The sequence below is a fragment of the Roseateles sp. genome, from assembly GCF_965262435.1.
Lineage (GTDB): Bacteria > Pseudomonadota > Gammaproteobacteria > Burkholderiales > Burkholderiaceae_C > Paucibacter_A.
Map to the genome: position 1 here is coordinate 2225681 of NZ_OZ253537.1, position 461373 is coordinate 2687053.

362 protein-coding genes, 7 tRNA genes and 3 pseudogenes (2 of these 372 only partly in view) are annotated in these 461373 nt (G+C 65.6%); 198 read left to right on the forward strand and 174 right to left on the reverse strand.

The window, feature by feature from the left end; all coding sequences use genetic code 11:
* From ACQY39_RS09645 to ACQY39_RS09695, 11 genes are all read left to right on the forward strand, one after another.
* Nucleotides 1-5751 carry the 3' portion of a CHAT domain-containing protein gene (locus ACQY39_RS09645; RefSeq protein WP_428505642.1) on the forward strand. It extends 333 nt beyond the left edge of the window, so the window shows 5751 of its 6084 coding nt (coding positions 334-6084); its start codon lies beyond the left edge, outside the window; it ends in the stop codon at nucleotides 5749-5751.
* Nucleotides 5752-5956: 205 nt separating this feature from the next.
* Nucleotides 5957-7162, forward strand: coding sequence for a urate hydroxylase PuuD (locus ACQY39_RS09650; protein ID WP_428505644.1), 1206 nt, complete (start codon nucleotides 5957-5959; stop codon nucleotides 7160-7162).
* 13 nt (nucleotides 7163-7175) lie between these two features.
* Nucleotides 7176-8504, forward strand: a complete 1329-nt coding sequence (locus ACQY39_RS09655) for a glycerate kinase type-2 family protein (protein WP_428505646.1) — start codon at nucleotides 7176-7178, stop codon at nucleotides 8502-8504.
* 90 nt (nucleotides 8505-8594) lie between these two features.
* Nucleotides 8595-9338, forward strand: coding sequence for a Crp/Fnr family transcriptional regulator (locus ACQY39_RS09660; protein WP_428505648.1), 744 nt, complete (start codon nucleotides 8595-8597; stop codon nucleotides 9336-9338).
* Between the two features lie 146 nt (nucleotides 9339-9484).
* The gene (locus tag ACQY39_RS09665) at nucleotides 9485-10327 is read left to right on the forward strand and encodes an HDOD domain-containing protein (protein WP_263520263.1); all 843 of its coding nucleotides are present in this window, start codon (nucleotides 9485-9487) and stop codon (nucleotides 10325-10327) included.
* A gap of 844 nt (nucleotides 10328-11171) precedes the next feature.
* Entirely contained in the window at nucleotides 11172-11810 is a 639-nt protein-coding gene (locus tag ACQY39_RS09670; RefSeq protein WP_428505650.1) for a DUF47 domain-containing protein, read from the forward strand.
* A 9-nt stretch (nucleotides 11811-11819) separates the two neighbouring features.
* Nucleotides 11820-12833 (forward strand): anion permease, encoded by a 1014-nt coding sequence (locus ACQY39_RS09675; protein WP_428505652.1) that lies wholly within the window; start codon nucleotides 11820-11822, stop codon nucleotides 12831-12833.
* Nucleotides 12834-12883: 50 nt separating this feature from the next.
* A complete protein-coding gene (locus ACQY39_RS09680) occupies nucleotides 12884-13531 on the forward strand; it encodes a DUF47 domain-containing protein (protein WP_428505654.1) in 648 nt (215 codons plus the stop codon).
* Nucleotides 13532-13692: 161 nt separating this feature from the next.
* Nucleotides 13693-15591 (forward strand): M48 family metalloprotease, encoded by a 1899-nt coding sequence (locus ACQY39_RS09685; protein ID WP_428505656.1) that lies wholly within the window; start codon nucleotides 13693-13695, stop codon nucleotides 15589-15591.
* Nucleotides 15592-15649: 58 nt separating this feature from the next.
* Complete coding sequence (locus tag ACQY39_RS09690) at nucleotides 15650-15796, forward strand: hypothetical protein (RefSeq protein WP_428505658.1); 147 nt, start codon at nucleotides 15650-15652, stop codon at nucleotides 15794-15796.
* Between the two features lie 233 nt (nucleotides 15797-16029).
* A complete protein-coding gene (locus tag ACQY39_RS09695) occupies nucleotides 16030-17166 on the forward strand; it encodes a M23 family metallopeptidase (RefSeq protein WP_428505660.1) in 1137 nt (378 codons plus the stop codon).
* Between the two features lie 79 nt (nucleotides 17167-17245).
* Here ACQY39_RS09695 and ACQY39_RS09700 read toward each other — a convergent pair whose 3' ends face one another.
* The 11 genes from ACQY39_RS09700 to xdhA form a co-directional block, all read right to left on the reverse strand.
* Entirely contained in the window at nucleotides 17246-18307 is a 1062-nt protein-coding gene (locus tag ACQY39_RS09700) for an RDD family protein (RefSeq protein WP_428505662.1), read from the reverse strand.
* 302 nt (nucleotides 18308-18609) lie between these two features.
* Complete coding sequence (locus ACQY39_RS09705; RefSeq protein ID WP_428505665.1) at nucleotides 18610-19164, reverse strand: hypothetical protein; 555 nt, start codon at nucleotides 19162-19164, stop codon at nucleotides 18610-18612.
* A gap of 77 nt (nucleotides 19165-19241) precedes the next feature.
* Nucleotides 19242-20204 carry an RDD family protein gene (locus tag ACQY39_RS09710; RefSeq protein WP_428505667.1) on the reverse strand — a complete coding sequence of 321 codons (963 nt, stop codon included), beginning with the start codon at nucleotides 20202-20204 and terminating at the stop codon, nucleotides 19242-19244.
* A 63-nt stretch (nucleotides 20205-20267) separates the two neighbouring features.
* Nucleotides 20268-20768: a rod shape-determining protein gene (locus ACQY39_RS09715; protein ID WP_428505669.1), complete on the reverse strand. Its 501-nt coding sequence runs from the start codon at nucleotides 20766-20768 to the stop codon at nucleotides 20268-20270.
* Between the two features lie 123 nt (nucleotides 20769-20891).
* Entirely contained in the window at nucleotides 20892-21281 is a 390-nt protein-coding gene (locus tag ACQY39_RS09720; protein WP_428505671.1) for a lysozyme inhibitor LprI family protein, read from the reverse strand.
* A gap of 274 nt (nucleotides 21282-21555) precedes the next feature.
* Complete coding sequence (locus ACQY39_RS09725; protein WP_428505673.1) at nucleotides 21556-22614, reverse strand: DUF1176 domain-containing protein; 1059 nt, start codon at nucleotides 22612-22614, stop codon at nucleotides 21556-21558.
* Nucleotides 22615-22767: 153 nt separating this feature from the next.
* Nucleotides 22768-23037, reverse strand: a complete 270-nt coding sequence (locus tag ACQY39_RS09730) for a hypothetical protein (RefSeq protein WP_428505675.1) — start codon at nucleotides 23035-23037, stop codon at nucleotides 22768-22770.
* 536 nt (nucleotides 23038-23573) lie between these two features.
* On the reverse strand, nucleotides 23574-25307 hold the full coding sequence (locus tag ACQY39_RS09735; protein WP_428505677.1) for a UvrD-helicase domain-containing protein: 1734 nt from the start codon (nucleotides 25305-25307) through the stop codon (nucleotides 23574-23576).
* On the reverse strand, nucleotides 25304-27331 hold the full coding sequence (locus tag ACQY39_RS09740; RefSeq protein WP_428505679.1) for an ATP-dependent nuclease: 2028 nt from the start codon (nucleotides 27329-27331) through the stop codon (nucleotides 25304-25306). The genes ACQY39_RS09735 and ACQY39_RS09740 overlap by 4 nt, the downstream gene beginning before the upstream one ends.
* Before the next feature lie 348 nt (nucleotides 27332-27679).
* Nucleotides 27680-30022, reverse strand: a complete 2343-nt coding sequence (xdhB, locus tag ACQY39_RS09745) for a xanthine dehydrogenase molybdopterin binding subunit (RefSeq protein ID WP_428505681.1) — start codon at nucleotides 30020-30022, stop codon at nucleotides 27680-27682.
* Between the two features lie 11 nt (nucleotides 30023-30033).
* Nucleotides 30034-31581, reverse strand: coding sequence for a xanthine dehydrogenase small subunit (gene xdhA / locus ACQY39_RS09750; protein ID WP_428505683.1), 1548 nt, complete (start codon nucleotides 31579-31581; stop codon nucleotides 30034-30036).
* Nucleotides 31582-31774: 193 nt separating this feature from the next.
* Between xdhA and ACQY39_RS09755 the strand changes: the two genes are divergently transcribed.
* The 7 genes from ACQY39_RS09755 to ACQY39_RS09785 all read left to right on the forward strand — a co-directional run bounded on the left by ACQY39_RS09755 (nucleotide 31775) and on the right by ACQY39_RS09785 (nucleotide 40964).
* Nucleotides 31775-32767: a LysR family transcriptional regulator gene (locus ACQY39_RS09755; RefSeq protein WP_428505685.1), complete on the forward strand. Its 993-nt coding sequence runs from the start codon at nucleotides 31775-31777 to the stop codon at nucleotides 32765-32767.
* A gap of 180 nt (nucleotides 32768-32947) precedes the next feature.
* Entirely contained in the window at nucleotides 32948-34279 is a 1332-nt protein-coding gene (guaD, locus tag ACQY39_RS09760) for a guanine deaminase (protein WP_428505687.1), read from the forward strand.
* A 50-nt stretch (nucleotides 34280-34329) separates the two neighbouring features.
* Complete coding sequence (locus ACQY39_RS09765; protein WP_428505689.1) at nucleotides 34330-35871, forward strand: ABC transporter ATP-binding protein; 1542 nt, start codon at nucleotides 34330-34332, stop codon at nucleotides 35869-35871.
* A complete protein-coding gene (locus ACQY39_RS09770; protein WP_428505691.1) occupies nucleotides 35858-36955 on the forward strand; it encodes an ABC transporter permease in 1098 nt (365 codons plus the stop codon). The genes ACQY39_RS09765 and ACQY39_RS09770 overlap by 14 nt, the downstream gene beginning before the upstream one ends.
* Nucleotides 36956-36962: 7 nt before the next feature.
* Nucleotides 36963-37883, forward strand: a complete 921-nt coding sequence (locus tag ACQY39_RS09775; RefSeq protein WP_263563729.1) for an ABC transporter permease — start codon at nucleotides 36963-36965, stop codon at nucleotides 37881-37883.
* A gap of 49 nt (nucleotides 37884-37932) precedes the next feature.
* Nucleotides 37933-39108 carry a BMP family ABC transporter substrate-binding protein gene (locus tag ACQY39_RS09780; protein WP_428505694.1) on the forward strand — a complete coding sequence of 392 codons (1176 nt, stop codon included), beginning with the start codon at nucleotides 37933-37935 and terminating at the stop codon, nucleotides 39106-39108.
* Nucleotides 39105-40964, forward strand: a complete 1860-nt coding sequence (locus ACQY39_RS09785; protein ID WP_428505696.1) for a VanW family protein — start codon at nucleotides 39105-39107, stop codon at nucleotides 40962-40964. The genes ACQY39_RS09780 and ACQY39_RS09785 overlap by 4 nt, the downstream gene beginning before the upstream one ends.
* Here the strand turns inward: ACQY39_RS09785 and epsA are convergent.
* Complete coding sequence (gene epsA, locus ACQY39_RS09790; RefSeq protein WP_428505698.1) at nucleotides 40961-41911, reverse strand: XrtB/PEP-CTERM-associated transcriptional regulator EpsA; 951 nt, start codon at nucleotides 41909-41911, stop codon at nucleotides 40961-40963. The two genes, ACQY39_RS09785 and epsA, sit on opposite strands and share 4 nt — an antisense overlap.
* Nucleotides 41912-42711: 800 nt before the next feature.
* Between epsA and rsgA the strand changes: the two genes are divergently transcribed.
* From rsgA to ACQY39_RS09810, 4 genes are all read left to right on the forward strand, one after another.
* Nucleotides 42712-43836, forward strand: a complete 1125-nt coding sequence (gene rsgA / locus ACQY39_RS09795; protein WP_428505700.1) for a ribosome small subunit-dependent GTPase A — start codon at nucleotides 42712-42714, stop codon at nucleotides 43834-43836.
* 87 nt (nucleotides 43837-43923) lie between these two features.
* Nucleotides 43924-44277, forward strand: coding sequence for a nuclear transport factor 2 family protein (locus ACQY39_RS09800; RefSeq protein ID WP_428505702.1), 354 nt, complete (start codon nucleotides 43924-43926; stop codon nucleotides 44275-44277).
* Between the two features lie 308 nt (nucleotides 44278-44585).
* The gene (locus ACQY39_RS09805; RefSeq protein WP_428505704.1) at nucleotides 44586-46898 is read left to right on the forward strand and encodes a TonB-dependent receptor plug domain-containing protein; all 2313 of its coding nucleotides are present in this window, start codon (nucleotides 44586-44588) and stop codon (nucleotides 46896-46898) included.
* A gap of 65 nt (nucleotides 46899-46963) precedes the next feature.
* Nucleotides 46964-49240, forward strand: a complete 2277-nt coding sequence (locus ACQY39_RS09810; protein WP_428505706.1) for a diguanylate cyclase — start codon at nucleotides 46964-46966, stop codon at nucleotides 49238-49240.
* Nucleotides 49241-49250: 10 nt separating this feature from the next.
* Here ACQY39_RS09810 and ACQY39_RS09815 read toward each other — a convergent pair whose 3' ends face one another.
* The gene (locus ACQY39_RS09815; RefSeq protein ID WP_263563740.1) at nucleotides 49251-49445 is read right to left on the reverse strand and encodes a hypothetical protein; all 195 of its coding nucleotides are present in this window, start codon (nucleotides 49443-49445) and stop codon (nucleotides 49251-49253) included.
* Nucleotides 49446-49643: 198 nt separating this feature from the next.
* Between ACQY39_RS09815 and ACQY39_RS09820 the strand changes: the two genes are divergently transcribed.
* Both ACQY39_RS09820 and ACQY39_RS09825 read left to right on the forward strand, forming a co-directional pair.
* Nucleotides 49644-50150, forward strand: a complete 507-nt coding sequence (locus tag ACQY39_RS09820; RefSeq protein ID WP_428505708.1) for a PH domain-containing protein — start codon at nucleotides 49644-49646, stop codon at nucleotides 50148-50150.
* Entirely contained in the window at nucleotides 50143-51750 is a 1608-nt protein-coding gene (locus ACQY39_RS09825) for a PH domain-containing protein (RefSeq protein ID WP_428505710.1), read from the forward strand. Before ACQY39_RS09820 ends, ACQY39_RS09825 begins: the two co-directional genes overlap by 8 nt.
* 13 nt (nucleotides 51751-51763) lie before the next feature.
* On the opposite strand, the gene ACQY39_RS09830 is transcribed toward ACQY39_RS09825, so the two are convergent.
* The 25 genes from ACQY39_RS09830 to ACQY39_RS09950 form a co-directional block, all read right to left on the reverse strand.
* On the reverse strand, nucleotides 51764-53080 hold the full coding sequence (locus ACQY39_RS09830; protein WP_428505712.1) for a leucine-rich repeat-containing protein kinase family protein: 1317 nt from the start codon (nucleotides 53078-53080) through the stop codon (nucleotides 51764-51766).
* Between the two features lie 32 nt (nucleotides 53081-53112).
* A complete protein-coding gene (locus tag ACQY39_RS09835; protein ID WP_428505714.1) occupies nucleotides 53113-53289 on the reverse strand; it encodes a GAD-like domain-containing protein in 177 nt (58 codons plus the stop codon).
* A gap of 89 nt (nucleotides 53290-53378) precedes the next feature.
* Complete coding sequence (locus ACQY39_RS09840; protein WP_428505716.1) at nucleotides 53379-54350, reverse strand: hypothetical protein; 972 nt, start codon at nucleotides 54348-54350, stop codon at nucleotides 53379-53381.
* A 7-nt stretch (nucleotides 54351-54357) separates the two neighbouring features.
* Nucleotides 54358-59322, reverse strand: a complete 4965-nt coding sequence (locus ACQY39_RS09845) for a DUF6531 domain-containing protein (RefSeq protein ID WP_428505718.1) — start codon at nucleotides 59320-59322, stop codon at nucleotides 54358-54360.
* 470 nt (nucleotides 59323-59792) lie between these two features.
* The gene (locus ACQY39_RS09850; RefSeq protein WP_428505720.1) at nucleotides 59793-61061 is read right to left on the reverse strand and encodes a hypothetical protein; all 1269 of its coding nucleotides are present in this window, start codon (nucleotides 61059-61061) and stop codon (nucleotides 59793-59795) included.
* Nucleotides 61062-61114: 53 nt separating this feature from the next.
* Nucleotides 61115-61900 (reverse strand): hypothetical protein, encoded by a 786-nt coding sequence (locus ACQY39_RS09855; RefSeq protein ID WP_428505722.1) that lies wholly within the window; start codon nucleotides 61898-61900, stop codon nucleotides 61115-61117.
* 11 nt (nucleotides 61901-61911) lie between these two features.
* Nucleotides 61912-66840: a DUF6531 domain-containing protein gene (locus ACQY39_RS09860; protein WP_428505724.1), complete on the reverse strand. Its 4929-nt coding sequence runs from the start codon at nucleotides 66838-66840 to the stop codon at nucleotides 61912-61914.
* 13 nt (nucleotides 66841-66853) lie between these two features.
* Nucleotides 66854-67747: a TadE/TadG family type IV pilus assembly protein gene (locus ACQY39_RS09865; RefSeq protein WP_428505726.1), complete on the reverse strand. Its 894-nt coding sequence runs from the start codon at nucleotides 67745-67747 to the stop codon at nucleotides 66854-66856.
* A complete protein-coding gene (locus ACQY39_RS09870; protein ID WP_428505728.1) occupies nucleotides 67744-68628 on the reverse strand; it encodes a hypothetical protein in 885 nt (294 codons plus the stop codon). Before ACQY39_RS09870 ends, ACQY39_RS09865 begins: the two co-directional genes overlap by 4 nt.
* Nucleotides 68625-68984 carry a DUF192 domain-containing protein gene (locus ACQY39_RS09875; RefSeq protein WP_428505730.1) on the reverse strand — a complete coding sequence of 120 codons (360 nt, stop codon included), beginning with the start codon at nucleotides 68982-68984 and terminating at the stop codon, nucleotides 68625-68627. Before ACQY39_RS09875 ends, ACQY39_RS09870 begins: the two co-directional genes overlap by 4 nt.
* Nucleotides 68984-69871: a type II secretion system F family protein gene (locus tag ACQY39_RS09880; RefSeq protein WP_428505732.1), complete on the reverse strand. Its 888-nt coding sequence runs from the start codon at nucleotides 69869-69871 to the stop codon at nucleotides 68984-68986. Before ACQY39_RS09880 ends, ACQY39_RS09875 begins: the two co-directional genes overlap by 1 nt.
* Before the next feature lie 12 nt (nucleotides 69872-69883).
* Complete coding sequence (locus ACQY39_RS09885; RefSeq protein ID WP_428505734.1) at nucleotides 69884-70768, reverse strand: type II secretion system F family protein; 885 nt, start codon at nucleotides 70766-70768, stop codon at nucleotides 69884-69886.
* Complete coding sequence (locus tag ACQY39_RS09890) at nucleotides 70765-72603, reverse strand: ATPase, T2SS/T4P/T4SS family (RefSeq protein ID WP_428505736.1); 1839 nt, start codon at nucleotides 72601-72603, stop codon at nucleotides 70765-70767. The genes ACQY39_RS09885 and ACQY39_RS09890 overlap by 4 nt, the downstream gene beginning before the upstream one ends.
* 40 nt (nucleotides 72604-72643) lie before the next feature.
* A complete protein-coding gene (locus ACQY39_RS09895; protein WP_428505738.1) occupies nucleotides 72644-74902 on the reverse strand; it encodes a type II and III secretion system protein family protein in 2259 nt (752 codons plus the stop codon).
* Between the two features lie 56 nt (nucleotides 74903-74958).
* Nucleotides 74959-75816 carry a Flp pilus assembly protein CpaB gene (cpaB, locus tag ACQY39_RS09900; protein ID WP_428505740.1) on the reverse strand — a complete coding sequence of 286 codons (858 nt, stop codon included), beginning with the start codon at nucleotides 75814-75816 and terminating at the stop codon, nucleotides 74959-74961.
* A 7-nt stretch (nucleotides 75817-75823) separates the two neighbouring features.
* Complete coding sequence (locus tag ACQY39_RS09905; protein WP_428505742.1) at nucleotides 75824-76012, reverse strand: hypothetical protein; 189 nt, start codon at nucleotides 76010-76012, stop codon at nucleotides 75824-75826.
* Nucleotides 76009-76743, reverse strand: coding sequence for a hypothetical protein (locus tag ACQY39_RS09910; RefSeq protein ID WP_428505744.1), 735 nt, complete (start codon nucleotides 76741-76743; stop codon nucleotides 76009-76011). Before ACQY39_RS09910 ends, ACQY39_RS09905 begins: the two co-directional genes overlap by 4 nt.
* A 1-nt stretch (nucleotide 76744) precedes the next feature.
* The gene (locus ACQY39_RS09915; protein WP_428505746.1) at nucleotides 76745-77521 is read right to left on the reverse strand and encodes a hypothetical protein; all 777 of its coding nucleotides are present in this window, start codon (nucleotides 77519-77521) and stop codon (nucleotides 76745-76747) included.
* A complete protein-coding gene (locus ACQY39_RS09920; RefSeq protein ID WP_428505748.1) occupies nucleotides 77518-78402 on the reverse strand; it encodes a hypothetical protein in 885 nt (294 codons plus the stop codon). The genes ACQY39_RS09915 and ACQY39_RS09920 overlap by 4 nt, the downstream gene beginning before the upstream one ends.
* A complete protein-coding gene (gene lnt / locus ACQY39_RS09925; RefSeq protein ID WP_428505750.1) occupies nucleotides 78399-81278 on the reverse strand; it encodes an apolipoprotein N-acyltransferase in 2880 nt (959 codons plus the stop codon). Before lnt ends, ACQY39_RS09920 begins: the two co-directional genes overlap by 4 nt.
* A gap of 159 nt (nucleotides 81279-81437) precedes the next feature.
* Nucleotides 81438-81707, reverse strand: a complete 270-nt coding sequence (locus tag ACQY39_RS09930) for a hypothetical protein (RefSeq protein ID WP_428505752.1) — start codon at nucleotides 81705-81707, stop codon at nucleotides 81438-81440.
* Nucleotides 81708-82141: 434 nt separating this feature from the next.
* The gene (locus tag ACQY39_RS09935) at nucleotides 82142-82531 is read right to left on the reverse strand and encodes a glutaredoxin family protein (protein WP_428505755.1); all 390 of its coding nucleotides are present in this window, start codon (nucleotides 82529-82531) and stop codon (nucleotides 82142-82144) included.
* A gap of 80 nt (nucleotides 82532-82611) precedes the next feature.
* A tRNA-Asn gene (locus tag ACQY39_RS09940) sits at nucleotides 82612-82687 on the reverse strand.
* A gap of 71 nt (nucleotides 82688-82758) precedes the next feature.
* Nucleotides 82759-82834, reverse strand: a tRNA-Asn gene (locus ACQY39_RS09945).
* Nucleotides 82835-82870: 36 nt separating this feature from the next.
* Nucleotides 82871-85030, reverse strand: a complete 2160-nt coding sequence (locus ACQY39_RS09950) for a TonB-dependent siderophore receptor (protein WP_428505757.1) — start codon at nucleotides 85028-85030, stop codon at nucleotides 82871-82873.
* A 315-nt stretch (nucleotides 85031-85345) separates the two neighbouring features.
* Here ACQY39_RS09950 and ACQY39_RS09955 point away from each other — a divergent pair, with 315 nt between their 5' ends.
* On the forward strand, nucleotides 85346-87457 hold the full coding sequence (locus ACQY39_RS09955; protein ID WP_428505759.1) for an ATP-binding protein: 2112 nt from the start codon (nucleotides 85346-85348) through the stop codon (nucleotides 87455-87457).
* Nucleotides 87458-87523: 66 nt separating this feature from the next.
* Here ACQY39_RS09955 and ACQY39_RS09960 read toward each other — a convergent pair whose 3' ends face one another.
* From ACQY39_RS09960 to ACQY39_RS10000, 9 genes are all read right to left on the reverse strand, one after another.
* A complete protein-coding gene (locus tag ACQY39_RS09960; RefSeq protein ID WP_428505762.1) occupies nucleotides 87524-88651 on the reverse strand; it encodes an NAD(P)/FAD-dependent oxidoreductase in 1128 nt (375 codons plus the stop codon).
* Between the two features lie 51 nt (nucleotides 88652-88702).
* Nucleotides 88703-89026 (reverse strand): ferredoxin FdxA, encoded by a 324-nt coding sequence (gene fdxA, locus ACQY39_RS09965; RefSeq protein WP_263520204.1) that lies wholly within the window; start codon nucleotides 89024-89026, stop codon nucleotides 88703-88705.
* An 88-nt stretch (nucleotides 89027-89114) separates the two neighbouring features.
* On the reverse strand, nucleotides 89115-89900 hold the full coding sequence (cobA, locus tag ACQY39_RS09970) for a uroporphyrinogen-III C-methyltransferase (RefSeq protein ID WP_428505764.1): 786 nt from the start codon (nucleotides 89898-89900) through the stop codon (nucleotides 89115-89117).
* Nucleotides 89901-89929: 29 nt separating this feature from the next.
* Nucleotides 89930-91249: a sulfate adenylyltransferase subunit 1 gene (locus ACQY39_RS09975; protein WP_428505766.1), complete on the reverse strand. Its 1320-nt coding sequence runs from the start codon at nucleotides 91247-91249 to the stop codon at nucleotides 89930-89932.
* 2 nt (nucleotides 91250-91251) lie between these two features.
* Complete coding sequence (gene cysD, locus ACQY39_RS09980; RefSeq protein WP_428505768.1) at nucleotides 91252-92223, reverse strand: sulfate adenylyltransferase subunit CysD; 972 nt, start codon at nucleotides 92221-92223, stop codon at nucleotides 91252-91254.
* A complete protein-coding gene (locus ACQY39_RS09985; protein ID WP_428505770.1) occupies nucleotides 92220-93020 on the reverse strand; it encodes a phosphoadenylyl-sulfate reductase in 801 nt (266 codons plus the stop codon). The genes cysD and ACQY39_RS09985 overlap by 4 nt, the downstream gene beginning before the upstream one ends.
* The gene (locus tag ACQY39_RS09990) at nucleotides 93017-93505 is read right to left on the reverse strand and encodes a DUF934 domain-containing protein (protein WP_428505772.1); all 489 of its coding nucleotides are present in this window, start codon (nucleotides 93503-93505) and stop codon (nucleotides 93017-93019) included. Before ACQY39_RS09990 ends, ACQY39_RS09985 begins: the two co-directional genes overlap by 4 nt.
* 23 nt (nucleotides 93506-93528) lie before the next feature.
* The gene (locus tag ACQY39_RS09995) at nucleotides 93529-95241 is read right to left on the reverse strand and encodes a nitrite/sulfite reductase (RefSeq protein WP_428505774.1); all 1713 of its coding nucleotides are present in this window, start codon (nucleotides 95239-95241) and stop codon (nucleotides 93529-93531) included.
* 55 nt (nucleotides 95242-95296) lie between these two features.
* Entirely contained in the window at nucleotides 95297-96064 is a 768-nt protein-coding gene (locus ACQY39_RS10000; RefSeq protein WP_428505776.1) for a sulfite exporter TauE/SafE family protein, read from the reverse strand.
* A 211-nt stretch (nucleotides 96065-96275) separates the two neighbouring features.
* Between ACQY39_RS10000 and ACQY39_RS10005 the strand changes: the two genes are divergently transcribed.
* The 21 genes from ACQY39_RS10005 (at nucleotide 96276) to ACQY39_RS10105 (ending at nucleotide 117861) form a co-directional block, all read left to right on the forward strand.
* Nucleotides 96276-97202: an NYN domain-containing protein gene (locus ACQY39_RS10005; RefSeq protein WP_428505778.1), complete on the forward strand. Its 927-nt coding sequence runs from the start codon at nucleotides 96276-96278 to the stop codon at nucleotides 97200-97202.
* Between the two features lie 130 nt (nucleotides 97203-97332).
* Nucleotides 97333-97851, forward strand: a complete 519-nt coding sequence (locus ACQY39_RS10010) for a DUF1993 domain-containing protein (RefSeq protein ID WP_428505780.1) — start codon at nucleotides 97333-97335, stop codon at nucleotides 97849-97851.
* Between the two features lie 150 nt (nucleotides 97852-98001).
* Nucleotides 98002-98142 (forward strand): hypothetical protein, encoded by a 141-nt coding sequence (locus tag ACQY39_RS10015; protein WP_263520013.1) that lies wholly within the window; start codon nucleotides 98002-98004, stop codon nucleotides 98140-98142.
* Nucleotides 98143-98360: 218 nt separating this feature from the next.
* Nucleotides 98361-99914: an FAD-binding protein gene (locus tag ACQY39_RS10020; RefSeq protein WP_428505782.1), complete on the forward strand. Its 1554-nt coding sequence runs from the start codon at nucleotides 98361-98363 to the stop codon at nucleotides 99912-99914.
* A 61-nt stretch (nucleotides 99915-99975) separates the two neighbouring features.
* Entirely contained in the window at nucleotides 99976-100401 is a 426-nt protein-coding gene (locus tag ACQY39_RS10025; protein ID WP_428505784.1) for a gamma-butyrobetaine hydroxylase-like domain-containing protein, read from the forward strand.
* Nucleotides 100402-100465: 64 nt separating this feature from the next.
* Nucleotides 100466-101197 carry a bifunctional demethylmenaquinone methyltransferase/2-methoxy-6-polyprenyl-1,4-benzoquinol methylase UbiE gene (gene ubiE / locus ACQY39_RS10030; RefSeq protein WP_428505786.1) on the forward strand — a complete coding sequence of 244 codons (732 nt, stop codon included), beginning with the start codon at nucleotides 100466-100468 and terminating at the stop codon, nucleotides 101195-101197.
* A 363-nt stretch (nucleotides 101198-101560) separates the two neighbouring features.
* The gene (locus ACQY39_RS10035) at nucleotides 101561-102580 is read left to right on the forward strand and encodes an EpsD family peptidyl-prolyl cis-trans isomerase (protein WP_428505788.1); all 1020 of its coding nucleotides are present in this window, start codon (nucleotides 101561-101563) and stop codon (nucleotides 102578-102580) included.
* A gap of 8 nt (nucleotides 102581-102588) precedes the next feature.
* Nucleotides 102589-103446, forward strand: coding sequence for a polysaccharide export protein EpsE (epsE, locus tag ACQY39_RS10040; RefSeq protein ID WP_428505790.1), 858 nt, complete (start codon nucleotides 102589-102591; stop codon nucleotides 103444-103446).
* Nucleotides 103447-103459: 13 nt separating this feature from the next.
* On the forward strand, nucleotides 103460-104890 hold the full coding sequence (gene epsF / locus ACQY39_RS10045) for a chain length determinant protein EpsF (RefSeq protein ID WP_428505792.1): 1431 nt from the start codon (nucleotides 103460-103462) through the stop codon (nucleotides 104888-104890).
* Nucleotides 104862-105797 carry a polysaccharide biosynthesis tyrosine autokinase gene (locus ACQY39_RS10050; protein WP_428505794.1) on the forward strand — a complete coding sequence of 312 codons (936 nt, stop codon included), beginning with the start codon at nucleotides 104862-104864 and terminating at the stop codon, nucleotides 105795-105797. Before epsF ends, ACQY39_RS10050 begins: the two co-directional genes overlap by 29 nt.
* A gap of 28 nt (nucleotides 105798-105825) precedes the next feature.
* Nucleotides 105826-106713, forward strand: a complete 888-nt coding sequence (xrtB, locus tag ACQY39_RS10055; RefSeq protein WP_428505796.1) for an exosortase B — start codon at nucleotides 105826-105828, stop codon at nucleotides 106711-106713.
* A gap of 11 nt (nucleotides 106714-106724) precedes the next feature.
* Complete coding sequence (gene epsI / locus ACQY39_RS10060; RefSeq protein WP_428505798.1) at nucleotides 106725-107414, forward strand: exosortase-associated protein EpsI, B-type; 690 nt, start codon at nucleotides 106725-106727, stop codon at nucleotides 107412-107414.
* A gap of 35 nt (nucleotides 107415-107449) precedes the next feature.
* Complete coding sequence (locus ACQY39_RS10065) at nucleotides 107450-108979, forward strand: hypothetical protein (protein ID WP_428505800.1); 1530 nt, start codon at nucleotides 107450-107452, stop codon at nucleotides 108977-108979.
* Between the two features lie 11 nt (nucleotides 108980-108990).
* Complete coding sequence (locus ACQY39_RS10070; protein WP_428505802.1) at nucleotides 108991-110037, forward strand: glycosyltransferase; 1047 nt, start codon at nucleotides 108991-108993, stop codon at nucleotides 110035-110037.
* Entirely contained in the window at nucleotides 110025-111584 is a 1560-nt protein-coding gene (locus ACQY39_RS10075) for a hypothetical protein (RefSeq protein WP_428505804.1), read from the forward strand. The genes ACQY39_RS10070 and ACQY39_RS10075 overlap by 13 nt, the downstream gene beginning before the upstream one ends.
* Nucleotides 111585-111589: 5 nt before the next feature.
* A complete protein-coding gene (locus ACQY39_RS10080; protein ID WP_428505806.1) occupies nucleotides 111590-112606 on the forward strand; it encodes a nitroreductase family protein in 1017 nt (338 codons plus the stop codon).
* Between the two features lie 26 nt (nucleotides 112607-112632).
* Nucleotides 112633-113868 carry a polysaccharide pyruvyl transferase family protein gene (locus tag ACQY39_RS10085; protein WP_428505808.1) on the forward strand — a complete coding sequence of 412 codons (1236 nt, stop codon included), beginning with the start codon at nucleotides 112633-112635 and terminating at the stop codon, nucleotides 113866-113868.
* Nucleotides 113869-113876: 8 nt separating this feature from the next.
* Nucleotides 113877-114965 (forward strand): glycosyltransferase family 4 protein, encoded by a 1089-nt coding sequence (locus ACQY39_RS10090; protein ID WP_428505810.1) that lies wholly within the window; start codon nucleotides 113877-113879, stop codon nucleotides 114963-114965.
* An 18-nt stretch (nucleotides 114966-114983) separates the two neighbouring features.
* Entirely contained in the window at nucleotides 114984-116924 is a 1941-nt protein-coding gene (gene asnB, locus ACQY39_RS10095) for an asparagine synthase (glutamine-hydrolyzing) (protein ID WP_428505812.1), read from the forward strand.
* Complete coding sequence (locus ACQY39_RS10100; RefSeq protein WP_428505814.1) at nucleotides 116921-117376, forward strand: glycosyl transferase; 456 nt, start codon at nucleotides 116921-116923, stop codon at nucleotides 117374-117376. The genes asnB and ACQY39_RS10100 overlap by 4 nt, the downstream gene beginning before the upstream one ends.
* Complete coding sequence (locus ACQY39_RS10105) at nucleotides 117373-117861, forward strand: glycosyltransferase (protein ID WP_428505816.1); 489 nt, start codon at nucleotides 117373-117375, stop codon at nucleotides 117859-117861. The genes ACQY39_RS10100 and ACQY39_RS10105 overlap by 4 nt, the downstream gene beginning before the upstream one ends.
* A gap of 13 nt (nucleotides 117862-117874) precedes the next feature.
* Here the strand turns inward: ACQY39_RS10105 and ACQY39_RS10110 are convergent, their stop codons facing one another.
* Entirely contained in the window at nucleotides 117875-120856 is a 2982-nt protein-coding gene (locus tag ACQY39_RS10110) for a heparin lyase I family protein (RefSeq protein WP_428505818.1), read from the reverse strand.
* A 640-nt stretch (nucleotides 120857-121496) separates the two neighbouring features.
* Entirely contained in the window at nucleotides 121497-122615 is a 1119-nt protein-coding gene (wecB, locus tag ACQY39_RS10115) for a non-hydrolyzing UDP-N-acetylglucosamine 2-epimerase (protein WP_428505820.1), read from the reverse strand.
* A gap of 309 nt (nucleotides 122616-122924) precedes the next feature.
* On the opposite strand from wecB, the gene ACQY39_RS10120 reads away from it, so the two are divergent.
* Together ACQY39_RS10120 and ACQY39_RS10125 are read left to right on the forward strand one after the other, a co-directional pair.
* Nucleotides 122925-123932 carry an NAD-dependent epimerase gene (locus ACQY39_RS10120; RefSeq protein ID WP_428505822.1) on the forward strand — a complete coding sequence of 336 codons (1008 nt, stop codon included), beginning with the start codon at nucleotides 122925-122927 and terminating at the stop codon, nucleotides 123930-123932.
* A 202-nt stretch (nucleotides 123933-124134) separates the two neighbouring features.
* The gene (locus ACQY39_RS10125) at nucleotides 124135-125469 is read left to right on the forward strand and encodes a UDP-glucose dehydrogenase family protein (protein ID WP_428505824.1); all 1335 of its coding nucleotides are present in this window, start codon (nucleotides 124135-124137) and stop codon (nucleotides 125467-125469) included.
* 7 nt (nucleotides 125470-125476) lie between these two features.
* Here the strand turns inward: ACQY39_RS10125 and rfbC are convergent, their stop codons facing one another.
* From rfbC to ACQY39_RS10170, 9 genes are all read right to left on the reverse strand, one after another.
* Complete coding sequence (gene rfbC / locus ACQY39_RS10130) at nucleotides 125477-126028, reverse strand: dTDP-4-dehydrorhamnose 3,5-epimerase (RefSeq protein WP_428505826.1); 552 nt, start codon at nucleotides 126026-126028, stop codon at nucleotides 125477-125479.
* The gene (gene rfbA, locus ACQY39_RS10135; protein ID WP_428505828.1) at nucleotides 126028-126915 is read right to left on the reverse strand and encodes a glucose-1-phosphate thymidylyltransferase RfbA; all 888 of its coding nucleotides are present in this window, start codon (nucleotides 126913-126915) and stop codon (nucleotides 126028-126030) included. The genes rfbC and rfbA overlap by 1 nt, the downstream gene beginning before the upstream one ends.
* A 49-nt stretch (nucleotides 126916-126964) precedes the next feature.
* A complete protein-coding gene (rfbD, locus tag ACQY39_RS10140; RefSeq protein WP_428505830.1) occupies nucleotides 126965-127849 on the reverse strand; it encodes a dTDP-4-dehydrorhamnose reductase in 885 nt (294 codons plus the stop codon).
* Nucleotide 127850: 1 nt separating this feature from the next.
* Nucleotides 127851-128909, reverse strand: a complete 1059-nt coding sequence (rfbB, locus tag ACQY39_RS10145; RefSeq protein WP_428505832.1) for a dTDP-glucose 4,6-dehydratase — start codon at nucleotides 128907-128909, stop codon at nucleotides 127851-127853.
* A gap of 32 nt (nucleotides 128910-128941) precedes the next feature.
* Nucleotides 128942-130222 carry a nucleotide sugar dehydrogenase gene (locus ACQY39_RS10150; protein WP_428505834.1) on the reverse strand — a complete coding sequence of 427 codons (1281 nt, stop codon included), beginning with the start codon at nucleotides 130220-130222 and terminating at the stop codon, nucleotides 128942-128944.
* A 52-nt stretch (nucleotides 130223-130274) separates the two neighbouring features.
* Nucleotides 130275-131714 (reverse strand): mannose-1-phosphate guanylyltransferase/mannose-6-phosphate isomerase, encoded by a 1440-nt coding sequence (locus ACQY39_RS10155; protein WP_428505836.1) that lies wholly within the window; start codon nucleotides 131712-131714, stop codon nucleotides 130275-130277.
* A 14-nt stretch (nucleotides 131715-131728) separates the two neighbouring features.
* The gene (gene galE / locus ACQY39_RS10160; protein ID WP_428505838.1) at nucleotides 131729-132751 is read right to left on the reverse strand and encodes a UDP-glucose 4-epimerase GalE; all 1023 of its coding nucleotides are present in this window, start codon (nucleotides 132749-132751) and stop codon (nucleotides 131729-131731) included.
* Between the two features lie 11 nt (nucleotides 132752-132762).
* On the reverse strand, nucleotides 132763-134010 hold the full coding sequence (locus tag ACQY39_RS10165) for a hypothetical protein (protein ID WP_428505840.1): 1248 nt from the start codon (nucleotides 134008-134010) through the stop codon (nucleotides 132763-132765).
* Between the two features lie 92 nt (nucleotides 134011-134102).
* Nucleotides 134103-135491, reverse strand: a complete 1389-nt coding sequence (locus tag ACQY39_RS10170; protein WP_428505842.1) for an undecaprenyl-phosphate glucose phosphotransferase — start codon at nucleotides 135489-135491, stop codon at nucleotides 134103-134105.
* 190 nt (nucleotides 135492-135681) lie between these two features.
* On the opposite strand from ACQY39_RS10170, the gene ACQY39_RS10175 reads away from it, so the two are divergent.
* The 10 genes from ACQY39_RS10175 (at nucleotide 135682) to clsB (ending at nucleotide 146222) form a co-directional block, all read left to right on the forward strand.
* Nucleotides 135682-136206 carry a hypothetical protein gene (locus ACQY39_RS10175; RefSeq protein WP_428505844.1) on the forward strand — a complete coding sequence of 175 codons (525 nt, stop codon included), beginning with the start codon at nucleotides 135682-135684 and terminating at the stop codon, nucleotides 136204-136206.
* Nucleotides 136203-137762: a ubiquinone biosynthesis regulatory protein kinase UbiB gene (gene ubiB, locus ACQY39_RS10180; protein WP_428505846.1), complete on the forward strand. Its 1560-nt coding sequence runs from the start codon at nucleotides 136203-136205 to the stop codon at nucleotides 137760-137762. The genes ACQY39_RS10175 and ubiB overlap by 4 nt, the downstream gene beginning before the upstream one ends.
* Before the next feature lie 164 nt (nucleotides 137763-137926).
* Nucleotides 137927-139402, forward strand: a complete 1476-nt coding sequence (locus ACQY39_RS10185) for a sodium:solute symporter family protein (protein WP_428505849.1) — start codon at nucleotides 137927-137929, stop codon at nucleotides 139400-139402.
* A gap of 53 nt (nucleotides 139403-139455) precedes the next feature.
* Complete coding sequence (locus tag ACQY39_RS10190) at nucleotides 139456-139794, forward strand: FmdB family zinc ribbon protein (protein WP_428505852.1); 339 nt, start codon at nucleotides 139456-139458, stop codon at nucleotides 139792-139794.
* A gap of 70 nt (nucleotides 139795-139864) precedes the next feature.
* Entirely contained in the window at nucleotides 139865-140521 is a 657-nt protein-coding gene (locus ACQY39_RS10195) for a DUF502 domain-containing protein (protein ID WP_428505854.1), read from the forward strand.
* 139 nt (nucleotides 140522-140660) lie between these two features.
* Complete coding sequence (aspS, locus tag ACQY39_RS10200; protein WP_428505856.1) at nucleotides 140661-142466, forward strand: aspartate--tRNA ligase; 1806 nt, start codon at nucleotides 140661-140663, stop codon at nucleotides 142464-142466.
* A gap of 83 nt (nucleotides 142467-142549) precedes the next feature.
* Nucleotides 142550-143365 carry a CsgG/HfaB family protein gene (locus ACQY39_RS10205; protein ID WP_428505859.1) on the forward strand — a complete coding sequence of 272 codons (816 nt, stop codon included), beginning with the start codon at nucleotides 142550-142552 and terminating at the stop codon, nucleotides 143363-143365.
* Nucleotides 143366-143584: 219 nt separating this feature from the next.
* Entirely contained in the window at nucleotides 143585-144073 is a 489-nt protein-coding gene (gene nudB / locus ACQY39_RS10210; RefSeq protein WP_428505861.1) for a dihydroneopterin triphosphate diphosphatase, read from the forward strand.
* Nucleotides 144070-144888, forward strand: coding sequence for an endonuclease/exonuclease/phosphatase family protein (locus tag ACQY39_RS10215; protein WP_428505863.1), 819 nt, complete (start codon nucleotides 144070-144072; stop codon nucleotides 144886-144888). The genes nudB and ACQY39_RS10215 overlap by 4 nt, the downstream gene beginning before the upstream one ends.
* Complete coding sequence (clsB, locus tag ACQY39_RS10220) at nucleotides 144885-146222, forward strand: cardiolipin synthase ClsB (RefSeq protein ID WP_428505866.1); 1338 nt, start codon at nucleotides 144885-144887, stop codon at nucleotides 146220-146222. The genes ACQY39_RS10215 and clsB overlap by 4 nt, the downstream gene beginning before the upstream one ends.
* 40 nt (nucleotides 146223-146262) lie before the next feature.
* Here clsB and ACQY39_RS10225 read toward each other — a convergent pair whose 3' ends face one another.
* The 8 genes from ACQY39_RS10225 to ACQY39_RS10260 all read right to left on the reverse strand — a co-directional run bounded on the left by ACQY39_RS10225 (nucleotide 146263) and on the right by ACQY39_RS10260 (nucleotide 154954).
* Nucleotides 146263-147381: an ABC transporter substrate-binding protein gene (locus ACQY39_RS10225; protein ID WP_428505868.1), complete on the reverse strand. Its 1119-nt coding sequence runs from the start codon at nucleotides 147379-147381 to the stop codon at nucleotides 146263-146265.
* Between the two features lie 114 nt (nucleotides 147382-147495).
* Entirely contained in the window at nucleotides 147496-148539 is a 1044-nt protein-coding gene (locus tag ACQY39_RS10230) for an ABC transporter ATP-binding protein (protein ID WP_428505870.1), read from the reverse strand.
* On the reverse strand, nucleotides 148536-149507 hold the full coding sequence (locus ACQY39_RS10235) for a family 1 glycosylhydrolase (RefSeq protein ID WP_428505873.1): 972 nt from the start codon (nucleotides 149505-149507) through the stop codon (nucleotides 148536-148538). The genes ACQY39_RS10230 and ACQY39_RS10235 overlap by 4 nt, the downstream gene beginning before the upstream one ends.
* Nucleotides 149508-149656: 149 nt before the next feature.
* Nucleotides 149657-150550, reverse strand: coding sequence for a glycoside hydrolase family 16 protein (locus ACQY39_RS10240; RefSeq protein WP_428505875.1), 894 nt, complete (start codon nucleotides 150548-150550; stop codon nucleotides 149657-149659).
* 12 nt (nucleotides 150551-150562) lie between these two features.
* The gene (locus ACQY39_RS10245) at nucleotides 150563-151933 is read right to left on the reverse strand and encodes a GH1 family beta-glucosidase (protein ID WP_428505877.1); all 1371 of its coding nucleotides are present in this window, start codon (nucleotides 151931-151933) and stop codon (nucleotides 150563-150565) included.
* The gene (locus ACQY39_RS10250; RefSeq protein ID WP_428505879.1) at nucleotides 151933-152766 is read right to left on the reverse strand and encodes a carbohydrate ABC transporter permease; all 834 of its coding nucleotides are present in this window, start codon (nucleotides 152764-152766) and stop codon (nucleotides 151933-151935) included. The genes ACQY39_RS10245 and ACQY39_RS10250 overlap by 1 nt, the downstream gene beginning before the upstream one ends.
* Complete coding sequence (locus ACQY39_RS10255; RefSeq protein ID WP_428505881.1) at nucleotides 152763-153671, reverse strand: carbohydrate ABC transporter permease; 909 nt, start codon at nucleotides 153669-153671, stop codon at nucleotides 152763-152765. Before ACQY39_RS10255 ends, ACQY39_RS10250 begins: the two co-directional genes overlap by 4 nt.
* Nucleotides 153668-154954 (reverse strand): extracellular solute-binding protein, encoded by a 1287-nt coding sequence (locus ACQY39_RS10260; RefSeq protein ID WP_428505883.1) that lies wholly within the window; start codon nucleotides 154952-154954, stop codon nucleotides 153668-153670. Before ACQY39_RS10260 ends, ACQY39_RS10255 begins: the two co-directional genes overlap by 4 nt.
* 160 nt (nucleotides 154955-155114) lie before the next feature.
* On the opposite strand from ACQY39_RS10260, the gene ACQY39_RS10265 reads away from it, so the two are divergent.
* The 6 genes from ACQY39_RS10265 (at nucleotide 155115) to glk (ending at nucleotide 163717) form a co-directional block, all read left to right on the forward strand.
* The gene (locus ACQY39_RS10265) at nucleotides 155115-156161 is read left to right on the forward strand and encodes a LacI family DNA-binding transcriptional regulator (RefSeq protein ID WP_428505885.1); all 1047 of its coding nucleotides are present in this window, start codon (nucleotides 155115-155117) and stop codon (nucleotides 156159-156161) included.
* Between the two features lie 214 nt (nucleotides 156162-156375).
* Nucleotides 156376-159363, forward strand: coding sequence for a TonB-dependent receptor (locus ACQY39_RS10270; protein WP_428505887.1), 2988 nt, complete (start codon nucleotides 156376-156378; stop codon nucleotides 159361-159363).
* Nucleotides 159364-159380: 17 nt separating this feature from the next.
* A complete protein-coding gene (locus tag ACQY39_RS10275; RefSeq protein WP_428505889.1) occupies nucleotides 159381-160088 on the forward strand; it encodes a SapC family protein in 708 nt (235 codons plus the stop codon).
* A complete protein-coding gene (locus ACQY39_RS10280) occupies nucleotides 160060-161076 on the forward strand; it encodes a cupin-like domain-containing protein (protein WP_428505891.1) in 1017 nt (338 codons plus the stop codon). The genes ACQY39_RS10275 and ACQY39_RS10280 overlap by 29 nt, the downstream gene beginning before the upstream one ends.
* Nucleotides 161077-161162: 86 nt before the next feature.
* Nucleotides 161163-162695, forward strand: coding sequence for a tryptophan halogenase family protein (locus tag ACQY39_RS10285; protein ID WP_428505893.1), 1533 nt, complete (start codon nucleotides 161163-161165; stop codon nucleotides 162693-162695).
* A gap of 38 nt (nucleotides 162696-162733) precedes the next feature.
* A complete protein-coding gene (glk, locus tag ACQY39_RS10290; RefSeq protein WP_428505895.1) occupies nucleotides 162734-163717 on the forward strand; it encodes a glucokinase in 984 nt (327 codons plus the stop codon).
* 110 nt (nucleotides 163718-163827) lie between these two features.
* Here the strand turns inward: glk and ACQY39_RS10295 are convergent, their stop codons facing one another.
* From ACQY39_RS10295 to hutU, 3 genes are all read right to left on the reverse strand, one after another.
* Nucleotides 163828-164436: a hypothetical protein gene (locus ACQY39_RS10295; protein ID WP_428505897.1), complete on the reverse strand. Its 609-nt coding sequence runs from the start codon at nucleotides 164434-164436 to the stop codon at nucleotides 163828-163830.
* A 200-nt stretch (nucleotides 164437-164636) separates the two neighbouring features.
* Nucleotides 164637-166184, reverse strand: a complete 1548-nt coding sequence (hutH, locus tag ACQY39_RS10300; RefSeq protein WP_428505899.1) for a histidine ammonia-lyase — start codon at nucleotides 166182-166184, stop codon at nucleotides 164637-164639.
* Nucleotides 166185-166295: 111 nt separating this feature from the next.
* A complete protein-coding gene (hutU, locus tag ACQY39_RS10305; protein WP_428505901.1) occupies nucleotides 166296-167999 on the reverse strand; it encodes a urocanate hydratase in 1704 nt (567 codons plus the stop codon).
* A 75-nt stretch (nucleotides 168000-168074) separates the two neighbouring features.
* Here hutU and hutC point away from each other — a divergent pair, with 75 nt between their 5' ends.
* The 6 genes from hutC to ACQY39_RS10335 all read left to right on the forward strand — a co-directional run bounded on the left by hutC (nucleotide 168075) and on the right by ACQY39_RS10335 (nucleotide 174586).
* The gene (gene hutC, locus ACQY39_RS10310) at nucleotides 168075-168797 is read left to right on the forward strand and encodes a histidine utilization repressor (RefSeq protein ID WP_428505903.1); all 723 of its coding nucleotides are present in this window, start codon (nucleotides 168075-168077) and stop codon (nucleotides 168795-168797) included.
* Between the two features lie 73 nt (nucleotides 168798-168870).
* A complete protein-coding gene (locus ACQY39_RS10315) occupies nucleotides 168871-169437 on the forward strand; it encodes a HutD/Ves family protein (protein WP_428505905.1) in 567 nt (188 codons plus the stop codon).
* A gap of 20 nt (nucleotides 169438-169457) precedes the next feature.
* Nucleotides 169458-170666, forward strand: coding sequence for an imidazolonepropionase (gene hutI, locus ACQY39_RS10320; RefSeq protein ID WP_428505907.1), 1209 nt, complete (start codon nucleotides 169458-169460; stop codon nucleotides 170664-170666).
* Between the two features lie 26 nt (nucleotides 170667-170692).
* Nucleotides 170693-171502 carry an N-formylglutamate deformylase gene (hutG, locus tag ACQY39_RS10325; protein ID WP_428505909.1) on the forward strand — a complete coding sequence of 270 codons (810 nt, stop codon included), beginning with the start codon at nucleotides 170693-170695 and terminating at the stop codon, nucleotides 171500-171502.
* A 2-nt stretch (nucleotides 171503-171504) separates the two neighbouring features.
* Complete coding sequence (gene hutF / locus ACQY39_RS10330; protein ID WP_428505911.1) at nucleotides 171505-172884, forward strand: formimidoylglutamate deiminase; 1380 nt, start codon at nucleotides 171505-171507, stop codon at nucleotides 172882-172884.
* Nucleotides 172885-173032: 148 nt separating this feature from the next.
* Nucleotides 173033-174586, forward strand: a complete 1554-nt coding sequence (locus tag ACQY39_RS10335) for a methyl-accepting chemotaxis protein (protein ID WP_428505913.1) — start codon at nucleotides 173033-173035, stop codon at nucleotides 174584-174586.
* Nucleotides 174587-174650: 64 nt separating this feature from the next.
* Here ACQY39_RS10335 and ACQY39_RS10340 read toward each other — a convergent pair whose 3' ends face one another.
* Nucleotides 174651-176204 (reverse strand): S10 family peptidase, encoded by a 1554-nt coding sequence (locus tag ACQY39_RS10340; protein WP_428505915.1) that lies wholly within the window; start codon nucleotides 176202-176204, stop codon nucleotides 174651-174653.
* Between the two features lie 37 nt (nucleotides 176205-176241).
* Between ACQY39_RS10340 and ACQY39_RS10345 the strand changes: the two genes are divergently transcribed.
* Both ACQY39_RS10345 and ACQY39_RS10350 read left to right on the forward strand, forming a co-directional pair.
* On the forward strand, nucleotides 176242-177078 hold the full coding sequence (locus ACQY39_RS10345) for a DUF429 domain-containing protein (protein ID WP_428505917.1): 837 nt from the start codon (nucleotides 176242-176244) through the stop codon (nucleotides 177076-177078).
* A gap of 104 nt (nucleotides 177079-177182) precedes the next feature.
* Nucleotides 177183-178160: a hypothetical protein gene (locus tag ACQY39_RS10350; protein WP_428505919.1), complete on the forward strand. Its 978-nt coding sequence runs from the start codon at nucleotides 177183-177185 to the stop codon at nucleotides 178158-178160.
* A gap of 9 nt (nucleotides 178161-178169) precedes the next feature.
* On the opposite strand, the gene ACQY39_RS10355 is transcribed toward ACQY39_RS10350, so the two are convergent.
* Together ACQY39_RS10355 and ACQY39_RS10360 are read right to left on the reverse strand one after the other, a co-directional pair.
* Nucleotides 178170-178781, reverse strand: coding sequence for a nitroreductase family protein (locus ACQY39_RS10355; RefSeq protein WP_428505921.1), 612 nt, complete (start codon nucleotides 178779-178781; stop codon nucleotides 178170-178172).
* A 67-nt stretch (nucleotides 178782-178848) separates the two neighbouring features.
* Nucleotides 178849-179742, reverse strand: a complete 894-nt coding sequence (locus ACQY39_RS10360) for an EamA family transporter (protein ID WP_428505923.1) — start codon at nucleotides 179740-179742, stop codon at nucleotides 178849-178851.
* A 72-nt stretch (nucleotides 179743-179814) separates the two neighbouring features.
* Here ACQY39_RS10360 and ACQY39_RS10365 point away from each other — a divergent pair, with 72 nt between their 5' ends.
* Nucleotides 179815-180336 (forward strand): MarR family winged helix-turn-helix transcriptional regulator, encoded by a 522-nt coding sequence (locus tag ACQY39_RS10365; protein ID WP_428505925.1) that lies wholly within the window; start codon nucleotides 179815-179817, stop codon nucleotides 180334-180336.
* 82 nt (nucleotides 180337-180418) lie between these two features.
* On the opposite strand, the gene rocF is transcribed toward ACQY39_RS10365, so the two are convergent.
* The 5 genes from rocF to ACQY39_RS10390 form a co-directional block, all read right to left on the reverse strand.
* On the reverse strand, nucleotides 180419-181339 hold the full coding sequence (gene rocF / locus ACQY39_RS10370) for an arginase (RefSeq protein WP_428505927.1): 921 nt from the start codon (nucleotides 181337-181339) through the stop codon (nucleotides 180419-180421).
* Nucleotides 181340-181388: 49 nt separating this feature from the next.
* Nucleotides 181389-182294 (reverse strand): TIGR00730 family Rossman fold protein, encoded by a 906-nt coding sequence (locus ACQY39_RS10375; protein ID WP_428505929.1) that lies wholly within the window; start codon nucleotides 182292-182294, stop codon nucleotides 181389-181391.
* Between the two features lie 138 nt (nucleotides 182295-182432).
* The gene (locus tag ACQY39_RS10380) at nucleotides 182433-183185 is read right to left on the reverse strand and encodes a HesA/MoeB/ThiF family protein (RefSeq protein ID WP_428505931.1); all 753 of its coding nucleotides are present in this window, start codon (nucleotides 183183-183185) and stop codon (nucleotides 182433-182435) included.
* Between the two features lie 84 nt (nucleotides 183186-183269).
* Nucleotides 183270-184706 carry a S41 family peptidase gene (locus tag ACQY39_RS10385; RefSeq protein WP_428505933.1) on the reverse strand — a complete coding sequence of 479 codons (1437 nt, stop codon included), beginning with the start codon at nucleotides 184704-184706 and terminating at the stop codon, nucleotides 183270-183272.
* A gap of 218 nt (nucleotides 184707-184924) precedes the next feature.
* The gene (locus ACQY39_RS10390) at nucleotides 184925-186088 is read right to left on the reverse strand and encodes an ABC transporter ATP-binding protein (protein ID WP_428505935.1); all 1164 of its coding nucleotides are present in this window, start codon (nucleotides 186086-186088) and stop codon (nucleotides 184925-184927) included.
* Between the two features lie 189 nt (nucleotides 186089-186277).
* Between ACQY39_RS10390 and ACQY39_RS10395 the strand changes: the two genes are divergently transcribed.
* The 5 genes from ACQY39_RS10395 to ACQY39_RS10415 all read left to right on the forward strand — a co-directional run bounded on the left by ACQY39_RS10395 (nucleotide 186278) and on the right by ACQY39_RS10415 (nucleotide 192199).
* On the forward strand, nucleotides 186278-187909 hold the full coding sequence (locus tag ACQY39_RS10395; protein ID WP_428505937.1) for an ABC transporter permease: 1632 nt from the start codon (nucleotides 186278-186280) through the stop codon (nucleotides 187907-187909).
* Between the two features lie 259 nt (nucleotides 187910-188168).
* Nucleotides 188169-188540, forward strand: a complete 372-nt coding sequence (locus ACQY39_RS10400) for a hypothetical protein (protein ID WP_428505939.1) — start codon at nucleotides 188169-188171, stop codon at nucleotides 188538-188540.
* A gap of 71 nt (nucleotides 188541-188611) precedes the next feature.
* Nucleotides 188612-189655 (forward strand): TolB family protein, encoded by a 1044-nt coding sequence (locus tag ACQY39_RS10405; protein ID WP_428505941.1) that lies wholly within the window; start codon nucleotides 188612-188614, stop codon nucleotides 189653-189655.
* A gap of 63 nt (nucleotides 189656-189718) precedes the next feature.
* Nucleotides 189719-191488, forward strand: a complete 1770-nt coding sequence (locus ACQY39_RS10410; protein WP_428505943.1) for a hypothetical protein — start codon at nucleotides 189719-189721, stop codon at nucleotides 191486-191488.
* A gap of 57 nt (nucleotides 191489-191545) precedes the next feature.
* Nucleotides 191546-192199 carry a cohesin domain-containing protein gene (locus tag ACQY39_RS10415; protein WP_428505945.1) on the forward strand — a complete coding sequence of 218 codons (654 nt, stop codon included), beginning with the start codon at nucleotides 191546-191548 and terminating at the stop codon, nucleotides 192197-192199.
* A gap of 192 nt (nucleotides 192200-192391) precedes the next feature.
* Here ACQY39_RS10415 and ACQY39_RS10420 read toward each other — a convergent pair.
* The 8 genes from ACQY39_RS10420 to ACQY39_RS10455 form a co-directional block, all read right to left on the reverse strand.
* A tRNA-Arg gene (locus ACQY39_RS10420) sits at nucleotides 192392-192466 on the reverse strand.
* Between the two features lie 120 nt (nucleotides 192467-192586).
* Nucleotides 192587-194167, reverse strand: a complete 1581-nt coding sequence (locus ACQY39_RS10425; RefSeq protein ID WP_428510776.1) for a translocation/assembly module TamB domain-containing protein — start codon at nucleotides 194165-194167, stop codon at nucleotides 192587-192589.
* The gene (locus ACQY39_RS10430) at nucleotides 194167-197007 is read right to left on the reverse strand and encodes a hypothetical protein (protein ID WP_428505947.1); all 2841 of its coding nucleotides are present in this window, start codon (nucleotides 197005-197007) and stop codon (nucleotides 194167-194169) included. Before ACQY39_RS10430 ends, ACQY39_RS10425 begins: the two co-directional genes overlap by 1 nt.
* Nucleotides 197008-197038: 31 nt before the next feature.
* Nucleotides 197039-198910 carry an autotransporter assembly complex protein TamA gene (locus ACQY39_RS10435; protein ID WP_428505949.1) on the reverse strand — a complete coding sequence of 624 codons (1872 nt, stop codon included), beginning with the start codon at nucleotides 198908-198910 and terminating at the stop codon, nucleotides 197039-197041.
* Nucleotides 198907-200088, reverse strand: coding sequence for a vWA domain-containing protein (locus ACQY39_RS10440; RefSeq protein WP_428505951.1), 1182 nt, complete (start codon nucleotides 200086-200088; stop codon nucleotides 198907-198909). The genes ACQY39_RS10435 and ACQY39_RS10440 overlap by 4 nt, the downstream gene beginning before the upstream one ends.
* Nucleotides 200089-200155: 67 nt before the next feature.
* Nucleotides 200156-202219: a prolyl oligopeptidase family serine peptidase gene (locus ACQY39_RS10445; protein ID WP_428505953.1), complete on the reverse strand. Its 2064-nt coding sequence runs from the start codon at nucleotides 202217-202219 to the stop codon at nucleotides 200156-200158.
* A gap of 42 nt (nucleotides 202220-202261) precedes the next feature.
* The gene (locus tag ACQY39_RS10450; RefSeq protein ID WP_263519927.1) at nucleotides 202262-202498 is read right to left on the reverse strand and encodes a hypothetical protein; all 237 of its coding nucleotides are present in this window, start codon (nucleotides 202496-202498) and stop codon (nucleotides 202262-202264) included.
* A 7-nt stretch (nucleotides 202499-202505) separates the two neighbouring features.
* A complete protein-coding gene (locus ACQY39_RS10455; RefSeq protein ID WP_263519926.1) occupies nucleotides 202506-203360 on the reverse strand; it encodes an AAA family ATPase in 855 nt (284 codons plus the stop codon).
* 88 nt (nucleotides 203361-203448) lie between these two features.
* Here ACQY39_RS10455 and ACQY39_RS10460 point away from each other — a divergent pair, with 88 nt between their 5' ends.
* The 4 genes from ACQY39_RS10460 (at nucleotide 203449) to ACQY39_RS10475 (ending at nucleotide 209304) form a co-directional block, all read left to right on the forward strand.
* Nucleotides 203449-204108, forward strand: a complete 660-nt coding sequence (locus ACQY39_RS10460) for a c-type cytochrome (RefSeq protein WP_428505956.1) — start codon at nucleotides 203449-203451, stop codon at nucleotides 204106-204108.
* Nucleotides 204109-204248: 140 nt separating this feature from the next.
* Nucleotides 204249-205484 (forward strand): HD-GYP domain-containing protein, encoded by a 1236-nt coding sequence (locus tag ACQY39_RS10465; RefSeq protein ID WP_428505958.1) that lies wholly within the window; start codon nucleotides 204249-204251, stop codon nucleotides 205482-205484.
* A gap of 116 nt (nucleotides 205485-205600) precedes the next feature.
* Nucleotides 205601-207187, forward strand: coding sequence for an ABC transporter substrate-binding protein (locus tag ACQY39_RS10470; protein ID WP_428505960.1), 1587 nt, complete (start codon nucleotides 205601-205603; stop codon nucleotides 207185-207187).
* 110 nt (nucleotides 207188-207297) lie between these two features.
* A complete protein-coding gene (locus ACQY39_RS10475) occupies nucleotides 207298-209304 on the forward strand; it encodes a hypothetical protein (RefSeq protein WP_428505962.1) in 2007 nt (668 codons plus the stop codon).
* Nucleotides 209305-209369: 65 nt separating this feature from the next.
* Here the strand turns inward: ACQY39_RS10475 and ACQY39_RS10480 are convergent.
* Nucleotides 209370-209459, reverse strand: a tRNA-Ser gene (locus tag ACQY39_RS10480).
* Between the two features lie 53 nt (nucleotides 209460-209512).
* On the reverse strand, nucleotides 209513-210337 hold the full coding sequence (locus tag ACQY39_RS10485) for a symmetrical bis(5'-nucleosyl)-tetraphosphatase (RefSeq protein WP_428505964.1): 825 nt from the start codon (nucleotides 210335-210337) through the stop codon (nucleotides 209513-209515).
* 105 nt (nucleotides 210338-210442) lie between these two features.
* Here ACQY39_RS10485 and ACQY39_RS10490 point away from each other — a divergent pair, with 105 nt between their 5' ends.
* From ACQY39_RS10490 to ACQY39_RS10505, 4 genes are all read left to right on the forward strand, one after another.
* Nucleotides 210443-211741: a hemolysin family protein gene (locus tag ACQY39_RS10490; RefSeq protein WP_428505966.1), complete on the forward strand. Its 1299-nt coding sequence runs from the start codon at nucleotides 210443-210445 to the stop codon at nucleotides 211739-211741.
* Nucleotides 211742-212506, forward strand: a complete 765-nt coding sequence (locus ACQY39_RS10495) for a SapC family protein (RefSeq protein WP_428505968.1) — start codon at nucleotides 211742-211744, stop codon at nucleotides 212504-212506.
* Nucleotides 212507-212653: 147 nt separating this feature from the next.
* Nucleotides 212654-214081 carry a lyase family protein gene (locus ACQY39_RS10500; RefSeq protein WP_428505970.1) on the forward strand — a complete coding sequence of 476 codons (1428 nt, stop codon included), beginning with the start codon at nucleotides 212654-212656 and terminating at the stop codon, nucleotides 214079-214081.
* A 303-nt stretch (nucleotides 214082-214384) separates the two neighbouring features.
* On the forward strand, nucleotides 214385-215059 hold the full coding sequence (locus ACQY39_RS10505; protein WP_428505972.1) for an N-acyl amino acid synthase FeeM domain-containing protein: 675 nt from the start codon (nucleotides 214385-214387) through the stop codon (nucleotides 215057-215059).
* A gap of 32 nt (nucleotides 215060-215091) precedes the next feature.
* Here ACQY39_RS10505 and ACQY39_RS10510 read toward each other — a convergent pair whose 3' ends face one another.
* Nucleotides 215092-215907, reverse strand: coding sequence for an EAL domain-containing protein (locus ACQY39_RS10510; RefSeq protein ID WP_428505974.1), 816 nt, complete (start codon nucleotides 215905-215907; stop codon nucleotides 215092-215094).
* Nucleotides 215908-215965: 58 nt separating this feature from the next.
* Complete coding sequence (locus ACQY39_RS10515) at nucleotides 215966-216787, reverse strand: IclR family transcriptional regulator (protein ID WP_428505976.1); 822 nt, start codon at nucleotides 216785-216787, stop codon at nucleotides 215966-215968.
* Nucleotides 216788-217608: 821 nt separating this feature from the next.
* Here ACQY39_RS10515 and ACQY39_RS10520 point away from each other — a divergent pair.
* The 7 genes and pseudogenes from ACQY39_RS10520 to ACQY39_RS10550 all read left to right on the forward strand — a co-directional run bounded on the left by ACQY39_RS10520 (nucleotide 217609) and on the right by ACQY39_RS10550 (nucleotide 228243).
* Nucleotides 217609-218595 (forward strand): MBL fold metallo-hydrolase, encoded by a 987-nt coding sequence (locus tag ACQY39_RS10520; protein WP_428505978.1) that lies wholly within the window; start codon nucleotides 217609-217611, stop codon nucleotides 218593-218595.
* Nucleotides 218596-218606: 11 nt separating this feature from the next.
* Nucleotides 218607-220250 (forward strand): annotated as a pseudogene (locus ACQY39_RS10525) (FAD-dependent oxidoreductase); the annotation flags it as partial.
* Nucleotides 220227-220514 (forward strand): DUF2783 domain-containing protein, encoded by a 288-nt coding sequence (locus ACQY39_RS10530; RefSeq protein WP_428510778.1) that lies wholly within the window; start codon nucleotides 220227-220229, stop codon nucleotides 220512-220514. The pseudogene ACQY39_RS10525 and the gene ACQY39_RS10530, both read left to right, overlap by 24 nt.
* Nucleotides 220511-221800, forward strand: a complete 1290-nt coding sequence (hmgA, locus tag ACQY39_RS10535) for a homogentisate 1,2-dioxygenase (RefSeq protein ID WP_428505980.1) — start codon at nucleotides 220511-220513, stop codon at nucleotides 221798-221800. Before ACQY39_RS10530 ends, hmgA begins: the two co-directional genes overlap by 4 nt.
* Before the next feature lie 38 nt (nucleotides 221801-221838).
* Nucleotides 221839-223170, forward strand: a complete 1332-nt coding sequence (gene fahA / locus ACQY39_RS10540; protein ID WP_428505982.1) for a fumarylacetoacetase — start codon at nucleotides 221839-221841, stop codon at nucleotides 223168-223170.
* A 910-nt stretch (nucleotides 223171-224080) separates the two neighbouring features.
* Entirely contained in the window at nucleotides 224081-226705 is a 2625-nt protein-coding gene (locus tag ACQY39_RS10545; RefSeq protein WP_428505984.1) for a TonB-dependent receptor, read from the forward strand.
* Between the two features lie 176 nt (nucleotides 226706-226881).
* On the forward strand, nucleotides 226882-228243 hold the full coding sequence (locus ACQY39_RS10550) for a sugar MFS transporter (protein WP_428505986.1): 1362 nt from the start codon (nucleotides 226882-226884) through the stop codon (nucleotides 228241-228243).
* A 66-nt stretch (nucleotides 228244-228309) separates the two neighbouring features.
* Here ACQY39_RS10550 and ACQY39_RS10555 read toward each other — a convergent pair whose 3' ends face one another.
* From ACQY39_RS10555 to ACQY39_RS10565, 3 genes are all read right to left on the reverse strand, one after another.
* The gene (locus tag ACQY39_RS10555; RefSeq protein WP_428505988.1) at nucleotides 228310-228942 is read right to left on the reverse strand and encodes a LysE family translocator; all 633 of its coding nucleotides are present in this window, start codon (nucleotides 228940-228942) and stop codon (nucleotides 228310-228312) included.
* Between the two features lie 267 nt (nucleotides 228943-229209).
* Nucleotides 229210-229539, reverse strand: a complete 330-nt coding sequence (locus ACQY39_RS10560) for a hypothetical protein (RefSeq protein ID WP_428505990.1) — start codon at nucleotides 229537-229539, stop codon at nucleotides 229210-229212.
* Nucleotides 229540-229705: 166 nt separating this feature from the next.
* Nucleotides 229706-230149 (reverse strand): DUF4826 family protein, encoded by a 444-nt coding sequence (locus tag ACQY39_RS10565; protein WP_428505992.1) that lies wholly within the window; start codon nucleotides 230147-230149, stop codon nucleotides 229706-229708.
* Between the two features lie 163 nt (nucleotides 230150-230312).
* On the opposite strand from ACQY39_RS10565, the gene ACQY39_RS10570 reads away from it, so the two are divergent.
* Entirely contained in the window at nucleotides 230313-230507 is a 195-nt protein-coding gene (locus tag ACQY39_RS10570) for a hypothetical protein (RefSeq protein ID WP_428505994.1), read from the forward strand.
* 22 nt (nucleotides 230508-230529) lie between these two features.
* Here ACQY39_RS10570 and ACQY39_RS10575 read toward each other — a convergent pair whose 3' ends face one another.
* The 17 genes from ACQY39_RS10575 to prfB form a co-directional block, all read right to left on the reverse strand.
* The gene (locus ACQY39_RS10575; protein WP_428505996.1) at nucleotides 230530-230778 is read right to left on the reverse strand and encodes a hypothetical protein; all 249 of its coding nucleotides are present in this window, start codon (nucleotides 230776-230778) and stop codon (nucleotides 230530-230532) included.
* Between the two features lie 120 nt (nucleotides 230779-230898).
* On the reverse strand, nucleotides 230899-231354 hold the full coding sequence (locus ACQY39_RS10580) for an ester cyclase (RefSeq protein ID WP_428505998.1): 456 nt from the start codon (nucleotides 231352-231354) through the stop codon (nucleotides 230899-230901).
* A gap of 363 nt (nucleotides 231355-231717) precedes the next feature.
* Complete coding sequence (locus tag ACQY39_RS10585; protein WP_428506000.1) at nucleotides 231718-232158, reverse strand: hypothetical protein; 441 nt, start codon at nucleotides 232156-232158, stop codon at nucleotides 231718-231720.
* A gap of 127 nt (nucleotides 232159-232285) precedes the next feature.
* A complete protein-coding gene (locus ACQY39_RS10590; RefSeq protein ID WP_428506002.1) occupies nucleotides 232286-232495 on the reverse strand; it encodes a hypothetical protein in 210 nt (69 codons plus the stop codon).
* A 112-nt stretch (nucleotides 232496-232607) separates the two neighbouring features.
* Nucleotides 232608-232997, reverse strand: a complete 390-nt coding sequence (locus ACQY39_RS10595) for a hypothetical protein (RefSeq protein ID WP_428506004.1) — start codon at nucleotides 232995-232997, stop codon at nucleotides 232608-232610.
* A 146-nt stretch (nucleotides 232998-233143) separates the two neighbouring features.
* Nucleotides 233144-233656, reverse strand: a complete 513-nt coding sequence (locus tag ACQY39_RS10600; protein ID WP_428506006.1) for an N-acetyltransferase family protein — start codon at nucleotides 233654-233656, stop codon at nucleotides 233144-233146.
* A gap of 313 nt (nucleotides 233657-233969) precedes the next feature.
* Nucleotides 233970-235535: a tryptophan halogenase family protein gene (locus tag ACQY39_RS10605; RefSeq protein ID WP_428506008.1), complete on the reverse strand. Its 1566-nt coding sequence runs from the start codon at nucleotides 235533-235535 to the stop codon at nucleotides 233970-233972.
* Entirely contained in the window at nucleotides 235532-237109 is a 1578-nt protein-coding gene (locus tag ACQY39_RS10610) for an ATP-binding protein (protein WP_428506010.1), read from the reverse strand. The genes ACQY39_RS10605 and ACQY39_RS10610 overlap by 4 nt, the downstream gene beginning before the upstream one ends.
* Nucleotides 237099-237815 (reverse strand): response regulator, encoded by a 717-nt coding sequence (locus ACQY39_RS10615; RefSeq protein WP_263519430.1) that lies wholly within the window; start codon nucleotides 237813-237815, stop codon nucleotides 237099-237101. Before ACQY39_RS10615 ends, ACQY39_RS10610 begins: the two co-directional genes overlap by 11 nt.
* Nucleotides 237812-239137: an ABC transporter substrate-binding protein gene (locus ACQY39_RS10620; RefSeq protein ID WP_428506013.1), complete on the reverse strand. Its 1326-nt coding sequence runs from the start codon at nucleotides 239135-239137 to the stop codon at nucleotides 237812-237814. Before ACQY39_RS10620 ends, ACQY39_RS10615 begins: the two co-directional genes overlap by 4 nt.
* Nucleotides 239138-239733: 596 nt before the next feature.
* Complete coding sequence (locus tag ACQY39_RS10625) at nucleotides 239734-240033, reverse strand: hypothetical protein (RefSeq protein ID WP_428506015.1); 300 nt, start codon at nucleotides 240031-240033, stop codon at nucleotides 239734-239736.
* 133 nt (nucleotides 240034-240166) lie between these two features.
* Entirely contained in the window at nucleotides 240167-244432 is a 4266-nt protein-coding gene (locus ACQY39_RS10630) for a PAS domain S-box protein (protein ID WP_428506017.1), read from the reverse strand.
* A 53-nt stretch (nucleotides 244433-244485) separates the two neighbouring features.
* Nucleotides 244486-244887, reverse strand: coding sequence for a VanZ family protein (locus tag ACQY39_RS10635; protein WP_428506019.1), 402 nt, complete (start codon nucleotides 244885-244887; stop codon nucleotides 244486-244488).
* A 76-nt stretch (nucleotides 244888-244963) separates the two neighbouring features.
* A tRNA-Thr gene (locus tag ACQY39_RS10640) sits at nucleotides 244964-245039 on the reverse strand.
* Nucleotides 245040-245064: 25 nt separating this feature from the next.
* Nucleotides 245065-246078 carry a class 1 fructose-bisphosphatase gene (locus tag ACQY39_RS10645; protein WP_428506021.1) on the reverse strand — a complete coding sequence of 338 codons (1014 nt, stop codon included), beginning with the start codon at nucleotides 246076-246078 and terminating at the stop codon, nucleotides 245065-245067.
* A gap of 90 nt (nucleotides 246079-246168) precedes the next feature.
* Nucleotides 246169-248865, reverse strand: a complete 2697-nt coding sequence (gene pepN, locus ACQY39_RS10650) for an aminopeptidase N (protein WP_428506023.1) — start codon at nucleotides 248863-248865, stop codon at nucleotides 246169-246171.
* 107 nt (nucleotides 248866-248972) lie between these two features.
* Nucleotides 248973-250077 (reverse strand): peptide chain release factor 2 gene (gene prfB, locus ACQY39_RS10655; protein WP_428510780.1). Its coding sequence is split into 2 segments (ribosomal slippage): nucleotides 248973-249995 and nucleotides 249997-250077, totalling 1104 coding nucleotides; the frame shifts between segments, so codons are not numbered across the junction.
* A 182-nt stretch (nucleotides 250078-250259) separates the two neighbouring features.
* On the opposite strand from prfB, the gene ACQY39_RS10660 reads away from it, so the two are divergent.
* A complete protein-coding gene (locus tag ACQY39_RS10660) occupies nucleotides 250260-250556 on the forward strand; it encodes a DUF4212 domain-containing protein (protein WP_428506025.1) in 297 nt (98 codons plus the stop codon).
* A 19-nt stretch (nucleotides 250557-250575) separates the two neighbouring features.
* Here the strand turns inward: ACQY39_RS10660 and ACQY39_RS10665 are convergent, their stop codons facing one another.
* Nucleotides 250576-251511, reverse strand: coding sequence for an alpha/beta fold hydrolase (locus ACQY39_RS10665; protein ID WP_428506027.1), 936 nt, complete (start codon nucleotides 251509-251511; stop codon nucleotides 250576-250578).
* Nucleotides 251512-251592: 81 nt separating this feature from the next.
* Between ACQY39_RS10665 and ACQY39_RS10670 the strand changes: the two genes are divergently transcribed.
* On the forward strand, nucleotides 251593-252084 hold the full coding sequence (locus ACQY39_RS10670; protein WP_428506029.1) for an N-acetyltransferase family protein: 492 nt from the start codon (nucleotides 251593-251595) through the stop codon (nucleotides 252082-252084).
* A 19-nt stretch (nucleotides 252085-252103) separates the two neighbouring features.
* Here ACQY39_RS10670 and arsC read toward each other — a convergent pair whose 3' ends face one another.
* The 7 genes from arsC to ACQY39_RS10705 form a co-directional block, all read right to left on the reverse strand.
* Nucleotides 252104-252457, reverse strand: coding sequence for an arsenate reductase (glutaredoxin) (gene arsC, locus ACQY39_RS10675; RefSeq protein WP_428506031.1), 354 nt, complete (start codon nucleotides 252455-252457; stop codon nucleotides 252104-252106).
* Nucleotides 252458-252497: 40 nt separating this feature from the next.
* Complete coding sequence (locus ACQY39_RS10680; RefSeq protein WP_428506033.1) at nucleotides 252498-253316, reverse strand: hypothetical protein; 819 nt, start codon at nucleotides 253314-253316, stop codon at nucleotides 252498-252500.
* Nucleotides 253317-253350: 34 nt separating this feature from the next.
* Nucleotides 253351-254037 carry a hypothetical protein gene (locus ACQY39_RS10685; protein WP_428506035.1) on the reverse strand — a complete coding sequence of 229 codons (687 nt, stop codon included), beginning with the start codon at nucleotides 254035-254037 and terminating at the stop codon, nucleotides 253351-253353.
* On the reverse strand, nucleotides 254034-254270 hold the full coding sequence (locus tag ACQY39_RS10690) for a helix-turn-helix domain-containing protein (protein ID WP_428506037.1): 237 nt from the start codon (nucleotides 254268-254270) through the stop codon (nucleotides 254034-254036). The genes ACQY39_RS10685 and ACQY39_RS10690 overlap by 4 nt, the downstream gene beginning before the upstream one ends.
* Nucleotides 254270-254866, reverse strand: coding sequence for a DUF2975 domain-containing protein (locus tag ACQY39_RS10695; RefSeq protein ID WP_428506039.1), 597 nt, complete (start codon nucleotides 254864-254866; stop codon nucleotides 254270-254272). Before ACQY39_RS10695 ends, ACQY39_RS10690 begins: the two co-directional genes overlap by 1 nt.
* Before the next feature lie 131 nt (nucleotides 254867-254997).
* Complete coding sequence (locus ACQY39_RS10700; protein ID WP_428506041.1) at nucleotides 254998-255594, reverse strand: GNAT family N-acetyltransferase; 597 nt, start codon at nucleotides 255592-255594, stop codon at nucleotides 254998-255000.
* Nucleotides 255591-255731: a hypothetical protein gene (locus tag ACQY39_RS10705; RefSeq protein ID WP_428506043.1), complete on the reverse strand. Its 141-nt coding sequence runs from the start codon at nucleotides 255729-255731 to the stop codon at nucleotides 255591-255593. The genes ACQY39_RS10700 and ACQY39_RS10705 overlap by 4 nt, the downstream gene beginning before the upstream one ends.
* Before the next feature lie 227 nt (nucleotides 255732-255958).
* On the opposite strand from ACQY39_RS10705, the gene ACQY39_RS10710 reads away from it, so the two are divergent.
* The 4 genes from ACQY39_RS10710 to ACQY39_RS10725 all read left to right on the forward strand — a co-directional run bounded on the left by ACQY39_RS10710 (nucleotide 255959) and on the right by ACQY39_RS10725 (nucleotide 259403).
* A complete protein-coding gene (locus ACQY39_RS10710) occupies nucleotides 255959-256540 on the forward strand; it encodes a GbsR/MarR family transcriptional regulator (RefSeq protein WP_428506045.1) in 582 nt (193 codons plus the stop codon).
* Between the two features lie 4 nt (nucleotides 256541-256544).
* On the forward strand, nucleotides 256545-257918 hold the full coding sequence (locus tag ACQY39_RS10715; protein WP_428506047.1) for a cytochrome ubiquinol oxidase subunit I: 1374 nt from the start codon (nucleotides 256545-256547) through the stop codon (nucleotides 257916-257918).
* Entirely contained in the window at nucleotides 257915-258949 is a 1035-nt protein-coding gene (locus ACQY39_RS10720; RefSeq protein WP_428506049.1) for a cytochrome d ubiquinol oxidase subunit II, read from the forward strand. The genes ACQY39_RS10715 and ACQY39_RS10720 overlap by 4 nt, the downstream gene beginning before the upstream one ends.
* Before the next feature lie 172 nt (nucleotides 258950-259121).
* Nucleotides 259122-259403 carry a hypothetical protein gene (locus ACQY39_RS10725; RefSeq protein ID WP_428506051.1) on the forward strand — a complete coding sequence of 94 codons (282 nt, stop codon included), beginning with the start codon at nucleotides 259122-259124 and terminating at the stop codon, nucleotides 259401-259403.
* A 92-nt stretch (nucleotides 259404-259495) separates the two neighbouring features.
* On the opposite strand, the gene ACQY39_RS10730 is transcribed toward ACQY39_RS10725, so the two are convergent.
* A complete protein-coding gene (locus ACQY39_RS10730) occupies nucleotides 259496-260020 on the reverse strand; it encodes a GNAT family N-acetyltransferase (protein WP_428506053.1) in 525 nt (174 codons plus the stop codon).
* A gap of 341 nt (nucleotides 260021-260361) precedes the next feature.
* Here ACQY39_RS10730 and ACQY39_RS10735 point away from each other — a divergent pair, with 341 nt between their 5' ends.
* Nucleotides 260362-260853: an SET domain-containing protein gene (locus ACQY39_RS10735; protein WP_428506055.1), complete on the forward strand. Its 492-nt coding sequence runs from the start codon at nucleotides 260362-260364 to the stop codon at nucleotides 260851-260853.
* Nucleotides 260854-260923: 70 nt separating this feature from the next.
* On the opposite strand, the gene ACQY39_RS10740 is transcribed toward ACQY39_RS10735, so the two are convergent.
* Nucleotides 260924-261643: a UPF0149 family protein gene (locus ACQY39_RS10740; RefSeq protein WP_428506057.1), complete on the reverse strand. Its 720-nt coding sequence runs from the start codon at nucleotides 261641-261643 to the stop codon at nucleotides 260924-260926.
* Nucleotides 261644-261725: 82 nt separating this feature from the next.
* Entirely contained in the window at nucleotides 261726-264368 is a 2643-nt protein-coding gene (gene alaS / locus ACQY39_RS10745) for an alanine--tRNA ligase (protein WP_428506059.1), read from the reverse strand.
* Nucleotides 264369-264540: 172 nt separating this feature from the next.
* On the opposite strand from alaS, the gene ACQY39_RS10750 reads away from it, so the two are divergent.
* A complete protein-coding gene (locus ACQY39_RS10750; protein WP_428506061.1) occupies nucleotides 264541-266031 on the forward strand; it encodes an NAD-dependent succinate-semialdehyde dehydrogenase in 1491 nt (496 codons plus the stop codon).
* Nucleotides 266032-266127: 96 nt separating this feature from the next.
* Here ACQY39_RS10750 and ACQY39_RS10755 read toward each other — a convergent pair whose 3' ends face one another.
* A complete protein-coding gene (locus tag ACQY39_RS10755; protein WP_428506063.1) occupies nucleotides 266128-269499 on the reverse strand; it encodes a TonB-dependent receptor in 3372 nt (1123 codons plus the stop codon).
* Between the two features lie 610 nt (nucleotides 269500-270109).
* On the opposite strand from ACQY39_RS10755, the gene ACQY39_RS10760 reads away from it, so the two are divergent.
* Nucleotides 270110-271867: a bifunctional metallophosphatase/5'-nucleotidase gene (locus ACQY39_RS10760; protein WP_428506065.1), complete on the forward strand. Its 1758-nt coding sequence runs from the start codon at nucleotides 270110-270112 to the stop codon at nucleotides 271865-271867.
* Between the two features lie 99 nt (nucleotides 271868-271966).
* On the opposite strand, the gene ACQY39_RS10765 is transcribed toward ACQY39_RS10760, so the two are convergent.
* From ACQY39_RS10765 to ACQY39_RS10790, 6 genes are all read right to left on the reverse strand, one after another.
* Nucleotides 271967-274189, reverse strand: coding sequence for an HlyD family efflux transporter periplasmic adaptor subunit (locus tag ACQY39_RS10765; protein ID WP_428506067.1), 2223 nt, complete (start codon nucleotides 274187-274189; stop codon nucleotides 271967-271969).
* A gap of 4 nt (nucleotides 274190-274193) precedes the next feature.
* The gene (locus ACQY39_RS10770; protein ID WP_428506069.1) at nucleotides 274194-275561 is read right to left on the reverse strand and encodes an efflux RND transporter periplasmic adaptor subunit; all 1368 of its coding nucleotides are present in this window, start codon (nucleotides 275559-275561) and stop codon (nucleotides 274194-274196) included.
* Nucleotides 275562-275610: 49 nt separating this feature from the next.
* Nucleotides 275611-286260 carry a tandem-95 repeat protein gene (locus tag ACQY39_RS10775; RefSeq protein ID WP_428506071.1) on the reverse strand — a complete coding sequence of 3550 codons (10650 nt, stop codon included), beginning with the start codon at nucleotides 286258-286260 and terminating at the stop codon, nucleotides 275611-275613.
* Between the two features lie 84 nt (nucleotides 286261-286344).
* Nucleotides 286345-287160: an efflux RND transporter periplasmic adaptor subunit gene (locus ACQY39_RS10780; RefSeq protein WP_428506073.1), complete on the reverse strand. Its 816-nt coding sequence runs from the start codon at nucleotides 287158-287160 to the stop codon at nucleotides 286345-286347.
* A gap of 25 nt (nucleotides 287161-287185) precedes the next feature.
* Complete coding sequence (locus ACQY39_RS10785) at nucleotides 287186-288835, reverse strand: TolC family protein (protein ID WP_428506075.1); 1650 nt, start codon at nucleotides 288833-288835, stop codon at nucleotides 287186-287188.
* Between the two features lie 216 nt (nucleotides 288836-289051).
* Nucleotides 289052-289264, reverse strand: coding sequence for a hypothetical protein (locus ACQY39_RS10790; protein ID WP_428506077.1), 213 nt, complete (start codon nucleotides 289262-289264; stop codon nucleotides 289052-289054).
* A gap of 295 nt (nucleotides 289265-289559) precedes the next feature.
* On the opposite strand from ACQY39_RS10790, the gene ACQY39_RS10795 reads away from it, so the two are divergent.
* From ACQY39_RS10795 to ACQY39_RS10820, 6 genes are all read left to right on the forward strand, one after another.
* On the forward strand, nucleotides 289560-289949 hold the full coding sequence (locus tag ACQY39_RS10795; RefSeq protein WP_428506079.1) for a hypothetical protein: 390 nt from the start codon (nucleotides 289560-289562) through the stop codon (nucleotides 289947-289949).
* A gap of 104 nt (nucleotides 289950-290053) precedes the next feature.
* Nucleotides 290054-291337 (forward strand): TolC family protein, encoded by a 1284-nt coding sequence (locus ACQY39_RS10800; RefSeq protein ID WP_428506081.1) that lies wholly within the window; start codon nucleotides 290054-290056, stop codon nucleotides 291335-291337.
* Nucleotides 291334-291969, forward strand: a complete 636-nt coding sequence (locus ACQY39_RS10805) for a hypothetical protein (RefSeq protein ID WP_428506083.1) — start codon at nucleotides 291334-291336, stop codon at nucleotides 291967-291969. The genes ACQY39_RS10800 and ACQY39_RS10805 overlap by 4 nt, the downstream gene beginning before the upstream one ends.
* A gap of 5 nt (nucleotides 291970-291974) precedes the next feature.
* Nucleotides 291975-293099 (forward strand): efflux RND transporter periplasmic adaptor subunit, encoded by a 1125-nt coding sequence (locus ACQY39_RS10810; RefSeq protein WP_428510782.1) that lies wholly within the window; start codon nucleotides 291975-291977, stop codon nucleotides 293097-293099.
* 13 nt (nucleotides 293100-293112) lie between these two features.
* Nucleotides 293113-296253 carry an efflux RND transporter permease subunit gene (locus ACQY39_RS10815; RefSeq protein ID WP_428506085.1) on the forward strand — a complete coding sequence of 1047 codons (3141 nt, stop codon included), beginning with the start codon at nucleotides 293113-293115 and terminating at the stop codon, nucleotides 296251-296253.
* Nucleotides 296254-296320: 67 nt separating this feature from the next.
* A complete protein-coding gene (locus tag ACQY39_RS10820; protein ID WP_428506087.1) occupies nucleotides 296321-296701 on the forward strand; it encodes a hypothetical protein in 381 nt (126 codons plus the stop codon).
* 200 nt (nucleotides 296702-296901) lie between these two features.
* Here the strand turns inward: ACQY39_RS10820 and ACQY39_RS10825 are convergent.
* Together ACQY39_RS10825 and ACQY39_RS10830 are read right to left on the reverse strand one after the other, a co-directional pair.
* A tRNA-Gly gene (locus ACQY39_RS10825) sits at nucleotides 296902-296975 on the reverse strand.
* Between the two features lie 37 nt (nucleotides 296976-297012).
* Nucleotides 297013-297876, reverse strand: a complete 864-nt coding sequence (locus ACQY39_RS10830; RefSeq protein WP_428506089.1) for a DODA-type extradiol aromatic ring-opening family dioxygenase — start codon at nucleotides 297874-297876, stop codon at nucleotides 297013-297015.
* A gap of 153 nt (nucleotides 297877-298029) precedes the next feature.
* Here ACQY39_RS10830 and ACQY39_RS10835 point away from each other — a divergent pair, with 153 nt between their 5' ends.
* Nucleotides 298030-300654, forward strand: coding sequence for an ABC transporter permease (locus ACQY39_RS10835; RefSeq protein WP_428506091.1), 2625 nt, complete (start codon nucleotides 298030-298032; stop codon nucleotides 300652-300654).
* A gap of 97 nt (nucleotides 300655-300751) precedes the next feature.
* Here ACQY39_RS10835 and ACQY39_RS10840 read toward each other — a convergent pair whose 3' ends face one another.
* From ACQY39_RS10840 to ACQY39_RS10870, 7 genes are all read right to left on the reverse strand, one after another.
* On the reverse strand, nucleotides 300752-302797 hold the full coding sequence (locus ACQY39_RS10840; RefSeq protein WP_428506093.1) for a methyl-accepting chemotaxis protein: 2046 nt from the start codon (nucleotides 302795-302797) through the stop codon (nucleotides 300752-300754).
* A 65-nt stretch (nucleotides 302798-302862) separates the two neighbouring features.
* The gene (locus ACQY39_RS10845) at nucleotides 302863-305034 is read right to left on the reverse strand and encodes a methyl-accepting chemotaxis protein (RefSeq protein ID WP_428506095.1); all 2172 of its coding nucleotides are present in this window, start codon (nucleotides 305032-305034) and stop codon (nucleotides 302863-302865) included.
* A 96-nt stretch (nucleotides 305035-305130) separates the two neighbouring features.
* On the reverse strand, nucleotides 305131-305661 hold the full coding sequence (locus tag ACQY39_RS10850; RefSeq protein ID WP_263519478.1) for a chemotaxis protein CheW: 531 nt from the start codon (nucleotides 305659-305661) through the stop codon (nucleotides 305131-305133).
* A 62-nt stretch (nucleotides 305662-305723) separates the two neighbouring features.
* Nucleotides 305724-307535: a methyl-accepting chemotaxis protein gene (locus ACQY39_RS10855; protein WP_428506098.1), complete on the reverse strand. Its 1812-nt coding sequence runs from the start codon at nucleotides 307533-307535 to the stop codon at nucleotides 305724-305726.
* A 45-nt stretch (nucleotides 307536-307580) separates the two neighbouring features.
* Nucleotides 307581-309701 (reverse strand): chemotaxis protein CheA, encoded by a 2121-nt coding sequence (locus tag ACQY39_RS10860; protein WP_428506100.1) that lies wholly within the window; start codon nucleotides 309699-309701, stop codon nucleotides 307581-307583.
* Between the two features lie 25 nt (nucleotides 309702-309726).
* A complete protein-coding gene (locus ACQY39_RS10865) occupies nucleotides 309727-310089 on the reverse strand; it encodes a response regulator (RefSeq protein ID WP_102767284.1) in 363 nt (120 codons plus the stop codon).
* Nucleotides 310090-310138: 49 nt separating this feature from the next.
* The gene (locus ACQY39_RS10870; RefSeq protein WP_428506102.1) at nucleotides 310139-310594 is read right to left on the reverse strand and encodes a hypothetical protein; all 456 of its coding nucleotides are present in this window, start codon (nucleotides 310592-310594) and stop codon (nucleotides 310139-310141) included.
* A 292-nt stretch (nucleotides 310595-310886) separates the two neighbouring features.
* Here ACQY39_RS10870 and ACQY39_RS10875 point away from each other — a divergent pair, with 292 nt between their 5' ends.
* From ACQY39_RS10875 to ACQY39_RS10885, 3 genes are all read left to right on the forward strand, one after another.
* Nucleotides 310887-312032 (forward strand): response regulator, encoded by a 1146-nt coding sequence (locus ACQY39_RS10875; RefSeq protein WP_428506104.1) that lies wholly within the window; start codon nucleotides 310887-310889, stop codon nucleotides 312030-312032.
* Nucleotides 312029-312676, forward strand: a complete 648-nt coding sequence (locus tag ACQY39_RS10880) for a response regulator (protein WP_428506106.1) — start codon at nucleotides 312029-312031, stop codon at nucleotides 312674-312676. The genes ACQY39_RS10875 and ACQY39_RS10880 overlap by 4 nt, the downstream gene beginning before the upstream one ends.
* Before the next feature lie 232 nt (nucleotides 312677-312908).
* Nucleotides 312909-314240, forward strand: a complete 1332-nt coding sequence (locus ACQY39_RS10885) for a diguanylate cyclase domain-containing protein (protein WP_428506108.1) — start codon at nucleotides 312909-312911, stop codon at nucleotides 314238-314240.
* Between the two features lie 248 nt (nucleotides 314241-314488).
* Here the strand turns inward: ACQY39_RS10885 and murI are convergent, their stop codons facing one another.
* Nucleotides 314489-315343, reverse strand: a complete 855-nt coding sequence (gene murI, locus ACQY39_RS10890) for a glutamate racemase (protein ID WP_428506110.1) — start codon at nucleotides 315341-315343, stop codon at nucleotides 314489-314491.
* Nucleotides 315344-315514: 171 nt separating this feature from the next.
* On the opposite strand from murI, the gene ACQY39_RS10895 reads away from it, so the two are divergent.
* The 4 genes from ACQY39_RS10895 to ACQY39_RS10910 all read left to right on the forward strand — a co-directional run bounded on the left by ACQY39_RS10895 (nucleotide 315515) and on the right by ACQY39_RS10910 (nucleotide 320097).
* The gene (locus tag ACQY39_RS10895; RefSeq protein WP_428506112.1) at nucleotides 315515-316267 is read left to right on the forward strand and encodes an electron transfer flavoprotein subunit beta/FixA family protein; all 753 of its coding nucleotides are present in this window, start codon (nucleotides 315515-315517) and stop codon (nucleotides 316265-316267) included.
* Between the two features lie 31 nt (nucleotides 316268-316298).
* Nucleotides 316299-317231, forward strand: coding sequence for an electron transfer flavoprotein subunit alpha/FixB family protein (locus tag ACQY39_RS10900; RefSeq protein WP_428506114.1), 933 nt, complete (start codon nucleotides 316299-316301; stop codon nucleotides 317229-317231).
* 101 nt (nucleotides 317232-317332) lie between these two features.
* Nucleotides 317333-319126: an acyl-CoA dehydrogenase gene (locus tag ACQY39_RS10905; protein ID WP_428506116.1), complete on the forward strand. Its 1794-nt coding sequence runs from the start codon at nucleotides 317333-317335 to the stop codon at nucleotides 319124-319126.
* Between the two features lie 14 nt (nucleotides 319127-319140).
* Nucleotides 319141-320097, forward strand: a complete 957-nt coding sequence (locus tag ACQY39_RS10910) for an NAD(P)H-dependent flavin oxidoreductase (protein WP_428506118.1) — start codon at nucleotides 319141-319143, stop codon at nucleotides 320095-320097.
* Between the two features lie 737 nt (nucleotides 320098-320834).
* Here ACQY39_RS10910 and ACQY39_RS10915 read toward each other — a convergent pair.
* From ACQY39_RS10915 to ACQY39_RS10925, 3 genes are all read right to left on the reverse strand, one after another.
* A complete protein-coding gene (locus ACQY39_RS10915; RefSeq protein WP_428510784.1) occupies nucleotides 320835-322385 on the reverse strand; it encodes an ABC transporter substrate-binding protein in 1551 nt (516 codons plus the stop codon).
* Between the two features lie 143 nt (nucleotides 322386-322528).
* Entirely contained in the window at nucleotides 322529-322918 is a 390-nt protein-coding gene (locus tag ACQY39_RS10920) for a hypothetical protein (RefSeq protein WP_428506120.1), read from the reverse strand.
* A gap of 25 nt (nucleotides 322919-322943) precedes the next feature.
* Nucleotides 322944-323786 (reverse strand): isopenicillin N synthase family dioxygenase, encoded by an 843-nt coding sequence (locus ACQY39_RS10925; protein ID WP_428506122.1) that lies wholly within the window; start codon nucleotides 323784-323786, stop codon nucleotides 322944-322946.
* 456 nt (nucleotides 323787-324242) lie between these two features.
* Between ACQY39_RS10925 and ACQY39_RS10930 the strand changes: the two genes are divergently transcribed.
* From ACQY39_RS10930 to ACQY39_RS10950, 5 genes are all read left to right on the forward strand, one after another.
* Nucleotides 324243-327098 (forward strand): 2-oxoglutarate dehydrogenase E1 component, encoded by a 2856-nt coding sequence (locus ACQY39_RS10930; RefSeq protein ID WP_428506124.1) that lies wholly within the window; start codon nucleotides 324243-324245, stop codon nucleotides 327096-327098.
* 119 nt (nucleotides 327099-327217) lie between these two features.
* Complete coding sequence (odhB, locus tag ACQY39_RS10935; protein ID WP_428506126.1) at nucleotides 327218-328477, forward strand: 2-oxoglutarate dehydrogenase complex dihydrolipoyllysine-residue succinyltransferase; 1260 nt, start codon at nucleotides 327218-327220, stop codon at nucleotides 328475-328477.
* Between the two features lie 158 nt (nucleotides 328478-328635).
* Nucleotides 328636-330057 carry a dihydrolipoyl dehydrogenase gene (gene lpdA / locus ACQY39_RS10940; RefSeq protein WP_428506128.1) on the forward strand — a complete coding sequence of 474 codons (1422 nt, stop codon included), beginning with the start codon at nucleotides 328636-328638 and terminating at the stop codon, nucleotides 330055-330057.
* Between the two features lie 82 nt (nucleotides 330058-330139).
* Entirely contained in the window at nucleotides 330140-331240 is a 1101-nt protein-coding gene (gene zapE, locus ACQY39_RS10945) for a cell division protein ZapE (protein WP_428506130.1), read from the forward strand.
* Nucleotides 331237-331932: a hypothetical protein gene (locus tag ACQY39_RS10950; RefSeq protein ID WP_428506132.1), complete on the forward strand. Its 696-nt coding sequence runs from the start codon at nucleotides 331237-331239 to the stop codon at nucleotides 331930-331932. The genes zapE and ACQY39_RS10950 overlap by 4 nt, the downstream gene beginning before the upstream one ends.
* 36 nt (nucleotides 331933-331968) lie before the next feature.
* On the opposite strand, the gene ACQY39_RS10955 is transcribed toward ACQY39_RS10950, so the two are convergent.
* On the reverse strand, nucleotides 331969-332736 hold the full coding sequence (locus ACQY39_RS10955) for a PP2C family protein-serine/threonine phosphatase (RefSeq protein WP_428506134.1): 768 nt from the start codon (nucleotides 332734-332736) through the stop codon (nucleotides 331969-331971).
* 51 nt (nucleotides 332737-332787) lie between these two features.
* Here ACQY39_RS10955 and ACQY39_RS10960 point away from each other — a divergent pair, with 51 nt between their 5' ends.
* Nucleotides 332788-332991, forward strand: coding sequence for a YdcH family protein (locus ACQY39_RS10960; protein ID WP_263519513.1), 204 nt, complete (start codon nucleotides 332788-332790; stop codon nucleotides 332989-332991).
* Between the two features lie 147 nt (nucleotides 332992-333138).
* Nucleotides 333139-335199 (forward strand): ATP-dependent DNA helicase, encoded by a 2061-nt coding sequence (locus ACQY39_RS10965; RefSeq protein WP_428506136.1) that lies wholly within the window; start codon nucleotides 333139-333141, stop codon nucleotides 335197-335199.
* Nucleotides 335200-335263: 64 nt separating this feature from the next.
* Here ACQY39_RS10965 and ACQY39_RS10970 read toward each other — a convergent pair whose 3' ends face one another.
* Nucleotides 335264-336076, reverse strand: coding sequence for an outer membrane protein assembly factor BamD (locus ACQY39_RS10970; RefSeq protein ID WP_428506138.1), 813 nt, complete (start codon nucleotides 336074-336076; stop codon nucleotides 335264-335266).
* Nucleotides 336077-336224: 148 nt separating this feature from the next.
* Here ACQY39_RS10970 and ACQY39_RS10975 point away from each other — a divergent pair, with 148 nt between their 5' ends.
* The 20 genes and pseudogenes from ACQY39_RS10975 (at nucleotide 336225) to ACQY39_RS11070 (ending at nucleotide 357589) form a co-directional block, all read left to right on the forward strand.
* Nucleotides 336225-337265: an RluA family pseudouridine synthase gene (locus ACQY39_RS10975; RefSeq protein WP_428506140.1), complete on the forward strand. Its 1041-nt coding sequence runs from the start codon at nucleotides 336225-336227 to the stop codon at nucleotides 337263-337265.
* Between the two features lie 330 nt (nucleotides 337266-337595).
* A complete protein-coding gene (gene scpB / locus ACQY39_RS10980; protein WP_428506142.1) occupies nucleotides 337596-338330 on the forward strand; it encodes an SMC-Scp complex subunit ScpB in 735 nt (244 codons plus the stop codon).
* On the forward strand, nucleotides 338327-340540 hold the full coding sequence (locus ACQY39_RS10985) for a pseudouridine synthase (protein WP_428506144.1): 2214 nt from the start codon (nucleotides 338327-338329) through the stop codon (nucleotides 340538-340540). The genes scpB and ACQY39_RS10985 overlap by 4 nt, the downstream gene beginning before the upstream one ends.
* Nucleotides 340541-340659: 119 nt before the next feature.
* Nucleotides 340660-341085, forward strand: a complete 426-nt coding sequence (ndk, locus tag ACQY39_RS10990) for a nucleoside-diphosphate kinase (RefSeq protein WP_263519522.1) — start codon at nucleotides 340660-340662, stop codon at nucleotides 341083-341085.
* A 150-nt stretch (nucleotides 341086-341235) separates the two neighbouring features.
* The gene (gene rlmN, locus ACQY39_RS10995; protein ID WP_428506147.1) at nucleotides 341236-342351 is read left to right on the forward strand and encodes a 23S rRNA (adenine(2503)-C(2))-methyltransferase RlmN; all 1116 of its coding nucleotides are present in this window, start codon (nucleotides 341236-341238) and stop codon (nucleotides 342349-342351) included.
* Nucleotides 342352-342449: 98 nt separating this feature from the next.
* On the forward strand, nucleotides 342450-343217 hold the full coding sequence (gene pilW, locus ACQY39_RS11000) for a type IV pilus biogenesis/stability protein PilW (protein ID WP_428506149.1): 768 nt from the start codon (nucleotides 342450-342452) through the stop codon (nucleotides 343215-343217).
* A 13-nt stretch (nucleotides 343218-343230) separates the two neighbouring features.
* Nucleotides 343231-344205: a helix-turn-helix domain-containing protein gene (locus ACQY39_RS11005; RefSeq protein ID WP_428506151.1), complete on the forward strand. Its 975-nt coding sequence runs from the start codon at nucleotides 343231-343233 to the stop codon at nucleotides 344203-344205.
* Between the two features lie 68 nt (nucleotides 344206-344273).
* Nucleotides 344274-345578 carry a flavodoxin-dependent (E)-4-hydroxy-3-methylbut-2-enyl-diphosphate synthase gene (gene ispG / locus ACQY39_RS11010; protein WP_428506153.1) on the forward strand — a complete coding sequence of 435 codons (1305 nt, stop codon included), beginning with the start codon at nucleotides 344274-344276 and terminating at the stop codon, nucleotides 345576-345578.
* A gap of 45 nt (nucleotides 345579-345623) precedes the next feature.
* Nucleotides 345624-346946, forward strand: coding sequence for a histidine--tRNA ligase (gene hisS / locus ACQY39_RS11015; RefSeq protein WP_428506155.1), 1323 nt, complete (start codon nucleotides 345624-345626; stop codon nucleotides 346944-346946).
* 50 nt (nucleotides 346947-346996) lie between these two features.
* Complete coding sequence (locus ACQY39_RS11020; protein WP_428506157.1) at nucleotides 346997-347674, forward strand: YfgM family protein; 678 nt, start codon at nucleotides 346997-346999, stop codon at nucleotides 347672-347674.
* Entirely contained in the window at nucleotides 347671-348825 is a 1155-nt protein-coding gene (bamB, locus tag ACQY39_RS11025; protein WP_428506159.1) for an outer membrane protein assembly factor BamB, read from the forward strand. The genes ACQY39_RS11020 and bamB overlap by 4 nt, the downstream gene beginning before the upstream one ends.
* Before the next feature lie 50 nt (nucleotides 348826-348875).
* The gene (der, locus tag ACQY39_RS11030) at nucleotides 348876-350213 is read left to right on the forward strand and encodes a ribosome biogenesis GTPase Der (RefSeq protein WP_263519534.1); all 1338 of its coding nucleotides are present in this window, start codon (nucleotides 348876-348878) and stop codon (nucleotides 350211-350213) included.
* Between the two features lie 93 nt (nucleotides 350214-350306).
* Nucleotides 350307-350552, forward strand: coding sequence for an RNA chaperone Hfq (gene hfq / locus ACQY39_RS11035; protein WP_263519536.1), 246 nt, complete (start codon nucleotides 350307-350309; stop codon nucleotides 350550-350552).
* Nucleotides 350553-350581: 29 nt separating this feature from the next.
* Entirely contained in the window at nucleotides 350582-351892 is a 1311-nt protein-coding gene (gene hflX / locus ACQY39_RS11040; RefSeq protein WP_428506162.1) for a GTPase HflX, read from the forward strand.
* A 110-nt stretch (nucleotides 351893-352002) separates the two neighbouring features.
* The gene (gene hflK / locus ACQY39_RS11045) at nucleotides 352003-353211 is read left to right on the forward strand and encodes an FtsH protease activity modulator HflK (protein ID WP_263562909.1); all 1209 of its coding nucleotides are present in this window, start codon (nucleotides 352003-352005) and stop codon (nucleotides 353209-353211) included.
* A 17-nt stretch (nucleotides 353212-353228) separates the two neighbouring features.
* Nucleotides 353229-354128, forward strand: coding sequence for a protease modulator HflC (gene hflC, locus ACQY39_RS11050; protein ID WP_263519538.1), 900 nt, complete (start codon nucleotides 353229-353231; stop codon nucleotides 354126-354128).
* A 21-nt stretch (nucleotides 354129-354149) separates the two neighbouring features.
* Complete coding sequence (locus tag ACQY39_RS11055; RefSeq protein WP_428506165.1) at nucleotides 354150-354341, forward strand: DUF2065 domain-containing protein; 192 nt, start codon at nucleotides 354150-354152, stop codon at nucleotides 354339-354341.
* Between the two features lie 102 nt (nucleotides 354342-354443).
* Nucleotides 354444-355608: pseudogene (locus ACQY39_RS11060) on the forward strand (ATP phosphoribosyltransferase regulatory subunit).
* Nucleotides 355609-355652: 44 nt separating this feature from the next.
* A complete protein-coding gene (locus ACQY39_RS11065) occupies nucleotides 355653-356990 on the forward strand; it encodes an adenylosuccinate synthase (RefSeq protein ID WP_263519544.1) in 1338 nt (445 codons plus the stop codon).
* A gap of 77 nt (nucleotides 356991-357067) precedes the next feature.
* Complete coding sequence (locus tag ACQY39_RS11070; protein WP_263519546.1) at nucleotides 357068-357589, forward strand: phosphoribosyltransferase; 522 nt, start codon at nucleotides 357068-357070, stop codon at nucleotides 357587-357589.
* A gap of 152 nt (nucleotides 357590-357741) precedes the next feature.
* Here ACQY39_RS11070 and ACQY39_RS11075 read toward each other — a convergent pair.
* Nucleotides 357742-357826: transfer RNA gene (locus ACQY39_RS11075), tRNA-Leu, on the reverse strand.
* A gap of 116 nt (nucleotides 357827-357942) precedes the next feature.
* Between ACQY39_RS11075 and rnr the strand changes: the two genes are divergently transcribed.
* Nucleotides 357943-360303 carry a ribonuclease R gene (rnr, locus tag ACQY39_RS11080; RefSeq protein ID WP_428506168.1) on the forward strand — a complete coding sequence of 787 codons (2361 nt, stop codon included), beginning with the start codon at nucleotides 357943-357945 and terminating at the stop codon, nucleotides 360301-360303.
* A 9-nt stretch (nucleotides 360304-360312) separates the two neighbouring features.
* Here the strand turns inward: rnr and ACQY39_RS11085 are convergent, their stop codons facing one another.
* Genes ACQY39_RS11085 through ACQY39_RS11100 form a run of 4 tightly spaced genes read right to left on the reverse strand, consistent with a single transcriptional unit; the run spans nucleotide 360313 to nucleotide 364601 of the window.
* Entirely contained in the window at nucleotides 360313-361878 is a 1566-nt protein-coding gene (locus ACQY39_RS11085) for an NAD(P)H-hydrate dehydratase (RefSeq protein WP_428506170.1), read from the reverse strand.
* 12 nt (nucleotides 361879-361890) lie between these two features.
* On the reverse strand, nucleotides 361891-362439 hold the full coding sequence (locus ACQY39_RS11090; protein ID WP_428506172.1) for a hypothetical protein: 549 nt from the start codon (nucleotides 362437-362439) through the stop codon (nucleotides 361891-361893).
* Between the two features lie 4 nt (nucleotides 362440-362443).
* A complete protein-coding gene (locus ACQY39_RS11095) occupies nucleotides 362444-363214 on the reverse strand; it encodes an FAD-dependent oxidoreductase (RefSeq protein WP_428506174.1) in 771 nt (256 codons plus the stop codon).
* Between the two features lies 1 nt (nucleotide 363215).
* On the reverse strand, nucleotides 363216-364601 hold the full coding sequence (locus ACQY39_RS11100) for an amidase (protein WP_428506176.1): 1386 nt from the start codon (nucleotides 364599-364601) through the stop codon (nucleotides 363216-363218).
* 210 nt (nucleotides 364602-364811) lie between these two features.
* On the opposite strand from ACQY39_RS11100, the gene rpsB reads away from it, so the two are divergent.
* The 16 genes from rpsB to ACQY39_RS11180 all read left to right on the forward strand — a co-directional run bounded on the left by rpsB (nucleotide 364812) and on the right by ACQY39_RS11180 (nucleotide 379881).
* Entirely contained in the window at nucleotides 364812-365558 is a 747-nt protein-coding gene (rpsB, locus tag ACQY39_RS11105) for a 30S ribosomal protein S2 (RefSeq protein WP_263519555.1), read from the forward strand.
* A 122-nt stretch (nucleotides 365559-365680) separates the two neighbouring features.
* Nucleotides 365681-366577, forward strand: coding sequence for a translation elongation factor Ts (tsf, locus tag ACQY39_RS11110; protein WP_263519557.1), 897 nt, complete (start codon nucleotides 365681-365683; stop codon nucleotides 366575-366577).
* A 166-nt stretch (nucleotides 366578-366743) separates the two neighbouring features.
* Entirely contained in the window at nucleotides 366744-367454 is a 711-nt protein-coding gene (gene pyrH, locus ACQY39_RS11115; protein WP_263519558.1) for a UMP kinase, read from the forward strand.
* Nucleotides 367455-367482: 28 nt separating this feature from the next.
* Nucleotides 367483-368043, forward strand: coding sequence for a ribosome recycling factor (frr, locus tag ACQY39_RS11120; RefSeq protein ID WP_263519560.1), 561 nt, complete (start codon nucleotides 367483-367485; stop codon nucleotides 368041-368043).
* 14 nt (nucleotides 368044-368057) lie between these two features.
* A complete protein-coding gene (gene uppS, locus ACQY39_RS11125; protein WP_428506179.1) occupies nucleotides 368058-368786 on the forward strand; it encodes a polyprenyl diphosphate synthase in 729 nt (242 codons plus the stop codon).
* Between the two features lie 5 nt (nucleotides 368787-368791).
* On the forward strand, nucleotides 368792-369646 hold the full coding sequence (locus tag ACQY39_RS11130; protein WP_428506181.1) for a phosphatidate cytidylyltransferase: 855 nt from the start codon (nucleotides 368792-368794) through the stop codon (nucleotides 369644-369646).
* On the forward strand, nucleotides 369643-370842 hold the full coding sequence (locus ACQY39_RS11135) for a 1-deoxy-D-xylulose-5-phosphate reductoisomerase (RefSeq protein WP_428506183.1): 1200 nt from the start codon (nucleotides 369643-369645) through the stop codon (nucleotides 370840-370842). Before ACQY39_RS11130 ends, ACQY39_RS11135 begins: the two co-directional genes overlap by 4 nt.
* Complete coding sequence (gene rseP / locus ACQY39_RS11140) at nucleotides 370839-372206, forward strand: RIP metalloprotease RseP (protein WP_428506185.1); 1368 nt, start codon at nucleotides 370839-370841, stop codon at nucleotides 372204-372206. Before ACQY39_RS11135 ends, rseP begins: the two co-directional genes overlap by 4 nt.
* Before the next feature lie 10 nt (nucleotides 372207-372216).
* A complete protein-coding gene (gene bamA, locus ACQY39_RS11145; protein ID WP_428506187.1) occupies nucleotides 372217-374544 on the forward strand; it encodes an outer membrane protein assembly factor BamA in 2328 nt (775 codons plus the stop codon).
* Nucleotides 374544-375053, forward strand: coding sequence for an OmpH family outer membrane protein (locus ACQY39_RS11150; RefSeq protein ID WP_263519571.1), 510 nt, complete (start codon nucleotides 374544-374546; stop codon nucleotides 375051-375053). Before bamA ends, ACQY39_RS11150 begins: the two co-directional genes overlap by 1 nt.
* Nucleotides 375054-375056: 3 nt before the next feature.
* On the forward strand, nucleotides 375057-376088 hold the full coding sequence (gene lpxD, locus ACQY39_RS11155; protein ID WP_428506190.1) for a UDP-3-O-(3-hydroxymyristoyl)glucosamine N-acyltransferase: 1032 nt from the start codon (nucleotides 375057-375059) through the stop codon (nucleotides 376086-376088).
* Nucleotides 376085-376528: a 3-hydroxyacyl-ACP dehydratase FabZ gene (gene fabZ / locus ACQY39_RS11160; protein ID WP_428506192.1), complete on the forward strand. Its 444-nt coding sequence runs from the start codon at nucleotides 376085-376087 to the stop codon at nucleotides 376526-376528. Before lpxD ends, fabZ begins: the two co-directional genes overlap by 4 nt.
* Before the next feature lie 13 nt (nucleotides 376529-376541).
* Complete coding sequence (lpxA, locus tag ACQY39_RS11165) at nucleotides 376542-377336, forward strand: acyl-ACP--UDP-N-acetylglucosamine O-acyltransferase (RefSeq protein WP_428506194.1); 795 nt, start codon at nucleotides 376542-376544, stop codon at nucleotides 377334-377336.
* Nucleotides 377337-377340: 4 nt separating this feature from the next.
* Nucleotides 377341-378486, forward strand: a complete 1146-nt coding sequence (gene lpxB, locus ACQY39_RS11170; RefSeq protein ID WP_428506196.1) for a lipid-A-disaccharide synthase — start codon at nucleotides 377341-377343, stop codon at nucleotides 378484-378486.
* Nucleotides 378458-379096, forward strand: coding sequence for a ribonuclease HII (gene rnhB / locus ACQY39_RS11175; protein ID WP_428506198.1), 639 nt, complete (start codon nucleotides 378458-378460; stop codon nucleotides 379094-379096). Before lpxB ends, rnhB begins: the two co-directional genes overlap by 29 nt.
* On the forward strand, nucleotides 379093-379881 hold the full coding sequence (locus ACQY39_RS11180) for a TrmH family RNA methyltransferase (RefSeq protein ID WP_428506200.1): 789 nt from the start codon (nucleotides 379093-379095) through the stop codon (nucleotides 379879-379881). The genes rnhB and ACQY39_RS11180 overlap by 4 nt, the downstream gene beginning before the upstream one ends.
* Here the strand turns inward: ACQY39_RS11180 and ppsR are convergent.
* Complete coding sequence (gene ppsR / locus ACQY39_RS11185; protein ID WP_428506202.1) at nucleotides 379878-380699, reverse strand: posphoenolpyruvate synthetase regulatory kinase/phosphorylase PpsR; 822 nt, start codon at nucleotides 380697-380699, stop codon at nucleotides 379878-379880. The genes ACQY39_RS11180 and ppsR overlap by 4 nt on opposite strands.
* 208 nt (nucleotides 380700-380907) lie before the next feature.
* Between ppsR and ppsA the strand changes: the two genes are divergently transcribed.
* The 9 genes from ppsA (at nucleotide 380908) to ACQY39_RS11230 (ending at nucleotide 392302) form a co-directional block, all read left to right on the forward strand.
* A complete protein-coding gene (gene ppsA / locus ACQY39_RS11190) occupies nucleotides 380908-383316 on the forward strand; it encodes a phosphoenolpyruvate synthase (protein WP_428506204.1) in 2409 nt (802 codons plus the stop codon).
* Nucleotides 383317-383546: 230 nt separating this feature from the next.
* On the forward strand, nucleotides 383547-385631 hold the full coding sequence (locus ACQY39_RS11195) for a sodium:solute symporter family protein (protein ID WP_428506206.1): 2085 nt from the start codon (nucleotides 383547-383549) through the stop codon (nucleotides 385629-385631).
* A gap of 180 nt (nucleotides 385632-385811) precedes the next feature.
* Complete coding sequence (gene rpsF, locus ACQY39_RS11200) at nucleotides 385812-386174, forward strand: 30S ribosomal protein S6 (protein ID WP_263519586.1); 363 nt, start codon at nucleotides 385812-385814, stop codon at nucleotides 386172-386174.
* An 82-nt stretch (nucleotides 386175-386256) separates the two neighbouring features.
* A complete protein-coding gene (gene priB / locus ACQY39_RS11205) occupies nucleotides 386257-386544 on the forward strand; it encodes a primosomal replication protein N (protein WP_263562821.1) in 288 nt (95 codons plus the stop codon).
* A gap of 44 nt (nucleotides 386545-386588) precedes the next feature.
* Nucleotides 386589-386879, forward strand: a complete 291-nt coding sequence (rpsR, locus tag ACQY39_RS11210; protein WP_102767400.1) for a 30S ribosomal protein S18 — start codon at nucleotides 386589-386591, stop codon at nucleotides 386877-386879.
* A 13-nt stretch (nucleotides 386880-386892) separates the two neighbouring features.
* Complete coding sequence (gene rplI, locus ACQY39_RS11215; protein ID WP_263519591.1) at nucleotides 386893-387345, forward strand: 50S ribosomal protein L9; 453 nt, start codon at nucleotides 386893-386895, stop codon at nucleotides 387343-387345.
* Nucleotides 387346-387593: 248 nt separating this feature from the next.
* Entirely contained in the window at nucleotides 387594-389060 is a 1467-nt protein-coding gene (gene dnaB / locus ACQY39_RS11220) for a replicative DNA helicase (protein ID WP_263519592.1), read from the forward strand.
* Nucleotides 389047-391062 (forward strand): UvrD-helicase domain-containing protein, encoded by a 2016-nt coding sequence (locus ACQY39_RS11225; RefSeq protein ID WP_428506210.1) that lies wholly within the window; start codon nucleotides 389047-389049, stop codon nucleotides 391060-391062. The genes dnaB and ACQY39_RS11225 overlap by 14 nt, the downstream gene beginning before the upstream one ends.
* Nucleotides 391063-391147: 85 nt before the next feature.
* Nucleotides 391148-392302, forward strand: a complete 1155-nt coding sequence (locus tag ACQY39_RS11230; RefSeq protein ID WP_428506212.1) for a PA0069 family radical SAM protein — start codon at nucleotides 391148-391150, stop codon at nucleotides 392300-392302.
* Nucleotides 392303-392320: 18 nt separating this feature from the next.
* On the opposite strand, the gene ACQY39_RS11235 is transcribed toward ACQY39_RS11230, so the two are convergent.
* The 7 genes and pseudogenes from ACQY39_RS11235 to ACQY39_RS11265 all read right to left on the reverse strand — a co-directional run bounded on the left by ACQY39_RS11235 (nucleotide 392321) and on the right by ACQY39_RS11265 (nucleotide 400766).
* Nucleotides 392321-393940, reverse strand: a complete 1620-nt coding sequence (locus ACQY39_RS11235) for a response regulator (RefSeq protein WP_428506214.1) — start codon at nucleotides 393938-393940, stop codon at nucleotides 392321-392323.
* Nucleotides 393941-394201: 261 nt separating this feature from the next.
* Nucleotides 394202-395353, reverse strand: a complete 1152-nt coding sequence (gene dnaJ / locus ACQY39_RS11240; protein ID WP_263562817.1) for a molecular chaperone DnaJ — start codon at nucleotides 395351-395353, stop codon at nucleotides 394202-394204.
* A gap of 127 nt (nucleotides 395354-395480) precedes the next feature.
* Nucleotides 395481-397438, reverse strand: a pseudogene (gene dnaK / locus ACQY39_RS11245) (molecular chaperone DnaK).
* 119 nt (nucleotides 397439-397557) lie between these two features.
* The gene (gene grpE, locus ACQY39_RS11250; RefSeq protein WP_428506216.1) at nucleotides 397558-398079 is read right to left on the reverse strand and encodes a nucleotide exchange factor GrpE; all 522 of its coding nucleotides are present in this window, start codon (nucleotides 398077-398079) and stop codon (nucleotides 397558-397560) included.
* A 97-nt stretch (nucleotides 398080-398176) separates the two neighbouring features.
* Complete coding sequence (locus tag ACQY39_RS11255) at nucleotides 398177-398599, reverse strand: RNA-binding S4 domain-containing protein (RefSeq protein ID WP_263519602.1); 423 nt, start codon at nucleotides 398597-398599, stop codon at nucleotides 398177-398179.
* A 15-nt stretch (nucleotides 398600-398614) separates the two neighbouring features.
* Nucleotides 398615-400027, reverse strand: a complete 1413-nt coding sequence (locus ACQY39_RS11260; RefSeq protein ID WP_428506218.1) for a sensor histidine kinase — start codon at nucleotides 400025-400027, stop codon at nucleotides 398615-398617.
* Nucleotides 400028-400064: 37 nt separating this feature from the next.
* Entirely contained in the window at nucleotides 400065-400766 is a 702-nt protein-coding gene (locus tag ACQY39_RS11265; RefSeq protein WP_428506220.1) for a response regulator transcription factor, read from the reverse strand.
* A 188-nt stretch (nucleotides 400767-400954) separates the two neighbouring features.
* On the opposite strand from ACQY39_RS11265, the gene ACQY39_RS11270 reads away from it, so the two are divergent.
* From ACQY39_RS11270 to ACQY39_RS11285, 4 genes are all read left to right on the forward strand, one after another.
* Entirely contained in the window at nucleotides 400955-401983 is a 1029-nt protein-coding gene (locus ACQY39_RS11270) for a porin (protein ID WP_428506222.1), read from the forward strand.
* Between the two features lie 78 nt (nucleotides 401984-402061).
* On the forward strand, nucleotides 402062-403021 hold the full coding sequence (locus ACQY39_RS11275) for a Bug family tripartite tricarboxylate transporter substrate binding protein (RefSeq protein ID WP_428506224.1): 960 nt from the start codon (nucleotides 402062-402064) through the stop codon (nucleotides 403019-403021).
* Between the two features lie 91 nt (nucleotides 403022-403112).
* Nucleotides 403113-403628, forward strand: coding sequence for a tripartite tricarboxylate transporter TctB family protein (locus tag ACQY39_RS11280; RefSeq protein WP_428506226.1), 516 nt, complete (start codon nucleotides 403113-403115; stop codon nucleotides 403626-403628).
* A 13-nt stretch (nucleotides 403629-403641) separates the two neighbouring features.
* Nucleotides 403642-405171 (forward strand): tripartite tricarboxylate transporter permease, encoded by a 1530-nt coding sequence (locus tag ACQY39_RS11285; protein WP_428510786.1) that lies wholly within the window; start codon nucleotides 403642-403644, stop codon nucleotides 405169-405171.
* Between the two features lie 19 nt (nucleotides 405172-405190).
* On the opposite strand, the gene hemH is transcribed toward ACQY39_RS11285, so the two are convergent.
* The 9 genes from hemH to argA form a co-directional block, all read right to left on the reverse strand.
* Entirely contained in the window at nucleotides 405191-406282 is a 1092-nt protein-coding gene (hemH, locus tag ACQY39_RS11290) for a ferrochelatase (protein ID WP_428506228.1), read from the reverse strand.
* 15 nt (nucleotides 406283-406297) lie between these two features.
* The gene (locus ACQY39_RS11295; RefSeq protein WP_428506230.1) at nucleotides 406298-407278 is read right to left on the reverse strand and encodes an adenylate/guanylate cyclase domain-containing protein; all 981 of its coding nucleotides are present in this window, start codon (nucleotides 407276-407278) and stop codon (nucleotides 406298-406300) included.
* Nucleotides 407279-407563: 285 nt separating this feature from the next.
* Nucleotides 407564-409843 carry an RNA polymerase sigma factor RpoD gene (gene rpoD / locus ACQY39_RS11300; protein WP_428506232.1) on the reverse strand — a complete coding sequence of 760 codons (2280 nt, stop codon included), beginning with the start codon at nucleotides 409841-409843 and terminating at the stop codon, nucleotides 407564-407566.
* 412 nt (nucleotides 409844-410255) lie between these two features.
* Entirely contained in the window at nucleotides 410256-412289 is a 2034-nt protein-coding gene (dnaG, locus tag ACQY39_RS11305; protein WP_428506234.1) for a DNA primase, read from the reverse strand.
* Nucleotides 412290-412298: 9 nt separating this feature from the next.
* Entirely contained in the window at nucleotides 412299-415397 is a 3099-nt protein-coding gene (locus ACQY39_RS11310) for an EAL domain-containing protein (protein WP_428506236.1), read from the reverse strand.
* A 341-nt stretch (nucleotides 415398-415738) separates the two neighbouring features.
* Nucleotides 415739-416035, reverse strand: a complete 297-nt coding sequence (locus tag ACQY39_RS11315; RefSeq protein ID WP_428506238.1) for an H-NS family nucleoid-associated regulatory protein — start codon at nucleotides 416033-416035, stop codon at nucleotides 415739-415741.
* Between the two features lie 203 nt (nucleotides 416036-416238).
* Entirely contained in the window at nucleotides 416239-417291 is a 1053-nt protein-coding gene (locus ACQY39_RS11320; protein ID WP_428506240.1) for an extracellular solute-binding protein, read from the reverse strand.
* A gap of 219 nt (nucleotides 417292-417510) precedes the next feature.
* Nucleotides 417511-417783 (reverse strand): oxidative damage protection protein, encoded by a 273-nt coding sequence (locus ACQY39_RS11325; protein ID WP_428506242.1) that lies wholly within the window; start codon nucleotides 417781-417783, stop codon nucleotides 417511-417513.
* Nucleotides 417784-417912: 129 nt separating this feature from the next.
* Entirely contained in the window at nucleotides 417913-419262 is a 1350-nt protein-coding gene (argA, locus tag ACQY39_RS11330) for an amino-acid N-acetyltransferase (protein WP_428506244.1), read from the reverse strand.
* 152 nt (nucleotides 419263-419414) lie between these two features.
* On the opposite strand from argA, the gene hrpA reads away from it, so the two are divergent.
* The 4 genes from hrpA (at nucleotide 419415) to apbC (ending at nucleotide 429298) form a co-directional block, all read left to right on the forward strand.
* Nucleotides 419415-423446 carry an ATP-dependent RNA helicase HrpA gene (gene hrpA / locus ACQY39_RS11335; RefSeq protein WP_428506246.1) on the forward strand — a complete coding sequence of 1344 codons (4032 nt, stop codon included), beginning with the start codon at nucleotides 419415-419417 and terminating at the stop codon, nucleotides 423444-423446.
* Nucleotides 423447-423674: 228 nt separating this feature from the next.
* Complete coding sequence (locus ACQY39_RS11340; protein ID WP_428506248.1) at nucleotides 423675-425507, forward strand: HDOD domain-containing protein; 1833 nt, start codon at nucleotides 423675-423677, stop codon at nucleotides 425505-425507.
* A gap of 90 nt (nucleotides 425508-425597) precedes the next feature.
* Nucleotides 425598-428126 carry a protein kinase domain-containing protein gene (locus ACQY39_RS11345; protein WP_428506250.1) on the forward strand — a complete coding sequence of 843 codons (2529 nt, stop codon included), beginning with the start codon at nucleotides 425598-425600 and terminating at the stop codon, nucleotides 428124-428126.
* A gap of 74 nt (nucleotides 428127-428200) precedes the next feature.
* The gene (apbC, locus tag ACQY39_RS11350) at nucleotides 428201-429298 is read left to right on the forward strand and encodes an iron-sulfur cluster carrier protein ApbC (protein ID WP_428506252.1); all 1098 of its coding nucleotides are present in this window, start codon (nucleotides 428201-428203) and stop codon (nucleotides 429296-429298) included.
* A gap of 130 nt (nucleotides 429299-429428) precedes the next feature.
* Here apbC and ACQY39_RS11355 read toward each other — a convergent pair whose 3' ends face one another.
* Nucleotides 429429-429974 carry a DUF962 domain-containing protein gene (locus ACQY39_RS11355; protein ID WP_428506254.1) on the reverse strand — a complete coding sequence of 182 codons (546 nt, stop codon included), beginning with the start codon at nucleotides 429972-429974 and terminating at the stop codon, nucleotides 429429-429431.
* A gap of 102 nt (nucleotides 429975-430076) precedes the next feature.
* Here ACQY39_RS11355 and ACQY39_RS11360 point away from each other — a divergent pair, with 102 nt between their 5' ends.
* Complete coding sequence (locus tag ACQY39_RS11360; RefSeq protein WP_428506256.1) at nucleotides 430077-430841, forward strand: YceI family protein; 765 nt, start codon at nucleotides 430077-430079, stop codon at nucleotides 430839-430841.
* A gap of 17 nt (nucleotides 430842-430858) precedes the next feature.
* Here the strand turns inward: ACQY39_RS11360 and ACQY39_RS11365 are convergent, their stop codons facing one another.
* The 3 genes from ACQY39_RS11365 to moaA are packed head-to-tail and all read right to left on the reverse strand — an operon-like array spanning nucleotide 430859 to nucleotide 433172.
* Entirely contained in the window at nucleotides 430859-431419 is a 561-nt protein-coding gene (locus ACQY39_RS11365) for an N-acetyltransferase family protein (RefSeq protein ID WP_428506258.1), read from the reverse strand.
* Nucleotides 431412-432026 carry a molybdenum cofactor guanylyltransferase MobA gene (gene mobA, locus ACQY39_RS11370; RefSeq protein WP_428506260.1) on the reverse strand — a complete coding sequence of 205 codons (615 nt, stop codon included), beginning with the start codon at nucleotides 432024-432026 and terminating at the stop codon, nucleotides 431412-431414. The genes ACQY39_RS11365 and mobA overlap by 8 nt, the downstream gene beginning before the upstream one ends.
* 3 nt (nucleotides 432027-432029) lie before the next feature.
* Nucleotides 432030-433172 carry a GTP 3',8-cyclase MoaA gene (moaA, locus tag ACQY39_RS11375; protein ID WP_428506262.1) on the reverse strand — a complete coding sequence of 381 codons (1143 nt, stop codon included), beginning with the start codon at nucleotides 433170-433172 and terminating at the stop codon, nucleotides 432030-432032.
* Between the two features lie 140 nt (nucleotides 433173-433312).
* Here moaA and ACQY39_RS11380 point away from each other — a divergent pair, with 140 nt between their 5' ends.
* Nucleotides 433313-434254 (forward strand): PfkB family carbohydrate kinase, encoded by a 942-nt coding sequence (locus ACQY39_RS11380; RefSeq protein ID WP_428506264.1) that lies wholly within the window; start codon nucleotides 433313-433315, stop codon nucleotides 434252-434254.
* On the opposite strand, the gene ACQY39_RS11385 is transcribed toward ACQY39_RS11380, so the two are convergent.
* The 5 genes from ACQY39_RS11385 to ACQY39_RS11405 all read right to left on the reverse strand — a co-directional run bounded on the left by ACQY39_RS11385 (nucleotide 434238) and on the right by ACQY39_RS11405 (nucleotide 440881).
* A complete protein-coding gene (locus ACQY39_RS11385; RefSeq protein WP_428506266.1) occupies nucleotides 434238-434822 on the reverse strand; it encodes an NUDIX hydrolase in 585 nt (194 codons plus the stop codon). The genes ACQY39_RS11380 and ACQY39_RS11385 overlap by 17 nt on opposite strands.
* A gap of 45 nt (nucleotides 434823-434867) precedes the next feature.
* Nucleotides 434868-435650 (reverse strand): MBL fold metallo-hydrolase, encoded by a 783-nt coding sequence (locus tag ACQY39_RS11390; protein WP_428506268.1) that lies wholly within the window; start codon nucleotides 435648-435650, stop codon nucleotides 434868-434870.
* A 76-nt stretch (nucleotides 435651-435726) separates the two neighbouring features.
* A complete protein-coding gene (locus ACQY39_RS11395; RefSeq protein WP_428506270.1) occupies nucleotides 435727-438225 on the reverse strand; it encodes a two-component system response regulator in 2499 nt (832 codons plus the stop codon).
* Entirely contained in the window at nucleotides 438222-440039 is a 1818-nt protein-coding gene (locus ACQY39_RS11400) for a PAS domain-containing protein (RefSeq protein WP_428506272.1), read from the reverse strand. Before ACQY39_RS11400 ends, ACQY39_RS11395 begins: the two co-directional genes overlap by 4 nt.
* Before the next feature lie 230 nt (nucleotides 440040-440269).
* Complete coding sequence (locus ACQY39_RS11405; protein WP_428506274.1) at nucleotides 440270-440881, reverse strand: phenylacetic acid degradation protein PaaY; 612 nt, start codon at nucleotides 440879-440881, stop codon at nucleotides 440270-440272.
* 273 nt (nucleotides 440882-441154) lie between these two features.
* Between ACQY39_RS11405 and ACQY39_RS11410 the strand changes: the two genes are divergently transcribed.
* The 12 genes from ACQY39_RS11410 to ACQY39_RS11465 all read left to right on the forward strand — a co-directional run bounded on the left by ACQY39_RS11410 (nucleotide 441155) and on the right by ACQY39_RS11465 (nucleotide 452435).
* Complete coding sequence (locus ACQY39_RS11410; RefSeq protein ID WP_102769536.1) at nucleotides 441155-441958, forward strand: enoyl-CoA hydratase-related protein; 804 nt, start codon at nucleotides 441155-441157, stop codon at nucleotides 441956-441958.
* A gap of 41 nt (nucleotides 441959-441999) precedes the next feature.
* Complete coding sequence (gene paaI / locus ACQY39_RS11415; RefSeq protein ID WP_428510788.1) at nucleotides 442000-442467, forward strand: hydroxyphenylacetyl-CoA thioesterase PaaI; 468 nt, start codon at nucleotides 442000-442002, stop codon at nucleotides 442465-442467.
* Complete coding sequence (gene paaK, locus ACQY39_RS11420; protein WP_263519642.1) at nucleotides 442464-443789, forward strand: phenylacetate--CoA ligase PaaK; 1326 nt, start codon at nucleotides 442464-442466, stop codon at nucleotides 443787-443789. The genes paaI and paaK overlap by 4 nt, the downstream gene beginning before the upstream one ends.
* Before the next feature lie 33 nt (nucleotides 443790-443822).
* Nucleotides 443823-444824: a 1,2-phenylacetyl-CoA epoxidase subunit PaaA gene (gene paaA / locus ACQY39_RS11425; RefSeq protein ID WP_428506277.1), complete on the forward strand. Its 1002-nt coding sequence runs from the start codon at nucleotides 443823-443825 to the stop codon at nucleotides 444822-444824.
* On the forward strand, nucleotides 444821-445114 hold the full coding sequence (gene paaB / locus ACQY39_RS11430) for a 1,2-phenylacetyl-CoA epoxidase subunit PaaB (RefSeq protein WP_428506279.1): 294 nt from the start codon (nucleotides 444821-444823) through the stop codon (nucleotides 445112-445114). Before paaA ends, paaB begins: the two co-directional genes overlap by 4 nt.
* A 162-nt stretch (nucleotides 445115-445276) precedes the next feature.
* A complete protein-coding gene (gene paaC / locus ACQY39_RS11435; protein ID WP_428506280.1) occupies nucleotides 445277-446053 on the forward strand; it encodes a 1,2-phenylacetyl-CoA epoxidase subunit PaaC in 777 nt (258 codons plus the stop codon).
* Nucleotides 446053-446580, forward strand: coding sequence for a 1,2-phenylacetyl-CoA epoxidase subunit PaaD (paaD, locus tag ACQY39_RS11440; RefSeq protein ID WP_428506282.1), 528 nt, complete (start codon nucleotides 446053-446055; stop codon nucleotides 446578-446580). The genes paaC and paaD overlap by 1 nt, the downstream gene beginning before the upstream one ends.
* 22 nt (nucleotides 446581-446602) lie before the next feature.
* On the forward strand, nucleotides 446603-447682 hold the full coding sequence (gene paaE / locus ACQY39_RS11445; RefSeq protein ID WP_428506284.1) for a 1,2-phenylacetyl-CoA epoxidase subunit PaaE: 1080 nt from the start codon (nucleotides 446603-446605) through the stop codon (nucleotides 447680-447682).
* 39 nt (nucleotides 447683-447721) lie between these two features.
* Entirely contained in the window at nucleotides 447722-448345 is a 624-nt protein-coding gene (locus ACQY39_RS11450) for a TetR/AcrR family transcriptional regulator (RefSeq protein WP_428506286.1), read from the forward strand.
* An 80-nt stretch (nucleotides 448346-448425) separates the two neighbouring features.
* On the forward strand, nucleotides 448426-449604 hold the full coding sequence (locus ACQY39_RS11455; protein ID WP_428506288.1) for an ABC transporter substrate-binding protein: 1179 nt from the start codon (nucleotides 448426-448428) through the stop codon (nucleotides 449602-449604).
* A gap of 220 nt (nucleotides 449605-449824) precedes the next feature.
* Nucleotides 449825-451879 (forward strand): phenylacetic acid degradation bifunctional protein PaaZ, encoded by a 2055-nt coding sequence (gene paaZ / locus ACQY39_RS11460; RefSeq protein ID WP_428506290.1) that lies wholly within the window; start codon nucleotides 449825-449827, stop codon nucleotides 451877-451879.
* Nucleotides 451880-451928: 49 nt separating this feature from the next.
* Complete coding sequence (locus ACQY39_RS11465) at nucleotides 451929-452435, forward strand: hypothetical protein (RefSeq protein WP_263519651.1); 507 nt, start codon at nucleotides 451929-451931, stop codon at nucleotides 452433-452435.
* 45 nt (nucleotides 452436-452480) lie between these two features.
* Here the strand turns inward: ACQY39_RS11465 and ACQY39_RS11470 are convergent, their stop codons facing one another.
* Complete coding sequence (locus ACQY39_RS11470) at nucleotides 452481-453245, reverse strand: C40 family peptidase (protein ID WP_428506292.1); 765 nt, start codon at nucleotides 453243-453245, stop codon at nucleotides 452481-452483.
* Between the two features lie 362 nt (nucleotides 453246-453607).
* On the opposite strand from ACQY39_RS11470, the gene ACQY39_RS11475 reads away from it, so the two are divergent.
* From ACQY39_RS11475 to ACQY39_RS11500, 6 genes are all read left to right on the forward strand, one after another.
* On the forward strand, nucleotides 453608-455593 hold the full coding sequence (locus tag ACQY39_RS11475; RefSeq protein ID WP_428506294.1) for a M3 family metallopeptidase: 1986 nt from the start codon (nucleotides 453608-453610) through the stop codon (nucleotides 455591-455593).
* A gap of 224 nt (nucleotides 455594-455817) precedes the next feature.
* A complete protein-coding gene (locus ACQY39_RS11480; protein ID WP_428506296.1) occupies nucleotides 455818-456639 on the forward strand; it encodes a phosphate/phosphite/phosphonate ABC transporter substrate-binding protein in 822 nt (273 codons plus the stop codon).
* Between the two features lie 63 nt (nucleotides 456640-456702).
* Nucleotides 456703-458241: an acyl--CoA ligase gene (locus ACQY39_RS11485; RefSeq protein WP_428506298.1), complete on the forward strand. Its 1539-nt coding sequence runs from the start codon at nucleotides 456703-456705 to the stop codon at nucleotides 458239-458241.
* A gap of 53 nt (nucleotides 458242-458294) precedes the next feature.
* On the forward strand, nucleotides 458295-459305 hold the full coding sequence (locus ACQY39_RS11490; protein ID WP_428506300.1) for a Bug family tripartite tricarboxylate transporter substrate binding protein: 1011 nt from the start codon (nucleotides 458295-458297) through the stop codon (nucleotides 459303-459305).
* A 33-nt stretch (nucleotides 459306-459338) separates the two neighbouring features.
* Nucleotides 459339-459860 carry a tripartite tricarboxylate transporter TctB family protein gene (locus tag ACQY39_RS11495; protein WP_428506302.1) on the forward strand — a complete coding sequence of 174 codons (522 nt, stop codon included), beginning with the start codon at nucleotides 459339-459341 and terminating at the stop codon, nucleotides 459858-459860.
* A gap of 1 nt (nucleotide 459861) precedes the next feature.
* A protein-coding gene (locus tag ACQY39_RS11500) for a tripartite tricarboxylate transporter permease (RefSeq protein ID WP_428506304.1) crosses the window boundary here: on the forward strand, nucleotides 459862-461373 show its 5' portion. Its footprint extends 15 nt past the window's final position; only the first 1512 of its 1527 coding nucleotides appear in the window; its start codon is at nucleotides 459862-459864; its stop codon lies beyond the right edge, outside the window.

The following is a 461373-nucleotide window of genomic DNA, read 5'->3' on the forward strand; positions in this document are numbered from 1 at the left end:
ACCGGAGCCATCCTGCTGGAGCAGCTGCGCCAGCAAGGCGCTGCACCCAGCCGCGGCCTGGGCGAGGCGGCCGGTGGCCTGATCAGCAAGGTGTTCAGCTTTGTGGCCGGCGACAAGCCTGACGCCATCATCCAGCTGGCCCTGAGCAAGCTGGCGGACAAGGCCGAGCTGGGTGTCAGCTGGGCCGGCACGCGCGTTCTGATGTGGGCGATCGAGAGCCAGTTGGACCAGGAGCCCGGCCTCTACCGCTGGGTCTCGGCCACGGGCAAGGCGCAAGACCTGGCCCCCAGCGGGCTTGATCTGGACACGCCGGTCGATCCGGCCACCGCCCAGCCCCTGCTGGTCTTCGTTCACGGTACAGGCTCCAGCACCTTGGGCAGCTTTGGCGAGCTGCGCAGCTGTGACCGCGACCTCTGGGGCGCGCTGGAGGCGCGCTTCCCCGGCGGTATCTTCGGCTTCGAGCACCGCACGCTGTCCGAGAGCCCGATCGAGAACGCCATTGCCCTGGCGAGCTCTTTGCCCATCGGTGCCCATGTCAACCTGGTGTCGCATTCACGCGGCGGCTTGGTGGCCGACCTGCTCTGTCTGGGTGACTTCGACCGGCTGATCGAGCAGTACGCCTATGCCTTCGAGGGCATGGGTGTGGCCGATGAAGCGGAGAACCAGCGCATCCGCGGCGAGCTCGACACGGCCCATGCCGAGCAGCGCGAGCAGCTGCGCACTCTGGCCACCGTGCTGCGCAAGCGCCGCCTGGTGGTGCAGCGTTATGTGCGCGCCGCCTCGCCCGCCAGCGGCACCAAGCTGGCCAGCGGCAATTTCGATGTCTTCCTGTCCGGCCTCTTGACCCTGATCGGCCGTGTGCCGGTGTTCTTCGGCAGCCCGCTGTACTCGGCCTTCAAGCGCGTGGTGATCGAGATCGCCAAGAACCGCACCGATGCCCACTTGGTGCCCGGCATCGAGGCCATGCTGCCCGACTCGCCGCTGGCGCGCCTGCTGCGCGAGGCGCCGGTGCGGCCGGGCACGCAGATGTCGGTGATCGCCGGCGACATCGAGGGCGGGAGCCTGCTGCGCCGGCTCGGCGTGATGCTGACCGACTACCTGCTCTTTGACATGGACGACAACGATTTGGTCGTCAACACCAGCGCCATGCTGGCCGGTGTCGCGCCCAAGTTCGATGCCCGCGTGCTGTTCGACCGCGGCGCCGATGTCTCGCATTTCCGCTACTTCGTCAATGCCGACACGCGCGGCGCTTTGCGTGACTGGCTGACCCATGCCGAGCCTGCCAAGCTGCCGGCCTTCCATGCACTGCCGGATCAGGCAGGCTTTGCCGCGGCCATGGCCGCCGCCCTGGAGGCGAGCGCCAGCCGCGCGGTTGGCGCCGACCTGCGGCCCATCGTCGTCGTGCTGCCTGGCGTGATGGGTTCGCACCTGCGTGCCGGGCCCAAGGACCGGGTCTGGTTCGACCCGCTGGACATCGCCGCCGGCGGGCTCGAGAAGCTGGCCTGGCAGGACAGCGGAGCAGGCGTGGAGGCCGACGAGCTGTTCGCCATGTTCTACGGCAAGCTCTGCGAACAGCTGGCTACCAGCCACCGCGTCGAGCCTTTCCCCTACGACTGGCGCCAGCCGCTCGATGTGCTGGCCGAGCGCCTGGGCGAGTTCCTCGACCGCCTGTTGAAGGAGAGCGATCAGCCCATCCGCCTGCTGGCCCACAGCATGGGCGGCTTGGTGGTGCGTGCCTGCATCCACAAGCGCCGCGCCGTCATGGACACGCTGATGGCCCGCGAGGGCGCCCGCCTGCTGATGCTGGGCACGCCGCACCAGGGCGCGCATTCCATGGTCGAGAACCTGATCGGCAAGGGAGACACCTTGCGCACCTTGGTGCGCCTGGACATGGCGCACGATATGCAGGAGGTGCTGGACATCATCGCCGGCTTCCGCGGCGCGCTGCAGCTGCTGCCCAAGCCTGGCTTTGTCGACACCTTCCAGGGCCTGCCCGAGGGCGGCGCCAGCCTGGCCTACCAGCAGGCCGAAACCTGGGCCGAGCTGAAAGGCCTGGTGCGCGATTTCTGGTTCGGCAAGGGCCGCGCCGGCACACCGCCGCAGCCCGTGCTGGACGCCGCCAGCTGGCTTTGGCAGCAGGACGGCCTGGCCCAACCCAGCCTGCCCGCGGCCTACACCGCCAAGAGCATCTACATCTTCGGCCAGGCGCCCAACACTCCCTGCGGCATTCGCATCGAAGGCTCGGGCGAATCGCGCCGCCTGAAGATGGTGGGCACCACGCGCGGGGACGGCACGGTCAGCTGGGACTCCGGCCGCATCGGCGGCATCGGCCGCTTCTTCTACATGCCGGTGGCCCATGGAGATCTGACCGCCAGCGCCGCCTACTTTGGCGCCCTGGTCGAACTGTTGACCTCGGGCCACACCGCCCGCCTGGCCGTCAACCCACCGGCGCAACGCGCCATCGAACTGGCCACGCCCACCCATTACGACGCCGGCCCGCCGAGCGCCGAAGACCCTGATGCCCTGCTGCGCGGCCTGCTCGGGGCCTCCTCGCGCGACCGCGTGCCGGCCCGGACCAAGCGCCGACTCGAGGTGCAGGTGCGTGCCATGGACCTGCGTTTTGTCACCGACCCCATCCTGGTTGGGCATTACGAGCGCGACCCGATTGCCGGCGCCGAGAGCCTGATCGACCGTGAGTTGCTCAACGGCGAGCTCAGCGAGCGCCACAGCCTGGGCTTGTACGCGGGCAGCCGCGGCACGGCCACGGTGGTGCTGCGCGTGCCCGGCGACGCCGAGCGCCGACGTGGCCATTTCAGCGGCGCGCTGGTGACCGGCCTGGGTTCCTATGACCGGCCACTCAACCCGGCCGACCTGACCGAGGCGGTGCGCACCGGGGCGCTGCGCTACCTGCTGCAAGTCATCGACGTGCTGGGCAAGGGCGAGCGCGAGCTGCCTCTGGCCAGCCTGCTGCTGGGCTATAACTCTTCGGCCAATCTGACCGTGGCCGCCTCGGTGGAGGCCCTGGTGCGCGGCGTGATGGAGGCCAATGCGCGCTTTTTTGCCACCACCGGTCTGAACATCCGCATCGGCCGCCTGGATCTGATCGAGCTTTACCTCGACACCGCCATCAGCGCCACCTATGCCTTGCGCCAGCTCAGTGCGCCGCTGAGCGCCCAGGCCGAGCGCCAGGGCACGGCCCTGCTGTGCCGCCCCGAGCTCGCCCAGGGCGAGGGTTGGCGCTCGCGCCTCTTCGATGCTGGCAGTGCCAGCTACTGGCCGCGCCTGATCATTGCCGATGCCGACCGCAACGCCGATGCGCCCGCCGCCGAGGGCACGGCCGCTGCGCCCTTGGCCCAGCGCCTGCGCTACACCTATGTCGGCCAGCGCGCACGGGCCGAATCGGTGGCCTTGCAGCGCCAGCCCGGTCTGATTGAGCAACTGGTCAGCCAGCAGATCGGCAACCCGAGCTGGAACGAGGACTTCGGTCGCCTGCTGTTCCAGCTGATGGTGCCGCATGACTTCAAGGATGCGGCGCGGCAGCTGGACCGGGTGGTGCTGGTGGTCGATGCCTACACCGCCAATCTGCCCTGGGAGCTGCTGCTGGCCGACGACCCCGAGCGGCCGAGCGAAGAAAAGTTGCCCCTGGCCCTGCGCACGGCGGTGGTGCGCCAGCTGGCCTCGCCACGCTTCCGCAATGTGGTGCGTCAGGGCAGCGGCCGCCGCGCCCTGGTGATTGCCAACCCCAGCAGCGAAGGCTTTGCCAAGGGCTTCCCGCTGATCGGCGGCCAGCCCAGCGGCACGCCGCCTGATCTGCCCGGTGCCGAAGCCGAGGGCAACCAGACGGCGTCTTTGTTGAGCCGCATCGGCTACGAGGTCGAGCCCCTGGTGGGCAACTGGCTGCGCGCCAGCGATGTGCTGGCCAAGCTCTACAGCCGGCCTTGGCGCCTGCTGCACATCTCGGCCCACGGCGTCTTCAATCTCGTCCATGCCGACGGCCAGGCACGCAGCGGCGTGCTGCTGTCCGATGGTCTGTTGATCACCGCGGCCGAAATCGACGCGATGGAGACCGTGCCCGAGCTGGTGTTCCTGAACTGCTGCCACCTCGGCCAGGTGGACCCGGCGGGCAAGGGTCAGGGCAGCAACAAGCTGGCCGCCAGCGTGGCGCGTGAGTTGATCGAGATCGGCGTGCGCTGCGTCATCGTCGCCGGTTGGGCCGTCAACGACGAGTCGGCGCGGCGTTTCGGTGAGGTCTTCTACGAGCAGCTGCTCCTGCGCCGCCAGACTTTCGGCGACGCCGTCTTCCGTGCCCGGCGCGCGGTCTGGGACAGCCACCCCGAGGACATCACCTGGGGCGCATTTCAAGCTTACGGCGACCCGGGCTGGCTGGCTGAACCGGCCGGTCAGGCGCAGGGCTATGGCGGTGGGGAATCCGGCGGCGACGGCCCGCCGGCCTATGTCTCGCCCGAGGAATTGCTGGATGAACTGGCACGGCTGCGTGCCGAGTTGTCGCGCCGCCGCGAACCCTTGAGCGAACGCGAGCTGGCCGCTTTGGGTGAGCAGGTGCGAACGTCCTTGGCGCAGCGCTGCCCGGCCGGCTGGCTGCAACTGCCGCAGCTGCAGTCGGCCTTGGGCAGGACCTGGATGGAGCTTGGCCAGCTGGCCCTGGCGCGCGAAGCCTTGCTGCATGCCGTGCAATCGGTGGATCGGGCCGGTGCGGTGCCCATCTCGGATCTGGAAAAGCTGGTCGATGTGGAAACCCGGCTCGGCGAGGCCGAGGCGGTGGCCGCGTGGTCGGCCGGCAAGCCGCTGGACGGTCATGGCAGCGCCCTGATCGAACTGGCCTTGCAGCGTCTGGATGGTCTCGATGCCTTGCTGGCCGGGCCGCAGGGTGAGGCCCAGGCCCAGGCCCCGGCTCCATCCAGCCACAGCGAACGCACGGCCTTGCGCGGCAGCGCCTGGCAGCGCCTGGCAGGCCTGCAGGCGCGCCGCCTGCTCAGCACCCGCCTGGACCCGGCCCAGCGTGATGAGGCGGCGCGCCTGATGAACCAAGCCTTGCAGCGCAGCGTGGCGGCCTACCAGGCCGGCGAGGGCCAGCCGGGTAGCGAGAACTTCAGCCCCTGCCATGCGCTTTACCGTCTGGCGCTGGATGCGCTGACCGATTGGCAAAGCCCGGCCCAGCGCGACGCAGCCATCGCCCTGGCCCAGCAATGCCGGCGCAGCGCGGCGCAGAAGTTCGCCATCGAGCCCAGCCCCTGGGACTTGCTGATCCAGCCCGAGGCTTTGTTGGTCGAGCGCCTGCTGGACGGCAGCCTCGGCCGGGACGGCGAGGACGGGCGGCGCGCCTACGAGGACCTGGCCGCCACATATCTGGAGGCTTTGCAAGGTGTGACGGCCCGGCCGGCACAGCTGGAGGCCATGGTCAAGCGCCTGGAGCGCCTGGCCCGCTTCCATGAGGCCCTGGCCTTGGTGCAGTTCCATGACGGCGCGCTCGAGCGAACGGCCGCGCATCTGGCCGAGCTGGCCGCACGCCTGCTGCCAGGGCGGGCCATGGCCAGCGAGCGAGCCCCGGCGGCCACTCCGGACGATGCCGTGCTCAAGCCGGCCGGCGGTGCGGTGAAACGGGCGGCCAAGGCGGGGGTGAAAGTGGGAGCGAAGGCCGCAGTGAAGGCGCCCGGGAAGGCGAGCGTGACTGCCACTCCAAGGGCCACTCCAAAGGCCGCGGCCAAGGCCGTCAAGTCGCGCCGCCGCTGAAAACCCGCCTTATCGAGGCGGGCGGAACTGTATACACTTTGCCCACTCGTCGCAGCGGAGCGCTGCCGTCCCAGCGTGCAGCCTCGGCGGCACGAGGCGCCGGCAGAGGAGTCGGGCCAGGCATTGCGCTGGCCCCACGCGACAGGGATTGCAGCTCACAGCGCCCGCCTGTGGTGAGCCGCCTTGTGGACTCGGAATCGCTCGCATGGACTTTCTTTCGCCCGCCTATCTGCTGGATTGGGCCGCTTTGCTGCTGCGCTGGTTGCATGTCATCGTCGGCATCGCCTGGATCGGCGCCTCCTTCTACTTCGTCTGGCTGGACAACCATTTGCGCAAGCCCAGCTCGCCCGAGCTGCTGGCGCGCGGTGTGGACGGCGAACTCTGGGCCGTCCACGGCGGCGGCTTCTACAACCCGCAGAAGTACATGGTGGCGCCGCCCAATCTGCCGCAGCAGCTGCACTGGTTCTACTGGGAAAGCTACTGGACCTGGATCAGTGGCTTTGCGCTTTTTGTGCTGCTCTATCTGTTCAATGCCAACACCTATCTGATCGATGCCCGCGTGCATGACTGGACCGCGCCGGCCGCTGTGGCCGCGGCCCTGGGTTTTCTGGTCTCGGGCTGGCTGGTCTATGACCAGATCTGCCGCCGTTTCGGCCACAAGGCCGACGGCAGCATCGGCAATGACGCGCGGGTGCTGGGTTTGATCGCCATCTTCATTGCTGCGGCGACCTGGGCGGCCTGCCAGCTCTTTGCCGGCCGGGCGGCTTTTCTGATCATCGGCGCCATGATGGCCACCATGATGAGTGCCAATGTGCTGGTCTGGATCATCCCGGGGCAGAAGCGGGTGATCGCCGAGATGCGCGCCGGCCAGGCGGTGAACCCGGTGTTCGGCCAGCGCGGCAAGCAGCGCAGCGTGCACAACACCTACTTCACGCTGCCGGTGCTGATTGCCATGCTCTCCAACCACTACGGCATGCTCTACAGCCACGCGCACAACTGGCTGGTGCTGATCGCGCTGATGGTGGTCGGTGTGTTGGTGCGGGTGTTCTTTGTCAAGCGCCACAAGGGCGAGCAGGCTTGGGGCCTGGTGGCCGGTGCCCTGGCGGTGCTGGCGGCGCTGATCGTCTGGATGGCGCCGGCCAAGCCAGCCGCTTCACCGCTTGCCGCAGCCGCGCCCAGCATGGCTGAGGTGCAGGCCGTCATCACGCAGCGCTGTGTGATGTGCCATAACGCCGACCTCGCACAGAAAGGCATTCAGCTGCACAGCCCCGAGCTGATTCGGCAGAACGCCCAGGCCATTTACCAGCAGGCCGTGGTGCAACAGCTCATGCCCATGAACAACGCGACCCAGATCAGCGCCGACGAACGCGCTTTGCTGGGCCGTTGGTTCGAGGCGGGCGCTCAGCCCTGAGGCTGCCGCTCTGATGTTTGCCGACCCCAAGGCCTTGCTGCGCCAGCTCTACGACGCTGCCGTGGCGCGTGCCTTGCCGGCGCAGCATCTGGCGGCGTTTTTGCCGACCGCGCCGCCGCGCGGCCGTACTTTGGTGCTGGGCGCCGGCAAGGCCGCCGCTGCCATGGCGCAGGCGCTCGAGGCGGCCATTCAGGCGCAGTGGCCGGCCGAGGCTCCGGTCTCGGGTCTGGTGATCACGGCCTATGGCCACCGCCCGCCCGGCTACCGGCCGCGCCGGCTGGAGCTGGTGGAGGCGGCGCATCCGGTGCCCGATACCGCTGGCGAGGCCGCTGCCGGGCGCGTGCTGGCACTGGCCCGGGGCTTGAGCGCCGACGATCTGGTGATCAGCCTGATCTCGGGCGGCGGCTCCTCCTTGCTCAGCCTGCCGGCGCCCGGCCTGAGCCTGGCCGACAAGCAGGCGCTGAACCGGGCCCTGCTGCAGAGCGGCGCCTCCATCAGCGAGATGAATTGCGTGCGCAAGCACCTGTCGGCCATCAAGGGCGGGCGGCTGGCCGCGGCTTGTGCGCCGGCGCAAGTCCTGACCCTCTTGATCAGCGATGTGCCCGGCGACGACCCGGCCGTGATCGCCTCGGGCCCGACCGTGGCCGACGCCAGCCGCTGCCAGGACGCGCTGGCCATCTGCGCACGCTACGGCCTGCCCCTGCCGGCCGCCGCGCGCGCTGGCCTGGAGTCGGGGGCCTTCGAAACGGTCAAGGCCTCGGAGCCCTTCTGGGCGCAGCATTCCTTGCACATGCTGGCCACGCCGCAGCACAGCCTGGAAGCGGCAGCCGAGGCCGCGGCCGCCCTGGGTCTGCGCGCCCACATCCTCAGCGATGCCATGGAGGGCGAGGCGCGCGAGGTGGGCCGGGTTCATGCGGCGCTGGCGCGCGCCGTGGCCCGGCGCGGCCAGCCCTTTGCCAAGCCCTGTGTGTTGTTGTCAGGCGGCGAAACCACGGTCAGCCTGGCCGCGCCGCCGCCCGGGGCGGCCGTTAGCACGGGCCGACAGCACGGGCAGGGCGGTCGCGCCACCGAGTTCTTGCTCGGCTGTGCCATCGCCCTGGATGGCGAGCCCGGCGTGTTCGCGCTCTCGGCCGACACCGATGGTATCGACGGTGTCGGCGACAACGCCGGCGCTTTCCTGACGCCCAGCAGCCTGGCGCGGGCCCGCGCCCTGGGCTTGAACGCCCAGGTCGAACTCGACGCCCACAACGCGCGCGGCTTCTTCGCGCCGCTGGGTGACCTGCTGGTGACCGGGCCCAGCCACACCAATGTCAATGATTTCCGCGCTTTTTTGATTTTCTGAGGCAGCGGGCGGCGAGGGCGGCATCTGTTGACCTTGCTCAAAGACAAGAACGAGCATCTGGCCGACATTGGCAGCCAACCCCTGCTGCTCATGACAACGCTCATCTTGGACAAGGTCCTCACCTCCGCTGCCCATCCGCCTGCCGCCGCACCCCTGGTGCCGGCTTCGGTCTGGTCCACGCTGTTCGGCCCGCCGCGTCTGGCGGCCGATGAGCTGCGCGGCTTGCAGGAGCTGGCCCAGGTGCGCAGCCTGTGCAGTGGCGCTTGCGTCTTCAAACGCGGCGAATCCGCCGACACCTTGGTGGCCGTGCTGGAGGGCGCGGTGGGCCTGGGTGCTCATGCGTCCGGTGCACCGGGGTCGGCCACGCAATTCCATCTGGAGCGTGCGGTCCATGGCCCACAGTGGCTGGACAACAGCAGTGCCTGGCTTGAAAAAGGCCGCAGCCAGGATGCCCAGGCCTTGATGTCGGCGTGTCTGTTGGAACTGCCCGTCAGCGGCGTGCGGGTGCTGCTGACACGGCACCCGGTGATGAGCGAGCGCCTCTTGCAGTGTCTGGCTCAGTCGGTGCAGAACCTGACCGGCGCTGCCCATGATCTGATGGCCAAGGACGCACAGAAGCGCCTGGCCACCTGGCTGCTGCAACGCAGCCCGGCCAGCGGCGAAGAAGTGGCCTTGCGCGAACGCAAGCGCGAGCTGGCTGCCCAACTGGCCATCACGCCCGAGACCTTGTCGCGGCTCTTGCGCCAGCTGATGAGCGCGGGCCTGATCGAGGTGCGCGGCTACACCATCAAGCTGCTCAATCTGGCCGCTTTGCAGACCCTGGCCCAGGGCTGACGGGCGCCGCCCCGCTGCGCTCGCAGCGAGTGTTGGCTGCAAGTTGAAAGCACCGGCTTCGCGGTGCATTTGCTGGCTTTGATCCCTGCTGTGGCTCCCTTAGACTGCAAGCGTGCCCAGGCCCCAGAACACGCTAGGAGACCAATGTGACCGCAGCAGCCATGGCAGCCGCCGAAAAGTTTTTCGAGAAGAACAACGCCCTGCCCACCATGCCCGAGGTGGCCAGCCGATTGATACGCAGCTTTGACGACGAGAACATCAGCCTGGCAGCCATCGCCGACCTGATCGGCAAGGATGCCGCGCTCGCCGCCAAGGTGCTGCGCCTGGCCAACTCGGCCCGCTACAGCCCTTCACACCAGATCTCCAACCTCAGCGACGCCGCCGCGGCCTTGGGCATGGAAACGCTGCGCAATTTGTCGCTGGCGGCCTGCTTGTCCAATGCCTTCCCGGTGGTCAAGGGCCTGGACCGCACCGCGTTTTGGCGCCACAGCATCGCCACGGCCGCCTATTCCCGCATCCTCAGCCGCATGTTGCAGCTGGACGCCGACACCGCCTACCTGGCCGGCCTGATGCTGCGCACCGGCCAGATGCTGATGGCGCTGCGCGACCCGGAACTGGTCGCCGATGTCGAGGCCCATGCGGCCGAGCCGGGCAGCCGTTTTTCGCTGGAGATGCATCGCTTCGGTTGCACCCATGCCGACGTGACCGCCTGCCTGGCCCTGCATTGGCATTTCCCTGCGCCCATGATCGAGGCCTTCAAGGACGCCGACACGCCGATGGAGATCCGGCCCTTCTCGCTGATGGCTGCAGTGCTGCATCTGGCCGAAGTGCTGGCCGACGCGGCCGAGCACCATGACAACCCCAGCCAGGCGCTGCTGGTGGCGGTGCCGGAACTGGTCGAGCACCTGCATCTGGACCTGGCCTTTTTGGAAGCCAAGATCACGGCCGCCGGCGATGTGACCAGCGATGTGGAGCAATTGCTCAACTAGCAAGACCTGACCCGCCCCGCTGCAAAACAGGCCGCGATCGCCACGATCGCGGCCTGTTTTTCTTGACCCGGCCGATCCTCGTGGGGCCGCTTGCGGTACAGAGCAGCCTTCATGTTCTCCCTCGTGAGGCCCTGCAGTTCGGGCCGCCGCCGGGCTCATGGTTCCGGGGTCGGCCCTCACGGGCCGACTGCCTTGCGCTGCTCGCACCTCGGGGCTGGCGCATAACTCACTTCACTCACTGCGCTCGTTCCGTTCAGACAGACGCGCCAAGTCAGTTCTTGAAGCGTGCGAGTACGCACGCGCCCCGAGCCGCTGCGCTGCTCAGCCCTTCACAAATCGCCCAGCGGCGACCCGAACTGCAGGGCGCTTGCATCGCGGACACACTGCCCCTCGACGGTGGAACACGCCACATTCGGAGGTGGCTCGGCCCGACGGCGGGCGATTTGTGCGCGGCCGAGCGCGCAGCGGAGCGGGTCAGGCGCGCGCCGAAGCTTGCTTCAAGCGCGCTTCAAGCACTGACTCGGCGCCACTGTTTGACCACAGTGAGCGCAGCGAACGGAGGGAGTTTGGCGCCGCTGAGCCGCGCAGTGAGCATCGAGGGGAGTCGGCTCGCAGAGCCGACCCGGGCACCATGAGCACGGCGGCGGGCCGAGCCACCGCAGCGCGGAAACCAGAACATCGAACTTCCGCTATGTGCCGATTCCGGACGAACCGACCGCAGCGCTGATGAGAAAATCTGTGGTTTGCCGTCATCAAATTGTCATAAATCAGCACAAGTCCTTGTTGACACGGGCAAAATCCCGCCCCACCGCAGGTCCCCATTTCCAGTTCCCAGGAGTCATCGATGTTCAGTAGCCTGATGCCACAACGCAGGGAGTTCTATGAGCTTCTTGCCGCGCACTCAGACCGTGTGGTCGCCGGAGCCAATGCCATGTTGCGCCTGGTCAACTGCCTCGGCGAGCGCAACCAGGATGTGGCGGCGCTGGCCCAAGAGGTTGATCAGAACGAAAAGAGCGCCGACAAGATCAAGGCCGCCTTGATCCAGCTTTTGCACAAGTCATTCACGACGCCGATCAACCGCGACCAGATCCACACCCTGACCATCGAGATCGATCAGGTCATCAACGCCCTGCGTCGCGTGGCGCAAGCCGTCGAGATGTACAACATCAAGGACTCCACGGTCGAAGGCCGTGAAATGGCCTCCCTTGGTGCCGATGCCTGCCTGCGCCTCAATCAGGCCGTCACCCTGCTCGGCGACAAGAAGCGCACCGCTGACATCATTGAGCTGTGCAAGCAGATCGAGGTCATCGAATCCAAGGGTGACCGCATCGAACGCAGCGCCGTGACGCGCTTGTTCGAGGCCGGCGGCAGCCCCTGGATCGCCATGAAGATGCGCGAGTTCTACGGTCTGCAGGAAGACGTGCTGGACCGCTGCGAAGACGCCGCCAAGACGATTGAAGAAATCCTGATCGAGAACTCCTGAGGACATGTCATGGAAGGATTAACGATCAGCATTTGGGTGCTGGGCCTGCTTATTTTTGTGGCCCTGGCATTCGACTTCATGAATGGCTTCCACGACGGCGCGAATTCCATTTCGACCATCGTTGCCACCGGCGCTCTGACCCCCAAGCAAGCCGTGGCCTTTGCGGCCTTCTTCAATTTCGCGGCCATTTGGGTGTTTCAGCTCAAGGTGGCCGCCACCATCGGCAAGGGCACGGTAGACCCGAGCTTTGTCGACCATTACGTGATCTTCGGTGCCCTGATGGGCGCGCTGATCTGGAACATCATCACCTGGTATTACGGCATCCCGTCATCTTCGTCCCACGCTCTGGTCGGCGGCCTGATCGGCGCCACCATGATCAAGGCCGGGTCGGGCGCGCCCATCGTCTGGAGCGGCTTCGGCAAGATCCTGGCCTTCATCATCATCTCGCCCTTTGTCGGCTTCATGCTGGGCGGGCTGTTGATGGTGGCGGTGGCCTGGGCGTTTCGAAACCGATCCCCGCACCAAGCCTCTAAGTGGTTCAAGAACGCCCAGTTGGTCGCCGCGGCTGCCTACAGCCTGGGCCATGGTGGTAATGACGCGCAGAAGACCATCGGCATCATCTGGCTGCTCTTGATCTCGGCCGGTGCGGCCACCACCGATGTGCACACCTTGCCCAACTGGGTCATCTATTCCTGCTACATCGCCATCGCCTGGGGTACCTATCTGGGCGGCTGGCGCATCGTCAAGACCATGGGCACCAAGATCACCAAGCTGAACTCGGTCAGCGGCTCTTGCGCATCCATGGGCGGCGCCATCAGCCTGGGCCTGGCGACGCTGGGCGGCATTCCGGTGTCCACCACCCACACCATCACCGGCGCCATCGTCGGCGTCGGTGCGGCGCAGGACGTCAAGGCGGTGCGCTGGGGTGTGACCTTCAATCTGGTCGTGGCCTGGGTGTTGACGATTCCGGCCTCGGGTCTGATTGCAGCGCTGTTCTGGTACATCGGCCGCGGCTTGCTCTGAGCCCGCAGCCCGCCGACATCGCTTGAAAGTCCTGACATGAGCCGCCCGATATGAGCAGTCAATTGACCCCCAAACGCAACGCCTTCTTTGAACTGCTGGCTTCGCACACCACCCGAATGGTGGCCGGTGGCAATGCCACCCTGCGCTTGATCACCGGCCTGGGCCAGCCCGGGGCGCAGACCCTGGAGCTGATCGAGGAGGTGCACGAGTACGAGACCAGCGCCGACAAGATCCTCCAGGATCTGATCCGCCTGCTCTACGAGAGCTTCACCACCCCGATCAACCGCGACCAGTTGCACACCCTGGCACTTGATCTGGACCGTGTGCTCGACGAGCTGCAGCATGTCTGCAATGCCGTGGGCGCCTACCGGATCAACGAGACCACCCAGGAGGCTCGCACCATGGCCGCCTTGGTGGCTGATGCCTGTTTGCGCCTGGATCGCGCCGTGCTGGCGCTGCCGGACAAGACCCGCGGCCAGGAAACCCTGGACCTGTGCAAGGAGATCGACCGCATTGAGCATGAGGTGGACACCTTGCGCAAGCGTGCCATCCAGGCCATGTTCGAGCAAGAAGGTGATGACGCCGCCGCCTGGCGCGCCATCAAGCTGCGCGAGCTCTACTCTTTGCTGGAAACCGTCATGGAAGCCTGCAAGCGGGCCGCCGGCACGATCGAGGAAATCCTGATCGAGAACGCCTGATCGTCTGCGAGGGAAGGGTGGTGCGCAGGCCTGTCGCAGCGCCATCCCCCTAAGCTGAATGTGCGACTGGGTGCGGTGCGCCTGTCGCGCTGTCTGCCAATTCCGTCACAATTCCGTCGCCCCCGAACAGGGGCGATTTTTATTTGTGGAGGGAGAAGGGCGTGAATTCGGCCGACCATGTGCACCTGCTGCGCCTGAACGAGCAGGCCAGCCGCGATGAACCTGAGCGTTATCGCCGCCGCGTGCTGCGCTTTGCCCTGCTGGGCTATGGCGCGGTGCTGCTGTGCGCGCTGCTGGGCCTGGCCGGCTTGTTGACGCTGGCCTGGCATCTGCAGCAGGGCGGGCGGCCGGGCGCCTGGATGGTCTGGTTGGGCCTGGGTTGCCTGGGCCTGCTGTTCGCGGCCTTGCAAGGTTTGCGTGTGCCCTTCGAGGCGCCTCAGGGCGAGGTGCTGACTGCACAAGACGCCCCCGAGTTGTTTGCCGCCCTGGAGAAAATCCGCGCCAAGGTCGGCGGCCCGCTCTTGCACAAGGTCTGGATCACGCCCGACTTCAACGCCGCCATCGTCCAGCAGCCGCAGTGGCTGGGCCTGCGCCATCGCAACCATCTGATGCTGGGCTGGCCCATGTTGGCCGCCCTGGAGCCGCGCCGCCTGTTCGCCGTGGTCGCCCATGAATACGGCCATCTGCGCGGCGAGCACGGCAAGCTCTCGGCCTGGATCTACCGTACCCGCTTGGCCTGGGCCCGGCTGAGCCGGCGTTACCGCGAAAGCAGCTCGCCGGTCAGCTGGATTCTGGGTGGCTTCGCCGGCTGGTACTTCCCGCGTTTCGATGCGCTCAGCTTCGCCCTGGCGCGCGAGGACGAGTACGAGGCGGACCGCGTCTCCGCCCGCCTGTTCGGCCCGGAGGTGGCCAGCCAGGCCTTGCTGGAGATCGCTATCAAGGCGCAATGGTTCGAGCAGGAGTTCTGGCGCCGCCATTGGCGTCTGTCGCGCCTGCAGGAACAGCCGGCCTTTCATGCCGAGTTGCCGGTCAGCCTGCTGCGCAGCAATGAGCCCGCCTGGCAGCAAGAAGCCTTGGGCCGCGAGTACCGCCGCCTGGCCAACTTTGACGACACCCATCCGGTGCTCAAGGACCGCCTGGCTGGCCTGGCACCCGATGGCTTGCGCCCCAGCCGGCCGCGGCCACCCGAGCCCTCGGCCGGCCACACCCTGGGCTTGCTGGGCAGCGCCCGAGAACGCATCGCTGCCGCCCTGGACGCTGCCTGGTGGCAGCTCCATGCCGCCGACTGGCGCACCCATGGCGAGCGCCTGCGCCGCCTGCATGAACAGGCCCTGGAACTGCAGCAGCGCGCGCGCGCCGGCACGCAGCCCTTGGTGGCGGATGAATGGCTGCTTTGGGCCGAGGCGGTGGAAGCGCTCAGCGAGCAAGACCCGACCCCCTTGCTCGAACGCGCCCTGAGCCTCGCGCCGCGCCACCCCCTGGTCCTGCGCCGCCTGGCCGCGCGTCACGCGCCCAAGGCCGATTTGCGCGTCGGCGACTGGCTGGAACAGCTCTATCAGAACCATGAAGACCAGGCCTGGCTGGCCGCCCGCTTGGCGCAAGACTGGATGGATGCCGCCCAGGCGCAGGATCAAGTCCTGCCGCCTGAGCAGCGCCGCCTCTGGCGCCAGCGCCTCAGCGACAGTGAGGCCATGGAGCAGAGCGCCTGGGAGCGCTTCGTCGAGCTGCAACCCTGGGAGCGTACCCTGACGCCGGATCTCAGCGGCGACCAGCTGCGCGAGCTGCGCGGCGTGCTGCTGCGTGAGGGTGAGGTGCAGGCCGCCTGGGTGGGTGAACAGCAACTTGACGTCAAGCCCGCTCGCCGCCACTTCACCTTCTGGGTGCAGGCCAAGCCGGGCTGGAGCGATGAATCGGCCGATGCCCTGGCCGAACGGCTCTTCCAGGCCTTGCGCGCGAGCGAGCTGCCGGGGCGCCTGCGCGTGATGGTGCTGGGCCGCCATGTCGAGCCGGCGCGGCGCAAGGTGCAGGGCGATCTGCTGAGCCTGGTGCAAAGAGCCTGACGCGTAGCGGCGAGTCAGGCTGCTCATCCTCTGCTGCGCGGCGGAGTCGACGCAGGTCGTGGCGCGCGCCAGCGCGCCCATCAACATCCGGATCGGCGGCGCCGAGCCCGATATGAAGAAGTACGGCTTTCGACGTGTGGAGCCGCTGCGTGTGGTGCTGAAACGCCATGCCGATGAAGCAGCCCGCAAGTCAGAGAGGCCTTGAGATCGAGGGCTACAGCGGTGGCTGTAGCAGTCTCGTTAGCACAGTCCCTGCGCAGCGACAAGCTGCCAGCCCGGACAGAAGACGCTGAGCAGCGGCCTGCCTAGACTGGAATTGCCAGCTGAGCCCGAGCGCGGATTCATTCCTGAATCCTTGAATTCAAGGTTAGGCAGGAGCGTGGTTTTCGGTGATCGGCGGCTCGTCTTCCCACCCTCATCAGTGAAAGCTAAATCGCCATGAAGCTCTCCAAACAGTACCTGCTGATCGCCTTGGCCTCTGCAGCCGCCTTTGCCGCGATGCCTACTCAAGCGGCAAGCGCCGCGCCGGCCAGCAACTCCTTGCTCTACAGCCATGCGGAGATGTTCAGCTTCGACACCGAAAGCTACCTCCTGGCCCAGGCGCCGGAGCTGGCCCAGTACGCGGAAATCATCTCCCACTGGGCCGGCTACAGCAGCGTCAGCCCGCGCGTGCTGCTGGCCTTGATCGAGCAACACAGCGGCTTGATCAGCCGCTCGGGCCAGCGCGGCGCGATCAACCGCCCCATGGGCAGCTTGTCCAAGCTGAGCGGCTTCAACGCCCAGGTGCGTGATGTGGCCGATCAACTCGCGCGCCGCCTGTACGAGCCTGCCCCGCACGCCGCCGCCGGCGAGTTCGGCAGTGAGGCCGCCGCACCCACACCGCTGCGCGCGCTGTTGTCCAGCTCCAATGGCAGCGAGCAGGAGTTCGCCGCCACCTACCAGCGTCTGTTCGGCCTCAGCTTCGACACCGAGGCCGCCCGCGCTCTGCATGAATCACCCGCCGCCAAGGATGCATCCGCCGCCGCGCCAGACACCAGCCTGGCCGGGCCGCCGGCCGGCTTTCTGCAGTTCCCGTTTCCAATTGGCGACTCTTGGCATGTGGGCGGCGCCCACACCAACACCGGCAGCGGCAACTACCCTATGTCCTCGCTGGACATGAGCAAGGGCGGCGGCTGGGGCAGCAACCAGACGGCGGTGCGGGTGTCGGCCTCGGCGGCCGGCAGCTTCAAGCGCCACTCCAGCTGCTTTGCCGAGATCGTGCACAGCGGCGGCTGGTCCACGACCTACTATCACATGGACAAGCTGCAGTACAACACCGGCGCCGCCGTGGCCAAGAACGCCTTCATCGGCAACCCGGCCAACAACAAGGCGCAGGCGCTGTGCAATGGCGGCGCCTCGACCGGCCCGCACCAGCACTGGAGTCTCAAGTCCAATGGCGCCTGGCAACACCTGAACACCGTCAGCCTGGCCGGCTGGACCATCACCGCCACGGGAAGCAGTTATGACACCAATTGCAACCGCTTCTACCTGACCAAGAACGGGGTCAAGAAGTGCTCGGGCTATTTCAGCCAGTGAGCCTGGAAAGCCTGGCGTTCGGGCCCGCCTGAGGGCCCGAGCCGTGGCCGGCAGGCAGGTCGGCCTTTCTGTGCGCTTTTCAGGGCGAGGCCGCCCATTCGGCTGGGCTCAGGACCTGACGCTGATAGCGCCAGGAGGAGGCGATGCCGATGTCGTAGCCGTGGGCCAAGGTGATCTGGATCTGGTCCAGCGCGGCCGCTTCCGGGTGGGCGGCCAGCGCCAGGCGGGCCAATGCTTGCAGGCGCTGGGCCTGGTCAATGTCGGCGTCGCGCGAGATGGCGTGGATGCTCAGATGCCGGATGGTCCTGCTGCTGCCGTCCTTGCTGGACTGGGTGTAGGTCACGCCTTGATTCACGGCCGAGGACTGCACCCAGGGCTCGGCGTTGACGGCGCGCAGGATCTGCGCAAGGGGCGCGAAGGGCGTCTGGCTGTCCTTCTGCAGCCAATGCTGCGAGATCAGCGGCCCGAGCGCACCCAGCAGCAGAAGCAGGGCGCAGACTGCGCGGTGCAGCGTGGGCAGCGGCGCCGCCAGGGCGGTGGGCAGGGGGCCTTGCCAGGCCGCGTTCACCACGAAGGACCCGCTCAGCACATCGTGCAGGGCTTGCCGGGAGCCGCGATTGAACAGAAAGAGGTAGAGCAGGCAGGCGCCCAGGCCAAAGATGGCCAGGCCCAGCACGGCCGCCCAGGCGCTAAACAGCAGAGCGTCCGGCAGCTGCGCATTGCTCAGGAACCAGACCGTGCCCACGGGCAGGTAGCGCAGCACGGCACGGCCGAATGGCAACTCCGCACCCTGCGCGTCCACCACCTTGATCTGCAGCAGGCGCTTGCCCAAGCTCTGGCCCCAGCCCAGCCGGCTGTTGAAGAAGCCGAAGTAGGCGAGCGCAATTCCGAACCCGAGCAGCCGGCCCCAAGGCCCGAGCCCGACCAGGGCATCGGACGCCAGCGCACCCAGGGCCATGCCGATGAGGCCCAGTGCCAGGCCGTCTAGCATGAAGGCGGCGACGCGGCGCCAGAAACCGGCGATGGGGCTTGGGTTAGCGACGGTAGGTGCAGGGGCTTGCGCTGGGATGGTCGCTTGCTTGGGCGAACTTGGGTCTGCGTCCGTCGCTTTGTTCGAATCCTTGTGCTCAGCAGCGTTCATGGTGTGATGGTTGAAATAGATGGGATGCCACCACTGAAAGCTCAGATGGCAGGCGATCGCAGCGCTGCAGGTGCAACTCGAGCTCATGGGGCCGCAAGCCGCATGCCGCAGCAAGCGGGCAAGCATGCGAAGCGAACGAGTGTTCGGCAGGGCGGTCGCGCAAGGTCGCGAGTGTATGGAGCAATTTGATCGCCCGAATCGGGCCGTTCCCTGGTGCCGGGCAGGGGCCTCATTGCGTCAGGGCGAAGCGGCCAAGACGGTGGAGCTCACCGCGTTTCTTCAGCCTACCTTGATTCGCTCTGTCAGCAACGCAGCTCTCTGAACCTTTTGCGCAACTGCAGCAGCTGTTCTTGAATAGCGGGCAGCTCAGCTTTGCTGGCGCCTGCTTCGACCTCTTCCGCAAGGGGAATCGCTCGGTCCAGCCGCTCGCAGGCTTGGCGCGCCTCGGGTGAGAGCTGAGTCAAGCGCCGCCCGGTGGTGTCGAATTGCTTGGCATTCATGCCGGTGACGGGCCTGAGCACTTCGGCCATGGCCTCGCGTCGGCGCTCGCGCTGGACATCAGCGCCGAGCGGCGGCGCTCCGGAGATGGGAGACACGCCCGCGGTGCTGCTGTTCAGGCCCCGCGTGGGCTCCAGCTCCACCTTCTTGGCCCCCAGGCAGGGGCTGTCGGAATAGCTCACCCGCCCGTCAACCTCGCACTTGAAGGCGGTGCGGGAGGGCGCGGGAAAGTTGGTTTGGGCTTGAGCCGCATTGCCGCTGCTGCTGAGGATCATGGCCAAGAGGCTGGTCAGCGCTGCAAGCGGGATCCTCTGGAACGCGGAGCTGAAGGGCAGTCGTGTGAAGGTGGCTGCAGGCATGGCTTGAGCTGCGGTTGGCGTGGCGCGCAAGGGCGTTGAGCGGCTGAAGAACGAAACGGTACTGAAAAATCTTGCCGTTAGGGAGCCAACCACTTGGCTGGCGCCCGAGCCGTGCTGTGCGAGCGCCACGCGGAGGCGATGCCGATGTCGTAGCCATGAACGATGGTGATCTGGATCAGATCCAGCTGGCCGGCCGCGGGATGAGCCGCCAGCGCCAGGGTGGCCAGCTTCTGTGCTCGTTCGGCGTTGTCGATGTCTGCGTCGCGCGAGACGGCGTTGATGCTCAAATGCCGGGTGGTCTTGCTTCCCGCCGAGCTGGAGCTGGTGTAGGTGGCCCCTTGATTGACCCCCGATGAAACGACCCAGGTCTCAGCGTTGACGGCGTGCAAAATATGCCCCAGCTGCGCGAAGGGCTCCTGCTGCTGGAATTGCTGAGAAATCAGCGGAGCCAGGCCACCGAGCGCAAGCAGCAGCGCGCACACGACACGGTGTAGCTTGGGCGGCGGGCCCGCAATCTCAGCAGCCAGTGCGCCTTGCGAGGCCGCGTTCACCACAAATGAGCCGACCAGCCAGTCGTGCAGGGACTGGCGCGAGCGCCGGTTGAAGACATAGAGGTAGAGCGTGCTCGCGCCCAGCCCAAGGATGGCAAGGCCGAACACCGCGGCCCAGGCAGAGAACAAAACCCCGTCCGGCAGCTGTGCATTGTTCAGGAACCAGACCGAGCCCAGCGGCAAAAAACGCAGCAGCGAGCGGCCCAGAGCCAAGGGCGCACCCTGTGCATCCACCACCTTGATCTGCAACAGCCGCTTGCCCAGAGTCTGGCCGCCGGCCAGGCGGCTGTTGAGCGGGCCGAAGTAGGCCAGCGCGATCAGGAAGCCGAGCAGTCGGCCCCAAGGGCCCAAACTGACCAATTGCTCTTCAAATATGGCGCCCAAGGTGATGCCGATCAGCCCCAGGGCCAGGGCATCCATGGCAAAGGCAGCGATGCGGCGCCAGAAGCCGGCGATGCTATGCGTGTCGAAAGGCTGGATTGCTGACATAAAAGAAAGTGGGTTTGGGGGCTGGTGACATGAAGCGGCTACGTTCCTAATGGGAGAGCGAGATCAATCGCGCCCATCGTCGTTCTTGAGCACCAGATCCGACTGGACCTCTTGGTCGGACAACTCGCGCCCAATCCAGAGCACGACCTCTGACGCGCCTGCCCCTAAAGCCATTTCACGGAGGGCGCGGCGTTCAATCTGCGTGAAGCCGCCAGGGGGTGAGCCCAGGGGGTGCATGACGATTCGCGGCGAAGGGGCGAACAGGGTGGCCCTGTGGGCGTGCTTGACGAAGGTCTTGAGCAAGACTTGGCCGACCGTGAAGTCGCTCACCAGGCTGCGCGGGTGAGAGAAGGGGTTGATGATTTCGGATGATTGTTCCCCTTCCGCCGCCGCCGCTGCGCGCGCGTTGGCTCCAAAGCCGAGCACCATTCGCTTCGCGCTGCCTGTGTTGATCGCCAGCTCGGGGACTTCGCTCATCTGCGCCCCTGTCTTCACATTTCGAATCGTGAGGAGTTCCGGAGAAATCTTGATGTAGAGCAGGGGCTGGAGATTTGAGAGCAGCATGGAAGCTTGGTACTTTGTGGTTCAGCAAGGCAGCGGCAGAACTCGCAATCTGAGCGCATGGCCGGATGTGCGAACTTGATGCTCCTGCGGGTCGATGCGGAGTCTACCGAGTCGATACTGAATTCAACGCATGCCTTGCAGGTATTTCAGGCGATTCCGCCCGTGCTCGATCTGGCACCACATTCCCTCGGCAGGCGCCCCGGTTCCATCGCCATAGGTCTGGCTTCGAAATGTGCAGTCCGCATCACGGAAGGACTGCCATTTGCTCTGGGATGTTCTGAATGCCCGGGAAAGCTGCAACATCGGAGCTTGCGCATCTCGCTCCTGCAGTACCCGCTCGACACGCTGGACCTCTGCACGAAGCAGCTTGTCAATCGACTCAACTTCCGCCGCGAAGCAATGGTTGCGCTCCACGGTGTTTGCGGAGTTCACGCATGGCATGGGCAAAGATTCCTGCGCCCATGCTGGAGTGATGTAGCCCAGCGAGGCGACGAGCAAGAGGGCGAACTTCATGATGGCGGCTTGGTTGTCCCAAAAAGTGAGTCTTGTAGATGACGCCACCGCTGCTCGCGCGTGATTGCCAATCTACTTGCCTGCGAACTCGGACTCCTTGTTCCTTCATCGTCGACGTGAACTCAAGGAACGCAAAGTCCGCATCCGCATCCGCATCCCCATCCGCATGCGATTGTGCCGCTGATTGGGTTCGTTACTGATCCATCGCTGTCCAGAGGCCTCTCCCGAGGGCTCTTCCAGGTTGTGCACCATGCATACAGGCTCCTTCACGGGTTCAGGGCGTGGGCTGCGCGGTCCACAGCTTCAGGCCGAAACCACCACCGGGAAAACCCCGGCACAAAGGCGAACGCCAGGCCTCGATCAGCTCAAAGGCGTGCCCGCTCCAGACCCAATCGAAGCTGCTGCCGCAATCGCTGATGCCGCGCCCTTTGGCGAAGGAATTCAAGCGCCCTTCAGCAGTCAGGTTCGCGTTCATCACGTAGTCGGTCGATTCCCCATCCGTGAGAGGCATGACCAAGCGCTTGGGTGCATACGGCGGCTTGCTCTTGGCCAGCCAGATGCCGGAGCCGCCTTGGTAGGCGCCGCGCCCGCATTCCCGCATCACCAAAACCTCGGTGGCCGATACGCGGGTGATGGACTGCTCGGGGTTGCTGTCGTCCGGGAGGTCGTCCCAGCATTCGCGCGGCGTGACGGCATCCAGGATGGGCTGCAGCAGCGCCTGGTCGGCCGCCGTGGTCTTGGGCAGGGCTGCGGCTTTGACCCGGGGTGCGGCAAGCGCTGGCAGCACCGAGCTCTCCGCCTTTGTGGGTGGTTGTGCGCCGTGGCGCACCAAGGCGCCGGGTGTGCCCACACGCCCTTGCAGATCGTCCATCTTCAGCAGCGCAGCTTTGCTGCCCGCCAAGGACAGCTGCCAACGCCTTTTACTGCTGTTGTTGTTCCCGCTACCGCCTTCGGTCAGCACGATCTCTTCGCCCTCCAGCACATAAGCCAGCAGCTTGGCGGTGTCCGCCGGGCTCAGGTCCTTGCGCGGGCTGATGCCCTTCAGTTGCTGGCGCGGGCCGAGATGCAGCGTCAGCGACTTGGTGTCTTCGCTTTCGTCGGTGTCGAACTGAATGTGCACCCGCGCATGGGGGCCCGCATCACGCGACAACCACATCGTCACCGGCGCCGAGCCGGACTCCTCACTCTGGTACGCGATGGCCTCGCAATGCCGCCGGTTGTCGCAGGCCATGGCCCAGTCTTTGAATTCATGGACCTGGATCAGGGATTGAGCCTGGGCTGCGCTCAGGGCGCTGAGGGCGAGCAGAGCGCCGGCCCATATCGTTGTCCGCATGCGTTGAGTCCGATCGTTTTGATGTTTCTTAACCGCCAGCCTCAAGGGACCCTGGTGATTCGAATTCAGGGGCTGACCCTCGCTTTCCGGGCTACTGCGTGGAGGCAAGAAACACCCTTGGCTACGTTCGAGGTTTGGCGCGGACATGGTGCACTAGCCGAGCAGTTGATGAAGGCCTGCGGCCAAGAAGCCGATGCAAAGGACTGCAAAGACGAGGAACATGGCATTCGTATTGCCAGTTAGTTTTCTCTCGTCGTAGTCCTGCCGCTTGCGTTGCTCTTCGAGCGACAGATGATCTGTAGTTTGCCCGCGTAGCTTCAGCAGCTGAGCAGGGGGGAGTCTTGAGCCGCCCCGGAGGCGCCAGGCGTCAGCGGCGAGCCATGCGAAGACAGCGGACAGGGCCAGCAAGAAGATTGTGAACATCCTGCGCTGCCGACTAAAGCGTCAACAGCTGATCGAGCGCGTCGTTCAGCACCAAACTACGAGGAGAGGCAGGCGTTCCGGCCGTGTTTACAAACGCATGCCGCCATCGCATGGCCAGTGAGTCTTCGTACATGTCACTCCAACTGAAGAATTCTGCTCACCTGAACTTCGCTGGGTACAAGCAAACACCACCCTGTCGAATGGTCGAACCCGGCGTTGCCGAAAGCAGGCGTTATGTTGCCACCACTTCAAGGCCTTAGGCCCGTGCGTCCGGGGGTGATGGCTTCTTGCCGTGCACGCTGGATGTCGCCGAACCGGGTGCCGCAGGCTGCCAGGGGAATCGCTGGCAGCATGCGTTGAGTCTGGTCGCTATCAAGTTGGCATGTTCGCACGCATCAGCAGGCCCTGACCCTTCAAATTCAAGGGCTGACCCTCGCGGCTCTCCTCGCGGCGCTCGCGGCCGCGGCTTCTCGTGGCCTCGCGGCTGTGTGCCCACCGCAGTGGTGCTCTTTGCGCCGCATCGCAAGCTTCGAAGCTCAGAGGTCTACCACCCTGAGTCCGCCGCTATTGTTTGGGCTAGACAGAAGTCTCTCCAGCTTCTTGACCTGGGTATGGGGCGTGGCAATTGCAAGCAAGCGCTGGGCTCGGGACGCGCCCACATAGAGCTTGCGAAGCTCTTCCGCCATCCTGTCGTTTGCGCCGGTCTCCAGGTGCTCGATCGTGCTCTTCGCCCTTTGCGGTGAGAGCACCACACAAACCGCTGGGAACTCAGCGCCTTTGACGCTGTGTATGGTTCGAGCTGAATGACCGTGGAGTGGAGGCGGCACCAAGGCCTCCGCAAGCTTCTCGTGGCGCCTAAGGACTTGATTTATTGACCTGTCCCCGCCTGAAGGCAGTCGTTCCTTCAAGATCTCACGGGCCGCATACAGCCAGCCATCCGAGTCCTTGTGCGTCTCTTGGTCGTATCGCAGCTGCTTGCAAAGCCGCAGCATCTCCGGACGCCACGCTTGATGCTTGTCCCCAAGGGCGTCCATGTGCTGACGATACGTTTTCAGCGTCAGGTGGCCCTCAAGGGTCAGGACTACGCGGTGCATTTGTTCGAGTGCTTCTTGCCGCCCGCCAAGTTCGAACGAAGAGAACAGGTCGCCGACGGCAGCAGCCAGGCGGCAAGCTAGGTGTCCAGACCCACTGTCGACAGGCAGCCCCAGCGCTCGTGACGCGCTGAGACGAGTCGCCGCGACCACGGGGCATTCCTTCGCTGCGATCTTCAAGTTGGTTACGAGCGACCCGAAATGCGTACCGACGGACGCCGGGACGCTCTGCCCCTTGTAGGCCAGCAAGTACACCGGACTAGGCTCCCCTTGATGCTCGCCCAGCGCTTCGTCGCGGGATCGCCCGGTTTCTGGCCGCTTTAGGCGCGAAACCGCAGCGACGATGTGCTTGCTGGAGCGGAAGTTTCCAGTCAGGGACAGACGTCGGTCATCACCAAACTTCGTCGCAAAGGCATCCAATTCCGTCGAGACCCCGCCTCGAAATCCATAGATCGACTGATTGGGATCGCAGATGACCTTCACGGGGATGCCCGCGCCGAGGAACCACTCAATGATGCCGAGGTCGTCAGGATTACAGTCTTGCGCCTCGTCGACGATGATCTCCCCGAACCGTGCGACCAACGACTTCGTCAACGGCGACTCATTGTTCAGTGCTTTGAGCCGCCCAAGCGCCACTAGGCGAGCATCTTGATAGTCGAGCTCACCACGCTCCTTGAAGCGGGCACGCATCTTCTTGGCAGTAGTCACGTGCGCCTTCGACACAGACTCGATCTTCAGTTCGCGCAATTTATCGGCGATAGCTTCCCCAGTTACGCGGTTGAAGCAGTTCAGAGGAATTGGCCTAGCTCCCTCATACGGCTGAACCTCCCGGAGCTCCAAATCTGGGATCAGCCTCGGCCGCGCTAGCGAACCTGGGATACCAAATGGCGCCACCAGAACTCGCCACAAGAAGCTGTCAAAGGTGCCGATGAAGTGCGGCATGACCGGGGTTGGCAGGATGCCCTCCCTGCGCAGGCGCGCATCCAGCTCGGACACCGCTACATCGGTGAATGACAGAAACGCGATGCCACGCTTCCAGTCCTTCGTGGCCAGAAGATGACGCGCTCTTTCGATAAGGACCCGAGTCTTTCCCGCACCGGGGCATGCCGTGACGAACGCCGAGCCGTCGAAGGTGATGACCTTCTTTTGCTCGTCGGTCGGTTTGAACGCCTTCGTCATTGGACCAGCGCTTCGATGGCGAACCGCAGGTAGCCCGGCACCTTAAAGTTTTTTGCCTCCCGAAGGCCTTCGGCCAACGTCTGTGCAAAGTCACCCTTCGGCGTGCTGTCGAAGAGTCTCTGGATGGCGCGCGCCTTGGCCTCACGGTCAGCGCTCGCCAAGGCGCTCGTCCAGTTGGACTCGGACCTAGGGTGCGCTTTCAGGTAGGCCGCTTTCAGAAGCTCCTCATTGCCGGCAAGGGCGAGCTCGGACTCCAACGAGAAATCGTTCACCGATACGTCAAGAAGATCGCTGGCACTTTGCTTGGTCGCGAATGCCATGAGGTCCGCCTTTCGGTTTGCTCCAGGACTGGACTGGCCAGCCGTCAAACCCCACCCGTCGCCATCAGTGATCGCGACGACGCGATCGGCAATTCGAGCGCCCTTGTGATGTGTGAGCAGAAGCTCCACGTAAGGCATGAAGTCAACGCCCTCGATGGGGACAAAAACGGCTGAGCGGAAAAGACGCAGCTTCTCGACCTGGTCGTGCAGGACGAACTTCCTAGCGATGACGGGAAGAAGGAGTGCTTCGGCGATGCCCTCGACAAGGATGACCCGTCCCCCGAAAAGCAACGCCGATTTGGTGACATCCAGGTAGCGGTCGACCTTCCTTCGCGAAATGCCGTCGAGTACAAGCTCTCCAAGGGGCACACAGCGGGTTGCGCGACGCCTCACCGCCGGCGCAGAGTGCTGCGCCTCCAACGGAGCCGCCGGCGGAGGTGCCATTGCCTCATGAACGGCCTTCGCTACTACCGTCTCTGGCTGGCTCGGCACCGAGGGAGTGGCGGCAATCGCCTTCGGCAATTCGCCGGCTACGGTCCCGACTGTGCCGGAAGCATCCGCCTGCACCGCAGGCAAGTCCATCGAAGCAGCTGCGAGTACTTCCGCGGCATCCAGCATCTCATTCTCACCAGCGTCGACGACTGCGGACTCATCCTCGGCCGCTGCCTCAAGCACTGGCGCGGTGCGGAATACGACGATCTTCTGGTTCTGCACCCACGCAGAGAGGTTAGGTGAATGTGTGGCGACGACCACCTGTACCCGGCCAGCAGGAGCATCAACCGGAATCTTCCGAGATTTGGACTTCTCGGCCTGGTCCTCAAGGAAACCGAGCACCGCGGCCTGAAGCTGAGGATGGAGATGAGCTTCCGGCTCTTCGACCAGGAACAGTGTCAGGTCAACATCGTGCGAGCGCTCCAGTTCGATGGCGATCGTTGCCATGAAGAGCAGGTTGGCATAGCCGTGACCCGAGTACCGCAGATCCTCAGGCTCCAGCCCATGGTCTGCCAGCTTGAATCGCAAGTCGCGGGCAATGTCGATGAGGTTCTCGTCGTTTGCGAAGCCCAGTGAACTGCCCTGCCTACGCACTCCCCCAGTCAGTGCTTCAAGATTTCCGTCTACCGCACTGCCGACCCGAGTCAGGATGTCCGATGAGGTCGCTCTACGCAGCTGCGCCGCGATGTCCTCGGCTCGTTGGTCGCCCATGAAGTGGTTCAGAAGCGCATGGATTCGAGTCGGGTTGCCCGACGCCAGAGCCCGCTTTGCGTCCCGCAGAGGCGGCAGATAAACATGCCGAATCGTGTCGTGCGCGCCAGGCTCAGGCGTCTCCTTGTGAGGGCCCGCCCAAAGCCGCGGACGAGCCAGCGAGTGCCCAACCGACGCGGCGTACTGCAGGCCGAATTTGCATGCCGACATGGAGTCATCGGTCACGGCGCTGAGAAGACGCCCTCCTTGACCGGGGCTCAGGTCCTGGAAATGCGCTTCGAGCTCGAACTCGCGGCTGATGCTGCCAAATCTGACATCAGTCGACTCGCAGTAAAGCTCGCGACGGCCGCTCAATGGGAGCGTCAGTAGCCGCATCGCGTCAATTGCGTTGCTCTTGCCGCCGTTGTTTTCGCCTACGAAAACAGTTAGGTCCTCGTACAGCGGGATCTCAATCTGGTCGAACGAGCGAAAGTTCTTCGCCGTCAGCTTCTTCAGGTACACCGCTTCTCCCCCTGAGGCTCTAAGGCCCTTTGCCTGCTCGCCGGTATTGACTAGGCAGTTTATCGCCTGCCGTCGCACTCTCGGTTTAGGAAGTAGGTCAGCCGATCACGTATGTGGAGGACTAGGCGCCGCCCTTCAGAGGCTCACATTTTCGGGTCTGATGAGCGAGCCGCGAGAAGGGCCGCGAGGGTCAAAGGGCCGCGAGAGTCCGGCCACAAATTTACAGTCCTATGGCCTCTTGCGGCAGACGATTGAGCAAAACTTATAACGATTGAACTCCACGCACGAGGACAGGGACATGGCTCAGTGCCATGCTCCGTTGAAGTCGCAGCCTTGGTTTGCTGGTGTTCAGCCGCTCCGGCTCATCACCCCACTCACCGCCCTCAACACCGCCTCCGCCGTCGCCGGCGCCCTCAACTCCGGGTCACCCCCCGCCGGCCCCGCCGCAGCGATTGCATCCTTGATCGCCAACAACACCGAGAACGGCAGGAGCAAAGGCGGCTCGCCCACGGCCTTGGAGCGGTGGATGCTGTCGGCCGCGTTGGCTTGGCTGTAGAGCGCCACGCGGAAGTCGGGCGGGCTGTCGTTGGCGGTGGGGATTTTGTAGGTGCTGGGGGCGTGGGTGCTGAGGGCGCCGGTCTTGGGGTGCCAGACCAGCTCTTCCATGGTCAGCCAGCCCAGGCCTTGAACGAAAGCGCCTTCGACCTGGCCGATGTCCAGAGCGGGGTTGAGCGAGCGGCCGGCGTCGTGCAGCACATCGGCGCGGGTGACGCGGCTTTCGCCCGTGAGGGTGTCCACCAGCACCTCGGCCACGGCCGCGCCGTAGGCGAAGTAGTAAAACGGTTTGCCCTGCAGGCGGGCGCGGTCCCAGTGCAGGCCCGGGGTGGCATAGAAACCATCGCTCCAGAGCTGGATGCGCTGCAGGTAGGCCTTGGCCACCAGTTCGGTGAAGGGCAGAGAGCGGCTGTCGCCTGCACCCTGCACATGGTCGCCGGCAAAGCGCAGCTCAGCTTCCGCGCAACCCAGCAGCTGGGCGGCCAGGGGCTGCAGGCGCAGGCGGATCTGGCGGGCGGCGTCTTGCGCGGCCTTGCCGTTGAGGTCGCTGCCGGTGGAGGCGGCGGTGGCCGAGGTGTTGGCCACTTTTTGGGTGTCGGTGGCGCTGCAGCGCACGCGTGCCAGGCTCAGGCCCAGTTCTTCGGCCACCACTTGCGCCACCTTGGTGTTCAGGCCCTGGCCCATCTCGGTGCCACCGTGGTTCACCAGTACCGAGCCGTCGGTGTAGACATGCACCAGGGCCCCCGCCTGGTTCAGGTGCACGACATTGAAGCTGATGCCGAATTTCAGCGGTGTCAGGGCCAGGCCTTTTTTCAGCACCGGGCTGGCGGCGTTGAAGGCTTGGATCTCGGCGCGGCGGGCGTGGTAGCCGCTGCTCTCGACCAGCTGATCGGTCAGGGGCTGCAGCTGGTTGTCTTCCACAGTCTGGCCGTAGGGCGTGATGTTGCGCGCGCCGGCGTCGCGGTAGAAATTGCGCTGCCGCACCAGCAGCGGGTCCAGGCCCAGGCGGCGGGCGATGGAGTCCAGAATCATCTCCACGGCCAGCGCGCCCTGGGGGCCGCCAAAGCCGCGGAAGGCGGTGTTGCTCTGCGTGTTCGTGCGGGCGCAGAAGCCGTGCAGGGCCACATGGGGCAGCCAGTAGGCGTTGTCGAAATGGCAGAGCGCCCGCGTCATCACCGGGGCCGAGAGGTCGGCCGAGTGGCCGCAGTTGGAGATCAGCTCCACCTCGGCGCCGAGGATGTGTCCCTCTTCATCAAAGCCCACGTCCCAGCGGTAGTCGAAACCGTGGCGGCGGCCGGTGATCATGAAATCGTCGTCGCGGTCCAGGCGCAGCTTGACCGGGCGGCGCAGGCGGCTGGCGGCCAGGCCGGCCACGCAGGCGAACAGGGCCGATTGCGACTCCTTGCCACCGAAGCCGCCGCCCATGCGCCGGCATTGCACCTGCACCTGGTGGCTGGCCCAGCCCAGGGCGTGGCTGAGCAGCTGCTGCATCTCGCTGGGGTGCTGGGTCGAGCAGTGGACGAGCAGGCCGCGGTTTTCCTGGGGCAAGGCGTAGCTGATCTGGCCTTCGAGATAGAACTGCTCTTGCCCGCCCACCGACCAGCTGCCTTGCAGGCGCTGCGGCGCTTGCGCGAGGGCGGTGGCCGCGTCGCCGCGGTTCAGGTGCATGGGCGGCACCACATACTGGCCGGCGGCATGGGCCTCCAGGGCGGTCAGCACGGCGGGCAAGGGCTCGATCTTGAGGGCCTGGCCGGCCAGGGCGGCGGCGCGGCGGGCCAGCTCGCGGCTGCTGGCGATGATGGCAAACACGGGCTGGCCGACATAACGCACCTCGCCCGCGGCGAGGATGGGGTCGTCGTGCAGCAGGGGGCCGCAGTTGTTTTCGCTGGGGATGTCTTCGGCCGTCAGTACCAGCTGCACGCCGGGCTGGGCGCGCAGCAGGGCCAGGTCGATGGCGACGATGCGGCCGTGGGCGATGGGCGAGAGGCCCAAGGCGGCGTGCAGGGTGCCCTCGGCCTCGGGGATGTCGTCGGTGTAGACGGCTTCGCCGCTGACATGCAGGGCCGCCGACTCGTGCGCATGGCTGCGGCCCACGGTGTGCGGGTGGAGCGGGGTGGGTGCAGAAGAGGTGTTCATGGCTGTTGTGCTCATCGCGCCTGCTCCGCGTCGCTGAAACGCACGGCCTGCCACACGCTGAGGCTGGCGGCGGGCAGTGGCGCATCGGGCCGGGTCTCCAGCCAGAAGCGGCGTAGGAGGTTTTGCGCCACCTGCAGGCGGTAGTCGGCGTTGGCGCGCATATCGCTCAAGGGCTGGAAGTCCAGCGCCAGGGCGGCTTGGGCCGCTTGCAGGGCGGCTTCGTCGTTCCAGCTCTGGCCCAGCAAGGCCTGCTCGGCCGGGGCGCTGCGCCGCACGATGGCGGCCATGCCGCCGAAGGCCAGGCGCGCCTCTTGCACGCGGCCCGCCTCGTCCAGGCGCAGGCTCAGGGCGGCGCAGACGGCCGAGATGTCGCTGTCGTAGCGCTTGGCGATCTTGTAGGCGCGGATGCGCTGGGTCGGGCCGGGCAGGGGCAGGTGCATGGCCTCGACGAACTCGCCGGGCTGCAGCGCGTTTTGCATATAGCCCAAGTAGAAGTCTTCCAGGGCCAGGCGGCGCTGCTGGCTGCCGCGGCGCAGCACGATCTGCGCGCCCAGGGCGATCAGGGCCGGGGCGCCGTCGCCGATGGGCGAGCCGTTGGCGATATTGCCGCCCAGGGTGCCGGCCTGGCGCACCGGCGGCGAGGCAAAGCGCAGCCAGAGCTCGCGCAGCGGCGGCACGGCGGCGCTCAGGGCGCTCCAGGCGGCCTCGAGGCTGGCGCCGGCGCCGATCCACAGGCCGGGCTGTCCGTTGAAGGGCTCAGGCCGGATGGCCTTGAGCTCGGACACGGCGCCGAGGTAGATCACATCGCCCAGGTCACGGAAGCGTTTGTTGACCCAGAGTCCGATGTCGGTGGAGCCGGCCAGCAGGCGCGCCTGCGGTTTGGCCTCGCGCAGCGCGGCCAGCTCGGCCAGGCTGCGCGGGGCGTGGAACTGGTCAAGGCGGCCCGGGATGGCCGGCTGGGCGGCCGCGTAGTGCAGGGGCGGGTCTTGCTGCAGGCCCAGCAGGGCGGCGCGGGCGGGCGCCAGGTCCAGGGTTTGCTGGGGCAGCTCGAACATGCGCTGGCCGGCGTCCAGCAGGGGGCGGTAGCCGGTGCAGCGGCAGAGGTTGCCGGCCAGGGCGTCGGCCAGCTCCTGGCGGTCGGGCCGGCTGCCGCTCTGGCAGTGGCGCTCGTAGCAGGCCTGCAAGCTCATGGCAAAACCCGGCGTGCAGAAGCCGCACTGCGAGGCATGGCAGTCCACCAGGGCTTGTTGTACCGGGTTCAGTGCCTCGGCGCCGCCCAGGTCTTCCACGGTCCACAAGGCCTGGCCGTCCAGCGTGGGCAGGAACTGGGTGCAGGCGTTGACATTGCGCAACTGCATCTGCCCTGATGCATCGAGCTCACCGAGCAGCACGGTGCAGGCGCCGCAGTCGCCTTCGGCGCAGCCTTCCTTGGTGCCGCTGCAATGGGGCTGGGCATGTTCGCGCAGATAGCCCAGCACGGTGGTGGTCGGCGCCAGGCCGTCCACTGCCTGGATCTGGCCGCGGTGGAAAAAGCGGATGGGGCGGGTGTGGTGGGGCATGGCGGGGGAGGTGGCGTGAATGGTGAATCGTGAATGGTGAATGGACTGTTTACGCGGACGAACTGAGCCACGATTCGCGATTCGCGATTCGCGATTCACGACTCACGATTCACGATTCACGATTCACCCACGGTATCTCCTCACCCCCACTTCCCTATACGATCTCCCACATGACCACTATATGCAGCCACGCATGAACTTGCGCGCCGATTTCGACAAGATCGAGCTTCAACTCGTGCGAGTCTTGCATACCGTGATCAGCGAGCAAAGCGTCTCGAAGGCAGCCCTGCGCCTGCACAGCACGCAGCCGGCCGTCAGCGCCCAGCTGCGGCGCCTGCGTGCGCTCACGGGCGATGCGCTGCTGGTGCGCAGCGGCGCCGGCATGCGGCCCACGGCCACGGCGCTGGAGCTGCTGGAGCCGGCCCAGCGCCTGCTGCAGGATGCGGCCCGCCTGTTCGGCGCGCCCCAGCGCAGCAGCCGCGGCGCCGGCTTTGACCCGGCCAGCGCCGAGCTGAACCTGCGCATCGCCGCCAGCGATTACCTCGACCCGCTCTTCTTGCCCGAGCTGGTGTCGCGCCTGCAGCGCCTGTCGCCGGGCCTGCGCCTGGACTTGCAGCCGCTTTCGGCCGAGTTCGATTACCGCCGCGGCCTGGCCAGCGGCCAGATCGATCTGGTCATCGGCAACTGGCTGCGCCCGCCGGAGGAGCTGCACCTGGGCCGCTTGTTCAGCGACGAGGTGGTTTGCCTGGTGGCGCGCGATCATCCTTTGCTCAAGCTGCGGCCCAAGGACTGGACCGTGCAGCGCTATCTGGACAGCCAGCATCTGGCGCCCATGCCGCTGTCGGCCGGCCAGCCTGGCGTGATCGACCAGCATCTGGCCGAGCAGGGCCTGAGCCGCCAGATCGCCGTGCGCAGCGCCCATTTCGGCCAGCTGCCGCTGATGGTGGCGCGCAGCTCCCTGGTGCTGACCACCGGCCGCCAGTTCTGCAGCCGCTACCTGGCCAGCCTGCCGGTGGCGGTGCTGCGCTGCCCGGTGGCGTTTCCGCGGCTGAGCTATTACCAGCTCTGGCATGCGCTCTCACACCAGGCCGCCGCCCAGCGCTGGCTGCGCGAGCAGGTGCGGGAGGTGGCGAGGGAGCTGGTCGCTCAAGAGAAGAGTCGACCACAGACCATGCAGGGTGCCTGATGGAAGCTGGCGTTAGTGAAGCAAGTCAGAATCCAAACGCAACCACAGAGGCACAGAGGCACAGAGAGCTTCAGTTTTGAGTTTCTCTGTGTTTCCTCTGTGTCTCCGTGCCTCTGTGGTCTATCCCCGAATTTGCATTTGTATTTGCCCTGAACCTGAAACATGCCCGATCATTCACCGATGAACTTGCCCGGACCCGGCCGCAAGCTCGCCCTGCGCGGCGACCTGCTGGACTTCAGCGCCCAGCCCGACTGGGGCCAGCTGGACAGCCCGGCCGTGCGCTTCCAGCCCGACCACTGGTTGCTGATCGACGAGGCCGGCCGCATCGCCGGCACCCAGGCGGAGGCGCCCGACGCCAGCTGGCAGCAGGTGGACCACCGCGGCCGCCTGATCCTGCCGGGCTTCATCGACACCCATGTGCACTGCCCGCAGCTGGATGTGATCGCCTCCTACGGCGCCGAGCTGCTGGACTGGCTCAACCGCTACACCTTCCCGGCCGAGCGCCGCTATGCCGACCCGGCCGTGGCGGCGGCCGGCGCGGCGCGTTTTCTGGATGCGCTGCTGGCTCATGGCAGCACCTCGGCCGTGGTGTTTCCGACCGTGCACAAGGGCTCGGCCGAGGCCTTGTTCGCCGCGGCCGAGGCGCGCGGCATGCGCTTGATCACCGGCAAAGTGCTGATGGACCGCCACGCACCGCCCGAGCTGCTGGACGATGTGGCCGGCGCCGAGCGCGATTGCATCGATCTGATCCAGCGCTGGCATGGCCGTGGCCGCCTGGCTTATGCGGTGACCCCGCGCTTCGCCCCCACCAGCAGCCCGGCCCAGCTGGCCATGGCCGGCGCGCTCTGCCGCGCCGATGCCTCGCTCTACATGCAAACCCATGTGGCCGAAAACCGCGATGAGGTGCGCTGGGTGGCCGAGCTCTTCCCCGAGGCGCGCAGCTACCTCGATGTCTACGAGCGCGTCGGCCTGCTGCATGAGCGCGCCATCCTGGCCCACGGCATCTGGTTGGACGAGACCGACCGGCAACTGCTGGCCGCGCGCGGCGGGCATGTGGCGCACAGCCCGTCCAGCAATCTCTTCCTGGGCAGCGGCCTCTTTGACTGGCCGGCGGCGCGGGCCAGCGGCCTGGGGGTGAGCATGTCCAGCGATGTGGGCGGCGGCACGAGCTTGTCCATGCAGCGCAATCTGCTGGACGCCTACAAGATCCAGGCTTTGTCGGGCCAGCGCCTGAGCGCCTGGGTGGCTTTGCACGCCGCCACCCGCGGCGCGGCGGAAGCCCTGGGTTTGCAGCAGGAAGTGGGCCACTTTGGCCTCGGTACACTGGCCGATGTGTGTGTTTGGGATTGGGCCCGTGGCCCGGTGGCCCAGGCACGCGACGAGCGGGTGGCGCCCGGCCATGAGCCTCAAGCTTTGCATGAACGCGTGTTCGCCTGGATGAGTTTGTCCGACGAGCGCAATCTGCACAGCTGCTATGTGGCCGGCCAGTGCCGCCACCAGCGGGATTCATAGACTTCTTTGTTTTTGATCGATTGACTTGCGCCAGCCGGATTGACGACCCCATGACTTTGCGACTCGCACTCACCGGCATCAGCAAGCAATACCCGGCCGTCAAGGCCAACGACGACATCAGCCTGTCGGTGCAGCCCGGCCAGATCCATGCGGTGCTGGGCGAGAACGGCGCCGGCAAGTCCACGCTGATGAAGATCATCTACGGCGCCGTCCAGCCCGACGCCGGCCAGATGCTCTGGAACGGCCAACCCGTGCGCCTGAAAAGCCCGGCCCAGGCCCGGGCCCTGGGCATCAGCATGGTCTACCAGCACTTCTCGCTGTTCGACACGCTGACGGCGGCCGAGAACGTCTGGCTGGGCCTGGACAAGGCCTTCAGCCTGGCCGAGGTGATCGCCCGCATGCAGCAGCTCTCGGCCAGCTACGGCCTGGAGGTGGACCCGTCGCGGCCGGTGCATTCGCTCTCGGTGGGCGAGCGGCAGCGGGTGGAGATCCTGCGCGCGCTGCTCACCGAGCCGCAACTTCTCATCCTCGACGAGCCGACCTCGGTGCTGACCCCGCGCGCCGTCGAGCAGCTGTTTGCCACCCTGCGCCAGCTGGCCGCCCAGGGCTGCGCCATCCTCTACATCAGCCACAAGCTGGACGAGATCCGCGCCCTGTGCAGCCATTGCACGGTGCTGCGTGCCGGCCGGGTGAGCGGCGAGGTGGACCCACGCACTCAAAGCAGCGCCGAGCTCTCGCGCCTGATGATCGGTGCCGAGCCGCCGGCCCTGCCCAGCCGAGCGGCCAAGGCCGGCGCGCTGGCGCTGGAGGTGCAGCGCCTGAGCCTGGCCAAGGCCCAGCCTTTCGGCAGCACCCTGGTCGATGTGGGCCTGCGCCTGCATGCCGGTGAGATCCTCGGTGTGGCCGGCGTCTCGGGCAATGGCCAGCAGGAGCTGCTGGCAGCGCTGAGCGGCGAAGACCCGCGTGCGCCGCGTGGCAGCGTCTCACTTTTCGGCAGCGACATCGCCCGCGCCAGCCCGCGCCGCCGCCGCCGCATGGGCCTGCATTTCGTGCCCGAGGAGCGCCTGGGCCGAGGCGCCGTGCCCGAGCTTTCGCTGGCGCAGAATACCTTGCTGACCCGCACCGAGGCCGTCACACGCTGGGGCTGGTTGCGCCAGGCCCAGGTGCAGCGCCTGGCCCAGCATTTGATCGCCCGCTACCAGGTGCGCGCCGGTGGCGCCGGGGCAGCGGCGCGCAGCCTTTCGGGCGGCAATTTGCAGAAGTTCATCGTCGGCCGTGAGATCGATGCGGCGCCCAAGGTGCTGCTCATCGCGCAGCCGACCTGGGGTGTCGATGTGGGGGCGGCGGCGCAGATCCGTGCCGAGCTGCTGCGCCTGCGCGATGCCGGCTGTGCGATTTTGGTGATCAGCGAGGAGCTGGACGAATTGTTTGAACTCTCTGACCGCCTGGCCGTCATGGCCCAGGGACGGCTGTCGCCGGCCGTGCCGGTGGCCGAGACCAGCCGGGCGCAAATCGGCGAATGGATGAGCGGGCTCTGGGCCCGCGAGGGCTCGCGAGAAGCAGGTGGAGGGGGTGCGCATGTTCCGGCTTGAGACCCGCCCCCAGCCTTCCAAGCTGATGTCCCTGGCCTCGCCGCTGCTGGCCTTGGGGCTGACGGTGCTGCTCGGCGTGGGCCTCTTTCTGCTGCTGGGCAAGGATCCGCTGCGTGGCCTGCAGATGTTCTTCTGGGAGCCGATTCGCTCGGCCTATGCCTGGAGCGAGCTGGGCCTGAAGGCCACGCCCCTGGTGCTGATCGCCCTGGGCCTGGCCGTGTGCTTCCGTTCCAATGTCTGGAACATCGGCGCCGAGGGCCAGTTCATCATCGGCGCCCTGGCCGGCGGCTGGGTGGCCATGCAGGCCGGCCCGGACAGCAGCCGCTGGATCGTGCTGGCCATCCTGGCCGCGGGCGTGGCCGGCGGCATGGCCTGGGCTGGCATCACGGCGCTGCTGCGCGCGCGCTTTCATGCCAATGAGATTCTGGTCAGCCTGATGCTGGTCTATGTGGCCGATCTGCTGCTCGGCTATCTGGTCTACGGGCCCTGGAAAGACCCGGCCGGCTACAACTTCCCGCAAAGCATCAGCTTTTTGGCCGTGACCAAGATCCCGCGCCTGATGGAGGGCTCGCGCCTGAACATCGGTGTGCTGATCGCGGCCGGCTCGGTGCTGACCTTCTGGCTGCTGCTGTTCCGCACCTACGCCGGCTTTGCCCTGCAGGTGGGCGGCATGGCGCCGGCGGCGGCGCGCTATGCCGGCTTTTCGTCCAGCCGCGCGCTTTGGACGGCCTTGCTGCTCTCGGGTGCCATGGCCGGCCTGGCCGGCGCGCTGGAGGTGGCCGGGCCGCTGGGCCAGCTGACGCCGTACGTGCCGGCGGGCTACGGCTTTGCCGCCATCATCGTCGCCTTTGTCGGCCGCCTGCATCCGGCGGGCATCGTGTTCTCGGGCCTCTTGATGAGCATGTTCTATATCGGCGGAGAGCTGGCGCAGTCGCGCCTGGGTCTGCCCAAATCCATCACCGGGGTGTTCCAGGGCCTGCTGCTGTTCTCGCTGCTGGCCTGCGACACCTTGATCCACCACCGCATCCGCCTGCGCCGCCCGACTTCGGGTGTGAGTGCGCGTGCTGGCGCGGCCCACGTCTGAGGCTGCCATGGACGCCATTGCGCTCTTGATCGCCGCCTCGCTGAACGCCGGCACCTTGCTGGCCCTGGCGGCCCTGGGCCTGCTCATCAACGAGCGGGCCGGCATCGTCAACCTCGGGGCCGAAGGCCTGATGCTGGTGGCCGCCATCGCCGGCTATGCCACCGCCGTGCACAGCGGCAGCGATGTGCTGGCCTTTGCCGCCGGCATGGGCGCGGGCGGTCTGCTGGCGGCCTTGTTCGGGCTGCTGGTGATCTGGCTCAACACCAACCAGTACGCGGCCGGCCTGGCGCTGAGCTTGTTCGGCAGCGGCTTCTCGGCCTTTGTCGGCCTGCGCTACACGCAGGAGAAGCTGGGCCCGCGGCCGAGTTTCGAGATCCCGGTGCTGGCCGACATCCCTTTCATCGGCCCGGCCTTGTTCAAGCAGCATCCGCTGGTGTATGCGGCCATGGCCTTGACGGTCGGTCTGGCCTGGTTCCTCTACCGCTCGCGCGCCGGCCTGGTGCTGCGCGCGGTGGGCGAGTCGCCCGAGTCCGCGCATGCGCTCGGTTACCCCGTGCGGCGCATCCGCCTGGCGGCGGTGGTGGCCGGCGGGGCGCTGTGCGGGTTGGCGGGCGCTTTTCTGTCGGTGGTCTACACGCCGCTGTGGGTGGAGGGCATGACGGCCGGCAAGGGTTGGATCGCCCTGGCCCTGACGACTTTTGCCACCTGGCGCCCGGCGCGTGTGCTGGCCGGCGCCTATCTGTTCGGCTTTGTCACCATGCTGCAGTTCCATCTGCAAGGGCAGGGCGTGCAGATCGCCAGCCAGTTCCTGAGCATGCTGCCCTACCTCAGCACGATCGCCGTGCTGGTACTGATCTCCAGCAAGCCCGGTTTCATTCGTGCCAACATGCCGGCTGCCTTGGGCAAGCCGTTTTTCCCCGGTACTTGATCATTCGTTTTCTGATCCCCTCAAAGATTCAACACAAGGAGTGCGCACCATGTCCTCGCCGTCTGATCTCCCCAAACGCCGTGCCCTGAAGCTGGCCGCTTATTCGAGCCTGGTCCTGACTGCTGCCCTGGTGGGCTGCAGTAAGAAAGAGGAGGCGGCCGCGCCTGCAGCGGCATCGGCCCCTGCCTCGGCCAGCGCCGCCAAGGCCGAGCCGCTGAAGATCGCGTTCGCCTACGTCGGCCCGGTCGGCGATGGCGGCTGGACCTTTGCCCATGACAACGCCCGCAAGGCGGTGGAGAAAGAGTTTGGCGACCGTGTGCAGACCAGCTTTGTCGAGAAGGTGCCCGAGGCGGCCGATGCCGAGCGCGTCTTCCGCGACATGGTGGGCCAGGGCAACCAGCTGATCTTCGGCACCACCTTCGGCTATGGCGAGTCCATGCTCAAGGTCGCGGCCGACAGCCCGAACGTCAAGTTCGAGCATGCCACCGGCTACAAGCAGGCCGCCAACCAGCGCACCTACGACTCGCGCACCTACGAGGGCGCCTACATGGCCGGCGTGATCGCCGGCAAGATGAGCAAGAGCGGCGTGATCGGCGTGGTGGGCTCCATCCCCATCCCCGAGGTGATCCGCAACATCAACAGCTTCACCCTGGGCGCGCAGACCGGCAATCCGAAGATCAAGGTCAAGGTGGTCTGGGTCAACAAGTGGTTCGACCCACCGCAAGAGACCGAAGCCGCGCAGACGCTGATCAACGGCGGCGCCGACGTGCTGATGCAGAACACCGACTCCAGCGCCGTGCTGCAGACGGCTGAGAAGAACGGCAAGCTGGCCTTCGGCTGGGATTCCGACATGACCGCCTACGGCCCCAAAGCCCATCTGGGTTCGGCCGTCATCAACTGGGCGCCGTACTACATCGCCGCCGTGCGTGAGGCGCTGGACGGCACGTGGGCGGCCGGTCCGGGCAAGCATGCCTGGTGGGGCGTCAAGGAAGGCGCGATCGACCTGGTCTCCATCTCCGAACAAGTGCCCGCCGAAACCCGCGCCGAGATCGACAAGATCAAGGCCGGTCTCAAGGACGGCAGCTTCGCCATCTGGAAAGGCCCCTTGGTCGGCCAAGACGGCAAGGAAGTGTTGAAGGCCGGCGAGGTGGCTGACGACAAGTTCCTGTCCGGCATCAACTTCTACCTCAAGGGCGTGGAAGGCAAGGTGCCGAACGGCAAGTGAGTACGGCAGCCCAGGCCCCGGAGTTTCGCCCGCCCAGCCGCCGGCAAGCGGCCTGGTTCTGGTTCCGGGTCTGGGCCCATGTGCTGCGCCGGGGGCTGCGCAATGCAGCTGACTTCAGCTTGCGCCGCCATCGGCCCGTCTCCGAGCAGGGTTGGGCCGAGGCGCCTGTGCTCGCCGAAGTGCGCTCCCCCTTGTGGCAGGACAGCGCACCCGAGGAGTTCATGCTGCTGGCCGGCAAGGTCGAGAACCTGCGCCGCGCCGTGCCGGCTTTTGATGGCCTCCATCTTCCCGCTGGCCAGACTTTGAGCTTCTGGCGCCAGCTCGGGCCGCCCTGGCGCGGGCGCGGCTTTGTGCCCGGGCGCGAGATTCGCGCGGGCTGCGTGGTACCCACTGTGGCCGGCGGCCTGTGTCAGCTGTCCAATGCCTTGGCTCGAGCCGCGCGCCTGGCCGGCTTCGAGTTCCTGGAGCGACATGGCCACAGCGCGCGCGTGGCGGCAGAACCGGGCTTGGGTGGCACCAGCATGGATCGCGACGATGCCACGGTGTTTTGGAATTATGTCGACCTGCGCGTGCGTGCACCGCTTGACTGCCGTCTGGAGCTGGAGCTCAGCGCCGAAGAGCTGATGGTGCGTATCCGTGCGCGACATCCGGTCGGCTCAGCGGGCACGCCGGCCGCGCGCGCCCGGTCACTGCGTACGCTGCCACTGCATCCCGAGGCGCCGCCAGCGCGAGGCTGCCTCAGCTGCGGCGAGCAGCGCTGTTTTCGCCACGGCCGGGGGCCGCGCCCGGCGCCTGAGGCCGCGCGCCGCCTGGTCCTCTTGAACCAGCCTGGCCCCGAATTGCTGCAGTGGCTGGACGGGCAAGCCGGCTGGTCCGAGGTGCAGCGTTGGCGGCCTTGGCAGCAAGCAGCGCGGCGGGCTGCGGCGGATCCGACGCCAGTGACGGTGCCGACGTGGACGCTTCGCCTGCGCCTGCTCGCGCTGGGCCTGTGCCGCGCGCTGGCCTTGCGCCTTCAGCTGCAAGCCTTCTGGCCGCGCCGTGCGCCGCCGCGCCAGGCCTTGATGCAGTGGGCCGATGAGGCCTTGGCACGCAGCTATGCCCGTCACCTGCGCCCCGAGCAGCGCGAACTGTTGCTGGACCAGTCCCTGTTGCTGCCCTTGGCCGAAGCCGGCGCCTTGGGCGGGCGGCGCTACGAGGTCTGGCTGAACTGCCTGCCCATGTCCGAGCTGCAAGCCCGGCTGGACCAGGCCGCGCAGCGTTGGCCGCAAGATCCGAATTTGCGCGATTTTCGCCTGCCGCTCGCGCGGGCGGAGCGGGAGTTGCGGGCTTTGCACGGAGCCGCCGCCCTCTGGACCTCGCATGTCGAGGTGGCCCGGCTGCTGCGCGAAAAGCATGGGCTGACGGTGCAATTGCGGCCCTGGCAATGGAAGCAGGAGTTGCCGCAGGTGCCCGTGCGCACCGGTATCTCCGGCCCACCGCGGCATGCCCTGGCCGGCAGTGCGCTGGGTCGCAAGGGCGCTTGGGAGCTGGCTCAGGTGCTGCGAGAGCTGGGCTGGCCGCTGCGTGTGCTGGGCAGCCCGCCCAGCGATCCCGCGCTATGGGCTGGTTTGAAGGTCGAGCACCGCAGCCCGGACCGTTCGGATGCCCTGGATGGGTTGGACGCACTGCTCCTGCCCGCCTACATCGAGCATGCGCCTCGCTTGCTGCTGCGTGCGCACGGTCTGGGGCTGCCGCTGATCGTCAGCCCGGCCTGCGGTCTGCCGCCGGGCATGGCCTGGGCCGAAGTGGCGGCCGGCGATCCGGCGGGCCTGCGTGCTGCGCTGCTGGCCTTGGCGACAAGCCTGGCTCGGCCTTAGGCGTCCTGGCGCTCGCCGGTTTCCTCGCTGTGCGAGCGCCCCAGCAAATTCATGGACATGGCCCGGGCCACGGCCTGGGCGCGGTTGGCGGCGTTGAGCTTGCGCAGAATTTTCTGCACATGGTTTTTGACGGTCAGGGCGCTGATGCCCAGTTTGACGCCGATCTGCAGATTGCTCATGCCTTCGCGCAACCAGCCGAGGATCTCGCGCTCGCGTTCGGTGATGCCGCAGGCGCCGCTCTGGCGGGCGCTCTTGCTGGCCTGGGGCGTCTCCTGCAGTTCGCGCTCGACGGTCTGCACGCGCTGCCAGGTGCCGTGCAAATAAGGCGTCAGCAGTTCCAGCAGCATGGACTGGCGAGCCTGGTCATCGAGGCTGCCGGCCTCGACGGCCTGGGCCAGCACGAAAAAGCTTTCCAGCTCGGCCGGCCTTTGCGGCCGCGACACGCCGTGCACCAGCAAGCTGGTGTAGCCGTCGCTCAGCAGACCGTGGGCGGCGGTGGTCAGGTCCGCTTCTTCGAGCAAGGGCGCGACGCTGACCCGCAGCGGCTTGCAGCGGTGGGCGACCCAGCGCTGTTGCAGGGCTTGCAGCAAGGCGCTGCGGCCCTCGCTGAAGCTGCTCTGTAGCTCGGCGCTGACGGCCACATTGTTGAAGAGCTCGAACTGCAGCTCGCGGCGCTGGCGCTGGTAGGCACCACAGGCCAGCAGCTGGTGGGGCAGCAAGGCCTGCAGATTGCTCTGCGTCCAGACGAAGAACTGATAGCGGCGCCGAACCTCCAGCGCGGTCTCGGCCGCGCGCACAATGGCCTCGACATGCTTGCCGTTCAGATAACCGCCAGTTTCATCGTTGCGGCTGAAGTCCTCGCTCGCCGCCGATGTGCCACTGCTCATCAGGGGCGGCGTGGCGGCGAGGGTGGGGGGGCAGTCGGGAATGGTGTGCATGTCATCCATGGAAGGGCCGGTGGCGGCAGCAGGCGCAGCTTAGGGGCGGCATATGACGACTTGTTGACCGGCGCAGGATGGTGCGGGATGGCTCTGCGGGGTGGTCTGCTGAGATCAGGGGTGCAGAAACTTTGCTTTTCGTCAAATCTCCGTCACAAAGCCTGTGCACAATAGCGTTCATCCAAGGCGACAAACCGGCTGCAGATTGGGCAGAGTTCTGGAACCCGTCACCAGCGCGTTGGAAACCGTCGTTCCGCAAGGAATGTCCGGAAGTCAGAAGGGCCACAACCTCAGGGTGCGTGGCCCTTTGCTTTTGTGGCCCGCCTTTTGGGCCCTTCGCATAGATCGATGTGGCATTGCGACACCTGCCTTGACCGCGTTCGCCGCCCGCAGGCACACTGGCTGCTCGCTCAACCTATCAACAAGAAAAAGGAGTAACACCATGGCTGCAAATGATCTTGTCGTTTCGCGTGCGTCGGCTGTGCTCCTGAGCCGCATCTAGGCAGTTCTTGCCCCGGGCCGGCCGCTGCGCCGCCCGGATGCTGTGATGAAGTGATCGTGCGTTCCTAGGCCGGGCCTTGTAGAGGCCTGCCGCTGAACCGTTCTGGCACGTCGCCGACGCCCCCCGCCACCCAAGCCCACCTTTCAACAGGTCTGGCGCCGCTGTGCTTTGCGCTTGCAGAGCCCGCGCGCGGACCGGTGCGCTTGCGTCCGGGCCGGCCTTGCCTTCATGAGCGCAGCTTTGCGCTCGTGCCGGGGCATGGCAGGGGCGGCGCAAGCGCACCGCTTGCCCAACGAGCAAACAAAGAATGAACGCTTCCTCCATCCTGGAATTCAACAGCGACTTCGAATCACAAGAACTCCCGGCCCTGCAATCGCTGGGCTTTTCCTTGCAGCACCACCTGCCCGCTCTACGTTCGCTGGGGCCGGTCGCGGCCGGCGCGGCGCCCTGGCGCTTGGTCGAGCTGCAGCGCGACGGCCATGGCCGACTGCAATCACCGCAAGGGCTGCGCGCCGCGCGGGCTTTGCCCAGCCTGATTCAGGCCTTGCACGCCCAGGGCGAAAGCCTGGCCGTGGGCGACTGGTTGCTGGCGCGCGAGAACGCGCAGGGCGAGCTCTGGGCCGAGGCCCGACTGCCGCCCTTTCACGCGCTCAGCCGGCGTGACCCGCAAGGGCGGCGCCAGGCCCTGGTGCACAACGTCGACCTGGCCTTGCTGGTGATGGGCCTGGACCATGACTTCAAGCTCGCGCGTCTGGACCGTTACTTGGTGCTGACGCGCGCCGCTGAGCTGCCGGCCCTGCTGGTGCTGAGCAAGGCGGATCTCTGCCCGGACCTGGAGGCCAAGCTGGCCCAGGTGCGCGCCCATCTGGGGCGACAGCTGGGCACGGCCGTGCTCGATGTGCTGGCGCTGGATGGCCAGCCGGACTGCTGCCGGGCTGCCTTGCAGCCCTGGCTGGGCCGCGGCCAGACGCTGGTGCTGCTGGGCTCCAGCGGCGCCGGCAAGTCGACCCTGAGCAATGCCTTGTGTGAGGGCGCTCAGCAGGCGGTCGGGGCGGTGCGGCTGGACGACAGCCGTGGCCGCCACACCACCACCACACGCAGCCTGCGGCCTTGCGTCGCCGGCGCTTGCATCATCGACACGCCGGGCCTGCGCGGCTTGCAGCTCGATGCCGATGTGGCCACGGTGCGCGCGGCGTTTGATGATGTCAGCGAGCTGGCGCAGGGCTGCCGCTTCCGCAACTGCAGCCACAGCGGTGAACCCGGCTGCGCGGTGCGCGATCAGCTCAGCGCCGGGCGCATGAAGAGCTTCCACAAGCTGCAGCGTGAAGCCGAGCGCGAGAACCAGGGGCCTTTGGAGCGTCGCCAGCAGCTCTCGCAGTGGAAGGCCATGGTCAGCAGCAGCCGGGCGGCGACCAAGCTCAAGCGCGGCTGAGACAGGCCGGGACAGGCCGGGACAGAGCCGGGGCCGCATGGGACACTGCGGCCCGGTTCACCTGTCCACCGTTACATCTCGCACGCCATGAGCACTATCGAACGCAGCCCCGCCGACCTGGCCCAAGCCCAGCTGGAGGCCTACAACGCCAAGGACCTGGAGGCTTTTTGCGCCTGCTATAGCGAGGACGTCAAGGTCTGGCGCATGCCGGCCGAGGCGCCGCGCACGGTGGGCCTGGCCGCATTTCGCGAAAGCTACCGCACGGGGCCGTTTGCAATGCCTCAGGTGCAGGCCGAGGTGCGCGAGCGCCTGCTGATGGGCCAGACCGTGGTCGACCATGAATGGGTGCACGGCCGCGGCCCGGAGGCCCAGCAGGTGATGGTGGTCTACCGTTGCCGGGCGGGGCGGATCGCCGAGGTGTATTTTTTTGGGAATGAGTGAGTGAGTGAGGGTGAAGGGGGTGAACAGGTGAACAGGTGAACGGGTGAATGGGTGAATGGTGAATGGTGAATGGTGAATGGTGAATGGTGAATGGTGAATGGTGAATGGTTCACCAGGCGCGCAGCGCCGCTCACCTGTTCACTTGTTCACTCTGCATTCGGCATTCGGCATTCGGCATCCGCTCGCGCCCGTAAAGAAGTTAAAAGGCCGTCCGGCGCGGGCGGCCGCACGGTCCGGCTGTGCCATGCTTCGCGCCGTTTCTGCTACACCCCTGTTTGCTGCGCGTTCAGCGCGACCCGGCCTTGCCCATGAAAACTGCACCCTGTTTTGCTTTTGCCCCTTCGCTGCTGACCATGAGCCTGGCCCTGGCGGGTTTGCCTGCGCAAGCCCAGAGCGTGGCGCCGCCGGCTGCTGCGGCCAGTGCGCCGGCCAAGGCGGTCGTGCCCCGGCCTGCCGCGCAGCCGGCGGGCAAGAATGAACAGCTGCAGCGCGTCGAGGTCAGCGGCGGCCCCAGCGACGAGGCGGTGCGGCGGGCCTCGACGGCGTCCAAGATCATCATCACCCGGGAGGAAATCGACCGCTTCGGCGACAGCAGCGTCGGCGAGACCCTGAAGCGCCTGCCCGGCGTGACCACCGGCGGCCGGCCCGGCCGCGGCGGTGAGGTGCGCATGCGCGGCATGGGCGGCGGCTACACCCAGATCCTGGTCAACGGCGAGCGCATGTCGCCGGGTTTCTCGCTGGACCAGCTGCCGCCCGAGCAGGTCGAGCGCATCGAAGTGATGCGTGCGCCCACGGCCGAGTTCGGCGCCCGGGCCGTGGCCGGCACCATCAATGTGGTGCTGCGCGAGGCCTTGCAAAAGCGTCTGAACGATTGGCGCGCCGGCCTGAGCCTGGAGCGCGGCCACATCAGCCCGAGCTTGAGCTGGAGCCGCAATGACAAGCTCGATGAGCAAGGCGGCGTCTACAACCTCAGCGTCAATGTCCAGCAGAGCGAGAACCGCGACCACAATCTGTCCACCTCGCTGAGCCGCGACCTCAAGACCGGGCTGCAGAGTCTGCAGCGCACCGACAGCCAGAACGAGGACCAGCGTCGTAACCTGCACCTGACCGCGCGCCTGCAGTGGCGCCTGGACGGCGGCGACACCTTGAGCGTCCAGCCCTTTTTGATGGCCATGCGCAGCCAAGGCCAGAACCAGGCCCAGCTGCAGCGCGAGGGTCAGGTCGACCCGGCGCTCAACACTTTTGACCGCAGCCAGACCGCCTCACGCAACAGCATGGAAATGCTGCGCTTCAACTCCCAGTGGAGCCACCGCATCGACGAAGCGAGCCGCCTTGAGCTGCGTGCCGGCGCTGGCGCCGGGCGCGGCGATTCCAGCAGCCTGCGCGAAGAGTTCAAGACCGGCACACCGGCGCCCAGCCGTATCCAGCAAGACAACACCGACAGCAGTGACCGCAACTGGAGCCTGAACGGTAAGTACTCGCGCCAACTGGAGAACGAGCACAGCCTGGTCGGCGGCCTGGAGGGCGAGGGCACGCATCGCGAGCAGGAGCGCCGCTGCCTGCAGGACGGTGTGGCTTGCCCGGGTCTGCTCGATTTCGGTGACGATCTGGCGGCCTCGACCCAGCGCCTGGCCCTCTATGCCCAGGACGAGTGGAGCGTGGGCAAGCAATGGTCTTTCTACGCCGGCCTGCGCGGCGAGACCATCGCCACGCGCAGCTCGGCGGCCAATTACGCGGTCAGCCACCGCGCCAGCGTCTGGACGCCGCTGCTGCACGGGGTCTGGAAGTTCGACGAAAAGAGCCGCGACCAAATCCGCGCCAGCCTGACGCGCAGCTACCGCAGCCCCAATCTGCAGGACCTGATCGCCCGGCCCAGCATCAATTCCTTCTACCCCTGCGCCAGCGGCCAGGCCTGCGGCCCCAACGAAGTCAACCATGCCGACCGCTCGGGCAACCCGCTGCTGCGGCCTGAGCTCGCCACCGGCATCGACATCGCGTACGAGAACTACCTCAGCAAGGGCGGCATCCTCAGCGCCAGCTTCTTCGCGCGCCGCATCAGTGACCTGATGCGCAATGTCACCCGGCTGGAGACCGTCTCTTGGGCCAATGTGCCGCGCTGGGTGAGCCGGCCGCAGAACATCGGCAATGCCCTAACCCTGGGCTTGGAGCTGGAGGCCAAGTTCCGCCTCGACGAGTTCGTGGACGAGGCCCTACCCATCAATTTGCGCAGCAATCTGAGCTTGTTCCGCTCGCGCGTGGACGGCATTCCTGGCCCCAACAACCGCATCGACCCGCAGCCACGCGCCACCGCCAATCTGGGTGCCGACTACCGCCTGCGCAGCCTGCCGCTGAGCCTGGGCGCTGGCCTGAACTGGACGCCGGCCACCGTCGTGCAGCAAACCCTGCTGACCGAAGCCCGCAGCAGCCGCAAGCTGGTGCTGGATGCCTTCGCGCTCTGGAACTTCGACCGCGACACCCAGCTGCGCCTGTCAGCCAGCAACTTGGCGCCGCTGGACTACACCACCGGCAGCACCACCACCACCGATCGCCTGCAGGTCATCAACGAGGGCGGAGGGCGCAGCTATACGGTGTGGCAACTTCGTTTAGAAATGAAAGTCTGAACCCTGCCGCTTCGACGGTTCTCGGCTAGCATGGTGCCGCTTGCTTCAGCAGGAGGGTGGCGTCCTTGATCGATCGCGTGATGTTCCTTCGGGCCGGGCGCCAGGCCCTGATGACCCTGCTTCTGTGGCCCGTGTTGTCCATGCTCCTAGCGGCCGCTCTGCTTTGGGCGCCGGCCGCGAGCGCCCAGAACCAGGCGCCTGCCAGCAGCGCCGCGCGAGCCCTGCCGGCCGCCAGCGCCGCCTTGCAGCTCAGCGAGGACGAGCGGACCTGGATCGACCAGCACCGCCACCGCACGCTCACCGTGGGCTTCGATCCCTTCGCGGGCATGGACAGTTTCGAGTTCCGCGGCCAGCGCATGGGTCTGCTGCCGGCCCTGCTCAAGGACATGCAGAGCCAGCTGGGCCTGCGCCTGGTGCCCGCCGATGTGAAGGGTTGGGACGATGCCTACGGCCGCTTTCTGCGCGGCGAAATCGATGTGCTCTATGGCGCCAACCCCACGCCCGAGCGCGAAAAAATCATGCGCTTCACCCAGGCGGCGCAGCGCTACCCTTACGTCGTGTTCGCCCGCAAGGACTCGAGCGTGCAGACCTTGGGCGACCTCGACGGCAAGACGGTCGGCTTTCTGGCCGCCGACTTTGTCATCGAGCAGTTGCCCAAGGAGTTCCCCAATATCAAGTTCCAGGTCGCCAGCTTCGACGACCAGGCCGCCGGCCTGCGCGCGCTCAGCGAGGGCCGGGTCGACGGCTTCGTGACCTCGGGCGGCGGCGTCGAGTACGAGTTCTTGCACCAGTTCCCCGGGCTGACCTTGGTGGCCGAGCTCAAGTCCATCACCTCGGACATGACCTTCGCCGTGGCCACGGAGCGGCAGCTGCTGAGTCAGATCATTGACCGCTACATCGCCCAGCGCCCGGAGCAGATCCGGGCCCTGGCCCAGGATGCGGCGCGCAGCTACAACCGCAAGGTGCTGCGTCTCAGCGCCGCCGAGCTGCGGTGGCTGGACGAGCGCGGCGAGGCCGTGGTGGGCGTGGCCGAGGACTACCTGCCCTTCGATCATTACGACAAAGGCCAGTACAAAGGCATTGCCGGCGCCACCTTGCAGCGCATCGGCGAGATCATCGGCATCCGCTTCAAGGTGGTGAGCGCGCCGTTTGCGCAGCTGATGGAGCAGGCGCGCCACGGCCAGGTGGACGTGCTGAACATGGCCAAGACCGACGATCGACTGGCCGACTTCATCTTCCCGCGCGCCATCAGCACCGAGCGCGACATCATCGTCGGCCTCAAGAGCAGCCCGCCGGTCCAGGATGTCTACGGCCTGGACGGCTTGCGGGTGGCCGTGATCGATGGCTTCTGGCATGAGGAATACCTGCGCAAGAACCTCAAGAGCCTGCAGATCGTCAAGACCGCCAACATCATCGAATCGCTGCAACTGGTGCGCGACGGCAAGGCGGCTTATTTGATCGAGAACCCGACCGTGGTGGAGTTCTACATCAACGGCCTGGGCTATGGCGATGTGGTCAAACGCGGCATCACCTCCAAAGACTCCTTCATTTACTTCGGTGTCAGCCGCCGCCAGACCGAGCTGGCCGCCATCATGGACAAGGTCATCCCCCTGATCCAGTTCGAGGAGATGAAGTACCTGGGTATTCAATCGGTGCCCTCGCTGCGCAACGAGGCCAACAGCCAGCTGCTGTTGCTGCTGGCCCTGCTGGGCGCGGTACTGTTGGTGATCCTCCTGCTGACCGTGCGGACGGTGCGCAAGCTGATCGAGCAGCGAGCCAAGACCCAGTTTTTGCGCGAGCGCGAGCACCTGCTCTACACCGACAGCCTGACCGGCTTTCACAACCGCAACTACTTCAGCCACCGGCCCGACCACGGCGAGCCGGCCCAGGCGGCGGACTTCCCGCAGGCTGTGGTGGTGGCGGACATGAACAACCTCAAGCATGTCAACGATGCCCATGGCCACGCAGCGGGCGATGCGCTGATCCAGCTGTTCGCGGAAACCGTGCGCGCGCAATGGCCTGAGGCTGACGCCTACCGCATCGGCGGCGACGAGTTTTTGTTCCTGCTGCCGCGCCGGCGCGAGGCCGCGCTGCTGGCCGAACTGGAGGCCTTGAAGACGCGCTGCCATTTGAACCGCCGCGAGCTGGCGCCTGGCTTCTGGGTCAGCCCCAGCGCTGCCTTGGGCTATGCCATGCGTGACTCCGCCGAGCAGTCGCTCCAGGCCTGCATCGCGCATGCGGACACGCGCATGTACGAGGTCAAGGCCGGCATGAAAAAGCGACGCAGTGACCACCTCGAGTCTGCGGCGTCCGCTGATCGAGCAGCAGACTCCCTGGGCTAGCCGGCCCTCATCAGCGCTCGCGGTAGCCCAGCAGGCGCGCCGGCAAGAAGAGCAGGGCGCGCAGCAGCGCGAACACCGCCTCGACGCTGATGCCGATCAGCCGGAAGGGCAGGCTGATCAGCCAGACCAGAGGCCAGAGCAGGAGCGCCAGCAAGGCCAGCGGCCAGCACAGGATCAGCAAGATCAACCAAAGCAGCAGTTTCATGGCGTCAAAGTGCAGGAAGAGAAGGCACAGGCACTGTAGCCAGGGCAAGGGCGGCCCGTCACGGGCCGGTCGACGGTCCGCACTTCGGGTGGCTTCAGCCGCAGCTCAAGCCGATCAGCAGCAGGCAGAATGCCCGGCGTAGCGATTCGGCGGGTGGAAGGTGCGGCACCTTCACCGCCGGGCGCCGGAGCCCTGTGCATGGAAACCAATTCATCTTCGCCCCCCGTCCTGCTGGACACGCTGCCCGAGCTGGGCCGCTACTGGCAGCTGAAGTACGCCTTGTTGCTGGCGTTGCCTGGAGCCGCTTTGTTGTTGCTGCATGTGCTGCTGAGCTTGCGCCGCAATGCGGCCGACCGGCCCCTGCTGCTGAGCGCTGGCCTCGTCTTGCTGGCGCTGGGTGCCTTGGCGGGCTGGTGGTATGGCGCGCGCCGCCATGCCTTGTACCGCGCCGAGTTGCGCGCCGATGAGGGCGTGGTCTTGTACAGCGGTGTCTGGTGGCGCAGCGAGGTCTGGGTGCCGATGGCCCGGCTGCAGCATCTGGACGTCAGCCAGGGGCCGCTGGACCGGCGCTGGGCCATGGCCTCGCTGAGCTTGCACACGGCCGGCACGCACGACCACCACACCCGCATCGAGGGCCTGCCGCAAGCCTTGGCGCACAGCCTGCGCGAGAGTTTGCTGCCGCGCCAGCGAGGCGAGCATGACTGAGGCCGGCGGGAACACCGCGGCGTCCGCTGCGGGTGCCGCGGCACTCCGTCACCTGCATCCGCTGTCCTGGCTGTTTGCCATCGCTGGGGTCTTGCGCCAGCTGCTGCTTCCCATCCTCGCCTATCTGCTTCTGGGCCAGCGTGATTCGGAGTGGTCGGTCTGGCTGATCGGGCCCTTGGCCGTTTATGCCTTGTGGGCGGTGCTGCGCACGCGCAGCTTCAGCTACCAGGTGTTGGGCAGCGAATTGCTGGTGCGCGAAGGCCTGCTGGACCGCACCCAGCGCCACATCCCGTTTGCCCGCATCCACAACATCAGCCAGCAAAGCCAGCTCTTCCACCGCTTGCTCGGCGTGACCGTGCTGCGCCTGGATTCGGCCGCGGGTGGCAAACCCGAGGCGGTCATGCGTGTGCTGAGTCTGGCCGAGGCGGCCCGGTTGGAGGCCGTGTTGCGCGGCCAGCGGAGCGACTGCGAGAGCGCGTCCCTCGCGCTGCCGCAGACCGATCTGGCCGATCCAGCTGGCCATGATCGCTCTGAGCCGGCCGCTGCGGCTTCGGGCTCGCCGCGCCTCTTGCTGGCCATGCCCTTGCGCGAGATCGTCTTGCTGGGCCTGAGCTCGAACGGCGGCATGTTGCTGGTGGGGGCCTTCTTCGGCGCGGTCATGCCCAATGACCAAGCTCGCCGCCTGCTTGGCCAATGGTTGGGGGCACCGGCTCGTGCCCTGGGGCGTTTGTTCATCGACGATATGAAGGACCACCGCTGGCTGCATCTGCTGATGCTGGGCCTCAGCGCCGTGCTGACGGTCTTGCTGCTGATGCGACTGCTGTCGGTCGTGTTGGCTGTGCTGCGTTATCACGGCTTCCGCCTGGAACTGCAGGGCGAACGTCTGCTGGCGTCGCATGGGCTCAGCACCAGGGTGCGCGCCGGCGCGCGTCTGCCCCGGCTGCAGCGCTGGGAGTTCAGCGCCAGCTGGCTGCAGCGCCGCTTGGGTCGTTGCCGCTTGGGCGTTTCGGTGGCCGGCGACACCGCCCATCAAGACAAAGAGGGTCTGGGGCCGGCAGGCCAGTTCAGCGAATTGGCACCGCTCGCCACGCCGGCGCAAGCCCAGCTTCTTCTGAAGACTTGCCTGCCCGGCCTGGACTGGTCGGAGTTGCGTTGGCAGCGCCTGGGTCGCCCCAGTTTGCGACGCCTGCTTTACGGGCAGTGGCGTTTTGCTCTGCCCTTGGGTCTGCTCTTGATCTTGATCGCGGGCTTGGTGATGGATTGGGCTCTGCCTTGGTATGGCATCGGTGCGGCTGCGGCTGCCTTGTTGCTGGCCGGCCTGGCCTACGCGCGCGCCTGGGTCGCGTTTTCTGCCTATGCGCTGAGCGACGAGGTTCTGGTTTTCCGCAGCGGCGTGTTCACCCAGCGCTGGGTGATCGTGGCGGCGCCGCGCCTGCAGTCCCTGCGTTTTTCCAGCAATGTGCTGGATCGCCGTCTTGGGCTGGTGCATCTGCAGATCGACACCCAGGGCGGGTCCAAATTGCAGCGGGCGCTGGACATCCCTTGCCTGGAGCGGGCTCAGGCCGACGCCTTGCACCGGCGACTCTGGTGCAGTGTCTGAGCGCCGCAGCCGCTCAGCGCTGGATGCCTTCCAGGGCCGCGATGATGGTTTCGAATGAGGGCCGGCTTGCGGGCACCTCGGCCATACAGGCGTCGCGCAAGCTGTGCAGTGGCAGCGGGGGGGCTTCCTCGCAGCGCGCCAGCAATTCCTCCAGCAGGCAGCCGAAGGCACGCACCTCGATGCGCGCCACCGCTTCGCGCTGCGCCACGCTGGCCGCGCGCGGCAAGAAGGACGCCGCACCAAAGTCCCCGAGATAGGCCAGGCCCTGGCCGTCGTGCAGGATGTTGTGGGCGTAGAAGTCGCCATGACAGAGGCCCCGAGCCTGCAGTTGGGCCAAGGCCGAAGCCATGCCACGGGCGATGCGCAGCAGGGCGCTCAGACTGAAGCGGCTGTCTTCGGCATAGACATCGCGGCTGCAGCTGGCCAGGCTGGGCGGCCCGGCCAGGCTGCGGAAGGCCGGGCTGATCAGATCGAGCACCAGGCCTTGAGCCTCGGTCGGGTGCTCGCTCAGGCGTGCGCGCAGGGGGATCAGGTTCGGGTGGGCACCGGCCTGCAGGGCTGCGGCCATCTCGCTGTCGGGCAGGCCGTCGCTGGTGACCTCGCCCTTGAAGACCTTGACGGCCACCGGCTCAGCCGCATCGATCTGCAGCGCACGGTGGATCACGCCGGACGCGCCTTCACCGAGCTGCTGTTCCAGGCGCAGCTGGGGCCAGGGCAGGGCGGGCAGGGGCGTGTGCGCCAGCGCGGCTTGCTCCAGCTCGCGATTGAAAGGGTTGCCGCCGAAGGCCAACCAGCTCAGGCGCGGCAGCTGCAGCAGTGCTTCGGGCAAGGCTTGCAGCGCATTGGCTGAAACGCGGATCAGCTCCAGCGCCCGGCATTGCTGCAGCTCGGGCGGCAGCGCGCGCAAGCGGTTGCCGGCCAGGGCCAGCTTTTGCAGCCGCGTGCAGCGACCGATCTCGGCCGGCAGCGCGTCGATGCGGTTGTCGGTCAGGATCAGCCAGCGCAGGCGCGCGGGCAGGGCCGCGCCGCTGAACCGCTCGATGCGGTTGCTCTTGAAGCCCACCATCTCCAGTTGCGGGCAGCGGCCCAGGACCTCGGGCAGCTCGCTGAACTGGTTCTGAGAGGCGAACAGGATGCGCAGGCGCGGCAGATCGGCCAGCCAGTCGGGCAGCTGGCTCAGCGCATTGCTGGAGACGTCGAGCACTTCCAGGCTGTCGGCCAGCTGGAGGATTTCATCGGGCAGGGCCTGCAGGCCGGCGTGTCTGAGGTCCAGCTGCGTGCTGCCTTTCAAGGCGCCGCTGCGCAGCGCGAACAAGTTTGCATGTGTCATGGCGGCAGGATAGCTGCAGCTCATCCAGCGCCTCACCGAGGGGCCGCATCGCCTGCCCAGGCTGTGGCGGACCCCAAGGACTCCCAATAGGTCAAGAGCAAGTCGGGAACGATGCCTTTGTACTTGTTCAGAGCGGCAGTCGGCACCTCGCGTTTGAGCGTGGGCTGTCCCAACTGCTCGATCAAAAAGCTGTAAGTCCCGTCACGCATTCATGGCTTTCCGATGCAGCTGCCCGTTGAACGCGCGCTCGAACTTGGCCACGTCGGACACCTTGTCGTGGGTCTCGCCGAATCAGCTCTCAAAGATCAGGGAACTCCTCACGCAGCCGCCGCACAACACCGTCCAGGACCGCATCGCTGTAAACCGGCGTCGGTGTCGGCAGCCGCCCTAGCGGCGTGGCCGTCAGCGGATGCGCCAGGAGCTCGGCCGCCGGATTGGACAAGCCGGCCAACTCGCGCAGCTTCAGCACGAGCAGCACTTCGTAGGGAAAATACCAGTCCTCGTCGAATGAGAAATCTGAGGCCGGGCCATTGCGCTTGGGCCTAACGCTCTGATGCGTGTGGCGGTCCAGCGCCGCCAGCAGTGCATCCGTCAGCCGCAAGGGGTCAGGCGTTTGCCAATGCTCAAGAAGGAACTCGTAGATCGGTTCATCATGGGCAAAGCGTGGATCCACCGGCATCGCTAGTCCGAAATGCGAGGCCAGCAGGCGAAGCACAAAGAACTGGGCACGCGGGTGTGAGCTCTCATCGGCGTCGAAATAGGCGTCGTGGGACAGCGCAGAGAGTATCCAGCGCGTCAATGCCAAAGTCTCCTGATTCCAGTCCAGTAAGTACACCCGAGCCAGACTGGAAACTGCCGAGCGCAGTCGGAGCATCCCCAAGTATTGCGGCCGGCCGCCGTTACGGTGGTCTTGCAGCATGAATTGGTCGAAGCGGTGTTCCGCACGCCCCCCCCAGTATTCGTAGGCGGCGGCTCGTATCCAGGTCGCCTCATACCCAGGCTCGCCCTTGAGGCAAGACTGGATGGCTGACCAACGCAGTGCTACGCCGACGCGTGCTAGGTCGTCTTTGGCATTGGCCAGCGTGTAAGTCCACATGCCCTCTCCGTCAGGGGAAGGGTAGGGAAAACCGCCTTCAGCCGCGTACCTTTTGAGGAAACCCAAATCTTCCGTTTCCCAGTTCTGTAGACCCAGGACGTAGTTCGCGAGAAATTTGCGGATCGAAGGGAACTTAGCGGCTGGGCCAGATCCTTGGAAGCTTGCTGCAGTCATGGTGTTTCTATACCCAGTCGAACAGTTCCAAAATCGGCGTGCCGGTCTTGTTGGGTGGCGGAATGGTGACTTGCATGACTTTGTTGTCCAACTTGTATCCTTGGTCGAGCAGTGCCTGGATCTGCTTTGCGTAGCGCTGATCGGCAGGCGAAACAGCCTTGCCAGCAATGGTCCCGAACCGCTGCGCCTCAAAGATCCAGTCACGGAACCTTGTCGCCCCATTCCCCGCAGGCCAACCCGGTGCACCAGTCTGGCTGGACTTGACCTCGACATGTTCAATGGTTCTGGTTTGTGGATTGATTCGAATGAGGTCCGGACCATTGCCCGATCTATTTTGAATGCCTTTGTACTTTGCACCCGTCATCGCTTCGAGTACCTGGGCCGCAACTTGCTCGCCGAGCTTACCGTCATTGTTCGTCCTGACGTTGCTCAGGCGTGGGCCAAACAGCTGCTTTCCCTTGAGTGAGTTGAGCGCGGCCGGCGGCGGAGCAGGCGGTGGATTGCTGGCCCGAGGTGGCGTGGGCACCGTGCCTGCGGGTCGCTTGTTCAGCAGGTCGCGGATGATCTTGGCGAGCTTGGGTGCACCGGCTGCTGCGGCACCGGCGCCGATATTGGCTGTGGCGCTGCCCAGGCCCCGGGCGAGGATGTCGGCGGCCGCATCAAGATCACCGAGGCACTTGGCGTTGTAGACCTTGAGCGAGGTGGATACAAAGGTCTCCAGGGTCTCGACGATGGCGGAGCCGAGCAGGAAGTAGCCCACACCGACGACCAGCAGATCGGCAGCCCAGCCCACCGGTGTAGCCTGGGCGACGGCCCAGACGGCAAAGATGCCGGCGGTCGTGGCCAGAGAGGTGGGGCTCACCATCTCGAGCAGCGCATTGCCCACCTCGCCGGGATACTTCGCTGCGGCTTTCTCGAAGACGTACTTCAGCTTGTCGGCGAAGTCAGCGGTCGGCACGTCTTCGTCGCGGGTGATGGGCGCCAAGCCCAGCGGGTCCTGCATCGAATGCGGGCGGTTCAGCGCGAAGGCATACAGGTCCGGCCCGACGGCCAGGCCCATGGGGTCCGGCGTGAGGTAGCGGCCGGCTTGCGCGTCGTAGTAGCGATGGGTGTTGTAGTGCAGCCCGGTCTCGGGGTCGTGGTACTGGTTGGAGCCGCGCAGATTGAAGGCGACGCTGCCCAGCGACCGGCCTTGCGCCGGGGTGGCCGCGAGGTAGTCGGCCACTTGCGCTTGCCAGACCACCTGGCGCGAGGCGTCGGTCAGCGCGAGCGGGGCATTGCGGTGGTCGGTGTGCACATGCAAGACCTGACCCTGGGTCAGCATGGCCACGGGCTTGTCGTTGATCCACACGTACTGCTGCTGCACGGCGCCTTCGGCATCGGCCTCGGCCACCAGCTGACTGCCGTCGTAGAAGAAATAGGTCGTCGTGCTGCCCTGTCCGCCGGCCTGGGGCACGACTTTGGCGATGCGCTGGCCGAAGAGGTTGTAGCGGTACTGGGCCACCGGCTGCATGGCGGTGCTGGTGTCACGCTGCACCTCGGTCAGGCGGTTCAGCGCGTCGTAGCTCAAGCGCAGCCCGCCGCGCGTGAGCTGGCGACCGAGGTCGTCGAAAAGCTCGCTGCGCAGCACCACGCCTTCGTGCGCGCTGCCGTCGGCTGGGAGTTGCGCGGCGCTGACCGGGCTGCGCCAGCGGTCCATCTGGGCATGCAGCCGGGCCTGCCACAGCGGCGAGCCGGCAGCGACTTGGCCCAGCCCCAAGCTGCGCTGCGTCCTGACCTGCGCAGGCTCGTCATCCCCAGGGGTCGCCGAGGCGTAGCCCAGCTGCGTCTGGCCCACCTCGGCAGTGCCGGCGGCGACCACGCGGCCTTGTGCGTCCAAGCTGCGTTCATTGCTCAGGCCGTTGCCGAGCATGAAGCGGCGCTGCGTGTAGCTGTCGGTCTCGTCATTGAGGCCATACACCAGCGGTCGTTCGAGTCGTGTGCCCAGCCCTGCGGACTCCAGCAGGCCCGCACGCGGATGCTGGCTGCCACGGTAGCGGTAGCTCAGCATCTGGCCGCCGGGCAAGGTCTTGCCCGTCATCTGACCCGCGGCGTTGTAGGCGTAGCGGATCTTCCAGCGATGTTGGTCGACGCGCTGCTCATGCTCGACGAGGCGGCCACCGCTGTCGTAGGCAAAGTGCTCTTCACCGGCCAGGTAGCGGATGCGTTGCGGCTTGTTGCCTGGCCCCCAGATGATCTGTGCGTCTTCGTCGACGTTGCCGTGCACGTCGCTCACCTTCACCGCCACCACCCGTCCAGCCGCGTCCCGGCGGTACTCGGCGCGATTGAGGTCCACGTTCACGCGGGCCAGCAGGCGCCCTGCGGCGTCGTACTCGAACACAGCCACCCCCGTGGTCGGGCTCTCGACGCGACGCAGCTGATGGAAGTCATCTCGGTAGTAGCTGGTGTAGGCGCCGTTGGCATCGGCCACATGGGCATAGGCTTGTGGGCGAGGCGCGGCGGTATCGGACAGCGCGTCTTGCGCCGCGTGCATGGCCGCCAGCAAGTCGGGTCGGGCCATATTGCCGCTGTCCTCTGCGCGGCTGACGATCTGGCGCATGGCCTCCATCACAGCATCGCGGCCCGAGCCGCTTGCAGCGGCCAGTTCGTCCTGCGCGGCGAAGTCGCGCTGCTGCGAAACGCTGCCATTGGAATTGAGCAGCCGAGCTCGGGTCAGGCGCCCTTCCAGGTCGCGCGTCAGCTCGATGCGATTGTTCTGGCCGTCGAACATCGCCGTCAGCTGGCCGCTCAGATCGAAGGCGGCGCGCGTGCGGGCACCGGTGGCCTCCAGCACGCCGACGGTCTGGCCTTGGGCGTCATGTTCAAAGCGCCGCTTCACGCCCGCCCGCGTGATGCTGGCAATAGCGCCACCGGGCGTGTACTCGAATTCGCTGACCACGCCGTCCATGCCGACCAGCTTTTGTGTCAGGCCTTCAGCGCTGTACTCGGCACGGGTAATCAGACCCGCTGGGTGGAGCAGCTTGACGGGCCGGTCGGCGCGGGCGTCCCAGAACACCTGGGTCACATCCGAATCCTCGGGCGTTCCTTTGGGACCGTTGGGCAGCGGCCCGTCGATGGCAGCCAGCACGCTGCGGCCATTGATCGTGCTGTAGCGGTACTCGGTCGTGCGCGTGATGGCCACGCCCTGCGGCGCTTCGTCGCCCTTGTCGCTCACTGGACTCCAGCCCGCTTCGCTCACGCGCACGACCTGCCCCAGGTCGTTGTAGCTCAGCCGGGTGCTGTGCTCCTTGCCGGTCATGACGCTGGGTCGGGCGATCAGCGTGGGCTGCTGGCCCAGGGCGATGGATCCGTCCTTGAAGCGTCGGTCGGTGTACTCGTAGCGCTTGAGCAGCTGCGGTGCACCCACTGGCTTGCCTTGTTGGTACGCCTGCTGGCTGAGCTGGAGCAGCCGGCCCCAGGCGTCGTAGCGGCGCAGCTCGGCCTGCACCGGCTGGCCCTGAGCATCCAGCTGGGTGCTGCGCAGCAGGCGGCCGCTGCTGTCGTATCCATAGCGCATATTGGCCGGGCCGCAGCTGCTGCAGCCCGGGCCGCGCAGCTCGATCAGGCGGAACTGGCCGCCGACGATGGCGCTGAGCAGGGTGCTTTGCTGGCCCAGGCTGTTGGTCAACAGGGTCTTGCCGAAGTTCTGCGGCTGGACGATGCCCTCGCGGTCGGGCCGGCCCTCGGTCGGAAGGGGCTTCTGAACGAACTGCAGGCTGATCTGCTCGATGCCGGTGTCGGGCACGGGCTGACCCTTGCCGTCGAGCTGCAGAGGCAGGCCCTTGCTGCTGAGCACCGCGCGGCCCTCGCGGTCATAGCCATAGGTGGACAGGCGCTGGGTTCGGGCCTGGCCGGTCTTGGGGTCCAGGGTCTGCAGGCTGATGCCGGTCAGGGCGAATGAGTGGGCTTGGCCGCCGTTGTGCTGGGCCTCGTGGTGGTAGATCCGGGTGAACTCAGGGGTGGTGGCGAGGCCGGTGGCGCTGCGGGCGCTGAAGCTGGCCTGCAGCAGGCGGCCCTGCTTGTCGTGCTGGTAGGCGATGCGGCCGGTGGGCGTGTCCACGGCCTGGAGCAGGGCGCGCTGGCCAGGGCCGGCGCGGCCGTAGATCAGGCTGAGCTTGCGGCCCTGCGGGTCTTGCACGCCGATCAGGTCACCCAGGGGGTTGTAGCTCAGCTGCAGCTGCTCCCCACTGGCGGCGCGCACCGTGTGCAAGGGGTGGCCACCGCCGCTGCCGCCGTGGAAGCTCAGCGTTCGGCCGTCGGGCCAGCGCCAGTGGTAGACAGGCTGGCCGTCGGCGCGGCGCTCGATGCGCACCTGGCCGTCGCTGAGCTGGGGGCTGGTGCAGAGCGTGCCGCCGGGGCCTTTGGCGAGGGTGATGCGGCGGCCGTCGGCCTGCAAGATCTGGATCTGCGAGCCCAGGTCGTAGAGCACGGTCTCGTAGCTCAGGCGCCATTGCGGGCCGACGATGCCGGCATGGCTGCTCTGGCTGTTGTAGTGGCGCTTGAGCTCCAGGCCGAGCACGCCGGGCAGGGCGGCGAGGTCGGTTTCTTCCTGGTATTTGTTGCCGTTGACGAGGTTGATGGGGTTGCCGCCGCCGAGCTGCACGCCGGCAGCGCCGCCACCCGCGAGGCCAGCTGGGCCGCCACCGCCGCAGCTGGGGTTGCCGCCGGGTGGGGCGGTGCAGGTGCCGCCACCGCCCCCACCACCACCGGGCTGGCACTCGGGGCGGTTCGGGAAGATGTTGCACAAGCCCCCACCGCCACCTCCACCGCCACCTCCACCGCCGCCCCCCGGAGGCATACATGTGGCCTGGCGCGGGTCGCAGCCGCCGCCAGGTGGGAAGAGCTGGGCCTGGGCAGCCGGGGCCAGCAGGCCGAGCACACAGCTCAGGAAACTGGCAAGGAGCAGGCGCGGGAGTGTGTTTGGAAGTTTCATCGGCAGGTCAAAAGAGGGCGGGCCGGCAGGGGCAGCGCCGGGTGCTTGCCGCGCGCGCGCTGCAGTGTCCTTGTCTTGACCTTGGTCCGTGTGTCTGTTTGTTCGCCAAACCCTCATCCCGAGGTGTGCGGCGGCTTGCATGCCTGAATGCGCGCGTAAGGCCAGAGCGGGCGCTGGCCCGTGTTCATGGGCTCTGTGCGCCTGCCTGGGCAGAAACTCAGGCCTGGAGCCGGATCACAGGGCTGCGGGTGCCGGTGAATGCGAAGTTACCAAGCGCAACATGTCTGTGGCCGATGAGACGCATGCTGGCGTCTTGGTGTCTTCGCCTTCAGGGACTTTCGTAGGCCTGCCCGTTCCAGCGCAGCAGGCTGTTGTCTTTGCTGAGTTCTGTCTTGCCCTGCCCGCCGGCCTGCAGCTGAGTCTTGTTGCGCAGTTGCAGCTCGCGGTAGCCGTTCTGGGCCTAGGGCCTGTTAACACAACGCCAAGGGGCCGCGTTGTTGGCCAGAAAGGTCGCAGGCAAGACGCAAACCGCAGCCGGGTTGGTCACCCGGCGAGGATTGGCAACGCGGCCTGCGGCCTTTCTGGCCACAACCCTTCGGGAAGGCTTGCCTGTGCGGGCCACGCGTCGTTGCAGCGTTGGCCCGCACGTGAGTGCGGGCGGCACGCCGCGCCTCGCTTGGCCCGCACAGGCGAGCCTTCGCGACCCCTTGGCGTTGTGTTAACAGGCCCTTGCTGCCGACGATCACCAGGGTCTTGCTGTGGATGGTGTCTTGGCAGTCTTTACCGCACTGGGTGCCCCAGGCTTCGCGCGAGGTGTTGATGCTGGCGACCCGACGCAAGGCCTGGGCCTGGCCCGGTGCCGGAGGGGCTGCCTGCGGCATGTAGAGCTGCAGATCGCTCAGGTACTGGTCGTGCTCGACACCCCGGTCGCGCGACTTGATCAGCACGGCCACGGTCGAAATTTCGGCGTGCAACGCGTAGTTCGCCCGGTCCAGTGAGAGCTCACGGAGCTGACCTTCCACATCGACGGGCTCGATGAGCTGGGTCGCCATCCTGCCTGTTTCGTTCGTGCTTAAGCGCTTCGGCCGGGACCCAGGGCAAGGCTTCTCCACCTCTTGGTAATAGAAGTCCAACACCCGGTCGCGCGTGACCCCGTCGCTGCGGCGAAAGGCGCTTATCCCCGCGTCCCAGCGGTGCGCGGTGACGTACTCAGAGCAGTAATGGCCTTCAAACAGGACCAAGCTTTTGCCGTTCGTGTCCCCCACGCCTCCAGAGGCGTACAGCCCCAGCACATACGGGGCGCCCCCTGTCCTCGGATAGATCAAACGGATACCGCTCAGCGAGACTTGGAACAAGGGCCAGATCTCATCTGAAAGTTCACTGATCGGCGGGAGATGCGACTTCTTGCCATGCAGCACGGGGGACCAACCCTTTGCTCGACCCAGCATCATGAGCTGGTCCAGGGCGTAAGAGTTCATTTTGCTGTTGACGGGATAGGGCACGGCGTAGGCGAAGTCGCACCAGCCGTCACCGTTGAAGTCGTACCTGAGCACTTCAGCGCCGTCGTACTCGACCCGAACAGGTAGCCGCGGCGGCGGCGCTGAGGGCGTACGGCAGGGCGGTGCGGTGGTGCTCAGACCCTCGTCAGGCGCGGTGGGCGCCGCATGCGCGGGCGGCAAAAGACTGATCAGCAACAGGAGAGCGGCGGTCGCGATGTGGAAAACAGTCCAGTGCTTCATCTCAGGCTCAACGCTCTCCGCGCTTTCATCGCAGGCACTTCGGACCGGAACAGCTACTTGATGGCGCGGGCCGAGCAGGCTTGCACCAGCAGGGCAGGCTTGGCGGCAATGCCCGCACAGCGCAGCCGCAGCTCTGCTTGTTCAACATAAGGGTCGAAGCCGCGCCCGTCTTCGGACTTCAATTGCTTGAACTGGGCATAGACCTTGGCGCCCACGTCTTGCCAGATGTCGAGCGAACGCAGGGTGGCTGCGCCTCGGTCGAGTTCGAGCAGGTGGTAGCCGCGAGGGCCGTTGGCGACCCTCTCGTGATTCCAGGTCATCAGATAGCTGAGCCCCGGGTGTTCTTTGAGCGTGAGCACCTGCCAATCTGAGAATGCGAACCTTTCATCCGCGGGCTGGCGCATCAGGTCCAGCGAACTCGGGCGGTCGTCGCGGCGCGCGGACATGGCCCCCACGCGATGCCAACCGCCATCTGGACGCGTTAGGTAGACGGTGCTCAGCACATCGGAGTCGCCGCCGCTGCTGATCAGCTCGCGCACGGTGATGATCAAGTCGCATCGCCCGTCGGCGCCAAGCGCGCGCTCCTCGATCTGGACCTCGACTTTCTTGGCGTCCCTGGCCGTACCACCACTGAGCTCCAGGCGATGCTCCCGTTCCTGCGCAGGCAGCTTATTGGCTCCGGGCAGACGTGCGTAGTTGGGCGGCAGCCGAGCACCTGCCGGTGTGCAGGCAGCGGCCTGCGCCGGCGCCGTCCAGAACACGAGTGCAGAGACAGCGCAGAGCGTGGTCAGCGTCGCGCTGAACGATGGGTCACGGGATTGCTTCGCAGGTGTTGCCATACAGTGCTTGATCATGGAAGGGTCAATCGCCTCATCTCAAGGCCGCCGATGCCTTGCCCCGCTGTGCCGGGGCCGACGGTGGTGACGTTAGGGCCGAAATTCTCGACGCAGCGCAGGGAGCGCCATTCTCCTTCGCCGCGATTGATTCCCAGAAAACGTTTCACGTAGTTGTAGCTGTCTCCCGCGCCGAGCAGCTGAGCGAGGGGCGCACGCCAGGTGCCGCCGTTATGAAGCCGAGCCACACGGGCGGCGATCTCTTCTTCATTGGCATTCGGGAACGCGGCAAGCACACGGTTCAGGTTGTTGCGCATGAGACCCAGCGACATGGTGGTGAAGCGATCGAAGTCCTCGAAGATGCCCATCAGCAGGTCACGAACGCCCGGAGCATTCATGATGGCCTCGGTCACCATGGCCGCACGGGCATCGCCCAAAAGGCTTTGGCCCCGGCTGTTCGTTGGCGGCGAAGTCTTCATCCGGACGATGTCCTCGTACTGCTGCTCACCCAGACCGGTGTCTTCGGTGAAGCGCTGTTGTTGCGCCGCTGGCAGTTGCTGCCATGCCTGGCCGGCATCGGCATAGCGTGGCGCCGCATTGATCCGGTTGTTGAACCAGTTCAGAAGACTGCGGCCGCGGGCATCGGCTTCGTTCAGTTCCGCCAAGGAGTTGGCGCCCATTCCCAATGCGGTGCGCTCGTTCGCGCTGAAGGTCGGGAAGGCAGCAATCAGCTCCGAAACCAAGGTGGATCCTATGAACTGCGAGCGCCCATAGGACGCCACATAGAACGTGCCCGTCGGGTCGTTGTTTGTGCCCACGCAGCGCGTTGCATTGCAAGAGTACCGGGCCCCGGGGCAGCCGCCGTCGGCGCAGTCTTTGTTGATTCGCTTGGGTGCATTGGTTTCATTGATTTCGGCCGCGGCCTCGTACTTGGCCAGGCGCCTTTGCTCCAAAGCGGCGTCCGCGCCTGCGCCGCAGGCAAGGATGCGCTGCTTGCGAGCAGGATCGTTGACAGTTGGGTTCAGTGCGGGTTCTTCGGCCGCGAAAGGTATTTCCGGCAACAGCAAAGAGCGGGCAGGGCAAGTCGCTCCTTCGTTCAAAGTCGCCCAGTCAGCAGGTATGTAGCTGGCGATCAGTCGGCTTGCATCATCATCGTCCATGTTTGCGATCGTGAACCGGTCCGGGCTGATCGCCGCGGCGCCGTAGTGCGCGCTGAAATCGGCGGCCGTGCTGGCGCCGGTATCCCAGGTTCGCGTGCTGGCGTTGCCACCCAAGAAGTTGCCGCCCGCATCAAACAGCAAGCCCTTGCCATTGTTGGCGTACTGGTTGCGCAAGCGACCCAATGCGTTAGTGGCCAGCGGGGTGCTGGCGATGTTGTCTACGATGAAGGCCCAGCGTGCTTGAGTGAAGCCCTGGTTGGTGCCAATGGCTTGCCCATTGGCGCCGGTCGTGATGGCGAAGTAGCGAATGCGAGCGGCACCGTCAGGGTCAAAGAAGTAGTCGGGCCGTCCGCCCGCGTAGGCATAGAGATTCAGGCGGTCTTTGCTTGCCACCTCGATGACCGAGTCGGCCGCGCCTTGCGGGTCCGGGCTGATGAACTGTTGGGATGCCGGATCGAAGAATCGTGCGCCGTGGTAGCGCAGGCCGCCGTCGCCGTCGTCGATCTGCCCGACATAGCGCAGAGGCTGGTCGCGCTGGGCATCGAACTGCTTGTGCTTGCCGCTCAGGGCAAGGACCTGGCCGACCTCGTCGGTGTGGATGTGGCGGACTTCCGCGCCAAATGCCCAGTCCTTCAATCGCTGATGCCAGGCCTTGCCGCCCATGGGGAATTGAGCAATCGGGCGATAGCCCAGATGCGCATAAGCAAACTGGGCGCGACCGCGCTCGTCGGTATGGGCCAAGAGGCGAGTGCCTTCATAGAAATACAGCTCAAGCTTGCTGCCGCGAGCCGGGTCTTGTGACAGCCTGGCGACGCGCCGGCCTTGCGCGTCGTAGATGTGACTGCTGCTGTCGTGCGTGCCCTGGATGCCCTCCAACTGGCCCCCGGCGTTCCAGCTCAAGCTGCGCAGGCCCTGAGCGGTCTGGAACTGACGAGGGCGCCCGCTTGGATCATGTTCGAGGCCAGGGCGCAGGCTTGATGCCTGCTGCTTTCCTTCCGCCGCAGCTTGAACCAGGCCTGGTTTCTGCACAGCTTGCGGATCGGCTTCCAGTTCCGCCAGCAGTGCAAACTTGTCAATGCTGCCATCGGCGTGAGCAATGGACGTGGCGAAGTTCTCCCCAGCGTGTTGACTCCACTGCACATCGGTGATGACGGCGCCATCCCCGCCCAGCCATCGCGGCAGGGCCGAAGCGGAACGAATCGACTGGGTTTTCCCTTCAGGGCTTAGTGTGTGCGACAAATGCAGCTGCGCCCCGCTGGCATCTGTGAAAGCTTGCGCCAGCACTCGACCTTCGGCATCCAACTGGTAGGCGACTCCCAGCGTGACCGACTTGGGCATCGCAGCCTGCAAGGCCCCGGCCGGCAAGATGTCCAGCCATTCTTTGAGCAAGCGACCGGAGGCATCGTGTTCGAAGCGGCTGCGTCGCTCCCCGAATCGGTCCGTGATGCTCACTTGCAGCAGTTTCTCGGCTTGGTAGGTCCAACGCAGCTCTTGCGACGCGGCCTTCGCGCCCGGGTCGAAGCGCAGCAGCGTGCTGATTCGCCCGGTCTCATTCCAACTGGCCTGCTGCCGGGCGCCAGTGGGATCGTGACTTTCAGTCAGCTGGTTTTTGGCGTTGTAGACCGCGGTCCGCCATCCTTGAAGAGGGTTGCGGATCGCAACGACACGCCCCAGATCATCAAAAAGCCTGTGAACCTCCAGTTCACCTTGGCTGAGCAGCGTCAGCTGCCGCTCGGCGATTGACCCTTCCGCGCCGCGTTCGAGGCGAAGGCCAGAGCGTGTGTCGCGCTCAGATATTGCGGCAGCCCCAAGTGCGCCGGCCAGAGGCTGCCGGCCTGGCGCTGCATGGTTGTCAGAAGCTGCTTGTGTTGCCGCCGTCAGCGTTTTCTCGGTCGCGGACTGATCGAGCCGCTGCGTGGGTCCCAGAACCTTGTCAAGGAGGCTGAGTCCTTTGTCGGTCTTGTATTGGTACTCAAAGCTGCGTTCAAGCGCGACACCCTGCAGGATCAGACGCCCTTGCTCAGTCACCGGGCTCCAACCGCGTTCCGTGACCTTGGAGACCTGACCCTGCGTATTGAACTCGAAGGCGGTGCTGCGCGTCTTGCCAGCAATCACGCTGGGCTGGCTGATCAGGATGGGCTGCTGGCCCAGGGCGATGCTGCCGTCGGGGAATTTGCGGTCCTCGTAGTCAAAACGCTGCAACCACTGGCTTGGCTGTGGCTTGCCGCCGACCCAAGTCTGGCGGGCCGTCTCGATCAGGCGGCCGTGACGGTCGTAGCGGCGCAGCTCGGCCTGCACCGGCTGGCCCTGAGCATCCAGCTGCGTGCTGCGCAGCAGGCGGCCGCTGCTGTCGTATCCATAGCGCATATTGGCCGGGCCGCAGCTGCTGCAGCCCGGGCCGCGCAGCTCGATCAGGCGGAACTGGCCGCCGACGATGGCGCTGAGCAGGGTGCTTTGCTGGCCCAGGCTGTTGGTCAACACGGTCTTGCCGAAGTTCTGCGGCTGGACGATGCCCTCGCGGTCCGGCCGGCCCTCGGTGGGCAGGGGCTTCTGGATGAACTGCAGGCTGATCTGCTCGATGCCGGTGTCGGGCACGGGCTGACCCTTGCCGTCGAGCTGCAGAGGCAGGCCCTTGCTGCTGAGCACCGCGCGGCCCTCGCGGTCATAGGCATAGGTGGACAGGCGCTGGGTGCGTGCCTGGCCAGTCTTGGGGTCCAGGGTCTGCAGGCTGATGCCGGTCAAGGCGAATGAATGGGCTTGGCCGCCGTTGTGCTGGGCCTCGTGGTGGTAGATCCGGGTGAACTGAGGGGTGGTGGCGAGACCGTTGGCGCTGCGAGTGCTGAAGCTGGCCTGCAGCAGGCGGCCTTGTTTGTCGTGCTGGTAGGCGATGCGGCCGGTGGGCGTGTCCACGGCCTGCAGCAGGGCGCGCTGGCCAGGGGCGGCGCGGCCGTAGATCAGGCTGAGCTTGCGGCCCTGCGGGTCTTGCACGCCGATCAGGTCGCCCAGGGGGTTGTAGCTCAGTTGCAGCTGCTCGCCGCTGGCGGCGCGCACCGTGTGCAAGGGGTGGCCACCGCCGCTGCCGCCGTGGAAGCTCAGCGTTCGGCCGTCGGGCCAGCGCCAGTGGTAGACGGGCTGGCCGTCGGCGCGGCGCTCGATGCGCACCTGGCCGTCGCTGAGCTGGGGGCTGGTGCAGAGCGTGCCGCCGGGGCCCTTGGCGAGGGTGATGCGGCGGCCGTCGGCCTGCAAGATCTGGATCTGCGAGCCCAGGTCGTAGAGCACGGTCTCGTAGCTCAGGCGCCATTGCGGGCCGACGATGCCGGCATGGCTGCTCTGGCTGTTGTAGTGGCGCTTGAGCTCCAGGCCGAGCACGCCGGGCAGGGCGGCGAGGTCGGTTTCTTCCTGGTATTTGTTGCCGTTGACGAGGTTGATGGGGTTGCCGCCGCCGAGCTGCACGCCGGCAGCGCCGCCACCCGCGAGGCCGGCCGGGCCGCCGCCGCCACATGTAGGGTTGCCGCCGGGCGGCGGGGTGCAGGTGCCGCCACCCCCGCCGCCGCCCCCGGGTTGGCACTCGGGCCGGTTCGGGAACAGGGTGCACAGGCCACCACCGCCGCCACCCCCTCCGCCGCCACCACCACCGGGCGGCAGGCAGCTCGCCTTGCTCGGGTCGCAGCTGCCGCCACCACCGGGCGGGAAGAGCTGGGCTTGGGCGGCCGGGGCCAGCAGGCCGAGCAAGCTGCTCAAGGCGCTGGCGAGCAGCAGGCGGGGGAGTGCGTGGGCGTGTTTCATGTTTTTTTGCGGCTCAGCCGCCGGGGCAGGTCTCGGGCGGAATCTCGCAGGCGCCTTGGCCCGAGCCCTCGGTGCAGATCGAGCAGGCCGGGTCCCACCAGGGGCAGGTCGGCAGCGGCGGGGTGACGGGGCCAGGGCCCGGATCGGTGGGGGTGCCATCGTTGCCGGGCCCGGGCGAGCTGACCATGGCGCTGTTGCGGATGGCGTCGCTTTGCATGCGCACCACGGCATGGGACACGACCGGGATGCGGCCGGCCTTGATCAAGGCCAGCTTGAAGGCATCGCCGCTGCCGGCACCCAGCTTGCCCAGTGCCCAGGTGTAGAACTTGCCCAGCATGGGCATCTGCTTGGAGGGCGGAATCCCGTAGGTGACGCGCAGCTTCAGCAGATTGGCATCCAGCAGGGTCTGGCCACTGGCATTGGTCTTGGGGTCTTTTTGACAGCCCGGTACATCGCGCGGGCAGCTCAGTTCGTCCAGGCCGACATTGGGCAGCACCGGTTCGCCGGTCTTGAGTGCGGCCTGCAGGGCAGGGCTGTTGTAGTCACGAAAGCTCTCGGGCGTGGGCGAAATGATCTCGATGCGCAGGGCCGCGGCGTCCAGGTCCTTGGCCGCTTTTGCGGCGGTGTCTGCCAGCTCGGCCAGGCTGCGGCCGCCGCCGTAGTAGGGCAGCATGGCCTTCTGAAAAGCTGCATGGATGCTGCTGAGCTTGGCGTTCGACACCGAGCCGGCGCGCGCGGCTTCGAAGCTGGCGTAGTTCAGGCTGTTCTTGGCGTGATAGCCCAGGGCGGCCTGCCAGATGGCCAGCACCAGAAAGAGCAGGGTTGGCAGCACCAGCATGGTCTCGACGATGCTGGCGCCCTGCTGGCGAGCGAGGGCCGGGGCTGGACGCGGCGGCCGGCGCTTCATGGGGTCGTGACGCTGAATCCGGGCGGCAGGGCCAGCTTGGCGGCGTTCAGGGGCTTGCCCTGTTCGATGGCCAGCACCTGCAGCTGGCGTTCCAGCGTCTGCTCGCCGCTGCCCAGCGTGGTCTTGCCACTGAGGTTCCATGGCCAGTTCAGGTAGGCGACCATGGGGTAGCGGTCCCACAGGCAGGACTCGCCGGCGACGATGCCTTCCAGGGGGATCTGCGGTTTGTGGCAGCGTTCACCCATGACGGTGTCGCTTGGCATGGCCCGCACCTGTTCGTCGCTGGCCAGTGTGGTTTTGCTGAGCGTGCTGCTGCTGCGGTTGCCCAAGGCCTTGCTGTCCTTGAAGCGCAGTTCGTAGCGCACGCCGTCGCGCCAGAGCCAGCCGGTCTCGATGGCCACTTTGCTGTGAGCCGAGCAGTCGGGCGGCACGGCAGGCGCCACCCCGTTCAGCAGCTTGGCCTCGGCCGACCAGCGTTCCAGGTCGCTCAGGGTCAGTGCATAGCCGCTGGTGTAGGTGGCGGCTTTGTCGGTGTCGAAGAAACGCTCGGTGATCTGGGTGTCCAGGCCCGCCATCACCGCCTCATCGGGCTGCTGCGCCGGCAAGTCGTAGTAGGCGCGTCGCAGCGCATTGCACTGGTCGACCAGCTGTTGGTGGATGCTGCGCTCCATGCCGTAGGTCTTGCCCTTGAAGCGCGAGGTTTCGCTGACCTTGAGATAGGCCGTGCCCTGGAAGGGATCCACGGCCACCGGTGGCGGCACCGGCGTGGCCGGGTTGGCGGAACCGTTGTCGGCCCCTCCGCCACCGCCACCGCAGGCCAGCAGCAGGGCGCTCAGGGGCAGGGCCAGGCAGGCGCCGAGGGCGCGGGTGTTGGGTTTCATTTGTGGATCCCTGAAGGGTTTGTGAATTCGGGCGAGGGCGGCTGGCGCCAGTCGATCCGGCTGCCGGGGCCCAGGCCCAGGCGGGCGGCCTCGCCGGCGGCCAGCTCGAGCGTGGTGCGCGCGCCGGGGCAGGCACTGGCGCGCCAGGGCGCCAGGGCCTCCACGCGCTTGATCACGCGGTCCTCGGCGTCGAGGTAGAGCAGATCGATGGCATAGGCCATGAAGCAGGTGTGGACGGCCGCGCAGGGCGCCAGGGCCAGGGCTTCGCCCGGCCCCAGGCGAGGTCGGGCCAGCAGGCCCAGCAGGCGCTCGCTGAAACGTTCGGCGCGGTGCACGCGCAGCTGCGTCGGCACCATCACAGCCCCATATGGATGAACTTCATCGCGATCGGGAAACCGAGGACGACAAAGGTGCAGGGGAAGATGAAGGCGATCAGCGGGAACAGCATCTTGACCGGTGCCTCCATGGCCAGCTTCTCGGCGCGGGCGAAGCGCTCGTTGCGGCGCTGCTCGGACTGCGCGCGCAGGATAGGACCGAGGTTCATGCCCATGCGCTCGGCCTGAATCATTGCGGCCACAAAGTTGCTGATGGCTGGCTCGTTCATGCGGTCGCTCAGGGTGCGCAGCGCGTCCAGGCGCGGCCGGCCGGCACGAACATCGCGCAGCACGCGCGAGAACTCGTCGCGCAAGGGCCCGGCCGGTCCCTTGGCCACCGCCTGAGTCAGCGCACCGCTGAGGTTCAGCCCGGCCTCTACGCACAGGGTGATGATGTCCAGCATGAAGGGCAGGGTCTTGAGCGTTTCACGGCGGCGCAGCAAGATGCGGTCACGCAGCCAGATGCCGGGCATCAGGTAGGCGAGCCCGGCGGCCAGCAGCGGCCAGGGGCCGAGTGGGCGCTGCAAGGTGTCCAGCATCCAGAACACCAGGCCGCCGGCTAGGCTGGCGGCGAGCCATTGACCGGCGATGAACTGCTCGGGTGCCAGCGCATAGTCCAGCCCCGCCAAGCGCAGCTTGACCAGCACGCGCTGGCGCAGGCGCAGCGGCAGCAGCGGGCCCAGATAGAAGGCCAGCCAGCGGATCGGCCACCACAGCAGCCGAAAGAAGCGCGGCGGCACATCGCGGTAGCTGCGGTCCTCGCTGGGCACGGCCGCGATCGCCCGGCCCAGGCCATGGGCGAGCAAGAAGATCGACAGGCCCAGGCCAAGCGCGCAGAGCAGGGGAATCCAGGATTTCAGTGCGTCCATGGCTTGAGCGAGTTAGACATCGATGGACACGATCTTGCGGATCACCAGCACGCCGAAGAATTCGAGCAGGGCGATCACCACCAGGGCCACCCAGCCTGTGGGCGTGGTGAACATCAGGTGCATGGCTGCGGGTTCGAGCTTGTTGAGTGCGAACATCAGCAGCAAGGGCAGGGCGCCCACCACCCAGGCCTGCAGCTTGCCTTGAGCGGTCAGCGAGCGGATCTTGTCCTCCATGGCCAGCTTCTGGCGCAGGGTCTGCGAGGCGCGCTCCAGGGTCTCGGCCAGCTGCCCGCCGGTTTCGCTGGCAATGCGCATGGCCGACACGGTCAGCGTCATCGACTGCAGGGGCACGCGCTGGTTGAGGTTCTCCAGCGCCGTGTCCATGCTGACGCCCAGGCGCTGTTCGCGCAGCAGCAGGTCGAACTCCTGAGAGATGGGCGGCAGCGCCTCGCGCACCAGCTGCTGGATGCCTTGCGACAGGCTGACCCCGGCCTTCAGCGCACCGGCCAGCATCTGCAGCGCGTCGGGCAGCTGCTGCTCCAGCTTGTGGATGCGTCGCTGGCGCAGCCAGCGCAGGGTGAAACGCGGCGCCCAGGCCGTCAGCAAGGCGACGATCAGTGGCGTCACCGGGTCGCGGGTCAGGCCCCAGGTCAGGGCGCTGAGGAGCAGGATCAGCGCGATGTTGATGACGAAGAGGCGCGAGGGGTCGATGAAGAGAAACAGCTCACCCAGGCCGACATGGGCGCGCTCGGTGAACAGGCGTCGGTAGCGGGCCAGGCCGTTGGAGGCGAGGTCGACCACCGACCAGACCAGAATGAAAATGGCCAGGGCCACCACCAGGGCCACGATGGTGGCCACCGTGCTGGTGCTCAGTCCGGCGGCGACCGGGCCGCTCATGCCGCCCTCCGGTTGAACAGGCTGAGGTCGAACTCCACGCCCTGCTCGCGCAGCTGGTCGAAAAAGGTCGGCACCGCGTCACAACCGACGAAATCACCTTGCACCCGGCCATCTGGGCCGTAGCCGCGGGCCTCGTAGCGGAACAGCTCCTGCAGCTGGATCTTGCCGTTCTCCATGCCGGAGAGCTCGGTGATGCTGGTCACCTTGCGCGAGCCGCAGGCGAAGCGGGTCTGCTGGACGATGATGTCCACGGCCGAGGTGATCTGGTCGCGAATGGCGCTGATGGGCAGGTCCATGCCCGCCATCAGCACCAGGGTTTCCAAGCGCGCCAGCGCATCGCGCGGGGTGTTGGCGTGCAGGGTGGTCAGCGAGCCTTCGTGGCCGGTGTTCATGGCCTGCAGCATGTCCAGGGCCTCGCCGCCCCGGCATTCGCCGACGACGATGCGGTCGGGCCGCATGCGCAGCGAGTTCTTGACCAGATCGCGGATGCTGATGGCACCGCGCCCCTCGACGTTGGACGGGCGCGACTCCAGCGACACCAGATGCGTGTGGTTCAGACGCAGCTCGGCCGCGTCTTCGATGGTGATGATGCGTTCGCCGTCCGGGATGAAGTTGGACAGCACATTGAGCAAGGTGGTCTTGCCCGAGCCCGTGCCGCCGGAGACGATCAGGTTCTTGCGCTGGTGCACGCAGAGCTGGAGAAAGCGCGCCATGGGGTCGGACAGCGAGCCGTAGCCGACCAGGTCGTCGCCGTTCAGGCGCTTCTTCGAGAACTTACGGATGGTGATGGCCGGGCCTTTAAGGGCCAGCGGCGGGATGATGGCGTTGACCCGCGAGCCGTCTTTCAGGCGCGCGTCGACCAGGGGCGAGCTTTCGTCGATGCGCCGACCCAGCGGCGCGACGATGCGCTCGATCACGCCCAGCACGGCCCGGTCGCTGGTGAAGGCCAGCGGGTAGCGCTGCAGGCGGCCCTGGCGTTCGATGAAGATCTCGTCGGCCCGGTTGACCATGATTTCGCTGACGCTGGGGTCGGCCAGCAGGTCTTCCAGCGGCCCCAGGCCCACGGCTTCATCCAGCACTTCTTTGCGCAGCGCTTCGCGGTCGATCTCGGGCGGCAGTTCGCCGAAGCGATCGAGGATCTCGCGCACCAGTTTTTCGGTCTCCTGGCGCAGCTCGGCGTCGCTCATGCGGCTGAGGTCGCGACGGCGCAGGTCGATGGTGTCCAGCAGTTGCTCGTGCACCCGTTGGCGCCAGGGGTGGCGCGCTTGCACGGCGCTGAAGTCCTGCTCCGGGTCTGCGGCGCGCCCGGCCGACACTCCGGCGCTTGTCGGGCTGGCCGCGCGCAGCGGTGTCGGGGCTTGTGGCTTGTTTCGTGAGGGGTCGCCTGCGGTTCGGTCGCTTTGTGGGTCTGTGTGTTGCGTGCTCTGCGCGTCTTGCCACTGGCCGACAGGCGAGGGTGGGTTCAAGGGTGAACGCGCTGATGGCGCTTGCATGCTGGCGCGCCCCGCGGGCTCGCCTTGCCGCGCTTCCTGTGCATGCTCCTCCTCGCGAAAGCGCAGCACATAGCCGCCGATGCGCACTTGGTCGGCAAAGGTGACGGGCCCATAGCGCACGATGCGGGCGCCGTTCACCTGCGTGCCGCTGAACTGGCCCAGGTCTTCCAGCATCCAGCCCTGCGGGCCTTCGAGCAAGCGGGCATGGCTGCGTCCAACCCGCCAGCCGGACAGTGGCAGCTCGCTGTTCTTGTCGCGGCCGATGCGCAGCTCGCTGCCGCTGTGGCGCAGCTCGCGGGTCTCGCCGTCGCTGTCGGTGATCTGAATGCTCAGGTGTCCCATGTCGGTGTTCTCTTGTGCTGCGTTCGTGGCGTGATCGGGCTCAGGGCGTGGCCGTGGCCAACACCGGCAGCAGCCATTGCGACAGCACCCAGCCGCGCTGCAAGACCTGACCCTGCTGCAGCTGCACTGCCATCCAGGCGCCTTGGGCGGGCAGGTCCAGGGCTTGCACCTGGTCGCCGCGGTAGGCGCGTGTCAGCACGCCGGCGTTCACGTCGGGCGTCAGGCGCAGGGCCAGCTTTTCGCTCTGCACCACGTAGGGCTTGCGGCTGGCGTCCAGTGCGGCGCGGCTGAGCAGAGCCGGCTGCGGCAGCGGGCCCAGGCTGGGCGCGGCCGTGCGGGCGGCCGAGGGCAGGGCGGGCGCGGCCGGCTTGATGCCGGGGCCAGAGCCTGCACTCTGTTGCCAGGGCGCCAGCGCCTGTTCGGGCAGCCAGCCCTGCAGCTGGCCGACCCGCACCGGGATCCAGCGCTGGCCGGCTTCGAGCTGGGCGTCTTGCGCCTGCAGCGTCACGGTCGCGCCGGCTTCCAGCACCAGCAGGCCTGGCGCGGCGGCGCTGGGCCGGCTGCGCAGGGTCTGCTGCGGCCGCGTCACGCGCAGCAGGGCGCCCTCTTCGGCGCGGCTGATGACGGGCGCCGGGACGCTTGCCTGGGGAGTTGTGAGCTCAGTTGCGGCGGCACTCGACGCGGGTTCCGTGGGTGCAAATGCTGATGCCGCGCCCGGCCGTGGCTGGTCATAAGACAGCGCCGGCTGCAGCGGCTCACTCAGATAGGGCGAGGGCCCCATGCGCTGCTCCAGGCGCTCGGTGGTGCGCTCGATGCGCGCGCGGTTGAAGCTGGACTCCGGGGTGACCAGGCTGGGGGTGACAAAGACCACCAGCTCCGTCTCCTTGTTCTGGTAGCGCTTGGAGCGGAACAGGGCGCCGAGCACCGGGATGTCGCCCAGCAGCGGCACCTTGTCCACATCGTTCGAACTCTCGCGCTGCAGCAGGCCCGAGAGCACGATGGTTTCGCCGCCGCGCACATTGAATTCGGTCTCGGTCCGGCGCGTCAGCAGGGCCGGGCCGCCGAGGGTGGAGACCGAGCGGTCGATGCTGCTGACCTCGGATTCGATGGTGGCGCGGATATTGCCGCGCGTGTCGACCTTGGGCTGCACCGTCAGTTTGACGCCATAGGTCTTGAACTGGATGAACACGCCTTCCCGCGTGGACACGGCATAAGGAATCTCGCCGCCGGCCACAAAGCTGGCGCGTGAACCATTGCGCGCCGACAGCTGCGGCTCGGCCAGCACGCTGGCACGGCCTTCCTGGGCGAGCAGATTGAGCTGGGCGTTCAGGCCCAGATTGACGCCGCTGAGCACGTTCAAGGCCGAAGGCAGCAGGACCGCACCGCCTTCGGGGTTGCTGATGGGCAGGGCATTGCCGGTGCCGTTGCTGGCCGGGATGTTGACTTGGTAGGGGCCATCTTGCCCGCGTCGGATCGGTGACCAGATCGCGCCCAGCGCCGCACCGCCCGCCGAGCTCCACTTCAGCCCGGTCTCGCGCAGCATGGTGCTGGGGAACTCGACCACCTTGACATCGAAGGCCACCATCTGCTCCCAACCGACCCGGTTGGTGAAGTTGACGATCTGCGGGTAGCGCTTGGCGAGCTCATCGATCTTGGCCAGGTCGTTGTCGGACAGCTGGTCGCCCTCGACGATGATGTTGCTGCCCACGACCGAGGCTTTGGCGTTGGGGATGCCGGCCAGAAAGGCGGCGATCTCGCGTGCATAACGCGAGGTGTCGCCGGGCACGATATTGATCTTGACCCGCTGGTAGCGGCCATCGGCGTTCCAGATGAAGAGCGAAGAAGTGCCGACGCCGTTGGCGAACAGGATCACCTCCTTCTCGTCGAGCGCGGCGGCCGACATCAGGCTGCCATTGCCCACCGCAATGCGGGCCACGCCGGGTGCGGGGAAGACCCGTGATTCGCCTACAAACATCTCGATCTCGGCCATATGGCCCGAGTCCGCGGTGTTCTTGACCGGCTCGTAGGGCGCTGGGTTGAGCGCCGTCTTGTTCGGCTTGCTTGGCTTGGGTGCTGGCGAGCTGGGCTTGAGCTGCTCGCCATAGCCGTTGCCGCTGGCGGGCGGCGGTGCACCTGCCTTGTTGTTGCGGGGCTCGGTGGCCGGCGTTGTGGCCGCCGTGTTGGTTTGGGCGTGCAGGGGCCAGGACTGCAGGCTCAGGCCCAAGGCCAGACTCAGGCACAGGGGGGCGCGCAAGCCTTGCGGCTGCCGGCGCGGGCGGGCGATGTGGGGCGAGGGCATGGCGGGCGCGTCGGGTCGGGGCTGAGGGAGCGAGGGGATGGGAGAGAGCGGGGTCGTCATGGCTTGCTGGCCCCGTCGGGTTTGGTGGGCACCAGCGCGTTCAGGGCGCGCTGCGCTTCAGCGCCCTGACTCGCGCCTCGGCCGCCGTAGAGGACTGGAACGCTGGAGTCGGCGCCGCTGTCGTTCAGGCCCAGCAGGCTCAGGGCATCCAGGCGGCTACTGGGCAGCACCGTGCTGTCGCCTGGGCTGCGCAGCATGGCCGCGAGCTTGCCCACTTCGCGCGCTGCGAGCACGCGGCGGGCGTCTTCTGGGGCGGCATCGAGGGTGATGGTCGAGAACGAGTTCTTGCTGCCCTCCTTGCCGTCGGCCGACACCGCCGCCTGCGAGCCGGTGGCCAGCACGGTCACGTTCTGCAGCAGGGGGAAGAGGTAGCTCTTGCCCTCCTTCTTGGCCGAGACCATCAGGTCGATGCGGTCACCGGGCTGCAGCAGGCCCGAGATCGAGTTGACTTCGTCGACCGGCACCGTGATCGCGCGGCGACCATTGGGCAGGCGGGTGGAAAAGGCGGGCGGTCGCTGGCCTTCCAGCATGGACCACAGCAGCATCTCGCCGCGCACCGCCGGGTAGGCCAGGGCCTGGCCTTCGATGCGATCGAACTGCGCCGGGGTCAGTGCATTCGAGTGCGCCCACATGCTGGGCACTTCGCGCACCGCCACCACCTCGGGCGACAGGATGGCGCCCTTGACCAGATCACTCTTGGGCACCAGCACCTGCACCGTGGACTGCGCTTTGCTGCGCTCCTCGACCTCGGCCACATGCTGCTCGATATAGCGCTTGACGCCAAACGCGGACAAACCACCCAGGCCCAAAGCCACGATCAGCAGCACCCAACTTCTTTGAATTCGCAATCTCATGGCGTCCTCAGATCGGCAGCGCGATCGCGCCCATGAACTTGCTGAAAGCGGTCTTGATGGCCTTCAGCATCAAGGCGACGACCGATGACGAGCCGTCGATGGGCATGGCCATCAAGGCGGTGGCGATGGCGGCGATCACCAGGGTTTCGACCATGGACTGGCCGGCCTGGCGAAGGCCTCGTGCTGCAAACTTCATGGGCGTACTCCCTGGGTTCTTTGAATGACGATCAGTCGTGCATCGCCGCTGTCGACGATGCTGACCATGGCTTCTTCCTGTGCGCCTTGCAGCCAGATCACACGCCGGCCGGGCACGGGCCGGGTTTGGCCGGGCTGCTCGCGCGCGTGCAGGCCGAGCTGTTGGGCCTGGCGCAACAGGTGGGCCTGGTTGGCATCGAGGCCGAGCTGGTTGCTGGCGCTCAGCATCAGGCTGCGGCGGCCGTCGTCGCGCGACTCCAGGGTCTGCAGCAACTGGCTGTTGGCTGGCAGCAGGCGCTCGGTGTCGATCTGTACTTTGCTGCGGCCCTGCGGCGCTTCGACGCGGCTGCTCATGATGGTGGCCTGCACCTGCTCGCCGCGGCCGGCCCGCAGTTGCACGGTGTGGAAGAACGAGCCCTCGCGCCCGGCCACGACCGTGGCGCCCTGCACCTGATTGACCACATGCTGAGGGCCCAGTCGCTGCTTGACGTACTTCAGCGCGGCATCCATGCCCTCGGGCAGCGCCAGGCGCTGCATGCGGCTGCGCCGGCCATTCAGCACCATGTCCTCGGCCAGCATCTGTGCCGGCGCGCCGTCGGGCGAAGCCCAGCGGGGCCAGTCATCGGCGGCTGCCAGGGCCTGGCCATGAGGCAGCAGCGCCAGGAGTGGCAGCAGCGCGAGCAGCAGCACCAGGCGTCGCATCAACTCAAAGCCGTGCAAGTACTGGGGCATTTCAGCAGCCTCCGATCAGGCGGTCGCAGGGCACCAGGTCCCAGTCGAAGTTGCCCAGCTTTAACGCCGGGTCGAAGACCAGAGTCGGTGTCTGCCCGAGCGCATCGATCAGGCCCGAGACTTGGCCCATGGGATAGAGCAGGGCGGCGTCTTCGATGCGGCTGCGCACCATGGCCGGGTTGCGCGCGGTCCAGGCGTCGGCCAGCAGCACGGTGCGGCGGGTGCTGGCCAGATTGATGGTGTCGAAAGGCGCAAAGCTGTCGACATTGGCGATCTTGATGGTGACCTGGCCCTGGTACCAGTTCTGGTCCGGGAGCTTGAGCGAATCGGCGGCGAGCCTGGCGGCGGCGATCGCGTTCTTACCCTGCACCTGGGTGTCGACCTTGACGTCGTCAGCAAAGCTCGCCAGCAAGGGCCGCCCGGCGTGGTCGGTCCACATCGGGTTGCGGTGGGCGCTGAAGTCGCCAGCGGTGTCGCCGGTCTTGATCGGGGCGTCGGAGTTGCTGAAGAAGCGCCGGCGCACTTCCGCGCTCAGCTCGGCATCGCTCTTCCAGGCACTGCTGCTGTTGCGGGCGGCGCCTTCGAAGGCGACATAGCGGCTGGCGCTTTCATTGGCTTGCATCATGTCCAGCAACTTGCCCAGCAAGGGCAGGGCAATGAACATGGGCAGCAGCACCAGGCAAGCCACGGCGAACTCGACCGTGGCCTGGCCCACTTGCGAGCGGCGGCGCGCTGCCGGCGCAGGCTTCGAGCAACCCGGCTTGTGGCTGAAGCTCATGGTTGTGCCTCCCTGTTGCTGACCGGGCCGGGTTTGAAAGTGATGCCGGCGGGCACTTCGAACACGGCGGCGTCCATGCGCGCCCGAGGCAGCAGCTGCAGCGTCTCTGTCCAGCGCAGGCGCTGGCCCGCCTGCGGGCCTTGCAACTGGAAGACCGACTGCGCCAGCTGCCGCCCGTGCAGGGTCTCGGGCAGGCCCGGCGCGGGCTGAATCAGGCAGGTCTCGGTGCGGCTGTTGCCCCGCTCGATACGGCGGAGCTGGCAACGCTGGCCAGCCAGCTCACGGCTGCCTGCCACCGCGCCGTACAAGGTTTGCAAGGTCGGCTCGGCCGGCGCCGCCAGTGCGGTGGTTCCAGCCGGCCCGCGTGAGTGGCGGCCGCTGCCCGAAGCCAGCGTGAGCTGCCAGCGTTCGGTGCTGGCGCCCTGGCTGCGCTCCAGATAGAGGCTGTGTTCGCTGACCTTGCGGTAGTGGCAGGCGCAGGGGCCGTCTGCTTTCAGATCGGCCTCGGTGCAGGCAACATGCTCCTTCTCGCTGTAGCTGGCGCTTTGCTTGCCGTCGGCGCTGCTGTAGCGCCGGACTTCAAATTTCAGCGGCTCCTCGCTGCCCGGCGCAAAGCGCGGCATCCGAGCCGGGCCACCGGCGGCCTGCGCTGCCCGGCAACTGGCCTCCAGCGTGGCCCGGCTCAGCACATTGAACATTTCGCCCTGGCTGTGTGCGTAGACCCCCTCGACCTGGCGCTGCAAGGGCTTCAGGTCGAAGCCTGGTGGCAGCGGCGCGTCCTGGCGCGGTTCCGGCTCGGCATGCAGCACGGCGGTGGGGCAAGCCAAAGCGGCGGCCACGGCGATGCGGGCGATCAAGCGTGTGATGGCTTCGCAGTTCATGGCAGGGCCAAGCCTCCTTGTTTGGTGGCGGCGTAGACCTTGTCGCCAGCCGTGGGCGCAACGAGGCGGACGCGCCAGTAGGGGTTGTAGAGGCTGGCGATCTCGGACTTGCCGTCCGCCCGTGCGGCGATGCGATCGAAGAACACCTCGGCCCGTGACAAGGCCATCAGCTGGCCACCGGCCGGCTTGTCGTTGAACAGGGCCAGGTCGCCGGCCGGCTTGGCCTGGGCGGCGCCGCCCGAGGTCATCAGAGCCGCTTGCGACTTGGACACCAGCAGGGTCAGGTGGGTGCTGCGCTCGGCCTTGGGGTCGAGGTCGCGAAGGTCACGGCTGGTCGGGATGCCGCTGAACTTGTAGATCAAGGGCTCGCGCATATCGCTGTCGGCGATGCCCGCCGTGCGGCCGTTCTCGCCATAGGCATTGCCATGGTGGCCGCGGCCGGCATCGCCGCCGCCGGCGTTGACATTGACGGCGCCCCAGCCGATGGGGGTTTGGATGTCGTCGCACCAGCTCAGCTTGAGCTTGCCGCAGCCGAAGCGCCGGCCGTGCAGCTCGAGCGTGTCGACGGCGCGCCATTCGTCGAAGCCGATCAGCTCGGTGCCACCGCGCTTCTTCAGCGCGCCGTCGCGCCGGAGCAGGGGGATGTCGAAGGAGTCGATGGTCCAGTTGCGCTCGCGCGTGAAGGGGTCGCGTGAGCGGCTGGTGACATCGGCGAAGCGGGTCCGCTCCTGGCCTGAGTAGGCCTTGGTGAAACGGTCAAAGCCATGCGAGGTCAGGATCAGCTCGGCCTTCAAAGCAGGGTCCATTTGCTGGACCAGGTCGTTGGCGATCTGCTGCTGCCGGATGCCCGCCGTCAAATTGACCTGGATGGCGCTCTGGGTCAGCGACAGGGTTTGGACGATGGCATCGTGGACGGTGATGATGGGACCGATGCCGTAATCGACGACATAGTCGGCCAGCTCTTCGGCCGTCATGCCGAGGTAGCTCACGCCGTACTTGGCGGCGGCGAAGGTGGCGGAGATCTGCAGCGCCTGGAGATCGGGCTGCAACATGAAGGTGATGTCGCCCATGGTGCCGGGAATGTTGTCGGTGGCGCTGGCGAAGTAGCGCAGCCAGGAGGCCATGCTGACCATCTGGGCGATCACGATCTCGTTGGCCACCATGGCGCGGTTCAGATACGCGTCGACATTGAGCGCCCGTGCTTCGACCACGCCGGCGCTGTAGGCGGCGGCATCGGCGGCGTTGGTGACGCGCATTTTTTCCGTCACGGTCTGGCCGGTGTTGACCAGAAAGTACAGCAGGCCGGCAGTGATCAGCAGCAAGCCGAGGCTGGCCATCAGGATCTGGCCGGTCTGGGCGCGCACACGCAGCGCCTGAGCCGCGCGGCCCACAGGGCGGCGTGAGGCTGCGGCCACGGCCGCCAGCAGGGCCAGCCCGGCCAGGCTCAGGGCCAGGGCCTCGCCCCAGCGGGCGTAGGGCGTCAGGCCCTGGCGCGGCAGCAGAACGGCACGTTCACCCACGATGGGCACCAGGCTGCCGCGGTGATCGAGCGCCAAGCCATCGCCGAGGTCGCTGCTGCGCAGCAAGGGCTTTTGGTGCTCCAGGGCGCGTGCCTGGGCCATTTGCTGGAACTGCCGCCGCTGCTGAGCCGCTGGGTGGCTGCTGTCGCTGGAGATGTTGATCAGGACATCGGCCTCGGCCGCCGCCTCACGCCATTGCTCAGCAAAAGCAAGCTCGAAGCAAAAGGACACGGCGGCGCGGTGGCCGGCCACCGGCAGGCTGTGTTGACGAGGCGGCGCCGCTGCTGTGTCTTGCTGAGCACGCGGGCTCAGGCCTTGCAGCCAGGCGCGCAGAGGCCCCGCCGGAAAAGGGTTGAACTCGCCAAAGGGCAGGCGCTGGTGCTTGGCCAAGCTGTCCACGCCCGAGACGCCGAGGGCCAGGGCGCCGTTGTGCAAGCCCGGGCCCGCATCCGCTTGCAGGTACATGCCAAGCAGCAGGTCGGACTGGCCTTGCTCCAGGCTTTGCTGCAGCAGTTCGACAAAGCCCGGTGGCAGGGCTTGGGGGGTCTTCTCCAGGGCCAGCTGAGGGCTGATCAGCAGTTCGTTCTGCGCCTGAGCGGCGTGGTCCAGCAGCTGGCGTACGACAGCGGCACTTTGGCTGTGTGTGTTTGCTTCCGTGTCAGCGTCTGCAGTTGCGGTCGGCAGCTGCAGCAGGCGCACCTGCAGCGATTGTTCATTCCGTTGCTCGGTCCAGCTCAGCGGCTGGGCGGCCAGGCTCAGTGCCAGCAAGGCGAAGGCTGCGAAGGCGCCGCGCCGACGCCAGTGCGGCTGGCGCAGCACCAACATCAGCAGGCCGGCCAGCAGCCACATGGCAGCGCCTGCCAGAAGGCTGCCGCCCAGCGGTAACAGGGCGGCAAAAGGCCCTTGCGGAGCTTGCAGCACGCCCAGCCGCAGCCAGGGCATGGCCAGCGGGCCAAACGACAAAGCGAACTCTTGCACCATCCACAGCGCTGGCCATAGCAGCAGCCAGCGCTGCAGACCGGCACGCGCCAGACTGCCCAGCAGCAGGGCGCTCAAACCGCTTGCCAGCGCGTGGACAAGCGTGAAAACCAGCAGCGGCAGCAGCGCGTACACGCGCAGGGCGGGGTCCAGGCTGGCGGGCATGCTGCTCAGCCCGCTCAAGCCCAGACCGGCGCCAAAGGCTGCAGCCGCGCGGGCGAGCTGCCAAGGCGTCCGAGCCTGCGCGCTCCAGAGCAGGAGCAGCAAGGTCAGGCAGAGCTGGCCCGACAACCAGCCCCAACTCCAGCCGAAGCTGAGGCCAAGCAGCGCGCCGAGCACGGCGGAGCCGGCCGGCAAGATGCCGGGTCTCGATCCCATGGAACTCCCTCTCGACGCGGTGTTGGGTTTGCGGCCCGGCGCGCTGAGCGCGTGGGGCCTTGTGCGGGCTGGGCGGGTCGGCTGTGCCGATCTTTTGAGGCCTCGAAGACTGCCGGCGCGCGCGCTGATGAATCAGGCGGCGCGCGCGGGCAGAGGTGCTCAGTTGTTGGCTGCGTTGTTGGTGTAGGTGTCGAGGTTGCGCTTGACATTGGCCTCGGTGGCAGCCTTGGTGGCGGCGGCTTGGGCTTCGTCCTTGGCGGCTGTACCGTCTTGACCCGAGAGCTCCATGGAGATGGCAGCCGTCTGGCTGCGCAAGGTGTTGCCGAACAACTGATAGACGGCGATGGCGGCGATGGCGATCAGGGCCACGATGATGATGTACTCGGTCATGCCCTGACCTTGTTGGCGACGCTTGGCGATGGTGAACATGGAAGCTTTCCTCGATGAGTGGACCGTGGTGGTTTGAAGGTGTTCGGTCCAGGGCGACAGACTTCACCGAGCCTGGGCTCTTGCCGCGCGGGCGCTTGGCAAGAAGGGCAAGAAAAGTCTGATGGCCATCGCATGGCGTACATTGAGAAGTCAGCGCACGCTGTGGGTTAGGCTGTCTGCCTGGAGTCGAAGCGAGGCGCAGTATCCTGTGACTTTTCTCACATTTCCATCAAAAGCTACGAGTGCTTACGTTTGTTGCGGCTTGTTTGTTGGTGTAAGCGGCTGGGCTTGATGTGGGGGGAAGGGCCGCGCTGCTTTGGCCTTCCAGAAAGGCCAAGAGCCCGCAAGCTTTACAGCTTGCGGGCTCTTTGAGTGGCCTTCAACGTGATTGTGTCCGCGCGGAGTGAAGCCGTCTGCGGTGATTGGCTCAGCGCTCAGCTAACGAATCGCCCGCGCAGATAGGCGACGATGGCGCCCGATTCGCTCAGCCACTGCACGCGGCCCTGGGCATCGCTGATGCGCAGGCAGGGCACCTTGTAGGCGCCCGTGCCTTGCTTCAGCGCGCTGCGGTTGTCGCCTTCATGCTGGGCGTCCAAGAGTTGGATCGGCAAGGCCAGGGCATGGATCTCCTGCCGCACCTTGATGCAAAAGGGGCAGGTCTTGAATTGATACAGAGCCAGCTCCGTGCACTGACGGTCGACTTCAGCCTGGCGCTCGGCGCTGCGCTGCAGGGCGGCCGGGCGGGAGAGGCGCTCTTTCAGCAGCATGAACGGGCCCAGCACGATGCGCAGGGTGCGGAAGAACAAACGAATCAAGGTCTTCATGGGGTGGCTTCGCGTGAGAGAGAGGTGCAGCGGGCAAGAAAAAACCCCCAACATCTTGCGACGCTGGGGGTTGATCAATTTGGCTCCTCGACCTGGGCTCGAACCAGGGACCTACGGATTAACAGTCCGGCGCTCTACCGACTGAGCTATCGAGGAATTGTCTTTTCGGTACTTCTAATTTTCTGGTGTTGCAGCAGGCAATCCGAACTGCTGCAACGCTGAATTTCTGGCTCCTCGACCTGGGCTCGAACCAGGGACCTACGGATTAACAGTCCGGCGCTCTACCGACTGAGCTATCGAGGAACAGAGCCTCGCATTATAGGATGGATTTCTAGAGCTTTACAAGTGGAATTCCAAACTTGTTCGGAAAGTTCTTGGCGCCAGGGGGTAGAGGTAGGCGTGGTCGAACTGGAAGGGCGACTCTTTCCAGGCGCGCTTGTTGGCGATGTTGTCCACGCCGACGCGCCAGATCAGCAACTGCCGGCCCCAGCTCTGCTCGTAGCGGGCGCCGGCGTCGAAGCGGGTCCAGCCGGGGATGCTGAGGCTGTTGTCGCGCAGCACGGCGCGCGGGCCCTCAAACACCAGGCCGGCGTTCAGCTGCAGGCCGGCCAGCGCGGGCACATCCTGGCGCACATTCAAGCGCAGACTGTTCTCGGCCACGTTGACGGGCTTGAGGCCATTGACGCTGGCCACGCTGCTGTCGGCACGGCGGGCCTTGAGCTTCATGGCACTGGCCAGCAGGCCGCCTCCGGTCCACTTCAAGTCGGCCTGGGCTTCGAGGCCCTGGTGGCGGGCGATGCCGTCAGGGCGGCGCACGCAGCTGCCGGGCGTGCTGTCGCTGCACTCGCCGGTGTCTTCCCAGACCGGGCGGCTGATCTGGAAGGCATTGATCGACCAGTCCACCGCCTTGCTGCCGGCCTTGAGGCCGATCTCGCTCTGGCGGCTCTTGAGCGCCGGCAGGGCGCGGCCGGCCAGGTCGCCGTAGCGCTTGCGGTTGGGCGTGACTTCGCTTTCCACGCCTTCACCCCAGCTGGCGTAGGCCATCAGCTGCGGGTTGATGGCATAGCTCAGGCCCAGCCAGGGGGTGCTCAGGCTTTGGCTGTAGTCAGTGGGGCGTGAGCCATTGGTGCGCACGCTGCTGCGCTTCAGCTGGGTGTGGCGCAGGCCGGCCCAGGCTTGCAGCTCGGCGCTCAACTGCACTGCGTCGCGCAGCGAGAACTCGCGGCTGCGTTCGTCTCGCAAGGTGTTCTGGTCGGTCAGTGCCGGGTCGGCGGGGTTGACCGCGCTGCCGTCGATGCGGCCGGGGCCCACACCGTTGTAGGCCTGGGCCTGGGCGCGGCTTTTGTAATGGCTGATCAGGAAACCGGTGCTCAGCTGGTGGCGCAGCGGGCCGGTGTCGAAGCGGCCGCTTAGGCTCAGGTCCAGGGCTTCGCTGTTGCGGCGCTCGTTCTCGCTGCGGAAGTCGAACATATCGTACGTGCCGTCGCTGCAGTAGCGGTCGTAGTTGCCTTCCTTGTCGCAGCCGTAGGCGTAGGCCAGGCGGTCGTCGGTCTTGAGGCGCTGCACGGCCAGATGGGCTTGGGCGCTCCAGTCGGCGCTCAGGCGCTGCTGCAGGCGCAGCGAGGCGTGCTGGTTGTCAAACTCGACGGGCAGGGTCCAGCTCTGGTTGTTCAGATTGGTGCGCGGATCGAAGGCTTTGGCATCGGGCAGCTTGTTGCCCAAGAGGCTCATGCCCGGCTGGCTGGGCTGGCTGTGGCGGTTCAGTTCGAACTCGGCCTCGAGCAGGGTGCCCGGCTGCACGCGCCACTCGCCGGCCACGGCCAGCAGCTGGCGCGTGCCCGTGGCATCGCGCAGCTGCGGATGCAGATCGGCCGCGGCGGCATTGACGCGCAGGCCGAACTCGCCGCTGCCGCCGAAGCGCTGGCTCCAGTCGATGGCCGCTTCAAAGGTACCGCGCTCGCTGAAGCCGCCGCTGAGGATGGTCTGTGCTTGCGCGGTCGGGCGCTTGACCACCAGGTTCACCAGGCCGCCGGGCGAGCTGGTGCCGGCCTGGATGCCGCTGCTGCCCTTGAGCACCTCGATGCTGCTCTTGTTGCCCAGGTCCAGCATGGTCTCGCCGTTGATGGGCAGGCCGTCGCGGCGGTAGTTGAAGCGGTTGTCCAGGTCGTAGCCGCGGATCTTCAGGTAGGAGATGTAGCCGGCGGCGTTGTAGGCAGCACCGACGCTGGCGTCCAGGGCGGTCAGGCCCGAGAGGGCCGAGATGCCGGCGTCCAGCAGGCGTTCCTGGCTGAACAGGCTGATCTGCAGCGGCAGCTTGGCCACCGGGGTCTCGCCGAAGCCGCCCACCTGGGCCGGCATCTCGGCCGTGCGGCCGCTGACCGAGACGGCGGGCAGGCTCTGCGCCTGGGCCAGGCTGCTGCCGAGCAGCAGGGCCAGGGCGGATGAAACAAGGCTCGGGCGCAGGGCCAGGGCAGGGCGGGGCGAAAGGAATGTGGGCATCGGGAACTGCAGTGAAGTCAAGAACAACAACAGACGCTGCAGGGCGGCAAGCCAGGGCGCCGCGGCAGGCCGCAGCGTGGGTGCTGCGAGCCGACGGGCTGTGCCTCAGATGCTTCCCTGCGCGAGGATTAACTCGTGCCGATCCGGAGATCGGCATGCCGGCCGGAGCCAGCGATCAGGTTCAAAGGGACTTTCTCAGCCGGCTTCCAGTTCAGAAAGCCAGCACCCCCAGCGAAGCGCGCATTCTAGCGTCGCGCCCGATTTGCGGTCTTTCCCGGGCTTGCTCTGGCTGCAGGCCGCGGGGACACTCGGGCCATGACGCTCCGTCCGGCGCCCAGCGCCCCGCCCAGTCTGCCATCCAGCCCTGTGCCCGAGCCGGTCGCGCCGGCCGTTTCGCATCCTGCCGATGCGCAGGCCGACCCGGCCTGGCTGCAGGCCCTCGACGAGCTGATCCTGGAGGAGCGCCAGGACGAGGCCCTGGAGAGCCTGCATCAGTGGCTGGCCCAGCCTGACTTGACGCCCGATCTGGTGCTGCGCCTGCAAGCCCGCGAGCTGCGCCTGCAGCTGCTCAATGGCTGCAGCCCGGCCGCGGCCGAGCAGGCCTATGCCTTGCTGGAGAGTGCGCAAAGCCTGGGCTCGGCCCGGGTCAGCGCCGATGCGCTGTGCAGCATGGCCCTGGTGCAAAGTGCCACCCGCTTGACTGCCGCCGCCATGCAGGCGGTGGGCCAGGCCGATGCCTTGTACGAGAGCATCGGCGATACGCGCTCGCGCCAGCTGGCCCGTCTGCTGCTGGCGCGGGTGCTGATGGCGGCCGAGATGTTTGTCGAGCTGATCCGCCAGTTCGAGCCCCTGCTCGAGGGCCCGGATGCCTGTGACGACCGGCCCGTTCAGGACGGCGAGATGCCGCCGCGCCTGCGCTGCGCCTTGCTGCTCTCGGTCGGCGCGGCGTATGCGAACGCCAACACCGAGCTGAGCGGCTCGGCCGAAGGCATCGATTCACGCCAGGCCATCCCGATCTACCGCCGCGCCCTGGCCCTGGCCGAGCTGATCGGCAGCCCGCCAACGCGAGTGCGCTGCCGCTTCAGTCTGGCCAATCTGATGATCTGGACCGGCCAGCTGGATGAGGCCGCCCAGCTGCTGCGCGAGGTGGAACAGCTGGCGGCGCAGCAGCCGCTGTCCCTGCTCAACCGCGCCCATCTGCGCCAGAACCAAGCCTTGCTGGCCTGGAAATCAGGCCGGGCCCGCGAGGCCCTGCTCATGTTCTGCGAGGTGCGGGCGATGTGTGAGCAGGGCGGCTTGCTCTTCCTGCTCGGGCGCGCCCTGCTGCGCCTGGCCGAATGCGCCGAGGACTGCGGCGATTTGGCCCAGGCCCTGGAGGCGCGCCAGGCCCAGGTGCAGCTGCTCGGCGCCAATCTGCGCGCCCAGCAGCAGAACTTCGGCCAGGGCATGCTGAGCCTGGTTCAGCATGCCCGCGTGGCGGCGCAAAACGAACTGCTGCAACGCCAGGGCAACAGCCTGGAGCAGGCCCTGGCCCAGCGCAATGGCGAGCTCAACGAGACCTTGAGCCGCCTGCGCGCCGAGATGTCAGTGCGGCGCGCGGCCGAGGCGGCCCTGACCGAAGCCCATGCCCAGCTGGAGCTCAAGGTCGCGCAGCGCACCCGCGAGCTGGAGCTGGCCATGCGCCGGCTGATGGAGCATGAAAAGCAGGCGGCGCTGAGCTATCTGGTGGCCGGTGTGGCCCATGAGCTGAACACGCCGCTGGGCAATGCCCTGCTGGCCACCAGCTCGGCCCAGGCCGGGCTGCAGGAATTCGGCCAGGCCTTCGAGGCCAACCGCTTGCGCCGTCAGGACGTGCAAGGCCTGCGCCAGAACCTGCAGGCCAATCTCGACATCGTCAGCCACGGCCTGGAGCGTGCCACCGTGCTGCTGCGCAATTTCAAAGCCCTGGCCTTGCAGGACAGCAGCGAAGAGGTCGAGTGGATGGACGCCGCCCAGGTCGCGCACAACACCTTGCAGGCCTTCACCGGCGCCCTGCGCGAGGCCGGCGTGACGCTTGATTTGAGCGGCTTGCAGCCGCTGCGCCTGCGCGGCCATGCGGCGGCGCTCAGCCAGGTGCTGGCCCAGCTGATCGAGAACGCGCTGCTGCATGCCTTCCAGGGCTGGAGCGGCGAGCGCCGCCTGAGCCTGCGCGGCCGGGCCCTGCCCGAAGGCCTGGAGCTGCGCGTCGCCGACAGCGGCCATGGCATCGCCCGCGAGCACCAGGCCCATGTCTTCGACCCCTTTTTCAGCACCCGCATGGGCCAGGGCGGATCGGGCCTGGGCCTCTACCTCGCGCAGCGCCTGGTGGTGCAGCGCCTGGGCGGTGAGCTGGCGCTGAACAGCGCGCCGGGCCGGGGGGCGGAGTTCATCATCCGCCTGCCCAGCTGATTTGCGCCCAGGCATGAAAAAGCCGCCTCGAGGGCGGCTTTTGTTTCGGTGATCGGCGAGCCCGGATCAGTCGAAGACCGGCGACTCGACGCCCAGAACTTTATGGAGCTTGGGGCTGGTGGTCGTGTACTGCAGATGCACGCGCTTGTCCGGATTGATGTAGGGCATGGAGCCGAAGGCAGCCAGAGCGCACTCATGGAAGCCCGAGAGGATCAGCTTCTTCTTGCCCGGATAGGTGTTCACATCACCGACGGCGAAGATGCCCGGCACGCTGGTCTGGAACTTTTCGGTGTCGACGACGATCTGCTTGCGCTCCAGGGCCAGGCCCCACTCGGCGATCGGGCCCAGCTTCGGGCTCAGGCCGAAGAACACCAACACCTGGTCGCAAGGCACGACGCGGGTCACGCCGTCACCGCCGGTGACCTTGAGGTTGGTCAGCTTGCCGTCGGCTTCGACGATGTCGCTGACCTGGCCGACTTCGAACTGCATCTCGTAGGCTTCGCAGAGCTCGCGCATCTTGGCCACGCTGGCCGGGGCGGCGCGGAAACCGTCGCGGCGGTGCAGCAGGATCACGCTCTCGGCCTTGTGGGCGCCGCCGTCCTCATTGCCGGCGCAGAAGTTCAGCGCCCAGTCCAGGGCCGAGTCGCCGCCGCCGATGATCACCAGATTCTTGCCGGCGAACTGCTCGGGGTTGCGCACGCGGTAGTGCAGCTGCGAACCTTCGTACTTGTCGATGCCGTCGACCTTGAGCGTTCGGGGCTGGAAGGAGCCCACGCCGCCGGCGATGAAGATGGTCTTGGTCAGGAAGCTGGTGCCCTTGCTGGTGGCGACGAAGAAGCGGCCATCGTCCTGCTTCAGCACGGTGGTCACTTCCTGGCCCAGATGGAAGGTCGCGCCGAAAGGCTCGATCTGCTTCATCAGGTTGTCAGTCAGCTCCTTGCCGGTGCAGATGGGCACGGCCGGGATGTCGTAGATCGGCTTATCCGGGTAGAGCTCGATGCACTGGCCACCGGGGTAGGCCAGGGAGTCGATGATGTGGGCCTTGACCTCGAGCAGACCCAGCTCGAAGACCTGGAACAGGCCCACCGGGCCAGCGCCGACGATGACGGCATCGGTCTCAATGGTGTCCGGGCCGGGTGCCAGGAGTTCGTCGGCGGGCGCGGTCGTGGTCTCTACGTTCACTTGGGGTTCCATTTCTTGGCCGGGCCCTCGTGGGGCCCTACGTCAGCAGTTTTACTAAGTCGTTCAGCGGATCAGCTCGGGCAACTTGTCCGTGCGGTCCTTCCAGTCATCGGCGTCGGGCAGGGCGCCCTTGCGCTTGGTGATGCTGGGCCACTTCTTGGCCAGGTCGGCGTTGAGCTTGATCATGTGCTGCATGTTTCCGGGCACATCTTCTTCCGGCACGATGGCGTTGACCGGGCACTCGGGGATGCAGACGGCGCAGTCGATGCATTCATCGGGGTCGATGGTCAGGAAGTTCTGGCCTTCGCGGAAGCAGTCAACGGGGCACACATCGACGCAGTCGGTGTACTTGCAGCGGATGCAGGATTCGAGGACGACGTGGGTCATGGTGGATCAGCTCGTGTAGTTGGGGCCAGAGTCGCTGCTGGGGCTGGCCTGTTCGGGCGTGGCGCAAAGCGGCGGCAAAAGACGGATTTTAATCAATGAGGCTGCGGGTCAGACCTTGATGGGGCGCAAGACCCGGCGTGATGGTGGAATTTGTGGGCGCAAAGCGGCCCGCCGAGGTCAGGGCTTGGGCGCCGGCGCCCACGGTGACCACGGTCGGCCGGCTCCGGTGCAGCAGCGAAGCGGCGGCCAGCTCGGCCACCGTGTGGTCGCTGCTCAAGGCATCGGCGCAGCCGGCGCGCGAGACCGCGGCCACTGGCGTGTCGCCCGGCCATCCAGCTTCCAGCAGCTTGCGGCCCAGTGCGGCGAGCTGGCGGCCGGCCATGTAGAAGACTTCGGTGTCGGCGCTGCGGGCGGCCTGAAGATCGCCGTCCTTGGTCATGGCTGTGGTCAGGCTGACGCTGCGGCCGGCGCCGCGGCGGGTCAGCGGCCGCTGCAGATGCGCGGCGGCGGCGATGGCCGCGGTCACGCCGGGCACGACTTCGCTGGCAATGCCGGCTTCATGGAGGGCGATCAGCTCTTCTTCGAGGCGGCCAAAGATACTGGCATCGCCGCCCTTGAGGCGCACGATGCGGCGGCCGGTCCGCGCTTGCTTGACCAGTGCGGCGTTGATGGCCGTCTGTTTGGTCGAGTCGCAAAAGCCGCGTTTGCCCACATCGATCCATTCCGCGTGGGGCGCCAGCTCGCGCAGGGCCGGGTCGGTCAGGGCGTCGAACAGCACCACCTCGGCGGCGGCCAGGGCGCGCGCGCCGCGCACGGTGATGAGGTCAGCGGCGCCGGGGCCGGCGCTGACGAAGAGGACGGTTTGTGGGCTCATGGGGCGACTCGTTTCGGGCCGTGGCGGGTTCAGCGCACCAACAGTGCGCCGCTGGTGCGGTTGCTGCTGGGGTCGACGACGATCAGGCTGCCGCCCACGCGGTTGCTGGCATAGGGCTCCACCGGCAGGGCGGCCTGCACCTCGATCTGCACATGGCCGATCTCGTTGACGTTCAGCTGCTCGGCGTCCAGCGGTTGCAGGCTGTGGATGTCCAGGCGATGCTCGATGGCGCTGATGCGGCCCTGCACCCAGCGGTTGCCGTGGCGCAGCCAGTACTTGCGGCCGGGCACTGCCGGTTCGGTGTCCAACCAGGCCAGGGTGGCTTTGAAGCTTTGCGTCGGTTGGGTCGAGCCCGGGGTGACGATCCAGTCGCCGCGCGAGACGTCGAGCTGGCGGTCCAGCACCACGCCAGCCGATTCGCCCGCCACGCTGTGGCTCACGGTCTCGCCGGCACGGCGTACTTCAGCCACGATGGCCTTCTCACCGCTGGGCAGGATCTGGATTTCGTCGCCGGCCTGGATCTGGCCATGGGCGATGCGGCCCCAAAGGGTGCGCGGCTGGTGGCCCGTGCCTTCACCCGTTTCACCGGGGTCTCGGGCCACGTACTGCACCGGGATCAAGACCTGACCCTCCACCTTTTCCTGCACGCCCGGCAGGCTTTCCAGCACCTGCAGCAGCGAGGGGCCCTGGTACCAGGTCGCCCATTCACCGGCCAGGGGCTGGGTGACGTTGTCGCCGCGCAGGGCGGAAACCGGCACGATGGCGGTGACGGCAATGCCGGCTTGCTCGGCAAAAGCGCGCAAGGCCTTGGACACGGCAGCAAAGGCCGGGCCGGGCTGTTCCAGCGCGTCGAGCTTGTTGACGGCGAAGACGATGCTGGGCACGCGCAGCAGATGGGCCAGCAGGCTGTGGCGGCGGGTCTGAGGCAGCAGCTCGACGGCCTCGACCGAGGTGTCGAGCTTGGTGATGTCCACCAGCACCACAGCGGCATCGCTGCCGGCGGCGGCCGTCACCATATTGCGGGTGTACTGCTCATGGCCGGGCGCGTCGGCAATGATGAACTTGCGCGTCTTGGTGGCGAAATAGCGGTAGGCCACATCGATGGTGATGCCTTGCTCGCGCTCGGCCTCCAGGCCATCGGTCAGCAGGGACAGGTCGATGGGCGCACCGGCTGCGCGCTTTTCCAGGGTGTCCAGCTGGTCGGCCAGGATGGCGCGGGAATCGAACAGCAGGCGGCCGATCAGGGTGCTCTTGCCATCGTCGACGCTGCCGGCGGTCAGGAAGCGCAGCGCGCGGTGGTGGGTGTCGACCTCAGAGTCGTGAATCAGGTGTTCAGCAACGGCGTTCATGATCAGAAATACCCTTCCTTCTTGCGGCGCTCCATCGAGGCCTCGGACGTGCGGTCGTCCATGCGGGTGGCGCCGCGCTCGCTGACGGTCACGGTCAGCGTCTCGGCCACGATGTCGGCGGCGGTGGCGGCCGTGCTTTCCACCGGGCAGGTGCAGGTCATATCGCCCACGGTGCGGAAGCGCACAGTGGCGGTTTCCACCGTCTCGCCGGCCTCGGGCGGTGTCACCTCGGTCAGCGGCACCAGCAAGCCCTTGCGGCGAATCACCGGGCGCTCATGCTTGAAGTACAAGCTGGGCAGGGGGATGTTCTCGCGGGCGATGTAGAGCCAGACATCCAGCTCCGTCCAGTTGCTGATCGGGAAGGCGCGGAAATGCTCGCCCGGGCGGATGCGGGTGTTGAACAGATTCCAGAGCTCGGGGCGCTGCTCCTTGGGCTGCCATTGGCCGAAGCTGTCCCGGTGGCTGAAGATGCGTTCCTTGGCGCGCGCCTTTTCTTCATCACGGCGGGCGCCGCCGATCAGCACGTCGAAGCGGTGCTCTTCGATCGCTTCCAGCAGGGTCACGGTCTGGTGGCCGTTGCGCGATTCCAGCGGGTGGGCCAGGCGCACCGTGCCCTTTTTGATCGACTCGTCCATGTGCGCGACGATCAGGCGCTCGCCCATCTCGGCCACGCGCTTCTCGCGGAACTCGATCACTTCGGGGAAGTTGTGGCCGGTGTCCACATGAACCAGCGGGAAGGGCAGCTTGCCCTTGAACTCTTTGCCGCTGGGATCGGCGGGATTGCGTTGCTTGAAGGCTTTTTCGGCCAGGCGCAAGACCACGCAAGAGTCCTTGCCGCTGGAGAACAGCAGGCCCGGGCGCTCGAAAGCGGCGGCCACTTCGCGCAGGATGAAGATGGCCTCCTCTTCCAGATGGTCCAGATGGCGCTGGTCCACCGTGGCGGCCAGTGCTTGCAGATTGAGGGGGGCGTTCATGCCGTGGCTCCTGACTTCAATTCTTCGTTCGAGCGGGCTTGGTGCAAGCCGCACTCTTTGGCATCTTCACTCTCCCACCACCAGCGTCCCGAGCGGAAATCCTCGCCGACCGAGATCGCCCGGGTGCAGGGCGCGCAGCCTATGCTGGGCATGAACTGGTCGTGCAAGGCGTTGTAGGGCACTTGGTGAGTGGCGATGTAATGCCAGACATCGGCCCAGCTCCAGTCGGCCAGCACATTGAGCTTGACCCGGCCTTGGCCGTCCAGCTCCTCGGCGGGCACCTCGGCGCGGTTCTGGCTCTGCTCGCGGCGCAGGCCGGTGATCCAGGCCGTGCGGCCGGCCAGCATGCGGCCCAGGGGCTCCAGCTTGCGCACGCCGCAGCAGGCCTTGCGCAGGGCCAGGCTCTCGTACATGGCGCGCTCGCCATGGGTCTTCACGAAATGCACCACTTGCTCGGCCACCGGACGGAAGACCTGCACCGAGAGGCCGTAGCGGGCCTCGATCTGCGGCAGCAGGGCAAGTGTTTCTGCATGTAGGGCGTCGGTGTCCAGGGTGGCGATGTCGATGGCCAGACCATGGCGTGCGATCAGGTCGGTGATGACCATGTCCTCGGCGCCCAGGCTGCTGCTCTGGATCAGGCCGGCGCCGAAGCGCTCGGCAGCCTCCCGCAGCTGGGCGACGCTGGCGGCCACGCGCTCTTCAAAGCCGGGCGTGGCGCGGGCATACAGGCCCACGGCCGAGGCGCTGGCCGCGGCACCGGGCAGGCTGCTCAGTGAAGAGACGCCTCCGTCGCTCATGCCGCGCCTCGTGCAAACACCGGCTGGCTCTGGTCCACATCGCCCTGGTAATGGGCCGGGAAGAAGGCCAGGGCGCGCTCGGCCGCCGCCTGGCTTTCGCCGGCGCGAAGCTGCACGGCATTGAAACCGCAGCGGGCCAGCAAGGGCAACATGTCGACGATCACTTCGCCGGTGGCGCGGATCTCACCGGCAAAGCGGTAGCGCGAGCGCAGCAGGCGGGCCTGGCTGTAGGCGCGGCCGTCCACCCATTTCGGGAACTTCAGGGCCACCAGGGCCAGGCGCGGCAGGTCATGCGCCAGGTCTTCGATGGCGTAGTCATTGGGCACTTCGACGCCGGTGGCCAGGCCCGCGGGCCAATGGTCGCGCACGGCATGCCATTGCTCCAGGCTCAGCAGCAGGTTGGGCGCCGGGTCCGGGTGCGGCATGGGGCCGTCTTCGCCGAGCACGTGGTGCCATTGGGGATGGGTGCTGTCGATGAATTTCATGGTCGTCGTCGGCTGGGCGGTAGTCATTGGGCGGCGGCGCCGCTGTGGGTGCCAGTCAGCGTGCGAACGGCGTTAGCCGGCGCCTTGAAAGGCTCGAGGCCGATGCGGCGCACGGTGTCGATGAAGCGCTCGCTGTGGCCAGCGCGCTCGCTGCGGTAGGTCTGCACGATGGACTCGATCACATCGGGCACCTCGTCGGCCGCAAACGAGGGGCCGATCACCTTGCCTGGCACCGAAGCACCCGACAGGGTCGAGCCGTCCGAGCCGCCCAGCGAGATCTGGTACCACTCCTTGCCGTCCTTGTCGACGCCGAGGATGCCGATGTGGCCGCTGTGGTGGTGGCCGCAGCTGTTGATGCAGCCGCTGATGTGCAGGTCGATGTCGCCGATGTCGTACTGCTCGTCCAGGTCCTCGAAGCGCTCGGTGATGGCCGCTGCCACCGGAATCGAGCGTGCATTGGCCAGGGCGCAGAAGTCGCCACCGGGGCAGGCAATCATGTCGGTCAGCAGGCCGATATTGGGCGTGGCGAAGCCGAGCGTGCGGCTGGCTTCAAACAGAGCCGGCAGGTCGGCCTCGCGCACCCAGGTCAGCACCAGGTTCTGGTCGTGGCTGACGCGCAGCTCGCCCAGGCCGAAGCGCTCGGACAGTTCGGCAGCGCCGTCCATTTGCGCGTCGGTGGCGTCGCCGGGGGCGATGCCGGCGCGCTTGAGCGACAAGGTCACGGCGCGATAGCCCGGCACGCGGTGGCCGTGGACGTTGCGCTCCAGCCAACGCTTGTAGGGGCCTGCTTCCACGCCCGCGAAGATGTCGCTGCGCTCGCCCGGCTGCACGCCGGCCGGCGTGGTGAAGCTGGCCGCCACACGGTCCAGCTCCGCCTGCGGGATCAGGTGCTCGCGGCCGCCTTCGTCCAGTTCCAGGATCTGCTTGAACTCGGCGTTCACGTCGTCGAAGAAGGCCTGGCCTTCGGCCTTGACCAGGATCTTGATGCGGGCCTTGTAGGCGTTGTCGCGGCGGCCGTAGCGGTTGTAGACGCGCACGATGGCCTCGATGTAGACGAGGATCTGCTGCCAGGGCAGGAACTCGTTGATCACCTGGCCGATGATGGGCGTGCGGCCCATGCCGCCGCCGACCAGCACCTGGAAGCCGACCTCGCCGGCCTCGTTCTTCTTCAGCTGCAGGCCGATGTCGTGCCAGGCGATGGCCGCGCGGTCTTCGGCCGCGCCCGAGATGGCGATCTTGAATTTGCGAGGCAGGAAGGCGAACTCGGGGTGCAGGGTGCTCCACTGGCGCAGCACTTCGGCGTAAGGGCGCGGGTCGACGATCTCGTCGGGCGCGATGCCGGCGAAGCAGTCGCTGGTGATGTTGCGGATGCAGTTGCCGCTGGTCTGGATGCCGTGCATGTCGACCGCAGCCAGGCGGTCCATCACATCGGCGGCCTGAGGCAGGGGGATCCAGTTGTACTGCAGGTTCTGGCGCGTGGTGAAGTGGCCATAGCCGCGGTCAAAGTCGCGGGCGATGCCGGCCAGGGCGCGCAGCTGGGCGCTGGACAAGACACCGTAAGGCACGGCCACGCGCAGCATGGGCGCATGGCGCTGCACATACCAGCCGTTTTGCAGGCGCAAGGGGCGGAACTCTTCGTCGCTCAGGGTGCCGGCCAGATTGCGTTCGAGCTGGTCGCGGAACTGAGCGGCGCGGGCGTGGACGAACTGGCGGTCGAAGTCGGTGTACTGGTACATGGCGGGCTTGTCAGGAGCAATCGGTGGATCTGAAGGGTTTCGGCCGGGCGGGCGTTCAATGAATGACTTTCCAGCCGGCCAGCAGCAGGGAGCCGCAGAGCAGGCCGCGCACCACGCCGTCGGGCAGGCGGCGCGTCAGTTGGGCGCCCAGCCAGATGCCGGGCATGGAGCCGATCAGCAGCGGCAGCAGCAAGGTCCAATTTACATTTCCCAGCGTCGCATGGCCAATGCCCGCGACCAGGGTCAGGGGAACGGCATGGGCGATGTCGCTGCCGACGATGTAGCGCGCTTCCAGGCGCGGGTAGATCAGCAGAATCAGGGTGGCGCCGATCGCGCCGGCGCCGATCGAAGACAGCGAAACCAGCACGCCCAGCAGCACGCCGGCCGCGACCGTCAGCGCCGGCTTGCGCGACTCGGGGATGTGGCGTTCCAGGCGCAGGCCCACGGCTTGCCACGATTTTTTGAAGGCCACCACCAGCGCAGTCAAGAAGAGGGCAATGCCCAGGGAAAAGGTCAGGGTGCTGGCCCAGCCCTTGGTGATGTCGGTGACGTGCATCAGGGCCACGGTGGCAATCGATGCGGGGATGCTGCCGGCCAGCAGCAGGGCGGTCAGGCCCCATTTCACATGGCCATGGCGCGAGTGCGCCACCGAGCCGGACATCTTGGTCAGGGCGGCAAACCACAGGTCGGTGCCGATGGCCACGGCCGGGCTGAGCCGGAATACCGACAGCAACAGCGGCGTCATCAGCGAACCGCCGCCCACGCCGGTCACCCCGACGATGGCGCCGACGCCAAATCCACTTGCAACCGCCAACCAGTCCACATCCGCTCCTTGAGGTGAGGCGCGCTCAGGCGTCTCAGGGGGCGGACTTTATGCAGATTTCATATATCCTCAAACTATTAATTCGTAGATTGCTTATCCGCATTTTAATATATAAAAAGCAAGCGCAGGTCGGCGGGCACAGGACCTGCCGCCGGCCTGTCATGACTCGGCGGCGATACTGGCGGCCCCGCAGCTTTGTCCTCCGCCCGCCATGTCCTCTTTCCCGCACCCGCGCAGCGAAGTCACCAAGGTTGCCGTCTACTGGGATTTCGAGAACCTCCATGCGGTGCTGGCCAATGCCGCCCATGGCGACGGCGCCTACCGGGAAAACCGGCTCAAGCCGCAGCCGGTGTTCGTGGACCTGAATCCCATCCTGGAGTACGCCGCCTCGCTGGGCGACATCATCATCAACCGGGCCTATGGCAACTGGCAGTTCTTCGCCAACTATCGCCATGTGCTCAATGAAGCGGGCGTGGACCTGATCCAGATGTTCCCGCGCGGCCAGAACATGAAGAACAGCGCCGACATCCGCATGGCGCTGGACGCGCTCAGCGATGTGCACAACCACCCGCACCTGAGCCATGTGGTGGTGATCTCCAGCGACAGCGACTTCATCAGCCTGGCGCAGAAGGTCAAGCAGGCCGGGCGCTTCATCGCCGGCGTCGGCGTGGCCGGGGTCAGCAACCGCTTCTGGACCGCCAGCTGCAACGAATTCAAGTTCTACCAAAACCTGCTGGCGGCCTCGCTGGCGGCGCGTGGGCCGCAGGACGAGGCCCAGCCGGCGGCGGCGCTGCTGGGCGGCGTGGTGCCGAGCGCGGAAGAAGCGGAAGACACCGAGGTGGTCGGCTCGCCGTCGCTGGTCGAGGCGCGTGGCGCGTTGCAGCGGGCACTGACGCAGCTGGTGGACCGCAACGGCGAAAACTATGTCTCGCGCAGCGCGCTCAAGGTCTTCATCAAGCGCCTGCTGCCCTCCTTTGACGAGCAGGCCCTGGGCTGCAGCAATTTCTCCGAATTTCTCAAGCGCTTCCCCGAACTGGTGAGCGAGATCGACAACGTCAGCGGCGGCCATGTCGCCCGGGTCGGTCAGCCGGTCGGCCAGGGGACGGCCGAGCCCGAGGGCGAGTCAGCCCTGGATTGAGGGCTTGCTCGCCCGGCCAGCGCTGGGCGGGCTTCGCTGCCAGAATGCCCGGCCGGGGCCGGCCGACCTGCCGCACGGGCCGCCTCCACCCAGAATTACCCATCCCCCCACCACTTTGCGAGACCGCACCATGACCCACCCCACACCGTTCCTGCAGCAAGCCAGCGTGCCCGTCTTCAAGCAAATGCTGGGCGGCCTGGCCGATGTGCTGAACAAGGCCGAGGCCCATGCCACGGCACGCAATATCGACCCCCAGGTGCTGCTGCAATCGCGCCTGTTCCCGGACATGTTCGCGCTGCTGCGCCAGGTCCAGGTGGCGTGTGACTTCGCCAAGGGCGTGAGCGCCCGCCTGGCCGGCGCCGAGGTGCCCAGCGTGGCCGATGACGAAACCAGCTTCGCCCAGCTGCACGCGCGCATCCAGAGCACGATCGCCTTCATCGACAGCCTGCCGGCCGCCGCCTTCGAAACCGCCGGTGAGCGTGAGATCGTCCTGCGCCCCGGCACGCCCAAAGAGCGCCGCTTTGCCGGCCAGGCCTATCTGCTGGCTTACGGCCTGCCGCAGTTCTTCTTCCATGTGACCACGGCCTACGCCATCCTGCGTCACAACGGCATCGAGCTGGGCAAGAAGGACTATATGGGCGCGTACTGATCGCTAAGGCCCGGTCCTATTTCCCCTAAGGGCTTGAGAACCGGGTGCACCGTCTGTGCTTCATGTCAAACTGTCGAGCGGTTTTTCGAGCACGCTGGAAACAACCATTCGTCAATCTGTGCAGCACGCACGCCAACTGAGGAGCGACTCATGGCCAAAGGTCAGCAAAAGAGCAACAAGGAAACCAAGAAGCCCAAGAAGGACAGCTCGCCGCCGAAGCCGATTTCCAGTGGCGCGGTGATGCCCACCGTCACCACCGTGGTGCCGGATCGCAGCAAGAAGGCCAAGTAAGCCCGCGCGTCGGGCGCCTTCGGCGCCTGCACGCTGTCGCACAGGCCAGAAGAAAACAGGCCACGGTTGCTTCCCAGCAGCCGTGGCTTTTTTCTTTTTTGGCCCCGCTGGCTCGTGCGGCCTCAGCACAAGCCCTGCTGCTAGTTCCTGTTTTTGGTTCTAGACTGGTTTTAAATTGGATCCAGTTTGGTCTCAAAAACACGAGAGGGAGCAGGCGCATGGACAGACGGCGATTTCTGGCCTGGGGCGGCGTGGGCGGCTTGGCCGCCACGGGTTTGCCGGGCTGCGGAGGTGGCGGGGCTAGCGTAGAGGCCTTACCGCCGCCGCCGCCAGCCCCCGCTCCCACGCCGGCCCCGGCCCCGCCAGGCCCGGAGGCTGCGGAATGGCAGCGCCTGGCTGGCCAGCTGCAGGGGCAGCTGCTGCGCCCCGGAGACGCGGCCTATGAAAGCCAGCGCCTGCTCGCCAATGCCCGCTATGACGCCTTGCTGCGCCCGGCCGGCCTGGTGCGCTGTGCCGGCGCCGCCGATGTCAGCGCGGCCCTGGCTTTTGCCCGCCGCAACAGCCTGACCCTGACGCCGCGCAGCGGCGGCCACAGCTATCTGGGCGCGTCCAGCGGCCCCGGCCTGGTGATCGATGTCGGGCCGATGAACAGCGTGCGGCTGGACGGCGAGATCGCCGTGGTGGGTGCAGGGGCGACGCTTGCCGATGTGTACGAAGGCTTGCTCCAGCACGGGCGCTGCATTCCTTCGGGCAGCTGCCTCAGCGTCGGCATCACTGGCATCACGCTGGGCGGAGGCTTCGGGGTGCTGGACCGCGCCCATGGGCTGAGCTGTGACGCCCTGGTCGGGGCGAAAGTGGTCAATGCCGAAGGGCAGACCCTGGTCTGTGATGCCGGCCAGAACAGCGATTTGTTCTGGGCCTTGCGCGGTGGTGGCGGTGGGCAGTTCGGCATCGTGACCGAGCTGCGCTTTCAAACCCATGCGGAGGGCCCGCTGCTGCAGTTCAGCGCCTCTTTCCCCTTGGATGATCTGGAGCCGGTGCTGGCCGCCTGGCAGCGCTGGCCTGAGCAGGGGCTGCCGGATTCCGCCTGGTCGCAGCTCGCCGTGTCCCCGGTTGGTGGCCGCCTTTGGGGTCTGGCCCTGGGCACTCACAGCGAAGCGGCCCAGTTCGCGCCCATCTGGCAGGCGCTGCTGACGCGCATCAATCGCTCCGCCGTGGTGGCCGCCCCTCTGCAGACCCGCAGCTACAGGGAGGTCTTGCTCGGTGATTGCTCGGGCTTGAGCCTGGCGCAATGCCATTTGCCGGCGCAGAACCCGGCCGGCCTGCTGCGCCGGGTGGCCATGGCGGCCAGCTCGGATTTCTTCGACCAGGCTTTGCCCGCAGAAGGCCTGCTCGCTCTGGCCCAGGCCCTGCGGGCCCGACGAGGCCAGGGCTCCGGCGGCGTGATCCTGAATCTGATGGGCGGCGCCATCGCCCGCGTGCCGGCGCAAGCGACCGCGTTTGCGCACCGGGCGGCTCGGTTCAGCGCCCAGTACGGCGTGGAGTTGCCGCCGTTTGCCGGCGCCGCCGCCGTGGAAGAGGGGGCCGCTTGGGCCCATGGCCTGCGCCAACTGATGCAGCCTTGGAGCAGCGGCCGGGCCTATCTGAACTACCCTGATGCCGCCATCGCCCAGCCCCTGATCGCCTATCACGGCGCCCATCTGGCGCGGCTGCAGCAGATCAAGCAGGCCCAGGATCCGGCCGGGGTGTTCAAGACCATCCAGGGGCTTTAGCCCGGCAAAGTTACACTGGCCGCCCAGCGTTTCTCACGCGTTTCTCGCGCCCCCGACAACCATGGCCGGCCTCAGCACCGACACTCCCAGCCCGACCGACATCACCGTGCACCAGCAGAGCCGGGTGCTGGAGGTGGCGTTTTCCGACGGCGCGCGTTTCCGCATCCCCTTCGAGCTGATGCGCGTCTACAGCCCCTCGGCCGAGGTGCAGGGCCATGGGCCGGGCCAGGAAACGCTGCAGACCGGCAAGCGCGAGGTGCAGATCACCGGCCTGGAGCCGATCGGCCATTACGCCGTGCGGCCGCAGTTTTCCGACGGCCACGACAGCGGCCTGTTCACCTGGGACTATCTCTACCGCCTGGGCCGGGACGAGGCGCAACTCTGGCGCGACTATGAAGCGCGCCTGGCGGCAGCCGGCCTCAGCCGCGATGCGGCCATGAAGCCGGCAACGGCCGCAGGCGGCGGCCACGGCTGCGCCAGCCATTGAACGCACGAACGAGTAAGCGCAGGCCGCACGGCGCCGCAACCCCATTTTTCGAGAGCACCGCACCATGAGCAGCACCCATTTCGGCTTCCAGACCGTCGACGAGCGCGAGAAGGCCAGCCGCGTGCGCGGCGTTTTCGACTCGGTGGCGTCCAAGTACGACGTCATGAACGACCTGATGTCCATGGGCATGCACCGCGCCTGGAAGGCCTACACCGTGGCCGTCGCCAACCTCAAGGCCGGTGACCGGGTGCTGGACATTGCCGGCGGCACCGGCGACTTGTCGCGCGCCTTCGCCAAGAAGGTGGGCGAGAGCGGCATGGTGGTGCACACCGACATCAACGAGGCCATGCTGCGCCAGGGCCGCAACCGCCTGCTCGACGAAGGCCTGATCCTGCCGACCAACCTCTGCGATGCCGAAAAGCTGCCCTACAAGGCCGGCAGCTTCGACCTGGTCAGCGTGGCCTTCGGCCTGCGCAATATGACCCACAAGGACCAGGCCCTGGCCGAGATGTGCCGTGTGCTCAAGCCCGGTGGCCGTTTGCTGGTGCTGGAGTTCTCCAAGGTGGCCGCGCCGCTGCAAAAGCCGTACGACTGGTACTCCTTCAAGATCTTGCCCAAGCTGGGCCAGATGATTGCCGGCGACGCCGAGAGCTACCGCTATCTGGCCGAGTCCATCCGCATGCACCCGAGCCAGCAGGAGCTCAAGGCCCTGATGAAGACCGCCGGCTTCGGCCATGTCGATGTTCACAATCTGAGCGCCGGCGTGGTGGCGCTGCATGCCGGCATCAAGTGCTGAACGCGGGAGCGTGAAGGCCGGGCGCTGAGGCAAGAGGCGCGCCTTGCAAGTGGGCGATCTGAAGCCCGTTCAAATCGGCCGCGGCCGATTGTGACTATTCGAAATGACACATTGATTTCGACCGTCGCCGGCGAGATTCAGGGTATTCCCTGGCTCGCCGAATCTCGGCCCGGCGAGCGGGCCGCCACTGCGGGTAAACCGTGAGAAAGAACCCCCCCTGATTACCGGTCGGGCCGGGACGAATTGTCATTTTCCAAAGTTACACTCGCTCGTCCCAGAGAGGGCGAGGTTGCATGCTGCGTTGCAGCATCAGTTTTAGCGCCTGAAGCCGGCGCCTTGCGCAAGTAGAGAGAAAGACAAGCCATGTACCTGACGAATCAAGAAAATGTCCGCGCTGAGAACGGCTCGGCTGGTTTTGGCGGCTTGCGCGTGGCGGCGGTTGCCGCTGCGGTCGTGGCCGTGATGCTGGCGGGTTGTGGTGGCGAGAGCAGCAAGTCCGACAAGGCGTCGCAGACGGCCGCCAAGGTGAACAAGGAAGAGATCACCGTCCATCAGATCAACTTCGTGCTGCAGCGCCAACAAGGCCTCAAGCCTGAGCAGGCCGAGGCCGCCAGCAAGCAAGTGCTGGAGCGTTTGATCGAGCAGGAACTGGCCGTGCAGAAGGCGCAAGAGCTGAAGCTCGACCGCGACCCACGTGTGGTGCAGCAGATCGAAGCCGCCAAGCGCGAAATCATTGCCCGCGCGTACGTCGAGCGGATCGGTGAATCGATCACCAAGCCGACCAGCGAGGAAGTGGCCAAGTATTACAACGAGAAACCCGCGCTCTTCAAGGACCGCCGTATTTACAGCCTGCAGGAATTGGCCATTGAAGCCAAGCCCGAGCAGTTTGGTCAATTGCGCCAGAAACTCGAAAGCTCCAAGAATATTGGCGAGTTTGCTGAGTTTCTCAAGGCCAACGATTTCCGCTTCACCGGCAACCAAGCCGTGCGTGCCGCCGAGCAGTTGCCCCTCAATGGCCTGGAGTCGATCGCCCGCATGAAGGACGGCGACTCCGCCGTCACCCAGACCGCCAACGGCATCACCGTGCTCTTCCTGGTCGGCTCGCGCAGCCAGCCCGTGGACGAAGCCCGTGCCCGCCCGGCCATCGAAGCCTTCCTGGTCAACCAGCGCAAGACCGAAGTGGTGCAGAAGGACATCAAGGGTCTGCGTGACGCCGCCAAGATCGACTACATCGGCAAGTTCGCCGGTGGCCCGGCAGCGGCTGCATCCGCCGCTGCAGTGGCAGCTCCGGCAGTCGCTCCGGCCGTTGCGGTCGAAGCACCGGCCGCTGCCGCCAGTGGCCTCAATGCCGCCGACATCTCCAAGGGTATGGGCCTGAAGTGAAGCGCATCATGACGAAGAAGTCCTTGTCTCTTTCTTCCCTGAGCGGGCTGGCGCTGGTGGCTGCCTTGGCGGTGGCCCAGGCTCCCGCTGCGGCGCAGAGCTCGGCCATGGCCGGCGCCACCGCTGCCTCTGCTGCCACGCTGGAGTACCGGCTGGGTTCCGGCGATGTGCTGCGCATCTCGGTCTACCAGAACCCGGACCTGACGCTGGAAACCCGGGTCGCCGAAAGCGGCATGATCTCCTTCCCGCTGCTGGGCAATATCCGCATCGGCGGTCTGAGCGCCACCCAGGCCGAGAAGCTGATCTCCGACGGCCTGAAGAGCGGCAACTTCGTCAAGAACCCGCAAGTCACCGTGGTGGTGTTGCAAGTCAAGGGCAACCAGGCCAGCGTGCTGGGCCAGGTCAACCGCCCGGGCCGCTACCCGATCGAAACCGCCGACATGCGCCTGACCGACCTGCTGGCCAATGCCGGCGGCATCGCCGTCAGCGGCTCCGAGGTGCTGGTGCTCAGCGGCAGCCGCAACGGCCAGCCTTACCGCGCCGAGATCGACCTGCCGGCCATCTTCGGCCCTGGCGGTCGCGAGCAAGACGTGCTGATCCAGAACGGCGACGTCATCTGGGTCGAACGCGCGCCCATGGTCTACATCTACGGCGAAGTGCAGCGCCCCGGCCCGATGCGCCTGGAGCGCGGCATGACCGTCATGCAATCGCTGGCCACCGGCGGCGGCATCACCCAGCGCGGCACCGAAAAAGGCATTCGCGTCCACCGCAAGGGCCCGGACGGCAAAGTCCAGGTGCTGCAGATCCCGATGGACGAAGGTCTGAAGGACGGCGACGTGGTGTATGTCAAAGAGAGCTTGTTCTAAAAGGGACTAGAGAATGAATTTTGGACAGTTCTTTTCCATCTTGCGTGCGCGCTGGATGGTGGCCGCTTTTGTATTCGGCCTCACGATCGTCACCACCCTGGTCGTCAGCCTCTTGCTGCCGAAGTCTTACACCGCCGTTGCTTCCGTGGTGCTGGACGTCAAGCCCGATCCCTTGTCGGCGGTGATGTACCAAGGCGCCGCCAACCCCAGTTTCATGGCCACGCAGGTGGATGTGATTCGCAGTGACCGCGTCGCCCGACGCGTGGTGCAGAACCTCAAGCTCACAGAGAACCCGCAAATTCGGGATCAGTGGACGACCGAGACTCGCGGCCAGGGCGATATCGTTCAGTGGCTCAGCGACAGCTTCCAGAAGAACATGGAAGTGGTGCCGTCGCGCGAGTCCAACGTCATCATGATTTCCTACAAGGCGCCAGAGCCGCGATTTGCAGCCGGCCTTGCCAATGCCTTTGTGCAGGCTTACCTGCAAACGGCTCTTGACCTGCGCGTCGAACCGGCGCGCCAGTACGCCACCTTCTTCGAAGAGCGTGTCAAGGAGGCCGGTGGCCGCCTGGAGTCCGCGCAAGCCAAGATGTCGGCGTTCCAAAAGGAAAAAGGCATCGTGGCCACCGACGAGCGGCTGGATATCGAGAACGCCCGCTTGAGCGAACTGTCTTCGCAGTTGGTGGGTCTGCAGGCCTTGGCTTCGGATTCAACCAGTCGCCAGGCTCAGGTTGCAGGTTCCGCTGAAGGCATGCAGGAAGTGCTGCAGAACTCCGTCATTTCCAATATCAAGTCGGATCTGAGCCGTTCCGAGGCCCGTTTGCAGGAGCTCAGTGCTCGCCTGGGCGACAAACACCCCCAGGTGCTCGAGTCCAAGGCCAGCATCACCGAAATGCGCGCGCGCATGGACGCCGAAGTCAAGCGAGTGACCGGCGGTGTGGGTGTGACCAGCGCCATCAATCGCCAGCGCGTGGCCGAACTTCGCAACGCCTTGGACGCTCAGCGCGACAAGGTCTTGCGGATGAAAGAGGTCCGTGACGAAGGTGCCGTGCTGGTCCGTGATGTCGAAAGCGCCCAACGCGCTTACGACCAGATTCTGGCTCGCCAAAGCCAGACCAGCCTGGAAAGCCAGGCCACACAAAGCAATATCTCGATCCTCACGCAGGCATCTCCTCCGCTGGAGCCCTCGTCGCCCAAGATTCTGCTCAACACGCTGTTGGCCGTGTTTGTCGGCGGCTTGTTGGCGATGGGTCTGGCTCTGGTGCTCGAGTTGCTGGATCGCCGAGTTCGCTCTGTGGAAGACGTGACGAGCTCACTGGGTTTGCCCGTGCTTGGCGTTTTGCCTAAGCAAGGCTCCAAGTCGCGTTTCGGCAAGCATGCGGCCCTCAGCATGCGTCAGCGCCTGCTGACCGGCAATGGTGGTGCGGCTGCCAAAGGGGCCTGAGATGAACACCGTACCCCTCACTCCTATTCCCGACCAATCCGAACCTATGAACAGCAATGCGGGCACTTCGGTGCGAGACCGGTCCATCGGCGATCTGATTCGTGATGCGAGCAGCCTCACTGCCGAAGAGGTCGAGCGGGTACTGAAGTACCAGCGCGAGCGTGGTGTGCGCTTCGGCGAAGCCGCCATCGCCTTGGGTTTGGCGACCGAAGAGGATGTGCTGCAGGCTTTGGCCAAGCAGTTTCACTATCCCTATGCGACCACGGAAAACAGCCGCAAGAATCCGGAGTTGGTGACACTCAACGAGCCGTTCTCTGCGCAGGCCGAAGCTTTCCGTGCGATTCGCAGTCAGGTCACGATGCGCGCATTTGCGGATCCTGATGCCCGCCATGCCTTGGCTGTCATCAGTGCCGATCAGGGCGATGGGAAGACCTACTTTGCTGCCAACCTGGCAGTTTCGCTCGCCCAGTTGGGCGGTCGCACTTTGTTGATCGATGCCGACTTGCGCGGCCCTCGCCAACATGAGGTGTTCGGCTTGGGCAACAACGCCGGCCTCTCCACCATCTTGTCCGGTCGTGCTGAGAGCGATGTGTTCCTGCAGATCAACGGCGTCCCCAGCCTTTACGTGCTGCCGGCCGGCCCGACGCCGCCGAACCCGCTGGAGCTGGTTGAACGCCCAGCCTTTGGGCTGCTCATGCGCGAGCTGTGCAAGAAGTTTGACCATGTCATTGTCGACACGCCGGCGTCGATCTTGGGCGCAGACGCATCCGTGATTGGTACACGTTGTGGCGCGGCCTTGCTGGTGGCGCGCAAGAACGCCTCGCGCATTGGCGGCTTGCAAGATCTGCTGGCCAGCATTACCGACACACGCGTGCAACTGACCGGCGTGGTCATGAACGAATATTGAGAGCATGACTTCGCGGTCAGCAACAGCCATGACGGATACGGTGATAGACAGCAAGAGGCTGCTTCCTGCTCGGGTGGACCTGCCTGCCATGGCCATTCTGGCATTGGCGTTCCTGGCGCTTTATTTGCCGAGCTACTGGACCCTGTCCAGGACGGTGTGGCCGACCGATGAGCAAGGGCATGGTCCCATCATTCTGGCGGTCAGCATCTGGCTTCTGTTCCAGAAGCGGCACGAGCTGGCGGCGGTGCTTGCCAGCCCCTCGAACGGTGTCGGCGGCGCCCTGCTCGCGTTCGGCCTGCTGTTGTATGCATTTGGCCGTTCACAGGCCATCTTGCTGCTGGAAGTCGGTTCGCAGATACCGGTGTTGGTGGCGCTGATCCTGATCTTCAAGGGTCGCACGGCCTTGCGGCTGGCCTGGTTCCCGCTTTTTTTCCTGCTGTTCATGGTGCCGCTGCCCGAAGCGCTGGTCTCTGCGGTCACCGGCCCCCTGAAATCTGCGGTGTCGGCTGTGGCCGGTTCGCTCCTGTATTCGGCCGGCTACCCGGTCGGCCGCGCCGGTGTGATGCTCACGGTGGGCCAGTATCAGTTGCTCGTTGCTGATGCCTGCGCGGGCTTGAACAGCATGTTCACGCTAGAGGCGCTGGGCCTGCTCTACATGAACCTCATGAAGTACAAGTCGGTGGCGCGCAATATCACCCTGGCCGTGCTGCTGATCCCGATCTCGTTTGCTGCCAACATCATTCGCGTGATGATTCTGGTGCTGGTCACGTATCACTTTGGCGATGAGGCTGGCCAGGGCTTCATTCATGGCTTTGCCGGCATGGTGTTGTTCATGGTGGCGCTGACCTTGATGCTGGTCGTGGATAACTCGGTGGGCCGACTCATGGAACCCAAAGTCAAGGAGTCCGCCAAGTGACGGCTCATGCAATGAAGCGGCTTCGCATCAAGAGCTTGTTGGTCGCGGCCGCCATGGTCGGGGCGGTTGGTGCGGCTTATGTGGCCACGCCGCGCATCCACATGGCCGACCAAGGTCCGAAGCTCGAACTGGAGACCGCCTTCCCCAAGCAGTTTGGCGACTGGCGTTTGGACACGGCGATGCCGGTGGTCCTGCCTTCGCCTGATGTGCAGGCGGTGCTCAACAAGATCTACAACCAGGTCCTCAGCCGCAGCTACGTCAACAGCAAGGGCGAGCGGGTGATGCTGTCGGTGGCCTACGGTGGCGACCAATCTGACGGCACTCGTGCGCACCGACCCGAGGTCTGCTACCCGGCTCAGGGTTTTCAGATGATCAGCAACACCACGGCCAGCTATCCCATTGCCGGCCAGCAGTTGCCAGTGCGTACCCTGGTGGCCAAGTTGGGGGGGCGCGTTGAGCCCATCAGCTACTGGGTGGTGGTGGGTGAGGAACTGGCGCTGAGCGGCTCCGAGCAGAAGCTGGCCCAGTTGCGCTACGGTGTGCGTGGCCTGATTCCCGACGGTTTGCTGATGCGCGTCTCGACCATTGGCAACGATGCGCCTGCAGCCTACAAGGTTCACCAGCAATTTCTCAGCGATCTCCATGCCGTGATCCAACCGGCACTGAAGGCGCGAGTCTTCGGCCAGGTGGGTCGGGCCTGATCCGCCGGACGTTTGAATTTCCGAGGACTGAGAGCTTGCGATACCTTCCCTTTGCCGCGCCGCGCCGCAGCACCTTGCTGCTGCTTGCCGGGCTGTTGTTGCTCGGCCTGGGTTCGGTTTTTATCGGCTTGCTGATCGCGCTCGGTGGCGTCTATGTGGCGGCGCTGGTCACAGCCGTGGTGCTGTTCGCCGCCGGTCTGGTGCTGCCAACCCGGCTGCTCTTCTATTTGATCGTGCTGATCATCTACGTGGCGGTTGGGCAGCTGCAGTATTTCGCGCGTATCGACAAGGCGTTCTGGATCCCCTACCTGCTCGGCCTGTTCTTGTATCTGCGCCTGCTGGCCCAGCAAATCAATCAGCCACGGGCCCAGGGCGGCGAGCGGCAGGGGCGCAGCGGGGCGGGAGCGCTGGCCGCCTGTGGTTTGTTCATCGTCACGGCGGCCGTTTCTTCGGTGCTCAGCGTGGTCGAGCCGCTGCAGTGGCTGGTCGCAGGCAAGGAGTACTTCTTTCTCTGGAGTATCTTGCTGGCCTTCTTGTTGCGGGCCGTCGAACCCGATGACTTCGACCAGTTGCTCAGTTGGGTGCCATGGTTTCTGGCTTTGCAGATCCCGGCAGTGCTCTACCAGCGTTTCGTGGTCGTGCCCGGTCGCAGCGGTGATTCGGTGTTCGATGCCGTGGTCGGCCTGTTCGGCGGTGACCCGCAGTCCGGCGGTGCCAGCGGCGCGATGGCGGTGTTCTCCCTGGTGATCACCGGCTTCATGTTGCAGGGCTGGCGTTCGGGGCGTCTGTCAACACAGCGTGCCCTGGGCACGGTGGTGTTGGCCTTGGCACCTTTGCTGCTGGCGGAAGTCAAGATTTTGCTGGTGTTGTTGCCTGTGGTGCTGGTGCAGGTTTTCGGCGCCGATCTGCTGCGCCGGCCGCTGCAAGCCCTGGCGGCCTTGCTGGCTGGGGTGGTGCTGATGGTGGCCACCTTGTGGGCCTATCAAACGCAGTTCACCAGCGATCGAACGGCCCAGGGCAAGAGCCTTGCGGGCTATGTCGAGGTGATGATCGAGCGCAACAGCGATGTCACCCAGATCAGCCGTTATGGCGAAATGGGCCGCATCGCCGCGCTCAACCTGTGGTGGCGCGAGCAGCATGCCGGAGACCCGACCGGCTTCTTGATCGGTCACGGCCTGGGCTCCACCCGCGTGGGTGGGCTGGTGGTTGGTGAGTTGGCGAAGAAGTTCCATTTCCGCCCCGGGCGGTCGACCTTGGCCGTCTATTTGTGGGAGACCGGCGTCCTGGGTACTTGTGCGCTGCTCTTCGGGCTCTTGGGTGTGGTGCAACTGGGCTGGCGTATGGCACGCCAACCGGCGCGGCAGGAGCAGGCCTGGTTTCTGCGCGGGGCTGCCGGGGGGCTGCTGCTGATCGTCCTGGCCTTCCCCTACAACACCGACTTTGTCGAGGTCTCCCAGATCCAGGTGCTGGCCCTGCTGTTGATGGGCTACATCATTGCCCGCGCGCGCCAGCCCGCTTCCTCTGCCGCAGCGGCGGGGAAGGCGACGGTCCCGGCCGCGAAATGAGCGAGTTGCCCATGCCCTCGGTCGCCCCGGGTGCGGCAGACCGTGGCTTGCTGTCCATCGTCATCAAGGCCTACAACGAAGAAGCCAAGATCGCCCAGGCCTTGCAGTCGGCGCTGGCTGCCGCTGCAGAGATCGCCCCCTTGCGCCTCGAGGTGGTTTTGGCAGATTCCTGCTCCCAGGACCGGACGGTGGACATTGCCCGTGGATTCCCGGTGCGCATCGTGCAATTTGAGAACCCCGCACAGCGCAGCTGCGGCGCCGGCGTGCAACTCGGCTACGCTGCCTCGCGCGGCGAGTGGGTCTACCTGATGGACGGCGATATGAGCCTGTCTCCTGGCTTTCTCCAGGACGCTCTGGCTTGCTTGCGGCTTGATCCTGGTTTGGCCGGCGTCGGCGGAGCGGTGGTTGATGAACGAATTTCCAATGGGTTCGACTTGATTCGTGTCCGCAATCGAAGCGGATCAAGAGACGGCGAGCATCCCTGGCTCGAAGGCGGCGGGCTCTACCGACGAGCTGCCATTGACAGTGCAGGGGGCTATGCCGCCGACATCAATCTCAAAGGGTACGAAGAGGCCGAACTCGGATTGCGCCTCGGAGCCGCCGGTTGGCGCCTGCGCAGGCTGGCACGAGAGGCTGTGCGGCATGTCGGCCATGACGCGGATACTTTCACCCTGCTGCGCCGCCACTGGGCCAGTGGCCGGGCGTTTTCGGCCGGTGTGATGTTGCGCCAGGCGCTGGGCCGGCCTTGGCTGGCGCGGGCGCTGTACCTGCACCGCCATCCGCTCGCGCTCGGACTGTGGTGGTTGCTGTTGCCCGGGCTGGTGTTTTTGGGGCCGTTCGCCTTGGCGCTCTGGCTGGGCGCCGGCCTTGCCGTGGCGCTGTCGCTGGCGGTGGTCAAGCGCAGCCTGCGTCATGCCGGCGTGTCGCTGTTCAGCTGGCACTACGCCTTGGCCGCCATTGCGCGTGGTTGGTTTGAGCCGCGCCGTGACCCCACGGTGCCGCTGCCTGCTCGCGAGATTGCGCGGCCGCCGGGCCGGCCCTCACCGTGCTCCACATGATGGGCGAGGGCTTCTACAGCAAGCAGCGCGCGCGTCGTTCGCTCTGGCATTTTTTGGCCGGCAAGGTGCTCGCCGCTGCTGCGGGCCTGTTCTGGTTGATCTGGCTGGTGCGCCATGCTGAGGCCGCCGACTATGGCGGTTATGTCGCTGGGCTGGCCTTGGTTGAGGTTTTCTATCTCGTCACCGGCTTTGGCTTGTCTACGCGAGCCCAGCGCTATGTGGCCGAGTGGCGACTGCGGGCCCCGCTTGCGCAGTTCCAGCGCTTTGTCTTGCGCCTGTTGTCGCAGCGCCTGGCCGTGGCCTTGCTCGGTGCGGCGCTGCTGGCCTTGTTCGCCACCCCGCTGCTCGCTCGTGTGGGCCTGGTGCTCGGCGTGAACGCACAAGCTGCGTTGCTGCTCTGGCTGGTGGCCGGCAGTGTGACGCGGCAGCTTGATGAGATCTTCCCCTCCCTGCTCATGCAGGCCGCCAGCCAAGGCCTGAGCCTCTTGGCCAATCTGGCTCGTCTGGCGGCGGCCTTGGTCTGGTCCATGCACGGGCAACTGCCTGGCCTGTCCCAATTGCTCTGGCTGGAAGGCCTGGCGGCGCTGCTGCTGGCTCTGACCGGGCTGTTGTGGCTGGTGCTGGCCTTGCGACGCGATGCGCGCGCGCGCGCAGCAGACGGGGCCGCCGATCTGGCTCCGCCTTATGGCAATGCAGAGCGCCGCCGCGTGGAGCTGCGCCTGTATCTGGTGCAGCTGATGGGCCAGGCCTGGAGTGGCAATGCCGCCCGCCTGCTGCTGACCCACTTGGCCGGTGCGGCGCAGGCTGCGCTGCTGGGCTTTGCCGGCAGCCTTGCCGACACCCTGCGCAACTACCTGCCGGCCTATTTGCTCGCACCCTGGTTGCGCCCGCTGATGGTTGCCAACTGGACGCAGCAAGGACGGATGGAGCCCTTGGCCCGGGTGGCCAATGCGCAGCTCAAGCTCTCGTTCCTGGTGCTGGCGCCGCTCTTGGCCTATCTGCCTCAGCGCGGCGATGAGCTGGCCGCCTGGTTGAGCAAGGGGCGCTATGGAGACGGAATGGGCCTCCTGCTTGGCATGTTGATGCTGTGGTTGCTGTTGCAGTGTGCCCATGTGCTGCTGAGCATCGTCACTGCCACGGTCGAGCGTACCGGCGCCAACCTCCTGGCCACCTTGCTGGGCTGTTTGTTCCTGCCGGCGGCCTTGTGGCTGCCCTTGCAAGCATGGGGCCTGCCGGTGGGGGCGACTCTGGTTGCCATGCTTTGCGTGGCCGAACTGTTCTGGGTGCTGCTGGTCGGCGCGGCCTTGCGCCGTGCTGGTCTGGCTCTGCCCTGGGACTGGCGAGGCCTGGGCAAGCTGCTGGTGGCCTGCTTGCTGGCCGCAGCCAGCGTTGCCGTGCTGCCGCCCTTGCCGGGTGCGGCCACCGTGCTGGCTTTGCTGCTGTCCTGCCTGCTTGTGCTGGCAGTGGCGGTGTTCCTCAAGCCGCTCACAGAAGCTGAGCGCGCACTGCTGGCGGCCGTACTGCCACGACGCTTTCTGATCGTTTGACCGCCATGAAAACCTTGCTGCTCCGCCTGTTGCCTCGCTCCGCATTTCTTGCCCTGCGCCGCCGCTGGCGCGCTCTGCGCGACACCTGGCGCCTGATGCGCGCGACCACCTATGACGGCCTGCGCTACTGGCATGGAAGTGGCTTGGTCCGGCACTCGCAGGACTCCCTCCAGGCACATATCCTGAAGAGCTTTCACCGGGTCGAAAAGGGCCTGGCCCTGCCGCAGCCTCGGCCGGGCTTTGGCAGCGATGCCATCGCGCTGCTCTGTGAGGATTTGCAAGCCTGGCTCGAGCGCTACCCCGCCGACTGGAGCACCCATGCCGCGCTGACGACTTTGGATGCCTATCTCGCCTTCAACCGCGGCCACGGCCAAGCCATGGAGGCCTTGGAGCAGACCGTGGCGCGGCTGAAGCTGCGGGCCGGCCCGGTGCCCGAGCAGGGTGCGGAGGGCGGGCTGTTGGAGCGTAGGCGTGAAGAGGTCTGGGCCGCTGCGCGCCTGCCCTTTGAAGAGTTCCTGCGCACCCGCCACAGCGTGCGTCAGTTTGAAGCCCGGCCGGTCGAGGCAAAGCTCATTGAGCAGGCCGCGACCATGGCCCGATTTGCGCCCTCGGTGTGCAACCGCTCGAGCGGCCGTGTCTACTGGGTGTCCGACGCCAAGCGGGCGCAAGCGCTGCTGCGCCACCAGAACGGCAACCGGGGGTTTGCTGACACCGCCGGCGCATTGCTGGTTGTCACAGCGCGGCAATCGAACTTCCATACCGTGGGCGAGCGTTACCAGGCCTGGATCGACGGTGGCTTGTTTGGCATGACTCTGGTCTACGCATTGCATGCCTTAGGCCTTGGCAGTTGTTGCCTGAACTGGAGCGTGGAGCCCGACGTTGACCGTGCGTTCAAGCGCGAGGCGGGCATTCCCGCCGACGATGCGGTGATCATGCTGCTGGCCGTTGGCCATCTGCGCGAGACCTTCAGCGTGGCGCGCAGCGAGCGCCGACCTTTGCATGAGGTGCTGGTGCGCCTCTGACCCTGAACTCCTAGTTAGAAGATTCCATGAACATCTACCTCACCGGCCAGAACAACTTTGGCAATCGCGGCTGCGAGGCGCTGGTGCGCTCGACACTGACCGTCCTGCGCCAAGCTGATGGGCAGGCCCGGGTGCTGGTGCCTTCGGCTGACCTGCCGCGCGACCGCGCCCAGTGGCCTCAGGCCGAGCAGCAAGGCGCGAAGTTTGTGCCGGTGCCGGCCTTGCCGCGTCGTTTCGCCCACTGGAACCGTGTGGTGTCGCGTCTGCCGGCGTTGGCGGCCCTGCCGTGGCCGCGCCTGCCTGCGGGGGATCCGATCCGTGCGCAGTTGCGCGACTGCGACATGCTGCTGTCGATCGGCGGCGACAACTACTCCCTCGACTACGACCTGGGCTCGCTGGCCTACTTTGTGGCCATCGCCGAGGCTGCCCTGGAGATGGGCAAACCAGCGCTGCTGTGGGGGGCGTCCGCCGGCCCGTTCAGCCGCCTTCCGGCCGTTGAGCGCCATATGGCCGAGCACCTGAAGCGCCTCAGTGCCGTGACGGTGCGTGAGACCCACACCCATGCCTATCTGAGAGGCTTGGGCTTGAAAGACAACCTGCACCTGGTGGCGGACTCGGCATTCCTGCTCGGGCGGGAGGCGGTGGCGCGCGAGGGTTTCTGGCCCGAGGGGGAGGACGGTGTGCTGGGGCTGAACCTCAGCCCGCTGGTGGATGGCGTGCGCAAGCGGGCCGGCGCGTCCAGCGAGTTGGTGGACGAGGCGGTGCGCTTTGTCGAGGGGGTGGTGGCTCACACGCGCCTCGGTGTGCTGCTGGTGCCTCATGTGGCGCCCCTGGACGGCTCGACCTTCAACAACGACGAGATCTACCTGGCGCAATTGCAGCAGCGATTGCAGTCGCTCGGCGGACGCGTGCGCAGCGTGCCCGGCGGCATGAACGGCTGCCAGCTCAAGGACGTGATCGCCGGTTGCCGCTATTTCATCGGCGCCCGCACGCACGCCACGATTGCTGCCTTGAGCAGCGGCGTGCCGACCGTGTCGATCGCCTACAGCATCAAGGCGCGCGGCATCAACCTCGACCTGTTTGATCACGAGGACCATGTGCTGGACACGCGCAAGGTGGATGCGCAGAGCCTGCAGCAGGCCCTGGATGGTTTGGTGCACCAGGAGGCGGCGATTCGTGCCCATCTTGCCGAGCGTCTGCCGGAGTGGCGCAAGCGGGCAGCGCGCGGCGCCGATCTTGTTAACGCTTTGTTGAAAGATTGATCGCGGTCTTGAAGCGCTATGTAGTCATGATCGGCACGGACCTGCGAGCCCCTGGCGGTATGACGGCCGTGGCTCAGTCCTATCTGGACGAAGGCCTGGCAGAGCGCTGGTCGCTGCGTTATTTGGCGAGCTTTCACCAGGCCCGCCTGGGCGACAAGCTGTGGTGCGCTTTGCGCACCCTGCTTCAGCTGTTGGGGCTGCTGCTGCGTGGCCAGGTGGCCGGGGTGCATGCGCATGTGGCCGCGCGCGGCAGCTTCTGGCGCAAGGGCAGTTACCTGCTCTTGGCTCGCGCCTTTGGCGTGCCGACCTTGTTGCATCTGCACGATGGTTCTTTCCCGGCCTGGTACGCCAGCCGCAGGCCCGTCCCTCAGTGGGTGGTGCGCTGCTTGCTGCGCAGCGCCAGCCGCGTGGCCTGCCTGAGTGAAGGATGGGCAGAGCAAGTGGCCCGAATCGAGCCGAATGCGCGCTATGTGGTCTTGCCTAACCCGGTGATGCTGCCGACGCCCGCGCAGTGGCTGGGCCGTCAGGTGCGAACCGGCGAATTGCTGTTCCTCGGCCGGCTGTGGCCCGAGAAGGGCGTGCCCGAGTTGTTGCAAGCCGCAGCGCAGTTGGCGGGTGAGGGCCTGGAGTTCCGGCTGGTGTGCGCCGGCGATGGCGACCACGCGGCGGTGCTCCAGGAGGCTGAGCGCCTGGGATTGGCTGATCGCCTGGAACTGCCGGGTTGGGTGTCGGGTGAGCGCAAGCAGGCCTTGCTGGCGCGCGCTGCCGTGTTTGTGCTGCCTTCGCATTTTGAGGGGGTACCGATCGGCATGCTGGAGGCCATGGCCTGGGGGATGCCGGTGGTGGCGACCCGGGTTGGCGGCATCCCCGAGACTTTGGGTCCGCACGCGGGTTGGCTGCTGGAGAAGGGCGATGTGCAGGCTCTGGCGGCGGCGCTGCGTGAAGCTTTGAGTGAGCCCGCTGCTGCAGCTGCGCGTGGCAACCACGGGCGCGAGCGGGCGCTGCAGCGGCATGCGCCGGCGCTGGTGTTGCAGCGGCTGGAAACGCTGTATGAAGATTTGGGTCTGGCAGCGCGTGGTGCGCGCCGCTCTGGCTGAGCAATAAGGACAACGGGCATGTGTGGTCTGGTGGGTTTGGTTGGGATAGGCGGCGAGGCGGCGGAGCTGCAGGCGCAGGCGCAGGCCATGGCCGACGCGCTGCGACACCGCGGGCCGGATGATCAAGGCCTCTGGGTCGATGAGAACGGGCCTGTGGCCCTGGGACACCGGCGTCTGGCGATCGTTGACTTGAGCCCGCTGGGGCATCAGCCCATGCAGAGTGCCGATGGGCGCTTTGTGCTGGTGTTCAACGGCGAAATCTATAACTTCCAAGCTTTGCGTGCTGAGCTGGTCGCTTTGGGCTATCCGTTCCGCTCACGCAGCGACACCGAGGTCATGCTGGCCGGTTTCATGCACTGGGGCCGGGAGGCGACATTGCAGCGCTTGGCTGGCATGTTCGCGCTGGCGCTTTGGGATCGACAGGAGCGCAGCCTGCTGCTGGCGCGAGACCGCTTGGGCAAGAAGCCGCTGTATGTGGCGCGTCGGGGCGCGGGGCTGGCTTTTGCGTCGGAGCTCAAGGCGCTGTGGACTTTGCCGGGTTTCGCCCCGCAGGTGTCGGCGGAGGCCGTCGAGGGGTTTTTCCGTTACGGCTATGTGGCAGACAACCTCTGTGTTTTCGAGGGTTGCTTCAAGCTACAGCCCGGGGAGTGGCTGTTGTGGCGCGCGAACGCTGCCGAGCAGCGTGGGCGTTTCTGGAACCTGGCCGAGACGGTGCGCCAGGGGCAGGGTGCGCGCATCGGCTCGCTGGAAGAAGCCAAGCGGGGCCTGGAGGAGGTGCTGGCCCTGGCCACGAGCGAGCGCATGGTGGCCGACGTGCCCTTGGGCGCTTTCCTGTCCGGCGGCATCGATTCGGGTTTGGTGGTGTCGCAGATGCAGCGGGCCGGCCTGGGGCAGACGCGCAGCTTCTCGATTGCCTTCGAGGAGGCCAGCCACAACGAGGCGCCGGTCGCTGCCGCCGTCGCGCGGCACCTGGGCTGCGCGCACACGGAGTTGCTGGTGTCGCAAGGCGATGCGCTGGCGCTGGTGCCGCAGTTGGCCGAGATCTTTGATGAACCGTTTGCCGATGCGTCAATGATCCCGACCACGCTGCTTTCTCGGCTGGCGCGCCAGCATGTGACCGTGGCGCTGACGGGTGATGGAGGGGACGAAGCTTTCGGCGGTTACCTTCGCTATCGCGGCGAGGACGGGGCCGTGGGTGCGCTGCTTGGCCTGCCGATGCCGCTGCGGCAATTGCTCGCTGCTGCGCTTGATGCCCCGTCGGCTGCGCGCTGGGAGCAACTGGCGCGTTGGCTGCCGGCGCACAAGCGCCCGCGCTTTTTAGGCCAAAAGGTTCACAAGCTGACGCGAGCGCTGCGCTGCAGCGATGTTGACGCACGGGCACGTTTGTTCCTGACCTTGTGGACGGAGGGGCAGCCGCTGCGACATCCTCCTGGCGGGCAGAGTGAGCTGCAGCTCAGCTCACCGTCGGAGCTGGGCCTGCTCGGAAGCGAACGCATGCAGTACTGGGAAACGGGGCATTACCTGAGCGGAGACTTGCTCGTGAAGATGGACCGGGCCACGATGTCCGCTTCGCTGGAAGCTCGCAGCCCCTTGCTCGACCACCGTGTGGTCGCTTTCGCTTGGCGCTTGCAGGCCGAGTTGAAGGCTGGACCTCACATGCTCAAGCGGGTGCTGCGCGAGTTGCTCTTCGAACGCGTGCCGCGCGAGTTGATTGACCTGCCCAAGCAGGGGTTTTCGGTGCCGCTGGGGCCATGGCTTTTGCAAGAGTTGCGGCCCTGGGCTGAATCGCAATGGGACTATGTCCGCACTGAGCTTGGCGAATGGCTGGACGCGGACCGGGTGTCGGCTTGTTGGCAAGCTCACCAGCGCGGTGCTCCGGGGCAGGTGGACCGCCTCTGGGCGGTGCTGATGTTCGCCGCTTGGCACCAGCGCTGGCTTCGGGCAGGGAGAGGCGCATGAAAGCGCGCAAACGTGTGTTGTGCGTGGCTTCGGGCGGTGGGCACTGGGTGCAACTGCTGCGGCTGCGCGAGGCTTGGGCGTCGCACGAGGCGACCTATGTCTCGGTGCAGCCGGAGTATGCGCAGGAGGTGGCCGGCGCACGTTTTCACTGCATTCAGGACGCGACTCGCTGGGATCGTTTGAAGCTGTTGTGGATGGTGCTTCAGCTCGCTTTGATCGTGCTTCGCGTGCGCCCGCATGTGGTGATCACCACAGGCGCAGCACCGGGTGTGGCGGCGCTGAAGTTGGGGAAGTGGCTGGGGGCGCGCACGGTGTGGATCGATTCCATCGCCAATGTGGAACAGCTGTCGATGTCGGGCAGCAAGGTGGCTGGCTTTGCCGACCTCTGGCTGACTCAGTGGCCACAACTGGCACGCCCTGAGGGCCCGCGCCATGAAGGAGCTGTGCTGTGATCTTCATTACCGTGGGCTCGCAAATGCCGTTTGATCGCTTGGTGCAAGCCGTGGACGCCTGGGCTGCCAAGCACCCGGAAGTTCCTGTGCTTGCCCAGGTGGGGCGTGGCGCGGCGCCGACGCAGCATGTCCAGCGTCATGAGGTGCTGGAGCCGACTGCCTTTCGGCGCTGTGTGCAGGATGCGTCGCTGCTGGTGGCTCATGCGGGCATGGGCAGTGTGCTGACGGGCCTGGAACTGGGCAAGCCGATGCTGCTGCTGCCTCGCCTAGGAGAATTGCGTGAGACCCGCAATGACCATCAGGTGGCGACGCTGAAATGGCTGCAGGGCAAGCCTGGCGTGCATGCAGCCTTCGATGTGCCGGCGCTGTTGGCGGCCTTGGACCGTTGGCAAGAATTGGCGGCAGGCAAGGGCGAAACTGCCGAACCCTCAGCCGCGCAACACCGCCTGGTGGCGGCGCTGCGAGACTTCATCGACGCCGATTGAGGCGAGCGTTACTTCAGAGCACCATCGCACGCAAGGTGGATTCGTTGTACCGGCCGTTCGGGTCCTGAACGGTCACAGCGTGGCGCAAGTGAATGGTGCGAACCGGCGCTTTGGGGTCCCAGGTGTTCAAGTTGAGCCAATGGTAGAAGCCCAGCTTGGCGAAAGGCAGGGCCGGGCTGTTGATGCCCAATGCGCCGCGCCGATCAAACAGCTTGGTGCCATTGCGCCAGACGCTCATGTAGGGGGCGTCTTTCTCGAAGGGTGAGATTCGAGCCTTGACGACGAAGTGCATCCAACGATCGGTGGCCACCACGGAATCGCGCCAAGGCGTAACCAAGGTGGTGTTTTGGGCACTGGGCACGGCACTGGCGCTGTAGCGGTTCTCAATGCGCAGGCGTCCGTCCTTGACCAGCAGGGAGAAAATGGGGACTCCGTCGACATGCCATTGCGCCAGCAACTGGTCGTCGCCGGTGGTGACGGCGCCTTCGACGATGCGTATGGCAAAAGCAAACCAGAAGTCAGAGCCAACAGGAAGCGCTGTGCTACCCGCACCCGGAGCCAGCACTTCGCAGCGCTTGGCGCCGCTGGTCAGCACATCATCTTTATGCACACGCATGGCAAAGACCTTGCGTGTCGGGTTCAGCGTGTCGGGCACAAGACCGAAGCGCTGGGTGCTGCCGTCGGGCAGGCGCGTGCCATGAATGCCGTTGGGTAAGAACCGGGCCCAATTGCCATACTGGCCGTAGCAGTTGATGCCGGACCAGTTTGCCGCGCTCTGGTTGCTGGCGTCGCCATCGAGCTCGGATGCCACATCGCCTTTGCTGATTGACATCAGATTCGTCAGGGGTTGCTGTGCCAAGGCGGCCTGCGCCACAAGCTCAGGGCTGACCACGATGCTGGTCCCGGCGGTGCCGCTCGTGTTGGCCGGTGTGGGGCTTGGGCTTGGGCTGGCTGCAGCAACGGAGACTGAAGGGGCTGCGCTGGTCGTGCTCGGCAGATTGAGCAGGCGTTGATCGAATTGCAGCGCATCTCGCCCGTTGACGAGCACGCTGATTTGCGTTCCGTTCTGAGAGATTTGCATCGGCATGTTTCGGCAGCCCTCGCGCAACACGGTCAGATGAGCGAACTCCCTGCTTCGCGTCAGCGCGGTGAAGCGACCACGGGCTGGAGCGGGTTGCGTGACTTCGGGGGCGACTTCCCAGGTGGACGCCTGAGTAAATTGGCTCGCCGGGCCGTGCCGGTCCAGGCACACCGAGGCAGCACCGTTGCTGGCGCGCACGGTGCTGGCGTCCGCAACAAAGGCGTTGGGCGAGTGGTAGTTGAGCTCCCACTGTCGTGGTGTGGCGCTGGTGGCCCAGTCATAGACGAAGGTGAGGCCGTTGGCCTTGTCCATGACCACCGTGCGAACGGCATTGCTGAGCAGCGGCGCCCAGGTGTTGCGCGACGCGTCCCAGGCGCGGTAGGCGCTGGTGGCGTCACCCGTGACGGCGGCATAGTTGCCCGTACTTTGGGTACGAATCAGGGCTCCACCAGTGTCCATCGAGGCGAGCGGGTCGTTCGGGCGAGCCGCGGTGCTTTCGGCTTGGCCGATTCCACCGTCGAAAGTCAGCGTGTTCTTGAAACGCGCAGCGCGCGTGTTGCGATGGTGCGGGCTGCCGGCGAAAGGCATGGTGCCAGATCCAACGAGCAGTGGCTGACCTTGCGAGACATACACAAGGGCATTCTGCTCGGCTTGCGCGGCACCGTAGGCACCAAAGCGGCTGCTGCGGAAATAGACCGAACTGCGGTCAGGGCGCCGAATGTCACTGTGCATGGCAGCGAGGCCGGCTTGGCTGGAGAACCAGTCGTTGGCCAGAGACGCGCTGCCGCTCGGCAATGGGTTGTTTCTGACCCCCAGCAGCAAGAGCTGCCAGATGCTGGCGTCGGCCGGGTTGCTGATGTTGGTCGGCTTGGCCTGCCAGTACCACACCGACGCCAGGTCACGCCCTTGCTGCGCATGCAGACGCAGCGCCGCAATGTGACGGTCGTACAGATTCCGGATCTCCGCTGCATCACCGAAGGCAGATTGCAGCGGCTGGCTTGGCGGAGTGAAGGCGATCAGTTGTTCCGCACTGCGCCGCAGCACGGACAAGTCGTACAGATTAACGCCGGAAACCGTGCGGACCGCGGCGGCCATCGAAGTGGCGGCCGCAAACTGCTCCCAGGCCTGGGCAATGGCCGGGCCTTGGTTGCCGTCATAGCCCCAGGTGTAGAGACTGTGGCGGTTCAATTCCCAGGCATTGGCCAGCAGTGTGGGGGCCTCGGGGAAACCGGGCAGTCCTACGCTGAGCAGCAGCGCTTGCGTGATCTGGCGCAGGCTCAGCAGGCTGGCCGCAGCGTAGGGTTCGCGGTCCAGCAGGGAAAGAGCCGCGCTCCCTTGCATCAGGCGAACACGCAGTGGAGCGGTGACTTGGCTGCGCTCGGCGGCGCTGAGATCGTTCCAGAGCAGATCCAGGCCCTCTGCCAAAGCAAGGGCCACTTCCCGATTGGCCTCGCTGGCGCTGGTTTCGCCGCTGAAAGTGCTGGGTGTCCAAGCAGCCAGTGCGAGCAGTCGGCGCTTTGCTGCAGTGAGGTGGTTGGCATTGCTGTCCAGCCTCCCAATGACGCCTAGGGCTTCAATGGCGGCACGTTCGCCGCGCGCGAGCTGCACCAGGCTGGCCAGAGATTGCGCTTTCGCCAGTGCCGTAGCGCCGACGATGGCGCCGGGTGCAGCCGGCGGGGCCGCTGCTGCGGCCGCCGTGGCCCGACTGCGCAGTAGGTTCAGGGCGGGCAGGTGTTCGGCTTGCAGGGCCGCAGTGCGCAAGGCTGCGAAGCTGCTGCCTGCTGCCAGCATCCGCGGCCGGGGGCGTACCGACACCTGGGCGGCCAATTGGGTGCCATCCAACAAGTCCTGGGCGCGCACCTGGCCGTCACCGGCGCTGACCTTGAAGCTGCGCCATTGGGTGGTCTGAGCCACTCCGTTGGAAGCGGTGTACGTGACAGCCCATTCGTAGTCTGCCGGGGCAAGTGGCTGCCCCAGTCGAACCCGCGGTTCAGTCAGCCCCGAGCGCGTCAACACGCCAGCACCGCCAGCCAAGCGAAGGTTCAGCGTATAGGTCGACCCGGTCTGGCGATTGCGGGGGTCGCCCCAAGCAATCAGCGGTGCTCCCACATGCTGACTGCAGTGAGCTGGTTCGATGCGCCGGTGCTCGGATGGCAGAAGCGAAAGCCAGTCGCTGCTCAATCCAGCACAGGTGCTGGGGCCTGCAGACGGTGGCTCGTTGTTCAGCACGTCCACCTGCACCTGTGGGTCCTTGAGTTGCTGACAAGCGACCAGAAGGATTGAGGCTGCGCACACCAGGCTCTTGACGAGGGTGGAACGGTTCGGCTGCATTGAGCGTCTCCAAGGTGGGCTCTTATTATTGTTCCGCACGGACCTGGCGAGTGAGCGGTATTTGCTCGAACTCGTCGTTGCGGTGAATAAATGCCTATGTAGAGCCGGAACGCCGGCAGCTCATCTGGAGGCCAAGTGTTGCAGGAGCATCAAGCTCCCGCTGAGTTGCTGCCCTAGCGCGCCTTGTTTGCTTGGGGGGACTCTGCCGAAGACGACTTGCTGCTCAGGCCCCGAGGCGGGTGGCCAGAATGTCGACGATGCGCTCGGCCGACTTGCCGTCCCACAGGGCCGGGCGGCGGCCGCGCTTGCCGCCGTTCTTCAGGGTGTCCAGCGCCAGAGGGATGATGACGGCGGGGTCGGTGCCGGCGAGGACATTGCTGCCCTCGTCCACGGTGATGGGGCGCTCGGTGTTTTCGCGCATGGTGATGCAGGGCACGCCCAGGGCGGTGGTTTCTTCCTGCAGGCCGCCGCTGTCGGTCAGCACCAGGGCGGCATCCTTCCACAGGTGCAGGAAGGACATGTAGGCCTGCGGGCCCATCAGGGTGACGTTGGCGCCCAGTTGCAGGCCGAACTTCTCGATGTTGGAACGGGTGCGCGGGTGCACCGGGAAGACCAGGGGGATCTCGGCCGAGACGGTGCGCAGCACGCTGGCAATGCGCTCCAGGGCTTCGGCGCTGTCGACATTGCTGGGGCGGTGCAGGGTGACCACACCGTAGCGCGCATGCTGGCGCTTGTAGGCATCGCTTTCCAGCACCGAGGTGTCCTGGGTCTTGAGCTTCTCGGCCTGGAACAGGACGTTGTCCACCATCACATGGCCGACGTCGTAGACGGTGCTCATGTCCTTGCCTTCGCGCTGCAGATGCTGGGTGCCGCTGGGCTCGGTGACGAAGTACCAGTCGCTGATGGCATCGGTGACCAAGCGGTTGATCTCCTCGGGCATGGACATATCGCCGCTGCGCAGGCCGGCTTCGACGTGCGCGACCGGGATGCCGGCCTTCTTGGCGACGATGGAGCAGGCCAGGGTCGAGTTGACATCACCGACGACCAGACAGGCGGCCGGCTTCTCTGCCGCACACAGGCTTTCATAGGCCAGCATGATCTTGCCGGTCTGGTCGGCGTGCGTGCCGCCACCGCAGCCCAGGCGCACATCGGGCGTCGGGATGCCGAGCTCTTCGAAGAAGACATCGTTCATGTCGCGGTCGTAGTGCTGGCCGGTGTGGATGATCTTCCAGGCCAGGCGGCCGTCGGCCTGCAGCGCGCGCACGATGGGCGCGATCTTCATGAAATTGGGGCGGGCGCCGGCAATCAGGTGGATGCAGGGCAGGGCGGGGCTGGTGGTCATGGGGTGGCGTCTCGCTGGAGATGGGTGGCCAGACGGTCGTCGCCTCAAGGAGGCTTCGGGCATGGCAAGTGCGGGCGATTCTAGGGGCAGCATGTAAGCGGTCCGTGTGCGATATGGCCTCGCCTGGCATTGCGACTCCCCGACATGGGTGGTCTTGGTGATTTTTGCCGCTGCGGCGCCAGGGCTGTTGCGGAACCGAAGGCGCTTGTCAGCGAGAATGCGCGCAGCAAACCGGGCGCCCATTGCGGTGGAGGGCACGGTAGAGCTGAAGCGAGAGGCTTTGGCTTGGCCCCTGAACCAGGAGATTCTGTGAAAGTACTCGTCACCGGCGCGGCCGGCTTCATCGGCATGCATGTCAGCCAGATCCTTTTGGCGCGTGGCGACCAGGTGGTCGGCCTGGACAATCTCAACGACTACTACGACCCCCAGCTCAAGCACAACCGCCTGGCCCGCTTGACTCCCAAGCCCGGCTTCGAGTTCGTGCAGATGGATGTGGCCGACCGGCCTGGCATCGAAAAGCTGTTCAAGGACCACAAATTCGACCGCGTCGTCCACCTGGCCGCTCAGGCCGGGGTGCGTTACTCGATCGAGAACCCGCACGCCTACATCGACAGCAATATCGTCGGCTTCACCAACATCCTGGAAGGCTGCCGCCACAACGAGGTGCAGCACCTGGCCTATGCCTCCAGCTCGAGCGTCTATGGCGGCAACACCTTGATGCCCTTCTCGGAGCACCACAGCGTTGACCATCCGGTCAGCCTGTATGCCGCGACCAAGAAGGCCAATGAGCTGATGGCTCACACCTACAGCCACCTGTTCCGTCTGCCGACCACGGGCCTGCGCTTCTTCACCGTCTACGGCCCCTGGGGCCGGCCGGACATGGCCTTGTTCCTGTTCACCAAGGCCATCATCGAAGGCAAGCCCATCAATGTCTTCAACCACGGCCAGATGATCCGTGACTTCACCTATGTGGACGACATCGCCGAAGGCGTGGTGCGTGTGCTGGACCGCGCAGCCACACCCGAGCCTGGCTACGACTCGGACAAGAGCGACCCGGCGCACTCGAACGCGCCTTACCGCATCTTCAATATCGGCAACCATGCGCCGATCCAGCTGATGGCTTTCATCGAGGCGATCGAGAAGGCGGTGGGCCGCGAGGCGATCAAGAACTTCATGCCTCTGCAGGACGGCGATGTGCCGGCCACCCATGCCGACGTTGAAGAGCTGGCCGCCTGGACCCAGTTCCGCCCGGCCATGCCGGTGCCGGACGGTGTGACCAAGTTCGTCGCCTGGTACCGCGACTATTACAAGGTCTGACCTCCGGACCTGCCGGCCTGAGTGCTGAGCAGCGCCGCGCCGAGAACGCCAGCCCGCCCGCTTCACTGCCGGCGGGCTTTTTTCTGATCCCCCGCCAAACGGCTCATCAGACCTTCATATTCAGCGGTTAAAACTTGGGCCTTGGCGCTACGCTCTGTCTGCGACGCTTGGTCTTGCTCCTACTGCACAAGAAAGCCACTGAATGAAAGTCACCGCCATCGGCACCGGTTATGTGGGTCTGGTCACGGGCGCCTGCCTGGCCGAGATGGGCAACCATGTGGTCTGCCTGGATGTGAACGCAGAAAAGATCCGCATCCTCAATGAGGGGCAGATCCCCATCCATGAGCCCGGGCTGCTGGAGATCGTGCGCCGCAATGTGGCGGCCGGCCGCCTGCAGTTCACCACCGATGTGGATCAGGCCGTCAACCACGGCACCATCATGTTCATCGGCGTGGGCACGCCGCCTGATGAAGACGGCTCGGCCGACCTGCAGTATGTGTTGGCGGCGGCGCGCTCGATCGGCCAGCGCATGACCGATTACAAGGTCATCGTCGACAAGAGCACGGTGCCGGTGGGCACGGCCGACCGGGTGCGAGCGGCCGTGGCCGAAGAGCTGGCCAAGCGCGGTTCGACGCTCAACTTCTCGGTCGTCTCCAACCCGGAATTCCTGAAGGAGGGCGCGGCGGTCGAGGACTTCATGAAGCCCGACCGCATCATCGTCGGCTCGGACGACGAGCAGGCCACGCTCTTCATGCGGGCGCTGTACTCGCCCTTCACGCGCAACCATGACCGCATGATCGTCATGGACCTGCGCAGCGCCGAGTTCACCAAGTACGCCGCCAATGCCATGCTGGCCACGCGCATCAGTTTCATGAACGAGCTGGCGCTGCTGGCCGAGCGAGTCGGTGCTGACATCGAGTTGGTGCGCCGCGGCATCGGCTCGGATCCGCGCATCGGTTACAGCTTTCTCTATGCCGGCGCCGGTTATGGCGGTTCCTGCTTTCCCAAGGATGTCAAAGCCTTGATCCGCGCTGCCGAAGGCGAGGGCATCCCACTGCGGGTGCTGACGGCGGTCGAGTCGGCCAACGAACGCCAGAAGCTCTTGCTGGTGGACAAGGTGGTAGAGCGCTTTGGCGCCGATCTGGTGGGCCGGCATTTCGCGCTCTGGGGCCTGGCTTTCAAGCCCAACACCGACGATATGCGCGAGGCACCGGCCCTGGTGATCGTGCAGGAGTTGTTGAAGCGCGGCGCCAGCCTGGCGGCCTATGACCCGGTTGCCATGCCGGAGGCACAGCGTTTGCTGGGTCACCTGGACGGTCTGCGTTTCTGCGACAGCGCCGAAGCCGCCCTGAGCGGCGCCGATGCCCTGCTGCTGGTGACCGAGTGGAAGGAATTCCGTACGCCTGATTTCGACGGCATCAAGAGCGCGCTGAAACAGCCGGTGGTCTTTGATGGCCGCAACCAGTGGGAGCCCGCCCTGATGCAGGCCATGGGCCTGGAGCACCACGGCATCGGCCGGGGCGGCAAAGCGCTGTAGCCGCCGCTCAGTCGAAATGCTTGGCGTCCACCAGCAGCGGCGCCTTCAAGTCCTTCTCCGCCAGCAAGGGCGCCACGCCCAGTTCCGGCCATTGGATGCCGATCGCCGGGTCATCCCAGCGCACCGAACCCTCGGCCTGCGGGGCGTAGGTGTCGGTGGTCTTGTAGAGGAAGTCTGCCGTCTCGCTCAGCACCAGGAAGCCATGGGCGAAGCCCGGCGGGACCCAGAGCTGGCGATGGTTGTCTGCGCTCAGTTCGACACCAGCCCATCGGCCGAAGTTGGGGCTTGAGCGACGTAGATCCACGGCGACATCGAAAACCGCGCCGGAGACGCAGCGCACCAGCTTGCCCTGGGCATGCGGTGGCAGCTGGTAGTGCAGGCCACGCAGCACGCCGCGGCTTGAGCGCGAGTGGTTGTCCTGCACAAAGCGCACGGGCTGGCCCACGGCTTCGTTGAAGACTTTTTCGCTCCAGCTCTCGGTGAAGAAGCCGCGGGCATCACCGAAGACACGCGGTTCGATGATGAGGACGTCGGGCAGGGAGGTCGCGGTGATCTTCATCAGAACGCCTTTTCAGTCAGGAGCTTCTGCAGGTACTGGCCGTAACCGTTCTTGGCGAGCGGCTGGGCCAGGGCTGCCAGTTGCTCGGCCGAGATCCAGCCCGAGCGGAAGGCAATTTCCTCCGGGCAGGAGACCTTCAGGCCTTGGCGTCGTTCCAGGGTGGCAATGAACTGGCCGGCTTCCAGCAGGCTGTCGTGGGTGCCGGTATCCAGCCAGGCATAACCGCGACCCATCATCTCGACTTGCAGCTGGTTTTGCCTCAGGTACTGGGCATTGACGTCGGTGATTTCGAGTTCGCCACGCGGGCTGGGCTTGATGGCCGCGGCGATATCACACACTTGCTCGTCATAGAAATACAAGCCGGTCACCGCGTAATTGCTTTTCGGCACCTTGGGTTTTTCTTCGATGGACAAGGCCTTCTGCTGCCCGTCGAATTCGACCACGCCGTAGCGCTCCGGGTCGGTCACGTGATAGGCGAACACAGTGGCACCTGTGTCGGTGTGATTGGCGTGGTTCAGCAGGCCTTGGAAGTCATGGCCGTAGAAGATGTTGTCGCCGAGCACCAAGGCGCTGGGCGCGCCGTCGATGAAGTCACGGCCGAGGATAAAGGCTTGGGCCAGGCCGTCCGGGCTGGGCTGCACGCAGTAGCTGATGTTCAGGCCCCAGCGCGCGCCGTCGCCCAGCAAGGCTTCGAAGCGCGGAATGTCCTGCGGCGTGCTGATCAACAGGATGTCGCGTATGCCGGCCAGCATCAAGGTGCTCAGCGGGTAGTACACCATGGGCTTGTCGTAGACCGGCAGCAGTTGCTTGCTCATGGCCAGGGTGGCGGGGTGCAGGCGCGTGCCGGAGCCTCCGGCGAGGATGATGCCTTTGCGGGTCTTGCTCATTGCGGCTCCTTGGGCCCTGGCGCGCATGGGCGGCCCGGCCACTGAGGGTTTAGAGGATCTCGGACAGCATGCGGTCAACGCCCTGCTGCCAGTGGGGCAGGCGAAGTCCGAAGGCCTGCTGGAGTTTGTCTGTGGCCAGACGCGAATTCAAGGGCCGGCGTGCCGGTGTCGGGTAGGCCGAGGTCGGAATGGCCTGTACCTGTTCGGCGGCGACCCGCAGTGCGGTGCCGCGGGCGCGGGCGAACTCGATCACATGGCTGGCATAGGCGTGCCAGCTGGTCGCTCCGGCGGCGACCGCGTGGTAGGTGCCGGTCAAGCTGGGATCGTTCAAGGTCGCGCGGGCCATGTGGGCGCACAAGTCGGCCAGCAGGTCGGCCCCGGTGGGCGCGCCGATCTGATCGGAGATCACGCTCAGCTGCTCTCGCTCGGCGGCCAGGCGCAACATGGTCTTGGCGAAGTTGCCGCCCCGTGCCGCATAGACCCAGCTGGTGCGCAGGATCAGGTGCTGGCAGCCGCTGGCGCGAATGGCCTCTTCACCGGCCAGCTTGCTGGCGCCATAGACGCTCAGCGGTGCGGTGACGGCTGTTTCGTCGCGGGCCTGTTCGCCGCTGCCATCGAAGACGTAATCGGTGCTGTAGTGCACGAGCAGAGCGCCGAGGCGCGCGGCCTCATCGGCCAACAGTCCAGGCGCTGTGGCATTGATTTGCTGTGCGGTGGCGCTGTCGCTCTCGGCCTTGTCCACGGCTGTGTAGGCCGCGGCATTGACGATCAGCTGCGGTGCGAGGCGCCGCACGGTGGCGCTCAGCGCCGCGCTGTCCGCCAGGTCGCCGCCCTCATGGCGATCCAGGGCAATCAGCTCACCCAAGGGGCTGAGCGCGCGCTGCAGCTCCCAGCCGACCTGGCCGTTCTTGCCCAACAGAAGGATGCGTGTCAATTCAGGCTCCGTACTGCTGCGAGACCCAGTCTCGATAGGCGCCGCTTTGCACTCGTGCGATCCATTCCGGGTGGTCAAGGTACCACTGCACCGTCTTGCGAATGCCGCTGGCAAAGGTCTCTGCCGGACGCCAGCCCAACTCGCGTTCGATCTTGCGAGCGTCGATGGCATAACGCCGATCGTGGCCGGGGCGGTCCTTGACGTAGGTGATCAGGCGGCTGTATGGGCCGGCCGGATCCGGGCGCAGCTCGTCCAGCAGGGCGCAGACGGTTTTGACGATGTCGATGTTCGCCATCTCGTTCCAGCCGCCGATGTTGTAGGTCTCGCCCAGTCGGCCGCCGGCCAGCACGGCGCGAATGGCCGCAGCATGGTCGGTGACATAGAGCCAGTCGCGGATCTGCTGACCGTCGCCGTAAACCGGCAGTGGCTTGGCGGCCAGGGCGTTGACGATCATCAGCGGGATCAGCTTCTCGGGGAAGTGATAGGGGCCGTAGTTGTTGCTGCAGTTGGTGGTCAGCACCGGCAGGCCGTAGGTGTGGTGCCAGGCGCGCACCAGATGGTCGCTGGCAGCCTTGCTGGCCGAGTAGGGGCTGTTGGGCTCGTAGGTCTTGGTCTCGGCGAAAGCCGGGTCCTGGGGCGCCAGCGAACCATAGACCTCATCGGTCGAGACATGGTGAAAGCGGAATGCCGCTTTGGCCGCGTCATCGAGGCCGGACCAGTACTGGCGGCTGGCCTCCAGCAAGGTGTAGGTGCCCTCGATATTGGTGCGCATGAAGGCACCGGGGCCACTGATCGAGCGGTCGACATGGCTTTCGGCCGCGAAATGGACCAGCGCGCGCGGTCGGCGTTCGGCCAGCAGCCGATCAACCAAGGCGCGGTCGCAGATGTCGCCCTGCACAAAGACATGGCGCGCGTCACCCTGCAGGCTGGCCAGGTTTTCCAGATTGCCGGCATAGCTCAGCAGATCGAGGTTGACGACGGCCTCGTCGCTCTGGGCCAGCCAGTCGAGCACGAAATTGCTGCCGATGAAACCGGCGCCGCCGGTGACGAGGATGGTCATGGCTTGCTCCTTCTACTGCGCGAGATCAAGCTTCAAAGGCGCCAGACGCGCAATCCAGCCGCTTCCAAGGATGTCTGGTCGAACGAGGCCTTGACGTCGATGAAGGCACCGCCTGGAATCAGCTTGGCTGTCAGGTCGGCCACACTCAGCTGCTTGTAGCTCTTGTGCGCCACGGCCGCGACGATGGCGTCGGCACGCGGCAACTCGGCCCAGCTGACCGGGCGCACACCGTATTCGTGCACGGCCTCTTCGACATCGGCATCCGGGTCGGTGACGATCACGTCCACGCCGTAGCTCTGCAGCTCGCGGATGATGTCGATGACTTTGGAGTTGCGCAGGTCGGCGCAGTCTTCCTTGAAGGTCAGGCCCAGCACATTGACCTTGGCGCCCTTGATGGCGCTGCCGCTGGCGATCATCTGCTTGATGGTCTGCTCAGCGATGAACTTGCCCATGCCGTCATTGATGCGGCGGCCGGCCAGGATGACCTGCGGGTGGTAGCCCAGCATGTCGGCCTTGTGGGTCAGGTAGTAGGGGTCGACGCCGATGCAGTGGCCGCCGACCAGGCCCGGCTTGAACTTCAGGAAGTTCCACTTGGTGCCTGCGGCTTCCAGCACCTCGGAGGTGTCGATGCCGATCTTGTCGAAGATGATGGACAGCTCGTTCATCAGCGCGATGTTCAGGTCGCGCTGGGTGTTCTCGATCACCTTGGCCGCCTCGGCCACCTTGATGCTGGCTGCGCGGTGCACGCCCGGCTTGATGATGCGCTCGTAGACCTTGGCGACGGTGTCCAGGGTGGCGGGGGTGTCGCCGGAAACGATCTTCAGGATCTTGGTCAGCGTGTGCTCTTTGTCGCCCGGGTTGATGCGCTCGGGGCTGTAGCCGACGAAGAAATCCTGCTTCCACTTCAGGCCCGACTCACGCTCCAGCACCGGGATGCAGACCTCTTCCGTGGCGCCCGGGTAGACCGTGCTCTCGTACACGACGATGGCGCCTTTTTTCATATGGCGGCCGACGCTGGTGCTGGAACCGATCAGGGGCTTGAAGTCGGGGATGTGGGCCTCGTCCACCGGCGTGGGCACGGCAACGATGATGACATCGGCTTCGGCCAGGCAGGCTGGGTCGTGGCTGTATTCAGCGTGCACGGCCAAAGCCATGTCGGCGTCGTCGAGCTCACGCGAGGGGTCGGTGCCGGCCTGGCATTTGGCGACTTTGTCTTTGGCAATGTCGAAACCGATGGTGCGGCTGTGCTTGCCGAATTCCACGACCAGGGGCAAGCCCACATAACCCAATCCGACGACGGCAATGATGCTCATGATGAATACTTGGAAAGAGGGATGAAATATTGCAGTTGCAGAAGCTGGCCCGTCACTGACGGCCGTAGGTGTCTTCGAAGCGGACGATGTCATCCTCGCCCAAATAGGCGCCGGACTGTACCTCAATGATTTCCAGCGGCACCCGGCCGGGGTTGGCCAGACGGTGCGTCTGGCCCAGCGGGATGTAGGTGCTCTGGTTCTCGCTCAGCAGCAAGACCTTGTCACCATTGGTGATTTCCGCTGTGCCGGAGACCACGATCCAGTGTTCGGCGCGATGGTGGTGCATCTGCAGGCTCAGCGAGGCGCCGGGCTTGACCATGATGCGCTTGACCTGAAAGCGCTCGCCCGAGTCGATGCTGTCGTACCAGCCCCAGGGGCGATGGACCTTGCGGTGCAGGGTTTGCTCGCCGCGCTTCTCGGCGTCCAGGCGGGCGACGATCTTCTTCACTTCCTGGCTGCGCGCGCGGTCACTGACCAGCACCGCGTCCGGCGTCTCCACCACCACGATATCGCTGAGCCCGACCACGCTGACCAAGCGGCTGGTGGCATGGACCAGGGTGTTGTGGCTGTCGCTGATGATGGCGTCACCCTGCCAGGCATTGCCGTTGGCGTCCTTGTCGGCCACCTGCCAGACCGCTTCCCAGGCGCCCAGGTCGTTCCAGCCTGCGTCCAGGGCCAGCATGCGCAAGGGGATGTCGCTGCCGGGGCAACGTTCCATCACCGCATAGTCCACCGACTCGCTGGGCACGGCGGCGAATTCGGCCTTGCCGGGGCGCACGAACTTGGCGTCGGTCTTGCGGGCCTCCCAGGCGGTCTGCGTGGCGGCGGCGATATCGGGCCGAAAACGCCCCAAGGCTTGCAGCCAGACGCTGGCGCGCAAGACGAACATGCCGCTGTTCCAGTAGAAATTCCCGTCGGCCAAGTAGCGCTCGGCCGTGGCCGCATCGGGTTTCTCAACAAACTGAGCCACCGCCAGGCCGGTGGCGTCCGCCTCGGCCCGGATGTAACCGTAACCGGTCTCGGGGCGGTCGGGGTTGATGCCCAGGATGACGATGGCACCATCGGCCGCCTGGCGTACGGCGTCCTGCAGGGAACGTGTGAAGGCCTGTGCCTCGGTCACGGTCTGGTCGGCCGGGGTCACCACCAGCACCGGATCCTGTCCATTTTGCAAGGCCTGCAGGGCCGCCAGTGTCAGGGCCGGTGCGGTGTTGCGGCCCATGGGCTCAAGCAGCACGGCCCCGGGTTCCTGTTCGGTTTCGCGCAACTGGTCCAGGATCAGGAAGCGGTGCTCCTCATTGCCGACGATCAGGGGGGCTTGCATCTCCAGGTCGGCAGCGGCCAGCGCGCCCAAGCGAGCGGCCGCCTGCTGGAACAAACTGGTGTTGCCGGCCAGCACCAGGAATTGCTTGGGGTAACCGGCGCGGGACAGGGGCCAGAGCCGGGTGCCGCTGCCGCCGGCCATGATGACGGGTTGAACGGGAATGCGTGTCATGGTCTGTGCAGTTCTCAGGACGGCTGAAAGCCGTTGGGGTTCAGGTGCTGCCAATGCCAGCTGTCCGCGCACATGCGGGCCAGGTCATGCCGAGCCTGCCAGCCCAGGCGTTCGCGGGCCAGCGTCGGGTCGGCATAGCAGGCGGCCACGTCGCCTGCGCGGCGCGGCACGATGTCAAAGGGCACCGGTCGGCCGCTGGCCGATTCATAGGCCTTGACCAGGTCCAGCACGCTATAGCCTTGACCGGTGCCAAGGTTGACGGTGATGGACTCGCGGCCGGCCAAGAGGAAGCGCAGGGCGGCCACATGGCCATCGGCCAGGTCCAGCACATGGATGTAGTCGCGCACCCCGGTGCCGTCCGGCGTGTCGTAGTCATTGCCGAAGACCTGCAGCCTGGGCCGGCGGCCGATCGCGACCTGGGCCACATAAGGCATCAGATTGTTTGGGGTGCCGCGTGGGTCCTCACCAATCAGGCCGCTCTCGTGCGCGCCGACCGGGTTGAAATAGCGCAGGCAGGCGGTCTGCCAGTTCGCGTCAGCTGCGCCCAGGTCGCGCAGAATCGTCTCACCCATCAGCTTGGTCGCGCCGTAGGGGTTGACGGCCGAGAGCGCGGCGTCCTCGCGCAACGGCAAGTGCTCGGGCACACCGTAAACCGTGGCGCTGCTGCTGAAGACGATGCGCGAGCAGCCATGGGCCCGCATCTGCTCGCAGGTGTTGACCAGGCCGCCCAGGTTGTTGCGGTAATAGGCCAGAGGCTGCTGGGTCGACTCGCCGACCGCTTTGAAGGCGGCAAAGTGGACCACCGCCTGCGGCCGGTGGCGTGCGAACACCGCGGCCATGGCCGCCGGGTCGCAGACATCGGCCTGCTCGAACACCGGTGTCTGGCCGCTGAGCGTGGCCAGGCGCTTCAAGACTTCGGGCGAGCTGTTGCAGAAGTTGTCCACGCCCACGACGCGGTAGCCGGCCGCTTGCAGGGCCAGCCAGGTGTGGGAGGCGATATAGCCGGCGGCGCCGGTCAGGAGGATGGTGTCGGCCATGGGCTCGCGTTTCAGTTCAGGATGATCTGGCCGTAGCAGCCGTAGCTGTCGGCATCAAAGACGTACACCGAGATGCTGCTGTCGCGTGAGCTCTTGCTGTACTGGCAGCCCAGCTGGATGCCGCGTGAGTAAGCCCAGCGCGCACCCAGATTCAAGCTCTTGTCGCGGTCGTAGCTGCTGCTCTGCTGGTTCAGAAACTCGTCGCGGCGGTCGGTCTTGCTGGTGCTAAAGCCCGCATTCAGGGTTAGTTTGGCGCTCAGCTCGTAATTGGCCGAGAACTGCGCAGCGGTGCTGATGCGGTTCTGGTCCGAACTGAGGCTGTTGCCGCCGAAATTGAAGAAGGAGGTCTCCAGGCCGGTGTCGCGGCTGATCGAGCTGCTCAGGTTCCAGCGTGCCGTGGGCTGCCAGAGCCAGCTGACGCGACCGGTGATGCCGGAGAAGTCCCGGCCTTGACCCGATTTGACCTTGGACCGCCCGCTGCTGAGCCGACCCTCCACCGTGCTGGCCCCGCTCAGGACGATGCGGCTGGTGAGGTCCAGGTCCTTGCGTTCGAAAACGCTGGCGGTGTAGCTGCCGGTGATCGGGTTGACGAGGTTGTAGCGCGGGTATTCATCGCGCGTCAGGCGCCCGGCCAGGCCGACCGACAGGTCGCTGCTGGGGCGGTAGAACAGACCCAGGGAGGCTCGCTTCTGATCGAACTCCAGGCGTGCGTACTCTTGCGCCGTGAAGCGCCGGCTGCGCAAGCCTCCTTGCGCTTCCATCGAGATCTTGGTGGCCAGGCCCAGGCGAGCGACAAGGTCCAACTGCTTGTTGTCCTCGATATTCTTTTTGAAGATGGGCGTCACACCGCTGCCGATGTTGTAGTTGGCCAGCGAGCGGCTGTTGTTGACGCTGAGGCTGCCAGACAGGCGCTCCACGGTGGCCCAGTCCAGCCCCGCCTTCAAGGTGTAGCCGCGATTGTTCAGGCCGCTGTTGCTCTGATAACGGTTGGCTTGCAGGGAGGCATCCGCGAACAGACGCTGGCGACCGAAGCGCTGGTCCAGGCCGGCCAGCAGGCTGGCGGTGCTCACCGTGTCGTTGTTGGCGTTGCTGTTCTGCCGGTAGATGTTGGAGACATGGCTGAGGTTCAGTGCGGCGCCAACATAGTAGGGGTTGGCCTCAGCATGTGCCGGCGCGCTGAAGGTGTTGGCCAGCAAGGCGGAACCGAACAGGGTGATCAGGGCGAGGGGGGCGGGAGCACGTGGCCTGGGCGGAAGCATGAGCAAGAATCCTTGGGTGGTCGCCACCGGCGCCGCCTCGAATTGAGGGCAGGGGTCGGTGCGGCGGTGTTTCTTTGGAGCGACCTTGCGCCTCAATAGGCGTGGCGGTCGAACAGCATCAGGCGGGCCGTGCGCAGAATGATCTGCAGGTCCAGGGCCAGCGACCAGTTGCGCAGATATTCCAGATCGTATTCGACCCGCGCTTTCATCTTGTCGATCGTGTCGGTTTCGCCACGCAGGCCGTTGACCTGGGCCCAGCCGGTGATGCCCGGCTTGACCTTGTGGCGGACCATATAGGCCTTGATCAGCTGGCGATACTCCTCGTTGTGGGCCACGGCATGAGGCCGCGGGCCGACGATGCTCATCTGGCCTTGCAGCACATTGACGAACTGCGGCAACTCGTCGAGCGAGGTGCGGCGGATGAAGGCGCCGAACTTGGTGATGCGCGGGTCGTCCTTGGTGGCCTGCTTGACCACCGCACCGTTGTCCATGACCCGCATGGAGCGGAACTTGTAGACCAGGATTTCTTCGCCGTCGAGGCCGTTGCGGCGCTGCTTGAAGATGACCGGGCCCGGCGAACTCAGCTTCACGCCCACGGCCACGGCGAGCAGGATGGGCGAGATCAGGATCAGGATCAGGCAGGCCAGCACGATGTCGCTGACGCGCTTGATCAGCTCATTGGTGCCGGTGAAGGGGGTCTCGCAGATGCCAACCACGGGAACGCCGCTCATATCTTGCAGGCGGCCTTGGATGATGCTGATGCCGAACACATCCGGCACGAAGAACAGGCTGGCCGTCGTGCCCTGGATCTGCTCCAGCAACTGCACAATGCGCGGCTGCGAGCCCAGGGGCAGGGTGATGTAGACCTCGCGTACGCCGTGCTGGCGCACGTAGTCGCTGAGCTGGTTGAGCATGCCCAGCATCTTGGTGTTGGCCTCGGGATGCAGGCGGTCGTCGTGGCGGTCGTCGAAGAAGCCCAGGAAGTCGATGCCCTTGTCGGGCCCCACGCGCAAGGCGCGGGCCACCTTGGCACCCAGGGGGCCGGCCCCGACGATGACGGCCGCGCGCCGGCTGGCACGCACCCGACGGCGCCGCAGCAGTTCGCCGCATTTGATGGCCAGGATCTGCAGCAGCGGGGTCAGGACCACCCACCAGAGCAGGACCGAGTCGTCGAAATAGCCCATGCTGTTGGTCGCATAGCCGCACAGGCCGAGGATGAAGAGCAGGGCGCACCAAGAGCCGATGACGTCGATGGCCGCGCTGATGGTGGTGTCGGCGAAGCGGTTGCGTCCTGGAAAGGTCAGCGCGAAGACCAGCAGGCACAGGGTCAGGTCTGAGCGCACCACCGGTTCGCCGAAGTGGAAATTCACCGCCAGGTAGCACAGCACCACCAGGCCGGGTTCCAGAAAGGCGGCGATGAAGGACTCGATGGACTGGGGCGCGCTGTAAAACGTTCTTTTGTAACTTCTATCCTCAAACATCGCTTCTGAACTCCTTGGTGCCGGGCGACTTTGTTTTTGTTTCTTGGGTCTTGCTGACTCTCGACATGCCCGAGCGCCCCTACCTGAGAGGCAAAAAATCTCGGGCATTCTCTCTCAGTTCCGTGCGCTGCCTATTCCCCGCTTCCCCCTAGAAACCAGAGTCACGGCCGCACTCCCTACAATCCGCGCCATGCTTGAAGAATGGACCTCCATGTTTGCACCGGCCGCGCAGGATCGCATGATCTTGTTGCTCAATCATGTCATCAGCCGCGAAGCGCTGGCGATGGCGCGCTTGCAGCCATTTGCCGGGCAATCCGTGCTGCTGCACCTGCAGAACTGGCCGACCCTCTTGCCCCAGGCTCCCGATTTGGCCCTGGGCGTCACACCGGCGGGCTTGTTCGAGCGTTTGGAGCAGGCGCCCGAAGGCGCGCTGCGCATCGACATTGACGCCAGCAATCCCGCACTGCTGGCTCTGGCGTCCTTCACTGGGCAGAAACCCCAGGTGTCGGTGCAGGGCGACGCCGCGTTTGCCGGCGCCATGAACTGGTTGATCGAGAACCTGCGCTGGGACATTGAGGATGATCTGGCGGCCTTGTTGGGGCCGGTGGCGGCACACCAGCTGGCGCGCTGGGGCCGTGCCATTGCCACGGCCTTGGGTGGCCTGGCCGCTGGTGCGCGTGGCGCCATGGCTGCGGCGGGTCGCGGCAGCGCATGAGGTACTTCGCCCGGCTGTTCGTCATCGTCTGGACGATTCTTCGCTTCGGCCTGGATGATCTGGCCCTGTCGGGCCTGCGTCGCCGACGTTTTCAGCTGCTGCGTCGCACCATCTCCTTGGGCCGCAGCTGGCAGCAACCGCGCGGGGTGCGCCTGCGTCTCGCGCTTGAGCATCTGGGCCCGATCTTCGTCAAGTTCGGCCAGGTCTTGTCGACCCGGCGTGATCTGGTGCCCGAGGACATCGTTCTGGAGTTGTCCAAGCTGCAGGACGATGTGCCGCCGTTTCCGGCCGCCGAGTCGCGCGCCTTGGTCGAGAAGGCCTTCGGCAAGTCGGTGGAACAGTTGTTCGGCAGCTTCGATGCCGAGCCTGTGGCCAGCGCGTCGATCGCGCAAGTCCATTTCGCCACCTTGAAGGACGGCCGCGAGGTCGCGGTCAAGGTCCTGCGGCCGGGCATGCTGGACACCATCGACGACGATATGGCTCTGCTGCGCACCCTGGCGGGCTGGATCGAACGCCTCTCGGCCGACGGCCGACGGCTCAAGCCGCGCGAGGTGGTCGCCGAGTTCGACACCTATCTGCACGACGAACTCGACCTGGTACGCGAGGCCGCCAATGCCGCGCAGCTGCGCCGCAATATGGCTGGCCTGGACTTGATCATGGTGCCCGAGATGCATTGGGACATGTGCAGCACCGAGGTCATCGTGATGGAGCGCATGAAGGGCGTGCCGATCTCGCAGCTCGACAGGCTCAAGGCGGCAGGCATCGACATCCCCAAACTGGCGCGCGACGGTGTCACCATCTTCTTCACCCAGGTCTTCCGCGATGGTTTCTTCCACGCCGACATGCACCCGGGCAATATCCAGGTCAGCCTGGATCCCGCCACGTTCGGTCGTTATGTGGCGCTTGACTTCGGCATCATCGGTACCCTGACCGAGGTCGACAAAGAGTACCTGGCGCAGAACTTCATCGCCTTCTTCCAGCGCGACTACAAGCGCGTGGCCGAGTTGCACATCGCCTCGGGCTGGGTGCCGGCCGACACCCGGGTTGATGAGCTCGAAGGCGCGGTGCGCGCTGTTTGCGAACCGCATTTCGACCGACCGCTCAAGGACATCTCCCTGGGTCAGGTGCTGATGCGCCTGTTCCAGACTTCCCGCCGCTTCAATGTTGAGATCCAGCCCCAGCTGGTGTTGCTGCAGAAGACCTTGCTCAATGTCGAGGGCCTGGGGCGCCAGCTCGACCCCGAGCTCGATCTCTGGGCCACGGCCAAGCCCTTCCTGGAACGCTGGATGAACGAGCAGGTCGGCTGGCGCGCCCTGATCAACCAGGTCAAGAAGGAAGCGCCGCGCTACGCCCAGCTCTTCCCCGAATTGCCGCGCCTGCTCCATGACGCCCTCAAGCGCCAGGCCGCAGCGCCCGATTCGCGCGCACTCGAAGCCTTGTTGCGTGAGCAGCACCGCACCAACCGTTTGCTGCAGGCCTTGCTGTATGGCGCGGTCGGCTTCACCTTGGGCCTGCTGGCCACCCAGGTCTGGATGCGCTGGCCACCGCTGATCTGAGCGCCGCATCTAATTCTGTGGCCTGAGGCCGGGCTCGCGCTACCGCGGGCCCGGCCTCGCCGCATAATGCGCGCGGCTTGCCGCCGGCGACCCTGCCGTTCGGGCCTGCCGCCCTCGCTTTTTCCGTTCAACTCTCGCCCTTGCCGCGCTGCGCGGCCTCCGACATGAACACCACGCTGATCGTTTTCGTCGTGCTCTATTTGCTGGGAACTCTGGCGCTGGGCGTCTGGGCCGGCACCCGCATCAAGAACACCAGCGATTTCGCCATCGCCGGGCGCAGCTTGCCGCTGATCATGGTCATCACCACCACCTTCGCCACCTGGTTCGGGGCAGAGACGGTGATGGGCATTCCGGCCAAATTCGTCACCGGCGGGCTCGGCGCCATCGTCGAGGACCCGTTCGGCGCCGGCACCTGCCTGATCCTGGTCGGCCTGTTCTTCGCCACCAAGCTCTACCGCCAGAACCTGCTGACCATCGGTGACTTCTACCGCCAGCGCTATGGCAAGGGCGTCGAGGTCTTCTGCTCCAGCGCCATCATCCTCAGCTATCTGGGCTGGGTGGCGGCGCAGATCACCGCGCTGGGCCTGGTCTTCTCGGTGCTGACCCAGGGCGCGATGAGCGAGACCGCCGGCATGATTGTCGGCACCCTGGCGGTGCTGATCTATGTGGTGGTGGGCGGTTTCCTGGCGGTGGCCTGGACCGATTTCATCCAGATGATCGTGCTGGTGGTGGGCCTGTCGGTGATCGCGGTGTTCTCGGCCGACCTGGCCGGCGGCGCCGACAAGGTCTTCGCCATGGCGCAGAGCGAGAACCTGTTCCGCTTCCTGCCCGAGCCCAGCTTCACCGATGTGGCCATGTTCATCGGCGCGGCGCTGACGATGATGCTGGGCAGCATCCCGCAGCAGGACGTGTTCCAGCGCGTGATGTCGGCCAAGGACGAGAAGACCGCCCGCAACGGCGCCATGATCGGCGGCCTCAGCTACATCCTGTTCGCCGCCGTGCCGATGTTCATCGTCGCCAGCGCCGTCGTTGTCATGGGCCAGCAGGCGCTGGACGTGGCGCGTGACGACTACCAGAAGCTGTTGCCGACCTTTGTGCTGAGCAAGATGCCGCTGCTGATGCAGATCCTCTTCTTCGGAGCGCTGCTGTCGGCGATCAAGAGCACCTCCTCGGCCACCTTGCTGGCACCCTCGACCAGCTTTGTCGAGAATATCCTGAAGAATCTGCGCCCGGAGATGAAGGACAAGGAGCAGCTGTTCGCGATGCGCCTGACCATCGTCATCTTCGCCGCCCTGGTGCTGGCCTATGCGATCGCGATGCAGGGCACGCCGATCTATGAGCTGGTGTCCTCGGCCTACCAGATCACCCTGGTCGGCGCCTTTGTGCCCCTTGTCTTCGGCCTCTACTGGAAACGCGCCAGCACCCAGGGTGCGATCGCCTCCCTGGTCGCCGGCATCGGCGTCTGGATCGCCTTCCTGCCCCAGGTCAGCCTCTGGGGCGAGCTGTTCCCGGGCCAACTGGCCGGGCTGCTGGCCGGCATGCTGGCCATGGTGCTGGGTTCGCTGGCGCCGCAGGTCCTGAGCAATCGGCATGAGCACAAGCAGCATGTGGCCGGTCTGCCCGACGAAGCCTCGTCCTGAGCCTGTCTTGAGCTCCCCCTATAATTTACGGTTTTGAATCAACGGTTTAGACCATGCCGATCTACGCTTACCGCTGCGCCGAATGCGGTCACGCCAAAGACGTGCTGCAAAAGATGTCTGATGCTCCGCTGAGCACCTGCCCGCATTGCGGCGCCGAGGCCTTCCAGAAACAAGTCACGGCCGCAGGCTTCCAGCTCAAGGGCTCGGGCTGGTACGCCACCGATTTCAAGGGCAGCGGCAGCGCCACTGCTGCCACTGGCGCAACAGGCGGCGTGGTCGCCGGCGCGCCGGCTGCCGCTTCAGCCAGCGAAAGCGCCGGCAGCTCCGGAGAGAGCGGCGGCAGCAGTGCCTCGGGCCCGACGGCCTGCGGCGGTTCCTGCGCCTGCCACTGAGCTGCGCTTGAACCTCTCGTCTCAGCGCACGCCGCAGCCCAAGCCTCTCGCGCCCCCGAATAGGACCTCCGTGAAAAAGTACATCGTCACTGGCCTGCTGGTCTGGCTGCCTCTGGCCATCACCATCTGGGTGCTCCTGTGGGTGCTGGGTCTGATCAACAGCGTGTTCGCCTCCATGCTGGCGGCCTTGCTGGCGGTGGCGCCGGCCTCGCTGCACGACAGCATTGACGGCCTGCGCCATGTGCCGGGTCTGGGCCTGGTGATCCTGGTCGGCGGCATGCTGCTGACCGGCGTGTTCGTGGCCAATATCTTCGGCCAATGGTGGCTGCGCCAGTGGGACCGCCTGCTGTCCAACATTCCCATCGTCAAGAGCATCTACAGCTCGGTCAAGCAGGTCTCCGACACCTTGTTCTCCAGCAGCGGCAACGCCTTCCGCGAAGCCGTGCTGGTGCAGTACCCGCACCAGGGCAGTTGGACCATCGCCTTCGTCACCGGCAAGCCGGGCGGCGAGGTGGCCGAGGCCCTGGGTGAGGAGCATGTCAGCCTGTATGTGCCGACCACACCCAACCCGACCTCGGGCTTTTTCCTGATGATGCCGCGCGCCAGCGTGCGGCCGCTGAAGATGAGCGTGGATGCGGCGCTCAAGCACATCATCTCCATGGGCGTGGTGGCGCCGGAAGGCGAGATCAGCGCTGACGAGGGCTCGGCCCGAAATCAGCCGGGTTGAGCGCCCCGGCACGCGCTCAACCCTGAGGGCTTTGGATGCAGCCCCTCAGCGCCGCTCAGCCTTGAACTGAATGCCCCCGCGGCCGCGCCCTGTTTATTGGCGCCGCCCCGAATCAAAGAAATTTTGGAGTGAATCTGCAATGAGAACCTGTTACGCCGGCCAAGTCACCGAGACCCTGCAGGGTCAGACCGTCACCTTGATGGGCTGGGCCCATCGCCGCCGCGACCATGGCGGCGTGATCTTCATCGACCTGCGCGACCGCGAAGGCCTGGTGCAAGTCGTCTGCGACCCGGACCGCCCCGAGATGTTCGCCATCGCCTCCGATGTGCGCAATGAGTTCTGCCTGAAGATCGTCGGCCTGGTGCGCTTGCGCCCGGCCGGCACCGAGAACGCCAACCTGACCAGCGGCAAGATCGAAGTGCTGTGCCACAGCCTGGAAGTGCTGAACCCCTCGGTGACGCCCCCGTTCCAGATGGACGACGAGAACCTGTCCGAGACCACGCGCCTGACCCATCGCGTGCTGGACCTGCGTCGCCCCTATATGCAGAACAACCTGATGCTGCGCTACCGCGTGGCCATGGAAGTGCGCAAGTTCCTGGACGAGCGCGGTTTTGTCGACATCGAAACCCCGATGCTGACCAAGAGCACGCCCGAAGGTGCGCGTGACTACCTGGTGCCCAGCCGCGTGCACGACGGCATGTTCTTCGCGCTGCCGCAGAGCCCTCAGCTGTTCAAGCAGCTGCTGATGGTGGCCGGTTTCGACCGCTACTACCAGATCACCAAGTGCTTCCGCGACGAAGACCTGCGCGCCGACCGCCAGCCTGAGTTCACCCAGATCGATATCGAGACCTCCTTCCTCACCGAGGAAGAGATTCGCTCGATGTTCGAAGGCATGATCCGCCACGTCTTCCAGAAGGCGCTGAACGTGGACCTGGGCGAGTACCCGGTCATGAAGTACGCGGACGCCATGCACCTCTACGGCTCGGACAAGCCCGATCTGCGCGTCAAGCTGCAGTTCACGGAGCTGACCGATGTCATGGGCGATGTCGACTTCAAGGTCTTCTCGACCCCTGCCACCACCAAGGGCGGCCGTGTCGTCGCCCTGCGCGTGCCCGGTGGCGCTTCGATCAGCCGCGGCGAGATCGACAGCTACACCGAGTTCGTCAAGATCTACGGCGCCAAGGGACTGGCCTGGATCAAGGTCAATGAAGTGGCCAAGGGTCGCGAAGGTCTGCAGTCGCCCATCGTCAAGAACCTGCACGACCAGGCGGTGGCCGACATCCTGTCGCGCACCGGCGCGCAGGACGGCGACCTGATCTTCTTCGGCGCCGACAAGGCCAAGGTGGTCAACGACGCCATCGGTGCCCTGCGCCTGAAGGTGGGCCACAGCGAGTTCGGCAAGGCCAACGGCTTGTTCAACGATGTCTGGGCACCGCTGTGGGTGGTCGACTTCCCGATGTTCGAGCACGACGAAGAGAACGACCGCTGGGCGGCCGTGCACCACCCCTTCACCGCGCCCAAGGACGGCCATGAGGACCTGATGGTCACCGACCCGGCGGCCTGTATCGCCAAGGCCTATGACATGGTGCTGAACGGCTGGGAGCTCGGTGGCGGCTCCATCCGTATCCACCGTGCCGAGGTGCAGAGCAAGGTCTTCGACGCGCTCAAGATCAGCAAGGAAGACGCACAGGTCAAGTTCGGCTTCCTGCTGGACGCGCTGCAGTACGGCGCCCCGCCGCACGGCGGCCTGGCTTTCGGTCTGGACCGCATCGTCACCATGATGACCAAGGCCGAATCGATCCGCGACGTGATTGCCTTCCCCAAGACCCAGCGCGCCCAGTGCCTGCTGACCGGCGCACCGAGCAATGTCGACGACAAGCAGCTGCGCGAGCTGCACATCCGCCTGCGCAATGCCGCGGCGGTGTCGGGCGCCAGCGGCGCTTGATGCGCTCCTCATTTGCATCACACCAGGGCAGCTTCGGCTGCCCTTTTTCATGGCCTGTTACCAAACGTAGGGAGTGCTACCGGATGTTCCTCTCGAAGACACGTCGAAGCCCCGCCGCGCTGTCCCTGCTGGCGCTGACTCTCACCCTGGCCGCCTGCGGCAAGCAGGGCGCCACCCTGGGTGAGGGCAGCTCGGAGATCACCGGCTCGGCCGGTGCGGCCGGCGCCCACAAGGCCAGCCGCGAGCTGATGAAGTGCGAGGCGCCGGTGGCCACCCTGGCCCTGGTCGAGAACCCCAGCGGCTACACCGTCGCCAGCAGCTACAACCTGCCCAGCTCGCCCGTGCCGCTGATCCGCCTGCTGGCCCAGCAAAGCGGCTGCTTCCGCGTGGTGGACCGCGCCGCTGGCCTCAAAGCCACCATCAAGGAGCAGGAGCTCAAGGACGCCGGCATCCTGCGCCAGCAGGGCAGCACGGTGCACAAGGGCAAGGGCTATGAGGCCCAGTACAGCCTGACGCCCAGCCTGAGCTTCAGCGAGCAGAATGCCGGCCGCGAAGTTGGCGGCCTGATGGCGCAGATTCCGGTGCTGAACAAATTCGTCGCCGCGGCCGAGCAGGTCAAGCTCAAGGAAGCCCAGGTGGCTCTGCTGCTGACCGACAACGAAACCACCGAGCAGATCGCCGCCGCCACTGGTTCGGTGCGCGTCACCGACCTCGGCATGGGCGGCCTGGTAGTCGGCAAGCTTGGCGGCGCCGGTGGCGCCGGCTGGGCCAATACCAATGAAGGCAAGGTGATCGCCGCGGCCTTTCTCGACGCTCACAACAAGCTGGTCGTGCAGGTGCGCGAGCTGGCGGCCAAGGACCTGCCGCCGCCGGTGCCGACCAAATCCAACAAGGGCTGAGAGCTCGTAAATTTTTTACTGCGCGACTGCCATGCGTCGTTGGTCCGGTGCTCGGAATCCTCACGTACAGGAAGTACGTTCCGGTTCCTGTGCTCCGTCCGCCTAGCCTGACAGCCGCTCGCTACAAAAATTTTCAAGCTCTGAGCACCTGGCCGTGGGGTCATGCCAGGCATGGCCCTCGTCATCTGCAGAGGAAAGGCCCTGGGCTATGCTTCGGCCATGAGTGCGATGACCCCAGCTGAACCCCTTGCGACGCGGCCCTACAAGATCCCGGAATCGGTGCTGGTGGTCATCCACACGCCCGATCTGCAGGTGTTGATGCTGGAGCGGGCCGACCGGCCCGGTTTCTGGCAATGCGTGACCGGCTCCAAGGACGCACTGGACGAGCCGATTGCCGAGACCGCCCGCCGCGAGGTCCAGGAAGAAACCGGCATCGAGGCCAGCCAGGGCCAGTTGCGCGACTGGGGTCTGGCCAATGAGTACGAGATTTACCCCGTCTGGCGCCACCGTTATGCGCCCGGCGTGACGCGCAACACCGAGCATGTCTTCGGCCTGACCGTGCCGGCCGGCACGGCCGTGCGCCTGGCCCCGCGCGAGCATCTGCAGTACCGCTGGCTGCCGCTGCGCGAGGCGGCCGATCTGTGCTTCTCGCCCTCCAATGCCGAGGCGGTGCTGCAGCTGCCGCACTTTGTGGTGATGCCGGCATGAAGGGCAATGCCTTCAGCAATTCGGTCCAACACGACAGTGCGGCCGCCAGTGCGCCGCCGCGCCTGCGTGTGGCCACCTACAACATCCACAAAGGCGTGCGCGGCATGGGCCCGCAAAAGCGCCTGGAGATCCACAACCTGGGCTTGGGCGTGGCCGCCCTCGATGCCGACCTGGTGTTCCTGCAGGAGGTGCGCCGTTTCCACCACCAGGAAGCCAAGCAGTTCCAGCGCACCTGGTTCGGCTGGCCCGATCAAGGGCAGGCCGAGTTCCTGGCGCCCGATGGCTATGAGGTCGCCTACCGCACCAATGCCGTGACCAAGCATGGCGAGCATGGCAATGCCTTGCTCTCGCGTTTTCCGCTCGGCGACATCGGCCATCACGATGTCTCCGACCACCGCTTCGAGCAGCGCGGTCTGCTCCATGTGCCGGTGCAGTGGCAGGGCCAGGAGATCCACACCGTGGTGGCGCATCTGGGCCTGATGCACAGCGGCCGCGTGCGCCAGGTGCAACGTCTGGCGGAGTTCATCGAGCACCATGTGCCGGCCGACGCGGTGCTGCTGGTCGCCGGTGACTTCAATGACTGGGGCGAACGTCTGGACGCACCGATGCGCGAGCGCGGCCTGCAGCGGGCCGTGGCGCCCCATGGGCGTTCGCGCTATGCCACCTTTCCCTCGCGCCTGCCCTTCTTTTCGCTCGACCGCATCTACACGCGTGGCCTTTGCTGCGTGAACATGCAGGTGCCCAAGGGCCCGGTCTGGGCGCGCATGTCCGACCACCTGCCTTTGCTGGCCGAGCTGGAGCTGGAGCGGGTGTGAGCGGGGCGGCCCAGGCCGACGATGTCGGCACCGAGCATGAGTCCTTGCTGTCCTGGCACGCCCAGCCCAGCCCGGAGTTCAGCGGCGGCAACCAGCTCCAACTGCTGCGCGGCGGCGATGCCTTGTTCCCCATGCAGGCTGAGGCCATTGCCTCGGCCCGGCGTGAGGTCTGGCTGGCCACTTACATCTTTCATCACGACGAGGCCGGGCATGAGTTGGCCGCGGCCTTGCGTGCGGCGGCCGCGCGTCAGGTGCGGGTGCGGGTGGTGGTCGACGGATTCGGCAGCAAGGCCTCGCTGGACTGGCTGAACGCGCAGTTCGAGGGCAGCGGCGTGGCCCTGGCCGTGTTCCGGCCCATCGATCGCTGGTACAGCTGGCTGCAGCCCGGGCAGCTGCGGCGTTTGCACCAGAAGCTCTGCGTGGTCGATGGTGAGCAAGGCTTTGTCGGTGGCATCAATGTCATCGGCGACCGCATGGATCTCAATCATGGCGCCACCGAGCAGCCGCGCCTGGATTTCGCGGTGGCGTTGACCGGCCCGGCCGTGCTGCCCATGGAGCAGGCGGCGCGCGCCGTTTGGACGCGCGCCTGGCTGGGTCGTGACTTCGGTGAGGAGCTGCGCGCCCTGGTGCGCAGCCGCGAACCACTCTCGCGCTTGCGCCGTCTGGTGCAGGGCCTGCGCATGCCGCGCGCCCACTGGTTGCGCAGGCGTCAGCGTGCCGGTGCCGACGATGTCTTGCGAGGGCAAGACCTGCCCCCCGTGTGCGCGGCCTTCGTTCTGCGCGACAACCTGCGCCAGCGCCGCACCATCGAGCGCGCCTACATCGACGCCATCCGCTCGGCCTCGACACGGGTGGATCTGGTCACGCCCTACTTCTACCCCGGCCACGCCTTCCGCCGTGCCCTGCGTGACGCCGCCCGGCGCGGTGTGCGGGTGCGCCTGCTCTTGCAGGGCAAGGTGGACTATCTGCTCGCCGGCATGGCGGCTCAGGCGCTCTACACCGAGCTGCTCGGTCATGGCGTGGAAATCTACGAGTACACGCCAGCTTTTCTGCACGCCAAGGTGGCCGTGGTGGACGAGAGCTGGGCAACCGTGGGCAGTTCCAACATCGACCCCCTGTCCCTGCTGCTCAATCTGGAAGCCAATGTGATCGTCCGTGATGCTGATTTCTCACGTGCGGTGGCGGCCGAGTTTGAGCAGGCTTTGCAGTGCTCGCATCAGGTGGACCTCGAGCATCAGGTCGGCCAGGGTCTGCGTGCGGTGCTGCGGCGGGCCCTGGTGGCCTGGGCCGCCTACGTCTATCTGCGCGTGGCGGGAGCGGCAGGGCGATACTAGATCGCCCTGCCGGGGCGATACTGAATCGCTGGTGCTTATCTCATGGCGCAGCAGCGCTACCGTCCAGCAAGCCTTGCGGGCCGAAGTTGTAGCGACGCAGGCGCGGGTTGTGCAGCTTGCTGAAGCGGCGGAAGTCGAGCTCGGTCAGGCTGGGCCGGGCCAGAAATCGCTGGGCCGCGGCGCTGTCAAAGCGCATGAACATGGGGCGTTCGAGCACCAGGCCTTCGTCGGCGAAATCCCGGCCACGGTACAGATCGTGCAGCAGCACCATGGCAAAGGCGCCGGTCAGGAAATGGCCGCCCGCCAGGCTGCTGAGGCGGCCGGTGATCAGCGCCTGCATGGCCTCGTCCGAGGTGTTGATGGCCGAGAACAGCAGGTCCCGGCCTGGGACCAGACCGCGGGCTTCGGCGGCGTCCATGGCACCAAAGGCCATCAGGTCGTTGCCCGCCCAGACCAGTTGGGGTGCATGGCCGCGTTGCAGCTGGCCTTGCATGCGTTCGCGTGCCTGGTCGCGGCGCCAGTCGGCGAAAGTCTGAGCGTCCAGCTCCACCGTCGGGTGCTCGGCCAGGGCCTGGCGCAGGCCCTGGTTGCGCTGGATGGAGCTGGGCGTGGAACGGTCCCCGGCGATGGCGAGCAGATGCAGGCGGCCATCGCTGCCGTGCATCTGACGCGCCAGGCCTTGTTCGATCAGGGCTTTGGCACTGAGGTAGCCGGCGTCCTGGGCCCGAGGTTCCAGACTGCCCATCAACAAAGGCAAGCCGCTCCGTGGGCTCCAGCGTTTCAGCTCCTGGGGCAGCAGGCCCGAGAACGCCGCAAAGCTCTTGATGCGGGCGGCGGCCAGATTCTGGGCGCACTCCACCAGCACACCTTTGTCGTTGCTGAGGATCACATAGTCGGGGCGTTGCTCGCGCGGCCGCGCCGCCAGCTCACGGCACAGGGCCAGAGCGCGCTCAGGCTGGCGTTCGGCGTACAGCACCTCCAGCTTCATGCCCAGGCTGCGCGCCGCGGCTTCCATGGCCTGACTGGCGCTGCGCCAGTAGGCTTCATCCGCATGGCCCGGGTTGATGAAGCTGACCGTCTGTGCTTGCACGGGCGCCGCCAGCAAGGTGCTCAGAGCGGTGCAGCAGGCCAGCAGGGCCGTTCGCAAGAGACAGGGCATGGCGGGACCAGGGCAGGTGGCGCGAAAGCTTGGACGCGCGATTGTCCGTCTCTTTGCAGCGGGCCTGCCACCCCGCCGCCGCCCAGAGCATTCGCCCCCCGGTTCCGACCGGTGCTAATCCACGCGCAAGCCCTGGGCGTCGAACCAATGCAGGTGGCGCGCGTCGAAACCAAAGTGCTGGCGATCGCCGGCCTGCAGTGCGGGCTGGCCCGGCAGCACGGCGCAGATCAGGTGCTCGCCACTGCGCAGCCAGAGCAAATGCTGGCTGCCCAGCGGCTCGATCAGCTCGACCTGGCCCTCGAAAGGCTGGCCGGCGCCCAGCACCACGTCCTCGGGCCGCACGCCCAAGGTCAGCGGGCCGGCGCTGGCGGCGGTCGGGCCGGCCAGCTGCAGCGCACCGGTCTGGAATTGGCCACCGCTCAGCTGACCGGCGAGGCGGTTGATCGTCGGCGAGCCGACGAAGCTGGCCACGCGCAAGGTGCGCGGCCGCTCGTAGACCTCGGCCGGTGTGCCGATCTGCTGGATCGCGCCCTCGTGCATCACAACGATGCGTGTGGCCAGGGTCATGGCCTCCACCTGGTCGTGGGTCACGTAAATCATGGTGTTGCCCAGGCGCGCATGCAGCTGCTTGAGCTCGCGGCGCAGCTCGGTGCGCAGCTTGGCGTCGAGGTTGGACAGCGGCTCGTCCAGCAGCAGCACGCTGGCCTCGCGCACCACGGCGCGGCCGATGGCCACGCGCTGGCGCTGGCCGCCGGAGAGCTGGGCCGGGCGGCGCTCCAGCAGCGTGTCCAGCTGCAGCATGGCGGCGGCGCGCTTCACCCGGGCTTCGATCTCGGGCTTGGGCAGGCCGGCCATCTTGAGCGGGAAGGCCAGGTTGTCATGCACGCTCATATGCGGGTAGAGCGCATAACTTTGAAACACCATGCCCACGCCGCGGGCGCTGGGCTCGGCCTGGCTCATGTCCTTGTCGCCGATCAGAATGCGGCCACCGCTGATGGGGTTGAGGCCGGCAATGCTGTGCAGCAGGGTCGATTTGCCGCAGCCCGAGGGGCCCAGCAGAACCAGGAACTCGCCGGACTGGACGTCGAGGTCGAGGTGGCGGATGACCTCGTGTCCGCCGAAGCGGATGTTGAGGCCTTGGATGCAGACGCGGCTCAAAACGAGACCCTTTCGGTGCGAGGGAAGGAGTGCGGCGAGGGGCCGCTGGGCATGAGGCGAGCCGAGGTCCGCGCTGGGTTTGGGGCCGAGGCCTCGGGGCTGATCAGATAGAGCGCTGGCGGCGTGTAATCGTGGTGCACGCGCTCCAGCAGCTCGAGGATGCGGGCCGCGTCGACTTCGGGTTCAGGTCCATATGAGGCCTGCTGTTCGTGGCGCTGGGGCCGGATGGCGAGAAAGTCGCAGGGGCTGGCCATGCTGCGCAGATCGCCGGGCAGCACGGTGGGCGCATCCACGCCCAAGGCTTGCAGCACATCGCCGGGGTAGCCGCGGCCGAACAGCGGGTCCAGCCACCAGCGGTTGCGCAGGCCGTCTTGGCGCAGGGCCGTGGCCAGGTCGGCGGCTCGGTGGCTGGCCGGCCGAATCGCCTGCAAGCTCAGGACGAGGCCGACCTGCGCGCCCGGGGCCGCGCTGCGCAGGGCACGCAGTGCTTCCCCATGGCTGATCAGGCGATGGTGGCTGATCTGCAAGGCGCGGTGCAGTGCTCGTGAGCCGCCACTCGACCCAGTGTTCAAGTCCAGTGATGCGTGGCCTGGGTCGTCGTGCGTGATCCAGTGCCGCACCCGGTCACCCAGCTGTTCGCCCATCAGGCGGGCGAAGTCGGCAAAGGCGCCGATGGTCGAGCGTTTCAACCAGCCACCTTGCTCCAGCAGGGCGGGCGGCAGCTGACCTTGGTGCAGGGTGGCCCAGGGCTGAAGGCCTTGCGCCAGCATGCGGTCGACCTGTCGCGAGACCTCGCCCAAGCTGGCGGCATCGGCGCGGGCACCCACGCCCTTGGGGAAGATGCGTGACCAGTCGATGTCGAAATGGCAGGCTGTGCCTTCCGGCTCCTGGCCCTGGCCGGCAGCGCGCGCGGACACGCCGCCGTGCGTGAGGACGGGCGTGAAGTCGTGGCTCAGCATGCGCAGCATGATCTGTTAGGTGCTTGTTTTTCGTCGCGAGCGGCCGTCAGGCTAGGCGGACGGAGCGCAGGAACCGGAACGTACTGTGATGTACGTGAGGATTCCGGAGCGAGGGCCAACGACGCATGGCGGCCGCGCAGTAGAAAAACGTTCACGCTTCAGTCCTCTTTGTAGATGCGTACCCAGTCGACCTGCATCTCGGCCGGGAAGGGCGTGCTGGCATCGGGGTTGCCGGGCCAGTCGCCGCCGACGGCGAGATTGAGGATGACGAAGAAGGCGCGCTCGAACACCCAAGGCGCGCCGGCGGGCAGGCCGGCGGGCGTGAGGCGGTGGTACTCGACGCCGTCAATCAGCCAGACCAGCTCTTGCGGGCGTTTGATCAGGGTGAAGACATGGAAATCCTGGGAAATCGGCTGCGCGGCGCTGTACTTCTTGCCAATGCCCTGGGCGCCGGAGTAACCGGGACCATGGACGGTGCCGTAGACGTTGTTGGGCTCCTTGCCGATGTTCTCCAGCACATCGATTTCGCCGGCTGCGGGCCAGGGCAGCTTGTCCTCGCCCAGGGTCCAGAAGGCCGGCCAGATGCCGGGGCCGCCGGGAATCTTGATGCGCGCTTCCAGCTTGCCGTAGCTGAAGCTGACCTTGCCGTCGCTGCGCAGGCGGCCCGAGCTGTACTCGCAGGGCTTGTCGTTCCAGCAGGGGCCGGCGTTGGCTTGCTTCTCGGCCCGCAGCAGCAGATGGCCTTGGCCGTCGAGTGCGGCGTTGCGGGCGGCGGCGGTGTAGTACTGCAGCTCGTGGTTGCCCCAGCCATTGCTTTCCTTGTTGCCGAGGTCGTAGTTCCAATGCTTGGCATTGGGCAGGGTGCCGGCGGCGCCTTCGAACTCATCGGACCAGACCAGGGTCCAGCGGTTTGACGGCGCTGGAGCGGGGGCGGGCGCCGGCGCAGGCGCAGGGGAGGGCGCGGCTGTCGCGCCACCGCCGCCGCAGGCGACCAGCAGCGAGGCCAGGGCTACCATCAGAGGCCGGGTGGGGTGCAGGGCGTGGTGCTTCATGACTTCAGCTCCTCAGCCTTGAGCGCGCCACTGGCGCAGCAGGTCTTGGTACCAGAGCGCGCTGGCCTTGAGCGTGCGCGCCTGCGTTTCGTAGTCGACATGGACGATGCCGAAGCGCTTGGAGTAGCCAAAGCCCCACTCGAAGTTGTCCATCAGGCTCCACACCATATAACCGTCCACCCGCACGCCGCGGCGGCGGGCCTCGGCGGTGGCGGCGATGTGGGTCTTCAGGTAGTCGAGCCGGTCCAGGTCTTGCACATGGCCATCGACCACGGTGCGGTCGGGGAAGGCGCCGCCGTTTTCGGTGATGTAGAGCGGCGGCATGTCGGGGTAGTCCGCGTGCATGCGGCAGAGGATGTCGGTCAGGCCTTCTGGGTAGACCTCCCAGTCCATGTCCGAAGCGGGCAGGCCGTGCTCGCGGGCGACCCAGGGCTTGCCGTCGGCGTTGACCACGTAGCGGGTGTAGTAGTTGATGCCCAGGTGGTCCATGGGCGCGCGCATGGCGGCCATGTCGCCGGCCTCGATCTTGGGGGCATCGGCGCCCAGGTCGGCCAGGGCTTCGGCCGGGTACTCGCCCTTGAACAGCGGGTCGCTGTACCAGCGGCGGCTCTTTGCATCGGCCAGGCGGGCGGCGGCGATGTCGGCCGGGTGGGCGGTGGCGGGCACGCTGGGGCCCATGTTCAGCACGATGCCGAGGTTCTTGCAGCCGCCTTCGGCGCGCATGGCTTGCATGGCCAGGCCGTGGCTGAGCAGCAGGTGGTGCGAAACCTGGGCCGCCAGCGCGCGGTCGCGCAGGCCCGGCGCGTGCACGCCTTGATCATGGCCCAGGGTGGCGGTGCACCAGGGTTCGTTGTGGGTGGACAGGGCGTAGAGCCGGTCGCCCAGATGCTTTTGCACATGGCGGGCGTAGTCGACAAAGCGGTGCACCGTGTCGCGCGCAGCCCAGCCGCCTTGCTGGTCTTGCAGGGCTTGCGGCAAGTCCCAGTGGTAGAGCGTGGCCACCGGCTTGATGCCGCGCGTCAGCAGGCCGTCGACCAGGCGCTCGTAAAAGCCCAGGCCGGCAGCGTTCCACTCACCCCGGCCCGTGGGCTGGATGCGCGGCCAGGCCAGCGAGAAGCGGTAGCAGTTGACGCCCAGCGAGGCGATCAGGTCCAGGTCCTGTTCCAGGCGATCGAAATGCTCGCAGGCGATGTCGCCATTGCTGCCGTCGGAGATGGCGCCGGGCTGGCGGCAGAAGCGGTCCCAGATGGATTCGCCGCGGCCGTCAGCGTGGGGCGCGCCCTCGATCTGGAAGCTGCTGGTGGCCACGCCGAACAGGAAGTCGGCCGGGAAGCTGGCGGGAACGTCAGCTGTGGAGGTGGGGGTGTGAGTTGCAGCGGACATTATTTGACGGCGCCAGCGGTCAGACCGGCGATCAGTTGGCGGGATGAAATGACGAAGAGGACGATCAGGGGCAGGGTCGCAATGGCCGAACCGGCCATGATGGCGCCCCACTCGGTGTTGACGGTGGCCTGCAGGCTGCGCAGGGCCAGGGGCAGGGTGTAGCTCTCGGCCTGGCGCAGCACCACCAGCGGGGCCATGAAGTTGTTCCAGGAGGCGATGAAGGTGATCAGGCCCAGGGTGCCCAGGGCCGGGCGCAGCAGGGGCAGGGCGATGCGCCAGTAGATGCCGAACTCGCTGCAGCCATCCATGCGCGCGGCCTTGAGCAACTCCATCGGCACCGAGGCGGCCGCGAACTGCCGCACCAGGTAGATGCCGAAGGCGCCGGCCGCGCCGGGGATGTAGAGCGCGCGGTGGGTGTCCAGCCAGCCCAGGGCGTCCATGACCATGAAGTTGGGGATCATGGTCATGAAGGGAGGCACCAGCAGGGTGCCCATGACGAGCAGGAACAGCGGCTGCTTGAAGCGGAACTCCAGCATGGCAAAGGCATAGCCGGCCATGGAGCAGAACAGCAGGGTGAGAACCGTGGACATCAGCGCCACGTACAGGCTCCAGCCCAGATTGCGCCAGAAGGGCAGGCGGGTGGTCAGGGTCTGCAGGTTGCGGCCCAGCTCGCCGTCGAACCACAGCGGCGGCGGCACATTGAAGATGGCCGCGTTCGATTGGGTGGCGAACACAAACATGAAATAGAAGGGCGCCAGCATCAGCAAGGCACCGCCACCCACCAGCAGGTAGGCGGCCCCGCGTGAGAGGGTTTTTGTCGACAGGCGGTTCATGGCTTGCGGTCCTTGAAGGCTTTGTTGGTCAGCCAGGTCATGGTGGCCAGCAGGGCGAACAGCAGCCAGGAGATGGCGTTGGCGGCGCCGAAGTCGCTGAAGTCAAAGGCCAGGCGGTAGACGTAGATGGCCACCGTCATGGCGGCCTGGTCGGGGCCGCCGCGGCCGTTGGTGAGGATGAAGGGCTCCTCGAACAGTTGCATGCCACCGATGATGCTCAGGGTTATTCCAAACAGCATCATGGGCTTGAGCGCCGGCAGGGTGATGTAGCGGAAGCAGGACCAGGAGCCCGCGCCGTCCAGCTTGGCGGCTTGATACAGCTCGCGCGGGATGGTCTGCAGGGCGGCCAGGTAGAGCACCAGGTTGAAGCCCACATAGCGCCAGAACACCACCATGGCCACGGCTGGCTTGAGGGTCTGCGGCTGCCACAACCAGTTGATCGCCTCCATGCCAAAGGCCCACTTGAGCATGGCGTTGATCAGGCCGTAGTCGGTGGACAGCAGGGAGGTGAACATCATGGCGATGGCCACCGTCGAGGTGATGTAGGGCAGGAAGTAGGCGGCCGCGACGCTGTGGCCGTGGCGCCCGAAAGCGCGATTGATGAAGACCGCCAGCGGCAGGGCCACCAGATGCTGGGGCAGGCCCGAGAACACGGCCAGCCAGAGCGTGTTGCCCAGGGCTTTCCAGAACCAGGCGTCGCCGAGCACAAAGATGAAGTTCTCCAGGCCGGTGAAGCGCATGGCTTCCAGCCCGGCCGTGGGTTCCCAGCTCTGGAAGGCCATCCAGAGCGAGAACAGCAGGGGGAACAGGCCGAAGACTGAGAACAGCGCCAGGAAGGGGCTGAGCAGCAGATAGGGCACCCAGGCGCGGGGCAGGCGAAATGACGGACTCGTCTTGTTCATCATCGTGTGGCCCTGTGAACCAGCAAGGCCTGGGCATCGGCCAGGGCCTTGGCAATGGACTTGCCGTAGATCAGCACGTTGTCGAGCTCGCCATTGACCACCTCTTCGGCGAACTTGTTCTGCCGGTGCAGGGGGCGGGGGGGTATGCGGCGGGCCGCCTCGCGCCACAACTGGCGGGCGCGTTGGCCGCCGAGGAAGTCGACCGGTTCGTCGAAGAAGGGGTCATCCTGGGCGCTGAGCAGGGCGGGGAAGGCGTCCTGGTTCTTGAAGGCGCTGAGCTGCAGCTCGCGGCTGAGAGTTAGGTGCTGGATCAGCGACCAAGCCAGGGCTTTGCGGGCGGGGTCGGAGCGGCGCGGGATGGCGTAGTAGCTGCCGCCCCAGCCGCCGAAGCTGCCGCCGGGCAGCTGGGCCGCGCGCCACAGGCCATGGGTGTTGGGCGCCACCGACTTGGCCATCTGGCTGGCCATCCAGGCGCCCGAGAGCTCGGTCGCCAGCTTGCCGCGGCGCAGGTGTTCGCTCCAGTCATTGCGCCAGGTGTCGACGATGGCGTCCAGACCCAGGCGCCTCACCTTCTGCGCCAGCTCGAAGGCACGCTGGAACAGCGGGCTGCTGATGCTGGGCCGGCTCTGGGCGTCGAAGTAAATGCTCTGGCCGGCCGGGGTGCTGGAGAACAGCACGATGTCCTTCAGATAGCGTGCATGGGCCAGCAGGTAGGCGCCGGTGCGGGCCTTGATCTGCACGCCGGCTTGCACGTAAGCCTCCCAGCTTTCGCTCAGGTCCTTCAGGCCCAGGCCGGCGCGCTCCAGCACATCGGCGCGGTAGAACATCGAGCCCGGGCCGATGTCGGCGGGAATCGCCACCACCGCGCCTTCACGGTTGCGCGCTTGCTCAAAGGCAAAGGGTACGAAACGTTCGCGCAGGCCTTCGGCCAGATAGGGTGGGCCAGACAGGTCCTGCAGGCCGGCGCCCAGCGAGAAGCGGCCCATATACATGGTCTCCAGCGCGATCACATCGGGCAGATGGCTGGCGCTGGCCGAAGACAGGGCCGTGGTCATGGCCGTGTGGTGGTCGTCGTACTGGCGGCTGATCACCTCGACCTGCACGCCGCCATGCGCCTGGCTCCAGGCGGGCAGGGCCTGCTTGATGACCTGGTCCAGCAGCGGGAAGGCCGCCACCACCAGGCGCGGCGGTTCGCTCTGAGCCGGCGCGCTGCTGGCGAGAGGCGCGAGCGCCGCTGCAGCCAGCAACTGGCGCCGACGCGTGTCGGGGGACTTGTCTCGTGTCATTGTTTTTTGTTTGTTGACGCTTTGAAAGCGCTTTCACAATTCTGTGCCGACCGGCCCGGCGCACCAAGCCGCGTAAACCCTAGTGGGGCAAGCGCGGAGCCGGCGTTGGGCCGCGCTTGGGGCCGCCTACACTGGCCGGCCCCCGTTTCAAGGACCTTCAGTGCAAGCCAAACCCGCAGCCAAGAAAGCGCCGTCAAGCCGTGCCGAGGGCGTCGTCACCCTCGAGCAGGTGGCGGCCCGGGCCGGCGTTTCGCCCAGCACCGTGTCGCGCATCCTCAATGGCACGGCCACGGTCAGCGCGCTCAAGCGGGCCGCGGTGGACGAAGCCATCAGCAGCCTCGGCTTCCGCCCCAACCCGGTGGCGCGCGGCCTGGCGGGCGGCCGCACCATGAGCATCGGCGTGGTCACCCAGCGCATCAGCAGCCCTTTTTATGGCGAGGCACTCAGCGGCATCGAGGTAGAGCTGGAAGCGGCCGGCTATGTGCCGCTGTTCGTCAGCGGCAACTGGAACGAGGCCGATGAGCGCAAGGCCATTGAGACGCTGTTGTCACGCCGTGTGGACGGCGTCATCGTGCTGGCCGGCCGTCTGGGCAATGAGGAACTGGAGGCCTTGTCCGACAGCGTGCCCATGGTGGTGGTCGGGCGTCAGGTGACGGGCGAGCGCCTGTTCAGCTTCAGCTTTGACAACCGCGCCGGCGCCCGCCTGGCCACCGAGCATCTGATTTCGCTGGGCCATCGCCGCATTGCGCTCTTGCTCGGAGATCAAGTCCATGACGACGCCATCGACCGCCAGAACGGCTACCTGGATGCCTTGGCGGCCGCCGGCATTCCGGTCGAGCCCGAGCTGATTGTGCAGAGCGATTACACCGAGGCCGGTGGCATGTTGTCGATCAGCCGCCTGATGGAGCGCGATGTGGCCTTCAGCGCCATCTTCAGCTCCAACGACCAGATGGCGTATGGCGCCATCCTGGGCCTGTCTCGGCGCAATCTGCGTGTGCCGGACGATGTTTCCATCGTCGGTTTTGACGACCTGATCATGTCGCGCTACACCATGCCGCCGCTGAGCACGGTGCGCCATTCCGTCTATGAGACGGGCGCGCAGGCGGCCGGTGCCATGCTCAGTCTGTTGCGTGGCGAAGCGCCTGCAGTGCGGCTGGCGGCACCGGAATTGGTGTTGCGCGAATCGGTCCGCCGGGCGATTCGTTGAGGCGGCGGCGGGCTTGCGGCCGAGCCGGCGCGTGAACATGCGCTGAAACCGATTGCAGGCTGGTCAAGCTAGGGGATAGGCGTTGCGGCTAGGGGGCAACCTAGGGTGTTGCCTAATTTGAAAGCGCTTGCAAATGCGCGATTCTTGTTGGTAATGAAAGCGCTTTCAAGCGTTTCATTGGGCAGACCTTCAAAAAATACCCGGAGACAAGTTCATGAGAAATCCTCGACCCGTCATTCGTTTGTCCCGTTCGGCAAGCGCGGTGGGCCTGCTGGTGGCCAGTCTCGCCGCGCATGCGCAGCAAGCGAACAACCCTCCCGCAGACACCAACAAGGCCCAGCTCGACGCCGTTGTCGTAACCGGCATCCGTCAGAGCCTGGAGTCCTCCCTCAACCTCAAACGCAATGCACGCGGCTTGGTGGATGGCATCGTGGCCGAGGACATCGGCAAGTTCCCGGACACCAACTTGGCCGAATCGATGCAGCGCATCGCCGGCGTGTCCATCGACCGCTCGCTCGGTGAGGGGTCCAAGGTCACCGTGCGCGGGGTCGGCCCCGACTTCAATCTGGTGCTGCTGAATGGCCGCCAGATGCCCGCCTCCAGCCTTGGCAGCACCTTTGCCTCGAACTCGCGCTCCTTTGACTTCGCCAATCTGGCCTCGGAAGGCGTGGCTGCCCTGGAGGTCTACAAGACCAGCCGGGCCGACTCGCCCACCGGCGGCATCGGTGCCACCATCAACATCAAGACCGCCCGCCCGCTGGACAACAAGCAGCGCGTGGCCAGCGTCGGCGTCAAGATGGTCAGCGACGATTCCAACAAGCGTCTGCCCGACAGCCTGAACGGCAGCCAGATGACGCCCGAAGTGTCCGGCATCTACAGCGATGTCTCGGCCGATGGCCGCTTTGGCATCGCCCTGATCGGCAGCGTCCAGAAGCGCAACGGCGGCTACAACCAAGCCGCGGTGGATGCCGGCTGGCGCACCTTCAAGGGCGACGAGCAGAACTGGGGCACCATCCCGCTGCCGGGCCAGGCGGGTGCCGACAAGATCACCAACCGCCCCAAGCCGACCGACCTCTATGTCGTGCCGCAGGAGATGCGCTACAGCCTGAACTCCTTCGAGCGCACCCGCACCAACGGCCAACTGGTCTTGCAGTTCCGCCCCGTGCAGGACGTGACCACGACCCTGGATCACACCTACTCGGAAAACAAGATCCATTCCAAGCGCAGCGAGCTCTCGGCTTGGTTCAACTTCGGCCCGTCTTCGTCCAGCTGGACCAATGGTCCGATCGCCGCGCCGCTGACCTACACCGAAACCTATGACCCCAAGGCCCCGGCCGACGTGGCCATGGCTGGCAGCATCTTCGGCACCAAGAACAAGAACCAGTCGACCGGCCTGAACGTGGCCTGGAAGGCCTCGAATGCGCTGACCCTGGAGCTCGACGCCCACCACTCGACTGCCACCTCGGGCGCCGACAGCCCCTTCGGCAGCAACTCCACGCTCGGCGTGTCCATGTACAACCGCGCCAGCGCCACGGCCGACTTCTCGCAGAAGTTCCCGGTGCTGAGCATTGGCCTGGCCGGTGACCCGGCCGCCAGCCCCAGCCTGCTGCAAGTGACGGGTTCGTCCTTCCGCAACAGCTATATGCGCAACCAGATCGACCAGGCGCAGTTCAAGGGCAAGTACGTGCTGAACGAAAGCTCGGGTCTGGACTTCGGTGTCGGCATGAGCAAGGTCAAGAACCGCACCGCCTTCGCCAATGTCCAGCAAGACGATTGGGGCGGCCACAACAAGCCGAGCGATTACCCCGACAACCTGTTCCAGGCCGGCCAGTTGCAGAACTACTTTGCCCACTCCATGGGCAGCAATGGCGGCAATCTGTTCAACAACTTCTACCTGTGGGACTTCGAGGCCGTGCGCGCGGCGGCGATCAAGGCTGACGGCAGCGACAAGTGGTTCGTGCCTTCGTCCAACTTCACCGACGACCGCCGTACCCAGGAGAAGTCCACCAGTGCCTATGTGCAATACGGCAAGGACTGGGTCTGGGGTGTGCCCATGAGCGCCAATATCGGCCTGCGCTACGAGCGCACCAAGGTCGACTCCCAAGCCCTGGTGCCCATCGTCACCGGCATCAACTGGGTGTCAGCCAATGAGTTCGCCCTGGTTCGCGGCGCCTCGGACTTCACCGCGCTGTCGGGCAGCTACAAGTACCTGCTGCCCAGCATCGACTGGGAAGCTGAGCTCAGCGACAAGGTCAAGGTGCGCGCCAGCTACGGCGAAACCATCGGCCGGCCCGGCTGGGGGGCGATCCAGGGTGGCGTGACGCTGTCGGACTTCCGCGTCAACGGCGGCTCCGGCAGCCAGGGCAACCCAGGCCTGAAGCCGCTGCTGTCCAAGAACTTCGACCTCTCGGCCGAGTACTACTACGCCAAGTCGAGCTATGCCGCGCTGGGCCTGTTCCGCAAGAACATCAGCAACTTCATCGGCAGCAGCACCCTGCAGTCGACACCGGCCGGTTTGACCTCGCCGATCGGTGGCGCGCTCTACAACGAAGCCGTCAGCAAAAACTGCCCGACCAAGGACGCGATGTGCATCCGCGGTTACATCCTCAACACCTACAACGGGACCAAGGGCGTGATTCGCACCGGTTTCGATGGCAACGGCAATCCGCTGGGCACCATCGCCGGCCAGACGGGTGACCCGGTGGCCGCCTTCACCATCACGGCGCCGACCAACCAACGCAGCGACTCCATCAAGGGCATGGAGCTGAACTTGCAGCATGCCTTCGGCAAGACGGGCTTCGGCGTGGCCGCCAACTACACCTGGGTCAAATCCGGGCTGAAGTACGACAACCTCAACCTGACCGAGCAAAACGCCTTGCTGGGCATGAGCAACTCGTCCAACTTGGTGGGTTTCTACGAAGATGACAAGTACAGCGCCCGCGTGGCCTACAACTGGCGCGATGAGTTCCTGAGCAGCACCAGCGCCGATGTGTTCGGCAGTGCCGGTCCGGCTTATACCGAGGCTTATGGTCAATGGGACCTCAGCTTGGGCTATAAGTTCAGCAAGAAGCTCAGCGTGAACTTCGAGGCTCTGAACCTGAACGACGGCATCCAGCGCGTTCACGGTCGGGCCAAGGAGGAAACGCTGTACTTCACCCAGACCGGTCGCCGTTACATGCTGAGCGCCCGCTACGCCTTCTGACCCTTGGAGCTGTTCTGATGCGCCCCGTTCTGCTTGATAACGTCAACCATGCCGATCTGCGTCTGCAAACGCGGCTCGATGCCAGCTGGGGTGATGCCGCCAGCGCCGTACCCACGGTGCCTGCGGAGTTCAGGCAGATGCAGGCGCATTTCCCCATCGTGTTCCAGGAGAGCGCCGGTGGTGCGGCTCGCTTCCAGCCCGTGGCCTTGCTGGGCTTGTTTGAGTCGCACAACCAGTTCCTCGGCCCGCAGGGCTGGCAGGCCGGGCATCTGCCCTGGGCCCTGGAGCGCCAGCCTTTTCTGGTCGGGCGCGATGGGGAAGAGTGGGTGGTCCATGTCGACCTGGACAGCCCACGCCTGAGCCGCAGTGAAGGTGAGCCGCTGTTCCTGCCGCAAGGTGGTCAGTCGGCACTGCTCGAGCATCGCCTGTCCGTCTTGCAGGCATTGCATCTGGGCATGCTGGGGCTGCCCGAGTTCATCGATGCGCTCTTGCAGCACCAGCTGCTGGAGCCGATGAGCTTGGATGTGGAGCAAGCCTCCGGCCAGGTGCGGCGCTTGGCCGGCTATTTCGTGATCGATGAAGATCGCCTGGCGGCTTTGCCGGGCACGGCGGTCGCGCAACTGCACGAGCAGGGGCATTGGCTGCCGATTGCCATGGCCCTGGCGTCCTTGTCGCACCTGCCGGAGCTGATTGCTCGTGAACAGCAGCGCGAGCGCCGTGCTTGAACTGAAAGTCCAGCGCCCCGGGCATGTTCCGCCCGAGGTCTTGGCGCTGGATGTGCCTTGCGTGCTGCGCGGCCTGGTGTCGCACTGGCCGGTCGTTCAGGCGGCGGCCCAGGGCGCGGGTGCTGTGGCCGCCTGCCTGCAAAGCCATTGGCAGGGCGCCACCGTGGGCGTGTTCCAGATGGCCCCCGAGAGTGCCGGTCGGATCGCCTACACCGAGGATTTCAGCGGCTTCAACTTCGGCCGCCAGATCCTGCCTTTTGACCAGGTGCTGGCCCAGCTGCTGTCTTGGCAAGACCTGGCCCCCAGCCCCTATCTCTACATGGGCTCGACCACGGTCGAGACCTGCCTGCCCGGTTTCGCAGCCGAACACAGTCTGGCTTTGGATACGCCCGAGGCGCCTTTGGCCAGCCTCTGGATGGGCAATCGCATCACCGTGCCCGCGCACCAGGACTGGCCGTCCAACCTCGCCTGCTGTGCCGCCGGCCGCCGGCGCTTCACCCTGTTTCCGCCCGATGCGGTCGGTGATCTCTACGTCGGCCCGCTGGACCTCACGCCCGCCGGCCAGCCCATCAGCCTGGCCAACCCCTCGGCGCCCGATTTGCAGCGCTTTCCGCGCTTTGCGAATGCCCTGGCGCGCGCCCAGGTGGTCGAGTTGGAGCCCGGAGACGCGATCTACATCCCCAGCCTCTGGTGGCACCAGGTTGAGGGCCTCGATGCCCTCAATGTGTTGGTGAACTACTGGTGGCGGCGCAGCCCGTCATGGTCCGATTCGCCCAACACCGCGCTTTGGTTGGCCCTGGCCACGGTCCGTGATCTGCCGCCCGCCGAGCGGGCTGCCTGGCGCGCGCTGTTTGACCATTATGTTTTCGAGGCCGACGCGCAGACGGCGGCCCATATTCCGGCGCCGGCCCGCAGCCTGCTGGCACCATTCAACGAGGCCGGCATGCGCCGCATGCGGGCCTGGCTGCTGAAGAAGCTGAACCGCTGAGGACAGCGATTCGCAGCGGATTCAAGAAAAAAGAAAAAAAGACCAACAAGAAACGAACATCGAGACAAGAAGGAAAGGTCCTCACCATGAAGGTCCAAGCGATTCACCCCGAGACCCCCCCATCCACCAAGCCGGTGCGCCGCGTCGTCATCGCTGGCGGCGGCACCGCCGGCTGGATGGTGGCCGCCCTGATGGGCAAACTGATGGGCAAGCTGCTCGACATTCGCCTGGTCGAGTCCGAGGAGATCGGCACCGTCGGCGTTGGCGAAGCCACCATCCCGGCCCTGCACACCTACCACGAGCTGTTGGGCCTGAACGAGGCAGAGTTCATGGCCGCCACGCAGGCGACCTTCAAGCTCGGCATCAAGTTTGAAGGCTGGAAGGCGCCGGGTGAGGACTACATCCACTCCTTCGGTCTGACCGGCAAAGACCACTGGAGCGCCGGCTTCCAGCATTTCTGGCTCAAGGGCCGCGAGCGCGGTCTGGCGGCGCCCTACGGCGAGTACTGCCTGGAGCTGCGCGCCGCTGAAGAGCAGCGCTTTGCCCACCTGCCGAACAACGGCATGAACTACGCCTACCACCTGGATGCCACGCGTTATGCCCGCTTCCTGCGCGGCCTGGCCGAGGCCCATGGCGTGCGCCGCATCGAGGGCAAGATCGCCGCTGTGCTGCGCGAGCAGCCAGGCGCGGGCGATCTGACGGCCCTGCAAATGGAAGACGGAAGCCGCATCGAGGGCGACCTCTTCGTCGACTGCACCGGCTTCCGCGCCTTGCTGCTGGGCCAGACCCTGGGCGTCGGCTATGAGGACTGGACCCATTGGCTGCCCTGCGACCGCGCCGTGGCGGTGCAGACCGCGGCGGTGCGCGAGGCTCCGCCCTACACCCGCTCGATTGCGCATCCCTTCGGCTGGCAGTGGCGCATCCCCTTGCAACACCGCGTGGGCAACGGCCTGGTCTACAGCAGCCGCGAGCTGTCTGATGCCGACGCGCCCGACATGCTGCGCCGCCATGTCGAGGGCGAGCTGATCACCGAACCGCGCCTCTTGCGCTTCCAGCCGGGTCAGCGGCACGAGGTCTGGCACCGCAACTGCGTGGCCATGGGCTTGGCCAGCGGCTTCATCGAGCCGCTGGAATCCACCAGCATCCATCTGGTGCAGCGCGCGGCCATCCGGCTGATGCGCCTGTTCCCGGCCGGTGGCGTCCGCGAGGTGGATGTGCGCGAGTTCAATCAGCAGACCACGCAGGACCTGCAGCACATCCGTGACTTCATCATCCTGCACTACCACGTGACCGAGCGCGATGACTCGGCCCTGTGGCGCCATGTGCGCACCATGGCCGTGCCCGAGACCCTGCGCCACCGCATCGAGTTGTTCCGTGAGACCGCGCGTGTGTTCCGCCCGCTGGACGAGCTGTTTGCCGAAAACTCCTGGATCCAGGTCATGATGGGCCAGGGCATCACCCCCCAACATCACCACCCGGTGGCCGATCTGATGGGCGACGAAGAGCTCTCTCACTTCCTCGCCAGCATCCGCAGCCAGGTCAGCCGCCAGCTGGCCGGCCTGCCGCCGCACCAAGCCTATGTCGAGCGCCTGTGTGCGCCTTATCGCGCGGCAGCCTGAGCGTCGCGCTGTTCCCTTTTGCTTACTGACCATCTGCCATGTTGACTCCTGTTCCGAGCCTGGAAACTTTTCCCCGCCTGCTGGCCGATATCGGCGGCACCAATGCCCGCTTTGCCTGGGTCGATGCACCGGGCGCCCCGCTGCGCGCCTGCGCCAACTATCGCGGCGCCGAGCATGTGTCTCTGGCCGCAGCCGTCGAGGCCTATCTGGAAAGCCAGGCCCTGCCGCGCCCGCAAGCCCTGGCCATCGGCATTGCGTATCCCATCAGCGGTGATGAAGTGCGCATGACCAATGGCGCCTGGTCGTTTTCGATCAGCGGCCTGCAGCGCGAGCTGGGCCTCAAGCGCCTGACCGTGATCAACGACTTTGCTGCCTTGGCCTTGGGCATCCCGGATCTGAAGGCGGCCCAGCTGCATGCGCTGGGCCCGGGTGAGGCCGTGGCCGGTGCGCCGCTGGCCGTGATCGGTGCCGGCACCGGCCTCGGCGTGGCCGGCCTGATGCCGCTGCCCGGCGGCGGCTGGTGGCCGGTGTCGGGCGAGGGCGGCCATGCCACCCTGGCCGGGCTCGATGATTTCGAAGATGCTGTGATCGCCCGCCTGCGTCGCCGTTTCGGCCATGTTTCCGCCGAGCGCGCGCTCTCGGGCCCGGGTCTGGTCAATCTGTACCAAGCCTGCACCGAGCTGAACGGCCAGCCGGTCATCAGCCTGGAGCCCGCGGAAGTGCTCGGCCGCTCCGAGGCCGGCGACGCCACCGCCGCCCAGGCCATCGCCTTGTTCTGCGGCTTTCTCGGCAGCATGGCCGGCAATGTCACCCTGACCCTGGGCGCCCGCGGCGGCGTCTACATCGGCGGCGGCATCGCGCCGCGCCTGCTGAAAGAGCTGCGCAGCTCCACCTTCCGCAGCCGCTTCGAAGGCAAGGGCCGGCTCTCCGGCTTCCTCGCTCCCATTCCCTGCCACGTCATCGACGCGGCGGTGTCGCCGGCCCTGGAGGGGGCGTCGCGAGCGCTTGATCTGGGTTTGTGAGGGGCGCTCGGCACGTTTGTGGACGGCCGATCGCTTGAACCAGTGAACGGAGCAATCAGGACGGCTGAATTGCCTTTTGGTGATCGCCTTGCGCAGCGCATGTCCCGCCGCTAAGGACGTGCGTCGAATTCACACACCGCTGATGCACAAGAGAATGCGAAACGGATGGGCTTGCTGACAACGGTGGACTCGAAGGCAAGTTGATCACCGACGAAGAAGCTCGACTGTCCGTCCTTTGCCTCGACTCGAACCTTCAGGGTTTCATCCGACTTGAACGTATGGGGAAGTCGGTGCCGGCTGGGTGTCTCGCGGTTGACTGCGTTTCGTTCGAACTTGCTCGCTGTGACAGTGCCATCCCTCATCACACCCAGAGTCAAACAGGCTCGTTCGTGGCTTGAGTCATCGCCTTGCAAGCACAGGGCGATGGTTGGTGCCCAAACATCAGATGGTCGTAATTTCTGAAAGCGGACTGAGACGGTGGAAGTGTCGGCTCCGTCTTTGGGAACCCGGATGCTCGTGAGGTATTCCTGAAACTTGCCTGCAGGAGCATTGACGGTCATTCTCATGAAGTCGGGTTCGATGCCGGGCTGTCGTTGTTGTACGTCGATCAACGACGGGGATTTGTTGGTCTCGCTGAACTTGTGCGGCTCTGTGGTGGTGCTTGTGCAGGCTGCCGCTAAAGCCGCGGCAATCAGGGAGACGACCTTTGTGAGTTGCACTGATGGAGCCTCCAAGTAAAGAGAGTCGGCGAATTGCAATCGGCGGGATCGTGAAGTCACGGCCCGCTGTTGAAAGGTAGAAGCGTATACCTAGGTCGGTGAACGATTCGTTGTGAGTTTCCCGGCCCAAAGAAAAGAGCCGGCTCAAGGCCGGCTCTTTTGTTCGCGGAGCGCTCGAGTTTCGAGCGCTCAATGCTCTTTCAAGGCAGCACCACGATGCCGCCATCCCGCTCCACCAGGGCCGCCAGTTCGCCCGAGGACACCAGGGCGGTGGCGGCTTCGATGCTGGGGGCCAGGTAGTGGTCGGTGGGCATGGCCGGGCTGGTCTTGCGCACCAGGGCGTGCACTTCTTCCAGCGCGGCCGAGCTTTTCAGCGGGCGCAGGAATTCGATGCCCTGGGCGGCTGCCAGCAGCTCGATGCCGATGATGTGGCCGGTGTTGTCCAGCATATTGCCCAGGCGGCGCGCGCCGAAGGTGGCCATGGAGACATGGTCTTCCTGGTTGGCGCTGGTGGGCAGGCTGTCCACGCTGGCCGGGTGGGCCAGGCTCTTGTTCTCGCTGGCCAGGGCGGCGGCGGTGACGTGGGCGATCATGAAGCCCGAGTTCAGGCCGGCGTTCTCGGTCAGGAAGGGCGGCAGGCGCGAGACGCTGGCGTCGATCAGCATGGCGATGCGACGCTCGGCGATGGCACCGACTTCGGCAATTGCGCAGGCCAGGGCGTCGGCGGCCAGGGCCACCGGCTCGGCGTGGAAATTGCCGCCGCTGACCATATAGCTGCTGCCGTCTTCACCCGCAAACACCAGCGGGTTGTCGGTCACGGCATTGGCTTCGCGGATCAGCACATCGCGGACATAACGCGCTTGGTCCAGGCATGCGCCCATGACCTGCGGCTGGCAGCGCAGGCAGTACGGGTCTTGCACGCGCTCGTCGCCTTCCTTGTGCGACTCGCGGATGGCGCTGCCGGCCAGGATCTGGCGGTAGGCGCGGGCGGCCTCGATCTGGCCGGGCTGGCCGCGCACCTCATGGATGCGCGGGTCAAACGGGCCGTCGCTGCCGCGAGCGGCATCCAGGCTCAGGGCGCCCGAGACGAGGGCCGAGGCGTACACCTGCTCAAAACGGATCAGGCCTTCCAGCGCCAGGGCGGTGCTGGTCTGCGTGCCGTTGATCAGGGCCAGGCCTTCCTTGGCTTGCAGCACTAGAGGGGCGATGCCGTGCTTTTGCAGCTCGGGCAGGGCGGGCAGGCGCTTGCCGTCGACCAGCATTTCGCCTTCGCCCAGCAGGGCCAGGGTCATGTGCGACAGCGGGGCCAGATCGCCCGAGGCGCCGACCGAGCCCTGTGCCGGCACGTAAGGGATGAGGCCGGCATTGAAGACGTCGAGCAGGCTTTGCACCACCTCGGGGCGAACGCCCGAGTGGCCGCGGGCGAGCGAGGCGGCCTTGGTGGCCAGCATCAGTCGCACGACTTCGGGCTGCAGAGGTGCGCCGACACCGACGCAGTGCGAGCGGATCAGGTTGAACTGCAGCGTGGCCAGCTCTTCCTTGCTGATGCGCTTGGAGGCCAGCTTGCCGAAGCCGGTGTTGACGCCGTAGACGGGCGCGTCGCCGGCCGCTGCGGCCTGCACCACGGCCGCGCTGCGGCGGATGATGGCGTCGGCGCTGGCGTGCAGGCTCAGGGTGATGCCGCCGCTGCGGATCTGGCGCAGCTGGGCCAGGGTCAGCTGACCGGGGGTGATTTCGATAGATGGCATGAAGGTATCCGTTCTTGTGTTTCCAAGTAGAGCCCGAGGATCCGGCTTTGCCGGGACTGCGGGCTCGCCCCCTTGAGGGGGCTCGCGTAGCGAGTACGGGGTGGGCTCAGCTCACAGCATGGGCATGTTCAGACCGCGCTCACGAGCCGTGGTCTTGGCGATTTCGTAGCCGGCATCGGCATGGCGCATGACGCCGGTGCCGGGGTCGTTGTAGAGCACGCGTGAGAGGCGCTGGGCGGCGGCATCCGTGCCGTCGGCCACGATGACCACGCCGCTGTGCTGGCTGAAGCCCATGCCCACGCCGCCGCCGTGGTGCAGCGACACCCAGGTGGCGCCACCGGCGGTGTTCAGCAGCGCGTTCAGCAAAGGCCAGTCGGACACGGCGTCCGAGCCGTCGGCCATGCTTTCGGTTTCGCGGTTGGGGCTGGCGACCGAGCCGCTGTCCAGGTGGTCGCGGCCGATGACGATGGGGGCCTTGAGCTCACCGTTCTTCACCATCTCATTGAAGGCCAGGCCGGCGATGTGACGCTCGCCCAGGCCCAGCCAGCAGATGCGCGCCGGCAAGCCCTGGAAGGCAATGCGTTCCTTGGCCATGTCCAGCCAGCGGTGCACCTGGGCGTGGTGGGGGAAGAGTTCCTTGATCTTGGCGTCGGTCTTGTAGATGTCTTCCGGGTCGCCGGACAGTGCCACCCAGCGGAAGGGGCCGCGGCCTTCGCAGAACTGCGGGCGCACGTACGCGGGCACGAAGCCGGGGAAGTCAAAGGCGTTCTTGACGCCTTGCTCCAGCGCCACCTGGCGGATGTTGTTGCCGTAGTCCACGGTCGGGATGCCCATGGCCTGGAAGTCCAGCATGGCTTGCACGTGGACGGCGCAGCCGCGCGCGGCGGCAGCCTTGAGGTCGGCATGCTGGGTCGGGTCGGCGGCCGCAGCCTTCCATTGCTCCACGGTCCAGCCGGCCGGCAGATAGCCGTTGATCAGGTCGTGGGCGCTGGTCTGGTCGGTCACCAGATCGGGCTTGATGGCGGTACCAGCCTTGGCGCGCTTGACCAGTTCGGGCAGCACTTCGGCGGCATTGCCCAGCAGGGCGATGGAGATGGCCTTGCCTTCGGCGGTGTACTTGGCGATGCGGGCCAGGGCGTCGTCCAGGTCGGCGGCTTGCTCGTCGACATAGCGGGTCTTCAAGCGGAAGTCGATGCGCGATTGCTGGCACTCGATGTTCAGCGAGCAGGCGCCGGCAAAGGTGGCGGCCAGGGGCTGGGCGCCGCCCATGCCGCCCAGGCCAGCCGTTAGCACCCAGCGGCCGGTCAGTGAGCCGCCGTAGTGCTGGCGGCCAGCTTCGGCAAACGTCTCATACGTGCCTTGCACGATGCCTTGGGTGCCGATGTAGATCCAGCTGCCGGCCGTCATCTGGCCGTACATCATCAAACCCTTGCGATCGAGCTCGTTGAAGTGCTCCCAGTTGGCCCAGTGCGGCACCAGATTGGAGTTGGCGATCAGCACGCGCGGAGCGTCCGGGTGCGTCTTGAATACACCGACCGGCTTGCCCGACTGCACCAGCAAGGTTTCGTCGGCTTCCAATTTCTTGAGCGAGCTCAGGATGGCTTCAAAGCAGTCCCAGTTGCGGGCCGCCTTGCCGATACCGCCGTAGACCACCAGGGCGTCGGGGTTCTCGGCGACCACCGGATCCAGATTGTTCTGGATCATGCGGAAGGCGGCCTCGGTCAGCCAGCTCTTGCAGCTGAGCTGGGTGCCGGTGGGGGCGTGCACGACGCGCGGCTGAGCAGAAGTCTTGGGCGTGGTCGACGGTGAGGACATGACGGGCTCCTGTGGGGCTGCGGAATGTGGCGAACTCTAGTTGTCTATACAAGTAAAGTCAACTACGATCCGGCCATGGTCAGAAAATCGCCAGCGAGCCCGGAACCGCAGTACATCAAGGTGCAGAACCATCTGCGCGAACGCATCGCCTCGGGCCATTGGGTGGCCGGTGATCTGCTGCCCTCAGAGGCGGAACTGGTGCAGACCTTTGGCGTCAGCCGCATGACGGTGAACCGGGCCCTGCGCGAGTTGCATCAGGAAGGTCTGATCGAGCGGGTGCAAGGCGTGGGCACTTTTGTGGCCCAGCTGCACCGCATCTCTTCGACCCTGACCGTGCGCGATGTGCACGACGAGATTGCCGAGCGCGGCCACCGCCACGAGGCCGTGCTGCACCGCCTGGAGGCGCTGCGGGCCACGGCCGAGCAGGCGGCCGAGTTTGAGCTGCCGGCCGGCGCTGAGCTCTTCCACAGCGTCATCGTGCACCTGGAAAACGGTGTGGCGATCCAGTGCGAAGACCGTCTGGTCAACCCGGCCAGTGCACCCGATTACATGGGTCTGGACTTCAGCCAAACCACGCCCACCCACTACTTGTTACAAGTTGCCCCCCTCAGCGAGGCCCGCTACACCATCGAATCGACACTGCCGAGCGATTCCGAGGCTAAGCTTCTGGGCATTTCGCGGCGCGACCCCTGTCTGGTGGTCAAGCGCAGCACCCTGAGCCGCGGGCGCATCGTCACCACCGTCCGTTTGACCCACCCCGGCTCGCGTTATCTATTGCAGGGGAGCTTTCAAGCATGAGCACAATGATCGGCCGCCCGGAATTGGGCGAACATCCGCTTGGCGGGTCGGAGCGCAGCGACGGGGTGCACCAATGAGTTGGAGTGTGATCAGCGCGGAAGATTTGGCGCCGCAGCCATGGAAAAACTGCGGCGGGCAGACCCGCGAGCTGCTGGCCTGGCCGAATCCCAGCGACTGGATCGTGCGCCTGAGCGTGGCCGACATCGAGCGCGACGGGCCCTTCTCGGCCTTCGAGGGCATTCAGCGCTGGTTCGCGGTGCTGAGCGGCGCCGGTGTGCGCTTGTATGAATATGAGCTGCGCGTCGGCGATGAGCTGCTGAGCTTCGACGGCGCCCTGGCACCCGACTGCGAGCTGATCGGCGGCGCCACCCGCGATTTCAATCTGATGCACCGGCGCAGCCGCGGCCGCTTGATCGTTCAGCCAGCCGACCATCCCTTTCTGCCCGAGGCCGGCAACAGCCGCTGGCTCGGTTTGTTCACCGCCGGCGGCGGCCTGCTCAGCCACGGTGCACGCGCCATGCCGCTGCGCCCTTTGAGCCTGGCCTGGTGCGAAAGCCCGGCGCGGCAGAGCTGCATTTTTGACGGCGAAGGCGCCGCCTGGTGGATGGCCTGGAGCGAGGCCGAAAGTTTGGGCGACTGACACGAAGGAGCTTGACGCGCATGAAGACACAGCTGTGGACTGGTGGCCGTTTGGCCACACTCGTGGGTGACACCGCCTGGGGCTGGGTGGAGCAGGGCGCTTTGCTGACCCAGGGCGAGCACATCGTCTGGGCCGGCGCTGCAGCCGACCTGACGCCCGAGCTGCGCGCCGATGTGGCGCAGACCCACGATCTCGGCGGCGCGGTCGTGACGCCGGGCCTGATCGATTGCCACACCCATCTGGTCTACGGCGGCCAGCGTGCGCGCGAGTTCGAGCTGCGCCTGCAGGGTGCCAGTTATGAAGAGATTGCCAAGGCGGGAGGCGGTATCCGCTCCAGCGTGGCCGCGACGCGGCAGGCGACCGAGCATCAGCTCTATGCCCAAGCGGCTTACCGCTTGCTGAACCTGATGAAGGAGGGCGTCACGACCATCGAAGTGAAATCAGGCTATGGCTTGAGCCAGGCTTCGGAAGCCAAGATGTTGCGCGTGGCGCGACGCCTCGGCGGCCTTGGCGTCGATGTGCGCACCAGCTACCTGGGCGCCCACGCCGTGCCGGCTGAGTTCGAGGGCCGGGCGGACGACTATGTGCAGGCGGTCTGCGACTGGCTGCCCCTGTTGCAGCGTGAGGGCCTGATCGATGCGGTCGATGCCTTCTGCGAGGGCATCGGTTTCTCGCCGGCGCAGACGCGCAAGATCTTCGAGGCCGCGCGTGCCGCCGGACTGCCGGTCAAGCTCCATGCCGAGCAGCTCAGTGACCAGGGCGGCAGCCAGCTGGCGGCTGAGTTCAAGGCTTTGTCTTGCGATCACCTGGAATACCTGAGCGCCGAGGGTGTCGCCGCCATGGCCGAGGCCGGCACCGTGGCCGTGTTGCTGCCGGGCGCCTACTACTTCCTGCGCGAGACCAAGCTGCCTCCCGTGCAGGCCCTGCGCGACGCCGGCGTGCCCATCGCCATCTCCACCGATCACAACCCCGGCACCTCGCCCACTTTGTCTTTGCTGTTGATGCTGAACATGGCCTGCACCCTGTTCCGTCTGACGCCGGAAGAGGCGTTGCGCGGCGTGACCATCAACGCCGCACGCGCCCTGGGCCTGGCCGACCGCGGCCAGCTGGCCCCGGGCCAGCGCGCCGATTTCTGCCTCTGGGATGTGGAGCATCCCAATGAGCTGGCTTATTACTTTGGCCGCAACCCGCTGCGCCAAGTGGTGCGCGGTGCCAAGTTGCGCGCTTGAATGAACCCGAGACTGTTTGCACGATCATGAGTCCTGTTTTCCAGCTGCGGCAGGGCCGCACGCCTTTGCTGATCAGCATGCCCCACGTGGGCCATCTGATTCCTGATGACCAGCGCGCGCGCTACCAGCCCCGTGCCTTGGACAGCGAGGACACCGATTGGCATTTGGAGCGCCTCTATGGCGGCATCGCCGAGGAGCTCGGGGCCAGCCTGATCGTGCCGAGCTACTCGCGCTATCTGATCGACCTGAACCGCCCGCCCGAGGACACGCCCATGTACGCGGGCGCCTCCAACACCGAGCTCTGCCCGACCCGCTTCTTCACCGGCGAGCCGCTCTACTTGGCCGGCCAGGAGCCCGATGAGGCCGAGAAGCTGCGCCGCCGCCAGCTCTACTGGTTGCCTTATCACCGCGCGCTCAACGCTGAGCTGCAGCGCCTCAAGAACTTGTTCGGATACGCCTTGCTGTTCGACGCGCACAGCATCCGCTCCGAGCTGCCCTGGTTGTTCGAGGGCCGCTTGCCCGATCTGAACCTGGGCACGGTCGAGGGGCAGTCTTGCGCGCCCGAGATCACCGCCGCCCTGGGTGAAGTCCAGGCCGGCCAGAGCGCGTACACGCAGGTGGTCAATGGCCGCTTCAAGGGCGGATACATCACCCGCCACTACGGCCAGCCCGCCGAGCAGATCCATGCCGTGCAGCTGGAGATGTGCCAGCGCTGCTATATGAGCGAGCTGCCGCCCTACGCCTACGACGCCGAGCTGGCCGCGCAGGTGCAGCCTCTGATCCGCCAGTTGCTGAGTAGCTTGCTGCAGTGGCAGCCCAAGAACCCCCAGGCCTGAGCATGAACGACGACAACAAGCGAAAGTTCTGGGCGGCGCAAGCCTGGGTCGATGGGTGCTGGCAGCGCGAGGTGCTGCTGGAAGTCGGCCCCGATGGCCACTGGCTGCGCGTGCAAGCCGGCCAACCCTGTGCCGAGGGCGTCACACGCTTGGATGGTCCGGTCATCCCCAGCCTGGTCGACACCCACAGCCATGCCTTCCAGCGCGCCTTTGCCGGCCTGGCCGAACGGCGCGAGGCGGGCGACGACGATTTCTGGTCCTGGCGCGACCGCATGTACGGCCTGGCCTTGCGCGTCACGCCCGAGCAGCTGCGCGACATCGGCGCCCAGCTGTATCTGGAGCTGCTGCAGGGCGGCTACACCCAGGTCTGCGAGTTCCACTACCTGCAGCATCAGGAAGACGGCAGTGCCTACCCCGACGAGCTGGCCATGAGCTGGGCCTTGGCCGACGCGGCCGCCGAGGTGGGCCTGGGCCTGACCTTGCTGCCGGTGCTGTATGCCCATGCCGGCTTTGCCGAGCCGGCCCTGCGTCGCGACCAGCGCCGTTTCGCCACCGATGCCGCCTGGGTCTGGCGCGCCAGCGAACGCATCCGCGCCGCCGGCCGGCCGCTGCTCCATGCTGGCGTGGCCCTGCATTCCCTGCGCGCCGCCCATGCCGGCGACATCCAGGAGCTGCAGGCCCTGGTTGGCGATGCCGACATCCCGATTCACATCCACATCTCCGAGCAGCAGCAAGAGGTGCGCGACTGCCTGGCCGCCACCGGCCAGCGGCCCATGCAACTGCTCTGTAATGACTTCCTACCCGACCGGCGTTGGCATCTGGTCCATGCCACCCACAGCACGCCCGAGGAGATCGCCCAAGTGGCGGCTGCGGGCGCCTCGGTGGTGATCTGCCCCGGCACCGAGGGCAATTTGGGTGATGGCCTGTGTGATCTTTCGGGCTGGCTGGAGGCCGGCGTGCCCATCAGCATCGGCTCGGACAGCCATGTCACCCGCAACTGGGTGGAAGAGCTGCGCTGGCTGGAATATGGCCAGCGCTTGGGCTTGCAGCAGCGCAATGTGGCGGCGGACCCCGGCCGCGAGGCCAGCACGGCGGCGCGCCTGTTCGAGGCGGTGCGTGCCGGCAGCGCGGCACCGGCCGGATTCAAGCAATGGGGTCTGGAGGCCGGCGCTCGGGCCGACTTCCTGGTGCTGGACCCCTTGGCCAGCGGCGTCGCCGGTTTGCCCGATTCGGCGGTGCTGGACGGCCTGGTGTTTGCCTCCCAGGGTCAGGTCTTGCTGTCGGTCTATGTGGCCGGCCAGCGACGCCTCCACCAGGGCCGGCATGAGGCCCGCACCGAGATTGGCGCCCGCTTCTTGAAGACCATGGCGGCCCTGGCCTGAGCAGCCGCGCCCGAGCTTTCGGGCGCGCGACCTGCGGGTCGAGTATGTTGCGATTTGGTAGATTTCCCGCGCGCTTTTCTTGAGTGTGCGATTGGCGTTTCGAATATGCTCTGCGGGCGAAGGGTTTCTCGCCTTTTGGGAGCTGACGATGCTGAATCTCCAGGATTTCACGGTGCGCGCTCGTTTGTATGCCTTGGCGGCCGTGTCCATGTGCATGCTTTTGCTGGTCGGTGGGGCCGGGCTGTACAGCCTGAATGAGGCCAAATACTCCTTCAAGCACTTTGTCGACAACGACAACCAGTCCCTGATCTACGCCTCGCGCCTGCGTGCGGAAGCCGGCAATTTGCGGCGTTATGAAAAAGACATGGTGATCAACCTCGAGGACGCTGCGGCGGTCGAGAAATACCGTGCCGACTGGAACAAGTCTTACGACGCCTTCCTGAGCACCGGCAAGCAGCTGGGCGAGCTGGACATCCCGCCTGAGGAGCGCAAGATCATCCAGTCCGTCGAAGACGGCCTCAAGCAGTACAAGGCCGAGATGGATCCCTTCATGACCAAGCTGCTGGCCAAGGGCTTTGCCGATCCTTCTGAGGCCAACAAAGCACTCGGCGCGGCCAAGAAGGCCATTCGCCCGATGGAGGAAAAGCTGGCCGAGTTGGTTCGTTTGATCGACAAAGACGCCGACGAGGGTGTGGCAGAGATCGCTCGCCATGAGCAACGCACGCGCATGACCCTGATCTCCATCCTGGTCATCAGCCTGACCCTGATTGGCTTCTACACCTTCTTCAATCTGCGCTCCATCCTCCAACCCCTGAGTGAGGTCAAGCAGTCGGCGGAGCGCATTGCCGGCCAAGATTTGAGCGAACCCATCCATGTCACAGGTCGATCGGAAACCTCTGATCTGATGCGCGGCGTGCAGGCCATGCAAGTGTCCTTGCGCGAGGTGGTGGGCAAGGTGCGCAGTGCCACCGACAACATCGCCAATGCCTCGGCCGAGGTGGCCATGGGCGGCAACGACCTGAGCCACCGCACTGAGCAGGCAGCCTCGAATCTGGAGGAAACCGCTTCGGCCATGGAGCAGTTGACCGCCAGCGTCAAGCACAATGCCGAATCGGCGCGCCAGGCCAACCAGATGGCGGCCGAAGCCGCAGGCGTGGCCCAGCGTGGCGGTGAGGTGGTGGGCGAGGTGGTCAGCACCATGAGCCGCATCAGCGCCTCGTCCAACAAGATCAGCGACATCATCTCCACGATCGACGGCATCGCCTTCCAGACCAATATCCTGGCCTTGAATGCCGCAGTGGAAGCGGCCCGCGCTGGTGAGCAGGGCCGTGGCTTTGCGGTCGTGGCCAGCGAAGTGCGGTCCTTGGCTCAGCGCAGCGCCGAGGCGGCCAAGGAGATCAAGGCCCTGATCACCGCCAGCAGCGAAAGCGTGGAGGCAGGCGCGGCCTTGGTGGAGCGCGCCGGCGGCACCATGCAGGATGTGATCGCCTCGATCGGCCGCGTCGGCAGCATCGTCGCCGAGATCAGCCATGCCACGGCCGAGCAAAGCACCGGCATCGGCCAGATCGGCCAGGCCATCAGCCAGCTCGACACCATGACGCAGCAGAACGCGGCTCTGGTCGAGGAGTCGGCCGCGGCAGCGCAAAGCCTGCAGGCGCAGGCCGACGAACTGGCCAAATCGGTGGCGGTGTTCCGTCTCTGATCCCGAAAGGTCCAGGGTCAGGGTTTGCAGCGAACTCGGTTTGCCCAGTTCCGGCCGCTGATTTTCAGTCTTTCGCAGTGCCCGAGCTGCCTACAAATTTGCGCAGCTCGCCGGCCATGCGTTCCAGCGAAGGCGGGTGGATGTACATCATGTGGCCGGCCTCGAAATAGCTGACCTGCACATTGTTCTGCAAGCTGCCGTGCAGGCCCAGATGGCTGAGCGTGTAGTCGCCGGCTGCGTGCGGTGTGGCCAGGTCGTAGTAGCCGCTGGCCACATAGATGCGCATGTCCGGGTTGGCATGCATGGCGCGGCGCATGCTGTCGCCGACATTGACGTATTTGCCCTCGAAGCCCTTCCAGGCCCAGGTATTCCAGAGAGGCGCGATCACGAGATAGGGCGCGTCGCTCTCGTACTTCAGCTTCTCGCGCAAAACACGGTTGATGCCCACGGCATAGGCGCCGACCAGATTGTTCATGCCAGCGTCGTCTTCTGGGTGCTCGCCGGCATCGTCCCGGTCCAGGCCCAGGAAGCGGCTGTCCAGGCGCCCCACCGTCTGGCCTCGTTCGCGCAGCAGTTCCTTGAAGAAGCGGAATTCCGTTGGCCGCAGGTCGCAGCGCAGCAGGTAGGCCACGCTCAGGCCGCTGTAGCTGGACAGCGTTTCGGCAACCTTCTGGCGCCGCTCGGGGCTCAGCCGTGAACCCTGCATCAAGGCCAGCCAGTACTCGCCGTTGGCGAATTCTTCAGCTTCGCTGACGACTTGCTTCAGCGGCTTCTTCTGCAGGGCCGGCTTCAAGGCCTTGTGGTACCAGGCCGTGGCAGCGTAGGTGGGCAAGAAGAGCGGGAAGGGCAGTTCATTGCCGTGGTCGAAGCCCAGGGTCTGGAAATCCACGGCCATGGACACCAGCATCAGGCCATTGAGGTGGATGTTGTGCTTGTCCTGGAGGTGGCGCGAGAGCCCGGCCGCGCGGGTGGTGCCATAGCTTTCGCCGATCAGGTACTTGGGGCTGGCCCAGCGACCGTAGCGGTTGAGGTAGAGGCGGATGAACTCGCCCACGGCGTCGAGGTCGCGTTGGTACTCGTGGTACTCGGCCAGCTTCTCGCCCTCGGCCACCAGGGAGTGGCCGGTGCCCACGGGGTCGATGAAGACCAGGTCGGAGTCGGTCAACAGGGTGAACTCGTTGTCGGTCAAGGCATAGGGCGGCGCGCCGCACTGGCCCATGTCATCGGTCGGTACGCGCTGCGGCCCCAGCAAGCCCAGGTGCAGCCAGACGCTCGAAGAGCCCGGGCCCCCGTTGAAACTGAAGGTCAGGGGCCGAGTTTCGGCCGCCGCCGATTTTTTGCCCGAAGCCTTGAGCGTGTAGGCCACAAAGAACACGCTGGCCCGGGTCTTCTTGCCTTTGAACTGGCCTTTGTGGGCGCCCTCGGCCTCGCTGTGCACTTCTTGCAGCAGCAAGGTGCCGCAAGTGGCTGTGTATTCCAACGTGCGCTTGCCGAGCACCAGCTTGTGCTCGGTGACGACCAGATGCTCAACCGGCGGCTTGTGCACCGTGTCGCTGCTGGACGCGGCGTTCTTGCCGTCCGACGGGGCTTTGGAAGAGGGGTGATCGGCCGAGGACATGGCTTTCCTTTGCGTGATGTGCTCTAGAGTGCGGTCCATGCACTCTAGCTTGTCCACACCCTCCACCGACTCCCCCTTGCTGGGGCTTGATTTCAGCAGCGCACCGACGCGCCGCAAGCCCATCACCGTGGCCCAAGGCCGGCGTCAGGGTCAGGTCTTGCGCCTGGAGGGCTTGCTGGCTTTTGAAAGCCTGGAGTCGCTTGCGGAATTCCTGCGCCGGCCCGAGCCCTGGTTGGGTGGTGTCGATTTTCCCTTCGGTCTGCCGCGCGAACTGGTGCAGGCTCTCGGCTGGCCGCAAGACTGGGCGGCGCTGATGGCGCACTACTGCGGTTTGAGCCGTGCCGAGATCCGCGCCACCTTTGCGGCCTTCTGCGCTGCCCGGCCTGCCGGCGGAAAGTTCGCCCACCGGGCCTGCGACTTGCCGGCTGGCTCATCGCCGAGCATGAAGTGGGTGAACCCGCCGGTGGCCTACATGCTCCACGCAGGCGTGCCCTTGCTCTTGCAGGCCGGCGTGCATCTGCCGGGCCTGTACGCGGGCGACCCCCAGCGCGTTGCGCTGGAGGCCTACCCGGGCCTGCTGGCGCGAGAGTTTCTGGGCCGGCGCAGCTACAAGAGCGACGACCGCGCCAAGCAGACGCCAGATCGCCTGATCGCCCGCAAGGACTTGATCGATGCCCTGGAGCAGGGCCGCAGCCGCCTGGGCTTGCGCCTCAAGCTCAGCCACAGCCAGCGCGAGGCCTTGATCGATGACGCCAGCGGCGACCGTCTCGATGCCGTGTTATGCCTGATGCAGGCCGGCTGGGCGCAGACCCAGCCAGGCTACGGCCTGCCGGTGGCGATGGATCCGCTGGAAGGCTGGATCCTCAGCGCCTGAAACAAATTGGAACAGCTGCGCCGAGCCGCCCTGACAACCCGGGTCGCGGCGCGAGCGTTGCTGTGGCCAGGAACCAGACCAAGCAAGACCAAGAGGGGGACGGTGTGAATCGACAGCGCTTCGTACGAATGATGGGGGCCGCCTTGTGCCTGGGCGCCTTGCCTGTGGCTCGGGCCCGCGACCGAGATGCCTGGGATGAGGGCGACTACCAGATTCTCCATGCCCGTTATGGCACGGCGCAGCACCATGAGGACGTCAGTGCACAGCTGCGCCGCCTGGCCCGCCGCGATGGCCATTTCCAGGTCAGTAACGAGGTGCTGGGTGTGGACCCCGACCCCGGACAGCGCAAGACTTTGCGCATCATGACCCGCGATCGGGTCGGGCAGCGGCGCCTGTTCGAGTATGCCGAGTACAGCCTGGTCGACGGCAGTCACTTCATTGGCTGGCGGCAAGGCGACTGGGGTCATGCCGAGGGTGGCAGTTGGGATTCCATCGAGCACCGTGATCCGGGACCACACGGCGGTGGGCGTGGTCAGGACGATGGGCGTTATGAGATCGTCCGCGCGATCTACGGCACCGAACGCCGTCAGATCGATGTGACGCAGGAGCTGCGCCGCGTGGCGCGCCGTGATCGACGCGTGCGTGTGGGCAACGAGCTGTTTGGTGGCGCCGATCCGGCACCCGGGCGCCGCAAGAGCTTGTGGTTGGAGACCCGCACGCCCAGCGGCCGTCAGCGCCGCTTCGAGTACGAGGAAGGCAGCTGGATCGATGGCGAGATGTTCCTGGGCTGGGGCGCAGGTGGGCCATGGCGGGAGGACGACAGCGGCCCGCCGCGGCCGGGCTATCGGCCTCTGCGCATCATCAGTGCGCGCTATGGCGAGGGCGGGCGCAGCGCTGACGTCAGCGATCTGCTGCGCGCCCAGATCCAGCGCAACAGCCTGCGCTTGCGGGTGGACAAGGGCTCAATGGGCGGCGACCCCTCGCCCGGCCGCCGCAAGCAGCTGACCCTGACCTACGCCTTCGAGGGCGAGGACATCCGCCAGCTGCGCATCGACGAAGGTGAATGGTTGACGCTGTCCTGAGGGCGGGACTCAAGCGAAACGCAGAATCTCTGCCAGTGGTTTGCGCGGCTTTTGCGGCCAGTTGCCTTCGGCGGCGTAGCCGACCGGCAGCAGCATCACCGGCAGGACCTCAGGCGCCAAGCCAAAAGCCAGGCTCAGTCCTTCTGCATCGAAGCCGCTCATGGGGCAGGACGCCAGCCCCATGCCCTCAGCGGCCAGCATCAAGGTCATGGCCGCCAGGGAGGCGGAGCGAATCGCCTCGTCGCGTTGCGCCTGCGCTTGCTGCTCCAGCGCGGCGGTGGCCATCTGCTGCCAGCTCTGGCTGACGGTGGCTGGCAACTGCCCGGCTGCGACCATGGGCTCCAGGGTCTGCGCCAGCTGGCGGTGGGCGTTCAGGGTGCCGCAGATGATGAAGGTGACGGCGGCGTCCTCGACCTTGTGCTGGCCATAGGCCAGCTTCACGAGCCGGGCCTTGGCCTCGGCGGTTTGCACGGCGATGAACTGCCAGTTTTGCAAATGAAAGGCCGAGGGCGCCCGCCCGGCCAAGCTGGCCAGCAACTCGATCTGGGTTGGGCTCAAGCTGCGATGTCGATCGAAGTGGTTGTTGGAGGCGCGTTGTTCAATCAAGGTCTGGATGTTCATGGCATAGGCGGCCTCAGGCCGGGAGTGAGAAAAAAGACAGGGAAGGGGCTTGCGCTGCATATCGCCGTTAAGCCTTGGTGCCTGGTGCCGCGCTGCTCAGGCTGGCGCGCTGCACCAACGCGATGCTGATCAGCACACCCAGAAAACCGAGCGCGCCGATCGGGCTGAGGCCTTGATCCAGCCAGAGCCAGCCCAGCAGCACGGCGCACAGCGGGCTCAGCAAGCCCAGGGACGCCACCGAAACGGGCGGCAGCACCCGCAGGCCGCGGAACCACAGGGCGTAGCTCAGCAAGGTGCCGATCAGGCTGAGGTAGAGGTAGGCGCCGGCTTCGCTGGCGCTGATCTGCGTCAGCGCCGGGTCCAGCCAGAGCGCCCAGGGCAGCAACATCAGGCCACCGAGCAGCAACTGCCAGCCTGTCAGAGGCAGTACCGGCAAATCGATGCGCCAGCGTCGTGACAGAAAAGTGCCTGCCGCCATGCAAGCGGCGCCCACCAGGGCTGCGCTCACCCCCACGGCATCCCAGGCCGCCCCGGGGGCCAGCAGCAAGGCGGCCATGCTCAGCACCCCGCCCGTGCCGGCCGCCAGGGCCAGGCGGCGCGGCCTCCGGCCATCCATCGCCCAGGCCATGGCCATCACCAAGAGTGGCTGGATGGCCCCCACCACCGCCGCCACGCCGCCGGGCAGGCGGTAGGCGGCCACGAAGAGCAAGGCCTGGAAGGCGCCGATATTGAGCGCTGACAGCAGGGCCAGCGGGCCCCAATCTTGGCGCCTCGGCCACTGGCGAAAGCACAGCAGCAGCAAGAGCCCCGCCGGCAGGCAGCGCAGGGCGGCGGCGGTGAAGGGTCGGCCGGCTGGCAGCCATTCACTGGTCACCAGATAGGTCGTGCCCCAGATCAAAGGGGCGATGGCGGTCAGCAAGAGCTGCGTGCCGAGCGGCGTGTTTGTCGTGTTTGGTTTCATGTATTTATCTTGAATTCAAGATAAATATCGCAGGAGATAATCTTGAAGTCAAGATGATTTGGAGATCAGGCCATGACACGAGAGACAAGCGCGGGCGCGGAGGACGCGGTCGACCGCATCTTGAAACAGTGGCAGGTGGCGCGACCGGATCTGGCGCTGGAAGCCATGGCCACGATTGGCCGCTTGAAGCGCTGCGCACAGCTGCTGCAGCGGCGGCTGGAGGCTAGGTTCGAGCAGTTCGGCCTGAGTGCCTGGGAGTTCGATGTCCTGGCCACTTTGCGGCGCTCCGGCGAGCCCTATTGCCTCTCTCCCTCGGTTCTGCTGAATTCCCTGATGGTGAGCTCGGGCACCATGACCCATCGCATGCAGCGCTTGGAATCCGCCGGCTGGGTGGAGCGGGTGCCTAACCCGGAAGATGCACGCAGCCTGCTGCTGCGCCTGTCACCTCAGGGCTTGGCCCTGATCGATCAGGCGGTGGAGGCTCATGTCGCCAACGAAGAGGCGATTCTGGCGCCGCTCAAGAGCAGCGAGTGGCGCGCCCTGGATGCCGGCTTGGTGGCCTTGCTGGCGACGCTGGAGCCCGCGGCTTCCTGATCGGCCTGTAGGGGGACTGAGGAGCCGGTTCGGCGGTGCTCGCATCCCGCGGCGCCACCGAGTCCCGGTCGATCAGCCTTACTTACTTGCGCATGAGGGTGGATTTTCCGAACAGCGATTCGATCAAGTCGACCGCAACCTTGGCCGTCTTGTTCTGCAGGTCCAGGGCTGGGTTCAGCTCCATGACATCCAGCGATGCCATGAAGCCGGTGTCAGCGATCATCTCCATGCAGAGCTGCGCCTCGCGGTAGGTCGGGCCGCCGGGCACGGTGGTGCCCACACCGGGGGCGATGTCGGGGTCGAGGAAGTCGACGTCGAAGCTGACGTGCAGATGGGTGTTGGCGTCCAGCGTGGCCAGGGCCAGCTCCATAGTGTGGCGCATGCCCATCTCGTCGATGTAGCGCATGTCGAAGACTTCCAGCTCCTGCTCGTTGACGAAGCGCTTTTCGCCTGCGTCGACGCTGCGGATGCCGATCTGGCGCACCCATTTCGGGCTGATGGCCGGCACCTTGCCGCCGATCTCGATCAGCTGCTGCGGGCCGAAGCCGCACAGGCAGGCCACGGGCATGCCGTGGATGTTGCCGGAGGGGGTGAGGGCGCTGGTGTTGAAGTCGGCATGGGCGTCCAGCCAGAGCACGCGCAGCTTCTTGCCGGCATCACGGCAGTGGCGGGCCACGGCGCTGATCGAGCCCAGGCCCAGGCAGTGGTCGCCGCCGAGCAGGATGGGCATGCGGCCGGTCTTGAGTTCGGCATAGACCGCGTCGTGCACGGTCTGGTTCCAGGTCGTGACTTCGTTCAGGTGGCGGTAGCCATCGACCGGCGGCAGCCAGGGGTTGGACGGGCCGCTGAGGTTGCCACGGTCCAGCACGTCGACGCCGTGGCTCTGCAGGGCCGCGGCCAGGTCGGCCACGCGCAGGGCTTCCGGGCCCATGCTGGCGCCGCGGGCACCGGCACCGATGTCGGTGGGCGCGCCGATCAGGGAGACGGATCGAAGTGTGGTCATGTCAGTGGTCCTGTTTTGTTATGGGTTGAGGCAGGGCGGGAGGGGGAATTCAGTCGGCCGTGTCGCCGTCCAGCGCGCCGGGGTTCATGTCGTATTCCGATTCGAGCAGGGCCCAGGCTTCTTCGGCACTCTCGACGAAATGGAACAGCTTCTCGTCGCCGGGGCTGATCATGCCGGTCTCGACCAGCCAGTCGAAGTTGATCAGCCGGGTCCAGAACTCGCGGCCGAACATCAGGATGGGGCGGCGCCGGCTCTTGCCCGTCTGGATCAGCGTCATGGTCTCGAACAATTCGTCCAGGGTGCCGAAGCCCCCGGGGAAGCAGACTAAGGCCACAGAGCGCATCAGGAAGTGCATCTTGCGCAGGGCGAAGTAGTGAAAGCGGAAGCACAACTCCGGCGTGATGTAGGGGTTGGGGTGCTGCTCATGCGGCAGCACGATGTTCAGGCCTATGCTCTTGCCGCCCACCTCGTAGGCGCCGCGGTTGCCAGCTTCCATGATGCCGGGGCCGCCGCCGGTGACCACGTAGATCGGGTTGTGGCGCTGCGTGGAAACGGTGGTGACCAGTGCCGCAAAGCGCCGCGCTTCCTCGTAGTAATGGCTCATGGAGAGCTGCATCTCGGCGCGCTTGAGCGCTTCGGCGTCGCCGCTCTGCCGGGATTGTTCGACCTTTTGCTCGGCCACATCGCGCGGAAGGATGCGGGCGCTTCCGAACATGACGATGGTGGACTTGATACCCAGTTCTTGCTGCACCAGCTCGGGCTTGAGCAACTCCAGCTGCATGCGCACCGGCCGCAGCTCCTCGCGCAGCAGGAATTCGCTGTCGTCGAAAGCGAGACGGTAGGCGCTGCCGGGCTGGTCGTAATTGGGCTGCGGAATGCCGCGCCGGGCTTCTTGCACCTCTTCTTTGGCGCTGGGGAAATTGCGGGCGATCAGGGGTTTGCGCTTGTGGCTCATGTCGGGATCCTGGCCTCGGGCCTGCGGGCCGTCGGTCGTTTCAGTTGCGGACTCAGCCGCTTGGCTCAGCTTACGAGAAGCTGCGGGGAATTTTGTTTCGTAAAAACTGGAAAAACAGTGGTTTGGTGTGCGTGACTATCAGCTTGTTTGCTTGCAAACGCTACAAGCCAGGTCTTTCTGCACGAGTATTTCGCTCCACTCCATGCGTTTGCCGTCCAGCATCAGCAGGCGCCCAGCCAGAGTTTCACCGGCGCCCAGCAGGGCTTTCAGGGCCTCTGCCGCCTGCATGCTGCCGATGATGCCCACCAGGGGCGCCAGCACGCCCATCAGGGCGCAATGGGCCTCCTCGAAGCGGCTGTCGGGCGGGAACAGGCAGGCATAGCAGGGCGCCTGAGCCTGACGGCTGTCGTAGACGCTGATCTGGCCATGCCAGCCGGTGGCGGCGCCCGAGACCAGGGGCTTGGCGTGTTGGACGCAGGCGCGATTGACCGCCTGGCGGGTGGCGAAGTTGTCGCAGCAGTCCAGCACCACATCGACCTCGCGCACGAGTTCATCCAGCAGCGCTGCATCGGCGCGCGCTTGCACCGTGCGCAGCACCGGGTCGGGGTTGATGGCCGCCATCGCCTGGGCAGCCGACTCGACCTTGGGGCGGCCGATGCGCCCTCGCGTGTGGGCGATCTGGCGCTGCAGATTGGTCAGCTCCACGGCGTCATCGTCCACCAGAGTGATGTGACCGACGCCGGCCGAGGCGAGGTAGAGCGCGGCCGGCGAACCCAGGCCGCCCGCGCCGATGATCAGGGCCCGCGATTGCAGCAGGCGCTGTTGGCCCTCGATGCCGATTTCGTCCAGCAGGATGTGGCGCGAGTAGCGCAGCAACTGTTCGTCATTCATGGCGCCAGCATAGCCTGCAGCGCCCATGAAAAAGGCCCGCTTAGAAGCGGGCCTTACCTTACCTTGCTGCCGGTAAGCAGTGGCTTACTCGCCAGTCTTGGCTTCGGCCTTGCGCTCCACCGCGGTCTTGGACACCAGCACCGGCTGGCCCTTGAGCTGGTTCAAGGCCTGGACCAACTGGAAGTCCTCGGCACTGCCGAACTCGGGCAGGGGCTTGGGCGGTTCGTTCTTCTTGGCGTACTCGGCTTCCAGCTTCTGGCGCGCTTCTTCGCGGGCCTTCTCGCGGGCTTCATCCTTGACCTCGTCCTTGCCACCCAGATGCTTTTCCAAATCAGCTTCGCGGGTGCGCAGGGCGGCGAAGACATTGCCTTCGGCGGTTTCGTCCAACTGGATGTCGGGCACGATGCCGGTGGCCTGGATGGAACGGCCGCTCGGCGTGTAGTAACGCGCGGTGGTGATCTTGAGCGCGGTGTCCGGACTCAGCTGGCGCACCGTCTGCACCGAGCCCTTGCCGAAGGTCTGGGCGCCCATGATCAGCGCGCGCTTGTGGTCCTGCAGGGCGCCGGCGACGATCTCGCTGGCCGAAGCCGAGCCTTCGTTGACCAGCACGACCATCGGCACCTTTTTGAGCGCTGCCGGCAGCTTCTTGAGCGGGTCGGTGCCGCCGCGGCGCAGGTAGTAGTCGGGGCTGGCCTTGAAGCTGGCCTTGGAGTCGGCGATCTGGCCATTGGTGCTGACCACCTCGACATCGCGGCTCAGGAAGGCGGATGAGATGGCCACCGAGGCTTCCAGCAGACCGCCCGGGTCGTTGCGCAGGTCCAGCACCAAGCCCTTGAGATTGGGCTCCTGCTTGTAGATCTCTTCCAGCTTCTTGGCGAAGTCTTCCACCGTGCGGTCTTGGAACTGGCTCACGCGCAGCCAGGCATAGCCGGGCTCGACCACCTTGCCGCGCACGCTCTGGGCGCGAATTTCTTCGCGTACGATGGTGACGGGGAAGCTGCGGTTTTCGCTCTTGCGGTAGATGGTCAGCTGAACCTTGGTGTTGAGCTCGCCGCGCATGCGCTTGACGGCCTGGTCGAGGCCGAGGCCGCGCACCAAGGTGTCGTCGATCTTGCTGATCAGGTCGCCGCTCTTGAGGCCGGCGCGGAAGGCGGGCGAGCCCTCGATCGGCGAGACGATCTTGACCAGACCGTCTTCCATGCCGATCTCAATGCCGACGCCAACGAATTTGCCGGTTGTGCCTTCGCGGAATTCTTTGAAGTTCTTTTTGTCGAAGAACTGAGAGTGCGGATCCAGGCCGGAGACCATGCCGGCGATCGCGTCATTGATCAGCTTTTTCTCATCGACCGGTTCGACGTAATCGGACTTGACCATGCCGAACACGGCGGCGAGCTGTTGCAGCTCTTCCAGCGGCAGCGGCGAGAGGCTGCTGCGGGCGTTGGCCTGCAATTGCATCGTGGTCAACGCGCCTGCAACGGCGCCCAGAGCGAGCCAGCCGGCAACTTTCAATTTGGCACTCATGATGCGAGCCTGTCCTGTCGGTGAAATACAGCAATGTCGTGGTGGGCGAAGCGTAGCAGTCGCAGGAAAACCACGCCTTCAGTATATGCCCGTGGGGCTTTCGCTTGGCGGGCAGACAGCTGCATTTGCCCCTCCAAATCGCTGGATTCAAGTGCACAAACAGACGAAACGCAGGGCTTTACGCCAGCTTTACGTTTGCGGTGACTTTCGGCACCCGGTCAGTTCGGGCTCTCCGTAAGGGCCGCATCGCCGCTCAGCGCGGGGAAGGTCACGACGTGGTCGACATGGGCTCGTATGCCGATCCATTCGCCCAGATGGTGGTCGTGGTGCGAAGGCACATGGGCCTTGAGGCGGTCGCCGGTGGCCAGACGCAAGGTGTAGAGAAAGTCCGCGCCGCGAAAGATCTTGCGTTCGATTTGCGCTTTCACCGGCGCCGCGTCGTCATGGATGATGTCATCGGCCCGCAGCAGTACATCGCAGGCACCGTCCGGGTAGGCGCTGGCCATGGCGCAGGCTTCCGCATCCACCAGCGCACCCACAGGGGTCAGCACCTCGGGGCCGTCAGCCCCGGCGACGATGCGGCCCGGTGCGAAGACGCTGTGGCCGATGAAGTCGGCCACAAAGCGTGTGGCAGGCCGGTGGTAGACGGTGTAGGGCGCATCCCATTGCTCCAGCCGGCCCTTGTTCATGACACCGACGACATCGCCGATGGCAAAGGCTTCGGACTGGTCATGGGTCACGAACAGTGCGGTGGTGGCGCTGGCATGCAGGATGGCGCGCAACTCTTGGGACAGGTGCTCGCGCAGGTCGACGTCGAGGCTGGAGAAGGGCTCGTCCAGCAAGAGCAGTCGCGGTGCCGGTGCCAGGGCCCGGGCCAGGGCGACACGCTGCTGCTGGCCGCCGGAAAGCTGGTGCGGTGCACGCTTGGCCGCATGGGCCAGGCCGACCAGGTCGAGCATCTCGGCAATGCGACGGTCGCGGTCGCTGCGGCTCAGGTGGCGCAGGCCGAAGGCGATGTTCTCGGCCACGGACAGATGCGGGAAGAGGGCGTAATCCTGGAAGACCATGCCGATGCGACGCGCCTCGGGCGCCAAGTGCAGGCCTTGGCTGGCGTCGGCCAGCGCTTCCCCTTCGATCAGGATGCGGCCGCTGTTCAAGCGCTCCAGGCCGGCGATGCAGCGCAGCAAGGAGGTCTTGCCGCAACCCGAGGGCCCGATCAGCACGCCGATCTGCCCCCGCGCCAGACCCAGGGTCACACCATCAACGGCGCCGGGGCGGACCTTGTTGCTGGTTGCCGTGGGTGGGTGCTGCAGGGAAGGTTGTTCCGGGCCTAGGTTGGCGCCGGGGTAGCGCAGGCCGATCTGGTCGAGTGCAAGAAACATGGCCTTTATGATAGCGGGCCGTCTCGCGTGTTTCGAATGCGGATCGTTCGCATTTGCTTGATTCAGGTCAAGAGTGCGTTTTTGGTGGCGCTTGCCGCGAGCCGGGAGTGGCGCGCTGTGGCCCGCTTCTTCGCCCGGATTTGAGCTCCCGACGCCCTCCTTGGCCGTTTCCTGTTGTTTGTCGCCCGCATGCTGCGTCTGATCACTGTTGTTTGCCTCTTGCTGGCCGTGCCCGTGCTCGGCGTGCTGGGTTCCTGGCTGAGTCTGGACGCACAGAGCTTGGCGCTGCTGCGCCACCAACTGGAAACGGTGCTGCCGGCCTATGCCGCTTCATCTCTGGTGTTGTCGGTGGCGGTGGCGCTTGGCGTGGCTCTGCTTGGAGGCGCGACGGCTGCCGCGGTCAGCCTGTTTGATTTCCCCGGGCGGCGCTGGTTCGAATGGGGCTTGCTGCTGCCCATGGCCATGCCCGCCTATGTGGCGGCCTACGCCTACACCGATGCACTGCAGTACAGCGGCGCTTTGCAGACCTGGCTGCGCGATTTGCTGGGCACGAGCCGGCCGCTCTGGTCCGATGTCCGCAGCTTGCCAGGCGCGGTGCTGCTCTTTGTGCTCTGTCTCTACCCGTATGTTTATCTGCTGACCCGTACGGCGCTCAGCGAGCGCGGTGTCACCTTGATGGAAACCGCTCGCATCCTCGGTGCGGGCACCTTGCGCCGGGTGCGCGAGGTGGCTCTGCCCCTGGCCCGACCGGCACTGGCAGCCGGCGTGGCGCTGGCCTTGATGGAGACCCTGGCCGATTACGGGGTCGGGGCCTACTTCGGCCTCAACACCCTGACCACCGGCATCTACAAGGCCTGGCTGGTGATGAACGACCGCATGGCAGCCGCCCAGTTGGCCTCGGTGCTTTTGCTGGCCGTGGCCGGCCTGCTCTGGTTGGAGCGGCGGGCACAGGCTCGGCTGCGCTTTTCCAGCAGCCGAGCAGGGGCGCAGCATGCGGCCGAAGCCCGCCCCCTGCGGCTGCACGGCCTGGCGGCGTTCATGGCGGTCGCGCTTTGCGCCGTGCCCATCTTGCTGGGCTTTGTACTGCCGGTTCTGGCCTTGCTCAAGCTGATGTGGCTGGAGGCGCGCTACGGTGAATTCGGCCTGCCGCTGGCTCGCTTCGCTCAGTGGGCCTGGACGAGTTTGCAGCTGGCCGGCCTCTCCGCCGCATTGGCGGTTGCCATGGCCCTGGTGCTGGCCTATGCCGGCCGCATGGGGCACGGCGCCGGCGCGGCGCGCGGACCTGGCGCCGGCTTGCTGCGCCTGTCCACCCGTGTGGTGTCGCTCGGTTATGCCGTGCCTGGCGCGGTGATTGCCGTCGGCATCCTGTTGCCCTTGGGCTGGCTGCAGGAGCATGCGCCACAGCTGGGCCTGACCGGCCTTGTGACCGGCACCATCAGCGGCCTGATTTACGCCTATCTGGTGCGCTTTTCGGGCGTGGCCCTGCAGTCGGTCGAGGCGGGCTATGCCCGCATTTCACCCAATGTGGATGAAACGGCGCGCCTGCTGGGAGCCAGTCGCTCTCGGGTGTTTTGGGAGCTGCATGCGCCACTGCTGGCCCGCTCCAGCTTGGCGGCGGCCTTGCTGGTGTTTGTGGATGTGATGAAGGAGCTGCCGGCCACTTTGGTGCTGCGCCCCTTCAACAGCGACACCCTGGCCGTGGTGGCCTATCAAATGGCCCGAGATGAGCGGCTCGGCGAAGCGGCGCTGCCCTCGCTGGCCATTGTGCTGGTGGGCTTGGTGCCGGTGTTGATGCTGTCGAGGGCGATGCGACAGCGCTGAAGGTGGACGGTGGCGCCCAATGCCAGCTCCCGTCTTGACCGAGCCTGCAGGCTCCCAGCCCGCGGCGAGAGATTGAATGCGAATGCCTAGCGTTTCAGTGGTTTGAGTTAGGGGGGAGTCTGCGCGCACCCCCTTGACTGAGGGGGATATTGAGGGCGTTCGGGAACTTTGTGCGATTGCCAGAGCATTTTTGAAGTCGGACGATGCGTTCACAGCAGTCGCGGTCGCGGCTGTACTTCGAGAAACGCAGGAGTTCGCAATGGAATTTCACTTCGTCCGCACGCTGGGTCAGCGTGCCCGTGAGGCGCTGGCCCTGACGCTTGTTTGCTTGCCGCTGCTGAGCGCAGCACAAGTCACCGCCAAGGCTGCCGCCCCCAGCTTGGCCGGCCCCTCGCTGGTGCAAGCCAGCAAAGGTGCCGTCTTTGAGGGGCGAGGCTACAAACCCAACACCTCGGTTTCGATCGCCTTGGTGGCGCCCAACGGCGTCGAGACGCAGCTGACCGTGATGGTCAACGCTGAAGGCAATGTCAGCTACCGCCTGCCCGGTGGCGCCGCTGGTCAGTACAAGCTCAGCGTGTTGGACAGCTCGGGCAAGGCCCTGGCAAGCACCAACTTCATGGTTGTCCAGTGAGGCTGATGATGAATCATCAGCAAGTAAAAAAACTGGGCTGGAATCGTTTGACCTGGGCTTTGGCTGCCGCAATGCTGCCTTTCGTCGCCCCGGTGGTCCGCGCGGCCGGCCCTACGGCTGGCATGGCAGCAGCACCTTCTTTGGCCAGCTTGGCCTATGTGTCCTTGCGCAGCGGCGACCCTCAGATCTGGGTTCGAGACAACCAGGGCCATGAGCAGGCTTTGACCAGCGGCCGGGGTGTCTACGCCCAGCCAGCGCTTTCGGCTGATGGCCGAATCGCTTTTGTGGCGCGCGAGGCCGGGCGCCCTGTGATTCAGGTCATGAGCGGCGATGGCTCCGGCGCACAACGCGTGTCGACCGGGGCGGATGCCGAAATGGCGCCGAGCTGGGCGCCCGATGGCCGCACTTTGGCGTTTTATGCCCTGGACCTCAGCAGTGGCAACACGGTGCTTCGCATCGTCGATGTGCAAACCCGTGCCATGACAACGATCAAGGTGCAGGGCAAGTCCATGGGGCCCGCTGCGGCGAGTTGGTCTTCAGACGGAATGCGACTTTGCTTTTTGGCCCAAGACGAGAAGGGCCGCAACCAAGCGTTTGTCGTGCAGCAGGACGGCAGCGGCTTGAAGGAACTGAGCAGCAAGTTCGCACCTCGCGGCGCGGCATGGGCGGAGCTTTCTCCCGATGGCTCGAAAGTGGTGTGGGTGGCGGACCTTCGCGAGAAGCGTTCGCACCTGATCATCACCGAGGTGGAGAGCGGCAAGTCGGTGGACCTGACCGCGGATGTCTTGGCGTCGCATGAGTCGCCCCGTTGGTCGGCCGACAGCCAGTACATCGCCTTTTCCAGCACCCGCGATGACCCGGGTGGTACACGCACCGATGTCTTCAGCATGAAGTCTGATGGCAGCGAGCTGCGCAATCTCAGCCAGCATCCGGCCGAGGACTTCGACCCCAAATGGAGCAGCGACGGCCGCCATGTGATTTTTGTCAGTCTGCGCAGTGGCACTTCATTGCTCTATCAGGTGAACGTGCAGAGCGGCAAGACCGAAGTGCTCGCCCAGCATGCTTCACACGATATGGATCACTCGGTACGGCCTGTGGCCATGCTGGCTCGCTGAGCCCTCATCAACCAAGATCGGGCGCCGCCGGTGTGCGGCCCCAAGCCAATCAAGGATGTCACCATGAACACCCAATTCAAGCCGCTGCGCCGTGCAGCAAGTTCAGCCCGCAGCGCTTTGAGCCTCGTCGCCGCCTTGACGCTGGCGGGGGGAGCGCTTGCCGGCTCCAAGACCTACACCTTCGATGCCGATTTCGACCTGGGCTTGCTCTCCGGCGTCAATCATGCGGCGCCCAATAACAACCAGCTTCAGCTGAATACCGTGGGCACAACTTTCCCAGTGATGTGGATTGCAAATGCTGGCGAGGACACGGTGAGTAAATTCGACACCAATTCCAATGTCGAACTCGCCCGCTATCGCACCTGGTTTGGTCCTGCAGGACAAGCGGGCCATATCAACCATCTGGGCAACGCTTACTCTGGTCCTGCCCCTTCGCGCACGTCGGTGGATATCAATGGCAATGCCTATGTGCTGAATCGCTGGTTCGCCAATCGCAAGCCGGTGCTTTTGAAGCTGCTCGCCGAAGGCTTCATCGATCGCAATGGCAATGGGGTCATGGACACATCGAACGGTTCGACAGCCTTGCCCATGGCTGACACCAACGGCAACGGGCAGATCGACGACAGCGAGATCACGGATGAACGCGTGGCTTGGGCCGTCCAAGTCGGCGATCAGAACGGTCTGGGCCGAGCGCTTTGCATCGGCACCGACGGCAATCTCTGGGTGGGCATGTTCAATACCCAGCGCTACTACAAATACAGCTCGAGCGACGGCAGTTTGCTGGCCGGCCCGGTGGCTACAACGCCGACCGCAGGTCAGCCGAGTTCCGGCAACTGGCAGCCCTACGGTTGCTTGATCGACAAGAACGGAGTGCTCTGGAGCGCGTCATTGGGTGGCCCTCTGGGCAAGATCACCAACACGGCCAGCAACACCGGCCCTTACACCGTGGCCTCCTTCCCGGGCGGCATGTACGGCATTGCCTTGGGCAACGACAAGGTCTACACCGGCAGCAACAACCGTGTCTTTGACCCCGCGACCAACACGTCCTCGTCCATCGCAGGTTTGAGCGTGAGCTCCTCCGGTATCGTCGTCGATGGCTCCGGCAACATCATTGCCGGCACCAACACTGTGCAGAAGGTGTCGCCTGCGGGCGTTACCTTGTGGACGGCGCCTTTGCAGGCGGGCGGTGCCTACTCGGTCGGTATTCAGGTCGATGCCAACAACGACATCTTCCAGATCGGCTATAGCTCCAACCGGGTGCACAAGTACCGCGGCAGCGACGGGGCGCCACTTGGCACCTTCCCGGTCGGCGACGTGCCTTACACCTACAGCGATGCTGCTGGTTTTGCTGCACGCAATTCCACCACGCCGACAGGCACCTGGACCGTCACCTACGACAGCGGCGCCGCCGGCACAGCCTGGGACCGTATCAACTGGACGGATTCTGTTCCCGCAGGCGCGGCCATCCTCGTCCAGTACCGAACAGCCGATGTGGCGGCGAATCTGGCCGCACAGGCCTATCAGACCGTCAGCAAGAACGTTCCCTTCACGGCCAGCGGCAAGTTCATCCAGGTGTTGACTCGCCTGAATGCCAGCACCACCAACGCCTCACCTGTGCTGTTTGACCTGACCATCAACACCAAGGTGACCGCCTGTGATGTGGACTCGGACGGCGATGTCGACACAGCGGACATGGCACTGATCCGTGCAGGCATTGGCCAGGTGCCTGCTGCCGGTGATCCGCGCGATGGCAATGGCGATGGCCGCATCGATGCCCGTGATGTGCGCGCCTGCACCCTGAAGTGCACACGCAACAACTGCGCGACGAATTGAAGTCTATTTGATGCACCCCTCCAATTTGGATTTGCTCGCAACCCCCAGGAGTTCAAAATGAAAATGAAACTGCTTGCCACAGCCGCCAGTGCACTGGCGCTTGCCATGTCATCGGCGCACGCCGCCCCAGTAGTCAGTCTCAGCCCCAGCAATTCGTCGCAGATGATCGGCGGAACCTTCTCTTTGGATGTCAAGATTTCAGGCCTCGGCTCGGAGATCGTTTCGGCCTTCGATTTGAACATCTACTTCGACCCGGCACAGCTCAAGGCCGTTAGCTACAGCCTGGGCTCGGGTCTGGGTGGCAGTTGGACCGAAGAGCCTCCGATAGTTCCATCAATCAATTCGTTCGATCTATTTGCATATTCGAACTTGGTTGTGCCCGGTGACCCCGGCACCGACGATCTGCTTGCCGCTGCGCAGGACGACGACAGCTTTGTCATGATGACCTTGAACTTCGAGGCGGTGGGCGCTGGAGTTTCACAAGTCTGGTTCGGGACCGGGCCCAACGAGCGCGATCTTGTGGGCCGTAATGAGGCTTTTCTCATTGATGTGCAGTTCCAGGGCGCTTGTGTGGCTGTCAACAGCCTCACGGGCGGCAACAACGAATGCCGCCAGGTTCCGGAGCCTTCGAGCTACGCCTTGCTGGGGCTGAGCCTGTTCGCGGCTTTCGTGCCGGGTGCAGTCAAGCGCCGCAAAACCTTGGTTGCCTGAACCAGGCCACTGAACCCGAAGAACCGCGCCGTGGGCGCGGTTTTTTTGTTTGGGCCTCAATCGGCCTGGATATCAGCGCGGTTCTGGCAAAGACTGCTGACATGCTGCGCGTGGCGGCGGCTACTTGACTTGTGCCAACTCCGACGCAGCCACGCTTGAATCGCAAGGCTTTGGTTTAGGCCGCGTCGCGCCTGGTCCCGCCGACAGGAATCGAACCTGTATTTGCCGCTTAGGAGGCGGCCGTTCTATCCATTGAACTACGGCGAGTTTGCATCGTGGGGGAGGGCGGCGCGAATTCTCGCATGAAAGATTGGCTGCCTACTCCGCTTGGTGCTGCGGCCTCGCCGACATCCGCTGCAATCGTTCGTTAGGCCATTGCGCGCATGATTATTCCCACTTCCACTGCCAGATCAGGTCAAGCGCGTTTTCATCGCCGGCCTGGCCGCGCAGGGTGAAGCGCTGGGCGATGCGGTAGATCAGCTGCCAGCTGCCTTGCGTGGCGTTGAGGCCGCGCTCAAAAGCCACATACCAGCGCTTTGACAGTTGCTTGCCCACGCGCACCACCGTGCCGCGCACTTCGCCATTGCCTTCGCTGACTGAGAGCTCGTCCAGGCCGATGGACTTGATCACCTTGCCGGTGCGGCTCTCGCCACCGCCGTTGAGCAAGGCCATGGCGGCTTTTTGCAGCAGGGCAGTGTCGCTGCGTTCGAGGTTGTCTGGCGCGCGGCCCAGCAGCAGCCAGGAGAGCTTGGCCGTGTCGGCCATATCGGGGTCAGAGAAGAGCTTGATGCGCGGAGACTGAGCGCTGCCGCCGATGGTCACGCCCACGCGCACCTCTTCTTCGCCGGGGCGGATGGCCAGGATGTCCAGGCGCGGGTTGTCCATCACGCCGCTGAAGGTAACCTGACCTTTTTCGATCGTGAGTTTTTGGCCGTAGGCGTCGACACTGCCGTTGACGGTGCGGATGCTGCCGTGCAGCTGCGGCCGGCCCTGGGCTTGGGTCATCTGCAGCTCGCCGGCCAGCAAAGTATCCACGCCATGGCCACGTACGCGCAGCTTCTGGCCCAGGTCGATGTCCAGCTTGAGCTTGATCTGTCGCCGGGCCGCGGCTGCTTCCACGGGCGCAGTCGGCGCTTGCGCCACGCGCCGCACCTCGACATCGTCGTCCAGCTCGGGCGCATTGCCGCGCGAGAAATCAAACAGACCGTCCTCGACATCGAGCTTGCCCTGTAGATCCAGGGCCTGGGCGTCCATGTGCAGGCGCAGCTGGCCATTCACGGCCAAGCGACGGTCGACGCGGCGCAGCAGGGCGAACTTGCTGGCCTGGGCCTGGATGTCAGCTTGCGGCTTGGCGCCCAGTTGCAGCTGACCCTGGGCATTGAGTTCGCCGTCGCCGGCACGCAGGCGCAGATGCTGCAGTTCGGCATGGCTGCCCTTGAGCTGCAGGGCGAAGCTGCCGTCTTGCACATCGATGCCCAGCAGCGGGTTGCGCAGGCCCAGCTTGCTGCCCTGGATCTGGCCCACCACCTGCGGGTCGTTGAGCTTGCCGGCAAAGCTGGCGCTGGCGGCCAAGCCGCCGGCCACACGCCAGCCCGAGGGCACCCAGGCACCCCAGGTGCTGAGGTTGTCCACCCGCGCTTCCAACACGCCCTCCAGACGCGACTGGGTCGAGGGCCAGGGGCTGCCGTCGCCCGCTTCGTTGCGCGCAGTCACGGCGCCGGCCAGCACGCCGATATTGCTGCCGGCAAAAGCCTGGGTCAGGTGCCAGCGGCCGGGCGCGCCGATCACGCCCAAACGCAACTCGCTCAGGCCGAGGGCCTGGGTGCCGCCATCGTCGGTCACCTTGAGGTCGCCGCTGCGGCGCTGCAGGGACAGCTCCACGCCCAGCTGGGGCAGGGTGTGGATGCGGGCGCTGCCGTCCACCACCAGATCGCCGCCCCAACCGAAATCGGGCTGCCAGCGTGCCATCAGGGGCGCGACGGCCAGGGGTTCGAGGGCCAGGTCGAGCTGCAACTGATCGGGCCCCTCGGCGGTCTTCCAGGCCAGCTGCTGCCAGCGAAGGCCGGCGCCGAACAGCTCCAGCCGCCCAGGTTCGAACTGCGCGCCGATGAGCTGGCCTTGCGGGCCGCTGTCCACGCGCAGGGCCAGGTCTTGCGCCTGCAGCCAGGGGGCCGGGGCTTTGTCGGCCGGTTTGGCCGTTTTGCTGGCTGCGGTGGCGGCGGGCACGCGCGCATCGAGCTTGAGGCCAGTGGCGCGCCACTGGCTGCCCTGAGCCCAGAGCTGGCCCAGCTCGGTCGTCGTCGGGCTGGCGTTGCTTGCCGTGCCCAAGCTGCCTTTGAGGTCCATCTGGAATTGGCTGCGCGAGGGTTGGTCGGCCGGCTGCTGCGCGGGGCGCAGGGCGGCGGGCAGCAGGGCTGTGCCCAAGGCCGCTGAGCTGCAGCTGGTGCTGAGCCCAGCTGCCGCTGAGGTGCAGCTGAGCCTGGGGCAGCTGGGCCTCGGGGCTTTTGAGTTGCTCCAGATCGAGCTGCAGGGCCAGCGGCGCGTTCAGGGCGCTGGCGAGTTTGGCGCTCAGCCGGGCCTTGTCCAGGCTCAGCTGGTCGAGCTTGAGGGCCTGGCCTTGCAGTTCGGCCTGGCTTTGCCAGCTCCAGCGCGGGCTGCTGCCGCTGGAGTTCTTGCCACTGGTCTTGTCCGCTTCGGCTCGGCCCTGCCAGGCCAGCTGTCCGCTCAAACTGCCGGCCAGCTGATGGGCCGGTTCGCCCTTGGCCAGGGCGGGAGCCAGGGCTTGCCAGAGCGGCTGCAAGCGCTTGCAGCTGGGGCGCTTGCAGCTGCAGCTGGCCCTCCAGGCTGTGATCGGCCAGCAGCTGGGCGCGGCCTTGCAGCTGGTTGCCGCCGGCCTGCAGATCGGCGCGCAGGGTGGGCACTTGCTGATCGTTGGCGCGCTCGTAGCTGAGGTCAGCAGCCACTTCCATGCCGGCCTGGCTGCCGGGCAGCAGGCGCAGCCGGGCCTGGCCGCGCGGGGCTTGGGCCAGCAGGCCGGCATTGCTCTGTTGAGCCGGGGCCTGCAGGTCGGCGCTGAGGTCCAGATCCAGGCGGGCGCTGGGGCCGGGTGCATTGGGCCAGAGGCGGCGCAGCTCCGGCACCATGCCGCGGGCGCTGGCCTGCAGCTGCCAGCCGCCGGTCAGGCTGCCGGGGCGGCTTAAGGCCAGCTTGGCGCTGCCCTTGAGCTGGGCTTCGCCGGCTTGCATCAGCAGTTCTTGCAGATCCAGGCCTTGCATCGAGGCGACGGCGCTGGCTTGCAAGCGCACCGGGCTGTGGGCATTGAGCGGTGAATTTTGTGGGCTGGTGGCGGCGGGTGCGGCCAATTGGGCCTTGGCCGCGGCCGGCGTGACCGGGCCCGGCGGCAGCCAGCGGCCTTGCAGATCGGTCTTGATGCGCAACTGCAGTTGCGGCGTGACGTCGACCGCTTTCGCGCCCTTCTTGTCGGCGCCATCGTTGCTGGCTGCGACCCAACCCTGCGAGGTGCTGAGCTCGACCGTGCCGGCGGCCAGCAGGCCAGCAGCGCGCGCGTCCAGACCCTCGCTGCGCAGGTTCTCCAGGCTCAGCGTGAGCTGGCTGCCGCCGGCGCTGCTGCTCTTGCCGCTGCCACGCAAACGGCCGGCGGGCAGGGCGCTGCTTCCCAGCAGCACATCGAAGGCGCGCAGCTGGATCTGGCTGGGGTCCTGGGCCGAGGCCTCGGCGTCCAGGCTCAGTTGGCGCACCGGCAGGCGCTGCTCGTTCCAAAGGCCGGCCGCGTGGTTGGCGAGCTGGGCCTTGATCTGCAGGGCGGGTGACTTCGAGCTTTGCTTGCCGGCCGCACTGTTGTTGGCTGCGTTGTTGTCGGCTTGCAGGATTACTTGACCGCTCAGCGCTGTTTTGGGCAGGCCCGACATCAGGGCCGAGAGGTCCAACTGCTGCGTGTCCAGCTGCAGCTGGGGCAGGGGCCAGGCGGCGAAGGGGCGCAGCTGGGCCTGGGCTTGCAGCTGCTGGTTCTGGGCGCTCAGGGCCGCCTTGAGCTGCAGCTGGGCCAGCGGGCCTTGCAGGTCCAGCTGTGCGCCCCAGGCTGGCAGATCGGCCTGGGCGGCCGACTTCAGGCCCAGGCTGGCCTGCAGGGGCAGGCCACTGCCGGCGCCCAGCGTGGCGCTGCCGCTGAGCTGCAACTGGTCCCAGGCCAGCTGCTGGATCTGCAGCCGGTGCTCGGCGCCGTGGCTGTTGTCGGTCACGCTGCTCAGGTCCACCCGGGCTTGCAGCCCGCGCACCGGCAGCTGGCTCAGTGTGGGCAGAGACAGGCTGTCCACTTGCAGCTGCGCGATGTGCACGCCCAGGGGAATGGGCAGCTCCTCGGGCACCGGGCTGGGCTCGGCGCTGGGCGCCAGATGCACCGTCACCTGGCTGGCACTCAGGCGCTCGACCATCAGGTCGCCCCAGAGCAGGGGCGAGCGGTTCCAAGCCAGGGCCAGGCCGGTCCAGCGCAGATCGTCGATTTCGATACGGTCCTGGCCGCCGGGGATGGTGAGGCTCAGGCGCTTGGCCGAGAAGTCGCCGATCAGGCGGCCTTGCGGCGCCTCGACCTGCAGGCCGGGCACTTGCTGCAGCAGCCAGCGGCTGCCCGCCTCGCTGCCCAAGCCCCACCAGAGGCCCAGGCCGGCGCTGCCGGCCAGCACCGGCAGGGTCATCAGGCCCAGCAGCAGGCCGCGGCCGCGGCGCGGCTTGGGCCGGGTGTCGCTCGTAGGGGCGGCGGGCGTGCCGGGCTTGGAATCAGAGTCGCTCATGGGGCCGGGTCAGGGTTCGCAGCGTTGGCGTTCAAAGCGCAATGCCGACGCTGAAATGCATGCGCCATTTCTGGGTCTCCTGGCCGCGGGCCAGGTCCAGGCGCAGGGTGCCCAGGGGGCTGCGGTAGCGCAGGCCCAAGCCGTAGCCGAGGCTGGGCTTGAGCTCGCGCCAGTGCTGCGCCGCCTGGCCCGCGTCGACGAAGACGGCGCCGAGCAAGGCGGGCATGCTGGGCGTCAGGCCATGGGCCAGCTCGACGCTGCCGTTCCACAGGATGCGACCGCCGGTGGCGTTGCCATCGGCATCGCGCGGTCCCAGGTCGTCAAGGCCGTAGCCGCGCACCGAGTCGTCACCGCCGGTGCGAAAGCGCAGCTTTTCGGGTAGGCCCACCTCCTGCGAAGCAAAGACTTGACCCCACTCGCTGCGGGCGCTGCCGAACCAGCCGCCGGGCAGGGGCTGGTAAGCCTGTAGTCGCAGATGGCTGCGCAGGAATCCGCCGTTACGGGCTTCGGAGCTGTCGGCCCGACCGACGCCCAGCAGCAGGCTGGCGCTGTAGCCCCGGGTGGGCGTGAGCGGGCTGTCGAGCCGGCGGTGGATCCACTGCACATTGGCCGAGGCAGCGCCAGCGCTTATGGTGCCTTGCGGGTCGGTCTCGCGGGCGCGCAGCAGCTCCAGGTAATAGGTGCGGTCCTGCCGCTCGGTCTCGCGGGTGCGGCCGGCGCGGGCGCGCAGATTGACCGTGGTCTTGTTGTCGACCACCAGGCGCTCCAGGAACAGGGCGCCGACATTGCGCTGCATATCAGGCTGCGGGTGCGAGCTCAGCTCCAGGTCGTAGGAGCTGTTCTTCTGGCTGAGCTTGAGCTTGCTGCGCGCGCGCAGGTCCAGGCCGAAGGGGCGGCGGTGGATGTAATCGGCGCCCAGGCGCGGGCCGCTGCCGGTGTCGTAGCCGATGCTGGCAGTCAGCTGCTGGCGCGGGGCCTCGCGCAGCTTGATGTGCACGGGCGCGGCTTCGGGCGGATCGCTGAGCGGCTGGATGTCGACATTGACGCTGTCGAACAAGGTGGTGCGGACCAGGCGTTCCTGGAAATCGAGCAGCAGCTGCTCGGTGTAGGGCTGGCCGATGCTGAAGCCGGCCAGACGCTCGACGCTGCTGCGCGGCTGGTGTTTCAGGCCTTCGATCTGCAGCTCGCCGAGGCGGAACAGCGGGCCGCTGTCCAGCTTCAGGTCCAGCTCGGCGCTTTGGGTCTCGGCATCGATGCGGGCGCTGTGGGTGTCCAGTGTGGCCAGCGGGAAACCGCGCGCGCGGGCCGTGGCCAGCAGTTCGTTCTTGGCCTGCGACCAGCGCGGCTGCGAGAAGCCCTGGCCCAGGCCCAGCGACCATTGGCCCTGCAGGCGCTCGCGCAGGGCGGCCAGATCGGCGCCCGCCACCTGGGGCTGGTCCGGGGCCAGGGCACCGGCGAACTCGATCTGCAGCGCCTTGACCCGGGTCTGCGGGCCGGGCTCGACCTTTACGGTCACCACCACTGGGCTGCCTTCATTGCGGCTGACCTGCACCTGGGCATTGAAAAAGCCCTCGGTTTCCAGCAAGGCCTGGGCCTGCTGCGGCGCGGCCTGGATCAGGCGGCCCAGTTCCTGGCGGCTCAGGCGTTGGTCTTCGGGCGCGCTGCGAAAGCGGGCGAGGTCCAGGTGTTCCTGCAGCAGATCGCGCAGCGCGCTGGGCGCTTCGACCACCAGCTCGTATTCGGCCACCAGGCGCACCGCTGCGCCATCGGCGGCCGAGCCCGCAGCGGCGCTGGGCGGCGGCGGCTCGTCCTTCCAGAGGCTGCTGATCGAGGCGCAGCCGGACAGGCCCGCCGCCGCGAACAGCAGGGCGCCGCGCAGCAGCCAGGGCAGGGTGTGGCTCATTGGCTGAGCAAACGCATCGCGCCTTCCAGGCCTTGCAGGGACAGGGGGAACATGCGTTGCTGCATCAGGTTCTGGATCAGGGACACGCTCTGGCGGTACTGCCAGACGCCTTGCGGCTCCGGGTTGATCCAGGCGTATTTGGGGAAGGCGTGGGTCAGGCGTTGCAACCATTCGGCGCCGGGCTCTTCATTGTTGTATTCGACACTGCCGCCGGGCTGCAGGATCTCGTAGGGGCTCATCGTGGCATCGCCGACAAAGATCAGCTTGTAGTCACGGTTGTATTTGCGGATCAGGTCCCAGGTCGGGGTCTTCTCGGCGAAGCGGCGGCGGTTGTTCTTCCAGACAAAGTCGTAGACGCAGTTGTGGAAGTAGAAGAACTCCAGGTGCTTGAACTCCGTCTTGGCGGCCGAGAACAGCTCTTCGACGCGGTGCACATGCTCGTCCATGGTGCCGCCCACATCCATCAGCAGCAGCACCTTCACCTTGTTGTGGCGCTCGGGCACCATGCGGATGTCCAGCATGCCGGCGTTGGCGGCGGTCTTGCTGATGGTGTCGCCCAGGTCCAGCTCCAGGTCCGAGCCCTCGCGGGCAAAGCGGCGCAAGCGGCGCAGGGCGACCTTGATATTGCGTGTGCCCAGCTCCAGCTGGTCGTCGTAGTCCTTGTAGGCGCGCTGCTCCCAGACCTTGACGGCGCTCTTGTTCTTGCTGGCGCCGCCGATGCGTATGCCCTGCGGGTTGTAGCCGCTGTGGCCGAAGGGGCTGGTGCCGCCCGTGCCGATCCATTTGTTGCCGCCCTCGTGGCGCTCTTTCTGCTCCTCGAAGCGCTTTTTGAGCGTCTCCATCAGCTCGTTCCAGCCCATCTTCTCGATGGCGGCTTTTTGCTCGTCGCTCAGTTCCAGCTGCAGATGCTGGCGCAGCCATTCCAGCGGCACCTCCTGGCTGAAATCGCTGAGCAGCTCCACGCCCTTGAAATAGGCGGCAAAGGCGCGGTCGAACTTGTCGAACTGCGTCTCGTCCTTGATCAGGGTGGTGCGGGCGAGGTAGTAGAAATCGTCGATGGAGGCGGCGCCCTCGCTGCCGATCACGCCTTTCTCCAGGCCTTCAAGCAGGCTGAGGAATTCCCGCACCGACACCGGCAGCTTGGCCGCCCGCAGGGTGTAGAAGAATTTGATCAGCATGGGAGGAGGGGCAAGAAAGGTGGTGTGCGCGCCGGCGCGGGGAATGCGTCGATTATCTGCGCCCAGCTCATCGCTTCTTGGTCACCTTGGCCAACTTGGCGCCCGGGTCATGGCGGCCCAGCCAGTCGAAGAACTCGCCGTACCACTGGCGGCTGTTGCGTGGCTTGAGGATCCAGTGGTTCTCGTCAGGGAACCAGAGCAGGCGGCTGTCCACGCCGCGCGCCTTGAGGGTGTTGTAGTAGGCCAGGCCCTGGGCGTCGGGCACGCGGTAGTCCATGGCGCCGTGGATCACCAGGGTGGGCGTGTTCATGTGCTGGGCAAAGCTGTGCGGGCTTTGCGAGGCGATCTTGGCCGGGTCGTCCCAGTACCAGCTGCCCAGCTCCTTGGCATGCCAGGTGTAGGCGTCGTCGGCAAACATGGCCTGCCAGTCGAAGCAGCCCGCGTGGCACACATAAGCCTGGTAGCGGCCGGCCGGCACATGGCCGTTCATCCAGGCGACCATGTATCCGCCGTAGCTGCCACCGGTGGCGAACACGCGTTTCGCATCGGCCCAGGGCTGGGCCAGCAGCCAGTCGGTGCCGGCCTCGATGTCCTGCAGCTCCAGCTCGCCCCAGCGGTGGGTGATGGAGTCCAGGAAAGCGTGGCCGAAGCTGGACGAGCCGTGGTAGTTCACGCAGGCCACCACATAGCCTTGGGCGGCAAACACCTGGTGGTTCCAGCGCCAGTGCCAGCTGTCGCCAAAGGCGGTGTGCGGGCCGCCGTGGATGACATGCATCACCGGGTAGGCCTTCTTTTTCTTGGGGTTGAAGCCGGGCGGGTAGATCAGCCACATCTGGACCTCATCGCCCTGGCCGCCCTTGAGCATCACTTCCTGGTGCTGGCCGAATTCGTGACGCTTCAAATGCTCGGTGTTGAAGCGCTCGATGCGCGCGCTGCTGCCGTCCTCCAGCAGGCGCGAAAGCCGCGGCGGGAACTGCACGCTGTCATGGTTCAGCACCACGGTGCCGGCGGCCAGCGCGAAGCTGCCCACATGGCCGCCTTCGAACACGATCTCGGCCTGGCAGTGCTTCAGTTCGAAGCGCCAGAGGTGGCGGCGGCCGGCCTGTTCGGCGGCCAGCAGGATGGACAGATCGTCTTCATCCCAGACCAGGGGCGCGCTGACTTCATGGTCCCAGTCGGCCGACATCACGGCCCAGTGGCCGGCCGTGTCCAGCACGGCCAGCTGGCCCGGCATGGTGTGCTTCAAGCCCTGGTGGCTGGCGACGAAGGCCAGATGCTGGCCGGCGTGGCTGTGGCGCGGCGCGCGGAAATCCCAGCCCTCCACCTGCAAGAGCACGCGGTGCTGAGCGCTCTTGACCTCGACTTCGCCGAGGGCCAGGTCATGGTCCAGGCGCTTGTCTGCCTCGGGGTCGAAGGCGTAGACGATGCGGCGGCCATCGGGCGAGATGTCGAAGCTGTGCTCGTCGGGGTCGGCCAGGCTCAGGGCCAAGTCTGTCCCCTCGAAGAGATCGCGCACCTTGCCACTGTCTACATCGACGACCAGCAGATGCGGCACCCGGCCCATGGGCACATGGTGATCCCAGTAGCGGTAGACGGCGTCTGAGGTGACGTAGCCGCTTTCCTTGCGGTCCTTGAAGTCCTTGAGTGCCTGGGCCTGGGCAGTCTGGCCTTTCAGTTCGGGCCAGACCCAGGAGATGAAGGCGATGCGCCGGCCATCGGGGAACCATTTGAAGGCTTGCACGCCGGTGGCTAGCCCTGTGCCGGGCAGGCCGACGCGACGGGCCTCGCCGCCATCGGGGGCGATCACATAGAGCTGCGGCTCGCTGTCCTTCGCGCCTTCCTGTTCGCGCCGGGCGATGAAGGCGATGCGGTCGCCGCGCGGGCTCCACTGCGGCGCGCCGTCTTTGCTGTCGGGGCTGCCGGCCTGGGTCAGCTGGCGCGGCTCGCCGCCCAGGGTGGAGAGCAGGTAGAGGTGCGACTCGGTCTTGTTGCTCGCCATGTCGCAGCGGCTGACGCTGGCCACGGCCTGGGCGCCATCGGGCGAGAGGCTGGGCGCGCCGACGCGTGCCAGGGCCCAGAGGGCCTCCACATCAAAAGTCTCAGGCTTTGCTGCGCGTGGGGATGCCGCCATGGTCGGTTCTCGAAAGAGGGAGGAGGGGAAAAAGAGGCGCGGCTACTTGCGGTTCAGGCCGTCGAGCTGGGCCAGCAAGGCGCGGGCCGCCCAGCGCCCAATACCGCAGCCACCCAGGATGAAGCCCAGGCCCAGCAGCTGGGGCAGCTGCCACTCGGTGCTGCCGATGAAATCGAAGCCGAGGGCGCGGCCCAGCTCCCAGCCGGCCAGGGCGCCCAGCACAAAACCGCAGGCATCGGCCAGGCCTTGTTTCAGGCCTTGTTGGAGGTTTTTGTCCATGGCTGTCTCAGCGATGTTGGCGTTGCATGAAGACCAGCTTTTCGAACAGGGTCAGGTCTTGCTCGTTCTTCAGCAGGGCGCCCACCAGGGGCGGAATCAGGTGCTCGGCACCCGGCTGACTCAGGGTTTCGGGCGGCATGTCTTCGGCCACCAGCAGCTTGAGCCAGTCCAGCAGTTCCGAGGTGCTGGGCTTCTTCTTCAGGCCCGGCAGATTGCGCACCTCGAAGAAGGTTTTGAGCGCGGCGGCCAGCAGCTCTTTCTTGAGGCCGGGGAAATGCACATCGACGATGGCCTGCATGGTCACCGGGTCGGGGAACTTGATGTAGTGGAAGAAGCAGCGGCGCAGGAAGGCGTCGGGCAGCTCTTTCTCGTTGTTTGAGGTGATGAAGACCAGGGGGCGGTGTTTGGCCTTGATCAGCTGGCGCGTCTCGTAGCAGTAGAACTCCATGCGGTCGATTTCACGCAGCAGGTCGTTCGGGAACTCGATGTCGGCCTTGTCGATCTCGTCGATCAGCAGGGCGACGGGCTGATCGGCCTCGAAGGCCTGCCAGAGCACGCCCTTGATGATGTAGTTCTCGATCTTGCTGACCTTGTCCACGCCCTCGATGCCGGAGAGTTGGCTGTCGCGCAGGCGACTGACCGCGTCGTACTCGTACAGGCCTTGCTGGGCCTTGGTGGTCGACTTGATGTGCCACTGCAACAGTGGCAGCCCCAAGCTGCGCGCCACTTCCTCGGCCAACATGGTCTTGCCGGTGCCGGGCTCGCCCTTGAGCAGCAGGGGCCGCTGCAGGGTGGCGGCGGCGTTGACGGCCAGCTTCAAGTCATCGGTGGCGATGTAATGCTCGGAACCTGCAAATTTCATGGTGTGGATCAAAGTCCTGAAGGTGACGATTCAGTATAAGTGGCCCCCTATAATGCCCGTCGGTACAAGATCTAGACACCCCGGGACCATGAAAAAACTGCTGCAGATCTCGCTCGCTCTGGCCACGTTGTTTGGCGCCAGCGCCTCCGTTCTCGCCAAGGACGCCGCCCCCGCGGCAGTTGTCGGCCAGGACAAGATCGCCATGTGCATTGGCTGCCATGGCATCCCGGCCTACCAAGCCAGCTTTCCTGAAGTGCACAAAGTGCCCATGATCGCCGGCCAGAACGCAAAGTACATCGCCGCGGCCTTGACGGCCTACGCCAAGGGCGAGCGCAAGCACCCGACCATGCGCGGCATTGCGCAGTCGCTGAGCGAGCAGGACATTGCCGACATCTCGGCCTTCTACGAGAAGCAGGCACCGGCCCAGACGCTGCCGGAAACCGCGGCAGCTCCCTCGGCTCAAGTGGCCGAACTGCTGACCAAGGGCGCTTGCGTCTCCTGTCACGGTGCCAATTTCAACAAGCCCATCGATGGCAGCTATCCCAAGATCGCTGGCCAGCATGCCGACTATCTGAACGTGGCCCTGAAGTCTTACCAGACCGAAGGCAATGCCGTGGTCGGCCGCAGCAACGCCATCATGGCCGGCCAGGTCAAGCAATTCAGCCACGCCGAACTCAAGGCCATCGCCAAGTACCTGGCGTCGCTGCCGGGTGAGTTGCGCACCGTGCCGCAGAGCAAGTTCCGCTGAAGCCGCCTGGCGCGGCAAGTGCCAAGCAGTTCACAAAAAGCCGCCTAAAGGGCGGCTTTTTTGTGCCTGATCGCAGGCTGCCCGTGGACCCTCCGGCCCCATACTGAGACGCTTGCATTCCCGAGTTTTTGTCCAGGCTCATGCTCAAGAAGATTCCCATCCACCAGGTTCAGCTGGGCATGTATCTCCAGTCGATGGAGGGCTCATGGCTTTCGCATCCCTTCTGGAAGACCAAATTCGTTCTGCGTGAAGTGGCCGATCTGGAGGCTTTGCTGACCAGCGGTGTGCCGGCGGTGTGGATCGACATCAGCAAGGGCGCCGATGTCGATACGGCCCCGGCGCAGGACGGCCTGGTCCAGGACTTGGTGGACGAGCCTCAGCCCGCTCCTCCACCTCCCGCTCCCGCACCGGCGGCTGCGCTCGCCCGTCCCGAGCGTGTCAGCATGGGCTCCGAGATGGGGCGCGCGGCGCAGACCATCAACCGCTCGCGCCAGGCCGTCACGGCCCTGTTCGGCGAGGCCCGCATGGGCAAGGCGGTCGATGCCGAGATGTGCATGCCCCTGGTCGAGGAAGTGGCCGATTCGGTCTCGCGCAACCCCTCGGCCCTGATCAGCTTGGCCCGACTCAAGACCAAGGACGACTACACCTATATGCACTCGGTGGCGGTGTGCGCGCTGATGGTGTCCTTGAGCCGCCAACTGGGGCTGGACGATGCGCAGACTCGCGAGGCGGGCATGGCTGGCCTTTTGCACGACATCGGCAAGATGATGATGCCGCTCAATGTGCTGAACAAGCCAGGGCAGCTGACCGAGGCGGAGTTCGACATCATGCGGTCACATCCGATGCGTGGCTACATGATGCTCAAGGAAGGCGGCGCCGTGCCCGAGTCGGCGCTGGATGTCTGCCTCCACCACCACGAGAAGATGGACGGCAGCGGCTACCCGCAAGGGCTCAAGGGCGAGGAGATCAGCCTGCTGGCCCGCATGGGCGCGGTCTGCGACGTCTATGACGCCATCACTTCGACCCGGCCCTACAAGGCGGCCTGGGATCCGGCCGGCTCCATCCAGCGCATGGCGCAGTGGACCGGGCAGTTCGATCCGGTGATCTTCAAGGCCTTCGTGATGAGCGTGGGCATCTACCCCGTGGGCAGCCTGGTACGCCTGGACTCGGGACGCCTGGCGGTGGTCATCGATCTGAATCCGCAGAATCTGGCTGCGCCCCATGTGCGAGTGTTCTATTCCACCAAGTCCAAGCTGCCGATCCCGGTTCAGCAGCTGGACCTGTCCAACCCGGCCGTCGGTGACCGCGTGGTCGGGCGCGAGTCGCCACAGGATTGGGGCTTCACCCACCTCGACGACATCTGGCGCAAGACCTGACCCTGATGGCGCGCGTCGCCGCGCCGCCGTGCTCGTGAGCCTGAAGGTTTACCCCATGCGGCAGGGCTGTGCCGGCTCCCTACACTCGGCCGTCGAAGCGGCTTGAGGGTGTGGTGATGAAAACTCTGTCTTCTCTGGTGATGGGCCTGGCGCTGTGCAGTTTGGTCCCCATGGGCGCGGCCCAGGCACAGACCCTGAAATGGGCCAGCCAGGGCGACCCCCAGACCATGGATCCGCACTCGCAGAACGAGAGCATGACCAATATGGTCAATGGCCAGGTTTATGAGCGCCTGACCCGCCGCGACCGCAATCTCAACATCGTGCCTGGCTTGGCCACCGAATGGAGCCAGGTCGGCCCGCTGCTGTGGCGCATGAAGCTGCGCCAGGGCGTCAAGTTTCACGACGGCCAGCCCTTCACGGCCGACGATGTCGTCTATTCCATCCAGCGCGCCAAGGAGAGCACGTCCCAGCTGTCCATCTATGCCAATGCCGTCGGTGTGGCTCGCAAGGTCGATGAGCAGACGGTGGAGTTCGTGCTGCCCGCCTTCAACCCGATCTTCCTTCAGCACCTGGACACCCTCTGGATCATGAGCAAGCCCTGGTCGGAAGCGAACCGCTCCACCCGGCCGCTGGACTTCAAGAACAAGGAAGAGGGCTTCACCAGCATGAATGCCAACGGCACCGGCCCTTACATGCTGGTCAGCCGCCAACCGGGCATCAAAACGGTCTACAAGCGCAATCCAAACTGGTGGGGCAAGTTCGAGGGCAATGTGCAGGATATCGTCTTGACTCCGATCGCCAATGACGCCACGCGCCTGGCGGCCCTGGTCTCGGGTGAATTGGATTTCGTGCTCGACCCGGCGCCGCGCGACGTCCTGCGCTTGCGCAACACCCAGGGCGTCAAGGTCATCGACGGCCCGGAGAACCGCATCATCTTCATCGGCATGGATCAGGGCCGGGACAAGCTGCTCTACGGCAATGTGCCGGGCGACAAGAACCCCTTCAAGGACCTGCGTGTGCGCCGCGCGCTCTACCAGGCCGTCGACGTGGAGACCCTGCGGGTCAAGCTGATGAATGGTCTGAGTGTGCCCACGGGCGGGCTCACGCCGGCTTCGGTGGCGGCTTACGACGACCCCAAGATCGAGGCGCGCTATCCCTTCGACATGGCGGCTGCGCGCAAGCTCATGGCCGAGGCCGGTTATGCCGACGGCTTTGAGGTCACCCTGGACTGCCCGAACAACCGCTACGTCAATGACGAAGAGATCTGCCAGGCCCTGGCCGCCATGTGGGCTCAGCTCAAGATCAAGGTGCGCGTCTCGGCCATGCCGCGGGTGCTGTTCTTCCCCAAGGTGGAGAAGCTCGACACCAGTCTTTACCTCTACGGCTGGGGTGGTGCCATCACCGATGCAGAGTCCATCTTCGGCCCGGTCTTCCGCAACCGCGGCCAGCGCGGCATCGGCGCCTACAACTACGGCAACTGGCGCAACGACAAGTTCGACAGCCTGGCCGCGCAGTCCAGCGTCGAGGTCGACCCCAAGAAGCGCGAGCAATTGATCAAGTCGGCCCTGACCGAGCTCAAGGACCAGTTTCAGGTCCTGCCTCTGCATCGCCAGATGATCCCCTGGGCCGCGCGCAGCAATGTCTCGGTGGTGCATCGGGCCGACAACTGGTTTGAGGTGTCCTGGGTGACGCTGGGGAAGTAGCCCGGCCCGGGGATGAATAACGCGCCGAAAGCGCGTGCTTCTTCGGCGCTTGCCGGCGCAGCTTGAGGCCTAAGATGAAGGGAATAGCAGCCCGAACGAACCTCAACTTCATGCATCCCCAATCCCATCCCACCGCGGCTTTGCCGGGTTTGAAGGCCGGCCTGATCCTGCTGTCCAGCCTGACTCTGGGCCTGGTGCTCAGCGCCTGCGGAGGTGGCGGCGGTGGCAGCAGCGGCACGGATTCCGGCGGCACCGGGGGAGCAGCCGCCGGGGTCACCACCTTCGCCGTGACGCCGACCCTCAGCGGCGTGGCTGCGGTCGGCGCACCGCTCAGCAATGCCCAGATCAAGGTGATCGATGCCGCCGGTGCGGCCGTGGGCTCGGCCACGACCCAGCCCAGCGACGGCAGCTACAGCCTGACCCTGAGCAGCAAGAGCCTGAAAGGCCCGCTGCTGATCCAGACCTCCGGCCTGGACTCGAATGGCAACCCGCAGGTCCTGCACTCCATCGTGCCCATTCTGGATGCGGCCAATCCAGCCATGGTGGCCCACATCACACCGCTGAGCCAGGCCATCGTCGCCCTGTCCCTGGGCGGCGAGCCACAGGCGGTGTTTGCTTCCGCCGCGGCCAGTGCCGCCCTGATCGCGCCGGCCGCCTCGGCGGCCAGTGCGGCAGGTGAGTTCGTCAAGACCTTGATCAAGACCCAGCTCACCGATCTCAAGATCACCAACACCGCCACCCTGAACCTGCTGTCCGATGCCAGCTTTGCCGCCAACAAGAGTGCGCAGGATCTGCTGCTGGAGGTTCTGCGTGTTCAGGTGGCTCGCAACAACAAGGGTGTGGACCAACTCCTGATCAGCAACAAGCTGCAGCCCACGGCCGTGCCTGAGGTGGTGGTCGGCCTGGCCGCGGCGCAGGCCGAACTGGTCAAGGCCACCGGCGGCTTGCCGGCCAATGCCATCAGCTCGGCCCTCAAGCTGGCCTCGACGTCCAAGGCCACGCTGGACAATTTGGCCAGCCTGGACGAGCTGAGCGCTGGGCTCAACAACCTGATCGCCCAGGGCAAGCTGGCCGCCGATTTCAGCGCTTCGACCCTGCTGGGTACGTACGAGAGTCACAACGCCGGCAGCAAGGCCGAGCTGGCCGATCGCTTGGCCAGCTATGCCGCCAACAAGCGCCAGCTGGGCCGGCTGATGGTGCTCGGTTGTGCCGATGATGTGTTGACGGCCGGCCTGTGCAAGCGCGTGCTGGTGGCCGCAACCGTCAGCGATTCCAGCGGCGCCGTGCTCGAGTACTTCAGCGATGCAGCCACCTTCACCAAAGCTGCCGCCCCGGCCACCACTGGCGGCAAGTGGAGCTTGATCGGCAACGCCCGCAAGCTCGCCATCCAGGTCTACCCGGTCAGCGTGCTTGATCTGGGCGCCGATGGGGGCCTGAACAGCGCCACCAAGCCCAATCCCTGGGTCGGCATCCAGGTCGAGATGCAGGCGCAGACCAGCACCGCCACGCCGGTCAAGCTGCTGGACACCGCCACCGTGCAGATGCCCAGCGGCTACAGCATTCCCTTCGCCTACTGCAGCCGGCCCCTGCTGTGCATTTCCTACACCCCCGGGGCAACCCGGGTGACGCCAACCGGCAGCATTGCCGACAGTGCCCTGCAGCAGTCCGCCATCGGCTGGCTGGGCAGCGCCGAGAGCCAGCGCGGTGCCAAGTTCGTGGCCGCCTACACCTCGGGCGGCACGGCAGAAACTCGTGCGGTCTTCCTGCCGGCCGATGTGCCCGCTGACACGGCGCGCAGCCGCTTTCCCAGTTTGGACGCGATCACCGCCACGGCGCCGCTCAAGGCCGCCGCCTTGCGTGACGGCTTCACTCTGAATTACGCCACTTGGGCGGCCGCCAATCCGGACCTGCGCTTGATCAGCGTGCGCACCTTGCTGACCGGCGGCTTTGTACCCTTGCTGGTCGACAACGCGCCGCCCTTGCCCCCCAAGACTTCCTTGGCTTTGCCGGGCCTGAGCTTGCCCAATCCGCTCACCCTGTCGGCAGAAATCTGGCTGGGCGCGCAAGACGCGCAGGGACGGCGTTACTACACGAGGTATGCGCTGCAGGCCGAGTGAGCGGCAGGGCGCCAGGCCCACAACAAAGAAAAACGGCCTGCTTGAAAAAGCAGGCCGTTTTCATGTGGCGGAAGCTGTGAGATTCGAACTCACGGAGGGGATAAACCCTCGCCGGTTTTCAAGACCGGTGCCTTAAACCGCTCGGCCAAGCTTCCAAATATCTTGGGCGTTCGTCGCGGTGGACCTGCATTCTAGCTGCAAGCTTGCATCAGCCCGGCTTCTGCGCCTGCTCGCACTGCACCTGGATGACTTCCAGGCAGCGGCCCTGTTCGACGCGGGCCGCGCTCAGCTGGCCGCCCCAGATGCAGCCGGTGTCCAGGGCCAGCAGGTCGGGGCGCTGCAGCAGACCCAGGGTCGACCAATGGCCGAAGGCGATCGGCTGGCCAGCGCTGCGGCGGCCGGGCGCGTCGAACCAGGGCTGCCAGCCGGGTGGGGCGCTGGCGCTGTCGCCCTTGGTCTTGAGGTCCATGCGGCCCTTCTCGTCGCAAAAGCGCAGGCGGGTGAGGGCGTTGATGACCAGGCGCAGGCGATCGGGGCCGCGCAGGTCCTCTCTCCAGCGATCGGGTTCATTGCCATACATCTGCGGCAGAAAATCGGCAAGGTCAGGGCCGCGCAGCACGGCTTCCACCTCGCCGGCCAGGCTCAGGGTCTGCGCCACGCTCCAGTCCGGTAGCACGCCGGCGTGCACCATCAGCCAGCCCTGGGCCAGGCAGGCCATGCGTTGCTGGCGCAGCCAGTCGAGAAGGGCGGCTCGGTCGGGAGCGTCGAGGATGTCGCTCAGCGTGTCGCCCTTGGAGGCCTTGCGTGCACCGTGGGCCACGGCCAGCAGGTGCAGGTCGTGGTTGCCCAGCAAGCAGGTGGCTGCCGCGCCCAGGCCGCTCAAGCGGCGCAGCGTGGCCAGCGAGGCCGGTCCGCGGTTGACGAGGTCGCCGAGGAAGTAGAGATGGTCGCGCGACGGCGAGAACGCGATTTTCTTCAGCAGGCGTTCGAGTGCATCGCAACAGCCCTGCAGGTCACCGACAAGATAGTTCATTGCGGGATTGTGCTGCCTTCGCTGTCAAACGCTTCTGCTACGCTTGCGGCCTCTTGCAATCGCCCGCGCTCAATCTGGGGTTAACCCTCGGTAGTGGCGCCCTCAATGGATACCGCGCTCGTTCTCTTTCTGATTCTGATCAACGGCTTGTTTGCGATGTCGGAGATGGCTTTGACGGCCAGCCGCAAGGCGCGTTTGCAGGTGATGGTCGAAAGCGGCGAGGGTGGCGCGCAAGCGGCCATGGACTTGCACGACAACCCGACCAAGTTCCTGTCCACCGTGCAAATCGGTATCACCTCGATTGGCGTGCTCAACGGTATCGTCGGCGAGGCAGCTTTTTCGGGCCCCTTGTCGGCCTGGCTGATTGCAACGTTTGAGCTGCCGCAGCGCGCAGCCGAGTTGTCGGCCACGGGCCTGGTGGTGGTGATCCTGACCGTGCTGACCATCGTCTTTGGTGAGCTGGTGCCCAAGCGGATCGGTCAGATCTACCCTGAGACGGTGGCTCGCCTGGTCGCCCCGCCCATGAATCTGCTGTCGCTGACGGTGCAGCCCCTGGTGCGTTTGCTGACCTTTTTCACTGAGACCACCCTGGGCCTGATCGGCCTGCGCGGCCGTGCTCAGCGCGGCGTGACCGAAGAGGAAATTGCCGCGAGCCTGGAAGAAGGCTTGGACGCCGGCGTGATCGAGGAACACGAGCACCAGATGGTGCGCAATGTCTTCCGCCTTGATGAGCGCGAGATCGGCTCGATGATGATCCCGCGTGCCGAAATCGCCTGGCTCGACGCTGATGACACGCCCGAGCAGGTGCTGACCGTGCTGCGCGCCCATGGCTACAGCCGCTACCCGGTCTGCCGCGGCGACCTGAGCGAGGTGCTGGGTGTGGTCTCGGCCCAGGCCTTGCTGCAGCGCGCGCTCAGCGGCGAGGAACTGGCCCTGGTGCAGGACCTGGAGCAGCCGGTGTTCGTGCCGGAGACGCTCTCGGGCATGGAATTGCTGGAACACTTCCGGGCCTCGGATGCGCCCCTGGTGTTCGTGGTGGATGAGTACGGCGAAGTGCAGGGCGTGATCTCTGTGCGCGACGTGCTGGAAGCGATCGCGGGCGAGTTCAATGCGCCCGGTGACGGAGATGCCTGGGCGGTGCAACGCGAGGACGGGAGCTGGCTGCTGGACGGCCTGATTCCCGTGCCCGAACTGAAGGACCGCCTGGCGCTGAAGGAACTGCCCGAAGAAGACCGTGGGCGCTACAACACCCTGGCCGGCATGATCATGCTGCTGCTGGGGCGCTTGCCGCGCACGGCCGATGTGGTGGAGTGGAACGCCTGGAGATTCGAGGTCGTGGACCTCGATGGCAAGCGTGTGGACAAAGTGCTGGTCAGTCGACTGGCCGTAGATGGAGAAGAGTAAATGAGTACACCCCCGCTGTATGGCAATTTGGTGCCCCTGGACCGCGAGGCCCACAAGAAGCTGCGTCTGAAGACGGAGCTGTCCACCGTGGACCGCGTGGTCGGCCAGAACTCGCTGTTCCTGGCAGCGGTCGAGTTCGCCGAAGCCTGCAAGGAATACCCGATCGTGTTCGTGCGCGTCGGCGAAACCCCGACCGACGGCTCCAAGCAGGCCGTGGCCCCGCTGGCCGTGTTGGGCCTCAAGCCCGGCAGCAATCTGTTCGTCAAGGACGGCAAGTGGACCGGCAACTATGTGCCCGCCTTCATGCGCCGCTACCCCTTCGCCATGGCCCGTCTGGACCAGAACGAAGACCAGGTGGCCGTGTGCTTCGACAGCGAATGGCCCGGTTTCTCCGAGACTGAGGGCAGCTCCCTGTTCGCCGATGACGGCCAGCCGACCGAGTTCTTGCTGAACGCCAAGAACTTCCTGGAAAGCTTCGAGCAAGAGTCCGAGCGCACCCGCGCTATCTGCAACCATTTGGTGGAACTGGACCTGCTGCGCGACATGCGCTTCGAGGCCACCATGGGCAATGGCGAGAAGCTGGACGTCGAAGGCTTCCTGGCCGTGGACGAGCAAAAGCTGGCCGAGCTGGCCGACGACAAGGTCGTGCAACTGCACCGCAACGGCCTGCTGGCCTTGCTGGAAATGCACCGCGTGTCCATGGGCAATATGAGCCGTTTGGCCATGCAGCACACCAACGCCGCTGCTGCTGTTGCCGCCGCCTGAGCGACGCTGACCATGCCCTGACGGCCTGCTTGCACTGACAGGCGGCCGCTGCAGCTCCTGACAAACCCGCTGCGGGTTTGCAGGAGCTGTTTTCTTTGGGGTCGCTGGCTACCATGCGGCCACAAAAACCTTCTGGGCGTGTAGTTGATGTCGGTCTTGGTGTTTGAAGGCTTTTTGTCCACCCCGGAGATGCTGGCCCTGTTGGAGCCGGCCTCGGTGGTGCAGACCATGATGGATTTCGAGGCCGCGCTGGCGCGTGCCCAGGGCCGCTGCGGCGTGATCCCGCTGCCGGCGGCGCAGGCGATCGCCAGCTTGTGTCGGGTCGAGCTTTACGATCTGCCGGCCCTGGTCGAGGCCAGCGGGCCGGCTGGCAGCTTGGCCATTCCGGTGCTACAGAAGCTGGCCGATACGGTCGCCCTGTTCGACCCGGTGGCCGCTGGCTATGTGCATTGGGGCAGCTCCAGTCAGGACATGGTGGACACCACCCTGGTGTTGCTGCTGCGCCGCAGCCTGCGCCTGATCGAGGACGATCTGCTGACCTTGCTCGGCCACCTGATCGAGCTTGCTGAACAGCAGCCCGGCGTGCCCGTGCTGGCGCGCACCCTGATGCAGCCGGCCCAGATCAGCAGCTTGCGCAGCCGCGTGCTCAACTGGGCTCTGCCACTGCTGCGCAGCGCCCAGGCCCTGCGTGATGCCGCCGATGGCGCTCTGCAACTGCAGTTTGGCGGCGCTGTCGGAACCCTGGCCAGCCTGGGCGAACAGGCCGATGCCGTCAGTGCAGCCCTGGCCGCCGAGCTGCAGCTGCCCGAGCCCGCCATGCCCTGGCACACCCAGCGCGACCGCATGGTGCGCCTGGGTGCCGAGCTGGGCATTCTGTGCGGCGGCTTGGGCAAGCTGGCGCGCGACCTGGCCTGGCTGTGCCAGCCGGAAGTGGGCGAGCTGGCCCAGCGCGAGCCCGTCACGCGTGAAGCCGAGCGTGGCTTCAAGCGCGGTGCCTGCAGCGTCATGCCGCACAAGAACAACCCGGTGGCCTTTCTGCGGGCCCTGGCCGCGGCCGAGCGGGCGCCGCAGCGTGTGGCTGCCCTGCTGGCCTGCATGCCGCAGGAGCTGGAGCGCGGCCTCGGTGGTTGGCAGGCCGAGCTGGCGGAAATGGCCGGGCTGCTGCTGCATGCCCATGGCTCGGTGCGCGCCTTGTCTGAGGGCCTGGCCGGCCTTCGGGTGTTCCCGGCGCGCATGCGCGAGCAGATCGATGCGCAGCGTGGCTTGGTGTTTGCCGAGGCGCTGAATCTGCTGATGTGTCCGCTGCTGGGGCGCGAGGCGGCCCACGCATGGGTGGAGCAGCTGTGCCGGCAGATTGAGTCCGACAGCAGCGCAGCCGGCTCGGCAGACCTGCTCTCGCTGGCGCAGCAGGCCGCCACGCGGCAAGCTTTGATGCCAGAGCGTCTGGACCCGGCCGCCTTGGCCCAGGTGTTCGATGTCGAGGTCGCGACCGCACATGCCGACCGTCGTGTCGCCGCTGTGCTGCAAACGGCGCGCCGGCAATGGGCCGAACTCTCGGACCGGCCGCATTGGTGAGTGCTGCCGTTTTGGCGCTTGCTGCAAGCTTGCGTGCGGCGCACCAGATGTAAGCGCGCGAACAAGGGAACTGGCCCGCTGCGAGCACCTTGTTCCGGCGACTGAAAGTGCCTGCGATCTGTGCGTCCAGCACTGGCGCGGCCTGTGGGGCAGGCCCCTGCGGTGCTGGGTGCGTGTCCGGATGTAAGTGGCGCGGCACCGTGTAAGTCACGTGTTTGGCCCCGATTTTTAGGGTGTTCTGTCTCTAGACTGGCCTTCGATTTCGCTCAGATTCGAGCCTGGTCGCCAACCCGAGAGCAGTACATGAAACCCGTCGCACCATGCTTTGAAGCCCAGGACCTACCCTCGGGGCTGGCCTTTCGCACCGCCCAAAGCGAGAGCCGTATGGGCGCTTACAGCCTGCTCGCCAGGCGCTATGCCGAGCGCGGCTATCTCTGCCAGGAGCTCAGCACGCACAGCGAGGGTTCCGTGACTATCTGCTCGGCCTTTCTGGGGCAGGCGACCGTGGCTACCATTGCTGTGCGCTTCGATGGAGCCCAGGGCCTGGCGGCCGATGCCTTGTTCCCGGAAGAGCTGGCGGCCTTGCGCGCCAGCGGCCTGAGCCTGTGCGAATTCGGCCGCCTGGCGCTGGATCACGATGTCAGCGACAACAAGTCCTTGCTGGCGCGGCTCTTCCACCTGGCCTTTCTCCATGCGCACCGGCTGGCCGGCTGCGAACTGCTGGTGATCGAGGTCAACCCGCGTCATGTGCCCTTTTACAAACGCATGCTGGGCTTCGAGCAGCGCTCCGAGGTACAGCTGAACCCACGCGTGCAGGCGCCGGCCGTGCTGATGGTGTTGAACCTCGTTCATGGGCGTGAGCGGATCGCCAACTGGGGCGGCCGGGCTGCCGAGTTGGGCGCCGCCAGCCGCACGCTCTTCCCGTACTTTTATGGCCCGGACGAAGAAGCGGCGCTGCTGCTCAAGCTGCGCAACTGAGGCGTTGGCGCGGCGCCTCGAGCTTCAGCGCCTCAGCGCTTGAGGGCGTCGATCTGCTCGGCTGCCACCAGGCCCTGGAAGGCCGGGCGCGCGAACAGATAGCCTTGCATCAGATGCGCGCCTTGGCTCCACAGCCAGTCGCGTTCTGCGCGGGTCTCCACGCCTTCGGCGATGACCTGGACGCCCATTTCGCGGCACAGGCCCAGCACGGCCTTGATGATCAGCTGGCGCGGGCCATGGCTGTCAATGTCGCGCAGCAAGCCCATGTCAAGCTTGATCAGGTCGGGCTGGAAGTCGGCCAGCAAGGCCAGGCCCGCATAGCCGGCGCCAAAGTCGTCGATCGCGTTGAGAAAGCCGATGCGCCGGTACTCGGTCATCACCTCGGCGTACCAGCGGCCGTCGCCGACGCGCTCGCCTTCGGTGGTTTCGAAAATGATGCGTTCCAGCGGCAGCCCATGGTGGCTCGCCGCCGCCAGGGTGGTGCGGATGCAGGCCTCCGGGCGGTAGACCGCATTGGGCAGGAAGTTGATCGACAGCCGCGTGCCAGGCAGGGTGGCCAGGCCCAGGCTCACCGCGTCCTTGATGGCCTTGACCCGGCAGGCCTGGTCGAATCGGTAGCGGTTGTCGTCGTTGATCAAGGCCAGCACGCTTGCCGCTGATTCGCCCTGGGGGCCGCGAACCAAGGCTTCATGGGCGTAGATGCTGCCGTCGCGCAGGTCGACGATGGGCTGGAAGGCGTAGCTGAACTCGAATCCGAGGCGCTCTTCGCCTTGGCAGCCCGGGCAGCCGGACTCGTCCAGTTCGCCAAAGTGCGTTGCAGAAATCGGGATGTGCTGCGCTGGGTTCATACCTGCCTCATGGAAAACAAGCGTTGGGGTGTTCGCGCGGAGGCCAGCTGGCTTGGCGTTAGGGTTGGGGATGCGGCCGCCAACCCAGTTGGCTGGAGACTTCCTCGGCCGCGCGCCTGAGGCTGCGTGCGGGCAGTCCGCTGGCCGCCAGGCTGAAGCCGCGACTGGGGCCGATGGCTGTCAGGCTCAGCACCATGCGGCCCTGGTCGTCGAAGACCGGCGCGGCCAGGGCACTGACGCCGGCGACCACGCCGTCCTCGGCGCTGGCCAAGCCGACCGTGCGAATTTGGGCCAGCGTCTCGCGCAGGGTTTCCCAGTCCGGGTCGTTCAGGCGGTCGGGTTCAGAGTTGAGGGCGGCCTGCACTGTGCTTGCGGGCAGGTGGGCCGCGAACAGCCGGCCCGAGGCCGTGCCGCGCAAGCTCATCACCGTGCCATGTCGCATGCTGATATGCACCGGGCTGGGCGCCTCGGCCACGCGCACGATGGTGGGGCCGCGGTTGCCCCAGACGGCGATGGCCACGGTCAGGCCCAGGGTCTGGGCCAGCTCCTCGATGCGCGGCGTGGCCAGTCGCACCGGGTCGTATTGCTGCAGGCTGATCAGGCCCAGTTGCAAGGCCAGCGGCCCCAGGCCGTAGCGGCCGCTGGCCGCCTCCTGCTCAACCAAACCCAGCTTGATGAAGCTGACCAGATAAGGGTGGGCTTTGGCCGGCGCCATCTCGGCCTCGCGGGCCAGGTCTTTCAGGGCCAGTGGGCGGCCATGGTGAGCCAGGGCGGTCAGCAACTGCCCACCGACCTCGATGCTCTGGATCCCGCGCGGGCTGCGCTCGGGGCTGGCGTCGGTGGCGTTGCTTGCGTCAGCAGTGTCTGGAGGTTGGGCCATGGCTGCAGATTAGAACCGAAGCGCAGGTGAGTGAGCCTCGATTCAAATGACCTTGCGACGGCACTGGCTCGGCCGGAGGCTGCAATCGGCGCAAAGCAGCCTTCTTGTTCTCCCTCGTGAGGCCCTGCAGTCCGGGCCGCCGCCGGGCTCATGGTTCCGGGGTCGGCCCTGCCGGGCCGACTGCCTTGCGCTGCTCGCGCCTCGGGGCTGGCGCATAACTCACTTCACTCACTGCGTTCGTTCCGTTCAGACAGACGCGCCAAGTCAGCGCTTGAAGCGCGCGGGTACGCGCGCGCCCCGAGCCGCTGCGCTGCTCAGCCCTTCACAAATCGCCCAGCGGCGGCCCGAACTGCAGGGCGCTTGCATCGCGATCGATGTGCCCCTCAATGGTGGAATACGCCACATTCGGAGGTGGTTCGGCCCGACGGCGGGCGATTTGTGCGCGGCCGAGAGCGCAGCGGAGCGGCTCAGGCGCGCGTACTCGCGCGCTTCAAGCACTGACTCGGCGCCACTGTTTGACCACAGTGAGCGCAGCGAACGGAGGGAGTTTGGCGCCGCTGAGCCGTGCAGTGAGCAACGAGGGGAGTCGGCTCGAAGAGCCGACCCGGGCACCATGAGCACGGCGGCGGGCCGAGCCACCGCAGCGAAGAAACCAGGCCATCGAGGTTCCGCTTTGTGCCGATTCCAGCCGACCATTTCGCGGTATTCGTGTTGGACGAATTTGTTAAATATAGACAAACTCATTTGACTTTGGTTAAATCGGGCCCTGCCGCTTTGTGCTGTTCCGGCGCCCGCGATCGCCCCTCACCGAGAGCTTTGCCATGAGCAACCCGACCCCGACGAGCCCCAAGACCTTTGCTTCGCAAGCCGATCTGGAGGTCAAGAAGGTCAGCTTTGACCAGCTGTCGCCGCATGCGTACGCCTACACGGCCGAGGGCGACCCGAACACCGGCATCGTCATCGGCGATGACGCGGTCATGGTGATCGACACCCAGGCCACGCCGGTGATGGCGCAAGACGTGATCCGCCGCATCCGCGAAGTGACGGACAAGCCCATCAAGTACGTGCTGCTCAGCCACTACCACGCAGTTCGGGTGCTCGGCGCCAGCGCCTACCGGGCCGAGGGCTGCGAGCAGGTCATTGCCAGCCAGGACACCTACGACCTCATCGTCGAGCGCGGCGAGCAGGACAAGGCCAGCGAGATCGGCCGCTTTCCGCGCCTCTTCAATGCCGTGGAATCGGTGCCGCCGGGCCTGACCTGGCCGACCCTGACCTTCACCGGCAAGATGACGCTCTGGCTGGGCACGCTGGAAGTGCAGATCCTGCAGCTGGGCCGTGGCCACACCAAGGGCGACACGGTGGTCTGGCTGCCGCAGGACCGGGTGCTGTTCTCGGGCGATCTGGTCGAGTTCGATGCCACGCCCTATGCCGGCGACGCTTACTTCCAGGATTGGCCCGCCACCCTCGACCGCCTGGCCGCGCTCAACCCGGCCAAGCTGGTGCCGGGCCGCGGCGCCGCGCTGCAAACGCCCGAGCAGGTGCAGGCCGCCCTGAACGGCACCCGCGCCTTTGTCAGCGAGCTCTACGAGAGCGTCAAGGCCGGCGCCGCCGCGGGCCTGGACCTCAACGCGGTCTACCGCGAGACCTATGCCCGCTTGGCTGAGCGTTATGGCCACTGGGTGATCTTTGCCCATTGCATGCCCTTCGATGTGACCCGGGCGTTTGATGAGGCCAGCGGCCACGCCGACCCGCGCATCTGGACGGCCGAACGCGATGTGGCCATGTGGAAGGCGCTGGAAGGCGTCTGAGGCTCAAGCCCATGCGCGATCCCTACGTCTACCCGCAGTACGAGGCGCGCATCAGCGCCGACCAGTTGCATTGGCGCGCCACCGGCGAGGCGGTACGCTGCCCGGTGGTGATCGTCGGTGCCGGGCCGGTCGGGCTGAGCTTGGCGCTCGATTGCGCGTCGCGTGGGCTGGCCGTCGTGCTGCTGGACGACAACAACAGCGTCAGCATCGGCTCGCGTGCGGTCTGCTATGCCAAGCGCACGCTGGAGATCTGGTCGCGCCTCGGTGTGGCGCAGGATCTGGTGGCGCAGGGTGTGAGCTGGCGTCTGGGCCGGGTCTTCCATGGCGAGGGGCTGGCTTACGAGTTCGACCTGCTGCCCCAGGCCGGCCACGAGCAACCGGCCATGATCAATCTGCAGCAGTACCACCTGGAAGAGCGACTGGTGGCCGCCTGCATGGCCGAGCCGCTGATCGATCTGCGCTGGAAGCACAAGCTGCTGGCGTTCGCCGACGACGCCAGCGAGGAGGGCGGCCCGCGGCGCTTGCGCATCGAATCCCCCGAAGGCGAAGAGTTCGAGCTGCTTGCCGATTGGCTGCTGGCTTGTGACGGCGCCAGCAGCGATGTCCGCCGCATGGTGGGCGCGGAGTTCAGCGGCAAGGCCTTCCAGGACCGCTTCCTGATCGCCGATGTGCACATCCCCGAGGCGCTGGGCTTCCCGACCGAGCGACGTTTCTGGTTCGACCCACCATTCCACCCCGGCCAATCGGTGCTGCTGCATCGGCAGAGCCGCAATATCTGGCGCATCGATTTCCAGCTCGGCTGGCATGCCGACCCCGAGCAGGCACGCCAGCCCGAGAACGTGCAGCGCCTGGTGCGCGCCATGCTGGGCCCGGAGGTGCCGTTCGAACTGGAGTGGGTCTCGGTTTACCAGTTCGCCTGCCGCCGCATCGACCGCTTCCGCCATGGCCGCGTGCTCTTCGCCGGCGATGCAGCGCACCAGGTTTCACCCTTTGGCGCACGCGGTGCCAACAGCGGCGTGCAGGACGCCGACAACCTGGCCTGGAAGCTGGCCGCCGTGCTGCAGGGCCGCGCGCCCGACGCCCTGCTGGACAGTTACCACCTCGAGCGCGCCGCCGCTGCTGACGACAACCTGCGCCAGTCCACCCGCTCGACCGATTTCATCACCCCCAAGACCGCCACCTCGCTGCAGCTGCGCAATGCCGTGCTGGAGCTGGCTCGGCGCGAACCGCTGGCCCGGCCTTTGGTCAACAGCGGCCGGCTTTCCATGCCCACGGCCTACCGCGATTCGCCGCTGAACACGGCCGATGTACCAGGTGCATTCGAGGCCGGCCCGGCACCGGGTCAGCCCGTGCCCGATGCGCCGGTGAACCGCGCCGGCCAGGCCAGCTGGCTGCTGCGCGAACTGCACCGTGCGGCGGCAGGCTTTGTGCTCTTGAGCTTCGGCGCGGTGGCCGCGACAGTGGTGCCGGCTGAGTGTCATGCGCTCGTGGTGGGCGAAGACTTGATTGACGCTGATGGCCTGCTGGCCGCCCGATTGAACGCCCGACCCGGCACCGTCTACCTGATCCGCCCTGACCAGGTGGTGGCGGCACGCTGGCGCGCCTTCGACGCGGCGGCTGTGGCGCAGGCCTTGGACCGCGCCCTGGCGCGCAGCCCGGCGGCCTCGACCGCGCCCGCAGTTGCCCCCGCGAGCGCTGCTCTGAAACGCGAACCCAATCTGCAAGACCCCGACGGTTTTTACGAACACCTGATCGCCGCTCAGAGCGATCTGGACGAGGGCCAGGCCCAGCGCTTTCTGGCCAAGCTGAGTCTGATCCTGGCCAACCAGATCGGCGACAGCGCCTTGCTGCGCGAGGCGATCGACCTGGCCCGCGAACCTGAAACATCGACTTTGACTTCCAACGAATCTGCACCATGAGTGAAGCCCTGAACTACCAAGCCGGTTTCGGCAACCAGCATGTCACCGAGGCCGTGGCCGGCAGCCTGCCCGTGGGCCGCAACAGCCCGCAGCAAGTGGCCCATGGCCTCTACGCCGAGCTGCTCTCGGGGGCGGCCTTCACCGCGCCGCGTGCCGAGAACCTGCGCACCTGGATGTACCGCCGTCAGCCCTCCGTCGTGGTGGGTAGTTATCAGCCCCTGATCCATGCCTTCCTCAAGACCGGTGCGGCCGAGGGCCAGGCCGCTCCGCCGGACCCGCTGCGCTGGGCACCGACCGCCATCCCCGAGGCTCGCACCGATTTCGTCGCCGGCCTGCGCACCCTGGTCGTCAACGGCGACCCCGACGCGCAAGCGGGCATGGCTGCCCATCTCTACCTGGCCAACGCCTCGATGGAGCGCAGCGCCTTCGTCAACGCCGACGGTGAGCTGCTGATCGTGCCGCAGCAGGGTGCCCTGCGCATCACCACCGAGCTCGGTCGCTTGGATGTGAAGCCGGGCGAGATTGCGCTGATCCCGCGAGGCCTGGCCTTCAAGGTGGCGGTGGACGGCCCCTCGCGCGGCTACATCTGCGAGAACTACGGCGCGCCCTTCCGCCTGCCTGAGCTGGGCCCGATCGGCTCCAACGGCCTGGCCAATCCGCGCGACTTCCTGGCCCCGGTGGCGCATTTCGAAACCGAGGCCGGCGCCTACGAGATCATCAAGAAGTTTGGCGGCAAGCTCTGGCGCGCCGAGCAGGGGCACACGCCCTTCAATGTGGTGGCCTGGCACGGCAATCTGACGCCCTACAAGTACGACACCGCGCATTTCATGACCATCGGCTCGATCAGCTTCGACCACCCGGATCCGAGCATCTTCACCGTGCTGACCTCGCCCAGCGACACCGCCGGCTGGGCCAATGTGGACTTCGTGATCTTCCCGCCGCGCTGGATGGTGGCCGAGGACACCTTCCGCCCGCCCTGGTACCACCGCAATGTGATGAGCGAGTTCATGGGCCTGGTGCTGGGCCAGTACGACGCCAAGCCCGAGGGCTTCAAGCCCGGCGGCTCCAGCCTGCACAATGCCTATGTGCCGCATGGCCCGGACACCGAAGCTTTTGCCAAGGCCAGCAGTGTGGACCTGGCGCCGCACAAGCTGGACCACACCTTGGCCTTCATGTTCGAGACCCGCTGGCGCTTGCTGCCGACCGAGTTCGCCATGAACGGTGGCGCGCTGGAAACCAGTTATTCCCAGTGCTGGAGCGGCTTGCAAGACCGCTTCAGCGCCTGAACCGATATTTGCAGTTTGACCGACAGTTTGAGAACCCCATGAGCTTGATCGACCACACCCACAGCCCCAGCGCCCAGTCCTGGGTGGACAGCGCCAACGCGGCCGACACCGACTTCCCCATCCAAAACCTGCCCTATGGTCTGTTCCGCCGCGCCGGCAGCAATGAGAGCGCCCGCGTCGGCGTGGCCATTGGCGAGCAGATCCTCGATCTGCGCTTGGCCGCCGCTGCCGGCAAATGGAGCAGCAGCGTGCAGGTGCTGCTGCAGCCCCTGGCCGATGGCAATCTGAACGCCTTCATGGGCCAGCCCTCGGCGGCGCGCCTGGAACTGCGCCAGGCCTTGTTCGATGCGCTGTTGGCCGGCTCCAAGCAAGAGGCCGCTCTGCGCTCCTGCCTGCTGGTCCAGGCCGAGGCTCAGATGGCCGTGCCTTGCCGCATCGGCGACTACACCGATTTCTACACCGGCATCCACCACGCCACCACGGTGGGCAAGCTGTTCCGTCCGGACAACCCGCTGCTGCCCAATTACAAGTGGGTGCCGATCGGCTACCACGGCCGCAGCTCGTCCATCGGCGTGAGCGGCGGCACGGTGCGCCGCCCGCTGGGCCAACTGAAAGCGCCCGACGCCGAGGTGCCGGTGCTGGCCGCTTGCAAGCGCCTGGACTATGAGCTGGAGCTGGGCGTCTTCGTGGCCAGCGGCAATGAGCTGGGCACCCCCATCCCGATGGAGCAGGCCGACGAGCACCTGTTCGGCGTGACCCTGCTCAACGACTGGTCGGCCCGCGATGTGCAGGCCTGGGAGTACCAGCCGCTCGGCCCCTTCCTGGCCAAGAACTTCGCCACCACCATCTCGCCCTGGATCGTGACGATGGAAGCGCTGGAGCCCTTCCGCGTGCCGTTCTCGCACCCGGCCGAAGATCCCCAGCCCTTGGCCTACATCGATTCGCCCCGCAACCGTGCGGAAGGCGGCTATGCGATCGAACTCGAAGTTTGGATCCAAACCGAGAAGATGCGTGCCGCCGGCGAGCCGGCCACACGTCTCATGCGCTCCAACTTCAAGCACGCCTACTGGACCCTGGCTCAGATGCTGACCCACCACGCCAGCAATGGCTGCAATCTGCAGCCGGGCGACTTGATGGGCACGGGCACCCAGTCCGGCCCCGAGGCGGCTGAAGGCGGCTCGCTGTTGGAGCTGTCGCTGGGCGGCAAGCAAGCCCTGACCCTGCCTAATGGCGAGACGCGCACCTTCTTGCAGGACGGCGACACCATCAGCCTGCGCGGCTATGCCGAGACCAGCAGCCTGGCCGGCGGCGCCCGGCGCATCGGCTTCGGGGACTGCAGCGCCACCATCCTGCCCGCGCCGCAGCTCTGAGCCTTTTTGCACAGGCGGGGAGGGCGGTGTCGCGAGGCGCCGCCCTTTTTTGCATGCGGGAAGTTCATGGTTTGGCTTGCCGGTTTCGGCACAAAGCAGCCTTCTTGCTCTCCCTCGTGAGGCCCTGCAGTCCGAGCCGCCGCCGGGCTCATGGTTCCGGGGTCGGCCCTGGCGGGCCGACTGCCTTGCGCTGCTCGCGCCTCGGGGCTGGCGCATAACTCTCTTCACTCACTGCGTTCGTTCCGTTCAAACAGACGCGCCAAGTCAGTGCTTGAAGCGCGCGGGTACGCGCGCGCCCCGATGCCCTGCGCTGCTCAGCCCTTCACAAATCGCCCAACGGCGACCCGAACTGCAGGGCGCTTGCATCGCGGTCGATGTGCCCCTCGACGGTGGAACACGCCACATTCGGAGGTGGCTCGGCCCGACGACGAGCGATTTGTGCGCGGCCGAGAGCGCAGCGAAGCGGCTCAGGCGCGTGTACCCGCGCGTTTCAAGCACTGACTCGGCGCCACCTGTTTGACCACAGTGAGCGCAGCGAACGGAGGGAGTTTGGCGCCGCTGAGCCGCGCAGTGAGCAGCGAGGGCAGTCGGCTTGCAGAGCCGACCCGGGCACCATGAGCACGGCGGCGGGCCGAGCCACCGCAGCGCGAACACCCTGCCATCGAGGTTCCGCTTTGTGCCGCTTCCCGCCCTTCAAACCCCGGGTATCCCCGCGCTTTTGTCTTGCACCAACCCCTGCTTTGTAAGACCGATGCAATGAAGTCCTGCAAAACGCAACGTGCTGATCTGGCGCCGCTGCCGGCCGTTAAATTGCCGAGGTCGAAGCCTGGGCCTGCCCGGCTTGCTGCCTGAGCTGTGGCAGCGGACCCCTCATCAAGCAAGACGCAAAAAACTCTCGGAGACCTGTTCCATGAACCAGCCCCTGTCGTTCCAGAAGAAACTGCTGCCCCAACTGATCAGCGCCGTGATTGGCACGCTTGCCTTGCAAGCCGCCCATGCGGCCGACGAGCCGGCCAAGACCAATGAACTCGACAAGGTGGAGATCCGCGGCATTCGCGCCACGCTGAACAAGAACCTCCTTGAGAAGCGTGAGAACTCCAGCATCGTCGATTCGATCTCGGCCGAGGATGTGGGCAAGTTCCCCGACAAGAACGTGGCCGACTCTCTGCAGCGCGTGCCCGGCATCTCGGTGGACCGCAGCTGGGGCGAGGGCAAGGCCATCTTCGTGCGCGGCACCGACAAGAACCTCAACATGACCCAGCTCAACGGCCAGGCCGTGGCGAGCTCGGAATGGTGGCTGAACGAAGCGCAGACCCGCAGCTTCAACTACGACGTGTTGCCGTCTGAAATCGTCGGTAGTCTTGATGTCTACAAGAGCCCTTCAGCCGATCTGGATGAGGGCAGCATCGGCGGTCTGGTCATCGTCAAGACCCGCAAGCCCCTGGCCTTCAAGGACCCGCTTACCCTGCAGGCCTCGGCCGAGGCCATCTACAGCCAACTGCCTGGCAAGACCGACCCGCAGCTCTCGGGCCTCTTGAACTGGAAGAGCGCGGACAAGACCATCGGTGTCATGCTGGCCCTGAGCAAGCAAACGCGCACCATGCGTCGCGACGGCCTGGAGATGTTCGACGACGGCAAATACGATGTGCTGCCGGTCGACAAGAACAACGTGCCCACGGGTGCTGCCAAGACCAATGCCTATGCCGCCTGGGGCGGCGGCTCGGCCATCTTCCGCCAGGACCGCGATCGCACCACGGGCAACCTGGCCCTGCAGTTCCAGCCCAACCAGCAGACCGACATCGTCCTGAATTACATGAATTCGGACATGAAGATGGACAACAGCAACCAAAACTACCTCTGGCAGGCCAGCGGTCAGGCGGTGGATGGCGTCATCAAGGTTCAGAACCCGAGCTTCATCACCACCTCGGACGGCAGCAAGGCCCTGGTGGGCGGCTCGATCGGCCCGACCAATGTGTCCTTCGAGCCTATCTACCGCGAGTCCTATGTGAAGGCCAAGGTGCTCGATCTGGACGGCACCTTCCGCAGCGATCGCTGGACCTTCCACGGCCAGGCAGGCACGACTTCGTCCGAAGGCGGCAGCCGCCATGACCGCCATTTCTGGATGGAAGGCAATGCCACGGCCACCATCGATATGGGCCTGGACAAGTACGGCGTCAAGTACGACATGGACCCGCTGAGCTACAAGGGCCTGGTTCTCAAGCCTGGAGGCGGCACCAGCGACCGCGTGCGCCGCATGGAGAGCAAGGAAAACTACCTGCAGGGCGACGTGACCCTGGACGTGGACAACGGTTTCATCACCACCGTCAAGTTTGGCGGCAAGCACCGCGACAGCACGCAGCAGAACTTCCGCAGCCAGGGCACGGCCAACGGCGCTGCCGCCAGCTGGCAAAACCTGACCCTGGGCGATCTTTCTACCGGCCCCTCGCCGCTGCTGAGCCAAGCCGCTGCGTCACCGGGTGCCCTGACCCAATACCTGTGGTTTGATGATGCACTTGTGGCCAGCAAGGCCACCCCTATGTTCGACAAGAACATGACCTATGCCGACGTGCTGAACGAGCACTACAAGATCAAGGAAAAGATCTCGGCCGCCTATGTCAAGGCAGACTTCTCCAGCGGCAAGTGGCGCGGTGATTTTGGCCTTCGCTTCGTCAAGACACAGCAGACCTCGAATGGCTTTGCCCAGGCGGCCGACAAGACCTTCAAGCCCATCAGCCAGGACAACAACTACACCGACACATTGCCCAGCCTGAACGTTGCCTACTCGCTGCAGAAGGACCTGATCCTGCGTGGCGCCATCTCCAAGGCCATGGCCCGCCAAACCTTCGACGTGCTCAACCCGGGCCTGACCCGCGACGGCACCGTGCTGACCAAGGCCAAGGCCGGCAACCCGCTGCTCAAGCCCATCCATTCCAATCAGGCGGAGCTGGGTGCCGAGTGGTACTTCGAGGAAGGCTCGCTGCTGTCCGGCACCGTCTTCATCAAGAAGCTGGACACCTTCAACTACACCGACACCAAGCAGGAAACCATCAACGGCGAGCTGCTCAATGTGTCGCGCCCCTTGAATGCCGACAACGGCGCCAACATCAAGGGCTTCGAGTTGCAGTGGCAACAGGCCTTCGGCCGCAGCGGCTTCGGTGCCACGGCCAACTACACCTTCACCGATGCGAAAGCGGGCGCCGTGGCCGGCCAGCCGCGCCTGCAGGTGGTGGGCAATTCGCGAGATCAGTACAACGCCAGCGTGTACTACGAGCGTGACGGCATCAGCGCCCGTGTGTCCTACAACTACCGCTCTAAGTCCTACGGCGGCATGACCATGGGCGGCCAAGTCGTTAACAGCGCTTACGGTCAATGGGATGCTTCTGCCGGATGGGACATCACGCCCAAGGTCTCGCTGTTCGCTTCGGCCGTCAACCTGGGCAACGAGCTGGTGCGCAGCAACACCACCGATGGCCTGCCGCTGGGCATCTACGAGAACGGCCGCCGCTTCGGCATCGGCCTGCGCGCCAAGTTCTGATGGGCGTTGAATGCGCCTGAACGTGCCAGCCCGAGCGGGCATGCACGCTGGAGCCGCTGCGGCGGGCCTCCCGCCCTCAGGGGAGGGCGGCCCGTTACCCTGTTGGTGGCTTTTGACTGGCGGCTTGGTGCGGGGCGAAAGCGCCCGCACCCTCTTGTGATCACTTGGATACCTTCATGAACCAGCAGCAGACCTCATCCGCCTCCCGCGCCGGCGCCACAGCCAGCAGCGTGGTCCTGGCCATGCTCTTCATCGGCCTGATGTTCTTCATCCTCGGCTTCGTCACTTGGTTGAATGGCTCCTTGATCCCCTTCCTTAAGGTGGTGTGCGAGCTCAACAACTTCCAGGCGCTCTGGGTCACCTTTGCCTTCTACATCGCCTACACCGTGATGGCGCTGCCCTCGGCCGCCATCTTGGCGCGCAGCGGCTACAAGCGCGGCATGACGCTGAGCCTGGCCGTCATGGCCTTGGGGGCCTTGCTCTTCATTCCGGCGGCCAAGGTCGGGCATTACGGCCTCTTCCTGCTGGCCCTGTTCACCCTGGCCTCGGGCATGACGCTGATGCAGACGGCCATCAACCCCTACATCGTCTGCATCGGCGCGCGTGAAAGCGCGGCCATGCGCATCAGCATCATGGGGCTGTTCAACAAGGGCGCGGGCATCGTCGTGCCTTTGGTTTTTTCGGCCTTGATTCTTTCCGGCTTCGACCAGAAGGCCGCCGTCGACCTGGCCGCGCTGGAGCCCGCTGCGCGCGCGCTGGCCCGCGCCGAGCTGGCCTCGCGCCTGATCACGCCCTATCTGGTCATGGCCGGCGTGCTGCTGGTCTTCACGGCCGTCATCCATTTTTCGTCCCTGGCCGAACCCGATCTCGATGATGCGGGCGACAGCGCCCCGCTGCGCATCGGCGAGGTCTTCCGCTTTCCCCAGGTGGTGCTGGGCGCGCTGAGCCTGTTCGTGTATGTGGGCGTGGAGGTGATCGCCGGCGACACCATCGGTCTTTACGGTCAGCAGCTCGGTGTGGCGAACTACGCCGTGCTCACCAGCTACACCATGGCAGCCATGGTGATCGGCTACCTGGCCGGGGTGCTCCTGATTCCTCGATTCGTTTCGCAGAAGACCGCGCTGCAGGCCTCGGCCGTGTTGGGCGTCGTGTTGTCTGCGGCCGTGGCCCTGAGCTCCAGTCAGGACAGCGGCATCTCGCAGCTTCTGCTCGGCTGGGCCGGTGTGCCGGCTGTGCCCAATACCGTGCTCTGCCTGGCCGCCCTGGGCCTGGCCAATGCCCTGGTCTGGCCTGCCGTCTGGCCTCTGGCCTTGCAAGACCTCGGCCGCCACACGGCCAGCGGCTCGGCCCTGCTCATCATGGGCATCGCCGGCGGCGCCCTGCTGCCCATGGTCTACGGCCGCTTGGCCGATTCCGGTGGTCCGCAAAGTGCCTACTGGGTCATGCTGCCCTGCTACCTGATCATCCTGTTCTACGCCACCGTGGGTCACAAGCTGCGCCACTGGGGCGCGGGGCAGGGGAGCTTGAAGCGGGTTTGAGCGAAGCAGGCGGCAAGTCCTGCGTGCAGCGCAAGTGCCTTGCCGCAGGCGTCGTGTCAACAGGCCCTAGCCGGCCCGCGAGCGGAACTCCAGCGCGGTGCTGACCAGCAGGCGCAGGCCGAAGGCACCGACCACCAGGGACGAGAGTTGATTGAGGCGCCGGAAATTGCGCAGGTAGGCGCGCTGAATCATGGGCTGGGACAGCGCGAGCGCCAGCGAGGTATGCCAGGCCACCGAGTTGGCGAACACCAGCAAGACGGCGGCGGCGGACAGCATCAGCGAAGGCTGCGCCGGCATGGCCGTGGCGAAGACGCTGCCGTAGAAGAGGGCGATCTTGGGGTTGAGGATGCTGGTCATGAAGCCGGCGCGGCATGCGCCGGCGTGTGAGAGAAGCCGCTCGCCCTCACTGCGCGGCTGGTGGCGCGAACCCCAGAGCTTGTAAGCCAGTTGCAGCAGATAGAGGCCGCCTGCCAGCTGCGCCACCTGGCGCAGTGCCGGGTGTGCCGCAAAGATGACGCCGACCCCCATGACCGCAAGAAGCGCCCATGCCAGGGTGGCGCTGGTCATGCCGGCCACGGCGGCGAGCGCCTTGGACCGGGTGTCACCGGCTGCCAGCTGCCCAATCAGGATGAAGTTGAAGCCGGGAACCAGCAGCACAGCCCAATGCAAGAGCGCGATCGGCAGGAGGGTGGCGAGCATAGGGGTGGATTCGTGCAAGGCGTGGACTGGGCAACGGGGCAGGGCCGATTGTGTTTGGCGGGCCCTCGATGACGTCCACGGCCACCTTCAATCCCAGCCGGGTCTGCTCACGATATGCCCGAATGGCTGGAATTCTAGAGCTCGGGTCTTGGGCCAATTCCTTGACGCGCTCAGAGGGTTCGGAGAACTGGCCCCACGCCATGCCTCAGTGCTAGAGAAGTGCGTACAGCCTGGCTTCAGTGTGCCGCCAACGCTCCCGGACCCGAATCAGCGGGTGTCGGCGCTTTCGCACGCTTGTTGCTCCGCGCGCCAACGGCCTCCAGCATCAAGGCAGCGATCTTGCTCAAGCAGGTCGCTGACGTAGCCGTAGATCGGGGCGACGATGGCCACCGCGACGACGAACAGCAGGGCGAAGGCGAAGCTGTACCAGAGCATTCTCGGCCCGGAAACTTGCTTTCCTTCCGCGCGCTTCTCGAAGTATCTGGTCGCTTGTTTGATTCCAGGTGCTGCGAAGAACGTTTGCACCATCAGTTCGACTGCGCCACGGACGAGGATGTATGTTGGCGGTCCGGCTACGAGCCACAGCACCCAGGTCATCGGGCCGGTTGGCTGGAGAAGGAAGAGCGCTGCCCCTGCGCCTGCGGCGGCAGCAAGCCAGGTGACTAGAAAAACGACCGTTCTTCGAGACATGCTTGCTGGTCAGGGTGATGGCTTGGGTGCACAACCTTGAAGCTTGCCGCTGCGGCCCCCCTTGAGAGCTGGGTCATGCAGCACCTTCTTCCCAGACTTCGGGGTCCTTGACCCAGTCAAGCAATGTTTCCGCCCTGGATTCGAGCATCGGGGCCAACTCAGCGTCTTGTAGACCTGAGCCAATCCGGAACGTTGGGTGTGGCTCCCCACGAGACATGTACTGAGCCGCCTCCTTCCAAAGCAATGCGATAGCGCCAACGGCTTCACGAGGAGTTTTCGCATGGCTTGCAGAGACATAGTCGTTCGGCAAATCTCCAGAAATTGCCCACCAGCCGACTGCGTCCGCGGTGGCAAGACTTTCGACGGCCCAAACTGAAACATACGGCGCAACATGCCAGGCCGGAGCGGCTCCTATGTGGCCGTGGACGACGCCCTCCCTCTGTAGGTACGCTGCCACTTCCTCGCGGCGTTCAGCACACCATTGCGCATCATTCTCTGGATCGTCGTAGTCGCGCATGATTTTTTCCTAGCGAACTTGTCCAATAACCCGAAATCTACAAGCACCCTCAACACTCAGAGCTTCCCTGGTCATAGAAGGACTCACGATGGACCTCTGACTCCGCCATGGAAATGGCTCGCTTTAGATCCGCAAGCGAGAGAACGACATCCTGGGGCCGCCCGTGAAGCACCACTTGAAGCCCGAGTGCTTCGTCCTCCCGAAACGAGACCAGAACTTCGCCGTCCGCTTCGGCCGCAAGCTCGACATGCATTCCATCGCCTACAGCAGAAAAGCACGACAGGCGTGTGGCAGTCATGAGTTTTGGATCGTGCGAATGCATGTGTTTGAAACCGTGTTGACTTTGCCCTATTCGTGAAGGGTGCGATCGAAAAAAAAGCTCAGATCTCATCCTTCACCTCGCCGCAGATCACCAAATCGGGCCAGCGCTCATCCCAGGCTTCGACTTCATCCTGCGCATGGGAATGATGGAAGCGCTCGCCCATGCACTCCATCTTGTTAGCGGCGGCCCACATGAATTCAGCCAACGCACGGATGGCTTTCGGATCGGCAGAAATGGAAAACTCAGTCAGTTCGAGCAAGCCCTGCTCGTTGATCGGTTCACCCTTGGGATATGCAAATGCGCGCATGAGCTCTAACGTTTTTTCTCATTGGCCGGCGACGGCAGGGCACCGCAGGGCCAGAATGGAATGAGGCCCGAAGATGGTTTGCCCTTGTGGGTCTGCTTGAGTGTCTGATTGAGCGATGAGTTAGGCATTGCTGCGTGCTTGCTTTGGTTTGGGTAGCAGCTTTCCCGAGCGAGACTTTCGGGCAAGTAGCAGCCGCTCCGCAAGCTCCGTGACAACCCACTCCTCTGCAATGAGTGAGCCGGAGAAGTGACTGACGACCATCTCGCGCCAGACGATCGCTTGGCCTGTCCCAGGGAACCCCTTGAAGGCCCCTGTGTGGGTTGCGCGCATCGTTCTCTGCCAGCCCACAGTGTCTGAGGACTCAAAGAAGAAGAGCACTTCCACACTCAGGTCAGAAAACGCACTCCGATACAGCTCGACAACGGATCGGACCAACGCCGGCCCGCCTCGAACGTCTTGATCCGTGAGGTGAACCACGTAGTCAGGGGCGAAGTACTTGCCTACAGCCTCGAGTTGGCCCTCGCGAAAGAGCGCGGACGTGGCACTGAGGATCTGATCTCGAGCGGTCTGGTTCATGCGCAGTGAAGGGTATGGTTCGATGCCTGAGGTAAAGATGACCGGCGCCTTGCCGCAAGGTGACCGAGTGGACCGACCTGTCAGGCCGCATCTCAGCCTTCATACAGACCCCTAGCGCTGGTGGCCTCACCGTCCTTCGACCAAGGGAACCGCCACCCGCGTTCGATGAGATCAGCACCCGGGCTGCAAGGAGCCGCGTTCCGAGTATTGTTGCTTGCCATCTAACTTCGCCGTAAATATTCCCCGGGCTCGCGCTCAATGCCTTCCCCCCCCCCCAAAAAAAAAGAAAAAGCTGACTTCGGCGCCCCACTCACCTCCGGGCGGCCTTGCCCTTGGGCCTCGCTTCGACCGAGGTCTTCGGCCTCACTTGCCGGTGAAGACGGACTGCACCTTGGCGTTATCAACGTACTTCTGCAGCAATCCCATGCCCGCATTGATATTCTTGTCTGTCATGAGTTCCTGCATTGCCAACTGACCCAGCACGGAGAACGCAGACTGAAAGGCGATAGGCCCGACAGCGTCTACCGCTGCCTTCGCTTCTTTGGGGCAAGCTTCAATGATCAACCTGTTGAACAGGGCGCCAGAGACACGAGAGGAGTCTTCAGGGGCTGAAGGGTTGATGCTTGAGATCGCCTTCATTTCGGGGTGTGCGCCCATGGCGACGAACAGCCAACGAGCCAGGTCCTTTCGATCCTTGCCTGAGGTGTTGTCAGCCAAGCATTTTCCAAAGGCATCAACGCTGGGCTGAGCATGGGCGACTGCAGCTGCGGCAGCGAGCACCAGGAAGATCAGGGGTCGTTTCATGGTCTGTGAGCTCAGATTGAGGTTTGGAATTGGCTTCGATTGTGAGGCCGAGCGTGAAAGTGAGCGGACGCCGAAGGCGGTCCGCTGCAATGACAGCTTGTGCGTTGCGCGTGAAAGGCTGCCAGATTCAATGAGCATGCTTGGCCTCGTAGTCGTGCAGCGCTTCCGCCAATCCCGCCGCAACATCGTCACAGTCTTTGCGCCAAAGGTAGTCCGTGTCTTGGCGCGTGATGACAACCGTGCAACGAAGCCTCGACCTTTCCCCGTCCCACTTGAGCAAGACAACGGCTCCTTGCGCTTGAGCATTCTCAATCTGCGGAATGAAACGGTCGATCATCTCGGTCACCAATCTAGCGACGCACAACGTTTGACATGAGAGACGTGACCCGGCTTGCCGGGGCACGTCCGCTCGGCGGAAGGGTTGGGTGGTCTCGGAGGCAAACATTTGGCTACCGCCGAATCTTTGTTGTCGAGACTGGTGATGCAAGAACTCTGAGTTCGGTCCGAAGTTCGCTTGCTGTCACCTGGAGTTCCTTTAGCCTTTCGACAGGGACCTGTAGCTTCGGGTCGCTTTCGGCTGCGATAGATGCAACGACCCAGAGGTACATCTTCTCGATCTTCACGAGATCACGAGAGGTGAACTCGGATCGTGCTTTCTCTCGAGCGCCAGCATATATATCTATGACTGCATCTGCGCTGATGTCTCCACCACTACGAGCAAGGCCCTTGATCCCTTCATTGAATATGCGCGATGTGTTGTATGTCGCAGCACCGTAGGCGCCAGTCGCCAATAGGACTCCAAGACCAACCCATGTAGCAATTTGCGCAAACAGTTCCATCGCGTTCCTTAGGCCCGTTGTCGGGCTATGTCAGCAAAGACGCCCAATGTTGAAGCTGAGGGGTCGCAGCCAGCTGGCCGCGAGGTGCTGAAAATACAGAGCCAGCATAACGCGGCCAGCTGGCGGAGGTCCACGCGAGCGAAGGGTTAGGCGTCATTTCGAAACCGGAGGCAGACTTCCTCAACTTGGCGACCGCCGAGTTCAAACTGCTTTTCGCTGCCTTCGACGTGCGAGAACCCACAGCTCTTGTAGAAACTGACTCCGCGCTCGTTCCGGCCAATGACCCATAGTGAGACTTCGACATAGCCACGGGCACGTAGCTCCAGGAGGGCTTGAGCCATGAGCGCGCGACCGACGCCCTGACTCCACGATTGCGGCTCGGCGTAGAGCGCCCAGATTTCGCCTTGCTCTGGAGACGCTTGCTCGTGGCGCCAGTGGCCGTAGCTGATGAAGCCGACGACGCTGTCGTTTCGGAGCGCAACGAGCGTCTTGGACTCTTGCTTCTGGAGTATGTCCTCCCACCGAAGCGCCCGATCCTCGACGGAAAGTTGGTCCAGGAACGCTTGGTCGAGGATGCCAGCGTAGGCCGCTTGCCAAGAGCGGATGTGGACTTTGGCGATGCCGGACGCGTGCTCTCGAGTGGCAGGAGCGATGTTCATGATGCCTAACGTGTTCTCGGGCGACAGACCATGACGAATAAACCAGAGGCCTGCTGCATAAAATTGGTCTGGAGAAGCGTCGCAAGCCCTTGAATTTCTTAGGAAGTGAACTCGACTAACTGTTTAGTCATACAGCATTAAATATCGCGCAAAAAAGGCGGGCCTGTTACAAATTGCCAGGGCGAGGTTCGCCTGCGGCCCGGTGCAAAAGAAATCGGAGCGTATGTTGCCAGCAATTCCTGGTGTTAGGTCGGCTTGCCGGCGACGGCGTGCATCATGGGTTGCAGGGCCATGCTGGCTCAGGGCTTCAGGATCAGGTTCGCGCCAGGCCCTGGCCCAAGCGCGCCAAGGCCTGCCGATGCGGCATGAAGAACCTTCGGGTCTGGTCCATCAAAGAAGCTCGGGCCTGCAGGCCGCTGAGTGCGAAGGTCTGTGCCGGCAGGGCCAGGCTGCCGGCCGCGCTCGCCGGGAACCTCCCCATGCCCGCAAGCAGGCAATACCAGGAGGGGCGTTGATACATCAGCGCGGCCTCGTGCCGGCTCAATGCGGCATCGAAGTCGGCACCCTGGTCCCAGGCCCTTAGCAGCTCAGCCAGTCGATCGGAGCAGGGCTTGAGCGCCCGGTTGGCGCGCCAGTAGTCGCTGTCTTCGCGGGTGTTGAGCAGGTAATGCGTCTGCACATACTCCAGCACGCCGTCGAACATCTGGTTGATCTCGGCGTTGTAGCGCTGGCGCAAGTCTTCCATCGTGCCGCTGCCGCCCCCCGATTGCAGCGCCTCGATCAGGTGCTGCACCGAGAACTGAATCAGCATCAACGCCGTGGCCTCCAGCGGCTCGATGAAGCCTTGGGACAAGCCGATGGCTACGCAGTTGTGGCGCCAGTGTCGGGCCACTCGGCCCACGCGCATCTTGAGTCGCCGGGCGTTGGCGCCCTCGGCCGCCGGGCCCAGGTGGGCGCGCAGGGCGGCTTCCGCCGCGTCGTCGCTGATGAAATCAGAGCTGTAGACGTAGCCGTTGCCGTAGCGGCTGCTCAGGGGAATCTGCCAGGCCCAGCCGTGGCCCAGGGCGGTGGAGGTGGTCTCGGACGGGATGTCCTGATCGGGCTCCAGCGCCGTGGGGATGGCGATGGCGCGGTCGTTGAAGAGCCGGTCGCCCCAGGGGATGAAGGGCTCGCCCAAGATCTCGTTGATCAACAAGCCGCGGAAGCCGCTGCAGTCGATGAAGAAGTCGCCTTCTAGACGCTGGCCGCTGTCTTGCAAGCGCAGTGCCGTGATGTCGCCGGTTTCGGCGTGGCGCTCCACGGCGGCCACGGTGTCCACGCAGTGCTGCAGGCCCAGTTGCTCCTGCGCATGGCGTTTCAGAAAGGCGCCGAGCAGGCCGGAGTCGAAGTGATACGCGTAGTCGGTCGCCGGGCTGTGCTCGGGCTGGCTGTAGACGGGCGCGCGACGCTGACGCGCCAGTTCAGCGGCAAGAAAGAAGTCTGCCGGGTTGGCGTCCACATCCTCGCCGCGGCGGCGCAGGTTCGCCTGCTGGATGAAGGCCTGGCCGAGCGGACGGTCGGCTTCGTTGAAGAAAGGGTGGACATAGCTTTCGTAGCCCGGCTGCGTGGACCAGCCGGGGAAGCGGATGCCGGCTTTGTAGCTGGCGTGGCAGGCGGGCATCCAGTCGCGCTCTTCCAGGCCGAGCTGGCGGAAGTAGTCGCGCAGATAGGGTGTTGAGCCTTCGCCCACGCCGATGGTGCCGATCTCGCTCGATTCGACCAGGGTGTAGCGGCAGGCCGGGCCCAGCTGGCGCGCCAGCAGGCAGGCCGTCATCCAGCCTGCGGTGCCGCCGCCGACGATGATGAAATGGGGCGCTGCAGCGGGCGAGGGTGTGCTCATGAAGAGGAAGGGGTAGAAGGGAGAGAGGGCTTAGGCCGCGGCGGAGCAGCGGCTTCATGTCCAGGCAAGGCCAGGCGGACTTCGAAGCCGCCTTGCGGATGGTTGCGAAAGCGCAGGCTGCCGCCGTGGTCAGCGACGATGTCGCGCACGATGGACAGGCCCAGGCCCAGGCCTTCCCCGCGCAGCTTGGAGCCATGGTCCAGCCGGGTGTAGGGTTGACCGAGCTTGGCCAGGGCGCTTTCGGGCACGCCGGGGCCATGGTCGCGCACGGTCAGCAAGACCTGACCCTCTTCTGCGCTGCCGGGCTCGCCCGAGGCCATCTCCAGCTCGGTGCGGTGCTGCTGGGCGCCGGCGCCGTAGAACATGGCGTTGTCCAGCAAGTTGCCGAGCGCGCGCTTGAGGGCCAGGGGCTTGCCGAAGACGGTCAGGGGCAGTTCTTTCAGCTCGATTTGCTGGCCGGTCATGCGCGCGTCGCGCACCATCTTCTGCAGCACCAGGTCGATGCGCACGGGCGCGCGGTTCTCGTGGATGTCGGTGTCCTTGACGATCTGCAGCGCGGTCTTGACCATCATGTCCAGCTCGTCCAGGTCCTCGTGAAACTCGTCCTGCACGGCGGGGTCGTCGAGCAGCTCACTGCGCAGACGCAGCCGTGTGATGGGCGTGCGCAGATCGTGCGAGATGGAGGCGAACAGGCGCTCCCGGTCGCTGAGGTAGCGGCGGATGCGTTCCTGCATGTCGTTGAAGGCCTGGATGGCGCGGCGCACCTCCGAGGTGCCGCTCAGGCGCAGCGGCTGCGGCGTGGTGCGGTGGCCGACCAAGGCCGCGGCCCGGCTCAGGCCGCGCAGCGGGCGGGTCAGCGCGCGCGCAGCGATCACGGTCAGGATCAGGGCCAGGCACAGGGTCAGCAGCTGTGGGGCCAGGCGTTGCCAGGTGAAGAAGTCCAGCTGCTCCAGAAAATAGGGGTCGGGCATGGCGCTGCTGAGGTAGACCCATTGCCCCGGTTCTGTCTCCACCTGGATGACCAAAAAAGGCGCCGGCCGCTCGCTGGCCAGCAGGGAGGGGTCGACCCAGCTGTCGGGCAGGTCGGCCAGCAGGGCGCCGCTGGGCGCCACCTTCAGGCCTTGCGGCGAGGCCAGGGCGACACGAATGGGCGTGCCGGGCGCCAGCTGAGCGCTGATCTCCTGGCGCACGATGGCTTCCACCGAGCGTGCCAGTGGCAGATCGGGCAGGGCTCGCGTCGCCACTTCGCCCTTGTTCAGAAAGACCAGGAAGCGCGTGCCGCCCATGGTGCGGAGCTGCTCGATCACCAGCGGTCGGTAGGGCGCCGGCAGCTCGCGCAGGGCGCGCAACGCGCCCAGCACGCCGCTGGCCACATGGTGGGCGGCCAGCTCGGCCTGGCGCCGGGTGCGCTGCTCCACCTGGCGATACCAGAGCAGATTGACCAGCAGCTGCACGATCAGCAGGCCGGCCAGCATGGCCAGGGTGAAGCGGCCCTGCAGGCTGTCGAACCAGAAGCCGACGCTGCGGCGCGGCCAGCTCTGGGTGTCGTTCAGCCCCGCGGCTTCATAGCGCATGCGAGGCGTTGACCGTGGTGGCAAAAACATAACCGGAGCCCCGAACGGTCTTGATCAGGGCCGGCTGCTTGCCGTCGTCTTGCAGGCGCTGGCGCAGGCGGCTGACCTGCACATCGAGCGAGCGGTCCAGCGGTCCGAGGTCGCGGCCGCGTGTCACCTCGGCCAGGCGGCTGCGGTCCAGCACCTCGCCGGGGTGCTCCACCAGCAGCTTGAGTAGCTGGAAGTCCATGCCCGAGAGGGCCGAGGCAGCGCCCTCGGGGTCGATCAGGCTGCGCTCCAGCACATCGAGGGTGAAACCGTTGAAGCGGAAGTAGCGCGGCGTCTGGTTGCGCTCCTGGCCGCTGCGGCGGTGGATGGCCTTGATGCGGGCCAGCAGCTCGCGCGGGTTGAAGGGCTTGCCGATGTAGTCGTCGGCGCCCAGCTCCAGGCCGACGATGCGGTCGGTCTCCTCGGCGCTGGCGGTCAGCATGATGACGGGCACGTCGGAGCGGCGGCGCACCGCCTGGCACAGGGCGAAGCCCTCGGTGTCGGGCAGCATGACGTCGAGAATGCACAGGCTGATCTCGTCACGGAAACGCTCGAATTCGGCCATGAAGCTGGCGCCGTCGTGGGCCAGGCGCACCTCGTACTGGTTCTTCTCGAGGTAGGTCTTGAGCAGGGTGCGGATCTTCTGGTCGTCGTCGACGAGCAGGATGGTGCGGGTCATGGCAGGGCTTTCGGGGGGCGCGGGCCGAGTGCGCGCAACAGCGCCTGAAGGCGGCGCTGCGCGGCGGCGGGGGTCTGGTTGGGGTCGAGGGCGAAGCGGTGCACGGTTTCGATGAAGGCGTTCTTGCCGACCTCATCAAAAGCCATGCGGTGCACCAGGCTGGGCACGCGCGGCGTGCCGGGGTTGGCGAACAATCGGTAGGAGCGTTGGGCGCAGAGGTCCAACTCGTCCACCGGCACATCGCGCCGCACCGGCACCGAGCCCTTGATGCGGTTGTAGCTGATCTGCAGCGTGGCGTTGCCCAGCAACTCGGCCATGCGCTCTTGTGCCGGCTGCTTGCTGCCGTCGCCGGCCAGCATGGCCAGGGTGTCGATGCTGAAGAGATGGGCTTGCGCCGTGCCGGGCACGGCCTTGCATTCGAAGTCGCGCCCGCCTTCCTGGCCGAGTGCGCCGAGCTCGCCACGCACCCAGTCGCCGCTGATCAGCATGGCCGTGCGGCCGGCGGCAAAGTCGGCCACCAGCTCGGTCCAGCGGCGCTCGCCGGGGTTGGCGTTGCCGACCTGATTGCTGCCGCTGCCTGTACTGACCGGCGCGGCCAGATTGCGCCATTCGCGCAGGCGCTTGAAGCTGCGCTCCAGGGCCGGGTCGTCAAAGGCCTGCAGGTCGCGCTGCACCACCATGCGCTGGTAGAGCGCCGGGCCGGCTTCGCCGAGCAGCATGGCCTCGAAGACCGTGGCCACCTGCCAGGGCTCATCGCTGAAGCCCACGGGGGTGATGCCGGCCGAACGCAGGGCGCTGGCCGCACGCATGACGCCGGCCCAGTCGCTGGGCGGCTCGATCTTGAGCTGGCGGAACAGGGCCAGGTTGAGGTAGAGGTTGTTGATGCGGTGGATGCCCAGGGGCGCGGCCACCACATGCTCGCGCACATTGAGCTGGCTCATGACCTGGGGAAACAGGGTGCTGCGCCAGTCGCGGCGTTGGGCCACGCCGTCCAGGCGCAAGAGCAGGCCCAGCTCCGCCCACTCGCGCAGGGCCTGGCCGTTGAGCTGGGCGACCTGCGGCGCTTGGCCGCGCAGGGTGCGCTCGTTCAGCACCTTGATGGCGCCACCGCCGCCGCCGCCGGCCACGGCGCCGTCGACCCAGCGCAAGCCCTGCTCGGCCATGCGGGCCGCCACCAGGTCCGCTGCGGCCCGCTCGCCGGCCGAGGTCCACCAGTGCAGGACGTTCAGGTCCTGGTTGGCCGGCAAGGCACTGGCAGCCGGCGCCGTGGGCGCGGCGCTCAGCGGCTGCAGCATGGCGAAGGAAGCGACAAGAGCGAGCATGAGCCGCATCTTGCCCTGCAGGCGCGCGGCGCAGGCCTTGCTTTTGTTGGACTTCGGTGAGCTTGTGTAAGGCACGGGCGGGCGGCGCGATGGCGGTTGTGACAATTGTTCCTCGCGCCGCAGGCCTTGGCGATTGGGGCTTTCGCGGCGTTCCGGGTGGTGTCCACCGCGGACTTTGGGCGCGCCATGTTAAGTAAGGTAACAAGCGCTGGAATCAGCGGGAAAAGTGGGCCTGGACTGGCGCGCCCATTCCATCGGTGCTGCCGGTCTTTAGCGGCCACGCCGCGCCCAGGGTCAGTGGCTGCCGTCGTGCGATTGCGTTACGTGAGCCGAGCGCCTATCGTGGCCAGCATGTCGGCCAGGGTGGGTGTGCGCGCGCTGACCGGTGCGGTGTGGCCGGGCGTGTGTGCAGGCTCACTCGGGACCGTGCTCCGAAGGCGCGCCGGTCGCGCCGAGGCGAGGGCCAGGGTGCTGGATGACACCGAGCCCGCGTTGCTTGAAGCTGCTCCTTGCCTGCGAGTGCGTCCTCCGCCAATGTGGACGTACTCGCAGGTTCTTTCTTTTTCCTCGGGTTCAGGCAGGCTGCTCAGCCGGCCTCACTGGGCGTGGTCGTCTTCCAGTTCGTCGTGCTCGTCATCGAGCTCGTCGTTGTCCAGTACGGCCACTTCGGCGTACTGCACGCCGTGCAGCTGGTGGCGATAGGCGAGGTGCGCATGACGGCCGGTGGCTTCATGGTCGCCCTCGTCGTCAGCGGCTGCGGCGGCCAGGTGGTGATCGGCTGCGGCCGAGAAATGCCGTGCCGCCAGGCGGTGGTAGTCGGCCACCGATTCGAAGTCTTGCTCCAGCAGTTCCGTGCTGGCGTCGACGGGCAGGTCTTGCTTCAGGTCTTGGCTCATGGGGCTTCTTTCTTTCCGTTCGCTCGGTTGAGATGCAGTGCGGAGGGTTGCGCGCCGCCGGCGGCAAACCAGCGGGCGCATACCCAGCATCACGTGGCGATGTGAAGCCTTGGTGACAGGCCTGTACAGCCCCTCAGGACACGGGCTGCTGCGCGTCCAGGTAGCTCAGCGCCGCCGCGCGGGCGGTTTCAAAGGCCTGGCGGAAGGCCTGCAGTTCGGCTGAATAATCGGCCGAATTAGCGGAGGAATCAGCGTCGAGCGTGTCGCCGGCCTTGTCGCTGCAGACCCGCTCCAAAGCGCCGGCCCGCTCGCTCAACTCGGCCATGCCGAGGTAGCCCGAGGGGGTGCCGCTGGCATGGGCCAGCTGGCGCCAGCCGTCACGGTCCGCGTCGTCCAGCGCGAGGATGCGCAGCTGGGTGTCGGCGAGAAAACGGCGCAAGAGCGCCTGGAAGCGGCTCGCCTCCTTGAAGCGGCTTTGGCCGACGGCAGCATCGAAGCCGGGCGCTTCGCGCGGGGGCTCTGCAGGCGTTGGCCGGTCTGCCGTGGCTGAGTCACCCTGGCCGTCGCTGGCCCGGCCCATCAGCTGGTTGATCTTGCCCACCAGCTCGTCGACGTTGAAAGGCTTGGCCACGAAGGCGTCCATGCCGGCGTCGAGTGCGGCCTGACGCTGCTGGCTGAAGGCGCCGGCGGTCAAGGCGATCACCTTCAGGTGCTGCAGCTGCGGTGTGGCGCGGATTTTCTCGGTCGCGGCATAGCCGTCCATGACGGGCATCTGCACATCCATCAGCACCACGTCGACGCTGTCCGGCTGGCCCAGCAGCTGGGTGATGGCATCCAGGCCGTCTAGCGCCTGAGTGACGACGGCGCCTTCGCCGAGCAGGATGTCCTGGGCGACGTCGCGGTTGATCTCGCTGTCGTCGGCCAGCAGGATGCGCAGGCCCTTCAGTCGATGCAGCTGCGGTGCGGCCGGCTTGCTGGTGAGCAGGGCACCGCGCCGGTTCTTGGCGTCCAGCACCGCGTTGTAGAGCCCGGAGGCAGTGACCGGCTTGGTCAGCACCGCGTCGATGAGCTCGCTGCCGGCTTGGTCGCGCAGGCGGTCGCGGTCAAAGGCTGTGACCATGATGATGATCGGTGCGTCGGGCTCTTCCGGCTGGCCGGGCTCATGGGGCTTGCCGCCGTGCTCCTGCTCTTGCTGCTCGCGGATCAGCATGGCGGCGGCCAGGCCGTCGACCACCGGCATGCGCCAGTCGAGCAAGATCACGTCATAGGGCAGCTGCGGCGCCCGCTCATGCAGGAGCTGCAGGGCCTGTTGAGCTGAGTCGGCGCTGTCGGCGTACCAGCCCAGGCTTTGCGCGGTGTTGCACATCACTTGGCGGGCCACGGCGTGGTCGTCGGCGATCAGCACGCGCTGGTGCACCATGGCGGGCAAGGAGCTCTCACCCACCTCGCTCAGCTGGAAGGGCAGGCTGACCGTGAAGGTGCTGCCGCGGCCCAGCTCGCTGCGAACGGTGATGCTGCCGCCCATCAGCTCGGCGAGCTGGCGGCTGATGGTCAGGCCCAGGCCGGTGCCGCCGAAGCGCCGGGTGGTCGAGCTGTCGGCCTGGCTGAAGGCGTGGAAGATGCTGTTCAGTTTGTCCGGGCTGATGCCGATGCCGCTGTCCTGGACACTGAACTCCAGCTGGATCCAGTCGGTGCCCCGTTCCGCAGGCGCTGCCAGGCGCCGGACATGGACCACGACCTCGCCCGCAGGTGTGAACTTGATGGCATTGCTGGCCAGATTGGTCAGCACCTGCCCGAGTCGCAAGGCATCGCCCTTGAGGAACAGGGCACCGGCCGGCGCGGCGCCGACCAGCACCTCCACCGGCTTGTTGCCTACGGCCGTAGCCATCAAGCTGGCCAGCTGGTCCAGCACATCGTCGAGCCGGAAGGGCATGGACTCGATGTCCAGGCGGTGCGCCTCGATTTTGGAGAAGTCCAGGATGTCGTTGATGATGGCCAGCAAGTTGTTGCCGGACAGCTCGATCTTGCGCACCATCTGCAGCACGCCGGCCTCCAGGGGCTGGCGTTGCAGCAGGTAGCACATGCCCAGGATGGCGTTCATGGGCGTGCGAATTTCATGGCTCATATTGGCCAGGAACTCGCTCTTGGCCTGGTTGGCGGACTGCGCCTGTTCGCTGCGTTCGAGCAGTTCGAGATTGAGCTCCTGCAGGCGCAGCTGGGCTTGCTTCAGCGCGCTGACATCGGTGACCAGCACGAAGAAGCCGCGCACATGGCCGCCGTCGAGGTCGGGGATGAAATGCACCCAGACCTCGCGGCTGTGGCCGTCGGCATCGAGCAACTGGCGTTCGAGCTGCTGCGGCTCGCCCTGCAGCACGCGTTCCACAAAGGGCTGGTACCAGGCATAGCGTTCTTCGCCGAGCAGCTCGCGCATGGACCGGCCCTGCAGTTCGGTCTGGCCCAGGCCCAGCCAGGTCTTGAAGGCGGCGTTGGCAAAAGCGCAGCGCAGGTCGGGCGTGCAGTAGAGGATCATGCCGGGCACGATGTCCAACAAGCTGTGCAGAAAGCGCTCGTCGCGCTGCAGTTGCTGGCGTTGTGCGGTGATTTCGCTGATGTCGTGCACGACCACGTAGAAGCCCTGCACCTCACCGTTCAACCAGTCCGGCAGGTAGTGGGTCAGGGCATGCCGCATGCGCTCGCTGCCGGGGATGCGGAAGCTGCGTTCGAAGGTCTGGGCTTCGCCGCGCAGGGCGGCTTCGATGTGCTGGCGGTTGGCTTCGAACAGCTTTGGCCCGAGCAGGGCGGAAATGTGCTGGCCCGGCAGGGCTTTGGGGTCAACGCCGAACCAGCTGGCGTAGGCATGGTTGGCCACCTGGTTGAGCAGCTGCTTGTCCCAGTAGCCGATCATGGAGGGCAGGGCGTCGATCACGCTGCGCAGGCGTCGGCGGGCAGTCTCCAGCTCCTGGGTGCGCGTCTGGACCTGATCCTCCAGGCTGGCGTTGAGCTGAAGGATGCGCGCCTCGGCCCGCTTTTGCTCGCTGATGTCGCGCACGATCTTGGCCGCACCGACCACGCGCTGCGCCGCATCATGGATCGGGGATACGGTGACCGAGACGTCGATGCGCGAACCATCGGCGCGCTGGCGCACGGTGACGAAATGCGGGATCGGCTCGCCACGTGCAATGCGGGCCAGGATGTCACGCTCCTCGTCCTGCAACTCGGGCGGCACGATCAGCTCGCCCAGGGAGCGGCCGATCGCCTCGCCAGCCGAGTAGCCGAAGATGCTTTCGGCGGCTGGATTCCAGCTCTTGACGTGGCCCTCCAGGTCCTTGCTGACAATGGCATCGGTGGAGTCGGCCACGATGGTGGCCAGATGGGCCGCGTTGGCAGCGGCTTGCTGCTTGCGCTGGCGGTTGCTGGCCAGCAAATGCGTGAGCAAGGCCAAGAGCGCGGCGATGCCGACCAGGCCGGCGCCGACCAGCTTCGGCTCGACAAAGTTGCGCTGAAGCAGGAAGTCAGGCTGCGCCCTGACCTCTAACAGCCATTGGCGACCGAACTCCTGCAGCGGCATGCGCAAGCTGAGCCCGGCCGCAGCGACGGCTCCTGGCTTGGAATCGTAGAAGGGCAGGGGCTCGGGTGAAGCCTCGGCATCCAGCAGGCGCAGGGCGAAGCTGTTGCGGTGGAAATCCAGGCCGGCCAGCACCTCCTCCAGCAGCAGCGGTGCATAGGCCAGACCCTGGACTTCGGCCTGGCGCTCCGCCACGGTGGCCGGGGTGCTGCCGCTGCGAAAGATCGGCAACATGAAGAGCAGGCCTTGGCCGGGCTGGCCACTGGCTTGCAGCAAGGTGACGGGCCGGGTCAAGGTGGCCTGGCCACTGGCCACGGCGGCCAGAGTGGCTTCGCGTCGCGTCGCCTCGGAGGCGATGTCCAAGCCCAAGGCGGCTGCGTTGCGCGCCTCCGGCTCGATGAACTGAATCACCCAACGTTCGCTTTGATTGGGGCTGAGCGCCTGGATGTGGAAATCAGGCCGGCCGTCGAGCTGGATGCGGCGCAGAAAGGCCGCTTCTTGATGCGGCAGCAGGCGCCGTATCAGGCCGAAGCCGCGGGCACCGGGAAACTCGCGCTCCAAGTCGCGGGAGCGCATGTATTCCTGAAAGCCCTCGCGGTTGAGTCGGTCCAGCCCGGCTGCCAGCGCCGCACCACGGGCGCCCCGCAGCCCGAACTCGTAGCTGCGCAGGCGGTCCTTAACCTGGCCCAGTGCTTGCTGAGACAGCTCGGAGAAGTGGGTCTGTGCCTCGGTCGCTTGCTGACGCTGCAAAGCAACGGTGCCGACCCATGCCAGCACGCAGCCGCCCAGCAGCACAGCCAGCGCCAAGGCCCTGGACTTGTTGCCATGCTTCATATCCGCTCCCTGCGGCCGGCCTTGGGTGCTCTGACCGCTGGAGCGAGACTAACTCAATTCGTGTCGTGAGGGGCTGGACGCAGCAGTCGGCTCAAGGCCCAGCTTGCCAGACTGCCGAGCAAGAGCCCTAGGGCGTCGGCCAGCAAGTCAGGCCATTCGCCACTGCGTCCGGGAACCAGGCCTTGCAGCACTTCGATCGCAGCGCCATAGGCCAGCAAGGCCAGAAGCACGGCAAACGTGCGCCGCGGCCAGGCCAGGCGCCCGAGCAAACCGAGGGTGGCGAAGGCACTGAGATGGTTGAGCTTGTCCCAGCCCAAGTTCATCTGCTTGGGCGGCGCCGGGCTCAGGGCCAGCCAGCTGATCACGAGGATCAGCAGCAACATGAGCCAGGCCAGGCCGCGCTGGACATCAGGCCGGTCGAGCAGGGCGGCAGTTGGGGTGGCGGGTGAGTTCACGGGAGTGCTTGCATCAAGCGAGGCCAGAAACAACAAAGCCCAGCTCTTGCGAACTGGGCTTTGCGGATTTTATGGATGGTGCCGGAGAGATGAATCGAACACCCGACCTTCTCATTACGAATGAGCTGCTCTACCGACTGAGCTACACCGGCATCAAGCCCGAGATTCTAGCAGGGTTTATTTGGCCGAATCAAGGTGGTAGGCGGTCACGCGCTCGACTTCATTCTTGGAGCCCAGCACCACGGCCACGCGCTCATGCAACTGCGTGGGGGTCAGGTCCATGATGCGCTGGCGGGCGTTGGTGGCCGCGCCGCCGGCCTGCTCCACCAGGAAGGCCATGGGATTGGCTTCGTACATCAGGCGCAGCTTGCCGGCCTTGTTGGGTTCGCGCTGGTCCCAGGGGTACATGAAGACACCGCCGCGGGTCAGGATGCGGTGCACATCGGCCACCATGGAGGCGATCCAGCGCATATTGAAGTTCTTGCCGCGCGGGCCTTCTTCGCCGGCCAAGCATTCGTCGATGTAACGCTTTACTGGGGCATCCCAGTGCCGCATGTTCGACATATTGATGGCGAACTCCTTGGTGTCCTCGGGGATCTTCACGCCTTCTTGCGTCAGCACAAAGCTGCCTTGCTCACGGTCCAGGGTGAACATGGCCACGCCGGCACCGAAGGTCAGCACCAGGGTGGTCTGCGGGCCGTAAACGCAGTAGCCGGCGGCCACTTGCTGATGGCCCGGCTGCAGGAAGTCGTCTTCCGACACGCCCTTGCTGCCCTCGGCCTTCTTGAGCACCGAGAAGATGGTGCCGATGGAGACGTTGACGTCGATGTTGGATGAGCCGTCCAGCGGGTCAAACATCAGCAGGTATTCGCCCTTGGGGAAGCGGTTGGGCACCAGGTAGATGCCTTCCATTTCCTCGGAGGCCATGGCCGCCAGATGGCCGCCCCATTCATTGGCCTCGATCAGCACCTCGTTGGCGATGATGTCGAGCTTCTTCTGGATCTCGCCCTGCACGTTCTCGCTGCCGGCCGTGCCCAGCACCTCGCCGAGCGCACCCTTGGTGACGCTGATGGCGATGCGTTTGCAGGCGCGCGCCACCACCTCGATCAGGAGGCGCAGCTCCTGCGGGATGTGGCCATGCTGGCGCTGTTGTTCGATCAGGTATTGAGTCAGGCTGATGCGACGTGTCATGGTGACGGTCTTTCTCGGGGAAGTAAAAAATCGGTTCGGAGCGCGGCAGACGAAGAAAAGGGGCCTCGCGGCCCCTTGTCATCTGCCCGTTCAGGCGGCGGCGTCGGCCGACTTGTCAGACGCCAGTGCACGGTCGATGACCTCGCGCACATCGCTGGACAGGTCGGGCTTGGCGGCCACGCGACGGATCGCTTCCAGCGCGGCGCTGCGGTAGGGCTGGGCCAAGGTGGTCCAGCGGTCCATGGCACGCGCCAGGCGGCTGGCGATCTGCGGGTTGATGGCGTCCAGAGCCAGCACTTGCTCAGCCCAGAACACATAACCCGCCGCATCAGCGCGGTGGAAGGCGGCCGGGTTGAACATGCACAGCGAGGAGATCAGGCTGCGCGCGCGGTTCGGGTTCTTGAGCGTGAAGTCCGGGTGCTGGGTCAGCTGCTTGACGCGGGCGAAGCTCTTGCCGTCCAGCTCCGGCGTGCGGCCTTGCAGGGCGAACCACTTGTCGATAACCAGGGCGTCGTCCTTGAACAGCTCGTGGAAGCGGGCCAGGGCCGGCTCGGCCAGCTCGGCATGGGCGTTGACCAGGGCGCTGAGGGCGCCGAGGCGCTCGGTCATATTGCCGGCGTCCTTGAAGCGCTGGTAAGCGCGGCCGGGCCAGACCGTGTCGCCGCTGCGGGCGGCGTCCAGCACCAGCATGCTCAGGGCCAGATTGGCCAAGGCGCGCTTGCCGGAGGACACCGGATCAGGCGTGTAGCCGCCCTGGATCTGGTTGGCCTCGAAGGCTTCGATCCAGTCCTCGCGCAGGGCTTGGGCCAGCTGGCTGCGGGCGGCCTCCACGGCGGCGTGGATGGCTTGCGGGTCCACCACCTCCAGCTGCTCGGCGATATAGCCTTCGCCCGGCAGGGTCAGGGCCAGGTCCTTGAAGGCGGCGTCTAACTCAGGGTGGCGCAGCACGGCGCGCATGGCTTCGATGAAGGCGCTGTCCAGCTGCAGGGCGCTGCCATTGCGCACGGCCGCCAGGATGCGGTTCAAAGCAAGGCGCTGGCTGGCTTCCCAGCGGTTGAAAGCGTCGGCATCGTGCTGCAGCAGCACCAGCAGGTCCGCATCGCTGAGGCCGTCATCCAGCACCACCGGGGCCGAGAAGCCGCGCAGCAGCGAGGGCACAGGCTGGCTGGTCACGTTGGTGAAGACAAAGCTTTGTTCCGCTTCGTCCAGCACGATCACGCGCTCCAGGCCGGCGGCCTGCGCTTCGCCCTGCAATTGCAGAGGCAAGGCCTGACCCTCGGGGCTCAGCAGGCCCAGAGCCACCGGGATCACCTGGGGCAGCTTGTGCTCCTGGCCCGGGGTGGCGGGGTTGTGCTGCTTGAGCGTCAGGGTGTAGGTCTGGGCGGCCTCGTCGTACACGCCGCGGGCTTGCAGGCGCGGCGTGCCGGCTTGGGAGTACCAGCGCTTGAAGTTGTCCAGGCGTGTGCTCAGGGCCGAGCCGGGGTTGGCGTCGGCGATGGCGGCGGCGAAGTCGTCGCAGGTCACGGCCTGGCCGTCATGGCGCTCGAAGTAGAGCTTCATGCCCTTCTCGAAGCCGGCGCGGCCGACCAGGGTCTGGTACATGCGCACCACTTCCGAGCCCTTTTCGTAGACGGTGGGGGTGTAGAAGTTGTTGATCTCGACAAAGGTGTCGGGGCGCACCGGGTGGGCCATGGCGCCCGAGTCTTCGGGGAACTGGCTGGCGCGCAGGGCGCGCACGTCCTGGATGCGGCAGACCGCGCGGGCGCTGGCGCCGCCGGCCATGTCCATGCTGAATTCTTGGTCGCGGAAAACGGTCAGGCCTTCTTTCAGCGAGAGCTGGAACCAGTCGCGGCAGGTGACGCGGTTGCCGGTCCAGTTGTGGAAGTACTCGTGCGCGACGATGGACTCGATGCGGCCGAAGTCAGCGTCCGTCGCGGTGGCCGGCGAGGCCAGCAGGGCGCTGGTGTTGAAGATGTTCAGGCCCTTGTTCTCCATCGCGCCCATATTGAAGTCGGACACGCCGACGACCATGAAGCGTTCCAGATCCAGGGGCAGGCCGAAGCGGGCCTCGTCCCAGACGATGGAGGCGATCAGCGAGTTCATCGCGTGTTCGGTCTTCTCCAGGTCGCCGCGGCGCACGAAGACTTGCAGCAGATGGTCCTTGCCTGCACGGGTGCGCACGCGCTGTTCGCGCGCCACCAGATCGCCGGCCACCAGGGCGAACAGATAGCTGGGCTTGGGGAAGGGGTCGTGCCACTTGGCGAAATGGCGGCCGTTGTCGAGATCTCCCGAGTCCAGCAGATTGCCGTTGGACAGCAGCACCGGGAACTTGGCCTTGTCGGCGCGCAACAGCACGGTGTAGACCGCCATCACATCGGGGCGGTCCAGGAAGTAGGTGATGCGGCGGAAGCCCTCGGCCTCGCACTGCGTGAAGAAGCTGCCACCCGAGGTGTAGAGGCCGCTGAGCGCGGTGTTCCTGTCGGGCGCGCAGGTGTTGCGGATCTCGAGCGCGAAATCGGCATCGGGCACGTTGTCGATGATCAGCTCATGGCCTTCCTGGCGGAAGGACACGCTCTCGCCATTGATCAGCACGCGCAGCACATTGAGCTCTTCGCCGTGCAGGCGCAGGGCGCCATGGGCGACGGCGGCATTGCGCTCCAGCTGCATCTTGGAGGTGACCAGGGTCTTGGCCGGTTCCAGATCGAAAGTCAGGTCGACGGTACGGATCCAGAACGCGGGCGCGCAGTAGTCCTCGCGGCGGATCAGGGTGGCAGAGCCTTCACGCATGGCGGGCATCCTTGGGTGGCAAGAGGTTTGAAGCCCCGCGCGGGTGGCGCGGGGTCAGAGGCAGGGCAGGGAGCGGTCAGGGAAAGAGCCGGGCGGGCGTCTGGGTCTCAGACGCCTTGCTTCAGGCTCTCGGTGATGAAGGGGTCGAGGTCGCCGTCCAGCACCTTCTGGGTGGCCGAGGTCTCAAAGTTGGTGCGCAGGTCCTTGATGCGGCTCTGGTCCAGCACATAACTGCGAATCTGGTGGCCCCAGCCCACATCGGTCTTGGTGTCTTCCAGCTTCTGCTGTTCTTCCATGCGCTTGCGCATTTCATGGTCGTACAGGCGCGAGCGCAGGCGTTTCCAGGCCACGTCGCGGTTGCTGTGCTGGCTGCGGCCGTCCTGGCACTGGACGACGATGCCGGTGGGGATGTGGGTCAGGCGCACGGCCGAGTCGGTCTTGTTGATGTGCTGGCCGCCGGCGCCGGAAGCGCGGAAGGTGTCGGTGCGCACATCGGCCGGGTTGATGTCGATCTCGATCGAGTCATCGACTTCCGGGTAGACGAACAGCGAGGCAAAGCTGGTGTGGCGGCCGCCCGAGCTGTCGAAGGGGCTCTTGCGCACCAGGCGGTGCACACCGGTTTCGGTGCGCAGCAGGCCAAAGGCATATTCGCCTTCCACCTTGATGGTGGCGCTCTTGATGCCGGCCACGTCGCCGTCGGTCTGGTCTTCCAGCGTCGCCTTGAAGCCCTTGCGCTCGGCGTACTTCAGGTACTGGCGCAGCAGCATGCTGGCCCAGTCGCAGGCCTCGGTGCCGCCGGCGCCGGCCTGGATGTCGACAAAGCAGTTCAGCGGATCGGCCGGGTTGTTGAACATGCGGCGGAATTCCATCTGCTCGACGATTTCCGTCAGCTTGGCCGCATCGGCCTCGATGGCTTCCAGGCCCGCGAAATCGTCGTCGGCCTTGGACATGTCGTAGAGCTCGGCGTTGTCGGCCAGATTGCTCTCGAGGTGGTCGACGGTGTTGACCACGTTTTCCAGCGTGCGCTTTTCTTTGCCCAGTTCCTGGGCGCGCTTGGGCTCGTTCCAGACGCTGGGGTTCTCCAGCGCGGCATTGACTTCGTTCAGTCGCAGTGCTTTGCGATCGTAGTCAAAGATACCCCCTTAGCGCGGCAGTCCGCGCTGTCAGGTCGGCCAGGGTGGTACCGATGGTGTTGATGCGTTCGATGTCCATGTTCTTGGTTCCCAAGGAGTTCTTGCGGTGGAATGCGTGGGCGGGCGCCGCGCGGCCCTGAGCGGGGTCGGGGCCGGGCGCACCTGCATCCGAACCCGCTATTTTCACATGCCGGGGGCCCCGGGTGGCAAAGCGCTTGCCCCAGGCCGGACACCAGGGGAAATGCTGCACACTGCCCAGCTATGAATCTGCATGATTTTGACCGCCCCGCGCCCCAGCCGAACTCGGCCGAAACCAGCGCACGCCAGCTGCAGTACTGGCAGCGCACGCGGCGGCTGACGGCGTGGCTGCTGCTCGTGTGGCTGGCCGTGGCCTTCGGTTTGACCTACTTCGCCCGCGAGCTCAGCTTCGACTTCTTCGGCTGGCCTTTCAGCTTCTGGGTGGCCGCCCAGGGCGCCTTGGCGGTGTTCTGCGTCATCGTGGCCTTCTATGCCCGGGCCATGCGCAAGCTCGACGAGCTGTACGGTCAGCCCGGCTGAGCGCCCCAGCCCCAGGCCGTCACTGGAGCAGGAAGTTTTCCAGGCAGCGCGCCAGCGCCTCGGGCTGGTCGTGGTGCAGCATGTGGCCGGCTGCGCGGATCATCTGCTTGTCCAGGCGCGGAACCGCACTCAGCCGCGCTTCGAAATCGGCCCGCGGATAGCGGTCCCCCCAGAACTGGCTCAAATCGCTCGCGTCACCCTCCACCCACAGGGTCGGCGCCGTGATCAGCTTCCAACCGGCCACGATCTCGTCCTTGCGGTAGAGGATGGGGTTGGCGCGCTTGTGCGCCGGGTCGGCCAGCAGCTGCCAGCTGCCATCGGCCTGTTGGCGCGACCAGTGCGGGGCCAGCCAGGCGGCCTTGTCCGGGCTCAGGCGCGGGTTGGTCTTGATCAGGCGCTGGGCCACGGCCTCGAGGCTGGCGTAGGGGCGCAGCTGCGGCGGCTCCTTCAGCTCCTTGAGCCAGGTGGCCAGGCGGCCGGGCGCTTGCTCGGGCTTGGCCTCGGGCAGACCGAAGCCCTCCAGATTGATCAGCCGGCGCACCCGCTCGGGCCGCACGCCGGCGTAGCTCATCACGACATTGCCGCCCATGCTGTGGCCGAGCAGGTCGACCGGCAGCTCCGGGCTGACCTGGTCAAGCAAGGCGTCGAGATCGGCCAGGTAATCCGGGAACCAGTAGTTGCTGCCGGGCGCGTTGTCACTGAGGCCGAAGCCGCGCCAGTCCATCGCCAGGATGGGGCGCTCGTCATTGAGCGCGCTGAGCGCGTCGACCAGGAACTGGAACGAAGCACCGACGTCCATCCAGCCGTGCAGCAGCACCAGCAGCGGTTGCTGCGGGCTGGCCGACGCCGTGGGGCCCCAGCGCAGCAGGTGGTGGCGCAGGCCGCGCAGGGTCAGGAAATCGCTGTCGTGGGGGCGGCGCAGGCGGTAATCGCTGGGGGTGGGGCTGGGCGTCATGCGTCGACTGTAGGTCAGGCCGGTCGGCGGGTCTGTCAGTCCAGCGACAAGGGGCGCAGTCTGTCATCGTTCCCGGGCAGAATGCGGCGCATGATTTCATACACCTTGCGTTCCGCCGAGCCCCGAGATGTGCCGGCCATTGTGGGCCTGGTCAAGGAACTGGCCGAGTTTGAAAACCTCAGCCATTTGCTGGAGCTGACGGCCGAAAAGCTGCAGCTGCACCTGTTCGGCGCCAAGCCCGTGGTCGAGGCCCTGGTCGGTGAAATCGACGGTGAGGTGGTCGGCTATGCCCTGTTCTTCACGAACTTCAGCACCTTTCTGGGCAAGCCGGGCCTCTATCTGGAGGACCTCTATGTCCGCTCTGCCCACCGCCGCAGCGGCCTGGGCCAGGGCATCCTGAGTCGCCTGGCGCAGATCGCCGTTGAGCGCGACTACGGTCGCTTTGAGTGGACCGTGCTGGACTGGAACGAGGACGCGATCCGTTTCTACGAACGCATGGGCGCCCATGTGCTGCCCGAGTGGCGCATCTGCCGTCTGGCTGGGCCGGACCTGCAGCGCTACAAAAAAGGTTGAGGTTGGCAGCCGGGCGCGCTCAGCGCAGCCAGGCCCGCAGCAGCTCGGGCGGCCGGGCGATCAAAGCCCGCTGACCGTCGATGACGATGGGTCTTTGCAGCAGCCGCGGGTGCGCCGCCAGAGCAGCCAGCAGCTCCGTCTCACCCAGCTCGGGCCGCTCCAGGCCCAGGGCCTGGTACTCGGGCTCGCCGCTGCGCAGCAGCTCTCGGGCACCCAGACCCAACTGGCCAAGCAGGGTCTGCAAGGCCGGCAGGTCGAGCGGGGCCTGCTGGTAGTCGATCACTTCGACGGCATGGCCGCCGCTTTGCAGCAAGGCCAAGGCTTCGCGCGACTTGGAGCAGCGCGGGTTGTGGAGAAGGCGCAATGTCGTCATGGCTTCAGTGTAGGGGTGGGCGAGACGGGCGCGATTGGCTTCACTTGCTGCTCAAGACGCGCACGCTGAGCCGGCTGTCCGGCGGCGCGATCAGGCGCGCCTCGTCGGGCCAGCTTTCCTGGCCGCTGAGCACGGTGCAGCTGCGCGGTGCTTGGCCCTTGATGGCATCGGGGTCGACATCCTTGGGGTCGGCCGTCAGCGGCAGTGCCAGCAGCTGGCCCTTCTCGCGCCACTCCAGCTCCCACGCCGGTTTGCCGCTGCAGACCCGCACGCCTTCGAACTGTGGGAACAAGGGCCGCAAATACCAGGGCAGCATCTCGCTGCGCAGCTTGTGGGCCAGGCGGGCGATGCGGCGCACCGTGCCCATGGTCAGCTGTTCCGGCCGGATCGACAGCCTGAGGCTTGCGCTCAGCGAGGCCGAACCGCGCTTCCAGTTTCGGGCCAGGTCGGCATCCTTGCCCAGTTCGGCCGGCAGCAGCGGCAGCTGGAAGCTGCCGTCCTCGGCCAGCTTGACGGGCAGCACACCGTCGTTGTGCTGCACCGCCAGCTTGGGCGTGAAACTCGCTGGCTTTGGCTCCTTGAAGGCGAGCTTGAACTCCATAAAGAACAGACCTTCGCCATGCTTTTGCATCAGGCCCAGGATCTCGTTCATCTTGGCATAGGGGATCAGCGAGCCGTCGCGTTGCAGCGTCATGGATACCGTCTCCAGTTGCACCGGGCTGTCCGGGGCTGCACTGGCGGCTGCGGCGGCGGGCGTGGGCTGAGCTTGCGCGCTGTGGCCGAGTGCCGCCGCCGCCAGCAGCAGCAAGGACAAGGGCCGCGAGTAGCGCAGATTCTGGCGAGGTGTGGTGTTGTGCATGGTGTCAGAGGGCGTGGATGTTGGCGTTCAAGGGCTACTTCTTGCAGGCAGACACCAGTTTGGGCGCGCCGCGCGCGACCGCATCAAAGGCGAACAGCTCGCTCACGCGGGCGTCCTGTACATCGATGCAGCTGCTGCCCTGGCGGAAACGGGTGTGGCCGGGCTTGATGGACTCTTCGCTCATCTCGGCATTTCCGAGGGCCGAGGCGATGCGCGCTTCCACGCTGAGCCGCGGGGTGTTGGCCCGGGGATCGCGGCGCACCATCTCGGCCAAGCCAGGCAGAGCACCCGAAGCCGCGCGGCCGGGCAGGCCCAGCTGCAGGGGCGCAGGTGAGGCCTGGGCGCTGGCTTGCGGCGAAGCAGGCGCGGCCGGCGGCGCCACCCAGGTGATGGCATTCGGGCCGGGCTCGGCTGATGCAGGCGCGGGGCTTAGAGGTGACGCGGCCACGCCGGGCTCCGCCCGTGGGCGTGCCGAGCCCGGCGGGCTGACCTGCCGCGCCCGCTCGGGTTTGGGCCGGCTGGTCATGGGCAGCAGCGAGGGACGGCTGAGCAATCGCATGCTCACCCATTGGCCTTGTGCTGGGGCCTTGGGCAGACCTTGGAGACTTGCTTGCCGGGCTTGGAAGAACAAGGCCAGCAGGACGATGTGCACGAACAGAACCACAGCCCAGCCCCCGAACCTGTTGTGGCGGGCGGCGAAGAACGCAGCGGGGGCGTTCATGAGGATGCCTCGGGTTCTTCAGACTCGGGCCCGGCTTCATAACGCAGCAAATCACCGGGCTGGCAATCCAGGATGGCGCAGATGCGGCTCAGGGTGTCGAAGCGCACGCCGCGCACCTTGCCCGACTTCAGCAGCGAGAGGTTGGCCTCGGTGATGCCCACCCGCTCGGCCAACTCGCGCGAGCGCATCTTGCGCCGCGCCAGCATCACATCCAGGGTCAGAACGATGGGCATCAGATGAACTCCGCGTTCTCCGCTGCCACCGCCTGCGCTTCCTGCATGACCTGGGCAATGCCCCAGATCACCAGGCCGATGAAGAAGCTGATGAAGTGATCGAAGGCCAGGCCCAGCACCAGCTGGCGCTGGCCGACCGGGTTGCCCAGGGTTAGGGCCAAGATGGACAGCGTATGGCCCAGTGGCTGGGCCAGCGCGTGCGCCATCAAGGCCAGCGCCAAACGGCGCAGGCGGCGAACCGGTTCCAGGGTGAAGACCTGGCCGAGCCGGTAAGCGCCGAACAGGCACCAGACCTGCCAGAGCGCGAACAGCAGCACGATGCTGGGCAGGCAACTGGCCGCCCAGCCCCAGGCGCGCGAGGCGGCGTCCAGTTGCAGGGGAATGTCGGTGTCGGTGACCCAGTAGTGACGTGTCACTTTCTCCAGCCAATCGGCCCGGCTCCAGAGTTGGGCCGGCACCAGCACCACGATGGCGGCGCCCGCCAGGCACAGCAGCTGCACCCACAGCGCCAAGCGGCGCACACGCTCCAGCGGGCCGATGCGAGCGGCCATTGTGCGGGTGGGGATGTCGTTGGGGGATTCGGGAGGGGCGCGCATGGCCCACATTCTGACTTGATAAATTTCTGTAAAACAATAATTTATCAAAATCAGCCAGCAAGTTTTTGGCATCAAAACGCGATGCCGGTCGGAGCGTGGCGTGCACCGGGGCGCAGCTCGTGCGCCCTGGATCAGGGCGCTTGGTCCTCTGGCCAGCCGGGGTTCACCAAGTCGAAAAGCTCGTGGTCGCGCCAGGCGCCGTTGATGAAAAGGTAGCGCCGGCTCAGACCGATGGGGCTGAATCCCAGGCGCTGCAGCACGGCACGGCTGCGCCGGTTCTCGGGCCGCACGGCGGCTTGCAGGCGATGCAGGTGCACGCGCGGGCCGAACAGCTCGGCGATGACGGCTTGCAGGGCTTCATGCATCAGGCCCTGGCCTTGCGCGCGGGCGTCGAGGCTGTAGCCCAGGCTGGCGTTCTGGAAGGGGCCGCGCGCCAGTTGCGAGACGCCGACCTGGCCGATCAACAGGGCCGGCGCTTCGCGGCGTGCGAACCAGTAGCGCAACGCCGTGCCGGCGGCGAATTCATCGGCGCCTTGCTGCAGCCGAGCGCGCACGAACTCGGGCTCCAGAAAGTCGGCGGGCTGCGGCGGGTCCCAGGGCGCCAGGTGTTCGCGGTTGCGGGTCTGAAAGGCAATCACGGCTTCCAGCAAGGCAGGTGAGGGCGCGCGCAGCAGCAGGCGCGGGCTGTGCAGTTCGGGGAGTGCCGCAGCCGTGGCTTTTCCGCTCATTTCAGTTGCTCGCGCAAAAAGCCCAGCAAGGCCAGCCGGGCCGGATCCACCTCGTCTTGCTGGGGCAGGCTGGCGAGGGCGCCGGCGTTCAGGGCCTGCAGCCAGCTCATCAGAAGAAGTCGGGGGCGGGTCAGCATGGCGGGAGCAGCGAAGAATGGGTGGACAGCGCGGCGCCGCGATCTTGGAGGCGCGCGCCATTATTGGCCGGCAAGCGGCGCAGCAACCTCGCTGCTCGCACGGTCAAGAGTTTGTGGACTTGCTGAATTTTCAGGAATTCTTGAAAATTCAGCAAAATCTTGAAGCAGATCAAATTCCTCCACCCTCAGAAGTCGCCGGCTTTGCGCTGGCGCAAGGACAAACCGCCATGCAAGCCATGAGTCCCCTGGTTCGTAGTTTTGTAGCCCATTTCGGGGAAATGGGCAGCCGCTGGGGCATCAATCGCACCGTCGGGCAGATTTACGCCCTGATTTTTGTCTCGCCCCAGGCCATCAATGCCGACGACATCGCCGAGAACCTAGAGTTCAGCCGCTCCAATGTCTCTATGGGCTTGAAAGAACTGCAGGCCTGGCGCTTGGTGCGTCTGCGCCACCTGCCGGGCGACCGGCGCGAGTATTTCGAGGCGCCGTCGGATGCGTGGGAGATCTTTCGCACCCTGGCCGAAGAGCGCCGCCGCCGCGAGATCGAACCCACCTTGTCCATGCTGCGCAATGCCTTGCTGGAGGCGCCGACCTGCGAAGAGGACCGCGTGGCGCAGGAGCGCATGCGCGGCATGCACGACCTGATCGAGCTGATGACGACCTGGTTCGACGATGTGCAGAAGATGGATTCGCAGACCCTGGGCCAGCTGATGAAGATGGGCTCCAAGGTGCAAAAGATGCTGGAGCTGCCGGGCCGCATCGGCCGCGCCGTCAGCGGCGTTGCGGCTAAGCCGGCTTCGGAGGCTTGATGCCATGGATGCCCTTCATGCTCTTGATCCCCTGGTGCTGGCCCGCATGCAGTTCGCCGCCAACATCACCTTCCACATTCTCTTTCCCACCATCAACATCGCCCTGGCCTGGGTGCTGCTGTTTTTCCGCTGGCGCTGGCTGAGCACCCACCAGGAGGCCTGGCTCCATGCCTACCGTTTCTGGACCAAGGTGTTTGCGCTGAGCTTTGCGCTGGGCGTGGTCAGCGGCATCACCATGAGCTTCCAGTTCGGCACCAATTGGCCCGGTTTCATGGAGCGGGCCGGCAATATCGCCGGGCCGCTGCTGGGCTACGAGGTGCTGACGGCCTTCTTCCTGGAGGCGAGTTTCCTCGGCGTGATGCTGTTCGGCCATGGCCGGGTCAGCGAGCGGGTGCATCTGGCCGCGACCTTTCTGGTGGCCTTCGGTACCAGCCTGAGCGCCTTCTGGATCCTGAGCCTGAACTCCTGGATGCAGACGCCCCAGGGCTTCGAGATCGTCAACGGCGAGTTCCATGTGCTGAGTTGGGCCGAGGTGATCTTCAACCCCAGCTTCCCGTACCGACTGGCCCACAAGCTGCTGGCATCGGGCCTGACGGTGGCATTTCTGCTGGCCGGCCTGAGCGCCTGGCAGCTGCTCAAGCGCAAGAGCCAGCCCAGCACCGCCCGCGTGCTGCGGGTGGGCCTGACGCTGGGAGCGGTGCTGATCCCGCTGCAGATCCTGGTGGGCGATATGCACGGGCTCAACACGCTAAAGCACCAGCCGGCCAAGGTGGCGGCGATGGAAGGCGTCTGGCAGACCGAGCGCGGCGCGCCCTTGCTGCTTTTCGCCTGGCCGAATGAGAAGACGCGCAGCAATGACTTTGCGATCGGCATCCCGAAGCTGGCCAGCCTGATCCTGACCCATGAAGCCGAGGGTGAGATCCGCGGCCTGGACGAGTTCAAGGGCGCGCATCCGCCGGTGGCGCCGCTGTTCTTCGGCTTTCGCATCATGGTCGGCACGGGGCTCTTGATGCTGGCTTTCAGCTGGGCGGGTCTGTGGCTGTACCGCCGCCGCGCCTGGGTGGCCGAGCAGTTGCCGCGGCCGCTGCTCTGGGGCCTGACGGCCATGAGCGTCTCGGGCTGGCTGGCCACGGTGTCCGGCTGGTATGTCACCGAAATCGGCCGCCAGCCCTTCATCGTCTACGGCCTGCTGCGCACCAGCGAGGTGGCCTCGACCACGCCGGCGCCCTATATCGCCCTGACCTTGGCGGGCTATGTGACGCTGTACCTGTTCCTGATCGTGGCCTATATCGGCGCGCTCAAGTACATGGCGGAGAAGCCACTTGAGCATGGCCCGAGCACGCCCTCGCGCCTGACCCAGAGCCGGAGTTTTGCATGATGGACGCCTTGATGAACCTTTCGAACCCCGACTTGAGCACGCCTGCCGGCTGGATGCCCTTGGTGTTCCTGGGCCTGATGGGCCTGTCCCTGCTGATCTATGTGGTGCTGGACGGCTACGACCTGGGTGTCGGCCTGCTGATGCTGGGCGCCAGCGACGCCCACAAGGACCAGATGGTGGCCTCGATCGGGCCCTTCTGGGACGCCAACGAAACCTGGCTGGTGCTGGGGGTGGGGATCTTGCTGGTGGCGTTTCCCAAGGCCCATGGCTTGATCTTGCAAGCGCTCTACCTGCCGGTGGCGCTGATGCTCTTGGGCCTGATGCTGCGCGGTGTGGCCTTTGACTTCCGCTTCAAGGCGCCGGCCGACTGGAAGCCGTTCTGGAACGGTGCTTTCATCGCCGGCTCTGCCCTGGCGGCCCTGTCGCAGGGCTGGATGCTGGCGCGCTATATCACCGGCTTTGCCGAGGGGCCGGGCTATACCGCTTTTGCCTTGTTGATTGCCCTGGCCCTGGCCGCGGCCTACGCCATGCTGGGCGCGGGCTGGTTGATCATGAAAATGGACGGTGCCGTGCAAGCCCTGGCCGTACAGCGGGCCAAGCTGGCCTGGCCGGCCGTGGTCTTGGGTCTGGCCGGCGTGTCCCTGATGACGCCCTGGGTCAGCGCCACGGTCAGCGAGCGCTGGTTCCGCATGCCCGAGCTGATCGCCTTGCTGCCCATCCCGCTGATGACGGCGCTGTCCTTGCTGGCCTTGCGCGCCTTGCTGAACTCGCACCGGGTGCGCGGCAAGCTCTGCTGGCTGCCCTTCGCCCTGATGGTCGCGGTCATGTTGCTCGGCGCCCTGGGCCTGGCCTACAGCCTCTATCCCTATGTGCTGATCGACCGTCTGACGGTCTGGCAGGCGGCGGCCGCGCCCAAGTCCCTGGCCGTCATTCTGTGGGGGGTCTTGGTCACACTGCCGGCCATCCTGATCTACACGTGGTTCGCCTACCGGGTATTCTGGGGAAAGTCGAGTGAGCTTCGGTATGCTTGAGGCAGATCAAAACTAGAAAGCAGTGGGTTGATGGGAAATTCAGGCGCTTGCAGCGCTGCCTCGTCGCCCAAAACTGCAGTTCGTCGCTTTTTGCTGGAGCCGAGTGCGTGGCTTGGTGATACTCCGCTCCATTGAATACACATCGCCCAAAGCAGGCGGGGGAGATTTGGAAATGCAGCAGAGAACCACACGGGCCCGTCCCTTTTCTCGCGCCTGGGCCGCACCGCTGGCCTTGAGTGCCGCTTTTCTGGGGCTGGCCTTTCCGCCGGCGCCGGTTCAGGCCAGTGAAGTGGTCAAGTTGGCTCGCCTGGTCGTGACCGGCAAGCGCCTGAGCTCCGCCCCTGTCGTGCGGGCCCCCGCCAAGCAACTGCCCAAGGTCGTGGTCGAAGGCCAGGCCACACCGGAAGAAGTGCGCATGGCCGACCTGCGCCGCGCCCAGTTCCGCCCGATTTGAAGTTTGCCAGCGCCTGCTGGCGCCTATCTCTTCCACCCCTATGCAAAAAGGCCGCGTTCGCGGCCTTTTGCTTTTCAAGCAGCCCGAGGGCCTCAATCCCAGCGCGGCGGCTTCGGGTGCAGCCTGGCCATGGCCAGGGTGTCGACAAAGGTGCCGTTGCGCAGGGCGTAGGCGCGCATCAGACCCTCGCGCTGGAAGCCGAAGTGCTCATAGAGCCGGATCGCGCGCGTGTTGTCGGCGTAGACCGTCAGCTCGGTGCGCAAGACCTGGCCCCAGTTGTCGGCGTAGTCGAGCAGGGCGGCCATCAGGGCGCGGCCGACGCCCTGGCCCTGGGCTTCGGCTGCGACCGAGATGCCCATGCCCATGGCATGCCGGCGGCGCAGTGAAGCTCCGGCCGGATGCAGACCGGCGCTGCCGACCACCGCGCCCTGGACTTCGGCCACCAGCGAAAGATCGGTTTTGCCCGGTGCGGCGTTGTCCTGCAGGCGGGCGCGCCAGAGTTCCTCGCTGGGGTAGGGCAGTTGCAGCAGACCGGAGAAGACCTCGGGGTGGGACATCAGCCGGGCCATGGCGGCGGCGTCTGAGACCTGGCTGCGTCGGATCGTGATCTTCTCCATCGATGGGCTCCTGGTGGTGGGGGCAGTGGGCAATAAAAAAGCCCGCTGGGGGCAGCGGGCTTGGAGGGATTCGGGGGGGCTCGTCTGGGAGTTCAGGACGAGAGCTGGGGCCGCTGCAGCCTGCTCGTCTCCGCGTGCTGGACTTGCGCCAGCAGCACAGGCATGTGCGCCAGTGCCATCGGTACTACCAGCGGCTGATGGCAGCTGCGGCTGGCGTGGCTGTGAATTTGAGTGGCGGCGGAGCTCATGCGGGCCAGTATGTCGGCCGGCCCTCGGCGGGGTCAAGTAGCAGGCGATCACGTTTGGGCGGACTGCGGCGCCGCAGCGACAATCGCAGCACCATGCCTCGAATTTCCACCTTGCCCATCGAATCCGCCCCGGCCGCGCCTCAGCCCGAGCCCGCCGCAGTCGGCAAACGCCCACCCTTGCCGGCCGAGCGCTTTGCGCTGCGCGTGGGCGAGAGCGACATCGATGGCATGGGGGTGTTTGCCGCCGAGCCTATTCCGCAGCGGCGCAAGATTGGCGAGCTGCGCGGCGAGGCGATCTCGGTGCGCGAGGCGCGTCGCCGGGCCAAGGGCCGCGAGCGCATCCATATCGTCGAGGTCTCGGAAACCCGAGCGGTGGATGCCACCTTGTCCACCGATGCGCTGCGTTACATCAACCACAGCTGCGCCGCGAACGCGGTGCTGCGCATCAGCCAAGGCCGGGTGGAGTTTTATGCCTTGCGCGATATCGCGACCGGCGAGGAGCTGAGCTGCGATTACGGCGAGAGCCACCATGAAGGGCGGCTGCGCTGCCGCTGCGGCGCGCCCAACTGCGCCGGGCGCTTGTGAGCGGCGGGGCAGCGACAGGGCGAGCGCCTGGGCGAGGCCCCGCTCAGGTCTGCCGGATGCGAATCCGGTCTCAGGCGTCCGGGCCTGCTTCGTCGTTGGCGGCTTCGTCGTCCGACTGCTGAATCCAGAACAGGCGCAGGTCCTGGGCCGAGAACAGGGCGTCGTCCAGCAGCACGTCCTGGTCGACTTCTTCGCCTTCGTCATAGGCTTCGGCGATGTAGGCCTCTCGTTGCTCGCCCGGAGCCATGGCCACAGCAGCGACCGACATCAGCATGGCGTCCAGCATCTGCGCTTCTTCGCTTTCGCTGTCGAAGATGTACCAGGCTTCTTCGAAGTCATCGACGGCTTGCATAAAGCCTTCCACCCACATCAGGCCGTTGGGCGGCAGCTGTTCCAGCTGTTCGGCCGTCAGCACGCCTTGGCTCAGCAGGTCGGCCTTGGTGGCTTCGTCGAACTCGGTGATCAGCGGTGTCAGCTGCATGGCTTCCGGGTTGGCGGCCAGGGCTTCGGGTTCGAGGCTGTCAGCGATCTCGTTCCAGCGCTCGTGCAACACGCTCATGAACTCTTCGGTCGCATCCTGCTCGTCCAGGGCATCGGCCCAGTCTTCGCCGAACAGCGCGTCCATGGCCTGGATGGGCGTGACCACCACCGGGCCGCAGATCAGCGCGGTCAGGTAGCCGTCCAGCATGTCGATGGGCACGGCAGTTTCTTCTTCGGGGGTGGCGGCCACGAGGATCTGCAGGAGAGCGGCCAGGCGCTCGGCGTTTTGGTGGTCAATGGTGTCGCTCATGCGGACTCCTGGTGGGGTGTAGCTGAAAAGAATAAGGGCCCATTCGCTTGGGCCCTTGCGTATGGAGAGGATGGTAGGGGGTTTACAGGCGTTCGGCCACCCAAGCCTGGACCGAGGCCAGCGCGGCCGGCACAGCCGCCGGCTGCGTGCCGCCGGCCATGGCCAGATCGGGCTTGCCACCGCCCTTGCCGCCGCATTGCTGGGCGACGAAGCTGACCAGCTCGCCGGCCTTCAGGCCGCGGGCAATGTAGTCGGCGGTGACGCCGGCCGACAGATGCACCTTCTCGCCTTCGACGGCGGCCAGCACGATCACGGCCGAGTGCATCTTGTCGCGCAGCTTGTCGATGGTTTCGCGCAGGGTCTTGGCATCGGCGCCGTCGAGCGTGACGGCCAAGACCTTGGCCCCTTTCACCTCGACAGCCTGGGTCAGCAGCTCATTGCTTTGAGCGGCCGCAAGGCGGCTCTTGGCCGTGGCCAGTTCTTTCTCCAGCGCTTTGACCTGATCCAGCACGGCATGCAGGCGCGGCTCCAGATCGGCCGGTGCGGTCTTCAGGGTCTGGGCGGCGCGGCTGACCGTGCCTTCCAACTGCTGCAGATAGGCCAGGGCGTTGTCACCGGTGACGGCTTCAATGCGGCGCACGCCGGCGGCCACGCCGCCTTCGGACACGATCTTGAACAGGCCGATGTCGCCGGTGGCCTTGACGTGAGTGCCGCCGCAGAGTTCCTTGGAGGAGCCGATGCTCAGCACGCGCACGGTCTCGCCGTACTTCTCGCCGAACAGCATCATGGCGCCGCTCTTCTGCGCATCATCGAGGGCCATGACTTCGGCCTTGGCGCCGGCATTGGCCAGGATTTCGGCGTTGACGATAGCCTCGACCTCGGCGATCTGCTCGGCGGTAACGGGGGCGTTGTGGGCAAAGTCAAAACGGGTGCGCTCGGCGTTGACCAGGGAGCCCTTTTGCTGCACGTGGGCGCCCAGCACTTCGCGCAAGGCCTTGTGCATCAGGTGGGTGGCGCTGTGGTTGCGCACGGTCTTGGCGCGGGCTTCGGCGTTGACCTTGGCCACAAAGCTGTCGCCGGCCTTGATGGTGCCTTCCAGCACCCGGCCGTGGTGACCGAAGACATCGGCCTGGATCTTCAGCGTGTCTTCCACGGCGAAGCGGCTGCTGTTGTTGCGCAGTTCGCCGGCATCACCGGCCTGGCCGCCGCTCTCGGCGTAGAAGGGCGTGTGGTCCAGCACGATGACGGCGTCGTCGCCGGCATTCGCCTGCTCGACCAGGGCGCCGTCCACGTAAACGGCGATGACCTTGGAGGTCTCGCAGCTCAGGTGCTCGTAGCCGTGGAAGGCGGTGGGGGCACCGCTGTACTCAAGGCCTGCGGCCATCTTGAACTTGCCGGCGGCGCGGGCTTGTTCGCGCTGGCGCGTCATCGCGGCGTCAAAGCCGGCCTGGTCGACGGTCACGCCGCGCTCGCGGCAGACGTCAGCGGTCAGGTCGACCGGGAAACCGTAGGTGTCGTGCAGCTTGAACGCGGTTTCGCCGTCGAACACGGTGCTGCCGGTCTTGCCCATCTCGGCCAGGGCAGCGTCGAGGATTTCCATGCCGTTGGCGATGGTCTGGAAGAAGCGCTCTTCTTCCTGCTTGAGCACGTCGGTCACGCGAGCTTGTGCCTGGCGCAGCTCGGGATAGGCCTCGCCCATCTGGTTCACCAGCTCGGCCACGATCTTGTGGAAGAAGGGGGTGCGGGCGCCCAGCTTGTAGCCGTGGCGGATGGCGCGGCGGGCGATGCGGCGCAGCACATAACCGCGACCTTCATTGCCCGGGATCACACCGTCAACGATGGTGAAGCTGCAAGCGCGGATGTGGTCGGCGATGACCTTGAGCGAGGCGCTGTCCTTGTCGCAATCTTGAGCGCCGGAACTGTCGACCGCCGCCTTGGCCGAGGCCAGCAGGGCCACGAAGGTGTCGATCTCGTAGTTCGAGTGCACATGCTGCAGCACGGCCGCCAGGCGCTCCAGGCCCATGCCGGTGTCGACGCTGGGCTTCGGCAGCTTGTGCATCACGCCGTCTTCAGTCCGGTTGAACTGCATGAAGACGTTGTTCCAGATCTCGATGTAGCGGTCGCCGTCTTCGTTCGGGCTGCCCGGAGGGCCGCCGGCGACATCGGGGCCGTGGTCGTAGAAGATCTCGGTGCAGGGGCCGCAAGGGCCGGTGTCGCCCATCATCCAGAAGTTGTCGGACATGTAGCGGCCGCCCTTGTTGTCGCCGATGCGCACGATGCGCTCCGCGGGCACGCCCACCACCTTGTTCCAGATCTCGTAAGCCTCGTCGTCTTCGGCGTAGACGGTGACCCAGAGCTTCTCGGCCGGCAGCATGAACTTGGTGGTCAGCAGCTCCCAGGCGTAGGAAATCGCGTCATGCTTGAAGTAATCCCCGAAGCTGAAGTTGCCCAGCATCTCGAAGAAGGTGTGGTGGCGCGCGGTGTAGCCGACGTTGTCCAGGTCGTTGTGCTTGCCGCCGGCGCGGATGCACTTCTGGCTGGTGGTGGCGCGGCTGTAGGCGCGCTTGTCAAAGCCCAGGAAAACGTCCTTGAACTGGTTCATGCCCGCGTTGGTGAACAGCAGCGTCGGGTCGTCGCCGGGCACCACGGGGCTGGATGCCACGATCTGGTGACCTTTGGATTCAAAAAACTTCAGAAAAGTCTGGCGAATTTCAGCTGCTTTCATTCCGTGGCTTTCTGCGGGCAGCCCTGTCTTGCGAACAGGGTAAATGCTTGATTTTTGGGGGCTTTTGATTATAGGTTGCGGGCCGCACCGGAATTCAGGGCAGCTCGGGTGAAGCGGGTAGAGTGTGGCCCCAAGAACCCATCAAACCCCCAAGACACGTGGAGCTTTTGCAATGGACCATGCCCTGACTTCCCCGCTCGCGGCCCTCGAAGACGCCAGCCTCCTGCGCACGCAAGCGCTCATCAATGGCGAATGGGTGGCCGGCACGGACCGCTTTGCCGTCTGCGATCCTGCCACCGGCCAGCAACTGGCCGAAGTCGCCAACCTGGGTACGGTCGAAGCCGAGGCGGCCATTGCCGCTGCACACAACGCTTTCGGCCCGTGGCGCAGCAAAACCGCCAAGGAGCGCGCGGCCATCCTGATGCGCTGGTCGCAGTTGCTGAACAAGCATGCCGATGATCTGGCTCGCATCATGACGGCCGAGCAGGGCAAGCCCCTGGCCGAGGCGCGTGGAGAGGTGACTTATGGCGCCAGCTTCATCGACTGGTTTGCTGAAGAAGGCAAGCGGGTCTACGGCGAGACCATTCCCACCACCGACAACAACAAGCGCTATCTGGTCATCAAGCAGGCCATGGGCGTCTGCGCGGCCATCACGCCCTGGAACTTCCCGATCGCCATGATCACGCGCAAGGTGGCGCCGGCCCTGGCGGCCGGTTGCACCGTGGTCATCAAACCCGCCGAGGCGACGCCGCTGTCGGCCCTGGCCGTGGCTGAGCTGGCGCAGCGGGCCGGCATGCCGGCCGGTGTGCTCAATGTGCTGACGGCGGACGCCAGCAACTCCATCGCCATCGGCCACGTGCTGTGTGACAGCGATGTGGTGCGCCATTTGTCCTTCACCGGCTCGACCGAGGTGGGCCGCATCCTGATGCGGCAATGTGCGCAGACGGTCAAGAAACTGTCCCTGGAGTTGGGCGGTAACGCACCCTTCATCGTCTTCGACGATGCCGATCTCGACAGTGCGGTGGAAGGCGCCATCGCCAGCAAATACCGCAATGCCGGCCAGACCTGCGTCTGTGCCAACCGCCTCTATGTCCAGGCCGGGGTCTACGAGGCCTTCTTGGAGAAGCTGGCCGCCAAGGTCAGCGCGCTGAAGCTGGGCAACGGTTTCGAGTCGGGTGTGCAGATCGGACCGCTGATCGACGAGCAGGCGCTGGAGAAGGTGGAGCGGCATGTCAACGACGCGCTGGCTCTTGGTGCGCGCCTGCTGGCGGGCGGCAAGCGCGTCGAGGGCCCGAATGGCTATTTCTTCGAGCCAACCTTGTTGGCCGATGCCAGCGCACAGATGCTGTGCTCGCGGGAAGAAACCTTTGGCCCGGTGGCGCCGGTGTTCAAGTTCCAGACCGAGGCGGAGGCGATTGCCTTGGCCAACAACACCGAGTTCGGCTTGGCCAGCTATTTCTACAGCCGCGATGTCGGCCGTATCTTCCGCGTGGGCGAGGCCCTGGAGTACGGCATGGTCGGCATCAACACCGGCCTGATCGCGACCGCTGAAGTGCCCTTCGGCGGCGTCAAACAATCTGGCCTCGGCCGCGAGGGCGCGCACCAGGGCATGGACGACTATGTGGAGGTCAAGTACCTCTGCTTGGGCGACATCCAGAAGTAGTCAGCGCAAAAGCGCGGGACGAAAAAAAGGCAGCGTGAGCTGCCTTTTTTGTGGGCCCTCCGCAGCCGAAGGGCCGAGGAGGGTGCTCGCGCTGGCTTAGAACTCGTACTTCAGGGTCACTTGAGCGGCCCAGGCGGATTCGCCGCGGGTCTGCTTGGTCGTGTAGCCCGTCGGGTCGGTGACCGAGTAGATCATCTTGCCGGTGGCCGGGTCGATACCCGCGAAGTTCACGAACTTGCGCACATTGCCGCCGGTGTCGAAACCGATCTCGTCGATGCGGCCCCAGCGCTTGTTCAGCAGGTTGGTGAAGTTCAGGATGTCCAGAGTGACCACGCCCTTGTTCTTGCCAAACAGGCCCGGCAGTTCCTGGCTCAGGCGCACGTCCATGCTGTTGGTGAACTTGGAGAAGGACTTGTTGCGAGCCGTCACGCCACCCTTGGCGTCGCGCAGGCCGGACTCGCTTTCGACGATGGTCCAGAACTTGGCTTCAGCCGCAGAAGCAGTGCTCTTCTGGTAGGCGTCCAAAGCGGCCTGGGTCGTGATGTTGCCGGTCGTCGGCAGACGGAACAGCACTTCGCCCGAGCCCGGAGCCTTGGGGATGTACAGCAGGTCGTTGCCGGCCACGTTGTCGCCGTTCATGTCGTTGTTGAAGGTCCAGCTGTAGGGGCGGCCTTCACGACCTTCGTAGACCAGACCGATGGTGGTCTTGTAGCTGCCGATGAAGGCCTTGGACCAGCTGGCTTGCGCATTGAAGCGGTTGCGCACCAGGGTGGCCGAGTTGGCTGCCACTTCTTCGTTCGGGTTGAACACAGCCCGGTTGATGAAGTTGGAGTTGGCTGTCGAAGAGGTCAGCGGGCTGACTTCCGTTGCGCTGGTCCGGGTGTAGGCCACGCCCCAGCCGAAGCCTCGGGTGTTGGGCAGCGACAGGCTCAGGGTCAGGGCGTTGCCGCCACCCTTATTGGTCTTTTCCACCACAGTCACGTTGGTGAACGAGCTGTTGTTCAGGGCGCGGGTCAGGCGACCGCAGGCGGTGGCGCTGGAGTCATTGCCGTTGGCGTAGCACAGCGGCGAGCGACCTGCCGCGTTGTAGTACATCTCGCGGCCATCCAGCGGCGAGGTCGACATGACGGGGCCGAAGTTCAGGAACTTGTAGTACAGGCCGTTGTCGACGCGGGTGTTGAGCAACTCAGCACCAGCGACCAGACCGTGCCAAGGCAGCTCGGTGTCGAAGGCCAGGTTGGTCTTCCAGACCGAAGGCTGGCTCACGCCAGGAGCGACGAAGTCAACCAAGGCTGCGGGCGGGGTGCCTGCCACGCCTGGCTGAGAACCGGTGTTCGGTGTGAACTGAATGGCCGAGCAAGGGGTCGAGCCGCTGCCGCAGTTGAAGTTGGCCGTGGCCGCGCCGTTGTTCTGGAAGGGGTTGGTCAGCCAGACCGAAGCTGCCGAGCCCATGAACAGGCCGATACCGCCGCGGACTTGCGACTTGCGTTTGTCCACCGGGTCCAGGGCGTAGTTGAAGCCCAGTCGCGGCTGGATCAGCTTTTCGCCGTCCAGGGTGTTGGTGTTGTCGTAACCGAAACCGCCGGTCTGGCGGGTGTTGGTGGCCACATTGCCGGCCACCACGGGACCGGATGCCTTGGCATTGGCCTTGGGGCGGTCGCTCGTGCTCATGCTGTCGATGCGCACACCACCGGTCAGGGTCAGCTGCTTGCTGACATTCCAGGTGTCTTGCAGGAACAAGCCGACGTTGGTCAGCTTCCAGTCGGCGGCGCCGTCTTGCAGCACGCTGCCGGCCAGCGGCAGCTGGACGGTGTAGCCCGTCACATTGCTGGCCTTCCAGAGCGCGATCGGATCGGTGCCGGAGAAGGTGTAGGTGCCCTTGGTGTTCTGCAGGAAGGCGTTGAAGATCTCGTTGCGCTGCAGGTCAGCACCGGCCTTGATTTCATGCTTGTCCAGAACCAGGGTGCCGGCGAAGAAGGCATCAAAGGTCTTGGTTTGCAGGCTGTTGAAGTGGCGGCTGGCTTCCGTGCCGAAACGCAGGGTGCGGTTGCCGGACTGCGTGCCGGCCGGGGCCGGGGTGGTCCAGGTCAGGCTGACTTGCGGCAGATCGCTGGCATTGACCGGATCGCTCTTGTAGTCACGCTGCGACAGCTTCAGCTCGGTGGAGAAGTTGTCGGTCCAGTCGGCGAACCATTGGCCCACCACGGTTTCCAGGGTTTTGTCCTGCTTGTACCAGTGCGAAGACAGCGACAGGGTGCCGGCGTTCAGGTTCGGGAAAATCGGGTTGCTTTCCTCGGACTTGGTGTAGCGCAGGTTGGCCTTGTGGTTCTCGCTGATGTTCCAGTCCAGCTTCAACAAGGTGTCCTTGGCCACCAGCTTGATGCCGCTGGGCACGGTCAGGCTGCCGATGTCGATCTTGTAGAGGTCTTGGGCTAGCGCTTGGGCGGCGGCGATCTGCTCGTTGGTGATGCCGACATTGGCCTGACTGCTGCCCACGGGGCCGAAGCTGGGTGCGGTCCGGCTGCTCTGCAGTTCTTCGTAGCTGGCGAAGAAGAACAGCTTGTCCTTGATGATGGGGCCACCGAGGGTGAAGCCCTTCAGGTTTTCATCGAAGGGGGCAGGGCGGTTGTAGGTCTTGTTGGTCAGGTTGTAGCGGTCACCCGAGGTCTTGTCATTGCGGAAGACGTAGTAGACGCTGCCCTTGAATTCGTTGGTACCCGACTTGGTCACGGCGTTGATGTTGGCGCCGGTGTAACCCTGCTGGGTCACGTCGTAGTTCGAGATGTTGACCTGCACCGCCTGGATGGCGTCGACCGAGATCGGCTGCTTCAGCGTCGGCAGGCCGTTGGATTCCAGGCCGAAGGTGTCATTGACGCGCACGCCGTCGACGGTGATCGAGTTGAAGCGGGCGTTCTGGCCGGCGGCGGAGATTTCACCGCTGCCTTTGTCGGTTTGCGACAGGCGCGGGTCATTGCGGGCGTAGTCAGACAAGCTGCGGCTGATCGACGCGAATGCATCCAACTCCTTGCGGCCCATGCTGGTGCCCGAACCCATGGTGGAGTTCGTGAACTTGTTGTTGGCCGCGCTGCTGCCGCTGACCACCACCGTGCTCAGGACATTGCCGCCGAGCGTGAAGTCCAGTGACAGGCTTTCGGCCAGGGCCAGGTACACGCCTTCGCGCACATCCTTGTCAGCGCCCTTGACGATGTTGATCGTGTAGGGGCCGCCGACGCGCAGGCCGCGAGCCGAGTAACGGCCTTCGCTGTCGGTCACGAGGTTGTTGACCGAGCCCGACTCTTCGTGACGGATGCTCACGGTCGCACCGGCGACGGCCTTGCCGTCAGCGCTGAGCACACGGCCGGCGATGGCCGAGGTGGTGTTCTGGGCCATGGCGGGCGCTGCCGCCACGATGGCGACCGCGACGCTCAGCGCCGTCCGGGAAAAATCTGTCCAATGCCTGCTGCTCATCGTGATCACTCCAATAAAAGCGCTGAAATACGCGTAAAAAATCTGTCACAAAAATGTACATCGAAGGCGGCCGCAAACGTTTACTTGCGCCTGTTTTCCGCATTGAAGCCACATGCCTGCGGCTTCGCGGAAATTCCTTCTTGTCAAAATCCGGGCCTTGTGCCTGTCACATTTCAAAACTTTCCGGCTTCAGCGTTTCCATTCGAAAACGTTTGCGCGTTGAGTCAAAAAAAAGCGGCAGAGCGGGCAGAATGTTCAATTGTCGACCTAGGGTCTGATCATGCACGGTCAGAAACTAGATCGCAGGGCCCAATTTTCCAGTGAATGCCCACTTGGGCGATATCCGGGTGCACCCGGAAATCGGGGGTGGCGAGCACTGGCTTGCTGGGCACATCTGGCTCCGGACCGGACTGTGCCTCGTCCATATTGAAGTTCCGTGACAGTGGCAGCGCTTCGCGTCTTGCGTTGTGAATTTGCTACGTTCACTGCCGTTCCGTGACAGCGCGGCCCATGTGCGCTGTCATCCCATGTTCATAGCATGGCCGCATCCGGCTTCCCCGGCGCGCCCATTCGATGTTTGCCTTCTGCCGTTTTGGAGTCTGCCTTGCCCATGTCCGCCATCGCCATCGCCAAGCCCCTGCCACGCGTCTTTCAGCATGCCTCGCCCCCTGTCCGGCTGCGTCTGCTGGGCAGCATCGGTCTCGTCGCCGCCTTGCTGAGTGCCTGTGCCGGCCCTGATCGTCGGCCGGAGGTTTCTGCGCCGCCGACCGCTGCAGCGTCGCGCCAACTCAGCATCTTCTCGATCAACGACTTCCATGGGCACATCCAACCCAAGTCGCCGACCCCCTTGATGCCGCGCCTGCCCGACCCGCAGACCGGCGAGATCAAGCCGCAGCCGGCCGGTGGCGTCGCCTACTTGGCCGATGCCATGCAAAAGCTGCGCGCGCCGCGCCAGCATTCGGTGTTTGTCGCCGCAGGGGATCTGATTGGTGCGTCGCCCCAACTCTCGTCCCTGCTCAAGGACGAGCCCAGCCTGAGCGCCTTGGGTGAGCTGGGTCTGGTGGCCAGCGCGCTCGGCAACCATGAGCTCGATGCCGGTCTGCCCGAGTTGATGCGCAAGGCGCGCGGCGAATGCCCGAGCAACGGTTGCGCATGGCCGGAGTTCAAGGGCCCCGGATTCCCCTATCTGGCGGCCAACCTTCTGGATGCGGCCACCGGCAAGGCGATGCTGCCCAGCCATGTGATCAAGGATGTGGGCGGCTACAAGGTGGCCTTTGTGGGCGCCGTCACGCGCGACACGCCCTTGGTCGTCGTGCCGCGGGCCATCACCGGGCTGCGCTTTGCCGACGAGGCCGACACGCTGAATGCCTTGGTGCCTCAGTTGCGAGCCGAAGGCGCGCAAGTGCTGGTGGCGGTCATGCATGAAGGCGCTACGCAGGCGGGTGGTGCCAATGACCCCAGCTATGTCTGCCCCGGCATCCAGGGGCGTGGTGTCGACATTGCCCAGCGCCTGGACCCGGCCTATGCCTTGATCATCAGCGGCCACACGCACCAGGCCTACACCTGCAAGATCAATGGCCGCCTGCTGGTGCAGGCGGGCAGCTACGGCGGCTGGGTGACCGAAAGTCGCCTGACCCTGGATGCCAAGGGCAAGGTGCTGGATGCGCAGGCCGTCAATCACCCGGTGCTGCAGTCGGCTTACCAGCCGAACCCGGCATTTGTGGCCCTGGTGCAGCGCGCTGCCGCCTTGACGGCCGCGGTGCGCACCAAGCCGGTGGCGACGCTCAGCCAAGGGGCCCAGCGCAGCGCCCGCGCACCGTTTGGCGACGGGCCGCTGGGCAATCTGGTGGCCGATTCCCAGCTGGCTTATGCCAAGAAGCGCGGCAGCGCCGATATCGCCTTGATGAACCCGGGCGGCATCCGTGCCGATTTGACGGTCGAAGCCGGCCGGCCGGTGACCATGAGCGATCTGTTCGCCATCCAGCCCTTTGCCAATGAGCTGGTGGTCATGAGCATCAGCGGTGCACAGTTGCAGGAGCTGCTGCTGCGCCAGTTGCCGAAAGGTGATGCCCCGGCGCGCTTGTTGCAGGTCTCAAGCAGCCTGCGCTATCAATGGACCCAAGGCAGCGACGGCCAGCCGCGCCTGCTGGACGTCAAGGTCGATGGCAAGGCACTGGACCCGCAGCGCAACTACCGCGTGGTCGTCAACAACTTCATGGCCGACGGCGGCGATGGCCTGAGCGTGCTGCGTCAGGGCAAGGACCGCGTGCCCCTGGGTGTGGACATCGACGCCATGGTCGAGTGGTTGTCGGAGAACGGCGCTGCCGCAATGGCGCAGATCGAGTCGGGCCGCATCCGCCGCGAGTGACGAGCTCGGGTGCCAGGCTCATCAGACCGAGGTCGGGGCCTGTCCGTACCTGAAGCGGCTGATGCTTGCCGTTCGGCCTGCGGGCGCGAACAGACTGGCTCAGAAGCCCAGCTCGCGCCACAGCAGCACCAGGGCGGCGCGGGCATAGCGCAGCCCCGGCGCCTCCCATTCGCCCTCGATCAGCACCTGGCCGCGCCAGCTGTGCGCGGCCATGCCGGGCGGCGGGGCGGATGCCTGCAGCACGACGCGGTAGACCGCATGTTCCGGAATGTGCTGGCCTTGCTGGTCGCGCGTGGCAATCGAGCCGCCCTGGGCCAGACTCAGCTCGGCGCCCGGCAGCTGGCGGGTGGCATCACGGTCGATGGCCAGCACCTGCAAGGCGATGGGCGGGCCTTCGAGGCCATCGGCCCGGAAGCGTCCAGGGTTGCCGACGGCGATGCGGCGCACTGCCTCCTCGTCCAGCCAGGTCTCCACCTGCCAGGCTTGCGGATTGACGAGCAGGGCCAGGCGCTCGCGCCGGGCCACCCAAGTGCCGGGCTGTAGCTCCGGGTTGATGTCGCGCAGCACGCCCTTGAAGGGCGCCTGCGGTCGGTACTGGGCCAACTCGGCTTGCAGATTGGCCAGCTCGGCCCGGGCGGTGTCTTCCTCCTGCTGCAGCACGCCGAGATTGCGGCGCTGCTCCTGATCCACGCCGGCCAAGCTGGCCTGCCAACGCAGCCTCTCCAGGCGCGCCTTTGCTTTTTGTTGGCGCAGCTGCAGTTCGGGCGAGTCCAACTCCAGCAGCAGCTGGCCGGCCTCCACCGGCGCGCCCTCGGCCCAGGGCAGGCTCTGCAGCCGCGCCCCGGCCGGCGCATACAGGGCCATCACCTGAGTTGGCTTGAGCAGGCCCGAACTCGTCTGTCGCTGCGGCCAAGGCAGGAGCAGGGCCAGCAGCAGCAGGCCCAGCAGAAGGAGCGGGCGGCGCCAGGCGCGCGCCCAGGCTGTCCAGGATGAGGCGCCGTCCGCCGCGCCTGCCCGCTGGCGCAGCAGGGCCGGCCACAGCTTGATCTCGCGCCACAGCGGCAGCGCGACGAACCAGAGCAGCTCCAGCACAAAGAGCAGCACCCCGACCGCTTTGATGAAGAAGCCGTAGACCAGCACGGCGATGCCGAGAAAGACCACCAGTCGGTACAACCAGGTGGCGTAAGCGAACAGAATCAGGCCGCGCCGGCGCTGCCGGCTGAAGGTCTCGGGCGGCGGCAGGCCCAGCTTGAATAGGCTCTCGCGCAGCTGCCAGCGCGCCAGCGCAAAAGCTCGGCCATGCAAGTTGGGCATGTCGAGCGCGTCGGACAAGAGGAAATAGCCGTCGAAGCGCATGAAGGGGCTGCTGTTGATGGCCACCGTGGCCAGCCAGGTCGTGGTGGCCAGCATGAAGGCGGCAGAGCGCAGCCCACCGTCTGGCAGCAGGCTCCAGGCCAGGGTGGCCCAGACGGCGATCAGCAGCTCGGTGGCGATGCCGGCTCCGGCCACGGCCAGGCGCTGCCTGGCATTGCGCAGCTTCCAGACCTCGTTGGTGTCGGTGTAGGCCATGGGCCAGAGCACCAGAAAGGCCAGGCCCATGGTGGGCACCCGGCAGCCATAGCGCTTGGCGGTGAAGGCATGGCCCAGCTCGTGCATCAGCTTGGCGCCGCTGAGCGCCAGGCCGTAGCCGAGCAGGCCACCCCAGGAAAAGGTGTCGACCAGGGTGGCCGAGAAGCGGCCCCAGTCGCGGTAGACCTCGACCAGGCCGATCAGCAGGGCCAGCAGGCTGAGCCGGGCAAAGCCGCGGCTGTACAGCGGCGCCACCCAGGGCAGGGCGCGGTCCAGCCAGCGGTCCGGTCGGGCCAGGGGGATGCGGAAGAACAGATAGTGGTGCAGCAGCCAGGTCCAGGCATTGCCGCGTGCGCGCTGCAGACGCGCCGCCAGCTGCTGGGCGCTGTCGGCGGCGCGCGGCTGCACCAGCTGGTTGTCGATCAGGAACTGGGCGAAGGCCTGCACATCGGCGGCCTGTGGGCGCAGCGTGGTGCAGGCCTGCACGTCGTCGGCAATCCGCTGCAGGTCATCGAGCGCCCAGCGGCTGAGGATCTCGAAGCTCAGCCAGTCGATGCGGAAGAACTGGTGACGCACCGGATCCTGCAAGGTCCAGCTGGGTTGGCCGTCGGCCAGATCGGGTCCGGGGTGCAGGGCCAGTTCCTCGCGCAGCAGCGGTAGCCGGGGCGCGCCGCCCGGCCGGGGCGGATCGAGCCGCAGCGGCGCGGCCATCGAGTCCGACGTCGGCAGCAAGGCGGAGCTGTGGTTCAGCATCAGCTCACCAGCCCAGCACCTGGCGCAGCAGGGCCAGCGGGCGGCGCAGCACCCAGTAGATCAGCGGCACCCGTTCGCCGGACAGCTTGGCCGTGCCTTTGAGACCGACCCGGTGCTCGGTGGCCTGGTCGAGCCGGGCGCGCACCCGGTAGGCATAGCGCCCGTCGGGCCGCTGCACCGCCTCGAAGGCCATGTAGCGCAGCTTGGCCTCGATGGCCTGCAGCGGGCTGGCGTTCAGGTAGAGGCGGACTTCGGCCTGCTCAGGCAGCGGGATGGCATCGCCGAGGTCCAGCCAGGCTTCCAGCTCGACGTCGCCGGCCCTCGCCAGCCGCATGATGCGTTCGCCGGTCGAGACCGGCCGGCCTATCCATTCGCTGGGATCGTCGAAGAGCACGATGCCGTCTTCCGGTGCCAGCACGTGGGCGCGCTCCAGCTGCCCTTGCAGATACTCGGCCTCGGCCCGGCGCTCTTCCACCTTGCCCATCAGCGGCGCCAGCTGGGCCTTGTAGCGGGGGTCGGAGACGGCCAGCTGGGCTGCTTGGCGGTACTCGGCTTCGGACCCGGCCAGCGATTGCCGGGCCACCTCCAGCCGGGCCTGCAGGGCCGCGTCATCGAAGCGGAACAGCGGCTGGCCGGCCTTGACGGCCTCGTTCGGCTTGACCTGGAAGCTGCCCAGCACGCCCTCCAGCGGCGCACGGATGACGGCCGGCCGGGCCGGCACCAGCTCACCCGGCGCCAGCACGCTGAGCCGCACCGGCAGCAGCGCCACCCCGGCCGCCAGCAAGAGCCAGCGCAGCCGCGGGCGGCGCCACCAGGCGCGCGGCGGCTCGGCCGTTTCTTGATGCTTGCCGCCAGTCAGTCGGAGCCACCAGCCGCCCTCGGTTCGCGGGGCGGCCGCCCGCCAGGCATGCGTCCAGATGGCCGCCCATTCCAGCAGACAGGCTTGTTCCTCGGCCGACCAGGCCGGCTCGCGCAGCAGCAGCAGGCCGCCCTGGCCGTCCAGCAGCGGCAGCCACAGGCCTTGGGCCGGCAACCAGTCGGCCCATTCGCTGGCCAATTCGGGCGGAAGGGACGCGGCCGTGACCGCGCTTGGCGCGTCACCGGCGCGCTCGGCCAGATGGCCGCACAGCCGCGCCAGATAGTGCACATAGGGCGCGTTGGCCTCGATCTGCACGACCCCGGACAGGGCGCGCACGCCGCCCTCGCGCAGCCACAGCGCGCTCTGCCGGTAGGGCGCCAGCTGCAGGCTGTCGTTGACAGCCAGAAAGCCCAGCACCTCCCGGCTGCCGGCCTTCCGGGCTCGGCGTGCCAGCTCCAGCAGGCGCGCCGCCGAACTGGCATCCGACGCAGATCCTCCCTCAGCTGCCGTCATGCCGGAGTGGATGCGCCATCGGCGTCAGCCTGTTCAATGATGGCCTGCATCAGGCGGCGCTCCGCGGCAGCGCGGCCACAGCCCGCTCCAGCGGCTGGCCGCGGCCGGCCATGCGAATCTGCTCGCTGAAGCTGGCCCGGCCGCTCGGCTTCAGCTGCGCCAGCGGCTTGACCTGGGAGTCGGGCACGTGGCCCTCCTGGTTCGGCACACTACCGTCGAACTCAAACATGGGGGTGTCAGTGGCTAGGGCCTCTGGCTCGGCCGGCAGCTCCGTGTCGTTCAGCTCCGTGGCTTGCAGGCTTCGACTTGAGGTCGCAGCACCGGTGTTGACGCTGACTGTGATGCGGAAGATCGCCACCACCTCGCGTCCGTCCTGGTCACGTGCCATCACCCGCACGCTGAGATCACCGCGTAGCCCTTGCGGCGGAGTGCCATTGAAGCTGCCGTTGCTGGCGTTGAAGCTGAGCCAGCTCGGCAGCGGCTGGCCGTTGACCTGGCTGGCCGCCAGCTGTACGACGGCGCCTGCATCGGTGTGGGCAAAGGCATCGGCCGGAATGGCGAAGCTGAGGCTGCCGCCGCTGCTGATGGTCTGATCCGGCACGCCTTTGAACAGCACCAGGGCCGGCTGGTCGGCCTGGGTGACCGCGATCTGGAATGCGCCGCCACCACCGCCGCTGCTGGTCAGCACTGGAGTCGCGTTGGTCGGCGCTCCGGTGGCGATGCCATCCCGAGCGGGTGTCGCGGTGATCGGGCCACTCGGCGGTGGCGCGGCGACTGGGGCTGCTGGCGGTGCCGGTGCGAGCGCTGCGGGAGCTGGTGCTGGCGCCAGATCGACCGGCAGCGCTTGCAGCGGCTGCAAGGGCTGCAGCGGCGAGGGCAGGTTGTTTGCACCGGGGCGGGTGTCCTGGGTCAGGCCGGTGTCGGCGGCCGGCGGCAGGCTGGGGGCAGGCACCGGTGCTGGAGCCGGCACAGGTGCGGGCGGGGCTGGCGGCGGCGGGGCTGGCGGCGTCTCGGGTACCGGCGGAGGCGGAGCCACCGCCGTGATCACGATCTGGAACTCGCTGCTGGCCGAGGCGCCGCCACTGTCGCTGGCCGTCAGGCGCAGGCGCAGCAGGCCGCTGTCCGCCGTGCCCGGCGTGCCGCTGAGGCTGCGGGTGGCCGGGTCGAAGCGCAGCCAGGCGGGCAGGGGGCTGCCATCGGCCAGGCTCAGGCTCAAGCTCAGTGGCGCCGTGCCGTCGGGGTCGCTGAAGGCATCGGCCGGCAGGGTCAGGGCCAGCGTCTGGTCCTGGCGGATCTCGACATTGGCCGGCAAGCTGCCGACCCGCGGGCTGTCGTTGCTGCCATCGGCACGAATCAGCAGTTGCTGACTGCTGCGGTTCTGTCCATCGGACACGCTGATGCCGAAGCTCGCGCTGGCCAGCTCGGCCAAGCCGTTGATGGCGGCTTCATTGGGTGTGAAGGTGTAGGCGCCGGTGCGGGTGTTCAGTACCAGGCTGCCCAGCGGGCCGCTCAGGCTGCTCAGCTCGCCCTGCACGGTGCCGCCGTCCAGGCTGTAGCTCAGCGTCGCGCCTTCGGCGTCGCTGGCGGCCAGATTGCCAGTCATGGGGCCGAAGCTGTCTCGGCCGGGGCCATCGACCAGGCGCAGGACCGGCGGCGTCTGCAGCTGCGGCGCGTCGTTGCTGCCCTCGAGCCGCACGCGCAAGACGGTGCTGCTGCTGTTGCTGCCGTCGGACACGCTCAATTCGAAGCTCTCCTCGGCCGCGCCGGCCAGGGCATTGATGGCGGCGTTGTCGGGGATGTAGCGGTAGCTGCCGTCGTTGTTGTTCAACACCAGGCTGCCGAAGCGGCCCCGCAGCGTGCTGAAGCCACCGGCTGTGGTGCCGCCGACCAGGCCGTAGCTGAGGCTGCCGCCCTCGGCATCGCTGACCGCGATGCGGCCCTGGATCTCGCTGAAGCTGTCAGCCGCGGCCGTGTCGCTGAAGACCAGATCGGCCGGCGCGCTGATCACCGGCGCGTTGTTGCTGGCACTGATATTCACGCTGAAGACGGCACTGCTCTGCGCGCTGCCGTCCGTGACCTGCAGGCTGAAGCTCTCGCTGGCATCGGTGCCCAGGCTGGTGATGGCCTGCGCATCCGGCGTGTAGACGTAGGCGCCCGTCGCGGTGTTCAGGCTCAGGCTGCCGTAGCGGCCCTGCAGGCGGCTGATGCCGTCCGTCGTCACGCCGCCGGCAATGCTGTAGCTCAGGCTGCTGCCGGCATCACCGTCACTGCCTTGCAAGTTGCCGCGAGTCGGCAGCAGCTCTTGCGGCGTCATGCGGTCGTTGTACTGGGCGGCCTGCGGGCTCGGCAGCTGGGGCGCGTCATTGCGGCCGCTGAGTTGCACGTTCACGTTCACGCTGCTGCTGTCGCCACTCCCATCGGAGACGCTGACCGTGAAGCTCTCGCTGCTGTTGCCGGCCAGCGCGTTGATGGCGGCGTCATTGGGCGTGTAGCTGTAGGCGCCGGTCGCGGTGTTGACACTCAACGTGCCATAGCTGCCCACCCGGGTGCTGAAGCCGCCTGCCACCGTGCCTCCGCTGACGCCGAAGGTCAGCGTGCTGCCCGTGTCGCGGTCGCTGCCGGCCAGGTTGCCACCGACGCTGGCGAAGCTGTCGTTGGCCTCGGTGTCGGTGTAGCTGACCGGGGTCGGTGTGGTCAGCACCGGGGTGTCGTTGGCGGCCGTCAGATTGACGGTGTACGTGCTGTTGACGCTGCTGTTGCCGTCCGACAGGCTGATGGTGAAGGTCTCGCTGGTGTTGCTGCTCAGCGCATTGATGGCGGCGCTGTCGGGCGTGAAGACAAAGGCACCGGTGCTGGCATTGACCGACAGCGTGCCGTAGCTGCCGGTCTTGCTGCTGATGCCGCCGGCCAGGGTGCCGCCAGTGATGGCGTAGCTGAGTGTGGCGCCCTCGGCGTCGCTACCACCGAGACTGCCACTGACATTGGCGAAGCTGTCATTGGCCGAGGTGTCGACGAAGCCGGCTGCGGCCGGCGTGGGCAGCAGCGGCGCGTCATTGGCGCCGGTGAGATTGACGGTGTAGCTGGCCGTGGCGTTGCTGACGCCGTCGGACACGCTGACGGTGAAGCTCTCGCTGCCGTTGCCCGACAGGCTGTTGATCGCCGCCGCATTGGGCGTGTAGCTGTAGGCGCCGGTGCTGGTGTTGAGCCGCAGCGTGCCGTAGCTGCCGACCAGCGTGCTGAAGCCACCGGCCACCGTGCCACCTTGCAGGCCGTAGCTCAGGCTGGCGCCTTCCGCGTCGCTGGCGTTGAGGCTGCCGGTGCTCGTTTCGAAGCTGTCGGTCGCTGAACTGTCTTGTAGCTGCAGCGGCGCCGGTGCCTGCAGCAGCGGGGCATCGTTGCCGGCTGTCACATTGACGGTGAAGCTGGCGCTGTTGCTGAGCTGGCCATCGGAGATGCTGACCGTGAAAGTCTCGCTCGTGTTGCCGGCCAGGGCGTTGATGGCTGCATCGTTGGGCGTGTAGTTGTAGGCGCCGGTCGTGGTGTTGACGCTGAGGCTGCCGTACAGGCCTTGCAGCACGCTGAAGCCGCCGCTGCTGCTGCCACCGTTGATCGCATAGCTGAGCGTGCTGCCAGCGTCGGGGTCGCTGCCGGCCAGGTTGCCGGTGCTGGCGCCGAAGACGTCGGCGCCGGCCGTGTCCACATAGCTGACGCTGACCGGGCTCAGCTGCGGCGTCCGGTTGGCTTTGACCAGATTGACCACATAGCTGGCCGTGCCGGTGGCGCTGCCGTCCGACAAGGTCAGAGTGAAGGTCTCGCTGCTGCTGGCCACAAGGGCGTTGATGGCCACCGCATTGGGTGTGAACACATAGGCGCCGGTGCTGGTGTTGACGCTCAGCGTGCCGTAGCTGCCCACCCGGGTGCTGAAGCCGCCGGCCACCGTGCCGCCGCCGACGCCGAAGGTCAGCGTGCTGCCGCTGTCGCGGTCGCTGCCGGCGAGGCTGCCACTGGCGCTGGCGAAGCTGTCATTGGCCTCGGTGTCGGTGTAACTGATCGGGGCTGGCGCCGTCAGCACGGGGGTGTCGTTGGCGGCCGTCAGATTGACGGTGTACGTACTGTTGACGCTGCTGTTGCCATCCGACAGGCTGATGGTGAAGGTTTCGCTGGTGTTGGCGCCCAGTGCATTGATGGCGGCGCTGTCCGGGGTGAATACGTAGGCGCCGGTGGCGGTATTGACCGACAGCGTGCCGTAGCTGCCGGCCTTGCTGCTGATGCCGCCGGCCAGGGTGCCGCCGGTGATGGCGTAGCTGAGTGTGGCGCCCTCGGCGTCGCTACCACCGAGATTGCCGCTGGTGTTGTTGAAACTGTCATTGGCCGCCGAGTCGACGAAGCTGGCCGCGGCCGGGGTGGGCAGCAGCGGGGCGTCGTTGGCGCCGGTGAGATTGACGGTGTAGCTGGCCGTGGCGCTGCTGCTGCCGTCGGACACGCTGACGGTGAAGCTCTCGCTGCCATTGGCCGACAAGCTGTTGATCGCCGATGCGTTCGGCGTGTAGCTGTAGGCGCCGGTGCTGGTGTTGACGCTCAGCGTGCCGTAGCTGCCCACCAGGGTGCTGAAGCCGCCAGCCACCGTGCCGCCCGTGATGCCGTAGACCAAGCTGGCGCCCGCATCGACGTCGCTGCCGGCCAGGCTGCCGGTGTCGGTGCTGAAGCTGTCGGCGGCGCTGGTGTCGACGTAACTGGCTGGGGTGACGGCACCCAAGCTCGGCGTATCGTTGACGGCGCTGACCACGATGGATGCGCTGCCGCTGGCGCTGGAGAAGGCGCTGCTGCCGCCATTGCCGGCGGTGCTGACTTTCTGCGCGCTGCCGAAGCTTGAGGCCGTGCCGCTGCTCTGGTCCCAGGCGCGGTAGGCCAGCGTGGCGGTCTCGCCGTTCTGCCCGTCGGGCATGTAGCGCAGGCGGCTGCTGGCGCTGAGCAGCAGGGCGCTGTTGCCGGACACGGCGCCGACGGCCGCCCAGTTCGTGCCGTCGGTCGAGTACTGCCAGCTGCCGTTGCCGCTGCTGGCCGTCAGGGCCAGGCCGGCAAGGGCGCCGCTGTCGACATCGGCCCAGCCGCCGCTGGCCAGGATGTCGGACACCAGGGCGCCGGCGCTGGCCGTGTCCTCGTTGGTGCCTGTGAAGACATGGTTGACCCCGCCCAGCGTCGGCGCGTCATTGACGGCCGTGACGGTGATCAGCGAGCTGGCCGTGTTGCCGGCCAGGCCGCCGTCGCTGTTGCTGCTGGAGCCGCGAACCGAGAAGCCGGCGCTGCCATTGAAATTGGCCGTCGGCCGGAAGTAGACCGAGGTGCTGATGCCGGCGCTGGCGATGAAGCTGCCCTCGGCGATGACGCTGGTGTAGCCCGCATCGCTGTACAGCGTGCCGCCGTTGATGGCGCTGAGCTTGTAGAAAGCGTCGGCGCCGGAGATGGTGATGGCGCCGGAGTCGCTGTCTTCGTTGATGGTCGCGTTGGCCACGGCGACGCCGGCGGAGATGACAGCATGCACCAGGGCGCCGCCGAGGCCGCCGTCGTTGTTGCTCAGCGAGGCTTGGGCGTCGAAGCTGCCGTCGCTGGCGCCGCTGGGTGTGAACTTCAGGCCGGCGCTGCCCTGGGCGAAGGTGATGAAGCTGCCCTCGCTGACAACGGTCGTGCCGTCGTTGAGGTACAGCGTGCCGTTGCTGATGCCGGTGATCTTGAAGTGGCTGACCTCGGCGCCGTCGGCGGCATTGCGGCTGAACACCAGGCCGCTGCTGCTCTGCGTGGCCGGCGTCGTCGCCGCGCCGGTGACGCTGGGCGTGTCGGCCACGGCGTTGAGGTTGAGGGTCACGGTGTCGCTGTCATTGAGCGTGCCCGCGCCGTCGTCGCTGCTGCTGATCGTCAGCGTGGCATAGCCGGTGCCAAAGGCATTGGCCGTCGGTGTGTAGCTGACCGAGGCCAGGGCGGCCTGCACCTGGGCGGCCGTGCCGACGATCTGCACTGAGTTCGTTCCGTCGCCGCTGATGCTGGCGCCGCCACCGAGCGTGACGCTGAGGTTGCCCTTGCCGGCGCCGACCGAGAGCACCGTGGTCAGGACGCTGCCGGCATCGACATCGCCGACGGAAAGCGCGTTGCCGTTGCCGACCGAGAAGACCCGCACCGCGTCCTCGTTGAAGGTCTGGGCGCCGGGCACGGTGTTCACCGGCGCTTCGTTGACATTGCTGAGATTGATGGTGATGGTGGCGGTGGAGTCGGCCGTGCTGTCGCCGTCCTCGTCGTCCACGGTCACGGTCAGGCTGAAGCTGGGGTTGCTCTCGTAGTCCAGGGCCGCCGCATTGGCCACGGTGATAGCGCCGGTCGTGGCATTGATGGCGAAGGCGCCGCCGGTGTTGCCGCCGGTGATGGCGTAGTTCAGGCCATTGGTGTCGCCGGTGGCGGTGACCGTGGTGACGGCCGTGCCATTGCCGCTGTTCTCGGCCAGGCCGACGCTGGCGTTGCTGATCACCGGGTTGATGTCGGTGGTCGTCACCGTGATGGTGCGGGTGGCCGTGCCGCCATTGCCGTCGCTGACCTGCACGGTGAAGCTGTCGCTGCCCGAATAGCCGGCGGTCGGTGTGTAGGTGATGGTGCCGCCGGGGGTGATGTCGCCGCTGCCGGAACTGGCCGTGGCTGCGCTGAAGCTCAGCGTGCCATGGCTGGGTGCCGCACTTTGCGACCAGGTCAGCGTCTGGCCGCCGTCGGCGTCGCTGGCATGCAGCAGGCTCTTGATGTCGGCCGCGCCCGAGTTCTCGTCCACCGTCAGGGTGGTGGTGGCGCCGACAAAGCTGGGCGCGAGATTGGGCGGGGTGGCGGCGCTGAGGTTGATGGTGTCCAGGAGCAAACCGACTCCGCCACCGGCTGTGGCGGTGAATCGCACCGTGTCGATATTGTTCCAGGCACTGCCGAAGCTCAAATTGCCACCGTCTAAGTTGGTGGAGTCCTTGCTGTAGACGATCGCCGAACTGCCGGCCCCGTACGTGGCGCCCTGCGCGAAATTGAAGCCGGTCACTTGTGCCACCACCGTGCCGCCGGACCCGCCTTGATAGCCGGTGATGGTGAAGTTGCTCGGGAAGCCGAAGGGGCTGCCCAGCGCGTTGGCGGCCAGTGAAATCAGTCGGAAGTCATCGGCGAGGCCTAGCGAGCTGAACTGGAAGTAGGTGATGGTCGTGTCGTTGGAGATGGATGTGTCGTTGAAAATGGCATTGCCGGTGAAGTTGGTGAACGACTCTCCAGGGAAAGAACTCACGTCCATGATGTCCACTTGGGCTATGCCATTGCTGCTGAACACGAGGTTGCCGATGGTGCGGCTGGTGCTGGAGTTGCCATTGCTGCTGCTGGATTCGAAATTCTGATCCGCCGGCTCGGCCAGGTTGTTCAGATTGACCGTGACCGTTGCCGTCGCGTCGGCGGTGCTGCCGGCGTCCTCGTCGTCGACGGTGACCGTCAGCGTCAGGCTGCTGGCGGCCTCGTAGTCGAGGTCGGCACCGGCCGCCACGCTGATGGCGCCGGTGCTGCTGTTGATCGTGAACAGGCCCTGTCCGCTGCCGCCGGTGATCGCATACGTCAGGCCGTTGGTGTCACCAGTCGCGCTGATCGTGCCCACGGCGCTGCCGCCGGCCACGTTCTCATTGACGCTCATCGTCGCGTTGCCCAGCACCGGATCAACGTCATTGACTGTGACGGTGATGGTGCGGGTCACCGTGCCGCCGCTGCCATCGCTGACCTGCACGGTGAAGCTGTCGCTGCCGGTGTAGCCGGCAGTCGGTGTGTAGGTGATGGTGCCGCCGGGCGTGATATCACCGCCGCCGGAGCTGGCGGTGGCAGCGCTAAAGCTCAAACTGCCATGGCTGGGCGCCGAGCTTTGCGACCAGGTCAGCGTTTGGCCGTTGTCGCTGTCGCTGACGTGCAGCAGGTTCTTGATGTCGATGGCGCTGCTGTTCTCGTTGGCGCTCAGCGTGGTGGTGGCCCCGACGAATACCGGGGCCGCATTCGGCGGCAACAGCACGCGGCCTTCCACGCCCTTGTTGCTGCTGCCGTCCGAGCTGTTGTCGGTCCAGACGGCGGCAAAGCGATCGCTGCCGACGCCGGTCAGCGCGACCGTGTTCTGGTGGCCGCGGCGGTACTGGTTGATCTCGAAGTCACTGCCGTCCACGGCCACGCCGGTGGCCGAGAAACGGCGGCCGAACAGGCCCGACTCGTCGTAGTCGCCGGTGTCGGCCTGCCAGCCGATGACAAAACCGCCGCCCGACAGGGCCGCAACCGTCGCTGCATCTTTGTAGGTGCCGGCTGCGCTGCTGGTATTGGCCTGGGTGATGCTGCCCTGGGCCACGCCGGCACTGTTGTAGCGCTGGAAGTAGATGTCACATTGCGCGTAGCCGGCGTCGTAGGCGCTCCAGGCGACGACGAAGCCGCCGCCGCTCAGACCGACGACCTTGGCGGCCGGCAGGCCGCTGTTGGCCACGTCGGAGGAGGCCAGGCCGTCGCTGGTGACGTCGATGACCGTAGACGGCGCGCTGCTCACCACGGCCTTGATGTTGTAGCTGTTGCTGTCACCCCAGGCCAGCACATAGCTGCCATCGCTGAGGGCGGCCAGGCTGGGGTTGACATTGCCGCCGCTGGCGTCCAGGCTCAGCTCGACGCCGTTCTTGCTGCCGTCGGCGGCATTGAATTTCTGGGCCTGGACACCGGCGGCGGTGGTCCAGGCGATGACGAAGGATCCATCGCTCAGCGTGGCCATCGTCGGCGCCGCCTGTTCACCAGCTGTGGCGGTGTTGGCGATCAGCTGGCTGCCCACCGTGCCATTCGCCTCGACGATGCGGTAGCCAATGTCGCGGCCGGTGCCGGTCGTGGTGTAGGCCACGGCGAAGCGGCCGCCGTTCAGCGCGGTGACCACCGGCGTGATCTCGTCCACGCCGTTGCCGGCGGTGGTGATGGCGAACTCCGCGCTCAGCGGCGCGCCCATGGCGTCGTAGATGCGGGCATAGATGCCGTTCTGACCTGCAGACTCGCCGCCCTGGCCATCGCTCTGCCAGACCGACACGAAGTTGCCATTGCTGAGCGTGGTCACGCTGGCATTCGTCTGGTCCCGGGTGGCGGTGCTGCTGACGTCCAGGTCGTCACCGAAGTTCAGGTCCTGCGAAGTGGCGGAGACCACGGTGTAGGTCAGGGTCTTGGAGTAGCCCTGGCCATTGATCGGGTTGTTGCTGTTGTCGGTCTGATAGCGGTCGTAGTAACGCGCGGTCACCGTGACTGTTTGCCCCACGGCCGGCAGCACGCCCGTGCCCATGCTCAGGGTGGCTGTGTTGCCATTGGCCACGGGAGCAATGGTGAACAGATTGGCGACCGACTGGCTGTCGATGGCCCAGACGCCGCCCGTGGTGTAACCCGTGTCGGCTGGGGTCAGCGTGGCCGCTGCCATGTTCTGGCTGGCGTCCGACAAGACGTAATTGCGGTTGCTGCCGATGTCTGTCGGCGCATTGTCGGGGCCCACGAACATGCCTGAGGTGGTGGTGGAATTGGGAACCCCCGAGGACTGGTAGCCGATGAAAAAGGAATTGGTCGAGGTGGTGTTCGCGGGTAGGCTGTCGACAAAGCGCCAGGTTGTGCCAGCCACGGTGATGTAGGAGCTGAAGTTGCCGTCGTAGTTGTAGGTGATCCAGGACGCCCCGCCATTGCTGCTGTACTGGAAGCTGCCGCGATCCAGGGTGCCCGCGCCAAAGGCGACGGTGGTCGTGGGCTGTGTGCCATGACCCGGGATTTCACAGGTTCCAAAGCTCCAGGTGTCACTGATGCCCCCAGGCCTGGTATAGACCGCGGTGTTGCCCGTGCCCGGATTGGCCACCCGTGGCGCGGGCAGGATGGCGTCGTAGGCGTGGTTGCTGATCGGTTGGGTGTCGGCCACCTCACCTGACTTCGATTCCAGCACCCAGTTGCCGCCCAGTGCCGCCGCGCCCGTGGCGTCGACAGAGGCCGCCACATCGGCTTGGGTGGCGCGCGCCATGGCGTCCACAAAAGCCTGGCCTTCGGCGCCGGCTGCGATATTGCAGCCATACAGCAGCACATCCCCCTGAGGAGCCAGGCTGGCACCGATGGCGGCCAACTTGTCGGCATGGGCGGCCATGTTCTCGCGGGTCAGGGTCACCGAACCCAGGCCCAGCACGCCCTTGGCACCGTGGGAGAGGATGTGCAGGGCATCGATATCGCTGCGCCCGGCCAGCGCGGCCGCGATCTGCGCCAGTCCGTCCTGGGTGGAGTCCAGCACATGGACTTCGGTGCCCGGCTTGAGCCCGTCCAGCAAGGTCTGGTAGTTCGCGACATTGCCCTCGACGAACACGATCTCGGTGCGTTGCCCTGCTGCCCCATGGTCAAGCGGCGTCGCACGTACGGGCTCCGGCACTGCCCTTGCCGCCTCGGCCGCCGGTTCAGCATGGTGCTCGGCTTCCACGGCAGTGGCCAGGCCCGCGCCGTCGAACATCAGGCGCGCTTCCAGTGCCAGCATCTGCGGGCGTGCTTGCAGGATCTGTCTGGGCCCCTCGGCCGGAGCTTCGCGCCGGCTGCTGCTGCGCTTGCCGCGGCCGCTCACATGCTCGCCGACCGCGACGAAGGCCTGGGTGACTTCGTTCCAGATGGAGTTGTAGATGCGGTTCATGCTGAGTTCTCCGGCAATTTGACAAGGTCCGCTGGTTGCGCTGCGGGGCTCGTTTGATGCGTGTGTTGGAGCGTGTGCGCTGGCCTACTGGCCGCCCGGCGCGACGATGCTGACCCGGCCGCTCATGCCGGCGATCAGCTCCGGGTAGCGGCCGCTGATGGTCGCCACCAGACGCACCGACTGGCTGACCGGATCGACCCGCGCGGCGATGCGCTGGACCTTGGCCGGGTAGCTCTTGCGGGTCTCGTCGATGCCGACCTGGAAGACATGGCCGACCTTCATCCAAGCCAGCCATTTGCTGGGCACCAGGAATTCAAGCTCCAGCACGCTGTCATCGATGATGTCCAGAATGGCCTGGCCTGGCTGGATGTACTGCTGCTCGCGCGCCTTCTGCTCGGCCACCCGGCCCGAGAAGGGGGCGCTGATGCTGCATTTGGCCAACATGGTGCTCATGGCGGCGAGCTCGGCCTGGTTCTTCTGCACCTCGGCCTCGGACAGGTCCAGCTCGACCCGGCCGACCGAGTTCAGCTCGGCCAGGCGCTTGTTGGCGGCCCAGCTTTTCTCGGCGCCGACCAGGGCGGCACGGGCCTTGTTCAGCTGCGCCTGCTGCAGCGAGCAGTCGAAGCTGACCAGCACCTGGCCGGCGCGGAAGCTGCCGCCGTCCTGCACCGGCAGGCGCTGGATCTTGGCGCCGATCTCGGCGGCCAGCGTGGTGTAGCGATGCGGCGCCAGCTGGGCGCGGATCTCGCGCTGCTCCAGGCTGGGCTTGGGGGCGACCGTCGCCGAGGAACCTGGCGTCGGTGAGGGCACCTGCGCATGCACCGGTGCCACGAGCAAGACGGTGACCAGGGCGGCCGAGGCACTCAGGCCCCGGCCGAAGTGGCAAGCAAATTCATTCATCCGGACGGCCTGGTTGATGACGGTCTCAACCGGCCGAGGCCGGAGCAGCGACCTCACCGTGACTCGGTAGATCGCCTGCTTCCCAGCGCTGGATCGCAGCCGCGATGGCCGCCTTCAGCTCGGCCAGACTGGCCTCGTGGACGCTGCCCAGCTGCGGCTCCATGCCCAGCGTGGCTTGCAGTCGGCTGGCCGCGGCATGGGCTTGCGCCAGCGATTGGTAGCGTCGCAGCTGGCTCAGGATGGCGGTCGTGTGGTTGGCCACGGTCTCGAGCTTGCTGGACGCCTGGGCTTGCTCGCGGTTGCTCATATGCATCTTGATGCGGTCGTCGACGACCCAGATCGCGTCCGAGCGCTGGTACTGCTGCAGTGCATTGGCGTACTGCAGGCGGGCGATGTGGACCTGGGCCAGCAAGGCCATCTGTGCGGCCAGGCGCCGCTGCTCGGCCAGCGTGACCCCGGCTTCGGCCAGTTTGCGCTGCGAGGGCAGGGAGAACAGATTCAGCAGGTTGAAGGACAACTGCGCCCCGGCGGCATTCCAGTGGTCATGGACCAGGTACTTGTCGTTGTCGTACTTCAGACCCAGGTTCAGGTTCAGATTGGGGAACAGGCGCAGCAGCACCTTGCGCGCCTCGTCGCTGGCCAGGCGGGTGTTGTAGAACTGCTCACGCAGATCGGCATTGCCTGAGATGGCCGCGGCCTCCATCGCCTCCATCGGCAGTTCCAGCATGCGCCGGCTCAGCGTGCCGCTCGACTCCAGCACCTGCAGCTCCGTGCCGGCCGGTGCATTGACCAGATGGGTCAGCTCGATGCGTGCTGTGGCCAGCTCTTGGTCGATTGACTCCAGCAGGCGCAGGTTCTCCAGCAGCTGGCGTTGGTAGCGCAGCGCATCCAGCGGCGAGCGCAGGCGCTCGTCCTCGGCCTTGCGGGCGTCATTCAAGGCGTCCTCAGCCAGGCTGATGGCCGACTTGACCTCGCCGCGCAGCTTCTGCGCGCTGGCAGTGCGCCAGAAGGCGCTGCGAACGTCCTGGATCAGCAGATGCATGGCCTTGCGGCGGCGCTCGACGGCGATCAGCGCGCGGTCCGCGTTCTGCTTGGCACCGTAGTAGGACAGGCCGAAGTCCAGCAGATTCCAGGTCAGGCCGAGATCGCTGGCCGTGTGGCTCTTGTCGCTGGAGATGAAGGGGTTGGCCAGCGAGGGCTGACCGGTCACGGAGTCGACCGCCCGGCTGGTCGCGAACTCGCTGCGTGTGCTGTAGCCGGCCGACGCTACCAGCTTGGGCAGCATGTCGTAGCGGCTGGCATCCAGCTGGTTGAAGGCGATGGCTTCTTCCATCAGCCGGGTGCGTCGGTCCAGATTGAACTTCAGTGCCCGCGCGATGGCTTCCTCCAGGCTCAGCGGCCCGGTGATGGGATCGACGCCTTGCTGCGACAGGTTGCGGTCTAGCGCGGCCTGCGACTTGATCTCGCCAACTTTCAGCGGCTCTGGCTGCACGCTGGCACATGCCGCCATCAGCGCGGCCGCGCCGAGCACAGTGGCGAGCTGCCAGGGCGAGCGACGCTGTGCTTTGCCATTCGCTGCTGCTGCCGATCGAATCCGTCCGGGATCGTGGCCCTCAGCTTCAATGTTCTTCTGTCGAGCAACTGATGAAGGGCTGCAGGCAACAAATCTGACCATGGCAAAGCTCCGCTGGAAGACGTCGAAGTTGCAGCCTAGCACGCGGATAAATGTGCGCCCCGTGAAAATGAACGACCGAGTTGGTTCAGTTCGACAGCCAACGCATGGCAGTCGTTCTTGCTTGTTGACGGTGGATGCGGTCCGGTGTAAGTCAGCTTGAAATGGCGGTCAGTTTGGCGACAGGGAAGCAGCTCCTCAGGGGCTGCCTCGTCTGCGTCAGCGCCACAACTCGGCATGAACCGCCTCCCATTCGGCCCAATCCGAGTCTTGCACCATCAGGCCGGGAAGTCGTTCTTCGCCGAGTGACGCGGCCTTCGCCGGCGGGCAGCCGCCAAGCAGGGCGTGATGTGGCGCCATCGGGTCCTTGGGCCGCAGAGCAAACGGGCTGTCGCTGAGGGTTTCGAAGTCGCAGTTCTGATGTGCGGGCATGGCGGCTGTTTGGCAAGGTCGGGATGCCGCCAGCATCGCCTACGCGCGACCCGACACCACTTCACCCGGAAGGGGGGCACCTTTTGGGGGGGTGTCTTTCGGCCCGAAGGGCTTGTTGCCAATCGGGGGGGCTTGGAGACGGCGGAACGGACCAAGCCAACCCGCGCCATGCCTCAACTCCTGATGGGCATCACCCGGGAGGTGATGCGATTGGGTAAAGGTGCCAACTTTCCGGCGATTCTGACGTCATTTGAAGCCCGGCGAAGATCCAAACCGCTCGGTTAGACTGCGGCCCATGTTCCGTCGGATCGTCGCCGTCATCCTCACCCTGTGCATGTGCTGGCAATCGCTGGCGTTTGCAGGTGCTGACCTTGTCCTGGCCGATGCGCACGATCATTTGCATGAGCTCTTGCATTTCGAGGGAACCGCGCATCACCACGACGACCACGACAGCCATGCCGCAGACGATTCCGCCAACCCTGAAGGCGGCCTGCATCAGGATGAATCCACCGAGTCCGTCGTGCATGTCAGCGCTGACGCCAGTGTGTATGCGCCCGCGCTGCTGCCGGTGCCGGCTTTGCTGCTGCCCGCGCCTCAGCCGATTCGCCCCGAACTGACAGCTTTGACGGCGCACTCGCATCCTTTCCTGGACGGTCTCGAACGACCTCCACGGTTCGCGGTTTAGTCCACCGCCCTTGCTCGGGTGCGCCCGAGCCTTCTGGACCGATGCCCTGAATTGCCCGCGCATGCGCGACGAGGATCTCCGGGGCGTCTCTCAATTCCGACACCATGAATCACCTTCCATGGCCCAAGCCATGGCGCTTGGCTCGCCCTTTGGCGGCCAGCGCGCTTTGCTTTGTCCTCAGTGCTGCGTGGGCGCAGACGCGGCCGGTGTCCGCGCCGCCCGATCCGCCCCCCGCGATCGTCATCACCATGGACATGGCCCTTCACATGGCTTGGCGGCACTCGGTTGAAATGGCTGAAGCGAAAGGCCGCCAAGCGCGTGCCCAGGCTGAGCAGGCCGTGGTGCAGAGCTGGCTGTCCGCACCTGCTGCCGTCTCCCTGAGCCAGCGCGAGGGGGGCTCCGGTTTGCCTGCCGGTGCACGCGAGACCGAGCTGGCGATTGCCATGCCGCTCTGGCGTCCGGGCCAGCGCGGAAGCGGAGCTCAAGCCGCTGAGGCCGAAGCCCTCTGGGCTCAAGCGGCCGAAGAGGCGGCTCGGCTGCGCCTGGCCGGTGCCTTGCGCGAAGCGGCTGGGTCAGCCCATATGGCCCAGGCTGAATCACGCCTGGCTGATCAGCAGGTCGAGACCTTGCGCCAACTGGCTGATGATGTCGCGCGCCGCGTCAAGGCCGGAGATCTTGCGCCAGCCGACCTGCTCGCAGTCCGAGCGGAGCTGCTGGCGGCGCAGGCGCAAGCTCGCGGCAGCCAGCATGCGGTGCAATCGCAACTGGCTGCTTGGCGTCTGCTGACGGGCTCCGAACAGCTGCCTCAAAGCACCGATCGCACGTCCAGCGAAGCGCAGGTGCCCAACTCGCAGCCCGAGTCGCATCCCGAACTACAGCTGGCAAAGGCCGTGGTCGCGCTGAGCCAGCGCAAATTGGCCCAAGTGCTGGCACAGCAGGGCGGTGCTCCCGAGCTGACCATCGGTCTTCGACAGGAGCGACCCGGCCTGGGCGGCGCCGCGCAGAACAGCATGGTCGTGGGCCTGCGTCTTCCCTTTGGTGGGGGCACGCATCAACAGCCCCGCATCGCTGCCGTCTCGGCTGACCTCGAAACTGCCCAAGCACAGGCACGACGAACAAGAGAGCGGATCTCAGCCGAGCTGGCACTGGCCGGCGCCCAATTGCAGGCCAGCCAGGCTCAGGCGGAGATGGAACAAGTCCGCGCGGCATTGCTGCGCGAGCGCGCCCAACTCATTGCCAAATCCTTCCAAGCCGGCGAGTCGCCCCTGCCGGAATTGCTGCGAGCGCTTGGCGCCGCCGCCCTGGCCGACAGCGCCAGCGCCCGCCAGCAAGCAGCGGTGCAGCTGGCCCATGACCGTCTCCAACAAGCTCTCGGACAACTGCCATGAAGCTGATCCAATTACCCCGCTTCCTGCTCCCCTGGGGCTTCGCGTCGCTGATGGCGCTGTTTGCAATAGCGAGCCATGCCGGCCCCGGCGCCCACGGCCCCAATGGCGAGCACCTTGACGCGCCTACGGTCTCGGCCAGCGGCAAGGCGAGCCCTCGTATCGAAGCGAAATCCGAGCTCTTCGAGTTGGTCGGTACGCTTGCAGGCGGCGAGCTGTCCCTGTTGATCGACCGCTTTGAGAGCAACGAACCGCTGCTCAAGGCCGACGTCGAGGTCGAGTCCGGTGGACTCAAGGCCAAGGCTAGATTCCATGCCGACATTGGCGATTTCTCAATCGATGACCCGGCCTTGCTGAAAAAACTGTCGACACCGGGCGAGCACGCCTTGGTCATCACCGTGCTGGCCGGCGCTGACTCCGACCTGTTGGACGGCGTGCTGCGCGTGACTGAAGCCGTCAGCGACAGTGGGCAGGGGCACGCGCACGGTGCAGCGGAGGACCACGAACACGAGCATGACTTCCCTTGGCAACGCTGGGCGCTGGGCGCCGTAGTGTTGCTACTGGGTCTGGCGGGCTTGGCCTGGCGTCTCCGCCAAGCCCGGAGTTTCGGCAATAGCAACGGAGGCCAAGCATGAAGCTCATGGCTCGATTCCAGCTTCGCCTGGTCAGCGCGTTTGCGCTGTGCTCTGCCTTGTCCTTCGCCGCGGCCGGCCCCGGAGCCCACGGGCCCAATGGCGAGCACCTCGACCAGGCCAGTGCTCCTGTTGCCAACGGCCTGGCTCGCCTGCCAGACGGCAGCGTCAATGTGCCCAAGCTCGCGCAGCGTCGTATGGGCTTGCGCACCCAGCTCGTGCCTGAGACGGAGGCCTCGGCCACCGTCCAACTGCCCGCTCGCATCGTGGCCGATCCGAACGCCAGCGGGCAGCTGCAGTCCGCGCATGGCGGTCGCATCGAGGCCGGCCCCAAGGGCCTCCCTGTCGCTGGCCAAACCGTACGCCAGGGCGAGCTGCTGGCCTGGGTGCGGCATCACGCTGAGCCCTATGCCGTGGCCGGACAGCAAGCCCAGCGCCTGGAGCTGGCGGCCGCCCGGGAGCTGGCCGAGCAGCGTGTGCGCAGACTGGTGTCCTTGGAGGGGACGGTCGCTCGCAAGGACATCGAGGCGGCGCGCATTGAGGCCCAGTCCTTGGCCGCGCGCGAGCAGCGCGTGTCGGCCAGCCTGGATGCGCGGGAGCCACTTCGCGCGCCGGTCACGGGCGTTATCGCCCGCACCGATCTCAAGATCGGCCAGATCGTGGAGTCTCGCGAGGTGCTGCTTGAGGTCGTTGACCCCAGCCGCTTGATGGTCGAGGCCAGCACGCCCGATGTGGCTTTGGGCGCCAAGCTGGTGGACGCCAGCCTGCTGGGTGTGGAAGGTGTCTCGCTCAAGTTGCTTGGGTCAGCCATGGCGCTGCGCGATGGTGTGCTGCCGCTGACTTTCCGCATCAATGCAAAGACCGGTGCCACGCCTCTGGCGCTGGGTCAGTCGGTCACGCTGGTCGCCGCATTGAAGGACAAGCGCAAAGGCATCGTCTTGCCGGCCACAGCGCTCGTGCGCAGCCCGAGCAATGAGACGGTGGTGTGGATCAAGGTCGGCTTTGAGCGCTATGTGCCGCAGCCGGTGCAGGTCCAGACCTTGGACGCCAACACGGTCCTGGTCACCCAGGGTCTGGCAGCCGACAACCGTGTGCTCGTCCAGGGCGCCGCCCTGGTGGCGCAGATCCGCTGAACGGGGCGCGACCATGTTCAATTGGATCGTCAGAGTCAGCCTGCAAAACCGGCTGTTCGTTCTCGCCTTTGCTGCGCTCTTGATGGCCTATGGCGCTGTCACCGCCTGGCGCACGCCTGTCGATGTCTTCCCCGACCTGAACAAACCCTTGGTCACCGTGCTGACCGAAGCTGGAGGCATGGCGCCCGAAGAGGTCGAGCAGCTCGTGACCTTCCCGCTGGAGACCGCGCTGAACGGCATGCCCGGCGTGACCCGGGTGCGCTCGACCTCGGGCGTCGGCCTGTCGGTGGTGTACGCCGAGTTCGATTGGGGTACCGACATTTACCGCAACCGGCAATTGGTGGCCGAGCGCCTGGCTCAGCTGAGGGGGCAACTGCCAACAGACATCACGCCCATGATGGGCCCGGTCTCGTCCATCATGGGCGAGGTGATGCTCATTGCCTTGCCGCTGCAGGGCGGCGCCGGCGCGGCCAGCCCCATGCAGGCGCGCGAGTACGCGGACTTCGTGCTGCGGCCACGGCTGCTGGGCATCGCGGGCGTCTCGCAAGTCATTCCCATCGGTGGCGAAGTGCGGCAGCTGCGCGTGGAACCCGACCCCCAGCGCATGGCCTTGTTGGGCATCTCGCTGAGCCAGGTCGAGCAGGCGCTGCGCGGCTTCGCCAGCAATGCCGGCGGTGGCTTCATCGATTTGAACAGCCGCGAGTACCTGATCCGTCACGTGGGCCGCACCAACAAGCTGGAGGATCTGCAAGGCATGGCCGTGGCCTGGAAGGACGGCCGCGCCGTGCTGCTGCAGCAAGTGGCTGAGGTGCGTTTTGCCGCGGCCATGATGCGTGGTGACGCCGGTTACAAGGGCGCACCTGCCGTCATCGTCAGCGTGCAGAAGCAGCCGACGGCCGATACGGTCAAGCTCAGCCAGCAGATCGAGCGTGCCCTGGAAGAGCTCAAGCCGGGGCTGCCAAAAGGCTTGGCAGCACCCCAGGTGCTGTTCCGCCAGGCGGACTTCATCGAGTCTTCCATCGGCAACGTCACCGAGGCGCTGCGTGATGGCGCCGTCATGGTGGCCATCGTGCTGTTCGCCTTCCTGCTGTCCGCGCGCACCACCCTGATCTCCTTACTGGCCATTCCGCTGTCGCTGGCCGTTACGGCCTTGGTGTTCCGCTTGCTGGACCAGTCCATCAATGTGATGACACTGGGCGGCCTCGCGATTGCCATCGGCGAGTTGGTGGACGACGCCGTGGTGGACGTGGAGAACATCCTGCGTCGGCTCAAAGAGAACCGCGCGCTGGCACAGCCCCGCCCGCTGCTGGAGGTGGTGAAACGGGCCAGCGTGGAAGTGCGCTCGGGCATTGTTTACGCAACCGTCATTGTGGTGTTGGTCTTCGTGCCGCTGTTTGCGCTTCCGGGGATCGAGGGCCGTTTGTTCGCGCCGCTGGGCATCGCCTACATCGTGTCCATCCTGGCTTCCATGCTCGTCTCGATGACGGTGACGCCGGTGCTGTGTAGCTTCCTGCTACCCAGCATGAAACAGCTGGCTCATGGCGACAGTCCGCTGGTGGCGAGGCTCAAGGTCTGGGATTCGCGGCTGTTGAGCTGGTCCTTCCCTCGAGCCAAGTTGCTCCTGGGCTCGGCCACGGTCGCCGTGGTGCTGGCAGCAGCCAGCGTGCCCTTCTTCCCACGAGCCTTCCTGCCGCCTTTCAATGAGGGCTCCTTGGTGCTTGGCATGGTGTTCAACCCCGGCACATCCCTCGCCGAGGCGAATCGAATGGGAGCCTTGGCAGAGCAACTGATCGCCCAGGTGCCCGAGGTCACCCAGGTCGGGCGGCGCACCGGTCGAGCCGAGTTGGATGAGCATGCCGAAGGCGTGCATTCGGCCGAGATCGATGTGGACCTGCGGCGCGATGGCAAGCCGATCAATCGCGAGGTGGTGATGGCGCAGATCCGCGCCCAGCTGTCTTCGCTGCCGGCGCAGGTGGCCATCGGCCAGCCGATCTCGCACCGACTGGACCATTTGCTTTCCGGGGTTCGCGCTCAGATTGCGTTGAAGATCTACGGCGACGACACCGACACTTTGCGCGGCCTGGCCGAGCAGATGCGCGGCCAACTGGCCGCCGTGCCGGGTTTGGTGGATCTGACGGTCGAGAAGCAGGTGCTCATCCCGCAGATCATGGTGCGCCTGGACCCCAAGCGTTTGGCGCAGACCGGGCTGCCTCCGGGTGAGGCGGTGCGCATCTTGCAAGCCCTGACCGATGGCGCCCATGGCGCGCAGATTGTTGACGGCTCGCGCCGCTACGAGCTGGTGCTGCGCTTGCCCGACGGCCAGCGAGGCCCGCAGGACCTGGCTCGCACCTTGGTCGATACGCCGGCCGGGCGTCTGCCTGTGTCCAGCTTTGCCACCGTCGAGGAGGCTGACGGCCCCAACCAGATCGGCCGTGAAAACGGCCGCCGCCGCATCGTCGTCTATGCCAACACCGATGGTTCGGACATGGGGCGCGTGGTAGCCGACATCCGGCAGCTCATCGCGAACACGCCCCTGCCCAGCGGGAGCTTCATCAGTCTGGAGGGGCAATTCCAGGCCCAGGAGCAAGCGACCCGACAAATCATCGGCCTGTCCTTCATCTCGCTGGCGATGATGTTCCTGGTGCTGTACTCGCGCTACCGCTCGGCGGTGCTCGCCGGCATCATCATGGCCAACATCCCGCTTGCCTTGATTGGCAGTGTGGCGGCGATGTGGCTTGCCGGTGTCAGCCTCTCTGTGGCGACTATGGTCGGTTTCATCACGCTGGCAGGCATCGCCACGCGCAATGGCATCTTGAAGGTCAGCCACTACATCAATCTGTGCCGTTTCGAAGGCGAGGTGTTCGGGCAGGCCATGATCGTGCGTGGCTCGCTGGAACGCCTGACGCCGGTGTTGATGACAGCGCTGGTGGCAGCGTTTGCCTTGACCCCTTTGCTGTTCGCTGGCGACGCCCCGGGCAAAGAGATCTTGCATCCGGTGGCGGTGGTGATCTTTGGCGGCCTGGTCAGTTCCACGCTGCTGGATACCTTGCTCACTCCTTTGTTGTATGGGCTTCTGGGGCGCGAGCCAACCGAGCGCTTGCTGCGCGAAGGCGATGAGGCATCTTTGGATTCAAAACCGCAGGACGCCTTCTGAGCAGGCGTCCTCAGGGCCTTGCAGTGCCGCCCTCAAGCGCACCGCGTTCAGATTGGAGAAAGAGACGATGAAACTGAAGCAATCGATCCAGATCGCACTGCTGGCCATGAGCGCCTTGAGTTTGAATCAAGCGCTGGCCCACGGCGCCGGCAAGCCTCTGCACGGCGGGACGGTGCAAGTGGCCAATGACGTGAGCTTCGAACTGGTCGTCGAGGCCGACGGCGCCACCATTTACCTGGTGGACCACGACGTGCCGATGTCTTCGAAGGGCATTGCCGGCAAGTTGACCGTGCTTCAGGGCGGCAGCAAGACCGAGGTGGAGGTGAAGGAGGCGGGCGACAACAAGCTGCGTGCCACGGGTGTCAAGCTCAGTAAAGGCGACAAGGTTGTGGCGGTGCTCAACAACGTTGAGGGCAAGACGGCGACGGTGCGATTTGCGGTGAAGTAAGCAGCATCTGCGCAAACACCGGAGCAAGGACTCGGCTTCATCCACTCGGTGCGCTGCTGGGTGGCCATATGGCCTCAGTCCCGAGGTCGCAAGACGCTCGCTCGCAAGAACCCCGTGTCTCACTCAGTTTTGTAGCAGGGTGATGTAGCAGGAGGGGGAGAAGTGAAAATCCTGAGACGGATCCATCACTTGGCGAGAAGTGGAGCGGGCGAAGGGAATCGAACCCTCGTCTTAAGCTTGGGAAGCTTCAGCTCTGCCATTGAGCTACGCCCGCCTTCGCGGCAGTATAGCGAGCGATCTCGCCGCGACGCTCACGGTGGCGCAAGGCGCGCGGCCAGCGCTTCAGCCTGCGGGCCGAAGGCATAGGCATCCATGGCCAGGCAGCCGTAGCTGAGGGCGCTGTGGATGCGCTGCGGTGCGTACTCGCTGCCGCCCGCGCCAGCGGCCACATACCAGGGCAGCAGGTGCTCGTCACTGGGATGCATGGCCACAGCGTGTGGCGCCTGCCGGCGATAGTCGAGCAGGGCGGGCCAATCGAGCGCCGCGCTGCGCTGTGCCCACCAGGTCCTGAATTCGGCCGAGGTCGGCAGCTCTGGCGCGTCGTAGGCGGGCATCTGGCTCGAAGTGAACAAGAGGCTCAGGTTGTGGGTCAGGCTGCCGCTTCCGATGATGAGCACACCCTGCTCGCTGAGCGAGCGCAAGGCCGCGCCAAGCGCAAATTGCTGAGCAGGTGACTGGCTGGCCACAAAGGCCAGGGGCAGCACAGGAATGTCCGACTCGGGGTAGAGCGAGCGCAAGGGCACCCAGATGCCGTGATCCAAACCACCCTGGTGCAGGACTTGCAGATTCAGGCCGGCCGCGGCAGCAAGGCCATGGATTTCTTGCGCCAAAGCCGGTGCGCCGGGTGCGTCGTAGCGCAGCTCGTACAAGCGCGGGTCGAAGCCACTGAAATCGTAGATGGCTTCATGCTGGGCCGCAGCCAGCAGCAAGGGCTGGCGCGCCGACGTATGTGCCGAAACGACGACGATGGCGCGCGGCCGGCCGTAGTTCGCATCCAGGCTTGCGCCCAGCTGGCGCCAGAACTGGCCGGTCTCATGACCCTCCAGCGCGGTCATGGGCGAACCATGGGACAGGAAAAGACTGGGCAGAGGGCTTGGGCGATTGGAGGTGTCCATGCCGCTATTGGGCGCCTGCGGTCGGGCATTTGGGCTGCGACTGCCTGAATGCAGCGTTCAGCCTGCCTGCACGGTCCTGCGCCTGAGGACTCCAGTGACGGGGCTTGGCCTGACGAACGGCAAGTTTGGCGGGGACTCGCTACAGTGCGCAGCATGAATTCAAGCACCGCACCCGCTTTGTCCTCCCAGCCTTTGCGTGCCAGCCACCAGCCGCCTCCGGTCTGGCTCTTGGCCTGGCGACAGCTCTGGCGCGACTGGCGAGCCGGCGAATTGCGCTTGCTGATGTTGGCGGTTTGCCTGGCGGTGGCGGCTTTGTGCGCGGTCAGCTTCTTGTCGGATCGTCTGGAGCAAGGATTGCGGCGCGATGCTGCTCAGCTGATCGGCGGCGACGCGGTCTTGCTGGCCGACCAGCCAATCCCGGGCGCCTTGCAGGACCTGGCGCGGACGCAGGGTTTGACCAGCACGTTGAGCAGCAATTTCCCCAGCATGGCCCGGGCTTCCGAGGCCCAGGGCGGACGCAGCCGATTGGTGGCGGTGAAGTCCGTCGGAACGGCCTACCCCCTGCGTGGCAGCCTGCTGCTGGCGGACGGCCGCCGAGTGGGCGCACCGGCAGCGGGAACGGTGTGGGTGGACGCTGCGGTCATCGATGCCTTGCAGATCCGGGTGGGCGACTCGCTTTTGCTGGGCGAGAGCACGCTGACCGTAGCCGGGGTGATCGCCACCGAGCCCGATCGCGGCGCCGGCTTCATGAATTTCGCACCGCGCCTGATGTTGGCCGAGTCGGATCTGGCCGCGACGGCCCTGGTGCAGCCGGCCAGCCGCGTCACCTATCGCTTGGCGGTGGCGGCGCCCGATGCGTCCGGCCAGGCTGCTGTAGCTGGGGATGCGGTGAAGCAGTTTGTCACGCGTGCCCAGGCCTTGATTGAGCGCTCGGGCTGGCGCGGCGTGCGCCTGGATTCGCTCGAAAGCGGCCGCCCGGAGATGCGCCAGACCCTGGACCGGGCGAGCAAATTCCTGAAGCTCGTGGCCATGCTGTCGGCGCTCTTGGCGGCCGTGGCTGTGGCCTTGGCCGCACGGGATTTTGCGGCCCGCCATCTTGACGATTGCGCGGTGCTGCGCGTGCTCGGCCAGGCGCAGAAGCGCATCGCCTGGGCCTACAGCATCGAGTTCGGCCTGGCCGGCCTGACGGCCAGTCTGCTCGGCATCTTGCTCGGCTGGGGCCTGCATTTCGCCTTTGTCAGTCTGCTCGCAGGGCTTTTGAATGTCAGCTTGCCCGCGCCCTCGCTCTGGCCCGCGCTGCTGGGCCTGGGCCTGGGCTTGAGCCTGCTGCTGGGCTTCGGCCTGCCGCCGGTGCTGCAGCTGGCGGCCGTGCCGGCCTTGCGGGTGATCCGGCGCGACCTGGGCGGCCTCAAGGCGGGCTCCAGCCTGGTGTTGGTGGCGGGCGTGCTGGGCTTTGCTGGCATCTTGATGGTGCTGGCTGGTGAGCTGACTCTGGGCCTGATTGCGGCCCTGGGTTTCGCCCTGGCCCTGGCCTTGTTCGCGGCCATGGCCTGGCTGGCAGTATGGTTGCTCAAGCGTTGGGTGCCCCTGGGCGCGAGTGCTGCCCAGGGTGACGGCACCGGCAAGGGGCCGACACTGCCGCGCTGGCTGGTGCTGGCGACCCGGCAGGTGGCGGCGCGACCGGGCTTTGCTGTGGTTCAGGTGTCCTCGCTGGCCGTGGGCTTGCTGGCACTGGCCTTGCTGGTGCTCCTGCGCACCGATTTGATCGACAGCTGGCTCAAGTCCACGCCGGCCAATGCCCCCGATCGTTTCGTCATCAATTTGCAGACCGATCAGGTGCCGGCCTTCCGCACCCAGATCGAGGCGGCCGGTGTGCGCAGCTATGACCTGTTTCCGATGATCCGGGGTCGCTTGCTGGCCATCAACGGCCAGCCGGTGCGGCAGCAGCAATACAGCGACGATCGCGCCCAGCGTCTGGTCGAGCGCGAGTTCAATCTCAGCCACAGCGCCCCACTGCCCAAGCACAACGCGGTCGTCCAGGGGCAATGGGTTGAGGATGAGGCGGACGGGCTCAGCGTCGAGCAGGGCTTGGCGGAGACCTTGGGTTTGAAGCTCGGTGATCGCCTGCGTTTTGATGTCGCCGGCGTGCCGGTGGAAGGGCGTATCAGCTCCCTGCGCAAAGTGGACTGGTCGTCCATGCGGGTCAATTTCTTCGTGCTGTTCCCGCGCGAGCACATGCCCGACCTGCCCAGCACCTGGGTCTCGGCCTTTCATGCGCCAGCGGGTGGCGGTCTGGACCGTGCCTTGAGCAGCGCCATGCCCAATTTGACCGTGGTCGATGTCTCGGCCCAGCTGACTCAGGTGCAGACCGTGCTCAATCAGGTGATCCAGGCGGTACAGCTGTTGTTCGGTTTCACGCTTGCCACGGGTTTGGTGGTGCTGCTGGCCTCGGTGGGCAGCACGCGTGAGGCGCGCACTCGCGAGTTCGCCTTGATGCGGGCTCTGGGCGCCAGTTCGCGCCTGCTGGCTCAGGTGCAGCGGGCCGAGCTGCTCGGCGTCGGTGCTCTGGCGGGTTTTTTGGCCGGTGCTGTGGCGGTCCTGCTTGGGGCTTTGCTGGCGCGCTTTGCGTTCGGCTTTGCCTGGAACCTCAACCTCTGGGTCCCGCTGTTCAGTCTGGTGGCCGGCGCCTTGCTGGCCCAGCTTGCCGGCTGGTGGAGCTTGCGTGGTGTGCTTCGCCGTCCGGTGATGCAAACCTTGCGCGAGGCCGATACGCAGTAGGCGGTTCTTGAGGGCGTCGAAGCGGGGGCCAAAACAAAGGCGCGCTGCCTTGCGGGAGCGCGCCTTGGGTTCAGCGGGCGGGCCGCAGCCCGCACTTTCAGAACGACTGCCAGTCGTCGTCGTTGGTGTCGGCCTTGCTGGCTGCGGGGGCCGGTGCCGGGTTCGGTGTTGGGCTGCTTGAAGCGGCAGCAGGGCGGGTCGCGCCGGCCTTCGGTGCCGGCTTGGGGCTGGGGCTTGGGCTGCTGTGAACGGCAGGCTTCTTGAACTGTGCGGAGCTATTCATACTGGAGCTGCGTGGCGCCGGGCTGCGCGCAGCCGAACGACCAGCTTGGCCTTCGTCAGCGCCCAGGCGGAACACCGACACCACTTCGGTCAGGCGCTGAGCCTGATCGCGCAGGCTCTCGGCGGCGGCGGCGGATTCCTCCACCAGGGCCGCATTCTGCTGGGTCATCTGATCGAGCTGCACGACCGCGCCGTTGACTTGCCCGATGCCGTCGCTCTGTTCACTGGAGGCAGCCGTGATCTCGCCGATGATGTCGGTGACACGCTGAACGCTGGACACGATGTCGTTCATCGAGGCGCCGGCGGCTTCCACCAACTTGGAACCCACTTCAACCCGGTCCACACTGGCGCCGATCAAGCCCTTGATCTCTTTGGCCGCCTCGGCGCTGCGCTGCGCCAGGCTGCGCACCTCGCTGGCCACCACGGCAAAGCCACGGCCTTGCTCGCCGGCCCGCGCGGCCTCAACCGCCGCGTTCAGGGCCAGGATGTTGGTCTGGAAGGCGATGCCATCGATCACGCCGATGATGTCGCTGATCTTCTTGGAGCTGTTGTTGATCTCGTCCATGGTGGTGACCACCTGGCTGACCACCTCACCGCCCTTGGCCGCGGCCGAGGAGGCCGAAGAGGCCAGCTGATTGGCGGTCTGCGCGGCATCGGCCGTCTGACGCACGGTGCCGGTCAGCTGTTCCATGGAAGAGGCGGCCTGCTGCAGATTGGATGCCGTCTGTTCGGTACGCTGCGACAGGTCCTGTGCACCCAAGGCGATCTCGCTGGAGGCTGTGGTGATGGAGTTGCTGGCCGAACGCACGTCCAGCAGGATGCGTTGGATCTTCTCGGCAAACATATTGAAGGACGCGGCGATTCGGGAGATCTCGTCGCGGCCGCTTTCCGGCAGGCGCTGGGTCAGATCGCCCCCGCCGGCACTGATTTCGTCCAGCGCCGCGCGCACGCCTTCCAAACCGCGCAACATGGTGGAGATCACTGTGGCCATCAGGGCGCCAGCCAGCACCATCACCACCACCAGCACCAGTGCGGCCGTGCGCAGCAGCGAGCTCAAAGAGGCCAGCGCCTCGCTGCGGTCTGCCGCGACGACCAGTATCCAGTCGGTGTTGTCGATGGCCACGCCGCGCAGCAGGAAGTCGCTGCCACCGATCGTGGCGTCCACCCAGGGGGCACCCGCCTCCTGCAACTGTTTCAAGGCTTTGGCATCGAGCTGGGGCGAGAGTTCGCTGACTGGCTTGAGCGCCAACTCAGCATTCGGGTGGGCGACGATGCTGCCTTTGCTGGACATCAGAAAGGCGAAGCCATTGGGCGTCGGCTTGATGGCCTTGACGGTGGTGGAGACCTCGTTCAGGAACACATCGGTGGCGGCCACGGCCTTGGTCGCCCCGCCGTCCTTGACCGCCAAGGCAAAGGTCACCACCAGCAGCTTGCGAGCGGCATCCATATAGGGGTCGGTGATGACGGGGCCGCTCGAATTGGCGGCCAGGGTGTACCAGGGGCGGCCGGTCGGGTCATAGCCCGGTGGCAGGTCCTGGGGCGTGTTGAACAGCACGCGCTTGTCGGCATGGCCGATATAGGCCGCTTCCAGCCGACCTGATTTGGCGGCCTGCACCAGATAGGGCTTGGGGTCCGCCTCGGCCGCCGCCGGCACCATGGAGCTGACGATGTCGCGTTGGGTGCTCACCCATTGGTTGATGGATGCCGCGCGGCCGGCTGCCAGGGCGTCCAGGCTGGCCAGTTCACTGCTGTAGGTGTGGCTTCGCACGATCACATAGTTGGCGATCGTGGCCAGGCTCAGCGTGAGCACCACCACCACAATGCTGAGCGTGATCAGGCGGGTTTTGATGGAATCGAACATGAGGGATCCTCTGCGAAGGTCGGAGCGAGGCGGGTAGGGCCGGGGGCAGCGCCAGTGGCTGTGCGTCAGAAACTCTCCCAGTCACCCTCTTGCTGGGGTGGACTGGCGGGGCTGCTCGCACGTGCCGGCGCGGGGGCTCGGCTTGGCGGGCTGCTGGTTTTGCTGGCATTCAGTGCAGGCTCAGGCGCCTTGGCCGGTTTGAGCGCGGGCTTGGGCTTGCTGGCGCTTGCGCTGACCGGCCGGGGGGCGGGCGCTGCAGGCACCGATGTGCTCGGGCTGGCTGGCTTGGACCGGGCCAGGTTCTGGCTCACCATGCTGGACTGCGCCAAATGGAAGACCGAGACGGCCTCGATCAAGCGCTGGGCCTGGTCGCGCAGACTTTCGGCCGCAGCCGCGGATTCTTCAACCAGGGCGGCATTCTGCTGCGTCATCTGATCAAGCTGCACCACCGACTGGTTGATCTGGCCGATGCCGTCGCTCTGTTCGCTGGCTGCGGCGGTGATCTCACCGATGATGTCCTGCACCCGCTGCACGCTGGAGACGATGTCGGTCATGGAGTTGCCGGCCTCATTGACCAGGCGTGAGCCCATCTCTACACGCTCGACGCTGGCGCCGATCAGGGTCTTGATCTCCTTGGCCGCTTCGGCGCTGCGCTGTGCCAGGGAGCGCACCTCGCTGGCGACGACCGCGAAGCCGCGGCCCTGCTCGCCGGCACGCGCGGCTTCAACGGCCGCATTCAGGGCCAGGATGTTGGTTTGAAACGCGATGCCGTCGATCACGCCGATGATGTCGTTGATCTTGCGCGAGCTGGCATTGATCTCGTCCATGGTGGCGACCACCTGGCCGACCACCTGGCCACCCTTGGCTGCTGCCGTGGCGGCCGACGACACCAGTTGGTTGGCCGTCTGGGCCGAGTCGGCCGTTTGCTTGACGGTGCCGGTCAGCTCCGTCATTGAAGAGGCGGCGAGTTGAAGATTGGAGGCCGTCTGCTCGGTGCGCTGGCTGAGGTCTTGATTGCCCGAGGCAATTTCTGCACTGGCCGTACCGATCGAATCGGAGGACTGCCGGACCGTGCCGATGGTCTCGGCCAGGCGCTCGCGCATGGATTCGGTCTGCTGGATCAGCAGGCCGATTTCATCATTTCGCTGGCTGATCACCGATTGCGACAGGTCGCCCTGCGCAATCGAACTGATGGCGTCGGTCAGGTCGCCGAGGGGTTTGGTGATCCAGTTGCGCATCATCCAGAACAGGCCGAAACCGAGGCCGGCCGTGGTCAAACTCAGCATGATCCAGAACGGCACCATGGTGGCCCAGTGCGAAGCCATGGACTCGCTGCGTGAGACCTGGGCGATGATCCAGAAGCCGCCTTGTGGATTGCGCCGGCCGACGGCGAAATAGCTGCCCCCCTTGCCGTTCAGCACATCGGGCGCGTCCGCGACATAGCCATCCTTGGAGTCCAGCAACGCGGTCATGAATTTGTCGAAGTCCGGCGACACCTCGCTGACCAACTTGTTCTTGGCGCTGGGGTGCGACACCAGCCGGGCATTCTTGCCATCGGCGTCCGCGGCAATGGCATAGGTGCCTCCGGACTCGAAGAACTTGGCGTCGGCCGCCATCTTGTCCATGGCCTTCTGGAAGCCCTCCATGTCCAGCGCGATTGCCAGCAGGCCGATGACCTTGCCAGCCTCGCTCTTGATCGGGTCGTAGTAGGCCATGAAGACCTTGCCTTCGAGCACCACGCGGCCAGCAAATGCTTTGCCCTGCATCAGGCTGGCATAGCCAGGGTGGTTCTTGCCCAGCGGGGCGGTGTTGCGCTCGCCAGCGGCGTTCTTCAGCGAGGAGGTGATGCGGACGAAGTCGTCGCCCTTGAGCGCGAAGATGGAGGCAGCGCCGCCGGTGGTGCCGGCGAATTTGTCCACCTGGGTGGTATTGCCATTGAGCTTGGGGCCCCAGTCACGCAGGTCGCCGGTGGCCTCATCCAGCTGGAACACCGGCCCGAATTCCTGGCGGAAGGTGCCGTAGCTCTGCTGAACCATGGTCTTGGCCACATCGTCCATGGCCGTCATGGAGTCGACCAGGGACTGAGTCTTGTCGCCTACCCAGCTGGTGACGCGCTCGTGAGCCACCCGGGTCAAGAGAACACTGACGGCGCCGCTGACGGTCAGCAGGGATCCTGCCAGGGCAATCACGCCCACCATCGAGACGCGCCGTGCGATCGAGGTCACACCTGATGCCATAGTGGCTGCTCCAACGAATGCTACGAAGACTTGTTCCTCCGCCGGCAATGCCGGCAGGGCAGGGCATCCCGTCGCCAGTGCTGGCGTGGACGAAACTTACATGGCCAGCGAGTCCATCAAGCCCATATCGGCGCTGCTCATCAGACCTTCGATGTCCATCAGGATCAACATGCGGTCACTGACCGTGCCGATGCCTGTGATGAAGCTGGTGTCGACCGAGGCAGAACTCAATTCCGGCGCCGGGCGGATCGCGTCGCGGTTCAGTTCCAGCACATCGCTGACCGAGTCCACGACGGCGCCGACCACGCGGTTGCGCACGTTGAGCACGATCACCACGGTGAAGCTGTTGTACTCGGCACTCGGGCATCCCAGCTTCAGGCGCAGGTCGACGATGGGGACGATGACGCCGCGCAGATTGACCACGCCCTTGATGAAATCGGGCGCGTTGGCGATGCGGGTCGGTGGCTCGTAGGAGCGGATCTCCTGGACCTTCAGGATGTCAATGCCGTACTCCTCGGCACCCAGGCGGAAGGTCAGGTACTCGCCGCTTGCTGGGCCGTGAGCCTTCAGGGCAAGGTTTCCATTGTCCTGGCGCAGCGCCGGCACATTGTCTCGGGTGGTTTCCATGGCTTACCTCGTTGGAAGTTCGGGTTTGACGTGTTGCGAAGGAGGAGGATGGCGAAGGGCGATCAGAACGATTCCCAGTCACCCTCGGCTTGCGCCGGAGCGGGAGCCGGCGAACGCGCGGGGGGGCTGGGTCGGGCCGCTGGTGCAGGTGAGTGCGAGGCGTGGCTTGTTGCCGGCCGGGGGCTGGCGGCGGCGGGCTTGACCATCTTGCTGGCGGCCGGGCGGGGCGCTGCGGCGGGCTGGCTGGTTGATGGCTGCGGGCGTGATTTGCTGGCCCCGAAACCAGCGCCATGCGCGGGCTTGACTTCGGCCGTGACCCTGAAGCGGTCCACGGCCTCGGCCAGACGTTCGGCCTGGTCTTTCAGGCTTTCGGCCGCCGCCGCGGATTCCTCCACCAGGGCTGCGTTCTGCTGGGTCATCTGGTCCAGTTGGACCACGGACTGATTGACCTGGCCAATGCCGTCGCTCTGCTCGCTGGCAGCGGCCGAGATTTCGCCAATGATGTCGCTGACGCGCTGCACGCTGCTGACGATCTCGGTCATTGAGGTGCCGGCGTCTTGCACCAGGCGCGAGCCTGTTTCTACCCGCTCGACGCTGGCGCCGATCAGGGTCTTGATTTCACGCGCAGCCTCGGCGCTGCGCTGGGCGAGCGAGCGAACTTCGCTGGCCACCACGGCAAAGCCACGGCCTTGTTCGCCGGCACGGGCCGCTTCGACGGCTGCATTCAGGGCGAGGATATTGGTCTGGAAGGCGATGCCATCGATCACGCCGATGATGTCGCTGATCTTCTTGGAGCTGGTGTTGATCTCGTCCATGGTCGCGACGACCTGGCCCACCACATCACCGCCCTTGGCTGCCGCCGTGGAGGCCGAATTGGCCAACTGGTTGGCGGTGCGCGCCGAATCAGCCGTCTGCTTGACCGTGCCCGTCAGCTGCACCATGGAGGACGCCGCCTGCTGGAGGTTGGATGCGGTCTGCTCGGTGCGACCCGACAGGTCTTGGTTGCCGGTGGCAATCTCGACCGAGGCCGTGCGGATGCTGTCGGCCGATACGCGCAGATGACCGACCAGGCTTTGCAGTGCCTGCTGCATGTTCTGCAGCGAGTTCATCAGATGCGAGGCTTCGTCCTGCCCGATCACCTCCTTGGCGGTCATGGTCAGGTCACCCTTGGCAATGGCATCGGCCAAGGCGCCGGCTTCTGCCAGCGGTGTGCAGATGCTCTGCATATTGAGCAAGGTCAGCGGCACCACGATCACCGAGCTGAGAACCAGCACGGCGATGAACACGGTGAACACCGTGCCTTGGGTGGCTTGGCTGGCCTTCATGGCCTTGTCCGATTCCTGGGCCAGTGACTTGCGCAGCTCAGCCAACAGCTTTTCAGCCTCTTGTGCGTGCTCCTTGGCGGCCTTCAGCGCGCCATTGGCATCGCTGGCATTGGCGATGCTCCCAGACTCCAACTGGCCCAGGACGGGTTGCGCCTTGGCCACGTAGTCATTCATCAAGGGCAGGATCTGGCCCAGCACCTTGTTGTTGGCGTCCTCATGGCCGTGCATCAACTCCTTGACGTTGTCTTCGAGCGCTTTGCGGGCCTCATCCCATTTCTGGTGGTAGGCCTTGACCTGATCGGCCTGGGCATGATTGATCACCATGTCCTTTTCATAGCGCCGCAGATTGCCCATGGCCTCGATCAACAAGGTCATGTGATGGGCGTCGCCCACCGACTTTTCCGCGAACTGCTGGTTCTGGCCGCGCAGCGAGTTCATGCCGTAGAGACCGACACCACCCACGATCAGCAGCAGGGCCAGAACCATGGCAATGGCGCCGATCATGCGGGTGCGGATGCTGAACATTCGGAGCATGGCGCTCAGATTCATCGAATACCTCTGTATCTCTTGGGTAAGGAACCGGCCGAAGCCGGATCAATGGCGCGAGCGGCGAACCAAGCTGCCGACGTCCAGGATCAACGCGACCCGGCCATCGCCCATGATGGTGGCTCCGGAGACATCGGTGACCTTGCGGTAGTTCGCTTCCAAGTTCTTCACCACCACCTGCTGCTGGCCGAGCAGCTCGTCCACCAGCAGGGCGACCCGGCCGCCTTCGGCCTCGACGACCACCATGATGGAGGAGACATGTTCGAAGTCGAAGCGCGGCACATTGAAGATGGTCTCCAAGCCAATGACAGGCATGTACTCGTCACGCACCTCCACCACACGACCCGAGCCGGCCACCGTCTTGATGGTGTCGGCCTGCACCTGGAAGGACTCGACCACCGAGGACAGCGGCAGGATGTAGACCTCTTCGCCCACACCCACGCTCATGCCGTCCATGATGGCCAGGGTCAGCGGCAGGCGCACCGAGACCTTCATGCCGTAGCCTTCGGCAGAGTCGATCTCCACCGTGCCGCCGAGCGAGGTGATGTTCCGTTTCACCACGTCCATGCCGACACCGCGGCCGGAGACGTCGGTCACCTGGTCGGCCGTAGAGAAGCCGGGCGCGAAGATCAGGCCCCAGACTTCCGAGTCGGTCATGGAGTCCGGCGCGTCGATGCCTTTTTCGCGGGCCTTCTTGATCAGCTTTTCGCGGTTCAGACCGCGGCCGTCGTCGCGCACCTCGATCACGATCGAGCCGCCTTGGTGAGAGGCGACGAGGGTGATGGTGCCTTGCTCGGGCTTGCCCTTGGCGACGCGGTCGGCCGGTTGTTCGATGCCATGGTCGCAGCTGTTGCGCACCAGGTGGGTCAGCGGATCGGTGATCTTCTCAACCAGACTCTTGTCCAGTTCGGTGGCTTCACCCTGGGTGACCAGCTCGACCTTCTTGCCCAGCTTGGCAGCGAGGTCGCGCAACATGCGCGGGAAACGGTTGAAGACGACCGACATGGGAATCATGCGGATCGACATCACCGACTCTTGGAGATCGCGGGTGTTGCGTTCCAGATCGGCCAGGCCGGAGGCCAGCTGCTGGTACAGGCCAGGTGCCAGATCGCGGCTGTTTTGCGCCAGCATGGCTTGGGTGATCACGAGCTCGCCGACCAGATTGATCAGCTGGTCCACCTTCTCGATGGACACGCGCAGCGTGGACTGCTCCATGCCCGCCGCAGCAGGGCGGGCTTCGGCCTTGACGGCGGGTGCCGCAGCCACCACCGGCTTGGCCGCTTCGGCCTGCACCTTGAGTTCGGTGCCGGTTTCGGTGCTTTCAGGCACGCCGGGCGCGTTGTCGAAGAAGCCGTAGCCGGGGTCGTTGTCTTTCTCTTCGGCAGCCGGAGCGCCCGGAGCGTCGGCATGGAAGCCGAAACCGGGGCCGAAGGGCGTCAGCTTGACCTGTTCGCGGGCCACATGGAAGGTGAACAGATCGAGCAGATCGTTGTCCGAGCTGCCGGTCAGGACCTTGAATCGACGCACGCCGTCGGCGGCCACGCCGCCGTCCAGCGGTTCGATGGTGCCCAAGTCGGTGATTTCCTTGAACAGCTCGACCAAGTTGTCGGCCAGGCTCAGGTCGCTGAGCGGGCCAACTTGCAGCTCCAGTTCGCGGGCGGTCGGCTTGGCCGGCGCTGCTGCCCGAGGCGCTGGTGCCGGCGCTGCGGCAGTGGCTTTGGGCGCGGGGGCGGGCGCTGCGGCCTGCTCGCCTTCGACGAAGCTGCGGATGCTGATCAGCAGATCGCTGGTGTCCACGGCAGCCGCACCAGAGCCCTGGTGGCGGCCCAGCTGAGCGCGCAAGGCATCGCCCGACTGCAAGAGCACGTCGACCATGGGCGACGTGGCGTTGAGCTCATGGCGGCGCAGCTTGTCGAGCAGCGTCTCCATTTGGTGGGTCAGCTCGGCCACATCGCTGAAGCCGAAAGTCGCGGCGCCGCCCTTGATGGAGTGGGCGCAGCGGAAAATCGCGTTGAGCTCTTCGTCGTCGGCAGTTTCGACATTCAGGTTCAGCAGCAGCTGTTCCATGGTGTCGAGGTTCTCGGCCGCCTCTTCGAAGAAGACTTGGTAAAACTGGCTCAGGTCGATGCCGGCGCTCAGGCTGGCGCCCTCGGAGGTCATATCACCCATGCTTTGCTCCAGTGTGGTGAGGGCATCAACGGATGACTTTGCCGATGACTTCGATCAGCTTGGCCGGGTCGAAGGGCTTCACCAACCAACCCGTGGCACCGGCAGCGCGGCCGGCCTGCTTCATCTGGTCGCTGGACTCGGTGGTCAGGATCAGAATCGGCGTCGTCTTGAACTTCGGGTTGTCGCGCAGCTTCTTGGTCAGGCTGATGCCATCCATGCGCGGCATGTTCTGGTCGGTCAGCACCAAGTCAAAGTCACGCGTGCCGGACTTTTCGAGGGCGTCCTGGCCATCGACGGCCTCGACCACATTGAAGCCTGCGTTCTTCAGTGTGAAGGAGACCATCTGGCGCATCGAGGCCGAATCGTCCACAGCAAGAATTGAGTGCATTGTTGTTTCTCCGGGTATCAAGCTGGTTTCGGAAAATTACTGGGGTTCTTTAGAACAATTCGACTGAACCGGCGTCCATCTCATCTTGCGTGACCGGATTGGGCCGTAGCGGAGCAATTTCCACCACGGTGGCACCGTCTTCGTCATCGCCAAAGGTATCGCGCGCCAGTTGGTCCGCGCAGTTGCGCAAGCGCTGGCTGGTGTGGGCGATCAGCTGGGTGGCCATGTCCTGGAACTGCAGCGCGGTGATCGCGCCGGCAATGTCCAGCATGACCTTCTGCAGGACCGGGGCGTGGCCGTCACCGGGTGCTTCGCCCCCATTCAGCAGCCCATGCACATGACCGGATGCACTGTAGAAGTGGGTGGACAGGGCTTCCCCTGCGTCATCGAGCAGGCGTTGCAGGCGCTCCAGGTCATGGGTGACCGTCATCAGGTGATCCTGGAGCTCGGCCGCAGCCAGCAGCGGCGTCATTCCCTGTTCGGGTGGGTCAGGCGTTTCATTCATCAGCATCTTTGCTCCACGCTTATGGACCTGCCAAGCGCAAGACCTGACCCCGTTTCGGGGCAGTGTCTCGGCCCAGCGGGGCGACCGGTTCTTGCGAGCATCTTCGGCAATTCCTGCAGAACTGTCGACAGGACAATGGACGCATAACCGGCCTATTTGTGTGATTCGACACCGGCGACGAAGTAAATATAAGGGTAAACCCTTTTATGGCGTCGCTTCCTCGCTGATTCGTGCCAATGCCGCAGCTGTCACGGACTGAGTGGTTCATTCATTCCCGGCATACTCGCCCCCCATGACGATCTCTACCGCTGATCGCCGGCTGCGCGTGTTGCATATAGAAGACTCTGAGCTCGATCATCAATTGATCATGGCTCAGCTGCGCCGTGCCGGTTTGAACCTGGAATTGCACCGAGTGGACACCTTGGCTGAGGTGCGGCAGGCCCTCGATGAGCCCTGGGATGCTGTGGTCTCCGACTACAACCTGCCCGGTTTTTCCGGCCTGCTGGTGCTGGACATGCTGAAGGAGAGCAAGCGACTGCTGCCCTTTGTGCTGGTGTCCGGCGAAATTGGTGAAGACACGGCGGTGGCGGCGATGCGCACGGGCGCCTCGGACTACTTGCTCAAGAAAGACCTGGCGCGCCTGGCGCCGGCCTTGCTCCACGCCATCGAGGCCTGCGAGTCGGAGCGTGCCCGCATCGAGGCCGACCGAGAGTTGCTCAAGTCGAAGCAGCGTCTGCACGAGTTGGCTGGCCATCTGCAGACCAGCGTCGAGATGGAGCGTGCAGCGATCGCGCGCGAGATTCACGACGATGTCGGTGGCTCCTTGACGGCGCTGAAGTTCGACCTGGCCTGGATCAACCGCCACGCCCAGGACCCGGCCGTGCTGCAGCGGGTGCAATCGGCGCTGGAGACCGTGACCTCGGCCATCGAGGCCAGCCAGCGCATCATGCACAACCTGAGGCCGGCCATTCTGGAACAGGGTTTGGTGGCAGCCGTGCAATGGATGGCGGCTCGCTTCGAGCGCCGCACCGGTATCGTCACGACCATGCGCACCAGCCATGATCAGATGCAGCTGCCGGCTGGCGTGCCCTTGGTGGCCTACCGCACGGCCCAGGAGGCTTTGACCAATGTCTCCAAGCATGCACAGGCCACGCGGGTTCATATCGAGCTGAGCGTGGACTCCGGCGTGCTAACGCTGGAGCTCAGCGACAATGGGGTCGGCATTGCTGCAGGCGCCTTGGCCAAGGCGCGCAGTTTTGGCATTCGCGGCTTGCACGAGCGCGCCGCAACGGTAGGAGGTTGGGTGGACTTGAGCAGCAACAGCAAGGGCACGAGCCTGATTCTTTCGGTGCCACTGATGGCGGATGCCATGGATCAGTTCGGCGGCGATGAGGGCGCGGCGGTCGCGCATGACCCGTCGGCATGGGGTGGCGCATGATCAAGGTGATCCTCTGCGACGACCATGCCCTGATTCGCCGTGGCATTCGTGACACCTTGTCCGATGTGCCCGATATCGAGGTGATTGGCGAGGCCGGCGACTACGGTGAGCTGCGCAGCCTGCTGCGCGATCTGGGGCCTAATGCGGCGGTCGATGTGCTGGTGCTGGACATCAATATGCCGGGCCGCAGCGGCCTGGATGTGCTGCATGTGATGAAAGATGAGGGCACGGCGATCCGCACCCTGATCGTGTCCATGTACCCGGAGGACCAGTACGCGATCCGTGCGCTGCGGGCCGGTGCTTTCGGCTACGTCAACAAGGGTGGGGATCCGCAGGTGCTGGTGCAGGCCGTGCGTACGGTGGCCCAGGGTCGCAAGTACGTGACCCCGGAGATCGCGCAGATGCTGGTGGAAAGCCTCACCGCGCCGGTCAACGAGCAGGCGCACCAAAAACTGTCCGATCGCGAATTGCAGACCTTGGTGATGATCGCCTCCGGCAAGCGCCTGTCGGACATTGCCGAGGAGCTGATGCTCAGCCCCAAGACCGTCAGTGTCTACCGGGCCCGCGTGCTGGAAAAGCTGGCCCTGGCCAACAATTCCGAGCTGACGGTCTACGCCATCCGCAACGGCCTGGTCGCCAGCTGAAGCTGGCGCAAGCTCCGGGCGATGTCCTCTGGTTCGTGAGCTCAGGCCAGCCCTTCGTCCGTCCCTGCAAAGCGGGCATTTGACCGCGCTGTTTCCCCGATAGACCGGGGCGGCTGGATGGTAAAAAATCCGGCTCATGACTGGTGCATGTTGCGCCGGGCCAGGCAGGGCATGATCGATGAGCGTCGCAAGAAGCAGCAAGAGTGCCACTGCACAAGCAGCGGGGCCCGAAATGCCACCTGTCAGTGGCGTCAAGACCGGGGCTGCGGCGATGAACCTGCCCATCCGGGGTGAGATCCAGCATTCGCTGGTGCGTCGCCTGACGCGCTTGAATCTGCAGGTCCTGTCCATTGCCATGGTGCTGAGCTTTGGTTTGATCGCCGCCATGCTCTGGCTGGGCGCCCGCGAACGGCAGGCCCACAGCGCTGAGCTCAGTGCCCAGTTGCTGGCCAACAGCTTGGCGCCCATGCTGGTGTTCGAAGATCGCGCCGCCGCCAGCGCCGAGTTGGCGGCCTTCGTCCGGCGTGGTGAGGTGCTGGAGGTGCAGGCCTTGAGTGCTGGCCGGGCGCCTTTTGTCCAGTGGTCGGCCGGCAGCGCGCGTGCGCTGGAGCGCAGCGTTCCGATCGGGCTCGATCAGGCCCAGTCCGTCCGCTTCATGCGTCTGGCCGAAGTCGAGGTCTGGGTGCCTGTGAAGCTCAAGGGTGAATGGGTCGGCAGCTTGGTCTTGCGCGAGAGCTTGCAGGAGCTGCAACTGCTGGTGCTGAAAATGGTCGGCGCGGCCGCCCTGCTGATCGCAGTCGCCATCGCCATCGCCTGGCGGGCATTGCGGCGCGTTCAACGCCGAGCATTGGCGCCCATTGTGGAGCTGTCGAGCTTGGCTGAGCAGGTGTCTGCCGATCAGGACTTCACACGTCGCGCCATCGTCCACTGGCCCGATGAGGTCGGACGACTGAGCGAACGTTTCAACCAGATGCTGCAGCGCGTGGAGACCACGCAGGCTGAACTGAATCTGCGCTTGCGCAAGGAGCAGGAGGCGGGCCAGCAATTCGAGCAACTGGCCCACCGGGATGCCCTGACCCAACTGCCCAATCGCTTGTATTTCCAGTCAGCGCTGGAGAGGCACATGGCCCTTAGCTGCCAGAACGTAGAGCTGATGGCGTTGATGTTCATTGACCTCGACAACTTCAAGACTGTCAACGACAGGCATGGTCATGAGGCCGGTGACGAGGTGCTGCGCGAGGTGGCGCGGCGCATGAGCCGGGTCTTGCGCGGCAACGATGTGTTGTGCCGCTTGGGCGGCGACGAATTCGGCCTGATCCTGCCGGCCTTGCCCAATGACGCGGCCGCCGAGCAACTGGCCGTACGCCTGATCGCCGCGGTGCGCGAGCCGCTCTATGTTGGCCAGCATCTGATGCCAGTGGGCGCCACTGTGGGGCTGGCCTTCTGCCCGACCGATGAGGTTGATCCTGCGCACTTGCTGGTCGCTGCCGATGTGGCCATGTACGAGGCCAAGCGCGCAGGGAAGAACACCTTCCGTCGAGCCAGCCATGCTGGCCTGGGCTGAGGCAGCCTTGCCTTCGGCTCCGCGTGTCAGAGCTGATGGCGCTGGTTTTTGCTCCAACACAATTGAAGCCATGGCAAGCAAGGGCTGGCGCTATCCGGACTCCTGGCTGACCTAGGTCACTGGACTCAAGTCCTGTGGCATGAGCTGGCTTTGTGTGCGGCCAGTTCGGCCCGGGCGCGGCAGATCAATCCGGAGGCCATCCTCATGCTTGTGCCCGCCTTGGGCTGGCCCTCGGCGCGCGCATGCGCTCAGACCTGGATGCCAGCCGCCTGTGCGCTCGACCAGCCCAGCACCTGCTGGACAAAACGCTGAAACTGAGCGGCGTCCCCGGTGGTCTCCAGACGCAGCGAGTGGGCTGTCGGCAACGGCTTTGCTTGTTCGCTCCAAAGCGCCGCGGCGCGCTGTGCCACCGCGGTTTCGATATTGAGCAGTTGCACGGCCGGCCCCAGGGCTTGTTGCAGCGGTCCCTGCACCAAGGGGTAATGCGTGCAGCCCATCAAGACCGTATCCACGCGTGCATCGCGCAGCGGCTGGCAGAGGCGTTCCAGCAGGGCATGCAGCTCCGGCGTGTCCAGCTGGCCGCGCTCAATCAGGTCGACCAGGCCGGGGCAGGGCTGGCTGAAGACCTCGATGCCTTCAGCATGGCGGCTGACCAAGTCCTGGTAGCGGGCGCTGGCGATGGTGGCCACGGTGGCCAGCACGCCAATTCGGCCCCGACCGGCGCTGCCGTTCACGCGTGCAAGACTGGCGGCCACGGCCGGCTTGATGCCGGGTTCGGTGCCGACGATGGGCAGATCGGGCCAGCGCTGGCGCAGGGCTGCAATCGCATGCGCCGTGGCGGTGTTGCAGGCCACCACGAGCAGGCTCGCACCCTGGTCTTGCAGGTAAGCGGCCAGGCGCAGGCTGCGTTCGGTGATGTAGTCGGCGCTGCGCGGGCCGTAGGGCGCGTGGGCGGTGTCGGCCACATAGTGCAGAGCCGTGCCGGGCATTTGCGTTTGCAAGGCACGCAGCACGGTCAGGCCGCCGACGCCAGAGTCGAACACGCCGATCACGCCCGGGGTGGTCGCTTCTGGCGCGGGGGAGGGGTTGCTGCTCGTGCTCATTGGGGGCTGCAGTCTAGCGGCAGCCCGACGCGACTCTGGCTTCATGCTTAGAATAGAACGATCGTGCTTTTTTGGCTGCATCCCCGATGTTGGCAAAGATGCCCCAACCGCCTGCGGGTGGCCCCCTTAGAATCTGATTAACGTTAACGTCAATTAGCCTTGGAGTAATCGATGAAGGTCTTGGTCCCAGTCAAACGCGTGGTCGACTACAACGTCAAGGTGCGCGTCAAGAGCGACGGCAGCGGTGTGGACACCGCCAACGTCAAGATGTCGATGAACCCCTTCGACGAGATCGCCATCGAAGAAGCCGTGCGCCTGAAGGAAAAAGGCGTGGTCACCGAGGTGATCGCGGTGTCTTGTGGTGTCACCCAGTGCCAGGAAACCCTGCGCACCGCCATGGCCATCGGCGCCGACCGCGCCATCCTGGTCGAGACCGATGCGGAATTGCAGCCCCTGGCCGTGGCCAAGATCCTCAAAGGTCTGGTCGACAAGGAACAACCCCAGCTGGTCATCCTGGGCAAGCAGGCGATTGACGACGACTGCAACCAGACCGGCCAGATGCTGGCGGCCCTGACCGGCCTGCCGCAAGGCACGTTTGCCAGCAAGGTCGAAGTGGCCGATGGCGCCGTGTCCGTCACCCGTGAAGTCGACGGTGGACTGGAAACCGTCAAGCTGAGCCTGCCGGCCGTCATCACCACCGACCTGCGCCTGAACGAGCCGCGCTACGTCACCCTGCCCAACATCATGAAGGCCAAGAAGAAGCAGCTGGACATCGTCAAGCCGGCCGATCTGGGTGTGGACGTGAGCCCGCGCATCAAGACCCTCAAGGTCGAAGAGCCGCCCAAGCGCAGCGCCGGCATCAAGGTGGCCGATGTGGCCGCCCTGGTCGACAAGCTGAAGAACGAAGCCAAGGTCATTGGCTGAACCCAGATCAGAAGAATTCGGAGAAAACACAATGACTGCTCTCGTGATTGCTGAACACGACAACGCCTCCATCAAAGGCGCAACGCTGAACACCGTGACCGCGGCATTGGCTGCCGGTGGCGACGTCCATGTGCTGGTGGCTGGTTTCAACGCCGGCGCCGCGGCCGCTGCCGCGGCCCAGATCGCTGGTGTGAGCAAGGTGCTGCACGCCGACTCCGCCGCGCTGGAAAACGGCCTGGCCGAAAACCTGGCCGCCCAGGTGCTGGCGATTGCCGGCGGCTACAGCCACATCCTGTTCCCGGCCACCGCCTCGGGCAAGAACGTCGCCCCGCGCGTGGCCGCCTTGCTGGACGTGGCGCAGCTGAGCGATGTCACCAAGGTCATCAGCGCCGACACCTTCGAGCGCCCCATCTACGCCGGCAATGCCATCGCCACCGTGCAAAGCAGCGATGCCACCAAGGTGCTGACCGTGCGCACCACCGGTTTTGACGCCGCCGCCGCCCAAGGCGGCAGCGCCGCCGTGGACACCGTGGCTGCCGCTGCCGACAGCGGCAAGAGCAGCTTCGCCGGCCGTGAAGTGACCAAGAGCGACCGCCCCGAGCTGACCGCTGCCAAGATCATCGTTTCCGGTGGCCGTGCCCTGGGTTCCAACGACAAGTTCATGGAAGTGCTGACGCCCCTGGCCGACAAGCTGGGTGCCGCCCTCGGCGCCTCGCGCGCCGCCGTGGATGCCGGTTATGCCCCGAACGACTGGCAGGTCGGCCAGACCGGCAAGATCGTCGCGCCCCAGCTCTACATTGCCTGCGGCATCAGCGGCGCGATCCAGCATCTGGCCGGCATGAAGGATTCCAAGGTGATCGTCGCGATCAACAAGGACGCCGAAGCGCCGATCTTCTCGGTGGCCGACTACGGCCTGGAAGCCGATCTGTTCACCGCCGTGCCGGAGCTGGTCAACAGCCTCTGAACCCACGCCTCGCCCCCTCTATCGAGTGAGCCCCAGGGCGCCCGACTCACGGTCGCGGCGCCCTTGTTGTATCTGAATCTGAGATCGCTGGAGACAAAATCATGACCTACCGCGCCCCTGTCAAGGACATGCTGTTCAATATGCAGGAGCTCGCCGGCCTGCAGGCCCTGACCGAGCAAATCCCTGCATTCGCCGATTTCGGCATCGACACCGCCCAGGCCGTGCTGGAAGAGTGCGCCAAGTTCAACGAGGACGTGGTCGCACCGCTGAACTGGGAGGGCGACAAGGCCCCGTCCTACTGGAAAGACGGCGAAGTTTTCACCACCACCGGCTTCAAGCAAGCTTTCAAGCAGTTCGCCGAAGGCGGCTGGCAAGGTCTGCAACACCCCGCTGATTTTGGCGGCCAGGGCCTGCCCAAGACCATCGGTGCCGCCTGCGGCGAGATGATCAACAGCGCCAATCTGAGCTTTGCGCTCTGCCCGCTGCTGACCGATGGCGCCATCGAAGCCCTGCTGACAGCAGGCTCCGACGAGCAAAAGAACACCTTCATCCCCAAGCTGATCGACGGCAGCTGGACCGGCACCATGAACCTGACCGAGCCCCAAGCCGGCTCGGACCTGGCCCAGGTGCGCACCCGTGCCGAGCCCCAAGGTGACGGCACTTACAAGATCTTCGGCACCAAGATCTTCATCACTTACGGTGAGCACGACATGGCCGAGAACATCGTCCATCTGGTGCTGGCCCGTGTGGTCGGCGCGCCGGAAGGCGTGAAGGGCATCAGCCTGTTCCTGGTGCCCAAGTTTCTGGTGAACGCCGACGGCTCCCTGGGCGCGCGCAACGACGCCCACTGCGTGTCCATCGAGCACAAGATGGGCATCAAGGCCAGCCCGACCTGCGTGCTGCAGTTCGGCGACCATGGCGGCGCCATCGGCACGTTGATCGGCGAGGAAAACCGCGGCCTCGAGTACATGTTCATCATGATGAACGCCGCCCGTTTCGGCGTCGGCGTGCAGGGCATCGCGGTGGCCGAGCGCGCCTACCAAAAGGCCGCCAGCTTCGCCCGCGATCGCGTGCAGTCGCGCCCGGTGGACGGCTCGCTGCCGGGTGCCGGCGCCATCATTCATCACCCCGATGTGCGCCGCATGCTGATGACCATGCGCGCCCTGACCGAGGGTTGCCGCGCCATGTCCAGCGTGGCAGCTGCCGCCTACGACGCGGCCCACCACCATGCCGATGCCGAGATTCGCAAGCAGAGTCAGGCCTTCTACGAATTTCTCGTGCCCTTGGTCAAGGGTTACAGCACCGAGATGAGCCTGGAGGTCACCGACCTGGGCGTGCAGGTGCACGGTGGCATGGGCTTCATTGAGGAAACCGGCGCCGCCCAGCATTACCGCGACGCCAAGATCCTGACGATTTACGAAGGCACGACCGCCATCCAGGCCAATGACCTGGTCGGCCGCAAGACCGCACGCGACGGCGGCGCCTTTGCCCGCTCCATCGCGGCCATGGTCGAGGCCACGGAAGCGCAGCTGCTGACACGCGACAGCGCCGCCGCCCGCGCGGTGCAAAAGCGCCTGACCGCGGCCCGTCTGGCCTTTGTCGATGTGGTGAACTTCATTGCTGCCAACGCCCGCAGCAACCCGAATGCGACCTACGCCGGCTCCGTGCCTTATCTGATGCTGGCTGGCAATCTGGTTGCTGGCTGGCAGCTGGCGCGATCGCTGCTGGTGGCCGAGGACAAGCTGGCCGCCGGCGAAGACGCGGCCTTCATGTCGGCCAAGATCGCCACCGCGCGCTTCTATGCCGAGCACATCCTGAGCCGTGCCGGTGGCACGCGCGATGCCATCGTCGAGGGCGCGGACAGCGTCACCGCCTTGGCACTGGACGCTTTCTGAGCGGGCGCGGAACGATGGCACTCCCTGAGATCCTGAAGCAGCTGCCGCTGCCCATCATCGGCTCGCCCCTGTTCATCATCAGCAACCCCAAGCTGGTGATCGCGCAGTGCAAGGCCGGGATCGTCGGCTCCATGCCGGCGCTCAATGCCCGGCCGGCCGAGCTGCTCGATGAATGGCTGAACGAAATCACCACCGAACTGGCGGCCTACAACCGCGCCCACCCGGACAAGCCGGCGGCGCCTTTCGCCATCAACCAGATCGTGCACAAGAGCAATGAACGGCTCGAGCACGATATGGCGGTGTGCGCCAAGTACAAGGTGCCCATCATCATCACGTCGCTGGGCGCGCGCGAGGATGTCAACCAAGCCGTGCACGCCTGGGGCGGCATCGTGCTGCACGACGTCATCAACAACAAGTTCGCCAAGAAGGCGATCGAGAAGGGCGCCGACGGCCTGATCGCCGTCGCGGCTGGTGCCGGTGGCCATGCGGGGGTGAAGAGCCCGTTCGCGCTGATCCAGGAAATCCGCGAGTGGTTCCAGGGCCCGGTGGCGCTGTCCGGCTCCATCGCCAGCGGCGACGCGGTGCTGGCCGCCCAGGCCATGGGTGCGGATCTGGCCTACATCGGCTCGGCCTTCATCGCCACCGAGGAAGCGCGCGCGGCTGAGGACTACAAGCAGATGATTGTCGACAGCAACAGCGACGACATCGTCTACAGCAACCTCTTCACCGGCGTGCACGGCAACTACCTGCGCGGCTCCATCGTCAAAGCCGGCATGGACCCGGATCACCTGCCCGAAAGCGACCCGAGTGCGATGAACTTCGGCGGTAGCTCTGGCGGCAAGGCATGGAAGGACATCTGGGGCTGCGGCCAAGGCATCGGCGCCATCCGCGCCGTGGTCCCTGCGGCCGAACTGGTGGCCCGATTGGCGAGCGAGTACCAGGCGGCACGCCAGCGATTGAGCCTGGGTTGAACTCGCATCGGCTGCTTAAGACGTGGCTGACGTAGGGGTGTGCCGGGGACCGCTTGCGGCACTGAGCGGAAGTTCGTTGGCCGGGCTAGCTCGCTACGGTGGCTCGGCCCGCCGCCGTGCTCATGGTGCCCGGGTCGGCTCTGCGAGCCGACTCCCCTCGCTGCTCACTGCGCGGCTCAGCGGCGCCAAACTCCCTCCGTTCGCTGCGCTCACTGTGGTCAAACAGTGGCGCCGAGTCAGTGCTTGAAGCGCGCGGGTACGCGCGCCTGAGCCGCTCCGCTGCGCTCTCGGCCGCGCACAAATCGCCCGTCGTCGGGCCGAGCCACCTTCGAATGTGGCGTGCTCCACCGTCGAGGGGCACATCGATCGCGATGCAAGCGCCCTGCAGTTCGGGCCGCCGCTGGGCGATTTGTGAAGGGCTGAGCAGCGCAGCGGCTCGGGGCGCGCGCGTACCCGCGCGCTTCAAGCTCTGACTTGGCGCGTCTGTCTGAACGAAACGAACGCAGTGAGTGAAGAGAGTTATGCGCCAGCCCCGAGGCGTGAGCAGCGCAAGGCAGTCGGCCCGACAGGGCCGACCCCGGAACCATGAGCCCGGCGGCGGCCCGGACTGCAGGGCCTCACGAGGGAGAACAAGAAGGCTGCTATGTGCCGATAGGTGTTGCTCGCTGCATCGCTGATTAAGCAAAAAAGCCACCTCGAGGGGTGGCTTTTTCATGATGCATGGCGTTGTTGCCTCTCTACTTCAGCGTCGTGAAGCGCGCTTCGGGTTTGTCGTCCGCGCGGTGCACGGTGTCCACATTGCTGCGCATGGCCCAGGGGCGGACTTGGTGGTGGACCGGGATGAAGAGGTACTCGTCGCGCACCCGTAGCAGCGCTTCGCGGATCATGCTGTTGCGCTTGGCCACGTCGTTCTCTGTCTTCATGGCCTGGACCAACTGGTCGATCTTGGCATCGCTGACCCGCGAATAATTGCCCTTGCCGTCCACGCCCGAGGTCTTGGTGTGGACGATGTCTTGCAGCGTGTACTGGCCGTCAAAGGTCGGCACGCCCCAGCCGTAGAGGTAGAAGGGCGATTCGTATTTCTGCAGCAGCACCGAGTGCTGTGACATGGGCTGGGCACTGAGCTTGGCCTTGACGCCGATCTTGGCCCACATGGCCACCGCGGCCTGGCAGATTTCTTCGTCGTTGACGTAGCGATCATTCGGGCAGTTCAGCGGCACCTCGAAGCCATCGGCATAGCCGGCTTCGGCCAGCAGTTTCTTGGCTTTCTCAATGTCGGCCTTGAGCGGCTGGTCGATGTCGGGCGTGTGACCGTTGACGCCGGGCGCCACCATGATGGCAGCCGGTACCGACAGCCCGCGCATCAGGCTGCGGCGGATCGCTTCGCGGTCGATGGCCAGGTTCAGGGCTTCGCGCACGCGGCGGTCTTTGAAGGGGTTCTTGCCCTTGATGTTGGAGCCTCGCAGCTCGTCGCTGCTCTCGTCCATGGCGAAGAAGACGGTGCGATTCTCGGGGCCGTCCAGGACCTTGAGCTTGGGGTCGGCCTTGAGCTTGGCGACGTCTTGGGTGGGCAGGTCGGTCAGCAGGTCGACGTCGCCGGAGAGCAGGGCGGCCACGCGGGTGGCATCGCTCTTGATTGGCAAATAGCTGATCTCGGTGACATTGCCCTTGTTCGTGTCCCACCAGTCCTTGTTGGCCACCATGCTGATGCGTTGGTCGGGCTGCCACGCAGTGATGCGGTAGGGGCCAGTGCCCATGGCATTGCGCGAAGCAAAGGTGTCTTCCTTGGCCTTGTAGTCCTGCGGGTTGACCGACTTGTTCTTCTCCGCCCACGCCTTGCTCATGATGCGGAAGTTGGTCAGGTTGCGCAGTAGCACCGGGTTGGGGCCGTCGAGCAGCAGGTCGACGGTGTGGTCGTCGATCTTCTTCGCCTCCTTGATGCCGCTGACGAAGATCTGCATATTGGCCTGCGGCTGGCGAATGCGAGCCAGGGAAAAGACCACATCGTCCGCCGTGAAGGGCGTGCCGTCATGGAACTTGACGCCGCGGCGCAGTTCGAAGCGGATCTGCGTCGGGCTGATCTGCGTCCACTTGCTGGCCAGGGAGGGCTCGGGCTGGAATTTCTCGTTGTAGCGGGTCAGGCCTTCGTAGGCATAACCGGTGATGTTGGTGGTGGTCGAGTGGTTCTGCGAATGTGGGTCCAGAGTCTGGATGTCATTCTGGGCGGCCCAGCGCAGCGGTGCGGCCTGGGTGGCGTTATGCAGACTCATCAGGCCGCTGAAGGCCATGGCCAGGGTCAGGGCGGAACTGCCGAACAGCGCCGAGGTGCTGCGCTGGATCAGAGGCTTGTATGCGTGCTTCAAGGAATACTCCTGTCGAGTTTCGAGCGCGGCCCACACGGGATGGCGGTGGGCCGGTTTCAGCGCGCATGCTAGCCCTGCTGTTTGGGCTTTTTCGTAGTGGCTTGCCCGGATGTCGGGGCGCTCTGGGCTTCGAGATCGGCATCGCAACCGATGCCTGCGGCGATCCAACGCCGGCAAAGCCGTGCCAGCAGTCGGTTGCGGCGGCTGGCCGCATCGTGTGCCCAGGGGCGAACAGCGCCCAGATGGCGCCAGGGCGTGCTCAACATGCCGCAGACATAGCGCTGCGTTTCAGCGCACCAGCGCAGCGCGTCGCAGCGCCCCACACGACGTCGGCTGATCAGCATGCCGACCGGGCAGGGCTCGCTCAGGCAGCACAGCCCGCAGCCATTGCAGGGCTGCCCCAACGCCGGCTTGGGCGGCGCTTCGGGGTGGATCTCGATGATGGAGGGGCCGGGCATGGCGCGATTGTGGCGCCGCCCGGTCTCAGGCCTTGACGCCCAGTTCGCGCAGGCGCTCCTGCAGATAGCTGTGGGCGGTGTACCGCTCGCTCAGCACCACCTCGTTGCGCGGATGTAGGAACAGGGGCAGGGAGATGCGGCTCTTCTTGGCGCCGTCGCCCGTGGGGTTGACCACGCGGTGCTGGGTCGAGGGGTAGTAGCCGCGTGAAGCTTCCTGCAGCATGTCGCCGATATTGATGATCAGCATGCCGAAGTCGCAGGGCACATCGATCCAGTTGCCGTTCATGTCTTGCACCTGCAGGCCCGGCTCGTTGGCTGCGGGCAGGATGGTCAGCAGATTGATGTCGCCATGGGCCGCGGCGCGGATTGAACCGGCCGGTTCTTGGCCAGTCAGGGGCGGGTAGCGCAGCACACGCAGCAGGGTTTGCTGGCTGTCCTGGATCATGTGCGAGAGCGGTTCGCTGTAGCGCTGGGCAATCTCTGGCGGCGTGTAGCGCTCCACCCAGCCCAACAGTTCCTGCGCCAGGGTGTTGGCCTGGGCGTAGTAGGTGTCGGCATCGGCCTTCAGTGAGGCCGGCACACGACCCCAGGGGTAGATATGGAAATACTCCTTGATGTCCTTCTGGCTTGCGCCTTTGGCCGTCTCGGAAATTTCGGTCGAGAAATAGCCGTCCTGCTTTTCCTTGGAAAAGGCGAATTGGTGTTTTTCTTCGGTGTTGAAGAAGGCCAGCCAATCGGCGTAGATCTTCTCGACCAGCGTTTGCTGGATGGGGTGGTTGACCAGCACACCGAAACCAGTTTCGTGCAGGGAACGAGTGAAGGCTTCGGCCGCATCGGCCGCCTGGTAGTCAACGACGCGAACTTGCATGGGATCTCCTGAACTTTGTCCCGACGCCGTGCCATTCAATCGCGGGGCCGCGGCGCGCAGGGTTGAGTCTAGCGCCAATCGAGAATGATTCGCAAACGTTTGCTTTTCGAGCATAGCCGTGTGTTGCCAACGGCTGCCGGGTTTCTTGTGAAAGCGGGGAAGGGCAAGCGTTCGCTGCGGGCGAGCGAAATCCGTGCACAAAGCCTCAACTTCGGCGTGGGGTGGCCGATACAGCCGAAGGTCTGCGAGCTTGGCGGTTGCGGTAACTCCCGCGTAATTCGGGGGTGGAAGGAAATCAAGGGTGTTAAAGTCGCGCCCTTGAGACTTCAGGTCCTTCCCGTCCCTTTTCCTGGCAACAGCGAAGGTGGGTCGCAATCCGCCAACCGGTCGAGCCGTGTCGCGGAAGGTTTATCAACCAGCCAAATCCCTGGAAGCCGGGGCTAGAGGTGAGCGAAGATGATGCAGCAATACAGGTCCAATTCATACCTGTTCGGGGGCAATGCGCCCTATGTCGAAGAGATGTACGAGGCTTACCTCGACAACCCGGGCTCCGTGCCTGACAACTGGCGTGCGTACTTTGACGCGCTACAGCATGTGCCCGCCACCGATGGCGGCGAAGGACGCGATGTTCCGCATGCGCCGGTGATCGAATCCTTCGCTCAGCGCGCCAAGGCCAACGCCTTTGCCGCCAAGGCCTCGAGCGCCGATCTGGCCGTTGCGCACAAGCAAGTGCATGTGCAGAGCCTGATCGCCGCTTACCGTTTTCTGGGCAACCGCTGGGCCGAGCTCGACCCGCTCAAGCGCGCAGAGCGCCCCAAGATTCCCGAACTCGATCCGGCGTTCTACGACCTGACCGAGTCCGATATGGACATCAGCTTCTCGGCCTCCAACACCTACTTTGGTGGCGAGACGATGAGCCTGCGTCAAATCGTGCAGGCGCTGCGCGAAACCTACTGCAGTTCGGTCGGTTCCGAGTTCATGCACTGCACCGATCCCGGCGAAAAGCGCTGGTGGCAAGAGCGCCTGGAGAAGGCCCGCGGCAAGCCGACTTTCACCGCCGAAGAAAAGCGCCACATCCTGGATCGCCTGACGGCGGCCGAAGGCTTGGAGCGCTATCTGCACACCAAGTACGTGGGCCAGAAACGCTTCTCGCTGGAAGGTGGGGAAAGCTTCATCGCCGCCATGGACGAGCTGATCCAGCGCGCCGGTCAGCGTGGCGTGCAGGAAATCGTGATCGGCATGGCCCACCGCGGTCGTCTGAACGTGCTGGTCAATACGCTGGGCAAGATGCCCGCCGACCTGTTCGCCGAGTTCGAGCACAAGGCGGCCGAAGACCTGCCGGCTGGTGACGTGAAGTACCACCAAGGCTTCAGCTCCGATGTGAGCACCAAGGGCGGTCCGGTCCACCTGTCGCTGTCCTTCAACCCTTCGCACCTGGAAATCGTCAATCCGGTGGTCGAGGGCAGCGTGCGTGCCCGCCAGGAGCGCCGTGGTGACAAGAACGGCAGTCAAGTCTTGCCGGTGCTGGTGCACGGCGATGCGGCCTTCGGTGGTCAGGGCGTGGTGCAGGAAACCTTGTGCATGGCCCAGACCCGTGGCTACGGCACCGGCGGCACGGTGCACATCGTCATCAACAACCAGATCGGTTTCACGACCAGCGATCCGCGTGACCTGCGTTCCACGGCCTATTGCACCGACGTCGTCAAGATGATCGAAGCGCCGGTGCTGCACGTCAACGGCGACGATCCGGAAGCGGTGGTGTGGGCCATGCAACTGGCCATGGACTACCGCGCTGAGTTCCGCAAGGACGTGGTGCTGGACATCGTCTGCTACCGCAAGCTGGGCCACAACGAGCAGGACACCCCCTCGCTGACCCAGCCCTTGATGTACAAAAAGATCGCGGTCCACCCGGGTACCCGCAAGGTCTACGCCGACAAGCTGGCCGCACAGAACGTGGTCGATGCTGCCGGTGCTGATCAGATGGTGAAGGCCTACCGTGCCGCCATGGACGAAGGCCGCCACACCGTGGATCCGGTGCTGACCAACTTCAAGAGCAAGTACGCCACCGACTGGTCACCTTTCCTCGGCAAGAAGTGGACCGACAGCTGCGATACCGCCTTGCCGGTGTCCGAGTGGAAACGCTTGGCTGACAAGCTGACCACGTTGCCCAAGGACCTGGTCGCTCACAACTTGGTGCAGAAGCTCTATGCCGATCGCGCGGCCATGGGCCGGGGTGAGATCAATGTGGACTGGGGCATGGGCGAGAGCATGGCCTTCGCCTCCCTGGTGGCCAGCGGCTACCCGATCCGCCTGTCGGGCGAAGACGCGGGCCGCGGCACATTCACCCACCGCCACTCGGTCATTCACGACCAGAACCGCAGCAACTGGGATGAGGGTGCCTACATCCCGCTGCAGAACGTGGCCGAAGGACAAGCTCCTTTCGTGGTGATCGACTCCATCCTCAGCGAAGAGGCGGTCTTGGGCTTCGAGTACGGCTATGCCGCCGCCGAGCCCAACTCGCTGACGATCTGGGAAGCTCAGTTTGGCGACTTCGTCAACGGCGCCCAGGTGGTGATCGACCAGTTCATCGCCTCCGGTGAAGTGAAGTGGGGCCGGGCCAACGGCTTGGTGATGATGCTGCCGCACGGCTATGAAGGCCAAGGCCCCGAGCACAGCTCTGCGCGCCTGGAGCGCTTCATGCAGCTGGCCGCGGACAACAATATGCAGATCGTCCAGCCGACCACGGCCAGTCAGATCTTCCACGTCCTGCGTCGTCAGATGCTGCGCATGTTCCGCAAGCCTTTGGTGATCATGACGCCGAAGTCCTTGCTGCGCGCCAAAGATGCGACTTCCGAGCTGAGTGAATTCACCAAGGGTGAGTTCCGCACGGTGATTGGTGAGCAGTCTGCGTCGATCAGTGCCGACAAGGTCAAGCGCGTGATCGTCTGCTCGGGCAAGGTCTATTACGACCTGGTGCGCAAGCGCGAGGAAAAGAAGTCCACCGACGTGGCCATCATCCGCGTCGAGCAGCTCTACCCCTTCCCGCACAAGGCCTTCGCCGCCGAGATCAAGAAGTATCCCGGTGCGACCGAGTTGGTCTGGTGCCAGGACGAGCCCCAGAACCAAGGCGCCTGGTTCTTCGTGCAGCACTATGTGCACGAGAACATGGCTGACGGTCAGAAGCTGGGCTATGCGGGTCGTCCCGCCTCGGCCTCGCCGGCTTGTGGCTATGCGCACTTGCATCAGGAGCAACAGAAGTCCCTGCTGGATCAGGCCTTCGGCAAGCTCAAGGGTTTCATCCTCACCAAGTAAGAAGGGCCGAGCGGGCGTCTGCCAAGACAGCGCCCGCTTTTTGCCGCCCTTGATGTTGTTGTTGATGCCGCCGCAAGACGGCGCCTCAGCTCCGCGAACACGTTGAAAGAATACAGATCATGGCAATCGTTGAAGTCAAAGTCCCCCAGCTGTCCGAATCCGTCGCCGAAGGCACACTGCTGACCTGGAAGAAGAAGCCCGGTGAAGCCGTCGCCATCGATGAAATCTTGGTGGAAATCGAGACCGACAAAGTCGTGCTCGAAGTGCCCGCGCCGAGCGCCGGTGTGATGGCCCAGATCGTCAAGAACGACGGTGAGAGCGTGGTCAGCGAAGAGGTCATCGCCCGCATCGACACCGATGGCACGGCACAAGTCAGCCCGCTGGAAGTGAAGGCCGTGGTGGCCGCCGCTGCTCCGGCTGCTGCTGCCCCGGCCGCCGCCACCGGCGGTGCCAAGGGTGATGTGGCCATGCCGGCCGCCGCCAAGATCCTGGCCGAGAAGGGCCTGTCGGCCACCGATGTGGCCGGCTCCGGCAAGGACGGCCGCGTGACCAAGGGCGACGCCCTGGCCGCTGGCGCCAAGCCCGCCGCTGTGGCCGCTCCGGTGTCCGTGGCCGCCGCTCCGTCTGTGGCCAAGCCGCTGCCGGCCGTGGCTGCACCGGCTGCCCTGAATTTGGGCGATCGCCCCGAGCAGCGTGTGCCCATGACCCGTCTGCGCGCCCGCGTGGCCGAGCGTTTGCTGCAATCGCAATCGACCAACGCCATCCTGACCACGTTCAACGAAGTGAACATGGCGCCCGTGATGGAGATGCGCAAGAAGTTCCAAGAAAAGTTCGAGAAGGAGCACGGCGTCAAGCTGGGCTTCATGAGCTTCTTCGTCAAGGCCGCGGTTGCCGCCCTGAAGAAGTACCCGGTGCTGAACGCCTCGGTCGATGGCAATGACATCGTTTACCACGGCTACTTCGACATCGGCATCGCTGTCGGTTCGCCGCGGGGCTTGGTGGTGCCCATCATCCGCAATGCCGACCAGCTGAGCTTTGCCGACATCGAGAAGAAGATTGCCGAGTTCGGCCAGAAGGCCAAGGAAGGCAAGATCTCGCTGGACGACCTGACCGGCGGTACCTTCTCGATCTCCAACGGCGGCACCTTCGGCTCCATGCTGTCGACCCCCATCATCAACCCGCCTCAGTCGGCCATCCTGGGCGTGCATGCGACCAAGGACCGCGCCGTCGTTGAAAACGGTCAAGTGGTGGTGCGCCCGATCAACTATCTGGCCATGTCGTATGACCACCGCATCATTGACGGCCGCGAAGCGGTGCTGGGCTTGGTGACCATGAAGGAAGCCCTCGAGGATCCTGCCCGTCTGTTGTTCGACATCTGAGCCTAGGGCTACTGCGCGGCTTCATGGCGGCGTTGCGGGGCCCGTCCTCGGCATCCTCACGTAGCGCCGCTACGTTCCGGTGCCTCGGCACCCGCGCCTTGCCCTGAAGCCGCTCGCTACGCCCCGCTGCTGCGGGGTTTGCGTTGGAAGGAAATCAAATGAGCACCAAACAATTCGACGTCGTCGTCATCGGTGGCGGCCCTGGCGGCTACATCGCCGCCATCCGTGCCGCCCAGCTGGGCTTCAACACCGCTTGCATCGACGAGTGGAAGAACGAGAAGGGCGGCCCGGCGCCTGGCGGCACTTGCACCAATGTCGGCTGCATCCCGTCCAAGGCCCTGCTGCAATCGAGCGAGCACTTCGAGCACGCCAACCACCACTTTGCCGACCACGGCATCTCGGCGGACAACGTGCGCATCGACATCAAGAAGATGATCGGTCGCAAGGACACCGTCGTGAAGCAGAACAACGACGGCATCCTCTACCTGTTCAAGAAGAACAAGGTCACGTTCTTCCACGGCCGCGGCTCCTTCATGGCGGCAAAGGATGGCTTGTATGAAGTCAAGGCCGGCGACGAAGTCGTGCTGGCCAAGCATGTGGTGCTGGCCACCGGCTCCAATGCCCGCCAGCTGCCCGGCGCGGCGTTTGACGAAGAGCTGATCCTGTCCAACGACGGGGCCCTTCGCATCGCTGAAGTGCCGAAGAAGCTGGGCGTGATCGGCTCCGGCGTGATCGGCCTGGAAATGGGCTCAGTCTGGCGCCGCCTGGGTGCGGAAGTCACCGTGCTGGAAGGCCTGCCGACCTTCCTCGGCGCGGTCGATGAATCGGTCGCCAAGGAAGCCGCCAAGCTGTTCAAGAAGCAGGGCCTGAAGATCGAGCTGGGCGTGAAGATTGGCGAAGTCGCCAAGAGCAAGGATGGCGTGACGGTGGCCTACACCGATGCCAAGGGCACCGCCCAGACTCTGGCCGTCGACAAGCTGATCATCTCGATCGGCCGCGTGCCCAACACCATCGGTTTGAATGCCGAGGCTGTCGGCCTGAAGTTGGACGAGCGTGGGGCCATCGAGGTGGACGGCGACTGCAAGACCAATCTGCCCAATGTCTGGGCGGTCGGCGATGTGGTTCGTGGCCCGATGCTGGCGCACAAGGCCGAAGAAGAAGGCGTGGCTGTGGCCGAGCGCATTGCTGGCCAGCATGGCCATGTCAACTTCAACACCATCCCCTGGGTCATCTACACCAGCCCCGAGATCGCCTGGGTCGGCCGCACCGAGCAGCAGCTCAAGGCCGACGGTGTCGAGTACAAGGCCGGTCAGTTCCCCTTCCTGGCCAATGGCCGCGCACGCGCGCTGGGTGACACCAACGGCTTCGTCAAGTTCCTGGCTGATGCCAAGACCGACGAAATCCTGGGCGTGCACATCATCGGGCCGATGGCCTCCGAGCTGATCTCGGAAGCCGTGGTCGCGATGGAGTTCAAGGCTTCGGCCGAGGACATCGCCCGCATCTGCCATGCCCACCCGAGCTTGAGCGAAGCCACCAAGGAAGCGGCCCTGGCCGTGGACAAGCGCACGTTGAACTTCTGATTCCGGTCGGATTTCTCAAGCAACAAGGGGCGGCCGTGGTCGCCCCTTGGTCCATCTCGAAGAAGGTTGTAGTGTTTCTCTCATGACCCGCGTTACCGAGCTTTATCAGCAAACCCTGGCCGAGCGCGGCTACACCGCCGACCCCGCGCAGCTGCGCGCCGTGGCGGCGCTGCAGCGCTGCCAGGACGAATGGGCCGACTACAAGGCGCGGCGCAGCAATGCCGTGACCAAGCTGCTGGTGCGCCCGCCGCTGCCGCGCGGCGTGTACATGTTCGGCGGGGTGGGGCGGGGCAAGAGTTTTCTGATGGACTGCTTCTTCCAGGCCGTGCCGCTGACGCGCAAGACCCGGCTGCACTTCCACGAGTTCATGCGCGAGGTGCACCGCGAGCTGCTGGAACTCAAGGGCATTCCCGATCCGCTGGAGGAGCTCGGTAAACGCATCGCCAAGCGTTTCCGCCTGATTTGTTTTGACGAGTTCCATGTCTCGGACGTGACCGACGCGATGATCCTCTATCGCCTGCTGGACTCGCTGTTCCGCAACCGCGTGTCCATCGTCACCACCTCCAACTTCCACCCCGATGGCCTCTACCCGAACGGCCTGCACCGCGATCGCATCCTGCCGGCCATCGAGCTGCTCAAGGACAAGCTGGAGGTCATCAACGTCGACAACGGCTTTGACTACCGCCGCCGCACCCTGGACCAGGCCCAGCTCTACCACCAGCCGCTGGGCGATGACGCCGAAGCTGCACTGACCGCCACCTTCGAAGCGCTGGCCGAGGCCCGCGAGGAAGACCCGCGTCTGCAGATTGAGCAGCGCCAGATCCGCGCCCGGCGCCGCGCCGGTGGCGTGGTCTGGTTCGACTTTGCCCAGCTCTGCGGTGGTCCGCGCTCGCAGAACGACTATCTGGAGCTGGCCACCCAGTTCCACACCCTGATCCTCTCCAATGTGCCGGAGATGCCACCGCGTCTGGCCAGTGAGGCACGACGCTTCACCTGGCTGGTCGATGTGCTGTACGACCGCCGCGTCAAGCTGGTGATCTCGGCCGCCGTGCCGCCCGAGCAGCTATATGCCGACGGCCCGCTGGCCCATGAGTTCCCGCGCACGGTTTCGCGCCTGCAAGAGATGCAGTCGCAGGAGTACCTGTCCCTGGCCCGGCGTGATGTGGATACCTCGCTGACATGAGGGCCCCGTTTCGCTTCGGTGGTGTGATGCCGGCCTTGGCTTTGATGCTGGCGCTGGTCTGCGCGCAGGGCATGTCGCTGGCGCAGGTCGCGGAGCCTGCTTCGAAGGACGCCGCTGCCGAGCAGTTGGAGCTGCGCCGGCTCAAGCAGTCGCAGCGTCAGCTCGAGTCCAACTACCTCCTCGGCGTTGCCGACTGCCAGCGGAAGTTTGCGGTCAATGATTGCATCGAGCAGCTGCGCTTGCAGCACCAGGCGCAGCTGCGACCCCTGAAGCAGCGCGAGGATGAGATCGAAGCCCAGTTGCGCCGGGCGCGTGCGCAAGCGCAGCGTGAACGCGTGCTTCAGCGTCAGCAGGAGTTCGCCTCGGAAGAAACTGAGCGACACAGCCAGGCGCTTCTGCGGCCCGAAGCGCCTACCGTGCCGCCGGCGGCCGCATCGGCGGCGGTTCGAAAGCTGGGTAAAGCGTCGCCAGGGGCTGGTGCGCAGCTCAAGCAGCAGCAAGCAGAACAGACGGCAAAACGGCACGCCTCACAGCGAGCCGAGCAAGAGCGCATCTTGCAGGCGCATCAGCGGGATGTGAAGCAGCGCCAGGAGCAGCGCAAGAAAGCGCTGGCGCCTCCTTTGCCGGTGCCCAGCGCTGCGGAGATCGCTGCATTGCGGGCCGCGTCGGCGCCGGCCAGCGGGGCGCGCTGAAAAAGGCGCAACAGCCGAAAGAAGCCTCGCGCTGCCTCAGCTCAAGGGCTCAAACTTGGTGATCGCCAAGGAGAGGTTGTCACCGCCTCCGCGTGCCCGTTGACGAGCTTTGCTGATCAGCAGTTCGGCGGCTTCCCGGGGCGGCAGACTGTGCAGCACGGTGCCGATCTCATTGGCGCTGAAGTAATGCCATAGGCCATCGCTGCAGCACATCAAGGTGTCGCCTGCGACCAGGTTTTCAATCGTGTGGGTGCTGATGGTGGGCTCTGCCACCGTGCCCAGGCAGCCGGTCAGCAGATTGGACTGCGGATGGCTGCTGGCTTCGGCTTCGCTGATCTGGCCCTCATCGACCAGGCGCTGCACATAGGAGTGGTCCATGGTCCGCTTGACCAGATTGGGCCCGCGGTAATGGTAGATGCGCGAATCGCCCGAATGGATCCAGTGGCAATGCCGGTCCGGCCCGATCAAAAACGCGGCCACGGTGCTGTGCGGCTCTTCTTCCGCGGACAAGGCGGTCAGCTTGATCATCAGATGGGCTTCGGCCACCAACTGGTCCAGCAGCGTCTGCGGCATTTCGCTTTCGGGTGAAAAGCGTTCGAACAGTTGCTGGGCCGTCAGCATGACTTGGTCGGAGGCCTTGCGCCCGCCGCTCTTGCCGCCCATGCCGTCGGCCACCACGGCCAACAGACAGCCGCTCAGGCGGGCATGGGTCAGGACTTGAACCTGATCTTGCTGGTACAGGCGGTCGCCGCGATGAATGCCGGTGGCCGCGCTCAGGCGAAAGCCTGGAGGAGTGCGCGTCATGCCGAAAACTATAAACGTTAAACTGCGCCACTTCGCCCGGGCAAAGCCCTCATGGATGAACAACTTCACTCTCAGTCGCGCCGCTTGATCGAACTGCGCATCGAACATGGCGATCTGGATGTGTTGATTGATCGTGTCGCGCTGGAGTTGCCACTGGATGAGCTCAGTTTGCGGCGGCTCAAGAAGCGACGTTTACAGCTGCGTGACCTGATCTCGCGGCTGGAAATGGCCAGCGGTCCGGACGAGCTCGCCTGATCGGTGTTTGCGCCTTCAGCGCTTTCTGCCGGCCGCGAGGGCGTGGCCTCCACTTTGAATCTAGCGAGACAGCCTGCGCGCTGAACTGATGTGACCGCTGCTGATCTTCCTTCCGACAATGCCAGCATGCCGCCCGAATGGCCCGTCATGGACGAAGCTCCTGCCGGTGAGCTGGACGCGGACTTTGTGGCAGCTCTGGACGTGGCGCCGACTCTGCAGGCCAGCGAACTTGAGCAATGGGTGGTGGCGGCCTTCGATGTCGGAGGCCCTTTGTCGCGCAGTGACCCTGGCTACGCGCCACGCGAACAGCAGCTGGCCATGGCACAGGCCGTGGCGCAGGCAATTGCCCGGCGCGAAACCCTGGTGGTGGAGGCAGGCACGGGGGTCGGCAAGACCTTCGCCTACCTGGTGCCTGCCCTGCTCAGCGGCGGGCGTGCGCTGATCAGCACGGCGACCAAGAATTTGCAGGACCAGCTGTATATGCGCGATCTGCCGCGCCTGTGTCAGTCCCTGCAAGTGCCGGTTCGCATAGCCCTGCTTAAGGGGCGGGGCAGCTATCTCTGCCTGCACCGCATGAATCAGGCGCGCCACAGCGCCGAGCTGCCGGATCGCCGCGCGGTCATGGCCTTGGCACGGGTGGAGCGCTGGGCGCAGGGCACATCAAGCGGCGATCTGGCTGAGATGGATGGGCTGGACGAGCGTTCACCCGTGATCCCATTGGTCAGCTCCACCCGCGACAACTGCCTGGGTTCGGAGTGCCCGGAGTTCAAGTCCTGTTTTGTCGTCAAGGCGCGGCGCGAGGCCATGGAGGCGGATGTGGTGGTGGTGAATCACCACCTCTTCTTTGCCGACGTGACGCTGCGCGACAGCGGGGTCGCCGAACTGCTACCCAGCGTCGATCTTGCCGTCTTTGACGAGGCGCATCAGCTGGCCGAGGCGGGCGTGCAGTTTCTCGGCACCTTGCTGGGCAGCTCGCAGCTGCTGGACTTCGGCCGCGATCTGCTCGGCCTGGGTCTGGCGCAGGCCCGCGGCTTGCAGGACTGGCAGGCTTTGCAGGCGCGCATGGAGCTGGCTGCGCGCGAGCTGCGCCTGGTCTGCGCTGGTCCCTTGGCCACCGCCGGGCGTGAAGTGCGCGGCATGCTCAAGCTGAGCTGGAAAGAGCGTGCCGGACGGCCCGGTTTTGACGCGGCATTGGACGAAGTGGCGGCGGCGGCCGAGCAGGCGATTGAATGCTTGGCCACCGTGACCGAGCTTTCGCCTGACTTCCTCAGGCTGCACGAGCGCGCTGTGGCCTTGCGCGAGCTGGCCGAGACCTTTGCGCAGGAGCCCGAGCCCGGTGATGTGCGCTGGATCGACTTGAGCCCGCATCAGGCGCGCTTGGTGCAGTCGCCGCTGGACATCCGGGAAGCCATGCAGGAGCAGCTCCAGGGGCCCCCAAAGGCTTGGATCTTCACGTCCGCCACCCTCGGTGAAGACGAGCGTTTGAGCTGGTTCACCGAGCCGGCTGGCCTCGAGCAGGCCACCGTGCTGCGCGTCGGCAGCCCCTTCAATTACGCCGAAAATGCGCGGCTCTATGTGCCGCGTGGCTTCCCCAAGCCGAATGAACCCGACCATGCACCCCAGGTCGCCGCCATGGCCGCGCGCTGCGCCCGCGCGCTCGGTGGGCGCACCTTTGTGCTGACCACCACCCTGCGCGCGCTGCAAATCATTGGCGACGGCCTGCGCGCCGAGTTCGAGGCCGGCGGCGATGCGATCGCCGTGTTGCAACAGGGCGCAGCGCCCAAGCGTTTGCTGCTGCAGCAGTTCCTCGACAGCCCCAGCGCTGTGCTGGTCGGTTCGGCGAGTTTCTGGGAGGGCATTGACGTGCCCGGTGACAAGCTGCAATGCGTGCTGATCGACAAGCTGCCGTTTCCGCCCCCCAATGACCCCTTGGTCGAAGCGCGGGTGCAGCGGCTGGAGGCGGCCGGGCGCAATGCCTTCTCGGAGTACTTCATCGCCGAGGCCGCCATTTCCCTCAAGCAGGGTGCCGGCCGCTTGATTCGTACCGAGCAAGACCGCGGGTTGCTGGTGGTGTGCGACCCGCGCATGGCTGGCATGAACTACGGTCGCCGTTTGCGTGCGGCTCTACCGCCCATGACGCCCTTGAACGATGAAGGCCAGGCACTGGCCTGGCTGGCTCAGCTGGCCGTCGAGCGTCTGCCGGTCTGAAATGAAAAACGCGTGCCTTGGCACGCGTTCGATGTTCGGTGATGCAGGCTGTGTGGCCGGCGTGTCACCAGAAGCGCCACCAGGCTTTCTTGCCGCCGTCATAGTCGCCGCTCAGGTATGGGCTGGCCGGGAAGCTCTGCTTGAGCACGCGGGTCGCGTCGTCTCGCAAGGCGGGCAAGTCCAGCTTGTCATAGCTCTGGGCGAGGATGAACAGGGCTTCCTCGGCGGCCGGGGCGCGTTGGAATTCCTGCACGGCCTGCTGGGCGCGGTTCGCTGCCGCCAGGTAGGCGCCGCGGTTGAAGTAGTAGCGGGCCACATGGACTTCATACACCGCCAGCGTGTTGGTGATGTAGTCAACCCGGATGCGTGCCTCGGCCGAATACTTGGAATTCGGGAACTGGTCGATGAGCTGCTTGAACGCCAGCATGGCATCGCGTGAAGCTTGCTGGTCGCGTTCGGAAATGTCCTGGCTGGCCAGGCGGCCGAACAGGCCCAGGTCTTCATTGAAATTGACCAGGCCCTTCATGTAGAGCGCGTAGTCCATGGCCGGGCTGGACGGGTTGAGCTTGATGAAGCGGTCCAAGGTGCTGACCGCTTGAGCGCGCTCGCCACTCTTGTGAAAGGCCCAGGCCAGATCGAGTTGGGCTTGCTGGGCCACCACCGTGCCTGCGGCCCGGCCTTCGATGCGTTCCAGGCTCTTGATGGCGCGGTCGTAACTGCCGGAACTCAGGTCGTCCTTGGCCTCTGAGTACAATTTGTCCAGACTGGCCTGAGAATTCGGGTCGTCCTTGGGGGCCGATGAACAGGCTGCCAGGGCCAGGGCGAGGGCCGCGATCAGGCCCGAACGCCAAGCCACAGTCCGGGGAAATCCCGCCACTGAAGCCTCTTGGCGCTGCTCTTGGAGCGATTGGGCTGGCAAGCCGTTTGATGCCCGCGCCAGGCGGCGCTCCACGCAATTTTCGATCATGATCCCTACAGGGCGGTGCTCATCACCGGCCCTCAGCTGAAGACGGAGCAACGATTATATGGTTCAGGCTCTGCCTGCAAGTCCGACCCTCGCGCCCGTGGATGGCGACGATGAATGGGACGGCGAACAAGACCCCGCGGTAGCGGCAGACGAGACCGTCGAGGTCCGCGAAGCTTTGGTGGATGCCGGCTGGCATGGCCAACGCCTGGATCGCTGGATGGTGGACCTGGCGCCCGAGTTTTCGCGCAACCACCTGCAAAGCCTGATTGAGCGGGGCTGCGTCAGCATCAACGGCCAACCGGCGCCCAGCGCGTCGCGCAAGCTGCAGGCTGGGCAGCGCGTGCGGGTCGAGTTGCAGCCCACGGAAGAGAGCAGGGCCTTCCGGGCCGAAGTCTTGCCCCTGGACATCGTCTATGAGGATGAGCACCTGCTCGTGCTCAACAAGGCGGCGGGCATGGTGGTTCATCCCGCGTCCGGCAACTGGACCGGTACCGTCATGAACGGTTTGCTGGCCTACCACCCGGCCGCAGCCTCGCTGCCTCGTGCTGGCATCGTCCACCGCCTGGACAAGGACACCAGCGGCCTGATGATGGTGGGAAAGAGCCGTGAAGCCGTGACGGCGCTGACCCGAATGATCGCGGCGCGCGAGGTGCACCGCGAGTATGTGGCCCTGGCCTACGGCCGGGTGCCTGAGGAAATGACCGTGGACGCGCCGCTGCGTCGTGACTTGATCTCGCGCATCAAGATGGCGGTGCTGGCCACCGGCAAACCCTCGCGCACCGATGTCTATCTGCTGGGCATGGGTGAGCAGGGGGTGCGCAGCATCAGCGCTGTGCACTGTGTGTTGCACAGCGGCCGCACCCACCAGATCCGGGTTCACTTGGCTTACAAGGGCTACCCTCTGGTCGCCGATGCGCTTTATGGAGGCGTCCCGGCCCTGGGGCTGACGCGTCAGGCGCTCCATGCCGCACGGCTCTCTTTCGCCCACCCTGTCAGCGGTGTCGCCTTGCAGTTTGAGGCGGGCTTGCCGGCCGATTTGGCTGCGGCTTGGGAACAACTGGATCTGCCGCCGCTGAGCTTGCCGCCGATCTTCGATTGAGGGCGCTACAATCGCGAATAGTTGATGACGCAGCATATGAAACGCGGGTGGCAGTCCCTGGCCCGCGTCGCGTGTCTCAAGCTCGGTGCGGTGGTGCCGCGGGTTCAGGGTCGATGTCGTGCCGATGTCGATGCAGACGCCGCCCAGCCCCCGGCCACAAACCCAGCCCGCCTCTTGTCTGACAGTTGGAATGGACGCAATGCCGACCCGGCGCTGCCTCCCTGGCCCGAGTGTCAATGCGCAACTGGCATGGCTTGAAGCCAAGCGCCCGACCCAGCAAGGTCGGGACAAGTAAACACCCGCACGAAACGGGAATGATGACGAAAGTCAATGAACACACAGGATGCTAAGCGCGTCCTCGAGACCGCGCTGATTTGCGCCCAGCAGCCTTTGACGCTGCGCGAAATGCGCAGCTTGTTTGTCGACGCGGTCGGCCCGGATACCTTGCGCATGGTGCTGGATGAGTTGTCCCGTGATTGGGAGGGCCGGGGCGTCGAGTTGGTGGCTGTGGCGAGTGGCTGGCGTTTTCAAAGTCGGCCCGAGATGCGTGAGTTCCTGGATCGAATGCACCCCGAAAAGCCGCAGCGCTATTCGCGGGCCGTGATGGAGACCCTGGCCATCATTGCCTACCGGCAGCCTGTGACGCGGGGTGATATTGAGGATATTCGCGGTGTGGTGGTCTCCACACAGATCGTCAAGCAGCTCGAAGATCGGGCTTGGATTGATGTGATCGGTCATCGCGAAGCGCCTGGGCGACCGGCCTTGTATGCGACGACCCAGCAGTTTCTCGACGATCTGGGTTTGAACAGCCTGGAGCAACTGCCTGAGCTCGATGCCGGGCAACTGCCAACTGCGGCCTTGGCCGAAGTGGCCGGGCTGCAAGGCCAGTTGCTGGAAGGTGAGCCAGCTTCCGAAGATGTGAGTGAAAAAGAATCGGCAGAACCCGCTGTGGATCTGCCAGCAGAACCAAGTTCCGCGCCTATCGGCAACGATATCGGCGCATCCGTTCCGGCCTTGCCGGACCCTCAGACTGACGCCGCCGAACCGGTGCAACCCGACGCATGAATTCCAACGAAACCGATCCCCAAGCCGACTCCAGTACCCAAGCTGCCGAAGGCGGTGAAGCCGCTGCGCCCAAGCGCAAGCGCGCTCCGGCCAAGCCCAAGGTGGCGGCGGTGACTGCGACGGCCGAGGCCGGTGCGCCTGCTGCGGCCGTGGAGCCGGCGGCGGAAGCCGCGCCGGTGAAGCCGCGTGCCCCGCGCAAGACGGCCGCCAAGAAGCCTGCCGCTGAGGCGGAGGTCGCTGTGATCGCCGCGGAGCCGGTGCTTGCCGAGGTGCCGAGCGACGCTGAAGCCCCCAAGCGCCGAGCCCCGCGCAAGACGGCTGCTGCCAAGGCGGTGCAGGCCCGGCCAGAGGGTGATGCCGCCGTCGCGCCGGCGCCGGCCGAGCGCAAGCCGGTGTTCACACTGGCACCCGAGATTGAGTCCCAGCAAACGGTGGCGTCGTCGGCGTCGGCCGACTCGGTTGAATCGGCTGAAGGTGGTTCTGCGGGTGACGACGCCGAATCTGGCGAGGCCGGCGAGCGCGGTGGCCGCAATCGCAACCGTCGCCGCGGTCGCAAGGACCGACCCAATCGCGTCGATGGTGTCGAGGGCGCGCCGGCAGGCGAGGGTGCCGAGCGTCCGGTCCGTGTTGCGGTGCAGGCGGTGGCGCCCGCACCTGAGGTTTTGGCAGCCGTCGGTGAGCGCTTTGCTGAAGTGCTGGCGGGTGAGTTTGATGGCGGCGAGGACGATGTCCCCGAGGCCGCCGTAGCAGCCGACGAGGAAGAGGTTGACACCAAGCGCGTGCTGGCCGCCGAGCCCGACGCGCCCAAGCTGCAGAAAGTGCTGGCCCAGGCTGGCATTGGCTCGCGTCGCGACATCGAAGACATGATCGCCGACGGCAAGATCGAGGTGAACGGCGAGGTGGCCCATATCGGCCAGCGCATTTCATTTGGCGATCAGGTTCGTGTGGCTGGCAAGCCGATTCGTGTGCGCATCTCGCCGCCGGCGCCGCGCATCCTGGCTTATCACAAGCCGGCGGGTGAAGTCGTCACCTTCAACGATCCTGAAGGTCGCCCGACTGTGTTCCGCCATCTGCCGCGTTTGCAGCAAGGCAAGTGGCAGTCGGTTGGTCGCCTGGATATCAACACCGAAGGTCTGTTGCTGTTCACCAATTCCGGTGAGTTGGCCAACCAGCTGATGCACCCGCGCTTCGGCGTGGAGCGCGAGTACGCGGTGCGCGTGCTGGGCACGCTGACGCCCGATCAAAAGGCGCGCCTGCTGGATGGCGTCATCGTTGAAGGTCAGAAGGCAGCCTTCAAGAGCATCGAGGATGGCGGCGGCGAGGGTGTGAACCACTGGTACCGTGTGGTCATCACCGAAGGCCGCAACCGGGAAGTGCGCAAGCTGTTCGACACCGTCGGCCTGACCGTCAGCCGCCTGATCCGCATCCGCTATGGCACCGTGGTCTTGCCGCGTGGCCTGAAGCGCTGCGTCTGGATTGAGCTGGGCGAAGAGGATGTGCGTGTCATCCGCCGCCTGGCCGGTGGTGAGCCGCAGGCGCGTGGTCGCGACGATCGAGGCGAGCCGCGTGGTGAACGTCAGGAGCGTGCTCCGCGCGCCAATGACCGCGGCGGTGATCGCGGCAATGAGCGCGGTGCTGAGCGTGGTGGCGAGCGCGGCGCTGAGCGCGGTGCCGGCCCTGATCGCAATGCCGACCGTTCGCGCGGCCGCCGTGCCGATGGTCGCCATGCTGGCGTTGGCCCGCGCCCCAGTCGGGCGCCCGAGCCACGCGGTCCGGAGCGCAATGAGCGCGGGCCCGATCGCGAGCGTCCGCGCAACCAGGAAGCGGCCCCCAGCCGCGATCGCGACCTGGACCGTGGCGATGATGATTTTGACGACGTGATTCCGCGCAACATCAACCCGCTGGAGCAGACCTTTGACCGCCGTTTTGCGGGCAACAAGGGCCGTGGTTTCCCGCAGGGCTTTGGTGCCGGCGGCAGCAGCAGCCAGGAGCCGCGTGGCGGCCAGGGCCGTGGCGGCCGTGGTGGTCAAGGCGGTGACGGCCCGCGTCAACCCGATCCCATGCAGACCTCGGTGGGCTATATCGGTGCCGATGCCTTTGTGCGTCGCACCGGGCGCGGCGGCGGCGGCCGCGGTGGCCAAGGCGGGCAGGGCAGCAGCAGCGGCGGTGGTGGCCGCAGTGGCGGCGGCTTCGGTGGTCGCAAGCGCTGATTTGCCGTGCCGCAAGGCGCATTTCGGTGGTCGCTCCGGCGGCCACTGAAACAGCGCTGACACCGGCACACAGTACAATCGCGGGTTTTGCCAAGCCCTTAGATTTCAGGAGAAATACCATGGCGATCGAACGTACCCTTTCCATCATCAAGCCCGATGCCGTCGCCAAGAACGTGATCGGCCAGATCTATGCCCGTTTTGAAGGCGCAGGCCTGAAGATCGTTGCGGCCAAGATGACCCATCTGTCGCGCGGCGAAGCCGAAGCTTTCTACGCCGTGCACAAGGCACGTCCTTTCTTCAACGACCTGGTGAACTTCATGATCTCCGGTCCGGTCGTGATCTCGGCTCTGGAAGGCGAGAACGCCATCCTGAAGCACCGCGACCTGATGGGCGCCACCGACCCGAAGAAGGCCGAGAAGGGCACCATCCGTGCTGACTTCGCCGACAGCATCGACGCCAACGCCGTGCACGGCTCTGACGCCGCCGAGACGGCCGCCGCTGAAGTGGCGTTCTTCTTCCCCGGCATGAATGTCTACAGCCGTTAATTCGGTCTGACGCCTCTTGTGCTGGCAGCCTGGAGGCTGTGAGTTTGAGCTGTGAACCGCCTGCCGGCCTTCGGGCTTGCGGCGGTTTTTGCAAACCAGGGCGGCGCCCTTGCGGCATCCGCCCTGACGACAAGAGATAGAGGCAAGATCATGGACGCGGTCAACCTGCTTGGATTCGATCTGGAAGGCCTGGCTGCGTACTGCGAGCAGCTGGGGGAAAAGCGCTTTCGCGCCACCCAGCTGTTCCGCTGGATCCATCAAAAAGGTGCGTCTGACTTCACTCAGATGACCGACCTGGCCAAGTCGCTGCGCGACAAACTGGCCACCCGGGCGCATATTCAGGCGCTGCCGGTGATTTCTGAACACCGCTCCTCGGACGGCACGGTCAAATGGTTGTTTGACGTCGGCGCCGGCAATGCCGTGGAAGCCGTCTACATCCCCGAGAGCGATCGCGGCACGCTGTGCGTGTCCAGCCAGGCTGGCTGTGCGGTCGGCTGCCGTTTCTGCTCGACCGGCCACCAGGGCTTCAGCCGCAACCTTGAGACCTGGGAAATCATCGCCCAGCTCTGGTATGCCGAGCACCAGTTGCGTCGCGATCTGGGTCGTGATGAACGCATCATTTCCAATGTGGTGATGATGGGCATGGGCGAGCCTCTGCAGAACTACAACGCCTTGGTGCCAGCCTTGCGCATGATGCTGGACGACCATGGCTATGGCCTGTCGCGCCGTCGTGTGACAGTCTCGACCTCGGGCGTGGTGCCCATGATCGACCGCCTGCGCGATGACTGCCCGGTGGCGCTGGCGGTGTCCCTGCACGCACCGACCGATCCGCTGCGCGACCAGCTCGTGCCGCTGAACAAGAAGTACCCGATTGCCGAGTTGCTGGACGCTTGCAATCGCTACCTGGACAAGGCGCCGCGCGACTTCATCACCTTCGAATACTGCATGCTGGATGGCGTCAACGACACGCCCGAGCAGGCGCAGGCCCTGGTCAAGCTGCTGCGCGGCCATGTGTCTTGCAAGATCAATCTGATTCCGTTCAACCCGTTCCCTGCTTCCGGCTTGCTGCGCAGCTCGAATGAGCGCGTCAAAGCCTTTGCCGAGGTGCTGCTCAACGCAGGCTTGGTGACGACGGTGCGTAAGACGCGCGGCGACGACATCGACGCCGCCTGTGGTCAGTTGGCCGGCGAGGTGCAGGACCGCACCCAGGCCCACATTCGCATGGTGCGTGCGCCGGTGGTGGTAAAAGGCGCGAGCTCTCCCTGATTGCCGTTCAATTTCGAAGCCCTGGTGAAGACAACAGCCCGATGAAAAAAACTGATGACACAGGTTTTGGGTCTCTGATGCTGAGGTCCGGGTCCCGCATGCTGTTGGCGGGCTTGGTGCTGGTACTGGCTGCTTGTGCGGCGCCGGCGCCCAGCAGCTCCGGGCCGCGTACCGATTCTGACCAGACCGATGCCGACCGCCGGGCCGGCGTTCGCCTGGAGCTGGCTGCCGGCTATTTCGCGCGCGGTCAGTACAACACGGCGCTGGACGAGATCAAGCAAGCCCTGGCCGTCAAGCCGGACATGCGCGAGGCCATCAATTTGCGCGGCCTGGTCTATGCTGCCATGGGCGAGCCCCAATTGGCTGACGAGAACTTCCGCCGCGCCCTGACGCTCTACCCGCAAGACCCGGACACCCTGCACAACTATGGCTGGCTCTTTTGCCAGCAGCAGCGATGGGCCGAGGCGAACATCCGATTCGACCAGGCCTTGGCGTCGCCCAGCTACCGCGCGCCGGCGCGCACCTACCTGGCCAAGGGCGTCTGTGAGGCGCGTGCGGGCCGCTTGGCCGACGCCGAAGCCAGCCTGGTCAAGGCCTTCGAGTTTGACCCCGCCAATCCGGCCGTGGCTGTCAATCTGGCGGAAGTGCTGTACCGCAACCAGCAGTTCGAGCGAGCCCGCTTTTACATCAATCGCGTCAATGCCCAGTCCGAGCAGAGCAATGCCCAGACCCTGTGGCTGGCGCTGCGCATTGAACGACGCATGAACAATCAGAGTGGCGTGGAACAGCTCAGCCAATTGCTGCGCCGCCGCCATCCGCAGTCGCCAGAACTGCAGGCCTTCAACAACGGGCGCTTCGATGAGTGAAGAGGGAGAACGCATGTCTTCGATCCTGAGCGAGGCCGGGCCTGGCTCTGGCGCGGCCGCGCCGCGCCAGACCGCCGGTGCCTGGCTGCGCGAGGCGCGCCAGCAGCGCGGCCTGCATATCGTTGCTTTGGCGGCCATGCTCAAGGTGCCGCAGGCCAAGCTGGAGGCACTGGAGGCCGACCGCTGGCAAGACCTGCCGGACACCACCTTTGTCCGCGCCCTGGCCAAGGCGATCTGTCGGGTGCTCAATGTCGACGCAGCACCAGTGCTGGCCTTGTTGCCGAGCAGCGAAGACCGTGAGCTGACCATGTCGCGCGGCCTCAACCAGCCATTTCGCGACCACGTATCGGGCGGCGCAGGTTTCTCCTTGGCGCTGCTGCAGCGCCCGGTGGTCTGGGGGCCGGCCTTGCTGCTGGCAGCGGCTGCGGCTGTTTATCTGATGCCCGCGGGCTGGTTGCCGAGCGCTGGAAGTGCTGGCAGCGGTGCTGCTGAGCCTGTCGAAGCCACGCCGACCCTGATGCCGTCTGCCGTACCCGAGGCCGCGCAACAGGCGGCTTCGGCCGTCAGCTTGCCCGCCTCCGCGCCGACGGCGGCCATGCTCCTGCCGCCGGCCGCCAGTGCTGTGCCACTGTCAGCTGCGCTCAGCGCTGCGCCATCTCCTTCGCCGGCACCGCTGCTTGGCGCCGCCGCGCTGACCCGCCCGGTGGTCGCGACGGCCGAAGCTGTGCCCGCCGCAGCGCCGGCGCCTGGATCGGTGCCGCTGCAAGTCAAGGTGAGTTCGGAGTCCTGGGTCGAGGTGGTCGATGCTTCAGGGCGAACCTTGCTCTCCAAGCTGCTGCGCCCCGGTGATGCCCAGACCCTGCAGGGGCTGCCGCCGCTGCGGGTGCGAGTGGGCAATGTCTCGGGCACCGAGCTCATCCTGCGTGGCGAACCGGTCGATTTGCTCGGCCGCTCCAGGGACAACGTGGCCCGCTTGGAACTCAATTGAAATGAACTGATCGAAGCCCGCGCCGGTGGCGTGTGGCCGGCATGAACAGCAAAGCAGCAGCATCCACTATGAGCGCATCGCCCGTCCTCCCCAGCTCCGCGCTGGAGCTTTCCATTTCCCAAGCCATTGCGGCCGCCCAGCCGGCGGCGCGCCGTTCGCGCCAGGCCCAGGTTCGCTGGGGATCGCGCGTGGTCACCGTGGGCGGCGACGCGCCGGTGCGCGTGCAGTCCATGACCAACACCGACACGGTGGACGTGATCGGTACCGCCATTCAGATCAAGGAGCTGGCGATCGCCGGCTCTGAGATGGTGCGCATCACGGTCAATACGCCCGAGGCGGCCGAAGCGGTGCCGCACATCCGCGAGCAGCTCGACCGCATGGGCATCGACGTGCCCCTGGTCGGTGATTTCCATTACAACGGCCATCGCTTGCTGACCGAGTTCCCGGCCATGGCGCAAGCCTTGTCCAAGTACCGCATCAATCCTGGCAATGTGGGCAAGGGCGACAAGAAGGACCGCCAGTTCGCCATGATGATCGAGGCCGCGATCAAGTACGACAAGGTCGTGCGCATCGGCGTCAACTGGGGCAGCCTCGACTCTGAACTGCTGGCCCAGATGATGGACGAAAACGCCGCCCGCGCCGAGCCTTGGGACGCCAAGCAGGTCATGTACCAGGCGCTGATCCAATCGGCCCTGAGCTCGGCCGACTATGCCCGTGAGCTGGGCATGAACCCCGACAACATCATCATCAGCTGCAAGGTCAGCGGCGTGCAGGATCTGATTTCGGTCTACCGTGCGCTCAGCCAGCGCTGCGATTACGCCTTGCACCTGGGTCTGACCGAAGCTGGCATGGGCACCAAGGGCACGGTGGCCTCGGCCACGGCCCTGTCTATCTTGCTGCAAGAGGGCATCGGCGACACCATCCGCGTCTCGCTGACCCCTCAGCCCGGCGAAGCACGCACGCAAGAGGTGGTGGTGGCGCTGGAGATTTTGCAGTCCTTGGGACTGCGCGCTTTCAACCCCAGCGTGACCGCCTGCCCGGGCTGCGGCCGCACCACCAGCACCACTTTCCAGGAATTGGCCAAGCAGATCGACGACTTCCTGCGTGAGCAGATGCCGGTCTGGCGCAAGAAGTACCCCGGCGTGGAAAACCTCAAGGTGGCCGTGATGGGCTGCATCGTCAACGGCCCGGGCGAGAGCAAGCATGCCGACATCGGCATCAGCCTGCCCGGCACCGGCGAGGCGCCGGCCGCGCCGGTCTTCATCGACGGCGAGAAGGCCCTGACCCTGCGCGGCGAAAACATCGCCAACGAATTCCACGCCCTGGTCGAGAGCTATATCGAGAAGCGCTTCGGCGCTGTGCAAGCGGTTTGAGCGCCGGCATTGCTTGAAAAGAAGAACCCCGCGAATTCCACACCCATGAGTGAACAGAAGAAGTTGCCCCAGCTGCAAGCCGTCAAGGGCATGAACGACATCCTGCCGCCGGACTCGGCGCGCTGGGAATGGCTGGAGGCTCAGATGCGCAGCGTGTTGCAGCGCTATGGCTATCAGAATGTGCGCACGCCCATCGTCGAGCCCACGGCTTTGTTCGTGCGCGGCATCGGCGAGGTGACCGACATCGTCGAAAAAGAGATGTACGCCTTCGAAGACCGTGCCGACAAGCATGGCCAGGCTGAGCATCTGGCCCTGCGCCCGGAAATGACGGCCGGCGTGGTGCGCGCCATGATCGAGCATTCCTTCCTGCGCGACTCGGGTCGCCGCCTTTACTACTTCGGCCCCATGTTCCGCCGCGAAAAGCCGCAGAAGGGTCGATACCGCCAGTTCCATCAGATGGGTGTCGAGGCCCTGGGTTTTGCTGGCCCCGATGTCGACGCCGAAGTGATCTTGATGGGCAGCCGTCTCTTGCGCGAGCTGGGCTTGAAGGATGGCGAGCATGTCAGCTTGGAGCTGAACTGCCTGGGCGAAGCGGCCGAGCGCCGCGCTCACCGCGAGGCCTTGATCGCCCACCTGGAGGCGCACAAGGACCTGCTCGACGAAGACAGTCAGCGCCGCCTCTACACCAACCCTTTGCGCGTGCTGGATACCAAGAATCCAGCCCTGCAGGAGATGGCCAATGCGGCACCGCAGCTGCTGGATTTCCTCGGTGAAGCGTCGCTGGCACATTTCAACGGCGTGCGCGCCATCCTCGATGCCGCGGGCGTGGCCTACCGCATCAACCCGCGCCTGGTGCGCGGTCTGGACTACTACAACCTGACCGTGTTCGAGTGGGTCACCGACAAGCTGGGCTCGCAAGGCACGGTTTGTGGTGGCGGCCGCTACGACGGCCTGATCGAGCAGCTGGGCGGCAAGCCCACGCCGGCCGTGGGCTTCGGCATGGGCATGGAGCGCATGCTGCTCTTGCTCGAAGAAGTGGGCGTTGCACCGGCTGCGCCGACCCCGCATGCCTACGCCATCGTGCCCTCGGCCAATGGCCTGGCTCAGGTCATGGTGGCACTGGAAGCCTTGCGTGGCGCCGGCGTCAGCGTGATCCTGCACCCGGGGCAGAGCAGCATGAAATCGCAGTTCAAGAAGGCCGATGCCAGCGGCGCGGCCTTTGCCCTGATCTTCGGCGAGGACGAAGTCGCCCGCGGTGAAGTGGCCGTCAAGCCGCTTCGCCAGGGAATGCAACCCGAGGGTGCGGCGCAGTACACCCGCAGCATTTCGTCGGCGGCCGACTGGGCAGCCGAGCTGCTCAACGCATAATCGCGGCCTTCCTCCCGTTTTCACCACCGCAATCCGAGAATCTTTCATTCATGGCGTCGCATCTCGATCTCGAAGAACAAGAACAGCTGGACCAGCTGAAGGCTTTCTGGAAAACCTGGGGCAATCTGATCACCTGGGCGCTGACCATCGCTCTGGCCGCCTATGCGGGTTGGAATGGCTGGAACTACTACCAGCGTGACCAGGCCGCCAAGGCCGCGGCCATGTATGACGAGCTGGACCGTGCCGTGCAGGCCGGCGATGCCGACAAGGCCGGCCGCGTGTTCACCGATCTGAAGGATCGTTATCCGAGCACCAGCTATGCCGCGCAGGCTGCGCTGCAAGCTGCCAAGGCTCAGTTCGACAAGGGGCAGGCCGATGCCGCCCGTGCCAGCTTGAGCTGGGCTGCCGGCACGGCTTCGCAAGAAGCGGTGCGTGATGTTGCCCGCTTGCGCCTGGCTGGCCTGCAGCTGGATGCCAAGCAATACGACGAAGCCGGCAAGACGCTGGATGCCATCAAGTCCCCGGATTTCCTGGCCTTGCAGGCCGACCGCCGCGGAGACCTGCTGGTTCTGCAAGCCAAGCCTGACTTGGCCCGTGCCGAGTACCAGAAGGCCTATGCGGCCCTGGAAAAGAACCAGGACTATCGCCGCCTGGTCGAAGCCAAGCTGAGCACCCTGGGCGTCGCACCGGCCGCCGAAGACACGGCAGTTGCGGGAGCCGCCAAATGAAGCGCGCCTTGAAGCTGCCGGGCCTGCGTGCCGGCCTGCTGGCGCTGGCTGCTGGCGCTGTCCTGACGGGGCTGTCGGGCTGCTCGATCTTCGGTTCCTCCAGCGCGCCCAAGCCGGCGTCACTGGAGACCTTGAGCCCGAGCATTGCCGGACGTGTGGTCTGGAATGCGCGTGTCGACTCGGTCCAGTTCCCCTTGTCGATCGCAGCACGGGGCGAACAGTTCGTGGTCGCGGGCAGCGGCGGCGTGGTCGAGGCCTTGAACGCGCAGGACGGTCGCTCCATGTGGCGCGTCGAAGTGGGCCAGAAGCTCAATGCCGGCGTCGGCAGCGACGGGCGCTTCGCTTCCGTGGTGACGCGCGAGAACGAAGTGGTGGTGCTGGAAGCTGGCCGGGTGCTGTGGCGCAAGCCGCTGCCCAGCGCGGTGCTGGCGGCGCCCTTGGTCGCCGGCGAGCGTGTGTTTGTGCTGACCGTGGACCGTCAAGTGCTGGCCTTCGACGCGCTCGATGGCCGTGCGCTCTGGACCCTGCGCCGCCCTGGTGAACCCCTGACCCTGGCTCAGCCTGGCGTGATCGCTGCTTTCAAGGACACCTTGATCGTCGGCCAGGGCCCGCGCATGGCCGGTGTTGATCCCTTGCGCGGTACCGTGCGTTGGGAAGCCAGCGTGGCCAACCCGCGCGGTACCAACGAAGTCGAGCGCTTGGCCGATCTGGTGGCGCCGTCTTTCCGTCAGGGCGATCTGATCTGCGCGCGCGCCTTTCAGTCGGCCGTCGGTTGCGTCAATGCCGAGCGCGGCAGTGTTCTGTGGAGCCGCAATGTCGGCGGCATGAATGGCATTGGCGGCGACGCTACCGCCGTGGTGGCCGCGGATGCCTCCGACCGTCTGACCGCCTGGAGCCTGGCCAACGGCGATGTGCTCTGGACGGCCGACCAATTCCAGAATCGCCGCCTCAGCGCTCCGCTGGTGGTGGGCAAGAATGTGGTGATCGGCGATTTCGAAGGTCAGGTGCATTTCCTGGACCGCGTGAGTGGCAAGACCGAATTGCGCCTGGCGACCGATGGCTCGGCCATCCAGTCGGCGCCGGTGGTGCTGGGCAACACCATTTTGGTGGCCACACGCAATGGCGGCCTGTTCGCCTTGCGGCCCGAGTAAGACCCCGGCTTGACCGGTTTTGAACCCCTAGCAGTGAGAACAATAAAAATATGAAACCCGTCATCGCCCTGGTCGGACGCCCCAATGTGGGCAAGTCCACGCTCTTCAACCGGCTGACCAAGAGCCGGGATGCCATCGTGGCCGACTTTGCCGGGCTGACGCGCGACCGCCACTATGGCGACGGCCGCCTCGGGGACCGTGAGTTCATCGTCATCGACACCGGCGGCTTCGAGCCCGACAGCACCACAGGCATCGTCAAGGAAATGGCCAAGCAGACCCGCCAGGCGGTGGCCGAGGCTGATGCGGTGGTCTTTGTGGTCGATGTGCGCCTGGGCCTGTCGGCTCAGGACAGCGACATCGCCCGCTATCTGCGTCAAGCCAACAAGCGCATCTTCCTGGCCGTCAACAAGGCCGAGGGCATGAGCGAGTCGCCTCTGCTGGGCGAGTTCCATGAGCTGGGGCTGGGCGAGCCGCACCCGATTTCGGCCTCGCACGGCCAGGGCATCCGCAGCCTGCTGGAAGTGGTGCTGGAGCCCTTTGAATTCGAGGAAGACGAAGAGGCTACGCCCGAGAACGACGGTGTCATTCGCCTCGCCGTGGCCGGCCGCCCCAATGTGGGCAAGAGTACCTTGATCAACACCTGGCTCGGTGAGGAGCGCCTGGTGGCTTTCGACATGCCGGGCACCACGCGTGATGCCATCAGCGTGCCTTTCGAGCGCAATGGCCAACAGTTCCAGCTGATCGACACCGCCGGTCTGCGCCGCAAGGGCAAGGTCTTCGAGGCAATCGAGAAGTTCTCGGTGGTCAAGACCCTGCAGGCCATCGCTGACGCCAATGTCGTGCTGCTGCTGCTGGATGCCACCCAAGGCGTGTCCGACCAGGACGCGCACATCGCCGGCTACATTCTGGAAAGCGGCCGCGCCGTGGTGCTGGCCGTCAATAAATGGGATGCCATCGACAGCTACCAGCGCGAGCAACTGCAGCGCTCGATCGAGCAGCGCCTGGCATTCCTGAAGTTCGCACCCATCCACAACATCTCGGCCCTGAAGCGCCAGGGTCTGGGCCCGCTGTGGGGTGCTTTGGCCGATGCCTATGCCTCGGCCTACCGCAAGATGACCACGCCGGTGCTGACCCGCCTGATTCAGGAAGCAGTGGAGCACCAAACGCCCAAACGCAGCGGCCATTTCCGGCCCAAGCTGCGCTATGCGCACCAGGGTGGCATGAATCCGCCCCTGGTGATCGTGCACGGCAACTCCCTGGAAGGCGTGACCGAGGTCTACAAGCGTTACCTGGAAGGCCGCATCCGCGCCCACTACAAACTGGTGGGCACGCCCATGCGCATCGAAATGCGTTCGTCCAAGAATCCTTTCAGCGACAAAGACAGCTGAAGCGGGGCCGGGCGGTGCGGCAGCGTTGCCGGTCGGCCTGTGTTAAGGTGATCGTCGTTCCCTTCAAATCCCTCTCACAACACGGAGCATATCGTGAGCAATAAAGGCCAACTCCTGCAAGATCCCTTCCTGAACCTGCTGCGCAAGGAGCATGTGCCGGTGTCCATCTACCTGGTCAACGGCATCAAGCTGCAAGGACATATTGAGTCCTTCGACCAGTACGTGGTCTTGCTGCGTAACACGGTCACGCAAATGGTCTACAAGCACGCCATCTCTACGGTGGTGCCGGGTCGCGCGGTGAATTTCCATACCGCCGACAGCGCTGAAGAAGCGAACTGAACCCTGGGCTTTTGCCCCTTGTCCTCACCTTGAGTTCCGCTGACTCCACCCACACGACGCCGCCTTCTGAGGCGGCGCGTGCCATTCTTGTGGGCGTTGATTTTGGTCGCCACGCCAAGTCTTCGTTTGCTTCCACGTTCGACCCCACCCTGGATGAATTGGCCTTGTTGGCCGAATCCGCTGGCGACACGCCGGTGGCACGGGTGATTGCTCGCCGCCAGGCGCCCGATGCGGCGCTGTTTGTCGGCTCGGGCAAGGCCGACGAGATCAAGCTGCTGGTGCAGATGCACCAAGCGCACACCGTGCTGTTCGATCAGGCGATCTCTCCGGCGCAGCAGCGCAATCTTGAGCGGGTGCTGGGCGTGCCCGTGGCCGACCGCACGGCCTTGATCCTCGAGATCTTCGCGGCGCGCGCGAAGAGCCATGAGGGCAAGATGCAGGTGGAGCTAGCTCGCCTGCAATACTTGGCCACGCGCTTGGTGCGCCGCTGGAGCCATTTGGAGCGCCAGAGCGGCGGCATTGGTATGCGCGGCGGCCCTGGCGAAGCGCAGATCGAGTTGGATCGGCGCATGATCGATGACCGCATCAAGGCCATCAAGGAAAAGCTCAAGAAGGTGCAGCGTCAGCGCAGCACCCAGCAGCGGGCTCGTGCCCGCAACAGCGTCTTCCGCGTGTCCCTGGTCGGCTATACCAATGCCGGCAAGTCCACGCTCTTCAATGCGCTGGTCAAGGCCCGCACCTACGCGGCCGACCAGTTGTTCGCCACCCTGGATACGACCACGCGTTCGCTCTACCTGGAGCAAGCGGGGACCAGCGTGTCCCTGTCCGACACCGTGGGCTTCATCCGCGATCTGCCGCACAAGCTCGTCGAGGCCTTCCGTGCCACGCTTCAGGAGGCTGCCGATGCCGACCTCCTGCTGCATGTGGTCGATGCCGCCTCGCCGGTGCTGGAAGAGCAGATGCTAGAAGTCGAGCGTGTGCTGGAAGACATCGGTGCCGCTCATATTCCTCAGATCCTGGTTTACAACAAGCAGGACATGCTTGAGGAAAGCCAGCGCCCGCGCACCGGGTTCGACTGGATCGAGCGCCAGAGCGAAGACAGCGTTGGTATGCGTGTGCCGCGTGTGTTCGTCAGTGCACTGGATGGCAGCGGCCTTGACGTCCTGCGCGAGCAAATTGTCCAGGCCTTGTTGCTGCAGCGCCCGGCCGACTTGAATTCCAAAGAGTTCACCCCAGATACAGCGGCGGACTCCGAACGGCTTGATTTCGAAGACTCCGACAACCCGCAGGCAGACGTCGATATTGACGACCCCGCCGCCACTCAATCCACACAGGCATGAGCATGAACACCTACGAGCGCGTGAGCCCCGAGCGGCCCGTGATGAGCAGCCCCGCTGCCGGCCGCATCAAGCCTCTGGCGGCGGCTGCAGCCGCCTTGCTGCGTGGCCTCATGCCGCAAGGCTGGCAGGCCGGTCGCACCCTGAATAACAACGGTCGCAATGACGGCCCGCCCGATCTGGACGAGCTGTGGCGCGATTTCAATCGCAAGCTGTCCGGCATGTTCGGCGGCAAGCCCTCGGGCGGCGGTCAGGGCGGCGGCGATGCCGGCGGCGGCAACAACTTCCAGCCTGATATGAAGAGTGCGGGCGTCGGCGCACTGCTGATCGGCGGCGTGGTGTTGGTGGGCTGGCTGGGCAGCGGCTTCTTCATCGTGCAAGAAGGCCAGCAGGGGGTGATCACCTCCTTTGGCAAGTACAGCAAAACCGTTGATGCGGGTTTCCAGTGGCGGCTGCCCTTTCCCTTCCAGGCCAGCGAAGTCGTGGCTGTGACCCAGTTGCGGCAGGTCGAGGTCGGGCGCAATTCGGTGGTGGCTGCCACCGGCCTGCGTGATTCATCGATGCTGACGCAGGACGAGAACATCGTCGACATCCGCTTCACCGTGCAGTTCACGCTCAAGGATGCGCGTGACTTCCTGTTCGAGAACCGCGATCCGGAGGCGGCGGTGACGCTGGCCGCCGAATCGGCCGTGCGCGAAATCGTCGGCAAGAGCAATATGGATTCGGTGCTGTACGAGCAACGCGATGCGATTGCCGCTGAACTGGTCAAGTCGGTGCAGGTCCAGATGGACCGGCTCAAGGCCGGCGTGTTGATCAAGAACGTCAATGTCCAGAATGTGCAGGCGCCCGAGCAGGTCCAGGCTGCATTCGATGATGCCTTCAAGGCCGGTGCTGACCGCGAGCGCCTGAAGAACGAAGGCCAGGCCTACGCCAACGACGTGATTCCCAAGGCACAGGGCACTTCGGCGCGTCTGCGCGAAGAGGCTGAAGGCTACAAGGCACGTGTGGTGGCGCAGGCAGAAGGTGACGCGCAGCGCTTCAAGAGCGTGCTCAGCGAGTACCAGAAGGCGCCGGGCGTGACCCGTGACCGCCTCTACACCGACACCATGCAGCAGGTCTATTCCAACGTCAGCAAGGTCATGGTTGACAGCCGCAACGGCTCCAATCTGCTCTATCTGCCGCTCGATAAATTGATCCAGCAGGCCGGCGGTACGGTCACGGCCACGCCGCCGGCTGCGGTGCCGACCACTGAAGCCCCGGCCACCGTGGGCAATACCGATATGCGTTCGCGCGACGGCTTGCGCAGCCGCGACGGACGTTGAGACCAGGGAGTGTTGAGATGAACCGTATTGCCTCCGTCGCTGTCGGCGCTTTGATCGCCTTCATGCTGGCCAGCTCCATGCTCTTCATCGTCGACCAGCGCCAGTTCGCGGTCGTCTATGCCCTGGGTGAAATCAAGGATGTGATCACCGAACCGGGTTTGAAGTTCAAGCTGCCGCCGCCGCTGCAGAATGCGGTGCTGTTGGACCGCCGGGTGCAGACCCTGGACAGCCCCGAATCGCGCCCCATTTTCACGGCCGAGAAGAAGAGCCTGGTGATTGACTGGCTGGTCAAATGGCGTGTCTCCGAGCCGCGTCAGTTCATTCGCAACAATGGCTCCGACATGCGCAATGTTGAGAACCGCTTGAGCCCGATCGTCCAGGCAGCCTTCAACGAGGAAGTGACCAAGCGGACCGTGCTGGCGGTGCTGGCCACCGAGCGCGAGAAGGTCATGAACGATGTGCGCAAGCGCCTGGAAGACGAGGCCAAGCAGTTCGGCATCGAAATCGTTGATGTGCGCATCAAGCGCGTGGATTTCTCCGCCAACATCACCGATTCCGTGTATCGCCGCATGGAGTCCGAGCGCAAGCGCGTGGCCAATGAGCTGCGCTCCACGGGCGGCGCAGACGGTGAGAAGATTCGCGCCGACGCTGATCGTCAGCGCGAGGTGATCGTCGCCGAAGCTTATCGCGATGCTCAAAAGGTCAAGGGTGAGGGCGATGCCAAGGCATCCGCTCTGTATGCCGAAGCTTTTGGCCGTGACCCGCAATTTGCCCAGTTCTACCGTCAGCTCGAGGCCTATCGCAGCAGCTTCCGCAACAAGTCCGATGTGATGGTGGTTGACCCGGGCAGTGATTTCTTCAAGGCCATGCGTGGCTCCGGCGGCGCGGGTCAGGCGCCGGCACCTGCGCGCAAGTGAGTGAGTGAGTGAGGGTGGGCCGTGGATGGCAACAGCCTGCTGACGGCGCTGGCCTTGATGCTGGTGATCGAAGGCTTGCTGCCTTTGCTGAGTCCAGCAGCTTGGCGGCAGGTCTTCGCGCGCATGCTGGCCATGAGTGACGGGCAGATCCGCTTCGTCGGTCTGCTCAGTCTGCTGGCCGGGCTCGCGGCACTGTTGTGGATTTCGCAGTGAAGGCTGATTGAGTCGCGCGCTTGTCACGCGAATGCGCTGGGTTTCCGGGCAATCCGGCCGTGAGGCCGGTACAATGCGTTTTTAACCCCCTCCCGAATCCCCATGGCCTCTGCTTGGCTGCTGCCCGAGCATATTGCTGACGTCCTGCCCTCCCAGGCTCGCCGCATCGAAGAACTTCGGCGCGAGCTCCTGGACATGGCCCGCAGCTACGGTTGCGAGCTGGTGATGCCGCCGCTGCTGGAGCATCTGGACTCGCTGCTCTCTGGTACCGGCCATGCGCTGGACCTTCAAACCTTCAAGCTGGTGGATCAGCTTTCGGGCCGTAGCCTGGGTCTGCGTGCCGACACCACGCCCCAGGTCGCCCGCATTGACGCCCACTTGCTCAACCGCGCCGGGTGTGACCCGTCTGTGCTACTGCGGCCCGGTGCTGCACACCCGGCCTGCCGGCTTGCATGCCACGCGCGAGCCGCTGCAGTTCGGCATCGAAATCTATGGCCACGCCGGTCTTGAGGCTGACCTTGAAGTCCTGGAATTGGCGCTCGATGCCGTCCAGCACGCGGGTCTGAAGCAGGCGACCTTGGACATGGGTGATGCCCGCCTGGTGCGCGGCGTACTGGCCAATGTGACCTTGGTACCAGCTCAGCTCGATGCCCTGGTGGCCGCCATGGCCAGCAAGGATGCGGGCGCGCTGGCAGCCTTGGCGGTGGATCTGCCTGCTGCGGTGCAAGGGCATCTCCAAAGCCTGCTGTCTCTGTTCGGCGGGGTCGAGGTGCTGGCGCGTGCGCGCGAGCAGCTTCCGGCTCACCCCTTGATCTCCGCGGCGCTCGATGATCTGCAATGGCTGGCGCTGCATCTGCAGCACAGCCATCCAGACATCCGCATTGGCTTTGATCTGGCGGATCTCACCGGCTATGCCTACTACAGCGGCGTGCGTTTCGCGCTGTATGCCGCGGGCTTCAGCGATGCTGTCTTGCGCGGTGGACGCTATGACGAGGTGGGCGCGGTGTTTGGTCGGCGGCGCCCGGCCGTGGGTTTCAGTCTGGACCTGAAAACACTCGAGGCCTTGAGCCCTGCCAGCCCCTTGCGGGCGGCAGTGCGTGCGCCCTGGGGCGAAGATGCCGAGCTGCGGGCTGCGGTGCGGCGTCTGCGCGAAGCGGGTGAAACCGTGGTGTGCGTGCTGCCAGGGCACGAGCACGAAGGCGACGAATTCGACTGCGACCGGGAACTGGCGCTGGTCGACACTCAGTGGGTGGTACGCGCGCTTTGAGCCGCGTGTCGCCAGGATTTACTTTTGATCATCGGGTTATCAAGATGAATAGCGAAATTGCTCGTGGCCGCAATGTGGTTGTTGTGGGCACTCAATGGGGTGACGAAGGCAAGGGCAAGGTGGTCGACTGGATGACCGATCACGCGCAAGGCGTGGTGCGTTTCCAGGGTGGCCACAATGCCGGGCACACCTTGGTCATCAAGGGTGTGAAGACGGCATTGCAATTGATCCCCTCGGGCATCATGCGCGACGGCGTGGCCTGCTACATCGGCAACGGTGTGGTGGTGGACCCCACCCACCTGCTGGGCGAGATCGAGCGCCTGGAAAAAGCCGGTGTGGAAGTGCGTTCGCGCCTCTTCATCAGCGAATCCTGCCCGCTGATCTTGCCCTTCCATGTGGAAGTGGACAAAGCTCGCGAAGCCCTGCGTGAAAGCAGCGGCGCCGGCAAGATCGGCACCACCGGCAAGGGCATCGGCCCGGCCTATGAGGACAAAGTGGCTCGTCGTGCCTTGCGCGTGCAGGACCTCAAGCATCCCGATCGCTTTGCCAAGAAGCTGCGCGAGTTGCTCGACCTGCACAACTTTGCACTCAGTGGTTACCTGAACGCCACCGCGCTTGAGTTCCAGCCCATCTTCGACCAAGCCATGAAGATGGCTGAGGTGATCAAGCCCATGATGGCCGATGTGGGCTACATGATCCACAAGGCTCATCTGGCGGGCGCCAACATCCTGTTCGAAGGCGCGCAGGGCACGCTGCTGGACATCGATCACGGCACCTATCCTTACGTCACCTCCAGCAACTGCGTGGCTGGCAATGCCGCCGCCGGTGCCGGCGTCGGTCCGCAGATGCTGCACTACATGCTGGGCATCACCAAGGCCTACACCACCCGCGTCGGCTCGGGCCCGTTCCCGACCGAGTTGGAGTGGGAAAAAGAGGGCACCGTCGGCCATCATCTGGCCACTGTCGGCCAGGAGCGCGGCACGGTGACAGGCCGCGCCCGCCGTTGCGGTTGGTTTGATGCGGCCGCACTCAAGCGCTCGGTCATCATCAATGGCATCACCGGCCTGTGCATCACCAAGCTCGACGTGCTGGACGGCCTGAGCGAGATCAAGATGTGCGTGGGCTACAAGCTGGCCGACGGCCGCGTGCTCGACATCCTGCCGCTGGATGGTGACGAAATCGTCGGCAGCGAGGCCATCTATGAAACCTTCCCGGGTTGGACCGAGACCACCTTCGGCGTGACGGCCTGGGATGCATTGCCGCAGAATGCCCGCAATTACTTGCAGCGCATCAAGGAAGTCATTGGCGCGCCGATTGATATGGTCTCGACCGGACCGGACCGCGAGCACACCATCCTGCTCCGTCATCCCTACACGGCTTGATCCGATCCCTTGCCTAGCTTTGGGCATTTCTTTAGTTTTCTGAGCCTCACCCGCCCACTCCACAGGAGAAACCATCCATGTTGACCGACGACGGCAAGCATCTGTACGTGTCCTGGGACGAATACCACATGCTGACCGAGCGCCTGGCGCTCAAGATCCACGCTTCCGGTTGGGAGTTCGATCAGATTCTTTGCCTGGCCCGTGGCGGCATGCGCCCTGGTGACGTGCTGTCCCGCGTGTTCGACAAGCCGCTGGGCATCATGTCCACCAGCTCCTACCGTGCCGAAGCCGGCACCATCCAGGGGCGCCTGGACATTGCCAAGTACATCACCATGCCCAAGGGCGAGTTGGCCGGCCGTGTGCTGCTGGTGGACGATCTGGCCGATTCCGGTGTGACGCTCAAGGCTGTGGTTGAGCGTTTGCGCGGCATGCCGGCGATCAGCGAACTGCGTTCGGCCGTGATCTGGACCAAGGGTGTGTCCAGCTACACGCCGGACTACTATGTCGAAATGCTGGACACCAGCCCCTGGATCCACCAGCCTTTCGAAGAGTACGACGACATGCGCCCTGATGCGCTGGCCAAGAAGTTTGTTGTCTGAGCCTCCGCTGCAGGCCATGCAAAAAGCCGGCGACGCTGACCTTCTGCAGGTCGGCGTCGGCCGGCTTTTCTCTTTTGACCGCGCTGCCCCAGGCTTTTGGGGCGCGAGAATGACAAAGGCCGATATCTTGCGATATCGGCCTTTGATGGATTTGGTGCCCAGGAGAGGACTCGAACCTCCACGGAGTTACCCGCTAGTACCTGAAACTAGTGCGTCTACCAATTCCGCCACCTGGGCAAGGTTCAAAGCTTTGCTCTCAAGAATGATCTTTTGAGTAAGCCCTGACGTTTCAGGAAAGCAAGGATTCTATCATCAAAAACTTTAAGAACTCAAGTGCTGGCAGCGCAAAGGCTGTGGCGCCCGCCGAAAACGCAGGTTTGCTCAGCGAAGTCGACGGGACTTTGCAGGGGCACCGCGATGGGCATGGTTTCCTCTTGCCCGATGTCGGCGCACAGGACATCTACCTGTCGCAGCAGGAAATGCACGCCGTCATGCATGGCGACCGACTGCGCGTGCGAATCACGCGTTATGACAAGCGCGGACGGCCCGAGGGTCGGGTGCTGGAGATCCTGGAGCGCAAGAAGAAGCCCATCATCGGCCGCTTGCTGCTGGAGTCGGGCATCTGGTTGGTGGCGCCGGAAGACAAGCGCATGGGTCAGGACATCCTGATTCCCAAGAACGGCATTGCCAATGCGGTGGCCGGGCAGGTGGTGGCCGTGGAACTGATCGAGCCGCCCTCCTTGTATGCGCAGCCGGTCGGCCGGGTGGTTGAGGTGCTGGGGGAGATCGACGACCCGGGCATGGAGATCGAGATCGCCGTGCGCAAGTACGAGGTGCCGCACCGCTTCAGCGCCGAAACCTTGGCCCAGGCAGCCAAGCTGCCCGAGAAGCTGCGCGCCGCCGATTTGAAAGGGCGCATCGACCTGCGAGACGTCGCCCTGGTCACCATCGACGGCGAAGACGCGCGTGACTTCGATGACGCGGTCTACTGCGAGCCGCACAAGCAAGGGCGCGGCAAGACAGCCTTTACCGGCTGGCGCCTGCTGGTGGCCATCGCCGATGTCAGCCATTATGTGAAGCCCGGCGACCCCCTGGACGGCGATGCCTACGAGCGCGCCACCTCGGTCTACTTTCCGCGCCGCGTGATTCCGATGTTGCCGGAGAAGCTCTCCAACGGGCTGTGCTCCCTGAATCCCTATGAAGACCGCCTGTCCATGGTTTGCGACATGCTGGTCAGCGAGAGCGGGGAAGTCCAGGCCTATCAGTTCTACCCTGCGGTGATTCGTTCTCAGGCGCGTTTCACTTACAACGAGGTCGCAGCCATCCTGGGCAACACCCATGGGCCGGAGGCGGCCAAGCGGCGAGAGCTGGTGCCGCATCTGCTGCATTTGCACGAGGTCTACCGGGCCTTGCTGGCCGAGCGTCATCGGCGCGGCGCCATTGACTTCGACACGGTGGAGACGCAGATCGTCTGCGATGACAACGGCCGCATCGAGAAGATCATTCCGCGCACGCGCAACGAGGCGCACAAGCTGATCGAGGAGGCCATGCTGGCCGCCAATGTCTGCGCGGCTGATTTCATCGAGCATTCCAAGCATGGCTCGCTGTTCCGTGTGCACGAAGGGCCCACGCCCGAGAAGCGCGTGGCCTTGCAGGCCTATCTGCGTGCCTTGGGTCTCGGGCTGTCGATTGGTGACAATCCCAAGCCGGCCGAATACCAGGCGATTGCGGCAGCCACCAAGGACCGGGTGGATGCCACGCAGATCCATGCCATGCTGCTGCGCTCCATGCAGCAGGCCATGTACACCTCGGCCAATGCGGGCCATTTCGGTCTCAGCTATCAGGCTTACACCCACTTCACCAGCCCGATCCGCCGCTATCCCGACCTGCTTGTGCACCGGGTCATCAAGGCGCTGCTGGCCGACAAGAAGTACCAACTCGACGCCGGCAAGATGAACGTGCCCATGCCGGCCAAACGCCCAGGTCGCGCGGCACCGATTGACCCGGCCAAGGCCTCAACCGAAATCGAACGCTGGGACGTGGTCGGTGCTCATTGCAGCGCCAACGAACGCCGTGCCGACGAGGCTTCGCGCGATGTCGAGGCCTGGCTCAAATGCCGCTATATGCGCGAGCATCTGGGAGAAGAGTTCGCAGGCACGGTCAGTGCCGTGACCAGCTTCGGTCTCTTTGTCCAGCTCGATGCCTTGTTTGTCGAGGGCCTGATCCACATCACCGAACTGGGCGGCGAGTATTTCAAGTTCGACGAAGTGCGCCAGGAGTTGCGCGGCGAGCGCACTGGCATCCGCTATGCCACGGGCGCCAAGGTTCAGGTTCAGGTCAGTCGCGTCGACCTGGATGCCCGCAAGATCGATTTCCGTCTGGTTCAGGAAAGTGGCGAGGCCAAGCTGGTCGCTCGTGCGGCGCGCGACAAGGCGGGGCTCAATGCCCGGCCCCTGCCGGCCACGGCCGAGGAGGAGTTGGAGCAGCTGTTGAGCCGCGATCGAGAGCTCAAGTCAGTGGCAAAGTCCGCTCGCCGTGGCGCCGCGGGGCGCAGCCGCGCCACGGCTTCGTCGGTCCAGCCGGCGCATCCGGTCGAGCTGGCGCGCCAGGTGGCGCGTAAGAATCAGGCGAGTAAATCAAGCAAGGCGAGCAAAGCAGGCAAGGCGGGCAAGGCAGCAAAGACTGCCGAGCAGCCCGCCCGCAAGCGTCGCTGAGCTGCGGCTTCAGCCTCGGTGGAGCGCATGCATGCGCTCCACCAGATCGGCGGCTCGCAAGGGGCCGCCGCTGTATTGCTCGGCGGCCAGCCCGTGCCAGAAGCAGGCTGCGCTGGCCACGGTCTGCGCGGGCAGGTCGGGTTTCTGCGCCCACAGCCCGCCCAGCCAGCCCGCCAGCACATCGCCGGTGCCGGCCGTGGCCAAGGCCGCATTGCCGCTGCTGTTGATGGCCGGTGGTGCTGCCCCACCGGCAGCGCCGCTTGGGCTGGCGATCACGCTGCCCGAGCCTTTCAGCAGCACCGTGCAGTGCCAGCGGTCCGCAAGCGCTTGCGCGGCATGCAGCCGGTCTGACTGCAGCTCGGCAACGCTGCAGGCAAGCAGGCGCGCAGCTTCCAGCGGGTGGGGGGTGAGCACCGTGGCTTGGCCGCGTGCCGCCCGCGCTTGCAGCTGGGCACCCAGTTCTGGCGTGCGCGCCACCGCATTGAGTCCGTCGGCGTCGAGCACGAGGCGCTCGGCTTGCTTCAGCACCGTCGCCAGATGGGCCGCCACGGCTTCGCCGCCGCCGCAGCCGCAAACCACGGTGCGAGCTCGCCAGGCGCCGACATCGGCAGGGTTCTCGGAGGCCGCCCAGCGCATCAGCTCGGGGCGTTGCGGGTCAATGTCGCTGTCCGCTGAGGAGTCCAGCAGCCAGGCGTAGACACGGCCCGCGCCGGCTGCCAATGCGGCTCGTGCGGCCAGACGCGCGGCGCCGCGCATGCCGGTGGCTCCGCCGATCACCAACACATCGCCCTGGCTGCCTTTGTGCTGCAGATGGCGTGCGCCGGCCGGCTCGCCGCGCCAGGGCGAGAGACTGTCGTGGCCGAGCAGGCGGGCCGTTGCGGTGTCGCTGCTGCTGATGCCGTCGGTGCCGAGGCGGTCAAGCCAGATGCGACCGCAGAAGGCCCGGCCTTGTCCGGTGAAAAGACCTGGCTTGAGCGTCAGCAAGCTCAGGCAGTGCTGGGCCTTCACTGCCAGGGCAGGGCTGTGAGTGTCGCCTTCCGCGGGCATGCCGGTGTCGGCCAGCAGGCCGCTGGGCAGGTCCACCGCCAGCACCTCGCACATCTGCTGCGCATTGAGCGCGCGAATGGCTTCGCCCAAGGCGCCACCCGGTGCGCGTTGCAAGCCCAGGCCGAGCAAGGCGTCGACGGCCAGGCTACTGCCCGCCGGCGTTTGCCAGCCAGCGTGAATGCTGACGCCTGCGGCCTGCGCGGCCTGCAGTGCGTCGCGGGCATCGCTGGCTTGGCTGCTGCCGTTCCTGGCCTCGATCAGTTGGACACGCACGGCCAGCCCATGCTGATGCAGCAGGCGGGCAGCGACCAGGCCGTCGCCGCCGTTGTTGCCTGGGCCGCAGGCAAACAGGACCGGCCCTTGCCCACGGCGTGGCAGCGCCAGGATGAGTCGGGCCAGGGCCAGGCCGGCGCGCTCCATGAGGGCGCCCTTGGGTTGGCCGGCCAGGGCCGCTGCCTCAAGGGCGCGGCTCTGGGCGGCACTGTGCAAAGTCAGTGCGTGGGTGGGGAGGTCAATGGGCTGCAGCACGGGCCGAGCTTGTCAGGCCCAGCGCCCAATGTCCAGCCCGCCGATATCGGGCAGGGTCGGGTCTTGCTCGCCCTGGGCTGCGGTGCCGCCACCGATCTGCCGGGCCAGCACAGCCGCCGCGCCGCAGGCCAGGGTCCAACCGGAATGGGCCAGCGATTGCTGAGCGAGATTGAGCCAGATGCCGGCTTGGCCGCTGGCGCCCAGCAGGGGCAGGCCGTCGTCCAGCGCCAGATGACGGCCCTGCCAGTTCTGCACCTGCCCGCCTTGCATGGCGCCGGGAAACCAGTCGCTCAGAGCCTGGTGCAGCGGTGCCAGTGAGCTGGCCTTCAATTCAAGCGCAATCGGGCTTGGCAGGCTGGCGATGCGAACGCGCTGGCCGATACGGCTGATGCCGACCTGGCGCTGCCAGTCCAGCAGGCCGGCGACCGGGCCCAGGTGGGGGTGGGCTTCCAGAACGCGCAGCGGCGCCGTGATGGATTGCGTGTGCAGCTCGCGCCAACGCGGCTTCAAGCCCAAGGCCTTGAGCAGGGGCGCGGCGCCCGTGCCGGCGCACACCAGCACGGCGTCAAAGCGCTCCTCTTGCGGACCAAGGCGGCGCGGGTTGGGTGTCGCCCGCGTCTGGTGGCTCGGCGCGGCGCAGCTGGTGCGTGCTCGGGCCCAGCTGCTCATCGGTGGGCGTGTACTCATGCACCAGGCTTGCGGGCGACCCGGCCTCCAGGCGGCGCACCGTGGTGTGAAAGCGGAAGCGAGCGCCCAGGCGCTGCGCTTCGCTGCGCAGCAGGTGGCAGAACTGCCGGGTGTTGCCGACCTCGCCTAGGCCCAGCTGGATGCCGCCGTGCAGGGCGATCTCGGGGTTGAGGCCGGGCTCCAGGGCCAGGCACTGCGCGGCATCGAGCAAGCGATAGGGCATGTCCAGTCGCTGCAGGCGCTCCAGTCCGAACTGGATGGCCTTCTGGTCCTTGTCCTGGCGCAGCAGCACCAGTTGCCCTTCGGCCCGTTCATGGTCCAGCTGCAGGTGGCGGCGCAGTTGCTGCAGGCGCTCATGGCTGAAGCGTGCCAAGTGCAAGACGCGGTCCTGCGCCTCCTGCATGGCCGGCTTGCGCTGGCTGCGCCAGCGTTGCCACTGCCAGCCCAGCGGGCCGGCGCCGGGGCGCGGGAAGCTTGGCGCGAGCCAGGGCAGGGCCAGAGCGGGCGCGATATGTCCGCCAGTGGCGAAGCTGCCTTCGGCGGCCACGCTGCCGCGGCGTTCAAACACGGTGACCTGGTGGCCGGCTGCGGCCAGCTCGTAGGCACTGCAGACGCCGGCCACGCCGGCGCCAATGATGGCGATGCGCATCTCAGTGCTCCTCGCCGTGAGTGTGTGCTGAACGCAGGGCCTGTTCGATCTGCAGGCCCAGGCTCAGCAGTACGTCGTCCTGCAAGGCCGGGGCCCAGAGCATCAGGCCAACCGGCAGCTGGCCGGGTGCATGGCAGGGCAGGGACAAGGCGCAACCGTCGAGCAGATTGACCACCGAAGGATTGCGCAGCAACAAGGCGTTAGCAGCGAAGAAGGCCTCGTCGCTGAGCAGCAGGGGCTGCAGCAAGGGTGCGACCACCGGCACGGTGGGGCTGAGCACGGCATCAAAGCCTTGCAGCTGCGCTTCCATGGCAGCAATCCAGCGCCGGCGGGTGTGGATCAGGTCGATGTAGTCGGCCGCGCTGATCGCCGCGCCGCGGCGGATGCGGGCGGCCACGCGCGGGTCGTAGGGCGAGTCGCCATGCTCTGCCATCAGTGGGCGGTGCCAGGCCCAGCTTTCCGCTGCAGCAAAGCCGCCCTGCGCTTGCAGCAGGGGCAGGTCTTGCAGGGCGGGCAGTTGGATCTCCTCGATTTGCGCACCTTGCTCGCGCAGACGGCGCAGGCTGGCCTCAAAGGCGGCGCTGACGGTGCTGTCCATCCCGTCGAGGAACAGCTCTTTGACCACGGCAAGTCTGGTGGCGCGCAAGGGGCGGGGTTTCAGCCGGACCTCGCGCGCAGCCAGCACCTCGTGCAGCAGCACTGCGTCGCGGACCGACCGCGTGATCGCGCAGGCCGTGTCCAGCGTGGTCGAGAGCGGAATGCAGCCTTCGGTCGGCGTCAGGCGGGCGGTGTTCTTGAATCCGACCAGGCCTTGCAGCGCGGCGGGAATTCGAATCGAGCCGCCGGTGTCCGAGCCCAGTGCAGCCCAGGCCGCGCCGCTGGCCACCGATACCGCGCCGCCCGAAGTGGAGCCGCCCGGAATGCGCTGCAGTCCGTCGATCGCTTGCGTGACCGGATTGGCGGGTGTGTCGTGGTGGGGGTTGATGCCGACCCCCGAGAAAGCGAACTCGCTCATATTGCTGCGCCCCAGCAGTGCGGCGCCGGCTCGGCGCAGGCGGGCGACGGCGGGGCTGTCCTTGCTGGCGGTCGGCTGGCCTTGCAGCAAGCGGGAGCCGGCGCTCGTGGTGCAGCCGGCGCTGTCGAACAGGTCTTTGATGCTGATGGCCAAGCCGCCCAGCAGCGGGCGGGGCGCACCGGCTCGCGCTGCGGCGTCGCTGGCGCATGCGGCGGCCTCGGCGCTCGGCGTCATGGCGGCGAGGGAGTCGCCGATGAAGGCGTGACGGCAGGCGTCGGAGTGGGCGGCTTGCTGACTGGTGCGCAAGGCATCCAGGGCATGGAGGCGGCCTTCATGCAGTGCGGTCAAGGCGCTGCTCAGGTCGTGGGGCATAGGTCGTGTATACTCTTTGGGTTTTGCCGGACGCCCCTTTGCAATTGTTGCTGGGGGTTGGTGCTGGTGAATCAATCGCAAACCGGCCACTGAGAGGTGTTGCTGCTGCAAGTTGTTGCAAGAGGCCAGGCCCTGTTTTGATGCAGGGCTGGGGCCACGAAGCAGAGCAATTCGGGCCGGATTTTAGACACAACCTTCGGAGTTAAAAACATGTCCGTTACGATGCGCGAAATGCTGGAAGCCGGCGTCCACTTTGGTCACCAAACCCGCTTCTGGCACCCCAAGATGGCCCCGTATATCTACGGCCACCGCAACAAGATCCACATCATCAACCTCGAGAAGACGCTGCCCGCGTTCGAAGAGGCTTTGAAGTTCATTCGCCAACTGTCGGCCAAGCGCGGCACGATCATGATGATCGGCACCAAGCGCCAAGCCCGTGAAGTGGTGGCCATGGAAGCTCAGCGCGCCGGCGTGCCTTACGTCGACCAGCGTTGGTTGGGCGGCATGATGACCAACTTCAAGACGGTCAAGACTTCGCTGAAGAACCTGAAGGACATGCAAGCCCAAGTTGACGCCGGCACCCAGCCCGCGATCAAGAAGGAAGCTCTGATGTTCCAACGTGATCTGGCCAAGCTGGAAAAGAACATCGGCGGCATCCAGGACATGAACGGTCTGCCGGACGCCATCTTCGTGATCGACGTGGGTTTCCACAAGATCGCCGTGCTGGAAGCCAAGAAGCTGGGCATCCCCGTGATCGGCGTGGTTGACACCAACCACTCGCCCATCGGCATCGACTACGTGATCCCCGGCAACGATGACTCGGCCAAGGCCGTGGCCCTGTACGCTCGCGCCGTCGCTGACGCCGTGATCGAAGGCCGTGCCAACGCTGGCAACGAAGTCGTGCAAGCCGCTGCCCCGGCTGGCGACGAGTTCGTGGAAGTCAGCGAAGGCGCTTGAGTTTCAAGCTGCCAGGCTGACGCCGACGCAAAGGGGCTGTGTTCAGCCCCTTTTTTTCAAAGCAAATTGAAGTGTTCGCCTGATTCAAAACCGGGCGAGTCCATTGAGTAACGGAGATTCAAATGGCTGCAATTACCGCAAGCATGGTCGCTGAGCTGCGCGCTCGCACTGATGCCCCGATGATGGAATGCAAGAAGGCGCTGACCGAAGCCGAGGGCGATCTGGCCCGTGCCGAGGAAATCCTGCGCGTCAAGCTGGGCAACAAGGCCGGCAAGGCTGCTTCGCGCGTCACCGCTGAAGGCGTGGTCGCCTCGGCCGTGGTGGGCACGACCGGCGCGCTGCTGGAAGTGAACTGCGAAACCGACTTCGTCACCAAGAACGACGCTTTCCTGGCCTTCGCCAATGCCTGCGCCCAAGTGGCTGCTGCCAATGCCGTGTCTGAAGTGGAAGCCCTGGCTGGCTTGCCGCTGTCGCAAGAAGGCTTCGGCCCGACGGTGGAAGATGTGCGCCGCGGCCTGATCGGCAAGATCGGCGAGAACATGACCCTGCGTCGTATCAAGCTGTACAACTCGGGCGCCCAGCTGGCTTCCTACCTGCACGGTACCCGCATCGGCGTGATGGTCGAGTTCGACGGCAATGAAGTCGCCGCCAAGGACGTCGCCATGCACGTGGCCGCCATGAAGCCGGCCGCTCTGTCGGCTGCCGAAGTGTCGGCTGATCTGGTCGAGAAGGAGCGCAAGATCGCTGCCGAGAAGGCTGCCGAGTCCGGCAAGCCGGCCGACATCGTCGCCAAGATGGTGGACGGCGCCGTGCAGAAGTACCTGAAGGAAGTCTCGCTGCTGGACCAAGTCTTCGTGAAGGCCGCTGACGGCAAGCAAACCGTCGCCGCCATGCTGAAGGACAAGGCCACCACAGTGAAGAGCTTCACCCTGTACGTGGTGGGTGAAGGCATCGAGAAGAAGGTGGACGACTTCGCCGCCGAAGTGGCCGCGCAAGTGGCCGCCGCCAAGGGTCAATAAGCCCTGAAGCAAACAAAGGGCGCCTCTGGCGCCCTTTACACTTGTGCCCGTTGATGTCGGCAGCTCCTACCCCCAGGGTTGCCGCAGGTGCCCAAACGGCACGCCGCTGACGCGGCACAAGCCAGACACTCCCATTTCCAGCAACAGCAGCCATCAAGAGGTCCTCATGCCCGCGCACAAACGCATCCTGCTCAAACTTTCCGGTGAAGCCCTGATGGGCGACGACGCTTTCGGCATCAACCGCGCGACCATCGTGCGCATGGTGCAAGAAATCCGTGAGGTCACCGAGCTCGGTGTTGAGGTGGCGGTGGTGATCGGCGGCGGCAATATCTTCCGCGGCGTCGCGGGCGGCTCGGTCGGCATGGACCGCGCTACGGCCGATTACATGGGCATGCTGGCCACGGTGATGAATTCCCTGGCTCTGGCTGACACCATGCGCCAGGAGGGCATCGTCGCTCGCGTGATGTCGGCCATCGGCATCGAGCAAGTGGTGGAGCCCTATGTGCGCCCCAAGGCGCTGCAGTATCTGGAAGAAGGCAAGGTCGTGGTGTTCGCGGCCGGCACGGGTAACCCCTTCTTCACCACCGACACGGCCGCGGCGCTGCGCGGTGCTGAGATCGGCGCCGAGATCGTGCTCAAGGCCACCAAGGTGGACGGTGTTTACACCGCCGACCCCAAGAAGGACCCGAACGCCACCCGCTACTCGCGCATCAGCTTCGATGAGGCCATCACCCAGAATCTGCAAGTGCTGGACGCCACCGCCTTCGCGTTGTGCCGCGACCAGAAGCTGCCGATCCGCGTGTTCAGCATCTTGAAGGCGGGCGCACTCAAGCGCGTGGTGATGGGTGAAGACGAAGGCACTTTGGTGCACGTTTGAGAAACAAAGGTTTTCAAGGTCAAGAATCATGAGCATTGCAGACATCAAGCAGAACGCCGAAACCAAGATGGGCAAGTCGGTCGAGGCACTGAAGGGCGAGTTGCACAAGATCCGTACCGGTCGTGCCCACCCCGGCATCCTCGACCAGGTCAGCGTCGACTACTACGGCTCCATGGTGCCGATCTCCCAGGTGGCCAATGTGACCTTGCTGGATGCCCGCACCATCAGTGTTCAGCCCTGGGAAAAGGGTATGGGCGCCAAGATCGAGAAGGCCATCCGTGAGTCTGATCTCGGCCTGAATCCGGCCTCGCAAGGCGAGTTGATCCGTGTGCCGATGCCGCCGCTCAACGAAGAGCGCCGTCGCGACCTGACCAAGGTGGTTCGCAACGCCGGTGAAGACGCCAAGATCGCCGTGCGCAATCTGCGCCGCGAAGCCAATGAGCAGGCCAAGAAGCTGACCAAGGACAAGCTGATCAGCGAAGACGACGAGCGCCGCAGCCTCGACGATGCGCAAAAGCTGACCGACCGCACGATTGCCGAGATCGACCGCTTGGTCGCCGGCAAAGAAGCCGAAATCCTGGCAGTTTGAGCGGGCCGGACGCAGTGACGAGCGAGAAGAAGGCGGTGCCCCGCCATGTGGCCATCGTGATGGATGGCAACGGCCGCTGGGCCAAGAAGCGGTTTCTGCCGCGCTTCTTCGGCCACAAGCAAGGCGTCGATGCCTTGGTCAAGGTGGTCCAGGCCTGCATCGATCGTGAGATCGAGTACCTGACGGTGTTCGCCTTCTCCTCGGAGAACTGGAAGCGCCCCAGCGACGAGGTCTCGGGCCTGATGGGCTTGGTGCTGGCGGCTGTGTCGCGTTATCTGGCGCGCATGGGCGCCATGGGCGTGCGCATCCGCATCGTCGGCGACCGCGAGGCCGTGTCCGACAAACTGCGCAATGCCTGGAACGAAGCCGAGAGCAGTACGGCACACAACAGCAAGCTGACCCTGTCCGTGGCCTTCAACTACGGCGGCCGCTGGGATGTGGTGCAGGCCTGCAAATCGGCCATGGAGGCGGGCGTGCCGCCGGCCGAGCTGACCGAAGCGCGCCTGTCCGAGTTCATGGCCATGAGCTATGCGCCTGACCCAGACCTCTTCATCCGCACCGGCGGCGAAGTGCGCATCAGCAATTTCCTGCTCTGGCAGGTCGCATACACGGAATTCGTGTTCTCTGACTGCCTCTGGCCCGAGTTCGGTGAGGCGCAGCTGGACGCGGCCATCGAGTCCTTCCGTGAACGCGACCGCCGCTTCGGCGGCGTCAAAGAGGCGCCGGCCCTGGCTGGCGTTTGAACCCCATGCTCAAAGCCCGCATCATCACGGCCTTGGCCTTGCTGGCCGTCTTGTTGCCCGCTCTGTTCGCCGCCTCGCCCTGGCCTTTTGCCCTGCTGACCTTGCTGATGATTGGCGCGGCCGGCTGGGAGTGGTGCCGGCTCAATGCCGCCGGCGGCCTGCCGGCTCTCGCATTCGGCGCCGCCCTGGCCGCCGCCTGTGCCGGCACGCTCTGGCTGTTTGGCCTGGCGCCGCGGCCGGCTTGGTGCTGGTGGCTGGCGGGCCTGATCTGGGTGCTGGGCGGGGCCTACGCCTTGCGCGGCGGCCCGGCGGCTTGGCCGCAGGCCTCCAAGGCCTTGCGCCTGCTGCTCGGTGCGCTTGCGCTCTGGGCTGCCTGGGGTGCCATGCTGGAGGCCAAGGCCGCCGGCATCAACTTCCTGCTTTCCATCTTCTGCCTGGTCTGGATGGCCGATGTCGCCGCCTACTTTGGTGGTCGTACCTTCGGTCGCCGCAAGCTGGCCGTGACCATCAGCCCCGGCAAGAGCTGGGAAGGGGTCTGGACCGGCATGGCCGGCGTGCTGGCTCTCGGCCTGTTCTGGACCTTTGTGATCGACCGCCAATTCGCGGTCGATTCCGCCAGCCTCTACCAGCGCCTGCTGCAAGGGCAGGGCCTGTTCACGGGCCTGCTGGCCCTGGTCTTCCTGGCCAGCATGAGCGTGGTCGGTGATCTGTTCGAATCCCTGATCAAACGTGCGGTCGGCGCCAAGGACAGCAGCCAGTTGCTGCCCGGCCATGGCGGTGTACTCGATCGCGTCGATGCCTTGCTGCCGGTGTTCCCGTTGGCTCTGGCGCTGAGTTCCTTGAGTTCCTCCCTCCCATGAGTCTTCATTCCCGTCCGCAGCGCATCTGCGTGCTCGGCTCCACCGGTTCCATCGGCGTCAACACCCTGGACGTGCTGGCCCGGCATCCCGAGCGTTTTGAAGTCTTCGCGCTGAGCGCCATGAGCCGGGTCGACGCCTTGTTGGCCCAGTGTCTGCAATGGCAGCCACGCTTTGCGGTGCTTCCCGATGCCACCCTGGCCGCCCAACTGCGCAGCTTGCTGCGCGAGCAGGGCAGCCGCACCGAGGTGCTGCACGGGGCTGACAGCCTGTCGGCGGTGGCTGCGCATCCGGACGTGGACATGGTCATGGCCGCCATCGTCGGCGCCGCGGGCCTTGCGCCTTGCCTTGCGGCGGCGAAAGCGGGCAAGCGCCTGCTGCTGGCCAACAAGGAAGCCATCGTCGTTGGCGGCGCCTTGTTCATGCAAGCGGTGGAGCAGGGTGGTGCGACTTTGCTGCCCATCGACAGCGAGCATTCTGCGATCTTCCAATGCCTGCCCGAGGACCGCAGCACCTGGGCGCAGCGCATCGATCACATCGTGCTCACCGCCTCCGGCGGCCCCTTCCGCCAGCGCGACCCAGCCACCCTGCACGAGGTAACCCCGGCCCAGGCCGTGGCGCACCCGAATTGGGTGATGGGCCGCAAGATCTCGGTCGACTCGGCAACCATGATGAACAAGGCGCTCGAGGTGATCGAAGCGCGCTGGTTGTTCGCGCTCAAGCCCGAGCAGATCAAGGTGCTGATCCATCCGCAGAGCATCATTCACTCGATGGTGGTTTGTCGCGACAACTCGGTGCTGGCCCAGCTGGGCACGCCCGATATGCGTGTGCCGATCGCCTACGGCCTGTCTTTCCCTGAGCGCATTGAGGCGGGCGCCAGCCGGCTTGACTTGCTGACCCAGCCGTCCCTGAGCTTCGAAGAAGCCGATGAACGACGCTTCCCGGGCCTCTATCTGTCCTGGCAGGCCCTGCGTGCGGCCGAGGGCTCGACGGCCGTGCTCAATGCGGCCAATGAGGAGGCCGTCGCCGCTTTCCTCGATGGGCGCCTGCGTTTCGACCACATCCACCGCGTCAACGCGCAAAGCCTGGAAAGCACGCTGCCGCAAGCTGGTGAGTGCCGCAGCGTGGAAGGCTTGCTGAGTCTGGATCAACGCGCACGCCGCCAGGCCCTGGCTCTGATTACGGAGCTGGGTGCATGAGCACCGTTCTGGCCTTCATCCTGACTCTGGCGGTGCTGGTCATCGTGCACGAGTACGGCCACTACCGCGTGGCGCGCGCCTGCGGCGTCAAGGTCTTGCGCTTTTCGGTCGGCTTTGGCCGCGTGATCTGGCGCCATCAGCGCAGCCCTGAGCACACCGAGTTCACGCTTTGCGCCTTGCCCCTCGGCGGCTATGTGCGAATGCTCGATGAGCGCGAGGGCCCCGTGCCCGCAGGTTTGCGCGAGCAGGCTTTCAACAACCGGCCGCTGCGCCAGCGCGTCGCCGTCGTGGCTGCCGGCCCGGTGGCCAATCTGCTGCTGGCCATTCTGCTGTTTGCTGGCGTCAACTGGGTCGGTCAAGAGGAGCCCAAGGCGGTGCTCGGTTCGCCGGCCCGAGAGTCCTTGGCCGAGCGGGCCGGTTTGCGTGCCGGTGACTGGGTGCAGGCGGTTTCGCTGGATGGGCAGCAGTGGCAGGATGTGCATTCCTTGTCCGATTTGCGCTGGCGCCTGACCGAGGCGGTGGAGCAGGGGCGCAAGCTGCACCTGGAGCTCAGCGATGCCCAAGGTCATGGCCGGCGCAGCGTGCAGCTTGACACTGACATCCTGGGCGCCCACGAGATCGATGCGCAAGTGATCACCAAGCTGGGTCTGGGCCCGGCCTACAGTGAGCCGGTGCTGGGTCCATTGACCCCCGGTGGTGCGGGTGCACTGGCTGGCCTGCAGGTGGGTGACCTGGTGCGCCAGGTCGATGGTGTTGTCGTGCCCGATGCCGCCAAGTTGCGTGAACGCATCCGCTTGGCCGGCGCGCAAGAGCCGGCCACTGCGATGCGCTGGCAAGTCGCGCGCGGCGGTCAACTGGTCGAGTTGGAGGTTCAGCCCAAGGTGGTGGTCGAGAACGGCCGCAAGTTTGGCCGCATCGAAGCCATGGTCGGTGGGCAGCCTGCCATGGTGATGGTCCGTTACGGTCCGTGGGATGGGCTGCTGCGGGGCGCCGAACGCACCTGGGACGTCTCGTGGATGACCCTCAAGATGTTCGGCCGTATGCTGGTCGGTGAGGCTTCGCTGAAAAACCTCAGTGGCCCGCTGACGATTGCGGACTACGCGGGTCAGTCAGCGCGGTCGGGTCTGGCGCAGTATCTGGGCTTTCTGGCCCTGGTCAGCGTCAGTCTGGGTGTGCTGAACCTGCTGCCGCTGCCGATGCTCGATGGTGGACACCTGATGTATTATCTTTTCGAGGGTTTGAGCGGCCGCCCCGTCTCGGAGTGGTGGCAAACGCAACTGCAGCGCGCGGGCGCGCTGATCCTGATGCTGATGATGGCTTTGGCCCTTTCCAACGACGTGGCCCGCTTGACGGGCCTGCATTGACTCTACTTGCATGTCCTCATTCTTTAGAACGGGAGCGCCCCTGCGCCCCTCCATCCTGACCTTGGCCCTTGCGGCCACACTGCAGTCAGGCGCCGCCTGGGCGGTGGATCCCTTTGTTCTCAAGGATATTCGCGTCGAGGGTCTGAAGCGTACCGACCCCGGCACCGTCTTTGCCTCCTTGCCCTTCCGCGTCGGCGACAGTTACAACGATGACAAGGGCGCTGCGGCCTTGCGCGCCCTGTTCGCGACCGGCCTGTTCAAGGATGTGCGCATCAATATTGACGGCAACGATGTCGTCATCATGATTGAAGAGCGGCCCATCATTGCCAATGTGAGCTTCATCGGTTTGAAGGAGTTCGACACCGAAGCGCTCAGCAAATCTTTGAAGGACGTGGGCATCGGCGAGGGCAAGCCCTTTGACCGCGCCTTGGCCGACCGCGCCGAGCAGGAGCTCAAGCGCCAATACCTGACGCGCAGCCTCTACGGTGCTGAGGTCACCACGACCATCACGCCGTTGGAGCGCAACCGCGTCAACGTCAGCTTCACCGTGAGCGAAGGCGAGCCGGCCAAGATTGGCGAAGTGCGCATCCTGGGCAGCAAGGTGTTCTCTGAAAGCACCTTGCTGGGTCTGCTGGAGCAGACCAGCAGTGGCTGGTTGACCTGGTACACCAAGACCGACCGCTACTCCCGCACCAAGCTCAATGCCGATCTGGAGACGCTGCGCTCCTACTACATGAACCGCGGCTATCTGGAGTTCGCTGTCACCTCGACCCAGGTGACGATCTCGCCGGACAAGCAGAGCATCAATATCGCTGTCACGGTCAATGAGGGCCAGCCCTACACCGTGACCGCGGTCAAGCTGGAAGGCGAGTTCCTGGGGCGCGAGGAGGACTTCCGCCGCATGGTGTTGCTGCGCCCCGGCCAGCCCTACCAGGGCGAGGCCGTGGCCCAGACGACCCGCGCCTTCACCGATTTGTACGGTAGCTTCGGCTACGCCTTCGCGCGTGTCGACAGCCGCCCCGAGATTGACCGGGCCACCGGCCAAGTGGTGGTGACTTTCGTGGCCGAGCCGGCCCGTCGCGTCTATGTGCGCCGCGTGCTGATCGCCGGCAACAACCGCACCCGGGACGAAGTGATCCGTCGCGAGTTCCGTCAGTTCGAATCGGCTTGGTACGACGGTCGTCGTATCAAGGCCTCGCGTGACCGCGTTGAACGCCTTGGTTACTTCAAGGAAGTGACCGTCGACACCAATGAGGTCGCCGGTGCGCAGGATCAGGTCGATGTGATCTTGACGGTGGAAGAGCGGCCGACCGGCAATATCCAGGTCGGTGCCGGTTATTCCAGCCAGCAGAAGCTGTCCTTCACCGGCGCGATCAAGCAGGAAAACGTCTTCGGCTCGGGCAATTACCTGGGCGTGGAAGTGAACACCTCCTCGGTCGGCCGCGCCTTGGTGCTGTCCACGGTGGATCCGTATTTCACGGTCGACGGCGTCTCGCGCGCGCTCGATGTGTTCTACCGGACACAGAAGCCGCTGAACAATCTGGGTGAGCAGTTCGAGATGATCACGCATGGCGGTTCGATCCGCTTTGGTGTGCCATTCTCGGAGCAGGACACGGTGTTCTTCGGGGTCGGCTACGAGCGCACCAAGATGACCACCAACCAGGGCCTGCCCCTGAGCTATCTGCTCTACGGCCGCGCCTTCGGCAACAACAGCCTGTCCTTGCCGCTGACCATCGGTTGGCAGCGCGACAGCCGCGACAGCATCATCTCGCCCATGTTCGGCAAGTACCAGCGTATCAACCTGGAAATGAGCCCGGCCGGAGATGCGCGTTACGTGCGTGCCAATCTGCAGTACCAGCATTACATCCCCATCACCAACAAGATCACCCTGGGCTTGAACAGTGAGCTGGGTTGGGGCGCAGGCATTGGCGGCCGGCCGTATCCAATCTTCAAGAACTTCTACGCCGGCGGCCTCGGTTCGGTGCGTGTGTTCGAAGCGGGCTCTCTGGGCCCGGTTGATGTGACCGGTTCCTACTCGGGCGGCAACCGCCGCGTCAACGTCAATGCCGAACTCTATCTGCCGGTTCCGGGCAGTGGCAATGACAAGACCTTCCGCCTGTTCGGTTTCGTCGATGCCGGCAACGTCTGGGCCGAGCATGAAAAGATCAATTTCGACACCTTGAAGAACGGCACCTCCATGCTGAGGGCTTCGGCAGGTTTCGGCTTGAGTTGGGTCTCACCCATGGGTCCGCTGCGTCTGAGCTATGGCGTGCCCTTGCGCAAACATCCAACAGATAGAATCGAAAAATTCCAATTCCAGATCGGGACTGCATTCTGATGAAGAGCAAGCTTTTTAAGGCGGTGGCTTTGGCTGCCATGATGTCTGTGTCGACGCTGGGCGTGCAGGCGCAGGACTTGAAGATTGGCTATGTCAACAGCGACCGCGTGTTGCGCGAAGCCAATGTCGGCAAGGCTGCGACCCAGAAGCTGGAAATCGAATTCGGCAAGCGCGAGAAAGAGCTGAAGGACATCGAGTCCAAGCTGCGCAATTCCGCTGAGAAGTTGGAAAAGGAAGCGCCGACCTTGTCGGAAGCCGAGCGCAACCGTCGCCAGCGCGACTTGGTCGAGTTGGATCGTGATCTGCAGCGCAAGCGCCGCGAATGGCAGGAAGACCTGACCCAGCGCAAGAACGAAGAGCTGCAAGCTGTCGTCGACCGCGCCAACAAGGTCATCAAGCAGATCTTCGATGCTGAAAAGTATGACTTGATCTTGCAAGATGCCATCCACTTCAGCGCCCGCGTGGACATCACCAAGAAGGTGATCGACGCGCTCAACGCCCAGAAGTAATCAGTGGGCGCAGTCTCACTGGCTGATGTGATCGCCGCCTTGGGCGGCGATCTTCATGGTGCGTCCGAAACGCAGATCACGCGCATCGGTCCGCTGGAAGCGGCTGATGCGGGCACGCTGAGCTTTCTGTCCAATCCGCGCTACCAGGCGCAGCTGGCCAGCAGCTCAGCGGCCTGCGTGATCGTGGCGCCGGCCTTTGCCGAGGCCGCTGCGGCCCGCGGTGCCGCCATCGTCACGCCCGATCCTTACCTCTATTTCGCGCGGCTCACCCAATGGTGGGCAGCGCGCGTGCGCCCGCGCCCTGCGGCAGGCATCCATCCCAGTGCCGTGATTGACGCGAGTGTGTTGATTGGCGCGAATGTCAGCATCGGCGCTTTGGCCGTGATCGAGGCCGGTGCGCAAATCGGCGACGACGCCCAGATCGGCTCGCACTGTGTGGTCGAGCGCAATGCCCGCGTGGGATCCGGCAGCCGTCTGGCGGCTCGCGTGACCTTGGGCTTTGATTGCCAGATCGGTGAGCGCTGTATCGTGCATGCGGGCGTGGTCATCGGCGCAGACGGCTTCGGCTTCGCGCCGACACAAGGGCGCTGGGAAAAGATCGAGCAGCTGGGCGCCGTGCGCATCGGCAACGATGTGGAAATCGGCGCCAACACCTGCATCGACCGCGGCGCACTCGAGGACACCGTGCTGGAAGACGGCGTCAAGCTCGACAACCTGATCCAGATCGGCCACAACGTCCATGTCGGCGCACACACGGCCATGGCCGGCTGCGCCGGTGTGGCGGGCAGCGCGCGCATCGGCGCCCATTGCACGGTCGGTGGCGGCGCCATCATCCTGGGGCATCTGAGCTTGGTGGACCATGTCCATGTGTCGGCCGCCACCGTGGTCAGCCGCAGTATCAAGCAGCCGGGCCAGTACAGCGGCGTCTTCCCCTTCGACGACAATGCCAGCTGGGAAAAGAACGCGGCCACACTGCGTCAATTGCATACCTTGCGCGATCGCATCCGCGCACTAGAGAAGAAGAATTCAACATGATGGACATCCACGAAATTCTCAAAAAGCTCCCGCACCGTTACCCGCTGCTGCTGGTGGATCGCGTGCTCGAGATCGAGAAGGGCAAGCGCATCCAGGCGATCAAGAACGTCAGCATCAACGAGCCCTATTTCGTCGGCCATTTCCCGCACCGCCCGGTCATGCCAGGTGTGCTGATGCTCGAAGCCATGGCCCAGGCCGCTACCTTGCTGGCCTTGGACAGCAACGGCACGGTGCTCGATGAAAGCACGGTGGTGTACTTTGCTGGCATCGACAACGCGCGCTTCAAGCGTGTGGTCGAGCCCGGCGATCAGTTGCTGCTGGATGTGACCCTGGACCGCGCCAAGGCCGGCATCTACAAGTTCACCGGCAAGGTGATGGTCGGCGAGGAGCTGGCTTGCGAGGCGCAGCTGATCTGCACCATGCGCCGTATCGAAGCCTGAGGCACTGCGCGACATGACGAGCAGGATTCACCCGACGGCCCTCATCGACCCCGCTGCCGAGCTGGACAGTTCGGTCACGGTCGGCGCCTACACGCTGATCGGCCCGCAGGTGAAGATTGGCGCGGGCACCCGCATCGGCCCACACTGTGTGATCGAAGGCCGCACCACTATCGGTGCCGACAACCATTTCTACCAGTTCAGCTCCATCGGTGCGATGCCGCAGGACATGAGCCATGGTGGCGAAGTGACCGAGCTGGTGATCGGCGACCGCAACACCGTGCGCGAGTTCTGCACGCTCAACACCGGCACGCTCAAGGAAGAGGGCATCACCCGGGTCGGGTCCGACAACTGGATCATGGCCTATGTGCATCTGGCCCATGACGTGCAGCTGGGCAATCACTGCGTGCTGGCAAACAACGCCACGCTGGCCGGCCATGTGCATGTGGGTGACTGGGCGGTGATTGGCGGCCTGACCGGCGTGCACCAGTTCGTCAAGATCGGCGCTCACGCCATGATCGGTTTCCAGGGCCATGTGTCGCAGGATGTCGCGCCTTTCATGACGGTAGACGGCAACCCGCTGGCTGTGCGCGCCGTCAACCTGACGGGCCTGCGCCGCCGCGGCTTCAGCAATGAACGCATCGCCGTGATCCGTCAGCTGCACAAGCTGATTTTCCGCAGCGGCCTGACGCTGGAGCAGTCGGTCGAGCAGATCTCGGCGCTGCATGCCGAGCAGGGCGAGGACTCTCAGGCCGATGTGCAGCTGATGCTGGACTTCATCGCCAGCGCCAAGCGCGGTCTGGTGCGCTGATCCCATGGCTGAGCCTTCGCTGAGCCTAGCCTTGGTGGCCGGCGAGGCTTCCGGAGACCTGCTCGCCAGTTTGCTGATCCAGGGCCTGCAAGCGCGCTGGCCCGAGCTCAAGACCCAGGGCATTGGCGGCCCGCGCATGGCCGCCCGTGGCTTCGAGGCCTGGTGGCCATCGAGCAAACTCTCGGTGTTTGGCTATGTCGATGCCTTGCTCAATATCCGCGAGCTGCTGGCCATCCGCCGCCAGTTGGGTGACCGCCTGCTGGCCCAGCCGCCGGCCGCCTTCATCGGTGTGGATGCACCCGATTTCAATTTCGGCCTCGAGCAGCGCTTGCGCGAAGCGGGCGTGAAGACGGTGCATTTCGTCTGCCCTTCGATCTGGGCCTGGCGTGCCGAGCGGGTCGAGAAGATCAAGCGTTCGGCCGACCATGTGCTCTGCCTGTTTCCCTTCGAGCCAGAGCTTTTGCAAGCCCATGGCATCGGCGCCAGTTATGTGGGCCATCCCTTGGCCGATGCGATTCCGCTGGAACCGCCGCAAGCCCAGGCCCGCTCAGCGCTGAAGTTAGGCGATGCCGACACCGTCGTCGCCTTGCTGCCCGGCAGCCGCCGCAGCGAGATCCGCTACATCGCCGAACCCTTGTTGCGCGCCGCGGTCCTGATGCAACGCGCGCGGCCCGAGCTGCGCTTTGTCATGCCGGTGGCACCGGGCTTGCGCTCGCTCATTGATCCGCTGGTGGCTCGGTACGCGCCGGGCTTGCAGCTCGATCTGCTGGATGGTCGTTCGCACGAGGCCCTGGCTGCCTGCGACATCACCCTGGTGGCCAGCGGCACGGCCACGCTGGAGGCGGCACTGTTCAAGCGGCCCATGGTGATCGCCTACCGCATGCATGCGCTCAACTGGTGGCGCATGAAGGGCAAGAACTACCAACCCTGGGTGGGCCTGCCCAATGTGCTGGCGCGTGAGTTCATCGTGCCTGAGCTGATCCAGGATCAGTGCACGCCCGAGGCTCTGGCGCGTGAAGGCTTGGCCTGGCTGGACGACGCGCCGCGCTGCGAGCGGGCGCGGGCAATGTTTCAGCAACAACATGAGCTGCTGCGCTGCAATACCGCGCAAAAGGCCTGCGATGCGATCGCGCAAGTCCTCGGCTGCTGATTTCGGCCAGCCTCAGCAATTGGGCTTGAGCTGGGATGGTATCGGCCTGCTGGCTGGCGTCGACGAAGCTGGCCGCGGGCCCCTGGCTGGCCCGGTGCTGGCCGCTGCCGTCATCCTCGATGATGCCAATCCGATCATGGGTCTGGCCGATTCCAAGGTCCTGACCGAAAAGAAGCGCGAGCGCCTGTTCGACGAAATCCGTGCCAAAGCCTTGTGCTGCTGCATCGCTGAAGCGAGCGTCGAAGAAATCGACCGCTTGAATATTCTGCAGGCGACCTTGCTGGCCATGAAGCGGGCGGTCGAGGGCTTGCGTCTGAAGCCGGCTAAGGTGCTGGTCGACGGCAACCGCTTGCCCGTGCTCAAGATTCCGGCCGAGGCCATCGTCAAGGGTGACTCTAAGGTGCAGGCGATCTCGGCGGCCTCCATCCTGGCCAAGGTGGCGCGCGACCGCCAATGCATGGCCATGCACGAGTTGCACCCTGAATACGGTTTTGCCGGCCACAAGGGCTACCCCACGGCCGAGCACCTGGCGGCTTTGCGCAGCCACGGCGTGACCGCCTGGCACAGGCGCAGCTTCGGCCCGGTGCGCCAGATCATCGAGAGCGCATGAGCAGTCAGATTCTTCACATCACCTCGCGGGACAACCCCGCTTTGCAGCGCCTGCGCAAACTCAGCCAGGATGGCGGCGCCTATCGCAAGCTGGGCAGCGTCTGGCTGGAGGGCGACCATCTGGTGCGCGCCTGCTTGCAACGTGGCCATCCGGTGCTGCAGGCAGTGTTGACCGAGGCGGCCGCGGCGGACCCGGTGTTGCGCGCTCTCGGTGACGCGGCACCGCGCCAGTTGGTCGTACCGCTGGCCTTGTTCAAGCAGATCAGCGGCCTGGAGTCGCCGGCGCAGATCGGCTTTGAAGTGCCCTTGGATGCTGGGCAAGACCTGACACCCGAGGCGGACACCGTGGTGCTGGACCGCCTGCAGGACGCCGGCAATGTGGGCACGATCTTGCGCAGCGCGGCGGCCATGGGTTTTCGCCAGGTCTTGGCGCTCAAGGGCACGGCGGCTCTGTGGTCACCCAAAGTCTTGCGTGCCGGCATGGGCGCGCATTTCGGTTTGCGTCTGATCGAGGGCCTGGCGCCCGAGGACCTGGCCGCCTTGAAGCTGCCGCTGGTGGCCACCAGCTCCTATGCCGAAGCGCAACTGCACCAGGTCCAACTGCCCAGCCCTTGCGCCTGGGTCATGGGCCATGAAGGGCAGGGCGTTCAGGGGGAGCTGATGGCTCGCTGCAGCTTGACCGTGGGCATTCCTCAGCCCGGCGGAGAAGAATCGCTGAATGTCGGCAGTGCAGCGTCCATCTGCCTGTACGAGTCGGCGCGTCAGCGCTTGGTGGCGCAGCGTTAATAGATCAAACGGTCCGGCCGGATGTCGCGCAGGATGGTGGTGGCGATTTCCTCGATCGACTTGTGGGTCGATGACAGCCAGGCAATGCCATTGCGCTTCATCATGGCCTCGGCCTCATTGACCTCGTAGCGGCAGTTCATCAGGTCGGCGTACTTGCTGCCCGGGCGGCGCTCGTTGCGAATCTGCGAGAGGCGCTCCGGGTCGATGGTCAGACCGAAGCATTTGCGCTTGTGCGGCTCCAGCATGGACGGGATCTTGCTTCGCTCGAAGTCTTCCGGGATCAGCGGATAGTTGGCGGCCTTGATGCCATGCTGCATGGCCAGGTAGAGCGAAGTTGGTGTCTTGCCGCTGCGCGACACGCCGACCAGGATCACATCGGCCGACTCCAGGTTCTTGGCCGACTGCCCGTCGTCGTGGGCCAGCGAGAAATTGATGGCCTCGATGCGGTCGTGGTACTCCTGGCTGCGCGCCACATCCGAGAAGCGGCCGACCCGGTGGTTGCTCTTGACCTGGAATTCTTCTTCCAGCGGTTCGATGAAGGTGTTGAACATGTCCAGCACCAGGGCCTTGCAGTGCTCGCGCACGACCTGCAGCACCTCGCGGTTGACCAGGGTGGCGAAGACGATGGCGCGCCGGCCTTCTTGCTCGCTGGTCTGGTTGATCTCGTGCACCACCTGGTGGGCCTTCTCGGCCGTGTCCACAAAGGGGCGGCGCACATGGCGCGGCTTGCCAGGAAACTGGGCCAGGATGGAGTTGCCAAAGGTCTCGGCGGTGATGCCGGTGCCGTCCGAGACAAAGTACACGGTGCGATTGGGCATGGTCGGAATGCTCTAGAGTCTTTCTTCATCATAAGTCGGGCCTGCCCGTAGAATCGCTCGAAATGTCCTGCCTTCGCGCCATGACCATCCCCGCCTCACAAACAGAATTACAAAGAATCGGCCGGGATGCCGTGTGGCTGCATTTCATGGGGGGCGCTGCGGGCGCCCCGGCGGGACTCCGGAATTTTCAACATCACGGAGTTTTCCCATGTCTGCACGCTATGAGCCGACCGCCCTGGTCGTCCCCTTTGAGAATCTGAGGATGAGCGACGTCGAGGTCGTTGGCGGTAAGAACGCCAGCCTCGGCGAGATGATTTCGGAACTGGCCCATTCGGGCGTTCGCGTGCCTGGCGGCTTTGCCACCACCGCGCACGCCTTCCGCGAGTTCCTCAAGCACGAAGGCCTGGACAAGCGCATCGAGGCGCGCCTGTCGACCCTGAACACCGACGATGTGCGCGCTTTGGCCGAGGCCGGTGCTGAGATTCGCGGCTGGCTGGAGGCGCAACCCTTTCCGGCCGACCTGGAAGCAGAGATCCGTACCTCGTTTGCGCAGCTGACCGCCGACAACCCTGGCGTGTCCTTTGCCGTGCGTTCCTCGGCCACGGCAGAAGATCTGCCCGACGCCTCTTTCGCCGGCCAGCAGGAGACTTTCCTGAACGTGGTGGGCATCGAAGAGGTCTTGCACAAGATGAAGGAGGTGTTCGCCTCCCTCTACAACGACCGCGCCATCAGCTACCGCGTGCACAAGGGCTTCGCCCACGCCGACGTGGCCTTGTCAGCCGGTGTGCAGCGCATGGTGCGCTCCGACCTCGGTTCGGCCGGCGTGATGTTCACCATCGACACCGAGTCTGGCTTCAAGGATGTGGTCTTCATCACATCCAGCTACGGCCTCGGTGAGACCGTGGTGCAGGGCGCCGTTAACCCGGACGAGTTCTATGTGCACAAGCCGGCTCTGGCCCGTGGCAAGCTGCCCATCATCCGACGTAACCTCGGATCCAAGCTGATTCGGATGGAGTTCTCCTCGCCGGAAGAGCGGGCCGCCTCGGGCAAGCTGGTCAAGACCGTGGACACCCTGCCGGAAGCGCGCAACCGCTATTCGCTCAATGACGCGGAAGTGATCGAGCTGGCCAAGTACGCACTCATCATCGAGCAGCACTACCAGCGCCCCATGGACATCGAGTGGGGCCGCGACGGTGTCGATGGCCAGCTCTACATCCTGCAGGCACGCCCCGAAACCGTGAAGAGCCAGGCCGAAGGCCAGGTCGAGCACAGCTACAAGCTCAAGGGCCACAGCGCCGTGCTGGCCGAGGGCCGCGCGATCGGTCAGAAGATCGGCACCGGCCCGGTGCGTCTGGTGCACAACATCAGCGAAATGGAGCGGGTCCAGCCCGGCGATGTGCTGGTCACCGACATGACCGACCCGAACTGGGAGCCGGTGATGAAGCGCGCCGCCGCCATCGTCACCAACCGCGGTGGCCGCACCTGCCACGCCGCCATCATTGCGCGCGAACTCGGCATTCCGGCCGTGGTCGGTTGCGGTGACGCGACCGAGACGCTGAAGGATGGTCAGCTGGTGACTGTGGCCTGCTCGGAAGGCGACACCGGCTATATCTACGACGGTCTGCTGGAAACGGAAGTCAGCGAAGTCCATCGTGGCGAGCTGCCGTACTGCCCGATCAAGATCATGATGAACGTCGGCAATCCGCAGCTGGCTTTCAACTTTGCCCAGATGCCCAGCGCCGGTGTCGGCCTGGCCCGCCTCGAATTCATCATCAACAACAATATCGGCGTCCACCCCAAGGCCATCCTGGACTATCCGAATATCGATGCTGATTTGAAGAAGGCGGTCGAGTCGGTGGCGCGCGGCCACGCCTCGCCGCGCGCTTTCTACGTGGACAAGCTGGTCGAAGGCATCGCCACCATTGCGGCTGCGTTCTACCCGCGCCCGGTGATCGTGCGCCTGTCGGACTTCAAGAGCAATGAGTACCGCAAGTTGATCGGCGGTTCGCGCTACGAGCCCGATGAAGAGAACCCGATGCTGGGCTTCCGCGGCGCTTCGCGCTACATCAGCGGCGAGTTCTCCGATGCCTTCGCCATGGAGTGCGAGGCGCTCAAGCGCGCTCGCAGCGATATGGGCCTGAGCAATATCGAGATCATGGTGCCCTTCGTGCGCACGGTGCGCCAGGCCGAACGCGTGGTCGGCATGCTGGCCGAGCGTGGCCTCAAGCGCGCCGCCGATGGCGGCACGGACGGCCTGCGCGTCATCATGATGTGCGAGGTGCCCAGCAACGCCATCCTGGCCGAGCAGTTCCTGGAGCATTTCGACGGCATGTCGATCGGCTCCAATGACCTGACCCAGCTGACCCTGGGCCTGGATCGCGACTCCGGCTTGGAGCAACTGGCCGGTGACTTCGACGAGCGCGATCCCGCCGTCAAGGCCATGATCTCGCGCGCCATCACCGCCTGCCGCGCCACCGGCAAGTACATCGGTATCTGCGGCCAAGGGCCCAGCGACCACCCGGACTTCGCCGACTGGCTGGCCAGTGAGGGCATCGTGTCCATTTCCTTGAATCCGGATACCGTGATCGAGACCTGGCAGCGTCTGGCCAAGCGTTGAGCTGAGCTGAACCCTGTTCTTGAATGGCCCGCCTCGTGCGGGCCTTTTTTCTTGCGTGGCACCGGGCGGCCTGTCGGTCGCGCTGCGGGGCCGGGTTTCCGGTATCGACAGTCGCCCCTGTGTGCTCGCATGATGTGGCTTGCGCCTTCCCCTGTTGCAGAACTGACCCCTATTTGTCCGTGGCCTTTGTTCGATCTCACCCTCCTGGCGGCGCCAAGGCTCAGCAGCCATTGGCCGCGCGCCTGAAGCGCATCTATCTGGGCTTCACCCTGGGCTTTGTTCTGTTCCTGCTGGGGCTGGCCCTGCTGGAGCAACTGGGCTTGTCGAAGAACGCGATTGGCATCAGCTTTCTCGCGGCGACCGTGGGCGTCTATGCCTGTATCGGCCTGTTCAGCCGCACGACCGACGCCGATGAGTACTACGTCGCCGGCCGGCGTGTGCCTGCCATCTTCAATGGCATGGCGGCCGGCGCCGATTGGATGAGCGCGGCCTCCTTCATCGGCCTGGCGGGCACTCTTTACTTGAGCGGCTATGGCGGCTTGGCCTATGTGCTCGGTTGGACGGGGGGCTTCTGCCTGGTGGCCTTGTGTCTGGCGCCTTATCTGCGCCAGTTCGGCCAATACACCATCCCAGATTTTCTCGGTGCTCGCTACGGCGGCATGGCGCCGCGCCTGCTGGGAGCTTTGGCGGCCACGCTGGTGTCATTCATCTACGTCGTTGCCCAGATTTACGGGGTCGGCCTGATCACCGCTCGCTTGACGGGTTTCAGCTTCGAGATCGGCGTGTTTCTCGGCTTGGGGGGCGTCCTGCTGTGCTCCTTCCTGGGTGGCATGCGCGCAGTCACCTGGACCCAGGTGGCGCAGTACATCGTGCTGCTGATTGCCTATCTGGTGCCGGTGATCTGGATGTGCCTGAAGCAGACCGGGGTGCCCTGGCCGCAGTGGGTCTATGGCCATCAGCTGCAACAGATCACGGCCACCGAACAACGATTGAATCAGGACCCGGCCGAGTTGCAAGTCAGGGCGGTCTTCACCGAGCGCGCCGCCAGCTTCGAACGCAAGCTCAGCGACGTGCCCCAAGCCTTGGCCGCGGACCGGGCGGAGGCTGCTCGGCAAGTCGCGTTGTTGAAGGCGCAGGACGCCTCTCTGGCCGCCATCCAGGCCGCCGAGAAAAGCCAGGCGGCCTTGCCGCGCACACCGACCGAAGCCAGCGAGCAATGGCAGCGCGGCCGCGCCAGCAATACGGCCTTGGCCCAGCCCTTGGCGGGCATGCCGCCCCATGCGCTGGCCTTTGCCGGCGACCCCGAGGGTGATGCCGCCGAGCGCCTGAAGTTCGACGAGTCACGTCGCAACTTTCTGGCCCTGGTGTTCTGCTTGATGGTGGGGACGGCGGGCCTGCCGCACCTGCTGACTCGCTACTACACCACGCCCACCGTGGGCGAGGCGCGCCAGTCGGTGGCCTGGTCCTTGTTCTTTATCTCCTTGCTCTACTTCACGGCGCCAGCCTTGGCGGTCATGGTCAAGTACGAGATCTTCACGCAGTTGGTGGGTACCGCCTTTGACCAGCTGCCGACCTGGATCATGCAGTGGACGCGCCTGGATCCTGGTTTGCTGTCGGTCAGCGATGTCAATGGTGATGGACTTTTACAGCTGGGCGAGCTGCGCATCAGCGGCGACATCGTCTTGCTGGTGGCGCCAGAGCTGGCGGGTTTGCCTTTCGTGATCTCGGCGCTGGTGGCCGCGGGCGGTCTCGCGGCCGCGCTGTCCACGGCCGACGGCTTGCTGCTGACCATCTCGGCGGCCTTGTCGAACGATGTCTATTTCCGCCTGCTCAACCCGAATGCTTCAATGACGCGGCGCGTCACCTTGTCCAAGGCTTTGCTTCTGGCCACAGCGCTGGCCGCCGCTGCAGTGGCGGCGCAAAGGCCGGCTGACATCCTCTTGCTCGTCACCTCGGCGTTTTCGATTGCCGGGGCGACCTTTTTTCCGGCCCTGGTGCTGGGCATCTTCTGGCGGCGCGCCAATGGCTGGGGGGCTTTGGCCGGCATGCTGACCGGTTTGGCCGTGACGCTCTATTACATGGTGGTGGCGAGCCCGAGCTTGCGCCTCGCCCTGGGAGTGCCGGGGCCGGCGGAGCTGTTGTGGGGCATTGCGCCGGTTTCGGCCGGCGTCTTCGGCGTGCCCGCCGGCTTCCTGGCCATTGCGGTGGTCAGCTACTTCACTCCGCGGCCGGCGGCGGAGCAAGCGCAGTTGGTCGATCGCCTGCGCAGCCCGCCGCAGCGCAGCCCCGCGCCTGGTGGCGTCGGCGTACCCTAGGTCGCCAGCTTCTCAAGCAGCTTCACGAAGCAAAAGCTGGCGTAAACCACCAAGCTGCGCTAGAATCGCGGGTTCCCCCTTGCCGTGACCACGTGAATTGACGCTGTGGCGCGGCTTCCTCAGGCGAGCCGAGAGGGTCAACCGACCGTCGGGTGAGTCTGGAATCCACAAGGAGTATTTATGCGTCACTATGAAATCGTTCTGCTGATCCATCCGGATCAAAGCGAACAAGTTCCGGCCATGCTGGAGCGCTACAAGACCCTGATCACCAGCAATGGCGGCGCTGTGCACCGCATTGAAGACTGGGGCCGTCGTCAGATGGCTTACCTGATCCAGAAGCTGGCCAAGGCTCACTACCTGTGCGTCAACATCGAATGCAGCAAGGAAACCCTGGCTGAACTCGAGACCGGCTTCCGCTTCAACGACGCCGTGCTGCGCCACCTGACCGTGGTGAAGCCCAAGGCTGAGACCACGCCTTCGGTGATGATGAAGACCGTGGAACGCGAAGACGCTCGCAAGGCGCCTCAAGTCGCAACGGCCTGATCAGGCTTAGCTCCGTGTTCATGAAGGTTGCCAGCGCACTGGCCACCAGCGTGCAAACCAAGACCGGCAAGCGTTCTTCACTTTGAACCAACTGGTTTTGCAAGCACAGCTGCTGGAGCTGGGACTTGTCAGATACACACCGGCCGGATTGATGGCCCTGGACGGCATGCTCAAGCATGAATCCCAGGTGCAGGAAGCCGGCAAGCCCCGCAAGGTTTCCATGGAAATCAAGGCGGTCGCGATCGGTGAAATCGGCAAGCGCCTGCAGTCGCTGGGAGTTGGAGGAAATGCACTGTTCACAGGCTTCCTCAGCGCTCAAAAGAACGGCCGTGGAACGATCTTCCACATCACCGCTCTGACACCCAACTGAACACCGAATTGTTCGAATCCGGATTAAATTAAAGAGGTCATACGATGGCACCACCACGTGGCAAGGGTCGCTTCTCCAAAGACAAGAAGCCCAAGCGCAACACCCAATCTCTGCTGTTCCGTCGTAAGCGTTTCTGCCGCTTCACCGTCACCGGTGTTGAGCAGATCGATTACAAGGACATCGACACCCTGCGCGATTTCATCGGCGAAAACGGCAAGATCACGCCGGCTCGCCTGACGGGCACCCGCGCTTTCTTCCAGCGTCAGCTGACGGTCGCCATCAAGCGCGCTCGTTTCCTGGCCATGCTGCCTTACAGCGACCAGCACAAGGTCTGAGGAGTAACCCAACATGCAAATCATTCTGCTTGAAAAGGTCGCGAACCTCGGCAACCTGGGCGACGTCGTCAAGGTCAAGGACGGCTACGCACGCAACTTCCTGATCCCGACACGCCAGGCACGTCGTGCCACGGCCACCGCGATCGCCGAGTTCGAAGCCAAGCGCGCCGAACTGGAAAAGGCTGCTGCTGAAAAGCTGGCCGCTGCCCAAGCCGTGGGCGAAGCCCTGGCCGGCAAGACCGTGCGCATCAGCCAAAAGGCTGGCGTGGACGGCCGTCTGTTCGGTTCGGTCACCAACGCCGACGTGGCCGATGGCCTGGTGAAGCTGGGCTTCACCATCGCCAAGGCTCAAGTGCGCATGCCCAATGGTCCTCTGAAGGCTGTGGGTGAGTTCACCGTCAGCGTCGCTGCCCACACCGATGTGGTCGTGGAAATCAGCGTGCAAGTGGTGCGCGACGCCGAGTAAACTCAGGCGTCACTGACCGTCAGTGGTCAGACAGTCAAAAAGCCGATGCTGTCCGCAGTGTCGGCTTTTTGCGTTTTCGGGCAGCGGTTTATACAGCGCTGCCCCCAGGCTATCCACAGGCTTGTCCACAATGCAGGCTGGTGGAGGGTCTGGCCCCGAAGTACCCAGTTTCCAGGTCCTAGTTTCCAGTTCACAGCTTCCAGCCCTTTGCTGCCCGCCATCCCGTACGACCAGCGACCCCTTCAGCCATGAGCGCGACCTTTTCACCCACGCCCTTGCCCAACTCTTCAGGCTCTTCGAGCTCTTTTAGCGTCGGCGGTGCCGATCGCCGCGATGAAGAAGTGGCCCGCCTGCGTGTGCCGCCGCATTCCATCGAGGCCGAACAAAGCGTGCTGGGTGGACTGTTGATCGACAACAGCGCCTGGGATCGGGCGGGTGATCTGCTCACCGAGTCGGATTTCTACCGCTTCGAGCACAAGCAGATCTACCTGTCCCTGGGCAAGCTGATCAACGCAGCCAAGCCGGCTGACGTGGTCACGGTGTTCGAGGAACTGACCTCGCTCGGCAAAGCCGAGGAGTGCGGAGGCCTGGCCTATCTGAACGCCCTGGCGCAAAGTGTGCCGAGTGCCGCCAATTTGCGCCGTTATGCGGAGATCGTGCGTGAGCGCGCCGTCTTGCGCAAGCTGGTCACAGCCAGCGACGAAATCGCCAGCGCGGCCATGAACCCGCAAGGCCGGGCCGTCAAGGAAATCGTCGACGAGGCCGAAGGCAAGATCTTCCGCATCAATGAGGAAGGCAACCGCAGCAGCCAGGGCTTCCAGAGCATGGACAACCTGGTGGTGGCGCTGATTGATCGCGTCAACGAGCTCGCTGAGAACGGCGCCGAGGATGTGACCGGCGTGCGCACCGGCTTCTTCGATTTGGACAAGCAAACCGCCGGCCTGCAGCCCGGTGACCTGATCATCTTGGCCGCTCGCCCCTCCATGGGCAAGACCGCCTTCGTGGTCAATATCGGCGAGAACGTCGCCATCAACGAAGGCCTGCCCGTCGTCATCTACTCCATGGAAATGGGCGCGGCTCAGCTGGCGCTGCGTATGGTCGGCTCGGTGGGCCGCATCGACCAGAGCCGCTTGCGCCTGGGCCGCTTGGCTGACGATGAATGGGGTCGCCTCTCGGAAGCTGTGGACAAGCTCGGCAAGGCCGCCATCTACATCGACGAAAGCCCGGGCCTGAGCCCCTCGGAGGTGCGTGCCCGTGCGCGCCGCCAGGCCCGCATCAGCGGTCAGCTCGGCCTCATCATCATCGACTACCTGCAGCTGATGAGCGGCAACGGCGGCGGCAACGAGGAAAACCGCGCCACGGTCATCGGCGAAATCTCGCGCGGCCTGAAAGCCCTGGCCAAGGAGCTGAAGTGCCCGGTGATCGCGCTCTCGCAGCTGAACCGCTCGGTGGAGCAGCGGCCCGACAAGCGGCCCATGATGTCCGACCTGCGCGAATCGGGCGCCATTGAGCAGGATGCCGACATCATCATGTTCATCTACCGCGACGAGTACTACACCAAGGAAGAGTGCAAGGAGCCGGGCGTGGCCGAGATCATCATCGCCAAGCAGCGGAATGGCCCGGTGGGCACCATCAAGTTGGCCTTCCAGCGCATGCACACCAAGTTCGAGAATCTGGCTCCGGACTATGTCAGCCCGGTCGGTGACGAGTACTGAGGACGGCGGCGCCGCGGCAGCGCCGCCCGCAGTGACCGAGCCCGCCAGCCTGCCGGATCTGCTCTATGTGCCGCAGCGTTTCGAGCCCACGGAGGAGCAGCAGCGCATTCAGGCGGCGCGGGCGCGTCATGTCTTGATCGAAGCCAACGCAGGCGCCGCCAAAACCACCACGCTGGCTCTGCGCATCGCGCAGGCGCTGCAGCGGGGCGCCGACCCCGCCATGATTCTGGCGCTGACCTACACCGATCCGGCCGTGCAGGCCTTGCGCGCGCAGCTGCGCTGGGTCGGCTTGGCTGCCGAGCAGGTGGATGCGATCCGAGTCCAAACGTTTGAAGCGTTCAGCACGGACATGCTGGAGGACCTCGAAGGTGGCAGGTCGCTGGCGCTGCAGCGCCTGGAGCAGGTCAAGCCCTATCTGCTGCGGGCGATTGAGCGGGCGCAAACCCTGCCGTGTGAGCGTCACCCCGATGAGCTTTGCGTCGACGGTTCGCCGGCCGCCTTGGCCGAAGGGCTGCTACGCACTTTCGCGGTGCTGAAAGGGCGGATGCTGATCGAGCTGCAGGCCGCTGACGAGGCCATGAGCCCGGCATTGGCGGAAGAGCTGGGTTTCGATTACATGAGCCTGCGGGTGCGCTCGGCCTATGAGTTCATTCGCCGCGGCGGCCATCCGGACCGGCCTGAATTCCGCTTCGAGGGCGACGCCTGTTACGACCTGGCCCGCGCCCTTCTGATGGAGGAGCTTCCCCCCGAAGGTTCGCCCCTGGCTCTGGGTTTGGCGCTCATCGTCGTTGACGAGATGCATGACACCAACCGTGCCATGTTCACCGTGCTCAAGGCCTTGCTCAATGCCAACCGGCGCGCGGCCTTTGTTGGCGTGGGCGACCGTGACCAGGTGATTCACTCCCAGGCCGGCGCCGATGCGACCTTCATGCATGACTGCTTCGTCCAGGAAATTGGCAAGCCGCTGCGTTTGCCGTTGACGGCCAGCCACCGCTTCGGCTCGGAGCTGGCCCAGATGGTCGGACGCCTCGCGCACAACAAGCCCTATGCCGCCGCCTTGCACTGCGCGACCGAAGTGGAGCCGCTGCCTTGCGAATCCCCGCGCGTGATGGCGCAGATGGTGGCTCGGTTGGCTCGCGAGCACATGGCCCAGACGCAGCGAAAGGATTTGCGCATCCTTTTGCGGCGGCCGGCTCAGTCCATCCTGATCGAGCGCGAGCTGCTCAAGCTCGGGGTGGACTACCGGGTCGATGGTTTTGCACCTTTTCTGCGCCGGCCCGAGGTTTTGCTGGTGCGCGGTCTGTACGCCTACTGCAGCGGAGATTTCAGCGGCTTTGTGAGCAAGCCGCTGCGCGAGCAGACCCTGGCCGCGCTGATGTTGTTCGCCGGCGCCCTGATCGAGAGCAGCGAGTTGCGTCAGGTCGACGCCGTCACCGCCCAACGCCAGGCCATTGCCGAGGCGACCGAGCATCCGCAGGGCATGCGCGATTTCATCGAGGGTCAGGTCTTGCGCAATGCCTCGCCCCGTGCTTTGAATCGTCTGCGCGCGGCCATGGCGGTGATGGAGTCCGGTGACTTGCAACATTTCGGAAACAGCTTCGGACTCGCCCTGGAGCCCGAGGGCCTTGCGCGTTCGGTGCTGGTGCGCAAAGAGGATGTGCAGCAGGTGCGCGACAACATCAGCCAGTTGCTTCAGTCCATCGTGGCCGAAGGCGAAGGCCTGGGCGAGGCCTTCCGGGTGCTGCATCAGCAGGATCAGATCCAAGCACGCATGCGCCTGAATACCCGCGTGACGCTGTCCAGCATCGAGTCCGCCAAAGGCCTGGAGTTCGACCATGTGCTGATTCCGTATCTTTCGCGCGGCGAGTTCGTCGGCGATGTCAGCGCCGCGGAAAACCGCAATCTGCTGTACGTCGCGATGACGCGTGCGCGCCAGCGCCTGACCCTGGCCTACAAGGCCGATTCGCCTTCGCGCTTCCTGGTCGAAGCCGGCGTGCTGTAGTTTGGAGCGCACCGGGCCCGCAGCAGCTTGAGCGGCAGCTGTTCTTTGTGCCGGGTTGGTGCGAAATACTGTATAAACAAACAGTATGAAATCCAGGCCAAACCCACCCATCCAGGCGTCACAACCGCTCTACATTGCCGCGGACACCCTGAAAGGTCGGGGCAGCGCTTGGGCAATGGCCCATCGCTTTCAGGGCGAGCAGCGCGAACAGTTCGATGACGGCTGGGGTTCCTTGGCGCAATCGTTCGACCCCGAGGCCTTGCCGCCGGCCACGCAGATCATCGAGGAATGCGCCCAGCGCATCCTGTCCAGCAACCAGTCGCCGGACATTCCCTTTGACCAGTCCATCAACCCCTACCGGGGCTGCGAGCATGGCTGCATCTACTGCTTCGCCAGGCCAACGCACAGCTACCTGAACCTCTCGCCGGGGCTGGACTTCGAGACTCGCATCATTGCCAAGGTCAATGCGGCCGAGCGACTGCGGGCCGCCTTTGCCAAGCCGTCCTATGTGCCACGCCTGACCTGCCTCGGCACCGCCACGGATGCCTACCAACCGGTGGAGCGCACGCTCGGTTTGACGCGGGCCTTGATTGAGGTCTTGCAGGAGTACCGCCACCCCTTCTCGGTGCTCACCAAGTCGTCGGGCATCGAGCGCGATCTGGACCTGCTGCAGCCCATGGCCGAGCAGCGCTTGGTGTCTTGCTACATCTCGATCACCACGCTGGACCCGGCGCTGGCCCGCATCCTGGAGCCCCGCGCGGCCTCGCCACAGCGGCGCTTGCGCACCCTCAAAACCCTGGCGTCGGCAGGCGTACCGGTCGGGGTCAGCGTGTCGCCATTGATCCCGTTTTTGAACGAGCCTGAGCTGGAGCGCATCTTGGAGGCAGCCGCCGAGGCCGGTGCGCGCTCGGCTTTTTGCATCCCGCTACGCCTGCCTTGGGAGGTCAACCCGCTGTTCCAGGACTGGCTGCAGCGCCATGTGCCCGAGCGGGCCGCACGCATCATGGCGCGGGTGCGCGAGATGCGCGGCGGCAAGGACAACGACGCCCGCTTTGGCAGCCGCATGCGCGGCGAGGGCATCTGGGCCGAACTCTTGTCCCAGCGCTTGCACAAGGCCTGTGCGCGTCTGGGTTTGTCGAGAGAACGCCAGCCGCTCGATCTGTCGCTCTTTTGCCGGCCAGTCGGCCATGTCGAGGCGGACGGCTGCAGAACTGGGCCCGAGCAAGGCCGCCTGTTCTGAGCCCTGCGGATCAGTGGATCAAGTGCGCAGGGCCAGGCCGCCGGCGGCGCGGTTGCGGTTGTTCAGGCTGGCAATCGGAAGCACATAGCGTTCCTGCAGTACACGAATCTGCTCGGCCAGTTGCTCGGCATCGTCGATCTTTTCGGCATGGCGCTTGAGCACCAGGCTGGCCATATCGATCAGCTTGGAGTTGCGGGTCGCTTCGCCTTGCTGGATCAGCAGCTCCACGCCGGTTCGGGCCGATCCGCGCATGGAATGCCGCATCGCAGTTTCCGCCACGCCAAAGATGCGGGTGTGGCAGCTGCGGAACTCGTTGGCCACGGTCTCGTTGTCCTCGCTCACCGAGACCAGCAATTCCGAGCTGGCCTTGGAGGTGCAAAAGCGCAGCCCCAACTTGGAGATGATGGGCCCCATCTCATCGAGCTGAATGGCCAGCTTGGAGAGGCGAATCCAGATACCGACCAGCAAGCTGCCCGCCTCCAGGTCGAAGTCCTCGGCGTCGGCCTCCTGGCTCAGCTGGCGCGCCAGTTCCAGGGCATTGCCGACCTTGTGGTCTGACAGAAAGCGTAAGCCGCGGAACACGGCCTCGAAGCGCTGCAGGCGCTTGGACTGCGGGCGCCGTTCCAGCTCCTGCATCATGGCGTCGTGCGAATACTTGAGCCCCTTGCTGTCCTTGTTGTCGAAGCGCATCAGGCCAATCAGCACCAGGCTCAGCATGTCGAAGAGCTTGGAGCGCAGGCCCTGTGCCATGGTGCGCTCCAGCATCTTCAAGGCGTCATCACGCTGGCCGGCATAGAAGGCGAGGCTGCCACAGCGCTGTTGGCGCAGCAGGCATCCCGGGGTGAGCTTGGCCGCGGTCCGGTAGGTTTCCAGGGCCGCGCTGAGTTCGCCTTGCTCCATCTGCACGCGGCCCATGACGTCGTAGGAATCGGCGTGATCGGGAATGTCCCCGATCAAGGTTTCCAGCGTGCGCCGCGCCGCGACCAGATTGCCTGAGGCCAGCTCGGAGCGCGCGACGCCGAGACGCGCCCAAGGCACAGTCTTGGCTTCGATGATGGCGTCATACAGCTTGTGGGCGTCTTCGTGGCGGTTCAGGCGCAGGAGCAGCTCGGCGCCGATTCGGGCGGCGTAGAGCCAGAATTCGGCGCGCGCGTTGAAACGCTTCAAGCAATGGGCGGCAGCGCCCTCGAAGTCTTGTTTCTCGATCGCTTCGAAGATGTCCTTGAGCACGCGCTTGCGGTGGCGTGCGTGGGCCAGCCGGTCGGCCAGTGAGGCACTGGTGTAGGGCTTGATGAGGTAGGCGTCGAGCGCCGCTTCCGCCGCTTCAGCCACTTTGGCGTAAGAGGCCTCACCGGTCACCATCACGAAGACGGTGGAGTAGGGCAGGAGCTGCTCGCGCCGCAGTTCGTCCAGCAGGTCCTGGCCGGACATTTCGGTGCCATCGAAGTGGTAGTCGCACAGCACGATGTCGTAGGTCTTGTGCTCCAGGATCACCCGGGCATCACTGACCCGCGAGGCCTGGCGCACCTGCTGCACACCGAGGTCGCGCAACTGGGCCGAAAGCAGGCTGCGCGAGGTCGAGTTGCTGTCGATGATCAGCGCGCTGGCGCTCTGGATCTCGCGGTCCATCATGGCCATGCTGTCTCCTTGCAGGCGCGTCCGGGCCCAGTGCCGGTCATGCCTGGGGCGTGGGATGGTTTGATGGGCTGATGGGGGATCACTCAGCAAGTATCGGCTGCTCGGCGCTTTGACTTGAGCCTACTTAAGGACACAACAAGGGGGTGATCGCCCGCCAGATCGCAGGGCATGGCCGCATGTGGGCGTAAAAAAGCGCCCGGGCTCCGAGGAGCGAGGGCGCCGTCATGGCGGGTCAGGCTCGGCTCGCCGAGCCTTCAAGGCTCACTTGAAGATATCCTTGACGCGGTCGGTCCAGCTCTTGGCATTGGGCGAGTGACGCTCGCCACCATCGCGGAAGCTCTTGTCCAACTCCTTCATCAGCTTGCGTTGATGCTCGGTCAGCTTGACCGGGGTTTCCACACTGATGTGGCAATAGAGGTCGCCCGGGTAGCTCGAACGCACGCCCTTGATGCCCTTGCCGCGCAGGCGGAAGGTCTTGCCGTGCTGGGTGCCTTCGGGCAGTTCGATTTCGGCCTTCCCGCCCAATGTGGGCACCTCGATGCTGCCGCCCAAGGTGGCCGTGGTCAGGCCCACCGGCATGGTGCAGTGCAGGTCGTCACCGTCGCGCTCGAAGATCTCGTGCTGCTTGATGCGGATCTCGATGTAGAGGTCGCCCGAGGGGCCGCCGTTGACGCCAGGTTCGCCATTGCCGGCCGAGCGGATGCGCATGCCTTCATTGATGCCGGCCGGAATCTTGACTTCCAGGGTCTTGCTCTTCTTGACCTTGCCCTGGCCGTTGCAGGCGGTGCAGGGGTCCGGAATGATCTTGCCGGTGCCGTGGCAATGCGGGCAGGTCTGCTGCACCGAGAAGAAGCCCTGGCGCATATGGACCGTGCCCGAGCCATTGCAGGAGCCGCAGCTCTTGGCACTGGTGCCGGGCTTGGCGCCGGTGCCGTTGCAGGTCTCGCAGCCTTCCCAGCTCGGAATGCGGATCTGCGATTCCTTGCCGCGCGCCGCTTCCTCCAGCGTGATCTCCATCGCATAGGACAGATCGCTGCCGCGATAGACCTGCTGGCCACCGCCGCGTCGGCCGGCACCACCGGCGCCGCCGCCGTTGAAGATGTCGCCGAAGATGTCGCCAAACGCCTCGGCAAAGCCGCCGAAACCTTCCGCGCCCGGGCCACCGCGACCGCCCATATTGGGGTCCACGCCGGCGTGACCGTACTGGTCATAGGCCGCGCGCTTCTGCGCGTCGGACAGCATCTCGTAGGCCTCTTTGACCTCCTTGAACTGTTCCTCGGCCTTCTTCGCACCGTCGCCCTGGTTGCGGTCGGGGTGGTACTTCATGGCCAGCTTGCGGTAGGCCTTCTTGATCTCGTCCTCGGTGGCGCTCTTGGCGAGGCCGAGGATTTCGTAATAGTCACGCTTTGCCATGGGCGGGGTCCGTGCGGTTCAAAACAACAGCGCCGCGTCGAGCGTGGGGAGCATCAATACTCCGTGGCTGCGGCGCGGCGGCGATGACGGCCGGACCCTTTCGGAGCCGGCTCGTCGACGGTCTTGCTTACTTCGAGTCCTTGACTTCCTTGAACTCGGCGTCGACCACATTGTCATCGGCCGGCTTGGCCGAAGCCTGCTGGGCCTGCGGCTGTTCGCCACCGGCGGCGCCGGCTGCAGCAGCCTGGGCCGCTTGTGCGCCTTGGGCGTCGGCGTAGATCTTCTCGCCCAGCTTCTGGCTGGCCGTCATCAAGGTTTCGGTCTTGGCTTCGATGTCGGCCTTGTCGTCGGACTTGATGGCTTCTTCGGCGGCCTTGATGGCTTCCTCGATCTTGTCCTTCTCGCCGGCTTCCAGCTTGTCGCCATGCTCGCTCAGCGACTTGCGCACGCTGTGCACCAGACCATCGGCCTGGTTGCGGGCCTGCACCAGCTCGACCTTTTCTTGTCCTCGCCAGCGTTGGCTTCGGCGTCCTTGACCATCTTCTCGATCTCGGCCTCAGACAGGCCGGAGTTGGCCTTGATGGTGATCTTGTTTTCCTTGCCGGTGCCCTTGTCCTTGGCGCCGACGTGCAGGATGCCGTTGGCGTCGATGTCGAAAGACACTTCGATCTGCGGCGTGCCGCGCGGTGCCGGCGGGATGCCTTCGAGGTTGAACTCACCCAGGCTCTTGTTGCCCTGGGCCAGCTCGCGCTCGCCCTGGTAAACCTTGATGGTCACGGCCGGCTGGTTGTCGTCGGCGGTCGAGAAGGTCTGGCTGAACTTGGTCGGGATGGTCGTGTTCTTGGCGATCATCTTGGTCATCACGCCGCCCAGGGTTTCGATGCCCAGGCTCAGCGGGGTCACGTCCAGCAGCAGCACGTCCTTGCGCTCGCCGCCCAGCACCTGGCCTTGAATCGCGGCACCGACGGCCACGGCCTCGTCCGGGTTCACGTCACGGCGCGGTTCCTTGCCGAAGAACTCCTTGACCTTCTCCTGCACCTTGGGCATGCGGGTCATGCCGCCGACCAGGATCACGTCGTCGATGGCGCCGACGGCCACGCCAGCGTCCTTGATGGCGGTGCGGCAAGGCGCGATGGTGCGCTCGATCAGCTCGTCCACCAGCGACTCCAGCTTGGCGCGGGTCAGCTTGACGTTCAAGTGCTTGGGACCGGTGGCATCGGCCGTGATGTAGGGCAGGTTGACGTCGGTCTGGGCGCTGTTGGACAGCTCGATCTTGGCCTTCTCGGCGGCTTCCTTCAGGCGTTGCAGGGCCAGCACATCCTTGGTCAGGTCGACGCCTTGCTCTTTCTTGAACTCGCTGACGATGTAGTCAATGATGCGCTGGTCGAAGTCTTCGCCGCCCAGGAAGGTGTCGCCGTTGGTGGACAGCACTTCGAACTGCATTTCGCCATCGACATCGGCGATTTCGATGATGGACACGTCGAAGGTGCCGCCGCCCAAGTCATACACCGCGATCTTGCGGTCGCCCTTGCCATGCTTGTCCAGGCCGAAGGCCAGGGCCGCAGCGGTCGGCTCATTGATGATGCGCTTGACGTCCAGGCCGGCGATGCGGCCGGCGTCCTTGGTCGCCTGACGCTGGGCGTCGTTGAAGTAGGCCGGCACCGTGATCACGGCTTCGGTCACTTCCTCACCGAGGTAGTCCTCGGCGGTCTTCTTCATCTTGCGCAGGATTTCGGCCGAGACTTGCGGCGGTGCCAGCTTCTTGCCGCGCACATCCACCCAGGCGTCGCCGTTGTCGGCGGCGGTGATGGTGTAGGGCATCAGGTCGATGTCCTTCTGCACTTCCTTCTCGGTGAACTTGCGACCGATCAGGCGCTTGACCGCGTAGATGGTGTTCTTGGGATTGGTCACGGCCTGGCGCTTGGCCGAGGCACCGACCAGGATCTCGCCATCTTCTTGGTAGGCAATGATGGACGGGGTGGTGCGAGCGCCTTCGGCGTTCTCGATCACGCGCGTCGTGTTGCCTTCCATGACGGAGACGCACGAGTTCGTGGTGCCCAAGTCAATGCCAATGATCTTTCCCATGGTCTTACTCCTGAAGATTTGTTGCGTTGCCGGCGCCCTGCCTCGTTGAAGCCTGGGCTGCCTGATGGTTCTTAGCTGTGGTTGCAGGCGCGGCTTTCAAGCCGGGCCTGCGCTTTTCTTTACTTCGGCGCGGTGACCGTCACCAGGGCCGGGCGCAGCACGCGCTCGGCGATGGAGTAGCCTTTTTGCAAGACCATCACCACGGTGTTGGGTTCCTGCTCGGCCGGCACGACCGAAATGGCCTGGTGCTGATGCGGGTCGAATTTGGTGCCGGCGGCCGGGTTGATCTCGGTCACCTTGTTGCGTTCCAAGGCCGCGGCCAGCTGGCGCTTGGTGGCGTGCACGCCTTCCAGCACGGTCTCGACTTTGGCGTCGGGCAGGGCGATGGCGGCTTCCATGCTGTCCATCACGGGCAGCATCGATTCGGCAAAAGATTCCACGGCGAACTTGCGTGCCTTGGACATTTCCTCTTCCGAGCGGCGGCGGATGTTCTCCACCTCGGCCTTGGCGCGCAGGTAGGCGTCCGACATCTCGGCCAGGCGCGCTTCCACTTCAGCCAGCTTGGCCTCAGGGTTGCTGCCAGCTTCGGTGGCTGCGGTCTCGGGAGTCGGCTCTTGGGGGGTAGGGGTCGCTGTGGTCATGATGCAAAAAGAAGCAATGGCTGACAGATGGGCGTGATGCCCTGGAATTCAAGAGGGGTTTTTCAGCCGAAATGACAAGGGGCAACTTTTGATTGTCTCATTCGGGCTCGGCCGCAGCCGACCAGCGCTCCCAGTCGCTAAGGCGGCGCCGGTCCTGTTTGGTGGGCCGGCCCTGGCTGATGGTGGCGGCCGGCTCGGGTGCCAGGCGCCGGCGCTCGGCCGCTTGCTCGCGCCGACTGACGCTGTCCGGCGTTTCTTCATACATGCCCTGGGCCTGGGTGGCCGGGCCGCGTTGCGGGCTCAGGCCGAGTACGCGGACCTCACGGTCCACCACACCCTGGCGAAAGCGCAGCAGGTCGCCCAGCTTGAGTTCACGCGAGGCCTTGGCCAGCTGGCCGTTGATCTGTACCCGGCCTTTGCCGATCTCCTCGGCCGCGAGCGAGCGGGTCTTGAAGAAGCGCGCCGCCCAGAGCCATTTGTCCAGGCGCACGCCGGCGCTGGCCGACTCTTGTGATTTCATGGGCCAGATTTTCGCTCAGGACAGCGGCAGGTCCACGCGGGCGTCCAGGCCGGCGATGCTGTGGCCATCGGCCTTGCCATCGCCATCCACCCGGTTGCACAGCTCGATGCGCCCGCCGAGCGACATCACCAAGGCGTGGCAAATGGCCAGGCCCAGGCCCGAGCCCGACTGCGAATCGCCGCTGGCAAAGGGCAGGAAGAGCCGGGCCTGCTGGGCGGGCGAGAGGCCGGGGCCGCTGTCGGCGATGGTCAGGCGTGCCCAGCGGCCCATGAGCGCCAACTGGATGCGCAGGCTGCCACCGGCAGGTGTGTGCAGGATGGCGTTGTGCAGCAGGTTGCGGGTCAGCTCGCGCAAGGCCCATTCATGGCTGGCGATGGTCGCGGGCTCGGTGTCGATGTCGAAGTCCAGGCCTTGCTGCACGATCAGAGGCGCCAGGTCCAGTGCCACGGCGCGAGTCACTTCCGACCAGTCCTGCAGCGGCATCGCCGCGTCGGACTGCGCGCCCTGCTGGCGCATCTGCTCCGCCTTGGCCAGGGCCAGCATCTGGTTGGCGACCTGAGTGGCGCGTGCCACCGTGGTGTCGATCTCGGCCAGCGCCTGCATGGGCTCGACATCGCCTTGCCGAGCTGACTGCACCTGCACTTTGAGCACGGCCAGCGGTGTGCGCAGTTGGTGCGAGGCGTCGCGGACAAAACGCTTCTGGTGCTCCAGCAGCCGGGCCTGGCGCGTCAGCGCCTCGTTGGTCGCGGCGATCAGGGGCTGCAGTTCGGTGGGCAGGCCCGGCGCAGGAATGGGGCTCAGGTCGTCGGCCTCGCGCGCTTCGATCAGCTCGCTGAGGGCGCGCACCGGCCGTGTCGAGCGCTGCACCACCAGCCAGACCACGCCGGCAATGACTGCCAGCATGGTCGCCTGGCGCCAGAGGGTGTCCAGCAGCACCTGGCGAGCCAGGGCGTGACGCAGGTCCAAGGTTTCGGCCACCTGGATGGTGGCCTGGCCGATCCCGGCCTCGCCGGCCACCGGTTGCAGCAGCACGGCCATGCGTACCGGTTCGCCGCGGTAGAAGTCGTCGTAGAAATCGACCAGGGCCGCGTATTTGCTGCGGTCGGGCAGCTTGCCATGCCAGGCGGGCAGGTCGTCGTAACCCGAGACCATCTCGCCCTGGAAACCGATCACCTTGAAGTACAGACGCGTGCTGTTGCCCGACTCGAAGGCTTCCAGGGCGGAGTAGGGCACGCTGGCCAGCAGGCGCGGGCCTTGCGGTGTGCCGGCCACGCCCAGCAGTTCGCCGATCGCCTTGGCCGAGGCCAGCAGGGTGCGGTCGTAGGCGGTGTCCACGGCGCTCAGGGCCTCACGGTAGAGGCTCACGGTGTTGATCGCCACCAGCACACCGACTGGCAGCAGGATGCCCAGCAGCAGGCGGCTGCGCATGGACAGCCGGCTCCAGCGTGCGGCTTCTGCCCCGGCCTCAGCCATGGCCGTCGTCGGCCTGCAGCAAATAGCCCAGGCCGCGCAAGGTGGCCAGCTTGGCGCTGCTGCCACTCGCCGCCAGCTTCTTGCGCAGGCGATAGGCCACCACCTCGATGGCATCGGGCAAGGCCTCGCTGGCATCGGCAAAGACGAGATCGAAAAGCCGCTCCTTGGCCACCGCCTGACCGGGCTTGGCCAGCAGGGCGCGCAGCAAGGCGGCTTCGCGCGGCGCCAGGTCCAGAACCTGGCCCTGCAGGTAGACCGCGCCACTCTCGGGGTCGGCGCGCAAGCCGCAAAAAGCCGGCGTGGCCAGCCGCTGTTCTTCCGGAGCTGCGGCACTGCCGCGGCGCCGCACCAAGGCGCGCACCCGAGCCTCGAGTTCATCGAGGTCGAAGGGTTTGGGCAGGTAGTCGTCGGCGCCGATATTGAGGCCCAGGATGCGGTCGCCCAGGGTGCCGCGCGCCGTGATGATGATGACCGGCGTGTTCAGCCCTTCGGCGCGCGCCTCGCTGAGCACATCGAGGCCGTCCCGCCCCGGCATGGACAGGTCCAGCAGCACCACATCGGGCAAGCTGGCGCGCCAGCGCGAGAGCGCGCGTTCGCCGTCGTCGCAGGTGCTGACCTGAAAGCCACGGCGCTCGAACGAGCGCTGCAGCGTGGTCTGCATCGCCTGGTTGTCCTCGATCACCAGCAGTTTCATGGCGGCGACGATAGCAGAGCGCCTTGGCTCCGAGCCGGCTCGGTCGCCTCAGGTTTTGTCCCAGGGCTTTGGACAGGCATTTGACAGCCAGGGTCAGCACCATGTCAGTGCCAGCCGGGTTTCGCCCGCCTTGCGCGCAGCGCCCTCGCAGCGTTGTGACCTCAAACCTAGAACCGGAGACAAGAACGATGAAGCGTGGAAGCAAATCCTGGGCCCCCTGGCTGGCCCTGGCCGTTCTCGGCAGCAGTGCCGGCCTGGCCTCAGCCCAAAGCAATGTGACGATCTTCGGCGTGCTGGACGTGGGCGTGCAGCGCCTGAAGAACGGCAGCAAGAGCCTGTCCATGGTCAGCATCGACGGCATGCAGACCAGCCGCCTCGGCTTTCGTGGCACCGAGGATCTGGGCAGTGGCCGGAGTGCCAGCTTCCATTTGGAAGGCGCGATTGGCCCCGATGTCGGCTCGGGCGGCGACTGGCGTCGCCGTGCCACGGTCAGCTTGAGCGACAAGGCCGCCGGCGAGGTCCGCCTGGGCCGCGACTACACGCCCACCTTCTGGAGCATCAGCCGCTTCAATGCCTTCGGCACCAACGGGGTCGGCGCTGCCAGCAATCTGGTCTATGGCTTTGACGGCGTCTCCGGCACGTCCAAGACCGTGGTTCGCTCCGACAACTCCGTTGGTTACTTCCTACCCGGCAATCTCGGCGGCATTTATGGCCAGGCCATGGTGGCCGCAGGGGAAGGGTCCACCGGCAAGTATGTAGGCGGGCGCCTGGGTTATGCGGCGGGCGCTTTCGATGTGGCCGGCGCCTGGTCCGAGACCAGCAACACCGCCGCCAATGCCAAGTTCAAGGTCAGCAATCTGGGCGCCAGCTACACGGTCGACGCCTTCAAGCTGATGGGGCTCTACCACGTCAGCAAGCAGACCACTCGTGAGCAAACCAACTGGGTGCTGGGCGGCAACTACACCCAGGGTGCCCATGTGCTGCGTTTCAGTCATGTCCGCTCCAAGAACAGCGACAGCGCCAACGGCAGCGACTACAGTGGCAAGCTGCTGGCCCTGGGGTATGTCAACAACCTGTCCAAGCGCAGCTCGATCTATGCCACGGCATCTCGGGTGCAGAACAGCGCGACCGGCAAGTTCCTGATCCCTGGTGGTTCGGCCGTGCTGGCCGGTCAAAGTTCCACCGGCACGGAACTGGGCATCTACCACTCGTTCTGATCGCTGCGGGCCGCCCTGGACCAGAGCTGGGGCGGCACCGGTCGACAACAAGACATCAAAGCACTGGAGACAAACACCATGCGTCGCGACACCTTTCTGAAATCCCTGGCCGCCCTCGCTGCCGCCGGCGCCCTGCCGGAGTTGGCCAGCGCCGGCGCCAGCTTCAAGATGATGATTCCCGCCAACCCCGGTGGCGGCTGGGACACCACGGGCCGTGCCCTGGGCAAGGCCATGCAGGACGCTGGCATGGCGTCCTCGGTGCAGTATGAGAACAAAGGCGGCGCGGCCGGTGCCATCGGTCTGGCCCAGTTTGTCAACGCCAGCAAGGGCGATGGCAATGCGCTGATGGTCATGGGTGCCGTGATGCTGGGCGGCATCATCACCGGCAAGCCGCCGGTCAGCCTGACGCAAGCCACCCCGATTGCGCGCCTGACCAGCGAGTACAACGTCTTTGTGCTGCCGTCCAACTCGCCGCTCAAGACCATGAAGGATGTGGTCGAGCAGATGAAGAAGGACCCCGGCAGCGTCAAGTGGGGTGGCGGCTCGCGTGGTTCCACCGAGCATGTGGCGGCAGCGATGATCGCTCGTGATGTCGGCGTCGACGCCTCCAAGATCAATTACGTGCCCTTTCGTGGCGGCGGCGAAGCCACGGCGGCCATTCTGGGTGGCAATGTCACCGTCGGTGGCAGCGGTTACAGCGAATTCGCTCAGTACATCGAGAGCGGCAAGATGCGCCCCATCGCCGTGACGGCACCGACCCGGCTCAAGGGCCTGAATGTGCCGACGCTGCGCGAGCTGGGCATCAATGTCGAGATTGGCAACTGGCGCGGTGTTTACGCGCCCCCGGGCATCAGCATGGAGCAGCACAAGGCGCTGACCGACATGATGACCCTGGTGTTCCGCAACAAGAGCTGGATCGAGTCGCTGGAAAAGAACGGCTGGACGCCGACGCTGCTGACCGGCAAGGCCTTTGCCGACTTCGTGGACCAGGAGTTCGCGATGTTGCGGGCCGTGATGGTCAAGTCCGGAATGATCTGAGCGATCACGCGCCGGCAAGGCGCGGCATGCGTATCCAGCCAGGCGGGAGCCTGGCGGGATGACGCTGAACACATTTGTTAGCGAGGGTCCTATGGCGACCGAAACCTCTTCCTCCGTGCTGCACCAAAGTCTGGTCGGCGGCGGCGCGCTGCTCATTGGCGCGCTGATGGCTTACGGGGCCACTTTCATCCCCTCCGACGCGGGTTACGCCGGTGTGGGCCCCAATGCCTTGCCCTGGCTGGTCTCGGTGGTGCTGATGATTTGCGGTGCCTGGCTGATCTGGGAGGCGCGCAGCGGCGGCTACCGCGCCAGGGAGACGCCTTCGGGCTCGGCCCGGGGCGACTGGAAGGCCGTGGCTTGGGTGGTGGCGGGGGTCTTGGCCAATGCCGGCTTGATCACCGTGATCGGCTTCATCCTGGCCTGCGCGCTGTGCTTCACGCTGGCGGTGCGTGGCCTGCGCATGTCGGAAGGCCGCCCCGGCGGCGATCTGCGTCAGACCGTGGTCGACGCGGTCAGCGGTGTGCTGATTGCCGCGCCAGTGTTCTGGCTCTTCACCAAACTGCTGGCCATCCAGCTGCCCGGCCTGACGGCCAGCGGCTGGCTCTGAGGGCGACGCCATGATGGATCTTTGGAATCAGCTGCTCGGCGGCTTCATGACGGCCGGCACGCCGGTCAATCTGTTCTGGGCGTTTCTGGGTTGCGTGATCGGCACGGCCATCGGCGTGCTGCCTGGTCTGGGCCCGGCCGTGACGGTGGCCATGTTGCTGCCCATCACGGCCCAGGTCGAACCCACGGCCTCGATGATCTTCTTCGCCGGTATTTACTACGGTGCCATGTACGGTGGCTCCACCACCTCGATCTTGCTCAACACACCGGGCGAGACGGGCACCATGGTGACGGCGCTGGAAGGCTTCAAGATGGCCAAGAGCGGCCGTGCCGGTGCGGCCCTGGCCACCTCGGCCATCGGCTCCTTTGTGGCCGGCACGATTGCTACGGTGCTGGTCACTCTGTTCGCACCCGTGATGGCCGAGTTCGCAGTGACCCTCGGCCCGCCAGAGTATTTCTGCCTGATGCTGCTGGCCTTCACCACCGTCAGCGCGGTGCTGGGCAAGAGCACGCTGCGCGGCATAACGGCCTTGTTCATCGGACTGGCCATGGGCCTGGTCGGCCTGGACCAGATCACCGCGCAAGTGCGCTACACAGGCGGCGTGCCCGAGTTCATGGACGGCATCGAGGCGGTGCTGGTGGCCGTGGGCCTGTTTGCGGTGGGCGAGACCTTGTACAACGCCTTGTACGAGGGCCGCAGCACCCAAGAGATCAACAAGATGAGCAGCGTGCACATGACCGGCAGCGAGTGGCGCCGCTCCTGGCCGGCTTGGCTGCGCGGCACGGTGATCGGTTTCCCCTTCGGCACCATTCCGGCCGGTGGCTCGGAGATTCCGACCTTTCTGAGCTATGCCGCCGAGCGCAAGCTGAGCAAGAACCCCGAGGAGTTCGGCACCACCGGCGCCATCGAAGGCGTGGCCGGCCCCGAGGCCGCCAACAATGCCGCGGTGACCGCCACTCTGGTGCCGCTGCTGACCCTGGGCATCCCGACCTCGGTGACCGCGGCCATCATGCTCTCGGCTCTGCAGAACTACGGCATCCAGGCCGGGCCGCAGCTGTTCCAGACCTCGTCCACCCTGGTCTGGGCCCTGATCGCTTCGCTCTACATCGGCAATGTGATGCTGCTGGTGCTCAACCTGCCCTTGGTGGGCCTGTGGGTCAAGCTGCTCAAGATCCCCAAGCCGCAGCTTTACGCAGGCATCCTGATCTTCGCGACCGTGGGTGTGTACGGCATGCGCCAGAGTGCGTTCGATCTGGTCGTCATGTTGGCCATTGGCCTGCTGGGCGTGGTGATGCGCCGTTTTGATTTCCCGACCGCACCGGTGGTGGTGGGCATGATTCTGGGCCCGATCGCCGAGGCGCAGATGCGCAACGCCCTGTCCATCGGCGAGGGCCACTGGGGCGTGTTCGTGCAGCGGCCGATGTCGGCCGGCCTGCTGGCGCTGGTGGTACTGGTGCTGGTGTTGCCGCGGCTGTGGCCGCGGGTGGTGCGCTGGCGCGAGGTGAGGCTGGCGGCGCAGCGCAATGCTGCGCACAGCTCCTGATCTTCGACAAACCGCCTGATCAGTCCTTGGCGCCCAGGGCCAGCGCGCGTTCGCGCTGTGCCGCCAAGGCGGATGCATCGGCCACTTCGCGCGTGGGCCAGCCTTGCAGATGCTGTTCGGCCAGGTCGGCCAGGGCGCGCATGCCGGCTGGGTCGTCGTTCAGGCAGGGCACATAGCTGAAGCGCTGGCCGCCTGCGTGCAGGAACGCTTCGCGCGCTTCCTGATTGATTTCTTCCAGCGTTTCCAGGCAGTCGGCACTGAAGCCGGGGCAGATCAGGGTGACGCTCTTCAGGCCCTCTTGTGCCAGCTTGATCAGGCTGGGTTCGGTGTAGGGTTCCAGCCACTTGGCCTTGCCGAAGCGGCTCTGGAAGGTCACCAGCCATTGCTCACGAGCGAGGCCCAATGCCTCGGCCAGCAGGCGGCCGGTCTTCAGGCATTCGCAGTGGTAGGGGTCGCCCAGGGCCAGGGTGCGGGCCGGCATGCCGTGGAAACTCATCACCAGCTTGTCGCTGCGGCCGTGCTCGGCCCAGTGGCGACGCACGCTGTCCGCCAGGGCGGCGATGTGCTGGGGCTGGTCGTGGTAGCGGTTGATGAAGCGCAGCTCGGGCAGGTGGCGGGTCTGCAAGCTCCAGCGCGCCACATCGTCGATCACGCTGGCCGTGGTGGCGCCCGAGTACTGCGGGTAGGCCGGCAGCACCAGCACGCGGGTGACGCCTTCGGCACGCAGGGCATCGAGTTGCGCAGCGACGGAAGGTTGGCCATAGCGCATGGCATAGCGCACGCTGACACGGTGACCGCGCTCGCCCAGCAGGCCTTGCAGCAGCTTGGACTGGCGTTCGGTCCAGACCTTGAGCGGAGAGCCTTCTGGCATCCAGACGGTGGCGTACTTGGCCGCCGACTTGGCCGGGCGCACGCGCAGGATGATGCCGTGCAGGATGAGCATCCAGATCAGGCGCGGTATCTCGACCACGCGCGGGTCGCTGAGGAACTGCGCCAGATAGGTCCGCAGCGCGGCGGCCGTGGGTGCTTCGGGCGTGCCGAGGTTGCAGTAGAGGAGGGCGGTCTTGGGGGCACTACCGTGGCGGTAGGCGGGTTCGGGCTTCATGCTCATGCGGGCATGATAGGTCTAGTCAATCGCTGACTGGCCTGCGCTGCTGCGTCCTTGACTGAGTTGCAAGGGCTCTGTGTCGGCGAAATGCAGAACTTCGAAACGCACCGTCGGCGAGGTCGCGTCGACTGGCGGGCTGCCCAGGCCGATGGCGCCGCTGCCATGCAGGGTGCAACTGCCGCGCTTGAGGCTGACGATCTCGCCGTCCAGACCGAAGCGCACGAACGTGCCGTTGTAGCTGAGGTCGGTGATGGAAAAGCTGCCGCCATGCCAGTCAACGCGGGCATGCGAGCGCGACACACGCGCGTCGGTGATGCAGTAGGTGGCTTGCACGCTGCGCCCCAGCACGATGGGCATGCTGTCGATGTCGAAGACCCGGTCCAGGTCCATCCAGACCAGGCGGATGCCGTCCGGCTCCACGGCATGGACCACTTCGCCGAACTGCGTGGCTGCCATATCGCCCTGGTTGGGCTGATCGAGCACATGGACATGCACGGGCTCGGCGCGGCCGCGCACTGCGATCAGGTCCAGGCTTCGAAAGCGCAGCTTTTGGGTGCTGGGCAGGCCGTTGAGCACCTCGACGGTGATCAGGGTTTCGTTGTCGCCGGCATGGTCGAGCAGGCGTGCGGCCACATTGACCGCGTCGCCGAAACAATCGCCATTGAGCTCCACCACCTCGCCGCGGGCCAGGGCCACCTGCATGCGCAGGGCGCGCAGGCCGGCCGAGCCTTGCTGCTTGCCGCGTGCCACCAGGCGCTCGAGTTGCTCGTGCATGCGGATGGCTGACTTGACGCCGTCGCGCGGCACCTCGAACACCGCCATCAGCCCGTCGCCCAGGGTCTTGATCAGGCGCCCATTGCACTCGTCCACAGCCCGGGCAATCTGGTTCACCGTCTGGGTCACCAGGGCCGAGGCCTCCGCATTGCCCAAGGTCTCGAACAATGCCGTGCTGCCGCGCAGATCGGCAAACAAAACAGTGCGTTCCCGGATGTGGGTCATGTCAGGGCGAGAGCGGCGAGCGTGAAGTAGTTGGCAGTGTAGCCGGGGCCTGAGCTGGCTCGCTTCGGGAGAAAGCACGCGCCAGCGCCGCTGATGGCCGGATCGCCGGCGCACGTCAAGCGCTCAGGCAAGAAAAAAGGGCTGGATCGCTCCAGCCCTTGGCTCTTCAGACCAACCCGATTACAGATTGTCCAGATACGTGCGCAGCTTGTGCCTGCGGCGCAAATTGCGATGTGCCTTCGGCACAGAGCCGAGCGCTGAACGCTCGGCCACCTATTTGTTCAATCAAAGATTGTCCAAATAGGTCCGCAATTTGTCACTGCGGCTCGGGTGCTTGAGCTTGCGGATGGCCTTGGCTTCGATCTGGCGAATGCGTTCGCGGGTGACGTCGAACTGCTTGCCGACTTCTTCCAGCGTGTGGTCCGTGCTCATTTCGATGCCGAAGCGCATGCGCAGAACCTTGGCTTCGCGCGGGGTCAGGCTGTCGAGGATGTCCTTCACCACATCGCGCAGGCCGGCTTGCATCGCTGCTTCGATCGGCGCGGTGTTGTTGGTGTCCTCGATGAAGTCGCCCAGGTGGCTGTCGTCATCGTCACCGATCGGCGTTTCCATGGAGATCGGCTCTTTGGCGATCTTCATGATCTTGCGGATCTTGTCTTCGGGAATCTCCATCTTCTCGGCCAATGTCGGCGCATCCGGCTCAAAGCCGAATTCCTGCAAATGCTGGCGCGAGATGCGGTTCATCTTGTTGATCGTCTCGATCATGTGCACCGGGATACGGATGGTGCGGGCCTGATCGGCGATCGAACGGGTGATGGCCTGACGGATCCACCAAGTGGCGTAGGTTGAGAACTTGTAGCCGCGACGGTATTCGAACTTGTCCACCGCCTTCATCAGGCCGATATTGCCTTCCTGGATCAGGTCCAGGAACTGCAGACCGCGGTTGGTGTACTTTTTGGCAATGGAAATCACCAGGCGCAAATTGGCCTCGATCATTTCCTTCTTGGCGTCGCGCGAGGCCTTTTCGCCCTCGTTCATCTTCTTGTTGATGTCCTTCAGGTCATCAATCGGCACGACGGCCTTGCTCTGGATGTCGATCAGCTTTTGCTGCAGCTCCTGCACGGGCGGCAGATTGCGCGCCAGCACATTGGAATAGGGCTTGCCGGCGGCCACTTCCTTCTCGGCCCAGGCGCGGTTCAGCGCATTGGGCGGGAAAGTCTTGATGAAGTACTCCTGCGGCATGCCGCATTTGTCCACCACGATCTTGCGCAGCTCGCGCTCATAGCGGCGCACATCGTCGACCTGCGAGCGCAGCAGATCGCAGAGCTTCTCAATCGTCTTGACGGTGAAGCGGATGGTCATCAGCTCGGCGCTGATCGCTTGCTGAGCCTTGTTGTAGGAGGCCGACTTGTAGCCGTCCTTCTCGAAGGACTTGCGCATCTTGTCGAAGTTGACGGCCAGCGAATCGAGCTTGACCAGGGCAGCGTTCTTCAGCTCTTCGAGCTTCTTGGTCAGGGCCTTGGAGCCGCCATTGCCGTCGTCGTCGTCTTCCTCGTCGAATTCGTCGAAGTCTTCTTCGGCCACATAGTCGTCCGCCTCATCGGCAGCGACGAAGCCGTCCACCACCTCCGAGATGGTCTTCTCGCCGGCGCGGATCTTGTCGGCCAGGTCCAGGATGTGGGCGATGGTGGTGGGTGAGGCCGAGATGGCCAGCATCATGGCCTGCAGGCCGCCTTCGATGCGCTTGGCGATTTCGATTTCGCCTTCGCGGGTCAGCAGTTCGACCGTGCCCATTTCGCGCATATACATGCGCACCGGGTCGGTGGTGCGGCCGAATTCCGAGTCCACGGTGGACAGGGCGGCTTCGGCGGCTTCTTCGGCTTCTTCTTCGGTCGATGTGGCGGTGGCGCTGCCCTGGATCAGCAGGGTGGCGGCGTCCGGTGCCTGCTCATAGACCGCGATGCCCATGTCGTTCAACATGGAGATGATGGCCTCGAGGATTTCCTCGTTGACCAGCTTCTCGGGCAAGTGGTCGTTGATTTCCTGGTGCGTCAGGAAACCACGCGTCTTGCCCATCTTGATCAGGGTCTTCAGCTCGTGGCGGCGCTTGGCGGCTTCCTCTTCCGTCAGCGCGGTTTCTTCCAGGCCGAACTCACGCATCAGCGCGCGCTCCTTGGCGCGCGAGACCTTCATGCGCAGGGGCTTGGCCTTGGGCTTGTCTTCTGCGACCTCAGCGACTTCGGTTTCCGCTTCAGCTTCCGGCTCGCCTTCCAGGTCGGCTTCGAGATCGGAGAAGTCCTCTTCTTCAACCTCGGTGGCCTTCTTGCCGGTGGCCTTCTTGGTTTCCGTGGCTGCCTTGGGCTTGCGGCCGCGCTTGGGCTTGTCCTCGCCTTCGACCGTGGCCGCCGCCGCCTTGGGGGCCTTCACGGCCTTGGCGGGCTTTTCGGCCTTGTCAGCGGCTGCTGCATCGGCCTTCACGGCCTTGACCACCCGGACAGCCTTGGCTGCGGGCTTTTTGGTCTCTTCGGCTTCGGGAGCGGTGGGCGCGGTCTTCTTGGCAGTCATGCAGATCCTCGGGTGGATGGTGGCGGGCGGGCCGTAAAGCTAGGGAAAGCTGGAAACTGAAAACATTTTTCGCTGAACTCGGTGTGCCGCAGCGTTTTGCAAATGCAGCAGCCACCTGGGGGCGGTTGCTGCGCTTTTCAAGGCGGAGCTCGACCCAGGTGGCATTCAGACGCCGCCGTCAGTACCTGCAATGCAGGCGCCTTCAGCAACGTGGCGCGACCAAGCTAGCGTGTACGTTTTTCAATGCATGGCTTGGCGGATACAGGTGGCCTTGATACCGCTGTGGGTGCCCAGTGTCGCTGGGTGGCCGGGTCCGGAAGCACATGCCGTCACTCTTGAGACGCGCGCGAAAACCCTGAATTATCGCTGATATTGACAGGGCGGCCTCGCGGTTGCCGTCAAATATTGCAGATCAGGCGCTTTCCCCGGGCGTCAAGGCCGTGCTCTGCAAGCTCTGAATACGGGCGCGCAACTGCCTGAATCGCTCCAGGCTCTCGCCCTGCGGGTTGCTCATGGCCAGTTGCTGCGCCTCGGCACCCAGCTGCGCGATCCAGAGCTGGCGCATGGCCATCTGGAAGACCTCGAAGTGCGGCTCATCTTCCGTGAACAGGTCCACCAAGAGGCCGCGCGCCGAATCCAGCACACCGTCCTCGGCCATGGCCGCCTCCAGCACCGACCAGGCACTGGCGCCGTGGTGGACCAGGTGGCGCTCCAGCCAGGCCACCAGCTCGCCATGCACGCCAGGCAGCTGGTGCAGCAGTTGGTGGTCTTCGGCGCTCAGGCGCTCCCACCAGGCACAGTTCAGCAGCAGCATGCGCAGGGCGTTGTCGACCGGCGAGCTGGGCGCGCGCCGCGGCAGCTGTGGCCCCGAGTCCTCGCCGCCATCGCGGCGCTTCCAGCCGCCTTTGCCTTTCCAGTCCTTGGCGTCCACCCATTCTTTCTTGGGCTTCCATGGCTTGCGCTCCGGGCGCGGCTCGCCGGCATGGGCTTGGGGTGCTGCGCTGTCGTAGTCGCCGCCCGCCGGCGCGAAGTCCATCTCGTCATAGTGGGCGGGCGCATCGTCGGGGCCATCGAAGGCGCGTCGGGGGACGGCTTGGCGCGGGCCGGCCTCACGCGTGCCGCTGCGACCCGGGTTGCCTTCGCTTTGCACCTGCCAGGCCGACATCAGGTCCTGGTCGCTCAGCTGGGCGCGGCGCGCCAGTTCGCCGAGCAGGGCGCGCTTCATCAGGCCCTGCGGCAGCGCCTGCCAGAGCGGGCGAGCGTTCGAGAGCATGCGGGCGCGGCCTTCGACGCTGCCCAGGTCGCAGCCCTCGGCCGCGGCCTCCATGAGCTGGCGCGACAGTGGAATCGCCTCCTGCACGCAACGCTCGAAGGCCTCGGCGCCGAGCTCGCGCACATAGGAGTCCGGGTCATGCTCGGCCGGCAGGAACAGGAACTTGACGTTCCGCGTGTCAGTGGCGTGGGGCAGGGCGGCCTCCAGTGCCCGGCCGGCAGCGCGGCGGCCGGCGGCGTCGCCGTCGAAGCTGAAGATCACCGATTCGGTGAAGCGGAAGAGCTTGTGGACATGCTCGGCCGTGCAGGCCGTCCCCAAGGTGGCCACGGCATTGTTGAAGCCGCTTTGGGCCAGGGCCACCACGTCCATATAGCCTTCCACCACCAGGGCGTAGCCGCGTTGGCGCAGGCCGGCGCGGGCCTCGTACAGGCCGTAGAGCTCGCGGCCCTTGCTGAAGACCGGGGTTTCCGGCGAGTTCAGATACTTGGGTTCGCCCTTGTCCAGCACCCGGCCACCGAAGCCAATGGTTTCACCCTGGACATTGCGGATCGGGAACATGATGCGGTCGCGAAATCGGTCATAGCGCTTTTGTTCTTCGCCTTCTTCGCCCGAAACAATCACCATGCCGGCCTCGGCCAACAAGGGGTCGTCATAGGCCGGAAAGGCGCTGGCCAAAGCGCGCCAGCCTTCGGGCGCATAGCCGAGGGCGAAATGGGCCGCGATCTGGCCGGTGAGGCCGCGCTTCTTCAGGTAGTCGATGGCCCGAGGCGATTTTTTCAGCTGGCCGCGGTAATGGTCGCTGGCGCGCAGCAGCACATCGGTCAAGGTGGCCTGGCGCTGCTTTTGCTGGGCTGCGCGTTCGCGTTCCTCGGCCGAGCGCTCGTCCTGCGGCACTTGCATGCCGGCCTGCTGAGCCAGGTCCTGCACGGCTTCGACAAAACCCAGGCCGCTGTGCTCCATCAGGAAGCCGACCGCATTGCCGTGCACGCCGCAGCCGAAGCAGTGGTAGGTCTGGCGCGTCGGGCTGACGATGAAGCTGGGCGACTTCTCGCCGTGAAATGGGCAGAGCCCCTTGTGGTTGATGCCGGCTTTTTTCAGCTCGACATGGCGCCCCACGACTTCGACGATGTCGGTGCGGGACAGGAGATCTTGGATAAAGCCAGGAGGAATCACGCGGCGAGTCTACAAGCTGCCGCTGCCGCCGGCCTCGCGGGCGCGCAGCGCCTGCATCCAGCCCGATTGCGGAAACTGCCGCACCCAGGCCTCGACCTCACCGGCCGGCATGGCCTCGGCGATGCCATTGCCCTGGCCGTGGATGCAACCCAGGCGCAGCAGGGCACGAGCATGGGCGGCGGTCTCCACGCCTTCCGCCACCACCGTGCAGCCAAAGTTGCCCGCAAGGCCGATCACGCCCTCGACCAGGGCGCTGTCCTGGCTGTTGATCAGCATGTTCTGCACGAAGGACCGGTCGATCTTGAGCGCATCGACGGGCAAGCGCTGCAGATAGGTCAGGGTGGAGTAGCCGGTGCCGAAGTCGTCCAGGGCAAAGCTGACGCCGTAGCCGCGGCAGCGTTTGATCAGGGCTTGGGTGGCGCTGATGTCGGCCAGGGCGGCTGACTCCAGCACCTCCAGGCACAGGTGGCGTGCCACCGGCTCACTGTGGCGCTGAATCAGTTCCAGCAAGCGCTGCGCAAAGTCCGGCATCTGCAACTGGCGGGCGGTCACGTTGACGCTGATGTTCAGGCGCAGGCCCAGGGCCAGCCATTGCTCGCTGTGCTTGAGCGCTTGCTCCATCACCCAGTCGCCGACCTGCACACCCAGGCCGGTGCTTTCGATCAGGGGTAGGAAATGCGCGGGGCCGAGCAAGCCGCGCTCGGGGTGTTGCCAGCGCAGCAGGGCTTCCATGCCCAGCACCTGGCCGGTTTGCATATCGATCTTGGGCTGGAAGTGCAGCTGCAACTCGCCCGCATCGAGTGCCTGCTGGACGCGAGCCAGCGCGATCAGGCTGGCCTCATTGCGCAAGCGCTTAGCAGTGTCGAAGAGCTGGAATCCCTTGCGGCCGCCATGCTTGACGCGGTAGAGCGCGTGTCCGGCATGGCGCATCAAGGTTTCGGCATCGCTGTCGTCCTGCGGGAACAGAGTCGCGCCAATGCTGGCGCTGAGTTCGCTGATGACAGGGGCGGGCTCGACCAAGCTGTGGGGCGCGCCGGAGCTGAGCTGGTAGGGCTGGGCCACCACCGAGAGCAAGCGTTCCAGTGCCTGCTGGGCTTCCTCCGGGCCATGGGTGCGCAGCAAGAGACCGAATTCGTCGCCGCCCAGGCGCGCCACCACATCCGACCATTGCGGGCTGCTGCGCAGGGCGGACTGCAGGCGCTGCGCCACTTGCAGCAAAAGGCTGTCGCCTCGCTCCGGGCCCAGCTCTGCATTGATGTGCTTGAACTGGTCCAGATCCAGTCGGCAGATGCTCAGGCGAAAACCTTCGCGCTGGCTGCTGTCCAGCCCCTGGCGCAACAGGCGCATGAACTCATCCTGGTTGGGCAGGCCGGTCAGAGGGTCGAAGCGAGCCTGGCGGTCGAGCAGCTCTTGCTGCTGCAAGGCCAGGGTCAGGTCGGACATGGTGATCACGCGGTAGCGCAGCGGGCCGCTGGGCTCCGGGATGCTGGAAACGGTCAGCTGCAACTGGCAGGCGCTGCCATCGGCTCGGGTCGCCTGGACGCGCGCTTGCCAGAAACCTTCGCTCAGGAGTTGCTGCTGCAGATGCTCGGGGTTCAGGCCCGAGGTCCGCAGCACCGGCAGGGTCAGCGGTGGGGCTGGCTGGCCGACCAGGGCTTCACGCTGCAAGCCCAGCATGCGGCAGAAGCTGGGGTTGGCATCGAGCACGCGGTAGTCGGTGTCGGTGACCGCCAGGCCCTCGTGCAGATGCTGGAACAAGGCCACGCTCATGCGTTGGCGTTCTTCGGCCTGGTGTTGCCAGTTGACATCGCTGAGCAGGGTCAGCAATCGCAAGCTGTGTCCTTGGGCATCTCGCTGCTGAACGCTGCCCTTGAGTTCGTACCAATGCCATTGGCCGGCCGCCGTATTCAGCCGCAGGGGTTCGAGGAATTCATCAGGCCCGCCGGGCGGCAGCAAGCTCTCGATGGCTTGGCGGCAGCGTTCGCGGTCCAAGGGGTGTGCGACGGCCAGCCAGTCGCTGGGCCACGCATCGCGTTCGAGCTGTGTGCCGGTGTAGCGCGCCCAGGTCGGGCAGGCTTGGCTGCTGAGCTCCACCTTGCGCTGGCCGCGTTGGCCGTGGCCGAAGCGCCATTCGGCCAGGCCGATGCCGGTGGCCGCCAGCAGTCCCTGCCAATGCCGTCGTTCTTTGTGTATCTCGGCGCGCTGGGCAAACAACAAGCCAGGCAGCAGGCTCAGGGTGAAGCCGTAAAGCGCTAACACGGCGCTCTGCTCGATGTTGCTCAGCGTGGCCAGAGGCCCTTGAGCCTGAGCGGTGGCCAGGCTCAGGCCGCCCAGAAGCAGGGGAAGCGTGCCCACGGCGAGGCTGCCCTGGCCGCGCAAGGCCAGGACGCTGAACAAGCCCAGCGTCAGCAGCAGCCAACTCAGGCTGGCGACACCGAGTTGCGGCTCTCGCAGCAAGCAGGCCGTGCAGGTCACGCAGGCCGCCGCCAAAGTGACACCGAGCAGTTGCGCGGGCCAGGTACTTGGAGCAGCTGCAAGGTCCGCCAGCTTGAACCGGGCTATGCGCATCAGCAGTGCCGTCAGACCGAGCGCCCCCAGTGCCTGGCTGGCCCAGCTCAGCAAGAGGTGGGCCAGTGCGGCATGTGCGGGCATCAATCCGGCGGCTTGCAGTGCCAGGCAGGCGCCCAAGGCCGACAGGCCGCTGCCGACCAGGCCGCCCAGGATGATCAGCTGCACCATGTCCCGACCGCGCTGCAGCGATGCCTGGAAACCGACCGACTTGAGCCAGTGCACGGCGACCCAGGGGCCGAACACCTGGCTGCAGGCCAGGGCCAGGGCCAGCAGAGGCGGGGTGTCCAGCATCAGGGCCAGCGCCAGATTGCCCAGCCACAGCGCAGTCAACTGGCGCGTGCCCCAGCAAAGAAGGGCTGCCAGCGCCAAGCCGGCGGGCGCCCACAGCAAGCCGCCATGGTGAACGAGGGCGCCAGATCCCGAGCCTGCAGCGGGTTCCAGCCGCATCACCCACCAGGCCCAGAGCACATGGACCAGCAAGAGTGCCAGTGGCTTGAGCAAGCTCAGGCTCGCCGTGGCCAGCGGGCTGCGGTGCACGTGGCGAGGTGTGGGCAGTGAGGAGGTGTCTTCCAAGGCAGTCGATCGCCGGGCTGGCGGCCTGGGCGCGGGAGTTGGGCAGCGGAAGGTGGGCAGCGGTAGATGGTCGAGTGCCGAATGCCCTGCGGTGACCCAGGAGCGGCGCGCCGATGCTAGCAGCCTGGCTCTGAATCGCCGCAGTGCGGCCCCCTCCAAACAGGTGGAATGGCCCCGGGAAAACTATCGGTCTGAACTGGTGTTCAGGGTATGTCCGGGCAAGAAAAAGCCGCCATTGAAAGGCGGCTTGGTGAACAGCGAGCGGGCCGTGCAGAAAATATGTCGGCGCGGCGCCCGAATCGCTCTCAAACGTGGAAATCAGCCAGCGAAGCACCGCCGGCAATTGCGGCCTTCAACCATTTGGGTTGCAGGCCACGGCCGCTCCAGGTCTCGCCGGTTGCTTGGTTGCGATACTTGACTGCGACCTTGGAAGTTTTCACCGGCTTCGGTGCGCGAGTACTCAAGTCAGCAGCGGTCAGGCCAAAATCAGACATCAGAGAACGGACTTTGGCGATCGCATCGGCACGTTCGCGTTCCTTGGTTTCTGAAATTTGTAGGTCAAGCGCAGCCCGTTGGGCCAGGAGGTCTTTCAGGGATGACATTGATGCAAATCCTCGCAAGGTTTGGAGTCCCACCATGGGTGTTCGAATGATTATAGGCATACAAGCCCTAAATCAAACAAGCCCTATGAAACCCTGCTGTGGTTTGCTACGCAGTATTGCCAATTATTTGCCAAAGGCGTTGCGGCTAAATAGTAAAGCGCTGCACCGCTTGGCTGTATCTGCCGCGGCGCAGCGCATGGGCTTCACTTATAGCCGACCCGGTCTAGGATTTGTTGCACCTTTGGCTGGTGGCTGCCCACCACGGCCACGGGAATGGTTTCACTCTTGAAGCGGCCCAAGGCCTCGAGTGCCGGGTTGGCCGGGCGCACCGAGGCCACGGCCGGCCATTCATTGTTGCCATTGGCGAAGTAGGCCTGCGCGGCATCGCTGCTCAGATACTCGAGGAACTTGATGGCATTGGCGCGGTTCTTGGCATGGCGCGCCACGGCTCCGCCAGCAATATTGATGTGGGTGCCCCAGCTTTGCTGATTGGGGAACACCACGCCAATCTTTTCCACGCTGCTGCGATCGTCCGGTTTCTCGGAGCGCATCATGCGCGCGAGGTAGTAGGTGTTGGTGATGGCAATGGCGCATTCACCGCTGGCCACGGCCTTGATTTGGTCGGTATCGCCACCCTTGGGTTCGCGGGCCATATTGAGCACCATGCCCTTCAGCCATTGTTCGGTGGCCGCTGCCCCCAAATGCTCATACACCGAGCCGAACAGGGACAGGTTGTAGGGATGTGAGCCAGATCGGGTGCACAAGCGGCCTTTGTTTTTGGCCGCACCGAGGTCTTCGTAATTGAGGACGTCTTCTTTCTTGACGCTCATTTTGTTGTAAACGATCACGCGTGCTCGGGTCGACAGGCCAAACCATGCCGTGCCTTGCTCGCTTTCCTTGGCTCGCAATTGTTCGGGAATGCGCTGGTTCAGCAAGCTGGATTTCACCGGCAGAAACAAACCCTCTTCCTCGGCTTTCCACAGGCGGGCCGCGTCCACCAACAAAACCACATCGGCAGGGCTGGCCGAGCCCTCGCTTTTCAAACGAGCCAAAAGGCCGGCATCATCGGTGTCGACGCGATTGATGCGAATACCGGTGGTTTTGGTGAAATTGGCGTACAGGGCTTCGTCGGTTTGGTAATGCCGCGCCGAATAGAGGTTCAGCACCTGATCCTGCGCTTGGGCCGTGGCGGCCAGACCCAGGCACAGCCCCAGGCTCAGAAGCGGGCGGGTCAGTGAAGAGGCAAGGTTTCGCATGAAAGAAAACTCCAGACTGTGTGTGTGCGGCGAAGTTTACATTGAACAAGAATGATTCTTGTTTGTGATTGAAAAACAAGCCCGAACACTGCGGGCTTGTTTTTGCACTTGCATCAGGAGCGCGGCTTGAGGCTACTTGCGGATGGCCCGGTCAGGATGACCCCATCACCTCCGCTGTGCGCAGGTGAGTGCTCCCCGCAATTCTTGCCTTCGCGTCGCTCAGGCCGCCGGCGGGACGTAGCCCGCCACTGCTTCGGCGCCGCCGCCGAAGAAGAATTGCTCCATCTGGCGGGCCAGGTATTGGCGCGCGCGCAGATCGGCCAGATTGAGGCGGTTTTCATTGACCAGCATGGTCTGGTGCTTCATCCACAGGGCCCAGGCTTCTTTGCTGATGTTTTGGTAGATGCGTTTGCCCAGCTCGCCCGGGTAGGGCGCGAAATCCAGGCCTTCGCCTTCTTTGTTCAGATGGGTGCAGTGAATGGTGCGTGCCATGGTGTGTTCCTTCTTTTCTCGGGTGTGTGCGGGTCGCTCGGGCTCGGGCTCGGGCTTGCGCTGGGTGGCGCGGACTCTAGCGCGCCGGCAATACCGGGGTGGGCCGTCTGTGTTTGTGTGAGGCTGAGCTCAGAGCTTTTTGACCAGCACCTGGGAGCGGCGGTCCCAGTTGTACTTGCGCTTGCGTTCTTCGGGCAGCCACTCGGGGTCCACGGGGTGGAAGCCGCGCTTGATGAACCAGTGCATGGTGCGTGTGGTCAGCACAAAAATGCTGCTCAGACCTTGCGCCTTGGCGCGCTGTTCGATGCGTTTGAGGATGCGGTCGCCGTCGCCCTGTCCTTGCACATCGGGCGAGACAGTCAGCGCGGCCATCTCGGCCGTGCGCGCTTCCACGTAGGGGTAGAGGGCAGCGCAGCCAAAGATCACGCCGTCATGCTCGATCACGGTGTAGAGCTCGATGTCGCGCTCGATCTCGGTCCGGTCGCGCTTGACCAGAGTGCCGTCGCGCTCGAACGGTTCGATCAGGGCAATGATGCCGCCGATGTCGTCGGAGTCGGCCTCGCGCAGGCTTTCCAGCTTTTCATCGACCACCATGGTGCCGATGCCGTCATGGGTGTAGACCTCTTGCAGCAAGGCGCCGTCAACGGCAAAAGGAACGATGTGCGAGCGCTCCACGCCGGCCTGGCAGGCCTTGACGCAGTGCTGCAAGTAGAAGTCGACGTCGATCGGCGGTGTTGCGCCGGCCGTCGGCTTGTTCGATCGGGCCAACATGCGCACGGCATCGGCCAAGGCCAGTTCGGTGTCCACCGGGCTGTCCGGGTCGCTGGGGTCCTCACGCACGCCGGCCACTTCGCAGACAAACAGCAGCTTGTCGGCCTGCAGGGCAATGGCAGCACTGGTGGCCACGTCTTCCATGGTCAGATTGAAAGCTTCGCCGGTGGGTGAGAAGCCGAAGGGGGAGAGCAGCACCACGGCGCCGCTGTCGATGGCGCGCTGGATGGCCGCCGCGTCGACGCGGCGCACCAGGCCGCTGTGCTGGAAATCAACACCGTCGACGATGCCGACCGGCCGGGCTGTCAGGAAATTGCCGGACACCACACGCACTGTGGCATTGGCCATGGGCGTGTTGGGCAGGCCCTGTGAAAAGGCCGCTTCGATCTCGAAACGCAGCTGGCCGGCGGCCTCCTGGGCGCAGTCCAGGGCCACTGCGTCGGTCACCCGCACGCCGTGGCTGTACTGCGCCTGCTGGCCCTTGGCCGCCAACTGCTCGTTCACCTGGGGCCGGAAGCCATGTACCAGCACGATTTTGATGCCCATGGCGTGCAAGATGGACAGGTCCTGCACAAAGGCATTGAGCTTGCCAGCCGCCACCAGCTCGCCTGGCATGCCCACCACAAAGGTCTCGCCTCGGTAGGCATGGATGTAGGGCGCGACGGAGCGAAACCAGGGGACGAAGGTGTGGGGGAAGACAAGGCTCATGGCCCGCGATTGTGCCGCAGCTCCGGGTCTTCCCTGGGGGGCTTGCGCTTGAACTAGGGTGGGGCGCCCAGGCGAGAAACAGGCAGGTGGATTCGGAGGCGCCTGCCCTTGTTTGGAGCCGGCCGCCGCGGGACAACGATAATCCGCGCCTCGTGAACGCCAAGCCCCCCCATCCCCCTCGTCCGCCGGGCACCGCCCGCCGCGCCCCCAATGAAGCCAATGCAGCCCGTGCTGCCGGGCAGGGCCGTCCGCCGCGTCCACCTCAGCCCGAGCAGACAGGCCAAACGGCGCCTGCCGCCCAGGCCTCGGAAGCTCCGCGCCCTCCGCGCGCCCCGCGCCCGCCTCGTCCGCCTCGGCCAGAGAACGAGCGGCCGCTGCCGCCGGCCAACCCGCTGCCGCCCATCACCTTCCCCGAGTCCTTGCCGGTGTCGAGCCGGCGCGAGGACATCGCTCAGGCCTTGGCCGAGCATCAGGTCATCATCGTCTGCGGCGAGACCGGTTCCGGCAAAACCACCCAGTTGCCCAAGATCGCCTTGGCCCTGGGCCGCGGCCGCGCCAACACCGGCCGCCTGATCGGCCACACCCAGCCCCGGCGCATCGCCGCCAGCAGTGTCGCCAAGCGCATTGCCGACGAGCTGAAGACGCCGCTGGGCGAGATCGTGGGCTACAAGGTCCGCTTCCAAGACCGCCTGCAACCGGGCGCCAGCGTCAAGCTGATGACCGACGGCATCTTGCTGGCCGAGACGCAGACCGATCCGCTGCTGAAAGCCTACGACACGATCATCATCGACGAGGCCCACGAGCGCTCGCTGAACATCGATTTCCTGCTCGGCTATCTGCGCGAGGTGCTGCCACGCCGGCCGGATCTGAAAGTGATCGTCACCTCGGCCACCATCGACGCCGATCGGTTTGCCAAGCATTTCGAGTCCGCCAAGGGGCCTGCTCCCGTCTTGATGGTCTCGGGCCGCACCTTCCCGGTCGAGCAGCGCTACCGGCCGTTTGAAGAGTCGCGCGAGTACGACCTCAACAACGCCATCTGCGACGCGGTGGACGAGCTCTGGCGCGAGGGCGGCGGCGATGTGCTGGTCTTCCTGCCCGGCGAGCGCGAGATCCGCGAAGCGGCCGAGGCCTTGCGAAAGCACCACCCGCCCGGCGTCGAGGTGCTCCCACTCTTCGCGCGCTTGTCGCAGCAAGAGCAGGACCGCGTGTTCGAGCCGCACGGCCAGCGCCGCATCGTGCTGGCCACCAATGTGGCCGAAACCTCGCTGACGGTGCCCGGCATTCGCTACGTCATCGACCCTGGCACCGCACGGGTCAAGCGTTACAGCTACCGCAACAAGGTCGAGCAGCTGCAGATCGAGCCGGTCAGTCAGAGCTCGGCCAACCAGCGTGCGGGCCGCTGCGGCCGGGTCTCAAACGGCATCTGCATCCGGCTCTACGACGAGAAGGACTTCAACGAACGCCCGCGCTTCACCGACCCGGAAATCCTGCGCAGCTCGCTGGCCGGCGTGATCCTGCGCATGAAGTCGCTGGGCCTGGGCCAGGTCGATGAATTCCCCTTCATTGAGCCGCCGCCACGCAAGGCCGTGGCCGATGGCTACCAACTGCTGCAGGAGTTGGGCGCGGTCGATGATTTGAACGAACTGACGCCCTTGGGCCGCGAGCTGTCCAAGCTGCCGCTGGACCCGCGCGTCGGCCGCATGATTTTGGAAGCCCGCAACCGCGAGGCGCTCAACGAGGTGCTGATCATTGCCAGCGCGCTTTCGGGCCAGGACGTGCGCGACCGGCCCATGGAGCAGCAACAAGCGGCCGACGAGAAACACAAGAAGTTTGACGACGAGAAGAGCGAGTTCCTGGGCTACCTCAAGATCTGGAAATGGATCGAGGAGGCCAAGGGCGGGCATGGTGAGCACAAGCTCAGCAATCGGCGCTACGAAGCCCTGCTGCGCGAGAACTTCATCAGCCCGCGCCGCGTGCGCGAGTGGAAGGACATCTACTCTCAGCTGCACACCGTGGTGGCCGAGCAGGGCTGGCGCCTGAATGGCAGCCCCGCCACCTACGAGCAGTTGCACCTGTCCATGCTGGCCGGCCTGCTGGGCAATCTTGGCCTCAAGAGCGAGGACGAGGATTGGTACCTGGGCGCGCGCGGCATCAAGTTCTGGCGCCATCCCGGCGCTCACCTGAGCAAGAAACCGGGCCGCTGGATCGTCGCCGCCGAGCTGGTGGACACCACGCGGCTGTTCGGACGCGGCATTGCCGCCATCGAGCCGCAGTGGCTGCCCGGCATTGCCGGCCATTTGATCAAGACCCAGCTGCTGGAGCCGCATTGGGAGAAGAAGGCGGCCGAGGTGATCGCGCTCGAGCGCGCCACGCTCTACGGCATCGTCATCTACGCCAACCGGCGCGTGAACTTCGGCAATGTCGATGCGAAAGCGGCGCGCGAGATCTTCATCCGCGAGGCCTTGGTCAATGGCGAATGGGAATCGCGCCTGCCTTTCCTGGCCCACAACGAGCGCCAGATCAAGAAGGTCGAGGAGCTCGAGCACAAATCGCGCCGCCAGGACGTGCTGGTCGACGACGAGCTGATCTACGCCTACTACGACAGCCAGCTGCCGGCCGAGGTCTGCTCGGGCGCCACGCTGGAGCGCTGGTACCGCCAGGCCAGCAAGGCCGAGCCCAAGCTGCTGCATCTGAGTCGCGAGGAGCTGATGCGCCACGAGGCCGCTGGCGTCACCACCGAGGCCTTCCCCAAGACCCTGCGCCTGGGCGGCGTCGACTGCACGGTCAGCTATCTGCACGAGCCCGGCGATGCGCGCGACGGTGTCACCGTCAATGTGCCCATCTTCGCGCTCAACCAGGTCAGCGAGGAGCGCTGCGAGTGGTTGGTGCCCGGCATGCTGGCGCAGAAGATCACGGCCTTGCTCAAGAGCTTGCACCAGCGCCCGCGCTCGCGCCTGGTGCCGCTGCCCGATTTCGTCGCCGAGTTCATCGCCAGCAACCCCTTTGCCCAAGGCGCCCTGGTCGAGGTGCTGCTCAAGGCGGTCAAGGAGCGCAGCCAGCTGGCCGTTCAGCGCAATGATTTCAAGCTCGAGCAGCTGCAGCCGCATCTGTTCATGAACTTCCGGGTCGTCGACGAACATGGCCGACAGCTCGGCCAGGGCCGCAATTTGGCGGCGCTGAAGTCAGAGTTGGGCGGCCAGGCACGCTCGGCCTTCCAGGCATTGGCGGCGCTCAAGCTGCCTTCATCGGCGCCTGCTGCCGAGCCGCTGCCACCGGTGGCCAAAGGTGGCATTCGCGCCGAGGTGGTGCAAGCCAAGAAGCCGGTGCAGGAATCCGCCAAGACCTACACCAGTTGGACTTTTGGCGAGCTGCCCGAGCTGATGGAAGTCAGCCGCGGCGCGCAAAGCTTGATCGGCTTCCCGGCCCTGCTGGACCGTGGCGCGCATGTCGAGATCGAGGTCTTCGACGAGCCCGATGTGGCCGCCGCCAAACATCGCCTGGGCCTGCGTCGCCTGGTGGCGCTGCAGCTCAAGGAGCCGCTTAAGTTCCTGGAGAAGAACATCCCCGACCTGCAAAAAATGTCGGTGCTGTTCATGAGCTTGGGCACGGCCGAGGAGCTGCGCGACCAGATCATCGGCGTGGCCCTGGACCGGGCCTTTCTGGCCGAACCTTTGCCCAAGGACGAGTTCAGCTTCAAGACCCGCATCGAGGAGGGCCGCAGCCGCCTCAATCTGATCGCCCAGGAAGTGGCGCGCCAGACCGGCGTGGTGCTGCAGGAGCTGCATGCGGCGCAGAAAAAACTCAAGGACGCGCGCGCTGGCAAGGAGGCGGCTGAGGACATCACAGCCCAGCTGCAGCGCCTGTGCCCGAAGAACTTCGTCAGCGCCACACCTTGGGCACAGCTGCAGCACCTGCCGCGTTATCTCAAGGCCGTCACCGCCCGCCTGGACAAGCTGCGCGCCGATGCCGCCCGTGACGCCAAGTTGCTGAGCGAACTCAAGCCCCTGGAGCAGCGCTATCTGCGCCGCGTCATCGAGCTCAAGGGCACGGCGGACGCACGTCTGGCGGATTTCCGCTGGCAGCTGGAGGAGCTGCGCGTCAGCCTCTTCGCTCAGGAGCTGCGTACGCCCCAGCCGGTCAGCGTCAAGCGATTGGACAAAGTCTGGGCGCAGCTGCAGGGCTGAGTCCAGACTTTGCGGCGAGACTGACATCTGCCCGCAGGGCCTGTCATGTCGGAGCCACAAGCTTGGGCGCAGTTGCAGGGCTGAGTCCCGAGGCTTCGTGAGAGAGCCGGGCGGGGCAGCAGGGCTGAAATAGGCCGGCTTTCCCGCCCAGCTTGTGGCCTGCAGTTGTTGCAGTTTGTGTCCAATAGGGCGAAAACGATCTCGGTCCTGTTGGGTACCGCTTTGTCCGTGTCAGACGCCACCGCCTCCTCATCCACTCCCGCCGACAAGCCGGTCGCCGCTGCGCCCATGCGCCGCTTCGGCCGCTTCGAGCTGCGCGCCTTGCTGAGCAAGAGCGCGCGCAGCATGTTGTGGGTGGTCTATGACGCCCGCCTGGGGCAGGAGCTGTACCTCTGCATGCCACGGGTGGCACCCAACAGCGCTGCTGCAAGTGCGCATTGGCAGAAGATGGCCCAGGCCGCCTCTCGCGTGCAGCACCCCAATCTGGCTCACGTCATTGAAATCGGCCAGGTCGAGCAGTGGCCGTTTGTGGCCTATGACCGTGCCCTGGGCGAAACTCTGGACGAGCGCTTGGCGCGCCAGAGCGCACCGCTGCCGGTCGAGGCGGCCGACTGGGTCTGCCAATACCTCGAAGGCCTGGCCTTCGCCCATGAGGCCGGCCATGCGCACCGCGACGTCCAATGCGCCACGCTCGTCATCGGCGCCAACAACCAGGTCCGCGTGCTGGGCCTGGAAGTGGCGCAAGAGGTGTTTCCGGCGACCGTCGACTTCAACACCGTCACCCGCCGCGCCGTGCGCGAGTCGGCGGCGGAAGACGTGCTCTGCGTCGGCCTGCTGCTGCACCGCATCCTGAGTGGCCGGCCGGTGCTGGAACAAAACGATTTGCAGGCCGTGGTGCAGCAGATGCAGCCCCTGGGCCGCGAGCTGGTGCGCCTGGGCTGGGAAACGCCGCACCCCATCCCTGACCCGCTGCGCGCGATCTGCAACCGCGCCAGCGACCGTCAGGCCCGCCAGCGCTACCACATCGCCCGCAGCCTGCTGCGCGCGCTCGAAGGCTGGCGCACCACGGCCTCCAGCGATGCGGGTGGCCCGATTGCCCTGCTGATGGACAAGCTGCAGCGCATCGGCCATCTGCCCAGCACCAGCCCGAATCTCAGTCGCATCAGTTCTGGCCTGGAGCGCCAGCACAGCAGCAGCGTGTCAGCCCTGGTGCTGCAGGACATGGCCCTGAGCCTGGAGTTGCTGCGCCGTGTCAATTTGTCGCTCAAGCAAAGCGGTGCGCCGGTCGACGGCACCGTGCTCAATATGCAGCGCGCCATCGCCATGTTGGGACTGGACGGCGTGCAGCAAGCCGCCCGTGCGCTCAAGCCCTGGCCCGGGCCGCTGAGCGAGCTGCAGGCCACCCTGCTGCGCAGTCTGATGAAGCGCGTGCACCGCGCCGGGCAGATTGCCCAGGTGCTGCGCCCGGCAGGCTACGACGGCGAGGTGGTCTACCTGATCACGGTGATGCAAAACCTCGGCAGGCTGCTGCTGCAGTACCACTTTCCGGACGACGCCCAGCAAATCCGCCAGCTGATGCAGCCGCCCGAGCCGACCGAGGACCAGCCTCACCCGCAGGGCATGAGCGAGCAGGCCGCTGCCTACGCCGTGCTGGGCTGCGATCTGGAGGCGCTGGGCGCGGCCGTGGCCAAGCACTGGAGCCTGGGCGAGGAGCTGGTGCACATGATCCGCCGCCAAGCGCCCGACGCTGCCGTGCGCCACCCCAACAACGACGCCGACCTGCTGCGCCTGACCTGCAGCCTGGCCAATGAGCTGGTCGATGCCCTGACCCAGGTCGAAGCGCGCCGCCAGCCCAGTGTGGAGGCGGCCACACGCCGCTATGCCCGTGCCCTGGGTCTGGGCTTGCAGGACATCAAGCAGGCCCTCAATCCCGAGACCCCGCCGCCGGCCACCTTCGATGCCCAACAGCCTCCGCCGCTGAGCGAGGGCCCCCGGGCTTCGGCCTTGCGCAAGCGCTTGACCGGTGGCAGTGCGCCACCTGCAGCCGGCGGTGGCGCTTGAAGGCTTTCGCGCGGCGATTGAAGCCCATGCAGGCGGCTGTCCCTGTGCCTTTCCCTGCGCTGCCCACTTGAGGGCCGAGAGTTGCCCGCCATGCTGCCCGAGTTCCCCGCCGAAGATGCCACCGATGCCGCCGATGCTGGCGACTCGGGTGCCTACACCATGCCCGCTCCGTTGAGCGATCTGCATGTGCCGCAGCTGGGGCGCTTCCATTTGCTCAAGCGCCTGGGCGAGGGGGCACAGGCCACCGTTTGGCTGGCCCATGACCCGCGCCTGGACCGCGAGGTGGCGCTGAAGGTCTTGCACCCGCCCAGCGACGGCCGCAGTGTCGATGAGTGGCTGCATGAAGCACGTGCCGTCAGCCGCCTCAACCACCCGAACATCGTGCCCGTGTTCGAGGCCGACATCCAGGACGGCCAGGCCTATCTGGTGTTCGAATACGTCGCCGGAGGCTCCCTGGCCGACCGCTTGCGCCGTCAGGTCGACGGTGGTGGCGCCTTGCCCGCCCGCGTGGCGGTCGAGCTGAGCCTGGGTCTGCTCGACGGACTGCAGGTCGCGCATCAGGCCGGTGTGGTGCACCGCGATCTCAAGCCCAGCAACATCTTGATCGACGCCAAGGGCCGGCCGAGGGTGATGGACTTCGGCATCGCCGGGCGCCTGAGCGCGCCAGCGTCGGGCCCGCAAGCCCAGGCGCCGCAGCGCATCGTCGGCACGCCGGCCTATCTGTCCCCCGAGGCCGCGCGTGGCGAAGCGCCGGCCCCTTCCATGGACGTGTTCGCCGCCGCCATCCTTTTGGCCGAGATGCTCAGCGGCCAGCGCCTCAATCACGAGGCCGACCCCTGGGCATCGGTGCGCCGCCTGCGCGAGCAAGAGCTGCATTTGCCGCCGGGCCTGGGCCCCGAGGTGGACGACGCTTTGCGTGCCATCGTCCAGCGTGGCCTGGCCCGCGAGCCGGCCCAGCGCTGGCCGAGTGCCCAGGCCATGCATGATGCCCTGGCGCACTGGCTGCACCCCGAGGCTGCGCCGGAAGCGGCCGCCGCCCAGGGCGAGGGCGCGGCCCTGGAATTCCTGCTGCGCCGCATGCGCATCAAGAGCGATTTCCCGGCCATGAGTCAGGCCATCGGCCGCATCCAGCGCCTGACCCAGTCCGAGCATGAAAGCCTGTCCAGCCTGTCCAACGAGATTCTCAAGGACGTGGCGCTGACGCAGAAGTTGCTGCGCCTGGTCAACACCGTGCAGTTCCGCCACACCAGCGGCGGCGCCCAAGGCGGCATCAGCACGGTCTCACGCGCCGTGGCCCTGATCGGCTTTGGCGGCATCCGCAATCTGGCCTTGTCCTTGATCCTGCTTGAGCGCATGGAGAACAAGGCCCATGCCCAGGCCTTGCGTGAGGAATTCCTGCGCTCCTTGATGGCCGCGTCGCTGGCGCGCGAGCTCTGTGTCAACAGCCCGGAAAGCGAAGAGGCCTTTCTGGCCGGCATGTTCTATCACCTGGGCCGCTCGCTGACCGAGTTCTACTTCCCCGAAGAAGCGCGCCAGATCCGGCGCATGCTCAGGCCGGAAGCCAGCGAACTTGGCGAACGCCCGCGGCCGGCGCTGAGCGAGGCCAGCGCCTCCATCCAGGTCTTGGGCATGAGCTATGAACAGCTCGGTCTGGGCGTGGCCCGCCAGTGGGGGCTGCCTGATGGCTTGCAGGAAAGCATGCGCCGCCCCAGCGGTGAGCCGCCCCAGCGCTGGATCGAAAAACCGTCCGAGCGCCAGCGCTGGCTCGCCCATGCGGCCAATGCGGTGGCCGATGTGATCCTGCACACCGAGCCGGAGCAGGCCCATGCCAAGGTCCACGCCATGGCCCAGCGGCACGCCCGCGCCCTGGGCGTCAGCGCCGCCGATTTCGACCAGGCGGCCGACCGCGCCCGTGCCCGCCTGAGCGAGATGGCCGAGGCCATGGGCATCACCTTGCCCAAGGGCTCGCCGGCGCGCCGCTTGCTGGCGCCGCTGCAGCCGGCGCCCGACGATTCCTTGAGCCCGCACCAGCTGCAAGCCACCCAGGTGCTGGAGCCCACGCTCAGCCTCAGCGGCCAACAGCTGACGCGCGAGCAGGCGGTGGAGATGATGGCCTCGGGCATCCAGGACATCACCAACGCCATGGTGGACAGCTTCAAACTCAATGAAGTGCTGCGCATGATTCTGGAAACCATTTATCGCGCCATCGGTTTCCGGCGCGTGGTGTTCTGCTTGCGCGAGCCCAAGAGTGAACAACTGACCGGTCGCTTCGGCCTGGGCGAGGGGGTTGAGGCCGTGGTGCCGGCTTTCCGCGTGCCGCTGCGCCTGCCCAGCAGCGGTGCGGTGGACCTGTTCACGGCGGTCTGCCACAAGGGCGCCGACACCTTGATTGCCGACGCCTCGGCCGCCAATATCGCCGAGCGCTTGCCGCCCTGGTACCAGGGGCCGGTGGCCGCGCCGAGCTTTCTGCTGCTGCCCATGCTGCTCAAGGGTCAGCCCTTCGCCATGATCTACGCCGACAAGGCCAAGGCGGGTGCCATCGACCTGGGCGAAAAAGAGCTGGCTTTGCTGCGCACCTTGCGCAACCAGGCGGTGATGGCCTTCAAGCAGCTGGCCTGAGCTGGCCCAGCAATCCGAGGGTCTTCCTGGCTCGGCTAGACTGCGAGCCCATTCCAGAAGCCCGTCCAGCCGCCATGTCCAGCCCCGTTCAAGAAGCCACCGTGTTGCAAGCCCTGCAGACCGTGATCGATCCCAACACGGGCAGCGATCTGGTGACGGGCAAGCAGATCAAGAACTTGCGCCTGAGCGGCGCTGATGTGGCCTTCGAGGTTGAGTTGGGTTATCCGGCTGCCAGCCAGCATGCGGCCCTGCGTTCCAGGCTGGAAGCGGCGGTGCGCACACTGCCCGGTGTTGGCCAGGTGAGCCTCGCCATCGGCAGCAAGATCGTCGCCCATGCGGTGCAGCGCGGCGTGCAGCTGCTGCCGGGCGTGAAGAACATCATCGCCGTGGCCTCGGGCAAGGGCGGGGTGGGCAAGAGCACCACCGCGGCCAATCTGGCGCTGGCGCTGGCCGCCGAGGGCGCGCGCGTCGGCGTGCTCGATGCCGACATCTACGGCCCCAGCCAGCCCCTGATGCTGGGCGCCTCGGGCCGTCCGGACAGCCTGGACGGCAAGCTGATGGAGCCCAAGATGGCCCATGGCCTGCAGTTGATGTCGATTGGCTTCCTGGTCGAGGAAGACCAGGCCATGATCTGGCGCGGCCCCATGGCCACCCAGGCCCTGGAGCAGCTGCTGCGCCAGACCCGCTGGCAGGACTTGGACTACCTGGTGGTGGACATGCCGCCCGGCACCGGCGACATCCAGCTGACCCTGAGCCAGCGCGTGCCGGTGACCGGCGCCATCATTGTCACCACGCCCCAGGACATCGCCCTGATCGATGCCAAGAAGGGCCTCAAAATGTTCGAGAAGGTCGGCGTGCCCATCATCGGCTTGGTCGAGAACATGGCCGTGCACATCTGTACGAACTGCGGCCATGCCGAGCACATCTTCGGCGCCGACGGCGGCAAGAAGATGGCCGCGCAGTACGGCCTGGACTATCTCGGCGGCCTGCCCCTGGCCCTGTCCATCCGCGAGCAGGCCGACGCTGGCAGGCCCTCGGTGGTGGCCGAGCCCGAGGGCGAGATTGCCGTGCTCTACAAGGCACTGGCGCGCAAGGTGGCCGTCAAGATTGCCGCTCAGGCCAAGGATTATTCGGCCAAGTTTCCGACGATCTCGATTTCCAGCGGCACCTGAGTCCGCGCTGATCCAGCGTTCGCCTCAGGTCAGCCCAAGCCCCAGCGCCCCCTGCAGCAGCTCGCCGCAGAGCGCATCGATTGCGCTCGGTCGCCCCTGTGTCAGGTGATTGGCCATGCTGGCGCGTGCCTCAGGTCGCCGGATGGGCCAGGTCGCGCAGGTGGGTGGGGCCCACGCGGGCCTCGATTTCGGCCAGCATGGCGCGGCCCCAGCCCAGGGCGAACAAGGCCTCGCCGACCACGAACATGGGCCCGACCAGCAGGCCAACCAAATCGTCAACAAAGGCCGGCTTCTTGCCTTCGTAGTAGTGGCCGACGAACTGAATGATCCAGCCCAGCGCAAAGCTGCCCAAGCCCCAGGCTAGCCACTGCGAGCCGCCGCCCGCGGCCAGCGGCTCGGCCAGGGCCATCAACACGCCGTTGACGGCGCTCACGGCTAGGCCCAGCACCAGATTGCCACGCGTCAGGTACCAGGCCGTGCTCAGGCCCCAGATCGCCCAGGCACCGTTGAGCTGCAGGCCCAGGGCCTCAAACTGTAGGCGTGCCAGCAGCACGCCCACGGCAAACACGATCAGGGGAATGCCGACAAAGTGGGTGGCGATATTGCGCCGGTCGCGGTGGTAGCTCGCGTACTGGGCCATCAGATCGATGGCGGGGCGGAATGGGCTGGCGGCCATGTCTGGCTCCTTTGATATGCGTCTTGGAGGCGATGCTAGCGCAAGCGCTGCCCCTCGCACTGTCAGAATGCCCCCGTGTTCCCTGCATCGAGGCCTCAGCCCTTGAAGAATCCCGAGAAACGCCGTCGGTGCAACACCCTGCTCCTGAGCTTGGCGGCTGCGGCCTTGTGCAGTGCCTGCGCGACCGTCGCGCCACCGAGCCCGGTGGCCGAGGCGGCGAGCCTGCCAGAGTTTGCCCTGGCGCAAGCGCAGCTGGAGGGGCAGTCCGGTGGGCGCCTGTACCGTCTGGACCCTGCCGCCAGCCGGGTCCATATCCATGTGTTCCGGGCCGGCCGTGCGGCCGGACTTGGGCACAACCATGTGCTGGCCGCGCCGCAGGTCCGGGGCTTGCTGTGGTGGCCTTTGGATGCCGAAACGCAAGGCCCGGCCTTGCGCGGGGCCGGGGCGGCTCGTTTCGAGCTGCAGCTGCGTCTCGATGAGCTGCAGCTCGATCCGCCCGAGCTGCGCGCCGCATTGGGCCCGGGCTGGGCCTCGCTGCTGAGTCCTGAGGCGGTGGCCGCCACCCGGCGCAATATGTTGGGCGAGGCCGGCTTGCAGGCCGAGCAGTTCCCCGAGCTGCGCATCCAGGGCCTGCAGCTGATCGGCGAGGCGCCCAAGCTGGTGGCACGCTGGGCGCTGAGCTTGCACGGCCGCACGCGCCAATACGAAGTGCCGCTGCAAGTGGAAATGAACGCGCAGTCGGTGCGTCTGAGCGGCGCTTGGGTGCTGCGCCAGAGTGATTTCGGCCTGACGCCGTTCTCGGTGGCTGGCGGGCTGCTGGCGGTGCAGGACGAACTGCTGGTCGAGTTTGCGCTGCAGGGGCGATGAGCTGAGCTGGGCTGATCTCAGCGCAGCCTTCGGCTCATCAAATCCTTGTCCACCAATCGGCCGTCCGGCAATTTGATGGCTCCCATCAGGCGGCCGTAGCGAATGAAGCCGCAACTCTCATAAAGGCGCACGGCGGCCAGGTTGCTGGCGGTGACGCTGAGCGTGACCAGCTCCAGCACAGGCTCACCTTCCAGCAACATGAGGGCGCGCTGCAGGAGCTGGCGGCCGACGCCGCGGCCATGCAGGCCGTCGCTGACCATCATGCCGACGATGTGGGCGACATGGCGCACCTTGACGCGCGCTTCATGCTCGCAGCTGATGGCGCCGACCAGCTGTCCGTCCAGCCAGGCCGTCAGGGTGAAGAGGTTGGCGCCGCCGTCGCCGCCGCTGAGGCGGCCGCGGTAGCTCTCGGCATCGCGTAGCAGCTCGGTGCGGGCATCCGAGGTGAAGGCCTCGGGGTGGCCGGCCAGCATGCCATCTCGCAGCTGCTTGTAGGCCGTCAGGTCGGCTTCGCGCATCAAGCGGATCTGACAGTCGAGCCGGCTGCGCTGGGGCGTGGGTGTGGGGCTCTCAAGCATGGTCTTGCCACTCCTGCAATTCGCGCAGGCTGTTGATATTGAGAAAGGCCTGTGGGTCGCCAGGTCGATCAAAGGCGACCGCCACATGGTTCTGTGCCGCTTGCCACTGTTGCAGGCGCCGGCCGCCTCCGGCCAGAAACTCGGCGGCGCTGTCGGCCAGGCGGCGGTGCATCAGGCAGAAGACCGGCTCCGCCTGCCCGGCGCAGCTGGGAAAGGCGAGCTCGGCGCCGCTGCTGACCAGGGCTGTGGCCAGGCGCTCGCCCAGGTCCAGGGGCAGGAAGGGGCTGTCGCAGGGCACGCTGAGCAGCCAGTCGCTGCCACAGGCCCGCAGACCGGCCAACATGCCGGCCAAGGGGCCGGCGAAGTCGGCGTCGGCATCGCTGACGACGGGGCAGCCGAAGCGGCCGTGCTCTGGCAGCTCTTGGTTGGCGTTGATGAGCAGGGTTCCGACCTGCGGCTGCAGCCGCTCCAGCACGCAGGCCAGCAGCGGCCGGCCCTTGAACACTTGCAAGCCCTTGGCCACGCCGCCCATGCGGCGACCCAGACCTCCGGCCAGCAGCAGGCCGGTGATGTTCTCGATGGCGTCCGGACGGCCGCTGCCCACCATGGCTCAGCCGCCGATGTAGTGCATTTCGATGCGGCGCTCGCCAACCGGCGGCTCGCCCAGGCCTTGGCTGCGCAGCTGCGAGTAGCGGTCGCTGCGCTGCGACCACAGGCCAGCCACCGTGGCCTCGATCTGCGCATCCGTGGCCGGGCTGCGCAGCAGGCTGCGCAGGTCCTGGCCGCGGTGGGCGAACAGGCAGGTGTAGAGCTTGCCTTCGGTGGACAGGCGGGCCCGGTTGCAGTCGCCACAGAAGGCCCGGCTGACGCTGGAGATCAGGCCGATCTCGCTGCTCAAGCCCTGGCGGCTGATGCGCCAGCGCTGCGCGGTCTCGCCGGGCGCGCTGGCCGACAGCGGCTGCAGATCGAACTGCTCGCCCAGGCGTTCCAGCAGCTGGGCCGAGGGCAGCACCTCGTCCATGCGCCAGCCATTGCTGGCGCCGACGTCCATGTACTCGATGAAACGCAGCTGTACGCCGGAACCCAGGAAATGCTGGGCCATGGGCAGGATCTGGCTGTCGTTGACACCCTTCTTGACCACCATATTGACCTTGATGGGGCCTAGCCCGGCCGCTTGCGCGGCGGCGATCCCGGCCAGCACCGAGGCGACCGGGAAGCCGACATCGTTCATGCGCTGGAAGATGGCGTCATCGAGACCGTCCAGGCTGACGGTCACGCGCCGCAGGCCAGCTTGCTTGAGCCGCTCGGCCATGCGCTCCAGCAGGGAACCGTTGGTGGTCAAGGTCAGATCAAGGGGCTGGCCGGCCGGTGTGCGCAGCTCGGCCAGCATGGCGATCAGGCGGTCGACATGCTTGCGCAAGAGCGGCTCGCCGCCGGTCAGGCGGATTTTCTCGACGCCGAGCGCCACAAAGCTGCGCGCCAGGCGGGTGATCTCCTCGAAGCTGAGCAGCTCGCTGTGCGGCAGGAATTCGTAATGCTTGTCAAAGACCTGCTTGGGCATGCAGTAGCTGCAGCGGAAATTGCAGCGGTCGGTGACCGAGATGCGCAGATCGCGCAGGGGGCGACCCAGCAGATCGTGCGGCGGGCCGACTTCGCCCGAGGTCGGGGCGGCAAGCGCGGCCGAGATGGCGGACCGAGTCGAACTCTCGCTCTGGCGCAGATCGACGATGGGAATCACAGGCTTGTTGACCATGAGCCCATTGTGCCCGCTGCACAGAAGCCCGGCCGGGCGAGGGCCAGCCTGGCCACGTCGAGGCCACTGGGCGTAAGCTCCCTGATATCACCCCAAGAGGGGGCTTGCCCTCGGGGAGCGCAGCAGTTGGAATGCAAGGCATGACCGGCGTACTCCATCCTGACCTTCCTCACTTCATCGCTTTCGGCGCCGTCTACACCGAGCTCAGCCGCAGCGGCCCCGACCTTTGGCGCAGCCGCAACCGCGGCGCGCCCTGGCAGGTGGCCGTGGCCCTGTCCACCCTCGGCGAACTCAGCGCCTTTGCCGGCGCCATCAGTCAGGACCAATTCGGCCAGGAAATCTGGATCGACAGCAGCGACGCCAACCTGGATTTGCGCTTCATTCAGCAACTGCCCAAGCCGCCCTTGATGGCCCTGAGTCGCGGTGATGAAGCGCCGCAGTTTTTTGTCGGCCAGGACAGTGCCGACCTGCATTTCCGCCCCGAGGGCTTGCCCAGCGCCTGGCTCAAGGCCTTGCGCTGGGCGCATTTCGGCGGCCTGAGCCTGGTTCGCCAACCTTTGGCCATGCGCTTGCTGGCCCTGGCCGAAGGCTTGAAGGCCGAGGGCAAGACGCTCAGCTACGCGCCCGAGTTCAGCCTGCAGATGGACTCGCGCTACGACGAGACCCTGGAGCGCATGTGCCGCCTGGCCGATGTGATCCAGGTCTCCGAAGCCGAGCTGCGCGGCCTGTTCCGCGCGCAGGACTACCGCCTGGGCCTGGCCCAGATCAGCGCCTGGAACCCGGATGCCGTGCTGCTGCTTCAGCACGGCGTGGCCGGCCATGCCACGCTGTTCCGCGGGCGCGAGGAATGGCATGCGCAAATTGCTGATCACGAGTCGGTCGATCCGGTCGGCGCGCGGGAATCCGGACTTGCCGGACTGATCTTCAGCTGCCTGCACCATCGGGCGGCACCGACGCAGCAGCATTTGCGCTGGGCTGTGGCGGCCGAAGCCGCGGCCTGCGGCGCGGCGGGCTTTTGCCCGCCCTCGGAAGCCTTGGTGGCCACGCTGGCGGAGCGGGTTTTGCTCAAATCCGGCCTTTGATGGGGCCGGGCTGAGTCGCCCGCAACTTGCGCACGAAACGACCCAGGTGCGGGTCGCTGCGCGCCAGCGGCAGGGCGTCGATCCCGAACCAGCTCAGTCCGTGGAATTCTTTGGGGTCGTGCCGCAAGGCTTGCTGGCGCGGGATGCGCAGCCAGTACCAGAGTGAGACATCGGTGTGGCCAGCGGTCAGGCCCACGGTCTCGCTGCGGCTGAGCATCAGCGGCGAGCCGAGTTCATGGGGCAGGGCCAGCCCCAGTTCTTCCTGCAGCTCGCGGCGCACAGTTTCGCGCGGGTGCTCGCCCGGCTCGACATGGCCGCCGGGCGGCAGCCACAGCTGGGCGTTCTTGTGGTCCACCAGCAGCAAGGCTTGTGCCGTCTCGTCGGTGACCACGAAGTAGGAGACCAGATGTTCGGGCGGTGTGTCCGGCTTGGCTCGCCGGCACAGCTCGGCCCCGCTGTCCACCCAGGCCAGCGCGGCCTTCAGTTGCCTTGCTTCTTCGGCGTCGTCAGCGTGGATGGATGCGATCTCCTCACGGATCCAGGCGCGCACTTGGTCGGCTGCATTCATGCCTCGGCATTCTGCATGGCCCTGAGGGCGCCAGCTCTCAGCCTCTCAGTCGGGAATGCGGTAGTCGGCCGGGCCCATGAGGTCGATGCCGCAGGCCAAGTTCTCCGCCCAGGCAATGAACTGCTGCACGGCCGGGCCGCTCATGGGGCTGCCGTGCTGAGGCACGATCATGTCGATCGGCAGTTCACGCACCATGGCTGCCCACAGGCGCATGACCTTGTTGCTGACCATATAGCGGCGGTGGAAGCCTTCCATATGGCGGATGTGGCCGGCCAGCTCGGTCACGGGCTTGGCCGGGTCCAGATTGGCGCCCAGCGAGGCGCCGAGGTCGCCCGAGAACAGGATGCGGCTGATCGGGTCGTAGAACTGGAAGTTCCCCTCGGCATGCAGGAAGTGGGCGGGCAGGGCCCAGAGCTCGAAGCTGTCGTCGCTGCCCTGGCCCAGGCGCAGGCGCTGGCCGGCGTCGGGCAGGCCGATGATGCGGCCCGCTGTCTTGCCGGGTTTGCAAAAGTGCGGTGCGAAGCGCTCCCAGATGCGCGAGATGTAGACCGGCGCCGTGGTGGCCGTCATCCAGCGGTCCAAGGAGGCAATGATGTCGGGGTCGGCGTGGGAGGCCAGGATGGCGGCCAGTTTGTGTGGCGCTATGGTTTGCGTCAGGCCGAGATACAGCTCGTTGTAGGCGATATTGCCGCCCGGGTCCAGGATGGCGCCGGTGTTGCCATGGACCAGCAGGAACTGGTTGGATTGCACGGCCTCGCCGTCCTCCAGGCTGAGCTTGGAGAACATCAGGCATTGGTGCGAGCCCTGGCGGAACAATTCAATGGACATGGCGCGTGAGCGGACGAATCCGACAGTGGAGTGCGGTCACTCTAGCGATGTCGGGGTCGCGCGGACTTGAGTCAGATCAATCGCAGTCGCCGCTCGTCGGCTTGAGCGTGCTGCGTAGGGCCAGCAGGCCCGCCTCGGGCAGGGCGGCGCTGTAGAGCCAGCCCTGGGCATCGCTGACGCCCAGGTTCAGCAGTGCCTGGCGCTGGTGCTCGGTTTCTACGCCTTCCGCCGTGATGGCCAGGCCCAGCGTGTCGGCCAGGGCGACGATGGCACGCACGATGGCCAGGTCGTTGCCGGCACGCTCGATGTCGCGCACAAAGCTCTTGTCGATCTTGAGCCGGTCGAGCGGGAAGTACTTGAGCAGGGACAGCGATGAAAAGCCGGTACCGAAGTCGTCGATGGCCAGCTTGACCCCGAGGCGCTGCAATTCGCCCAGGATCAGTCGGCCACGGTCGATCGACTGCAGGGTCGATTCGGTGATTTCCAGCTCCAGGCAGGCCGCTGGCAGGCCGTGGCGAGCCAGGGCCTGCGCGACCACGTCTACAAAGCCGGGGCGTTGCAGCTGGCGCGCCGAGATATTGACAGCCAGCCGGTCCAGCGGGCGGCCGCTGGCCAGCCAGCGCACACCCAGGCGGCAAGCCTGATCCAACGCCCAGCGGCCGAAGTCCTCAATCAGACCGATTTCTTCCGCCACCGGAATGAAGCGCTCGGGGCTGATGGGCCCCAGCTCCGGGTGGTTCCAGCGCATCAAAGCTTCGGCACCGATGACGCGGTGGCGTGCCATGTCAACAATGGGTTGCCAATGAAGCACCAGCTCTTGGCCCAGGCGCGCGCGGCGCAGGCCCTGCTCGATCTGCATGCGGGCGACGGCCTTGTCCGAGAGCGTGGCGCTGAAAACCTCGCAGCGGTTACGGCCGCCGGCCTTGGCTTCGTACATGGCCGTGTCAGCCGCTTGAATCAATGCGTCGGCCGTGTTGGCGTGCTCAGGAAACTGAGCGATGCCAATGCTGGCCGACACGGAGACGGGCTCGCGGCCTTCCAGTGCCACCGGCAAACGAATTTCGCCCAGCAGCTTCTCGGCCAGAGCGGTGGCGTCGTCTATGCGATTGATCTCGCTGAGCAGGATGATGAACTCATCGCCGCCCAGGCGTACCGAGACATCGGAACGGCGCAGGCAGAGCTCGAGGCGACGCGCGATCTGGATCAAGAGCTCGTCACCGACGCTGTGGCCCAAGGTGTCATTGATGGTCTTGAAACCGTCGAGGTCGAGAAAGAGCAGGGCGAAGCGGGCGCCTTCGCGGCCTTCGCCGGGGCTGTCCTGGCGCTCATCGCCGCCGATGAAATGGCGCAGGCAAATCTCCAGATGATGGCGGTTGCCCAGGCCCGTCAAGGCATCGTGATAGGCCAGGTGCTGGATCTGGGTCTCGGCGCGGCGAAGGGCCGAAATGTCGGTGAAGGTCAGCACCTGGTGGCTGAGTTGGCCCTGCGGGTCCAGCACCGGCGCGAGATGCTGCCAGGCGGGAAAGACGCGGCCATCGCGGTGCCGGCAGATGGTCTCGCCATGCCAGATCGTGCCGCTGTCACGGGTCGGCGATGGCGGCTTGCCCAAGGCCTGGAAGCCGGCCGCATCGCCGACTCTTTGTGCGTGGAGAAAGCTGCACACATCGCGCCCAACGATCTCATGCAAAAGCCAGCCCGTCATCTGGCTGAAAGACGGGTTGACGGCTTGCACGCGCAACTGCTCGTCGAGGATCAGGATGGCATCTGCGGCCGATTCGAACACCACCGCGGCGCGGCGCAGCTGGGCTTCGCTTTCCCGCTGCAGGCTGATGTCGCGGAACACGCCGATGATCTTGCCCTCCTCGGGGAAGTGGCAGGCCTTGATCTCCAGCCACACGGCTGGCTCTTCCTCCGGGCGCCAGCGGGTGACACAGTGAACGGAGCCGCCGGGGGCCAGCAAACCCGACATCTGCTGGCGCGCCCGTTCATCGATGCACGACAGATATTCCTGGCGTGAAATCGCAAAGCCGCGCGGCTCGCTGGTGAACAAGGGCTTGATATGGCCGTGCAGCTCGATGTCGTCGGAATCCGGCCGGAACTCCACCACACCCAGCTGCGCGGCATCGAGCGCCAGGCGGTAGCGCTGCTCGGCCCGTTCCGCCTGCTGCTCGGCCGCGCGCCGCGCCAGGGCCATGCGTATGGTGGCGTTCAGCTCGCGGAGCTCGAAGGGCTTGAGCAAATAGCCATATGGCGCCGTCAGGCCGGCGCGTTCCAGGGTGGCCGGTTCGGCATAGGCGGTCAGGTAGATGACCGGGATCCTCAGCTGGCTGATGACGGTGTGGGCGGCGCGCGTGCCGTCGCCGCCGTGGCCCAGGTTGATGTCCATCAGCACCAGATCGGGGCGGTCACCGCGGGCCAACTCGACAGCGCGGCTCTCCGACGCGGCCATGCCGCTGACTTCATAGCCCAGGGATTCGAGGTCTTGCTTGAGGTCCAGAGCAACGATGCGCTCGTCCTCGACGATCTGAATGCGCGCCAGCCGTGGCGCAAGGGGCAAAGCCAAGGCGTCCGTCATGTCGTGGTTTCCTTTGCATCCCTCGGGTTCATGAAGTTGACTCGCACGTGAGTCCCCGGTCCAGCCATCAGGTGGAGTGTGCCGTCGAGTTGCTCAGTCAGCATGGGGACGAGCTGGAAACCCAGTGTCTTGCTGTTTTCCCAGTCTGGACTCGTGGGCAGGCCGATGCCGTCGTCGCTGACCTCGATCTGCAGGCTGTGGTCTTCGGCACGAAGCGCGCTGATCATGATGCGCCCACTGGCCCGATGGGGGAAGGCGTGCTTGAAGGCATTGGTCACCAGTTCGTTGACGATCAGGCCGCAGGGGATGGCCGCCTGCAAGTCGATGGCCATGCCTTCGTCGGCTGCCTGCACGTTCAGCTCCAGTGTTTGCCCAGGGTTGGCGTAGCTGTCATGTAGCAAAGCGGCCAGGCGCTTGAGATAGGGGCCCAGTTCAAGAGCGGAAAAATCACTGCGTTCGTAGAGCAGCTGGTGGGTCAGCGCCATGGCGCGGATCCGGCTCTTGCTGTCGCGCAACACGGCCTTGACCGAGTCATCGACATGGCGGGACTGCAGGCGCAAAAGGCTGGAGACGATTTGCAGGTTGTTCTTGACCCGGTGGTGCACTTCGCTGAGCAGGGCGGTTTTCTCCTGCAGGGCGCGCTCAATCTGGGCCTGCGCCGCCAGGCGTTCGTCGATGTCCATGACGGTGGCCAGCACCTCAGCGGGCTCGCTGTCTGGAATCGGGTTCAACCCCACTTCGACATTGAAGCTGCTGCCGTCATGCCGCAAGGCCTGCACCCGCCTGCGTTTGGCCATGGGCCGGGTCTGGAGGTGGGCAAAGAAGTGGCTGATCAGCGCTGGATGGCCGGGTCGAGAGGCCAGGGGCACCAGCTCGTTGATGTCGCTGTTTTCCAGCGTCCCGGGCGGGCAGGCAAACAGCCGGTCCATGGCGGTGTTGGCGAGCAGGATGCGGCCCTCGCCGTTGACCAGGGCCATGCCATCAGGGGCGGCGTTGAAAGCGCTGCGGAAACGGGCTTCGCTGGCCCGCAATGCGCGCTCGCTGTGCACACGGTCGGAAATGTCGATGCCCGAGGCGATCACATGGGTGACTTGCTCACCATCGTCGCGCAGCGGCGCCAGCATGAAGTCGATGGTCATGCGGCTGTCGTTGCGCATGCGCACGACGATGTCGCGCCGCACCACATCGCCCTTGGCGGCCTCGGTCAAGGCGCCGCGCAGCCATGCTTGCAGGTTCGGGTCATGCGACCACCAAAACGTGTCCCAGAAGGGCTTGCCGCGGACCTCGTCGATGCTGATGCTGGCGGCTTCAAGCGGCGCCCGGTTGGCTTCCAGCAGGATGCCCTCGGTGCTCAGCACCCCGACGAACGCGAACAAGCCGTTGAGCACCCGGCGCAGGCGCTCCTCGCTCTCCCTCAGGATGGCCTCGGCCTTGCGATGGCTGGTGATGTTGACGGCCTGAACCAATATGCCCACCACGGCTTGCTCAGCATCGCGGATGGGCAGGTAGCTGGCTTCCCAGTCGGACGGCGTGTCGGGATGGCTGGGCACCAGGACCCGGACACGGAACTTCTCCAGCGCGTGGCCATGGTCCAGCACCGCGCGCAGCAGGGGCTCGAGCTTGTCGAAGGCTTGGGGCAGCATTTCGGCGACGCTGCGCCCCAAGAGCTTCTCGACCGGCACACCGTTGAATTCGGCCAAGGCCCGGTTCACCCGGGTGTAGCGAAGTTGCCGGTCCAGCACGGCCAAGCCGACAGGCAGGTCGCTGGCGAACAGGCAGTCGAGTACCGCGTGCTCAGCCGGCCCGGCCTTCATGTTTGGCGCACCCGTGGCGAGACGCCTGTTTCGGCGCACATGGGGCGGGCTGCGGGGCGCCCGCGGGACGAACGCATCGGGTACTGCATGCTGGTTCTCTCCCTGAGAAACATCGTGAACTCGAAGACATCGGCGCCGACCCCATCTATCTTGATGTGTGTCAATTTCGAGTCTACCCGGCAACTGCCGTCCAGCTTGTTTGTTTCTTGGTTCAGCGACCAGCGGCAGGTTCAGCGCTGGGTATCGGTCTTGCCGTCGTTCTTGGGTCGATGCGTGCTGACTTGCAGGCGGGGTCGCCCGGCATCTTCTTGGGCCAGCGGGGCGACTTCCTGCAAGCTGGCGAGGCAGCGCAGGGTCAGGTCTTGATAGGTCTCGGTGCCGGCGCGCTTCCAGCTGATTTCGTCTTCGCTGAGTTCGCGCATGACCTTGGCCGGCAGGCCGGCGATCAGCGAGCGCTCGGGCAGCTTGAGCCCGGCGCGAACAAAGGCGCAGGCCGCAACGATGCTGTAGGCGCCGACCTCGGCCGCATCCATGACCACCGCATTCATGCCGACCAGGGCGTCATGGCGCACGATGCAGCCATGGAGCACGGCGCCGTGGCCGATATGCCCATTGCGTTCGACCACGGTCAGCGAATCCGGGAAGCCATGCACCACACAGCTGTCCTGGACATTGGCGCCTTCGTGGATTTCGATGCGGCCGAAATCGCCGCGCAAGCTGGCCAGGGGGGCGATGTAGCAGCCCGGGCCGATGTGGACATCGCCGATCAGCACGGCCGTGGGGTGGACATGGGCGCTGGGGTGGACGACCGGGATGACGCCGTCGATGGAGTAGGAGGGCATGGGTGCGGGGGTGAATCGTGAATCGTGAATCGTGAACGGGTGAACGGGTGAACGGGTGAACGGGTGAACGGGTGGGGCGCGCTGACGAGTGTGGCTGATTCACCTGTTCACCCATTCACTTGTTCACTGCATTCCAAGGGTTTACGCTGAGTAGCGCCGTCTTGCGCCAAATCAAGACCAACCTTACGATCTACCGACCGGTCGGTCAAGAGTGTTTGAGCTGATCGATTCGCTGCCTTCCTTCGTCGAACGAACCGCCCCGAGGCCTGCCGCATGCAAGAACCGCAACTCCTGAGCCAGCAGGACGGTGCCGTCCGCACACTGACTTTGAACCGCCCGGCGGCGCTCAATGCCTTCACGTCCGGCCTGCTGGCCGAGCTGCGCGAGGCCCTGGATGCGGCCGCGGGTGATGCCAGCGTGCGCTGCGTGGTGATCACGGGCGCCGGTCGTGCTTTCTGTGCCGGCCAGGATCTCAGCGACCCCATGGTCAACCCCGATCTCAAGCCCGGCGAGTCGCCCAAGGACATCGGTGCCTTGCTCGATGGTTTCTACATTCCCCTGGCCCAGCGCGTGCGCAGCATGCCGGTGCCCGTGATCGCCGCCGTCAACGGCGTGGCGGCCGGTGCAGGCGCCAACCTCGCCCTGGGCTGCGATCTGGTGCTGGCTGGCAACTCCGCCAGCTTCATCCAGGCCTTTGCCAAGATCGGCCTCGTGCCCGATTGCGGCGGCAGCTGGTTGCTGCCGCGCCTGGTGGGGCGCGCCAAGGCCTTGCAGCTCGCCTTGTTGGGCGAGAAGCTGCCGGCCGCCGAGGCGCAGGCCATCGGCTTGATCTACAAGGCCGTGCCCGATGAAGAACTGGCCGCCAGCGCCCAGGCCCTGGCGCAGAAGATCAGCCAGATGCCGGTGCGCGCCATGGCTCAGACCCGAATGGCGTTTGACGAAGCTGGCCTGCTGGACTTTGACGACGCCCTGCGCTTGGAGGCGGTGACGCAAAGCCAGCTGGGCTTCTCGGCCGACTACCTGGAAGGCGCCGCGGCCTTTTTGCAAAAGCGCGCGCCCAAGTTCAGCGACCGCTGAACAGCCATGCGCCAGCATCAAGACGGAGCCCGCCCATGAGCATGGATGCACAAGAGATTGCCGAGGCCGTGCGGCACGGCATGTGGGCCCAGGACCGGGCCAGCCAAAGCTTAGGCATGGCGGTGCTGGCGATTGCCCCCGGCAGTGCCACCCTGGCCATGACGGTGCGCGAGGACATGCTCAATGGCTTCGAGATCTGCCACGGCGGCCTGATCACCACCCTGGCCGATTCGACCTTCGCCTTCGCCTGCAACTCTTACAACGAGTTGACCGTGGCCTCGGGTTTCAGCATCGACATCGTCGCCCCGGCTCGCCTGGGTGACCGGCTGACCGCGGTGGCGCGCGAGGTTTCGCTGGCCGGCCGCACCGGCGTCTACGACATCACGGTCAAAAACCAGGCTGACCAGCTGGTGGCCGTGTTCCGCGGCAAGAGCTACCGCATCAAGGGCAAGCCGGTGGTGCTGCTGCCGCTGGCCCCGAATCTGGATTCGTCGGAGGCCGAGGCATGAGTGAGAGCAAGAGTGGCCCCGCATCGCGTCTGGGTCTGGACGCGATCGAAAATGCCAGCCAGGACGAGCTGCAAGCCCTGCAGCTGACGCGCCTGCGCTGGAGCCTTCAGCATGCCTACGACCAGGTGCCGCATTACAAGGCGGCGTTTGACGCGGCCGGCGTGCATCCGTCAGACCTGAAGAGCCTGGCCGACCTGGCCAAGTTTCCCTTCACCACCAAGAAAGACCTGCGCGACAACTACCCCTTCGGCATGTTCGCCGTGCCGCGCCAGCAGGTGGCGCGGGTCCATGCCTCCTCGGGCACCACGGGCAAGCCGACGGTGGTGGGCTACACCCAGCAAGACATCGACACCTGGGCCGGTCTGGTGGCGCGCTCCATCTACGCCGCCGGTGGCCGAGCGGGCGATCTGGTCCATGTGGCTTATGGTTATGGTCTCTTCACCGGCGGGCTGGGCGCGCACTACGGCGCCGAAAAACTGGGCTGCACAGTCATCCCCATGTCCGGCGGCCAGACCGAGAAGCAGGTGCAGCTGATCCAGGATTTCCGGCCCGACATCATCATGGTCACGCCCAGCTATATGCAGGTGATCATCGAGGAGTTCGCACGCCAGGGCCTCGATGCGCGTGAGATGTCGCTGCGCATCGGCATCTTCGGCGCTGAGCCCTGGACCGAGGCCATGCGCCGCGAGATCGAGGGCAAGGCCGGCATCGACGCGGTGGACATCTACGGCCTGTCTGAGGTCATGGGTCCGGGCGTGGCCAGCGAGTGCGTCGAAAGCAAGGATGGCCCGGTGATCTGGGAAGACCATTTCTACCCTGAGATCATCGACCCCGAGACCGGTGCCGTGCTGCCCGATGGTGCTGAGGGCGAGCTGGTCTTCACCTCGCTGAGCAAGCAGGCCCTGCCCATCATCCGTTACCGCACCCGCGATCTGACCCGGCTGCTACCGCCCACCTCGCGCAGCATGCGGCGCATGGGCAAGATCGTCGGCCGCAGCGACGACATGCTGATCATCCGCGGCGTCAATATGTTCCCGACCCAGATCGAGGAGCTCGTGCTGCAGGAGCCACAGCTCTCGGGCCAGTACCAGATCGTGGTCTCGCGCGAGGGCACGCTCGACGAGGTGGAGGTGCGCTGCGAGCTGCAGCCGGCCGCCGCGGCCGCCGATGGCAGCCAGGTCGCCCAGGTGGCCAAGTCCTTGCAGCACCGCATCAAGACCCTGGTGGGTGTGTCCACCAAGGTCCATGTCGGTGCCCCCGATTCCATTGAGCGCACCTTGGTGGGCAAGGCCCGCAGGGTGATCGACAAGCGCCCGCGCTGAGCCCCGCGGCGACCTCTTTCAGGAGCAAAGCAGATGTATACCCAAGCCATGAGCGTCGGCCCACAGGATGTGGCCGCCAAGGCCAAGAGCGCCGAGGACGCGGCCCGCGAGGCCGCCTTCGAAGCCCGCATCGACGCGGGCGACTTCATCGAAGCCAAGGACTGGATGCCCGAGCATTACCGCAAGACCTTGGTGCGCCAGATCAGCCAGCATGCGCATTCCGAGATCGTCGGCATGCTGCCCGAAGGCAACTGGATCAGCCGTGCGCCCACGCTCAAGCGCAAGGCCATTCTGCTGGCCAAGGTGCAGGACGAGGGCGGCCATGGCCTCTATCTCTACTCGGCCGCCGAGACCCTGGGAACCAGCCGTGATCAGATGCTTGATGCCTTGCACAGTGGCAAGGCCAAGTACAGCTCCATCTTCAACTACCCGACGCTGACCTGGGCCGATATTGGCGTGGTCGGCTGGCTGGTCGATGGAGCGGCCATCATGAACCAGGTGCCCTTGTGCCGTTGCTCTTTCGCGCCCTATGCCCGAGCCATGATCCGCGTTTGCCGCGAGGAGAGCTTCCACCAGCGCCAGGGGTATGAGTCCCTGCTGGTGATGATGCGAGAAGGCACGGCCGAGCAAAAAGCCATGGTGCAGGACGCGGTCAACCGCTGGTGGTGGCCGTCTCTGATGATGTTCGGCCCGGCCGACAAGGATTCGCCCAACTCCGAGCAATCCATGCGCTGGGGCATCAAGCGCATCAGCAACGACCAGCTGCGTCAGAAGTTTGTCGATGCTACCGTGCCGCAGGCCCAGATTCTGGGCATCACGCTGCCCGACCCCGATCTCAAATGGAATGAAGAACGCGGCGAGCATGACTTCGGCGCCATCGACTGGGCCGAGTTTTGGCGCGTGGTCGGCGGCGACGGCCCCTGCAACCGCGAACGCCTGGCCACCCGCGTCAAGGCCTGGGACGAGGGCGCCTGGGTGCGCGAGGCGGCACTGGCCCACGCCCGAAAACAAATGAACAAGGAGCAAGCAGCATGAGTTCGACTGACAAAGAATGGCCTCTGTGGGAGGTCTTCGTGCGCAGCAAGGCTGGCCTGGACCACAAGCACTGCGGCAGCTTGCACGCCCCTGACGCCAAGATGGCGGTGCAGATGGCCCGCGAGGTCTACACCCGGCGCCAGGAAGGCTGCAGCATCTGGGTGGTGCTGTCCAACCAGATCGTCGCCTCCGACCCGGGCGAGAAGGGCATGTATTTCGATCCGGCCGAAGACAAGGTGTACCGCCACCCGACCTTCTATCAGCTGCCCGACGCCATCAACCACATGTAAAACATGAAGCCCCCACGTTCATTGCATTCACTGCCAAAAGGCCTGCATGCCTTTTGGCCTTCGCCAGCCTCGAACGAGCGCGCAGGCGCTCGTTCGGCGCGGGCACAGCCCCCCGAGGGGGCGCAGGCCTCCCTTGGGGCGGCCCGGCGGGAGTCCTGAGGTATGAGCCAAGCATCGATTCAAGTGGGCAGCAGCCCGCAAGTGCAGTACCTGCTGCGCATCGCCGACAGCTGTCTGATCCTGGGCCAGCGTCTGGGCGAGTGGTGCGGCCATGGCCCCATCCTCGAGGAAGACCTGGCCCTGGCCAATATGGCCCTGGACCTGATCGGCCAGGCGCGCGCGCTGCTGACGCATGCCGCGCATCTGGACGGGCAGGGCCATGACGAAGACCAACTCGCCTTTTTGCGCGAGGAGCGCCAGTACCTGAACCCGGTGCTGATGGAGCTGCCTCGCGGCGACTTCGCCTTCACCCAGGTCCGCAACTTCGCCGTCGCCACCTGGCTTCAGCTGCTCTGGGGTCGTTTGGCTTCCAGCAGCGATGCCGAGGTGGCGGCGATCGCCGCCAAGGCCGTCAAGGAATCGCGTTACCACCAGCAGCATGCAGCCGATTGGGTGGTGCGACTCGGTGATGGCACGGATGAATCCGCTGCCCGCATGCGCGAAGCCCTGGCCCAGCTCTGGCCCTTGTTCAATGAGCTCTTTGACGCCGACGCGGTGGACGCCTCCGCCGTGGCCCAAGGCCTGGGCCCGGCCTGGTCGGAGCTGCGCGCCGACTGGCAGGCGCAGATGGACGAGGTGCTGGCCGACGCCACCCTGGCCCATCCCAAGCCCAGCGCCTACGTGTCCGCCGGCCGCCGTGGCGTGCACAGCGAGCATATGGGCCATCTGCTGGCCGAGATGCAGTACCTGCAGCGCGCCTACCCCGGGGGCAAGTGGTAATGAGTCTGCCATCAAGCAGCGCCTGCGGTCGGCTCGAAGCCGCCTGGGAGGTGCTGCGCCAGATTCCCGACCCCGAGGTGCCGGTGATCTCGCTCTGCGAGCTCGGCATCGTGCGCGATCTGCGCCTGCGAGAGGACGGGGTGGAGGGCCTGGAGGTGGTGCTGACGCCCACTTACAGCGGCTGCCCGGCGACCGAGCTGATCCAGGACGATGTGCGTGCGGCCTTGTCCGCTTTCGGCGCGGTGCATGTGACCCTGCAGCGCGCGCCGGCCTGGACCACCGACTGGATCACGGCCGAGGGCCGAGAGAAGCTGCGCGCCTATGGCATTGCGCCCCCCGGGCCGGTGGCGGCGGGCGGCGAGCAGCCGATCCGCCTGGTGCACCGCGCCTCGCTGAGCCAGCTGGCCTGCCCGCGCTGCGGCAGTCTGCAGACCGAGAAGCTGTCCGCTTTTGGCTCTACCGCCTGCAAGGCCCTGTACCGATGCTTGAGCTGCCGCGAGCCGTTTGAGCATTTCAAACCCATCTGAATACAAAAGACGGATCCCTGCGATGAGTCTGCATTTCCATCCCCTCAAAGTTCGTGCGGTGACCCCGGACACTGACGACGCCGTGATCCTCAGCTTCGAGGTGCCTGCCAGCCTGCAAGCCGATTTCCAGTTTGTGCCTGGGCAATACCTGACCCTCCGCCATGAGGTGAAGGGCCAGGACCTGCGCCGCTCCTATTCCATCTGCGCTGGCGCCGATGATGGCGAACTGCGCGTGGGCGTGCGCCGGGTGGAGGGCGGTGCCTTCTCGACCTGGGTGCACGGCGAGCTCAAGGCCGGCGCGGTGATCGAGAGCTATCCGCCTCAGGGCCGTTTCGGCGCCCAGGCTCTGGACGGGCGCGGCGAGCACCATGTAGGCATCGCCGCCGGTTCGGGCATCACGCCCATCCTGTCCATCATGAAGACGGTGCTGGCGCGCGACCCCGAGGCCCGTTTCACGCTGATCTACGGCAACCGGGCCCAGGCCTCCACCATGTTCAAGGAGGAGATCGAGGACCTGAAGAACCGCTACATGACGCGGCTGTCTTTGCACCCGGTGTTCTCGCGCGAGCAGGTCGATGCGCCGCTGCAAGCGGGGCGCATCGATGCGGGCAAGCTGGCGGTCTTTCTGGCCACGGTCTTGCCGCCGTCCAGCATTGACCAGGCCTATGTCTGCGGGCCGTTCGAGATGAATGAGGCGGCGGAGGCCACGCTGCGCGCTTCAGGTGTGGACGAGTCGCGCATCCATGTCGAGCGTTTCGGCACGCCCGAGATGCAGGCGGGCCAGCCGGCGCCCCACCAAAGCCTGGCCGGCGACGCCGACAGTGCCCGCGTGACGGTAATTCGCGACGGCATCAGTCGCGAGATCGAATTCGCAAAGAGCGATGCCAGCCTGCTGGACGCCGCCGCGCGTGCCGGCATGGATGTGCCCTTCTCATGCAAGAGCGGGGTCTGCTCGACCTGCCGCTGCAAGCTGCTCGAAGGCGAGGTGCGCATGGACAAGAACTTCGCGCTCGACAAGCATGAGGTCGCCGCTGGCTTCATCCTCAGCTGCCAGGCCCATGCGCTGACGCCACGTGTGGTCATTTCTTTCGATGAACGTTGAATTGATGTTGCGCTTCCGTTCAACGATGGATGCGCGCTGATGGCACGCGGACGCGCCCCCGGTTTCGAGAACCAGCGCGAGCAGATCTTGCGCGAGGCCGCGCGACTGTTCGCGCATCAAGGCTATCCGGGCACCTCGATGAATGCCGTGGCTGAGGCCTGCGCAGTGAGCAAGCCCACGCTGTACCACTATGTGCGCGACAAGCACGAGCTCTTGGTGCAGATCTGCGAGAGCCATGTGCAGGACTTGGAGGCCTTGGTGCAGGAGGTTCTGGCGCAAGAGCTGTCCCCCGAGGCTCGCCTGCGCGCACTGATCGCCCGCTTCGTGCAGGCCTATGGCGAGGCGCAGAACGAGCACCGGGTGCTGACGGAAGATGTGAAGTTCCTGGACGAAGCCGACCGTTTGCGCCTGACGGCGATTGAGCGCCGTGTGGTCGCGGCCTTTGCCGACAGCGTGGCGGCCGTGCGGCCCGAGCTGCAGGCGGTCAAACTGCACAAGCCGCTGACCATGCTGCTCTTTGGCATGATCAACTGGACCTTCACCTGGCTCAAGCCCGATGGTGAGCTGACCTATGAAGCGGTCGCCCCCATGGTGGCCGATCTGTTCTTTGGCGGACTGGGCGCGGTGCAAGCCGAGCCTGGGGCGCAGGCCTTGCAAGCTTGATGAAGGCTTGGCGGCGGACCATGGCTGGCTTGCCTAGGCACGCCTTTTTTCACGGACAACACACAGGAGACAGAACGAGCATGAATGCCACTTCGCTGAAGCACCCATCGTCGTCACACCGCAAGACCTGGCTGAGCCTGGCCGCTGGACTCTTGCTGTGCGCCCAGGCCCTGGCCGACATCAATGTCGGCGTCACCGTCTCGGCCACCGGGCCGGCCGCTTCCCTGGGCATCCCGGAGAAGAACACCTTGAGCCTGATGCCCACCAGCATCGCCGGTCAGAAGGTCAATTACATCGTGCTCGACGATGCCTCCGACACCACCTCGGCCGTGGCCAATACGCGCAAGCTGATCACCGAGCACAAAGTCGATGTCGTGATCGGCTCGACCACCAGCCCCAATTCCCTGGCCATGATCGACGCCGTGGTCGAAGGCGCCACGCCCATGATTTCCATGGCGGCCTCCAACCGCATCGTCGACCCGGTGGACGCCAAGAAGCGCTGGGTCTTCAAGACCCCGCAGAACGACATCATGATGGCCCTGGCCATCGCCCAGCACATGGCTTCGGCAGGCGTGAAGACGGTGGGCTTTATCGGCTTTGCCGATGCTTATGGCGAGGGCTGGTTCCAGGAGTTCAGCAAGATTGCCGAGCTCAAGGGCCTGAAGTTGGTCGCGTCCGAACGCTACAACCGCACGGATACCTCGGTCACCGGCCAGGTGCTCAAGCTGGTGGCGGCCAAGCCCGATGCGGTGCTGATCGCGGGCTCCGGCACGCCGGCCGTGCTGCCGCAAAAGTCGCTGCGTGAGCGCGGCTATGCCGGCAAGTACTACCAAACTCACGGCGTGGCCAACAACGACTTTTTGCGCGTCGGCGGCAAGGATGTGGAAGGCACCTTCCTGCCCAGCGGCGGCGTGCTGGTGGCCAACCAGCTGCCGGCCGATCATCCGGTCAAGAAGAGCGCACTCGACTACGTCGCCAAGTACGAAGCAGCCTTTGGCAAGGGCACGGTCTCGACCTTCGGCGGCCATGCCTGGGACGCCGGTCTGCTGCTGCAGGCGGCCTTGCCGGTGGCGCTGAAAAAGGCGCAGCCGGGCACGCCGGCTTTCCGCGCCGCTCTGCGCGATGCGCTGGAGGGCGTCAAGGAGCTGCCCGGCGCACACGGCGTGTTCAATATGTCGCCGACCGATCATCTGGGTCTGGATCAGCGGGCGCGGGTGATGGTGAAGATCGAAAAGGGCGCTTGGCTCTACCAGCCCTGAGCTTGAGGTTTTTCTACTGCGCGGCTGCCATGCTGCGTTGACCGGCGCTGCAGGATCCTCACGTACAGGGTGTACGTTCCGGTCCTTTCGCGTCGGTCGCCTTGCCTGACAGCCGCTCGCGACGAAAAACCCCTTCAAGCTTTCCGCCAGATACAGCATTTTTTGAGTCAGGGGCCCGATCGGGCCCCTTTTGAAATCCATCCAAAGAAACACAAACGCCATGAGCGCCACCCCTCCCATTCTTCAAAGCCTGATTGCCAACCGCTGGATCGGCAGCCAGGCGGCCCGTGCCCTGCACAGCGCGGTCAACGGCCGGCCGGTGGCGCTGACCCATGCGGATGAAATCGACTTTGCCGAGAGCCTGAGCTATGCGCGGGGTCAGGCCTTGCCCGCCCTGCTGGCCCTGGACTTCCAGCAGCGCGCCGCCCGCCTCAAGGCCCTGGCCAATTACCTGATGGAGCGCAAGGAGGGGCTGTACGCCATTTCCGCCCACACCGGCGGCACGCGCAGCGACAACTGGATCGATATCGAGGGCGGCATCGGCACCTTGTTCGCCTACGCCAGCATCGGCCGGCGCGAGCTGCCGTCCAGCAATGTCTTCCATGAGGGCCCGGCCATCCCGCTGAGCAAGGAAGGGCAGTTCATGGGCTCCCACATCCTGGTGCCCAAACGTGGCGTGGCGGTGCACATCAATGCTTTCAACTTCCCCATGTGGGGCATGTTGGAGAAGTTCGCGCCTAGCTTCCTGGCGGGCATGCCTTGCATCGTCAAGCCGGCCACCGCCACCTCTTTCGTGGCCGAGGCCTGTGTGCGTTTGATCCATGAAAGTGGCTTGTTGCCCGCAGGCAGCTTGCAGCTGATCGTGGGTGGCTCGGGCGATTTGCTGGACCGCCTGGAAGAGACTGATGTGGTCACCTTCACCGGCTCGGCCGACACCGCCGCCATGCTGCGCGTCAACAAGAACCTGATTGCGCGCTCGATCCCCTTCAACGGTGAAGCGGACAGCCTGAACTGCGCCATCCTGGCGCCCGATGTGGAGGTGGGCGACCCCGAGTTCGAACTCTTCGTCAAGGAAGTGGCGCGCGAGATGACGGCCAAGACCGGCCAGAAATGCACGGCCATTCGCCGCGCCATCGTGCCCGCCCGCCACATCGATGCGGTGGCCGAGGCCCTGCGTGCGCGCCTGGCCAAGATCAAGGTCGGTGACCCGGCCGTGGACGGCGTGCGCATGGGCGCCCTGGCCTCCAAGGCTCAGCAGGCCGATGTGGCCGAGCGCGTGGCCTTGTTGAGCGCCGGCAATGAAGTGGTGTTCGGCGCCAAAGACGGCTTTGCGCCGGTGGGCGAGGGCGTCGGCGAGGGCGCCTTCTTCGCGCCCACCTTGCTGCTCTGCCGCGATGCCTTTGCCAACGAGCAGGTGCACAACTTGGAAGCTTTCGGCCCGGTGTCCACCTTGATGCCTTATCAGGAACTGGACGAGGCCCTGAGCCTGGCCGCCAAGGGCCGCGGCAGCCTGGTCGGCTCGGTGGTCACCAAGACGCCGGCGATTGCCGCGCAAGCGGTCTATCATGCCGCGGCCTTCCACGGCCGTCTGCTGGTGCTGGACCGAGATGCCGCCAAGGAATCCACGGGCCACGGCTCGCCCCTGCCACAGCTCAAGCATGGCGGCCCGGGCCGCGCCGGCGGTGGCGAAGAGCTGGGCGGCATCCGCTCGGTCAAGCACTATCTGCAGCGCTGCGCGGTGCAGGGCAGCCCGACCATGCTGAGCGCCATCACCGGCGAGTACCAGCGCGGTGGTCGGGTGCAGGAGGATGCCGTCCACCCCTTCCGCAAGTATTTCGAAGAGATCCAGGTCGGTGATTCCCTGCTGACCCACCGCCGCACCGTCAGCGAGGCCGATATCGTCAATTTCGGTGGCGTGTCGGGCGATTACTTCTACATGCACTTCGACGAGGTCGCGGCCAAGGACACGCAGTTCGGCCAGCGCATCGCACATGGCTACTTCGTGCTCTCGGCGGCGGCCGGTCTCTTTGTGTCGCCGGCTCCAGGCCCGGTGCTGGCCAACTATGGCCTGGACACGCTGCGCTTCGTCAACCCGGTGGCGATTGGCGACACCATCCAAGCGCGCCTCACTTGCAAACGCCGCATCGACCGCGGCAATCGCCCGGACCAGCCGCCGCAGGGCGTGGTCGCCTGGGATGTGCAGGTGATGAACCAGCGTGGAGAGCTGGTGGCCAGTTATGACATCCTGACCCTGGTGGCCAAGAAGGCGGCTTGAGCGTCCTCTGCTGACAAGCCCGGGCCGGCGCCGTGATACCGTGCCGGCCATGAACACGCATTTGCAAGCCGCTCAGAGCGCGGTGCTGAACGAAGAAGACACCTGGGTGCAGAGTGATCTGCTGTGGCGCGATGAGCGCTGGACCGCCCAGGTGGTCAAGAACGAAGACGACGAAGGCTGGGCTGTGGCTATGACCTTGGCCGGTGAGGCCGAGCCGGCCCTGGTCGGTCCCTGGACCATGGGCCGGGACAAGAAGAACCCCAAGCCATTGTCGGCGCCAGCCTTTCACACCTTGGTGAAGACGGCCTCCGAAGTGCTGCGTCGCCATGAGCAACAGCTCCATGCCCAGCTGCACAAGAGCTTGAAGGTGGATACCGAGCAGGGGCGCATCCAGGTGCTGTTGGACATCGTGCCCGATGAAGACAACCCTTATGCCACGCTGACCGCGCGCAATGCCGATGGCGACACCTTGGCCCAGCTCAAGGTCGATGCCGGCTTTCGCTTGACGGAAAGCTCGGCGCTGGCCTGGGTGGCCAAGGACTTTTTGCGGCCCTGAGGGACAGCTGATTTGGTGAACGGGTGAGCAGCGAGGGCTGCCCCGTCACTTTTCCTTGGTCGCGGCTGCGTTCAAGTCAGCGCGGCGAGCGCCGGTGAAGCGCTTGGCCCAGTAGGCTTCACGCATGTCTTCCACACGCACGGCGCCACCGACGCGCGGTGAATGGATGAACTTGCCTTCGCCCACATAGATGCCGACGTGGGAGAAAGTGCGTTTCATGGTGTTGAAGAACACCAGATCGCCGGGCTTGAGCTCGGTCTTGTTGATGGGCAGCAGGCTGGACAGCCGCGCCTGTTCGTCGGCGCGGTGCGGTAGCACCATGCCCACGCTGAGTTCGAAGATGTGGCGGGTGAAGCCGCTGCAATCGAAGCCGCTTTCGACCGATTTGCCGCCGCGCGTGTAGCGCACACCCAGGAAGTTCATGGCCGAAAGCACCAGGCCCGAGGCCGTGTCTCGCACCTGATTCAACAAGCTGTTCGATTCTGCTTGGGCCAGCAAGCCGCGCTCTTGCAGGAAGCGGCTGACGGGATCATTGGACGTCGCCGCGGGCAGGGTGCTTGCGGAGGCCGCGGCCAGGGCAGCGGTGGCTGCCACAGGGCCGCCACCTGCTGGCGCGCCCGGTGCCGTCAACAAATGACTCTGACCCCAGGCGCCGGTGACCATGCCGGGTGGCGGCTGGGTCTGAGCCTGCGCTTCCACAGCCAGGCCCATAGCCGCACAGACTGCCAGGGCACAAACGCTCAGCGCACAGACGGCGCGTCCGAGCGAAGCGAGAGTAGCGGCAGTGATGGGGCGGCGGGCGTCGAGCATGGTGTTCGGCGCGCAGCTTATGGGGGGGCTGTTGCGGGTGTCAAGCAAAGTGGCGGGCGACCGAGGGAAATCCCGGCGCAGATAGCGGTGATGGCGGAAAAGCAGTCCTATGGCGGCTCGAGAGCCTAGGGCTAACCCTTAATTGGAACACAGATGCTCGCACAGCCTGCGGCGCCCGCTCTTGCTTTGCGGCAAGGTTTCACGGCCTGCGCCCGTGTGCAGCGCTGCATGCGCCGCCTGAGGCGCTGCGGCCTGTCGCAAACCCGCAGGCATGGTCGTTTTTCAAGGGGCACAATCCGCGCGTTCCCGCCGGGTCTGATCCGGGCTGCGGCGGCCACCAGCACTCGTTCGGAGCTCCCTTTATGAAGCAAGCCCCCTGGTTCGCCGGCGCTGTTGCGCTGCTGCTGACCGCCTCACCCTGGAGCGGCGTCCACGCCGCCAGCCTGCCGGGCCCGGCTTTTCCGCAATTCCAATCGGCTGCTCAAGTCAAGACAGCCTGTGCCAGCGGCCTGGCCGCCGCCAAGAAGCGACTGGCAACCCTGGAACGCCGCAAGGTCGATACAGGCTGGCTGGCTGCGTTCGACGACTACTACGCGCTGCAGGAGGATGTGCAGTACCCGATCGAGTTCGTGCTCAATGTGCACCCGGACAAGGCGGTGCGCGAAGCGGCTCAGGCTTGCGCCATGGCTTGGTCCGAGTACAACACCGCTTTCGGCCAGAACGAGAAGATCTACCGTGCACTGAAGCGCGCGCCCACACCCACGGCGCTGGACCGGGAACTGCAGCGTGTCAGTCTGGGCAGTTTTGAAGATGCCGGTGTGGCCCTGCCGCCCGCCAAGCGCAAGCAGGCCAGGACCTTGCTGATGCGCCTGGCCGAGTTGGATCAGAAGTTCAGCCAGAACCTGCGTGACGCGGGCGTCAAGGTGAGCTTCAGCGAAGTCGAGATGAAGGGCGTGCCCGATGGCGTCTGGGCCAAGGCGCCGCGCGACGAGCAAGGGCGCATCGTGTTGGGCGTCGATTACCCGAGCTCGGGCCCGGTGATCCAGATGGCCGAGGACCCGGCCGCGCGCGAGCGCATGTGGCGAGCCAAGAACAGCGAAGGTGGGGATGCCAATCTGAAGCTGCTGGACGAGATCACGCAAGCGCGCCAGGACTTCGCCAAGCTCTTCGGCTACAACAATTTCGTGGATTTCAATCTCCGCCGCCGCATGGCCAAGGATTCGGCCACGGCCTGGAAGTTCCTCAATGAGGTGAAGCGCCAGGTTAGCGAGCGAGAAGTGGCCGATATGGCCCAGCTGCGCGCCGCCAAGGCCGGGCATCTGGGCACGCCGCTGGAAGCCACCCAGCTGCAGGCCTGGGACAGTGCCTTCTACAGCGAGCGCTTGCGCCAGAGCCAGTTCTCGGTCGACCAGGAGGCCTTTCGCGAGTACTTCCCGGCCCAGGAAAGCCTGCAGTTCGCCATGCGCGTGATCGAGCGCCTGATGGGCGTGAAGTACACCCGCGTCCCGGCCGAACTCTGGCATCCGGAGGCTCAAGCCTATGCCGTCAGCGACGCTGCCAGCGGCAAGGCCCTTGCGACGCTCTATGTCGACCTGTTTCCGCGCGAGGCCAAGTACAACCACGCGGCCGTCTGGTCGCTGCGCTCCAGCGCCACCCGCATCGGCCGCACGCCCACGGCCGCCTTGGTGGTCAACTTCAACCGCAAAGGCCTGACCCTAGGTGAAATGGAAACGCTGCTGCATGAGCTCGGCCACGCCGTGCACAACAACCTGTCCAACACCCACTACGCCCTGCAAGGTGGCACCAGCGTGATGATGGACTTTGTCGAAGCCCCGTCGCAGATGCTGGAAGACTGGGTCTACGACAAAAAGGTGCTCAAGCTGATGGCCGAAGTCTGCCCGAGCTGCAAGCCTGTGCCCGATGCGCTGGTGGACAAAGCCGTGGCCGCCAAGGAGTTCGGCAAGGGCTCGCAGTACGGCCGCCAGCACCTGTTCGCCAGCTATGACCTGGCCCTGCACGGCCCCGAGCACCAGCAGCCTCTGGCCCTGTGGGCCAAGATGCAGGGCGCGACACCTCAGGGCTATGTGGAAGGCAGCAAGTTCCCGGCCGGCTTTGCCCATGTGGCTGGCGGTTATGGGGCGGGCTATTACGGCTATCTGTGGAGCCTGGTGGTGGCCATGGATTTGCGCACCGCCTTCGCGGCCGACAAGCTGAGCCCCGAGACCGGCCTGCGCTACCGCAACAGCGTGCTGGGGCAGGGTGGGCAGAAGCCTGCGCCCGAACTGGTGCGCGACTTTCTGCAGCGCGACAGCAATGCCAAGGCTTTCGCCGACTACCTGAGCCATTGATCATCGCCGCTATCGCGGCACTGATGCACATCGCCAGCCCGTCACTCTTTCATGGAGTCACGGGCTTTTTCATTTGCTTGCAGCTCAGGGTAATTGTTACGTCGACGGATACATGAAGCCCGCACAATGCCGCCCATCGGGCCTTCTTTCCGAGGCTATCGCACCGCTCAGATGACAGGTTTTGCGGCGCATTTCAAAAACTTGTGACAACCGGAGTTCGAGTCTTGAGTCACCACACGGCGCGTGCCCTCTTTGTGTCCGGCCTCTTGCTGCTGCCCGCTTTGGCAGCCCAGGCTCTCAGCTTTGCTGTCAATGAAGGCGTCACTTACCGGGTGCCATTGAGCGAGATTCGCGCTCGCTATGAGGGCATCGCAGCCGACCTCAGCAAACTCTTGCGTCAACCCGTCACCATCGAGCCGGTCGGCGACTACCCCTCGCTGCGCCAAGGCCTGGCTGAAAAACGCTGGGAGCTGGCGCTGGTCCATCCAGCTCACATCTCGATTGCCGCCATCCGCGACCAGGGCTACAGCCTTGTGGCTGTCACCAAGGGCTTCACCGGCTACAAAGCCAGCTTTCTGGTGCGCGCGGACAGCGCGCTGAAGTCGCTGGCCGAGCTCAAGGGCTTGCGCCTTGGTGCTCCCGACGAGGATTCCATCACCTCCATGATGGTGCGGGCCACCTTGCGTGACAACGGTATGACACCCAAGCAGTTGGAGGTTACTTACACGCGCTACCAGGATGCCGTGCCCTTCTTTGTCGAGAACCGCCTGACCCATGCCGGTGCCACGGCGTCCAATGCTCTGGTCAAGGAATGGCAGGGCAAGGGCGGCAAGGTGCTGATGGCCTCCAAGCCCGTGCCCATCAAGCACATCATTGCCAGCCCCCAGCTCAGCGCGGAGCAGCTTGAGAAGGTGCGCGGCTACTTCCTGGCCCTGGACAGCAGCGAGGAGGGCCGCAAGAAACTGGAGCCCACCAAGTGGAAGGGCTTCGAAGCCTACGACCAGGCGGCACTGCTGAAACTCGGTGTTTGGCTGGATGTGAAATGACATCTTGCGCTGCGACACTGCGGCGTGAAGCTGTCTGGTCATGGATCTGAATGAGATGCAACGATGAGCCAAGATTCCCTGTTTGAAATGCTGCGTCAGAGTTCGCCCGAGGCCGCCGCCTTGCGCGCGCCGAGCCGGCCGGCCCTGAGCCATGGTCAGCTGACTCAGCTCGTGGCCGACACGGTCGCTCGCCTCAATGGCCTCGGTTTGGGGCGCAATGACCGGGTCGCTCTGGTGCTGAACAATGGCCCGGAGATGGCCGCCTGTTTCCTGGCCTGCGCCTGCGGAGTGGCCAGTGCGCCGCTGAATCCGGCCTATCGTGCCGACGAATTCGAGTTCTATCTCGGCGACCTGCAAGCGCGGGCCTTGATCGTCGAGCGCGGCAGTGAGTCGCCTGCTGTAGCGGTTGCGCTCAAGCTCGGCGTTCGCATTTTGGAGTTGGTGGTGGAGGCGGGTGCGCCGGCGGGGCAGTTCAGCCTGCAGGAGGCTGGCTCTTCTGCCGCGCCCGCAGCTGAGGCATCCGCGCTCCAGGGCGGCTATGCCCAGGCCGACGACATCTCCATGGTGCTGCACACCTCGGGCACGACCTCGCGGCCCAAGATCGTGCCCCTGTCGCAGCGCAATCTCTGCGCCTCGGCTCGCAATATCCGCCAGAGCCTGCAGTTCCAGCCCAGCGACTGCGGGCTGAACATCATGCCGCTGTTCCACATCCACGGTCTGATCGCCGGGGTGCTGGCGCCGCTGTCGGCCGGCTCCCAGGTCTTTTGCACGCCGGGCTTCAATGCGCTGAAATTCTTTGCCTGGATGGATGAGGCGGCGCCGAGCTGGTACACGGCCGTGCCGACCATGCATCAGGCGATCCTGAGCCGGGCCGGAAAGAACGGCGAGGTGATCGCCCGCCACCCGCTGCGTTTCATGCGCTCCTCGTCCTCATCGATGCCGCCGCAGGTGATCGCCGAACTGGAGAAGGTCTTCGGCGCGCCCTTGATCGAGGCCTATGGCATGACCGAGGCGACCCATCAGATGTGCTGCAACCCCTTGCCCCCGGCCACCCGCAAACCGGGTACGGTGGGCGTGGCCGCCGGCCCCGAGGTGGCCATCATGAATGCGGGCGGCCAGCTTCTGCCGAACGGTGAAACCGGCGAGATCGTCATTCGCGGCGCCAATGTGACGGCAGGCTATCAGAGCAATCCCGGCGCCAATGCCGAGGCGTTCAGTCACGGCTGGTTCCGCACCGGTGACCAAGGTGTCATGGATGCCGAGGGTTATGTCTCTATCACCGGCCGGCTCAAGGAGATCATCAACCGGGGCGGCGAGAAGATCAGCCCGCGCGAAGTGGACGAGGCCTTGATGGACCATGCCGCCGTGGCTCAGGTGGTGTGCTTTGGCATGCCGCATGCCAAGCTGGGCGAGGACGTCGCCGCTGTCGTGGTCTTGCGCGAAGGCGCTGCGGCCAGCGAGCGCGAGCTGCAGGATTTTGTGAGTAAGCGCCTGGCTGACTTCAAGGTGCCACGCAAGATCCTGTTCATGGATGAGATTCCCAAGGGGGCGACGGGCAAGCTGCAGCGCATCGGGCTGGCGCAGAAGCTCGGTCTGGGTTGAGCTTGCAGCTCGGCACATATTCATTGCAATCAGCGAAAGAGGGAGAGCAGGTCATGGGAGTGCGTGTGAACAAGAACAACAAACCCTTCTGGCTTGCCGCTTTGTTGGGCCTGGCGGCCTGGCAGGCGCAGGCGGCGGGCTGGGTTCCGACCAAGCCGATCGAATTCATCGTGCCGGCCGGCACCGGCGGCGGCGCCGACCAAATGGCCCGCTTCATCCAGGGCATGGTTGGCAAGCATCAGCTGAGTCCGCAGCCGGTGGTGGTGGTCAACAGGGCCGGCGGCGCTGGCGCCGAAGGCTTTCTTGACGTCAAGGGCGACAAGGCCAATCCGCACAAGCTGGTCATTACTTTGTCCAATTTGTTCACCACGCCCATGGCCACGGGTGTGCCTTTCAATTGGCGTGACCTGACCCCGGTCAGCATGATGGCCTTGGACCAGTTCGTGCTCTGGGTCAATGAAGAAGCGCCTTACAAGACTGCCAAGGACTACTTCAATGCGGTCAAGACTCAGAACGTCAACAGCTTCAAGATGGGCGGCACGGGCTCCAAGCAGGAGGACCAGATCATCACCGTGATGCTGGAGAAGTCCACCAGCAAGAAGATGATCTACATCCCCTACAAGGGCGGTGGCGATGTGGCGGTGCAGCTGGTGGGCAAGCATGTCGACTCGACAGTCAACAACCCCATCGAGGCCGAGTCGCACTGGCGCGCGGGCAAGCTGCGGCCGCTGTGCGTGTTCGACGAGCAGCGCATGCCCTACCCGGACAAGGTCACCGCGACGCAAAGCTGGGCCGATCTGCCGACCTGCACCTCTCAGGGTATTCCGGTCAGCTATCTGATGTTGCGCGGCATCTTCATGCCACCGGGCGTCAGCGCTGAGCAGACCGCCTACTACCAGCAACTGCTGGCCAAGGTGCGTGCCCTGCCCGAGTGGAAGGACTTCATGGCCAAGGGCGCCTTCAAGCAGAGCGCTTTGCAGGGCCCGGAGTTCGTCGATTGGCTGGGCAAGAACGAGCAGCTGCACCGGGTGCTGATGAAGGAAGCGGGCTTCATGGCGCAGTGAGCCGGGAGTCCATCTCGACTGGGAGGCGAGGTGATGCAGGAAGAACAAGACTTGCAGAGCGAGGCGCCGTCGGGTGCCTGGCAGCTGCGTTGGGTGGAGCTGGGCGTGGCTCTGTTTTTGCTCATCGTGGCAGGCCTGGTGATCAAGGACAGCCTGAGGCTGGGCATCGGTTGGGCCGATGACGGGCCGCGTTCCGGTTACTTTCCCTTTCGCATCGGCCTCGCCCTGGCGGGCTGTTCAGCCTGGCTGCTGATCCAGCAGCTCTTGCGCTGGCCCCGCTTGCGCAGCCGGGTGTTTGCCGAGCGCGGACAGCTGCGCGATGTGGCGGCCGTGCTGCTGCCCACCGCGGTGTTTGTCGCCGCCATCCCTTGGCTGGGCATGTATCTGTCGGCCAGCCTGCTGATCGCCTGGTTCATGTGGCGCAACGGCGGCTACCGCTGGCCTTGGCTCGTCGGTCTGCCGGTGGCGGTGAGTGTCAGCTTGTTCCTGCTGTTCGAGCGTGCCTTCACCCAGCCCCTGCCCAAGGGGCCGATCGAACACTGGCTGGGCTTCTGAGATGGATGATTTTTCCAATCTGCTGCACGGCTTTTCGGTCGCTGCCACCGTGCCCAATCTGGGCTATATGTTGGTGGGCATTCTGCTGGGGGTTTTGATCGGCGTGCTGCCGGGTCTGGGCGGCGCCAATGGCGTGGCCATCCTGCTGCCGCTGACCTTCACCATGGACCCCACCACCGGCATCATCATGCTGTCCTGCATTTATTGGGGGGCTTTGTTCGGTGGGGCCATCACGTCCATCTTGTTCAACATTCCTGGTGAGCCCTGGTCGGTGGCCACCACCTTTGATGGTTACCCCATGGCCCAGCGCGGCCAGGCGGCGCAGGCGCTGACGGCGGCATTCACCTCGTCCTTCGTGGGCGCCATGTTCGCCACGCTGCTGATCACCTTCCTCGCGCCCTTGCTGGCCCGCTTTGCCCTGCGCTTCGGTCCGGCCGAGTTGTTTGCGGTGCAGCTGCTGACCTTCTGCAGCTTTGTGGGCATGAGCCAGGAGGCGCCGGTCAAGACCCTGATCGCCATGTTGCTGGGCTTTGCCTTGGCCGCCGTGGGCATGGATGACATGACCGGCCAGCTGCGCATGACCTATGGCTTCACCGATATGCTCAAGGGCTTCGATTTCCTGATCGCGGTGATCGGGCTCTTTGGTATTGGTGAAATCTTGCTGACCATGGAAGAGGGCCTGGCCTTCAAGGGTCAGAGCGCCCGCATCAGCCCGCGTGTGGTCTGGCAAACCTGGATGCAGCTGCTGCGCCACTGGAAGACCTTTCTGCGCTCCATGGCCATCGGCTGCTGGATGGGCATCACGCCCGGCGGCGCCACGCCCGCTTCATTCATGAGTTATGGCGTCGCGCGGCGCATGGCCAAGAACCCCGAGGCCTTTGGCAAGGGCGAGTTGGCCGGTGTGGTGGCGCCCGAGACGGCCGCCCATGCGGCCGGCACCTCGGCCCTGTTGCCCATGTTGACGCTTGGCATTCCGGGCTCGCCCACGGCTGCCGTGCTGCTGGGTGGCCTGGTGATCTGGGGCTTGCAGCCCGGGCCCATGCTGTTTGCCGAGCACAAGGATTTCGTCTGGGGCCTGATTGCCAGCATGTACCTTGCCAATATCGTCGGCCTGATCGTGGTGTTGACGACCGTTCCTTTCTGGGCCGCCATCTTGCGCGTGCCCTTTGCCATCATCGCGCCCATCATCATCGTCACCTGCGCCATCGGCGCCTACACCGTGCATGGCTCCATGTTCGATGTCTATCTGATGCTGGGCTTCGGCGTGTTGGGCTATCTGTTCAAGAAGCTCAAGTACCCGATGGCGCCGCTGGTGCTGGCCCTGGTGCTGGGCGACAAGGCCGAAGCCAACTTCCGCCAGTCCATGCTGCTCTCGCAGGGCGAGCTCAGCATTTTTTGGTCCAATGGCCTGGTCGGTGGCATCACGGGCCTGGCTTTGCTGATGCTGCTCTGGCCGATGTTCGATGTGGCCAAACGCTGGGCCCGCGGTCCGGCGGCAGATGCACAACAAGAG

Excerpts from the sequence above, each read along its gene's own strand:
- ACQY39_RS11405 (WP_428506274.1), bottom strand. The coding sequence starts at position 440,881 with ATGCCCTCCTACTCCATCGACGGCGTCATCCCGGTCGTCCACCCCAGC.
- ACQY39_RS10955 (WP_428506134.1), bottom strand. The coding sequence starts at position 332,736 with ATGACGCGCACTCCTCCAGGCTTTCGCCTGAGCGCGGCCACCGGCATT.
- ACQY39_RS09995 (WP_428505774.1), bottom strand. The coding sequence starts at position 95,241 with ATGTACCAGTACACCGACTTCGACCGCCAGTTCGTCCACGCCCGCGCC.
- ACQY39_RS09990 (WP_428505772.1), bottom strand. The coding sequence starts at position 93,505 with ATGAAATTCATCGACAGCACCCATCCCCAATGGCACCACGTGCTCGGC.
- ACQY39_RS10085 (WP_428505808.1), top strand. The coding sequence starts at position 112,633 with ATGAACATCTACCTCACCGGCCAGAACAACTTTGGCAATCGCGGCTGC.
- ACQY39_RS10710 (WP_428506045.1), top strand. The coding sequence starts at position 255,959 with ATGCAAGCCATGAGTCCCCTGGTTCGTAGTTTTGTAGCCCATTTCGGG.
- ACQY39_RS09880 (WP_428505732.1), bottom strand. The coding sequence starts at position 69,871 with ATGGACGCACTGAAATCCTGGATTCCCCTGCTCTGCGCGCTTGGCCTG.
- epsI (WP_428505798.1), top strand. The coding sequence starts at position 106,725 with ATGAAGCGGCTTCGCATCAAGAGCTTGTTGGTCGCGGCCGCCATGGTC.
- ACQY39_RS10665 (WP_428506027.1), bottom strand. The coding sequence starts at position 251,511 with ATGACGCCCAGCCCCACCCCCAGCGATTACCGCCTGCGCCGCCCCCAC.
- rsgA (WP_428505700.1), top strand. The coding sequence starts at position 42,712 with ATGAACGCTTCCTCCATCCTGGAATTCAACAGCGACTTCGAATCACAA.
- hutG (WP_428505909.1), top strand. The coding sequence starts at position 170,693 with ATGAGTCCTGTTTTCCAGCTGCGGCAGGGCCGCACGCCTTTGCTGATC.
- ACQY39_RS11255 (WP_263519602.1), bottom strand. The coding sequence starts at position 398,599 with ATGAAATCACAAGAGTCGGCCAGCGCCGGCGTGCGCCTGGACAAATGG.
- ACQY39_RS09865 (WP_428505726.1), bottom strand. The coding sequence starts at position 67,747 with ATGAAGCGCCGGCCGCCGCGTCCAGCCCCGGCCCTCGCTCGCCAGCAG.
- ACQY39_RS10880 (WP_428506106.1), top strand. The coding sequence starts at position 312,029 with ATGATCAAGGTGATCCTCTGCGACGACCATGCCCTGATTCGCCGTGGC.
- ACQY39_RS10190 (WP_428505852.1), top strand. The coding sequence starts at position 139,456 with ATGCCGATCTACGCTTACCGCTGCGCCGAATGCGGTCACGCCAAAGAC.
- ACQY39_RS10885 (WP_428506108.1), top strand. The coding sequence starts at position 312,909 with ATGCCACCTGTCAGTGGCGTCAAGACCGGGGCTGCGGCGATGAACCTG.
- ACQY39_RS09855 (WP_428505722.1), bottom strand. The coding sequence starts at position 61,900 with ATGGCAACACCTGCGAAGCAATCCCGTGACCCATCGTTCAGCGCGACG.
- zapE (WP_428506130.1), top strand. The coding sequence starts at position 330,140 with ATGACCCGCGTTACCGAGCTTTATCAGCAAACCCTGGCCGAGCGCGGC.
- ACQY39_RS09695 (WP_428505660.1), top strand. The coding sequence starts at position 16,030 with ATGAAGCTCTCCAAACAGTACCTGCTGATCGCCTTGGCCTCTGCAGCC.
- ACQY39_RS11280 (WP_428506226.1), top strand. The coding sequence starts at position 403,113 with ATGGCGACCGAAACCTCTTCCTCCGTGCTGCACCAAAGTCTGGTCGGC.
- ACQY39_RS09905 (WP_428505742.1), bottom strand. The coding sequence starts at position 76,012 with ATGAAGTTTGCAGCACGAGGCCTTCGCCAGGCCGGCCAGTCCATGGTC.
- tsf (WP_263519557.1), top strand. The coding sequence starts at position 365,681 with ATGGCTGCAATTACCGCAAGCATGGTCGCTGAGCTGCGCGCTCGCACT.
- ACQY39_RS10250 (WP_428505879.1), bottom strand. The coding sequence starts at position 152,766 with ATGAACCGCCTGTCGACAAAAACCCTCTCACGCGGGGCCGCCTACCTG.
- ACQY39_RS11390 (WP_428506268.1), bottom strand. The coding sequence starts at position 435,650 with ATGTCCATTGAATTGTTCCGCCAGGGCTCGCACCAATGCCTGATGTTC.
- ACQY39_RS10605 (WP_428506008.1), bottom strand. The coding sequence starts at position 235,535 with ATGAGCACACCCTCGCCCGCTGCAGCGCCCCATTTCATCATCGTCGGC.
- ACQY39_RS10395 (WP_428505937.1), top strand. The coding sequence starts at position 186,278 with ATGCTGCGTCTGATCACTGTTGTTTGCCTCTTGCTGGCCGTGCCCGTG.
- ACQY39_RS10450 (WP_263519927.1), bottom strand. The coding sequence starts at position 202,498 with ATGGACAAAAACCTCCAACAAGGCCTGAAACAAGGCCTGGCCGATGCC.
- ACQY39_RS10245 (WP_428505877.1), bottom strand. The coding sequence starts at position 151,933 with ATGTCCGCTGCAACTCACACCCCCACCTCCACAGCTGACGTTCCCGCC.
- ACQY39_RS10720 (WP_428506049.1), top strand. The coding sequence starts at position 257,915 with ATGATGGACGCCTTGATGAACCTTTCGAACCCCGACTTGAGCACGCCT.
- ACQY39_RS10235 (WP_428505873.1), bottom strand. The coding sequence starts at position 149,507 with ATGCTGCGCATGCTGAGCCACGACTTCACGCCCGTCCTCACGCACGGC.
- ACQY39_RS10355 (WP_428505921.1), bottom strand. The coding sequence starts at position 178,781 with ATGAACATCCAGACCTTGATTGAACAACGCGCCTCCAACAACCACTTC.
- ACQY39_RS11485 (WP_428506298.1), top strand. The coding sequence starts at position 456,703 with ATGAGCCAAGATTCCCTGTTTGAAATGCTGCGTCAGAGTTCGCCCGAG.
- scpB (WP_428506142.1), top strand. The coding sequence starts at position 337,596 with ATGAACACACAGGATGCTAAGCGCGTCCTCGAGACCGCGCTGATTTGC.
- ACQY39_RS09670 (WP_428505650.1), top strand. The coding sequence starts at position 11,172 with ATGTTCAGTAGCCTGATGCCACAACGCAGGGAGTTCTATGAGCTTCTT.
- der (WP_263519534.1), top strand. The coding sequence starts at position 348,876 with ATGAAACCCGTCATCGCCCTGGTCGGACGCCCCAATGTGGGCAAGTCC.
- ACQY39_RS09715 (WP_428505669.1), bottom strand. The coding sequence starts at position 20,768 with ATGCTGCTCTCAAATCTCCAGCCCCTGCTCTACATCAAGATTTCTCCG.
- rpsF (WP_263519586.1), top strand. The coding sequence starts at position 385,812 with ATGCGTCACTATGAAATCGTTCTGCTGATCCATCCGGATCAAAGCGAA.
- ACQY39_RS10850 (WP_263519478.1), bottom strand. The coding sequence starts at position 305,661 with ATGGAAACCACCCGAGACAATGTGCCGGCGCTGCGCCAGGACAATGGA.
- ACQY39_RS10455 (WP_263519926.1), bottom strand. The coding sequence starts at position 203,360 with ATGAAATTTGCAGGTTCCGAGCATTACATCGCCACCGATGACTTGAAG.
- ACQY39_RS10225 (WP_428505868.1), bottom strand. The coding sequence starts at position 147,381 with ATGCCCTGTCTCTTGCGAACGGCCCTGCTGGCCTGCTGCACCGCTCTG.
- ACQY39_RS11070 (WP_263519546.1), top strand. The coding sequence starts at position 357,068 with ATGTTGACCGACGACGGCAAGCATCTGTACGTGTCCTGGGACGAATAC.
- ACQY39_RS11095 (WP_428506174.1), bottom strand. The coding sequence starts at position 363,214 with ATGCGCATCGCCATCATTGGCGCCGGCGTGGCCGGCGTCTGCAGTGCC.
- ACQY39_RS10440 (WP_428505951.1), bottom strand. The coding sequence starts at position 200,088 with ATGCTGATCAAATTCTTCTACACCCTGCGGGCGGCCAAGCTGCCGGTG.
- rlmN (WP_428506147.1), top strand. The coding sequence starts at position 341,236 with ATGGACGCGGTCAACCTGCTTGGATTCGATCTGGAAGGCCTGGCTGCG.
- ACQY39_RS10435 (WP_428505949.1), bottom strand. The coding sequence starts at position 198,910 with ATGAGCCACACCCTGCCCTGGCTGCTGCGCGGCGCCCTGCTGTTCGCG.
- ACQY39_RS10810 (WP_428510782.1), top strand. The coding sequence starts at position 291,975 with ATGGCTCGATTCCAGCTTCGCCTGGTCAGCGCGTTTGCGCTGTGCTCT.
- ACQY39_RS10895 (WP_428506112.1), top strand. The coding sequence starts at position 315,515 with ATGAAGGTCTTGGTCCCAGTCAAACGCGTGGTCGACTACAACGTCAAG.
- fabZ (WP_428506192.1), top strand. The coding sequence starts at position 376,085 with ATGATGGACATCCACGAAATTCTCAAAAAGCTCCCGCACCGTTACCCG.
- ACQY39_RS10270 (WP_428505887.1), top strand. The coding sequence starts at position 156,376 with ATGAGAAATCCTCGACCCGTCATTCGTTTGTCCCGTTCGGCAAGCGCG.
- ACQY39_RS09875 (WP_428505730.1), bottom strand. The coding sequence starts at position 68,984 with ATGGTGCCGACGCAGCTGCGCGTGCACCGCGCCGAACGTTTCAGCGAG.
- ACQY39_RS10255 (WP_428505881.1), bottom strand. The coding sequence starts at position 153,671 with ATGATGAACAAGACGAGTCCGTCATTTCGCCTGCCCCGCGCCTGGGTG.
- ACQY39_RS10985 (WP_428506144.1), top strand. The coding sequence starts at position 338,327 with ATGAATTCCAACGAAACCGATCCCCAAGCCGACTCCAGTACCCAAGCT.
- ACQY39_RS10025 (WP_428505784.1), top strand. The coding sequence starts at position 99,976 with ATGGCCGGCCTCAGCACCGACACTCCCAGCCCGACCGACATCACCGTG.
- ACQY39_RS10585 (WP_428506000.1), bottom strand. The coding sequence starts at position 232,158 with ATGAAACGACCCCTGATCTTCCTGGTGCTCGCTGCCGCAGCTGCAGTC.
- pepN (WP_428506023.1), bottom strand. The coding sequence starts at position 248,865 with ATGCGTGAAGGCTCTGCCACCCTGATCCGCCGCGAGGACTACTGCGCG.
- ACQY39_RS10760 (WP_428506065.1), top strand. The coding sequence starts at position 270,110 with ATGTCCGCCATCGCCATCGCCAAGCCCCTGCCACGCGTCTTTCAGCAT.
- ACQY39_RS10430 (WP_428505947.1), bottom strand. The coding sequence starts at position 197,007 with ATGAGCGACTCTGATTCCAAGCCCGGCACGCCCGCCGCCCCTACGAGC.
- ACQY39_RS09720 (WP_428505671.1), bottom strand. The coding sequence starts at position 21,281 with ATGAAGTTCGCCCTCTTGCTCGTCGCCTCGCTGGGCTACATCACTCCA.
- ACQY39_RS10725 (WP_428506051.1), top strand. The coding sequence starts at position 259,122 with ATGCAGCAGAGAACCACACGGGCCCGTCCCTTTTCTCGCGCCTGGGCC.
- ACQY39_RS09705 (WP_428505665.1), bottom strand. The coding sequence starts at position 19,164 with ATGCCTGCAGCCACCTTCACACGACTGCCCTTCAGCTCCGCGTTCCAG.
- ACQY39_RS10495 (WP_428505968.1), top strand. The coding sequence starts at position 211,742 with ATGAGTACACCCCCGCTGTATGGCAATTTGGTGCCCCTGGACCGCGAG.
- ACQY39_RS10445 (WP_428505953.1), bottom strand. The coding sequence starts at position 202,219 with ATGGCGGCATCCCCACGCGCAGCAAAGCCTGAGACTTTTGATGTGGAG.
- ACQY39_RS10460 (WP_428505956.1), top strand. The coding sequence starts at position 203,449 with ATGAAAAAACTGCTGCAGATCTCGCTCGCTCTGGCCACGTTGTTTGGC.
- rnhB (WP_428506198.1), top strand. The coding sequence starts at position 378,458 with ATGCGATCGCGCAAGTCCTCGGCTGCTGATTTCGGCCAGCCTCAGCAA.
- ACQY39_RS11365 (WP_428506258.1), bottom strand. The coding sequence starts at position 431,419 with ATGCTTGAGAGCCCCACACCCACGCCCCAGCGCAGCCGGCTCGACTGT.
- ACQY39_RS10275 (WP_428505889.1), top strand. The coding sequence starts at position 159,381 with ATGCGCCCCGTTCTGCTTGATAACGTCAACCATGCCGATCTGCGTCTG.
- ACQY39_RS09835 (WP_428505714.1), bottom strand. The coding sequence starts at position 53,289 with ATGCGTGACGGGACTTACAGCTTTTTGATCGAGCAGTTGGGACAGCCC.
- hutU (WP_428505901.1), bottom strand. The coding sequence starts at position 167,999 with ATGTCCTCACCGTCGACCACGCCCAAGACTTCTGCTCAGCCGCGCGTC.
- ACQY39_RS10510 (WP_428505974.1), bottom strand. The coding sequence starts at position 215,907 with ATGAACCCAGCGCAGCACATCCCGATTTCTGCAACGCACTTTGGCGAA.
- murI (WP_428506110.1), bottom strand. The coding sequence starts at position 315,343 with ATGAGCACGAGCAGCAACCCCTCCCCCGCGCCAGAAGCGACCACCCCG.
- ACQY39_RS11455 (WP_428506288.1), top strand. The coding sequence starts at position 448,426 with ATGAATGCCACTTCGCTGAAGCACCCATCGTCGTCACACCGCAAGACC.
- ACQY39_RS10470 (WP_428505960.1), top strand. The coding sequence starts at position 205,601 with ATGAAAACTCTGTCTTCTCTGGTGATGGGCCTGGCGCTGTGCAGTTTG.
- ACQY39_RS09850 (WP_428505720.1), bottom strand. The coding sequence starts at position 61,061 with ATGAAGCACTGGACTGTTTTCCACATCGCGACCGCCGCTCTCCTGTTG.
- ACQY39_RS10900 (WP_428506114.1), top strand. The coding sequence starts at position 316,299 with ATGACTGCTCTCGTGATTGCTGAACACGACAACGCCTCCATCAAAGGC.
- ACQY39_RS10415 (WP_428505945.1), top strand. The coding sequence starts at position 191,546 with ATGAAAATGAAACTGCTTGCCACAGCCGCCAGTGCACTGGCGCTTGCC.
- ACQY39_RS09800 (WP_428505702.1), top strand. The coding sequence starts at position 43,924 with ATGAGCACTATCGAACGCAGCCCCGCCGACCTGGCCCAAGCCCAGCTG.
- ACQY39_RS10715 (WP_428506047.1), top strand. The coding sequence starts at position 256,545 with ATGGATGCCCTTCATGCTCTTGATCCCCTGGTGCTGGCCCGCATGCAG.
- ACQY39_RS10930 (WP_428506124.1), top strand. The coding sequence starts at position 324,243 with ATGATGCAGCAATACAGGTCCAATTCATACCTGTTCGGGGGCAATGCG.
- cobA (WP_428505764.1), bottom strand. The coding sequence starts at position 89,900 with ATGAGCCCACAAACCGTCCTCTTCGTCAGCGCCGGCCCCGGCGCCGCT.
- ACQY39_RS10360 (WP_428505923.1), bottom strand. The coding sequence starts at position 179,742 with ATGAAACCAAACACGACAAACACGCCGCTCGGCACGCAGCTCTTGCTG.
- ACQY39_RS11005 (WP_428506151.1), top strand. The coding sequence starts at position 343,231 with ATGTCTTCGATCCTGAGCGAGGCCGGGCCTGGCTCTGGCGCGGCCGCG.
- ACQY39_RS10615 (WP_263519430.1), bottom strand. The coding sequence starts at position 237,815 with ATGACCCGCACCATCCTGCTCGTCGACGACGACCAGAAGATCCGCACC.
- ACQY39_RS09885 (WP_428505734.1), bottom strand. The coding sequence starts at position 70,768 with ATGAGCGGCCCGGTCGCCGCCGGACTGAGCACCAGCACGGTGGCCACC.
- ACQY39_RS11180 (WP_428506200.1), top strand. The coding sequence starts at position 379,093 with ATGAGCAGTCAGATTCTTCACATCACCTCGCGGGACAACCCCGCTTTG.
- ACQY39_RS10170 (WP_428505842.1), bottom strand. The coding sequence starts at position 135,491 with ATGTTTGAGGATAGAAGTTACAAAAGAACGTTTTACAGCGCGCCCCAG.
- ACQY39_RS09725 (WP_428505673.1), bottom strand. The coding sequence starts at position 22,614 with ATGCGGACAACGATATGGGCCGGCGCTCTGCTCGCCCTCAGCGCCCTG.
- ACQY39_RS10705 (WP_428506043.1), bottom strand. The coding sequence starts at position 255,731 with ATGCTGACCCGCCCCCGACTTCTTCTGATGAGCTGGCTGCAGGCCCTG.
- ACQY39_RS11275 (WP_428506224.1), top strand. The coding sequence starts at position 402,062 with ATGCGTCGCGACACCTTTCTGAAATCCCTGGCCGCCCTCGCTGCCGCC.
- ACQY39_RS10925 (WP_428506122.1), bottom strand. The coding sequence starts at position 323,786 with ATGCAAGTTCGCGTCGTTGACTACCAGGCGGCCGATGCGGCCGAAGCC.
- hutH (WP_428505899.1), bottom strand. The coding sequence starts at position 166,184 with ATGCCATCTATCGAAATCACCCCCGGTCAGCTGACCCTGGCCCAGCTG.
- bamB (WP_428506159.1), top strand. The coding sequence starts at position 347,671 with ATGAAGCGCGCCTTGAAGCTGCCGGGCCTGCGTGCCGGCCTGCTGGCG.
- ACQY39_RS10505 (WP_428505972.1), top strand. The coding sequence starts at position 214,385 with ATGAAACCCGTCGCACCATGCTTTGAAGCCCAGGACCTACCCTCGGGG.
- pyrH (WP_263519558.1), top strand. The coding sequence starts at position 366,744 with ATGCCCGCGCACAAACGCATCCTGCTCAAACTTTCCGGTGAAGCCCTG.
- hisS (WP_428506155.1), top strand. The coding sequence starts at position 345,624 with ATGAGTGAACAGAAGAAGTTGCCCCAGCTGCAAGCCGTCAAGGGCATG.
- ACQY39_RS09985 (WP_428505770.1), bottom strand. The coding sequence starts at position 93,020 with ATGAGCGACGGAGGCGTCTCTTCACTGAGCAGCCTGCCCGGTGCCGCG.
- ACQY39_RS10555 (WP_428505988.1), bottom strand. The coding sequence starts at position 228,942 with ATGCTCGCCACCCTCCTGCCGATCGCGCTCTTGCATTGGGCTGTGCTG.
- ACQY39_RS10375 (WP_428505929.1), bottom strand. The coding sequence starts at position 182,294 with ATGAGCCACAAGCGCAAACCCCTGATCGCCCGCAATTTCCCCAGCGCC.
- ACQY39_RS10465 (WP_428505958.1), top strand. The coding sequence starts at position 204,249 with ATGCTCAAGAAGATTCCCATCCACCAGGTTCAGCTGGGCATGTATCTC.
- ACQY39_RS11325 (WP_428506242.1), bottom strand. The coding sequence starts at position 417,783 with ATGGCACGCACCATTCACTGCACCCATCTGAACAAAGAAGGCGAAGGC.
- ACQY39_RS10610 (WP_428506010.1), bottom strand. The coding sequence starts at position 237,109 with ATGCGCTATGAAGCCGCGGGGCTGAACGACACCCAGAGCTGGCCGCGC.
- ACQY39_RS11475 (WP_428506294.1), top strand. The coding sequence starts at position 453,608 with ATGAAGCAAGCCCCCTGGTTCGCCGGCGCTGTTGCGCTGCTGCTGACC.
- ispG (WP_428506153.1), top strand. The coding sequence starts at position 344,274 with ATGAGCGCATCGCCCGTCCTCCCCAGCTCCGCGCTGGAGCTTTCCATT.
- ACQY39_RS09840 (WP_428505716.1), bottom strand. The coding sequence starts at position 54,350 with ATGACTGCAGCAAGCTTCCAAGGATCTGGCCCAGCCGCTAAGTTCCCT.
- epsE (WP_428505790.1), top strand. The coding sequence starts at position 102,589 with ATGACGAAGAAGTCCTTGTCTCTTTCTTCCCTGAGCGGGCTGGCGCTG.
- ACQY39_RS10155 (WP_428505836.1), bottom strand. The coding sequence starts at position 131,714 with ATGACACGCATTCCCGTTCAACCCGTCATCATGGCCGGCGGCAGCGGC.
- hutC (WP_428505903.1), top strand. The coding sequence starts at position 168,075 with ATGGTCAGAAAATCGCCAGCGAGCCCGGAACCGCAGTACATCAAGGTG.
- nudB (WP_428505861.1), top strand. The coding sequence starts at position 143,585 with ATGAGTGCGATGACCCCAGCTGAACCCCTTGCGACGCGGCCCTACAAG.
- ACQY39_RS10205 (WP_428505859.1), top strand. The coding sequence starts at position 142,550 with ATGTTCCTCTCGAAGACACGTCGAAGCCCCGCCGCGCTGTCCCTGCTG.
- ACQY39_RS09910 (WP_428505744.1), bottom strand. The coding sequence starts at position 76,743 with ATGCCCCAGTACTTGCACGGCTTTGAGTTGATGCGACGCCTGGTGCTG.
- ACQY39_RS10335 (WP_428505913.1), top strand. The coding sequence starts at position 173,033 with ATGCTGAATCTCCAGGATTTCACGGTGCGCGCTCGTTTGTATGCCTTG.
- ACQY39_RS11130 (WP_428506181.1), top strand. The coding sequence starts at position 368,792 with ATGCTCAAAGCCCGCATCATCACGGCCTTGGCCTTGCTGGCCGTCTTG.
- ACQY39_RS10550 (WP_428505986.1), top strand. The coding sequence starts at position 226,882 with ATGAACCAGCAGCAGACCTCATCCGCCTCCCGCGCCGGCGCCACAGCC.
- ACQY39_RS10795 (WP_428506079.1), top strand. The coding sequence starts at position 289,560 with ATGTTCCGTCGGATCGTCGCCGTCATCCTCACCCTGTGCATGTGCTGG.
- rocF (WP_428505927.1), bottom strand. The coding sequence starts at position 181,339 with ATGACCACACTTCGATCCGTCTCCCTGATCGGCGCGCCCACCGACATC.
- ACQY39_RS10590 (WP_428506002.1), bottom strand. The coding sequence starts at position 232,495 with ATGATCGACCGTTTCATTCCGCAGATTGAGAATGCTCAAGCGCAAGGA.
- ACQY39_RS09655 (WP_428505646.1), top strand. The coding sequence starts at position 7,176 with ATGTTTGCCGACCCCAAGGCCTTGCTGCGCCAGCTCTACGACGCTGCC.
- alaS (WP_428506059.1), bottom strand. The coding sequence starts at position 264,368 with ATGAAAGCAGCTGAAATTCGCCAGACTTTTCTGAAGTTTTTTGAATCC.
- ppsR (WP_428506202.1), bottom strand. The coding sequence starts at position 380,699 with ATGCCCAATCGCACCGTGTACTTTGTCTCGGACGGCACCGGCATCACC.
- paaK (WP_263519642.1), top strand. The coding sequence starts at position 442,464 with ATGAGTGAGAGCAAGAGTGGCCCCGCATCGCGTCTGGGTCTGGACGCG.
- dnaB (WP_263519592.1), top strand. The coding sequence starts at position 387,594 with ATGAGCGCGACCTTTTCACCCACGCCCTTGCCCAACTCTTCAGGCTCT.
- ACQY39_RS10840 (WP_428506093.1), bottom strand. The coding sequence starts at position 302,797 with ATGTTCGATTCCATCAAAACCCGCCTGATCACGCTCAGCATTGTGGTG.
- ACQY39_RS09765 (WP_428505689.1), top strand. The coding sequence starts at position 34,330 with ATGACTTTGCGACTCGCACTCACCGGCATCAGCAAGCAATACCCGGCC.
- ACQY39_RS09710 (WP_428505667.1), bottom strand. The coding sequence starts at position 20,204 with ATGTCAGCAATCCAGCCTTTCGACACGCATAGCATCGCCGGCTTCTGG.
- hutI (WP_428505907.1), top strand. The coding sequence starts at position 169,458 with ATGAAGACACAGCTGTGGACTGGTGGCCGTTTGGCCACACTCGTGGGT.
- ACQY39_RS10845 (WP_428506095.1), bottom strand. The coding sequence starts at position 305,034 with ATGGCATCAGGTGTGACCTCGATCGCACGGCGCGTCTCGATGGTGGGC.
- rplI (WP_263519591.1), top strand. The coding sequence starts at position 386,893 with ATGCAAATCATTCTGCTTGAAAAGGTCGCGAACCTCGGCAACCTGGGC.
- ACQY39_RS10500 (WP_428505970.1), top strand. The coding sequence starts at position 212,654 with ATGTCGGTCTTGGTGTTTGAAGGCTTTTTGTCCACCCCGGAGATGCTG.
- guaD (WP_428505687.1), top strand. The coding sequence starts at position 32,948 with ATGAACTTGCCCGGACCCGGCCGCAAGCTCGCCCTGCGCGGCGACCTG.
- ACQY39_RS10150 (WP_428505834.1), bottom strand. The coding sequence starts at position 130,222 with ATGAGCATCATTGCCGTCGTCGGATTGGGTTATGTGGGCTTGCCCCTG.
- ACQY39_RS11135 (WP_428506183.1), top strand. The coding sequence starts at position 369,643 with ATGAGTCTTCATTCCCGTCCGCAGCGCATCTGCGTGCTCGGCTCCACC.
- ACQY39_RS10410 (WP_428505943.1), top strand. The coding sequence starts at position 189,719 with ATGAACACCCAATTCAAGCCGCTGCGCCGTGCAGCAAGTTCAGCCCGC.
- apbC (WP_428506252.1), top strand. The coding sequence starts at position 428,201 with ATGTCCAGCCCCGTTCAAGAAGCCACCGTGTTGCAAGCCCTGCAGACC.
- ACQY39_RS10575 (WP_428505996.1), bottom strand. The coding sequence starts at position 230,778 with ATGCGCGCATTTGCATATCCCAAGGGTGAACCGATCAACGAGCAGGGC.
- ACQY39_RS11020 (WP_428506157.1), top strand. The coding sequence starts at position 346,997 with ATGGCGTCGCATCTCGATCTCGAAGAACAAGAACAGCTGGACCAGCTG.
- ACQY39_RS10860 (WP_428506100.1), bottom strand. The coding sequence starts at position 309,701 with ATGGGTGATATGACCTCCGAGGGCGCCAGCCTGAGCGCCGGCATCGAC.
- pilW (WP_428506149.1), top strand. The coding sequence starts at position 342,450 with ATGCTGTTGGCGGGCTTGGTGCTGGTACTGGCTGCTTGTGCGGCGCCG.
- lpdA (WP_428506128.1), top strand. The coding sequence starts at position 328,636 with ATGAGCACCAAACAATTCGACGTCGTCGTCATCGGTGGCGGCCCTGGC.
- ACQY39_RS11265 (WP_428506220.1), bottom strand. The coding sequence starts at position 400,766 with ATGAAACTGCTGGTGATCGAGGACAACCAGGCGATGCAGACCACGCTG.
- ACQY39_RS10100 (WP_428505814.1), top strand. The coding sequence starts at position 116,921 with ATGAAAGCGCGCAAACGTGTGTTGTGCGTGGCTTCGGGCGGTGGGCAC.
- ACQY39_RS09660 (WP_428505648.1), top strand. The coding sequence starts at position 8,595 with ATGACAACGCTCATCTTGGACAAGGTCCTCACCTCCGCTGCCCATCCG.
- rfbB (WP_428505832.1), bottom strand. The coding sequence starts at position 128,909 with ATGACCATCCTCGTCACCGGCGGCGCCGGTTTCATCGGCAGCAATTTC.
- ACQY39_RS11355 (WP_428506254.1), bottom strand. The coding sequence starts at position 429,974 with ATGGCCGCCAGCCCATTCCGCCCCGCCATCGATCTGATGGCCCAGTAC.
- ACQY39_RS10165 (WP_428505840.1), bottom strand. The coding sequence starts at position 134,010 with ATGCTTCCGCCCAGGCCACGTGCTCCCGCCCCCCTCGCCCTGATCACC.
- ACQY39_RS11465 (WP_263519651.1), top strand. The coding sequence starts at position 451,929 with ATGAACACGCATTTGCAAGCCGCTCAGAGCGCGGTGCTGAACGAAGAA.
- ACQY39_RS10285 (WP_428505893.1), top strand. The coding sequence starts at position 161,163 with ATGAAGGTCCAAGCGATTCACCCCGAGACCCCCCCATCCACCAAGCCG.
- ACQY39_RS10690 (WP_428506037.1), bottom strand. The coding sequence starts at position 254,270 with ATGCCCATCGTTCTGACCCTGGATGTGATGCTGGCGCGGCGCAAGATG.
- ACQY39_RS09915 (WP_428505746.1), bottom strand. The coding sequence starts at position 77,521 with ATGAGCTTCAGCCACAAGCCGGGTTGCTCGAAGCCTGCGCCGGCAGCG.
- ACQY39_RS10625 (WP_428506015.1), bottom strand. The coding sequence starts at position 240,033 with ATGAGCCAAGACCTGAAGCAAGACCTGCCCGTCGACGCCAGCACGGAA.
- frr (WP_263519560.1), top strand. The coding sequence starts at position 367,483 with ATGAGCATTGCAGACATCAAGCAGAACGCCGAAACCAAGATGGGCAAG.
- grpE (WP_428506216.1), bottom strand. The coding sequence starts at position 398,079 with ATGACCACAGCGACCCCTACCCCCCAAGAGCCGACTCCCGAGACCGCA.
- ACQY39_RS10390 (WP_428505935.1), bottom strand. The coding sequence starts at position 186,088 with ATGTTTCTTGCACTCGACCAGATCGGCCTGCGCTACCCCGGCGCCAAC.
- ACQY39_RS11380 (WP_428506264.1), top strand. The coding sequence starts at position 433,313 with ATGACCGGCGTACTCCATCCTGACCTTCCTCACTTCATCGCTTTCGGC.
- dnaJ (WP_263562817.1), bottom strand. The coding sequence starts at position 395,353 with ATGGCAAAGCGTGACTATTACGAAATCCTCGGCCTCGCCAAGAGCGCC.
- ACQY39_RS11295 (WP_428506230.1), bottom strand. The coding sequence starts at position 407,278 with ATGACCCACATCCGGGAACGCACTGTTTTGTTTGCCGATCTGCGCGGC.
- ACQY39_RS10365 (WP_428505925.1), top strand. The coding sequence starts at position 179,815 with ATGACACGAGAGACAAGCGCGGGCGCGGAGGACGCGGTCGACCGCATC.
- ACQY39_RS10400 (WP_428505939.1), top strand. The coding sequence starts at position 188,169 with ATGGAATTTCACTTCGTCCGCACGCTGGGTCAGCGTGCCCGTGAGGCG.
- paaE (WP_428506284.1), top strand. The coding sequence starts at position 446,603 with ATGAGTCTGCATTTCCATCCCCTCAAAGTTCGTGCGGTGACCCCGGAC.
- ubiB (WP_428505846.1), top strand. The coding sequence starts at position 136,203 with ATGAGGTACTTCGCCCGGCTGTTCGTCATCGTCTGGACGATTCTTCGC.
- paaZ (WP_428506290.1), top strand. The coding sequence starts at position 449,825 with ATGAGCGCCACCCCTCCCATTCTTCAAAGCCTGATTGCCAACCGCTGG.
- ACQY39_RS10215 (WP_428505863.1), top strand. The coding sequence starts at position 144,070 with ATGAAGGGCAATGCCTTCAGCAATTCGGTCCAACACGACAGTGCGGCC.
- paaI (WP_428510788.1), top strand. The coding sequence starts at position 442,000 with ATGGATGCACAAGAGATTGCCGAGGCCGTGCGGCACGGCATGTGGGCC.
- hflC (WP_263519538.1), top strand. The coding sequence starts at position 353,229 with ATGAACCGTATTGCCTCCGTCGCTGTCGGCGCTTTGATCGCCTTCATG.
- ACQY39_RS10425 (WP_428510776.1), bottom strand. The coding sequence starts at position 194,167 with ATGGCACGCTGGCAGCCCGATTTCGGTTGGGGCGGCGATCTGGTGGTG.
- ACQY39_RS10765 (WP_428506067.1), bottom strand. The coding sequence starts at position 274,189 with ATGCTGAACCACAGCTCCGCCTTGCTGCCGACGTCGGACTCGATGGCC.
- ACQY39_RS10830 (WP_428506089.1), bottom strand. The coding sequence starts at position 297,876 with ATGGACACCTCCAATCGCCCAAGCCCTCTGCCCAGTCTTTTCCTGTCC.
- ACQY39_RS10835 (WP_428506091.1), top strand. The coding sequence starts at position 298,030 with ATGAATTCAAGCACCGCACCCGCTTTGTCCTCCCAGCCTTTGCGTGCC.
- ACQY39_RS10915 (WP_428510784.1), bottom strand. The coding sequence starts at position 322,385 with ATGGCCTTCAGCGGCCTGATGAGTCTGCATAACGCCACCCAGGCCGCA.
- ACQY39_RS10910 (WP_428506118.1), top strand. The coding sequence starts at position 319,141 with ATGGCACTCCCTGAGATCCTGAAGCAGCTGCCGCTGCCCATCATCGGC.
- rpsR (WP_102767400.1), top strand. The coding sequence starts at position 386,589 with ATGGCACCACCACGTGGCAAGGGTCGCTTCTCCAAAGACAAGAAGCCC.
- ACQY39_RS11150 (WP_263519571.1), top strand. The coding sequence starts at position 374,544 with ATGAAGAGCAAGCTTTTTAAGGCGGTGGCTTTGGCTGCCATGATGTCT.
- ACQY39_RS11395 (WP_428506270.1), bottom strand. The coding sequence starts at position 438,225 with ATGACGGACGCCTTGGCTTTGCCCCTTGCGCCACGGCTGGCGCGCATT.
- ACQY39_RS10755 (WP_428506063.1), bottom strand. The coding sequence starts at position 269,499 with ATGAGCAGCAGGCATTGGACAGATTTTTCCCGGACGGCGCTGAGCGTC.
- hflK (WP_263562909.1), top strand. The coding sequence starts at position 352,003 with ATGCCGCAAGGCTGGCAGGCCGGTCGCACCCTGAATAACAACGGTCGC.
- ACQY39_RS10545 (WP_428505984.1), top strand. The coding sequence starts at position 224,081 with ATGAACCAGCCCCTGTCGTTCCAGAAGAAACTGCTGCCCCAACTGATC.
- paaA (WP_428506277.1), top strand. The coding sequence starts at position 443,823 with ATGTATACCCAAGCCATGAGCGTCGGCCCACAGGATGTGGCCGCCAAG.
- ACQY39_RS10630 (WP_428506017.1), bottom strand. The coding sequence starts at position 244,432 with ATGAAGCATGGCAACAAGTCCAGGGCCTTGGCGCTGGCTGTGCTGCTG.
- ACQY39_RS10260 (WP_428505883.1), bottom strand. The coding sequence starts at position 154,954 with ATGACACGAGACAAGTCCCCCGACACGCGTCGGCGCCAGTTGCTGGCT.
- ACQY39_RS09860 (WP_428505724.1), bottom strand. The coding sequence starts at position 66,840 with ATGAAACACGCCCACGCACTCCCCCGCCTGCTGCTCGCCAGCGCCTTG.
- ACQY39_RS10790 (WP_428506077.1), bottom strand. The coding sequence starts at position 289,264 with ATGCCCGCACATCAGAACTGCGACTTCGAAACCCTCAGCGACAGCCCG.
- arsC (WP_428506031.1), bottom strand. The coding sequence starts at position 252,457 with ATGACGACATTGCGCCTTCTCCACAACCCGCGCTGCTCCAAGTCGCGC.
- ACQY39_RS10240 (WP_428505875.1), bottom strand. The coding sequence starts at position 150,550 with ATGAAGCACCACGCCCTGCACCCCACCCGGCCTCTGATGGTAGCCCTG.
- ACQY39_RS11230 (WP_428506212.1), top strand. The coding sequence starts at position 391,148 with ATGAAATCCAGGCCAAACCCACCCATCCAGGCGTCACAACCGCTCTAC.
- ACQY39_RS10035 (WP_428505788.1), top strand. The coding sequence starts at position 101,561 with ATGTACCTGACGAATCAAGAAAATGTCCGCGCTGAGAACGGCTCGGCT.
- ACQY39_RS10660 (WP_428506025.1), top strand. The coding sequence starts at position 250,260 with ATGAATCTGCATGATTTTGACCGCCCCGCGCCCCAGCCGAACTCGGCC.
- ACQY39_RS10175 (WP_428505844.1), top strand. The coding sequence starts at position 135,682 with ATGCTTGAAGAATGGACCTCCATGTTTGCACCGGCCGCGCAGGATCGC.
- ACQY39_RS09930 (WP_428505752.1), bottom strand. The coding sequence starts at position 81,707 with ATGTTCACCATCGCCAAGCGTCGCCAACAAGGTCAGGGCATGACCGAG.
- ACQY39_RS11270 (WP_428506222.1), top strand. The coding sequence starts at position 400,955 with ATGAAGCGTGGAAGCAAATCCTGGGCCCCCTGGCTGGCCCTGGCCGTT.
- moaA (WP_428506262.1), bottom strand. The coding sequence starts at position 433,172 with ATGGTCAACAAGCCTGTGATTCCCATCGTCGATCTGCGCCAGAGCGAG.
- ACQY39_RS10340 (WP_428505915.1), bottom strand. The coding sequence starts at position 176,204 with ATGTCCTCGGCCGATCACCCCTCTTCCAAAGCCCCGTCGGACGGCAAG.
- ACQY39_RS09780 (WP_428505694.1), top strand. The coding sequence starts at position 37,933 with ATGTCCTCGCCGTCTGATCTCCCCAAACGCCGTGCCCTGAAGCTGGCC.
- ACQY39_RS10975 (WP_428506140.1), top strand. The coding sequence starts at position 336,225 with ATGGTTCAGGCTCTGCCTGCAAGTCCGACCCTCGCGCCCGTGGATGGC.
- ACQY39_RS09950 (WP_428505757.1), bottom strand. The coding sequence starts at position 85,030 with ATGCCCACATTCCTTTCGCCCCGCCCTGCCCTGGCCCTGCGCCCGAGC.
- ACQY39_RS09955 (WP_428505759.1), top strand. The coding sequence starts at position 85,346 with ATGACGCTCCGTCCGGCGCCCAGCGCCCCGCCCAGTCTGCCATCCAGC.
- ACQY39_RS09735 (WP_428505677.1), bottom strand. The coding sequence starts at position 25,307 with ATGACGAAGGCGTTCAAACCGACCGACGAGCAAAAGAAGGTCATCACC.
- ACQY39_RS10855 (WP_428506098.1), bottom strand. The coding sequence starts at position 307,535 with ATGAATCTGAGCGCCATGCTCCGAATGTTCAGCATCCGCACCCGCATG.
- rfbA (WP_428505828.1), bottom strand. The coding sequence starts at position 126,915 with ATGAGCAAGACCCGCAAAGGCATCATCCTCGCCGGAGGCTCCGGCACG.
- ACQY39_RS10865 (WP_102767284.1), bottom strand. The coding sequence starts at position 310,089 with ATGCACTCAATTCTTGCTGTGGACGATTCGGCCTCGATGCGCCAGATG.
- ACQY39_RS11065 (WP_263519544.1), top strand. The coding sequence starts at position 355,653 with ATGAATAGCGAAATTGCTCGTGGCCGCAATGTGGTTGTTGTGGGCACT.
- ppsA (WP_428506204.1), top strand. The coding sequence starts at position 380,908 with ATGTCTGCACGCTATGAGCCGACCGCCCTGGTCGTCCCCTTTGAGAAT.
- ACQY39_RS10680 (WP_428506033.1), bottom strand. The coding sequence starts at position 253,316 with ATGCACAACACCACACCTCGCCAGAATCTGCGCTACTCGCGGCCCTTG.
- ACQY39_RS10600 (WP_428506006.1), bottom strand. The coding sequence starts at position 233,656 with ATGAACATCGCTCCTGCCACTCGAGAGCACGCGTCCGGCATCGCCAAA.
- lnt (WP_428505750.1), bottom strand. The coding sequence starts at position 81,278 with ATGGGATCGAGACCCGGCATCTTGCCGGCCGGCTCCGCCGTGCTCGGC.
- fdxA (WP_263520204.1), bottom strand. The coding sequence starts at position 89,026 with ATGACCCACGTCGTCCTCGAATCCTGCATCCGCTGCAAGTACACCGAC.
- ACQY39_RS11345 (WP_428506250.1), top strand. The coding sequence starts at position 425,598 with ATGCTGCCCGAGTTCCCCGCCGAAGATGCCACCGATGCCGCCGATGCT.
- ACQY39_RS10645 (WP_428506021.1), bottom strand. The coding sequence starts at position 246,078 with ATGACACGTCGCATCAGCCTGACTCAATACCTGATCGAACAACAGCGC.
- wecB (WP_428505820.1), bottom strand. The coding sequence starts at position 122,615 with ATGACCACCAGCCCCGCCCTGCCCTGCATCCACCTGATTGCCGGCGCC.
- ACQY39_RS11410 (WP_102769536.1), top strand. The coding sequence starts at position 441,155 with ATGCAAGAACCGCAACTCCTGAGCCAGCAGGACGGTGCCGTCCGCACA.
- hmgA (WP_428505980.1), top strand. The coding sequence starts at position 220,511 with ATGAGTGAAGCCCTGAACTACCAAGCCGGTTTCGGCAACCAGCATGTC.
- ACQY39_RS10185 (WP_428505849.1), top strand. The coding sequence starts at position 137,927 with ATGAACACCACGCTGATCGTTTTCGTCGTGCTCTATTTGCTGGGAACT.
- ACQY39_RS10080 (WP_428505806.1), top strand. The coding sequence starts at position 111,590 with ATGAAAACCTTGCTGCTCCGCCTGTTGCCTCGCTCCGCATTTCTTGCC.
- ACQY39_RS09755 (WP_428505685.1), top strand. The coding sequence starts at position 31,775 with ATGAACTTGCGCGCCGATTTCGACAAGATCGAGCTTCAACTCGTGCGA.
- xdhA (WP_428505683.1), bottom strand. The coding sequence starts at position 31,581 with ATGCCCCACCACACCCGCCCCATCCGCTTTTTCCACCGCGGCCAGATC.
- ubiE (WP_428505786.1), top strand. The coding sequence starts at position 100,466 with ATGAGCAGCACCCATTTCGGCTTCCAGACCGTCGACGAGCGCGAGAAG.
- ndk (WP_263519522.1), top strand. The coding sequence starts at position 340,660 with ATGGCGATCGAACGTACCCTTTCCATCATCAAGCCCGATGCCGTCGCC.
- ACQY39_RS09680 (WP_428505654.1), top strand. The coding sequence starts at position 12,884 with ATGAGCAGTCAATTGACCCCCAAACGCAACGCCTTCTTTGAACTGCTG.
- ACQY39_RS10345 (WP_428505917.1), top strand. The coding sequence starts at position 176,242 with ATGCACTCTAGCTTGTCCACACCCTCCACCGACTCCCCCTTGCTGGGG.
- ACQY39_RS09890 (WP_428505736.1), bottom strand. The coding sequence starts at position 72,603 with ATGGGACACCTGAGCATTCAGATCACCGACAGCGACGGCGAGACCCGC.
- lpxB (WP_428506196.1), top strand. The coding sequence starts at position 377,341 with ATGGCTGAGCCTTCGCTGAGCCTAGCCTTGGTGGCCGGCGAGGCTTCC.
- ACQY39_RS11385 (WP_428506266.1), bottom strand. The coding sequence starts at position 434,822 with ATGAATGCAGCCGACCAAGTGCGCGCCTGGATCCGTGAGGAGATCGCA.
- ACQY39_RS10010 (WP_428505780.1), top strand. The coding sequence starts at position 97,333 with ATGACCCACCCCACACCGTTCCTGCAGCAAGCCAGCGTGCCCGTCTTC.
- ACQY39_RS10520 (WP_428505978.1), top strand. The coding sequence starts at position 217,609 with ATGAGCAACCCGACCCCGACGAGCCCCAAGACCTTTGCTTCGCAAGCC.
- hemH (WP_428506228.1), bottom strand. The coding sequence starts at position 406,282 with ATGAGCATGAAGCCCGAACCCGCCTACCGCCACGGTAGTGCCCCCAAG.
- ACQY39_RS10515 (WP_428505976.1), bottom strand. The coding sequence starts at position 216,787 with ATGGCCCAACCTCCAGACACTGCTGACGCAAGCAACGCCACCGACGCC.
- ACQY39_RS10620 (WP_428506013.1), bottom strand. The coding sequence starts at position 239,137 with ATGCTCGCTCTTGTCGCTTCCTTCGCCATGCTGCAGCCGCTGAGCGCC.
- glk (WP_428505895.1), top strand. The coding sequence starts at position 162,734 with ATGTTGACTCCTGTTCCGAGCCTGGAAACTTTTCCCCGCCTGCTGGCC.
- paaB (WP_428506279.1), top strand. The coding sequence starts at position 444,821 with ATGAGTTCGACTGACAAAGAATGGCCTCTGTGGGAGGTCTTCGTGCGC.
- ACQY39_RS11320 (WP_428506240.1), bottom strand. The coding sequence starts at position 417,291 with ATGCGAAACCTTGCCTCTTCACTGACCCGCCCGCTTCTGAGCCTGGGG.
- cpaB (WP_428505740.1), bottom strand. The coding sequence starts at position 75,816 with ATGAGATTGCGAATTCAAAGAAGTTGGGTGCTGCTGATCGTGGCTTTG.
- ACQY39_RS10735 (WP_428506055.1), top strand. The coding sequence starts at position 260,362 with ATGCCTCGAATTTCCACCTTGCCCATCGAATCCGCCCCGGCCGCGCCT.
- xdhB (WP_428505681.1), bottom strand. The coding sequence starts at position 30,022 with ATGAACACCTCTTCTGCACCCACCCCGCTCCACCCGCACACCGTGGGC.
- ACQY39_RS10770 (WP_428506069.1), bottom strand. The coding sequence starts at position 275,561 with ATGACGGCAGCTGAGGGAGGATCTGCGTCGGATGCCAGTTCGGCGGCG.
- ACQY39_RS09775 (WP_263563729.1), top strand. The coding sequence starts at position 36,963 with ATGGACGCCATTGCGCTCTTGATCGCCGCCTCGCTGAACGCCGGCACC.
- ACQY39_RS09700 (WP_428505662.1), bottom strand. The coding sequence starts at position 18,307 with ATGAACGCTGCTGAGCACAAGGATTCGAACAAAGCGACGGACGCAGAC.
- fahA (WP_428505982.1), top strand. The coding sequence starts at position 221,839 with ATGAGCTTGATCGACCACACCCACAGCCCCAGCGCCCAGTCCTGGGTG.
- ACQY39_RS11100 (WP_428506176.1), bottom strand. The coding sequence starts at position 364,601 with ATGCCCCACGACCTGAGCAGCGCCTTGACCGCACTGCATGAAGGCCGC.
- xrtB (WP_428505796.1), top strand. The coding sequence starts at position 105,826 with ATGACGGATACGGTGATAGACAGCAAGAGGCTGCTTCCTGCTCGGGTG.
- ACQY39_RS10800 (WP_428506081.1), top strand. The coding sequence starts at position 290,054 with ATGAATCACCTTCCATGGCCCAAGCCATGGCGCTTGGCTCGCCCTTTG.
- ACQY39_RS09975 (WP_428505766.1), bottom strand. The coding sequence starts at position 91,249 with ATGAACGCCGTTGCTGAACACCTGATTCACGACTCTGAGGTCGACACC.
- ACQY39_RS11400 (WP_428506272.1), bottom strand. The coding sequence starts at position 440,039 with ATGAAGGCCGGGCCGGCTGAGCACGCGGTACTCGACTGCCTGTTCGCC.
- ACQY39_RS09650 (WP_428505644.1), top strand. The coding sequence starts at position 5,957 with ATGGACTTTCTTTCGCCCGCCTATCTGCTGGATTGGGCCGCTTTGCTG.
- ACQY39_RS11495 (WP_428506302.1), top strand. The coding sequence starts at position 459,339 with ATGCAGGAAGAACAAGACTTGCAGAGCGAGGCGCCGTCGGGTGCCTGG.
- ACQY39_RS09730 (WP_428505675.1), bottom strand. The coding sequence starts at position 23,037 with ATGTTCACAATCTTCTTGCTGGCCCTGTCCGCTGTCTTCGCATGGCTC.
- paaD (WP_428506282.1), top strand. The coding sequence starts at position 446,053 with ATGAGTCTGCCATCAAGCAGCGCCTGCGGTCGGCTCGAAGCCGCCTGG.
- ACQY39_RS10580 (WP_428505998.1), bottom strand. The coding sequence starts at position 231,354 with ATGAACCAGACCGCTCGAGATCAGATCCTCAGTGCCACGTCCGCGCTC.
- ACQY39_RS10475 (WP_428505962.1), top strand. The coding sequence starts at position 207,298 with ATGCATCCCCAATCCCATCCCACCGCGGCTTTGCCGGGTTTGAAGGCC.
- ACQY39_RS10485 (WP_428505964.1), bottom strand. The coding sequence starts at position 210,337 with ATGAACTATCTTGTCGGTGACCTGCAGGGCTGTTGCGATGCACTCGAA.
- ACQY39_RS10595 (WP_428506004.1), bottom strand. The coding sequence starts at position 232,997 with ATGGAACTGTTTGCGCAAATTGCTACATGGGTTGGTCTTGGAGTCCTA.
- bamA (WP_428506187.1), top strand. The coding sequence starts at position 372,217 with ATGTCCTCATTCTTTAGAACGGGAGCGCCCCTGCGCCCCTCCATCCTG.
- ACQY39_RS10785 (WP_428506075.1), bottom strand. The coding sequence starts at position 288,835 with ATGGTCAGATTTGTTGCCTGCAGCCCTTCATCAGTTGCTCGACAGAAG.
- mobA (WP_428506260.1), bottom strand. The coding sequence starts at position 432,026 with ATGGTGGGCAGCGGCCGTCCGGACGCCATCGAGAACATCACCGGCCTG.
- ACQY39_RS09845 (WP_428505718.1), bottom strand. The coding sequence starts at position 59,322 with ATGAAACTTCCAAACACACTCCCGCGCCTGCTCCTTGCCAGTTTCCTG.
- ACQY39_RS10380 (WP_428505931.1), bottom strand. The coding sequence starts at position 183,185 with ATGAATGACGAACAGTTGCTGCGCTACTCGCGCCACATCCTGCTGGAC.
- ACQY39_RS10815 (WP_428506085.1), top strand. The coding sequence starts at position 293,113 with ATGTTCAATTGGATCGTCAGAGTCAGCCTGCAAAACCGGCTGTTCGTT.
- ACQY39_RS09815 (WP_263563740.1), bottom strand. The coding sequence starts at position 49,445 with ATGAAACTGCTGCTTTGGTTGATCTTGCTGATCCTGTGCTGGCCGCTG.
- ACQY39_RS09935 (WP_428505755.1), bottom strand. The coding sequence starts at position 82,531 with ATGAAGACCTTGATTCGTTTGTTCTTCCGCACCCTGCGCATCGTGCTG.
- ACQY39_RS10780 (WP_428506073.1), bottom strand. The coding sequence starts at position 287,160 with ATGAATGAATTTGCTTGCCACTTCGGCCGGGGCCTGAGTGCCTCGGCC.
- ACQY39_RS11285 (WP_428510786.1), top strand. The coding sequence starts at position 403,642 with ATGGATCTTTGGAATCAGCTGCTCGGCGGCTTCATGACGGCCGGCACG.
- ACQY39_RS10820 (WP_428506087.1), top strand. The coding sequence starts at position 296,321 with ATGAAACTGAAGCAATCGATCCAGATCGCACTGCTGGCCATGAGCGCC.
- odhB (WP_428506126.1), top strand. The coding sequence starts at position 327,218 with ATGGCAATCGTTGAAGTCAAAGTCCCCCAGCTGTCCGAATCCGTCGCC.
- ACQY39_RS11490 (WP_428506300.1), top strand. The coding sequence starts at position 458,295 with ATGGGAGTGCGTGTGAACAAGAACAACAAACCCTTCTGGCTTGCCGCT.
- ACQY39_RS10775 (WP_428506071.1), bottom strand. The coding sequence starts at position 286,260 with ATGAACCGCATCTACAACTCCATCTGGAACGAAGTCACCCAGGCCTTC.
- ACQY39_RS10490 (WP_428505966.1), top strand. The coding sequence starts at position 210,443 with ATGGATACCGCGCTCGTTCTCTTTCTGATTCTGATCAACGGCTTGTTT.
- ACQY39_RS10950 (WP_428506132.1), top strand. The coding sequence starts at position 331,237 with ATGAGGGCCCCGTTTCGCTTCGGTGGTGTGATGCCGGCCTTGGCTTTG.
- ACQY39_RS09820 (WP_428505708.1), top strand. The coding sequence starts at position 49,644 with ATGGAAACCAATTCATCTTCGCCCCCCGTCCTGCTGGACACGCTGCCC.
- rpoD (WP_428506232.1), bottom strand. The coding sequence starts at position 409,843 with ATGACTGCCAAGAAGACCGCGCCCACCGCTCCCGAAGCCGAAGAGACC.
- rpsB (WP_263519555.1), top strand. The coding sequence starts at position 364,812 with ATGTCCGTTACGATGCGCGAAATGCTGGAAGCCGGCGTCCACTTTGGT.
- ACQY39_RS10125 (WP_428505824.1), top strand. The coding sequence starts at position 124,135 with ATGAAAGTCACCGCCATCGGCACCGGTTATGTGGGTCTGGTCACGGGC.
- ACQY39_RS10750 (WP_428506061.1), top strand. The coding sequence starts at position 264,541 with ATGGACCATGCCCTGACTTCCCCGCTCGCGGCCCTCGAAGACGCCAGC.
- ACQY39_RS10695 (WP_428506039.1), bottom strand. The coding sequence starts at position 254,866 with ATGCGCGCCCCTCCCGAATCCCCCAACGACATCCCCACCCGCACAATG.
- asnB (WP_428505812.1), top strand. The coding sequence starts at position 114,984 with ATGTGTGGTCTGGTGGGTTTGGTTGGGATAGGCGGCGAGGCGGCGGAG.
- epsA (WP_428505698.1), bottom strand. The coding sequence starts at position 41,911 with ATGGATGACATGCACACCATTCCCGACTGCCCCCCCACCCTCGCCGCC.
- ACQY39_RS10870 (WP_428506102.1), bottom strand. The coding sequence starts at position 310,594 with ATGAATGAAACGCCTGACCCACCCGAACAGGGAATGACGCCGCTGCTG.
- epsF (WP_428505792.1), top strand. The coding sequence starts at position 103,460 with ATGAATTTTGGACAGTTCTTTTCCATCTTGCGTGCGCGCTGGATGGTG.
- ACQY39_RS10740 (WP_428506057.1), bottom strand. The coding sequence starts at position 261,643 with ATGAGCGACACCATTGACCACCAAAACGCCGAGCGCCTGGCCGCTCTC.
- ACQY39_RS10730 (WP_428506053.1), bottom strand. The coding sequence starts at position 260,020 with ATGGAGAAGATCACGATCCGACGCAGCCAGGTCTCAGACGCCGCCGCC.
- ACQY39_RS11260 (WP_428506218.1), bottom strand. The coding sequence starts at position 400,027 with ATGCGCAGCCGCCTGCTGCTGGGCATCCTGCTGCCAGTCGGTGTGCTG.
- ACQY39_RS09770 (WP_428505691.1), top strand. The coding sequence starts at position 35,858 with ATGTTCCGGCTTGAGACCCGCCCCCAGCCTTCCAAGCTGATGTCCCTG.
- ACQY39_RS10700 (WP_428506041.1), bottom strand. The coding sequence starts at position 255,594 with ATGAGCGGAAAAGCCACGGCTGCGGCACTCCCCGAACTGCACAGCCCG.
- ACQY39_RS09960 (WP_428505762.1), bottom strand. The coding sequence starts at position 88,651 with ATGGAACCCCAAGTGAACGTAGAGACCACGACCGCGCCCGCCGACGAA.
- ACQY39_RS09830 (WP_428505712.1), bottom strand. The coding sequence starts at position 53,080 with ATGACACATGCAAACTTGTTCGCGCTGCGCAGCGGCGCCTTGAAAGGC.
- ACQY39_RS09805 (WP_428505704.1), top strand. The coding sequence starts at position 44,586 with ATGAAAACTGCACCCTGTTTTGCTTTTGCCCCTTCGCTGCTGACCATG.
- ACQY39_RS11235 (WP_428506214.1), bottom strand. The coding sequence starts at position 393,940 with ATGGCCATGATGGACCGCGAGATCCAGAGCGCCAGCGCGCTGATCATC.
- ACQY39_RS10050 (WP_428505794.1), top strand. The coding sequence starts at position 104,862 with ATGGTGGTGCGGCTGCCAAAGGGGCCTGAGATGAACACCGTACCCCTC.
- lpxA (WP_428506194.1), top strand. The coding sequence starts at position 376,542 with ATGACGAGCAGGATTCACCCGACGGCCCTCATCGACCCCGCTGCCGAG.
- galE (WP_428505838.1), bottom strand. The coding sequence starts at position 132,751 with ATGGCCGACACCATCCTCCTGACCGGCGCCGCCGGCTATATCGCCTCC.
- rseP (WP_428506185.1), top strand. The coding sequence starts at position 370,839 with ATGAGCACCGTTCTGGCCTTCATCCTGACTCTGGCGGTGCTGGTCATC.
- ACQY39_RS10965 (WP_428506136.1), top strand. The coding sequence starts at position 333,139 with ATGGACGAAGCTCCTGCCGGTGAGCTGGACGCGGACTTTGTGGCAGCT.
- ACQY39_RS10920 (WP_428506120.1), bottom strand. The coding sequence starts at position 322,918 with ATGCCCGGCCCCTCCATCATCGAGATCCACCCCGAAGCGCCGCCCAAG.
- ACQY39_RS11450 (WP_428506286.1), top strand. The coding sequence starts at position 447,722 with ATGGCACGCGGACGCGCCCCCGGTTTCGAGAACCAGCGCGAGCAGATC.
- ACQY39_RS10685 (WP_428506035.1), bottom strand. The coding sequence starts at position 254,037 with ATGAACGCCCCCGCTGCGTTCTTCGCCGCCCGCCACAACAGGTTCGGG.
- hutF (WP_428505911.1), top strand. The coding sequence starts at position 171,505 with ATGAACGACGACAACAAGCGAAAGTTCTGGGCGGCGCAAGCCTGGGTC.
- ACQY39_RS09870 (WP_428505728.1), bottom strand. The coding sequence starts at position 68,628 with ATGAAACCCAACACCCGCGCCCTCGGCGCCTGCCTGGCCCTGCCCCTG.
- ACQY39_RS10670 (WP_428506029.1), top strand. The coding sequence starts at position 251,593 with ATGCGGCGCATGATTTCATACACCTTGCGTTCCGCCGAGCCCCGAGAT.
- ACQY39_RS10315 (WP_428505905.1), top strand. The coding sequence starts at position 168,871 with ATGAGTTGGAGTGTGATCAGCGCGGAAGATTTGGCGCCGCAGCCATGG.
- rfbC (WP_428505826.1), bottom strand. The coding sequence starts at position 126,028 with ATGAAGATCACCGCGACCTCCCTGCCCGACGTCCTCATCATCGAACCG.
- ACQY39_RS10805 (WP_428506083.1), top strand. The coding sequence starts at position 291,334 with ATGAAGCTGATCCAATTACCCCGCTTCCTGCTCCCCTGGGGCTTCGCG.
- ACQY39_RS09675 (WP_428505652.1), top strand. The coding sequence starts at position 11,820 with ATGGAAGGATTAACGATCAGCATTTGGGTGCTGGGCCTGCTTATTTTT.
- ACQY39_RS10020 (WP_428505782.1), top strand. The coding sequence starts at position 98,361 with ATGGACAGACGGCGATTTCTGGCCTGGGGCGGCGTGGGCGGCTTGGCC.
- argA (WP_428506244.1), bottom strand. The coding sequence starts at position 419,262 with ATGAGCCTTGTCTTCCCCCACACCTTCGTCCCCTGGTTTCGCTCCGTC.
- ACQY39_RS11315 (WP_428506238.1), bottom strand. The coding sequence starts at position 416,035 with ATGTCATCCCTGAAAGACCTCCTGGCCCAACGGGCTGCGCTTGACCTA.
- ACQY39_RS10560 (WP_428505990.1), bottom strand. The coding sequence starts at position 229,539 with ATGACCTGGGTGCTGTGGCTCGTAGCCGGACCGCCAACATACATCCTC.
- ACQY39_RS10005 (WP_428505778.1), top strand. The coding sequence starts at position 96,276 with ATGTCCTCTTTCCCGCACCCGCGCAGCGAAGTCACCAAGGTTGCCGTC.
- ACQY39_RS10385 (WP_428505933.1), bottom strand. The coding sequence starts at position 184,706 with ATGAGTGCCAAATTGAAAGTTGCCGGCTGGCTCGCTCTGGGCGCCGTT.
- ACQY39_RS11470 (WP_428506292.1), bottom strand. The coding sequence starts at position 453,245 with ATGCTCGACGCCCGCCGCCCCATCACTGCCGCTACTCTCGCTTCGCTC.
- ACQY39_RS10565 (WP_428505992.1), bottom strand. The coding sequence starts at position 230,149 with ATGCGCGACTACGACGATCCAGAGAATGATGCGCAATGGTGTGCTGAA.
- ACQY39_RS09920 (WP_428505748.1), bottom strand. The coding sequence starts at position 78,402 with ATGAACTGCGAAGCCATCACACGCTTGATCGCCCGCATCGCCGTGGCC.
- ACQY39_RS10960 (WP_263519513.1), top strand. The coding sequence starts at position 332,788 with ATGGATGAACAACTTCACTCTCAGTCGCGCCGCTTGATCGAACTGCGC.
- ACQY39_RS09895 (WP_428505738.1), bottom strand. The coding sequence starts at position 74,902 with ATGCCCTCGCCCCACATCGCCCGCCCGCGCCGGCAGCCGCAAGGCTTG.
- cysD (WP_428505768.1), bottom strand. The coding sequence starts at position 92,223 with ATGAACGCCCCCCTCAATCTGCAAGCACTGGCCGCCACGGTGGACCAG.
- ACQY39_RS10875 (WP_428506104.1), top strand. The coding sequence starts at position 310,887 with ATGACGATCTCTACCGCTGATCGCCGGCTGCGCGTGTTGCATATAGAA.
- paaC (WP_428506280.1), top strand. The coding sequence starts at position 445,277 with ATGAGCCAAGCATCGATTCAAGTGGGCAGCAGCCCGCAAGTGCAGTAC.
- ACQY39_RS10015 (WP_263520013.1), top strand. The coding sequence starts at position 98,002 with ATGGCCAAAGGTCAGCAAAAGAGCAACAAGGAAACCAAGAAGCCCAAG.
- ACQY39_RS10070 (WP_428505802.1), top strand. The coding sequence starts at position 108,991 with ATGCCCTCGGTCGCCCCGGGTGCGGCAGACCGTGGCTTGCTGTCCATC.
- ACQY39_RS09825 (WP_428505710.1), top strand. The coding sequence starts at position 50,143 with ATGACTGAGGCCGGCGGGAACACCGCGGCGTCCGCTGCGGGTGCCGCG.
- aspS (WP_428505856.1), top strand. The coding sequence starts at position 140,661 with ATGAGAACCTGTTACGCCGGCCAAGTCACCGAGACCCTGCAGGGTCAG.
- ACQY39_RS10405 (WP_428505941.1), top strand. The coding sequence starts at position 188,612 with ATGCTGCCTTTCGTCGCCCCGGTGGTCCGCGCGGCCGGCCCTACGGCT.
- ACQY39_RS10905 (WP_428506116.1), top strand. The coding sequence starts at position 317,333 with ATGACCTACCGCGCCCCTGTCAAGGACATGCTGTTCAATATGCAGGAG.